Raw genomic sequence first — 383,055 nt, forward strand, 5'->3', positions numbered from 1 at the left:
GGCGGCCCGCACCACGTCGTGGGCGTCCGCAACGGCGACGGGCCATCCGGCGAGTGCGAAGCACGGCAGGTCGTTCGCGTCGTTGCCCGCGTACAGCACCCGCTCGGGCGCGATCCCCCGCTCCTCGCACCACTGCTTGAGCGCCAGGTCCTTGCGGTCGATGCCGTGCAGTACGGGCAGCCGCAGCTTGGCGGCGCGGGCAGCGACGACCGGGTTGGTCTCGGTGGAGAGGATCAGCACCTCCAGGCCCGCACGGCGCAGCGCGGCGATGCCGAGTCCGTCTCCGCGGTGGACGGCGACGGTCTCCCGCCCCTCGGCGTCGATCCAGACGCGGTCGTCGGTCTGGGTGCCGTCGAAGTCCAGTACGACGGCGTCCACGTCCTCCCGCCTCGGCAGCGCGCCCGGACCGTCGCGGTGCGCGTCCAGCAGCGGCGCCAGCAGGCGGGCTCGGGCGAGGTCGTGCGGGTCGTCGACCTCCAGGACGCGGGCGGGGTCGGTGCGGACGACGGCCGTCCGCCCGAAGAACCGGTGGCCGGACTCGCGGAACCCCATGGCGTCCATGGCGTAGGCGGCGCCGGTCTCCAGCAGGTCCTCGGGCCGGTCCTGGCGCCGGGGGCGTACGGCCCGGTCGTGGTTGACGCCGTACGCGCTGCCGTCGGCGCCGGAGGCCCCTGCCGCGCCGGAGGCCGCCCCGAAGGCAGCTCCGGGCACCTCGCCAGGGGCATCACCGTCACCGGACGCGGCAGCCGCGGCGTCACCGGACGCGGCCGCCGGGGTGTCGCCGTCGCGCCAGACGAAGCCGTGGAACGGCGCCACGGTCAGGGCGCTGTCCGCGCCGTCCTCGATGACGGCCGCCGCCACCCCCTCGACGTCCTCCCGTACCAGGAAGGGGCTGGTGCACTGCACGAGCAGCACGGTCTGCAGCGGTCGCCGGTGCCGCTCCTCGTAGACGTCCATGGCGTGCAGGACGGCCGTCTCGCTGCTGGCCAGATCGCCGGCCAGGTCTGCGGGCCGGTCGACGACCTCGGCTCCGGCGGAGCGGGCCGCCTCGGCGATGGCGGGGTCGTCGGTGGAGACGACGACATCGGTGATGTTCCGCGCGGCGAGGCACTCGCGTGCCGCACGGGCGACGAGCGGAACGCCCGCGACCGGTGCGAGGTTCTTGGCGGCTACGCCCTTCGACCCGCCCCGGGCGGGTATCACCGCGAGCACGGCGGGGGTTGGGGACATGCTGGCTCCTGGGTCGGGCGAGGATGCGGACGGGGCGGCGCCGCCGGGCGCACCCGGCGGCGCGTCCGGAGACGAGGGCTGCGGCGCAGCCGGCGGCACGGAAGCACCGGACGACGGCACGGAACGGGCACCGGACGGGGCGCTGTCGCGTGGTGGCGGAGTCACAGTTCGCCCGCCTTCCGGATCAGCGGGGCGACGCGCTGGACCCCGTGCCGGTAGGCGCCCCGGGCCGCCTCGCGGACGACGCGCCGGACGGCACCGCGACCGGCGGCGCCGAGGCCGTCGGCGGTCTCGGTGGGGCTTCCGGCGCCCGGAGATCCGTCCTCTTCGAGCCCGTAGCGCCGCAGGATGCCGGGCAGGTAGCCGGGGGCGGTGCGGGCGGTGTAGTAGGGCGCGAGGGGCGGCAGTCCGCCGCTCGCCGCGCGGCCGACCAGGCGGGCGACCCGGTCGCGGGCCGCGGCGAAGCCGTCGCCGCCGCGCACGCCCTGCCGCAGCACCCACTTCTCGTCGGCTTCCGGGAGCAGCCCGTCGTCGAGTTCGTCCCAGGAGGCCAGGCAGCCGGAGCCGGTGAAGTAGTGGTTGCCCAGGGCTTCGCGGACGCCGAGGTCGGTGAGGACGGCGGTGGGTACGCCGCGGTGCAGGGATTCGAGCGCGGCGGTCGAGCTGACCGTCACCAGCAGGCCGCCGGTGTGCCGCGCCCGGTCCAGGATCTCTCCCATGTTCCCGTAGACGAGGCGGCAGTTGGGCGGCAGTCCGCCGGTCGCGCCGTCGCGTCCGCCGGGCAGCTTGCGGACGAGTTTCTGGTACGGGAGCTCCTCGATGTGCGTGGTGTGCTCACCGGGCTTGCTGCGCAGTTTGATCAGCACTTCGCGTTCGGGGTGGCGCAGCGCGTGGTGCACGGCCCGGCGCAGCAGGTAGGCGCGGTCGGCGCGGCCGGCCGGGACGGAGGGCTGCACGGCGAAGACCACGGTGAACGGCCCGTCGGTGGCCTCGGCCGGAGCGGGTGCCGCCGTCCCCTCCAGGAACGGCAGCGCGCACTCGGCCACGCTTGCGGCGTCGGCGCCCACGCCCTCGTACACCGCGCGGAACCGGTCGGCGTCGAAGGGCGAGTTGGCGAGGACGAGGTCGGCACCGTGCCGCAGCAGCAGTCCGTCGGTGAGCTTCTCGTAGACGACGCCGACGTAGCCGGTGACGACCACGGGGCGGCGCCGCGCGGACAGCTCGCCGTCCGGTCCGCTGCCCGCCGGGGCTCCGGCGGGGGCCGCCTCGGAAGCGGCTCCGCCGGTGGCAGCACCGTCGGCCCCGGCCGCGGCCCCGCTCCCGATCCCGGCCCGCCGCAGCCCGTGCAGCATGGCCTGCACGGCGCCGCCGACGCACGCGAGGACGACCACGTCGTAGGCGCCGGGCGCGGTGGCGGCACGGAGGAACTCGGCGGTCGTGACCTCACGGAGGGACTCGACGGCGACGCCGACCTCGGCGAGCTGGCGCGGTGTGGGTGTGGCGCGGCCGCGCAGCAGCAGTCCGTCGACGGCGGCCTCGGGGGCCAGCCTGCGGGCGGTCAGGACACCCCATTTCCACCGGGTGTCGGAATCCGCGAGGACGACCACCCGGCGGGGCGCCGACCGTCCACCAGGGGCGGCTCCGGCCGGCGCGGCCGCGGTGTTCGCTGCGGAGGGGATTTCTCGTGAGGGCACGTCCCCGACGCTAGGAAGGGATTCCGGAAGGCGGCCCAACGCGACGGCAACAGCCGGTTAACAGCACACCGACGAATGCCCAACGCGGCGGCGGGGAAAGCCCGTTCACCCTCCCGCCACGCGCCGTTCACTCACGGGCCCGCCGCAGGTCAAGACGGGGCGGGACGAGAACCCTAAGGTCCTTCGGGTGGTCAAGCTCTCCGTCATCGTGCCGTTCTACAACGTGCAGTCATACGCCCCGGAAACACTCCGGAGTCTCCGGGCGAACGCCCGTCGGGATTTCGAGTTCGTTCTGGTCGACGACGCCTCCCAGGACGAGACGCCGGACATTCTGGAGCGGGCAGAGAAGGATCTCCGGGACGTGGCGCAGGTGGTCCGGGTCCGGCACGCGCGCAACGCCGGTCTGGCGACGGCCCGCAATTCGGGGCTGGACCGGGCGAGCGGCGAGTTCGTCACGTTCCTGGACGGGGACGACTGGCTGGCGCCCGGCCACTGTCCGCGGCTGGTGGCCAGTATCGAGCGGCTGGGCTGCGACTTCGTCCGCACCGACCACGTCCGGTGCACCGGGCGCTCGCGCACCCTGGCCCGGGTGCCGCACGGCCGGCGGGGCGTGGTGGAGGACCCGCGTGCGGCGATCCTGCCCGCGACCCGCAGCACGTCCGTGGACTACGCCTACGCCTGGGCGGGGATCTACCACCGCAGGCTGCTGGACGAGGGGTTGCTGCACTTCACGGACGGGCTGCGGACGGCCGAGGACCGGCCGTGGATCTGGCGGCTGCACCGCGAGGCGCGCTCGTTCGCCGCGGTCGGGCTGCTGGGTGTCTTCTACCGGCGCGGGGTGGCCTCCTCGCTGACCCGGATCGGGGACGTGCGGCAGCTCGACTTCCTCCACGCCTTCGACCGGGTGGTCGAGGAGACCGCGCGGGACCGGGACGCCGAGCAGCTGCTGCCCAAGGCGGTGCGCACCTATTGCGCGCTCGTCTCGCACCATCTGACGAGCGACAGGTACGAACCCGCGGTGGCGCGCACGCTGCGGACGAAGAGCGCGGCGGCGCTCAAGCGGCTGCCCGCCGGGCTGCTGTCGGAGGCGCTGGACTCGATGGACAGCGAACGGTCCGTCCGGCTGCGGCGGCTGCTCAGGCGCCCGGCCCGCCCCGGACGCACGGCGGGGGCGGAGGGCGACGCCCCGGAGGCGGTCGACCCGGGCGCGCACACCACCGAGGCCGCCGGTTCCGGCGCGCACGACAAGGGAGCGGTGGCCTGATGCGGACACAGGTGTTCCTCGCCGGCACCCTGTACGGCGCCGCCACCCTGGCGGCGGCGCTCGACGCGGGCTGCTTCGAACCGGCCGACCAGCGGCTGCTGCTGGTCAGCAACAACGCCGCCACTCCCGAGACGGCGCCCGCGCTGGAGACCGCGCCGGGCTTCGAGCGGCTGCGCGGCCGCTTCGACCGGGTACTGTCGTGGAACGAGACGATCCGGCCGCTGCACCCGGCGGGCTGGTCGCCGCGCGCGGACGACGCCCCCTTGTGGGAGCGGTATCTGCGCCGGATGTGGGACCTGGGGGACGGCCCCGAGGACGAGGTCACGCTCGTGCTGGACACGCTCGGGGACGAGCCCGGGGCGGCGGTGGCGCAGCTGTTCGCGGACGCGCCGATCGAGGCGTACGCGGGCGGGCTGGCGGGCTACGGTCCCACCGGCGGCAAGCTGGATCCGCTGGTGGGCGCCCGGGTGCGCCGGCTGCTCCATCCGGACCTGGTGCCCGGTGTGGCGCCGCTGCAGCTGTCGGAGTTCGGCGTGCGGGCCGAGCCGGTACCGGCCGAGGCGCTCCGTGCGGTGGTGGCCGAGTTCGCGCAGGAGGCGCCGCCTTCGGTGGCCACCGCGCCTCGGGGTGCGGCACTGCTGCTGGGCCCGTCGCCGGCCGCGCCGAAGCTGCTCTCCCCGGACGAGGTGGAGCGGCTCCAGGTGCGGATGCTGCGCGGGCTCGCGGCGCGCGGTCACCGCGAGGTGGTCCTCAAGCCGCATCCGGCCGCGCCCGCGGACCTGCCGCGTGCCGTGGGGAAGGAGGCGGGCGAGCTCGGCGTCGCGCTGATGGTGGCGGATCCGCGGACACCGGCGGAGGTGCTGTACGAGGGGATGCGCCCGGCCCTGGTGGTGGGCTGCTGTTCGACGGCGCTGCTGACGGCGTCGGCGCTCTACGGACTGCCCGTGGTGCGGGCCGGTACCGGCCCGCTGCTGGAGCGGCTCGCGCCCTACGAGAGCGCCGAGCGGGTGCCGTTGACGCTGGTGGACGCGCTGCTGCCGGGTCTGGAGGACGGTTCGCAGGACGGCTCGGCCCCGCTTCCGCGCGGCGAGCCGGCGGCGCTGGTCCGCGCTGTCGGGTTCTGCATGCAGCCGCGGGTGCTCCCGGAGCTGCGTCCGGAGGCGGAGCGCTTCTTGGCGGAGCGGTTGTCCCCGGCGACCCGCCGCTATTTCACCCGCCGCCGGCTGACCGTGCTGGCGCTGCCCGGCGCGGTGCCCCGCCAGTTCGCTTTCGTCCCCCGCAACCGTGCGGTGCGCCGGGTCGCCCGCCGGGCGCGGGCGCTCAAGCGCGCGGCTCTGGGCTGAGTCCGGGCGCGGGGCGGAGCACCGGGGCGGCCGAGGGCGCGGCGGGTCAGGCCGTGGGGGTGTAGGTGCCGAAGGACCACAGGTTGCCCTCCGGGTCCCTGGCGGCGTACTCGCGCGAGCCGTAGTCCTGGTCGGTGGGCGGCAGCACGATCTCCGCGCCCGCCTCCACCGCGCGGGCGTGGTGCGCGTCCGGATCCTGTACGGAGACGTAGACGGCGCCGGGCCCCAGTCCGGCCATCAGACCGCTGTCGCGGGCGGTGCCGAGCATCACGAGGCCGTCCCCGAACCGCAGCTCGGCGTGGACCACCGAACCGTCGTCGCCCTCGAAGACGCGGACGGGCTCGAAGCCGAACGCGGCCTGCAGGAAGTCGACGGCGGCGCGGGGGTCGCGGTAGGTGAGCGCGGGATTGAGCGGCATGCCGGCCCTCCTCGTGCCGTCGCGCGCCCCTCGGGGTCCCGGGCCCCTGCGGACCTCCCCGGTGCGGCGCGCCTGCCGGGTACTGCCCCCAGCCTGGCAGACACCCGCGGCATCGGCCTGCCGAGCACGCACCCGCCGCCGGAGGCGGACATCACGGCTCGGCGGAAGCCCCGCCCGGCGGGTGCCGTCCATGCCGGGCCGCGCCCATCGTCCGCGCCGCGCTCACACCGCCGGGGGGCGCCGTTCGTACCAGCGCTGGTCGGCCTCCAGCTGGGCGGCGAGGGAGACCAGCAGGGGTTCGCTGTCGGCGGGGCCCAGGAGCTGAGCGCCCAGCGGCAGCCGGTCCGGCTCGGTCACGGCGGCGGGGACGTTGACGCCGGGCCAGCCGAGGACGTTCCACGGCCAGGCGTACGGGCAGTGGGCGATCATCCTGCGGTCGGTCTGCCAGTTGGACAGCCGGGCCAGATCGCCGATCCGGGGCGGCGGGGTGGCGGTGGTGGGGGCGAGGACGACGTCGTAGCGGCGGAAGATCCGGCCCACGTGGCGGCGCAGCGGCTCCTCGGCGGCCCGGGCGGCGCGCAGCAGCGGGCCGCCCAGCAGCCGTCCGGTGCGGGCCGCGGCGCGGGTGCGCGGGTCCAGCAGCCCGGGGTCGGGGGTGCGCTGCGCCCAGGTGCGGATGCCGGCGGTGGCGCGGGGGAGGAACGTCAGCCCGATCGGACCGTAGTGCGGGTCGGCCTCCTCCACCTCGTGTCCGAGTAGGGCGAGCCGTTCGGCCAGGGCGCGCACGGCGGTGTCGACGCGGGGATCCAGCCGCTTCGGGGTGGCGGTGAAGGCCCACCGGGTGGACAGTGCGATCCGCAGCCGCCCGGGGTCGCGGCCGGGCGCGCCGCGCACGTCCACGGGCGGCGGCCGGTGCAGGTCGCCCTCCCGGTTCCCCGCGGCGGCGTCCAGCAGCAGTGCGGCGTCCTCGACGGTGCGCGCCAGCGGCCCGAGGACGGTGATGCCGTTGAACGCCTCGGGGTCCGGCCAGGTGGAGATGCGGCCCCGCTGGGGCTTGATGCCGACGAGATGCGTCCAGGCCGCGGGGATCCGGATCGATCCGGCGCCGTCCGAACCGAGCGCCGCGGGCACCAGCCCGGCGGCGACGGCTGCGGCCGCACCGCCCGAGGAACCGCCGGGTGTGTGGGCCGGGTTCCAGGGGTTGCGGGTGTCGCCGAAGGCGCGGCCCTCGGTGAACGGCCACTGCCCGAGTTCGGGGCTGTTGGTCTTGCCGACGACGATCGCTCCGGCGGCCCGCAGTCTGCGCACCGCCTCCGCGTCGGCGGTCTTGACCGGGAAGTCTCCGGCGCAGCCGAACGCGGTGGGTTCCCCGCACACGTCGGTGTCGTCCTTGACCGCGACCGGGACGCCCAGCAGCGGCCGGCCGCTGCCCTGTTCGCGGGCCCGGTCGGCGGCGTCGGCCTCGGCCAGCGCCGCCTCGGCGCGTACCCGGCGGAAGGCGTTCAGCGTGGGCTGGGTGGCCTCGATCCGGGCGAGCGCCTGTTCGGTCAGGGCCCGGGAGGTCGTCTCGCCCGCGGCGAGCGCAGCGGCGGCCCGGGCGAGTCCGGGCAGCGGCTCCGGCCCGATGCCGCCGCCCCCGGGGGCGGGCGGGGGATGCTGGGGGCGGGGCTGTGGTTGTTCGGCGGACCCCGTCCCGGTTCCTGTCGACATGGACACCTCGCGGGCTGCTCGTCGGTCGTCGGTCTCGCCTGCGCCTACTGTCCCCGATCCGCACCCGGTTTTAAACCCGCCAGTAACAAAACCGGGCGGGGCACTCGTCGCCCGGGCGGTCGGCAGGCCCGGCAGCGGGTTCACGGGGCGGCGGGCTGGGCAGTGATGGACCCGTACACCTGTCGAACCTCCGGGGGTGGGGATGCACAGGAGGGGAGCAACGGCCGTGCGCGGTGCGGCGGCCTCGGCCGCAGTGCTGCTGACGGCGGGGGCGCTCGCCGGATGCGAGGTCAAGGACGGTGCGAGCGGCCCGTCCGTGCGGATCTCCAAGGCCCCGCAGAAGGCGGCCGGGAAGCCGCCGCCCGCACCGGCGCCCACGCAGCCGAAGCGCTCGGCACCGGCCCGGCCCGCGCAGCCCACCCGGCCGCAGCAGCCCAAGGCCGCGCGACCGGCCGCGCAGACGGTGCGGATGGCACCCGGCGCACGCGGCGCGCACGTACGCGAACTCCAGGCGCGGCTGCGGCAACTGGGCCACTTCGACCGCAACCCGACCGGCTACTACGGCCCGGTGACGGCCGCTTCGGTCTCCGCGTTCCAGCAGCGGCGCGGCATGCCCCGCACCGGCAAGGTCACCGACGCGGTGCTGAGCGCGCTGCGGGCCCGCACCCACGAGCCCACCCGCACCGAACTGCACCCGCCCACCAGCCGTCCACTGGCCGTGCCGGACCCGCGCTGCACCACGGGGCGCGCGCTGTGCATCAGCAAGACGAGCCGCACCGCCGCGTGGATGGTCGACGGCAAGGTGCGCACCGCGATGGACGTGCGGTTCGGCTCGGCCTACACACCGACCCGCGAGGGCCGGTTCACGGTCGACTTCAAGAGCCGGCACCACCACTCGACCCTCTACGACAGCCCGATGCCCTACGCGATGTTCTTCAGCCGGGGCCAGGCGGTGCACTACTCCTCCGACTTCGCCGCCCGCGGGTACGCGGGCGCGTCCCACGGGTGCGTGAACGTGCGGGACAAGAAGAAGATCGCGAAGGTCTTCGCGGAGATCCGCCCGGGCGACAAGGTCGTGGTCTACAAGTGACGGCGCCCCGCCCGACAGAACGCCCCGCCCGCGCACCGGGCCACCGCGCGAACAGCCGGGGACGAGCGAGGGAGTGAGGGGGCGCGGGCGGGACCGGGGGAACGTGTCCCGCCCGCGCCATCGCGCGAACCCAGAGGTACGGGGGGAACCTCGGGCTTACCGCGCCGCCGATGACCAGTCGGCTCACTCTCTTCAGCGCCGTGCCCGGCGAAAGTGTCACACCGTCGGCCGGGTGAACCGTGTGGCACCGGTCACTGCCGCGTCGGTGCGGCCGTCGTCACCGCCGCGTCGGTGCGGCCGTCGTGGCCGTCGTGCTCGGTGCCGGATCCGAGGGCTCGGACGGCACGCCGCCCCCGCTCGCACCGGAACCGCCGGTGTCCGCACCGCCGGAACCGCCGTCCGCACCGCCGTCGCCGCCGCCGGCGCTCTCCCCCGAGCCGCCGCCCGAGCCGGTACTCTGCCCGCCGCCACCGCCGGCGCTCTCTCCGCCGCCTCCGCCGGAACTGTCGCTCTCCCCGTGCCGGGCGCAGAACCTCCGCACCACGGCGCGGCCACCCGCGGCGCGTTCCAGCTTGCGGCGGTCGTCGGTCTCCAGCTTGTCCGCCGCGTACGCCCTGCACAGCGCCTCGGCGATGGCTTCCTTCCGGGAGCCGTCGTGGCCGCCGTGGTGCCCACCCCCGCCGGGGAAGGTGCCACCGGGCCTGTCCCTCCAGGGACCGTTGCCGCCCAGGTCGCCCCCGGTGCCGCCGTCGGCGAGATCCCGGGAGGAGCCGTCCTGACCGCTCCCCTTGCCGCCGTCGGCGCCCCCGCCGTCTCCGTCCTCCCCGCTGCCGGCGCCGGGCCCGGCGGACCGGTCGCGGCCGCCGTGCCGCTCGCCCGCGCTGTCCCGGCCGGGCGTTGCACCGCTGCCGCCGCCCTCCTCCGCGCTCTCGGACCCCGAACTGGCGGCCGGGGAGGCGCTGACGGCGGGTGCGTCGCCGCTCGAGAACGGGGTCGGCAGCACGCCCGCACCGGCCGCGACCGCGACCCCGCCGAGCGCACAGCCCGCCAGCGCGACGGCGAATCCGGCCCGCAGGGGTCGGCCCGTGAGGATGTGCCGGGTTCGGCTACGGGCACTGCCCAGCGCCCCGCCGCCGCCGAGCGCGCCCGCCGGCGCGACCGCGGAGGCGCCGCCGGAGCGGGCAGCGACCCGGGCGGCGCGGAAAGCGTCCAGCGCCGCGGCCTCGCCGGGGAGTTCGACCGGGGTGGTGCCTGGCGCGGTGGGAGGGGGCGCGCTGTGAGCGGCGGACAGCTCGTCCAGTGCTGCGGCGAGCCGGGCCGCCGTACAGCGGTCGGCCTCGCGGAACCAGTCGGGTGAGGGCACGTCGAGACGGCCCCCGGCTCTTCGACCCGAACGCCCGGTCCGAGCAGTGGAGTTCGCGGGTGCCGAGTGCCCGCTCGCGGGGTTCGCGTGCTCCGGGGCCGGGGCGGATTCCCTTCCCCCGGCGGGGGATCCGTGCTCCGCGGACGAGTCGCCCTCCGGCTCGGCACCCCGCGCCTCGGCGGCCGGCCCGGAACCGGAACCCGGTCTGCCGTCTTCACAGGCTTCGACCGGCAGGCCGCGCAGCAAGCGCTCCGCAGTCTCTTCATCCAGCCAGCTGTACCGGTCGTCCGCCATCACGTTTCCCTCAGCGTTCGGGTGGCTTTATGCGTCACACCGCGCGCCATGCCGCGTGTCCTGCCCTTCGCCATGCCACCGCCCGGCCTGGACCCGGAGCCCGGACCGGCGGGGCCGTCGGCCACGGCCGTCCCGCCCGCGCCGTCGACCGCGTCGCCGGACGGGCCCAGAGCCCCCTCCTCCAGCAGCTCCGCCAGTCTGCGCAGGCCGCGGTGCGCGGCCGTCCGCACCGCGCCCGACCGCTTTCCCAGCACCTGCGCGGCGCTCTTGGCGTCCAGCCCGACGACCACCCGCAGCACGACCGCCTCGGCCTGATCGCGGGGGAGCTGCGATATGAGCGCCATCGTGCTGCTGGTCCCCAGCGCCTCCAACGCCTCGTCCGCCGTGTCGGTGCCGGCCGGCAGGACGGTCAGCTCACTCTCGTCACCGCCGACGGCGGGGCGGCGGCCGCGCATCCGCAGATGGTCCAGCCCCCGGTTGCGGGCGATCCGCGCCGCCCAGCCGCGGAACCGGTCCGCGTCGCCGTGGAAGCGGGGCAGGTCGCGGGCGATCTGCAGCCACGCCTCGGAGGCCACGTCCTCGGCGTCGGCTTCCGGCACCAGCGTGCGCACGTAGCCGAGCAGGCGCGGGTGCACCGAGCGGTAGACGGTGCGGAAGGCGGACTCGTCCCCCTCCTGCGCCGCACGCACCGCAGCGGTCAGCTCCGCGTCGTCCCCCTGCACGCCCGTCTCTCGCCCCACTCCGCGAAGGTGTCTGTGCTGTGCGCCGTTGCCGGGAGTCAGCATCCCGGCCGCCGGATTTTCGCGTCCCGGCTGCCGGGTTCGGTCCACCCGGCGCGGCGCGAGCAGCACGCTAAGGCCAAGTGTGCACGCTCGTCCATGCCGAAGGGAGAGGCGGGGCGGCAGCGCGCTGTGCGTGAGGATGCGGTAGCCCACCGTCAGCATCCGGACTCCGCGGTGAGCGCGGAACGGCGGCCCGCGAACGGTTGCGGCGTGGCGCGTAACACATTGCGAGGCGGTGGCGCTGAGGAGAGTACGGGCAAGCCGCTGGCGTAGTGAGCCCGTGTCCGACGGCGGCCGGGGTCTCTCCTGTGGGGGGTGGCGGCCCCGGTCGCCCTCGGCTTTCTCCGCCGGTCCGGAGCCCGTTCCCCTCCTCCGGCACTCGCGGTGCTCCCCTCCGCCGCCCCTGGTGCCGCCGGCCGGAGCCGCCCGTGCCACGATGCGGACGCATGAACGGCACCACGCCCTCCCCGTCATCCGGACTCTCCGCGCTGGCGGCGCACTTCGCGCTGCCCGGCACCGGACCGGGCACGACACCGCCCTCGCCCCCCGCGCCCGTTCCGGTGGACTGGCCGGCCGTGGAGTCCTGGCTGGGCCTGCGACTGCCCCGGGACTACAAGGAGTTGGTCACCGCCTACGGGCCGCTCGACCTCGGCGCCTACGTCTGGGTGCACGCGCCGTGTGTCCAAGAGGGCAGGTTCGACTACGCGGACTGGCTGCACGACACCCACCGGCAGACCCGGATCAGCGCCCGGGGCACCGGTACCGAGGGGCCGCCGCTCTTCCATCCCGCGCCCGGTGGGCTGCTGGCGTGGGGCCAGACGCGGGGCGGCGGGGTGCTCCTGTGGGACACCTCCGCCCCCGAGAACCCGGACGCGTGGCCCGTCGTCCTCTTCGACTGGAACGTCTATCCCAGCCCGGACCCGGACGCCACCTCGGAGAGCCGCCCCTGGTACCGCCTCGGCGGCACCGCCACCGCAACCTTGACCGCCCTGCTGACCACCGGCATCCCCATGGACGGCGGCGGCCAGTTCGGACCGCTGCCCGGAACCGCACAGCGCACCGCCTACCTTCCCGAGGCCGCCCGCTGGACCCCGCCGCCGCCCACGGTGGAGCACGACCCCGCGCGGCGGGCCGCGTTGCGCGAGGGCAGCGGGCTCGCGGCGCTGACCGCGCTCGTCCCGCCGCCGGAGCAGCCCTACCTGGGCGATGCGGCGGGCGAGGGCTGGGAGCCCCTCTTCGCCGAGCTGGGCACCAGGCTGCCGCACGAGTACGTCATCCTGCTCGAGACCTACGGTGCGGGCTGCTGGTCGGAGTGGCTGCGCTTCCACACCCCGCTGCGCCGTGCGGGGGCGGCCGCCGATCCGGAGGCGGGCGGCGGATTCGGCTGGCACGTGCAGCAGGTCGGCGACGCCTATCGAACACTGAAGGGCAACTGGCCAGAGCAGTATCCGCTGGCGGTCTGGCCGGAGCCGGGCGGCTTCCTGCCGTTCGCCAACTCCATCGACGGCGACGTGCTGGGCTGGCTGACCGAGGGCGCGGATCCGGACCGCTGGCCACTGCTCGTCTGGCCGCGGCACGCCCGTCAGGGGCCCGCGCTGGAGGGTTCCCTGACCGACGTCCTGCTCTCGTGGCTGCGCGGCGCCTTCGCCGCGCCGGGCTTCGCCGAACTCGACGAGGACGACGACCCGCTGGACTTCGCCAAGTTCGAGCCGTGGCCGGCGCACACCTACTGGTGAGACGGCGTCCGCCGGCCCGGCGGCGGGCCGGTCCCGGTCAGTCCACCTTGTCGACCAGCTTCACGAAGTCGTCCCAGGAGCGTTCGGGCTGCTGCGGGTCCCACAGCTTCTGGGCCGTCGCGGCGAGCGGCAGCCGGATCCCGCGGGCGACCTGTCCGGTGGTCTGCGCGTCGGCGAGGTCGCCCCAGACGGCGAACCGGCCGCCGAGGATGCGGTCCCGCCCGGCCCACTTGTCCGGCACCGGCTCGGCGCCGCGCACCACGGCGGGGGTCCACTCCTCGTAGATGCGCCGGCCGGTCGGGTAGGTGAAGTTGTTGGGCTGGCCGAGGACGTAGTACAGGTACTCGTCGTTGAGGTTGACGACCTTCCAGCCCTCCTTCAGGTACTCGGACGGCTCCCGCTCGCCCGCTTCCCGTCCGGTCCAGTAGGCGACCTCGCGGGGCTTGTTCGGCTTGACGACGCCGCCGCGGTGCATGCCGTCGTTCCACACCTGCGGAATCTTGCCCTGCTTGTCCAGGGTCGCGGCGCGGTCGTTGAGCCAGGCGGTCGCCAGGTCCTGGACGGTGGCCTGGTCCCCGAACTCCTCCCGTGCCTTCTTCGCGAGCCCGGGGTAGGTCTGCTCCGGGTTCTCCGCCATCAGTGCCTGGTACTCGTCACCGCCCGCGTGCGCCCACTTGCCGGGGAACAGATCGGCGAACTCGACCAGCAGTTCGTCGACGAGTTTGGCGGCGGCGGGCTTGCTGATGTCGATCGCGCCCCGCGGGGTGGCGCCCGAGGCGCTGCGCAGTTGCAGGTCGGGGTGGGCCTTCAGGACGGCGCCGAGGTGGCCGGGCGAGTCGATCTCGGGGATGACGGTGATGTGCCGGGAGGCGGCGAGGTCGACGATGCCGCGGACCTGCGCCTTGGTCAGGTGGGGGTCGGAGACGATCTCGGGGTGGGTGTCGCTCTCGATGCGGAACGCCTGGTCGTCGGAGAGGTGGAGCTGGAGCTGGTTGAGTTTGAGGTCGCCCATCTCGCGGATCCGGGCCTCGATCCAGTCGGCGCTGAAGTTCTTGCGTGCGATGTCCAGGGAGAAGCCGCGCTGCGGGCGGTCGGGGGCGTCGGCGACGGTGCCCTCGGCGAAGCGGCCTTGGGCCCGCCAGGTCTGGAGGAGGGTGCGGGTGCCGTAGAAGACTCCGGCGTCGCCGCCTCCGGTGATGGTGATCTTGCCGTCCTCGCTGACCAGCCGGTAGCTCTCGGGGCCGCCGTTCACCTTGCCGCCGGGGGACTTCCCGCCGTCCTCGCCGCGCTTGAGCTCGATGTCGCCGGTGTGGGACGGCCCCTTGGCGACCGGCACCTTCAGCTCGTCGGCGAGCAGCTTCGCCTCGTCGCGGAGCGAGTCGGCACCGGGGACGACCCTGGTGCGGTCCGTGCGCTGCCAGCCCGGACCCCGTACGGCCTTCCACTGGCGCACCGAGGGCACGGCCGAGGGTGCGGGGCCGAGCCGGTCGGGGCCCTTGGGCGGCTGCGCCGATCCGCTTCCGGAGGCGGAGGGGGAGTCGTTGCCCCCGCCGCCGTCACCGCCGCAGGCGGTCAGGCCGAGCAGGCTGACGGCGAGGGTGAGTGCCAGCGGCGCGCCGGTGCGGCGGAGCGCCCCGGTGGCAGTCCGTCGCGACTTCTTCGACCAGTTTCGTCCCATACGGATACGGTATTTCCCCTTCCCAACCCTTCCCCGTCAGCTATGCGTGCCCGCGCGTTCCCTTACGGGTGAAAAACGCGACTCGGACGGCCGATCTTGCCTGGTCGCCACTACCGTGGCGCATCCGGGTCCACATCCGGATCCTTCGGACTTACGGAGCGCATGACCCTTCCCATCTCTCCCCGCCCGGGGACGCGGACACCTCTGGACCGGTTCAACAGCGCACCCCTCGCGACGGTCGAGCCGCTGCTGCTGCGCTGCTGCGGTAGCCGGCGCTGGGCGCGCCGGCTCGTGGCGCACCGGCCCTACCCGGACGTGGCGGCACTGCTGGCGGCGGCCGACGAGGCGAGCTACGACCTCACCCCGGCCGATCTGCGGGAGGCGCTGGTCTGCGAGTCGGCCGCGCACCCCCTGGAGAGTGAGCCGCAACCGGGCGTACTCGCCGCGCACACGGCCCTGCGGGCGGCGCACGGCGCGTACGAGCGGAAATTCGGACACGCGTTCCTGTACTGCCTGGACGGGTTCGCCGCCGAGGAGCGACTGGACCAGGTGCTGGCGGGGATCAGGTTGCGGTTGGAGAACGATGCCGACGAGGAGTGGGCGGTCACCGCGGAGGAGCTGCGGCGGCTGGCGCGCGGGCGGCTCGGCCGGCTGGCGGCACCCCGACCGGCGGACTGAGCCCCGCCGCGGGGCCTGCGGTGTGTCGCCGCTCACACCGCGGATAGGCCGTCCGTGCCTGATTGATCACACCTGCACACCCCTGGGCGAACGTGCCGACAACCCGTCGCTACGATGACCGAGGCCGGTGGACCGTACCCGGCCGGGCCCGCCCGACCTACCGAAGCCGGCAGGCCCCAATATCCGCTCCCGGAGGGTTTATCCGTGCCGGCTGGAACGCTGTACCGCGGCCGGGAAGGAATGTGGTCCTGGGTGGCTCACCGAGTCACCGGCGTCCTCATCTTCTTCTTCCTGTTCGTGCACGTCCTCGACACCGCGCTCGTCCGCGTCTCGCCCGAGGCGTACGACGACACTGTCGCGATCTACAAGACTCCGCTCGTCAACCTGATGGAATACGGCCTGGTGGCCGCCATCCTCTTCCACGCGCTGAACGGCCTGCGGGTCATCGCCGTGGACTTCTGGTCGAAGGGCGCGAGGTACCAGAAGCAGATGCTGTGGACCGTGCTGGGCGTGTGGTTCGTCCTCATGGCCGGTGCCTTCTACCCGGTCCTGCAGCACACGCTGCGCGAGCTGTTCGGGAGCTGATCCGTGATGTCGACGACCGAGACGACCGAGGCCGCCAGGAACGACGGCGCGGACGAGCCCACCGACAGCGTCACGCTGTACGACGTGGACCACCCCGCCCCCGTCATCGAACCGCCGCGCAAGCGGACCGCGAAGACGCCCAAGGCGTCCCGCGGCAATTTCGAGATGCAGACATGGCTGTTCATGCGGCTGTCGGGCATCGTGCTGGTGGTGCTCGTCCTGGGCCACCTGCTGATCCAACTGGTGCTGGACGGCGGCGTCAGCAAGATCGGCTTCGCGTTCGTCGCGGGCCGCTGGGCCTCGCCGTTCTGGCAGGTGTGGGACCTGACGATGCTGTGGCTGGCGATGCTGCACGGCGCCAACGGGCTGCGCACGGTGATCAACGACTACGCCGAGCGCGACAACACCCGCTTCTGGCTGAAGATGCTGCTCTACACGGCCACCGTCTTCACCGTCCTGCTGGGCACGCTGGTGATCTTCACCTTCGACCCGAACATCCGCTGACGTACCGGGGCTGAAGGCTGAGGTTTTCCCGATGAACAACGTCAAGATCCACAAGTACGACACCGTCATCGTCGGCGCGGGCGGCGCCGGTATGCGCGCGGCCATCGAGTCCACCAAGCGCAGCCGCACCGCGGTGCTGACCAAGCTCTACCCCACCCGCTCCCACACCGGCGCGGCGCAGGGCGGCATGGCCGCCGCCCTCGCCAACGTCGAGGAGGACAACTGGGAGTGGCACACCTTCGACACGATCAAGGGCGGCGACTACCTGGTCGACCAGGACGCCGCCGAGATCCTGGCGAAGGAGGCCATCGACTCCGTCCTCGACCTGGAGAAGATGGGCCTGCCCTTCAACCGCACCCCGGACGGCACCATCGACCAGCGGCGGTTCGGCGGGCACTCGCGCAACCACGGCGAAGCCCCGGTGCGCCGCTCCTGCTACGCCGCGGACCGCACCGGCCACATGATCCTCCAGACGCTGTACCAGAACTGCGTCAAGGAGGGTGTGGAGTTCTTCAACGAGTTCTACGTCCTGGACCTGCTCCTCAACGACGTGGACGGCATCCGCAGGACCGCCGGAGTCGTCGCCTACGACCTGGCCACCGGTGACGTGCACGTCTTCCGCGCCAAGTCCGTGGTCTTCGCCTCCGGCGGCAACGGCAAGTTCTTCAAGGTCACCTCCAACGCGCACACCCTGACCGGCGACGGCCAGGCCGCCGCGTTCCGGCGCGGGCTGCCGCTGGAGGACATGGAGTTCTTCCAGTTCCACCCGACCGGCATCTGGAAGATGGGCATCCTGCTCACCGAGGGCGCCCGCGGCGAGGGCGGCATCCTGCGGAACAAGGACGGTGAGCGCTTCATGGAGAAGTACGCGCCCGTCATGAAGGACCTCGCCTCGCGTGACGTCGTCTCCCGCGCGATCTACACCGAGATCCGCGAGGGCCGCGGCTGCGGTGCCGACAAGGACCACGTCTACCTGGACCTCACGCACCTGCCGCCGGAGCAGCTCGACGCCAAGCTGCCCGACATCACCGAGTTCGCGCGCACCTACCTGGGCATCGAGCCCTACACCGACCCGGTGCCGATCCAGCCGACCGCGCACTACGCGATGGGCGGCATCCCGACCAACGTGCGGGGTGAGGTGCTGGCGGACAACAGCACCCCCATCCCCGGCCTGTACGCGGCCGGCGAGGTCGCCTGCGTCTCGGTGCACGGTGCCAACCGGCTGGGCACCAACTCGCTGCTGGACATCAACGTCTTCGGCCGCCGGGCCGGCATCGCCGCCGCCGAGTACGCGGCCACGGCCGACCACGTCGAGCTGCCCGAGGACCCGGCCACGTTCGTCCTCGACGAGATCGAGAACCTGCGCGACGCCACCGGCAACGAGCGCGTGGTCGACATCCGCAAGGCGTTGCAGGCCACCATGGACAAGAACGTCATGGTCTTCCGCACCGAGCAGACGCTGAAGGAAGCCGTCGAGGAGATCGGCGCCCTGCGCAAGCGCTTCCGCGACATCAGCGTCCAGGACAAGGGCAAGCGCTTCAACACCGACCTGCTGGAGGCCCTGGAGTTGGGCAACCTGCTCGACCTGGCCGAGGTCACGGCGGTCTCCGCGCTCGCCCGCAAGGAGTCGCGCGGCGGTCACTACCGCGAGGACTTCCCCAACCGCGACGACGTCAACTTCATGCGGCACACCATGGCGTACCGCGAGGTGGGCGACGACGGCACCGAGTCGATCCGGCTGGACTACAAGCCGGTCGTGCAGACCCGCTACCAGCCGATGGAGCGTAAGTACTGATGAGCACCGCAACGCTGGACAAGAACGACTCCGCCGGGCCCGTCGACTCGGCCGAGAACAGCGCCTCGCACCTGATCACCCTCACGCTGCGGATCCGCCGGTTCAACCCGGAGGTCTCCGAGGACGCCCAGTGGCAGGACTTCACGCTGAAGATCGACCCGAAGGAACGCGTCCTCGACGCGCTCCACCAGATCAAGTGGGAACAGGACGGCACCCTCACCTTCCGCCGCTCCTGCGCCCACGGCATCTGCGGCTCGGACGCCATGCGGATCAACGGGCGCAACCGGCTCGCGTGCAAGACGCTGCTGAAGGACATCAACCCCGAGAAGCCGATCACGGTCGAGCCGATCAAGGGGCTCACGGTCCTCAAGGACCTGGTCGTCGACATGGAGCCGTTCTTCCAGGCCTACCGCGACGTGATGCCCTTCCTCATCACCAACGGCAACGAGCCCACCCGTGAGCGCTACCAGTCCGCCGCGGACCGGGAGCGGTTCGACGACACCACCAAGTGCATCCTGTGCGCCGCGTGCACCTCGTCGTGCCCGGTCTTCTGGAACGACGGCCAGTACTTCGGGCCCGCGGCCATCGTCAACGCGCACCGGTTCATCTTCGACTCGCGCGACGAGGGCGGCGAGCAGCGGCTGGAGATCCTCAACGACCGGGACGGGGTGTGGCGCTGCCGCACCACGTTCAACTGCACGGACGCGTGTCCGCGGGGTATCGAGGTCACGAAGGCCATCCAGGAGGTCAAGCGGGCCCTGATCACCCGCCGCTTCTGACCCCTGCACGGAAGACTCCTCTTCCGGCCCTCGCCCCGCCTCCGGGGCGAGGGTCTTTTCGCGCGCCCCCCGCAAGGGGGCGCCGGGGAAGAGTGCGTATGGTGCGGACGATGGGACGCATACGGATCGCACCGACGGCAACGGCAGTGGCCATGGCCCTCGCCGCGACGGCCTGTGGGGCGAGCGACCCCGCGAAGGACCAGGCGACGCCGAAGCCGACCGGGCAGCACGGAGTGCGCTTCGCGGCGGACCACCCGGTCGCACGCGCGGACGCGCCGGTGCACGTACGGCTCGAAGGGCTCACCCCGGGCACGAAGGTCAGGATCACCGCCGGGGCGAAGGACCGGCACGACCAGCGGTGGGCCGCGGAGGTGCGGCGGACGGCGGACGAGGACGGCGCCGTCGATCTGGGCAGCGGCGGCACCGCGGACCTGCTGGAGCGGATGCTGCCGACCGGCGGCCGGGCGAAGAAGCTGATCGGCAGCGGTAAGGCGTTCTCGTACCACCCGGGCCCGCCCGGGCAGCAGCGCTCCTACTCGGTGCGGCTCACCGCCACCGCGCTGTCCGGGAAGGACGAGGGCGAGCGGGTGGCACGCCGCGACCTGGTCCGGCAGTGGCTGACGAAGGGCACCACGCACCGTGAGCTGACCGTCGCCGGGGACAAGGTGGCGGGCGATCTCTACCTGCCGCCCGAAGGGCGGAGCGGCGGCGGGGACCCGAAGGCGCCCGTGCTGGTGTTCGGCGGCTCGGAGGGGGGCAACTCCGGTACGTACACGGCCGCGCTGCTCGCCTCGCACGGGCACCCGGCGATGTCGGTGTGCTACTTCCGCTGCGGGAAGGACTCCGGGCGCCCGAACGGCATCGACAGCATCGATCTGGACTACTTCACGCGGGCCGGGCGGCTGCTCCGCAAGCAGCGGGGCGCCGATCCGGAGAAGCTGGCCGTGATGGGCAACTCGCGCGGCAGCGAGGCCGCGCAGCTGCTCGGGCAGCGGCGCCCTGACGTGTTCCGCGACGTGATCGCGTACGCGCCGTCGTCCAAGGTCAACGGTCCGTATCTGAGCGGTACGACCGCATGGACGGACCACGGGGAGCCGGTCCCGACCGGGCCGATCCCGCTGGACCGGGTGCGCGGCACGGTGCTGGCCGTCGCGGGCGGCAACGACAAGATGTGGGGCTCGGCCGCCTCGGCCGCCGCCATGGCCCGGCAAGGCGCGAAGAAGCTGGTGTATCCGGACGCCGGCCACCATGTGAACTGGTTCCCGCTGGGTCAGCCGGGCCAGGAGGGCGGCCGGGACGGCGCCGTCGCCGCCACCGCGGAGGCGGACCAGGCCGCACGCAGCAGTTCCTGGCCACGGGCTCTCGACCTGCTGGAGCGGTGAGCGGCGGCCCGCTCGGCGCGGCCTGACTACGCCTTCTTGGCGGCCAGGGTGACGACGGTGATGTCCGAGTCGGCGCCGACGCGGACCGGCGGGCCCCAGGCGCCCGCGCCGCGGGTGACGTAGAGCTGGGTGTCGCCGTAGCGTTCGAGTCCGGCGACGGTCGGGTTGGCGAGCGCCGCCAGGTGGTTGCCGGGCCACAGCTGGCCGCCGTGGGTGTGGCCGGAGAGCTGGAGGTCGACGCCGTGGTCCACGGCCTCGTGGATCTGCACCGGCTGGTGCGCCATCAGCACGCAGGCCCGCTCGGCGTCCCGGTCGCGGAGCGCCCGGTCGAAGTCGGGCCCTTCGCCCTGCTCCTCGCCGGCGAGGTCGTTGACCCCGGCGAGGTCGAAACCGGGCAGTTCGCGGCGGGCGTTCTCCAGCGGGTGGACGTTCAGCTCCCGCAGGTGGTCGATCCATGCGCGGGCGTCGCCGAAGTACTCGTGATTGCCCGTCACGAAGAACGTCCCGTGCCGGGAGCGCAGCTCGCGCAGCGGCTCGGCGGCGGGGCCGAGGTGGGCGACGCTGCCGTCGACCAGGTCGCCGACGATCGTCACCAGGTCGGGCTGGGTGCCGTTGATGGCGTCGACGATCCGCCGGGTGTGGCCGCGGCCCAGGATCGGCCCGAGGTGGATGTCGCTGACGACGGCGACGCGATAGCCGTGGGTGCGGCGGCCCAGCTTGGCCAGCGGGACGGTGACGTGCTTGAGGGTCGGCCCGTTCAGCACGCTGTAGGCCCCGGCCGCGGTGGTGCCGAGCCCGGCGGCGCCCGCTGTGACGGCGAGCGTGCGGGCGAGGAAGACGCGGCGGGAGGACACAGGCGCGGCGAGGGGCACGGTGTGCGGCTCGTCGGGGTGCGGCCCGGCCTCGGGCCCGGCCTCGGTGGAGCCGGTCGCGGTGGATTCCGCGACGGCGTGACCGGATTCCGCGGCGGCGTCCGTCGGGACGGCCGCCCCGGCGGACGGGGACGGGCCGCCCGCAGGGGTGACCGCAGGGCCGCCCGCAGGGGTGACCGCAGGGCCGCCCGCAGGGGTGACCGGCTCCGCGACCGGCGCCGGCTCCACCACGGCCGGGGCCGACTCCGTGGCGGGGGCCTGGACCGACCGTGCCCTCCCCCAGGGGGTGCGCCGCAGGACGAACCGCACCAGTTCTCCGGCGAGCAGCGCCAGGGTCAGATAGAGCAGGCAGGCCAGCCAGAGGAAGCCCGGCCAGGCGAATATCTGCTCCGTCAGGAAGGGGGCACCGGCCCGGCCGGAGACCAGCGCGCCGAGGGTGGTGACCGGCAGCAGCACCGCCGGCACCGTGCCCAGGCGGCGCCACCCGCTCCGGGGCGCGGACACGTCCCGTACCAAGCGCCGCCACAGGTACAGGTGCGTGCCGGCCAGCAGGCCCAGCACGATGAGCCCGATCAGTACGAACACAACCACCATGGAAGTCGTCCCTCCCCCTCGTCTCCCCCGCTCACCGGATTCCGCGCCCGCCTCAGGTGCGCCGGGCCGCCCGCAGTCCGCGCAGTCCGAGCACGCCGATGGCCGTTCCCAGCAGGAACGAAGTGATCGCCAGCAGCAGATGGACCCAGAAGTAGCCCGTGGGCGCACCGGCGTCGTCGAAGGCCAGCCCGCTGCTGTCCTTCCATAGGTTTTTGACGAAGGTGACCCACACGAACCACGACCAGACGCCGAAGGCGAGCAGGAACCAGGAGACGCGCCGGGAGAGCACCAGCCCGGTGCGCCGCCGGGCCGGGGACTCAGTTTCCGGCCCCGGGCCGGGGTCCGCGGTGGGCGGGGTGGTGGAGGCGTCGCGCATGATGTCCAGTATGGCCGGTGTGCCGTCGGTGGCTGCCGGGCGCCCCCCTGGTGAGCTTTCGGGACGGCCCTGGGGGTCCGGGTGCGCTGCCCGCTACCCCCCATTGGCCTACGGCACTGGGCGAGTTGGGCTACTTGGACCCGTGGTTGGCGGGCCTCGGCGTCCCCGGCGCGCCGATGGGCCTGTACGTTCGCAGGGTGCCCATTTCTTCGCATTATTCAGCTCCCGCCGCGCGCTCGTGCCCGCGCGGCACCGCGCGCACGCGGCGTACGGCGGCGCGCGGTGGCCTCGCGTCCGCCGCCTTGGCCCTCTGCCTGCTGGCTGCCGCGGGTGCCCAGCCCTCCTACGCGGACGAGAACGAGCCGGGCGGCAAGCCGGCCGAGCCGAAGCCTCCGGCGCAGATGTCGACCATCGGCGGCGAGCAGCTGGGCCGGCCGGGTACCCAGGTGAATCTGAAGGAGGGGGCGCCCGAGCTGCCCGAGAAGCTTTCGGGGCGTTCGTGGATCGTCTCGGACGCGGAGTCGGGCAAGGTGCTGGCCGCGCACAACGCGCACTGGCGGCTGCCCCCGGCCAGCACCCTGAAGATGCTCTTCGCCGACACGGTGCTGCCCAAGCTGCCCAAGGACCGCAGCCACAAGGTGGTCCCGTCCGACCTGGAGGGGATGGGCGAGGGCAGCAGCCTCGTCGGAGTGAAGGAGGGCGAGTCGTACACGGTGCACGACCTGTGGCTCGGCGTCTTCCTGCGCTCGGGCAACGACGCGGTGCACGTGCTGTCGGCGATGAACGGCGGCGTGCCGAAGACGGTGCGGGAGATGAACGAGAAGGCCCGCGCGCTGCACGCCGAGGACACCGAGGTGCTCAGCCCGGACGGCTACGACCACGAGGGCCAGGTCTCCTCCGCCTACGACCTGACGCTGTTCGCGCGCTCCGGCCTGCAGAACGAGGAGTTCCGCGAGTACGCGGCCACCGCCACCGCGAAGTTCCCCGGCGAGACGAAGAAGGACAAGAAGACCGGGAAGACCAAGCGCGGGAGCTTCCAGATCCAGAACACCAACCGTCTGCTGACCGGTGATGTCGGTGTCGACCCCTACCCGGGGATCGCGGGCGTCAAGAACGGCTTCACGACGAACGCGGGCAACACCTTCACCGGCGTCGCGCAGCGCGGCGACCGGGTACTGCTGGTGACGGTGATGCACCCGGACGCGAAGGAGCCGCACAGCGTCTACAAGGAGGCCGCCAAGCTGCTGGACTGGGGCTTCGCCGCCGACGGCAAGGTGGAGCCGGTCGGTCTCCTGGCGGCACCGGACAGCGCGACGAACGGCGGCCCCCAGGCGGGCAAGGACGGTGAGGCGGGCGGCTCGGACGCACGTGCCGCCGCGCACTCCGCCGACAAGCCCTCGGGCGGTGCCGGTACCGCGCTGGGGATCACGGCCGGTGTTCTGGTCGTCCTGGCTCTGGTGGCGTACGGGGTGCACCGCCGCTGGCCGCTTCCGGAACTGGCCCGCCGCCGTCGCGGGTGACGTCGGCGCCACCGGTGGTGTGCCGACCGCCGGTGGCGTCCGGTCCCGTGTCGCCTCCGCCGGTGGCGTCCGGGCCCGTCTCGCCTCCGCCGGTGGCGTCCGGACCCCCTTCGCCGGTGGCGCCTTCTCCGGTGGTGTCGGGCCCGGCGGTGGACTCCTCACCGGCGCGGGCCGCCGCACCGCCGGTGGCGGCCTCGCTGCCCCCGGCGGCCTCGCGCTCGCTGCCCTCGGCGCCCTCGGCGTCGGGTGAGTCGTCGCCGCTCACGGCCAGGTCCTTGACCGGCTGCCGGTCCTCGGGGCCCCCGTCGGGTGCCGGGGCCGTGGCCGTCCAGGCGGCGCAGTAGAGCAGCAGCTTGGTCATGAAGCTGATCCACAGCAGCAGCGCGATGGGGACGCCGAAGGCGCCGTAGAGGTTCTTGGCGGCGACCTGCTGCAGATAGCCGCCGAGCAGCAGCTTCAGCAGTTCGAAGCCGACCGCGCCCTGCAGGGCGGCCGCCACCGTCGCGCGGCGCGGCGGCCGCACCCGGGGCAGCAGGGTGAGGACGTACCACAGCAGCAGGAAGTCGGCGGCGACGGCCGCCGCGTAGGCGGCGGTGCGCAGCAGTACCGTGCCCACTCCGCCCTCGGCCAGTTCCAGGCGCTCGGCGACCCGGGTGACGGCGGTCACGGCGAAGGCGGAGCCGCCGAAGGAGACCAGTCCGACGACGCCGAGGCCCAGCAGGATGCCGACGTCGACGGCGCGGCGCACGACGAGGTTGCCGGGGTCCTCCTCCAGGTCCCACATGGCCCGCAGGCTCTCGCGCAGTACGCCGACCCAGCGGCCGCCGGTGAGCAGCAGCAGTCCGCCCGCGATGCCGCCGACGGTGCCCGCGTTGTCCACCAGCGACTGGAGTTCCAGCCGGTCGGAGATGCCCGGCACCTGCTCGGTCAGGGTGTTCTGGAGCCGGGTCATCTGGCCGTGCGAGAGCAGCGCGGCCGCCACGGCGGCGCCCACGGCCAGCATCGGGAACAGCGCGAGGAAGCTGTTGAAGGTGATGGCGGCGGCGAGCCGGGTCCACTTCCGGGTGTCCAGGTGCTCGTAGATCCGCCAGAGGCGGGTGGCGCGGAGCCGGGCGAGGGACGAGCCCACGATCGGCAGCTTCGTCAGTTTTTCCACACCAGCCACCTGCCCAGCCCCGCGCGCTCCAGCCGTCACCGGACGGTATCGCGTACCGCACGCCGCGGGGGCGCTGCCCTGCTCGGCGTTCCCCGTCCGGGGGAGGCGGTCAGAGCGTGGCGGGCGGGCGGGCCGAGCGCCGCTGGTACGGCGGGCGGCAGGTTCCGGACGGGAGGGTGACCTCGAAGCTGGGCGCGGCCTCCACCCCGGGGCCCTGCGGATGGCCGGGGCCGGCCGCCGGGCCCGGGCCGGCGCTGGGGTGCTGCGCGAACGGGAACTCGCGCTTGAGCCGCCACACCTGGTCCGCGCCCTGCTCGTAGAGGGCGAACCCGGCGGCCGTCCAGGCGCACTCGAAGTCGGCCAGCTCCCGGTGGGCGCGGTCCATGGCGGGCTCCGGAATGCCGTGCGCGACGGTCACGTGCGGGTGGTACGGGAAGTGCAGCTCGCGATCGAGCGGGCCCTGCGGGTCGCGGACCTGCTCCTGGAGCCGGGAGCAGGCCGTGGCTCCTTCGACGACCTGGACGAAGACCACCGGCGAGAGCGGCCGGAAGGTGCCGGTGCCGGAGAGCCGCACCGGGAAGGCGCGTCCGGCCAGCGCCACGGCCGCCAGATGCGCCTCGATCTCCGGCCGGGCCGCGGCGGGCACCTCGGTGGGCGGCAGCAGCGTGATGTGGGTGGGGATGCCATGGGCGGCGGCGTCGCCGAAAGAGGCCCGCCGCGCCTGGAGCAGTGTGCCGTACGGCTCCGGGACAGCGAGCGATACGCCGAGGGTGACGGTCGCTCCCGCGCCCATAGGTTCTCCCTTCACTGCCTGCCGGGCACGAGGCCCACCTTGTCGTACACGGTCCGCAGCGTCTCGCTCGCCACGGCCCTGGCCTTCTCCGCGCCGTCGGCCAGGATCTTGTCCAGCGCCGCCGGGTCGTCCATGAATTCCTGCGTCCGGGTGCGGAAAGGTGTCACCCACTCGGTGACGATCTCCGCGAGGTCGGTCTTCAGCGCACCGTAGCCCTTGCCCGCGTACTTATCCTCCAGTTCCTGGATTCCGGAACCGGTGAGCGTGGCGTGGATCGTCAGCAGGTTGCTGATGCCGGGCTTCTTGTCCTGGTCGAAGCGGATGACGGTGTCGGTGTCGGTGACCGCGCTCTTGATCTTCTTCGCGGTGGTCTTCGGCTCGTCCAGCAGCTCGACGAGGCCCTTGGGAGTGGACGCCGACTTGCTCATCTTGACCCCGGGGTCCTGGAGGTCGTAGATCTTCGCCGTCTCCTTGAGGATGTACGCCTCGGGCACGGGGAAGGTGGCGCCGTACCGCCCGTTGAAGCGCTCGGCGATGGTGCGGGTCAGCTCCAGGTGCTGGCGCTGGTCCTCGCCCACCGGCACCTGGTGGGCCTGGTAGACCAGGATGTCCGCCACCATCAGTGCCGGGTAGGTGAACAGCCCGACGCTGGTGTGGTCGGTGCCCTGCTTGGCCGACTTGTCCTTGAACTGCGTCATGCGCGCGGCCTCGCCGAACCCGGTCAGGCACTCCACGATCCAGCTCAGCTGGGTGTGCTCGGGCACGTGGCTCTGCAGGAAGAGCGTGCACCGCTGCGGGTCCAGTCCGGCGGCCAGGAGCTGCGCCGCGGCCAGCCGCGAGTTGTCGCGCAGGTCGGCCGGGTCCTTGGGGATCGTCAGGGCGTGCAGGTCGACGACCATGTAGAAGGCGTCGTGGGTCTCCTGGAGGGCCACCCACTGGCGCACGGCACCGAGGTAGTTGCCGAGATGGAACGAACCGGCAGTGGGCTGGATACCGGACAGCACACGAGGACGATCATTGACCATGCCGTCATTCTCTCAGGTGTCCGGACCGGCCGATGCCCCCGTCCCGGGTGACCTGGGGCACGGGAGAGATCCGCGGGAGCACGCGGGCCCGGCACGGAGGCACGGGGGCTCACGGCCCGGGCCGGGGGCGCGCGGCGGAACCGATCGGGCGCTCTCGTACCCCCCGCCTGCCGAGGGACGATAGAAAGGTGCGGCCCCACCGGGCAGGTATGCCGGTATGCACGGCGGAACGGAGACGACGATGTCGACGCAACCCACCCTCTCAAGCGCCTCGAGCGCACAGAGCATCGCCACAGCGGAGGCTCACAGCGCGCACAACTACCATCCGCTCCCTGTCGTCATCGCCACCGCGGACGGCGCGTGGGTGACCGACGTCGAGGGGCGCCGCTATCTCGACATGCTGGCCGGCTACTCGGCGCTGAACTTCGGCCATCGCAACCCGCGCCTGATCGCGGCGGCCAAGGCCCAGCTCGACCGGGCCACCCTCACCTCGCGTGCCTTCCACAACGACCGCTTCGCGGACTTCGCCGCGCAGCTCGCGGAGCTGTGCGGCATGGAGATGGTGCTGCCCATGAACACCGGCGCCGAGGCGGTGGAGACCGCCGTCAAGACGGCGCGCAAATGGGGCTACCAGGTCAAGGGGGTCCCCGACGGACAGGCGAAGATCGTCGTCGCCGACAACAACTTCCACGGCCGCACCACGACGATCATCAGCTTCTCGACCGACGAGGAGGCCCGGGCCGACTACGGACCGTACACGCCGGGCTTCGAGATCGTCCCCTACGGCGATCTCGCGGCGCTGGAGGAGGCCGTCGACGCACACACGGTGGCCGTCCTCCTGGAGCCCATCCAGGGTGAAGCGGGCGTTCTGGAGCCCCCGCCCGGGTATCTCGCCGGGGTCCGCGAGCTGACCCGCTCCCGCGGGGTGCTGTTCATCGCCGACGAGATCCAGTCCGGGCTCGGCCGCACCGGCGCCACCTTCGCCTGCGAGCAGGAGGGCGTCGTCCCCGACATGTACGTGCTGGGCAAGGCGCTGGGCGGCGGCGTGGTGCCCGTCTCGGCCGTCGTCTCCACCCGCGAGGTGCTGGGCGTCTTCCGCCCCGGCGAGCACGGCTCGACGTTCGGCGGCAACCCGCTGGCCTGCGCGGTGGCGCTGGAGGTCCTGGAGATGCTGCGCAGCGGCGAGTACCAGCAGCGCGCCAAGGACCTGGGCGAACACCTGCACCGGGAGCTGCGCCTGCTCCCGACCACGGCCGTCCGCGAGGTCCGCGGCCGCGGCCTGTGGGCGGGGGTCGACATCGATCCGTCGTACGGCACCGGCCGCGAGATCTCCGAACGGCTGCTGGCCCGCGGGGTGCTGGCCAAGGACACCCACGGCTCCACCATCCGGCTGGCCCCGCCGCTGTGCATCTCCAGGGAGGACCTGGACTGGGGCCTGGACCAGCTCAGGTCCGTGCTCACGAGCTGACCCCGCCGCCGGTCGACTGACACGGCCCGCACGGCACGGCGCCGCCGCCCGGCCCCTCCGGGCGGCGGCGCCCTGTGCGTCGCGGGGTGACTCCCGGCGTGCCCCTGTCCCGCTTCGCGCGGAGGCAGCAGGGGGGGCAGCCGAAGCCGGGCGCGGCGCGGAGCCGCAGCACGCCGGCAGCGCGTCCCCGCGCTGCTGCCCGGGCTACCCGTCGTCGCAGACCGCGAGCCGGAGCCCCCGGCTGTGCGCGATGCGCAGCGCGTCACGGAGGGCCCGCACGGCCGCAGTCAGGGCCAGGCGCAGCGCGAGAGCCCCGGCGCCGGGGTCCGCCAGAAGCGCCTCGCCCTCCCCCAACACCCCCGCCGCGTCGCGGATCTGCCGCTCCTCGGTCGCATCGGCCAGCGCGGAGATCATCCCGTCCTCGGCCCCGGGCGCCAGGTAGCAGGGTTTCCCGGTCTCCGACGTCCACGGCAGCAGGCGCAGGTCCTCACCGACGACGGGTTCGTACTTCTCGGCCACAAGGTGCTCCTTTCTCCTGCACGTCATGGTCTTCGGGGCCGAGAGGCATTGCGACGACGCCGGCGGCGTCTGATCGGCGTCGCCAAAAGGCGTCAAACCGGTGTCATATGAGGGCGCCACGTTCTAGCGTGAGCCGTATGACGACAGCGGAGCAGGTACCGAACGACACGCTGAGGGCGGTGCGGATCGCGCTGCGACTCAGCCAGGACGACCTGGCCCGGGAACTGCGGCGGGCGGGCGAAGCGGCCGGGGAACCCAACGACGCGAACAAGCGGCTGGTGCAGCGCTGGGAATCGGGCATCAGCCGGTCGCCCAGACCGGTGTACGCCCGGGCCCTGCAACTGGTCACCGGGCGCCCCGTGGAGGCACTCGGTTTCGCGCTTCCGATGCCCCGCCTGCGCGTCAGAGACGACGGACACGGCGGTCACGATGTGGACGCGGAGGCCACGGAAACGGGCGGGGACCGCGACCGTTCGCAGCCCTCCCCGGCGCCGGCGCCCCAGTGCGGCGGAATCTGGCTGAGCCGCTACGAGTACTACAGTTCCGGCCGCGGCGACACCTTCACCGGCGCGCACCACCTCGTACTCGTCCAGCACGGGAACCGCATCACCGGGGAGTCGCTGCCCGGCGCTTCGGCGAACCCGGATTCCCCGCTCACCCTCGATGTGACCGTGGACCGCAACGTGGTCACCGGCACCTGGACCGAGCAGTCCGCTCCCGACGGCTACTACGCCGGCGCCCGCTACCACGGTGCGCTCCAGCTCCTCGTCGAGCCGACCGGGCGCCGGATGACCGGCAAGTGGATCGGGTTCGGGAAGGACTTCGACATCAACTCGGGCCCGTGGGAACTCGTCTTCCAGCACAGCTCCACCAGCAAGGCGGCGCTGGAGCGCTACAGCCGTCCCCCGGAGTGACAGGCGCGCGCCAGCGCCCCGCACAGGGCGTTAAGCGCGGCGGTGCAGGCGTGTTCGGGCGGGGTGCCGTAGCCGACCACCAGCGCCGGGTCCGGCGGCGGCTGCGCGGGTGCCGCCGGATGGCGGAAGGCGGAGAGCGGGTCGAGGGCGACCCCGGCGCGGTCCAGGGCACGCAGCGCGTCCGCCTCGGTGACCCCGGGCGGCAGGCGCAGCACGGCGTGCAGTCCGGCCGCGATACCGGTGGCGCTCACCTCGGGGACCCGCAGGGCCAACTGTTCCACCAGCCGGTCGCGGCGGACACGGTAGCGCTGCCGCATGGCGCGTACGTGGCGGTCGTAGGCGCCGCGTTCCAGGAAGTCCGCGAGGGTGAGCTGGTCGAGGGCGCCGGTGGTCCACTCCGCGGGCGTCTTCGCGGCCAGCACGGCGTCCACCAGGTGCTCGGGCAGCACCATCCACCCCAGCCGTAGCGCGGGGGCGAGGGCCTTGCTGGCAGTGCCCAGGTAGACGACCCGGTCGGGGTCGAGCCCTTGGAGCGCCCCCACCGGGTTCCTGTCGTACCGGAACTCGCCGTCGTAGTCGTCCTCCAGGACCAGTCCGCCGCTCCGGCCGGCCCAGTCGACCACGGCTGCCCGGCGGTCGGGGTGCAGCGGCGCCCCGAGCGGATACTGGTGTGCCGGGGTGAGCAGTACGACCCGTACACCGGTGAACTGCTCCTCGGTGTCGAGGAGTTGCGCGCGGGCGCCGTGGGAGTCGACCGGCAGGGGGCGGGTGCGGGGGCGGGAGGTCTGCTCCAGCAACTCGCGGTGGAAGGGCAGTCCGTACTCCTCGACGGCGATGTCCCCCGGCACCGCCCGGGCCAGCAGTGCGATGCCCTGGGCGAATCCGGCGCAGATGACGATGCGGTCCGGGTCGGGGCGGACTCCGCGGGCCCTGGCGAGATAGTCGGCCAGCGCCTGCCGGAGCTGACCGGCGCCGCGCAGGTCGCCGTGCGAGAAGGCGCCGGCCGGTGCGTCGGTGAGGGCGCGGCGTGCCGAGGTGAGCCACGCCGAGCGGGGGAAGGCCGAGACGTCGGGTGCGCCGGTGCGCAGATCGTGGGCGGGGCGCTGCTGTCCGTGCCGGTCCCGGGCGAGCGACAGCCGGGAGGGCCGCTCGGCGCGGGTCCGGGCGGCCGGGCGGCGCGGGGGCGCCGGGGCCGCGCGGTCCGCCACCCGGGTCCCGGAGCCCTGCCGTGCGGACAGCCACCCTTCGGCCACGAGTTCGGCGTACGCCCCGGCCACGGTGTTGCGCGCCAGGCCCAGATCGGCGGCGAGGGTGCGGGACGAGGGCAGGCGGGTGCCGGGGGCCAGCCGGCCGGTCCGGACGGCGTCGCGGAGCGCGGCCAGCAGGGCGGCGCGGGGGCGGGGCGCCCCGGGGCCCGCCGTGGAGCCGAGATCGAGGTCGAGGTGGAGGTCACTGCCGGTGCGGCGGTCCCGGCGATGCCGAGAATTGGCCCACGAATCTGCCATGGAAGTGGACCATACATCTGAACCACTTCCGCATAGGCTCGCAGCCATGACGACCACACCGCGGATGGACATCTGGCAGACCGCACCCCGGCTGATGAAGGGCATGTATGCCTTCCAGGAGGCCGCGTCGGCGGCGGGACTCGAACCCGTGATCGGCGAGCTGGTCAAGATCCGCGCCTCGCAGATCAACCGCTGCGCCTACTGTCTGGACATGCATCTGGCCGACGCGCGCAAGGCGGGCGAGTCGCAGCTGCGGCTGGACCTGCTCGCCGCCTGGGAGGAGAGCGGCGACCTGTTCACGGAGCGGGAGCGGGCCGCGCTCGCACTGACGGAGGCCGTCACCGACCTGACGGACGGCTTCGTGCCGGACGAGGTGTGGGAGCGGGCCGCCGCGCACTTCGAGGAGGCCGAACTCGCGGCGCTGATCGGCCAGATCGTGGCCATCAACGCCTGGAACCGGTTCAACGTGACCGTGCGGGGCCTTCCGCAGAGCCTGCGGGACGGCGGCCGGGCCGCCTGATGGCCACCGCGGACGACGCGGAGGCCGCTGCCCGGTTCCGCCGGCTGCACCGCGACCGGAAGCCGGGCGAGGCGCTGGTGCTGCCCGGCGCCTGGGATCCGGCCTCCGCCCGGATCTTCGCCCAGGCGGGGTTCTCCGCGCTGGCCACCCCCAGCGCCGGGGTAGCGGCCTCGCTCGGATACGAGGACGGCGCGTGCCCCGCCGACGAGATGTTCGCCGCCGTCACCCGGATCACCCGCGCCGTCACCATCCCGGTGAGCGCGGACATCGAACGGGGATACGGCCTTCCCCCGGCCGAGATCGCCGCGCGCCTCCGCGCCGCCGGGGCCGTCGGCTGCAACCTGGAGGACTCGGCGGACGGAGTGCTGCTGCCTGCCGGGGAGCAGGCCGACTTCCTGGCGGACGTACGGGCCGCGCTGGGCTCCGCACCCTTTCTGAACGCGCGGATCGACGTCTACATCCGGGGCGCGGAGGAGCCGCTCGCGGAGGCGCTGGCACGGGGCAGCGCCTACGTCGCGGCCGGCGCGGACGGGGTGTATCCGATCGGCGCGCCGTCGGAGGACCTCGCGGTCCTCGCCCGCGCGCTGCCGGTGCCGGTCAATGCGCTGGCCGAGGAAGACGGACCCCGCGCCGCGGAGTTGGCCGCCGCCGGTGCCGCGCGGGTCACCTTCGGCGGTGGCCTCGCGGCCCGCGCCTACGCGGGCGTACGCGACCTGGCAGCGGAGCTGCCCCGCGGAGGCTGAGGGAGGGAGTTCGCCCGCTCTCGCCCCCGAGGTTCTCCGGGCGGTCAGACGTCCCGACGTGGTCAGACCTCCCGCCGCGCCCCCGGGGCGGCCTCCGCACTTCCGGGAGCGAGGCGCAGCGCACGCAGTGCCCTGGCGGAGACGTACAGGGGGCGGAGCAGGGCGAAGCCCGCGAGGAGGGCGGTCAGCGCGACGGTCTGGTGGTCGCCGTCGCGGAAACCCCATGCCGTGCCCAGAGCCGCGGCGGTCAGCGCGGCCCACAGGCACATCCTCCGCAGGGCGCGGGGCAGTTCGGGATCGGCCGGGGCAGGACCGGTGGGTGGGACGACGGCGCCTCCGCGGTCGGACGCGGCGGGCACGGGGGAAGGGACAGTGGCAGGGACGGGAGGTTCCTTCGACGGTGCCGCTTCTCCGGACTCGGCCCGGGCCTCGGCATCGGCACGATCGCTCCAGCGCATGCTGTGGCCGACGACGACGGAGAGCCAGGCGAGCGGTGGGGCCAGCACGGCCACCGCGCCCGCGCTCTTCGTCCAGAACGAGCCGACACCGTAGGCGGTGGCCGCCAGCAGGAGCAGGCCGAGGAGGAGGGCGGAGAAGCTCCGGGGATGCAGCAGCGGGTCCCACGGCGGGGTGGGGAGCGCACTCCGCGCCTGTGCCCGGGCGGCTTCGGCCGTCATCGTGGGCATGCGCGCACCGTCCGGGAGCGGTTCGCCCGCGGCGGTCTGCAGCTTGCCCTGTGCGAACCGTCCGTCGTCGAGCAGGAGTACGGCATCGGCGGACGGAGCGCCGTGGGCGCCGCGTCGGGTCGCCCGTGCCGTCCGCTCGGCACGGCAGACCCGGGCCCCGCTGCCGATCAGGGGTGCGGCGGCGTCCGGTGCGAGGACCGCCGGGTCGAGGGCCGGGTCGAGGAAGAACTCCAGGCGCGTGCAGCCCTGGGGGGCCGCTTCCTCTTCGCTCGGCGTCAGCAGGACGAGGCGTGGCGCCGCCTGTTCGAGCGGCTTGCCCTGCTCGCGCCGCTCGCCGTTCGCCGCCCCGGCGCCGACGACCGTCACCGGCAGAGAACGCCCGTGCCCCCGCCGGGTCAGCCCGGCAAGGCCACCGCCTGTCGTCCTGCCCCACGCGGCGGCGAGCGCCAGGCCGATGCCCATGCCCAGGGCGACGATGGTGACCGACACCGGATCGGCCGGGCCGCCGACCTCGGCCTCCAGCTCCGCCCGGTCGTGCGAGGTGATCCAGCCGAGCTCCTTCACGGAGGGGACGTACAGGACCCATACCCGCAACCTGCTGCCCTCTTCGGGCCTGCGTTCGGTCCGCAGGGACACGGTCGTCGTCACCTCGCCGCTGTCGAAGGGGACCGCGATCCGGACATCGTTGAGGAAGTAGGTCGTGCGGCCGCCGTGCGACTCGGTCGACAGGACCTTCTCCACGGGGAGCGCGCGGATCGTGTAGCCGGCCTCCCGCATCCGCCAGGCGTCCGGTGCGAAGGAGAGCGGCGCGGTGACGAGGGCGACCACCACCAGGAGCCAGACGAGGAACCCGCCCCCGATCAGACCAGGGCGCCGCCCGGGCCACCAGTACGCCGTTGCGCCCCGGTCCGGGCGCTTCCGTACGGCTCGGCGCCCGCCGAGGGCCCCGACTGCGGCTGTCCCGAGGCAGCCGACGAGGTCCCAGCGGGGCAGCGGCGTCGATGGCGCGGCGATCATCCGGATCAGCGCCGCCAGTACTCCCAGCGCGCACACCGCGGACCAGATCCACACCGCCCGGAGGCTGCCGTTCATCCGGATCACCCCCGTACGTGCTCGGTGCTCGTTCCTGGGGTCTCAGGCTACAAACACCCGAATGAGAACCAGGAGCCGACGCCCGCCGGAGGGCCCGGGGCGGGCCGGACGACAGGCCGTCCGGCCGCGAGAACACACCGCGCCCCCGTGACGGCGGGCGTCACGGGGGCGGGAGAGGTGGGGATGGCTGCCTCAGGCAGCGAAGCGCAGCATCACTTCTTGGGGATCCACTTCTCCCACGTGGACTTGTTGTCCTTGATCCACTTGGCCGCGGCGTCCTCCGGGTCCATCTTCTTACCGGCGATCATTCCGGCGACCTCGTTCTGGTCCTTGGTGGACCAGTGGAAGTTCTTGATGAACTCGGCGGCCTTGCTGTCACCGTTCGCGAAGTCCTTGTTCATGAACTTCTCGAGCTGGTTGGTCTCGTAGCCGCACTCGGCCTCGGACGCGGGAACCTCGCAGCCCTTGGTGTACTTGGGCAGCGGAACCTCGACCAGGTCGATCTTCTCGTTCATCCACTGCGGCTCCCACCAGTAGGTGAGGAACGGCTTCTTGGCGTCGTAGAGCCGCTTGAGCTCCTTGAGCTGGGCCGCTTCGGCGCCGGAGGGGATGTGCTTGAACTTGAGCCCGAGGTTCTTGATGAGCTCCTTGTCGTGCTGCGAGTAGGACGGGGCGGCACCGATGAAGTGGCCCAGGTCGCCGCTCTCGGAGGTCCTGAAGTCCTTGTAGTGCTTGTTGAGGTTCTTGTAGCTCTTCAGGATGTCGGGGTGCTTGTCGGCGTAGTACTTCGGCACGAACCAGCCGATGTGGCCGACGACGCCGAGGTCGCCGCCGGAGACGACGGTCTTCTTCTCCTCGACGTACTTCTTCTGCTTCTTCGGGACGCCGTGCCAGTCCTCGAGGATGACGTCGGCCTTGCCGCTGTTGAGCGCGTCGAAGGCGACGGGCTCGTCCATCTGCTTGGCCTCGACCTTGACGTCGAGCTCGTCCTCGAGGAGCTTCTTGACGACGGCCGCGTTGGCGGTGGCACCCACCCAGGAGGGCTCGGCGAGGACGACCTTGTCGTCGCCGCCGCCGCTCGCCTTGGTGTCGGCGGCGCAGCCGGTGGTGAGGGCGAGCACGCCCAGCAGACCGACTCCGGCCACTCCGATGGTGCTTACGCGCTTGATTCTCATGCGAATTTCTCTTTCCTGTGGGACGGGATGGGGGGACCCGTCGGGGGGATCTCGGGGGACGGAGGTCTCAGTCGCGGTTGCGCTTCGCGGCCGGCTGGGACAGGCGGTCGAGCATGATGCCGAGGCAGACGATGGCGATGCCGGCGGGGAAGCCCTGCGAGAGGTCGCCCTTCGACAGGCCGCGGACCACCATGTAGCCGAGTGCGCCGCCGCCGATGAGGCCGGCGACGACGACCATCGACAGCACGAGGACGACCCCCTGATTGAGGGCGACCAGCATGGATTTCCTCGCCAGCGGCAGCTGTACGCCGAACAGTTGCTGCATGCCGGTGGCGCCCAACGAGTTGGACGCCTCCATGGCGGCCGGGTCGACGTGACGCAGCCCCTGTGCGGTGATGCGGATGACCGCGGGTGCCGCGTAGATGACCGCGGCGAGGATGCCACCGGTACGGTTCTGGCCGACCAGCGCGATCACCGGGATCAGGTACACGAATTGCGGCATCGTCTGCATGGTGTCGAGCACCGGCCGCATGAGCTTGTCCACCCGTTCGACGCGGGCGCACAGCACGCCGACGAGCACGCCGACGACGATGGTCAGCAGGAGGCCCGCGAGCACCTGCGAGAGGGTGTCCATGGCCACGTCCCACAGCCGCATCCAGCCGACCAGGGCGAGGCAGATCACCCCGGTGAGCGCGGCGCGCCAGGTGCCGACGATCCAGCCGATCACGGCGACGAGCAGGGCCAGCGCCCACCACGGGGTGGTCTGCAGGCCGTCGCGCAGCGGGTTGAGGACGAACTCGGTGAAGCCCTCGGCCCAGGTGATGGTGCCGCCCAGGAGGGGGATGCCGGAGCCCAGGTGGTCGGTGAACCAGTTGACGGCCGTGTCGATGGAGTTGGTGAAGTCGACGACCCAGTTCTCGGGCCACTCGTCTCCGGCGACGGCGGTGCCGATCGCGGCGAAGAGGACGGTGAGTGCGGCGATGCCGCCCCAGACGACGATCCGCAGTTGTGCGGCGGCGCGGGAGAAGCTCGTGGTGGCGACGTCGTCGATCCGCTCGCCGGCCGCGGCCGTGGTGCGGTCCAGCAGCACGGCCAGCAGCACGACGGCGACACCGGCGACCAGCGCGTCGCCGTTCTTCAGCGCGCCGAGCGCCTCGTAGACCTCGGAGCCCAGGCCGCCGGCGCCGATCAGCGAGGCGAGCACGACCATGGACAGACACATCATGATCGTCTGGTTGAGGCCCAGCATCATCTGCTTGCGGGCCAGCGGCAGCCGGGCGGTCAGCAGCCGCTGCCGGGCGTCGGCGCCCAGCGAGGTGGCCGCCTCCAGCGCGGTCGGGTCGGCCTGGCGCAGGCCGAGCGAGGTGAGGCGGGCCATCGGCGGCGCCGCGTAGATCACCGTCGCGATGAGCGCGGACGGGACGCCGATGTCGAACATCAGCACCAGCGGCAGCAGGTAGGCGAACGCCGGCATGACCTGCATGGTGTCGAAGACGGGCCGCAGGAGCTTCTCGAAGCGGTCCGAGACTCCGGAGGCCAGGCCGAGCAGGGCGCCGAGGAGGGCGGCGAGGATGATCGAGACGATCATCAGCGCCAGGGTCTCCATCGTCGGTTCCCACACGTCCAGCACTCCGCACACCGCGAAGACCGCGAGTGCCGTGCCGCCGGTGCGCAGCGCGCGCCGGGAGAGGTCGGCGCCGCCCGCGGCCCAGGCGATCAGGGTGCCGACGACGATGACGCCGACGTAGCTCATCGACTCCAGCAGGCTCAGCAGCGTGTCGTACGAAGCCTGCGCGAAGTTGCTGATGTGCAGCAGGAAGTACAGGAAGATCCAGTGCGATTCGCGGTTGTCGACGAGCCAGTTGTCCAGGTCGTTGAGCGGCGACTGCACGTCGGCGGTCAGCGAGCGCGGCCAGGTGCCGGCGCCGGTGACCAGTGCGCTGACCACGACGACCAGGGCCGCGACCAGCAGTGCGAGGGTCTTGGGGTTGCCGAGGAAGCGGGCGAGCGCCGAGGGCGGTGCGGCTTCCTGCGGGGCCTCGGCGGGCTCCTTCGGGGAGGGCGCGGGGTTCGCGGCCTCGTCCTTGGTGAGGGTCGGGGAGCTCATATCAGCCCCCCGCCGGTATGGACCGCCTCCGCGGTGCTGTGGCGTGTGGCGCTCATACGGCGGCCACCTCCCGTTCCGTGCCGTCCTCGGGTGCGGTGTCCTCGGGGTCGGCGTCCTTGTCGAGCCCGGCGACGACGATCAGCAGGCTCGCGTGGTCGACGACGCCGAGCAGCCGGCCGTCCTCGACGACGCGGCAGTGCTCGCCGGTGCGGGCGACGGTCTCGATCGCGGTCGAGACGAGGGTGTCGGGGGCGATCTCGGTGCCGGTCTTCGCCTCGGCGCCCTCGGCGGGGCGCATCGCGCGGCGCACCGAGATGACCTGCTCGCGGGGGACGTCGCGGACGAAGTCGCGGACGTAGTCGTCGGCCGGGTTGGCGACGATCTCCTCGGGGGTGCCGAGCTGGACGACCTCGCCGTCGCGCATCAGGGCGATGCGGTCGCCCAGGCGCAGTGCCTCGGACAGGTCGTGGGTGATGAAGACCATCGTGCGGCCCTCTTCGTGGTGCAGCCGGATGACCTCTTCCTGCATGTCGCGGCGGATCAGCGGGTCCAGCGCGCTGAACGGCTCGTCGAAGAGCAGCACCTCGGGGTCGACGGCCAGCGCGCGGGCGAGGCCGACGCGCTGCTGCTGGCCGCCGGAGAGCTGGCCGGGGCGGCGCTCGCCCAGTCCGTCCAGGCCGACCTTGGTGACCATCTCGGCGGCGCGTTCGCGCCGTTCGGCCTTGCCCATGCCCTGGATCTCGAGGCCGTAGGCGACGTTGTCGACGACGGTGCGGTGCGGGAGCAGGCCGAAGTTCTGGAACACCATGGAGGCCCGGTGCCTGCGCAGCTCGCGCAGCGCGTCGGCGCCCATGCCGATGACGTCCTCGCCGTTGAACTCCAGCGAGCCGGCGGTGGGTTCGATCAGCCGGGTCAGGCAGCGCACCAGGGTGGATTTGCCGGAGCCGGAGAGGCCCATGACGACGAAGACCTCGCCCTGGTGCACGTCGAAGGAGACGTCGCGGACGGCTGCGGTGCAGCCGGTCTGCTCGCGCAGTTCGCTCTGTGAGAGTCCGGCGTGGGAGGCGTCGTGGGGGATCCGGTCGGCCTTGGGGCCGAAGACCTTCCACAGGTTGCGGACGGAGATGGCGGGGCCCGCCTGGTCGCCGTGCTCGTGTGTGTTCTCGCCGGCTGCCGTGGCTTCAGCGGTCTCGGACATCAGGCAACACCTCCCGGTGCCGTGGTCGCTTGTTTGTCGGTCTGGGTGGGACGGATGAGGTCGACCGCCTTCTCGCCGAGCATCAGCACCCCGATCATCGGGTTGACGGCGGGCATGGTCGGGAAGACGGAGGCGTCCGCGATGCGGATGCCCGTCAGGCCGCGGACGCGCAGCCGGGGGTCGACGACGGCGAGTGCGTCGTCCTCCGCGCCCATCCGGCAGGTGCCCGCCGGGTGGTAGACGGTGTGCGCGGCCTTGCGCACCAGCTCGCTGATCTCCTCGTCGTCGGTCACCTCGGGCCCGGGGAAGACCTCCCGCTTGAGCCACTTGGCGAACGGCTCGGCCTGGGCGACCTTGCGGGCGAGCTTGATGCCGTCGACGAGGGTCTGGCCGTCGTAGTCGAAGCCGTTCTCGTCGGGCTCGAAGTACTTGAAGTCGAGCGCGGGCTTGACCTCGGGGTCGGCGGAGGTCAGGTAGACCCGGCCGCGGCTGCGCGACTTGGGGATGTTGGGGGTCATCGACACGCCGTGCTCGGGGCGTTCGTAGCCCATCCGCTCGGGGTTGTCGGTGAACGGGATCTGGTAGAAGTGGAACATCAGGTCGGGGCCCTGGTGGTCCGGGTCCCGCTTGACGAACAGGCCCGCGTCGGAGTCCATCGCGGAGTTGTCCGGGATCGGCCCGTCGGTCTCCCACACGATCACCGACTCGGGGTGGTCGATGAGGTTCTCGCCGACGCCGGGCAGGTCGTGGACGACGGGGATGCCCAGCTCCTGGAGGTCCTCCCGGCGGCCGACGCCCGAGTGCATCAGCAGCCGCGGGGTGTCCACGGCGCCCGCGCAGACCAGCACCTCGCGGCCGGCGGTCAGCAGCCGCTCCTCGCCGTCCTTGCCGCGTACGTGGACGCCGCTGACGGTCTTGCCGTCGGCGCCGCCGATCTCCAGCTTGTACGCCCACGTCTCCAGCAGGATGTGCAGGTTGGGGCGGTCGCCGGCCTCGATGTGCGGGTGCAGGTAGGCGACGGAGGCGGAGGAGCGCTTGTTGTCCTCCGGGTGGTAGGAGAGGTCGAAGAAGCCGACGCCCTCCTCGAAGGGCTGGTCGTTGAAGCCGACGACCTCGGGAAGGTCGAGGGCGTCCTTCGCGGCGTCGATCCAGTCCTGTGCGATCGCGTTCTGGTCCTTCTTGGCGACGCGCACCACGTTGTTGCGCAGCTTGCCGAAGTAGGGCTCCATGGCCCGGGCACCCCAGCCGGTGGCGCCCGCGGCCTCCCACTCGTCCCAGTCGGAAGGCAGCGGCTTGAAGGAGATCAGGGTGTTGTGCGACGAGCAGCCGCCGAGCACCTTGGCGCGGCTGTGCAGGATGTGCGAGTTGCCGCGGGGCTGCTCGGTGGTCGTGTACTCGTAGTCCAGCTCCCCGCCCAGCAGGCCCAGCCATTTGCGGAGGGTGAGGACCTCGGGCCGGTCGATGTCGGAGGGGCCGCCTTCGATCAGGGCGACGGTGACGTCCGGGTCCTCGGCGAGCCGCGAGGCGATCACCGATCCGGCCGTCCCACCTCCGACGATCACATAGTCATAGCTGGGCATAGGGGTGCTGCTCCTTGAGAACTTCCGGGGAGGGGGCTGGCGGTTGGTACGGGTGCGCCGCGGCGGCTCGACCGGTCGAGCCGCCGTCGCGCTCTGTTCGGGGTCGGGGGTGTGCGCGGTGAAATGGGGCCGGTGGCCGGCCGGGCTCCTTCGCCCGGCTCAGCCTGCGAACCAGCGGACCGGGGCAGGCCGCAGGTTCTCGTACACGTGCTTGGTCTCGCGGTACTCGCCCAGACCGTGGGGGCCCAGCTCACGGCCGATGCCGGACTTGCCGAAGCCTCCCCACTCGGCCTGCGGCAGGTACGGGTGGAAGTCGTTGATCCAGACCGTGCCGTGGCGCAGTCGCGCGGCAACCCTGCGCGCGCGAGCGGTGTCGCCCGAGAAGACGGCGCCCGCGAGGCCGTACTCGGTGTCGTTGGCCAGCGTTACAGCTTCGTCCTCGGTGCTGAAGCTCTCTACCGTCAAGATTGGGCCAAAGGTCTCCTCGCGGATGACCCGCATCCCGCGGTGGCAGTTGTCCAGCACGGTCGGCGCGTAGAAGAAGCCGCCCTCGGGCCGCACCTCGGACGGCTGCGGGCGCTCCCCGCCGCACCGCAGCTCCGCGCCCTCGGCCAGCGCCGAGGCGACGTAGTCCTCGGTCTTCTCCAACTGCTGCCGGGAGACCAGGGGGCCGCACTCGACGCCTTCCTCGGTGCCCCGCCCGAGCTTGATGCGCTGCGCGCGGGAGACGAGCTCGGCGACGAAGCGGTCCTTGACGGACTCCTCGATGATCAGCCGCGCACCGGCCGAGCAGACCTGGCCACTGTGGATGAAGGCGGCGTTCAGGGCCTGGTCGACGGCGGTGTCGAAGCCCTCGTCGGTGGCGCAGGCGTCGGCGAAGACCACGTTGGGGTTCTTGCCGCCCAGCTCCAGGGCGACCTTCTTGGCACCCGCGACGGCGGCGGCACCGGCCTTGGTGCCGCTGACGAGACCGCCGGTGAAGGAGAAGAGGTCCACATCCGGGTGCTCGGCCAGGCGCTGGCCGACGGGCAGGCCCGCGCCGGTGACGATGTTGGCGACCCCGGCCGGGGCGCCGGCCTCGATCACCAGCTTGACCAGGTGGACGGTCGAGAGCGGGGTGACCTCGCTGGGCTTGATGACGAAGGTGTCGCCGGCCGCCAGCGCCGGGGCGACCTTCCAGCTCGCCTGGAGCAGGGGGTAGTTCCAGGGGGTGATCATGGCGCAGACGCCGACGGGTTCGTGCACGACCACGCTGTGCACATCCGGGCTGCCGGCGTCCACGACCCGGCCGCCGGACTCGTTCATGACCAGGTCGGCGAAGTAGCGGAACGCGTTGGTGACGTCGTCCACGTCCACCCGGCCCTCTTCGAGGGTCTTGCCGGTGTCCCGGGACTCGGTCAGCGCGATCTCCTCCCGGTCCCGCTGGAGGAGGTCGGCGACGCGGCGCAGCAGCGCGGCGCGCTCAGCGGTGGGCGTGTGCGGCCAGGGGCCCTCGTCGAACGCGCGGCGGGCCGCGGCGACCGCCGCGTCGGTGTCCGATGCGTCGCCCTCGGCGACGACGGCGAGCGTGGAGGCGTCCGCGGGGTCCAGCACCTCCCGGGTGCCGCCGGCTGCGGCCGTGCGCCACGCGCCATCGATATGAATGCTCTCCAGAACGGACACCTTCGGTACTGCCTTCCGTTACTTACCGCTTTCTCCGGGGTGGCCCCGGTGCCCCCGTTGGGGGCTTTTGCCACAGCCTTGGGCCGATGGCAATCGGGAACCCTGCCCCGTTCTTCCGGTTGCATGTCCAGAAACCGTCGCCAAGTGGCCTTCATCACGGGTCGAAGTGCGGCACCCCCTGGCGGACCGTACGGTGAGTACGTCTTTGTCCGTATTTGGCAGCCCGGTGCGCCGGCCCGGCGCCACCGGACTCCCCTCCGGCGGATCGGAGCCAGCAATGCGTAAGCAGTACCGAACCTCACTGGTTGTAGCCGTTTGCGCTGCGGCGACGGCCTCCGGCGGACTCATGGCCCCGGCCCATGCCGCCGCCACGGCCACACAGCGTGACGGGCCGGATATCGAAGAGTTGTCGGGCGAGGAAATAGCGGAAAAAGCGTCGCACGAACTGAATTCCGCACACTCCATGCGGCTCAGAATGAAAGCACCGGATCTCCGGCTCGACCTGACTCTCGACGAAAAGGCGAACTGCTCCGGAGAAGTCGGGGTCCCGGGCAAGGGTTCCATGCGGCTCATCAAGCGCGGCGGCACCGTCTGGATCAAGCCGGACGCCGCGTTCTGGCGGGCGCAGCTCGGCCCCGAGAAGGGTGCGAAGGCGGCCGAGAAGTTCAAGGGACACTACATCAAGGGCAGTGCGCAGGGCAGCGACAAGCTCGGCGGCGGGGGCCTGGCCACGGCCTGCGACCTGAACGCCTTCCGCGCCGCCTCCGGAGTGTCCGGCTCCTCCGGCCCCCGCTGGAAGCGGGGCCACGAGGGGGACGTGCACGGCCACCACGCCGTCCCCGTCACCCGCGCCCGACAGCAGGCCCGCGTCACCATGCACGTCTCGACCGAGGGCAAGCCCTATCCGCTGCGCCTGGAGCGGAAGGCGGGCAGCAACCACGACGAGATCGATCTGGGCCGCTTCAACCGGCCCGTCTCCCGCGCCACCCCGCCCGAGGACCGCACCGTCTCCGTCGAGCAGCTCCGCCGGCACCTGGGCGGCTCCGGCCAGGACGAGCCCCCCTCGGAGTCGGTGTAGCCGGGAGTCGGTGCCGCCGAAGCCCGGGAGGCAGGTGACCGGGCCTCCGGCGGCCGGGCCTACCGCGTGGTCAGGCCTGGGACTCCGGCGCCCGGTCCTCGTCGTCCGGAGCGCAGGCGGCCGCGACCGCCACCCCGTCCTCGTAGAGGTGGTAGCGCACCACCAGCCCCCGCTCGACGGTCAGCCGCAGCGCGAAGGGCGAGACGAACTCCTTGCCCGTCGCGCGGACCCGGCCGGCCAGGTTGCCGGTCACGACCGCCTCGTCCCCTTCCACGACGAGCGCCTCCAGGGGCCGCCCGCGGGGCGCCATCGGCTCCACCCCGGCGGCCAGCTCCCGGAAGTGCGCGGCCACGTCCGCACGGGTCGGCCGCGGACGCACCCAGGGCACCGCGGGATTGTCGGCGATCATCCAGTCCACCTGCTCGGCGAAGAGCGCGGCGATCCCGTCCGGGTCCCCCGCACCGACACGGGAGAGGAACTCCTCGACGACGGTCCGGGCGTCCGGGGCGGGGGCGCCGGTGACGGCGTCCGCCGCGGTCGCCGGGCCGGTCACCGGTCCGTTCTCCGGGGCGGCGGTCGCCGGTCCGTTCGTCGGAGCGGTCACCGCGGGCGTGGGGTCTGTCTGCGTTCCGGCCATGACCCGAGGATCCCCGTCCGGCGGTGGCGGCGCGATTACCTGCCGGGTCATCGACGGACGCCCCGCGGCACGGGCACCCGCGGCCGAGTCGGCCGGGCCGTCATTCCTGGGCCCGCAGCAGGTCCTCGCCCGCCGCGGTGCGGTGGTAGAGCACCGAACGGCCCGCCCGGCGCCCCTGGATCAGCCGGGCGTCCCGCAGCACCCGCAGGTGACGGCCGACCGAGCCCAGCCCCTGCCCGGTGAGGGTGACGAGTTGCGTGGTGCTCTTCGGGGAACCGAGGAGCACCAGGACCGCAGCCCGCGCGGGACCGAGCAGCGCCCCCAACGCCTCCGGAACGGACGGATGTCCGGCGCCGGCGAGCGCTCCGGAACAGGGGTAGACCACGGCGTAGCGGGGGCGGACCCCGGTGGCCGGACGGGCCTGTCCCTCCGGCACGCCGACCGGGAGCGCCTCCCAGCTCACCCATCCGGTGTGCGGTGTGACGGGGACGAACATCAGCCGTGCGCCGTCCAGTTCGCGCGGCGGATAGTTCCGCGCGTTGATCTGCAGGCGGCTCCCGCCGAGCCAGCGCATCCCCGGCCGCAGGTCGCTCAGCGCAGCGGCCCAGCCGCCCCGGCCGAGTTGCGCGGTGCGCGCCACCACGTCGGCCTCGATGATCCGGCGACGCCGCGGCCAGTACGGCAGCACCGTCTCGCGCCACACCCACTCCAGGGCGTCGGCGGTGCGGAGCGGCAGGTCGTCGCGGCGCAGGATGTCCGGCAGCGGTCCCGATCCCAGCGACACCAGCAGGTCGGCGCGGGCCACCTGCGGCGGGGTCGCGCGTATGCACGCGAGTTCCTCCTCGAAGGAGGCGGCAGCGGCGCCGGGGTCGGGTGGTGGGGTGAGGAAGTCCGCGTTCCAGGTGGGGCCGAGCGCGGCGCGGACGAGCTGTTCGGTGACCGGATCGGCGGCCTGGCGGGCGCGGTAGGCGGGCCGGTGGGCGGCGAGCCAGGCGCGTTCACCGGGGTGAGCCGCACTGCCGCGCTCCAGCACCTTGAGGGCCGCGATCGTCTCGGCGAGCGGGGACACCACGAAGCGGCTGCCCGCCAAGGTGTCGGCGCTGACCTGCCACCATCCCATGTCCCCCGCCACCCCCTGCCGATCCGCTCCGTCGATCCGTCCCGCCGATTCGTGCCGCCGGTTCGTTTCGCCCCCCTCGCCGCCCGTACCGAGGGTGCGTCCGCGTCGAGGTTTCGCTCTGCCGCGAAACAGTAACCGGCAGCCGCCGTCCTCCCGAGACTTCCCGCCATGCGCACCTACCGCGAACTCTTCCTGGTCCCCGAGTTCCGTCCGCTCTTCCTCACCAGCACCTTCCAGGTGGCCGGTCAGACCGTGAGCGGCCTGGCCCTGGGAACCCTGCTCTACACCGCCACCGGCTCCCCACTGCTGTCGTCGCTGGCGATGTTCGGCCCCTCGCTGGCCCAGCTCATCGGTGCGGCGACCCTGCTCTCGGCCGCCGACCGGCTGCCGCCCCGCGCCGCGCTGACCGGGCTGCTCCTGGCGTTCTCGCTGGGTACCGCCGCGCAGACCCTGCCGGGGCTGCCCGTCGCGGGGTCGTTCGCCCTGCTGCTGATACTCGGGATTCTGGTTTCCCTGGGCGGCGGGGTGCGCTACGGGCTGCTCTCCGAGATCCTCCCCAAGAACGGCTACCTCCTCGGCCGCTCCGTGCTCAACATGTCCAACGGCGTCATGCAGATCGGCGGCTACGCGCTCGGCGGGCTGCTCGTCACCGTCCTCTCGGCGCGCGGCGCCCTGCTGGTGGGGGCGGCGCTGTATCTCGCGGGGGCGGTGACGGCGCGACTCGGCTTCGGGCAGCGTCCGCCCCGCGCCGCGGGCCGCCCCTCCCCCGCCGAGACCTGGCGGACCAACTCGCTGCTGTGGTCCTCCCCCGCCCGCCGGGTCGTCTACCTCGGGCTGTGGGTGCCCAATGGCCTGGTGGTCGGGTGCGAATCGCTCTTCGTGCCGTACGCGCCGCGGGAGGCCGGGCTGCTGTTCGCCTGCGGGGCGGTGGGCATGCTGGCCGGGGACACGGTCGTCGGCCGCTGGCTGCCGCGGTCCTGGCGGGGAAGGCCGGCGGTGCCGATGCTCGCGCTGCTCGCCGCTCCCTATCTACTGTTCGTGCTGCACCCCGCGGTGCCGTTCGCGGCAGGACTCGTGATGACAGCCTCCTTCGGCTTCGGCGCCAGTCTGCTGCTCCAGGAGCGGCTGATGAAGCGGACGCCGGAGGAGCTCAGCGGCCACGCGCTGGGCCTGCACTCCTCCGGGATGCTGGCCATGCAGGGCGTGGGCGCGGCGCTCGCGGGCGCGGTCGCGGAACGCACCTCCCCCGCGACCGCCATGGCTCTGGTCGCCGCCCTCTCCCTGACGGTGACTCTCGGTCTCGCGCGGGGCCTCCGGGCAGCGGACCACCGAAACCGCCGCCCGGGACGGGGAGCCCGGCAGGATCCGTACGAGAGGAGCTGACCGGTACCGCGGGAGGGCCTCTCCGTGAAACTCCTTTTCGAAGACCGGCATGGCAGCCATCCGAGCGGCAAGGCGAAGAACCGGATCGTCGCGAGCGCGACGGAGAACCCGCGGAAGGCGGAGCAGCTTTCCTTACGGAGCCAGGGAGGCCCACCGGCATGTCGAGGGACGGTCACAGAGGGGGACGGCCGAGTACGGAGGAGCACCGCGGGGAGCTGGCCGAGGACGACGCCGTACGCGCGCTGCTCCTGCTGATGCCGCGTATCGTCAGCCGGTTCAGGCGCCTGCCGGTACCGGAGGAGTTGCAGGCCCTCGCGCTGGCCCCGCGGCACCTCTCCCTGCTCTCGTACCTCCTCTTCGACGGCCCGGCCGGCGTCAACGACCTGGCCACCCGACTGGAGGTCGCCCCGACCACCGTCAGCCTTCTGGTGGGCGAGCTGAGCCGGAAGGGCGTGCTGGAGCGGCGGGAGGACGAGAACGACCGGCGCCGTCGGATCGTGAGCATCACCGCGACGCACCGCCCCACCATCTCCCGGTGGCTGGCCCGCGGCGCCGACGCCTGGCGCCAGGTGCTGGCCGGCCTCTCCCCCGCCGAGCGGGCCTCGCTCGTCACCAGCCTGCGCGCCTACGAGAAGGCGATGGCCGAGGAGGAGGCCGCCGAGGCGGACCACGCGGACGAGGCGGGAGAGCAGGGGGCCAAGGCGAGCTGACCGCACCCGGCACACCTCGCCCGACGCCGTACATCGCGTGGCGGAAAAGCCCGCGGGCCCGCACGGATCGCCGGATCCGTGCGGGCCCGCGGGCGACGGTGCCGCGGTCGGCTCAGACCAGGCCGAGACCGCTGACCGCGTCCCGCTCCTCGGTCAGCTCCTGGACCGAGGCGTCGATGCGGGTGCGGGAGAACTCGTTGATCTCCAGGCCCTGGACGATCTCGTAGGCGCCGTCCTTCGTGGTCACCGGGAAGGAGGAGATGATGCCCTCGGGCACGCCGTAGGAGCCGTCCGAGGGGATGCCCATGGAGGTCCAGTCGCCCTCGGGGGTGCCGTTGACCCAGGTGTGCACGTGGTCGACGGCGGCGTTCGCGGCGGAGGCGGCCGAGGAGGCGCCGCGGGCCTCGATGATGGCCGCGCCGCGCTTGGCGACGGTCGGGATGAACTCGTCGGCCAGCCACTTCTCGTCGTCCACGAGCTGCGCGGCGTTCTTGCCGGCGATCTCCGCGTGGAAGATGTCCGGGTACTGGGTGGCGGAGTGGTTGCCCCAGATCGTCAGCTTCTTGATGTCGGCGACGGTGGAGCCGGTCTTCTTCGCGAGCTGGGTGAGGGCGCGGTTGTGGTCCAGGCGCGTCATGGCGGTGAACCGCTCGGCCGGTACGTCCGGCGCCGCCGAGCGGGCGATCAGCGCGTTGGTGTTGGCCGGGTTGCCGACCACCAGGACCTTGATGTCGTCGGCCGCGTGGTCGTTGATGGCCTTGCCCTGCGGCTTGAAGATGCCGCCGTTGGCCTCCAGCAGGTCGCCGCGCTCCATGCCCTTGGTGCGGGGCCGGGCGCCGACGAGCAGCGCCACGTTGGCACCGTCGAAGGCGACGTTCGGGTCGTCGGCGATGTCGATGCCCTGGAGGAGCGGGAAGGCGCAGTCGTCCAGCTCCATGGCGGTGCCCTCGGCCGCCTTCAGCGCGGGGGTGATCTCCAGCAGGCGGAGCTTGACGGGGACGTCGGGGCCCAGCAACTGGCCGGAGGCGATCCGGAACAGCAGCGCGTAGCCGATCTGGCCTGCGGCGCCGGTGACGGTGACGGTGACGGGGCTGACGGGAGTGCGGGTCATGGCGTTCTCCGTAGTACCTGACGTGGCTGGCGGGTGGCCGGAAGTCTCTCTACGTCAAGAGACCCATCGGCCAGGCTATCCGACCCCCCGCCCCGCGTACCCCCGGGTCCGCTCAGCGCACCTTCTTGCCCGGCACCGTGCAGCCCTTGCCGCCCGCCGCCAGCGTCGCGCAGGCCCGCGCCTCGTCCTGCGTGCCGACGGAGACCATCCTGGTGTAGGCGTCGTTCGTGTCCGTCACCTCGTCGCTCTCCGACTGGCCGCCCGGGCCGCTGATCCGCAGCGCGTCCCCGGACTTCGCGCTGGTGATCCGGGCCCAGGACGCCTTGCACACCGTGCTGTGCCGGACCTCGACGAAGCTGCGGCCGACCCAGGCCGAGCTGCTGGTCGCGGCGTGCTCGCCGCCGCAGCCCATCGCCTCCGGATCCTTGCCGGAGCAGTCCTCTCCCGAGCACTTCACCCCGGCGGGAAGCTGGGGCGCACTCCGGCTTGGGGTGGGCTTCGGGGGTGCGGCCTCCTCCTTGCCGTCTTCGCCGGGGTCGAAGAAGAGCACGGCGCCCGCGGCGACGACGAGGACGGCCACCAGGGATGCGAGCAGCACGGTGATCCTGCGCCGTCCGCCCGACGGTTTCGCGGCGCGCTCGCCCGGCGCAGCGTGGTCGTCCCCGGCTCCCCGTGCGGCGGCCGGTGCGCCTCCGCCCGCGGCGGACGGCACTCCGGTGCCGCCCGGCGCGCCACCGGTGGCCTGGCCGCCGCCCGGGCCGCCACCGACCGGGCCGGCGGGCCGCCCGCCGGTCGCGGGTGCGGGGGTGCCCCAGTCGGTCGCGTCGGACCTGTGGCGCCGCTCCCGCGCACGCGCCTTCTCCGCGCTCGTCTTGTCCACGCTCGTCTTGTCCGCGCTCGTCTTGTCCGCGGCCGCGTTGTCCTGGCTCGCGCTGTCCGGGGCCGGCTGGTCCGCGGCCCTCCGGTCGGTGCCCGCCTTCTCGCCCGCCGCACGGATGGCGTCCATGCGCAGGACCGCCGTCTCCACGTCCTGGCCGCCGGGAGCGTCCCCGGTACCGTCCCGGCCCGGCGCCGCGCCCTGGTCCGGTGTGCCTCGCTGCGGGGGCACGCCGCGGTCGGGCCCGGCGCCCTGGTGCTGCGGGGCGGACCGGTGCGGAGGGGCGGACCGGTGCTGCGGAGTCGCCTGGTGCGGCACCGCGGGGGTACCGCCGTCCGCTGCGGGCTCCTCCCGGGCGGGAATGCCGTCCTCGGGCGCGGCACCCTGCTCCGGGCCCCTGCCCTTGCGCCGCTTGCGCCCCTTCCCGCGCGCCTGCTCCGGTGCCTCGTCCAGCGCGGCCCGCGCCTGAGCGATCTGAATGGCCTCCAGCGTGGTGTCGCGGCGCATCTCGCTCCGGCTCCACGCGCGTTCGGCGAGCTCCCACATGGTGCCGAGGTGCCGCACATCCGTCCCGGTCACCTCCGCGAGGGCCTGCGTGGCGCCACGGGGCGGCAGCAGCCGGCCGTTCAGATAGCGCTCCCACGACGACTTGCTGTACCCGGTCCGGTCGGCGACGGTCGCGACACTCAACCCGCTGCGGTCGACGAGCCGCCGCAACTGGCTCGCGAACTCACGGATCTGCGGATCCAGATCCTCCGGTAGCGACCTCCAACGAGGCATGGCCTCCCCCTTGTCCGCGAGTGCGCTCTCAGCATTCCTTCCCCCGTGTCGCGCCACGGCCCCAGGTGCTCGTTCGCGCAAACGCCCCCTAGTCTGCCAGCCGTTCCGGACCCCAACGGTCCACGCACGGCCCCCGGGTGGGCCGTGCCGTCCGACGGCACGTGCGGGAGCGGGCTCCCGGCACCGTACGGACTGCCTCGGAAGCCACCTGCGTCGGGCCGGCAGACCGGCGGACCGGGGACGACGACGTGACGGTCCGCCCCACGAGGTGCGGGCGGGCCCGCGCGTGGGGGCGCGGCGGCGCCGCGCCCCCACGGAGCGCCCGTCAGCGCACGGTGAAGTGCACGATGGTGTCCAGGAACGGCAGCGAGAGCCACGGGCGCGGCTGGGCCATCAGGGCCAGCAGCACGATGGCGAGGCCCAGCACGCCGTAGGTGATCATGTCGGTGAAGCGCGAGCGCACCGCCAGCATGCCGACCGAGGGCTTGCCCCAGCGCAGCAGCGCCCCGGCGACCAGCGACAGGCCGATGACGAGCGTGCCCGCGCGGAACTCCGCGATCGTCACCAGCAGTCCGGCCAGCACCCCGAGGCACACGGCCAGCAGCGGCCACTGCCGATACGGCGCCGGGCGGTGCCCTCCTATGGCGCGCCCTCCGCCCTCGGGACGCGCGGTGTCCCGGGTCAGCACCGGGAAGCGCCGCGACGCCTTCTTCGGTGGAGCCGCCTCCTGCCCCGCCATCGCGGAGTCTCCCTTCCGTCCGCCGTTCCCGGCGCCGTTCCGGTCGTCGTTCTCCTCGTCGTGCCCGCCACTGCCCGTGCCACCGGTCCGGCCGCCGCTCGCGTCCTCTTCAGCACCGGTCCGGCCGCCGGCCCCCTCGGCGTCGACGCCGGTCAAGCCCTGGTCGCGGTCGGCCGGGCGGCGGTCGCCCTCTTCCATGACGGCGTTCTCCCCGAGCGCGCTCAGCCGGCCGCCGCCTCGGCCGCCTCCACCACGTTCACCAGCAGTTGCGCCCGGGTCATCGGGCCGACGCCGCCCGGATTGGGCGAGATCCAGCCGGCGACCTCGGCCACCCCCGGGTGCACGTCGCCCGCGATCTTGCCGTTCTCGTCCCGGCTGACCCCCACGTCCAGTACGGCGGCGCCCGGCCGGATGTCCTCCGGCTTGATCAGGTGCGGTACTCCGGCCGCCGCGACGACGATGTCCGCCTGGCGCAGCAGCTCCGGCAGATCGCGGGTCCCGGTGTGGCACTGCGTCACCGTGGAGTTCTCGCTCCGCCGGGTCAGCAGCAGCGGCAGCGGGCGGCCCGCGGTCACCCCGCGTCCGACCACCACCACGTGGGCGCCGTTCAGCTCGACGCCGTAGCGGCGCAGCAGCACCACCATGCCCTGCGGGGTGCAGGGCAGCGGCGCGGGCTTGTTGAGCACCAGGCGGCCCAGGTTGGTCGGGTGCAGGCCGTCGGCGTCCTTGGCCGGATCCATCAGCTCCAGCACCCGGTTGACGTCGATGCCCTTGGGCAGCGGGAGCTGGACGATGTAGCCGGTGCAGGTCGGGTCCTCGTTCAACTCGCGGACGACCGCCTCGATCTCCTCCTGGGTCGCCGTCGCGGGCAGCTGCCGCTGGATGGAGTTGATGCCGATCTGCCGGCTGTCGCGGTGCTTGCCCGCGACGTACTTCTGGGAACCGACGTCCTCACCGACGAGCAGCGTGCCCAGGCCGGGCGTGACGCCCTTCGCCTTGAGCGCCTCGACGCGGGTGGTCAGGTCGGACTTGATCGCGGCGGCGGTGGCCTTGCCATCGAGAATCTGGGCGGTCATGCGCCCCATCCTCGCGGATCCGGGCCGCTGGTCTCCACTCAGGTACCGCCGATCCCGCCCTGTGGTGTCCGGCGGGGGCGCCGGACCGCGTGCGGAGCGCCGCGCGCGGAGCTCAGGGCCCGGAGGCCGGGTGCATACCGGGGCACGTGGGTCGGGCGCGCGGTGCCGCCGTGCGCTCCCCCGCCGCGCGCGGTGCGATCCCGTGTCACCCGCGCGGCGTCCCGTTGGCAACGGGACGGCAAAGGTCGGTTCATGTGCCTCTCTGCTCCCCCTACGCTCCGTTGCGAACGCGTACTGAGGGTCAGTAGCGTGCGGGACGTGTTCAGCGTGATCATCGTCCCGGACGGGTGCCGGGGACTCGAGGCGCAGCACCGGCTGGAGCCGGGCCACACGCTGCGCTTCGGGCGTACGGCACCCACCGGCAGCGGCCTGGCCCTCTCCCACCCCGCCGTCGCGTGCGCGGCCGGCGAGATCACCGCCACCGGCGCCTTCTGGATACTCACCAACTTCAGCAGCGATCAGACCTACCTCGTCGAGAACCCCGAGGGCGCGGGGGAGCACATCAGGGTCGCACCCGGCCGCGCGGACGCCCCGGTCCCCTTCGAGTTCGCCCGCGTTCGCCTGTGCGCGGGCGAATCGGGGGCCGGCTGCGGATTCGATGTGCTGGCGCCACGCCACGACTACCTGGCGTCCGCCGACTCCCTCGTCGGCGGCTCACGGTCCCGGGCGAAGCGCGCCGCCGCGCTCCTTCCCGAGAGGGCGCACGCGGGCGGGACGCAGGGGGAGGGGAACCGGCGCGAGGACGGGACCGGACTCCCGGCCGAGGGCGTCACCGGAGGCGCGGCCGAGGACCGGACGCAGGGCTGGAGCTTCGACCCCTTCCCGCGGCCCTACCCGTTGGACCACACCTGCCACTACTTCCTCGTCCTGGCGGCGCTGTGCGAGGCGAGCCTGCGCGGGGACGCCGCTGCCCCGGTGCCGGACGTCGTGGAACTGACGGAGCGGCTGCGCCCGGTGTGGCCGGACGTCTCCCCCGCGGCCGTCGCCTGGAACATCGACTACCTGCGGCTGAAGCTGCGACTGCGCGCACCGGACGGCGCGGAGAGCGTCCGCGGGGCGCTGGTGCGGTTCGCGCTCCGGTTCGACCTCGTACAGGAAGCGCATCTGGCGGTGCTGGACAACGGGTTGGCCCACGCGGGTGCGGGCTGGGAGAGCAGCGCCGGGGCGTACTGAGCGCTGCGACTTCGTCACAGCCGGAGAAGTCGGCTGGACAGTCGGACAGTCGGACCAGCAACATTGGTGCACGGCGTCGGGCAGTGCAGGGAGGGCCGACGGTGCGGCGCCGTACCGGGGGGCAGCGACATTGCTGAGGGCAGGCCGTGATTCTCCGGAATTACTCGGCCCCATCCGCTCCTCGACACCGTCGGAGGAACCAGCCCGTGAGCTACCCCCCGCCACCCGGCCAGCAGCCCAATCCCTATACGACGCCCCAGCAGGGCGGCCAGGGCGCTCCCTACGGATACCCGGGGCAGGGCGCCGGCCAGCCCGGCTATGGCCAGCCCGGGTACAGCCAGCCCGGCTACAGCCAGCCCGGCTACGGCTACCCCGGCGGGGTGCCGCCGTACCCGGGCGGGGGTCCCGGCGCGGGCATGCAGCCGACCGTCAGCATGCCCGGCCAGGTCGTCACGGCGCGTGTGCTGTTGTTCGTGGCGGGCTCGATGTGGGCGCTGCTGGCCGTGATCGTCTTCTTCCTCGGGCTGGTGGCCAACGACGCCGTCAACGACCTCCCCGGAGTGGACGCCGCAGGCGGTGCGGCGCTGGGCGTCGCGTTCATCGGGCTCCTGATCTTCGGCGGGCTCGCGGCGCTGCACATCGTGCCCGCCTCGATGTTCGGGAAGGGCCGGGTCGGGACCCGCGTCACCGCGATCATCGCCGCGTCGGTCAACGCCCTGCTGCCGCTGCTGGGTTGCTTCGGCGCGCTGGGCAGCGCCGTGGGTGGCGAGGACGCGGCGAGCATCTTCTTCTGGTACATCCTGTGGCTGGCCACCGCGGTCGTGACGCTGGTCTTCTGCTGCCTGGGCCCGGCGAGCCAGTGGTTCAACCGGCCGCAGTACTGAGCCGACGACCGGAGGCCGCGGTCCGGCGGCGTCCGCAGGCGTGAAAGGGGGCGGGCCCCGCACCGCGGGATGCTGTTGGTAAATCCGGGGCCTACGCCTTCTTCGCCCCGTCGATCGTCTGGTCGGCGGGGCGAAGTCGTGCGAAATGACTGGTGCGGGTGCGTGCTCGTGGGGTGCCGGTGAGGTGGGCGTCGACGCGGGCGAGGTTGATCGCGGCGCCGGTGAGCTGGTGCTGGAGGCTGGTCTTCGTCAGACCGCGGTAGCGGGATCTGCGCAGGCCGCAGCGCTGAACGCCCTGGGCGATGGTGCCCTCGACCCCCGCCCGGACCTTGTAGCGTTCCTTCCATTCGTCGCTCTTCTGCTCGGCTCTGGCCGTCTGAAGCGCGTGGTGTTCGTCGTGATGGCGTAGTCGCAGCTCACGGCTCTTGCCGGAGGGCGAGTTGATGCACTCCCGCCGCACCGGACAGGGACGGCAGTCAAGCACGGAGAACCGGACCCGCAGCACGGGCTGTCCTGTCTGGGAGAGCCGTTCGCTCCAGTTGATGCTGGTCTTGCCGCCGGGGCAGGTGGCCTGCTTGCTGCCCCAGTCGATGATGAAGGCGTCCTGGCCGAAGCCACTGTCCGTGCTGGACTGGGCGCTGTTATCGGCCTGGAGCGGCCCGTGCAGGGCGATGCCGTGCTCGTCCCGGGCGCTGATCAGGGTGGCACCGGTGGGATAGCCGGCATCTACCCAGTGCTCGCCGGGCGTGCAGTCCCGTGCGGTGAGCTGGGTGTGGATCGTCTCGGCCATCGACCGGTCGGAGACGGTGGCCACCGTCGTGGCGACGTTCGTGATCAGGTTCGGGGTGTCCGGTTCGCAGGTCTCGGTGAGGTGGACCTTGTAGCCGTCCCACGCCGTATCGCGTTTGATGCTGGTGCGCGCGTCGGTGTCATAGGGGGTGACCGGGCGCAACGCGCCCGGCGGGCGGTCTTTTGGGTCCCGCCGCCTCACCTCACCTTCCACCTGGTGGAAGTGCTGGACCCACATCTGCCGCAGCGTCTCCACCTCGGCGAGGGCGCGGAGACCGTCGGGGGCGCCGGGCGCGAAGACGGCTGCCAGCAGGCGTGTTCCGTCCAGGCCGATCCGTAGCCCGACCTCGTCCCGCTTCGCCCGGCTGGTGGGGAACCGGCTGTCCTCGGCCCTCGTCGCGTAGTGCCTGAACCAGTCGGGCTCGGCGACACCGGCCAGCCAGTCCGGGGCCGTCTGCGCCAGCGCGTTCAGCGCCGACCGCAGCGTCTCCGCCACCATCTCCAGCCAGCACAGGTCACGCGCCGCCGACAACACGTGCGTGGAGTCCGTGCGGGCCCGGCCCGCCTTCTTGACCAGCCCCTTCTCGCGGGCTGCTGTCAGGATGCCGTCCAGCACCCGGCGTCCGCCGTCCGCCTGGGCGAGCCGGTCCCTGAACTCCGACAGAACCGAGAAGTTGAAGCCCGGATCATCCAGTTCCAGGCCGAGCGCGTACTTGACATCGATCCGCGCCCGCACCGCCTCCGCGGCCTGCCGGTCGGTCAGCCCCTCCACGAACTGCAACACTGACACCAGCGCCAGTCCGGCCGGTGACCAGGCATGACGCCCCCGGGCGGGGAAGAGATCCGCGAACTCCTCATCCGTGAACAACGGCCCCAGTCCGTCCCGCAGCCGGATCGCCAGGCTCCCCTTCGGAAACGCGGCCCGCGCCACCCGCACCGTCTCCGCCGGGATCTCCCCAGACCCCTTCGGCTGCATCGACATCCGCACCCACCCCATACGACAACGTCGGCCTTCAAGACCACAACCGGGTCTTGAAGGCCGACGTCACGTACAGGCCCCGGATTTACCAACAGCATCCCGCGGTGCGGGGCCCGCCCCCTTTCACGTGCCGAATCCTCGTGTCCCGGATCCTGGTGTGCCGGCCCGGACGCCGAGGTCCGGGGCGGCGCTCAGTGGAAGAAGTGCCGCGTCCCGGTGAGGTACATGGTCACGCCCGCCTTGGCCGCGGCCTCGACCACCTGCTCGTCACGGACCGAGCCGCCGGGCTGGACGACGGCGCGCACGCCCGCCGCGGTCAGCACCTCCAGCCCGTCGGGGAAGGGGAAGAACGCGTCCGAGGCCGCGTAAGCGCCGCGCGCCCGCTCCGCACCGGCGCGCTGGACGGCGAGTCGGGCCGAGTCGACGCGGTTGACCTGGCCCATTCCGACACCCACAGTGGCGCGGTCCTCGGCGAGCAGGATCGCGTTCGACTTCACCGCCCGGCAGGCCCGCCAGGCGAAGGCGAGCTCGGCCATTTCGTCGGCGCCGAGCGCCTCGCCCGCGGCCAGGGTCCAGTGCGCCGGATCGTCGCCCGCCGCCTGGAAGACATCCTTGGCCTGCGCGAGGACGCCGCCGTCGACGGGACGGAACTCGACCGGTGCGGCCGGTGCCTCCGGGCAGCGCAGCACGCGGATGTTCTTCTTGCGGGAGAGTGCCTCGAGAGCCCCGTCCTCGTAGTCGGGGGCGACGACGACCTCGGTGAAGATCTCCGCGACCTGCTCGGCCATCTCCCGTGACACCGGCCGGTTCACGGCGATCACGCCGCCGTACGCGGAGAGCGGGTCGCAGGCGTGTGCCTTGCGGTGCGCCTCGGCGACCTCCGCGCCCACCGCGATGCCGCAGGGGTTGGTGTGCTTGATGACGGCGACACACGGCTCGGCGTGGTCGTAGGCGGCGCGGCGCGCGGCGTCGGTGTCGACGTAGTTGTTGTACGACATCTCCTTGCCGTGCAGCTGCTCCGCCTCGGCCAGTCCGCCGTCGCCCGAGGTGTAGAGCGCGGCGGGCTGGTGCGGGTTCTCGCCGTACCGCAGCACGTTCTTGCGCTGGTAGGTGACGCCGTGGAAGGACGGGAACGGGTCGTGCTTCCGGGCGCCCTCGCCCGCCGTCCCGGTCGCGGCACCGGACTCGGCGGCGTCGGCGGACTCGGCGGCGTCGGCGTAGCCGGAGAACCAGCCGGCCACCGCGACGTCGTAGGCCGCGGTGTGCTGGAACGCCTCGCCCGCCAGCCGCTTCCGTGCCGCCAGGTCGAAGCCGCCCCCTTCGACAGCGGCGAGGACCTCGCCGTAGCGGTCCGGATTGACGACGACCGCCACGGACGGGTGGTTCTTGGCCGCGGCGCGGACCATCGAGGGCCCGCCGATGTCGATCTGCTCCACGCAGGCGTCGTCGGAGGCGCCCGAGGCGACGGTGTCCGCGAACGGGTAGAGGTTGACGACCACCAGCTCGAACGGCTCGACGCCCAGCTCGCCCAACTGCTCGCGGTGCGCCTCCAGCCGCTGGTCGGCGAGGATGCCCGCGTGCACGCGCGGGTGCAGCGTCTTGACCCGCCCGTCCAGGCACTCGGGGAAGCCGGTCAGCTCCTCGACGGGGGTGACCGGAACCCCGGCGTCCGCGATCCGCTTCGCCGTCGAACCGGTCGAGACGAGCTGCACACCGGCGGCGTGCAGCCCCCGCGCCAGCTCCTCCAGCCCCGTCTTGTCGTACACACTGACCAGCGCGCGGCGGATCGGCCGCTTGGCGCCCAGCGCGACATTCTCACTCATGACCCAGTCGTACCCTTCTCATGTTCGGCCCCTCGAGGGTGTAGCCGTGGCGGGCGATGCGCCCCACCACCTCGACGAGCAGCCGTCGCTCGACTTCCTTGATCCGCTCGTGCAGGGCGGCACCCTCGTCGGTGTGGTCCTCGTCCCGGATCTCGACCGCGCGCTGCGCGATGACCGGACCGGTGTCGACGCCGTCGTCGACGAAGTGGACGGTGCATCCGGTCACCTTCGCGCCGTACGCGAGCGCGTCGCGTACGCCGTGGGCACCGGGAAAACTGGGGAGCAGCGCGGGGTGCGTGTTGAGGACCCGTCCGCCGAACCGCGCCAGGAACCGGCTGCCGACCACCTTCATGAAGCCCGCCGAGACCACCAGGTCCGGTGCGTGCGCCTCGGTCGCCTCGGTGAGGGCGGCATCCCACTCGGCGCGGTCGGCGAAGTCCTTGACCCGGCACACGAAGGTGGGGATCCCGGCCCGCTCGGCCCGCGCCAGCCCCTCGATCCCGCTCCGGTCGGCCCCGACGGCGACGATCTCGTACGGGGTGCCGACCGCGGGGTCGGCCGCGGCGTCGAGCAGCGCCTGGAGGTTCGTGCCGGAACCGGACACCAGGACGACGAGGCGCACAGGGGCGACGGGACGGAAGGACTGCGCGTCCACGACAGGGCTCTCTCTCGCGGGGAGACGGAATTGTGCGGTCGTACAAGTACGTGGACCCGAGGATTCCGGGGAACTCTACGAAGCGTCCGACCGTCGGCAACGATACCGGCACTCGGAACGGCCCCCACGGGACGGGGGCGCATGCGGAAGGTAGCGTCAGGGACACGGTCTCCTTGGGTTCCCGCGGGGGCTCAGGGGCCGCAGGGCCGTGGAAGCGACGCGGAAGCGATGAGGAAGACACACACCAGATGACCGACCGACGCCGCCGTGCGGCCGCATCCGACAGCACCTCCCGCGAGGACAACCCCTTCGCGCCGCCGCCGGAGGGGCAGCCGGACCGGCCGTGGGAACCGCGGGTGCCGCGCGAGCGCGGCACCGGTGAGTCGCCGGGGGCCGGCGGGTCCGGCGGGACGGGTTCGGCGCCCTCGGGACCGTCCGGCCGGGGATCCGGCACCGACAGCCCGGCGGACGGCTCGACGAAGGGCGGCTCGACGGAAGGCTCGGGCGACGGCGGCTCGCCGGGCGGGGACCGCGAGAACGCCGGGGGCTCGGACGGCGAGCAGCAGTCGTCGAGTTGGGGCAGCCAGTGGAGCGCCCGGCAGCCGGGGCGGCAGAGCGGCGGATTCGGCGGCGGCCCCGGCAGGGCGGGCAGCGGCAGCGGGGACGGCCGCGACAACGGCGACCAGCGGTCTTCCGGACCGGGCGGTCCCGGCGGCCCGGACGGCCCCGGCGGCACCCGCGGGATGCGCTGGGACCCCACCGACCCCCTGCAGCGCCACGCCCGCTACTCCCTGCACGCCGGAATCTGGGGCCTCTTCTTCGCGCTGCTGAGCGTGCCGCAGGTCGCGCTGCTGCTCGGCGCGCTCTCCCTCTACTGGGGCAGCAACGCGCTGCGCGGCAAACTGCCCGCTTCCGCGACGAAGCCGGGCGGCAAGTCCGCCGCGAAGACCGCAAAGGCCACGAAGAGCGACAAGACCGGCAGGGGCGGCAGGGGCGGGCGCAAGGGCCCCGCGGCCACCGCGGAGGACGTGGCCGGCACGGCGCGCGGCGCGGAGCAGGAGGGCGCCGGCGCCGACGGCAAGCCTCGGGTTCCGCTGGCCGTCACGCCCGCCCAGGCGGACAAGGCCAAGCGGACAGCGGCCATCAGCGGCCTGGTCACCGCGAGTCTGACACTGGTGATCGTCGGCGCCACTTTCGCGTTCCAGTTCGTGTACAGCGACTTCTACACCTGTCAGAACGACGCGCTCACCCAGTCCTCCCGGGACGAATGCACCCGGCACCTGCCCGAGGAGCTGCGGCCGTTCCTGGAGGACCGCTGACCCCGGCCGACACCACGGCGCCGGGCAGCCCCCGGCAGCACCACCATGCGGACGGGCGGACCCCGATCCCCGGTGGATCACTTCGCGGAGGCCGTCTGAACCGGCTCGTCCGGGCGGGCCGGGGCTTCTGCCGGGGGCGAGACACCGGCAGGGTCCGGAGCATCGCCGTGGGCCGGGGTGTCGTCGCGGGCCGGGGTGTCGCGGCCGGGCACCGGCATCGGGACGGGGAGCGGATGCTCACGGGCTTCCGCCGGTACGGGGGCGGGCCCGGCTCCGGAGCCGGTGGGCGGTGCGGACAGCGGGGTGCTCAGCCACCCCGGCTCGGCCTCGCCCGCCCCGGACCGTTCGGGGCCGCGGTGTCCGTCGGAGTCGTCGGGCGCGAAGTCGGGCATCAGACCGCCGGAGGCGGACTTCATCACGGACCAGCGTGCGCGGCGCACCTCGTCGGTGTGCCATGCGGGGTCCGGACCGTGGCCGCGGGCGGCGAGCACGGCGGCCCGCACGGCCCGCGCCGCGGCAGCAGCCGCCCGGCGCGCGCGGTACCGCGTCCACCAGCCGACCCCCAGCGCGGTGGGCAGTCCGACACCGGCCATCCAGGCGCAAGCCGCGCCTCCGGCCTGCCACCAATGAGGACCCACATGGGCCAGCGTCCCGTTGCCGAGGGGGCCGCTCGCACTCGCGGTGAGCAGCGCCACGGCGGCCCCGCAGAGCACCCCGGCGAGCAGGACGGTCACGACGGTGGCCCGCCAGCCCGGGGCACCCCGCGGCGCTCGGCCGGGCCCGGGTCCGACAGCCACCTCGGAACGCCCGATCCACCAGCCGCACAGCAGACCCCCCAGCAGGGGCACCAGACCCGTCAGACACCACTGCGTCACGCTGCCGGCACCCTCTTCCGGTACGGCGGCCAGCAGCGGAAACGGAGGGAGCGGCGGGGCCGCCGTCGTGGCGAGCGGGCCCGCGACGCTACCGGCGCCCAGCGTGAATCCGGGGCCCAGGACGTAGGCCGCCGCCCACAGCGCCGCGTTGGGCAGCAGCGCGACCGTGAGCAGCAGCAGCCCGAGGTGCCCGGACGCGCTTCCGGCGAGCTGCGGGAACGCGCCGAACACCGCGCGGGCGTTCCAGACCAGGACAGCGGCCAGCAGCGCGGCGCCGCCGGCGCACAGCACCACGGTGGCCGTACCGGCGGCCTGTACGGCCACGGTCGCCCGCTCCCGGGTGACTGCGCGGAGGCTGCCGCGCACCCAGCCGCGGGCCGGATCCGGCAGCCGCGCGAGAAGAGGGGCCCAGCTCCTTGCGGGCGCCTGGGGAGGCAGGCAGCGGACCGCGCACAGCCCCGTCACCAGCAGGGCGAACAGCGGCAGGTGACAGGCCGCGCTGACGGGTTCCGCCTCGAGCGGACCGCCGGAGGCGGAGGCCAGTACGGCGGCGGTGACCAGGAGATAGCCGCCCGACACCCACACCGCCACCTCCGGTGGCCCGTAGTCCTCGTCCGCGGTCGGCCGGGCGTCCAGCGCCTCCCGCGTGGCGCGCCACAGCAGCGACACGGGTACCGCCGTCAGCAGCAGGGGTGTCACTCCCACGGGTACCGCTGGGCCGGTCGGTGCTTCCCGCCGCACGAGCTCCGCGCCGTGCGCCAGCAGCCACAGGTCCGCCGCCGTGCGCAGGGCGTCGTCCGCTCCTCCGACGGGATACGGCGAGACGGTCCACAGCAGCAGGACGACGACGGCGGACAGGCCGAGCCCGAGCCCGGCGGCCACCGCACCGCCCAGCAACCATCCGCTGGTGAGGGGCAGGAGACGGGGGCGGCGGCGGCCCGAGGAGAGCGACGGACCGCGGTGCGTCAGAGGGCTCACAGCGCCATGCTGCCAAGAACACCCGTTTTGCCCCAGTAGCAGGCATTTTGTCGCTGTGTCGCACAAGCTATGCGGTATGCCTCTCTCTTCCTCCCCCGACGACGACCGGAACCCGGCCCGGCCCCGTCCCGCGGAATCTCCCGATACGCCCTCACCCGGAGTGACTCCGCCCGCGCGGACTCCGGCGAAAGCGCGAACGAGGACTCAGGCAGAAGCGGGGGCGGGGAAGAGGCCGGCGAGGGACGGGAAGAAGCGCGCGGAGAAGACGGCGCACGGGACGAGGAACCGGAAGAAGGGGAAGCGCTCCCCCGAGGGCCGGGCGGCGGCTTCCGCCCCGGCGCGCCTGGAGAAGCGGCTTCCCGACACGGAGCCCGGTGCGGTCGAGACCTCGCCGTCCTCGGAACCGGCACGGGCCCCGAAGACGGCCGCCCGGGCCCCGGCAGCCGACGCGCCGGCCCCGGAGACGACACAGGCCCGGCCCGCATCCGACCCCGCACCCGACCCCGCGGGCGAACCCGCACCCGCACCCGGGCCCGAACCCGGCCCGGAACCCGGCTCCTGGTCCGCAACCGAGCAGGCGCCGTCCGAGCAGAAGCAGCCGGAGACACGGGCAGAGAGGGCGCAGGCACAGGCACAAGCGCAGGCGCAGGCACAGGCACAGGCACAAGCGCAGGCGCAGGCGCAGCCGCAGCCGCAGCCGCAGCCGCAGGGCGGGGACGAAGGGGAACCCCTCACCCCGACCCCGCGGAGCGAAGCACGGCCGCAGACCGGCTCGCCGCGGGTTCCGGCGCCGGCGCCGCGGAGCGAGCCGGAGCCGCGGGTCGAGGTGCCGGCGGACGTACCCGGCCCGGTGGAGGACTTCGTCCGGTCGGCCCGGCGGCCGACGGTACTGCCGGACGATCCGGTCGCCGCGTTCGACGAGCTGTACCGGTGGCAGGCGCGGGCGCTCACCCGGCAGGCTCTTCTGCTGTGCGGACACCGCCGGGTGGCGGAACGGGCCGTGCGCTGGGCGTTCCACCAGGCGTGGCAGCACTGGCCGAAGGTGCTGGCAGGGGGCGATCCGACCCGGACGGTACGGGCGACGGTGTACGAGTACGCGCTCTCGCCCTGGCATCGGTTTCATCCGAGACATCGCAGACCCGAGGTGTGCCGGGGTTCGTCGGGCGACAGCGCGGTGCTGGAGTCGTTCCTGGAGCTGCCGCGCAGCTATCGGGCCGCGCTGCTGCTGCATTACGGGCTGGGGCTGACCCTGGCCGAGACGGCCGCCGAGGCGGAGTGCAGCACCGAGGCGGCGGCCGGGCGGATCGCGCACGGGCGGGCGGCGCTGGAGGAGAGCTGGCCGCCGCTGGCGCGGAAGCCGCGTCGGCAGCGGGGTGCCGTGCTGGCCCGTAGCCTGCGCGAGCTGGCCGCAGCGCAGCCGGTACGCCCGGTCCCCGCCCAACTGGTGCGGGGCGGCAGCTCGCGGACGACGCGGCTGTGGACACGCGCTTCGGTCGGCCTGACGGCGGCGGTGGCCGCGGCGACCGCGTTCACCCTGCTGACGACCCAGAGCGGGGACAGCGCCCCGGCGCCGGAGCGGGAGCGGGTGCCGCGGGGGACGTTCGCACCGGCGACGCTCCCCGGCGGGCCGGAAACGGGGGCTGGGACGGGGTCGGGTACGGGGCTGGGGCCGGGGGGTGGGAGGGGGACGAACGCGCATTCCGCTCCCACGAGTGAGCGGAACAGCGCGGGCTCCTCGGTCCGGGCACCGGCCGCAGGAACCGGGCAGGCGTATCTCCCACAGCTCCGTTCCACCAACACCCGGGGGCATCTGCACGACTTCCCGTAGCCGGGGCGCGAACCCTCCGTCCGGGACGGACGGGGCCGGACACACCGACGGGCCCGCGCCCCGGAGGGTGCGGGCCCGTCGAGCGGCTGAAGCCGGGCACGCCCAGGCGTCAGGACGCGCCCAGGTGTCAGGCGCTGAGGCGCTCCCGCGCGAGCCGCGCGGTCTCGGACGGGGTCTTGCCGACCTTCACGCCCGCGGCCTCCAGGGCCTCCTTCTTCGCCTGCGCGGTGCCGGAGGAGCCGGAGACGATGGCGCCCGCGTGGCCCATGGTCTTGCCTTCCGGCGCGGTGAAGCCCGCGACGTAGCCGACGACCGGCTTGGTCACGTTCTCCTTGATGAAGTCGGCCGCACGCTCCTCGGCGTCGCCGCCGATCTCGCCGATCATCACGATCAGGTCGGTGTCCGGGTCGGCCTCGAACGCCTTGAGGGCGTCGATGTGGGTGGTGCCGATGACCGGGTCACCGCCGATGCCCACGCAGGTCGAGAAGCCGATGTCGCGCAGCTCGTACATCATCTGGTACGTCAGCGTGCCGGACTTCGAGACCAGGCCGATGCGCCCCGGCTTGGTGATGTCGGACGGGATGATGCCCGCGTTCGACTGGCCGGGGGTGATCAGACCGGGGCAGTTCGGGCCGACGATCCGCGTCGTGTTGCCCTTCTGGGCCGCGTAGTCCCAGAAGTAGGCGGTGTCGTGGACGGCGATGCCCTCGGTGATCACGACGGCGAGGCCGATGCCCGCGTCGACGGCCTCGATGACGGCGTCCTTGCTGAACTTCGGCGGGACGAAGATCACGGTGACGTCGGCGCCGGTGGCCTCCATGGCCTCCTTGACGCCGCCGAAGACGGGCACCTCGGTGCCGTCGAAGTCAACGGTGGTGCCCGCCTTGCGGGGGTTCACACCGCCGACGATGTTGGTGCCGGAGGCCAGCATCCGCTTGGTGTGCTTCTGGCCCTCCGAGCCGGTCATCCCCTGGACGATGACCTTGCTCTCCTTGGTGAGGAAGATAGCCATGGTGTGTCGGTGTCCTCGTTCGGTCTCGTCCGGGCTTACTTGGCGGCCAGCTCGGCGGCCTTGTCGGCCGCGCCGTCCATGGTGTCCACCTGCTGCACGAGCGGGTGCGCTGCGTCGGTCAGGATCTTGCGACCCAGCTCGGCGTTGTTGCCGTCGAGGCGGACGACGAGCGGCTTGCTGACGTCCTCGCCCTTGGACTTGAGCAGCTCCAGTGCCTGCACGATGCCGTTGGCGACGGCGTCGCAGGCGGTGATGCCACCGAAGACGTTCACGAAGACGGACTTGACGTCCGGGTCACCGAGGATGATCTCCAGGCCGTTGGCCATCACCTCGGCGGAGGCGCCGCCGCCGATGTCCAGGAAGTTGGCGGGCTTGACGTTGCTGTGCGCCTCGCCCGCGTAGGCGACGACGTCGAGGGTGGACATGACCAGCCCCGCGCCGTTGCCGATGATCCCGACCTGGCCGTCGAGCTTGACGTAGTTGAGGTTCTTGGCCTTGGCCGCCGCCTCCAGCGGGTTGGCCGCCGCCTTGTCCTCCAGAGCCTCGTGCTCGGGCTGACGGAAGTCGGCGTTGGCGTCCAGCGACACCTTGCCGTCCAGCGCGATGACCTTGCCCTCGGCGGTCTTGACCAGCGGGTTGACCTCGACCAGGAGAGCGTCCTCCTTGACGAAGACGTCCCACAGCTTGACCAGCACGTTGCTGATCTGGTCGACCAGCTCGGCCGGGAACTTCGCGGCCTCGGCGATCTCGCGGGCCTTGGCCTCGGTCACACCCTCGATGGCGTCCACCGGGATCTTGGCCAGCGCCTCCGGCTTGGTGGCCGCGACCTCCTCGATCTCCACGCCGCCCTCGACGGAGGCCATGGCCAGGAAGGTGCGGTTGGTGCGGTCGAGCAGGAAGGAGACGTAGTACTCCTCCTGGATGTCCGCGGTCTGGGCGAGCATCACCTTGTGGACCGTGTGGCCCTTGATGTCCATGCCCAGGATCTGGCCGGCCTTCTCGACCGCGTCCGCCGGGTCGGAGGCCAGCTTGACGCCGCCGGCCTTGCCGCGGCCGCCGGTCTTGACCTGCGCCTTGACGACCGCCCGGCCGCCGAGCCGCTCGGTCACCTCGCGCGCCGCCTCGGATGTCTCGATGACTTCACCGGCCAGCACCGGTACGTCATGCTTGGCGAAGAGGTCCCTCGCCTGGTACTCGAACAGGTCCACGCGCGTCCGTCCCCTTAATCAGTGGTCTCGCGGTCGATGTCAGCGTGGGCGTGCCGCAGGGCCGCGGCGTCCACGGGTCGCGCGGCATGTCCGCCTTGCAGGTTAGCCCTGCGTGCGTGCGGTGCCTAAATCGCACCTCACACATACGCGGTGACAACGGTCACAGCGCACACCAGGAAGGTGTGCGGGGCACCGACCGCCGCCGGGCCCGCACCACCGGGCCGGGCTACTCCGGCACCGGCAGCGGACGCTTCTCGATCGCCGCCGCCATCACCTCCGGGAAGTGGTCCGGCGTACAGGCGAAGGCGGGCGCGCCCATCTCCGCGAGCGCGGCCGCATGGTCCCGGTCATAGGAGGGCGCGCCCTCGTCGGAGAGGGCGAGGAGGGTGACGAACCGAACACCGGACGCCTGCATCGCGGCGACCCGTTTGAGCATCTCCTGCCGTATCCCTCCCTCGTACAGATCACTGATCAGTACGACGACCGTCTCCGCGGGGCGGCTGATCCGGGACTGGCAGTAGGCCAGCGCCCGGTTGATGTCGGTGCCCCCGCCCAACTGGGTGCCGAAGAGCACGTCGACCGGGTCGTCGAGAGCTTCGGTCAGATCCACCACGCTGGTGTCGAAGACGACGAGCCGGGTGTCGAGCGTCCGCATCGACGCCAACACCGCGCCGAACACGGAGGCGTAGACGACGGAGGACGCCATCGAACCGGACTGGTCGATGCAGAGGATGACGTCCTTCTTGACGGACTGCGCCGCCCGCCCGTACCCGACCAGCCGCTCGGGGACGACCGTCCCGTACTCGGGCAGATAGTTCTTCAGGTTGGCGCGGATGGTGCGGTTCCAGTCGATGTCCCGGTGCCGGGGGCGGTTGATCTTCGCGGAGCGGTCGAGCGCACCGGTGAGGGTCGAGCGGGTGCGGGCGGCGAGCCGCTTCTCCAGCTCCGCGACCACCTTGCGCACGACCGCGCGCGCCGTCTCCCGGCTGGTCTCCGGCATCGCCTTGTTCAACGACAGCAGGGTGCCCACCAAATGCACGTCCGGTTCGATCGCCTCCAGCATCTCCGGCTCCAGCAGCAGCGCGGACAGCCCGAGCCGGTCGATCGCGTCGCGCTGCATCACCTGCACGACGGAGCTGGGGAAGTAGGTGCGGATATCGCCCAGCCAGCGCGAGATCCGCGGAGCTGAGGCACCGAGCCCGCCCGAGGTCCCGGCACCGCTGCCGCCGCCGGCCGGACCGCTGCCGCCCGCTCCGCCGTAGACCGCCTCCAGGGCCCCGTCCATCCCGCTGTCGGTGGCGCCCAGCGCGCAGCCGGTGCCGTCCGCCGCGCCACCTCCCAGCACCAGCCGCCAGCGCCGCAGCCGCTCGTCCGGCGCGCCCCCGGTGAGCCGCTCCCCGCCGCACTCCGCTGCCTCTTCGCAGACCGTCATACCCGCGCCCCCTCCCGCTCGTGACTCCCGTCCGCCGCGCCGCCGCCGTCCCCGGCGGATTCGGTGCCGAGCAGCAGCCGCACCGTCTCCAGCACGGACTCGGCCCGCCCCGCCTCCAGCCCGGCACCGAATCCGGGCAACCCCTCGCGCTCGTCGCTCCCCCGGCGGCCCTCTCCCGCGGGACCGCGGCGCACCAGTTCGCCGAGCGTGCGCCGTACTCCCGCCTCGTACTCGGCGAACGTCCGCCGCAGCAGCGGCAGCACATCCGTGAACGCGTCCGCCGGAACGCCCGTCAGCCAGCGGTCCACGAGTGCCAGCAGCCGTTCGTCGTGGACCAGCAGCATCCCGCCGCCCGCGAGGAACCCCTCGATCCACGCCGCGGCCTCCGCCGGAGGCGTCCCCGGTGACAGCGCCAGACTCACCAGCCGTTCCGCCTCGGCGTCCGCCAACTGGCCGTCGTCCAGCAGCAGCCGCGCACAGCGGCCCCGCAGCAGGCCGGGCACCCGGTCCCGGCCTGCGAGGGTGCGCAGCACCGCCCGCCACCGGTCCAGCAGGTTCCCGGTCGCCCCGCCCTCGGTCTCCGGCGCCGCCGCCGCGCCGTCGCCGGCCGGTCGGTCGCGGGCGAGCAGGTTCACCGCCTGGTGCGCGGCATCGAGATGGCCGCGCATCTCGCGGGCGCCCTCGCTGTCCAGCCCCGCGCAGGCGGGCGGCAGGCCGACCCGGACACGCTCGGCCATCCCCTCGGCGACCTCTGCCAGCGCTCCCGCGTCGGTGCCCCGCACATCGCCGTAGCGCAGCGTGCGCACCAGCGCCGGAAGGGCCCGCGCCAGGTGGCCGACGTCGGACTCCAGCGCGGCCCGGTCGGCCAGCACCCGCATCACCACCGGAAGCGCGTCCGGAAGCCGGGCCAGCAGGCACAGTTCGGCCAGCGCGGTGACCTCGGCCAGCGCGGTGCCGGGTTCGACGGCCCGGGACCGTGCCTTGGCGGTGGCCGCCTCGCGCACGGTCGTGCCCCAGATCCCCGCCTCGGCCACCCGCACGGACAGCTCCGGCTCCCAGCACAGCCGCCAGCTCTCCCGGAAGGTGCCGGTACTGCCGCTCCGGGAGCGGACGGGCTCGCCCCAGTCGATGCCCAGCAGCCGGAGCCGGTGCAGCAGCCGGCTGCGTGCCGCGTCGGTCTCCTTGCGCAGATCCAGGTCGAGGTCGCGCGCGGCGGCGGACGGCTTGAGCCGCACCGCGCGCCGGCAGCGGGCGAGGTCGCGTTGGAGGGGGACGGCCGGACCTCCCTCGGGCACCTCTCCCAGCACGTCACCGACCGCGAGCCGGTCCCGGATCAGCTCCAGCGGCACGTCGGAGCCCTCGCACAGCACGGACCGCACCGCGTCCGTCGTCTCCGTCAGCCCGGCCAGCGGGCGTCCGCGCAGCGTGGCCAACGTCCCGGCGAGCCGTACGGCCTCGATGAGGTGCGCCGAGGAGACCTGGTGGTCCTGCTCCCGCAACAGCCCGGCCACTTCGGTCATCCAGCGCTCCACCGGCCGGTCCGGCGCGGTGAAGAGGTGGCGATACCACCCGGGCGAGGCGATGCCCGCGCCGTATCCGGACCGGCGGGCCAGCCGCCGGTGCGTCCAGGGCACCCAGGTGACCTCGGCCTTCACCTTGGGCAGTCCCTTCAGGGCGCGCCGGTCCGCGGTGACCGTGACGGCCTCGGTGAGCGCCGGTACGTGCCAGGCGCCGCAGACCACGGCGGTGGCCGCGTCCCCGAACTCCTTTCGGGCCTCGCGCAGCCGCAGCCGCATGTGCGCCTCCCGAAGGAGGTCCCGCTGGTGGCCGCCCGCGCCGTGCACCGCCCGCAGTTCGGCCATCGCCTCGCCGAGCGCCGCGAACGGCTCGTACGGGTCGGCGCCGGGAGCCGCGCCGCGCCGGTGCTCGACGGCGTCCTCCCACCAGCGCTCCGGGTCGTCGTACCCGGCCGCCTCGGCGAGCGCCGCCAGCGGGTCGAGCCGGACGCCGCTCCCGCCCTCGGGTGCTTCATCGGTGTCGGTGTCCCCGGCGGCACCACCCCCGTCGGTGCCGCCGGGGACCGTCTCCTGCTCGCCCTCGCTCAGGGCGAGCGTGTGGGCGGCGGGCAGGTCGATGAAGCGGACCGGGGCCCCGCGCCGCACGGCCCAGCGGATCGCCACCCATTCCGGTGAGAACTCCGCCAGCGGCCAGAAGGCGGCCCGGCCCGGCTCGTCCACGGCATGGGCCAGCAGTGCCACCGGCGGGACCATGCCGTCGTCCCCCGCCGCTGCGGCCACCGCGTCGGCCTCGGGAGGGCCCTCGATCAGGACGACGCCCGGCTCGTACGCCTCCAGCACGGCACCGACCGCCCGGGCCGAACCGGGGCCGTGGTGCCGGACCCCCAGCAGCAGCGGACCTGCCGCGCCTTCTGCGACAGCCGTCATGCGGACACCTCTCGGCAGGCCCGGTAGAAGTCCTTCCAGCCGTCCCGCTCGCGGACGACGGCCTCGAGGTACTCCTGCCACACCACCTGGTCGGCGGACGGGTCGCGGACCACGGCACCGAGGATGCCGGCGGCCACGTCCCCCGCGCGCAGCACTCCGTCCCCGAAGTGCGCCGCCAGCGCGAGCCCGCCCGTCACGACCGAGATGGCCTCGGCCGTGGAGAGCGTCCCGGAGGGGGACTTGAGCTTCGTACGGCCGTCACCGGTGACTCCCTCGCGCAGCTCGCGGAAGACGGTGACCACCCGGCGGATCTCGTCGAACCCCTCGGGCGCGGGCGGCAGGTCGAGGGAGCGGCCGAGCTGGCCCACCCGGCGCGCCACGATGTCCACCTCCGCCTCGGCGGTCTCCGGCAGCGGCAGCACCACGGTGTTGAAGCGGCGGCGCAGCGCGCTGGACAACTCGTTGACGCCACGGTCCCGGTCGTTGGCCGTCGCGATCAGATTGAACCCGCCGACCGCCTGCACCTCTTCGCCCAGTTCGGGAATGGGCAGGGTCTTCTCCGAGAGCACGGTGATCAGCGTGTCCTGCACATCGGCGGGGATCCGGGTCAGCTCCTCGACCCGTGCCGTCATGCCCTCGGCCATGGCGCGCATCACCGGACTCGGCACCAGAGCCTCGCCGCTGGGCCCCTGGGCGAGCAGTTGCGCGTAGTTCCACCCGTAGCGGATCGCCTCCTCCGCGGTGCCCGCCGTGCCCTGGACCAGCAGCGTCGAGTCGCCGCTGACGGCCGCCGCCAGATGCTCCGACACCCACGTCTTGGCCGTGCCGGGCACGCCGAGCAGGAGCAGTGCGCGGTCCGTGGCCAGGGTGCTGACCGCGACCTCCACGATGCGGCGCGGGCCGATGTACTTGGGGGTGATGACGGTGCCGCCGGGGAGCTCGCCGCCGAGCAGATAGGTGGCCACGGCCCACGGGGACAGCCGCCAGCGGGCGGGCCGCGGGCGGTCGTCGGCCGCGGCGAGGGCCGCCAGCTCCTCGGCGAAGGCCGTCTCGGCGTGCGGCCGCAGCGCTGCGGCGGGAGCGGCCGGGCCGGAGGCCGGCTCTCCCGCGGACTCGGCAGCCGGATCCGTGACAAGGCTCTCGGTCACAATTCCCCCTCGGAGCAGACCGGTTCTGGAAAAAGACAAGGGGATGGCCAAGGAAGGGAACCCCCGCGCCGCAGCGCCTCGGCCGATCCGTGAACCACTCTGCACCCCGGCACTGACAATCGCTCTGACCTGCACTTCCGCCTGGTCGACGGGGGGTTGTCAGTGGCGCCGCCTACCGTCTTCGGCATGGGTGGACAGGCGGTCCGCTGGACGGCGGAGCAGGTAATGGCGCTGGCGCCTGACGATGCGTCACGTCGCGCGGGGAACAAACTCGCCCCACCCGGGCCGTGGACGGAGGCCGGGTGGGGCGACGGCGCGGTCTGGGGGCAGTGCAAGGGCAGTGGAAGCAAGCCGTACCAGACGGTGGTGGATCTCGACGGCGGCCAGGGGCCCGGATACCGGTGCTCCTGCCCCAGCAGGAAGTTCCCGTGCAAGCACGCGCTCGGTCTGCTCCTGCTGTGGGCGGGCGGCGAGACGACGGTCGCGGAGGGGGGCGGGCCACCGGAGTGGGCCGACGGCTGGCTCGGCGACCGCAGGCGACGTGCGGAGCGGAAGGCGGGACGTGCTCCGGCCGGTGCGCCGGACGGGGCGGAGGCCGAACCGGCGGCAGGCACCGGGCAGGGCGCGGACGACGAGGCGCGGGCGGAGGCCGCGCACCGCCGTGCGGCACAGCGCGCCGAGCGGATCACGGCCGGTGCCCAGGAGCTGGAGCAGCGGCTGGCAGACCTGCTGCGCGGCGGACTGGCGGGCGCGGAGCAGCGGGGGTACGCGCCGTGGGAGGAGATGGCGGCCCGCATGGTCGACGCCCAGGCTCCGGGCCTGGCGGCCCGGATACGCGAACTGGGTGCGATACCCGGTTCCGGCGAGGGGTGGCCGGGTCGGCTGCTGGCCGAGTGTGCGCTGCTCCATCTGCTGGTCGGCGGCTGGCGGCGGGCTGCGGAGCTGCCCGCGCCGCTGGCCGACACCGTCCGCACCCGGGTGGGTCTGACCCTGGAGGCTGCCGACCTGCTGGCGGAGAAGCAGGCGCGGGTCCGGGACGAGTGGCTGGTCCTGGCCCAGCGGGACGCCGAAGAGGGCCGCCTGACGGTCCGCCGCGTGTGGCTGTACGGCCGGACGGTGGAACGGCATGCCCTGTTGCTCTCCTACGGCGCGGGCGGCCGCGCTCCGGAGCTGGCGCTGCCGGTGGGCTCGGTGTTGGACGCGGAACTGGCCTACTACCCGGGCTCCGGTTCGCTGCGGGCCGCTCTCGGTCAGCGGTACGGCGCGCCGTTGCCGGGCTTCCAGCCCCCCGGCGCCGGCGTCCGGGAGGCGCTGGAGGACTACGCGGGGACACTCCGGGAGGATCCGTGGGCGGAGAGCCGGCCGTGTGTGCTGGAGGGTGTGCTGCCGGTGCCGCCCTCCGCCACCGAAACGGCGGACGGCACGGCGGGGTCGGGCCAGAGCGGCCGTGCCGGTCAGGGCGCCGCCGGTTGGCAACTTGCGGCGATGGACGAGGAGTCCGCGCTGCCGGTGGCGCCGGGCACCGGTGCGGCGGCCCTGTGGAGACTGCTCGCACTCTCCGCGGAGGGTCCGGTCACGGTCTTCGGCGAGTGCGGCCACCGCGGCTTCGCCCCGCACACGGCCTGGCACGAGGGCCGGGCCGTTCCGCTGTGACGGAGGGGGAGCCGGACATCGGCCGGGACGACGCGGGAACCGTCCCCACCGGGGCGGAGCGGAACCGCGCGGTCGGGGTGGACCAGGGCGCACCCCGCCGGGACGGAGCGGGGCCGCCCGGTGAGAGCGGAGCAGGACCGCGGGGGACGGCGGAGAAGAGGACGCCCGATCGGGGCGGGCGGCGAACAGACAGGCGGACGGGCGGAAGGCGCCACGAGCGGCAGGCGCGACGGGAGGGTCGGACATGACGGTCGGCACGGGGACGGGACGGCACCCCCGCGAGGCGCAGCCGTCGAATGACGGCACCGGCGGACAGCAGCAGGACCGGGGGAACCGGGAGGCCCGGGGGAACCGGGAGGCCCGGGGGAACGGGGAGGCCCGGGCAGACCAGGCGACGCCGGAGAGCCGGGAGGAGCGGGGGAACGGGGAGGAGCGGCAGGACTGGGGGGAGTTGGTGGCCGCGGCGCTGCTGGGAGCCGAGCGGCGGCGGCCGCCGGGTGGGAGCGTGACGGCGCTGCTGGACGCCGCGGCCACCGGGACAGTCCGCCGCCGGGCAGGTGTACGTCCCGCGGTCCCGGGACAGCGGCCCGGCCCCGCACCGGCCGACGAGCGGCCACCGCTGCCCGGCGCGGCCGAGCGGCGGCTGGCGGCGCTGCTCGCGGGTCGGGCACCGGGCGGAGCGGGGTCGGCGTCCGGGCGGCGCGGTGCGGGTCCGGATCTGGGCGAGCTGTTGCCGCAGTGGCTGACGGAAGCGAACGCCCATGGCTATCGGGCGCCGGCCGCTCTGCTGCCCGCCCTGCTGGACGCGGCACGGGCCCGTACCGACCTGCGGGCCGAGACACTGGCGTTCGCAGGTCCGCGTGCCCTGTGGCTGGCCCGGTACAACGCGGACTGGAAGTTCGTGCTGCGCGACGGTGTCCGCCGCCGGGCGCCGGACGGCCGACCGGACGAGACCGAGCGGGTCTGGCAGGAGGGCCTGTTCGCCGAGCGGGTCGCGCTGCTCACGGCGGTGCGTCGGCGCGATCCGGAGGCCGCGACGACGCTGCTCGCCGCCACCTGGCAGACGGAGCGGGCCGAGGACCGGCTGATGTTCCTGGACTCGCTGCGCGAGGGCCTCCGCTCCTCCGACGAGCCCTGTCTGGAGCGCGCGTTGACCGATCGCAGCCGCACGGTGCGGGCGACGGCGGCCGAGTTGCTGACGGCGCTGCCCGGCTCGGCGCTGGCCGCCCGGATGGCGGACCGCGCCCGCGGCTGCGTGGCCCCGGACTCGACGGGCGGCAGCGGCATCGCGGTGACGGCACCGAGCACGTGCGACGCGGCCATGCAGCGCGACGGGATCGTGCCCAAGCCCCCGTCGGGCCGGGGTGAACGGGCCTGGTGGCTGTGCCAACTGGTGGAGGCGGCCCCGCTGGAGGTGTGGGGGGAGCGGTTGGGCGGGGCGACTCCGGCCGAGATCGTCGCGCTGCCGGTCGCCGACGGGTGGCGGGACGATCTGCATGCGGCGTGGTGCGGTGCCGCCGTGCGGCAACGGAACGCCCCGTGGGCGCGTGCGCTCATCGGGAAGCCGACCGAGCCGTTCGCCGAAGGGCCCGGTGATCCGGCCAAACTGCTGGCGGTGCTGCCGGAGGAGGAGCGCGGTGCGTGGGCCGCGCGGTTCGTGGCGGCGCACGGGCTGTCGGAAGCCTTCCGGGTACTGGGAATGTGCGGGGTGCCGTGGCCGCTGCCGCTGGGGCGGGCGGTGGTCGACGCGCTGGAGATCGCCCGGGACGCGGGCAGCTATCCGTGGAGCTTCAGCGGAGTGATGGGGCTGGCCGAGCGCTGTCTCGACCCGTCGGACACCGAGCGGCTCGCACCGCTCGCCGCGGTGCCCGACGAGAAGGAAGGGGAGTCCCCGGGTGCGGGTGCGTACTGGGCGGAGTCATTCCAGCGGCTGCTGGCCACCCTGCGGTTGCGCGCCGTGATGCTCACGGAACTCCGGAACGAGGTGCCGGACCGGGAGGCGGAAGTGTCCTGACCGACCGGCCGGCGCTGTGCCGCAGAGATCCGCCGGGTTGGTCGCGGCGGTCGGCCGGGGCCCGGGATTCGCCGCCGCGGCTTCCGCAGCCCGCCGACTCCGAGGCCGGTCTCCCGTGAGTCCGGCGGCTCCAGAGGCCGGCGCCCGGGCGGTCGGGCAGTCTCGGCGGGCCCGGCGGTCCCGGGGCCGGCGGTGCGGGGCCGAAGCGTCGGCCCCGGGCCGCCGGGGGCGTCGCCTCGGGCGGACGGCGGACGGCGGACGGCTGTGGTCTCAGGCCGCGACCGGGCCCACGTGGGTGCGGATCCAGTCGACGACCTCGGTGGTGGTGGCGCCCGGAGTGAAGATCTCGGCGACGCCCTGCTCCTTGAGCAGCGGGATGTCGTCCTCGGGGATGATGCCGCCGCCGAACACCATGATGTCGGTGGCGTCCCGCTCGCGCAGCAGCTCCAGCACCCGGGCGAAGAGCGTGTTGTGCGCACCGGAGAGGACGGAGAGCCCGATGGCGTTCGCATCCTCCTGGATGGCGGTGTCCACGACCTGCTCCGGCGTCTGGTGCAGCCCGGTGTAGATGACCTCCATACCGGCGTCGCGCAGGGCCCGTGCGATGACCTTGGCACCGCGGTCATGGCCGTCGAGCCCCGGCTTGGCGACCACCACGCGGATCGGACCCGTCACATCCATCACTGCCTCCCTCAAGGACGACCTCCAGGCCGGAACGGGCCCCGGGGTGTGAACGCACGTTATCTCCAGCATCCCGCACCCGTCCCGCTCCGCGCTCGCAAGGGAGGGGGAAATCACACACGGACCCCGGATTCCCGCGCCCCGGCCTGGCCCTGCCCCCGTTCCGGCCCCGGTCCAGACCCGGCTCCGGACCGCTCCCGACCGCCCCGGCTTCCCGCAGTCGCCGCAGCCCCGGGGCCGCACGGCGGTTTGCGCACGCCGCTCGGGAGTGCCGCGCGCGGGCGCTCGCCCGTCCCGCGGGGCGCTCCGGCTTCGGTGTGCGGCCTCGACCGCGCCGCATGCGCCTGGCGTCCGGGACGTCCGCACTCCCTGCCACGGCACCCCGGCTCCGCCGCACCACACCCCCTTCTCCCCCTTGTCCACCGCCGGCCGAACGGCCCTGACCGTCCGACCGCTCTGTCCGAAGACCACGGCCGAAGGCCGGAAACGGTCGGCGCGGCTTTTCGATCAAGGGCGTTCGAGGGTGACGACGGCGGTGTCGGTCATGTGGCGCTGCCGGTGGATTGCGACATGTCCGCCCGATTCCGGGGTGAGTTGGAAGCGGGGGCGCACCGGTGGCGATGATCGTCAGATCGGGCACCGGGACGACGGACAGGTCCGTCCGAGCAGCTCACTCTTTCGAACGAATTTCGAACTCAGCCGCTGCGGCCGGTCCGTAGTCCGCCGAAAGACGGCCGATTGCCCTTTTCCTGCGTCGCCAAAACCTGCCGAAGATTGTGGCCGTCGCATACCCCCGGGTACAGTCGCCCGCATTGCTCCGCCCCTGTCGCCTAGGCGAAAGAGAAGTTGGTGGTGAACGACCGTCATCCGTCGGGAGTCCCGAATCCCGACGACCCCGGTTCCGGCTTCTCGTACGGCACCTACGGCGTGGACCACGGACAGTCCGCGTACGGCGCCTATCCCCAGGAGAGCTACCAGGCCGGTCCGCACGACGCGTACGCCGCCGGTACCTACGCACCTCCCGGCGACCCCTACCCGGGCGGGTCGTACCCCTCCTACAGTGAGGATCCGCTCTTCGGCGCCCTCCCGGGCAGCGACACCGGCAGCGCCGCGACCGGCTCCTGGGACGCCACCACCGCCTGGGGCACCGGGAGTTACCAGCCCGACCCGATGGCGGGCCCGGACGGTTCCGTGAACGTCGCGGCCACCCCCGGTTACGGCCAGGGGCACCCCGTCCCGGGTGACGGCACCGGACAGTGGACCTTCGGTGTGCAGGAGACGGGCAACTGGGACACGACGTCCTGGGGCACCGACGGCTGGGAGGCCGCGGCTCCGCAACCCGGTGACTGGGCGACCGACGGCCAAGGAACGGCCTTCGGCCACGAAGGCCAACCCGGATACGGCGGCCGACCCGGATACGAGGACCGATCCGGCTACGACGGAAGCCCCGGCTACGACGGCGCCACATACGAGGGCACCGCGTACGACGGCGCCGCGTACGGCGGTTTCGAGCACTCCGCGTACGACGCGCCTCCGGCCTACGACGCGCAGGCCGCCTTCAGCGGCTATGACCAGTTGCAGGACGACCAGGGGGGCTACGGCGTTCCCGGCGGCCACCCCGCGCAGGACGGCTACCACCTGGCCGGCTACGAGGACGACGCGTTCGGCGGTGCGGAGACCGGTTACGGGAACGGGACCGCGCAGTTCGGGTTCGACCCCGGCTATGCCCCCTCCGAACAGCACCCCTCCGAACAGGGCCTCGAGCAGGAGCAGGAAGCCACAGCCCAGTGGAACTTCTCCGTGCTGGCTCAGGACGAGCACGCAGCGGACGAGCACACGCAGGCCGACGCCTTCGGCCACGAACCGTCGCACGAGCACGGGTTCGACTTCGCTGAGCCCGACCTTCTCGTGGAGTCGGCGTCGGAGGACATCCGGGAGAGTCACCCCGACACGTCCGCCGGGATCGGCGGCAGTGGTGGCTCGCACGGGCGTGGACGGCGACGCTCCCCCAAGCCTCGCCGCCGGGCACTGATGACCGTGGCGGTTCCGTCGGTCGCCGTGATGGGTGTCGCGGGCGCGGCCGCGGCGAGCGTGATGGGCGACGACGGCAAGGACAAGGACAGCACCACCGTCGCGGCACCGGACGCCTCCCCTGTGAAGCCCTCGAACGTCAACAGCAAGCTGGACACCCAGCTTCAGGGGCTCTCCGCGGACGCCGACGACTTCGCCGACCGCGCCAGCCGCACCCAGGAGCGCATCGACCTCAAGCAGCGCCAGGAAGCGGAGAAGGAGCGCAAGGCGAAGGAGGCAGCGCGCAAAGAGGCGCTGCGCCCCAAGTTCGTCATCCCCGTCAAGAACCACACGCTCAGCGCTCGCTACGGCCAGGCAGGCGTCAACTGGATGTCGATCCACACCGGGATCGACTTCCCCGTCAGCTACGGCACGCCCGTGATGGCCGCGACCGACGGCACCGTCTCCACGAAGCACAGCGTGGCGTACGGGAACATGGCCATCGTGACCGCGAAGGACGGCACCCAGACCTGGTACTGCCACCTGAGCAGCAACAAGCTCCGCTCCGGCTCGGTCAAGGCGGGCGATGTGATCGCCTACTCCGGCAACTCGGGCAACTCCACGGGACCGCATCTGCACTTCGAAGTCCGACCCGGTGGCGGTTCGGCGGTGGACCCGATCCCGTGGCTGCAGAGCAAGGGCCTCAGCATCAGCTGAGAACCGGCCCCCGGACTTCGGGCACGGACCTCAGTCGTGAGGCGTGGACCTCAGTCAGGGGCCCCGGGTGTGACGGGAAGCGTGACCCGGCGCCCGGACCGCACGGTCCGGGCGCGAACGCGTCGGAGCCGGCGCCGCGCTACAGCTTCTCCACGGGCGCGTAGCGCAGCAGCAGCCGCTTGGGCTTCTCGCCGCCGAAGTCGATGGTCGCCTCGGCGTTGTCTCCGCTGCCCTTGACCGACTGCACCGTGCCGAGCCCGAAGCTGTCGTGGGTGACGCGGTCGCCGATCTGGAGGGAGACCACCGGACGGTCGCCGGCCCGCCGGGTCGCGAATCCGGAGGGGCCGCCCCGCCGGGCGGCGGCTCCCGTGGTGGAGGAGAGGGTCACCCCGATCCCGGCACCCGTCGCCGCGGCCGTCCCGCTCGCGCCCAGGCCGCCGCCCCCGCTGCCGGTGCGCTTCCAGTCGAGGTACTCGGCGGGGATCTCCTCCAGGAAGCGGGAGGGCGGGTTGTAGGAGGGCTGGCCCCATGCGCTGCGCATTCCGGCGCGGGTGAGATACAGCCGCTGCTGGGCGCGGGTGATGCCGACGTAGGCGAGCCGGCGCTCCTCCTCCAGCTCCTTGGCCTGGCCGAGGGCCCGCATGTGCGGGAAGACGCCGTCCTCCATGCCGGTCAGGAAGACCACGGGGAACTCGAGGCCCTTGGCCGTGTGCAGGGTCATGAGCGTCACGACGCCGTCGTCGTCGCCCTCCTCCGGAATCTGGTCGGAGTCGGCGACCAGGGCGACCCGCTCCAGGAAGTCGGCGAGGGTGCCCGGCGACTCGTCCTCGCCCCGCTCTTGCTCGAACTCAAGTGCGACGGCGGCGAGTTCCTGCAGGTTCTCGATGCGGGTCTCGTCCTGCGGATCGGTGGAGGACTGGAGCTCCGCGAGGTACCCGGTCTGCTCCAGCACCGCTTCCAGCACCGTGGCCGGACCGGCGCCGGACTCCACGACCGTGCGCAGCTCCTCCATCAGGGTGTTGAACCGCTTGACGGCGTTGAGGGAGCGCGCGGCCATGCCGTACGCCTCCTCGACCCGGGCGAGCGCCTGCGGGAACGTGATCTTCTCGCGCAGTGCCAGCGCCTCGATCATGGCCTCGGCGCGATCCCCGATGCCGCGCTTGGGCACGTTGAGGATGCGGCGCAGCGGCACCGCGTCCTCCGGGTTGGCCAGCACCCGCAGATACGCCAGTATGTCGCGGACCTCGCGGCGCTCGTAGAAGCGGACTCCACCGACGACCTTGTAGGGCAGGCCCACGCGGATGAAGACTTCTTCGAAGACACGGGACTGGGCGTTGGTGCGGTAGAAGACGGCGATGTCGCCGGGGCGGACCCGGGCCGCGCCGTCGCCACCGGTGTCACCGTCGCGGCCGCCGCCGTCGCCGGAGCTTCCCACCGTGCCGGAGGCGTCGGCCTCCCCGTCGCTGAGCCGGTCGATCTCCTCGGCGACGAACTGGGCCTCGTCGTGCTCGGTGTCGGCGACATAGCCGGTGATGCGCGGGCCGGAGCCCGCACGGGTCCAGAGGTTCTTGGGGCGGCGGTCCGCGTTGCGCTCGATGACCGCGTTGGCGGCGCTGAGGATGGTCTGCGTGGAGCGGTAATTCTGCTCCAGCAGGATCGTGGTCGCGTCCGGGTAGTCCTCCTCGAACTGGAGGATGTTGCGGATGGTGGCCCCGCGGAAGGCGTAGATGGACTGGTCGGCGTCGCCCACGACGCACAGCTCGGCCTGCTCCTCGGCCGGGCCGACCAGCTCGCGCACCAGTTGGTACTGCGCGTGGTTGGTGTCCTGGTACTCGTCGACCAGGACGTGCCGGAAGCGGCGCCGGTAGTGCTCGGCCACGTCGGGGAACGCCTGGAGCAGATGGACCGTCGTCATGATCAGGTCGTCGAAGTCCAGCGCATTGGCCTCGCGCAGCCGCGCCTGGTACATCGTGTACGCCTCGGCCAGGGTCTTCTCGAATCCGTCGGCGGCCCGGCCCGCGAAGTCCTCCTCGTCGACCAGTTCGTTCTTGAGGTTGGAGACCTTGGCGCTGAACGCCTTGGGCGGGAAGCGCTTGGGATCCAGGTCCAGGTCGCGGCAGACCAGGGCCATCAGGCGCTTGGAGTCGGCCGCGTCGTAGATCGAGAACGATGAGGTGAAGCCCAGCTTCTTGCTCTCGCGGCGCAGGATGCGCACACACGCGCTGTGGAAGGTGGAGACCCACATGGACTGCGCGCGCGGCCCCACCAGCTCGGCGACGCGCTCCTTCATCTCGCCGGCCGCCTTGTTGGTGAAGGTGATGGCGAGGATCTGCCCGGGGTGCACATTGCGGGCACCCAGCAGGTGGGCGATGCGGTGGGTGAGCACCCGCGTCTTGCCCGAACCCGCTCCGGCGACGATGAGCAGCGGGGGGCCCGCGTGCAGCACGGCGTCCCGCTGCTGTTCGTTCATCCCCTCCAGCAGCGCGGCGGGATCGATGACCGACCGGGGGGCACCGTCGCGGTGATAGGCGTCACGCGCGGTGGCTCCGCGGGCGCCGCCCGCGAAGGTGCCCGCGAAGAGATCGTCCGGGATCTCCTCGGCGGGGGCCGGGCCCCCCTCCTCCTCGGGGTCGGGCGGCGGCGCCGCGTCCCCCTCGGGTGCCGCGCCGTCGAGGTCCGCCAGGAAGCTGTCGTCGAAAAGGCTGCTCATCGTCGTCCGAGTCTAGGCCGCCGCGCCGACACTCCGGAGCCCTGTGGAAAACCGGGGCCACCCGCATACACCACTGCCCCGTTCGCGGTTTTTGCACGATTCGCCCGGTAAGGCCGATACGGCGCCGCACGCAGCCCGCATACCGCGTGGGCGAGGCGCGCTCAGACCCAGAGCACGGCGATGAAGATGTTCGCCGTCGTCAGCAGGCCGACCGAGCCGAAGAGCGGGGCGCTCAGCCGCTCCTCGTCGCGCTTGACGTAGGTGACTCCGAGGATCACCACGAGCAGCGCCAGCTTGAGTCCGATCTTGACGTTGTTCACCGCGCCGCCGTCCGCCTGGTGGAGTCCGACCAGCGCCACGCCGGTGATCAGCATGGTCAGCGCACCGTGCAGCATGCTGGGGCTGATCCGGGCCTCACCGCTGCCGATCGCCTTCATCTGGGCGAGGAAGCCGCCCAGAAGCGCGGCTATGCCGATGATGTGCAGGCCGACGAAGATATTGATCAGTACGTCCATGACCGCGAGCGTATCCGGGTGTTTTCGGGGCCTTTAGCACGCCCCCGGCTTCTCCGCAGGCGCTCGCCCCCTGCCGGTCAGGACCGCGCATATGCCCCCGACTCCGAGTCGACAGGGGGCGCGGTCCGAACAGCATCCGGGCGAAACGGCTCACTTGCGGTCATCCCCGTGCCTCTTCGGTGTCCTTCCGCATAGCGTCCTCGTCACGTGGTCGCGCCCCGCCGGTCGGCGCGGCCACCCCAGCAGCAGGAAGCCGGCGCCGCGCCCCCGCAGCACCCGCCGGTGGCGCTGCTCCCGCACCGCCCGCGGGGCGCGTGCCGGGCACCTCCGCGCCCGCCCCGTGGACGTGCGCAGCCGCGCCCGCAGCACCCGTCAGCGCCAGTGAGGAAGTGACGGCCGCCATGGCCTCGCACCGGAAGCCCACCCCCCACACCTTCGCCGCGTTCACCGCGCCCGCGGTCCGCACCGCTCTCACCCTCGTCCTCGCGGGCGCCGCGGGCGCCACCTCCCTCCAGGGGGCTGCCTCGGCGCAACCACGCCCGCAGACCCCGCAGCCCGGCACGGCCCGCGTCAAGGCGAAGGTCGACCGGCTGCACCGGGAGGCGGAGCGGGCGACCGAGGCGTACAACGGCGCCCAGGAGAAGGCGCGGAGCGCGCGGACCCGGCTGGAGGCGCTGGGGGACGAGGCGGCCCGCCACCGGCAGAGGCTGAACGCTTCCCGGCGCACGCTCGGCTCCTACGCGGCGGCGCAGTACCGCGACGGCAGCGGCGTCGATCCCGCCCTGCGCCTCGTGCTCACCGCCGACCCCGAGGACTATCTGGAGCGCGCGGCGGCCACCGAGCGCGCCGGGGACCGGCAGGCGGCGGCCGTGCAGCGTGCCGCACAGCGCGGTCGGCAGCTCGCCCAGGTGCGGGAGGAGGCGAGGGGCGTCTCCGGGGAGCTGGCGGAGGCGGCCGAGCGCACCCGCCGCCACAAACGCACTGTGCGCACCAAGCTCCAGCAGGCGCGGCGACTGCTCGGCGAGCTCACCGCCGAGCAGCGCGCAGCCGTGCTCGACGAGCAGCCCCGCACGGCACCCACCCGGCCGAACCGGCCGTCCCCGGAGGCGGAAGTGGTCCGCGGCGGCGGCCCGGCAGTCCACCCGGCGCCGGAGGGGACCCCCGGACCGGCGCCGGCCGGCCGCGCCGCGCGGGCGGTCGCCTTCGCCCGCGGCGCACTGGGCAAGCCGTATGTGTGGGGCGGCACGGGCCCGTCCGGATACGACTGCTCCGGTCTGACGCAGGCCGCCTGGCGGGCCGCCGGCGTCTCGCTCCCGCGCACCACCTACAGCCAGATCCACGCCGGCAGGCGGGTGCCGCGCGGCGACCTCGCTCCCGGGGATCTGGTGTTCTTCTACGACAGCGTCAGCCACGTGGGGCTGTACGTCGGCGGCGGCCGCATGATCCACGCGCCTCGGCCGGGTACCGCGGTGCGTGTCGCTCCGATCGGTCAGATGCCCTACGCCGGGGCGGTGCGCCCCGCGTGACCGTCCCGGGCACCCCGTGGTCCCGCTCGGGACTGCCGCGCTCCCGGCCGCCGGGAAGCGTTCAGCCTCCGCGGGAGGGCAGCCGCCACGTCAACCAGGCGGCGTTCGCGGTTCACTCTCAGGTGCATTGCACGCGACTCGATGCGGTGACCGTCAGTCAGGCCCGACGGTGTACGGGCGAGCGTTCGCGGCGCTCGGGGAACCGCTCGAACCACTCACCTGGAGGCGTGCGCCTGCCACGAGGACCACGCGCTCCTGGCCCGCCGGACCGGCGTGGGCGTGGACGCCGGGGACGGAGCACGGATCGCCGCGGCCCGGGACCCGCGCAAGCCCGTCATCCTGCGCATTCACGGCTTGTCGACGGTCGAGGACTCGGTGGAGGCGGCCGTATGGCGGTTCCTCCGGTCGGAGCGTGCCTGCGGGATACGGCTCGCCGCGAGGGCGGCGGGACAGCCGGTGCCCGTCGAGCACCGGCACACCGTGGCGGCCCGCGAACAGCTCGGCTGCGAGCTCGCCGCACGGCACGACGATCAACCTCTCTACGCGAGGATCACCCGGGACGAACCCGACCTGGTGAGCTGACATCGGCTCATGTAAGGCACAATCCCCTTCCAACCCATGGAAGTTGAGAGGCGGGGTTGCACAGTGGCCGTGGACACGGCACAGGACGGCCCGGAGGGCCCGGGCGACGACGACGGGCACGGCGGCGGCACACCGGGCACGAGTGCCGCCCGCGGCACGGGCCGGCCCTCCGATACGGGCTCCACCTCGGACGCCACCGGCCCCGCCGCGAGTACCGCTCCCGCGGCAGACACCGGCCCGACCAGGGGCACCGGCCCGACCAGGGGCACGGGCCCGACCGCGGGGAAGGGCTCCCCCGGCACGACCGGCACCGGAGCGAGCCCGGGCGCCGCCCCCGGAGCCGCCGGTGCGGCAGGTGGTGGCGGGAGGACGACCAGGTCGGCCGGGACGACGGGGCCGAAGGGCGCGACCGGGACGGCGGGCACGACGGGAACGACCGGTGCGACAGGTACGTCCGGAGCCACGGGAACGACCGGTGCCCCGGGTACATCCCGGGCCACGAGGCCGACCAGAACCTCGGGCACAGCCGGTCCCACCGGAACGACCGGTGCCACCGGAACGGCAGGGGCCACCGGCACAGCCGGGGCAGCCAGAGCGGCGGCCTCCGCCCCCGGAGCGGGCCGCGTGCCCGGCGCACGCTCGGCCCCGTCCCCCTCCCAACGCGCCCCGCGCGCCCCGGAGGGGACGACCGCACGGGTTCCACCGATGCCGACCCCGTCGCCCACAGCATCCACATCCCCCGCACCACCCCCCTCGCCTCCATCGCCCCCGCCACCCCCCTCGAGCCCACCTTTCACCCCCTCCCGCCCCGCCGACGGCGACCCCCGTAGCGCCGGTGGCACCGGCAGCAGCGGAAGCGGAAGCGGCGGAAGCGACGACGGCCGGGCGACCTGCCAGTGCGACAACTGCCCGCACAGCGCCCGCCAGAGCTACCGCAAGGCGCTGGCCGCCTTCGTGCAGCGCCGGGACGAGCTGGCGGTGGGCCTGGGTGTCCCGGTGGGGCTGGCGCACTCGGCGGGGGCCTCCCGCCAGTGGGTGTCCGACGAGTTGACCGGAGCGGCGCGGGCGCTCGCCGACCGGAGCCGCGAGGAGGGCGAGGCGTGGGTGGCGCGGCTGTGGCGGCGCACCGTGGGCACCGTCTGGGCAGCCGCCGGGTTGCTGCTGCTGGTGCAGTTGCTGACCGCCCTGGCGGGGGGCTGGTCCACGGGCCGCACCGCGGGGCTGGTGGCGGCCGGCGTCTCGGCGGTGGGGTTGTCCGTCGCCGCCTGGCTGCACCGGTCGCGGGGTGGGGTGCTGGCGCCGGTCATCGGCGAGGACAACCGGTTGTCCACCTCCCGTACGGTGGCCGCAAGCTGGGTGCTGCTGTCCGTCTTCGCGGTGCTGGTGCTGGCTGTGGAGCTGGCGGCGGCACCCACCTCGGGGGACCGCCGGGCGCTGCTGACCGGGCTGGATCTCTCCCGCGGCGCCGGGGTGGTCACCGTACTCGCGCTCACCTGCGCGGTCGCGGTCGTGGTGCGCCGCACGGTGGCGGTGCGGGTGCAGGGCAGGCGGCTGCAGAAGGTGCGGGCCGACCGCCCGCACGCCGCCGACCTGCTGACCGACGACGCGGGCCGGGGCGCGTTCTCGGACGTGCAGTACGTGCTCATCAACGGGGTCGCGGTGGTCTTCGCCGCGGTCCGGCTGTCCCGCCAGCCCGAGCGGCTGCCCGATCTGCCCTGGGGGCTGGCGCTGTTGGTCGTCGTCTCGGCTGCGACGTATCTGGCCGGGAAGTACGCCGAGGGGGGCCGTCCCGTGGTGCTCTCGGTGGTGCGGGCGCGGGAGATGGGCGACCTGCACTCGCCCATCCGCACCGGTGACGACATCGAGATCCGGGGCGCGGGCTTCGTCCCGCCGGGCGCCACCGCACCCGACCGGCTGGCCCGGGTGGTGGTCCGGATCGGCGCCGTCCATGTGCACGCTCCGCTGATCCCGGTGACCGGAGGATTCGCGGGCCCGGCGGACACCGCGCTGAACGTCCCCGTACCGGCCGAGGTCGAACCGGGTCGGGTGGAGGTCCAGGTGGTCACGGCAGCGGGCGCGGAGACCAACCGCTACCCGATCGACGTGGTCGAGTGACCGCATCTGCGGCGCCGCACGGCGGCTCTCCCGGAGAGTTCCCGGGGCACTTGCCGACCGGGTAGGCCGTGGGTGAAGAATCGCCTCCGCACGCGAACACGGCTGCGAGAGGCGGGAGCGACGCATGTCTGTGACGGGGCCGACGGGTGACCACGGGCCAACGGATGGCCGTGGGGCGGCAGGCGGCCGTGGACCGGTGGGTGGCCGTGCGGACGACGGCCCCCGGGCCGTCAGCGGCTACCCGGGACCGGTCGCGGGAGGGCCGTTGGGGGTGCGCGGTCTCGCCGCCCGCCACGCGCTGTTGCCGCTGCGGCTCTTCCTCGGCATCACCTTCCTCTACGCGGGCATCGACAAGCTGACCGACCCCGACTTCCTGACCGGTTCCGGTCCCGGTTCCTTCGCCGCGACACTGACGGCCGTGCACGACACTGCCGCGGCCACCTGGATGGTCGAGCTGGCGCAGCAGAGCCCGCAGGGGTTCGGTACGGCCATCGGCTTCGGGGAGATGGCGATCGGACTGGGCACCCTGTGCGGACTGTGGGCCCGCGTGGCGGCCGCGGCCGGTGCGCTGCTCTCCTTCTGCCTGTGGATGACGGTGAGCTGGTCCAGCGAGCCGTACTACTACGGCAACGACCTGCCGTATCTGATGGCGTGGCTGCCGCTGCTGATGGCGGGGGCGCCGATGTTCTCGCTCGACTCGCTGCTGGCGGTGCGCAAGCGCCGCAAGGGGCAGCAGATCTTCGGGTAGGCCATTTCAGTCAGATCATCTGACCGCTGGACCGGGTGTGCGCTTTGCCTGACGCGCTGTGAGCACGCGGATCCACCCGCTGTGTCCCGGCCGGAGGCCGAGGTGGGGCGGCCCACTGCGGCCTCACCGAGAGGTGGTCGAGTCGACGACGCCCGGAGTTCGAACCGGCCGTGCGCCCGCAGTGCCGGATTCCTTCCCTCGCCAGATGTGACGAAGAGGAACTTCCTCGCGTCGCATGCGGAGAATGCACCTTCACCTCTCACCCACCAAGATCGCGAAACCGTCGAGATGCCGGGCAAGGCTGTACTCGAACAGCTCATCGAGGTCGGGGGCCGTCTCCTCGTGTACCTGCGCGAGCAGCGGGAACCGCCCACTCGCGAACAGTTCCTCGGTCCGCGCCTGCTGCGCCTGCAGCCACCGGGCGAGCGTCACCCCGGTCTCCTGCACGGCTTCCGCTTCGTCCGCTGTGGACAGCGCGACGTGGAGCACCAGCGAGTGCAGCGCCAGCGCTTCCTGCATCCGCGTCCGCAACGGAAGGCCGAGACCGTCCAGCGCACGCAGGATCCACTCGGTGTGCACCATCATGTTCGGCGCGAGCGACGGGCGGGTGAACGACACTGCCTGGGGCAGCCAGAGATGCCGCCAGCACAGCGCCCACTGCCGTCGCGCGACCAGTTCGAGCTTGGCCCGCCAGCCCGCAGGTCCCGGATCGGGTAGTTCCGCTTCGCCGAAGACCAGATCGGCCATCTGCGTCACGAGGTCGTCCTTGTTCGCGATGTGCCGGTAGAGCGACATGGGCCCCACGCCCAGTTCGGCGGCGACCCGTCGCATGGAGACGGCGTCGCCCCCTTCGACATCGGCGATCCCGATGGCCGTCCGCAGTAGGTGCTCCCGGCTGAGCCCCTGTTTGGCACCGCCCGAACCGGTCGGCGGGCGGGCGGGTGCTTTCGCCCGGCCGGTCGGCCGGGGTCGGCCGGGCGAGGAGCTCACCACCGTGCCCGAGCCGACCTTCGTTTCGGCCAATCCGTCTTCGCGCAGGGTGGCCACCACCCTGGTGGCCGTCGCGATCGCGACGCTCCAGCGATCCGCGATCTGACGGATGGACGGCAGGCGCTCACCTGGCCGGAGATCACCGGAACGAATCCTGGCTTCGATCTCTTCCGCGATGCGCAGATAGAGCGGCTCCCGTTGGGCCACAGAAGGCATACGTGTCTCCCGATCCACTCGTAGACCCCTGAAGTGGACTAGTTCACTTCAGGCAGACTAGTGCACTCTATTCAGCGAATCAAGCCGACCATATTGACCGCGTAAGCCGCTCTAATACGCTGTACGCATACGATCGATACGTTGTACGCAACCCTGTTAGGCGATCATGCATTCCAGCTCACGCCCGTCGGTGCGCACCGCAGGCGATTTCGCACGCCTGTACCACCAGATCCCGGCTCCCGGTACTGCTCGACCGGCGTCCGACGCGTTACGAACCCAGGCTCGGCGCCGTCACTCCGGCACGCGTCACCGGTTGGTGGCCTTCGGCCGGGTCCGCAGTTCGTGACGGCAAGTGGCGACCACCACGTTCCGCGCCTCGACGTCCAGACGGAGCGCTTTGGTATCGCAGAACTTACTCACCGTCAGATGTTCCGCATGCAAGAGCAGGGCGAAGCGGCGGGAGTCCGACCGGGAGTATCGCGATCGGCATGAGCTACGGCTGGTGAGGGGACAAGCACCGGCGCACCAGAGGCTCTGGGGTCATCGCCGAAGAAGTCGTCCTGATCGCTCTCGACAACGAGACCGGCGGAGGAAAGATGCGTCTCGGTCTCGACTGGGCTGTCGCCGGCGCGGGCGTCGTCGAACTGGCCCTCACCCGACGAATCACCGTGGGCGAAAACGACATCGTCACCGTGCTGGATCCGACCCCGACCGGGATCGGGCATCTGGACGCCGTGCTCGCCGAGGTGGCCGACGGAGTGAGCATCTCGAAAGTGCTGCGCCGGACGCGCGGCGGCGCGCCCGGCCGCGCCCTCGCGGCCCTCGTGGAACGCGGTGTGCTGCGTCGCAAGCGGACCTGGTTGCTCGGCATGCTCCCGGCGCATCGCTACCCGATGAGCGACCCATCGGCCGAGGCCGAAGTGCGCGCCAGGCTCACCGCGACGGTCCTCAAGGGACAGGATCCGGACGAGCGCACCGCAGCTCTGATCGGTGTGCTGCACGCCTCGAAGTTGTGGCGCCGAGCGGTACCCACCGGCGGGCGCAAGCACGTCCGGCGGCGCATGGCCGAGATCGCGAAGGGCCAGTCCATCAGCCCCGCGGTGCGCAAGGCCATCGCGCGGACACAGGGGGCCATCACCGCGATGGCGGCAGCGGCGAGCAGCGGCTGAGCCATGTCCGAAACCGACCACCCGACCACAGCGTCGAGCCCGAGCTGGCCCGAGGAACTCGTCGACCGAGGAACTCGACCGAGGAAAGAGAAGAGAACCCGATGGTGAATGAAATAGAAACCGACTACTTGGTGATCGGCGCGGGCGCGACGGCGATGGCCTTTGTGGACACCCTGCTGAGCGAAACGCAGGCGACGGTGACCATGGTCGACCGGTATCACCGGCCGGGCGGGCACTGGACCATCGCCTATCCCTATGTGCGCCTCCACCAGCCTTCTGCCATGTACGGCGTCAACTCCCGCCCACTCGGCGATGGAGTGGTCGATCAAACCGGCTGGAACGCCGGGTTGTACGAACTGGCGGGCGCGGCCGAAATCTGCGGCTATTTCGACCAGGTCATGCGGCAGACGTTCCTGCCGTCCGGGCGGGTCTCCTATTTCCCCATGGCCGAGTACCGAGGCGATGGACGCTTCCGCCTGACGACGTCGGGCACGGAATACCGGGTGACCGTGCGCCGGAAGATCGTGGACACCACGTATCAGGGCGTGACGGTGCCGGCCATGCGGCCGCCGGAGTTCCAGGCCGCTCCCGGCATTTCCGTCGCTCCCCCGAACGATCTGCCCGCCGTTCGCGAACCCTACGACCGGTATGTCGTCGTCGGCGCCGGCAAGACCGGAATCGACGCCTGTCTCTGGCTGCTGGAGCAAGGGGTCGCCCCCACGGACCTGACCTGGATCATGCCTCGCGCGCCGTGGCTCCTCGACCGGGCCAAGGTGCAACCGCTCCCCCTGCGCCGAGTCGAAGATCTCACGGGGGACTACGCCGCCAAGCATGAAGCCATCATGGGCGCCGAATCCGTGCCCGACCTCTTCGACCGGCTCGACGCTGTCGGTGCCCTCCTGCGGATCTCCCCGGACGAGCGGCCGACGGCATTCCGCTGCGCGACCGTTTCGCAGGCAGAACTGCAGGAACTGCGCAAGATCGACGATGTCGTCCGCCTCGGCCGAGTGAAACGGATCGACGAAACGGAGATCGAACTCGACGGCGGCACGATTCCGACCGGTCCTCGTGTGCTGCATGTGGACTGCACGGCGGACGCCATCAGACAACTACCCGTCGTCCCGGTCTTCCAAGACGACGTGATCACCCTGCAGTCGGTCCGGGTGTGCCAGCCGGTGTTCAGCGCCGCCCTCATCGCCCACGTCGAGGCGACCTACCCGGACGACACCGTGAAGAACGAACTCTGTCCCGTCACACCGAACCCGAGGACGGACGTGGATTGGCTCCGCTACACGCTCTCCGGGAATTCGGAACAGCTGCGTTGGTCGGGAAATGAGGATATCGGCGCCTGGCTGGAGAAGTCACGACTGCACCCCGACATGGCCCCGCCGATGCCGGAGGACCCGGCGGAACGAGCGGCGTTCCAGCAACAGGCCGTCGCCATGACGCAAGCACAGAACGCGAAACTCGAGGAACTTTTGAGGACTCATGAGGAACGTTGATCTGCCGCACTCAGGGAATCCGGACACGGTGCGAACAATGGGGCCGTTGCACGGAAACAGAAAACGGCCCTGGAATCGTGCACCCTGGGCACTCGCACTGCTGACCACGCTGTGCGCGGAATTGACATTTACGGCGATCGCGGTGCCGAAGACGTGGCTGCTCCTTCCCTTGCTCGTGGTGATGTACGGGGCCGGTGTCCTCGTGATCCGCGAGGCCGTCGTGCGGGTCGGTGGCGGCTGGCCGAGTCTCGTACTCCTGGGCGTGGCCTACCAACTGGCGGAAGACGGACTGGGCCTGCAAGCCCTGACCAGCCCTCGGATGTACGACGCCGCCGACTGGGGCTTGCGAGCTCTCGGCGTGAACTTGACCTACTGGGAATCGCAGATCGGCGTCCACGTCGTGCTCAGTGTTCTCGTGCCCATCGGACTGGTCAACCTGCTCTTCCCGGCACAGCGTGACCGGCCGTACCTGGGCAAGAAGGGCTTGATCGGCACCGTCGCCTTGGCGATCGTGGGTGTGTTCGGGCTCCGCGCCTTCATCTCGGCAGTCATGGATCCCGGGTACCGGACTCCGTGGGGCTGGATGGCCGTGTTCCTCGCCCTCATCGCCGTGCTCTCGCTGCTCGCGCTGGTGGTGCTGCCCCGCCGCCACGCCAGTCGTGTTCGCGCGGTCAAGTCCGCGCCGCACCCGAGAGTGGTCGGATTCGTGTCCCTGTACCTGACGATGGCCTTCCTGACGACGCTGCTCCCTCTGGGGCTGGGATCTCAACTGCTGCTCGGCGACCTGATGTCACCCGTCCAGCGGCTGTTCATCGCGGCCCTGACCGCCGTGCCCTTCGGCCTTCTCGTACTGCGCTGGCAAGCGGCCGCCGAGTGGAGCAACCGGCATCAAATCTGGCTGATCGGCGGGATTCTCGTGTCGCACACCGCGTTCATGATGCCCGGTTCGGTGAGCGCCGCATTCATCGGAGCCATCACCCTCGCGGTGGAGGTCTACTTGCTGACCGTTCTCACCAAACACGTGCGACGGCGTGAAGCCGCCATGGTGCGGGTCTAGGCGGTTTCGTCCGGATCAGTCAGCGTGCGGACCAGAAGAACGCGCCCGCGATATGGAGTCCGGTCCGGGTGCACGGTGACGGTCTTCTCGTAGCGGGTGGTGCGATACCGCCTTCCTGTTCAAGCGGTTGATACACCGGTCGACGGTGCTGCGCTGCGGCCGGGACCCATTTCGAGGGCCCCGGCCGCGCATTGATGAGCGGGCCGCCTCACAGGGGCCGGTTCCGGCTCGTGGTCCGGGTCAGCCGGCCCGGAGCAGGACGTGCAGCTCGGTGGTGTCGATGATGTGGGCCCGTGAGGGGAGGACGCGGTCGAGCAGGGCGTCAGGGTCCTCGTCTCCGGGCACGGAAGCCAGGATCGCGGGTTGGAAGTCCTTGTGGGTGGTGTGCGTTGTCGGTGTGCCCGGTGGTGTTCCCGTCGACGCGGACGCGCGCCGGTGGATCGGCTGAGGGCTGCGGGCGTCAGTGGTGCGTTGCGGTGTCCCGGGAGGGGCTGCGGGACGGTTCCGGCTCGTGCTGCGACGTCTGGTCCTGTCGGGGAAGCAGGAGCGGGGTGGCCAGGATGAGCAGTCCCGCGACCGTGAGAGCGGTGCGTGGGCCGGTGATGCCGGCGAGCAGTCCGGCGAGTGCGGTGAGGACGGCGATGGACGCCTGCTGGCCGATCGACCAGGCCGTCAGGGTGCGGGCGACGAGATGCTTGGGGGTGTGTTCGAGCCGGTAGGTGGCGAGTACCGGGCTGTACAGGCTCATGTTGATGATGATCGCCAACTCGATGGCCATCACGGTGACGAGGCCGACGACGCCGGGGCCGACGAAGCTCAGGCCGATGAGCCAGACGGCGCGCAGGGGGCCGACGGTCCGGAAGACCCGGTGCCGGCCGAAACGGGCCACGACCCGGCGGGCCAGTCGCGAGCCGATGAGTCCGCCGAGGCAGGGGGCGGCGAAGGCGAGGGCGTACTGCCAGGGCGGGAACCCGAGCCCGCGAAGCAGGAGCACGGCCAGCAGCGGCTCGGTGGCCATGATCAGACCGGAGACGAGCACTTGGTTGAGGTAGAGCGGCCGCAGCCCGGGGTGGCCCATGAGGTGTCGCCAGCCGTCGAGCAGTGCTCCTGCCCGGACCGGGGTCCTGTCGGTTGTTCGCGGCGCTTCCTCTTGGCCGCGGATGGCGGTGATGCCCAGTGCGGAGAGCAGGTAGCTGAGCGCGTCGGCCACCACGGTGATGACCGGTCCGAACAGGCCGATCGCCGCCCCGCCAAGCGGTGGCCCCACCGCGATGGAGCTCCAGTTGGTGGACTCGAACCGCGCGTTGGCGACGAGCAGGTCGTCCGGCCGCACGAGAGTCTTGAGGTAGGCGCCACTGGCCGCGTTGAAGGCGATCTTCGCCGCGGCGACCACGACCGACACCACGAGCAGTTGGACGAATCCGAGCCATCCGAGGGCGTAGGCGAGCGGGATCGTCGCCATGGCGGCGAACCGGACCAGATCCATCATGATCATGACCGGGCGCTTGCGCCGGAACTCCACCCACGGCGCGAGCGGCACGGCGATCAGCGCCCCCATCGCGGGCCCCACCGCGGACAGCGCGGACACCTCGGCGGGTCCGGCATGCAGCACCAGCACAGCGATCAGTGGCAGCGCCCCGAACCCCAGGCCGGACCCGTACGCACTCACCGCATAGGACGCCCACAGCCACCCGAACCGCCGGCCCAACCGTCTCCTGCCCACCATGTTCGGCGCACTCTCCTCAAGGCCCTGCCCACCAGACCGACGTTGTCCGAGGAGAGGTAAGCGGGCCGGACAACCGCAGGTCAAACAACCGACTCAGCAAAAATGCACAACCAGCGGTTGTCCCCTGAGGTGGGTCGGCGTGCGTCTCGAGGCAGACCTGTCGGGCGTCGAGTCCTGACCGGGGCGGCTTCCGCAGGATGCATTCACGCCCCCGGTCGGACGCCGCGCCTCCTCAGGCTCCCCGTGCGCCGTATCCGCCGGGCTCGCGTCCGGGCTCGCGTCCGCCGCGCTCGCGCCGCTCCCGGCGGCGGGCGACCGAGCGGCGGGCCAGGAACGTCGCCAGCGCGGTCAGTCCCGCCAGCACCAGCGCACCGGGCACGACGACCAGCAGCAGCCAGAAGGGGATCTTCACCTCTCCCGCCGCATCCAGCAGGTAGAGCACCGCGACAGCGATCATGGCCAGCCCGAGCAGCAGCCGGGACGGTTCGAAGCGGTGCCTCATCGGGTCCCTCCCACCATGGCCGCGTGGGTGCCGCGGAACTGCCGTGTCCCACCGGAATCCGCACCGGGGACGCCCCCGGTGCCGGGCTCGGCGGCGAGCGCGGCGCTCTGCCGGGCTGCGCTCCCCGGAGACGGCCCGGTGTCGGACCGCCCGCCCGAGGGCAGCGCCCGGACGATCTCGACGCGGCCCGCGCCGGCGCTCAACTCCACCACGATGGTGCCCTCCGGCTTCGCGTCGTCGAACGGGCGCAGGGTCAGCTTCCGGTTCGTCCCCAGGCCGCTGGCCCGGTCGCGGACTACGTTCCCGTCGGCGTCCAGTGCGCGGGGGAAGCTCATCTCCCCCATCCCGACGTCCGCGCGCACCTCGACCACCGCGTTCGCCGGTACGACGACCTTGATCTCGCCCGCGCCGACCCGCGCCCCGGTCCGCAGCGTCTGGCCGGCCTTCAGGCCCGTGCCGCTCAGATCCAGTTCGCCGGTGCCGGAGCCGAGTTCGTAGCGCGGCCGGACCTCAGCGACGGAAGTGGGCATCCAGTGCGTCTCGCGGACGTGCGTGGCGATGTCGTCCGGCAGCGCCGAGGCGCCCGCCAGCAGTCCCGCCGTCAGCACGACGCAGACGACGGTGCCCGGCCCGGTGCGGCCGACGAACGCGCTGAGTGCCAGGCCGAGACCGAAGACCGCCAGCGCGCAGCTCAGCCCGACGACGAGGGCCGTGCCGAGCGGATGGGTCTCCCACGCCGCTGCGGTGCCGATCCCGCCCGCCAGCAGTGCGAGGAGCAGGGTGAAGCCGCCCAGTGATCCGCGGCCGCACCGGCGTGCGGGCGGCACCCCGCCGGCGCCCCCCGCCGGGGCCTTGGGCGGTCCCCAGGGGCTTCCGTAGGCGGCGGGCGGCGCCGCGGCGGGGAGGGCGCCCTCCGGGCCCCACAGGTAGCCGGTCGTCCCGCCCGGCTGCCACGGTGCGGGACCGGCGCCCTTGGTGGCACCGGCCTCCTTGGTGAGCGGCTCCCGCCACCAGGAGGCGGGCGCCGCGACCGGCGGTGCCTGCGCCTCCGGCGGAGCGTCGGCGACGGCGTGCGCCGTCGCCGGATCGATCTGCGCCCCCTCGGCTCCGGCGGCCTCGGCCTGCCTGCGGTGCTGCGACCAGTACGCCGCACCCGCCACCGCGCCCACCAGCAGCAGCGAGAAGGGCACGCTGCGGTTGCCGATCGAGGCGAGGAAGAGGCCGCAGCCGACGAGCGCGACCAGAATCGCCGAGAGCGAGCTGCCCTCCACCCGGCCGGACAGCAGCCGCCGCCCCTCGTTCTGGGTCTCCCCCTCGGCGGGGATCAGCAGCCAGGCGAACCCGTAGAAGACGAATCCCAGTCCCCCGACGACGGACAGCACCACCAGCGGCACCCGGAAGATCACCGGATCGAGGTCGAAGTACCGCCCGAGCCCGCCGCACACGCCGCCCGCGACCTTGTGCGTACGGCTGCGCCGCAGCCTGCCGGAACGCGGCTCGGGCACCGGATTGTGCGCCCCCCAGGGAGCGGTGCCCGCCTCCGCGGTCCCGGGGCCCGCACCCGGCTGCGCGCCCTTCCCTGCCACGGACCCCTCCCGGTCCGCACCGGACACAGGCCCATCCCGGTCCGCACCGGAAGCGGACGCGCGCCCCTCCCGATCCGCATCGGGTGCGGGCCCGCGGCCCTCCCGGCCGGCACCGGCGGTGGGCTCCGCCGGGTGCTGCTCCTCCTCGCTCATGGCCCTATGGTCGCGCCCCGCGCACCGGCGGGCATCGGGGGCCTACCCGGACACCTCCCTGAGATCCGGAACCGGACCCCGGGGCCGTGTCCGGGACGGCTCAGGGCGAAACCCTGATGTCCGGCCGCGCGGCCCGTGTGACGATCGGTGCATGACAGCGCCCGCCTCGCCCGCCTCCGAGGCGGCCCCGCAGGGACCCCGACCCGCGTCCTCGGAGCCGCCGGCCGAAGATCCGCCGCTGCGCAGGCTCTACCGCAGCGCGGAGGGCCGGATGCTCGGCGGGGTGGCCCGCGGGCTCGCGGGGCACCTGGGGCTGCCCGTCTCGTGGGTGCGCATCGTCTTCATCGCGCTCAGCGTGGCCAACGGCCTCGGAGTGCTGCTGTACGCGGCGTTCTGGTTCGTGGTGCCGCTCGGTACCGGCGGGGTCGGCAGCGGGCACCGCCTCGGCGCGGGCGGGCTGTCGGAGGTCGTCACGGACCGGGACGGGCTGCGCCGCCGCTTCCTCCGCAAGCCGGAGAAGGGGCAGATCGTCGCCGTGCTGGCGCTGATCACCACTGTGGTGGTGATGGCGGACAACCTCCAGTTCGGCGCCGCCAACACCTATCTGTGGCCGGTCGTGCTGATCGGGGTGGGCGTCGCCCTGGTGTGGCGGCAGGCCGACAACTCCCGCCGGGCGCACTGGGCGGAGGTCGGCCGCCGCACCAGGCTGCTGCCGGTCGCCCGGAGCGCGGCGGGGGTCGCGCTGGTGGCCGTGGGCGTCACCGGCATCGTCGTCGTACAGGGCTCGGTCAGCCACCTGGGGGCTGTGCTCCAGGCCGCGCTCGCGGTACTGGTCGGCATCGCCCTGATGGCGGGCCCCTACCTGGTACGGATGATGCAGGACCTGTCCGAGGAACGGCTGATGCGCATCCGGGCGCAGGAGCGGGCCGAGGTGGCCGCGCACGTCCACGACTCGGTCCTGCACACCCTGACCCTGATCCAGCGGAACGCCGAGAAGCCGCGCGAGGTGGCCCGGCTGGCCCGCGCCCAGGAGCGGGAGCTGCGCGCGTGGCTGTACCGGTCCGCGGACGGTTCGGGTGCCGCCGCCGAGGAGGAGGACGAGCCGAAGACGCTCGCCGAGGGGGTCAAGGCCGCGGCCGCCGAGGTCGAGGACCACCACGGGGTGCCCGTGGAGGTGGTCTGCGTCGGCGACTGCCCGCTGGACGAGGCGTTGGGCGCCCAGCTCCAAGCCGCGCGCGAGGCGATGGTCAACGCCGCCAAGTACGGTGGCGAGGGCGGCGCCGTGCAGGTCTTCGCCGAGGTGGAGGGCCGTACCGTCTTCATCTCCGTGCGGGACCGCGGGCCGGGCTTCGACCCGGACGCCGTGCCGGAGGACAGGATGGGCGTACGCGAGTCCATCATCGGCCGGATGCGGCGCAACGGCGGCACGGCGCGGCTGCGCACCGCACCGGGCGAGGGGACAGAGGTCGAGCTGGAGATGGAGAGGGCGGCGGAGTCGTGACCGACGAGGCGACGGGCAGCGGGTCGACGGGCAGCGAAGGGACGGGCGAGGAGGCGACGGACAGCGGCGCGGCGGGCGGCGCGCCGCAGGGCGTCGGCGGCACCGCCCCCGGTGGCGGTAACGGCGGGGACGGGGGCCGCCGGGTGCGGGTCGTCCTGGTGGACGACCATCGGATGTTCCGCGCCGGCGTGCAGGCGGAGATCGGCCGCACCGACGAGACGGGGGTGGACGTGGTCGGCGAGGCGGGCGACGTCGACCAGGCGATGACCGTCATCGAGGCGACCCGCCCCGACGTCGTCCTCCTCGACGTCCACCTCCCGGGCGGCGGCGGCGTGGAGGTGCTGCGCCGCAGCGCCCCGCTGATGGGCGACACCGAGCAGCCGGTGCGCTTCCTGGCGCTGTCGGTCTCGGACGCCGCCGAGGACGTCATCGGCGTCATCCGCGGCGGCGCGCGCGGCTATGTCACCAAAACGATCACCGGCGGCGACCTGGTCGGCGCGATCTTCCGCGTCTCGGACGGCGACGCGGTCTTCTCCCCGCGGCTGGCCGGTTTCGTCCTGGACGCCTTCGCCTCCACCGACGCGCCGCCGGTCGACGAGGACATGGACCGGCTCACCCAGCGCGAACGCGAGGTCCTGCGCCTCATCGCGCGCGGCTACGCCTACAAGGAGGTCGCCAAGCAGCTCTTCATCTCCGTCAAGACGGTCGAGTCCCACGTCTCGGCGGTGCTGCGCAAGCTCCAGCTCTCCAACCGCCACGAGCTGACCCGCTGGGCGACGGCACGACGGCTGGTGTGAACCCCGGGGCGGAGTCCCGCGTATAGGCTGCGATCAGCGTTTCCGGAGGCGTTTCAGGAGGGGAGACCACCGTGCCCGAGGCAGTGGGACAGCCGCGCGAAGAGCCGTCGGCCCCCCTCACGGAAGTGCGTTTGACGGAGTTCAAGACGTTCCGCGACGCCGTACTGCCCCTGGAGCCGCTGACTCTCCTCATCGGGCGCAACAGCAGTGGGAAGTCCAACGCGCTGGACGGGCTCGACGTGCTCTCCCGGCTCGCCGAAGGCGAGGAGATCCGGGATGCGCTCGACGGCCGCCGACGGGACACCGGGGCGGTACGCGGCGGGCTGGAGGGCTGCCCGCCGCACGGCTCGCACACGTTCACCCTAGGCTGCACCGTGAGCACCCACTGGGGCGCTCCGGCCCACCTCGACGTGACGGTGCAGGTCGCACCCGATGTGCGCATCCTCAGCGAACGGCTGACGGGACCGACGTACAGCGGGAACAGGATGCTGTACGAGACCGTCGAGCCGCGCTCGGACAGCGGTGACATCGGCATCAGGTGGTACCGGGGCAAGTCCGGCCGCCGGCCGCATCTGCCGTTGCGCCAAGACCGGTTGCTGGCGACCCAGTTGATGACCCGGCTGCCCGCGACGACAGCTGCCGAACGCGAGGTCATCGAGGTTGCCGAGGTCGTGCTCGGCGCGCTTCGCGGCGTCTTCCACCTTGATCCGGTCCCGCACCTCGTGCGGCAGTACGTGCCTGCCCGCGACGCCGAACTCCGGCGCAGTGCGGAGAACCTGTCGGCGTCCGTCCGACGCATCGCCGAGCAGTCGCCCGCGGAGTTCGACCGCCTCGTCTCGGGCCTGCGCCGGGTGGCCGAGCACCCCATCTCGGAGGTCCGCACGACACGCTCCGACCTGGGTGACGTCATGCTCGTCGTGGACGAGGGCGCGGGCGGCCCGACCCCCGCACGGGAACTGAGCGACGGCATGCTCCGGTTTCCTCGCCGTCGCCACCGCCCTGCTGACCGGCCGGCACGGCGTGGACATCGGCAAGGAGCCGGGCACCGAGCCCTCGCTGATGCTGGTGGTCGAGGAGTTGGAGAACGGACTGCACCCTTCGCAGGCGTCGCTGCTGCTGGAACTCCTCCGCGAAGCATCCGCACGTGCCGGAACGCAGACACTCGCGACGACCCACAGCCCGGCCCTTCTCGCCGCCCTGGCCGGCAGCGAGCATCCGGGAGTCGTCGTCTGCGACCGGGACCGCGACAGCGGCAGCAGCCGACTGCAACGACTGACCGACGTGGACGGCTACGCCACCGTCATGGCCGAGGGCCGACTGGGCGACGTGGTGACGCGCGGACTCCTCCCCACCCGCCGCGAAGAGCGCGACTACACCGAGTTCGACCGCCTGCTGGGAATCGACTGACAGCCATGCCACGCCCCGTCACGTTCGTGGACACCTCGGTGCTCTGCAATCTCCTCCAGGTCCCGCACATGGACCAGGAACGGGAAGCAGTGAGCGCGGAGCTGGTCCGCCGCCGTAAGGAAGTCAGGGACGGTCAGATGGCTCGTGCGACGGCGGTGCTCAGTTCGCGGACGCCGCTGCTGCGAGGGTGGTGCTGGGCCAGGTCGTGGACGATGCTGCGGATCGCCGGCCGGTCGCGGACTTCTCCGGGGCTGGCGCGGTAGGCGTCCAGCAGGGCCCGGATGGTCTGCTCAGGCCGATTCCAGGCCCACCAGGCGCGTGCCATGTCGGTGCTCAGCCGCGCCTTCCGTTCCGCGGTCGGGAACTGCTCTGTGCGCAGGTTCTTTCCGGCCTCCAAGGCGGCGCCCGCGTCGCCGAGGGCCCAGTGCACGCCCACCGCGTACAGGTCAACGGCGGCCGGGCTGATGGGGAACAGGCGACCGGCCGGGGCAGTCTCGGGGAGCCGGTGGGCAGCGCGGCGTGCTTCTTCGGTCATCGCCAGGGCTTCGGCGCGCCGGCCGCCACGCGCAGCGGTGTAGGCGAGAGTGCACAGCATCTGTGCGTAGGCGGCCGCGGAGGCGTCGGTATGCAGGCCGGCAGCCTCTACCTCGGTGGCAGCCGAGGTCATGATGCGCTGGGCGGTGGCGTGCTGGTTCTGGTGGCGGAGCACGATGGCCCACTCGCGAGCCGCAGCCGCTGCTGCGAGCGGGGAGCCGGAGACCTCGGCCCAGGTGCGGGCGCGGTCCGCGGTGCGCCGGGCTTGCTCGTAGGTGCCGAGCTTGATGAGGAGGGCTGTGGCGAGGCTGTAGACCGACGAGAGCCGGGCCTGGTCGAGTTCACGGCGGCGGGAGGCGGCGGCGTGGCCGTCGGCGATGAGACCAGGCAGGGCGGTGAGGAGCTGCTGGTGCGCGCCCTTGTCGAACAGTGCGCGGGCGGTGGCCATGCGGGTATCCAGCGGGCCGGCGCCGGTCGGGGCGGGGACGTCGGCCAGGGCCTCGTCCAGCCCGGTCAGCAAGGCGGCCGGTCCGGCAGCCGCCGTGGCAGTGAACAGCGTGCGGCGGCGCATGGAGTCCTCCTCGACGTCACGCAAACTGGCCGTCACTCTAGTGGCCGCCGATGCCACCTCACCGGGAGGTGACAAAGATGTCGTCAGGACGTGTCGGGGGACGCCGACTTCCTGCGCCGCGCGGTGCACCAGTGCCAGGTCGACCACGCGGGAGCGGCGCTCCAGCCGGGAGACCGTTGCTGGTGAACATCCGAGCCGGTCCCCGAGCGCGGCCAGTGTCCAGGAGCGGTGTTCGCGGCCGAGGCGGATCAGTGCGCCGGGATGTCGTTGCGCGGCTGACTCGCGTGCTCTCGCGCTGTTCCAAAGCGGGTCAACAGACACGATCCCCTCCCACGCGCACAGCCAGGGGCCTTCCACGCTATGGCGCACGGCTGGGGCTGTCGAGGCCGCTTGCACGACGTGCAAATCGCTTGCACGGAACGAGAGTTGATGCCCAACACGCCGGACGGGGCGGTGTGCTGGAGGTGGCCGCCCCGACCTGCGGGGCACCGTCCACCGGAGGCACACCATGGCAACCGCACCCGCCACTCTGGCCACAGCCACCGACTCCGTGACCGGCCCGGTCCGCTCCGTGCGAGAGGTGGTGTCGGCTGACCTGTGGGACAAGCAGGTCGGACTGTTGATGCGCGACTACCCCTACGACTCGGTTATGGCCACCCGCGTCCTGGGCCAGGGCTACGCCTATCTGCTGACCGCGATGAACCACCGCGGTCAGCAGCTCGGTCTGGCCCCGAGCAAGGTGGTCGACATCGGCGTGCACACGATCATCCTCGACACGATGGCCTACGCCGAGCTGTGCGGGAAGTACAACGGCGGCCAGTTCCTCCACCACGTGCCGTTGATCGAGATGAAGAACGACGGCTCGGTGATGAAGACCGCGCACCGCATCGCGGCCGACGGCTGGGAGGTCGACCTGCCGCTGTGGGCGGACGCCGCCGAGTGCGGCCCGTGCCACCACGGCAACGACTCCCACTGACCCCCGCACACCGCTCTCTCCCCGGGCCCTGGCCGCCTGCGGCCAGGGCCTTCGGCGCGCCCGGGTGAGATTGGCCGGAACCGGCCCGCTGCCCAGTCGTGGCCGCGAGTATGGGCCAGGTGACCGCCACCGCAGACCTCTGGTATCACTACGGCCGCACCCGCCACGCCGCCGACCGGGCCGTCCCCGACGCCTTCTTCTGGAACTGGGGCCAGGACAGCGGGCCCGGCACCGAGGTCCTGGGCGGCTTGGACGACCGGGTCGTCGGCGATCTGGGCGCCGGAGCTGCCCGGCATGCAGCCCACCTGACCGCCCGGCGCCGTCCGGCTCGCGTCGATGCCATCGACGCCTCCCCCGCCCAGCACGCCATGGCAACCGATCTGTACAGCCACCTCGCCCCCCGCCTGCACATCGTGTGCGCGGATGTGGTGCATCACCTCCGCGCCACGGTCGGCACCTATGACGTGCTCTACAGCGTCTTCGGAGCGGTCGACTTCACCGACCCGCGAGAGCTGTTGCCAGCCGCAGCCGCCGCGCTGCGACCCGGCGGTCGACTGGTCTTCTCCACTCTCGCCCACTACCTGACCGGCGCCCCCGCCCAGCCCGACGTCCAGCCTGCCGACATCCACGCGAGGGCACCCGACGGCGAGCCGGCCACGATGCGCCGCTGGGTACTCCAAGAACACGTGTGGACCAAACTGCTCGACCAAGCCGGACTCACCCACATCACCACGGAGACCGTTCCCGGCAACGACGCGCCGCGTGCTGCCGATACCCTCCTTGTGATCGCCCATCACCCCTCCTGAACCTGCCCGGTCGAGGTGCGGCACATCGTCGGGTAGTCGGGTATGGGCCCTGTCCCTACCCATGGCCGGCGCTCCCGTCGTGGCAATCGTCGGCGCCGGTACGGCTTCGGCTCGGCATGGGAAGGTCGAAGCTTTTGCCCCGACCTGAAGCGGGAGCAGTCAATGCGTCAGGCGTTCCTGCGCCGCTTTTCGTCGACGAACTTGAGTACTTCGTAGACCAGGGTCAATCGCCTCTCCAATTGGGTGTCCGGTATCTGGTCACGCAGGTCGCGGGCGAAAGTGTTGTAGGGGTTGATCTCAAGGGCGCGGTTCAAATCCCTGAAGGCTTCCTCATAGCGCCAGGTCGCCAGATACGCGGCGCCTCGCTCGGCGAGAGCAAAGGCGTTGTCCGGATCGACTTCGAGTACACGTTGGAGATCGCTGAGCGCCTGCCCATGACGGCCCGTGACGCGATTCACGGCGCCGAGTTCCGCCAACGCCCAGGTATTGTTGCGATCGACCTGGAGCGCACCGTTCAAATCCCTGAGCGCCTGTTCGTAGTTTCCGGTGAGCCGGTTCAGGGATCCTCGCTGAGCCAGAGCCCAGGCGTCGTAGGGGTTCACATCGATCATACGGTTCAGAGACCGCAATGCCTGCTCGTGACGTCGTGCAGACATGTGCTGCTCAATTTCCGCTCTCTCGGCGGCCTGCTGGTACGGGTTGGTCGCGTACCCGGCTCCAGGGAAGACCTGAACGGCGGGCTGCAACTCCCGCCGCTCCGGGACTTCGGGGAGGACGGGAAGGTAGTATCCGGCGGCGCCCACGATGCGATAGGTGTTCCGGGCGAGCCACAGACCTTCCGAAGCGTGCGGGTCGTTGTCGTAGTCGGCCCGCCCGACAGCCTGACCGCTGATCCTCTCGCGTAGCGCCTCGCAAAGTGTCTGGTCCACGTAGATGGCGCTGCCGGCCGAGGAGATTCCCTCCCGCAGTACTTCCGTGAGGGCAGTGGTCAGCCGCATGTCGCGAGCTTCCTGATCGGCTGCCGCAGCAGTGAGCACGGCCAACCGTGCCCGGCCCGAACGGACTCCACCCGCCAGGCGACTGGCGTTCGGTACGGCACCCCCCGCGTGGCAGGTGTCGATGAGGGCTATCACTCCGTCCACGCCGACCTCATCCGCCGCATCAGCCAGCAGTGATCCGACATGGACAGCGGACAGCGTGCTCTGGGTCGTCGAGGAACCGACCATGTAATAGAGATCGGTCTGTTGAGGGGTGGTGAATCCGTGCCCGAGCAGGGCCACCACCATCGCAGCGCCGTCCGCCGTGGCCCTTCGCGTGACCTCGTGCACCGCCCTGCGTACGTCCTCCGGTTCCAGCTCCTCCCCCACCAGCAGGGAGGGATGGTGCCCGTAGCGGGCTCGACACCCTCCGACCTCCGGATCCGTCAGGACAGCGTGCAGGTCCCTCGCGGCCTCCTCCAGCCGGGACAGCCTCCCCATCGACCGGCACTGCGCCCCGATGACCAGGACGTGCCGTACCCCGCTGCCCGTCACCGCTTCAAAACCTCGGCGATGGGCCCGGCCACGGCCGGTTGCCGCAGATATTTCGTGGCCGTGTGCACCCATATGCCGTCAGAGTCCACCCGGTTCGTGGTCGGCACGATGCCGGAAGTGTTCGGCAACATCCACCGCAACCGGGGGCGGGACACAAAGATGTCGTCCCGATCCCAGAAGTTCAGCCAACGGGCGACCACCTCCGGCGTTCGCGCGGGAACCGGGCGTATGCGCTGCCTCACGGCCGCCCCCGTCGCCAGCGGCGAGCCCAGCGTCACCAGCAGCTCCACAGACCCCGTGTACTCGTGCAGCGCTTCGAACGACACCACCGTTCCCAGCGAATGCGCCACGACCACCAGCGGCCGTCCAGGATCCGTCTGCCGCAACAGCCGTTCCCGAATCCTCACATCCAGTGCCCGGCCACGGCTGTCACGCTCTGCACGATCAAGATAGCGGCTGACCTGTGCCAGATGTCCCAGTAGAGACCGGCCGTTGACCCATTGGGCAGCCCGGCGCACTCCCGGAACCTGCAGAAAGGTAGTCATTACATTCATCAGGACCCTTACCGGCCCCAACAATCCCTGTGACTGGTCACCTGCCCACTGCAATTGGTCCCGCGCATCGTCGACGACTCTCAGAGTCTGCCGGTCCCCTTCGCGCTCCGCCTCTCGGGCGAGTTCATCGACCATGTCCCGGACCAACGCTTCCAGGAATTCCACCTGCTCGCCAGGGATGTCATTTTCCCCACCCCCCTGCACCTCAGGGTCCGAGAACAGATCGCTGTAGTCCACAAACCGGGCTTCACTCAGCCATCCCTGCGTCAAACCGGAAACGGCATCCGCATGTCCGGCCTTACGCGCACCATCCGCCAGCGCCTCCAGCCAGGTGCGGCGCTCCTGCTCCGCATCCCGTAAGCCGCCGATACCATGAACAAAAAGCAGTTGAGTTCTTCCTGAGCTGCTCACCAAGCACCCTTTGCCGCATCCCTCGATCCGATACCACGAATCCCGGCGCTCGCAGGAAGGCAACTGCTGCACCCCCGTGCCGCGTTAGGACACCTCTCACGGTACTGCCGTACCCGCCGGTAGGCAGGGGCTTTGCAGTGAACCTCGCCCTTCCCCTGCATGGGTGGGTCAGGCCGCGCATTGTCGGGTCAAGAAAGTGGGTACGGCCGCGAGGGTCCGGGGCGCTCCGGTGTTCCGCCGGGGTCAGTGACGGGTGCGGGCGAGGAAGGCCGACCAGGCGGCGGGCGGGACGGCGAGCTGCGGGCCGGCGGGGTTCTTGGAGTCCCGGACGTGGACGGTGTGCGGGCAGGCGGCCACCTCGACGCAGTTGCCGCCGTCGGTGTTGCTGTAGCTGGACTTGCGCCAGGAGACGGCGACCTCGACGCAGGCACCGCCCTCGGTGTTGCTGTAGCTGGACTTGAACCACGCCAGTTGAGTGCTCATAGCTCCTCCGCCAACTTGCTGATGAAGGCTGACGACTCCTCGGGGTTGAGGGCCAGCCGCAGGATCATTTCATGGCGCTGTCGAAGCGTGCTGATCTTCCCCCCGTCCGAGTAGAGCACTCCTGTGGTCTGCCCCTCCTCGTATCCAAGGTAGGCGTGGTCTGGGGTCTCCAACAGCACGAAGGGGCCCAGACGTCCTGGATGGGGCCCGCGACGGTAGGGCATGACTTGGATGGTCAAGTTCCTCCGCTCGCCCACGTCCAGCAAGTGGTGCAACTGCCGCCTGCATTCGTCTTCCGTACCGACGCGGTCAGAGAGCGCGGTCTCAGAGATCACGAAGCTGAAAGCCTTGGTCTGCTTGTCGAGCAGGGACTTGCGTTGCACTCGGCCTTTGACCCGCTCGGCGATGGTCTCGTCATCCAGCGGAGGACAGTGCGCATGGAGCATCGCCAACACGGTCTCCTCCGTCTGCAACAGCCCAGGCACGAACTCGTTCTCGTACCAACTGATGGCCACCGCCTCGCTCTCCGCGTGCATGAAGTCATGCGAGTACGACGGGAACGGCTCGGGTCGGAGGAACTCCACCGCAGCGGCCAACTTCCCCTGTGCCCCGGACATCTCGTCGGCGATCCGCAGCACATGGGCCTGGGCCTTGCGTACGCCGCGTTCCATGCCCTTGATGGCGTCGTAGCCGTAGCCGGCCTCGTCCGCGAGGGCCTGTCGGGAGATGCCGGCTGCCTCGCGCCAGCGTTTCATCTGGTCTCCGGCGTAGCGCCACGCCATGGGGCGGTCGTCGCCGTTGCCGTTCCTGTTGCCGCCGTTGCCCGCCAACCGGCTCACCTCCTGAGCCAGTACGCCCGATGGCCGAGGAACACCTCGGGCACACTCACCGTCCGTACCTGTTCCGTTACTTCGCACCGTAGCCCGTGCCCAGCAGGCTTTGCTCCATGGAAAGCGAGATTCCCCCGGCGGGGGCCTTCGCGGTCGATGTGCGGACGGGCCGGGTCGGCCAAGTGATGGGCCGCGAGGGGCCTTACGTGCAGTTGCGGCCGCCCGGCGGCGGATGCGAGTGGGACGTGCCACCGGACGCGGTGCGCCCGGCGCGGGTCAGTGAGGAGCTGCGCGCCCGGGTGACCGATCTCAACTGGCAGAGCAGGCTGCCGTGAGCGGCGGTCACCGGCCCCGGTCCGTCATCCGGTACGAGAACTGGGTGTTCGTGCCCGACCAGGAGCCGGACGCCGAGCCGATCATGTACGCGATGCAGTGTGCAGTCTGCGACGAGCAGTCCACCGCGAGCATCGACTACACCGAGGGGCACGCATGGGCGCTGCGCCACTCCGGGCGCAACCCTTCCCATCACACGTACCGGGAACTGGTCACCCGGCCCTGGCGGTGCTGGATGCGCGGCTGGTGAGTCGGGCGGCCGAAGCGGCCCAACGGACAGCCCAGGGCCGGGACTTACGCTCCGCAACCGTCCGTCGCCAACTACCCACAGTCCGTGTACTCTGCCGCGTGTCAGCTCACCTCATGTGCCACACATGAGGCGGCCCCCGACGGTGTTAGCGCACCGGCCGAGGGCCTTCACCACCAAGGTCTCGGAGGGACCCTGGGATGCACAGGCATGTTAGCGCGCCCGCGCGCTTCTTCTCCCAGTTGCCGAACGACATCATCCGCCACCCCCGCCTGTCCGCGCATGCGGTACGGCTCCTGGCCTGGCAGCTCTCGCTCCCCGAAGGCGCCGACGAACCGCTGTGGCGGACGGCCGAGCGCGCCGGGATCGGGAAGGTCGCCTTCCAGCACGCCAAGCGTCAACTGCGCGCGGAAGGCTATCTGTTCGAGTGGCGTCGGCAGGACGCGGACGGCCGCTGGCAGACCGTGCAGCTCCTGACCAACGTGCCGCTCTCCCCGGACGAGGCGCGGGAGCACGCCGCGAGTGCGAGGGACGTTCCTGCCGTCGCCCGGCCAGTCGCCCGACCAGCCTCCCGGTCTGCCGTCCGACCGGCGGGCACCGCACCGGCCGCCGGTGGGCCGACCCGTCGGTCCGCCGCCCCTCAACCCCTTGAAACACCCGTGGGGAACACCTCCCACCCACCGGCACCCACCTCATCTCACGCCGGGCACCGGATCGGCGCCGCGTCCCACCACCACGCGGCCGAAGCGCTGCTGCTGTCCCTCGCCCGCTCGGGGCCGCACCTCGCGCTGCCGCCGCGCAAGGCACGACAGTGGGCGCCCCTCGCGGCGCGCTGGCTGGAGCGCGGAATCGGTGCGGACGACATCCGTACCGCGCTGACAGCGGGGCTGGAACACGCCCGCTCCCCGCTCGGCGCGCTCCGCTGGCGGCTGGAGCACGCGCTCCCCGAACCGGCCCCGGCTGTCGCGGCAGGCCCGCCGGACCCGGGTTCGACGCCGCTCCCCCGCGTGTCCCGTATGCGGGAGTGCGCGGGCCCGCACGCCCAGCCGCTGCTGTTCGTCCCGGTCGGCGACGAGGAGCGGTGCCCCGCCTGCCGAACCGACGGAGCAGCGGCGGCGGCAGCGGCACCTTCGTCCGGATCGGGCCTGACGGCGTTCCGCGCCGCCCGCAGGGCACTCGCCGTACCGCCGACGAGCACCTGAAGGCGACCGGCCGCCTGACCGGACCTCACGTCTCGGGCCGTACGCACGTGTAGCCGCGTTCCTGGAGGACGGGGAGGTAGCGGTCGACGGCGGCGACGGTCTGCTGCCGGGGGCCGCCGCCGTCGTGCTGGAGGACGATGACGCCGGGGGCCGCGTCCCGGGTGACGGCGCGGACGATGTGCGCCACACCCGGCCGGGCCCAGTCCTGGGTGTCCACGGACCAGCCCATCGGCTCCATGCCCAGATCGGAGCAGACGCGCAGTGAGGGAGGGTGCCAGTCGCCGTAGGGGGCGCGGCACCAGCGGGGCGGGGCGCCCAGGACGCGGTCGATCAGGTCGCTGGTGCGGCCCAGTTCGTCGCGGACGTGGCCGGTGTCCAACCGGGTGAGCTGCTTGTGGTTCCAGGAGTGGTTGCCCACCACGTGGCCGTCGGCGGTGATGGCGTGCAGCAGGTCGGGGAAGGCGGCGGCGTTCTCGCCGACGACGAAGAAGGTGGCCTGCACCCCGTGCCGCCGCAGCACCTCCAGCAGTGCCGGGGTGTGGACGGGGTGCGGGCCGTCGTCGAACGTCAGCGCGATGACGCGCCGTCCCTGCCCGGCGGGCAGGAACATCTCGGCGTGGGTGCGGACGGGGGCGTGGGCCTTCGGTTCGCCCATCGAGGTCTCACCGGCGAGGGGACGGAGCCGGTAGCTGTCGTGCGCCGCGGGACTCGGCTGCGCGCCTGCACCGCCTCCGGCGGGCGGAGCCGGACCGCCGGGATCGGGAGCGGAGCCCTTCGGGGATCCGGCTCCCGCCTTCGCGTGCCCGCCTTCGGTGTCCTCGTGGGTGAGCACACCCGCACCGACGCCCGCGAGCGCCGCGGTCCCGACACCGACGCCGACGCAGAGCAGAGTCCTGCGCGAAACAATATGACTATCGGATCGCATGATATTTGGTTAGCAGCGTCGGACGCCGCCGCCCGGGAGCCGCGCGCGGCCGCCCCCGGAGTCCACGCGAACAGCGCACCGCTCCCGCGATACGGTCTCCGTCTTCCGCCCAGCGGAGCACTGCCGGACCGACGGTGCGGCCGTGCGGCCGTGCGGCCGGACCGGCGAAGTCAGGCCGGCGCCGGCCACTCCTCGTCGTCGTCCTGCGGCTCGTCCCGCACCCGCAGCGCGGCGATCCACAGCGGCAGCAGCCGGTGCACCACATAGGCGACCAGCCCGGTGGCGGCGAGCGGCCCCGCGAGGTCGGCCATCGACGTGCCCGCGACCCACAGGACGTAGAAGCCCAACAAGGCGGCCGTGAGCAGCCAGGAGTTGATCCGGTACGCCCACAGGTGCGCCGTCCCCCGCTCGGCCACCTGCCGCTCGTCCAGGAAGCGGACGCGCAGCTCCAGCAGCCCGCGGGTCATGGAGTTCAGCAGGCCGGTGAGCGGAACCCAGACCAGCAGCGCCACCAGCAGCGACACCACCGGCCACAGGGCCGCCGACGCGAAGCACCCCACCATCCCCGTCAGCCCCAGGCCCGTCGTGGCCAGATGCCCCGCCACGATGCGGTGCCGCGCCCCGCGGGAGGCGTGGAAACGCTTGGTGCGCGCGTCGTTCATCGTCCGCAGCAGCCACCTGTCGTAGCGCGTGCCGTGTGTGCCTGTGGTCATCCGGTACTCCTCCCCGTGTGTGCGGTCGCGTCGGCTCCGGTTCCGCCGCTGCCCGCGCCGTACACCTCGTCCGTGAGCGGACGGAACGGCTCCAGGGAGAACAGGGCCTCCACCGGCAGCCGGAAGTACGCCGCGATGCGCAGCGCCAGATCGAGACTGGGGTTGTACTGGCCCCGCTCGATGTAGCCGATCGTCTGGTAGTGCGCGCCCACTGCTTCGGCCAGCGCCTGCCGGGACACCTTCCGTTCCGCCCGCACGACCGCCAGCCTGTTGTGCACGTGCTCGCTCATGTATAAGAAGTACTACATCTGACAGCAGGAGCACAACACATGGGCTGCGACGGGGACACGGGAACGCCGACGACCACCGAGCGACCACACCGCACACCGCACCCTGCCGCGAGACCGCCGGGTACCCTCGCCCGATGTCCTTCCTCAGCCGAATACGCGGCGCCGCATCCCGGCGCACGGTGCTGCTCGCCGGCGCGGGCGTGCTCACGCTCGCACTGCTCGCCGTACTCGTCCCCGCGCTGCTGCTCGGCGAGGACGGTTCGGACGAGTGTCGCCAGGCGCCCGTCTCCGCCCGTGCGCAGGCCCGCGACCCGGAACGCGCCGCGAAGGAACTGGACCCGGGTGAGGGCGTCAACCGCACCGGATCGCTCAAGCGGCTGCTGCGCACCAACGGTTCCCCGCTGTGCGAGGGTGCGGACGGCACACAGCTCGCCGGACGCGCGCTCGTCGCGGCGACGACCGGCCGCACCACCGCCGACCAGCACGAGCCCGCCCGCCCGCACACCGAGCGGGCGGCTCGCGTCGCCCATGCCGCCGTACTGCTGCTGAGCGAGGGGAACAAGAGCTCCCGCCCGGACTTCCCCCTCGGGCTGAATCCCTACCTCGCCCAGATGTTCGCCTCGTACATCCAGGACACCAGCAGGGGGGTCATGCTCGGGGCCGTCCGCGACTGGAAACAACCGACCGTCACCGACGAGGAGGCCGCATACGAGGACCGTAGCGGCAGCGGAAACTGGGCCACGCCCTTCCCCGCGGGCCACGACGTCCACGTCGTCTTCCCCGAGTTCGAGACGGCGAAGAAGGTCGTGCGCCGGGTCGCCACCTCCCCGCGTGCGTTCGCCACGCTGTACGACGCCGAACGCGCCCGCTACGCCTGGTATCTGGAGCGGCTGACCGACACGGCGCAGGAACGCCCTGAAATGCCCGAGTCGGGAACGTTGTCGACGGAACTGGAACTGGAGCAGAGCGCCACCCTCGTCGCCGAGCTCATGACGTCCCGAACGCTCGCCGTCAAAGAAGGGCTCGTGTCCTCCTCCGACGCCTTCGACCGCTCCGTGCTGCGCCACACCCGCGGGCTCTACCACCCCGCCGACCACCGGATACGCACCCGTCCGTCGGCCGCCACCCTCGCCCAGCGCCACCCGGACGCCTCGGCGGGCAACGGTGCCAAGGCCGCCGAACGGCTGATGGACGGCAGGGTGCAACTCTTCGCGGTGTTCGACGCATGGGTGCGGGAGCGCGGCATACCCGAAGGCCGGGCTCAACGGCTGCGCGTGAAGATGGACTCCCGATACGCCAACGCCCTGCGTCTGCTCTGATCTGGAACCGGCCGGTAGCGACTACGCACCCCCGATCGGCCGGAACCGGGCCCGAGTGGCTCAGCGCCCGGCAGCCGGCAGCCGCACATCCGTGCAGCCGCGCTTCGCGCTCTCCTTCTCGGCGAAGGACACCAGCAGCTTCCGCATCCCGGCACGGTCGAGCTGATCGCGGCTCACCGTCTCCTCGTCGGAGTCGGAGGCCATGTCCTCGTCGGGTCGGCTGACCACGAGCCGGAAGCCTGCCGGTTGGCCGTCGCACCGGGCCATGGCCCAGCCGTCGTCGTCGGTGAGCCACGGTCCGACGCGCTTGCCGCCGGTGCCCGCAGCGCCGCCGAGAGCCGCCTGCCTGAGCATCACCCGTTGCGAGAAGTCGCCGTAGAGGGCGTAGAGGCCGAGCACCTGGCGGTGCGGTTCGCCGTCGTCGTCGCTTCCCGAGGGCCGCAGCACGCAACTGGTCATCGGCGCCGGTCCTTCGGGGATCCGCAGGTCGGCCGACCAATCCCCGCGCGGCGCAAGGCGACCGAGCGCCCCGCACGTGGTGCCGGCGGCTTTCGCGGGCCGGACGGCCCGGTCGAGGACGTCCCCCGGGTCCTTCGACGGGACGTCCAGCGGATCGGTGTCGCAGCCGAGCTTCTCGGCAGCCCTGTTGGCGACCGCCGCTCCCGCGCGGACCAGCTGATGGGGCTCGGAGAGGTGTCCGGCCAGGACGTCCACCAGGAGCTGCCCGGGGCGGCCCGCCGCGTCCTTGCCGCGTCCTGGACAGCGCGGCATCAGGGTCACGCCGGCCGTCCGCGACTCGAACCCGGGCAGTCCGCCGGGCAGCGCGGCGGTCGGATGAGCTCCCCCCTCCTCGAACTCCCGCACCAGTTCCCGGTCGATGTCGTCGCGCCGACTGTAGACGCGGACCTCGATGACCCGTGCACCTGACGCGTTCTCCACCTCGCACGTGTAGCGCCCGAGGTCGTCGTCCGTTTCGGCCTCCGCCTCGGTCAGATGCGCCTCCGGATCACCCGTGGTGCCGCGCAGCGTGTCCATGGTGCCGTCCGGCAGCGCGCCGTCGCAGGCGTCCGAGGTGATCATCCGGTCCTGGACATACGGCTCGGCGATCCACCCCGCGCCGCCGAGGACCAGCACGCCCACGCCGCACCACGCCGCGATCCTGTTGCGGCGCCGCCGCCGGTCGTCGGCCTCCCGGGCCGGGCGCCACCGCTCACGCCGCTCGTCCTCGGTCTCAGGCCCAGGCTCCGGCTCGGCGGACTCGGACTCGCGCTCGGGCCGGGGTGCGGGGGCGGTCCCGGATTCAGCCTCGTCCTGGGACTCCGGCGCCCGTTCGGGCTCGGGCTCCGCCCCGGGCTCCGGTATCGCCCCGGGTTCCGGTATCGCCCCGGACTCCGGTATCGCCCCGGACTCGCGCTCGCCCCGCTGCTGCTCCTCCGCATCCGACATCCCGGCACCGTATCCCACCCCGCACCCCGTCGCCCGAACACACGTGTGCCCCGGGCTCCGCGAGGGAGCACGGGGCACGGCGCGCGGCGCCCGCAGGGGAGTTCAGCCGGGGCTCACTCCCACTCGATGGTCCCCGGGGGCTTGCTGGTGACATCCAGCGTGACCCGGTTGACCTCGGAGACCTCGTTGGTGATCCGCGTCGAGATGCGGGCCAGCACGTCGTAGGGCAGCCGGGACCAGTCGGCGGTCATGGCGTCCTCCGAGGAGACCGGGCGCAGCACCACCGGGTGGCCGTAGGTACGCGCATCGCCCTGCACGCCGACGCTGCGGACGTCCGCGAGCAGCACCACCGGGCACTGCCAGATGTCGCGGTCCAGCCCCGCGGCCGTCAGCTCCTCGCGGGCGATGGCGTCCGCCTCGCGCAGCAGGTCGAGCCGCTCGCGGGTGACGGCGCCGACGATCCGGATGCCCAGCCCCGGGCCGGGGAACGGCTGACGCTGGACGATCTCGTCCGGCAGCCCGAGCTCCTGCCCGACCATCCGCACCTCGTCCTTGAACAGCTTGCGCAGCGGCTCCACCAGTTCGAACTCGAGGTCCTCGGGGAGGCCGCCCACGTTGTGGTGCGACTTGATGTTGGCCGCGCCGGTGCCGCCGCCGGACTCCACCACGTCCGGGTAGAGGGTGCCCTGCACCAGGAACGCCACCGGCTCGTCGCTCGGCGCCTCGGCGACGATCTCGGCCTGCGCCTGTTCGAAGACCCGGATGAACTCCCGGCCGATGATCTTGCGCTTCTGCTCGGGGTCGGAGACGCCGGCCAGCGCGTCGATGAAGCGGTCGGCCGCGTCCACGACCTTGAGCTGGACCCCGGTCGCCGCCACGAAGTCCTTCTCGACCTGCTCCGTCTCGCCCTTGCGCATCAGGCCGTGGTCCACGTACACGCAGGTGAGCTGGTCGCCGACGGCACGCTGCACGAGGGCCGCGGCCACCGCCGAGTCGACCCCGCCGGACAGTCCGCAGATGGCCCGCTTGCCGCCGACCTGCTCCCGGATCGCGGCGACCTGCTCGTCGACGATGCTCTCCGTCGTCCAGGACGGGGACAGGCCCGCACCCCGGTAGAGGAAGTGCTCCAGCTCCTGCTGCCCGAACGTGGAGTGCATCACCTCCGGGTGGTGCTGGAGGCCGTACAGCTTCCGCTCGTCGTCCTCGAACGCCGCCACCGGCACCAGGTCCGTGGACGCCGTGACGGTGAAGCCCTCCGGCGCGGCCGAGCAGGCGTCGCCGTGCGACATCCACACCTGCTGCTCCTCGGGGGTGCCCTCGAACAGCGTCGAGGACGCCTTGGCGACGGAGAGCCGGGTGCGGCCGTACTCGCGGCTGCCGGTGTTGTCGACCGTGCCGCCCAGCGTCGTCGCCATCAGCTGGAAGCCGTAGCAGATGCCCAGGACCGGGACGCCCGCCTCGAACAGCGCGCGGTCGATGGCGGGCGCGCCCTCCGCGTACACGGACGACGGGCCGCCGGACAGGATGATCGCCTTCGGGTTCTTGGCGAGCATCTCGGCGGCCGGCATGGTCGACGGCACGATCTCGCTGTAGACCCGCGCCTCGCGCACCCGGCGCGCGATGAGCTGGGCGTACTGCGCGCCGAAGTCGACGACGAGGACGGTGTCCGGAGTGCTCTCGGACGGGTTGGAAGCCACGAAGCTGATGCCTTTCGGCGTGAAGCGGGGGTTCGGTTTCGATGATAGCGGTGCCCCCGGGTGCCCGGCCCCGCCGCCGGGCGTCCCGGATCCGGTGGCATACTGGCCGTATGCAGAACGCGCAGTGGTTTAGCTATGGCACCGGCCCGGCCGGCTGCCATGGCCGTTCTGTGTGAGAGAAGCGACACACGAACTTCCCCAGGCGCCCCGGGCCGGTCAGGCCCGGGGCGCCGGTGTGTGGGCCCGCTTTCCCGGGCCGCCGTCCGCGGGCTCCGTGACCCGAGGAGCGAACAGCGCATGAGCGCCACCACCGCCGGCAACACCACCAGCACCAGCACCAGCACGCGGGCCGATCAGGCGCCGGAAGCGGTCATCGACGCCGAGCGGGCCCGTATCGACGCACTCGACGCCCGCATCGTCGCGCTCGTCCGCGACCGGATGGAGGTCTCCGAGAACATCCAACGAGTGCGGATCGACTCGGGCGGCCGCCGGGTGCACCTGGCCCGCGAGATGCAGATCCTCGACCACTACAGCACCGAGCTCGGAGCACCGGGCCGGGAGCTGGCCCGGACCCTGCTGCGGCTGTGCCGGGGGCACTGAGGGGCGGTGCTCGGCCCGGCGCCCGGGGGCATGGGTATCCCGTCCCCGGCGCGTGTCCGGCCCTCACCCGTACGGCGCGTGACCGCCCCGGGGGGCCTTCGTTGGACCCGGTGTCCCTGATCTCCGCCGGGCGCCCGGTGGCGAGCGGGGCGGCGTCACCGGAGCGATGAGACGCCCGTCCTCCCCGCGAGGGGAGACGCCGGGTGTCGTGGGACCTCGCTCCGGTGCTGTGACCGGACGGCAGGGGACAGCAGCCCGGTCACGACAGCGGCCGGTCCCGGGGACGCTCTGGACCGGCCGCTCCGCGGCTGCCCGCCGGACCCCGCGGGCCGGCCGCCGGGGCGCCGGCCCGTGCGGTACCGAGCCGGTTGCCCGCGGACCCGTCGCAGGTCGTCGAGGCCCTCGTGCCCGGCCGCTTCGGGCTCCCGCGGCGCCCGCACGGGGTCTCCGCGAGAACGCCGGAATCCCGCACTGTCGCAACGGTTGCGCGGGGTGCGGCGGATCGAGCACGATGCAGACGTCCGGTGAGCAGAACGACCTGACCACACGGCCGATTGGTGAGCCGTGGCGGGATATCGCCATTGGTTCGACCAATAAGAGGCGGCGCCCTCCCCCCGCGCCGCCTTCAGCACGGGCGCTGCCCTGACGCCGGTGCTGACCGAGGGCCCCGCGGCTGCCGCCACCCACCCGGCCGGCGCCCGGGGCCCTCCGCCGTTCCACCCCCGGCCGTGTCACCGCTCCACCCGACGCCGCGGGCGGAACGGCGACGCGACGGCAGCCGCGGGTTCCACGTCAGTCCTGTTCCCCACCGGTGGCGGAGCCGTCCCGCGCGGGCACCGGCGGGACCGGGAGCACCGGCAGCCGCAGCGCACCGAACGCGGTCTCCGGTACCGCGGGCCGGGCCGGGGCCACGGGCGCCAGCCGCCGGTATCCGGCGTCCTGCGCGGGGCGCGGATCCTGCTCGCCGCTGTTCGGCCAGAACGACATCGCGCGCTCGGCCTGCGCGGTGATGGTCAGGGACGGATTGACCCCGAGGTTGGCGGAGACGGCGGAGCCGTCCACGACGGAGATGCCCGGATGCCCGTACAGCCGGTGGTAGGGGTCGATGACGCCGTGCTCGGCGCTGTCGCCGATGGGGCAGCCGCCCAGGAAGTGCGCGGTCAGCGGGGTGCCCATCAGCTCACCGACGTTGGTCCCGGCGAAGCCGTTGATCTCCTCGGCGAGCGCGGTCGCCGCCTCGGCGCCCTCCGGAATGTGCACGGGGTTGGGCGCTCCGTGCCCCTGCCGCGCGGTGAGCATGCCCTTGCCCAGGCCCTTGTCCTTGCGGTAGGTGGTGAGCGAGTTGTCGAGCGTCTGCATGACGAGCCCGATGATGATCCGCTCGGACCACTTGCGCGCCGAGAGCGAGCGCAGGAAGAGGACCGGGTGCCGCAGACAGGTCAGCACGTGCGCGAGCGCGCCCGGCAGCATGGTGTTCTGCCGCATCTGGAGGGTGGTCAGGGCGCTCATGGAGTTGGAGCCCTTGCCGTAGCGCACCGGCTCGATGTGGGTGTGGGCGTCCGGGTGCACGGAGGAGGTGATGGCGACGCCCTTGGTGAAGTCGGTCGCGGCGTCCCGGCCCCACTTCTTGCGGTACCGGCGGGGCACCGTCTGCGCGCCCACCAGGGCCTCGGAGTTGGTGCGGGTCAGCTCACCCAACCGGGGCGAGAGCCGGGGCAGGGTTCCGGCGTCCTTCACCTGGTGCAGCAGCTTCTGGGTGCCGTAGGTACCGGCTGCCAGCACCACCCGCCGGGCGCGGAGGATGCGCGGCTTGCCGCCGCGCCGGTTGTCGGTGCGGACGGTCAGCACCTCGTAGCCGTCCGCGTCGGTGCCCGGGGTGCGTTCGCGGAGGCCGACGACGGTGGTCAGCGGGCGGATCTCGGCTCCGGCGCGTTCGGCGAGGTGGAGATAGTTCTCGTTGAGGGTGTTCTTGGCGCCGCGGCGGCAGCCGGTCATGCACTCCCCGCACTCCACGCAGGCGTTGCGGTCCGGGCCGGCGCCGCCGAAGTAGGGGTCGGGGACGGTTCCGCCCGCGGCGGTGCGGGCCGTGCCGTCGGCGTCCTGGCCGTCGCCGAAGAAGACGCCGACGGGCGCGAGATGGAAGGTGTCGCCGTAGCCGAGGCGGTCCGCTGCGGCCTTGAGATGGACGTCGGAGGGGGTGGTGGTCGGGTTGAGGCGGACGCCGAGCATCCGCTTGGCCTGGTCGTAGTGGGGCGCCAGTTCGTCCTGCCAGTCGGTGATGTGGCCCCACTGGCGGTCCTCGAAGAACGGGGCGGGCGGCACGTAGAGGGTGTTGGCGTAGTTCAGTGAACCGCCGCCCACCCCGGCACCTGCCAGGATCATGACATTGGCGAGCAGATGGATGCGCTGGATCCCGTAGAGGCCGAGCGAGGGCGCCCACAGGAAGTTCTTCAGATCCCAGGAGTTCTTCGGCAACTCGTCGCGGCTGAAGCGCCGACCGGCCTCCAGGACGCCGACCCGGTAGCCCTTCTCGGTCAGCCGCAGCGCGGAGACCGCGCCGCCGAAGCCGGAGCCGACGACCAGGACGTCGTAGTCGAACGGGTCTGCGCCCGCCCGCTGCTGGGCACGTGGGGGCAGGGACACGGGTACCTCCGGTTCAGCGGTGGCGGTGCGGACGGAGCGGACGGAAGACGGAGCGGACGGAAGGTGCGGGCGGCCGCGAGGGCGGGGCCCGACCGGCGGCGGGCGGCCCCCGCCCGCACGGGCCGACGGTGCGGGGGCCGCGGGGCCTCAGCGGAAGCGGAGCGTCTTGAGGGCCTTGAGGGAGCGGGACATGAACGCGGCGTACGCCTCGTCGCTCATACCGAGGGACGGCGCCATGGGCAGCACCCGCTGGTGCGCCACCGTCTGCGACTCGGTGTACTTCAGGATGCCCTCCGAGCCGTGCCGGCGGCCGAGTCCGGAGTCGCCCATGCCGCCCATGGGGGCCTGGGCGCTGCCGTAGGCGGAGGCGTAGCCCTCGTTGACGTTGACGGTGCCGGTGCGCAGCCGGGCGGCGACCGCACGCCCCCGCCGTCCGTTGCTCGACCACACGCTGGAGTTGAGGCCGTAGGGCGTGGCGTTGGCGAGGTCGACCGCCTCGTCGGTGTCGGAGAAGCGGTAGACGGACACGACGGGGCCGAAGGTCTCCTCGCCGCAGACCGCCATCCGCGGCTCCACGCCGTCCAGCACGGTGGGTTCGTGGAACAGCGGGCCGATGTCCGGGCGCGCCCGGCCCCCCGCCAGTACCGCGGCGCCCTTCTCGACGGCGTCCGCCACGTGCTGCTGCACGTTCTGCAACTGCCGTTCGGAGACGAGCGAGCCCATATCGGCGCCGTAGGCGAGCGACGCGCCCAGCCGCATGGCGCGGACGCGGGCCACGAAGCGCTCCAGGAAGGCGTCGGCGACCGACTCGTGGACGTACAGGCGCTCGATGGAGATGCACAGCTGCCCGGCGGAGGAGAAGGCGCCGCGCACCGCGCCCTCGGCGGCCTTGTCCAGGTCGGCGTCGTCCAGGACCAGCATCGCGTTCTTGCCGCCCAGCTCCAGGGAGCAGCCCACCAGGCGGGCTGCGGCACGCCCGGCCACCTCGCGTCCGGTGCGGGTGGAGCCGGTGAAGGAGACGTAGTCGCCGCGGTCGACGACCTCGGGCCCGACGACCGGGCCCTCGCCCAGGACGATCTGCCACACGTCGGCGGGCAGCCCGGCCTCGACGAGCAGGTCGCGCGCCCACAGTGCGGTCAGCGCGGTCTGGGTGTCGGGCTTGGTCACCACCGCGTTGCCCGCGGCGAAGGCGGGGAGCACGTCGCCGACGGAGAGTTCGAAGGGGTAGTTCCACGGGGCGATCTGGCCGACCACCCCGCGGGGGTGGCGCAGCTCGGTGACCTTGGTCAGCGCGGGGATCGCACCGGTGTGCCGCTTGGGCCGCAGGTAGGCGGGGGCCTTGCGGCCGTAGTGGCGGGCCGCGACGGCGACGGCCTGGACCTCTTCGTGGGCGTGCAGCCGTGCCTTGCCGGTCTCCAGTTGGACGAGGTCCAGCACCTCCGACTGGCGGGCCAGTACGAGGTCGTGGAAGCGCAGCAGCACCGCGGCGCGCTGCCGCACCGGGGTGGCCGCCCAGGCGCGCTGCGCCGCACGGGCCGTCTCGAAGGCCGCCGCGACGTCCTCGGGGGTGGACTCGGGCAGCTCGGCCAGCACCTCGCCGGTGAAGGGGGAACGGCTGCGGGTCGTGCCGCTGCCCACCACGCCGCGGGCCAGCGCCGCGACGAGGTCGGGGGTGACGACGTCGGCGGCCGTCCGGGCCCGCGCGGGCGCGGGGGCGACCGGGTTGCCGGAGGCGTGCTCGGTGCGGGGCGCGGTGCGGGTGCTGTCCTGCGAGTCCGTCATGCGAGTGAGCGTACGACCACGGGAGCGGCCACGTATACCCAGCGGTAACCCCTTTTCACGGAATCTGCCAGCGATCGCTGGCAGAACCGGCGGGGCGGCCCGGGAACGGCACCGAACCGGGGAAGAAGACCCCGCCCAGCCGTCAACCGTGCAAGAGTCCTCCCGGGCGGCGTGCGGGACGGACCGCGCGCCATCGAGCCCCTGGCCATCGGGGCTTCGCACGCCCCGGTCCGGAGCAACCACACGGGGAGCACGGCGTGAGCACAGTACGAGGGGTCGAGGCCCGCGGTACGCAGCACTGCGAGACGACAGCACTGGGCGTGCTGCTGCGGCACCAGGGGATCGACCTGTCCGAGCCCATGCTCTTCGGGCTCGGCTCCGGGCTGTCCTTCATCTACTGGGACAGCAAGAACATGGACTTCCCCTTCCTCGGGGGCCGCGTCAAGCCGTTCGAGCTGACCCGGAACCTGGCCGCCACCCTCGACCTGGAGCTGCTGGTCCGCGAGACCACCTCACCCCGCAAGGCATGGGCGGACGCGGCGGCCGGCATCGACGCCGGGCACCCCGTCGGGCTGCAACTCGACAGCTATCACCTGGAGTACTTCACCTCGAAGGTGCACTTCGGCGGGCATGTCGTCGCCCTGTACGGCTATGACGAGCAGAACGCCCACCTGGTGGACACCGAGCAGCAGGGCGGCGCGGTGTCCACCAGCCTGACCAGCCTCGCCGAGGCCCGAGCCGCCCGCGGCCCGATGGCCGCCAAGCACCGCTCCTTCACCCTCACCGCCGCGCAGGACCCGCCCTCCCCGCGCAGCCGCATCGTGCCGGCCGTCACCGCCTGCGCCGACGCCTTCCTCGAACCGCCCATCGCCAACCTGGGCCACCGCGGCATCGAGAAGGCCGGGAAGCTGATCGGCGGCTGGCTGCGGCGCACCGACGACCCGCAGCGCGACCTGCCGCTGGCCGCCCGTCTGATGGAGCAGGCCGGAACCGGCGGCGCCCTGTTCCGCAACCTCTACCGGGACTTCCTCGCCGAATGCGGTGAACTCCTCGACAGCGAGCACCTGCGCACCGGCCACCGGCTGTACGCCGAGGCGGCCACCGGATGGACGGAGGCCGCGGAGCTGATCACCAAGGCCGGTGAGTCAGGCGACGAGCAGCACCTGCTTCGGGCGGGTGCCCTCCTGCGCGAACTCGCCCGCGCCGAGCGCGAGGCCATGGAGGCGCTGCGCCGGCTGCGGGAGTGACGCGGCAGGACCGTGGACGGGCTGCGGCGCCTCACAGATCGTTGATCTTGAGGGACTTCTTCGCCTCCTGGTAGACGGTCTCGCCGTCCTTGCGCGACTTGCCCTCGGCGGGCATGTTCACGGTCAGCAGCCAGCGGATGCCCTTGTCGTTGACGTAGACCAGCTCGTGCCGGAACTTCTTCGCCTCCTTCGGCTCCCCGATGTCGGGTTTCGGCCGGAACGTGGTGGAGACCTCGGCCGCCTCCTGCCCCTGCTGCTTCGCCTCGGTGACCCGGGAGCGCACGTCCTCCATCGTGCTCGAGTAGTCCTCCTCCGCGCCCTCCTCGTAGAAGGTCTTCCAGGAGTTGGCCTCCTTGAGGGAGTTCTCCTCGATGTCCTTGCCGCTACGGGTCAGCTTCATGGAGACGACATCACCGGGGTCGGTGTAGGTCACGGCGCCGTCGTCCGCACTGCGCTCGTAGTCCTCCGGCACCGCCAGCCGGGCGCTCACCCGCGCGTCCTCGTTCCGCGTCGTCCAGCCCTCCGGCGCCCCGTCGGCGGTGAGGACGAAGAACAGGGTGAGCGCGGCGGCCGCCGCGACGACCACACCGGCGGCGCCGAACTGCCACGGCCGGCTGGTGCGCAGCTTGCCGCCGAACCCGCGCAGTCCCCGGCCGACGCCGCTGCCGCCGTCGGTGGCACCGGCCTGCGGCCGCGGGGCCTGCTGGGGCGGACGGGCCACGTCCGTAAGGGTCTGCCGGATCTCCGCGGCGTCCGGGCGCAGCCCCGGCTCCCGGCTCAGCAGCCGGGTGAGCAGCATCCCGAACGCGCCGGAATCGCTCAACGCACGCGCCGGGCGCTGCGGTTCGGCCGAGAGCACGGCCTGAAGGGTCGCCGGGCTGTTGGAGCGGCGGAAGGGCGAGACCCCCTCGACCGCCGCGTACAGCACCACCCCGAGGGACCACAGGTCCGACTCCGGTCCCGGCCGCTGGCCCAGCACCCGCTCCGGCGCCACGAACTCCGGCGAGCCGACGAAGGCGCCGGTCTCGGTCAGCCCCTGCTCCCCCTGGACCGCGGCGATCCCGAAGTCGGTGAGCACGACCCGGTCGTACCGGCCCAGCAGCACGTTGTCCGGCTTCACGTCGCGGTGCAGCACGCCCGTCGCGTGCGCCGCCTCCAGCGCCCCGGCGACGGCGAGCCCGATCCGGGCGGCCTCGCGCGCCCCGATGGTGCCCTCGTTCAGCACATCCGCCAGCGAACGTCCCTGGACCAGCTCCATGACGATCCACGGCTGCTCGTTCTCCACCGCGACATCGTGGATCGTCACCACGGAAGGGTGGTCGATCCGCGCGGCCGTCCGCGCCTCCCGGCGCATCCGGGCGTACATCGTCTCGCGCTCCTGCGCGGAGAGATGGTCGGGCAGCCGCGGCTCCTTGACCGCCACGTCCCGGTCCACCACCTCGTCGTGCGCCCGCCACACCGTGCCCATGCCGCCGTGCCCCAGCCGGGCCGTCAGCCGGTACCGGCCGCCGATCAGCCGCCCCGTCCCCGGCTCGGCGCCCTGCTCGGACGACGGGGCCGCGGCGATCTCCGTGGGCTCGTAGGCACCGGGCGCGGGACGGTGCTGCCCGGCCTGCTGCCCGGCCTGCGGGACGCCGGAGGGCGAGGCGGGCGCGGACGGCCCGGACGGCGCACCGGGTGCCGGGGACGGCGGGGGCGGGGCGGACGACGCCGACTGCGCGGGCACCCCGGGGTGCCGCCCCGCCGGTGCCCCCGCGGGCGGCTGCAGCCCATAACTGGTCGACTCGTCCAACCCGTCCCCCTCGTTCGCCATGCACCCACCATTACCGTGCTGGGCAACGCGATCGCCACTTTGTTCACAGACCTGTGACGTGGGCTTGTGCCGTGGGCCTCCGGGAGGGCCGAGGCGCCGCGGGGTCAGCGCGCGGCGGTCGGGCGGTAGGTGTCGGCCACGGCCTCGAAGTGCCGGTCGATCTCCGCCTTGTGGCCCTTGGAACCGAGCACGAGCAGCAGGTGGTAGCGGCCGTCCACGATCATCGCCCGGTTGCGCGCGTACACCTGGCGTCCTCCGGGCTCCCGCCAGGAGAAGGTGCCCTCGGCCATCGCCCGGTCCCCGACGTCGATGCGCCGCAGCCCGCCGGTGCTCGCCCAGTCCGCGGCCCGGTACGCGGCCAGCTCCGGCTCGTCCTCGCTCTGGTAGGCCATCGGATCCTTGCCGAACTTCCCGGTGCCATCCCGGCCGTTGACGACGACCATCTCGACCTCGCCGCCGTTGTAGCGCACCTGCCCGCGCCCGTTCGCGGAACGGCGGTCCCACTCCTCCGGCACGGCGATCCGGAATCCGGCCGGATCACGGCTGATCCGGTACCCGTCGGGTGCCCCGGGCCCGGTGGCGGGCGCGGAACTCCCGTCACCCCTGTCGCTCTTGCCGTCCTTGTTACCCTCGTTGCCCTTGCCCTCGTCGCTCTTGTCGCCCTCGCCGGCTCCGTCGTCGGACCCGCCGTCCCGCTTCCCCTCCGGTGCGGGACCCGGGTCGCGCTCCTCCGGCACCACGACCGAGCCGCGCTGGTTGTCCTTCCCCTGCTCGCCGCCGGGCAGGAACCAGGCGACGAACGCCACCGCCGCCGCCATGCCGAGCAGTATCAGCGTCAGGACGAGCACCCCGAGCCGCCGCGGGCCGCCGCCGCGCCTCCGGTCCGGGCCCTGGTTCCGGTCCGGACTCCGGTCCGGGTCGCCTCCCAGATCGCGGTCCGGGTCGCCTGCCGGGCTGCGGTCCGGGGCCCGCCCGCGCCGAGGACGCTGGTGTCCAGCCGGCTCCGCGCGCTCGGTGTAGGGCGCCTGCTCGTGGTGCGATGCCGGTTCCGGCTCGCGGGGCGCCGCCGATTCCGGCTCACGTCCGCGCCGCCGCACTCCCGCGGCCCGCTTCCGCCACCGCCGGCGCACCAGTTCGCCGCGGCGCCGCACGATCGGCAGCCGATGCGGATCGGCGGGTGCGCCCGGATCCAGGGTGAGCGGCGCCGTGACGGTCCGCAGGCCCACATCCGGCTCCGGGGCCGAACGGATGAGGGAGCGCAGCCAGCCCCGCAGCTCCTCGAAGTCCGGCCGCTCGGTCGGGTCCTGGCGCATCAGCGACTCGACCACCGGGCGCAGCGGTCCGCAGTCCTCCGCGAACGCGGGCGGCTCCGCACACACCATCTGTACCAACTCGGGCGCACTGTCCTCCGGGTAGGGCGCATGGCCCTGCACGCACCGGAAGAGCAGCACGCCCAGCGCCCACAGGTCGGCGGCCGGTCCCACCGGCGGCGCCAGCCGCCAGTTCTCGTACACCGGCCCCGCCTGCTCCGGTGCCCAGCGCTCGGTGACCGGCCCGACCACCGTCGTACGGGCGTGCCGGGCCCGCTCAGCCGCCAGTGCGGTCGCCGGCCCCCGGTAGCGGCTGTCGGCCGCCTCCGCACCACCCCAGACCACCTCGTCCTGCCCCGGGTATCCCCTGCCGCTCTCCCAGGCCGCCTCGTCCGGGCCCGGGTATCCCTCCTCGCTCTCCCAGGCCGCCTCACCGGGGGCTGCGGGCCCCTCCCCCACCGGTTCGGGCCCGGTCTCGCCGACGGCGTACCCGCGGGGGGCCTGGACCCGCGCCGGCGGCCCCGCCGTCCACGGCGCCGGCACGCTGCGGGTACCGGCGGGCCGGGGGCCGGGCAGCGCCGTGGGGCCGGTGCCGGGAGGGCCGTCCGGAACGGTGCCGTCGCCGGCTTCGCCGTACCGGGCGGAAGCGGCGTCCGGCGCCGGAGCCGGCCCGCCGGGGGCGGAACGGTCGAACGGCGGGGGCACGCCGTAGGGGCCCGCCGCATGCGGGCCGTAGATCTCGTCGCGTTCGACCTGGCGCGCCTCGCCCCCGGTCAGTTCGTCGGGGTGCACCTCGTCCTCGGCGGACGGCAGCCAGCGCACGTCGTCGTCGAGCGTGTGCGCCGGGCCGTGGTCCGCGGGGCCGCCGTCCGGGCGGGTGGACCACCAGTCGGTGCCCGGCAGCGGCCGGTCGGCCTCGCCCTCGTCACGGGCACGCAGCGCCGCGTCCCGGGTGTCGGCCACCGCGCGCTGCGCTCCTTCGCGGTACGCGGCGATCGCGCCGCGGCGCGCCGCCCGCGTGGAGACCTCGTCGGCAGGGCCCTCCCGGTCCGGCAGCCGCCCGCCGTGCGGACCGGGCGCCTCCGGTGGACCGGGCACGTCCTCCTGCGGCTCGATCCCCTCCCAACCGAAGATGCCGCGACGCCGCTCCTCGGTGCCCGGCACGTCCGCCGCGTGGCCGCCGTCCCGTGCGGTGAAGCCCTCGGGCAGCCGCTCCCCGGTCCAGGTGGCGGGCTGCGGTGCCGGGGCGGACGCGGGACCGGCTTCCGCTCCGGCCGCTCGCCCGTGCCGGGTACCACCGACCGGGGGCGCACCCGGCACGTCCGCGGCGGCGCGCGTGGAACCGGGTGCGGCGGGTCCGTGCGGGGGACCGGCCTGCGCGGCCGGCTCGGGATCGTCCGGCGCGGGCGGGGGCAGCGGGTCGTAGCCGCACAGTGCCTCCTCGGCGGCCCCCACCGCGAGCCCGGTGAGGACCGCGCGCCCGTCCTCGCAGACGAGCACCGTGCGGGCCGTGATGTTGCGGTGCACCCAGCCGTGCGCGTGCACGATCCGCAGGGCGGCCAGCAGGTCGGCGGCGATCTCGGCGGCGCGGTGCGCGCCCAGCGGGCGTTCGGCCAGCAGGGCCGCCAGGGGCCGGGCGGGCACCGACTCGCTCACTATCCACAGCCCGTCGTCCTCGACGAAGACGTCGAAGATCTGGTCGAGCCTGGGGTGGTCCGGAAGCTGCGCGGCGGCGACGGCGGCCTCCATCGCCCTGCGGACCGCGGGGTCCGCAGGGCGCCGGGTCAGCTGCGGGCCACTGCCGCGCGATCCGCCGTCCGGGCCCCGGCCGGGGGCGCCGTAGCCCTCGTCCACCACCTCGGCCTCGACGACCTCGGGCAACGGAACCTGGCGGACGAGGACTTCCTGACCGCTGGCGATGTCCCACGCGGGGGACTCGGCGAGTTCGTACGCGTCGGCAGGGGGCAGGGGAAGGCGGTAGCGGTCGACGAGCAGCCGACCGGTGTACTCCGCGTGCTCCTTCACGACGCCCTCCCCACCGCGCGCGAGACCGCCAATTCCGTTCGGTTCCGGCCTTCTTGCGGATAGCTACGGTCCGCGTCCTTCACAATACGTCCGGGAACCGGCTACGTCACCGCGCGTCGGCGGTCCGGTCCGCCGTCCTGACGGTTCCCCGGGCCGTTCCGGTGCGGCGTGGGCGCAGCCCGCGCACAGCGGGCGCGTGCCCCCGCACTCGTGCGCCGGGCGGATGCTCCGGGCGCGCACGGACTCGTACGGCGGGACTGGTCAGATATCGGAACCGAGGCGTCGGTCTGTCGTCAGCTGCCCGGCCGATCTGTCGTCAGCTGCCCGGCCCGAAGCCCCGTGCGCCCGTCAGGCGCTCGGCTCGAAGGTCCGGAACGCGGCCTTCCGGAGCGTCGTGCACGCCTTGTCCTCCCAGGCGTCGGCCTTGCAGGTGATGAGTATCGCGTAGCCGTTCTTGCCGTCGACCTTGAAGCCGCGGTCGAGCGCGTGCACCTTCGTGCCGTTCTCCTTGCGCAGGAACTGCCAGTCGGCCACGGTCGGGTAGTCGCGCCACTCGACCTCCTCGATGCCGAGCGACTTGTAGCCGGAGCTGGAGCCCTTGACCGCGGACTCCAGGTCGCGCCAGGCCCCGGCGGCATCGCCGCCGGGGCTGCTGGTGTGGTCGATCTGGATCCGCGGATAACCGCCGCCGGGCGGAGCGTACTTGCGGCCCGAGTTCTTGCCCGCTATCCCGGCGGGCTTCCAGTCCTCGGGCAGGGCGACGGAGAAGTGGAACCTGCTGTCCTTGACCAGCGCGTACCCGTCGGGCAGCGCGGAGCCGTCCTTCTCGCCCTTCTTGTCGTCCTTCCCGCCCTCGCCCTTGTCCTCGCCGCTGCTCCGCCCCTCGTCACCGTCGGAGGTGTCCCCGTCCTCCCCTGCCTTCCCGGCTGTGGCCTGCTCGCCCTCGCGGGTGCCGCCTCCGCCGTTCTCGGCGCTGCTGTCGGCCGCGCCGGACGCCTTGCCGCCGCCGTCACCACCGCTGTTCACCACGATCAGCACGATGACCAGGACGACGGCGAGCACGGCAGCCGCCGCGATCGCCAGCGTCCGGGGCGAGAGACCCTTGCGCAGCTCGGGCAGCTCCCGCAGGTCGCGCAGCGAGGTGATCGCGCCACTGCCCCCGCTCTCCGGCGGCAGCGCCCTGCCGCCGCTGCCCGGCCCCGGCAGCGGACCACCGCCGGAACCGGCTCCGGCACCAGACCCGGTGCCGGAGTCGGAGGAGCCCGCCGGCCCCTCGGACGCCCCGGAGCCCTGTGCATCGGCCGCGCCAGCACCGGAGCCCGCCGCATCACCGCTCTTCCGGCCCCGGGTCCCGCCCGGTGCCGCGGACGGCGACGCCGAGGGGTGCGGTGGTGCCGGGGGCGGCGAGGGCGTCGCGGAGGCGGCACCGGAGGAAGTGCCACGCCGGGAGCCCGGGCGGGCGGGAGGGGCGGCATCGGCGGACGTGCCGTCCGTGCCGCCGCCCCGGGCCGGGGAGCTGGAGCCGGGGCGTTCCGGGGCTCCGGTGGTGTTCGCGGCGGCCGAGCCGGCGCCCACGGCACCCGCCGCGTTGCGGACCGACTTCAGGGCGCCCCGCAGGCGTTCGCCGGAACCGGTGCCCTCCGAGCGGCGCTTGCGCCTGCCGCCGGTGGTCCCGGCGCTGTAGGCGGGGCCGCTCGCGCCGGCGCCGCCGGCCGCTGCGGCCGAGCCCTTGCCGCCCGGTGCGGCCGCGGGCGGCACCGGAGGCAGGACGGAGGTGCGCTCGGCGCGGCTCTCGGCGTCCCGTCCGCCGGACGGGTCCAGGGGGCTGCGGTGCCCGGAGGCGACCGGCTCCAGCAGCAGCCGCGCCCCGTTCACATCGAGCCGCTTCTCCGGCTCCTTGACCAGCAGTCCGGCGATGACCTCGCGCAGTTCGCCCGCGTGTTCGGGATACGGCACGGGTTCGGTCATCACAGCCGTCAGGGTGGAGATGGCCGAGCCCTTGTCGTAGGGGGGATGGCCCTCGACGGCGGCGAACAGCAGGCCGCCCAGCGACCACAGGTCGGCGGGCGGGCCCGGGGGCTTGCCCCGCGCCCGCTCGGGAGAGATGTAGGAGGGAGCGCCGACGAGCATGCCGGTGGAGGTGACGGAGGGGTCGCCCTCGACCTTGGCGATGCCGAAGTCGGTGAGGACCACCCGGCCGGTGCCGTCCTCCAGCAGTACGTTGGAGGGCTTCACGTCGCGGTGCAGGATGCCCTCGCGGTGGGCCGCGCGGAGCACGTCGAGGATGGCGAGGCCGACCTCGGCCGCGCGCTGCGGGTTCAGCGGGCCGTCGTTCTTGATCTTGTCGCCCAGGGAGCGGCCCTCGACCAGCTCCATGACGATCCACGGCCGGCTGTCCTCGTTGACGACGTCGAAGACGGTGACGGCGCTGCCGCTGCGGATCCTCGCGATGGCCTTGGCCTCACGCAGGGTGCGGGTGATGAGCCGCTGCTTCTCCTCCTCGTCCACGCTGGAGGGGAAACGGAGCTCCTTCACGGCGACCCGGCGGCCCAGGACTTCGTCCTCGCCGCGCCAGACAGTGCCCATACCGCCGCGCCCGAGGACCTCCCCGAGCCGATAGCGCCCGCCTACCAGCCGTCCCGCGTCCTCGCTCATGAATCCCCTTGTGTCCCCTCTGCGTGAGAGCCCGCCCCCGGCAGAGCCTTCATTGTGAACCATCACCCCGACAAGACGTGTACGGGGGCAGCACAGTTACACCACAGCCCCACCACTCCTCACCGGGGTTCACACGCCCAACAGTCGTCGCGGCCATGACCAGCCCAACGGGGGACCCGCGACGGGCCCCCCGGCGCCGCGGCGCTCCCGCGCAGCCGGCTACACGGGCACGATGTCGGGTGCCCCCAACCGCGCGGCGTCCGCCGTCTGGTCGTCCGGCTGAAGCTGCGACTCGCGCTCCGCCTCGACCCGCTTCTGGTAGTGCTCGACCTCCCGGTCCACCTGGTCGGAATCCCAGCCCAGCACCGGTGCCATCAACTCGGCGCACTCCCGTGCGCTCCGTGCGCCCCGGTCGAAGGTCTCGATGGAGATGCGCGTGCGGCGGGTCAGCACGTCGTCCAGATGACGGGCCCCCTCGTGCGTGCAGGCGTAGACGACCTCCGCCTTGAGGTAGTCGTCGGCGGCGGGCAGCGGCTCGCGCAGCGCGGGTTCCTTCGCGATCAGGTCGAGCACCTCCTCCGTCATCGAGCCGTAGCGGCCCAGCAGATGCTCCACCCGGGCCACATGCAGTCCGGCACGCTGCGCCAGGCGCGCGCGTCCGTTCCACAGCGCGGCGTACCCCTCGGCCCCGGCCAGCCGCACCTCCTCGGTGACGCACTCGGCGACCCGGTGGTGGAGTCCGTGCACCGCCTCGTCCACCGCGTCCTTGGCCATCACCCGGTAGGTCGTGTACTTGCCGCCCGCGACGACGACGAGCCCGGGCACCGGGTGGGCCACCGTGTGCTCGCGGGACAGCTTGCTCGTCGCCTCCGACTCGCCCGCCAGCAGCGGCCGCAGGCCCGCGTAGACGCCCTCCACGTCGTCCCGCGTCAGCGGGACCGCCAGCACCTCGTTGACGTGGTCGAGCAGGTAGTCGATGTCGGCGCTGGAGGCGGCCGGGTGCGCCTTGTCCAGGTCCCAGCCGGTGTCCGTGGTGCCGATGATCCAGTGCCGGCCCCACGGAATGACGAACAGCACGCTCTTCTCCGTCCGGAGGATGAGCCCGGTCGTGGAGTTGATGCGGTCCTTGGGGACGACGAGATGGATGCCCTTGGAGGCGCGGACGTGGAACTGGCCCCGCTCGGCGATCAGCCCCTGGGTGTCGTCCGTCCACACGCCGGTCGCGTTGACGACCTGACGGGCCCGCACCTCGTACTCGCCGCCCTGCTCCAGATCCTCGATCCGGGCGCCGACGACACGTTCACCCTCCCGCAGGAAGCCGACCACCCGCGCACGGTTGGCCGCGCGCGCCCCGTACTCCGCCGCCGTGCGCACCAGCGTGGCGACGAAGCGGGCGTCGTCCACCTGCGCGTCGTAGTACTGCAGCGCACCCACCAACGCCCCCTTCTTCAACGCGGGAGCGGCCCGCAGCGCATGACGGCGCGAGAGATGGCGGTGCCTCGGCAGACCGCGGCCGTGCCCGGAGGAGACCGACATGACGTCGTACATCGCCACGCCGGTGCCCGCGTACAGCCGCTCCCAGCCGCGGTGCTGCAACGGGTAGAGGAACGGAACCGGCTTGACCAGATGCGGCGCCAGCCGCTCCAGCAGCAGCCCGCGTTCCTTGAGCGCCTCGCGCACCAGTGCGAAATCCAGCATCTCCAGATAGCGCAGACCGCCGTGGATGAGCTTGCTGGAGCGGCTGGAGGTACCCGACGCCCAGTCACGGGCCTCCACGATCCCGGTGGACAGGCCGCGGGTGACCGCGTCCAGCGCCGTACCCGCGCCGACGATGCCGCCACCGACCACCAGCACGTCGAGTTCGGTCTCGGCCATCCTCGCCAGCGCGTCCGCGCGCTGCTCCGGTCCCAGTGCCGCTGTCCTCACTGCTGCCTCCCATGCTGCTCGACTGGTGCTCGTCAGTACTCGGACACCGCCCCCGTGGTCCCCCTGACGATGGTCCCCCATTCCCGCGACTTTGGCCGAGCCTCGGCCCCGCTGAGTGCGCAATCCGACTTGTCTGTCATATGGGCTCTTAACCTTAATTTGCGCCGCTCGCCACTCCCGGTGCTGCCCGGGGACGGAACCGGGACGATAAGGGGAAGGGAAGACCGCTGTCATGCCCGCAGATCTCGCCGTGCTGGGACTCGCCCATTCGGGGCTGCCGCTCGCCCAGGCAGCGACAGCGAACGGAATCAGCACCATCGGGTACGACCCCGACCGCGGTGTCGTCGCCGATATCGGCGCGGGCCGGCCACCGGGAGACGCGCCGCTCGCCGCCGCCGAGGTACGGCGGATGCTCGCCAAAGGCTTCGGCGCCAGCAGCGACCCGGCCGTCCTCGGACAGGTGCGCACCGCCGTCATCTGCGCGGCCACCGCACTCGGCCCCAACCGGGCACCCGACCTGAGCGCCGTCCGCACCGCCGCCCGCACCCTGGCCGCCCGGCTGCGCCCGCGCACCCTCGTCGTCGTCGAGTCCAGCGTCCACCCCGGCTGCACGGAGGACGTCGTACGGCCGCTGCTGGAAGAGGGGTCCGGGCTGCGGGCCGGGCGCGACTTCCACCTCGCCTGCTCACCCTCCCGGGTCGACCCCGGCAACCGCACCCACGACTACACCGCCATCCCCAAAGTCATCGGCGGCCTCACCCCCGCCTGCACCGAAGCCGCCGCCGCGTTCTACGGGCGGCTCACCAAGGTCGTCCGTGCCCGGGGGCCGCGCGAGGCCGAGACCGCCAAGCTCCTGGAGACCAACTACCGGCACATCAACATCGCCCTCATGAACGAGATGGCCGTCTTCTGCCACGACCTCGGCATCGACCTGTGGGACGTGGTGCGGTGCGCGGAGACCAAGCCCTTCGGCTTCCAGTCCTTCCGGCCCGGCCCCGGCGTCGGCGGCCCCAGCGTGCCCATCGACCCCAACTACCTCTCCTACCACAGCCGTTCGCTGGGCTACCCGCTGCGCATGGTGGAACTCGCCCAGGAAGTCAACGAACGCATGCCCCGCTACGTCGCCCAACGCGCCGCCGTACTGCTGAACGAACACGGCAAATCCGCCCGCGGCGCACGCATCCTGCTGCTCGGCGTGACCTACAAACCCGACCTCGCCAGCCAGGAGGGCGCCCCAGCCCGCGAAGTCGCCGGCCGCCTCAAAGAACTCGGCGCCCAACTCAGCTACCACGACCCCTACGTGCCGCAGTGGCGCGTCGCGGGCCGGCCCGTACCCCGCGCCGACGCACTGTACGAGGCCGCCGCGGACGCGGACCTCACCCTGCTGTTGCAGCATCATCGCCGCTACGACCTGCAGGGGCTCGCCGCGAAAGCGCAACTCCTCCTCGACACCCGCGGAGCGAGCCCCACCGGTGCGGCACACCGCCTCTGACCCCGCTGCCGGGGCCCGTTCCGGCCCGTGCGTCCCGCGATGCACCAGGAGAAAGGCGGACCACGTCACCCGACCGGGCTCCGCCGTGCACCACCGCACCGCCCCCTGGCACCTCCCGCACATCCACCCCCGTGCCGCCCGGAGGTACGGATTCTCGATCTCCGCTGACACCGTGCCGGAGACCGGGTACCGTCCCTGATCACTCATCTGTTCGACCGCGCACGCACCCTCGTCCGCGAGCAAGGGCCGGTGCCCACAACGAGGTACGGGAGCCGCCAGGTGGACGCCCTCCACGACATACGCCCCAGGCTGCGGGCGGACGCACTGTTCACGGCGACCGACCATGGAGTGCTCCTCCAGTACCCCGAAGGCCAGTTCGTCCTCAGGGGGCGTACCGCCTACGCGTGGATGTGCCGCCTGACGCCGCATCTGACCGGGGCGAACACGGTCGCCGAGCTCTGCGAAGGGCTGCCCGGGGAACACGCCGACGCCGTCGTCGGAATCGTGCGGACGCTGCTGCAACGCGGCGTCGTGCACGATCTGCGCCCCCCGGAGCCGACCGCGGGTGCCGGAGGCGGGCCACCGGCCGAGGCGATCGCGGCCCGCTTCGCCGACCAGCTCGCCTACCTCGACCATCAACTCCGCGGCTCCGCGACCGCGGCCTTCACCCGCTTCCGCGACACCCGGGTTCTGATCGCGGGCCGGGGCGAGGCCGCCGAGAGCTGCGCCGCGACCCTGCTGCGCAACGGGCTGCGCACCGTCACACTCACCGGTGGCCCCGAACTCTCGGCGCGGCTCCGACCGGAACTCGAAGAACTGCACGCCGCCGGCTGCGACGCCGAGGTGCTGCCGCGTCGGGACCAGGACGACAGCGGCGGGCCGGACCACGCCGACCGGGATGCGGACGTGGTCGTGGCGTGCGGGACGGGTCCCGGAGAACTGTTCGAACGCAACCGCGCGGCGCTCGATGGCGGCCCCGCGCTGCTGCCGCTGACCGTGCTGGACGGCACGGCGGTGATCGGACCGCTGGTGCCCGGCCCGGGGCACGGCGAGGGGGCGGCCGACCGGGAGCGCGCCGCGGGCTGCTGGCAGTGCGCCGTGCTGCGGCTCGCGGGCGGCCTGGAGCCGGCAGCCGCCGCGGCTTTCCTGCGGGCCATCTGCACGGGACGTCCGGCCGCCGGGCCCGACACGCAGCTCGCACGGATGCTCGGTACGACGCTCGCGTTCGACGTCTTCCGGCACCGCACAGGAGCCCTGCCCGCGGAGAGCGCGGGCTCCCTCCTCCTCCAGGACAGCGCGACCCTGGAGACCTCCCGGCAGACGCTGCTCGCCCACCCCGACTGCGAGGCGTGCGGCGAGCCGCCGGCCGCCCGCAGCGGAAGCAGCCCGTCCGCCGAACCGTGCCCACCCGGCGGCTCCGGCCACGAACAGGAAGGAGCCCAAGGACGGGAGAAGGTGCTGTTCGGTACGTACGCGGGAGTGTTCCGGCGCTACGCCGACGACGCTCTCCCGCAGTCCCCGCTGCGCTCCGCCGCCGTGGAGGTCGCCGCGCCCGGCCCGTCCGCGCTCCCGGCACGGACCGTCACCGCCTTCGCTCTCGGCACCCAGACCGACGCACGGACGGCGGCCCGCACCTCCGCCGCGCTCGTGTACGAGTCGCTGCTGCACGCACACGGCATGCCGCGCAGCGCCGCGCCGCACCTCGCGGACTCCTCCTGCCTGCGCGTGCCCGCCCACGAACTGAGTACCTGGAGCGGCATGGCAGCCCCGGACGGGCCGGACGGCGGCGACGGTCAGACGCCGTGGTTGCGCGCGTGGCGGTGGAATCCCACCGCGCGGCAGACACCTGCCGCGGCCGGGCCGACCGTCGCCGTCCCGGCCGCAGCGGTGCACCCCGGCGGTGCCCTCAATCGCGACCGCCGCTTCGAACCAGGCGGCGCCGGTGCGGGCGCGGGCTCCACCCTCGAGGCCGCCGCGCGGGCCGGACTGCTCTCGGCCCTGGCCTTCGAGGGCGTCGTCGCGGCGCTGCGTGGAAGCGCCGCCGCGCGCATACTGCCGGTCGACGCGGCGGCCGACGGCGACGCGGGCTTCCTGCTCCGTTCGCTCGGCCACCTCGACCAGCCGGTGACGCTCCTGGAGTTCCCGGGCGCGGCCCCCGCGTACGCCGTTGCCGCGCTCGCCACCGGCCAGGCCCCCGCCGCCGGCCCGCCGCCCGCCGGCCCCGCCCCGGCGCAAGGCCCCCGCACCACAGCGCCGCCCGGCCACGGCACTGCCCAGCCAGCGCACCACCGCACCGCCCAGGCGCTGGGCCACGGCACCACCCGAGCCGAGGCCGTCGTACACGCCCTGCGCGATCTGCTCGGCACGCTTCAACTGGCCCACGACGGACAGGAGACGGACCTCGGCACCCCCTTGATGCCCGGGTTCGACGCCGATGCCCTGCGAGACGACGCGGAGGCCCTCCGGGCAGCGGCCGCACCGCCCGCTCCCCTGCCGGACGCCGGTGCGGGCCCGGCTTCCTCCCGGCAGGAGCCCGCGTGGCCGCGGACGGTGCCGGGCCGGGACGTGCTCGTCGCGGTGACGACACCCCCCGACCTGCGCGCGGGCGGGATGGAGACCGTACGGGTGCTGTTGCGGACGACCCCGGAGGGACCGGAGTGAGCTCCTCCGCCCAGGCTCCACCGGAGAGCGACCGGCTCCGCGTCGAGGAAGAGTTGGCGCACCGGCTGCGCGCGGCGGGCCCGAGCGCCCCCTCCTGGGCCCTGCACGTACGGCTGCTGGGCGTGTCCGACGCCTTCGCCGCCCCCGACGATCCCCCCGACCCCCTCCCCGGGGCCGCCCTCGTTCCGGTACATCTGCACGGCAGGTACGCGCTGCTCGGGCCCATCGGACCGGTGCGGCCGACTGCCGGACGGCCCTGCTTCCACTGCGTGGCCACCCGCTGGCAGGCGCTGCGGCCCGCCGTGGAACGCGACGCCGTCGAGCGCGGGCCCCGGGCGCCCCACCACGCGGCCGCCCCGAACCCGTATCTGACCCCCTTCGCTCTCGACATGCTCGCCCACCTGGTCGCCTCCGTGCTCGCGACCGGCCACCGGGAGCCGTCCGACGCCGGCGTCGGCACCGTCCACCGGCTCGCGCTGGACACCCTGGGCGTGGAACGAGCCCGGCTGCTGGCCGACCCCGCCTGTCCCCGGTGCGGCGGACACGAGGCCGCTGTCCCGCGCTCCGCCAGGAGCGCGGCCATCCCCCTGCGGCCCGGGCTTCGCCCCCCACCAGGCTCATCCCGGCTGCTGAGCCCCGCACAGGCGGTGCCCCGGTGGGCCGCCGACGCGCTCGCCAACCCCGTGTGCGGGGCGCTGGGGACAGGCGTGCGGCCGGACCGCGAAGCTCGCAACACGGCCCCGGCGAGCGGCCGATTCGCTGTACGCGGCGGAGCCCGCCTCCTCGACGTGCACTGGAGCGGGCATGCCGACACCTACCGGGACAGCGGCGCCCTCGCCCTGTGCGAGGGGCTGGAGCGGCTGGCGGGCTTGCGCGAAGGCGGCCAGGCACCGGTCCGCGCCGCCCGGTCCCGGCTGCGGCACCCTTCGGTGGACCCGCGGGCCTGCGGCCTTCCCCCGGCGGACTTCTTCGAGGGCGCGGCCTCGCAGTTCGCCCCGTACGACGAGGACCTCGTCCTGCCGTGGGTGTGGGGCTGGTCGCTGCGGGACGAGCAGCCGGTGCTGGTGCCCGAGCAGATGGCCCGCTACCGGCTGGCCGGCCCCGGCCCGTACTTCGCGGTCGAGACCTCCAGCGGGTGTGCGGGCGGCTCCTGTCCGGAGGAAGCGGTGCTGCACGGGCTGTTGGAGGTGGTGGAGCGGGACGCCTTCCTCGCGGCCTGGCTCGGGCGGGCCAGGCTGCCCGCGATCGCGGTGGAGAGCTGCCGCTCTCGCCCGCTCCGCTTCCTCGCCGAGCGGATGCGGCGCGGCGGCTACCGGCTCCGGCTGCTCGACAACCGGATCGACGTACCGGTGCCCGTCGTGACCGCGGTCGCGATCCGCGAGGACGGCGGACCGGGCGCGCTGTGCCTCTCCAGCGCCGCCGCGCTCGACCCCGAGCGCGCGGCCGAGTCGGCGGCGCGCGAGGTCGCCAGCCAGCTGTCGGGCTTCGCCGAGCGCACCGTCGCCGACCAGGAACGGCTGCGCACCATGGCGCGCGACTTCGGCCTGGTACGCGAACTCGCCGACCACGCCGCGCTCTACGGCCTCCCCGAGATGAAGCCGCACGCAGAGTTCCTCCTCGACTCGCCGGAGCGGCCACAGCCCTGGACAGAGGTCTTCCGCGACGGCGGGCACGCCGCCGGCCGCGCGGAGGACGGCGGCGCACCGCCCGCCGTCGAACTGTCCGCCGCCGTGCGCCACTGCCGGGACCTGCTCGCGGCCCGGGGCTTCGACACGATCGTCGTCGACCAGACGGGGCCGGAACAGCGGGCGACCGGAACCAGCGTGGTGCGGGTGCTGGTGCCCGGACTGCTGCCGATCGACTTCGGCGCACGGCGACACCGGGCGCCCGGTATGGCCCGAGCCCGCACCGCGCTGCGCAGCGCCGGGCTGCGCGACCACGACCTGACCGCGGAAGGGCTCAACCCGGCTCCGCACCCGTTCATGTGAGGGATGAGAGGGAAGGGGGAATGGTGCACAGGGTGCCCGACAGTCCGGAGCCCGGCCCGGCCATGGACGGCGGTGCCGCGACCGTCACCCGCTATCTGGACGCGGTGCTGCGGCGCGCCTCGGTCCCGATGGAGGCCGAGCCCTTCGAGCCGGACTGGCAGGACCGGCCCCGAAGCCACAAGGTCTACCGCGGAGCGCCCGGATTCCCGCTGCCCGAGCGGGTGCCGCAGCCCCCGCTGGAGCTGGGTGAGGTCCTCCTGGACCGGCGTCCCGGACGCCGTCCTGACGGGGAGGCGGTGTTCACCCTGCCGCTCCTCGCGGGCATGCTGCGCCACTCCTACGGCTGGCTCTCCCGTCGTCTCCGGATCGACCCCAACCCCGGTCGGCGCGGCCAGGCGGCCTACTCGAACGCGGAGTGGGCCCGTGGCAGCGCGGCCGGTGGCGGTCTGTACCCGTGCGAGCTGTACTGGGTGTGCGGCCGGGGCGGCGGCCCGCTGCCGGGCGTGTACCACTACGAACAGCCCACCCACTCCCTCCGCCGCGTCGCCACCGCGCCGCTCTCGTCCCAGGTGCGTGCCGCGTCGGGACTCGGCGCGGACACAGCGGAGCAGTTCCTCCTGGTGACCACCCGGCTGTGGCAGAACGCCTTCAAATACGGGGAGTTCGGCTACCACTGCGTCACCATGGACCTCGGCTGCCTGCTGCGGACCTGGCAGACCTGGGCAGCCGCCTGCGGCATCGAACTGCGGCCGCTGCTGTGCCACGACGAACCGCGACTGGATCACCTGCTGGGCCTGGACCCCGCCACCGAGAGCGTCCTCGCCGTGGTGCCACTGCCCTGGCGGCGCCCTGCCGACGACGTACCCGAGGAGGGCGCCCACGACGGCCCGGACCCGCGCCCGGCGCCCCCGCGCCCTCCGGCCGTCACGGCAGACGTGGCCGAACGGTCCTCTACCGTCAGGCGATTCCCCGCGGCCGAGGCGGCCCACCTCGCGGCGGTCCACGACCTTCGGCCGTTCCCGGCACCCGAGACACTGGCCGAGGCGGCACACGTGACTCCCGCCCGGACCGGGCCCGGTACGCGCGGTACATCCGGTACCCCCGGCAGGCCGGACTCCCTGACCGCCACCGTCCCGTTGCCCGAGCCCGCCCCGCTCTCCGGCGGTGTCGCAGCGGCGCTCACCGACCGGCGCAGCAGCTTCGGCCGGTTCTGCGCGCACCGCCCGCTCGGCACCGAGGAGCTGTCGGCGCTGCTGAGCGCGGCCGCCGCCGGACGCCGGTTGGGGACCGGCCAGGCTCCGCTGACCCGGGCGGCGGTCTTCGTGCAGCACGTGGCGGGTGTGCCGGCCGGTCCCTACCTGCACGACCCCGCGGCTCACGCCCTCGTCCCGTTGCCCGGCCCGGCACCGCACCCGTTCCTGCAACGGGCCTACACGCTCACCAACTACAACCTCGAACAGGCCGCCGTCGCCCTGTTCGTCCTGGCCCGCCCGCACGCCGTCATCGCCGCCGCGGGACCGCGCGGCTACCGGCTGCTCAACGCCGAGGCAGGCGCCGTCGCCCAGGCCGTCTACCTCGCCGCGGCCGCCCTCGGAACCGGCTGCGGTGCCGCGCTCGGCTTCGACTACGAGGCCGTGCACACGGCCCTCGCACCCGCCGTCGGCACCGGCACCTGGCCACTGCTGCTCCTCATGGCGGGGCACGAACGCCCCGGCAGGGCCCGCTTCGACGCACCCGTCACCCCTCGCAGCCCCAGCCCCCGCACGGAGGGGACCGACCTGTGACGCCCGCCATCCCCTCCCCCGCTCCCTTCGTCCTCGCCCCCGACTTCGTCCTCCGCGTCGCCGGGCTGCCACTGTCGGCCCTCGGCCCGCTGCGCGCCCGGGACACCGAGGCATGGCTGCGGCACGCGCTCACGCTGGAGGACGAGGCGGCGGCGCTCGCACCCGAGGCGGAGGACGCCCTCGCGGAGGCCGTCGCCCAGGCCGGCCGGGCAGCCGTCAGACGCGAACTGCTCGCGCTCCGCCGCGACATCCACAACGCCCGCACACCCCGGACGGAGCGGGCCGCCGGTCCGGTACCACCGCCAGTCACCCGCTGGCTGTCGGTGCGCAGCCGCTACGAGGACGCACTCGCCGCCGCCGAACGGGCCCTGGCCGGCGAACTCGCCACAGCCCGCTCCTGGCTGCACACTCTCGCCCGCGACCCGGTCCTCCGCGCCGGCATCCAAGCGGCCTCCCCCTCCCTCGACGCCGCCCTGCCCGCATATCTGGCCTCCGAAGCCACCACCCCCGGGGACAAGCGTCGCAGGAAGGCGGAGCGCGCCCTGGTCTCCTACGTCTACCGGGCGGCGCTCAAGACCAGCCCCTTCAGCACCTTCACCTCCCTCTCCCGCGGCCGCTTCACCGAATCGGGGGAGGCCCTGCGGCTCGGTCCGCCGCCGAAAGGGCAGGACGTGCGGCCCCTGCTGCGGGCCCGGCCCAACCTCACCGCCGTCCACGAAATCGCCCGCGCGGCTCTCGAGGACCCGGCCACGCGCGCCGCGCTGCCCTTCCGTGCGGTGGGCGGGCGGCGCAAGGCCGGCGGGCGGCTCCACTACACGCGCCGCCGCTACCGCGAAGTCGACCCCGGCATCACCCTGGCCGCCCCGGGAATCCTCTACGAGGAGCCGTTCCGGCTTCCGGCGGGCCCCGTCCTGGAGGAGGCGCTGGAACTCCTCGAGATCGCTCCGGGCGACGGGCTCACCCTCCCGCAACTCGTCGACGCCCTGCACCGGGCCGATCCCGACCGCAGGCCCCGCGACCAGCTCTTCCGCTACCTGGACCGGCTGGTGGAATGCGGCCTGCTGGTCACCCCCGCGCTCGCCCTCGACGTCCACCACCCCGACCCGGTGGCGGCACTGGCCTCCCGGCTGCGCGAACTGCACGGGCCGACCGGTGCGCCCGCCCTGCTCGCCGAAGACCTCGACCGGCTCGGGGCCCTCGCCGGCGCGCACCCCCTGACACCACCCGAGGAACGCTCCCGGCGCACGGCAGCACTGCGTGCCGCGACCGCCGCCACCCAGCGCAGACTCGGCCGGGCGGAGCCCGTCGTGCCCCGCACGGCCGTCTACGAGGACGCCGTGCTCGCCGGGTCGGGAATCGCCGGCCGTGCCGCGTGGGAGGACGGACCGCTGCCCGCGCTACGGCGGTTCGCCCGGCTGCTACCGGCCTTCGACCTGCTGCTCGGCGACCGGCTGCTGGCCCGCGCACACTTCCGGTCCCGCCACGGCCCCGGCGGAACCTGCCAGGACGTGCCGGGCTTCGCACACGACCTCTACCGGACGTGCGGCCACCTGCTGTCGGACCTTCGCACGCCGCTGGGCACGCTCACGGCGGACGGCACCTACCAGCCGCGCGCCAATCCGCTCGCGGCCCCGGACATCGCGGCGCTGAGCGCGGCCCACGAGGAGTTCGCCCGCACCGTGCGTACCGCCCTCGACGCGCACCCACCCGACGCGCCCGAAGTCGTCCTGCCCGACGAGGCGCTGGAGCGGGCGACGGCCCTGCTGCCGCCCGAGAGCGGCACCCTGCCGCGAAGCTACGCGTGCTATCTCCAGTGGGCCGGGTCCACCCCGCACACACCGCGCGCGGTGCTCAACTGGGTGCACACCGGCCTCGGGCAGCCCCTCGCCCGCTTCGCCCGCTCCTTCACGCCCCGACCGCAGACCGAGCACGCGGTGACCGAGGCACTGCGTGCACGGCACGAGGAACTGTCGCCGCCAGGCGCCGTCTTCGCGGACCTGAGCGGTGGCTACGACACCTCGAACGTCACGCTGCGCCCCGCCCTGGCGCCGTACCGCCTCGTCGGTCCCGCCGACACCGGGCACGGGCCGCCGTCGGGACGCCTCCCCGTCGAAGAGCTGACCCTGGTCGACGACGAGGAGAGCGGAGAGCTGCAACTGCGCTCGGCGCGCCTGGGCAAGCGGGTCGTACCCCTGTGGCTGGGCGGTCTGGTGCCCATGGCGCTGCCCCGCATCCAGCGCACGCTGCTGACGCTTTCACCGGCGTCCATGCCGATGGCGGGCGACGTATGGCAGTGCCTCGACCGTGCCACGGTGCCGGCCCACCGCCCGCGCGTACGCTGCGGGCCCCTGGTGCTGACCCGCCGCTCCTGGCACTTCGAGCGGGCCGGGCTGCCGCCCGCGCAGCCCCCGGCCGACAGCGCACACGGCCTCCTGGCCCGGCGGCGCTGGTGGCAGGCGGCCGGGCTGCCGACACGGGTCATGGCCCGTACGGACACCGACACCAAACCTCAAGCCGTGGACGCCGACAGCCCGCTCTCCCTCGCCCTGCTCGACCATCGGCTGCGCGGCTGCTCCCAGGCGGTCTTCACCGAGCTCCTCCCCGACATCGACGAAGCAGCGCTGAGCCTGGACGGCAGCAGCCACGTCTCAGAAGTGTGCGTCGAACTGGACGCCGCGCCCACCACTCCGCACACCGACCCCGCACCCGGGAAGGAGATCTCCCGATGACGACGCCCTCCCGGCAGCACGGACGGGTCACGCCTCTCAACGTCGACGACCGCTCACCCACCGCACTGCGGCCCGGACAGTGGCTGTCCGCACACCTCTACTACTCCGCCGACCGCGACCCGCTGCTGGCCGACTGCGTCCGCCCCCTCTTCGCCCGGCTGCGGCGTGAGGGCCTCGCCCAGGGCTGCTACTTCCTGCGGCACTGGCTGGAGGGCGCCCACCTACGGCTGCGGATACAGCCTGTCGACCTCGACGCCGTACCCGCCCTCACCCGCATCGTCGAAGAAGACGTCGGCGCCTACCTGCACCGCCACCCCGCAGTCCACGACCCCCGCACCGAACTGAGCGACGACCTCTACCGCCGGCGCTTCCACCTCGAGTTCTCCGAGGCCCAGTGGAACGCCCGCTACGGTCCGGACGCCACGCGCATGCCGCGCCGCCCCGACAACACACTCGCCTACCTCGACTACGAACCCGAACTGGCACGCTACCGCGGCCCCGCAGGCGTCGCGCTGGCCGAATGGCACGCGGAGCACTCCAGCGACCTCGTCCTCGACCTGCTGGCCTCCGCCGCCACCCGCAGCGGCAGCGCACGGCTGGGCACCGCCGCACAGCTGATGGCGGCCCTCGCGCTGTCGGTGCTCCAGGACACCGACCGTGCCGTGGCCTTCTTCGACGACCGCATGGCCGCCTGGCAGACGCTGTTCCACGAGCGCTACAGCAGCTACGACGACGCCTACCGGCGCATGGCGGGCCCGCTGGGCGACAAGGTGGCGACACTGTGCACGGGCATACTCGGCGGACGACCCGAGCGCCTCACCGGATACCTCCGCCGCTGGGCCGAACACGGCGGCGCACTGCGGACCCGCATCGACGAAGCCGCCCGGCGCGGCGAACTGGTCTCCGACACACGCGCCGGGTCGGTTGACCCCGACGCGGCCCGCAACGTGCTGCTGGCCCTCTTCACGCACATGCTGTGCAACCGGCTCGGGGTGACCGCGAGCAGCGAGGACTACCTGGCCGCCATGCTGCGCCGCGCCCTGGCCGAACGTGGGTGACGGTACTCCGACTGCTCGGCGACGGCTCTTGACCCTGACGAACGCACGTCTCCACAATGACGGGCACCCGAGTAACTCATGTGATTCGAGAGGGAGTTGGGGCACATGCTCGCTGACGAACTGACCAGGCTGGAAGCCGAGGTCTTCGAGATCGAGGAGATCGAGGAGCCGCCGCAGGTGATCGCAAGCTGCACCACGACCGGCTCGCACTGCCACGACACGATCCTCTGACCTTCGCGGTGAGACCGCGGCGGTTCACCCGCCCGCCGAGGGCGGGTGAACCGTCCCGTAGCCCAGGCACCCGAGAACTCCCCCGCGCCTTCCCGCATCCGACGAGCGCCGGAGGGCCTTCGGCTGCGGGAGCACTCCGGACCCCTCCCGCGGACACGCTCCCCGCGAAGGGAGTCGCCCCCGCAGGGGTCAGCGGGAGCGGGCGACGGTCACCTCGACCCGCTGGAACTCCTTGAGGTCGGAGTACCCCGTGGTCGCCATGGCCCGCCGCAGCGCGCCGAAGAAGTTCATCGAACCGTCGGGAATGTGCGAGGGGCCGAGCAGGACCTCTTCCATGGTGCCGACCGCACCCAGGTCGACGCGGCGACCGCGGGGCACGTCCTCGTGCACGGCCTCCATGCCCCAGTGGTGACCCTTGCCGGGCGCGTCGGAGGCCCGGGCCAGCGGGGAGCCCATCATCACGGCGTCGGCGCCGCAGGCGACCGCCTTGGGCAGGTCGCCGGACCAGCCGACGCCGCCGTCCGCGATGACATGCACATAGCGCCCACCGGACTCGTCCAGGTAGTCGCGCCGGGCCGCGGCGACATCGGCGACGGCGCTCGCCATCGGCACCTGGATGCCCAGCACGTTCCGCGTGGTGTGCGCTGCGCCTCCGCCGAAGCCGACGAGGACACCCGCGGCGCCGGTGCGCATCAGGTGCAGCGCCGCGGTGTAGGTGGCGCAGCCGCCGACGATGACCGGCACGTCCAGCTCGTAGATGAACTGCTTGAGGTTCAGCGGCTCGGCGGCGCCGGAGACGTGCTCGGCGGAGACCGTGGTGCCGCGGATGACGAACAGATCCACGCCCGCGTCCACCACGGCCTTGGAGAACTGCGCCGTGCGCTGCGGAGACAGCGCGGCGGCAGTCACCACGCCGGAATCGCGGACCTCCTTGATCCGCTGCCCGATCAGCTCCTCCTTGATCGGCTCGGCGTAGATCTCCTGCATCCGCCGGTTGGCTGTCGCCTCGTCGAGTTCCCCGATCTCCCGCAGCAGCGGCTCCGGGTCCTCGTACCGGGTCCACAGGCCCTCGAGGTTGAGCACCCCGAGCCCGCCCAGCTCTCCGATGCGGATGGCGGTACGCGGGGAGACGACCGAGTCCATCGGTGCGGCGAGGAACGGCAGCTCGAAGCGGTAGGCGTCGATCTGCCAGGCGATGGAGACCTCCTTCGGGTCGCGGGTGCGCCTGCTGGGCACCACCGCGATGTCGTCGAAGGCGTACGCCTGCCGTCCGCGCTTGCCGCGCCCGATCTCGATCTCAGTCACGTCTGCTGCCTCTCACTCTGGTGTGCCGCGGTCCAGTATCGCCGACACGCCGGAGCCCGCGGCTCCGGGAGGGCCGCGGGCTCGGGGACGGGCCGGCCCGGCGCCCGCGCGCCGGCGCCGGGGTCAGCTCCGGGAGTAGTTCGGAGCCTCGGTCGTCATCTGCACGTCGTGCGGGTGGCTCTCCTTGAGCCCGGCCGCGGTGATGCGGACGAAGCGCCCGCGATCCTGCAACTCGGGGACGGTGCGGCCGCCGACGTAGAACATGGACTGCTTCAGCCCGCCGACGAGCTGGTGCACCACGGCGGCGAGCGGGCCGCGGTAGGAGACCTGGCCCTCGACGCCCTCGGGGATCAGCTTGTCGTCGCCGCTGACGCCCTCCTGGAAGTAACGGTCCTTGGAGTAGGACTTGCTGTCACCGCGGGTCTGCATCGCGCCGAGCGAGCCCATGCCGCGGTAGGACTTGAACTGCTTCCCGTTGATGAACAGCAGCTCGCCGGGCGACTCCTCGCAGCCGGCGAGCAGGCTGCCGAGCATCACCGTGTCGGCGCCGGCGACCAGGGCCTTGGCGATGTCGCCGCTGTACTGCAGACCGCCGTCGCCGATGACCGGGACACCGGCCTCCCGCGCGGCCAGCGACGCCTCGTGGATGGCGGTGACCTGGGGGACACCGATTCCGGCGACGACGCGGGTGGTGCAGATGGAGCCGGGGCCCACACCGACCTTCACACCGTCGGCACCGGCGTCGATCAGCGCCTTGGCGCCGTCGCGGGTGGCGATGTTGCCGCCGACGACGTCGACGCGCGGGTGGTTCGACTTGATCTTGGCGATCATGTCGCCGACGAGCCGCGAGTGGCCGTGCGCGGTGTCGACGACGACGAAGTCGACACCCGCCTCGATCAGCGCCTGGGCCCGGTCGTAGGCGTCGCCCGCGACCCCGACGGCGGCACCGACGACCAGCCGGCCCTCGGCGTCCTTGGCGGCGTTCGGGTACTGCTCCGCCTTGACGAAATCCTTGACGGTGATCAGGCCCTTGAGCGTGCCCCCGCCGTCCACCAGCGGCAGCTTCTCGATCTTGTGGCGGCGCAGCAGCTCCATCGCGGCGTCCCGCGAGATCCCGACCTCGCCGGTGACCAGCGGCATCGGCGTCATGACATCCCGGACCTGGCGGCTGCGGTCCAGCTCGAAGGCCATGTCGCGGTTGGTGACGATGCCCAGGAGCTTGCCCGCGGCGTCGGTGACCGGGACGCCGCTGATGCGGAACCGGCCGCAGAGCGCGTCGGCTTCCTGGAGGGTGGCGTCGGGGCGGATGGTGATGGGGTCGGTGACCATCCCGGACTCGGACCGCTTGACCTGGTCGACCTGGTTGGCCTGGTCCTCGATCGAGAGGTTGCGGTGCAGCACGCCCACGCCGCCCTGCCGGGCCATCGCGATGGCCATCCGGCCCTCGGTGACCTTGTCCATGGCGGCGGACAGCAGCGGCACGTTGACCCGTACGTTGCGCGAGACGTACGACGCGGTGTCGATGTCCTGCGGTGCCATGTCCGACTCGCCTGGCAGCAGCAGTACGTCGTCGTATGTCAGGCCCAGAGTGGCGAATTTTGCGGGCACTCCGTCGACGTTCTCAGTCATGACACCTTTCCCATGCTTGCCCCGGCCGGATGTCCATGCTAACGGGCCCGGACGGGTGACCGGACCGCCTGTGGACAACCTCCGGCCCCCGGGCGACCCGGGTGCCCGCGTGCGCGGGAAACCCCCACGCACGTCGCTCACGTGCGGCGGAACTACTGCTCGGCCAGGGCCCGCAGCCGGCTGAGGGCCCGGTGCTGGGCGACACGGACGGCTCCGGGTGACATTCCCAGCAGCTGCCCGGTCTCCTCCGCGGTCAGCCCCACGGCGACCCGCAGCAGCACCAGCTCACGCTGGTGTTCGGGCAGGTTCGCCAGCAGCTTCTTGGCCCACTCCGCGTCACTGCTGAGCAGCGCCCGCTCCTCGGGACCGAGGGAGTCGTCGGGCCGCTCGGGCATCTCGTCCGAGGGCACGGCGGTGGAGCCGGGCCCGCGCATCGCGGCCCGCTGCAGGTCGGCGACCTTGTGCTGGGCGATGGCCACGACGAACGCCTCGAACGGCTTGCCGGTGTCCCGGTAGCGCGGCAGCGCGCAGAGCACCGCGATGCAGACCTCCTGGGCGAGGTCGTCGACGAAGTGACGCGCGTCACCGGGCAGTCGGGTCAACCGCGTACGGCAGTACCGCACGGCCAGCGGGTGCACATGGGCGAGCAGATCGTGCGTGGCCTGGCTGTCGCCCTCGACAGCGCGCTGGACGAGCTTGCCCACCTTGGCGACCTCGGCCGCCTCCGCGGCCCCGGTCGGCGGCGGACCGCTCTCGTCGTCGCGCATCGGTCCATGGTGCACCGACGCCGCGCGGTTCGCCGCACCGCGCTCGTAGAAGTGAGCCGAAGCGTTATGAGCAGGCGCACTGGCCCTCATGTCCACGCCCTCCCCTCACGCCTGACCGACAGGTCCCCGAGGAACTCCATACAACAAGCATGCGGCACGCGCGAGATTTCTCGGCAGCCGCGGGGGAAATCCGCGGGAACACCGGACCGGCCGGGGCCGCCGTCCCACTCGTCGGCGACCGGTTCCGGGCGCGGACGAGCGGGCGGACGGGCGATTGCCGTGCGAGACGGGACGTGCTCGGCCTGCGGCCGGGAGGTGCCCCCGGGCGGACACCCGGCACCAGGTCAGCGGACGAGGCCCCAGCGGAATCCGAGCGCCACCGCATGCGCGCGGTCCGAGGCACCGAGCTTCTTGAAGAGCCGCCTGGCGTGCGTCTTGACGGTGTCCTCCGAGAGGAAGAGCTCACGCCCGATCTCCGCGTTGGAGCGGCCGTGGCTCATGCCCTCCAGCACCTGGATCTCCCGCGCGGTGAGGGTCGGCGCCGCGCCCATCTCGGCCGACCGCAGCCGCCTGGGGGCGAGCCGCCAGGTGGGGTCGGCCAGCGCCTGGGTGACGGTCGCGCGCAGCTCGGCGCGGGAGGCGTCCTTGTGCAGGTACCCGCGGGCGCCGGCCGCGACGGCCAGCGCGACGCCGTCCAGGTCCTCGGCCACCGTCAGCATGATGATGCGGGCGCCGGGGTCGGCGGAGAGCAGCCGCCGCACGGTCTCCACTCCGCCCAGGCCGGGCATCCGGACGTCCATCAGGATCAGGTCGGACCGGTCGGCGCCCCAGCGGCGGAGGACTTCCTCGCCGTTGGCCGCCGTCGTCACACGCTCGACGCCGGGCACGGTCGCGACCGCGCGGCGCAGGGCCTCTCGGGCGAGCGGGGAGTCGTCGCATACGAGGACGGATGTCATGGCCGCCCTCCGCTGCTGATGCGCATCACCTTGAGCCTCCAGGCTGCTTGAGAATCGTCACCTGCGCGATTGACGGCCGCGGCGGCCTGCGCCCCGGGCCGGTTCCGAACCAATCGCTTTCGCTCTCTCAACGACGGTCACCCGAAAGAGTTACGGCTTCCAGCCGCCGTTCTCAGCACTCTACGTGAGCGCCTGTGCACAGATCAGCAACATCCCGCCTTTGTGGCGACCGACGCACCATTAATCCTGAAGTGCCCTATTCAGATGCATTACTTCCGTTTTGCGAGTTTGATCGCTAGATTCGCGAAAGAGTCATATTTACGCACGAGTGTCAGATCACCTCCAGCAGCACTCAGGAGAGACGCGATGGCAGACTTCTCCCGCCTTCCTGGACCCAACGCGGATCTGTGGGACTGGCAGCTTCTGGCCGCCTGCCGGGGGGTGGACAGTTCGCTGTTCTTCCACCCCGAGGGGGAGCGCGGCGCCGCCCGCAGTGCGCGGGAGGCGTCCGCCAAGGAGGTGTGCATGCGCTGCCCCGTGCGCGCCGAGTGCGCGGCGCACGCTCTCCAGGTACGCGAGCCCTACGGGGTGTGGGGCGGGCTCACCGAGGACGAGCGCGAGGAGCTGCTGGGCCGGGCCCGGAACCGGCTGGTGACCACACACAGCCCCGCGCAGGATCAGCGGCCGTCGACTCCTGGCGGAGCCGCTCCGGACGGGGCACCCCGGGGCGGTACGGAGGCTCCGGACGGTACGTCCGCCCACGAAGGTGCGAGCGAGCACGCCGTGGAACCGGTCGGCGAGATGTGAGCGCGCCCCCTCGGCTCCCGCCCGGCCGACCGGACCCCGGGCACCACGCGGCCCCGAGGAACCCGGACGGCTCCGCGGAAACGTTCCCTCACGCGGCACACCACCACCCGACCAGCCACCCGGCCGGGCTCGGAGGACCCCGGGCCCGACCGGGCGGCCGTCAGCCGCGGGCCGCCACGAGCCGGTCCAGCATCGCGGCGACGGCGGGCACCCGCGCGAGGTCGGGCAGCGTCAGCGCGACCACCTCACGCTGCACGGCCGGCACCACCCGGACGGCGCGTGTCCCCCGCGGACGCACCGACTCCACGGCCAGCTCCGGCAGCACCGCGACCCCCAGACCCGCGCCGACCAGACCCACCACCGCCGGATAGTCATCGGTCGCGAAGTCGATCCGCGGCGTGAACCCCGCCGCCTCGCACACCTGGACGAGATGCCGCCGGCAGCGGGGGCAGCCCGCGATCCACGGCTCCTCGGCGAGGGTGCCGATGCCGACCTCCTCCGCGTCCGCGAAGGGGTGCCCCTCCGGCACCAGCCCCACCAGCCGGTCGGTCAGCAGCGGCCGGACCACCAGGTCGTCCGCCTCCCAGTCCTCGGCCGGGACATGCTCCCCGGGCACCGGGTCGTAGCGGAAGGCCAGCGCGATCTCGCAGTCCCCCGCCCGCAGCATCTCCACCGAGCGCGGCGGCTCCGCCTCGACCAGCGAGACCCGGGTGCCCGGATGAGCGGCCCGCATCGCCGCGACGGCGGTGGGCACCAGCGTGGAACTGCCGCTGGGGAAGGAGACCAGCCGCACCCGCCCGGCCCGCAGCCCGGCCAGCGCCGCCACCTCCTCCTCGGCGGCCGTCAGCCCCGCCAGGATCCCGGTGGCGTGCCGTACCAGTGCCTCGCCCGCCTCGGTCGGCCGCGTCTCCCGTCCCGTCCGCACCAGCAGCGGGGTGCCCGCGGCGGCCTCCAGCGCCTTCATCTGCTGGCTGACCGCGGGCTGCGTACAGCCCAGCTCGCGCGCCGCGGCGGAGAAGGAACCGGTTCGGGTGACCGCGCGCAGGACGCGCAGATGACGGGCCTCGATCATGCTCCCGAGCATAGGCGGGCATAAGCCTGCCTTGGGGATCGCCGCCGGAACCCGCTCGCGCCTTGGAGCGCTCCTCGGTAGCCTCGGCGCATGGAGCTGCTTTCCGTCAACCTCGCCAGACCCCACCGCTCGGAGCACACCGCCGCCGAAGGCGGTCTGACCGGCATCGACAAGCAGCCCGTCGAGGGCGCCGTCACCGTCACCGCCCCCGGCCCGCGCGGCACCGGGGGCAGCGGGCTGGCCGGCGACACCATCGGCGATCTGCGCCACCACGGCGGCGAGGAGCAGGCGGTCTACGCCTTCGCGCGCGAGGAGCTGGACTTCTGGGAAGGCGAGCTGGGCCGGGCGCTGCCCAACGGCGTCTTCGGCGAGAACCTCACCACCCGGGGCGTCCAGGTCGACGACGCGCGCATCGGGGAGCGCTGGCAGCTCGGCACAGCCGGCACCGGACCGCTGCTGGAGGTGTGCTCCATGCGGGTACCCTGCCGCACCTTCGCGGGCTGGCTGAGCGAACGGGGCTGGGTCAAACGGTTCACGGACCGCCGGATGCCCGGCGCCTATCTGCGGGTCGTCGAGCCGGGCGCGGTGCGCGCGGGTGACCCCGTCACCGTCGTCCACCGCCCCGACCACGAGGTCTCGGTCAGCTTCGTGTTCCGCGCCCTGACCCGGGAGCCCGAGCTGCTGCCGCGCGTGCTGGCGGCGGGCGAGGCGCTGGACCCGCAGGCGCGGGAGCACGCGCTGCGCCGCATCCCCGGCTGACGGACCACCGTCCCCGGCTGACGAGCCGCCAAGCGAGGCTGACGGCCCGCCACGACGCGGCGCCCGGGCCGCAGTCCGGCCGTGGCGTGGTCGAGCGAGCCGCGGACCGGTCCGGCGGCGGAGCCTCGTCCGGCGGTGGCGGTACGACAGGGTCGTACGGGTGCCCTACCCTCGCCGAGGCGGCCGGACGGCGCATCAGCAGCCGTGCGGGGCCGATAGCGTGGCCGCATGACGACTGCACTGATTACGGGAGCCACCGCCGGTATCGGCGCCGCCTTCGCCCGGCGGCTGGCCGGCCGCGGCTACCACCTCGTGCTCGCCGCGCGGAACACCGACCGGCTCTGGCGGGAGGCGACCGAACTGCACGACCGGCACGGGGTGGAGGCCGACGTCGTCACCGCCGACCTGGCGACGGAAGCGGGCATCGCCGCGGTCGAGGACCGGCTGAACTCCCGGGAACACCCCGTCGACCTGCTGGTGAACAACGCGGGGTTCGGCAACAAGGGCCGCTACCTGGAGGTGTCCGTCGCCGACGAGCTGACGATGCTCAAGGTGCACTGCGAAGCCGTGCTGCGGCTCACCTCGGCGGCGACGGCCTCCATGTGCGAGCGGGGGCGCGGTGGGGTCATCAACGTCGCCTCCGTGGCCGCCTTCTTCCCCCGCGGCACCTACGGCGCCTCCAAGGCGTGGGTCACCCAGTTCACCCAGGGCGCCGCCAAGGACCTGGCCGGTCAGGGCGTGCGGCTGATGGCCCTGTGCCCCGGATTCGTCCGCACGGAGTTCCACGACCGGGCCGGGATGGACTCCGCCGACATTCCGCGGTGGATGTGGCTGGACGCGGACCAGGTGGTCGAGACGGCGCTGCGGGACCTCGCGCGCGGCAAGGTGGTCTCGGTCCCCGACCCCCGGTACAAGGCCCTGCTGGGCGCTTCCCGGCTCATCCCGCGCGGCGTGCTGGCCAAGGCGTCCTCGACCACGGGACGCAAGTACGGCCCGAAGTAGGACCGAGGCGGCATCCGGCAGGACCGGGGGCGCACCCGGCGGGACCGGGCGGCGCGGGCCGCCGCGGAGGAGCCGGGGAAAGCAGCGAGGGCGCACCCCGCGACGGGGTGCGCCCTCACCGGACGGCGGGATGCCTCAGTGGGCGTGCCCGTGGCCGTGGCCCGCGCCGGCGGCCTCGTCCTCCTCGGCCGGCTTCTCGACGACCAGGGTCTCGGTCGTCAGCAGCAGCGAGGCGATCGAGGCGGCGTTCTCCAGCGCGGAGCGCGTCACCTTCACCGGGTCGATGACACCGGCCTTGACCAGGTCGCCGTACTCGCTGGTGGCGGCGTTGAAGCCCTGGCCGGCCTCCAGCTCCGCGACCTTGGCGGTGATGACGTAGCCCTCCAGGCCCGCGTTCTCGGCGATCCAGCGCAGCGGCTCGACCGCGGCGCGGCGGACGGTGGCGACACCGGTCGCCTCGTCGCCCTCCTTGCCGAGGTTGCCCTCCAGCACCTTGACCGCGTGCACGAGCGAGGAACCGCCACCGGAGACGATGCCCTCCTCGACCGCCGCACGGGTCGCGGAGATCGCGTCCTCCAGGCGGTGCTTCTTCTCCTTCAGCTCGACCTCGGTGGCCGCGCCGACGCGGATCACGCACACGCCGCCGGCCAGCTTGGCGAGGCGCTCCTGGAGCTTCTCGCGGTCCCAGTCCGAGTCGGTCGCCTCGATCTCGCCCTTGATCTGGGCGACGCGGCCCTGCACGTCCTCGGCCTTGCCCGCACCGTCGACGATCGTGGTGTCGTCCTTGGTGACGGTGACGCGGCGCGCGGAACCGAGCACGTCGAGACCGGCCTGGTCGAGCTTGAGGCCGACCTCCTCGGCGATGACGGTGGCGCCGGTGAGCGTCGCCATGTCGCCGAGCATCGCCTTGCGGCGGTCGCCGAAGCCGGGCGCCTTGACGGCGACGGCGTTGAAGGTGCCGCGGATCTTGTTGACGACGAGGGTGGAGAGCGCCTCGCCCTCCACGTCCTCGGCGATGATCAGCAGCGGCTTGCTGGAGCCGGCCTGCATGACCTTCTCCAGCAGCGGCAGCAGGTCCTGGATGGAGCTGATCTTGCCCTGGTGGATCAGGATGTACGGGTCGTCGAGGACGGCCTCCATACGCTCCTGGTCGGTGACGAAGTACGGCGAGAGGTAGCCCTTGTCGAAGGCCATGCCCTCGGTGAAGTCCAGCTCCAGACCGAAGGTCTGGGACTCCTCGACGGTGATGACGCCGTCCTTGCCGACCTTGTCCATCGCCTCGGCGATCAGCTCGCCGACCTGCTTGTCCTGCGCGGACAGGGCGGCGACGGAGGCGATGTCCTCCTTGGAGTCGATCGGGCGCGCGGTCTTGACCAGCTCGTCCGAGACGGCGGCGACCGCGGCGTCGATGCCCTTCTTCAGGGCGGCCGGGGAGGCACCGGCGGCGACGTTGCGCAGGCCCTCGCGGACCAGCGCCTGCGCCAGCACGGTGGCGGTGGTGGTGCCGTCACCGGCGATGTCGTTGGTCTTGGTCGCCACCTCCTTGAGGAGCTGGGCGCCCAGGTTCTCGTACGGGTCCTCGACCTCGACCTCGCGGGCGATGGTGACGCCGTCGTTGGTGATGGTGGGGGCGCCGAACTTCTTGTCGATGACGACGTTGCGGCCGCGGGGGCCGATGGTCACCTTCACGGTGTCGGCGAGGTTGTTGACGCCCCGCTCAAGGGCGCGACGGGCGTCCTCGTCGAACTTCAGGATCTTCGCCATGGAAGCTGTTGTGTCCTCTCACACGTCTCGCACGTCTCGTACGCGCCCGTGTCGGCCGGTACGAGCCGCGCCCTGGTCCCTGCTACCTCGCGCGAGGAGCGGGCACCAGGGCGCGTATCGACTGCACGCTGCGGCTTCGGAAAGCTGCCGCGTCCGTAGTCCGTACTGCTTCTCGCCGTACTACTTCTCGACGATCGCGAGAACGTCGCGGGCCGAGAGGACGAGGTAGTCCTCGCCGCTGTACTTCACCTCGGTGCCGCCGTACTTGCTGTAGAGCACGATGTCGCCGACGGACACGTCGAGCGGCAGGCGGTTGCCGTCCTCGAAGCGGCCCGGACCAACGGCCAGGACGGTGCCCTCCTGGGGCTTCTCCTTGGCGGTGTCCGGGATGACCAGGCCCGAGGCCGTGGTCTCTTCGGCGTCGAGCGGCTGGACCACGATGCGGTCCTCGAGCGGCTTGATGGCAACCTTGGAGCTGGCGGTCGTCACGATCCGACCTCCCCCTTCGGAGATCTCAATACGTCAAACTGAGGGCTTATGTCTGGAGTGGCGACCTGGTAGATCCGTCGTCGCGGGTGCCGGATCTGCCCGTCGCGTACTGCTGGCACTCACACGGGGAGAGTGCCAAGGTCGAGATTATGCCTGGCTTAGCACTCGGTCAAGCGGAGTGCTAGCCGCACCGGCTCGCGCCGATGTGAGAGGGCGCCCCCCTCACTCGCTCTCCGCGGGGATTCGCCGCGGAACCGCGGCTGTCCGCCGGGCGCGGCGCCGTCCTGGTCACTCGCGCGGTTCCCCGCGCCCTTCCAGGCGCCCAGCAGGTGCTCGGCCTTCTCCAGGGCCCCGAGCAGGACTTCCGGGGCGGCCCGGCGCACGGGACGCGGGAGCGGCACGGGACAATGGGCGGGTGGATCGTGAGGTGTTCGCGGAGCTGCTCTCCGACGAGGGGCAGGCACTGCTGCGGGAAGTACGGGGGGTCGAGCCCGCGCAGGAGCTCGCCGTGGCGACGCGGCTGCGGCAGCGGCACGAACCGGCGCTGGTGTCGGCGGCGCTGGCCCAGAGCCGGCTGCGCGCCCGCGCCGAGGCGAAGTTCGGCCCCGGCGACGCGCACGCCCTCTACTTCACCGCGGACGGGCTCGAACAGGCCACCCGCACCCCGGTCGCCCGGCACCGCGCCCGGCGGATGCGCGACCTCGGCGTCCGCAGCGCCGTGGACCTGTGCTGCGGCATCGGCGCCGACGCGCTGGCGCTGGCCCGGGAGGGCATCCGGGTGCTGGCCGTCGACCGCTCGCCGCTCACCTGCGCGGTGGCCCGCGCCAACGCCGCGGCCCTGGGGCTCGCGGAGCTGGTCGAGGTGCGGTGCGCCGACGTCACCGAGGTGGACACCGCCGGCTGGGACGCGCTCTTCGCCGACCCGGCCCGCCGCACCGGACGGGGCCGGGTCTTCGATCCGGAGAGCTACTCGCCGCCGCTGAGCTGGGCCGTGCGGGCGGCCCGTACCGCGCCGCTGGCCGCGCTGAAGGTGGCCCCCGGCATCCCGCACGAGGCGGTGCCCGCGGAGGCGGAGGCGGAGTGGGTCTCCTGCGGCGGCGACGTCAAGGAGGCGGTGCTGTGGTTCGGCGGCGGCCGGACGGGCACCGGCGGGGTGCGCGCGACGCTGCTGCCCGCCGGGGAGACCCTCGCCGGGGAGGGGCTGCCCGACCCGGAAACGGGACCGGTGGGCCGGTATCTCTACGAGCCGGACGGCGCCGTCGTCCGCGCCCATCTGGTCGCCGAGCTGGCCCGGCAGGTGGCGGGACGGCTGATCGACCCGACGATCGCGTACGTGACCACCGACGCGGTGCACCCGACGCCGTTCGCGACCGGGTACGAGATCACCGACGCGCTGCCGTTCAACGTCAAGAAGCTGCGCGCCCTGCTGCGGGAGCGCGGCGTGGGGGTCGTCACCGTCAAGAAGCGCGGCTCGGCGGTCGAGCCCGAGGAGCTGCGCCGGAAACTGAAGCTGGACCCGAAGACGGCGGGCGGCTCCTGCACCGTCTTCCTCACCCGGATCGCGGGCGCGCCCGGCATGCTGCTCGGGCATCCGCTGGCGTGACCGCGCGGGCCTCAGCGCCCCTGACGGGTACGGGTGCGGGTGAAGTCGCCGCGCAGGACGCGTTCGGTGAGCGTCTCCTCGGTCAGCGAGCCGTAGCCGGTCGCGGCCCACAGGCTGTGCTCGGGCGGGACCTCGAAGTACGGGACTCGGCGGCCGTCGTGCTTATGGGTGAGGACCTCCGGCGCGCGGCGTTCGGAGACCGCCGCGGAGCACTCCTGGCACGCGGCGACGCGCAGGGCCTCGCGGCGGCCCAGCGGTCGCCAGCGGATCCGCTCGGCGGCGGCGCCGTGCAGCGGGTCGAAGAAGCACAGCGGCAGCGTCGGCGCAGCGGTCCGGGCCTTGCGGCGACTGCGGGGAGCCGGCTCGGACCGCCCCAGCGCGTCCTCGCCCTCGTGCAGGAGCGCGAGGACGCCCGCGAGGTCGGGGGTGTCGCGGGCCTCGTCCAGCACGGTGCACGCCGCGGCGTAGGCGTCCAGGGAGAGCTGGAGCAGATCGCTGTCGGCGTGCTCGCCGGGTTCGTGGGCGATCAGCTTCTCGTTGTACGCGAGGAGTTCGCGCTGGGCGCGCTTGCGCAGGTCGCGCACGCCCGCCGTGCGCGCGGTGGCGAAGACGGAACGCGGCGAGGTGAACGGCGCCCGCGCCGAGGTACGCGCACGCCGCCGCACGGTGCGGGAGACCAGCACCGCGGCGGCCGCCACCGCCACCGCCGACCCGATCAGCACCGCGAGCAGCAGCGGGGAGGGGCCCGGGTCCGCGCTGCCGCCGTCCGGGCCACCGTGGTCCGCGCCGCCGTCCGCGCCGTTGTGGTCCGCACCGCCGTCGCGCTCCGCCGGGTCGTCGTCGTGCAGGTCCGCGGTGGCCTTCTCGTACTGCTTCCTGCCGTCGCCGGACCGCACGATCTCCAGCGCACGGGAGAACTTGACGTAGAGGCTCCGGTCCTTCATGTCGTCCTGGTGGCCGACCGCGGCAACACCCCAGAACGCCTCGTACCGGCCGTCGCGGGGGAACTCGTAGCCGTCCAGGAAGCCCTCGTTGGTGCTGAGGGTCATGTAGACGGCCTTCGTCTTCGAGCCCTCCCCGATCCGGTAGCGCACGACGTCGACCATTTTCTTCGGGTCGCCGCCCCATGCGTCGCCGGAGATGAGCGGGACGACGATGACCCGGACCGGCAGCCCCGACTTCTTGATCTTCGCGGCCAGCCGGCGCTGCTCGTCGGGCGGGAAGGCCGACCGGTAGGAGGGGTCGACGTAGACGGGCGAGGTGCGCAGCCCGTCGGCTATCCGCTGCCCCGCGGAACCGGCGTCGGAGGCCGCACCCGGATCGTCGTCGGCCCGGGCCGGTGCGCCGGCGGCGAGCGCGAGCACCAGTGCGGTGAGGACGGACACCAGGACGGCGGCGAGGGACCACCTCGGACCCGCCGCGGGATCGGCGCCGCGCGCGGTGCGTCGTTCAGTGGACACCCAGTTGCTCCCGGACTCGGCGGACTATCAGATCGGCGGTCAGCTCCGCACTGCGGCCGGTGCCCTGCGCTGCGAGCGGACCGGGGATGCGGTGGTAGGGCTCGTACGGTGCGGAGCGTGCGGCACCGGGTACGGGCAGGCGCAGCACCCGCGCGGCCACGGTCTCGGCGGCCCGCGCGGGCCGCGAGCCGGCCGTCGGCAGCGCGGCACGGCACTCGGCGCACAGCGGTCGGGACCGTGCGGATCCGGTCTCACCGGGGAGTTTCAGCCGTCCGGACGCGGGCGCCGGTCCGTGCAGCGGGTCGAGGGTGCACAGCCGGGTCCGGCCGGCGCCGCGGGCCGCGGGTGCGGCGCCGCGCTCCAGCAGGGCGCGGGCGACCCGGATCAGCGCGAGACCGGCGGCGAGGGTGGGCGCGTCGGCGTCGGCGTCCACCCGGTTGTCGCCCTCCTGGTCGAGGAGGAGGGTCGCGGCGTCGAGGCAGTCCCAGACCTGGGCGCGTACGGCGTCGGGCAGCCCGTGGGGGACCGCTTCGAAGGCGTCGTTCAGCTCGCCGAGTTCCCACCGTGCCGTCCGGCGCAGCCGCCCGGCCGGAAGGCGCGCGGGGAGTTGCGAGGGGATACCGCCCGCGCCGCTCGCCCGGGCGGCAGGCGCGGCCCGTACGGCGGTGCGTATCCGTCCTGCGGCGGCGAGACCGGCGGCCGTCACCCCGAAGGCGGCAGCGGCCCCCACCCCTCCCATCAGCAGTCCGGGCGTGAAGTCCTCCGCGTAGAGGGAGGGCAGTACGTCCTCGGTCACCGGATCGTCCGCGGCCGACGGCTCCAGGTAGGGGCGCCCGGGCGGGCCGTGCGGGGCGCGGCCGACGGCCCGGAGCACGCTGTCGAGCCGCTGGTAGAGCCCCTGGTTCTCGGAGTCCCCGGAGTCCTCCGCACCGGCCCCGTCGAAGCGCAGGTCCCCCGTGGTGTCCCGGAGCGCCGCACTGTCCAGCCGGGCGCCGTAGTTGACGAGTTCGAGGTCGCCGTCCTCGGAGGCGCCCGCGATCAGGTAGAGGCCGTCGCCGTCCTTCCCCATCCGGTCGTGCAGCCGGTCGTGCAGCCGTTTGGCGAAGCGGGCGCCGTCCCCGGCCGACTCGTCCGCGGTGACGAGGGGAACGACGGCGATCCGGACCCGAACGTCCAGGCGCGCCACCCGCTCCCGCAGCCGGTCGAGTTGGCTCCGGCTCAGCAGCCCGGCCCCGAGCGGGTCGACGTAGACGGGGTCGGCGCGCAGCCCCTGGGCGACTCGCACGGTCCTGGCGCGCAGGTCGGCGGCGGTGGGCGGCTTGTCGGCGTCGGAGCGGGTGTCGTCGAAGACGAGCGGCGCACCGGCGCCGATCACCAGGGCCGTTCCGGCGGCGACGGGCACCAGCAGCCGGAGCCGCGGCCCCTTCCCGCCCCGCCGGCGCCGGATGTACCAGCCGGTGGCGACCAGGAAGACCGGTACCCCGGTGAGCAGGACGCCGGTGAGGAAGCCCTGGTTCTCGCGGTCGGTGCGGCTGGTGTGGAGCTTGTCCGGTTCCTCACCGGCGCGGCTCGCCTCCAGTCCGCGCTCGGCGCGCCGCACCGCGTCGCCGGACCGCAGGACGTCCACGAAGTGCCGGAACACCTCCAGAGTGCCCGCGTCGTAGGGCAGTTCGAAGAGGGTCGCCGTGGCCGCGTCCCGGGCCGGTACGTCCACCCCGAACGTCTCGGTGCGCGGGCTCCCGCCGTCCTCGCCGAGCAGGACATAGAGCCCGTCCTCGCCGAGCCGGTCGTGCACGGCCGCCAGCAGTCCCTCGTCGCGCGCCGGCCCGGTCCCGGGGAGCACCAGCACATACGTCGGCACGCCGGTGCGCTTCGCCGCCCGGGCGAAGGCGGACCGGGCGGAGAGCGGGTTGGTCCGCGGAAGCTGGTCGGAGAGGTGGACGGGGTTCTCGCGCAACTTCTCGGCCAGGTAGGCGGCGGGCGTCGCCGGTCCGGCGGCCGCCGCCGTCCCGGAGGCCGCCCCGAGTCCGGCCATGGCCGTGAGCAGCACGGCCGTGCTCCACACACGCCACCGTCCGGAGTGTCCCGCCCCCCTGGCCATCCGCGTCCCCGCTTCCGACGTCGTTCCCGGCCCGCACAATCCTGCCGGGTGACACACCGTGAGCACATCCGGCCCACGCGTACATCGGTTCACATCCGGCGCAGGGGGTGCGCCTCACGCAGCGGCTCCGCGTGCCGGACGTACGGCGCTCCGGCTCGAGGCCCGGCGACGGTCCGGAGCGCCGTCAGACCCGCTCGAACCGCCACCGGTGCACCGGGCGGGCGGACAGCTCCGCCGGAGGGTCGGGCAGCTCGGGGACGTCCGCGTCGTACCCGCCCGCCCAGCAGGTGATGACCAGGACCCGGTCGCCCGGCGCTGTGAAGTGTTCGCGGCGCTCGCAGCGGGCGTCCGGGGGCAGTTCCCGGCCGCGGACCCAGGAGAGCAGTTCGGGACCGCGGCCGGGGGCGGCCTTGGCCTCCCACATGAGAGCGACGGTCGGCATCAGGCGTAGAGGTTCTTCCTGCTCAGCTCGTGCACATGGTCGTGGTCATGTCCGTGGGAGTGGTCCGAGGCCGCCGACGGGTCCGGCACATGCGGTTCCGTGACCGGGAGCGAGGAGTCCGCGGGCAGGTCCCAGGCGGAAGCGGCGCGGTTGCGTGCCACCATCTCGGCACCGAGGGCTGCCACCATGGCGCCGTTGTCGGTGCACAGCTTGGGCCGGGGGACCCGCAGGGTGATGCCCGCCTCGGCGCACCGCTCCTCGGCCATGGCCCGCAGCCGGGAGTTGGCCGCGACCCCGCCGCCGATCATCAGATGGTCCACGCCCTCGTCCCGGCAGGCGCGCAGGGCCTTGCGGGTCAGCACATCGGTGACGGCCTCCTGGAAGGAGGCGGCGACGTGGGCGACAGGCACCTCCTCGCCCGCGTTCCACTTCGCCTCGATCCAGCGGGCGACCGCGGTCTTGAGGCCGGAGAAGGAGAAGTCGTAGGGCGCGTCGCGCGGTCCGGTCAGCCCGCGCGGGAAGGCGATGGCCGCCGGGTCGCCCTCCTTCGCGTACTTGTCGATCACCGGGCCGCCGGGGAAGCCCAGGTTGAGCACCCGGGCGACCTTGTCGAACGCCTCGCCCGCCGCGTCGTCGATGGTGGAGCCCAGCGGCCGGACGTCGGCGGTGATGTCGGGCGCCAGCAGCAGCGACGAGTGGCCGCCGGAGACCAGCAGCGCCATCGTCGGCTCGGGCAGCGCGCCGTGTTCGAGCTGGTCGACGCAGATGTGCGAGGCCAGATGGTTGACGCCGTAGAGCGGCTTGCCCAGCGCGTACGCGTACGCCTTCGCCGCCGAGACGCCGACGAGCAGCGCCCCCGCCAGCCCGGGGCCGGCGGTGACGGCGACGCCGTCCAGGTCGGAGGCGGTGATCCCGGCGTCCTTCAGGGCGCGCTCGATGGTCGGCACCATCGCCTCCAGGTGCGCCCGGCTGGCGATCTCGGGGACGACGCCGCCGAACCGCGCGTGGGTGTCCACGCTGGAGGCGACGGCGTCGGCCAGCAGCGTGTGGCCGCGCACGATTCCGACGCCGGTCTCGTCGCAGGAGGTCTCGATGCCGAGAACGAGCGGTTCGTCAACCATGGCTCTTCGTTCCTTGGTGCGGGTGCGGGTGCAGGTGCGGGTTCGGGTTCGGGTGCGGAAGGGTGTTCGCGGGAGCGTCCCCCGAGGTGTCGGCGGCGGCCGCGTACGCGGCGGGGTCGGCCAGCCGCATCACCAGCGCGTCGGTACCGGTGGGCTGGTAGTAGCCGCGCCGGATGCCGATGGGTACGAAGCCGAAGCGCTCGTACAGGCGCTGCGCGGGCGCGTTGTCCACTCGCACCTCCAGCAGCACCTCCGCGCACTCGAAGTCCGTGGCGGCCCGCAACAGCGCCCGCAGCAGCCGCGCGCCCAGGCCGGTGCCCCGGTGGCCGGGCAGCACGCCGATGGTCTGGATGTCCCCCGTGCCGCCGACAGCCGCCAGACCGCCGTAGCCGACGAGGCTGCCCGCCGGACCCCCGCCCGCGGCGAGGGAGACCGGGGACGCCGGAGAGGCCGGGGAGACCGGGGACGCCGGAGAGGGGGCCGTGTCCTCGGCGACGAGGTAGCGCCGGGTGGCGTCCGCTCCCCGTGCGTACGCCAGCTCCGACCAGAACATCCCGGCCGACCAGGCGTCCTCGGGGAAGAGCTGCTGCTCCAGCGCGAGCACGGGCTCGATGTCCCACCAGCGCATCTCGCGCAGTCCGACGCGGCCCTCCCCGCCCTCCGGGCCACCCGCCCGCGCGGGGCCGGCGGCATGGTCGGCGGCGCTCACCGCGGGGTGACCACCTTGTAGTTGGCGGGCACCTGCGCGTCGGGCCGCCGCAGGTACAGCGGGCGCGGCGGCAGCAGCTCCTCGCCGCGCGCCAGCCGTTCGGCCGCGAGCCGGGCGAGCGCCGCGGCCGACTGGTCGGCGGGCAGGTCGTGGCGTACGCCCCGGAAGACCGACTCGTACAGCACCGCGCCCGCGCCGACGGCGGGCAGTGCGCCGATCTCCTCCTCGCGGGCCTCGATCTCCGCGGGCCGGTCCACCGCGGGGTCGGTGCTGCGGGTGCGCGCGTCGGCGTACCGGGCCCAGTAGACCTCCTTGCGGCGCGCGTCGGTGGCGACGACGAACGGCTCCGCCAAGCCGGAGGCGTACGCGATGCCGTCGAGCGTGCACACACCGTGCATCCGCTGGCCCAGCGCCGCCGCGAACGCCTCCGCGGTCGCCAGGCCGACCCGCAGGCCGGTGTAGGGGCCCGGTCCGACGCCGACCACCACGTCGGTGACCTCGGCCAGCTTCCGGCCCGCCTCCGCCAGCACCGCGTCCACGCAGGGCAGCAGCAGTTCGCCGTGGCGGCGGGCGTCGACCTGGTGGGCGGCGGCGAGCGTGCGGTCGCCGTCCGCGTCGTGGAGTGCGACGGTGACGGCGGGTGTGGCGGTATCCAGCGCGAGCATCAACACCCGACCAGCCTACGGCGCCCGCACGGCCCGCTCTCACCCGCGCGGGCCCGCCGCCCCTGTCCGGCGGCCGGGCCGAGCCGTACCTCTGAGATCCCCGCCCGGTGGAGCACCTGGTGCGTCACCGGTGAGGCACCAGGTGCTCCTCCGGGTGCATCGCCGCGTTCCCGCGCTCGTCGGCGCCGTTCCCGCGCTCGTCGGCACCTCGCGCGCCCCTGCGTCCCGCCGGTGGGCTGCCCGCCGCGCGCTCTGCCGCCCGTCCTCCCCTTCGACGTTCCCGCGGCGTTTCCCTCGTTCGTGGCTCCCTCGCCGGACGGGACGTCAGCGTCCGGTCAGCTCGACGAGCCGAACGGGACGTCAGCCCCGGTCAGCTCGGCGCGGATGCCCTCCTCGGCCACCGAGACGCCGCGCAGCCGCACGTCACCGGGCAGGTCGGGCAGCGTGACGCGGAGGGCGAGCTTGTCCGCGAGCTTCGGCTCCTCGATCTTCTCCAGGGCCGCCACCAGGGCCGGGTCGATTCCCGCCTTCTCCAGCAGCTTCGGATGCCGCACGGCGACGTCGAGCAGGTTGAGCCGCATCACCTTGTCCACGAAGTCCGGCGTCCCCGTCACCCGGCTCAGCTCCCGGTCGCTGTGCCGGGCCTGCCGCGCCTGCTCGGGCGTCATGCCGAACCGCCGCGCGATGGACCGCACCCCGAACAGGGCCCGCGCCTTGTCCCGGTCGTGCTGGATGCGCTCGGCCAGCGGACGGGAGAGCCGCAGTCCGGCCTCCTCGCCGGTGCCCGGGGTGAAGCTGAACAGCTCGGGCACGACCAGCCGCATGTCGTCCACCGTGGTGCCCACGCCGTGATCACCGGTACGGGCGAGACGGGCGCGCGCCCGCACCTTGACCTCGGTGTCCGCGACGGGCAGCTCGCCCGCCGCCAGCACGGTGTGCGGACCGCCCGGGGTGAACGTCACCTGCGAGGTGCCCAGTTCCCGGTCGAGGTCGTCGAAGTCGAGCAGCACATCGCCCTTCATCCGGCCGAGCACCGCGCCGCGGACGGAGGAGGGCGCGTCGCCGACGATCCGCACGTCCTCGACCCGGCCGCTGACCTGGGCCACCGAGACCCGCCCCGCCGGCACATCAGGAATCGCCACCTCCACATCGTCCAGCCGGTTCCGCGCCACCTGGGTGAGGAAGGGGAAGCCGTTGATATGCACTTCGGGGCGCGCGTGCAGCTTCAGCGCGCTCTGGACCTGGTCGGCGGCCTTGCCCTCGGCGTAGAGCGCGGCCCACCGGTCGGCGACGCCGAGGAACGCCAGCAGCGCGCAGCAGGCGACGCCGAGCTTGACGGTGCGGGACAGCCGGGAGCGGCGGCGCCTGCGGACGGCCCGCAGATACGGCATCCGGTCCTCATAGGCGGGCTCGTCGTAGTCGGAGCGCAGGCCGAGACCCCGCAGTCCGCCCTCGTGGGGCGCCTCGGACCCGGCGGCCGCGGACCCCGCCACGCCGTATCCGCCGTCCGCGCTCCCCGCGCCGTCCCCGAGCGCCTCGTACGGGTTGGGGGCGGGGATGCCGGGCGGAGCAGTGTCCGCCGGGGCCAGCGACGCCAGTTCGTCGTAGGGGTTGGCCGGAGCGTGGGGGTGCTCCGGGCCACCGTCCCGGCCCAGGAGGCCGTCCCCGCCGCGACCGGCCGCGGACCGGTCCCCGTGCATCCGGAACCGGTCCTGCTGGTCCTGGTGTTCGGGAACTCTCGGTATGGGGGTTGTGGAGTTTGTCGATGAACCGTGGGGGGTCATCGGCTTATGCGAACACAAGCGCGGACGTTACTCCAAGTTCCCGTTCCCGCCGCCCGGCGTTCCTCCGACCGCTGCCCACCGGCCCTGTGCTCCGCCCCGAACCGTGCGTGGCGCACCTGCTGCTACCGTCGACCCGAGGTCGGCTCCCGGACGGGACGGACGGCAGTCCGCCGCAGGAGCACGCGGGCAGGAGAGGTGGCAGCGCACGGTGGCACGCAGCAGCGGCAGCAGCGCCGGAGTGATCGTGGCCGGGCTGACGGCGGCGGCACTCGCCGTGGTCGGCTTCTTCGCCTACCAGGCGTCGGCCGCCCAGGAGCGCTCCGAGAAGCCGTCAGCCGCGAAGTCGGCCAAGCCCTCCCCCGGCTCCTCGGACGGGAAGGGCCGCACCCCCGCCGAGCGGGACACCGCGCTGCCCGGCGACTCGGGTCGGGGCCACCGCGTCGTCTACGCGCTGAAGCGGCAGCGGGTATGGCTCGTCGGCAAGAACGGCAAGGCCACCAGGACCTTCGAGGTCTTCCCCAGCACCGTCGACCCCGAGCCGGGCGCCTACAAGGTCACCTCGCGCGCCTCCCATGTGACCGGCTCGGACGGTGTTCCGGTCGAGAACGTGGTGCGGTTCGCCGACGTGGACGGCGTCACGGTCGGCTTCAGCGCGGCACTCGACGGGTCGAGGCCGCAGCCGGACGCCTCCCGCAGGACGGGCGGCATCCGCGAGAAGCGCACCGACGGTGAGGCGCTGTGGCTGCACGCGCCCATCGGCACCCGCGTCGTGGTGGTGCGCTAGCGACTCCCGTTCCCCGTCACCCTCGACCGGGCTTCCGGACGCAGCCGGCCGGGATCGGGCACAGCCCTCAGCGGCGGGCGGACCGGGTGCGCCGGGCCGGGGTGGCTTCCTCGTCGGAGGTTCCGGCGTCCGACGGCGGGCTGGAGACGGCGGCCGCGGCGGCGCAGGACGCGAGCAGCTCACTCATGGGCGGCGTGCCGTGCGGGGTGTGTCCACCGGCGGACGCCGACTCGTCCCGCGCAGGCGCGTGCGGCGCCCGCGGCGCTCGCTGCTGGGACTGCTGTGCGGTCATGGCTCCTCCAGGGGCGTCGGCACGGTAGCACTTAGGCATACCTAACCGTGCTCTCACCTCCCATGGGACCACGGTCCGCGCCGACCGCGCAACATCTTGCCGACACCATGTCGGCACACCGCGGCGCCGGAGCGCGGCGCCGGGCGGCTACCCGAGAGCTCCGAAGTCCGCCGCGGCCCAGCGCGGTCCGACCCCCACGAGGGTGACCGTCCGCACGTCCTCGGCCGCCTCCGGACCGGTGTCGCCGTCGCCTTCGCCGACAGGCGGGCCGTCGTCGCCGGACGGCGCGGCCCGGCCTGTCGCACGGGTGAGGACGACGTGCAGACGCTGCTCGGTGAGCTCCTCGACCTTGCCCTCACCCCACTCCACGACGACCACCGAATCCGGCAGCGAGACGTCCAGGTCCAGGTCCTCCATCTCCTCCAGGCCGCCGCCCAGCCGGTAGGCGTCCACATGCACCAGCGGCGGGCCGTCCGCCAGCGGCGGGTGTACCCGGGCGATGACGAAGGTGGGCGAGGTCACGGCGCCGCGCACACCCAGGCCCTCGCCCAGGCCGCGCGTCAAGGTGGTCTTCCCGGCGCCGAGTTCACCCGTCAGGAGGACGAGGTCACCGGCGCGCAGCAGTCCGGCCAGCCGCAGGCCGAGCGCCCGCATGGCCTCGGCCGTGGGCACGGTGAGGGTGGTCTCGTTGCGCAGGCTCTCCGCAGCGCCGACGGAACTGCCGGTGCTGCCGGTACTGCCGGTACTGCCGGTACTGCCGGTGCCGTCAGCGCCGGTGCGGTCGCCGGGAGGAGCCTGTGGAGGCGGAGCGGGGTGCTGGTCGTGCGGTGCTTCCATGGGTCCGGATGGTACGCGCCAGCAACTCGGCCAGGTGCTCGTTCACCGGCTCCGGGCGCTCCAGCATGGCCAGGTGACCGGTCGCCTCCAGCAGCACGTACGCGGCGCCCGGCAGCGCCACCACGATCCGCTCGCTGTGCTCGCTCGGCGTCATCAGGTCGCGGTCCCCGGCCAGCACCAGCGCCGGACGGTCGGCGAAGGCGGGCAGCGCGGCGGCCTTCTCGTGCTCGGCGAAGGCGGGATAGAACTCCGCGACGACGTCGACCGGCACGGACTCGATCAGCCGCTCCGCGAACCGCGCCACACCCGGGTCCACCTCACGGGGGCTGCCGAACGAGTACCGCTTGACGACCCCGGCGAACAGGTCGGCGGTGACCCGGCGGCCGCGCTCGACCAGGTCGGACTGGGCCGCCAGCGCGCGGAGCACCCCCGGCACCACCCGGCGCACGGTGCGCACCCCGGCGGCCGGCAGCCCGTAGGTCACCTCGCCGAGCCCGCCCGCGCTGGTGCCCAGCAGTGCCACACCCGCGACGCGCTCCTCGACGTACTCCGGGTACTGCTCGGCCAGTGCCATCAGCGTCATCCCGCCCATCGAATGACCCACCAGCACCACCGGCCCCTCGGGGGCGGCGGCGTCGAGGACGGCCTTCAGATCGCGTCCCAGCAGGTCGATGGAGACCGGCTCGCCGGCCGCGGCCCGCGCGGAGCGGCCATGGCTGCGCTGGTCCCAGTAGACGCACCGGACGGCGCCGCGCAGCGCGGCCCGCTGGAAGTGCCACACGTCCTGGCTGAGGCAGTAACCGTGCGAGAACACCACGGTCAGCGGCGCGCCGCCGGTGCCGGCGGCCCGGCCCCGCACCAGCTCCACCAGCCGCGCCCAGTATCCGGCCACCGGCCCGGCAGCGCCCTCGGCCGCCCCTAGGCCGCGCCCCGAAGCCGACTGCGCCCCGGGCAGCGGGACCGGACTGACCTCGGGGCCGCCCAGCCCGTCGCCGGACCCGGGGGCGGGCGCCGCGGGGTCCGTACCCGGAAGCGGGAAGTCGGCGGGCTCGTCGACCTCGTAGTACAGCTCCGTACCGTCCGCGGCCCGGACCCGGCCCGGAGTCCCCCGCAACGTGCCGTAGGGCCCCGCGGCATCCAGCGCCAGCCGCGCCTTGCGGCGGACGGAACGGTGCACGGTGAGGCGTTCGAGCGCGACCCCGGCCGCGACGGCGCCGAGAGCGGCGCCCGCGACACCCGCCCGGCGGCTCCAGCCCCCGCCTCCGGGCCCGCCGAAACCGCCGCCGGCAACCGCCCCGACCGCGTCCTGTGTGCTGCTGCTGTCGCTCATGCCGCCCCCGTCCGTCCCCTGCGCCCGGTTCCGTCCCGCCCGTCACCGGGGTCCGCGGCCGACCGGCGTGCTGCCGCCCGGCTCAGCCCTCGGCCTGCTCATTGGCGTATACCCGGGGTACCCGCGCGCTGATCCGGGTGACGATCTCGTAGGAGATGGTGCCCGCGGCACGGGCCCAGTCCTCGGCGGTCGGCTCGCCCCCGTCGCCGGGGCCGAAGAGGACGGCGCGGTCGCCCGCCGCGGCCTCGTCGCCGCCCAGGTCGACGACGAACTGGTCCATGGCCACCGTGCCGGCGACTGTCCGCCACTTCCCGGCGACCAGCACCGGGCCTGCCCCGGACGCGTGCCGCGGCAGGCCGTCCCCGTAGCCGAGCGGAACCAGCCCCAGGGTCGTCTCGCCCGGAGTGGTGTAGGCGTGCCCGTAGCTGACCCCGTGGCCGCCGGGCACCTGCTTGACCAGCGCCAGTGAGGCGCTGAGCGTCATCGCCGGGCGCAGTCCGAGACTGTCGGCCGTACCGACCTGTGGGGACGGGGAGAGACCGTAGACGGAGACGCCGGTCCGGACGAGGTCGAAGTGGGACTCGGGCAGAGTGAGGGTCGCGGGAGAGTTCGCGTGGTGCCGCACCTCGGGGTCGAGCCCGGCGCGCTCCGCGACCGCGACCGCTTCCCGGAAGGCGTCGAGCTGCGCGGCGTTGGCGGGGTGGCCCGGTTCGTCGGCGCAGGCGAAGTGCGCCCACACCCCGGTCACCCGCAGCGCGCCCTCGGCCTCGGCCGCCCGCGCCGCCGCCACCAGCCGCGGCCAGTCCGCGGGCTGGCAGCCGTTGCGCCCGAGCCCGGTGTCCACCTTGAGATGCACCCGCGCGGTGCGCCCCGCAGCGCGGGCCGCCGCCACGACCTCCGCCAGCGCCCAGTGGCTGCTCGCCGAGACGTCGATGTCCCGTTCGACGGCCTCCTGCCACGGCCCGCCCGGCGTCCACAGCCAGCACATCAGCCGGCCGGTGTCCCCGGCGTCCCGCAGCGCGAAGGCCTCCTGCGGGGTGGCGGCCCCCAGCCAGCCCGCCCCGGCCTGCCGTGCGGCCCGGGCGCAGCGCACCGCACCGTGCCCGTAACCGTCCGACTTGACCACGGCCATCAGCTCGGCACGCGGCGCGTAACCCCGCAGGGTCCGCACGTTGTCCCGCACGGCTCCGAGATCGATCTCGGCACACGCCCGGCCGGGTTCGGCGGGGGCCCCGCCGGAGGCGGGCAGACGGGTGGGGCGGGACACCTGTGGCACGTCGTTCACGGGTTCAGTGTCGCAGGTGCCGGCATCGGCGCGGCTCTCAGTGACCGGTGGCTCCGTCGATGCGTTCGCGCAGCAGGTCGGCGTGACCGCAGTGGTGTGCGTACTCGCCGATCAGATGGAGGAGCACGCGGCGGACGGAGACGGGATCACCCGTGCGCGCGTGCGTACCGGTCGCGTCCAGGTCCCTGGCGGCGACGATCTCGCGGGAGCGCTCGCACTCCGCACGCCACACCGCCAGCGCTTCGGCCGGGTCTCCCGCCAGGGAGTCGAAGTCCTGGTCGGGGTCGTCGTCCGAGTAGTACAGCAGCGGCACGTCCTCCCCGGCGAGTTGGATGCGGAACCACCAGCGCTCCACCCCGGCCAGGTGCCGCAGCAGTCCGTGCAGGGTCAGCCCCGAGGGCGGTACCGCGCGCTCCGACAGCGCCTCGGCCGGCACACCCGTGCACTTGAGCAGCAGTGTCTCCCGGTAGTGGTCGAGATAGCGGGTCAGCAGCTCCCGCTCGTCCCCGACCAGCGGCAGGGGTTCCCGTGTGTCGTCCGCCCACGGCACGGAGAAGGCGGTCGGCATCGCGCCCGCGGCGCTCTGTTCGCTCATGTCCGGAGTGTGGCACCGCCCACTGACAGCCAATAGGAGCCGGGTCGGCGTCCCCGGCGGGCCTGCCGGAGCTCTGGGGACACGCCTGGCCGGATCGCCGACGCAGGGCGGCCCCGGCCGGCAAAAAGCCGTTGACGAGGCTCGGACAATGATCCTGTGACGTGGACCATTCACCCCGAACCCGTGCGGAGCCCGGCCGCGGTCGCCACCGTGCGCGCCTACATCGGCGAGATCGCCGGCCGGTACTACGGCCGCCCGGCGACCGAGCAGGAGATCGACGCGGCGCTGGCAGCGGAGCCGGACGACGCACTCACCCCGCCCGAGGGCGCCTTCCTGCTGGCCCGCGCGCACACCGACGGCGCCGTCGCCGGCTGTGCGGCCGTCCTGATGGTGGCGCCCACGACGGCCGAGATCCGCCGCGTCTGGGTCGCCCCGCACGCCCGCAAGGGTGGTCTGGGCAAGCTGCTGGTCAACACCGTCGAGGGCACCGCGCTACGGATGGGTGCCGCGAGGGTACGGCTGGACACCCGGCACGACCTGGTGGAGGCCAGGCGGCTGTACGCGCGGCTCGGGTACGCGGAGATCGCCCCGTTCAACGATTCGCCCTACGCCGACCACTGGTTCGGCAAGCAGCTCACCCCGGTGCCCGTCCCGCCGCCGGAGCCGACACACGCGCCGGAGTAGGCCACCGACCCGACGCGCCGGAGCGGACCGCCCGCCCCGGGGGCGGGCCGAGTGCAGCACCAGCGCGGCAGAGGCAGGTCCTTCACGCCTCCCGCAGGACGTCCTGCCACGCGGGGGCCAGCGTCTCGGCGAGGTCCGTCGCGGCGGGCGGGTCGGGGGCCAGCCGACCGGCGAGGCCGTGCAGATAGGCGGCGGCGGAGCCGGCGTCGAGCGCGGAGAGCCCGGCCGCCAGCAGTCCTCCGGCCAGCCCGGTGAGCACATCGCCGCTGCCCGCCGTCGCCAGCCATCCCGTACCGGTCGGATTCACCCGCACGGGGGACATCGGGGCCTCGTCGGTGCCGGGCGGTTCGGCGACCAGCGTCGTGGAGCCCTTGAGCAGCACGGTGGCCCCGGTGCGCCGGGCCAGCTCGCGCACCGCGGCCAGCCGGCCCGCCTCGACTTCCTCGCGGGCCGTGCCGAGCAGCGCCGCGGCCTCCCCGGCGTGCGGCGTCAGCAGGGTGGGGGCGGTACGGGCGCGCACCGCGTCCGGGTCCATCAGCCGCAGCCCGTCCGCGTCCACGAGCACGGGTACATCTGCGGCCAGCACCTCCTCCACGGCCTGGCGGGCGGCCGGTTCGTCGCCCAGCCCGGGGCCGACGGCCCACGCCTGCACCCGCCCGGCGTGCCCGGGCGGCCCCTCCGAGACCAGGGTCTCCGGATAGCGGGAGACCACCGCCTCCGTGCCCGGCCCCACGTACCGCACCGCGCCGGCGCCGCTGCGCAGCGCCCCGGAGACGGCCAGCACCGCGGCCCCCGGATAGCGGCCGGAGCCCGCGACGACGCCGACCACGCCACGCCGGTACTTGTCGCTCTCCGCCTGCGGCCTCGGCAGCAGGCGGGCCACGTCCGCGTGCTGGAGGGCCGCCACGTCCGGGACGGCGGGCAGGTGCGGCTCCAGACCGATGTCGATCAGCCGGACGGCGCCGGACAGCTCGCGGGCCGGGTCGACCAGCAGGCCCGGCTTGTACGCGCCGAACGTGACCGTGGCTCCGGCGGGCAGCACCGGACCCGGCACCTCGCCGGTGTCGGCGGCCACCCCGCTGGGCAGGTCCACGGCGACGACCGGCACCCCCGCCTCCCGCACCAGGTCGGCCAGTTCGACGGCGGCGGGCCGCAGTCCGCCCGTGCCGCCGATTCCGACGATCCCGTCCAGCACCAGATCGGCCCGGGCCAGCAGGGGAGCCACCGGCGCGGCGACGCCCTCCACCACCGCACCCGGCGCGGGCAGCACCCGCCCCCCGGCGGCCCGCAGCGCGGCCAGCCCGCCCTCGTGCGTGCGTTCGGGCGCCAACAGCACCGCCGTCACCCCCGCGCCGCGCCGGGCCAGCCGGGCACCCGCGTAGAGCGCGTCCCCACCGTTGTCGCCGCTGCCGACGAGCAGCACCACCCGGGCTCCGTAGGTCCGCCCCAGCAGGCCCCTGCACGCCGCCGCCAGCCCGGCGGCGGCACGCTGCATCAGCGCGCCCTCCGGCAGCCGGGCCATGAGCGCCGCCTCGGCGGCACGGACGGTCTGCACCCCGTAACCAGTCCTCATGCCCCCAGTGTGGCGTCCGTCTCATCCCCTCGCGCCTCGGGGGCGGGCTCAGCCCTCCGCGACGACGACGGCCGAGGCGACCCCGGCGTCGTGCGAGAGGGAGACATGCCAGCCTCGCACTCCCAACTCGGCGGCGCTGCGCGCGACCGTGCCGCGCACCCGCAGATAAGGCCGCCCCGAGTCGGCGGTGCACACCTCGGCGTCGGTCCAGCGCAGTCCGCCGGGCGCGCCCAGCGCCTTGGCCAGCGCCTCCTTCGCCGCGAACCGGGCGGCCAGCGAGGCCGTGCCGCGCCGTTCGCCGCTGGGCAGCCACAGCTCGCGGTCGACGAAGATCCGGTCCGCCATACCGGGGGTCCGCGCCAGCGAGGCGGCGAACCGGTCGATCTCCGCGACGTCGATCCCCACCCCGATGATCATTGCTGTCCCACTTCCGCACACCCATCCCGGCCGTACCGCCGCACCGCCGTATCGCCGTCCTGCCGCGACCGCGCCGCGCGTCACCGACGGGGTGAGGGTACGCGCCGCGACGGCGCGGAACGCGCTCTCCCCCGCCGGATCACTCGCCCCGTGCCATGCGCTCTATGGCGTCCTCCATCAACTCCAGGTACTCCGACTCCTCGCAGCGCGGCTTGCTGCCCATCACGTACAGCTCCAGCGAGTCCGTCAGGTCCTCGGTCAGGTCCTCGTCGGGGAGGCCGTCGGCCAGGTCGCTGTAGACGTGCCCGGCGTGGCCGGTCAGCGCAGCGGCATCGGAGGTGCGGCGGAGGCGAGGGCGACGTATGCGACTCAAGGGGTGCGACATGGGCGGAACATAGCCCCCATCGGCACACCACGTACACCGTTTGTCCGCAGATTGTCCGACCGATATGACCGGCAGCCGTCCACGGAGCACGCCTGCGACCCGCGACGCTGCGCCCCAGCCACCGGGAACGGCGGACGACAGCGGCCCCAGGGGGTTACCGGAGGTCCACAGCCCCGGCCGCCGGCACCCCGCGCCACCCGCGCAGAATGGCACCGTGCCCACCCGGGGCCGGGCCACCCTCCAGCTCCACAAGGCGGCCGACCACACGGTGCAGCGGCTGTCCCTGCGCAAGCTGTGACCACCCCGGGACAGGCGAGACCCGCAGCGGGGCAGGAGTGGCGCCGGGGCCGGGCGTGGCCCCGGGCAGCCGGTGACCGGGGACAGCCGACGAGACCGGAGGGACGGCGGGACGCGCCGCGCCCCGCCCCCTGCCCCGCGGTTCCGGTCAGCCCAGTGCGCGCTTGACCACATCCGCGAGCCGCCCCGCGACCGCGCGCGCGTGCTCGATGTCCGCGGCCTCCACCATCACCCGCACCAGCGGCTCGGTCCCGGAGGGGCGCAGCAGCACCCGGCCGGTCTCCCCCAGCTCCCGCTCCGCCTCCGCGACGGCGGAGAGCAGCTCGGGCGCGGTCGCCACCCGCGCCCTGTCCACGTCCGGCACGTTCACCAGCACCTGCGGAAGCCGCTCCATCACCCCGGCCAGCTCCGCCAGCGGCCTGCCGCTGGCGGCGACGCGCGCCGCCAGCATCAGACCGGTCAGCGTGCCGTCGCCGGTGGTGGCGTGGTCGAGCACGATCACGTGCCCGGACTGCTCGCCGCCGAGCGAGAACCCGCCACGCTTCATCTCCTCCAGCACATACCGGTCGCCGACCGCCGTCTGCAGCAGTTCGACACCCGCCCGCTCCATGGCGAGCTTGAAGCCGAGATTGGACATCACCGTCGCGACGACGGTGTCCTTGCGGAGCTGCCCGGCCTCCTTCATGGCGAGCGCGAGCACGGCGAGGATCTGGTCGCCGTCCACCTCGTGCCCGGCCCCGTCGACGGCCAGGCACCGGTCGGCGTCGCCGTCGTGCGCCACACCGAAGTCCGCGCCGTGCCGCACGACGGCCTCGCGCAGCCCGTCGATATGGGTGGAGCCGCAGTCGTCGTTGATGTTGAGACCGTCGGGATCCGTGCCGATGGTGACCACGTCGGCCCCGGCCCGCGCGAACGCCTCCGGTGAGACACGCGCCGCGGCGCCGTGCGCCCCGTCGATGACGACCTTCAGCCCGTCGAGCCGGTTCGGCAGCACACCGACCAGGTGGGCGACGTAGTTGTCGAAGCCCTCGTCGTAGTCCTTGACCCGGCCCACCCCGGCACCGGTGGGCCGCGCCCACGGCTCGCCGGCCGTGTGCTCGCGGTGCAGGGCCTCGATCCGGTCCTCCAGCTCGTCGGCCAGCTTGTGGCCGCCGCGGGCGAAGAACTTGATGCCGTTGTCGGGCATCGGGTTGTGGCTGGCCGACAGCATCACGCCCAGGTCGGCACCGAGGGAGCCGGTCAGATAGGCCACGGCGGGCGTCGGCAGCACGCCGACCCGCAGCACGTCGGCCCCGGCGCTGGCCAGCCCCGCCACGACGGCGGCCTCCAGGAACTCGCCCGAGGCCCGCGGGTCCCGGCCCACGACGGCGACCGGCCGGGAGCTCTCCCGTTCCGCCTCGGCGCCGGTCTGCGCCTCGGTGAGCACATGGGCCGCCGCGACGGACAGCCCGAGCGCCAGTTCGGCCGTCAGCCCCTCATTGGCGACGCCGCGTACGCCGTCGGTTCCGAAGAGTCGTGCCACAGTCGTTCCTCCGAGTTCTGGGGGCGTTGTGCGGGATGGTGCGCGTTGTTCACCGGGCGGACCCCGGAGGCCCGGCACACCAGGTATACGCCCCGTGGCCGGCGTGGCCGGCGTGGCCGCGCGGGCGCCGCCGTCACCGCGCCGGATGTCCTACCGGATGCGGCCGGGTGCCGGGCCGAGAGTCGGGACCGGCCCGAACGACCGATGCCCCGTCGGCACCGAAGAGAGGTGCCGACGGGGCATCCGGAAAGCTCGCAGCAGCGAGCGCCGGGTCAGCGCTTGCTGTACTGCGTGCCCTTGCGGGCCTTCTTGAGACCGGCCTTCTTGCGCTCGACCGCACGGTCGTCACGCGTGAGGAAGCCGGCCTTCTTCAGCGGGCCGCGGTTGTTGTCCACGTCCGCCTCGTTCAGCGCACGGGCCACACCCAGGCGCAGCGCACCGGCCTGGCCGGAGATGCCGCCGCCGGAGATGCGGGCGACCACGTCGTAGCGGTCGTCCAGCTCCAGCACCTTGAACGGCTCGTTGACTTCCTGCTGGTGCACCTTGTTGGGGAAGTAGCCCTCCAGGGTGCGACCGTTGATCTTCCACCGACCGGAGCCCGGGATGATCCGGACACGGGCGATGGCGTTCTTGCGGCGACCGGTGCCGGCGGCCGGCTGCGGGTCGCCGAAGCGGGAGGCGAGGGACTCGGAGGTGTACTCCTCCGGGGCCTCGGGGGTCTCGGTCGTGTACTCCTCGACGCCCTCGACGGGGGTCTCGGCGGTGGTCTCGGCCACGATTCTCCTCAGCTTCTCTTCAGTCTTAGGGGTGGCCGGACTTACTGCGCGACCTGGCTGATCTCGAACGGCACGGGCTGCTGAGCACCGTGGGGGTGCTGGTCGCCCGCGTAGACCTTCAGCTTCGAGAGCATCTGACGGCCCAGGGTGTTCTTGGGGAGCATGCCCTTGACGGCCTTCTCCACCGCCTTCTCCGGGGACTTCTCCAGCAGCTCGTCGTAGCGGACGGAGCGCAGACCACCCGGGTACCCGGAGTGGCGGTAGGCCATCTTCTGGGTGCGCTTGTTGCCGGAGAGGTGCACCTTGTCGGCGTTGATGATGATGACGAAGTCACCGGTGTCGACGTGGGGCGCGTACACGGGCTTGTGCTTACCCCGCAGGAGAGTGGCGGCCTGGGAGGCCAGCCGGCCGAGGACGACGTCCTGGGCGTCGATGACGTGCCACTGGCGCTGAATGTCGCCAGGCTTGGGGCTGTACGTACGCACGGTCGTAGCCTTCGCTTCTTCAGTGATTGGGTCCTGACAGGGCCAACCAGGCAGATCACGACAGGCAAGATCGCATGCGGTGACGCATCCGCATGCTGATCGCTGGTCATCGACCGGTAGGCCGGTGTATAGACCCCCCACGTGAGAACAGGCAAGCCAATACACACAACGAACCAGCAGGATACCGACCCTCCCCCGCAAGGGTCAAAACAGCCCCCGGACGGCCTCCGCACCCCGCCCCGGGGCGCCGGGATCCGCCGCCCCGACCGGGACACCCCACGGCCTCGGGCTTCACCCCACGGCCAGCCGCGGCCTTCACCCCAGGGCCTCGGGCGGCACCTCCAGCGAACTCACCGCTTCCGCACCACCCGGCCCTCGTCCCACACCGGCTCCGCGGACTCCCGGACCCGGCCGTCGGCACCGAAGACGAGATAGCGGTCGAAGGAGCGGGCGAACCAGCGGTCGTGCGTCACCGCCACCACCGTCCCCTCGAACGCCTCCAGCCCCTCCTGCAACGCCTCCGCCGACTCCAGGTCCAGGTTGTCCGTCGGCTCGTCCAGCAGCAGGGCCGTCGCCCCGGCCAGCTCCAGCAGCAGGATCTGGAAGCGCGCCTGCTGCCCGCCGGACAGCCGCTCGAAGGTCAGCTGGGCCTGCCGCGTCAGCTCGTACCGGCGCAGCACCGACATCGCGGCGCCGCGGTCCCGGGCGTGCTCCTTCCACAGGATGTCCAGCAGGGTGCGGCCCTCCAGCTCGAACGAGGGGACGCCGGCGCCCGGCGCCGCCGCAGAGGGGCGGTGGCCGGGCGACGGGTGGGCGTGGGTCTGCGCGAAGTGGCCCGGCACCACGCGGGCGCCCAGCTTCCAGGCACCCGTGTGCGCCACGTCCCCACCCGCCAGCAGCCGCAGGAAGTGCGACTTGCCCGACCCGTTGGAGCCCAGCACCGCGACCCGTTCGCCGTAGAAGACCTCCAGGTCGAAGGGGTGCATCAGGCCGGTCAGCTCCAGACCGGCGCAGGTGATCGCCCGCACCCCGGTACGGCCGCCCCGCAGCCGCATCCGGATGTCCTGCTCACGCGGCGGCTCCAGTGGCGGCCCCGCCTCCTCGAACTTCTGCAGCCTGGTGCGGGCCGCCTGCAACCGCGAGGCCATGTCGGAGTTGAAGGCGGCCTTCTGCTTGTACATGACCACCAGCCGCTTGAGCTTCGCGTGCTCCTCGTCCCAGCGCCGCCGCAACTCCTCGAACCGCGCGAACCGCTCCCGGCGCGCCGCGTGGTACGTCTCGAAGCCGCCTCCGTGCACCCACACGTCGCTGCCCGCAGCGCCCGGCTCCACGCTGACGATGCGATCGGCGGCGCGGGCCAGCAACTCCCGGTCGTGGGAGATGAACAGCACCGTCTTGGCCGTCTCGCGGAGCCGGTCCTCCAGCCACCGCTTGCCCGGGACGTCCAGATAGTTGTCCGGCTCGTCCAGCAGCAGCACCTCGTCCGTGCCGCGCAGCAGCGACTCCAGGACGAGCCGCTTCTGCTCCCCGCCGGAGAGAGTGCGCACCTGCCGCCACTGCGCCTTCTCGTAGGGGACGCCCAGCGCGGCGACCGTGCACACGTCCCACAGCGTCTCCGCCTCGTACCCGCGTGCCTCCGCCCAGTCGGCGAGCGCCTGCGCGTACCGCATCTGCGCCGCCTCGTCGTCGACGGTCATCACCGCGTACTCGGCGTCGTCCAGCGCCCGCGCCGCCGCCCTGATCCGCGGATGCGCCACGGAGACCAGCAGATCGCGGACCGTGCTCTCGTCCCGGGCGCTGCCCACGAACTGCGGCATCACCCCCAGGCCGCCGCTGACGGTCACCGTGCCGCCGTCCGGGGTGATCTCCCCGGCGATCAGCCGCAACAGCGTCGTCTTGCCCGCGCCGTTCGCTCCCACCAGCGCCACCGAGGAGCCCTCGCCCACGCGCAGCGACGCGTCGTCGAAGAGCGCTCTCCCGTCGGGCAGCAGGAAATCCAGATGCGCGACCTCGACATGTCCCATGAACCCGATTGTCACGGTCCGACGACGCCCGATCCAAGCGAATATCGCGCGCAATAGGATACGGCCATGAGCTTTGGGCAGGGGGGACCTCCGTGGGGTTCCCAAGGCGGACCCGACGGGCAGTGGGGCGGCGGCCCCGGCGAGCACAACTCCGGGCACCTCCGCGGATCGGGCCCCGACTGGGCGGCACTCGCCGAGCAGGCCGAGCGCAGCCGCACCCGGCGGCGGCGCTGGCTGATGGCGGGCGGCGGAGCCCTGGCGACCGCCGCCGTGGCGGGCATCGTCGCGGTGGCCGTCGTCAACGAGAACGGTTCGCAGGCCTCCGACAAGCCCTCGGACAGCCTGCCGCCCTCCTCGAGCGTCCCGCCGGGTGACAAGGACCCGGAACCGACTTTCAAGGACGAGCCGCCGCCCCCGGCACCGCCGCGGGACTTCATCTCGGACGCCTCCCGGGACAAGGCCCCGCTGAGCGCCAAGACGCTCTACCCCACCCGCCGCGTCACCATCAATGACCGCCCCTACAAGCTGACCAGGACCGACTCCGACAAGGACTGCGCGGCGGCCGCGCACGCGGGGCTGGGACCGGTGCTGACCCGCAACAACTGCACCGCCCTCTTCCGCGCCACCTACACCCGCGACGGCATCGCCGTCACGGTGGGGATAGCCGTCTTCAAGGACGCCGCCACCGCCGAGAAGGTCAAGAAGCAGTACCAGCCCAACCTGGTCGCACTCCCCGGCGGCGGCGTCCCCGACTTCTGCCGCACGGTCACCTGCCGCACCACGGCCAACTCGCTGGGCCGGTACGCGTACTTCACCATCGCCGGCCGCACCGACGGCCAACCCTCCGGAGCGGGCGACAAGAAGGCCCAGCAGGCCGCCCTCGACGGCTCCAACTACGCCTATGCACGGGTCCTCAAGCGCGGCAAGGACCAGTCCGAGGCGGCCGCGAAGTCCCCGGAGGCGGAGAAGTCCGCCGAGTCGGACTGACCACCGGAGCGTCCCGGCGGGCACCTACCGGGCGCGCGGCGTCCGGCCCTGAGCCGGCGGGCCGCACCCACCCGCGCCCGCGCCGCGCCACGTCAGCAGCAGCCCGCGGCGGCGCCGCGGCCCGGCAGCGGGGGGAGGGTGCGCTTGTTGCGGGATGCCAGGTTGCGGGCCGCCAGCTCCGAGTCCGGCGGGTAGCCGACCTCCTCCAGGGTGAGGCCGTGCGGGCGCACCACATGGACGGCGGAGTCCCGCACGCCCGCGGCCAGCACCTGCGCGGGCCACTCGGGGGGACGGTGGCCGTCACCCACGAAGAGCATGGCGCCCACCAGGGCGCGCACCATGTTGTGGCAGAACGCGTCGGCACGCACGGTCGCCTCCAGCACCCCGTCCGGGCGGCGTACCCACGCCAGCTCCTGCAGCGTGCGGATGGTCGTCGCGCCCTCGCGCTTCTTGCAGTACGCCGCGAAGTCGTGCTCCCCCAGCAGCCCGCGGGCCGCCTCGTTCATGGCGTCCAGGTCCAGCGGCCAGTTGTGCCAGAGCACATGACCGCGCAGCAGTGGATCGGCGCCCCCGGGATGGTCGGTGACCCGGTAGGCGTAGCGCCGCCAGATCGCCGAGAACCGGGCGTCGAAGTGCGGCGGCGCCAAGCAGACGCGGCGGACCCGGACATCCATCGGAAGCCGACCCGCCAGCCGGCGCAGCAGTTGCGTGCCGTGCTCGGCCCACACCCCGGCGGGCAGATCGACGTGCGCGACCTGCCCTCTGGCGTGCACTCCGGCGTCGGTGCGCCCGGCGACGGTCAGCTCCGGAGTCCCGTCCCGCCGCAGGACGACCCGCAGCGCGTCCTCGATCTCGCCCTGGACCGTGCGCCGGGCGTGCTGCCGCGCCCACCCGGAGAACTCGCGTCCGTCATAGGACACATCCAGCCGCACTCGCACCAGGTCGTTCGTCACGGCCCGATCCTCTCATCCGGCCCGGACCGGATACGACGAGTGGGCCCGCCCCCGGCAGGGGAACGGGCCCACTCGTACGTCAGCCGTGCGGTGCTCAGGCGTCCTTGGACTCGCCCTCGGCGTCGGCCGACTCCTTCTTCAGGTCGGCGACGGCCTCGTCACCGGCGGCGTCCTTGGCGGAGCGCTTGGTCGCGGCCTCGGCCTCGCCGACCGCGGCCTGCTGCACGGTCAGCGGCTCCACCAGCTCGATGACCGCCATCGGGGCGTTGTCGCCGCGACGGGGGCCGATCTTGGTGATGCGGGTGTAGCCACCGGGACGGTTCTCGTACCGGGGACCGATCTCGGTGAAGAGCGTGTGGACGACGCTCTTGTCCAGGATGGTGCGCATGACCTGGCGACGGTTGTGCAGGTCGCCCTTCTTCGCCTTGGTGATCAGACGCTCGGCGACCGGACGCAGGCGGCGGGCCTTCGCCTCGGTCGTCGTGATGCGGCCGTGCTCGAACAGCGCGGTCGCCAGGTTGCCCAGCATCGCCTTCTGGTGCGCGGCGCTGCCGCCCAGACGGGGACCCTTGGAGGGCTGCGGCATGGTGTCTCTCCTTCGTTGTCACTGCACCGGCCGTGTCAGGCACCGGAGGCAGTCCCGGCCGTTCGAGGTACCGGGGAGGGGTTCACGGGGGCTCCGGGCGGAGCCCCCGTCGGTCGGCAGTCGCTCAGTACTGCTCGGTCTCGACGAACCCGGCGTCCGCGTCGTCGTCGGCGCCGAAGGCGTCGGCGGCGGCGGTCGGGTCGAATCCGGGCGGGCTGTCCTTGAGGGCCAGGCCCATCCCGGCCAGCTTCGCCTTGACCTCGTCGATGGACTTCGCACCGAAGTTGCGGATGTCCAGCAGGTCGGCCTCGGAGCGGGCCACCAGCTCGCCCACCGAGTGGATGCCCTCGCGCTTGAGGCAGTTGTAGGAGCGGACCGTCAGCTCCAGCTCCTCGATCGGCAGCGCCAGGTCGGCCGCGAGCGCGGCGTCCGTCGGCGACGGGCCCATGTCGATGCCCTCGGCGTCGACGTTCAGCTCGCGGGCCAGGCCGAACAGCTCGACCAGCGTCTTGCCCGCGGACGCCATGGCGTCGCGGGGCCGCATGGCCTGCTTGGTCTCGACGTCGACGATCAGCTTGTCGAAGTCGGTGCGCTGCTCGACTCGGGTCGCCTCGACCTTGTAGGTGACCTTGAGGACGGGCGAGTAGATGGAGTCGACCGGGATCCGGCCGATCTCCTGGCCCACCTGCTTGTTCTGCACGGCGGAGACGTAGCCGCGGCCGCGCTCGACGGTCAGCTCCATCTCCAGCTTGCCCTTGCCGTTCAGCGTGGCGAGGACGAGGTCCGGGTTGTGCACCTCGACACCGGCCGGCGGCGCGATGTCCGCGGCGGTGACCAGGCCCGGGCCCTGCTTGCGCAGGTACATCACGACCGGCTCGTCGTGCTCGGAGGAGACGACGAGGGACTTGATGTTGAGGATGAGGTCGGTGACGTCCTCCTTGACGCCCGGCACGGTGGAGAACTCGTGCAGGACACCGTCGATCCGGATGCTGGTCACAGCAGCACCGGGGATCGAGGAGAGGAGCGTACGACGCAGGGAGTTACCGAGGGTGTAGCCGAAGCCCGGCTCCAGCGGCTCGATCACGAACCGGGAGCGGAACTCGTCGACGACCTCTTCGGTCAGGGAAGGGCGCTGAGCGATCAGCATGAGATGTTTTCCTCCAGTTTTCGGCAACCGCTATTTGATGCCGGTACTGCAAGGGTACGGGCGGCCCGGCCGAAACCGGCCGGAACCGCCCCGCACCCGGGTGAGCGGGCCCGGAGGACCCGGGCCCGCCCGACGATCAGCCGTCTCGGCTACTTCGAGTACAGCTCGACGATGAGCTGCTCCTGCACCTGGGTGTCGATCACCTGGCGCTCGGGCATCGAGTGGACGAGGATCCGCATCTTCGCCGGAATGGACTCCAGCCACGCGGGAACGGTCTTCTCGCCGGCCTCCGCAGCCGCCACCTGGAAGGGGGTCAGGTTACGGGAGGACGGACGGACCTCGACGATGTCGTTGACGGAGACCCGCGCCGAGGGGATGTCGGTCTTGCGACCGTTCAGCGCGATGTGGCCGTGCTTGACGAGCTGGCGTGCGTGGTCGCGGGACTTGGCGAAGCCGGCCCGGTACACGACGTTGTCCAGACGGGTCTCAAGAATCCGCAGCAGGTTCTCACCCGTCTTGCCCTGCTGTCGGTTGGCCTCGTTGAAGTACCCGCGGAACTGCTTCTCCAGCACGCCGTAGATACGGGCGGCCTTCTGCTTCTCGCGCTTCTGCAGCAGGTACTCGGAGTCCTTGGTGCGCCCGCGCCCGTGCTCACCCGGGGGGTAAGGACGGATCTCGATCGGGCACTTCGCGCTCTCGCACTTAGCTCCCTTGAGGAAGAGCTTCTGCTTCTCCCGACGGCAACGCTTGCAGTCGGCCCCGGTGTAACGCGCCATGTGTGGTGATCTCCTACTTCAGTTCTCAGACCCGGCGACGCTTCGGCGGGCGGCAGCCGTTGTGCGGGGTGGGGGTGACGTCCTGGATGGAGCCGACCTCGAGGCCGGTGGCCTGGAGGGAGCGGATCGCGGTCTCACGGCCGGAGCCGGGACCCTTGACGAAGACGTCGACCTTCCGCATGCCGTGCTCCTGCGCGCGGCGCGCCGCGTTCTCGGCGGCCATCTGCGCGGCGAACGGCGTCGACTTGCGCGAGCCCTTGAAGCCGACGTGGCCGGCGGAAGCCCAGGAGATCACGTTGCCGGTCGGGTCGGTGATCGAAACGATGGTGTTGTTGAACGTGCTCTTGATGTGAGCGTGCCCGTGGGCAACGTTCTTCTTCTCCTTGCGGCGCACCTTCTTGGCGCCGGCCGTACGGCCCTTCGGAGGCATATAGAGATAACTCCCGTGAGGTGGTCGGTCCTACTACGCGGACCGCTTGCAGCGTGTCCGGTGCGGACTACTTCTTGCCCGGCTTCTTCTTGCCGGCGATGGCGCGACGCGGGCCCTTACGGGTGCGGGCGTTGGTCTTGGTGCGCTGGCCGTGGACCGGGAGACCGCGCCGGTGGCGCAGACCCTCGTAGCAGCCGATCTCCACCTTGCGGCGGATGTCGGCCTGGATCTCACGGCGGAGGTCACCCTCGACCTGGAGGTTGTTGTCCACGTACTCGCGGAGCTTGACCATCTGCTCCTCGTCCAGGTCCCGGACGCGGGTGTCCGGGCTGACCCCGGTCTCGCGCAGGGTCTGCTGGGCAAGGGTGCGGCCGATGCCGAAGACGTAGGTGAGGGCGACCTCGACGCGCTTCTCGCGCGGGAGGTCGACGCCAGCGAGGCGTGCCATGGATGTGGCTCCTGATGATTTCGTCGGAGGTCTGAAGCAGTCCCGTTCCCGTCCTTCGGAGGACAGGTCCCCGGCCTCCGACCGGGGGTGTCGACACCGCGTACGGCGCCGGGTCCTGCTTATGCAACTGTTGCTCGCGTCGCGCGAAGGAACTGCGAAAGGCAGGTCGTCTAGTCAGCCCTGGCGCTGCTTGTGGCGCAGGTTGTCGCAAATGACCATGACCCGCCCGTGCCGGCGGATCACCTTGCACTTGTCGCAGATCTTCTTGACGCTCGGCTTGACCTTCATGGTGTGAGGTTCTCCGGGTCTGGCCTTCTCCCCACGGGAGCGGGGAAGCCGGCACGATCTGTCGATCTACTTGTAGCGGTAGACGATCCGTCCGCGCGTCAGGTCGTAGGGAGACAGCTCCACCACGACCCGGTCGTCGGGAAGGATACGGATGTAGTGCATCCGCATCTTGCCGCTGATGTGCGCGAGGACCTGGTGCCCGTTCTGGAGCTCAACCTTGAACATCGCGTTCGGGAGAGACTCGACGACGGTGCCCTCGATCTCGATGGCCCCTTGTTTTTTGGCCATGCTTGAGCGCTTCACCTTCCGGGATCGGCTACCTGGGAGGCCCTGGCTCTCCGAGTGGCAAACGGGTACACCTGGGCCGACGAGCCAGTCTACGACACTGCTCCCGAATAGACGAATCGGGGAGTCTCCCCGCGGCGCGCGCAGCTTAATCCACCGAGCTGCGATCCGAGGCGATCGCCCGGCGCCGACGGCGGCCGGACGCTCAGCCCAGCGGGTCCGGTGCGGCCTCGATACCGAGCTCGGCCAGCTTGGCCCTACCGCCGTCCGGGGCCGTCAGCACCAACGGCCCCTGCTCGGTGAGGGCGATCGAGTGCTCCCAGTGGGAGGACCAGGTGCCGTCGTTCGTCTTGACCGTCCAGTCGTCCGACAGCACATGCGTACGAGGTGTGCCCAGGCTCACCATCGGCTCGATGGCCAGGCACATCCCCGGCACCAGCTTCGGCCCCCGGCCGCGCCGCCGCTCGACGTAGTTCAGCAGGTGCGGGTCCATGTGCATCTGCGAGCCGATGCCGTGGCCGCCGTAGTCCTCGATGATCCCGTACTTGCCGCCCGCCGGGCGCGGCTGCCGCCGGATGTAGCTCTCGATCGCCTTGGAGATGTCGACCAGCCGGTTGCCCTTGCGCATCGCGGCGATCCCCGCCCACATCGACTCCTCCGTCACCCGGCTGAGCTCACGCAGCTCCGCCGAGTGGCCGTCGCCGACGAAGACGGTCAGCGCGGCATCCCCGTGCCAGCCGTCGATGATCGCCCCCGCGTCGATGGACAGCAGGTCACCGGCCTTGAGGACGGTCTCCTTGCTGGGGATGCCGTGCACCACGACCTCGTTCACCGAGGTGCAGATGTTCCCGGGGAAGCCGCCGTACCCGAGGAAGTTCGGCTTCGCGCCGTGGTCGGCCAGCACCTTCGCCGCGACCTCGTCCAGGTCCTTGGTGGTCGCGCCCGGCACCGCGGCCTCGGCGCACGCCCGGTGCATGGCCGCGACGACCAGCCCCGCCTCGCGCATCTTCGCGATCTGCTCCGGGGTCTTGATCTCGACCATGCCGACGTCCGCCTTCCCTGGCCGACGGCTCCCGCCGCCGACTGCTCCCTGTACGAAAACTGCCCCCCCCCAAGTCTGCCAGCCCCGGTCCCGAGCCGGGAACGCCGTCCCCGGCCGCCGGCCGCGGGAGACGCGGCCGCCGGTGCAGGTCCCGGGAGCCGGGGGAAACAGCCGACGGGGCCGGACCCCTGGTCCGACCCCGTCGCAACGGCCGATGCCGGGCGCGGCACGCGCGCCCCGGGTTCCCGGGCGCCGCTCTCGCGCGCCCGGCCCCTGCTACTCCGCGGAGATCGCCCGCATCGCGCGCTCCGTCACCTCGCTGACCGCGCCCAGCGCGGAGATCGTGGTCACGAGCCCCTGCGCCTTGTAGTGGTCGATGATCGGCTCGGTCTCGCTGTGGTAGACCTCGAGCCGCTTGCGCACGGTCTCCTCGCGGTCGTCCTCACGCTGGTAGAGCTCGCCGCCGCAGGCGTCGCAGACGCCCTCGGTCTTGGCGGGGCTGTACTCGACGTGGAAGACGTGGCTGCTGTCGTTGCGGCAGATCCGCCGACCGGCGATCCGCTTGACGACCTCGTCCTCGGGGACCTCCAGGTCGAGCACCGCGTCCAGCTTCAGACCGGTCTCGTCCAGGTAGCCGTCCAGTGCCTGGGCCTGGGCGATGTTCCGCGGGAACCCGTCGAGCAGAAAGCCGCCCGCCGCGTCCGCCTCCTCCATGCGTCCCTTGGCCATCCCGATGGTGACCTCGTCGGGGACCAGCTGGCCGGCCCGCATGTACTCCTGCGCTTTCTGCCCGAGCGGAGTGCCCTGGCTGATGTTGGCGCGGAAGAGGTCGCCGGTGGCGATGTGCGGGATCGCGAGGTTCTTGGCGAGGAACGCGGCCTGCGTCCCCTTGCCTGCACCAGGCGGCCCGACCAGGACGATACGCATCAGCGGAGGAACCCTTCGTAATGGCGCTGCTGAAGCTGGCTCTCGATCTGCTTCACGGTCTCGAGACCGACGCCCACGATGATCAGGATGCTCGTTCCGCCGAACGGGAAGTTCTGGTTGGCGTTGAACATGATCAGCGCGACGGTCGGCACCAGTGCGATCAGACCCAGGTACAGAGAGCCGGGCCACGTGATCCGGTTCAGCACGTAGCTCAGGTACTCCGCGGTGGGACGACCAGCCCGGATACCCGGGATGAAGCCACCATACTTCTTCATGTTGTCGGCAACTTCTTCGGGGTTGAAGGAGATGGCGACGTAGAAGAACGCGAAGAAGACGATCAGCAGGAAGTAGGTCGCGATGTAAAGCGGGTGGTCACCCTTTACGAAGTGCGCCTGGATCCACTGCGCCCAGCCCGCCTGGGATCCGCTGAACTGCACGATCAGCGCGGGAATGTAGAGCAGCGACGAGCCGAAGATGACGGGAATCACACCGGCCTGGTTGACCTTCAGCGGAATGTATGTCGAGGTGCCGCCGTAACTCCGCCGGCCGATCATGCGCTTCGCGTACTGCACCGGAATACGGCGCTGGGCCTGTTCGACGAAGACCACCAGGCCGACCATGGCCAGGCCGCAGAGGATGACCGCGCCGAACTCGATCCAGCCGTCGGCCAGCTTGCCCTGCTTCTTGATGGCCCACAGCGCGCCGGGGAAGCCGGCCGCGATGGAGACGAACATCAGGATCGACATGCCGTTGCCGATCCCGCGGTCGGTGATCAGCTCGCCCAGCCACATGATCAGACCGGTACCGGCGGTCATCGTGATCACCATCACGATGGTGCTGAAGATCGACTGGTCGGGGATGATCTGGCTGGCGACACTGCAGCTCTGGAAGAGGCTGCCGCTGCGCGCGGTGGCGACCAGACCGGTGGCCTGGAGGATGGCGAGCGCGACGGTCAGATAACGGGTGTACTGCGTGATCTTCGCCTGTCCGGCCTGCCCCTCCTTCTTCAGGGCCTCCAGCCGGGGGATGACCACCACCAGCAGCTGCAGGATGATGCTCGCCGTGATGTACGGCATGATCCCGAGCGCGAAGATGGTGATCTGCAGCAGCGCGCCACCGCTGAACATGTTGACCAGGCCGAAGAGGCCCTGCGCGCCCTTGGCCTCGTCCATACAGGCTTGGACGTTCTCGTAGCTGACGCCCGGCACGGGAACGTGCGCTCCGATTCGGAAGAGCACCATGATGCCGAGCGTGAAGAGCAGCTTCTTGCGCAGGTCGGGCGTCTGGAACGCCCGGGCGAACGCGGTGAGCACGGTGCCTCCTGCGCCCCCCGCGATCTACTGGCGCGAGAGGTGACGGTCTTGAGGATCGACAGTTATCAACGTGGTGCCACCTTACCGGCCGGTGCACCACCGAGAAACGACCAGCTACGCAAACAACCAGCCGGGGATGTCCCGTTGGGACATCCCCGGCCTGTCGTTCACCTGGTCAACGAACTCAGAGGAGTTCGGTGACGGTGCCGCCGGCGGCGGTGATCTTCTCCTTGGCGGAGCCGGAGACCTTGTCGACGGTCACCGTCAGCGCCACCGAGAGGTCGCCGTCACCGAGCACCTTGACCAGCTCGTTCTTCCGCACAGCACCCTTGGCGACCAGGTCGGCCACCGTGACCTCGCCACCCTGCGGGTAGAGCGCGGCCAGCTTCTCCAGGTTCACCACCTGGAACTGCTTGTGGGCGGGGTTGTTGAAGCCCTTGAGCTTGGGCAGCCGCATGACCAGCGGCATCTGCCCACCCTCGAAGCGCTCCGGAACCTGGTACCGGGCCTTGGTGCCCTTGGTGCCACGGCCCGCGGTCTTGCCCTTGGACGCCTCACCACGACCCACGCGGGTCTTGGCGGTCTTGGCGCCCGGGGCGGGACGGAGGTTGTGCACCTTCAGCGGGTTCTCGGAGTCAGCCATCTCAGTCGACCTCCTCGACCGTCACGAGGTGGCGCACGGTGTGCACCTGACCGCGAACGACGTCGCTGGCCTCGCGGACGGCCACATCGTTGACGCGCTTGAGACCCAGGGTCCGCAGCGTGTCACGGTGGTTCTGCTTGGTCCCGATGACGGAACGCGTCTGCGTGATCTTCAGGCGAGCCATTACGCGCTCACCCCTGCACGCGCCCGCAGCAGAGCGGCGGGTGCCACGTCCTCCAGCGGCAGGCCGCGACGGGCCGCGATCTCCTCCGGGCGCTGCAGCCCGCGGAGCGCACCCACCGTGGCGTGCACGATGTTGATCGGGTTCGACGAGCCGAGCGACTTGCTGAGCACGTCGTGGATGCCCGCGCACTCCAGCACGGCACGCACCGGGCCACCGGCGATCACACCGGTACCGGGCGAGGCCGGCTTGAGCAGCACGACACCCGCGGACTCCTCACCCTGGATCGGGTGCGGAATGGTGCCCTGGATGCGGGGGACCTTGAAGAAGTGCTTCTTGGCCTCCTCCACACCCTTGGCGATGGCGGCCGGCACCTCCTTGGCCTTGCCGTATCCGACACCCACGGTGCCGTCACCGTCGCCCACCACGACCAGCGCGGTGAAGCTGAAGCGACGACCACCCTTCACAACCTTGGCGACACGGTTGATCGCGACAACGCGCTCAACGTACGCAGTCTTCTCGGCGGCGGCGCCGCCGTCCCGGCCCTTACGGTCCCGCCGGTCGCCGCCACCGGCGCCGCCACCGCGGCGCTGGGGTCCAGCCATTGGAATTACCTCTCTCGATTAACGTCCGCTTGCAGGACCGTGCTCAGAACTTGAGCCCGGCCTCGCGGGCGGCGTCGGCCAGAGCGGCAATCCGCCCTGCGTACTTGTTGCCACCGCGGTCGAACACGACAGCCTCGACACCCGCGGCCTTCGCACGCTCGGCGACCAGGGCGCCGACCTGCTGGGCCTGGGCGCTCTTGTCGCCCTCGCCACCGCGGACCGAACCGTCCAGGTGCGACGCCGAGGCCAGCGTGTGGCCCGCGAGGTCGTCGATCACCTGCGCGGTGATCCCGCGGTTGGTGCGGGTCACCACCAGACGGGGGCGCTCGGGCGTGCCCGAGACCTTCTTCCGGATGCGGATGTGCCGGCGCTTGGCAGCGGAGCGCTTGTAGGCGTCGCCCTTGGCGATCTTCACGCCGTATGCCATGGCTTACTTACCAGCCTTTCCGACCTTGCGGCGGATGACCTCGCCCGCGTACTTCACGCCCTTGGCCTTGTAGGGGTCGGGCTTGCGCAGCTTGCGGATCTTCGCGGAGACCTCACCGACCCGCTGCTTGTCGATGCCCTCGACCGTGAACTTGGTCGGGGACTCGACCTTGAAGGAGATCCCCTCGGGGGCCTCCACCAGGATCGGGTGGCTGTAGCCCAGCGAGAACTCCAGGTCGGAGCCCTTGGCCTGGACCCGGTAGCCGACACCGCTGATCTCGAGGTTCTTGCTGAACCCGTTGGTCACGCCAGTGATCATGTTCGCCACCAGCGTGCGGGACAGGCCATGCAGGGCCCTGTTCCGGCTCTCGTCGTTCGGACGGGTGACGACGAGCGCGCCGTCCTCGCCCTTGGCGATCTCGATGGGCGCGGCAACGGTGTGCGAGAGAGAGCCCTTCGGGCCCTTCACCGCGACCGTCTGGCCATCGATGGTGACGTCCACACCGGCGGGAACCTGGATGGGGAGCTTGCCGATACGCGACATTGCTTTACCTCCGTTCCCTTCCGTTACCAGACGTAGGCGAGGACTTCCCCACCCACGCCCTTCTTCTGAGCCTGCTTGTCGGTCAGCAGACCGTGCGACGTGGAGATGATCGCCACGCCCAGGCCGCCGAGCACCTTCGGCAGGTTGGTGGACTTTGCGTAGACCCGCAGACCCGGCTTGGAGATCCGCTTGATGCCGGCGATCGAGCGCTCGCGGTTCGGGCCGAACTTCAGCTCGAGAACGAGGTTCTTGCCGACCTTGGCGTCCTCGGTCTTCCATCCGGTGATGTAACCCTCCTGCTGGAGGATCTCCGCGATGTGCGACTTGATCTTGCTGTGCGGCATCTCGACGGCGTCGTGGTACGCCGAGTTCGCGTTCCGCAGACGAGTCAGCATGTCTGCGATGGGATCGGTCATGGTCATGTGATGGCCTTCGGCCTCTCTCGCCGGGGTTTCCCTGTCTGCGTCGTCCCTCTCCCCGTCCGCCGGCCTTGCGGCCGACGACGGGACGGGTGCGTCGCGGGGGACCTACGGCGTAGTAAGCGACTTTTCAGCTTACCGAGAGTCCTGGCCCGCCCGTCGTCCGATCGCCGCCCCTGTGGGGCGCCTTTCGGGCGACAGAATGAGCGGGATTACCAGGAGCTCTTGGTCACGCCCGGCAGCTCGCCACGGTGCGCCATCTGGCGGAGGCACACGCGGCACAGGCCGAACTTGCGGTAGACGGAGTGCGGACGGCCGCAACGCTGGCAGCGCGTGTAGGCACGCACCGCGAACTTGGGCTTGCGGCCGGCCTTGGAGATCAGGGCCTTCTTCGCCATGGTCAGTTCTCCTTGAACGGGAAGCCGAGGTGACGAAGCAGGGCGCGGCCCTCATCGTCGGTGGTCGCCGTGGTGACCACGGTGATGTCCATGCCCCGGACCCGGTCGATCTTGTCCTGGTCGATCTCGTGGAACATGACCTGCTCCGTGAGACCGAAGGTGTAGTTGCCCCTGCCGTCGAACTGCTTGGGCGACAGACCGCGGAAGTCGCGGATGCGCGGCAGCGCGAGGGACAGCAGGCGGTCCAGGAACTCCCACATCCGGTCGCCGCGCAGCGTCACGTGGGCGCCGATCGGCTGGCCCTCACGCAGCTTGAACTGCGCGATGGACTTGCGGGCCTTGGTGACGGCGGGCTTCTGGCCGGTGATCGTGGCAAGGTCCTTGATGGCACCCTCGATCAGCTTGGAGTCGCGGGCGGCGTCGCCCACACCCATGTTGACCACGATCTTGGTCAGCCCGGGGATCCGCATGACGTTGTCGTAGGCGAACTCGTCCTGCAGCTTGCCCTGGATCTCGGCGCGGTAGCGCTGCTTGAGGCGGGGGGCCTCAGAGGTGGTGGCAGTCATCAGATGTCCTCACCGGTCCGCTTGGCAACGCGGATCTTGTTGCCTTCGTCGTCGAAGCGGTACCCGACGCGGGTCACGACCTTCTTGCCGTCCGCTTCCACGATCAGCTGAACGTTGCTGACGTGGATCGGGGCCTCGGTCGTCACGATGCCGCCGGTCTTCGAACCGCGGGCCGTCTGACCGGCCTTGGTGTGCTTCTTGACCCGGTTGACACCCTCGACCAGGACGCGGTCCTCGCGGGGGTAGGCCACGATGACCTTGCCCTGCTTGCCCTTGTCCTTGCCGGTGATGACCTGAACCAGGTCGCCCTTCTTGATCCTCATGGTCACAGCACCTCCGGCGCGAGCGAGATGATCTTCATGAACTTCTTCTCGCGCAGCTCACGACCGACCGGGCCGAAGATGCGGGTACCGCGAGGGTCGCCGTCGTTCTTGAGAATGACGGCGGCGTTCTCGTCGAACCGGATGTACGAGCCGTCGGGGCGGCGGCGCTCCTTGACGGTGCGCACGATGACAGCCTTGACGATGTCGCCCTTCTTCACGTTCCCGCCCGGGATCGCGTCCTTGACGGTAGCGACGACGACGTCACCGATGCCCGCGTAGCGCCGACCCGAGCCGCCGAGCACACGGATGGTGAGAATCTCCTTCGCACCCGTGTTGTCGGCGACGCGAAGCCGGGACTCCTGCTGGATCACGTCTATCTCCTGTATGTCTGCCGGTTCCCGGCAGGGATCTCGCGATCCCTGCCGAGCCTGGCGGAACGAACCTGCGGGGATACCCCCTCAGGCAGCTTCTCCGGGACTCCCCAGAAGGGAGGTCCTACTTGGCCTTCTCGAGGATCTCGACGATGCGCCAGCGCTTGGTGGCGGACAGCGGCCGGGTCTCCATCAGGAGGACACGGTCGCCGACACCGGCAGCGTTCTGCTCGTCGTGCGCCTTGAGCTTGTTGGTACGGCGGATGACCTTGCCGTACAGGGCGTGCGTGACGCGGTCCTCGACGGCGACGACGACGGTCTTGTCCATCTTGTCGCTGACGACAAGACCCTGCCGGGTCTTGCGGAAGCCGCGCTCCTGCTGTGTCTCAGTCACATTCGTCTCGCTCATCAGGCGCTCTCCACCGTCTCGATGCCCAGCTCGCGCTCACGCATCAGGGTGTAGATCCGGGCGATGTCCTTGCGGACGGCCTTGAGCCGGCCGTGGTTCTCGAGCTGCCCGGTCGCCGCCTGGAAGCGGAGGTTGAACAGCTCTTCCTTGGCTTCGCGGAGCTTGGAGACAAGCTCCTCGTCGCCCAGCTCGCGCAGCTCGGACGCCTTGGTTCCGGCCGCCATCACGCGTCACCTGCCTCGCGCCGCACGATGCGGCACTTCATCGGAAGCTTGTGAGCAGCGCGGGTGAGCGCCTCACGAGCAATCTTCTCGTTCGGGTAGGACAGCTCGAACATCACGCGCCCCGGCTTGACGTTCGCGATCCACCACTCGGGCGAACCCTTACCGGAACCCATGCGGGTCTCGGCGGGCTTCTTGGTCAGCGGGCGGTCGGGGTAGATGTTGATCCACACCTTGCCGCCACGCTTGATGTGACGAGTCATGGAGATACGAGCGGCCTCGATCTGCCGGTTCGTCACGTAGGCACCGGTCACAGCCTGGATGCCGTACTCACCGAACGCGACCTCGGTACCGCCCTTGGCCATACCCGTGCGCTTCGGGTGGTGCTGCTTGCGGTGCTTGACCCTGCGCGGGATCAGCATGGGTCAGCTCTCCTTTCCTGAAGCGCTCGGCTCGGCAGCGGCACCGGCCGGCGCGGACTCCGTCTTGGGAGCCTCGGCCGAACCCTGGCCCTGCGGCTTGCGACCGCGACGCTCGCCGCCCCGACCACGGGGACGGTCGTTGCCACCGCCGCGCGACGGGCGATTGCCCGCGCGGGCCGCGGCGTTCTCGGCGCGCACCTCGGAGATGTTCTTGACATCGCCCTTGTAGATCCACACCTTCACACCGATGCGGCCGAAGGTCGTACGGGCCTCGAAGAAGCCGTAGTCGACGTTGGCGCGCAGCGTGTGCAGCGGGACCCGGCCCTCGCGGTAGAACTCCGAGCGCGACATCTCGGCACCGCCGAGACGGCCGCCGCACTGGATCTTGATGCCCTTGGCACCGGCCTTCATCGCCGTCTGCATGCTCTTGCGCATGGCGCGGCGGAAGGAGACCCGGGAGGAGAGCTGCTCGGCGACCGCCTGGGCGACGAGCTGCGCGTCCGTCTCGGGGTTCTTCACCTCGAGGATGTTGAACTGGATCTGCTTGCCGGTGAGCTTCTCCAGGTTGCCGCGCAGCCGGTCCGCCTCGGCGCCGCGGCGGCCGATGACGATGCCCGGACGGGCGGTGTGGACGTCGACGCGGACGCGGTCACGCGTGCGCTCGATCTCCACCTTGGAGATGCCCGCCCGCTCCATGCCCTGAGTGAGCATGCGGCGGATCGAGACGTCTTCCTTGACGTAGTCCTTGTAGAGCTTGTCGGCATACCAACGCGACTTGAAGTCGGTGGTGACGCCGAGCCGGAACCCGTGCGGGTTTACCTTCTGGCCCATTACCGGGTTCCTTCCTTGCTGCTCACGACCACGGTGATGTGGCTCGTCCGCTTACGGATCCGGTAGGCGCGGCCCTGGGCGCGCGGCCGGAACCGCTTCAGGGTCGGGCCCTCGTCGACGTACGCCTCGGAGATGTAGAGGCTGTCGGCGTCGGTGTGGTCGTAGTTGTGCGCGGCGTTGGCGATGGCGCTGTCGAGCACCTTGCCGACCGGCACGCTCGCGGCCTGCGGGGCGAAACGCAGGACCGCCTGAGCCTCCGTGGCGTCCATGCCACGAACAAGGTCCACCACCCGGCGGGCCTTCATGGGCGTGACGCGCACATAGCGCGCTGAGGCCCTGGCTTCCATGGTTGTCCCTTCGGTGTCAGTCATAGTCTTCGCACCCAGCCGTTCAGCGACGACGCGACTTGCGGTCGTCCTTCACGTGGCCGCGGAAGGTGCGGGTCGGCGCGAACTCGCCGAGCTTGTGGCCGACCATCGACTCGGTGACGAACACCGGGACGTGCTTGCGGCCGTCGTGCACCGCGATCGTGTGGCCCAGCATGGCCGGGACGATCATCGAGCGGCGAGACCAGGTCTTGATGACGTTCTTGGTGCCCGCGTCGTTCTGGCCGTCCACCTTCTTGGCGAGGTGGTCGTCGACGAAGGGCCCCTTCTTGAGACTGCGCGGCATCTAAACCCGCCTCCTAGCGCTTCTTGTTCGTCTTGCGGCGGCGGACGATGTACTTGTTGCTGGCCTTCTTCGGCGAGCGCGTACGCCCCTCCTTCTGACCCCACGGCGAAACCGGGTGGCGGCCACCGGAGGTACGACCCTCACCACCACCGTGCGGGTGGTCGATCGGGTTCATGACCACACCGCGGACGGTCGGGCGGACGCCCTTCCAGCGCATGCGGCCGGCCTTGCCCCAGTTGATGTTCGACTGCTCGGCGTTGCCGACCTCGCCGACGGTGGCGCGGCAGCGGACGTCGACCAGCCGGATCTCACCGGACGGCATACGCAGGTGGGCCATCCGGCCCTCCTTCGCCAGCAGCTGCACCGAGGCACCGGCCGAGCGGGCGAACTTGGCGCCGCCGCCCGGCTGCAGCTCGATCGCGTGGATCGTCGTACCCACGGGGATGAAGCGCAGCGGCAGGTTGTTGCCCGGCTTGATGTCGGCGCCCTGGCCGTTCTCGATGCGGTCGCCCTGCTGGATGCCGCGCGGGGCGAGGATGTAGCGCTTCTCGCCGTCCGCGTAGTGCAGCAGCGCGATACGCGCGGTGCGGTTCGGGTCGTACTCGATGTGCGCGACCTTCGCCGGCACGCCGTCCTTGTCGTGCCGACGGAAGTCGATCACGCGGTAGGCGCGCTTGTGGCCACCACCCTGGTGGCGCGCAGTCACACGACCGGCGTTGTTACGGCCGCCCTTGCTGTGCAGCGGGCGGACCAGCGACTTCTCCGGCGTGGACCGCGTGATCTCGACGAAGTCGGCGACGGATGAGCCGCGACGGCCCGGAGTCGTCGGCTTGTACTTGCGGATACCCATTTCTCAGTCCTCGGAAGATTCCGGACTTCTGAACGACCTGGCCCCCGTCAGGAGGCCGGGCCGCCGAAGATGTCGATTCGGTCGCCCTCGACAAGGGTCACGATGGCGCGCTTGGTGTCCGCGCGCTTGCCGTAACCGGTGCGGGTGCGCTTGCGCTTGCCCTGGCGGTTGATCGTGTTGACCCCGGCGACCTTGACCGAGAAGACCTCTTCGACGGCCTGCTTGATCTGGGTCTTGTTCGCACGCGGGTCGACGATGAACGTGTACTTGTTCTCGTCCAGCAGCGCGTAGCTCTTCTCCGAGACGACCGGCTTGATCAGCAGGTCGCGCGGGTCGGAGAAGACCTTGCTCGGGTCGGCCGGCGCGATCGGGCCCGGACCGTCGGCGGCCCGGCGGGCGGCCTTGGCGACGCGGGCGGCCTTCGCGGCCTTCGCTGCCTTGGAGGCAATGCTCGGGTGTCGCGTAGCCATCAGGCGTCGCTCCCTTCGGTGTGGGCCTGCGGGCCAGCAACGAAGGACTCGAGCGCGGCCTGGGTGAAGACCACGTCGTCCGAGACGAGCACGTCGTAGGTGTTGAGCTGGCCCGGCTCCAGGATGTGTACCTGGGGCAGGTTGCGGGCGGACAGCCAGGCGGCCTCGTCGGAGCGCTCGGCGACCAGCAGCAGGTTCTTCCGCTCGCTGATCCGGCCGAACAGGTTCTTCGCGGCCTTGGTCGAGATCTCGCCCTCGACCACGCCGGAGACGGCGTGGACGCGGCCGTGGCGGGCCCGGTCGGAGAGGGCGCCACGCAGCGCGGCGGCCTTCATCTTCTTCGGGGTCCGCTGCGAGTAGTCGCGCGGCACCGGGCCGTGTACGACGCCACCGCCGGCGAACTGCGGCGCGCGGGTCGAGCCCTGGCGGGCGCGGCCGGTGCCCTTCTGGCGGTACGGCTTCTTGCCGCCGCCGCGGACCTCGCCGCGAGTCTTGGTCTTGTGCGTGCCCTGGCGGGCCGCTGCCAGCTGGGCGACGACGACCTGGTGGATCAGCGGAACGCTGACCTGCACGTCGAAGATCTCCGCGGGGAGCTCGACGGTCCCGGTCTTGTCGCCGGCCGGCGAAAGGATGTCAATGGTGCTCATCGGTTCCTCAAGCCCCCTTGGCCGCGGTACGGACCAGGACGAGGCCGCCGTTCGGACCGGGGACTGCGCCCTTGATGAGCAGCAGACCCTTCTCCGCGTCAACGGCGTGGACGGTCAGGTTCTGGGTGGTGACCCGCTCGTTGCCCATCCGGCCGGCCATGCGGGTGCCCTTGAAGACACGGCCCGGGGTGGCGCAGCCACCGATGGCGCCCGGCTTGCGGTGGATGCGGTGCGCACCGTGGGACGCCTTGCCGCCGCGGAAGCCGTGGCGCTTCATGCCGCCGGCGAAGCCCTTGCCCTTGGAGTTTCCGGTGACGTCGACCTTGATGCCGGCCTCGAAGGTGTCCGCGGTCAGCTCCTGGCCGAGCGTGTACTCGGACGCGTCGGAGGTGCGGAGTTCCACCAGGTGGCGGCGGGGGGTGACGTCGGCCTTGGCGAAGTGGCCCTTGAGGGGCTTGTTCACCTTGCGCGGGTCGATCTCGCCGAAGGCGATCTGGACGGCCTCGTAGCCGTCCCTGTCTGCGGTGCGGACCTGGGTCACGACGTTCGGACCGGCCTTGACGACGGTCACGGGGACAACGCGGTTGTTGTCGTCCCAGACCTGGGTCATGCCGAGCTTCTCGCCCAGGACGCCCTTGATCTGCTTAGCCATCTCTACGACACCCCTCAGAGCTTGATCTCGATGTCGACGCCGGCCGGGAGGTCCAGGCGCATCAGCGAGTCAACGGTCTTGGGAGTCGGGTCGAGGATGTCGATCAGACGCTTGTGGGTACGCATCTCGAAGTGCTCGCGCGCATCCTTGTACTTGTGCGGCGACTTGATGACGCAGTACACGTTCTTCTCTGTGGGCAGCGGCACCGGGCCGGCGACCGACGCGCCAGTACGCGTCACCGTCTCGACGATCTTCTTCGCCGAGTTGTCGATGACCTCGTGGTCGTAGGCCTTGAGCCTGATGCGGATCTTCTGTCCCGCCATGGCTACTTCGTAGTCCTGTCTCTCGTAACGCTCCGGAACCCGTGGGCTCCCACCCTCACTCGACCCACGCGGTCGGGCGTGTCGGCTTCCTTCTCGCAGTTCTCCGCAGCAGTACTCCGCCGAGGTTCCGCGGACGCATACGCAATCCGTCCGCGATCCACATGAGGAAGGAGCCGGGGGAGGAATCCCACCGGGTGCCTGGCTGGAAGCCCCTCCTACGCTTCCCGGAAGATTCCCGTACTTCCGCCCCTGACGAGGGGCGACGAATACCTGGGACTCGCTTCCGGTCCTCCCGGCGGGAGGCGCGCAGCATCGGCACTCAACCGAGCAACCTGGACAGTGTGCCACAGAGGCCAGAGCGGTAGCCAATCGGGCCACTAGCACATCAGGCCCCGGACTGCGGAATGAGGGGCAGCTCACACGTGGTGTGCCGCACATCGGTGGGTGCCGGGGCGTCCGGAGATCCGGAACGCCTTGTCGATCGTACCGGCTGCCCCGCGTACGCCCCAGCGCTTCACAACCTGCCCGCGCCTCGGGGCGCACTCTCGAACCGGTCGGCGCTTCGGTGCACCCACCCTCTTCCGGGGTGGCCCGCTCCCTCATGGGCAGTCCGCACTCCCGCGAACCCCTGACAGCGCGACTACCTGCAAGTAGGGTCACGCGGGCCGGGAGACCCGTCCGCGGCCGGCCCGCACCACCGCGCGGCGGTTCGCCACATACCCGCCGGCCCGACCCGATCCGGTCGGGCCCGACGTCTACACGGCGGACCGGTCGGGCCGACGCGAGCCGGACCGACGACACGGCCCGCACCGGGTCCGCGCCCCGGCATCCGCCGAGGAACGGAGTGCCCATGCCCCGCGAATTCACCGTGTCCCGCAGCATCCGCATCGACGCGGCACCCCAGGCCGTGTACGAGCAGATCAGCCGGCCCGCCCGGATGGGCCGTTGGAGCCCGGAGAACCTGGGGGCGACCGTGCCCGGCGGGGACGAGCCCGCCGAGGTGGGCACCGTCTTCGAGGGCCGCAACAAGCGCGGCGTCTTCCGCTGGACCACGCGCTGCACGGTGACCGAGGCCGACCCGGGCCGCCGCTTCGCCTTCCGCGTGCACGCCATCGGCCTGCGGCACCCGAAGCTGAAGTCCCCCATCGCCACCTGGGAGTACCGCTTCCACCACACCGAGGGCGGTACGAAGGTCACCGAGACCTGGACCGACGACCGGCGCTCCTGGCCGGACCCGGTGGCCGGGGTCTTCGACCGGATCGCCACCGGCGGCAGCACCTTCGCCGCCTTCCAGATCCGCAACATCGAGCGGACGCTGCGCAACCTCAAGCGGGAGTTGGAGCAGCGGCCCGAGGCGTGACGCCGGGCGTCACGCCATCCGACTGCCAGGGTGCCTGCCGGCCCGTCCTCCCATCCAACGCCCCCCTTCTCCCGACCGCGGCCCGGCCGATCCACTCAGCGGCTCCGCCTGCCGGACCTCCGCCCCGACGTGCACAGGCAAGGAGTTGATCACCTAGTGGAGTGAGGGTGTGGCATTGCGTCACCATTCGGTCCTTGCTTCAGTGGAAAGCGAGGCGGTAGCGCAGGGACGCACACACCGAGGGGGAACGGGGATGATTTCCGAGGAGATCGCTGCGATGCGGGCGGGCACGGGGGATCCCGGCAGGCTTCTGGGGGAGTTCCGACGCGCAGCCGTACTGGCGCCGAAAGCCGCCGGGGGACGGCTGCTGACCCGAAGTTTCGGCGGAGTGCGCTGGATTCTCGCGTTCACCGACGAGGCGGCCCTGGCCCGGTTCGCCACGGCGCCGGGCAGGGGCCGCGTACCGGGGGGCCGCGAAGGGGAGTACGTCACCGTACTGGGCGCGCGGCTGCTTGATGTCGTCATCCCTGCTCTCGACGGACCCACGGGTGTCGCGGTCGACATCGCGGACGAGGACGGCTCCATGCTCCTCCCACCCGCGCCCGGGATCGTGCCGGATGCCGCGGCGGTGCAGGGCGCGGGTGAAGGGGGAGACCGCTGATGGGGGACGGCACAGGCAGGGACGACATCAACTGGAACACAGAGTCCCTGAATCTGATCGAGAACGGTCTCAATGGCGCCATCGAGGAGCTCAGGGCATCCGGCGGCGACGCGACGGATGCCCTGCAGGGCGCGGGCTTCGAGGAACTGGCGCTGACCGGCATGGAAATGGGCCACCACGAGCTGTCCGTCGGCTTCGAGGACTTCTGCGAGCAGTGGGAGTGGGGCATACGCGCCCTGGTTCAGAACGCCAACGCCCTCGCCCAGAGGCTCGGCCTCTCCGCAGGCATGGCGTACGAGGAGGACCAGTACGCGGCCGGGGCACTCAAGATCGGCCTCAACTCGCTGACCGGCAATCCGCATGCCACCGAGGAAGAGATCATCAACAGTGAGTGGGGGGACCTGGTCGCGCCCTACAAGCCCGACTACAGCATGGACTCCTTACGCCAGGCCAGAGCGGACATCGGGCAGGACTGGCAGGACACCGGGCGCGCACTGACTGCCGAGGGCCGCGGCGGCATGTACACGGACTGGGCACAGAACCTCACCGGGGTGAGTGACGAAGAGGTCGAAGCGCAGCGGGTCGCATGGTTCGGCCCGTCGCCGGAGGAACGGGCCACAGCCGCGCAGCCGGAGAATGAGGGGGGCCGTGGCTGATGGGTTGGGACGATTTGATACCCGACGGCATGGAGGACGCGGGCGAGGACTTCCTCGAGGGCGCCGGCGACCTCGTCGAGGGCGCCGGCAACTGGACCGGCGACCGGCTGGACGACGTCGGCTGGGAGAGCGGCGGCGACTGGGTGCGGGAACAGTCCCGCTCGGCGGCGAACGCGATGGGCGCCGAGGTAGCCGAGTTCCAACTGGACGAGACGGCGGACCCGAAGAAGCTGGTCTACGGCAGCCCGAGCAAGATCCGCTCGACTGCCGAGCACATCACCAACCTCAAGAGCGCCTTCGACAACGTTGCCAAGGGCCTCAAGGGCTTACACAAGGGATCCCTGAGGGGAAGGGCCGCCGACGCCTTCTGGGATGCGGTCGGCTTGGAACCGGTCAAGTGGACCAAGGCCGCCGATGCCTGCGAGAAGGCAGCAGGAGCGCTGGAGGACTTCGCCGGCACGGTGGAGTGGGCCCAGGGCCAGGCGCGCGAGGCGATCGCCAAGTACAAGGACGACAAGAAAGACGCCGCCGAGGACCAGCTGAAGGAAGCCCGCACTCAGCGCAACACCGCTGCGAGCGTCGCCCAGAGCGCGGTCAAGGATGCCCGGGACGCTGCTCCACCTACACCGGACTACTGGGAGCAGGCCAACGACGGCCTCACCGGACTGCGCCTTGACCTCGACCACGTCGCAGGCGGCGTCATCAAAGGTACCGCCGGGCTGGTCAACTTCGTCCGCAGCGTCAACCCCACCGACCCCTACAACATCACCCACCCCGGCGAGTACGTCACCAACCTCAATTCGACCGCAACCGGTCTGCTGCGCGTCGCCAATGACCCGGTCGGCACCGGCCGGCAGATGTGGGACACCTTCCAACGGGACCCCGCCGAGGGCGTGGGCCGCCTGATTCCGGAACTGTTCGGCACCAAGGGCACCGGTATGGCAACGAGGGCCGCTCGGGCAGCACGGGTGGCGCGGGAAGCCGGCGAGGCTCGAAGAGCTCTCAGAGGCAGGGGCAGGGAACCCTCCAGCACGCCTCCGAGGGAGCGCGTCGCCAACGGCACCGACCCCGTCGACCTGGCGACAGGGCTGATGTTCCTGCCGCAGTCCGACCTGACCCTGCCGGGCACCCTGCCGCTCACGTTCACCCGCCACGTCGCGTCCGGCTACACGCTCGGCCGCTGGTTCGGTCCGTCCTGGAGCTCCACGGTGGACCAGCGGCTGGAGGTCGACCCGGAAGGTGTCGTCTTCATCGCGGAGGACGGCCGCCTGCTCACGTTCCCGCACCCAGCTCCTGGGGTTCCCACCCTGCCGTCGGCGGGCTCCTCCCGGATGCCGCTGGAGCGCACCCCGGACGGCGGCTACACACTGACGGAACGGGAGACGGGCCGGGTACGGCACTTCGCCCCGCCGCAAGGGGGCACTTCGGAGGACGGCACGGCCCGGATCGAGCAGATCACGGACCGCAACAGCAACAGCATCACCTTCGAGTACGACGAACAGACCGGCGCGCCCCTGCGCCTCGTCCACAGCGGCGGCTACGTGGTGCGGCTGACGGTCGAGGACGACCGGGTGACCGCGCTCTCCCTGGCCGGTTCCGAGACCGACACGACGGTGCTGCGCTACGCCTACACCGACGGCAACCTGACCGACGTCACGGGCTCCTCCGGGCTGCCGCTGCGCTTCGAGTACGACGACGAGCAGCGCGTGGTGTCCTGGACCGACACCAACGACCGCCGCTACGACTACGTCTACGACAACCTCCACCGCGTCATCGCCGAAGGCGGCACAGCGGGCCACATGCAGGTCCGTATCGACTACGACGGTGTGGACGAAGCAACCGGCCACAAGGTCACCACGGTGACGACCGCGGCCGGACACTCCACCCGCCATCTGTTCGACGAGCAGGGCCGGGCGGTCGGCGAGATCGATTCCCTGGGCCACCGGACGCGGACGGAACGGGACGACCACAACCGCCCGCTGTCCCACACGGACGCGCTGGGCCGCACCACGTCCTTCACGTACGACGCGGCAGGCCACCTCGCCGCGGTCGCACGCCCGGACGGCACGCGCACCGCGATCACCCGCGACGCGCTGGGGCTGCCGGTCACCACGACCGGCCCGGACGGCACGGCCTGGCGCCTGGAGTGGGACGCGTACGGCAACCGGACCTCGGTGACCGATCCCGCGGGCCACACCACCCACTACACCTACGACGGCCGGGGCCGGCTGGCGACGGTGACGGACGCCCTCAGCGCGACGACACGGATCCGCTGCGACGCGGTGGGCCTCCCGCTGGAGATCACCGACCCGCTGGGCGCGACCACCCGCTACGAACGCGACGCCTTCGGCCGCCCGGTGCGCCTGGTGGACCCGCTGGGCGCGCGGACCACGCTGACCTGGACGACCGAAGGGCGGCTCGCCTCCCGCACGACACCCGACGGCGCCACGGAGCGCTGGGAGTGGGACGGCGAGGGCAACTGCACCCTCCATGTGGACGCCGCGGGCGGCGAGACCCGGTACGAGTACACCCACTTCGACATGCTGGAGGCCCGCACGGGCCCGGACGGCGTGCGCTACGAGTTCGCGTACGACGCCGAGCTGCGCATGTCGCGGGTGACCAACCCCCAGGGCCTGACCTGGGACTACACCTACGACCCCGCGGGCCGCCTGGTCGCGGAGACGGACTTCGACGACCGCACGCAGCAGTACGAACTGGACGCGGCCGGCGAACTGATCCGCCGTACGACACCGCTCGGCGAAGAGATCAGCTACGAGCGGGACGCACTGGGCCGCACCCTCCGCAAGGACGCGGCGGGCGCGGTGACGACGTACGCGTACGACCCGGCAGGCCGCCTCCTGGACGCCGTCGGCCCGGACGCGGAGCTGCGCTACCAGCGCGACAAGTTGGGCCGAGTCAAAACGGAACTGGTCAACGGCCGAGCCCTCACCCACACCTACGACGCCCTGGGCCGCCGCACCCGTCGCACCACCCCGACCGGCGCCGTCTCCACCAGCACCTACGACGCGGCGGGCAACCGCACTTCGCTCACGGCCTCAGGCCGCACGCTGGACTTCACCCACGACGCGGCAGGCCGCGAGACGGAGCGCCGCATCGGAACGGAGGGCCTCACCCTCTCCCAGGTGTGGGACCCGGCGGGCCTCCTGATATCACAATGCGTAGCGGCTCAAGAAACCATTCAGCAGCGCAGTTACGCATACCGTTCCGACGGCTATCTGACGAGCGTTGACGACCTCCTGACAGGTCGTGCGGCCTTCGACCTGGACGCGGTCGGCCGCGTCACGGCCGTCCACGCTCGCGGCTGGACGGAGCGCTACGCCTACGACGAGGCGGGCAACCAGACCGAGGCCAGCTGGCCCGCCACCCACGCCTCCCCCGAGGCCATCGGCCCGCGTGTGTATGAGGGCACCTCGATCCGGACAGCGGGCAAGGTCCGCTACGAACACGACGCAGCGGGCCGCACCACCCTCCGCCAGAAGACCCGCCTCTCGAAGAAACCGGACACCTGGCACTACACCTGGGACGCCGAGGACCGGCTCACCCAAGTCGTCACCCCGGACGGCACGGTCTGGCAGTACGCCTACGACCCCCTGGGCCGCCGCACGGCCAAGCACCGTATGACGGCGGACGGTGAGCAGGCCGAATCGGTCCTCTTCACCTGGGACGGCCCCACCCTCATCGAGCAGACCACCGCCGCGCCCGACCTCCCCCACCCGGTCACCCTCACCTGGGACCACAAGGGCTTCACCCCCCTCGCCCAGACGGAACGCCGCACCGACGAGTCCACCCAGCAGGAAATCGACTCCCGCTTCTACGCCATCGTCACCGACCTCGTCGGCACCCCGACCGAGCTGGTCTCCGAATCGGGCGACATCGCCTGGCGCACCCAGTCCACCCTCTGGGGCACCACCACCTGGCACACCGACAGCACCGCCTACACCCCCCTCCGCTTCCCCGGCCAGTACTACGACCCGGAAACGGGCCTCCACTACAACTACTTCCGGTACTACGACCCGGAAACCGCGCGGTACACGGCGCCCGACCCGCTGGGGCTTGAGGCAGCTCCCAATCCGGTCGGATACGTCATGAATCCGACCGTTTGGCTCGACTCACTCGGCCTTGCGCCCGACTATCCGGACCGCCCAGGGTTCGTTGAGCGGGTAAAAGATAAATTTCGCCCCCAGGGGTATCGAACCGACCAGATTATGCGTGCTCAGCGCCAACCCACACGACTCGGCGATCTGAACGAAATTGACACACCAGACCTAGGCGATCCGCTCAAAACAGGCATGCTGCGAAGCCTGGATGACGAGACTCTTCTTCGTGCCATCAACGATCCCGACGGGATCGGCCACGTGGTGACGGTCCATGACAACGCGGTAGTTCAGGGAAACCATCGCATCGCTGAGGCGTTGTCCCGGATGAGAGACCCCGCCAATCCGAATATCACCCCCGAGACGATCGTGCAGATCTTGGGAAGAGGAGGGAACCCGTGAGGAGACTTCATCCGCGCGTACATGATCGAACCCGTGTGGCCTCGCCTTTCGGTTGGCCCGTACCGGGAGAAGTCCGCCACGTTGACACTCGCACGCTGCGGCGCCTAGTCGCCGAAGCGGAGAAGGCCGGCTTCAGTCGCACCGGAAAACGCATCGATACAAGCACAGGCGAAGACACCAGATATCTACTCATGCCAGTACTCCCAGAGAGTGTCCCAACCGACAGCTGGATTTGCGTTCTCCTGGCATATGACCCAGCAGTCGCGGGCAGGAAGCACTCGACCCTTTACCGCATCCCCCATCGCCTGGACGTGGCACCCCGCACTTATGAAAAACTGAAGACACTCTCACGAAGACAGAAGAATCAGCTTCTACACACCCTCATCTGGGAACAATTGAATACAAAACAATAACCCTCCGTGCGCTAAAAGGGTACGGCATGATGGCCGACGCCTGCTTACTTCACCCTGCGAGAAGCAGGGTGCACAGACGTGCGATACCGAGCCTGGCGTGGTGAACACCAGAAAACCAATTTCCACCCCGATCACTTGCAGCCCACCCCGGTGCAGCGAAGACACTCGGCCGTCAGGTAGAAGGCTTCGAGGAAGACTTGGCTCGAGCACCGGTACACAATCGTTCTGCGCGGCAACCTCGCAAAGTTCTCCGCCGATAGAGAAATACGCGACTTCTTGCTGAAGTCCCGGGACCGCGTACTGGTCGAAGCAAGCCTCTTAAACCGCATCTGGGGCATTGGCTTGGCTGCGGACGACGAACGAGCTTCTTCACCCTCGCTGTGGAAAGGTCTGAATCTGCTGGGGTTCGCGCTGATGGAGACTCGAAATACACTGTTGTCACGTTGAAACAGAAAGAGCGATGCTGAGTCGTCCCAGGAGTCCATCGGCGCATCCCTCGTCGGCCGACCTCTTCCGATCCCAGATCGCTCCAAGCTTCGTACTCCCCAAGAACGGCTAAATGGCCGCGCCGGCTCAGGCCGTGACGACCGTGCCGGCCGTGACCCCGTGGGCGAGCCGGATGAGGGCAGATTTCAAGCGGGCCGTCGAGATGCCTCGGCCGCGCTGATGGAGGAAGACCTCGGGGGCCAGCGGCGCCAGGAGCGTGTCCGCGAGCGCCTCGGGGTCGGACGTGTCCGCCTCCCGCAGGAGCGCCAGCACGTGGGCGCGCCAGAAGCCGTAGGCGCCGACGGCGAAGCGTTCGGCGCCGGTCTCGGCCCCGAGGACGAGATGGCTGTGCTGCTCCAGTAGGTCGATCATGGCTGCCAGGAAGGCCGCAAGCCGCTCCCCCGGTGCTGCGCCGGGGCCCAGTGGCGGTGCGCCCCGCAGCAGTTCGCCCTGCAGTGCGTGCTCGTGCTCGTCCAGGAGTGCCGCCGCGATGGAGGCGATGTCCGGGTAGCGCCGGTAGAGCGTGCCCCGACCGATTCCGGCGGTGCGGGCGATGTCCTCCATCGTGACCGCGCGCGGATCCCCCTCTGCGAACAGTTCGGACGCCGCGGAGAGGACTTTCGCCCGGTTCCGCGCCGCGTCCGCGCGCTCCCTGGGCCGTTTCGGCTCCCCCGGTCTCGCCGGGTCCCCGAGCCTCGCCGGGTCCCCGGACTGCTCGGGCTCCTTGGTCTCCACGGCATCAGCCTACGTCAGCCCGGCGGAATAACCGGACGGAGCGTCCGGTTATGCTGACCACAGCTGAACCGGACACGGTGTCCGGTTCCCTCTTCCGAGGCAGGAGCCTTCCCATGTCCACCACCGCCACCCGGCCGACGACGCCCCCCGTTCCGCAGACCCTGCTGCACCTCGACGCCAGCGCCCGCCGCCGCTCCTTCAGCCGCGAGCTCGGCGACGCCGTCGCCGACGCCTGGCGGTCCTCCCACCCGGACGGCACCTACCTCCACCGCGACCTCGCACTCACCCCCGTTCCGCAGATAGGCGAGGCGTGGACCGAGCTGTGCGACTACGTACTGGAACACCGGATCACCGACACCGCCCGCTACCGCGAAGCCGTGCGCACCCCGGCCCAGGCCGACGCCTGGGCGATCGTCGAGCCGCTGCTCGCTGAACTCGTCGCCGCCGACGTCGTACTGATCGCCGCGCCCATGTACAACTTCTCCGTCCCCGCCTCGCTCAAGGCGTGGATCGACCAGGTGACGTTCCCCAAGATGTCGCTGGCCGGCCGGCGCTTCGTCGTCGCCTACGCACGCGGCGGTGCGTACGGGCCGGGCACCCCGCGCCAGCCGTACGACCACCAGGAGCGCTACCTGCGGGACTTCTTCCCCGGCCACTTCGCCGTCCCCGAGGAGGACATGACCTTCCTCGGCACCGAATTGGTCAACTCCCTCACCGATCCCGCACTCGCCGCCCGCCGCGAGGCCCACGACGCCTCCAGGGCCGCCGCGCTGGCCGCTGCCCGGACGGTCGGAGCAGCGCTGTGAGCTGGCTGCTGCTCGTCGCGGCCGGGCTGGTCGAGGTCGCCTGGTCGCAGAGCATCAAACCCACGGCCGGCTTCACCCGTCCGCTTCCCACGCTGGTGTGCTTCACGCTCGCCGCCGTCGCGGTCTACCTGCTCTCCCTGGCGATGCAGGGGCTGCCTGTCGGGACGGCCTACGCCGCGTTCACCGGAATCGGTGCCCTCGGCGCCATCACCCTCGGCATCGTCGTGCACAAGGATCCGGTGACCACCGGTCGCCTTCTCGCCCTCGCCCTGATCGTGGGCGGCGTCGCACTGGCCCGCGCGACCTCGCCGGAAGGCTGAGCTTTCCGACCGCCGGGTCACTGGATGACGAGATGGTGGGGATGCTCGGGGTACGCGGGGCAGGTGAGGATGAAGAGGCTTCCCCAGCGGCCGACCGTGACATGGGTGGGGGTGTTGGCGTCCATGGCGTCTGCCGTCGGCCGGTCCTCCAGCGGGGTCCAGCTCCCGGTGCCGCCGTCCCATTCGGAGCTGGCGACGGTCAGCAGGGGCTCCAGTGCCCGGCCGCAGGGCCCGCAAGTGATCGTCGCGGGGCCGGTGGTGTGCCAGGAGGCGAAGCCGCCCACCTTCCAGCCCGGGGCGATCGACAGATCGGACTCGTACGTGAGCGTGTCCGGCTCCCAGTCGTCCTCGGGCCCCTCCCACTCGGCGATACGGCGGGCCAGGCCGTCGGGAAGCTGCTCGATGTACTCGTACTCGACGACCCGTTCGGGGTGGAGGACACAGGGCTCGGGCACGTACCCGTCGTGGCCGACCACCACGGGTTCCGGCTGTTCTTCCCGTACTTGGCGCACGTCCGCCGAGCGCCGCCAGCGCAGATGGAGCGACATGTCGTGGCCGCCTCCATGCGCGTCGAACGGGCACCAGAACACCTGGAGCACACCGCAGCCCACCAAGGTGCCGCCGTCCACGACCGACCAGAAGGTGACGTTCCGCGTGCTCCGCGTCCAGTCTCTTGATCGCCTCCTCGCTGCTGGCCCACATTCTGCGCGAGGTCTCCGGCATGGGGTTCACGCGCCTGAGCCTGGAGACCGGCTCCGCCGAGTTCTTCCTGCCGGCCCGAAGGCTCTACGAGAAGTTCGGCTTCCAGCCGTGCGAACCCTTCGCGGACTACCGGCCCGACCCGAACAGCACCTTCATGACCAGGGTCCTTTGACCGCGCACGCCGTGCACGCGTGGCGTCGGTTCCTCCGTCCCCGCCTCCGGTCACCCCGTGGAGCGGAACCGGTCGTCGTGGAGGGTACTGCCGCGCCTGTTGCCCCGGTCGTCTCGTCTCAGGCGGAGAGGTGCTTGCGGAGGAAGGGCGTGACGACGACTACGTACAGCGCGAAAATCGTGAGCCGTTGGAGGCCGGGCTCGGCGAGAAGCCCGCTGTGCTGAATGCCGTAGACGGCATACCAGTTGGCGGCGACGTCGGTCACCATGATGGCGCGGGCCAGATCCGCGCCACGGCGCCTGCCGCCGAGCAGGAGCACCGCGGCGAGCGGATCGAGGACGGCCAGCGAGGTCCAGTAGAGGTTGAGCCAGGTCGGCGCCCAGCCGTACGGGTACAGACCGTGCTGGACGAGGTCCACCAGGTGTGCGACCGCACCCACGCACAGCAGGGCCGCCGCCATGACGCACGTCGCCGCCACGGCCCAGGTTGGAGTACGCCGCATCCACGCGGTACCCCGTCGAACCGACACCGCCGCTCCCCCGCCCTCGTCGCGATGGGGCATGGACACCGTTCGGCTCCGCATCAGCCGGCGGCGGCGTACGCGAGGAAGTCGGTCCAGGCCGCCGGAGTGAGCGCCAGAGAGCGCAGGATGCCATGCCACGCTTCCAGTGTCTGCGCCTCCTTCGGGGCAGAGATCAGACGGTTGGCGAACTGCCTTTCCGCATGCCCCGATGTCTTGCCGTCCGGCAGCTTGAGCACACGGTGACCACCGGCCTTCCCGCGTGCTCCTCACATGAGGTGTTCGTCACCTGAACTGCGACATGTCACAACTGTGCCAGCTCAAGCAGTCATTGCAGTTGCGTGCGCAGGACGACCGGACCGCCGGACCGGTCGCCGTCGTGTCGCCTCTTCCTGAACAAAGGTGAGCGTGGGCCGCGTTCAACGCCCTCCTGCCGGGACACCCGCGCGGCGACTCGGCGCTCGTCGCCGCGCCGGGTGCGAACGCGGCGCTGCACGGGCGGGTGGGTGCCCGGGCGCAGCTTCCGGCTCCGGATCCGAGCGGACGAGGTTTCGGACGTCCTCCGCGTCGAAGTGGCGGACGTTCGGTACGAACAGACGCCGCCGCACACCACAACCTCGCCCCAACGGCCGTCCCACGAGGCCGAGTCCGGGTGGGAGGGGCTGCTGCTCGTCGAAGCACTGGGCGAACGCTGGGCGAGCGCTGGGCCGTCACGCTCGGCCCGTGGCCCCGCAAGACCGTCTGGGCCGAGGTCGCCCTCCGGGCCGGGGCAGGGGCACTGCGGACACCGGGTCGCCGCCCGCCGCGTTCCGGTACCCCACGGCATCAGAGACGTAAGGAACCCGCGAAGCACCTCACCAAGCCCCTCCGACCTCCCGTCACCCGCACAGGTGAATGCCTCCAACGCGACTGGCGTGTGGACCCGTTGGCTGGCATAGGCTCCAGCCGAGAAACCCGCATCATCCGTACGACAACCGCACACACGCCGTACGACCACCGCACACCGCACACCGCACACCGCACACCGCACACCGCACACATGCAACGGCCCCCGGCCGGGACTGCAATCCCGATCGAGGGCCTGACCACCCAGGAAGAAGACGCTTCCCGATGGCTGTTCAGCAGCTTAACGCGGCCGCGCCCGCGCGCCCGCCGTATCGCACCTCTCGTCCTCATCATCGTCGCCGGAGCCCGGACACCGCACCGCTGGCCGCACCACACCCGGGGCGTGGACGTCCCGGCGTCGTGCACGTCCGGCACCGGCACCGCGAGCGCTTCACCGTCGTCGGCAACCATCTCGCCCAGCACCGCGAACTGTCGCTCCTCGCGATCGGGCTGGGCGTGCACATCCAGTCCGTACCGGACGGCACCCGCGTCGACATCAAGTCGCTCACCGCCCGATTCCCGGAGGGCGAGGCCCGGATCGCCGCCGCGCTGCGCGAACTGGAGGCGTACGGCTACCTGGCGCGCACCCCGCAGCGCACGCCCGGCGGGCGGATGGTCACGCACACCGTCTCGTACGCCAACCCGGCGGCGCCGGAAACAACGTCACCGCACGTACCGCCGCGGCCCGCGCCGCCGCCACCCGCCGCAGGGCCGAAACCTGCCCCTGCCCCGGCCCCGGGCCCGGCGTCCGTCCCGTACCCGCCCCGCAGGGCCGCCGCACCGGAACCGGCAGGAACGGCACCCGCCCCGACCGATCCGACTGCCGCCTCCCACGCCGGCCCCGCCGCCGCAGTGCTCGCCGCCCTGCGCCGCGACGACGACCGGCTGCTGCTCTCCGAACGGGACGTGGCCCGCCTCTCCCCCGCCGTCGAGACCTGGCTGGCGCGGAACGCCGGTCCGGAAGCCGTGCGCCATGCGCTGACCTCCCAGCTGCCCGTCGGACCGCTCCGCAGCCCGGCCGCGCTGCTCCTCCACCGGCTGACCGTCCGACTGCCCGTGCCGCTGCCCGACTCCCCTCCGCCGGGCGCGCACCCGGACCCGTTCCAGGAGTGCCCCGACTGCGAGCGCCCCTTCCGCGCCCCCGTCCCCGGCCGGTGCCGGAGCTGCCGCACGGAAGCGGCCGAAGCGGCGGAAGCAGCAGAAGCCGCGGAATGGCGGGACAGGCGGAAGTGGCAGCAGGAGGGACCCAACTGAGAGCGCCGGACGGCGCAGATGCGGGCCGGCCTCGGAACCGGGACCAACCGCAACGCGCCATCCGCGCTCCTGGCCCCGCCCCACGGCTTCGCTCGGATGCGGGAAACAGGTACCGGGCGTGGGAGGCCCCTGACATGATCCCCCCATGCACCCGCAGCCGGAGGTTCAGGTGCCGTCCCGTTACGCACGCGTCAACGCCTGGGTGATCAGCCAGGACACCGACGCGGAAGTGCGCTTCCTGGAGTCGGCGTTCGGAGCAGTCGAGACCCCGGGCTCCCGGATGCTCGACCCCGACGGCGACATCGGCCACGTCGAGGTCGAGATCGGCGAGAGCGTCGTCATGCTCTTCGACGCCAAGCCCGGCTGGCCGGCGACCCCGGCTCACCTGCGCGTCTACGTCGATGACACCGGTACGGCCGTGGAACGGGCCGTCGAGGCCGGTGCCCGGGTGGTGACCCGGCCGACCCTGCTCGCCTTCGGTGAACGCGTCGCCCGCGTCCGCGACGCCCAAGGGCACCTGTGGTGGCTGCACGAGCGGGTGGAGGACGTCCCGCCCGAGGAACTCGCCGAACGCTTCGCGGACCCTGCCGCCCAGGAGGCCATGGCCTACGTCCAGCGCACGCTCCGCGAGGAGATGGAGACAGCGGCGACGGACCAGGCGTGACCGGTTCGCCGTAACGACCCCGGCCCGACCGCGTCTGCCGACTCAACCTGGGCTGAGCCCGGCTCAGCCTGGCTCAGCCCGGCTCAGCCCGGCTCAGCCCGCGAGGGTGTCGAGCCAGCCGGTCAGCAGCCGGTTGACCTCCTCCGGGCGTTCCTGCTGGATCCAGTGCCCGCAGCCCTCCAGGAGGTGGGAGCCGTGCAGCCCGGGGAGCGTGGTGGGGAAGGCATCGATCGCGTCGGACATCCAGGTGGTGGAGGCATCCAGGGCGCCGCCGACGAACAGGGACGGCTGCTCGATCGGCGCTCCGCGGTGGGGGGCGAGGTCTTCCCAGTCCCGGTCCACGTTGCGGTAGCGGTTGAGCGCACCGGTCAGCCCCGTACGCTCGAACTCCGCGGCGTAGACGTCCAGGTCGTCCTCGGTAAGCCAGGCCGGGAGGGTGGCGGCGGGAAAACGGTCACGCAGCCGGCCGCCGTGAGTGACAAAGTGCGGGTCGGGCTCGCCCTGGGCCGGCATGGTGTCGGCGGACAGAGCTGCGTAGAACCCCGCGAGCCAGCCCCGGACATCGGGCTCGATCTCCGCCTCGGCACGGCCCGGCTCCTGGAAGTAGGAGACGTAGAACTCCTGCTCGGGGCCGCCGATCCGGCCGAAGATGTCGGTGGGGCGGGGACCGCCGGGGGGCGCGTACGGAACGCTGAGCAGCGCGACGGCCCGGAAGACCTCGGGGTACAGCAGGGCAGACGTGGCGGCGATGTTGGAGCCCCAGTCATGGCCCACGACCACCGCGTTCTCCTCGCCGAGGGCGTGCACGAGGGCGACGTTGTCCGCCACCAGGTCGAGCATCCGGTAGGCGTCGGTCGCCGCGGGCTTGGACGAGCGACCGTAGCCGCGCACGTCGAGCGCCACCGCCCGGTAGCCGGCCGCGGCGAGGGCCGGGAGCTGGCGCCGCCAGGAGTACCAGGACTCGGGGAAACCGTGCACGAGCAGGACCAGCGGGCCGGTGCCCTGTTCGACCAGGTGCAGGCGCCCGGCAGGGGCCTCGACCGTGCGGTGGCGGAGTGCTGCGGACGGCTCGGAAGGCATCGGATCTTCTCCTCGGATCGCGGGCGGACGCCGGTACGACCGATCATGCGGCACCGCGACCGGCCGACGCGATCACCGTTGCCAATCTGGCAAACTTGCAGGGCAGAGAGGCGGAGCAGCGCGTCAGGATGGGGTGAGCAGGTGGCAGGCGACGACGTGGCCGACGCACTGGCGGCGATGGGCCCCCGGCTGCGAGCCGCGCGCGAACACCGCGGCGCCACGCTCACCGGCGTCGGCTGCGCGACCGGCATCTCCCCGAGCACCCTGTCGCGGATCGAGACCGGCCGCCGCAAGCCCACCCTGGAAGTGGTGTTGCAGTTGGCGAAGGAGTACGGCGTCTCCCTGGAGGAACTGGCCGGCACCGCCCCCGTCTCCGCCCCTGCCGCCGAGCCTCGGCCCGCCGCCGCCCGGCGTTTCGGCGACGAGAAGGCAGTGCTGCCGCTGACCCGGTACGTCGGGGGCCTGCACGCCCACAAACACGTCCTGCCCGCCGTCCAGGACCCGCCCGCACGCCCCCGGCAGGTCTCCCACGACGGCTGGGAGTGGCTGTGCGTCCTATACGGACGGCTGTGGCTCGCACTCGGCGGCCAGGACCTCGTCCTGAGTTCCGGAGACGTCGCCGAGTTCGACACCCGCACCCCGCACGGGGTCGCGAACGCCGGCATCGGCGGCCCGGTCGAATACCTGATCATGTTCGGGCCGCAGGGCGAGCGCCTCCGACCGCGCACCTCGCCCACGCCAGGGCCCGGACCCGGGCCCTGGCCCGAATCGGACTCAGGAGCGAGGTAGCAAGCCGCCCTGGACGAGACCTCTTCGTTGTCCTCGCCGGCATCGGCACCCCCGAAAAGGGCCGGTAGCCTGCGTCACCATGATGCGCTCTTGGATTCTGCCGATGCTGTTCGTGCTCAGTGGCACAGTCGTCGCAGTGACGCAGTTCTTCGAGGGGGACCCCGGCATCGCCGCAGCAATCCTGCTGGTCTTCCTGGCGCTCGGCGGTATGAACTCGCTCCTGATCTTCCCCAGGTCGATCGGCGAGCCGGAAGCACGACGCCGCAGCACGGACGACGGCCGACCGATCGTCTTCTGGCGGCCGGGCTGCGCCTACTGCATACGGCTGCGCTTCCGGCTGGGCCGCAGCGCCCGCCAGTTGCACTGGGTCAACATCTGGCGCGACCCGGCCGGAGCCGCAGCAGTGAGAGCAGCCAACGACGGCAACGAGACCGTGCCGACCGTCGTAGTGGCGGGCCGGCCGCACACCAACCCCGGTCCTGACTGGGTGCGCGAACAGCTCCCTTCCACCTGACCGGAACCCGCGCCTACAGCGAGGCGCCCGAAGCCACAAGCGCACAGGGGCCAGAGCACGAGCTCAGTTGATGGCTTGGATTTCCTGGACGGTGACGTCCTGCCGGCCGCCGAACTCGCCGTTCGGCAAGTCCTCGGCACCCGCACCGCCGCTGCCCTCCCACGACGCCGACCACGTCAGCGTCGAACGCAACGTATAACTCCCCCCGCCCCGAGTGGCTTGCAGATACGTCACCCCGCACGGCGGCGCCTTCTTCCCACTGCCCTTCACATACTCCGTGCCGATGCTGCCGTCATCCTCGACTCCGCATTCACCCGAACCCGGATGCAGCCTCGCACTGTCCGTGCCCGGATCCAGCCTCAGCGCCTCCGGCACCACCGTCGTCCGCGCCCAGATCTCCCGGCCCCCACCCAGATCCACCGACGCCCGCACCGACAACTTCCTGTAGCGGCCCTCATCCAGCCACACCCACGTCGGCAGATTCACCGTCTGCCGACCCGCCGGATTCATCTCCACCCGCGTATCCGGCACCCTGATCCGCGCATACGCCAGCTTCGAGAGGATCTGCGGACTGATCGCGTTCTCCACATCCGGCACCTCCCCGTTCTCCACCCAGAACGGCAACTCGGTGCAGGACTGGGCCTTCGCCGCATCCTTCTCATCCGGATTCGGCACCGCCGCCCAGAACTGCCCCTCCCCCTCCTTGTCCAGATTATAGTTGTCGTAATCCCGCGACTCATACTTCTCCCGAATCGCCAGATCCGTATCCTGCTTCTGCCCACCATTATCCGGATCCCGACCCGTCACCGAAAACGGCGAATCATCAATCTTCTCCCTCAACTCCCCAGGAGAATACCTCGGCGCATACCAACACGGCGGCGGCGACCAATCCCCACCCGGAACCGAAAGATTCCCACCCCCACCCTTACTGCTGCCACCCGCACCACTACCGGAATAACTGACCTCCCGACCCCCACGAGCTCCAGCCGCCGCCTCACCGTTATTGAAGCTACCCAGGGAAGAATTCGAGTGCTCGTCCCCAGCCCAAGCAGGCGACACACTTCCGACGAAACTTCCCATTACCAGGGAGATCGCGAGAAGTCGCAACGCAATCAGCCTTCGCATTTCTTCTTGCCCTCTCCCTCAAAGACAAACGTCCGAGCCTTCCAGATCCCCTGAGGTTCTTCCGGCTTCTGCATGACCAACGAGAGGCGCATGAAGTCACCCTCACTCACCTCTGTGCGACGAACTTTCCCGCTCTTGATTTCCTTGCTGAAGAACTTCCGCTGATCCATACAGAAAGAAACTTCAACTAGTCCCGAGTTGGCTACGTCGCCGATCTCAGCGTGGGAGAAGCGTTCCTTGCCGGTGACGGAGAGACTGTCCTTCACATCGGCCTTCACCTTCTTGACCGCAGCCTGCTCTGCTGTCTGCAACGGAACCACATGTCGGGCCAGCACCGGATCTTGAGGATCCTGCTTCACAGTGCCGTGATTCATCGCCCGCATATAGTCAGCGGCGCCGGCCAGCGCGGCGGCCTTGTCCGGGTCCGACGGCTGGTCCCAGTCGAACACCATCTCAAGGTCATCCGGCAACTCGATGTCGGACGTACGGAAATCACCCGCCGCATCCTTCTCACCCGGCGAACTCTGCGCGGCACTCGGCGACTTCTTCCCCGCGTCCTCCGCACCGTCGATCTTGCCGCTCTTCCCGTCACCGCCGTCACCCCCACCGCACCCGGAAACGAGCAGCGCGACGGCCGCCGCGACAGCGGCCAGCGGAACAGCAGAACGGGTCGGACGCACAACAAACTCCCGGTAGCATCAGGTAACTGTCGTGCACCTGACGGTAGCAGCGCACCCCGCACCCCACCCAGCGACTTCAACAGCGGGAAGCGGAGCACAACGGTCCCGCCCGAAGGACGACTTCGCCGCGTGGGCGCCCCGTGGAGAGTCGGCGTCGGGGGTCAGGTCCTGGCCACCGCGTGCGGGGCACGTTCCGAGGAGGAGCCCGGCGACGGCTCTCCGGCGTCGGCTCCCAGTGCCACGATGCGGTTGTCCGCGTCCACGTGCACCACACGCGGTTGCAGGGAGCGGGCCTCGGCGTCGTCGACCTGCGCGTAGCTGATCAGGATGACCAGGTCGCCGGGGTGCACCAGATGGGCGGCGGCACCGTTGATGCCGATGACACCCGAGCCCGGTTCGCCCTCGATGACGTAGGTCTCCAGCCGGGAGCCGTTGGTGATGTCGACGATGTGGACCAGTTCCCCGGGGAGCAGGTCGGCGGCGGACATCAGCTCCGCGTCGATCGTGACCGAGCCGACGTAGTGCAGGTCGGCCTGGGTCACGGTGGCGCGGTGGATCTTGGACTTGAACATCGTGCGCAGCATGGCGTCACTCCAGGATGTGTGCTCCCTGCCCGCAGTGCCGCAGGTCAAGGGCGTTCCGTGGTCGAGTCGGGTTCAGGGTACTACGCGGTAGGGGCAGAGCGCCCGGCCGCGCAGCGCCCGACGGCGGCAGCGCCCCACGGCGGGAGGGCCCTGCTGGGACCTACGCCGACTCCCGGACCACCAGCTCCGGAGCGAAGATCTCGGAGGCCGGTTCGGTGCGGTCGCCGCGGATGTGCTCGTCCAGCAGGCGGGCCATCGCGGCGGCCATCTGCTCGACGGGCTGGCGCACGGTGGTCAGCGGGGGTCGGCAGGTGGCGGCGGCGCTGGAGTCGTCGAGGCCGACGACCGCGACGTCCCGCGGGATGCGCCGGCCCCGCTCCCGCAGCACCTCGCAGGCGCCCTGGGCCATCAGGTCGTTCGCGGCGAACACCCCGTCCAGGTCGGGGTGCTCGTCCAGCAGGGCCGCCATGGCCGTTCTGCCGCTGTCGAGCGTGAAGGCGCCCTCGGCCACCGGCACGCTGGGGTGCCCGCGGCGGGCCATCGTGCCGCGGAATCCGGCGAGCCGCTCCTGGCTCGCGGCGACGGCCAGCGGCCCGGCGATCGTGACGCCGCGGCGGCAGCCGCGGGCCAGCAGTCGCTCGGCGGCCAGGTGTCCGCCGTCCCGGTGGGCGAGGTCGACGCAGCTGAGCGGGAGCGGCCGGGCCGGGCGGGCGAAGAGGACGGCGGGCAGCTCGGCCTCGGCGAGCAGCGGCGGCAGCGCGTCCTCGGCGTGGGTGGAGACCACCAGCGCACCGTCCGCGCGGCCCTGGCGCAGGTAGGCGACGACGTCCCGGCGGGCCTCGGGGGTCTCGGCGAACATCAGGACGGGGTACATCGAGCGCGGGCGCAGATAGCCGGTGACGCCCGCCACCACGCGGCCGAAGAACGGGTCGGAGAACACCCGGGAGGCGAAGGCGTCCTGCGCCTCGTCGGAGACGTCCCCGGCGCCGGAGACGACGAGGGCCACCGTCTCGGTGCGCCGGGTCACCAGCGAGCGGGCGGCGCGGTTGGGCGCGTACCCGGTCCGTGCGACAGCCTGCCGGACCAGGTCCTGGATGGCGGGATCCACGTTGCGGACGCCGTTGACGACGCGGGAGACCGTCGCACGGGAGACACCCGCCTCCCGTGCGACGTCCTCCAAGGTCGGAACCCGGCTGCTCATGCCCGGCACCCTAGCGGCGGAGGCACCCGCCGTATAGAGCGCTCTCCGGAATGCCGGCGCCACTGCCCCGGTGCCGTCCGCGACCGCGGGCCCCGCGAGGGAACACCGGCCTGCCCGGCCCCCGCCGCCTCCCCCTCGTCAGGTGTAGACGCCGAATTCGTAGAGCGAGTATCCCCAACCGGTGCCGCGCTGCGTCCCGTGGACGCGGACGTAGCGGCCGGTGCCGGAGACGTCGAGGTCGTCGACTCCGCCGTCGCCTCCGGTGACCTCGCGTACGGTGCGCCAGTTCCGGCCGTCGTCGGAGGTCTGGACGGTGTACTCGGTCGCGTAGGAGGTCTCCCAGACGAGTTGCACGTGCCGGAACGCGGTGCGGGCGCCGAGGTCGACGCTCAGCCACTGCGGGTCGCTCCAGTCGCTCGCCCAGCGGGTGGTGAGGTCGCCGTCCACGGCGTCGGCGGCGGTGCAGGGGCAGTCGCCGCCGCCCTGCTGCTCCGAGGAGGCAGTCGCCGGGGCGCCGAGGGCCGCGTTTGTGCCGTCGACGTCCGGCGGGACGACGCGTACGGAGCGGGACTCCACGCCGACGTTGCCCTTGCCGTCCGTGGCCTTGACGTACATCTTCCACACGCCCGGCCGGTCGGGTGCGGTGACCCGGAGCCGGCCGCCGCCGAGGTCGGACGCGGGCAGCGGGGTGAGTTGATTGCTCTCGTCGAGGTACTTGCTGTTGCTGAGCACTTCGTAGGAGAGCGGATCGCCGTCCGGGTCGGTCGCCCGCACCGCCAGGGTCAGTTCGCCGCCGGCCGACACCCGGGAGGGGTCGCCTTCGACGGACATCCCGGAGATGACCGGCGGGGTGTTGTCGCCGTCGGTGGCGGCGCCGTACGCCCGTTTGACGGCGTAGTAGGAGAGCCGCTTCTGGCCTGCGGGCAGCAGGTTGAACCAGATCCCGCCGAAGTCGTACTCGGTGCCGTAGTGGAACATCGTCGCGCCCAGCGCCACACCCCGGTGCCCGGTCACGCAGTTCCACGCCGCGGTGTAGCCCTCGGCCTTGGCCTGGTCCGTGGGTTCCCGGGGGACGCCGTTGGCATCGTCGGGCACTTCCCATTCGCCGGGTGGGCCGGTCTCGGTGACGATGTAGGGCTTGGTGTAGCCGCCCTGCTCCCAGGCGGACCGGATACCGCACACGTCCTGGTAGGCGTTGACGGCGTACAGGTCCAGATCGGGTGCGTTCTCCTTGTAGTACGGCCAGGCGCCGGTCCACGCGTCGGTCGAGGTGACGGGGTGGTCCGGGTCGAGGGAGTGGATGTGCACGGCGACGTCGTTGACGAAGGAGGTGTAGGCGTCGCGCTGCGCTTCGAGCGCGACGCCGCTGTAGCAGTTCTGCAGCCCGAGCACGGACTCGTTGCCGACGTTCCACATGAGCACGCCCGGGTGGTCCTTGTACGCGTCGACCCAGGTGGTGAACTCCTCCAGCATGCTGCTCTTGTAGCCGTCGTCGGTCACGTAGTCCACGCAGCCGCCGCTGCCGGGGCCGCCGCCGGGCTGGAGCCAGAATCCGGCGACGACCTTGATGTCGTTGGCCGCGGCCGCGTCCAGCAGCGGCTTGCTGGTGGCGTCGGTGCCCCAGGTGCGGATCGTGTTGACGCCCATGGAGCGCAGGTCGGGCAGATACTTCCCGGCGTCGGAGACGGCGGGCCCCCAGGTGAGGCCCTTGACCCGATAGGGGATGCCGTCCACGGTCAACTGCCAGTCGCCCTGGTCGCCGGTCACCTCGACGACGCTGCCCGCCGCCTGCGCCTGCTGCGCGGGCAGTGCGAGCGCTCCGGCGGCCAGCGCCCCGGCGACGAGCGGCGCCGCGAGACGCCGGACGAGGGGCGCCGGGACGAGACGGCGGGCGACGGGGGCCGCCCCACGGCGGATGCGGAATCCGGTCATGGTGCGGCCACCTCCGCGGGCAGTTCGTAGTCCTCGTTCAGGGCCGCGCCTTCCTCGGGATGCGTCTGGTCGTAGCCGCGTGCGTCGCACTGGAGGCCGCCGACGATGCAGTGGTCGACCAGGGCGTCGAGGGTGGCGCCGTCCCAGGCGTTGAAGAAGTCGTAGTGGAAGGAGTAGCTGGGGCCGCTGGCCAGCCGTGCGGCGGAGAGGTCGCCGTTGACGGGGAAGGCCATCTTGAACTCGATCATCGGCAGCGCGACCGGATGGTCGGCGGGGCAGACGTTGTCGTTCGTGCCCTCCTTGACCACCGGATACGCCATGTGGCTGCGGTGGTCGGCGGAGTCGAGGGAGGAGCCGTCCCAGCAGCTCGGCGCCTGGAGGCGGATGTTGAGCTGCACGTCCGCGCGGTCGGGGCAGTCGGTGGGGAACTCGGTGTTGAAGTAGCTGTCCCCGCACTCCCAGCCCTCGACGTACCCGGGGTGGTCGCGGAAGTCCTGCGGGCTCTGCGCCGGGCTGCCCACGACGAACCGCAGCCCCTTCGGGAAGGGGCGGACGCTGGTGTAGTCGGTGACACCGGCTTTGTAGTAGATGGTCTGCGGACCGACGGGCAGGATCGGCCGGTCACCGTCGAAGAGGGTGGGCATCCAGTACGCCGACTTGTCGCCGGGCGCCTTGCAGGTGGTGCCGCCCGCGTCGAGCGAGTCGGCGGTGCTGTCGGCGTCGGTGGTGGTGTTGCCCATGAAGGTGTGGTTGTGGGACGCGCCGGGCTGTCCGGGGAAGACGATCGGGTCGTCCGGGCCGGTGTGGCTGACCGCGCAGTTGGCCTGGAACTCGTGGAAGTAGCGGTGCGGCGGCTGAACTGGGGCGGTTTCGGCCCCGGACGCGGGTCCGGCTCCGAACGCGGTCCCGGTCGCGCCGAGTGCCGCCAGCAGTAGCGCGACCACGAGCAGCGTTCCCGAGCGGTACGTCGATCTCCGTGCCATGGAGCCCTCCTGAAGGTGAGGGTGGGGGGCGGCGCGGCGAGCGGGTCGCCGCGCCGCTGGATCGGAAAGCGCTCTCCCGTTCCGGAGTGTTGAGGCACGCGGCAGAGGTGTCAAGGAAGTGAACCAAAGGATCAGCAGGCTGGCCGCTCCGCACCTCGCGGCGTGCCGGCTCCTCCCACACGTTCCTACAGGTCAGCCCCGAACTCCAGGACCGCGGCGCCCACATGGGCGACAACGGGTATCCGTCGGAACGCGCCAGCATTCCGTCACAACCCTTGACGTCCTGTACACACGGATGAACCATTCAGCGGCGAGAGAGCGCTCCCTCACCCCCCATCGTTCATCTGATGAACAAGGAGAAGCGCCCATGTCCCCTTGCTCCGACAGTCCCTCCGAGAGTTCCGCCGCCCGTTCCTCCGACACTTCCGCCGATCGCCCCGCCCCCGGGCGCCGTACGGTTCTCGGGGCCGCCGCGGCAGCCGTCCCCACGGCACTCGTCGGCCTGTCCGCACCCGCCTCGGCCACCCCGGCACCGCGTGCGCGGCCGAGGATCGGCGACGGCGCGCAGGACCTGCCCGGCGGCGGCGATCTCGGCCCCAACGTCATCGTGTTCGATCCCTCGACGCCCGGTATCCAGGCGAAGCTGGACGAGATCTTCCGGCAGCAGGAGTCCGCACAGTTCGGCAGCGGCCGCTACGCGCTGCTGTTCAAACCCGGCACCTACCACGGACTCAACGCGCAACTCGGCTTCTACACCTCGATCGCCGGGCTCGGCCTCTCCCCCGACGACACGACCATCAACGGCGACGTCACCGTGGACGCCGGATGGTTCGACGGGAACGCCACCCAGAACTTCTGGCGCTCGGCGGAGAACCTCGCGCTCGTCCCGGTCAGCGGCACCAACCGGTGGGCCGTCGCGCAGGCCGCGCCGTTCCGCCGGATGCACGTCCGCGGCGGCCTCAACCTCGCCCCGGCCGGCTACGGCTGGGCGAGCGGCGGCTACATCGCCGACAGCCGGATCGACGGCCAGGTCGGGCCGTACTCCCAGCAGCAGTGGTACACCCGCGACAGCGCGGTGGGCGGCTGGCTCAACGGCGTCTGGAACATGGTCTTCTCCGGCGTCGAGGGCGCTCCGGGGCAGAGCTTCCCCGACCCGCCCTACACCACGCTGAACACGACGCCGATCTCCCGCGAGAAGCCGTTCCTCTACCTCGACGGCGCCGACTACCGGGTCTTCCTGCCGGAGAAGCGGACCGCGGCACGAGGCGTCACCTGGGGCAACGGCACTCCGCGCGGCACCTCGCTGCCGCTGTCGCGGTTCTATGTGGCACGGCCCGGCGACTCGGCGGCCACCCTCAACCAGGCACTCGGCCAGGGGCTGCACCTGCTGCTGACGCCGGGCGTCTACCACCTCGACCAGCCGCTGAAGGTCGACCGGGCCGGGACGGTCGTGCTGGGCCTGGGCTACGCGACCCTGGTGCCGGACGGGGGCGCCACCGCGGTCCGGGTCGCCGACGTGGACGGGGTGCGGCTGGCCGGCTTCCTGGTCGACGCCGGACCCACCAACTCCGAGACGCTGGTCGAGGTCGGGCCGCGGGGTGCCTCCGCGGACCACTCGGCGAACCCGATCACGGTACAGGACGTGTTCGTCCGCATCGGCGGCAGCGGCGCGGGCAAGGCCACCACCAGCATCGTCGTCAACAGTCGGCACACCATCGTGGACCACACCTGGGTGTGGCGGGCCGACCACGGCACCGGCGTCGGCTGGGAGACGAACCGGGCCGACTACGGCGTCGTCGTCAACGGTGACGACGTGCTGGCCACCGGGCTGTTCGTGGAGCACTTCAACAAGTACGACGTGCAGTGGAACGGCCAGCGCGGCCGCACGATCTTCTTCCAGAACGAGAAGGCGTACGACGCGCCGAACCAGGCCGCGATCCAGAACGGTTCGATCAAGGGCTACGCCGCCTACAAGGTCGCCGACTCGGTCACCTCGCACGAGGCGTGGGGCCTGGGCAGCTACTGCTACTACAACGTCGATCCGACGATCGTCCAGCACCACGGCTTCGCCGCCCCGAACACCTCAGGGGTGAGGTTCCACGACCTGCTGGTGGTCTCACTGGGCGGCAAGGGCCAGTACGAGCGCGTCATCAACGACACCGGATCGCCCACCTCCGGGACCTCGACCGTGCCGTCCACGGTGGTCTCCTACCCCTGATCCGGGCGGGACGGCGTTTCGACGGCTGCCCGCGGGCGAGCCGCGAGCACCGTCCGTCCCGCGGCCGCGCATGCGAGAGGGCCCGTACGGCAGTACTGCCGTACGGGCCCTCTCGTCAGCCGAAGCCGATACACCGGCCGGAGTCGGCTGTCAGCCGAAGCCGGGATGCGCCGGGCGGACCCGGCGCAGCGAGGTCACTTGACGATCTTGGTGACCTGGCCGGCGCCCACGGTGCGGCCACCCTCACGGATGGCGAACTTGAGGCCCTCCTCCATGGCGACGGGCTGGATGAGCTGGACGCTCATCTCGGTGTTGTCGCCCGGCATGACCATCTCGGTGCCCTCGGGGAGGGTCACCACGCCGGTCACGTCGGTGGTGCGGAAGTAGAACTGCGGGCGGTAGTTGTTGAAGAACGGGGTGTGGCGGCCACCCTCGTCCTTCGACAGGATGTACGCCTGCGCCTCGAACTCCGTGTGCGGGGTGACCGAGCCCGGCTTGATGATGACCTGGCCGCGCTCGACGTCCTCGCGCTTGATGCCGCGGAGCAGCAGACCGACGTTCTCACCGGCCTGGCCCTCGTCCAGCAGCTTCCGGAACATCTCGATGCCGGTGACCGTGGTCGAGGTCTTGGTGTCCTTGATGCCGATGATGTCGACGTTCTCGTTGACCTTCAGCACACCGCGCTCGATACGGCCGGTGACGACCGTGCCGCGGCCGGTGATGGTGAAGACGTCCTCGATCGGCATCAGGAACGGCTTGTCGGTGTCGCGCTCCGGGGCCGGGATGGCCTCGTCGACGGCCGACATGAGCTTGACGACGGACTCGCCCCACTCCTTGTCGCCCTCCAGCGCCTTGAGCGCGGAGACCTTGACGACCGGAACCTCGTCGCCCGGGAACTCGTACTCCGAGAGCAGCTCACGGACCTCGAGCTCGACGAGCTCCATGATCTCCTCGTCGTCCACCATGTCGGCCTTGTTCAGGGCGACGACGATGTACGGAACGCCGACCTGGCGGGCCAGGAGCACGTGCTCCTTGGTCTGCGGCATCGGGCCGTCGGTGGCGGCGACCACGAGGATGGCGCCGTCCATCTGGGCGGCACCGGTGATCATGTTCTTGATGTAGTCCGCGTGACCCGGGCAGTCGACGTGGGCGTAGTGACGGTTCTCCGTCTGGTACTCGACGTGCGCGATGGAGATGGTGATACCGCGCTGGCGCTCTTCCGGCGCCTTGTCGATGTTCTCGAAGGCCGAAGCCTGGTTCAGTTCCGGGTACGCGTCGTGCAGCACCTTGGTGATCGCCGCGGTAAGAGTGGTCTTGCCGTGGTCGATGTGACCGATGGTGCCGATGTTGACGTGCGGCTTAGTCCGCTCGAACTTCGCCTTCGCCACTGGGGTCCTCCTGTGGACTGGTGCTGTACACCCTCCACATTTTGCGGAGGGGTTCAGGTGGTCGTACCGAACCGGTCAGGACCCCGAGGGGGATGCCCTTGACCTGTTCGCTTGGGTGGGCCGGCGGCCGGGGCGCCCCGGCACAGTCCGCTTCGGCGACCGAGCGATCTGTACCGGAGTGCCCCGAATGCCTTTGCTCCAGCCTAAGGGGTGAGGACGGGTGTCCTCCTCGCCCCCGGACGAGTGGGTTACTCGCCCTTGGCCTTCGCGATGATCTCCTCGGCGACGTTCTTGGGAACCTCACCGTAGGAGTCGAACTGCATGGAGTAGGTCGCACGGCCGGAGGTCTTGCTGCGCAGGTCTCCGACGTAGCCGAACATCTCCGACAGCGGTACCAGGCCGGTGACGAGCTTCGCGTTGCCCCGCTCCTCCATCGACTGGACCTGGCCGCGCCGCGAGTTGATGTCACCGATCACGTCGCCCATGTAGTCCTCGGGCGTCGTCACCTCGACCTTCATCAGCGGCTCCAGCAGGGCCGGGCTCGCCTTCCGGGCGGCTTCCTTGAACGCCATGGAACCGGCGATCTTGAACGCCATCTCGGAGGAGTCGACGTCGTGGAAGGCACCGTCGAGCAGCGTCACACGGACACCGGTCAGCGGGTAGCCCGCCAGCACACCGAACTCCATGGCCTCCTGGCAGCCCGCGTCCACGGACGGGATGTACTCCCGCGGGATACGGCCACCGGTGACCTGGTTGACGAACTCGTACCCGTCGCCCTCAAGCGGCTCGACGGCGATCTGCACCTTCGCGAACTGACCGGAACCACCGGTCTGCTTCTTGTGGGTGTAGTCGACCTTCTCGACCTTCTTGCGGAGCGACTCGCGGTAGGCCACCTGCGGCTTACCGACGTTGGCCTCGACCCTGAACTCGCGCTTCATACGGTCGACCAGCACATCGAGGTGCAGTTCGCCCATACCGGCGATGATCGTCTGGCCGGTGTCCTCGTTGGTCTTGACCTGGAAGGACGGGTCCTCCTCGGCCAGCCGCTGGATCGCGACGCCCAGCTTCTCCTGGTCGCCCTTCGACTTGGGCTCGATGGCGACCTCGATGACCGGGGCCGGGAAGTCCATCGACTCCAGGATCACCGGGTTGCTCGCGTCGCTGAGGGTCTCACCGGTGGTGGTCTGCTTCAGACCCATGACGGCGACGATGTCGCCGGCACCCACCGACTCGATCTCCTCACGCTTGTTCGCGTGCATCCGGTAGATCTTGCCGATGCGCTCCTTGCGGCCCTTCACCGAGTTCAGGACCTGGGTACCGGTGTGCAGCCGGCCCGAGTAGACGCGCAGGAAGGTCAGCTTGCCCAGGTGCGGGTCACTGGCGATCTTGAACGCCAGCGCCGACATCGGCTCCTCCTCGGAGGGCCGACGCTTGATGACCTCGTCGGCGTCCTTGGGGGACTGTCCCTCGACGGCCTCGACGTCGATCGGGGCCGGCAGGTAGCGCGCGATCGCGTCGAGCAGGGGCTGCACGCCCTTGTTCTTGAACGCGGTACCGCAGAACACCGGGGTGACGGTGATGGTGCCCTCGGCGCCGGTGGAGGCGAGGGTGACGCGGCGGATCGCCGCCATGAGCTGGTCCTGGGTGGGCTCCTCGCCCTCCAGGTACAGCTCCATCATCTCCTCGTCGTTCTCCGCGACGGCCTCGAGCAGCTTGCCGCGCCACTCCTCGGCCGCCTCGACGTGGGTGTCCGGGATGTCGACGGTGTCGTACATCTCGCCCATCTTCGCCTCGGGTGACCAGACGAAGGCCTTCATCGACACCAGGTCGACGACGCCCTTGAAGTCCGCCTCGGTGCCGATCGGCAGCTGCATGACCAGCGGCACCGCACCCAGGCGGTCCACGATCATGTCCACGCAGCGGTGGAACTCGGCGCCGGTGCGGTCGAGCTTGTTGACGAAGCAGATACGCGGAACGCCGTAGCGGTCGGCCTGCCGCCAGACCGTCTCGGACTGCGGCTCCACACCGGCGACACCGTCGAACACCGTCACGGCACCGTCGAGCACGCGCAGCGCACGCTCCACCTCAACGGTGAAGTCGACGTGGCCCGGGGTGTCGATGATGTTGATGGTGTAGTCGACGCCGTTGAGCGGCCAGTGAGTGGTCGTCGCGGCCGACGTGATCGTGATGCCGCGCTCCTGCTCCTGCTCCATCCAGTCCATCGTGGCAGCGCCGTCGTGGACTTCACCGATCTTGTAGCTGCGACCGGTGTAGAAGAGGATCCGCTCGGTGGTCGTCGTCTTGCCCGCGTCGATGTGCGCCATGATCCCGATGTTGCGGACCTTGGCAAGGTCAAGTGAAGTGGTAGCCATAAGGCTTCAGTCTTCTCTCGGTCTCGATGGGGGTAGCGACTACCAGCGGTAGTGCGCGAAGGCCTTGTTGGACTCGGCCATCTTGTGCGTGTCCTCGCGCTTCTTCACGGCGGCGCCGAGCCCGTTGGAGGCATCGAGCAGCTCGTTCATCAGACGCTCGGTCATGGTCTTCTCGCGGCGGGCGCGGGAGTAACCCACGATCCAGCGCAGCGCGAGGGTGGAGGAACGGCCGGGGCGGACCTCGACCGGAACCTGGTAGGTGGCGCCACCGACGCGGCGGGAGCGGACCTCGAGGGTCGGCTTGACGTTCTCCAGCGCGCGCTTCAGCGTGATGACCGGGTCGTTGCCGGTCTTCTCGCGCAGCCCCTCCATGGCGCCGTAGACGATGCGCTCGGCGGTGGAGCGCTTGCCGTTCAGCAGCACCTTGTTGATGAGGGAGGTCACCAGAGGAGAGCCGTAGACCGGGTCGATGATGACCGGGCGCTTCGGGGCGGGGCCCTTACGAGGCATTCTTACTTCTCCTTCTTGGCGCCGTAGCGGCTGCGAGCCTGCTTGCGGTTCTTGACGCCCTGCGTGTCGAGGGAGCCGCGGATGATCTTGTAGCGAACACCCGGCAGGTCCTTCACACGGCCACCGCGCACGAGCACGATGGAGTGCTCCTGCAGGTTGTGACCCTCACCCGGAATGTAGGCGGTCACCTCGATCCCACTGGTCAGGCGCACACGGGCGACCTTGCGCAGGGCCGAGTTCGGCTTCTTCGGGGTGGTCGTGAAAACACGCGTGCAGACGCCGCGGCGCTGGGGCGAACCCTCAAGTGCGGGCGTCTTGTTCTTCTCGACCTTGTCCTGCCGGCCCTTGCGGACCAGCTGCTGGATCGTAGGCACCGTTTCTCCGGTTTCTGTGTGCCAGTCTCGGTAAAGCTAACCTGGGCCATACCCGACCCACGAGGTCGGGTGTGTCGAAGACTGCAGATCCCCGCTGAGGGCGGAAGACTTCTCCATGGTGAGAAGCATGCAGATCCCGGTATCACCTGCTGCGCGCACCGTCACCGCGTTCGCGGGGGACAACAGCGCAGGGGACACCCCAGGCACAGGAATTGAGGGTACCTACCTCATGGGCTGGGGTCAAAACAAATGGGGCGGCCACGATAGCGCCCCCGACCTGCGAGAAGAAGGGCACAGGGCCGCCCCGGGAGCCGACGCGCCGTACCGGTGTGCCCCGCACCGGCCCCCCGACGGCTCCGGAAGCCGTCAGGCTGTCGCCAGGATCACCCCGAAGACGATGGCCAGGAACACCCCGATGGCCACCCAGCCGAGCACCAGACCCGCCATCGCCAGACCCGCGCCCTGCTCCCCCGTCCTGCGGATCTCGGCCCGCGCCTTGTGCCCGAGGATCACCGCGGGGATCGCCGTCAGCCCGTACATCGGCGTCAGCACCCCGCAGACCAGCGCACCGATCGCCGAACCGTTGGTGCTCGGCGGGGGCGGCGGCAGAAAGGTGCGCGGCACCGCCGGATAGGCGGGCTGCTGCGACGGCATCGGGACCGGCCCCTGCGGCAGATCCGCGATGAGCATGTTCAGCTCCCCGTACGTCTGCGCGTGCGAGGCGCGGGCCAGCCGCTGCTCGTACTCGTCCTGCCCCAGCCGGCCCTCGGTGAAGCCGGCCTTCAGCACGTCGATCGCCCGCTCCCGGTCCGTGTGCGCGGCGCGCATCTGGCTCACCTGCCGGCCCTGGGCCGCGAAGGCTCCCGGACTGTGGCCCTGACTCGGGACAAGACCGGGCTGCTGCCCCTGACCCGGGACACCCCGGGCATTCCACGGTCCGTACGCCACCGGCCCCCACCTCCCAGCTCGCTTACCGTCCCCTCCATCATCCATGACGCGGACGGTCCGCGGACGGTTCGGCCGCTGCCGATACCGCGGGCCGGGAAACGACCGCGGGGCGGCCACCCCTCTGGGGTGACCGCCCCGCGGCGGATACCTCCGTCATCCGCCGTACCCGGCGGTGACTCGGGCGCAGGCGACTCAGGCGTTGTACGGCCCGTAGTCGTAGTCCTCCAGCGGGACCGCCTGGCCGGAGCCGGTGCCGAAGGGCGAGTAGTCGATGTCGTCGTAACCGACGGCCGAGTACATCGCGGCCTTCGCCTCCTCGGTGGGCTCGACCCGGATGTTGCGGTAGCGGGACAGGCCCGTACCGGCCGGGATGAGCTTACCGATGATGACGTTCTCCTTGAGGCCGATCAGGGAGTCCGACTTGGCGTTGATCGCCGCATCGGTCAGGACCCTGGTCGTCTCCTGGAAGGACGCCGCCGACAGCCACGACTCGGTGGCCAGCGACGCCTTGGTGATACCCATGAGCTGCGGACGGCCGGAGGCCGGGTGGCCGCCCTCCTGCACCACGCGCCGGTTCTCGCCCTCGAACTTGGTGCGCTCCACCAGCTCACCGGGCAGCAGCTCGGCATCGCCGGACTCGATGATCGTCACACGGCGCAGCATCTGCCGGATGATGATCTCGATGTGCTTGTCGTGGATCGACACACCCTGCGAGTTGTAGACCTTCTGGACCTCGCCCACCAGGTGCACCTGGACCGCGCGCTGGCCGAGGATACGGAGCACGTCGTGCGGGTTCTCCGTACCGACGGTCAGCCGCTGGCCGACGGAGACGTGATCGCCCTCGCCCACCAGCAGGCGGGCCCGCTTGGAGACCGCGTAAGAGGTCTCGTCCGAGCCGTCGTCCGGGGTGACGACGACCTTCTTGGTCTTCTCCGTCTCCTCGATCCGCGCCCGGCCGGCCGACTCGGAGATCGGCGCGACACCCTTGGGCGTCCGGGCCTCGAACAGCTCGACGACACGCGGCAGACCCTGGGTGATGTCGTCACCGGCCACACCACCGGTGTGGAAGGTACGCATCGTCAGCTGGGTGCCGGGCTCACCGATCGACTGGGCCGCGATGATGCCGACGGCCTCGCCGATGTCGACCAGCTTGCCGGTGGCCAGCGAACGGCCGTAGCACATGGCGCAGGTGCCCACGTGCGACTCGCAGGTGAGGATCGACCTGGTCTTGACGGTCTCGATGCCGTGCCGGACCAGCTCGTCGATGAGCACGTCGCCCAGGTCGGTGCCGGCCGGGGCCAGCACCATGCCGTCGACGACGATGTCCTCGGCGAGGCAGCGCGCGTACACGCTGGTCTCGACGTCCTCCGCCTTGCGCAGCACACCGTCCTCGCCCTTGGAGGCGATGGACAGCTTGAGGCCGCGGTCGGTCCCGCAGTCCTCCTCGCGGATGATCACGTCCTGCGAGACGTCCACCAGACGCCGGGTGAGGTAACCCGAGTCCGCCGTACGCAGCGCCGTGTCGGCGAGACCCTTACGGGCGCCGTGCGTGGAGATGAAGTACTCCAGCACGGAGAGGCCCTCGCGGAAGGACGCCTTGATCGGACGCGGGATGGTCTCGTTCTTGGCGTTGGACACCAGACCGCGCATACCCGCGATCTGACGCATCTGCATCATGTTCCCTCGGGCGCCCGAGTCCACCATCATGAAGATCGGGTTCGTCTTCGGGAAGTTCTCGTTCATCGCCTCGGAGACCTCGTTGGTCGCCTTGGTCCAGATGGCGATGAGCTCCTGCGTGCGCTCGTCCTTGGTGATCAGACCGCGCTCGTACTGCTTCTGGACCTTCTCGTCCTGCGCCTCGTAACCGGCGATGATCTCCGGCTTGGCGTCCGGGACGACGACGTCCGTGATCGCGATGGTGACACCCGAGCGGGTCGCCCAGAAGTAACCGGCCGACTTCAGGTTGTCCAGCGCCGCGGCGACGACGACCTTGGGGTAGCGCTCGGCCAGGTCGTTGACGATCTGGGAGAGTTGCTTCTTGCCCACGGTGTAGTCGACGAACGGGTACTCCTCGGGCAGCAGCTCGTTGAAGAGCGCCCGGCCCAGGGAGGTGTGCAGCCGGAACGGGTCACCGGGCTGCCACTCGCCCGCGGCGGGGCCGCCATCGGACGCAGCGCCCTCCTCCGGCGCCGGCGGGGTCCAGCCCAGCGGCGGAGTGGTGCCGACCGGGAAGCGGATGTCGATCTTCGCCTGGAGCGACAGCTCCCCGGCGTCGAACGCCATGATCGCTTCCGCGGTGGAGTTGAACGAGCGGCCGTCGCCCTTGGTGACGCGCTGCTCCTCGTCCGTGGTGAGGAAGAACAGACCCAGGACCATGTCCTGCGTCGGCATCGTCACCGGCCGGCCGTCGGCCGGCTTGAGGATGTTGTTCGAGGACAGCATCAGGATGCGGGCCTCGGCCTGCGCCTCCGCGGACAGCGGCAGGTGCACGGCCATCTGGTCACCGTCGAAGTCCGCGTTGAACGCGGTGCACACGAGCGGGTGAATCTGAATGGCCTTGCCCTCGACGAGCTGCGGCTCGAACGCCTGGATGCCGAGGCGGTGCAGGGTCGGCGCGCGGTTGAGCAGCACCGGGTGCTCCGCGATGACCTCTTCCAGCACGTCGTAGACGACCGTGCGGCCGCGCTCGACCATGCGCTTGGCGCTCTTGATGTTCTGCGCGTGGTTGAGGTCCACCAGCCGCTTCATCACGAACGGCTTGAACAGCTCCAGCGCCATCGCCTTGGGCAGCCCGCACTGGTGCAGCTTGAGCTGCGGACCGACGACGATGACCGAACGGGCCGAGTAGTCGACCCGCTTGCCCAGCAGGTTCTGCCGGAACCGGCCCTGCTTGCCCTTGAGCATGTCGGACAGCGACTTGAGCGGCCGGTTGCCCGGACCGGTGACCGGACGGCCGCGGCGGCCGTTGTCGAACAGCGCGTCGACGGCCTCCTGGAGCATCCGCTTCTCGTTGTTGACGATGATCTCGGGCGCACCGAGGTCGAGAAGCCGCTTCAGCCGGTTGTTCCGGTTGATCACCCGGCGGTACAGGTCGTTCAGGTCGGAGGTGGCGAACCGGCCACCGTCCAGCTGCACCATCGGACGCAGGTCCGGCGGGATGACCGGCACGCAGTCCAGCACCATGCCCTTGGGGCTGTTGCTGGTCTGCAGGAACGCGGAGACGACCTTGAGCCGCTTGAGCGCGCGGGTCTTCTTCTGCCCCTTGCCGGTGCGGATGACCTCGCGGAGCTTCTCCGCCTCCTCGTCCAGGTCGAAGGTCTCCAGGCGCTTCTGCAGCGCGGCGGCGCCCATGGAGCCGTCGAAGTAGGTCCCGAAGCGGTCGCGCAGCTCGCGGTAGAGCAGCTCGTCGCCCTCCAGGTCCTGCACCTTGAGGTTCTTGAAGCGGTTCCAGACCTCGTCCAGCCGGTCCAGCTCACGCTGGGCACGGTCGCGGATCTGCTTCATCTCGCGCTCGGCACCCTCGCGCACCTTGCGGCGCACGTCGGCCTTGGCCCCCTCGGCCTCCAGCTCGGCCAGGTCGCCTTCCTGCTTCTTGGCGCGGGCCTCCAGGTCGGAGTCCCGGCGCTGCTCGATGTGCTGGCGCTCCACACCGACGTGCGCCTCCAGGGAGGGCAGGTCGCGGGTGCGGCGCTCCTCGTCGACGTACGTGATCATGTACGCCGCGAAGTAGATGACCTTCTCCAGGTCCTTCGGGGCCAGGTCGAGCAGGTAGCCCAGCCGCGAGGGAACACCCTTGAAGTACCAGATGTGGGTCACGGGCGCGGCGAGCTCGATGTGGCCCATCCGCTCACGGCGCACCTTGGCGCGGGTCACCTCGACGCCGCAGCGCTCGCAGATGATGCCCTTGAAGCGGACGCGCTTGTACTTGCCGCAGTAGCACTCCCAGTCCCGGGTCGGACCGAAGATCTTCTCGCAGAAGAGTCCGTCCTTCTCGGGCTTGAGGGTGCGGTAGTTGATGGTCTCCGGCTTCTTGACCTCGCCGTGCGACCACTGACGGATGTCGTCAGCGGTGGCCAGGCCGATTCGCAGTTCGTCGAAGAAGTTGACGTCGAGCACTCTCGTCAATCCCTCTCAGGGTCGTGTGTCAATGGTCTGAACGGGGTCGCGGGGAGGGCCGGGGACGCGCGGGGCGCGCCCCGGCCGACTCCGTCAGACCTCTTCGACGCTGCTCGGCTCGCGCCGGGACAGGTCGATTCCGAGCTCCTCCGCCGCGCGGAAGACGTCCTCGTCGGTGTCGCGCATCTCGATCGACATGCCGTCCGAGGACAGCACCTCGACGTTGAGGCAGAGCGACTGCATCTCCTTGATGAGCACCTTGAAGGACTCGGGGATGCCCGGCTCGGGGATGTTCTCGCCCTTGACGATGGCCTCGTAGACCTTCACGCGGCCGGTGACGTCGTCGGACTTGATGGTCAGCAGCTCCTGCAGCGCGTACGCGGCGCCGTACGCCTCCAGGGCCCACACCTCCATCTCGCCGAAGCGCTGGCCACCGAACTGGGCCTTACCACCCAGCGGCTGCTGGGTGATCATGGAGTACGGACCGGTCGAACGGGCGTGCAGCTTGTCGTCGACCAGGTGGTGCAGCTTGAGGATGTACATGTACCCGACCGAGATCGGGTCCGGGAACGGCTCGCCGGAGCGGCCGTCGAAGAGGTGCGCCTTGCCGGAGGGCTGGACCATCCGGTCGCCGTCCCGGTTGGGCAGCGTGGCCTGGAACAGACCGGCGATCTCGTCCTCGCGGGCACCGTCGAAGACCGGCGTCGCCACGTTGGTCTTCGGGTCCACCTCGTCGGCACCGATGGACTGGAGGCGCTGCATCCACTCCTCGGAGCCCTCGACCTTCCAGCCCTGGGAGGCCAGCCAGCCCAGGTGGATCTCCAGGACCTGGCCCGGGTTCATCCGGGAGGGGACACCCAGCGGGTTGAGGATCACGTCGACCGGGGTGCCGTCCTCCAGGAACGGCATGTCCTCGACCGGCAGGATCTTCGAGATGACGCCCTTGTTGCCGTGCCGGCCCGCGAGCTTGTCACCGTCGGTGATCTTGCGCTTCTGGGCGACGTAGACCCGCACGAGCTGGTTGACGCCGGGCGGCAGCTCGTCGCCCTCCTCGCGGTCGAAGACGCGGACGCCGATGACCTTGCCGGTCTCGCCGTGCGGCACCTTCAGCGAGGTGTCGCGGACCTCGCGCGCCTTCTCACCGAAGATCGCGCGCAGCAGCCGCTCCTCGGGGGTCAGCTCGGTCTCGCCCTTGGGGGTGACCTTGCCGACGAGGATGTCGCCCGCCTCGACCTCGGCGCCGATGCGGATGATGCCGCGCTCGTCGAGGTCGGCCAGGACCTCCTCGGAGACGTTCGGGATGTCCCGGGTGATCTCCTCGGGGCCGAGCTTGGTGTCGCGGGCGTCGACCTCGTGCTCCTCGATGTGGATCGAGGAGAGGACATCGTCCTGCACCAGCCGCTGGCTGAGGATGATCGCGTCCTCGTAGTTGTAGCCCTCCCACGGCATGAAGGCCACGAGCAGGTTCTTGCCGAGCGCCATCTCACCTTCGTCGGTGGACGGGCCGTCGGCCAGCACCTGGCCCTCGATCACGCGGGCGCCCTCGTCCACGAGCACCTTCTGGTTGAAGGAGGTGCCCTGGTTGGAGCGGGTGAACTTGGCGACGCGGTAGGTGTTGTACGTGCCGTCGTCGTTGGCCACCGTGACGTAGTCGGCGGAGACCTCCTGGACGACCCCGTCCTTCTCGGCCTTGATGACGTCGCCGGCGTCGACCGCGCAGCGGTATTCCATGCCGGTGCCGACCAGCGGGGACTCGGCCTTGATGAGCGGCACGGCCTGCCGCATCATGTTCGACCCCATCAGGGCGCGGTTGGCGTCGTCGTGCTCCAGGAACGGGATCATGGCGGTCGCGACCGACACCATCTGGCGCGGCGAGACGTCCATGTAGTCCACGTCGTCGCCCGGGATCAGGTCGACCTCGCCGCCACGGCGGCGGACCAGCACCCGGTCCTCGGCGAACCGCATCTCCTCGGTGAGGGGCGCGTTCGCCTGGGCGATCACGAAGCGGTCCTCCTCGTCGGCGGTGAGGTAGTGCACCTCGTCGCTGACGACACCGTCGACCACCTGGCGGTACGGGGTCTCGACGAAACCGAAGGGGTTCAGCCGGCCGTAGGAGGCGAGCGAGCCGATCAGACCGATGTTCGGGCCTTCCGGCGTCTCGATCGGGCACATCCGGCCGTAGTGCGAGGGGTGCACGTCACGGACCTCGAAGCCGGCCCGCTCCCGGCTGAGACCACCCGGGCCCAGCGAGTTGAGGCGCCGCTTGTGGGTGAGCCCGGAGATCGGGTTCGTCTGGTCCATGAACTGGGAGAGCTGGCTGGTGCCGAAGAACTCCTTGATGGAGGCGACGACCGGCCGGATGTTGATCAGGGTCTGCGGCGTGATCGCCTCGACGTCCTGCGTGGTCATCCGCTCACGCACCACGCGCTCCATACGGGCGAGACCGGTGCGGACCTGGTTCTGGATCAGCTCGCCGACGTTGCGCAGCCGGCGGTTGCCGAAGTGGTCGATGTCGTCGGTCTCGATGACGATCGTGTCGCCCTCGGCGGACTGCGACTCGGTCTCGCCCGCGTGCAGTTTCACCAGGTACTTGATCGTGGCGATGATGTCGGCGGTGGTCAGCACGCCGGAGTCCAGCGGCTCGTCGCCGCCGAGCTTCTTGTTGATCTTGTACCGGCCGACCTTGGCCAGGTCGTAGCGCTTCGGGTTGAAGTAGAGGTTCTCCAGCAGCGTCTGCGCGGCCTCGCGGGTCGGCGGCTCACCCGGGCGCAGCTTACGGTAGATGTCGAGCAGCGCGTCGTCCTGCCCCTGGGTGTGGTCCTTCTCCAGGGTGGCGCGCATGGACTCGTACTGGCCGAACTCCTCGAGGATCTGCTCGGTGGTCCAGCCGAGCGCCTTGAGCAGGACGGTGACGGACTGCTTGCGCTTGCGGTCGATGCGGACACCGACCATGTCGCGCTTGTCGACCTCCATCTCCAGCCAGGCACCGCGGGAGGGGATGACCTTGGCGGAGTAGATGTCCTTGTCGGAGGTCTTGTCGATCGAGGAGTCGAAGTAGACACCCGGGGACCGGACGAGCTGGGTGACGACGACACGCTCGGTGCCGTTGATCACGAAGGTGCCCTTGTTGGTCATGAGCGGGAAGTCGCCCATGAAGACCGTCTGCGACTTGATCTCGCCGGTCTCGTTGTTGGTGAACTCGGCGGTGACGAACAGCGGAGCCGCGTACGTGAAGTCGCGCTCCTTGCACTCGTCGATCGAGTTCTTGGGGGGCTCGAAGCGGTGGTCGCGGAAGGTCAGCGACATCGACCCGGAGAAGTCCTCGATCGGCGAGATCTCCTCGAAGATCTCCTCCAGACCGGACTTGGTGGGAACGTTCTGTCCGCTGTCCAGCGCGGCCTCGACGCGAGCCTTCCAGGCTTCGTTGCCGAGCAGCCAGTCAAAGCTCTCGGTCTGGAGCGCGAGAAGGTTCGGAACCTCGAGGGGCTCCTTGATCTTCGCAAAAGAGATACGCAGCGGGGCAGTGCTGGCGCCGTTGTTCGAATTGGCAGTCGAGGCAGTGCGCGAGGCGGCCAAGAGGGGGTCCTTCCGAGGGCTCGGACTCTCTACACGCATACCGGTGCCCCTGGTGACGGGCAGGGGGCAGCTAATAGGCAGCGCAAAGGGTCAGTGTAGCCACAAGGCCCACTGATGTCCAGTAAGGATGACGGGAAACCGGCTCACGCCCCGGTCTCCACCTCCTGCGATTGTTCTGCTCCGTCCCGCCCGGTCCCCGGCGGCCTCGATTCGCCAGGGTGGACGCGCCTGCCGCGGCTCGTCGTGCCTGCCGCAACACTTCCCGCTTCGCCGCCGATCCATGCCTCGGAGTTCGGATCGATGTGACGACGCGCCCCGAGAATTGCGCGCTGCGTGCCGTTCGTCAAGGGCCTCAGGGACAACGAAGATCACCATACCCGCCGAGGCACGCGCAGGACGCGACCGTCGAGCAAAGGCGAAGGGCGACCACCCGTCTGGGTGATCGCCCTTCGCTGCACGGCTACCCCGTGCGGAGTAGCCCGCGGTCTGCCGTGCTGACTCGGTGAGCCGGTGGCTCAGCGAGTACGGGTCACTTGACCTCGACCGACGCGCCGGCGCCCTCGAGGGACTCCTTGGCCTTGTCGGCGGCGTCCTTGGCGACCTTCTCGAGGACCGGCTTCGGGGTGCCGTCCACGAGTTCCTTGGCCTCCTTCAGACCCAGCGAGGTCAGCTCACGCACGACCTTGATGACCTGGATCTTCTTGTCGCCGGCGCCGGTCAGGACGACGTCGAACTCGTCCTGCTCGGGCTCGGCCTCGGCGGCGGCACCCGGGGCACCCGGCGCGGCGACGACGGCGGCGGCCGGGGCGGCGGCCTCGACGTCGAACTTCTCCTCGAACTTCTTCACGAAGTCCGACAGCTCGATGAGGGTCATCTCCTCGAACTGGGCAAGCAGTTCGTCCTGGCTGAGCTTCGCCATGGTTGTGGTCCTTCCACTTCAGTCGGCTGGTGCCGGATCAATATGTCGGCGGGCTTACGGCCCGCTGTGACCGAATACGGTGAGTGAGCTGAGGCGAACGGCGTGCGGCACCCCGCCGGAGCGGGCCACCGGGCAGGCCGCGCCCGGAACTACTCGGACTCGGTCTCGGCGGGAGCCGTGGTGTCGGCACCGCCCTGCTCTTCGACCTTGCTGCGAAGCGCGTCCGCGGTGCGGACGAACTTCGAGAGCGGGGCCTGGAAGGTCGCCGCGGCCTTGGCCATGGACGCCTTCATGCCACCGGCCAGCTTGGCGAGCAGCACCTCGCGGGACTCGACGTCCGCGAGCTTCTTGAGGTCGTCGGCACCGTACAGCGTGCCGTCGACGATTCCGCCCTTGATCACGAGGGCGGGGTTCTCCTTGGCGAAGTCACGAAGACCCTTCGCCGCCGTGACCGGGTCACCGGTCACGAAGGCCACAGCCGAGGAGCCCGTCAGGAACTCGTCGAGCTCGTTGATCCCGGCCTCGTTGGCCGCGATCTTGGTCAGCGTGTTCTTCACCACACGGTACTGAGCGTTCTCACCGAGTGCACGGCGCAGCTGCCTGAGCTGCGCCACGGAGAGTCCGGTGTACGCGGTGACCACAGCGGCGTTGGAGTCACGGAACTTGTTCGTGATCTCGTCGACGGCTGCGATCTTGTCGGGAGCGACCTGTTCCCTCGCCATGAGCCTCGGCCTCCTTCCGGGTGATGAGGACCGCTCGGAAGGGGCTGAACACGACAAACGCCCCAGCGCAGGCGCATGGGGCGTCATCTCGACCGGAACACGCACGGCGCCCCGGGAGTTCTTCCTCAATCACCTGCGCGGGTCGTCCGCAGCGAGCGGATCCTTCGGCCGTCGGCGCTCTGAGCGCGCACGACGACGACCAGCGGTCTTTGGCTTCACGTGGAGACTACGCGAACGTGCCCGGGACCGGCAAATCCGGTCCCGGGCACGCGGAGCCGCCGCCGGCGGACGCCGGCGGACACCGGGCAGTCCGGCCGGTGCCGGTCAGCTCTGGCGGGTGCCGCCGCTCATCATCGCTCCGGCGTCCCGGGTCGCGGAGGCGGGCGGGGCTGTCACGTTCACCGAGGTGCCGTAGTCCGAGTAGTAGTTCGTGGCGTCGATGCTCGTGGAGCCGTCCGCGTTCTTGGCCGTCTCGTGCTTCTTGACCAGCAGATCGTCCTCATCGATCCACAGGTCGATCTTCTCCTTCTCCAGCCCCTGCTGCTTGAACTGCTGCTCCAGGGCGTCGAGGTCCTTCTCCGAGAGATCCTTCGACTGCATCCGGGTCAGCTCGGAGACGGAGATCGTGCCCGAGTAGTGCGTCGCCTTCTTGCCGCGCACCGTCTCGGTACCGAGCGCCTTGACCTTGCCCGAGGCCAGCACGAGCTGGACGGAGCGGGCCGGGTTGTTGTTCTGCATCTGGTCCTTGAGCATGGCGCCCGAAGCGCCGCCCTTCTCGGCCAGCATGTCGTAGTCGTACTTCATCCACTTCCCGCCACTGGAAGCGGGCTGGACGTACATGGCGTCGGGCAGGTAGCGCGCCTTGGCCGACTGGCCGGCGCCCATGGTCAGGTCGGCTTCACCCTTCATGCCGCCGCCGGACCAGTCGAAGGCACCCTCCATCTCGGTCTTCATCGACTTGCCCTGGACCGTCTGGTTGTTGACGCCCTCGACCTTGGCGGAGTTCTGGTTGTCGGTGGCCTTCGACGCCTTCTTCAGTGCCGCCAGCGCGCCCTGGAGGGCCGAACCTCCGGCCTTGTCCCCACCGCCCCCGCCGCCGTCTCCGTCCGCCTTCTCGCTGCCGCACGCCGTCAGCCCGGCTATGAGTGCGACGCCCGCGGCAGCCGCCGCCATCCTCGTCATCCGCATCGGGACTCAACCCCCCTGTTGCTGGACGGGCCCCAAGGGCCCCCGTTCTTACCCGCACCTTATGCAACACAGAAGACGCGGCACACACCGGTCCGGGTTCCACGACCCCGGGAACCACGGCGCCACCGGCCCGCACGAGCGGCGGAGCGCACCGAAGAACGCGGCGCCGCGTGCCCGGTGACGCCGCCCGGAAACGGCGCGAGGCCGGTGCCCGCCCTCAGGGGCGGACACCGGCCTCGCTACGCCGTACAGTTGCCGGCCGGTCGCGGATCAGGCCGCGGCGGCCGGGTCCTCCTCGACGAGGAGGTTGCGGGTGCGGTTCGGGTCGACCGGCACACCCGGGCCCATCGTGGTGGCGAAGGAGGCCTTCTTGATGTACCGGCCCTTCGCCGCCGCGGGCTTCAGCCTGGTGATCTCCTCAAGGGCAGCGGCGTAGTTCTCGACGAGCTGCTGCTCGCCGAAGGACGCCTTGCCGATGATGAAGTGCAGGTTGGCGTGCTTGTCGACGCGGAACTCGATCTTGCCGCCCTTGATGTCGTTCACGGCCTTGGTCACGTCGGGGGTGACGGTGCCGGTCTTCGGGTTCGGCATCAGGCCACGCGGACCGAGCACGCGGCCGAGGCGGCCGACCTTGCCCATCAGGTCCGGGGTGGCGACGACGGCGTCGAAGTCGAGACGGCCGCCGGCGACCTCCTCGATGAGCTCGTCGGAACCGACGATGTCGGCCCCAGCGGCCTCCGCCGCCGCAGCACGGTCGCCGGTCGCGAAGACCAGGACCCGGGCGGTCTTACCGGTGCCGTGCGGGAGGTTGACGGTGCCGCGGACCATCTGGTCGGCCTTGCGCGGGTCGACACCCAGGCGCATGGCGACCTCGACGGTCGCGTCGAACTTCTTCGTGGAGGTCTCCTTGGCGAGGCGGACGGCCTCCAGCGGCGCGTACAGCCGCGCCTTGTCGATCTTCGCGTCCGCTTCGCGGAGAGTCTTGCTGCGCTTCACTGCTGCTCCTGACGGTATGGAGTCGTGGTGCGGGCCAGCGCCTGACCCTGCCACGGGGGTGGGATCGGTTGCCGGGGGCTCAGCCCTCGACGGTCACACCCATGGAACGGGCGGTACCGGCGATGATCTTCTCCGCCTGGTCCAGATCGTTGGCGTTGAGGTCGGGCATCTTGGTCGTGGCGATCTCGCGCACCTGGTCACGGCTGATCTTGGCGACCTTGGTGGTGTGCGGGGTGCCCGAGCCCTTCTCGACGCCCGCGGCCTTGAGGATCATCTTCGAGGCCGGCGGCGTCTTGGTGACGAAGGTGAAGGAGCGGTCCTCGTAGACCGTGATCTCCACCGGGATCACCCAGCCACGCTGCGACTCGGTCGCCGCGTTGTAGGCCTTGCAGAACTCCATGATGTTGACGCCGTGCTGACCCAGCGCCGGGCCGACCGGCGGAGCCGGGTTGGCCGCACCGGCCTGGATCTGGAGCTTGATCAGCCCCGCGACCTTCTTCTTCTTGGGAGGCATGTTCTCTCCGGGTCCTGGTGAGAGGTGATTCGTCCGCCGCCCGTCACCCGGGCGGAGGCATACCGCACAACGATAGCCCGTACCGTTACGCGGCTTGAAACCGAGCAGGTCAGGAAGGGCGCGAAGGCCCTTCCTGACCTGTCCGGAAGCTGGTTCTCCCACCCCTGGCGGCATCAGCGGCCGGGCGTCGGCACCGAGGGTGCTGCCCGGCCGGAGCCCGGGTGGGGAGGGTCAGTTCTTCTGGATCTGGTCGAAGCTGAGCTCGACCGGGGTCTCGCGTCCGAAGATCTCGACGAGGCCCTTGACCTTCTTGGAGTCGGCGTTGATCTCGTTGATGGTCGCCTGGAGGGTGGCGAACGGACCGTCGGTGACGGTGACCGAGTCGCCGACCTCGAAGTCGAGGACCTGGACCTCCACCTTGCGGCCGGGGGTGCCCGCGGGCTTCCCCTCCTCGTCGGCGGCGGCGGCCTTGGCGGCCTTCTCCTCGGCCTCGGGGGCCAGCATCTTGACGATCTCGTCGAGCGTCAGCGGGTACGGGTCGTAGGCGTTGCCGACGAAGCCGGTGACACCGGGCGTGTTGCGGACGACGCCCCACGACTCGTTGGTGAGGTCCATCCGGACCAGCACATAGCCGGGGAGCTTGTTCTGGCGCACGGTGCGGCGGTCGCCGTTCTTGATCTGGACGACCTCCTCCTGCGGCACCTCGGCCTGGAAGATGAAGTCCTCGACGTTGAGCGAGACGGCGCGCTGCTCCAGGTTGGTCTTCACGCGGTTCTCGTAGCCCGCGTAGGTGTGGATCACATACCACTCGCCGGGCAGGAAGCGCAGTTCGTCGCGGAGCTGGGCGACGGGGTCGACCTGCTCCTCCTCGGCCTCGGCTGCGGGCTCCTCGGCTGCGGCGGCAGCGTCCTCGGGGGACTCGACGACCGCGATCCCGGCCTCGTCCTCCTCGCGGACGGCGGCCTCCTCGGCGGGCTCACCGGCAGCGGCCTCGGCGGCTTCCGCCCGGTCGACGCTGCTGTCCGCGGCCTCGACGATGTCGCGCGCCGTGTCATCACCCTCGGCGGGCTCGACGGCATCGTTCATGTTCGGCTCAGACACGGTGGCTGCTTCTTCCTGGCTTCAAGGGGTCGAACATGCGGAAAGCCCCGCGAAGGGGGCTCTGCGCGGAGGGTCAGCCGAAGACGTGTTTCATGACTTCGGTCAGCCCATAGTCAATCACGAACACCAAGGCGATGATGATGACCACGAAGACGATCACCACGCTCGTGTACGTGGAAAGCTGCTGCCGCGTCGGCCAGACGACCTTCCGGAGCTCCGCGATGATCTGGCGGTAGAAAAGGCCGAGTCGCGCCAGAGGCCCCTTCTTCGCCCGCTTTCCGCCCTTGCGCGGCTTGTTGCCCTCGGACGACCCTCCGGGCTCGGGGACCTCGGTGGTATCCGTGATCTCCGTCACTCGTCCTCACCTGATCCGGGTCGTTGCCCTGCGGCGTCCGGCCCGGCCGCACGGCGGTGCAATTCAGTGCAATTCACGCATGGTACGCACGCACACACCTTGGCGACGTGTGTGTAGCAGGGCCGGAGGGACTCGAACCCCCAACCGCTGGTTTTGGAGACCAGTGCTCTTCCAATTGAGCTACGACCCTTTGTGTTCCCTCAACCTACCGCATCCATGCCCTCGCACGGAGTGCGCATCGCGAGCGGGCTGCGAGTGACGGTTGAAGGCCAACGACATGGGAGTGTACGTGCTCAGGAGCCGGGCGTCGAACAGGATCCACCCGACCACCCCCACCGGAGGCCCCACCGGAGCCCCCACCGGAGGCCCGGCCGAAGGCGGCACCGCGCCCCCGCCGGAGGCACTCACACCGCCCGGTCGGAGGCCGCACCGCCGCCCGCCGGAGGGGCGCACCGCCCGCGCCGAATGTGACGCGGTAGCCGCGGAACCCCGGTGCCCCGGGGCTGCCGGGTCTGGGAACATGCCTCTATGACCGCAGCGACTCCCCCTGCACAGCCCTCGTCCGAGCGGCGCCTGTCGGCCCGCATCAGCGCGATCTCCGAGTCCGCCACGCTGGCCGTGGACGCCAAGGCCAAGGCGTTGAAGGCCGCCGGACGCCCCGTGATCGGCTTCGGCGCCGGCGAGCCGGACTTCCCGACGCCCGACTACATCGTCGAGGCGGCCGTCAACGCGGCCCGCGATCCGAAGAACCACCGCTACTCCCCCGCCGGTGGACTTCCCGAACTGAAGTCCGCCCTCGTCGACAAGACGCTCCGCGACTCCGGCTACCAGGTCGACGTCTCGCAGGTGCTCGTCACCAACGGCGGCAAGCAGGCGATCTACGAGGCGTTCGCCGCGCTGCTCGACCCGGGCGACGAGGTCATCGTCCCCGCGCCCTACTGGACCACCTACCCGGAGTCCATCCGGCTGGCGGGCGGCGTGCCGGTGGAGGTCGTCGCGGACGAGACCACCGGATACCGGGTCTCGGTCGAGCAGTTGGAGGCCGCGCGCACCGAGAAGACGAAGGTGCTGCTGTTCGTCTCCCCCTCGAACCCGACCGGCGCCGTCTACCCGCGCGAGCAGGTCGAGGAGATCGGCCGCTGGGCGGTGGAGCACGGGCTGTGGGTGCTCACCGACGAGATCTACGAGCACCTGGTCTACGGCGACGCGGAGTTCACCTCGCTCCCGGCGGTCGTCCCCGAGCTGCGCGACAAGTGCGTGGTCGTCAACGGCGTGGCCAAGACGTACGCCATGACGGGCTGGCGCGTGGGGTGGCTGATCGGTCCGCAGGACGTGATCAAGGGCGCGACGAACCTGCAGTCGCACGCCACCTCGAACGTCAGCAACGTCTCGCAGGCCGCCGCGCTGGCCGCCGTCTCCGGCGACCTGGACGCCGTGGCGGAGATGCGTGCCGCGTTCGACCGGCGCCGCCGCACCATCGTGCGGATGCTCAACGAGATCGACGGCGTGCTCTGCCCCGAACCGGAGGGCGCGTTCTACGCGTACCCGTCGGTGAAGGCGCTGCTGGGCAAGGAGATCCGCGGCAAGCGGCCCGCCACCTCGGTCGAGCTGGCCGCACTGATCCTGGAGGAGGTCGAGGTCGCGGTCGTCCCGGGTGAGGCGTTCGGCACCCCCGGCTACCTGCGGCTGTCCTACGCGCTGGGCGACGAGGACCTGGCCGAGGGCGTCTCGCGGATCCAGAAGCTGCTCGCGGAGGCCCGCGACTGACCGGCCGGCCCCCATGGGGAGCGAAGCGGGCCCGGAGGCGCTGCCTCCGGGCCCGCTCGCGTTTTCGGAACATCCCCTTCCGGGAACCGGCTGTCTCTCCGGGGCCCTGATGCGGCAGGATCTGGGAATGTTGCACTCTTCCGGGGAGCGGGACCCGCGTACGCTGCCGAAGGCCCATCTGCATCTGCACTTCACCGGGTCGATGCGCCCCTCCACACTGCTCGAACTGGCGGACAAGTACGGCGTGCACCTGCCGGACGCGCTGAGCGGCGCCGAGCCGCCGAAGCTGCGGGCGACCGACGAGCGCGGCTGGTTCCGGTTCCAGCGGCTGTACGACATCGCGCGGTCCTGCCTGCGGGAGCCCGAGGACATCCAGCGACTGGTGCGCGAGGCGGCCCAGGAAGACCTGCGGGACGGCTCGCGCTGGCTGGAGATCCAGGTCGATCCCACCTCCTACGCGCCGCGGCTGGGCGGACTCACACCCGCGCTGGAGATCATCCTGGACGCGGTGGAGACCACGTCCCGGGAGACCGGCCTCGGCATCCGCCTGCTGGTGGCGGCCAACCGGATGAAGCACCCGCTGGACGCCCGCACCCTCGCCCGGCTCGCGGTGCGCTACCGGGACCGCGGCATCGTGGGGTTCGGCCTCTCCAACGACGAACGACGCGGCTTCGCACGCGATTTCGACCGTGCCTTCACCATCGCGCGGGAGGGCGGGCTGCTCGCGGCACCGCACGGCGGCGAACTCTCCGGGCCGAGCAGCGTCCGGGACTGCCTGGACGATCTGCGCGCCGGCCGGATCGGCCACGGAGTGCGCGCCGCGGAGGACCCCTGGCTGCTGGCCCGGCTGGCCGAACGGCAGGTGACCTGCGAGGTCTGCCCCGCCTCCAATGTCGCGCTCGGCGTCTACGACAAAGCGGCCGACGTCCCGCTGCGGGCGCTGTGGGACGCCGGGGTGCCGGTGGCGCTCGGCGCCGACGACCCGCTGCTGTTCGGCTCCCGGCTGGCCGCCCAGTACGAGCTGGTGCGCCGGGAGCACGGCTTCTCGGACGCGGAGCTGGCGGAACTGGCCCGGCAGTCCGTGCGCGGCGCCTCGATGCCGCAGGGCGTCCGGGACGAGATCCTGGCCGACATCGACGCCTGGCTGGCGGCCGAACCGGGCTGACTGCGGGACGCCGGGAGCTGTCGCCACGGACGCCGGGCGGCCGGCCCGCGGGACGCCGGGGCGCGGGGACGGCGCGGCTGCCGCACCCGCCGGGGTGTGCCCGCCGCGGGAGCCGGGCGCTCGTCCGTGCGCTGCCGCTACAGTGCGCAGCCGACCATCACGGGTTCGTTGGTGAGGTCGACGCCGAAGGCGTCCCGCACCCCCTCGCGCACCTCCCGGGCCAGCCCGAGCAGGTCCGCCGTGGCGGCCGAGCCGCGGTTGGTGAGCGCCAGCGTGTGCTTGGTGGAGATCCGGGCCGGGCCCCGGCCATACCCCTTGGTGAAGCCCGCCCTGTCGATGAGCCAGGCCGCGGACGTCTTCGTCCGGCCGTCCCCCGCCGGGAAGGCCGGGGGTGCCACGTCCGGACCGAGCCGCTCGGCCACCCGGTCGAGGAAGGCCGCGTACTCCGCCTCGTCCAGGATCGGGTTGGTGAAGAACGACCCGGCCGACCAGGTGTCGTGGTCCTCGGGGTCGAGCACCATGCCCTTGCCGGCGCGCAGCCGCAGCACGGTCTCGCGGGCCTCGGCGACCGGCACCCGGTCCCCCGTCCCGACCCCGAGAAGGCGCGCCGTCTCCCCGTACTTGATCGGTGCGGACCTGCCTTCCGCGTCCTCCAGCTCGAAGCGGACCCGCAGCACGACGTGGCGCGCAGGGTCGGCCTTGAAGCGGCTGTGCCGGTAGGAGAAGTCGCACTCTTCGTTCGAGAGGGTGACCGTCTCGCGGGTCCGTCGGTCGTAGGCGACGACCTCGGTGAGCGTGCTGGAGACCTCCTGGCCGTACGCGCCGACGTTCTGGATCGGCGTGGCGCCCGCGGAGCCGGGGATGCCGGCCAGGCACTCGACGCCCGCCAGCCCGGCCTCGACGGTACGTGCGACGGCGTCCGACCAGTTCTCGCCCGCCGCCAGCTCCAGCCGGGTGCCGGAGAGCGAGGAACCGCCGGTCGCGATGTGCAGGACGGTCCCCGCGAAGCCGTCGTCGGAGATCACGAGGTTGCTGCCGCCCGCGATGATCAGCAGCGGCGTACCGCTGTCGTCGGCCTCGCGGACCGCCGCGATCACCTCGTCGTCGGTCGTCGCCGTGACCAGCCGCCGGGCCGGGCCGCCGAGGCGCAGCGTCGTCAGCGGGGCGAGCGAGACCAGGGGGACACCGGGGTCAACGTAGAGTTCCTGCACGCGCTCCAGAGTACGGGGGCGCGTGCACTGCTCGACCGGAGGCCGTGCCGGACCGTCGCGTCGGCTCGCCGGACTCCGGTCCGCGGGGAGCCGGAAGCGGCTGGACCCGGGCTCCCGGGTCCGCCGGGTACGGGCTGGGGCCCGGTCCGTCAGGCGAGCCGGACCACGGCGCGGGACATCCCCAGCACCTTGGCGCCGGCGCTGCTGACCGTCAGGTCCACCTGGACCGTACGGGCCTCGTCGTCCAGCTTCTTGGCGACCTTCGCCGCCACCTCGATGGCAGCGCCCCGGTCGTCGTCCGGGACGACGACCGGCTTGGTGAAGCGCACCCCGTACTCGACCAGCGCGCCGGGGTCGCCCGTCCAGTCGGTGATCACCCGAGCGGCCTCGGCCATGGTGAACATGCCGTGCGCGATCACGTTCGGCAGCCCGACGTCCTTGGCGAATCGCTCGTTCCAGTGAATGGGGTTGAAGTCCCCGGAGGCGCCCGCGTACCGGACCAGCCGCTCGCGGTCCACGGGGAAGGTGCGGGCGGGCAGCTCCGTGCCCACCTCCACGTCGGCGTAGGCGATCTGCGCTGTCATGTCCGTCACTCCCCTTCGGCCGCTTCCACCGCACGCGCCACCAGCTTGGTGTACACGGTCACCACCGGCTCTCCCGCCGCGTCCCGGACGTCGCCGCGCACGTCGAGGACCTCGTTGCCCGCCAGGGACTTGATGGACTCGATCGTCGAGGTGGTCGAGAGCAGGTCTCCGGCGCGGGCCGGGCGGTGGTGGACGAAGCGCTGCCCCCCGTGCACCACCCGTGAGTAGTCCAGTCCCAGTTCCGGGTCCTGCACCACGGAGAAGGCTTCTCGGAACGTGACGGAGAATACGAAAGTGGGCGGCGCGATCACCTCCGGGTGACCGAGCGCCCGGGCCGCCTCGGCGTCCGTGTAGGCGGGGTTGTCGTCCCCGATGGCCTCCGCGAACTCGCGGATCTTCTCCCTGCCGACCTCATAGGGCCTGCTGGGCGGATACGTCCGTCCGACGAAGGACTGGTCGAGTGCCATCTGCGGCGCCTCCTGCGGCAGTGCGGCGGATTCACGACGAGTACGGCTGCGCGGGACGTCCGGTTCCGGAGTGCCGGACACCGGACACAGCACGAGGCCGACCCCGTTCGACGGGGACGGCCTCGAAGCGCGAGACGATTCAGCGCGTCTCGCGGTGCACGGTGTGCCGGTTGTCACGCGGACAGAACTTCTTCATCTCAAGCCTGTCCGGGTTGTTGCGCCGGTTCTTCTTCGTGATGTAGTTCCGCTCCTTGCACTCCACGCAGGCCAGCGTGATCTTCGGGCGGACGTCTGTGGCAGCCACGTGAGTGCTCCTTGACGAACGGACGGGTTTTAACGCAGAAAGAGTAGCCGATCGGAGGACCGACCCCACAACCGGCTACTGTCGGTGAAGTAGCGGTGACCGGACTTGAACCGGTGACACAGCGATTATGAGCCGCTTGCTCTACCGACTGAGCTACACCGCCACGATGCGGCGACCTCCCGACGGAAGATCTCTCACATCAGAGCCCCAAAACGGAATCGAACCGTTGACCTTCTCCTTACCATGGAGACGCTCTGCCGACTGAGCTATTGGGGCGAGCGATGAAGACATTACACGCCCCGCCGCCAAACGTGAAATCGGTATTCGCCCCGCCGACGCCCCCCGGCCGGCCTCCGGATCACCCCTGATCCGTCCCCGAACGCCGCCCCTCCCGCCGCCCCGTCGCCTCCTCCCGGCCCTCCTCCCGGCCGCCGTGGGCTGCCCGACCGACCACCCCGTGTCCGAGCCCCGGGCCGGCCTCGCGCCACCCCCGGTTCGCCCCGGTTCGCCCCCGGTTCGCCCCCGGCGTCCCGCCGTCGTACCGCCTCCGGCACACCACCCGGGACGGGCCCGGCACACCACACCGGTACGACTATTCGTCTCCTCCCCGTCGGCGCTCACTGCGCGTCCTACTCTCGTCCCACATACGACGTGGGGGTCAGATGACCGACAGCGAGCCACAGGAACCGGGAAGGGCGGGGCGGGATTCCCGCGACGCCGCCCGGCAGTCCGCCCGCCCGGCACGCTCCCTCGTGCTGTGCGGCGCGCGACTGGCCGACGGCCGCACGGTCGACGTACGCCTCGTCGGCGAACGCATCGAAGCCGTCGGCACCGCCGGCAGCCTCGGCACGGCACAGGACAGCGCCACCCGGATCGATCTGTCCGGATATCTGCTGCTCCCCGCCCCCGCCGAACCCCACGCGCACTACGACACGGCGCTGACCGCGGGCCCGCCCGGCCGCCCCGACCTCGGCCGGCCCGGCGACAGCGCCGACCCCGCCGCGGACGACGTGCAGCGGCGCACCACCGAAGCGGCGCTCCTCCAGCTCAGCCAGGGCGCGACCGCGCTGCGCACCCATGTGCACATCGGTGACGTGGCGGGACTGCGCTCCCTGGCAGCGGTGCTGCAGGCCCGCAGGTCGCTGCGCGGCCTCGTGGACCTCAGCGCCGTCGCCGTGCCCCGGCTGCTGACCGGCGCCGCGGGAGCCGAGGGGCTGTCGATGCTGCGGGACGCGGTGAAGATGGGCGCCGCGGCCGTCGGCGGCTGCCCCGACCTGGACCCCGATCCGGGCGGTTACGTGGAGGCGGTTCTGGACGTCGCGGCCGAGCACGGCTGCCAGGTCGACCTGCACACCGACGGCAGCGACCCGGCGCGCCTCGCACGCCTCGCCGCCGCGGTCGGCGGGCTGCGGCCCGGTGTCGTCATCGGCCCCTGCGGCGGCCTCGCCCGGCAGCCGCTCCAGACCGCTCAGCGCGCCGCCGGCCAACTGGCCGCCGCCGGGGTGACGGTGGTCTGCCTGCCGCAGGGCAACTGCGGCGTACTCGAACGCTCCACCCCCACCGCCCCGTCCCGGACGGCGCCCGTCCGGATGCTGCTGGCGGCAGGGGTCGCGATCGCCGCGGGCAGCGGGGCGCTGCGGGACGCCGCCAACCAGGTGGGCCGCGGTGACCCGCTGGAAGCCGCTTATCTGCTCGCCTCGCACGGAGAAGCCCGCCCGTACAACGCCTACGAGACGATCAGCACCCGTGCCCGCGCCGCGATGGGACTGCCCGAAGTGCGCGTCGAAGCCGGGTTCCCCGCGGAGTTGCTCGCGGTCCGCGGTACCGAACTGGCCGCGGCGCTCTCCCTCGCCTACAGCCGGATCGTCGTCCACCGGGGGCGCGTCGTGGCACGCACCAGCGCCGTGCGGGAGTACTGCGACCTGGTCGGAGCACGCGAGTTGGGCCTGCCGCGCCAGTCACAGGGGTGACGGAACGGGCGGACGGGCGCGCCCCCGCTCCGGCGGGCCGGGGGTGCGCCGTCGGCTGCAGCGGTGGGCGTACGGTCGGAGGATGCGCACAGTTATCGCTGGTGGACACGGTCAGATCGCGTTGCGGCTGGAGCGGCTGCTCGCCGGGCGCGGGGATGCGGTGGCGGGGATCGTCCGCCGCCCCGGGCAGGCGAGCGCCCTCCTGGCCGCGGGTGCCGAACCCGTCGTGTGCGACCTGGAGACGGCCGGTGTCGAAGAGGTGACACGGCATCTGGAGGGCGCCGACGCAGTCGTCTTCGCCGCCGGGGCCGGACCGGGCAGCGGTAGTGCCCGCAAGCAGTCGGTGGACCATCGCGCGGCCGTCCTGTGCGCCGACGCGGCACAGGCTGCGGGCGTGCGACGCTACGTGATGGTCTCCGCAATGCGCGCCGACGCGCTCCTCGACGGCACCCCCGACGGGATGGACCCCGTCTTCGCGGACTACCTGCGGGCCAAGGGCGCCGCCGACGACGACCTCCGGGCCCGTCCCGACCTCGACTGGACAGTGCTGCGCCCCGGCCGGCTCACCGACGGGACCGGCACCGGCCGCGTCCACCTGGCCCCTGAGACCGGCCGCGGCGAAGTCACACGGGACGACGTGGCCGCCGTCCTCATGGCCCTGCTCGACGAGCCCCGCACCGCAGGACTGACCCTGGAACTCATCGGCGGCCGCATGCCGATCCCCGAGGCGATCGACGAGATCGCCGGGGTGGAAGGAAGCTGACGGGGAGTCCGCTTCCGGCCGGCGCCCCGGCGCCGGCCGGGCAGCGCTCGCGCGGCGAGGCGACAGTCCGCCCCGCGCCCCCGTCACCCGAACTGGCCCGGCTGATAGGCGCCGGCGGGCTGCTGGACGATGACGTTCCCGCGGTTGAAGGCGTTGATCAGGGCGATGAGCGAAACCAGGGCCGCGAGCTGCTCCTCGTCGTAGTGCTCGGCGGCGGCCGCCCAGGCCTCGTCGGTGACCCCGCCCGCCGCGTCCGCGATGCGGGTACCCTGCTCCGCGAGCTCCAGCGCGGCCCGCTCGGCCGCGGTGAACACGGTCGCCTCCCGCCAGGCCGCGACCAGATGGAGCCGCGTCGAGGTCTCGCCCGCGTGCGCGGCTTCCTTGGTGTGCATGTCGGTGCAGAACCCGCAGCCGTTGATCTGACTGGCGCGGATCTTCACCAGTTCCTGCGTCGCGGGCGGCAGCGTCGAGTCCTCCACCACCTTGCCGGCCGCCACGATGTGCTTCATGAACCTGCTCAGCAGCGGGCTCTCGAAAAGGTTCAGACGCGCTTCCACGGTGCACTCCTTGCTTGCCGTTGTCGATGACTGCACCTGTTCCGACGGGTGAGCCCCCGCCGGATGTGACACGGCAGGAATGTGACGTGCGTCTCCCCCGCCTCCGGCTGCGTCGGACGCGCTGACGGGCACATGGCAGGATCTCGAGAATGAACGGCTACGGCGAACTCTCCCTGCGTGCGGGAGGACGGCCCATCCGCGTGGGCCTCGCGCCGGCGGCACTGACGGCGCTTGTGGCGGGAGTCGCGGCCGGACTCGGCGTCGCCCGCGCCGAGGAGTGGGGCATCATCTCCGGCGTGGTCGGCGCGGGGACCGTCCTGGGCGCTTTCGCCGTGCTCGGGCGCCGCGTGCAGGCGGGTCCTGCGGGGCTGCGCTTCCGCACGCTGCTGCGGTGGCGCCGGCTGGACTGGAAGGAGACCGCAGGCTTCGAGGACCTCCGGGTGGACAGCAGCGACCCTCGCCTCCGCAGCACCAATCTGCCTGTCGCGGCCAGGCTGCGGGACGGGGCTCTCGTCGTGCTGCCGGTGCCGTACCTCGCCGCCGAGGAAGCCGGGACCTTCCACGAGGAGACGGCCCGACTGCGCGCGCTGCGACGCGGCTACGCGGACGACACCTCGCCGGGGTAGCGGGAGAACGTCCGGCAGCGCCGTGCGCGTCGCCGCCCCACCGTCACCCCGCACAGCAGAAAGGGCCCGCCCCAGCGTTTCCGCTGGTCGCGGGCCCTTTCGAGGCTGTGGCGGCGCCAGGATTCGAACCTGGGAAGGCTGAGCCGGCAGATTTACAGTCTGCTCCCTTTGGCCGCTCGGGCACACCGCCGGGGATTGCTGCCGGGCACTCCGCCTGGGGCGGTGCGCCGTGGCAACGGTGTAAACCATACCCGATGCACCGGGGTGGTTCGCCACCCGGTTGATCAGCCGCGCGGGGCCGTCGGGCGGGTCGCCGGGCAGGACCTCGGGGCAGGCCGGGTGCTCCGCCGCGACGCCCCTCGCCGCAGGGGCCGGAGCACGGTCGCGGGTGGCTAGGCTTTGCGCACGGCCCTCCGGGGTCGTTCTCTGCCGGATCTATGTACGAGGAGCCAACTCACCATGGCCGACGCCAGTTTCGACATCGTCTCGAAGGTCGAGCGGCAGGAGGTCGACAACGCGCTGAACCAGGCCGCGAAGGAGATCTCCCAGCGCTACGACTTCAAGGGTGTGGACGCGTCCCTCGCGTGGTCGGGCGAGCGGATCGAGATGCGGGCGAACTCGGAGGAGCGGGTCAAGGCCGTGCTCGACATCTTCCAGTCCAAGCTGGTCAAGCGGGGTATCTCGCTGAAGGCGCTGGACGCCGGGGAGCCGCAGGCGTCGGGCAAGGAGTACCGCATCTCCGCGTCGCTCGAGGAAGGCATCTCCCAGGACAACGCGAAGAAGGTCGCGAAGGTGATCCGGGACGAGGGGCCCAAGGGCGTGAAGGCCCAAGTGCAGGGCGACGAGCTGCGGGTGACCTCGAAGAGCCGGGACAGCCTGCAGGAGGTCATCGGTCTGCTGAAGGGCAAGGACTTCGACTTCGCCCTTCAGTACGTCAACTTCCGCTGACGACAGCGCACCGTCCCGGCCCGCTCGGTCCCGCCATGCGGCGCGGCCGGGCGGGCCGGCGCCTGCTCCGGACGGCGCGGACGGGCCGACGGATGATCGGCCCCGCCCGCGGCGCGGGCGGGGCTGTGTTCACCAGCGGTACCCCGGGTAGGCCGCCGGGGCGCTGGTGGAGACGATCTCCCGGCCCAGCGGCATCAGCGAGATCGGGACCATCTTGAAGTGCGCCAGCCCGAAGGGGATGCCGATGAGGGTGACGCACAGGCCCACTCCGAGCGTGATGTGGCCGAGGGTGAGCCAGATGCCCGCGAAGACGAGCCAGACGATGTTCCCGGCACCGGAAGCGGCGCCCGCTCCGGGGCGCTGTACGACCGTTCGGCCGAACGGCCACAGGGCGTAGGAGGCGATGCGGAAGCAGGCCAGCCCCCAGGGGACCGTGATGATGAGCACACAGCAGATGAGTCCGGCCAGGACGTAGCCCAGGGCCATCCACAAGCCGGAGAAGATCAGCCAGATGAGATTGAGGAGGGTCTTCACCCGGGCCAGCCTGCCATCTTCTCCAGCCGGGCGACACGTTCCGCCATCGGAGGATGGGTGGAGAAAAGTTTCGTCATACCGCCCTCGCCGCGACGGAACGGATTGGCGATCATCAGATGACTCGCCGTCTCCAGCCGCGGCTCGGGCGGCAGCGGGAGCTGGGCCGTACCGGCCTCCAGCTTGCGCAGGGCCGAGGCGAGCGCCAGGGGGTCCCCGGTGAGCTGCGCCCCGGAGGCGTCCGCCTCGTACTCGCGGGAGCGGGAGACGGCCAACTGGATGAGGGAGGCCGCGAGCGGGCCCAGCAGCATGATCAGCAGCATCCCGACCAGACCGGGACCCTCGTCGTCGTCGGCGCGCCCCACGGGGACCAGCCAGGCGAAGTTGACGAGGAAGAGAACCACCGAGGCGAGGGCGCCCGCGACGGAGGAGATGAGGATGTCCCGGTTGTGGACATGGCTCAACTCGTGGCCCAGAACCCCGCGCAGCTCGCGCTCGTCCAGCAGGCGCAGGATGCCGTCGGTGCAGCACACCGCGGCGTTGCGCGGGTTGCGCCCGGTGGCGAAGGCGTTGGGCGCCTGGGTGGGCGAGAGGTAGAGCCGCGGCATGGGCCGGCGGGCGGCCGTGGACAGCTCCCGGACCATGCGGTAGAGCTGCGGCGCCTCGAACTCGCTGACCGGGCGGGCACGCATGGCGCGCAGTGCGAGCTTGTCGCTGTTCCAGTACGCGTAGGCGTTGGTGCCCAGCGCGATCAGCAGCGCGACGACCAGGCCCGTGGTGCCGAAGAAGCTCCCGATGACGACGATGAGAGCGGACAGCCCTCCCAGGAGCAGGGCTGTCCTCAGCCCGTTGTGCCGGCGGTGCACGGTACGCCCTCCAGATGGTGCTGCGGAGCCCTGACGCGGGCAGACCTTCCGCCCTCAGCAACCCCGTCCAGTGGACCCTCCCTTTTTCGTCAACGGAGAGCGGGCGTTCTCAGTTCCCCCGGGTGTGCCCGTCGGTGTTCCGGCCGGGGTTCTCGTCGGCACAGCGGCAGCGGGCCGGCCGGGCGGTCCCGTCGGCACAGCGGCAGCGGGCCTGTGGGCAGCGCGACGGCGCTGCCGCGGCGTTTCCCGGCGGCGCGGCGTCCCCGCCGCCGCGCGGTCAGAAGAGCGCGGCGGTGGTGAACCGGAGCACGAGCTGCGGCGCCCCGGAGGAGGCCAGTGCGAGCGCCCCGGTCAGCGCGAGGGTCGCGGTGAGCGGGGCGGAGAGCCGCGGGAAGGCCGAGGGTGTCCGCTCCCGGTCCGCGGTGGGGCGGAAGAGCAGCGCGGTCCAGGTGAGGTAGTAGACGAGCGCGACCACGACGTTGAGCGCCATGACGACGGCGAGCCAGCCCAGCCCCGCGTCCACGGCGGACTGGAAGACGGCGACCTTGGCGAACAGGCCGACGACGCCCGGGGGCAGTCCGGCCAGACACAGCAGGAAGAACGCGAGGGCCGCGGCGGCGACCGGACGGGTGTGGACCAGGCCGCGGAAGTCCTCGAGGCGACCGTCCGCACCGGATGGCCGGATCGCGGCGACGACGGCGAAGGCGCCCAGGTTCACGACGGCGTACATCAGCGCGTAGGCGAGCGTGGTGCCGACTGCCCGGTCCGGCTCGTCCGCGTACCCGGCGGCGGCGATGGGGACCAGCAGATAGCCCGCCTGTCCGACCGAGGACCAGGCGAGCAGCCGGACGGCTCCGTGCGCCCGGTCGGTGCGCTGCCGCAGCGCGCCCAGGTTGCCGACGCTCATGGTCAGCGCGGCGAGCACGGCGAGCGCAGGCCCCCAGGCGTCCGCGTACGAGGGGAAGGCCCGCACGGCGACCAGGATCAGCCCGGAGAAGCCCGCTGCCTTGCCGATCACCGACAGGTAGGCGGCCACCGGCACCGGGGCGCCCACATAGGTGTCGGGAACCCAGAAGTGGAAGGGCGCCGCGGCGGTCTTGAAGGCGAAGCCGACCATGGTCAGCGCCACGCCGGTGGCCGCGAGAGTGCTCAGCCGGCTGTCGGTCCCGGGCAGCGCCTCGGCGACGGTGCTCAGGTGCATGCTGCCGGTGGCCGCGTAGACGAAGCTGACGCCCAGCAGCATCACGGCGGTGGCGACCACGGACGACAGGAAGAACTTCAGCGCCGCCTCGGACGAGAGCCGCTCGCCGCGCCGGAGACCGACCAGCGCGAAGGCCGGGAGCGAGGCGACCTCCAGGGCGACGACGAGCGTCGCCAGGTCGCGCGCGGCAGGCAGCAGCGCGGCACCGGCGGCCGAGGAGAGCAGCAGGAACCAGAACTCCCCCGCGGGCAGCCGCTCCCGGCGGACCGCGGTGATGGACAGCAGTGCGGTGACGAAGGCGCCGCCCAGGACGAGGAGCTGCACGGTGAGGGTGAAGGTGTCGGCGACGTAGCTGCACGCGCGCGTGCCGGAGGTGAGGCAGAAGGTGGCGCGGTCCTCGCCGACGAGCGGGACGAGGGCCAGCCCGGCGAGGGCGAGCGCGGCGGCCGAGACCACGCCGAGCAGCCCCTTGTGCCGCTCGGCCAGGAAGAGTTCGGCCACGAGCACGACCAGCGCGGCCACGGCGACGAGGGCGGGCGGCGCGACGGCGGCCCAGTCGATGCTCTGCACGAGGCCGGCGCCCTGGGCGAGGTGGGTGCGCGGCGCCGTCCGGGTGAGGCCGTGCGCGGCATGTTCGGCGGCGAGCGCGGTCATCGGGAGCGCGATCATCGGGCCACTCCTGGCAGGAGGTTCTGTACGGCCGGCTCCATCAGTCCCAGGAGGGCTCCGGGCCACAGTCCGGCGACGAGGGTCAGGACGACCAGCGGGGTCCAGGCGGCGAACTCGTACGGGCGTACGTCCGGCACCGTGGTGAGCGCTTCGGGCCGGACCTCGGCCGGGTCGCCCATACAGACTCGGCGGACGACCTGGAGCAGGTACGCGGCGGTCAACAGGGTGCCCAGGGCGCCGAGGGCGAGGAAGACCAGAAAGGCGGGCCGGCTCAGTCCGGCCGCCGGATGGTAGGCGCCCAGCAGGGCCAGCAGCTCTCCCCAGAACCCGGCCAGTCCGGGCAGCCCCAGGGAGGCCACGGCGGCGAAGGCGAGCAGCCCGCCGAGCCGCGGCGCCCGGCCGTAGAGGGCGCCGCCGGTGGTTCCGGCCAGGGTGTCGAGGTCGCCGGTGCCGGTGCGGTCCTTGACCGCGCCGACGAGGAAGAACAGCAGCCCGGTGATCAGGCCGTGGGCGAGGTTCGCGTACAGCGCGCCGTTGACGCCGGTGCGGGTGAGCGTGGCGATGCCCAGCAGGACGAAGCCCATGTGGCCCACCGAGGAGTAGGCGATCAGCCGCTTGAGGTCGCCCTTGGCGCCCCGGCGCGCGAGGGCGAGGCAGACGAGCGAGCCGTAGAGGATGCCGGCGACGGCGAACGCCGCCAGGTAGGGCGCGAAGGTGTGCGCGCCGTCGGGGACGCCGGGCAGCAGGATCCGCACGAACCCGTAGGTGCCCATCTTCAGCAGCACACCGGCCAGCAGCACGGAGCCCACCGTGGGTGCCGCGGTGTGGGCGTCCGGGAGCCAGCTGTGCAGCGGCCACATGGGCGCCTTGACCGCGAGTCCGATGCCGATGGCCAGGGCCGCGACCACCTGGGTGGTGTGGCCGAGGCCGGAGCCGTGCGCCTGGGCGAGCCGCACCATGTCGAACGTTCCGGCGTTCAGTCCGAGGACCAGCAGCCCGAGCAGCAGCACGACGGAGCCGAGCAGCGTGTAGAGCACGAACTTCCACGCCGCCGGGCCCCGGCCCGCGCCGCCCCACCGGGCGATCAGGAAGTACATCGGGACGAGCACCGTCTCGAACGCCAGGAAGAACAGCACCAGGTCGAGCACCGCGAAGGTGGCGAGGGTGCCGCACTCCAGCAGGAGCAGCAGCGCGACCAGCGCCTTGGGGCCGGGCCCCGGCGGCCGCTTGGCGTAGCAGTGGAGCGCGCACAGGAACGACAGCAGCGCGGTGAGGACGAGCAGCGGCAGCGAGACGCCGTCGGTCCCCAGGTGCAGCCGGACGCCCAGCGCGGGGATCCAGTCCACGTTCGTCTCGGCCTGCATGGTGCCGGGGCGGTCGTGGTCGAAACCGAGGGCCAGCAGGACCGCGAGGACGAGCACGGCGCCGGTGACGGTCACCCCGTGCCGCAGCACGGCCTGCTCGGGGCTGCGGCCGCGCAGGCCGGGCGGTGCGGGCAGCAGCGCGGCGGCCGCTCCGAGCAGCGGCAGGGCGACGACGGCGATCAGGAGCGCCTGCAGGACAGTGTCGTCGAGCGGGATCACGTCACGCCCCTCCGTTTCCGGTCATGGCCACCACGGCGATGACGGCGAGCGCCAGGGAGCCCGTCAGCAGCGCGCCGAGGTAGGTCTGCACGTTGCCCGTCTGGGCGCGCCGGACGGCGGCGCCCAGCAGGCGCGGGGCGCGTCCGGCGGCTGCCACGTAGGTGTCGACGACCGCGCTGTCCAGGAAGCGCACCAGCCCGGCCGCGCCCTGGACGGGGCGTACGACCAGGGCGCGGTAGAGCGCGTCCAGATGGAATCCGGCCGCCGCGTGCCGGTGCAGCGGTCCGAGCAGCAGCACGCCGGGGTCGGCGTCGTGTTCGGGGTGGAGGGCGGCGAGCGCGCTGCTGTGCCGCCAGGTGGCGTAGGTGAGCAGACCGCCGACCAGGGCGACGCCGGTGGCGAGCACGGACGTGGTCAGTGTGGGGGTGAGGGACGCGCCGTCGAACCAGTGGGGCAGTACGGGGAAGGCGATGCCCAGGGCGAGTGAGGGCAGCGCGAGCGTCCACAGGACGAGGTTCATGACGGCCGGGGCGGGGCGGTGCTCGTCCTGGCCGACGTGCCGCTGCACGGGGCCCGGGGTGGCGAGCTCCGTTTCGGGCGCCTGCTGCGGCACCGCTTCGGGGACGTGTTCGGCGGCTTTCTCACCGGTGACGGCGAGCGGTGCGACGGCGGGGCCGCCCCGGAAGGCGAGCAGCCACAGCCGGGCCGCGTAGGCGGCGGTCAGCAGCGCGGTGAGCAGGCCGGCGGCCAGGACGATCCAGCCGGCGCCCGCGGGCACCGCGTGCGCTCCGGCGAAGGGGGGATGCGCGTCACCGAAGGCGGCGTGTTCGGCCGCGGCCAGCACGGCTTCCTTGGAGAAGAAGCCGGAGAACGGCGGGATCGCGGCGAGGGCCAGCAGGGCGATGGTCATCGTCCAGTAGGCGTCGGGGACGCGCCGGGCGATGCCGCCCGTGCGGGCCATCACCGTCAGCGAGTTGGTGCCGGCCGCGTGGATGACGACCCCGGCCGCCAGGAACAGCAGCGCCTTGAACGCGCCGTGGACCAGCAGGTGGAAGACGGCCGCGCCGCGGTCGGCGACGGCCAGCGCGCCGGCCATGTAGGCGAGCTGGCTGATGGTCGAGTAGGCGAGGACGCGTTTGATGTCGTCCTGGGCGAGCGCGGCGAGCGCCGAGCCGGTCATGGTGAGCGCCGCCAGCACCGCGAGGACGAGGAGTGCGGCGGCGGAGGCGGTGAAGACGGGCAGCAGCCGGGCCACGAAGTAGACGCCGGCCGCGACCATGGTGGCGGCGTGGATCAGCGCGGAGACGGGGGTGGGGCCGGCCATCGCGTCCGGCAGCCAGGAGTGCAGCGGCAGCAGCGCCGACTTCCCGGCGACCCCGGCGAGCAGCAGCAGCGCGATCACCGTGGGGTGGGTCAGCTCGTACCCGGAGAGGCTGGAGGTGAGGCGGGTGACGACGGTGCTGATGCGGAAGCTGCCGGCCTCCGAGGCCAGCGCCAGGATGCCGATCAGGAACGGCACATCGCCCAGCTTGGTGACCAGGAAGGCCTTGAGGGAGGCGGCACGCGCCGCCGGGGTCTCCCAGTAGTGCCCGACCAGGAAGTAGGAGCAGATGCCCATGACCTCCCAGCCGACGAGCAGCACGATCAGGTCGTCGCTGTAGACCACGAGGAACATCGCGGCCGTGAAGAGCGAGACCAGCGCGGCGTACGAGGCGTAGCGCGGGTCGTCGCGCAGGTAGCCGGTGGAGTAGAGCTGCACGCAGGTGGCGACGACCCCGACGAGGACGGCGACCAGGACCGCGAAGCCGTCGAGGTTGAGCGCGAGCTGGAGGGGGAGCGCGTCGTTGCCGGTGGGTGCGAGTTCGGTGGCCGCGCGCAGGGCCGGGCCGCCGCCCTGGCGGGCCGCGACGACGACGGCGAGGACCGCGGCGGCGAGGGTGGGCAGGACCGCGAGCGGGCGGACGAAGCCGGGGGCGCGGCGGCCGAGGAGCAGCCCGGCGAGCGCACCGAGCGCCGGGAGGACGGGGACCAGCGCTGCCAGTGTCGTGGTGCTCACGCGTGCCGCCTCCCTGCGGCGGGGCCCTGGACCTGCTGGTCGGAGCCGCTCTCGGCGTCGTTGTCGGTGGCGGGTGCCGGACTCTTCTCCACGTGTGAACCGCCGCCGGAGTCGCCCCCTGGCGGGCCGTCGCTCTCGTGGAGGTCCCGCAGTCCGTCGATGTCGGAGCTGCCGCGGTTGCGGTGGACGAGCAGGACGATGGCCAGACCGATGCCGATCTCGGCCGCGGCGATCGCGATGGTGAAGAGGGTGAGCGCCTGGCCCGCGTGCAGTGTGTCGCGGAGCCAGACGTCGAAGGCGACGAGGTTGATGTTGACGGCGTTGAGCATCAGCTCGACGGCCATCAGGACGAGGATGGCGTTCCGGCGTGCGAGGACGCCGTAGAGGCCGACGCAGAAGAGCAGGACGGCGAGTACGGCGGGATACGCGAGGTGCATCAGCGCTCACCGGCCCCGGTGCGCCCGGTGGGGAGGGCGCGGTCGCCGTCGCGGCGGGAGAGGACGATGGCGCCGACGAGTGCGGCGAGCAGCAGCACCGAGAGCGCCTCGAAGGGCAGCACCCAGTGCCGGAAGAGGGCCGTGCCGGTGACCTCGGAGGAGCCGCTGCCGGGTCCCGCGGGGTCCGCCAGGTCGATCCAGGTGGCGCGGAAGGCGTCGACGACGACGGTCACCAGGGTGGCCGCCGCCGCCAGGGAGACGGCGAGTGCCGCCCAGCGGTTGCCGGAGTCCGCGTCGGGTGAGCGCCCGATGGGGGCCCTGGTCAGCATGAGCCCGAAGAGGATGAGGACGACGACGGAGCCGACATAGATCAGCACCTGCACCCAGGCGATGAACTCGGCGGTCAGCAGCAAATACTCGACAGCGACCCCGCCGAGCGCGACCACCAGCCACAGCGCGGCGTGCACGAGCTGCTTGGTGGTCACCGTGACCAGGGCGGCGCCGAGGGTGACGAGGCCGACGAGCACGAAGACGATCTCCACCCCCGAGGGGGACAGAAAGCCGTGGTGGTCGGCGGCCGGGTGGGTGGCGGCCGCTCGCGCGAGAGCGTTCACTCGGCACCGCCTCGGGTGTCCTGGTCCGGCGCCTCCGCCGCGTCGTCCGGGCCGGGGTTCCGCGGCGCGTCCCGCTCGGGCTTCCGCGGCGGCCGGCCGGCTGTCCCGGCGGTCTCCTCGGCGGGGTGCTCGCGGTGCGCGGCCAGCATGTCGGCCTCCGCCACCTGGGCGGCCTTGTCGGCGGCCTTGCGGGCGGCGGCCACCTCCTTGGCCTCCTCCGCGCCCTCGTCCAGCGGCGGCGGCTCGGGCACGGTCCACATCCACTCGCGGAGGGTGTCCCGTTCGTGGGTCAGCTCCCGGATGTCGGTCTCCGCGTACTCGAACTCCGGCGACCAGAACAGCGCGTCGAAGGGGCACACCTCGATGCAGATACCGCAGTACATGCACAGGGCGAAGTCGATGGCGAACCGGTCGAGGACGTTGCGGCTGCGCTCGCGGCCGCCCGGCGCGGCGGGGGGCACCGTCTCCTTGTGCGAGTCGATGTAGATGCACCAGTCCGGGCACTCACGGGCGCAGAGCATGCAGACGGTGCAGTTCTCCTCGAACAGGCCGATGACCCCGCGGCTGCGGGACGGCAGTTCGGGCTGCGTGTCCGGGTAGTGCTCGGTGACCGAGCGCCGGGTCATGGTCCGGAGCGTGACGGCCAGGCCCTTGGCCAGCCCGGAGCCGAACACTCCGCGCCGCGCGCCGGGCCGCTCGGCGGGCGTGCCCGGGGAAGAGGCGGGGGACACGGCTACATCACCACCTTGACGACACCCGTGAGGGCGATCTGGAAGAGGGCGAGCGGGACGAGAGCGGTCCAGGCCAGCCGCTGGATCTGGTCCTCGCGCAGCCGGGGGTAGCTGACCCGCAGCCAGATCACCCCGAAGGCGAGGACGCCGGTCTTGAGCAGCATCCACAGCCAGCCCAGGCCGTCCGCGAAGGGACCGTGCCAGCCGCCGAGGAAGAGCACGGCCGTCAGCGCGGAGAGCACGACGATGCCCGCGTACTCGGCGAGCAGGAAGAGCGCGAACCGCAGCCCGGTGTACTCGGTGTACGCACCGAAGATGATCTCCGAGTCGGCGACCGGCGCGTCGAACGGCGGGCGCTGGAGCTCGGCGAGGCCCGCGGTGAAGAAGACCACCGCCCCCACCGCCTGCCACGGCAGCCACCACCACTCCCACACCCCGAGGATTCCGGGCAGCGAGAGGGTGCCGGCCGCCATGGTGACGGACGCGGCGGCCAACAGCATCGGCAGCTCGTAGGCCAGCAGCTGGGCCGCGGTCCGCAACCCGCCCAGCAGGGAGAACTTGTTGGCCGATGCCCAGCCGCCCATCAGCGAACCGAGGATGCCGACGCCCATCACGGCCAGCACGAAGAAGATCCCGGCGTCCAGGACCTGCACGACGCCGCCGCCGGGTGCCACCGGGATCGCGACGAGGACGAGCAGATACGGGATCAGGGCGAGGGCGGGAGCGAGCTGGAAGACCCGCCGGTCGGCGCCCTCGGGGACGATGTCCTCCTTCTGCGCGAACTTCACCCCGTCGGCGACCAACTGGGCCCAGCCGTGGAAGCCGCCCGCGTGCATCGGGCCGACCCGCCCCTGCATATGGGCCATGACCTTGTGTTCGGTCTGCCCCACCAGCAGCGGCAGCACGAGGAAGGAGAGCAGCACGGCCAGCAGCCGCACCGCGACGTCGACGGCGTCCATCAGGCTCCGTCCCCCTCGTGACGGTCCCGCTCCTGCTCCCGCTCCCGTCGGTCCCGGTCGGTGTCCGGCGCGGGGGTTTCGGCATCCGAGCGCCCGTCCGTGCCTCCGCCGTCGCCGGTCCGGGAGGTGTCCGGGGAGGGCGCCGTCGCGTCACCGCCGGACGGGGCGGGCTGGTGCCAGGGCGCGTCGGTCGAGCGCGGTGGGGCGGGAGCCGCCTCCGCGTCCTGCTGGGAGGCCGAGCCGGCGCGTGCGCTGCGGGTGCGGCGCGGCGCGTCGCCCGCGGCGCGGCGGGTGCGTTCGCGGGTGGGCGCCGGGGGGAGCTGTCCCTTGAGGGGCCCCCACTCGTTGGGGTCGGGGACTCCCGGGGGGAGCATCTGGCGGCGCTTGGGTCCGCCGTGCCCGGACTCGCCGGGCTCCTTCGCGCCGGGCCAGGCCTTGGCGACCCGGGCCGCGAGGACGAAGTCCTTGCGCAGCGGGTGCCCCTCGAAGGAGTCGGGCAGCAGCAGCGGCACGAGGTGCGGGTGGCCGGGGAAGTCGATGCCGAACATCTCGTGGGTCTCCCGCTCGTGCCAGGCGGCACCGGCGTAGACCCCGGTGGCGGTGGGCAGCGCGGGCGCCTCGTGGGGCAGCGTCGTCCGCACGACCAGGCGGCGGACGCCGCGGCCCGCCGCGGGCAGCGCCACCAGGTGCGCGCACACCCGGATGCCGGTGCCGGGCTCGTCGACGGCGCTGAGCCAGTCGAAGTAGGTGCAGCCGAGGTCGTCGCGGGCCGCGGTCAGCGCGGGGAGCCAGGCGTCGGCCGGCACGTCGGCGGTGAGCAGCCCGTAGGCGTCCGCGGCCGTCGCGCCCGGGCCGAAGAGCTCCTCGGCCGGCCGCGGCAGCCAGCCGGGGTGCTGGGGCGGCTCGGTCACCGTCCGTCCCCCTCCCGGTCGCCGTCCGGGGTCGCCTGCGGCGCGGCGGACGCCGCGGGCGGGGCGACCAGGCCGCTGGTGAGGGCACCGGCGGAGGGTGCGCCCGCGTCGCGTCCCGTATAGCGGTCGGCGGTGGACTCGGCGGCGATCTTCTCCTGGAGCTTGAGCACGCCCTGGAGCAGCGCCTCGGGCCGGGGCGGGCAGCCGGGCACGTAGACGTCGACGGGGATGATCTGGTCGACGCCCTTGGTGACCGCGTAGGAGTCCCAGTAGGGGCCGCCACAGTTGGAGCAGGCGCCGAACGAGATGACGTACTTGGGCTCGGGCATCTGTTCGTAGAGGCGTTTGACCGCGGGTGCCATCTTGTCGGTGACGGTGCCGGAGACGACCATCAGGTCGGCCTGCCGGGGGCCGGGAGCGAAGGGGATGACACCGAGCCGGATGAAATCGTGCCGTGCCATGGAGGCGGCGATGAACTCGATGGCGCAGCAGGCCAGCCCGAAGTTGAAGACCCACAGGCTGTAGCGGCGGCCCCAGTTGAGGACCACCTTCATCGGTTCGGGCGCCAGCCGCGAGAGCAGGCCGAGCTGGGACCGCCCCTCGGCGCGCGGCACCGCGGCGGGAGCCGGTGCGGCGGAGGTCGGGGTGTTCGTTACGTCCATTCCAGGACGCCCTTCTTGTACGCGTAGAGCAGGCCGACGGCCAGGAAGCCGAGGAAGACGAACATCTCCGCGAGCGTGGTGGCGCCGTAGCCGGGCGCGGCGAACACCGTCGACCAGGGGAACAGGAAGACGGAGTCGACGGCGAAGATGACATAGAGGAAGGCGTAGACGTAGTAGCGGACCTGGGTGTGCGCCCAGCCCTCGCCGACGGGGTCGACGCCGCACTCGTAGGTCAGCATCTTCTCGGGGGTGGGGACCACGGGCCGCAGCAGCCGACCGGCGGCGAAGGCCGCGCAGACGAAGAGCACACCGACGACGGCTACCAGCCCGACGACCGTGTAGCCGTGGAAGTAGTCCGGCACGCCTGCCCCGTCCTGAGTGTCGGTGGGTACGTTCGAGGATCTGTACGCACGGAGTGTAGGCCCTCGGGGAGTCACCGAGGACGGCCGCGTCGTACTCGCGGGCCTCTGCCGCGGGGCCGCGGCCACCGCCGCCCGGGCCGCCCCGGATCCGGAACCACCACCTCCGACGCCGCTTCCGACACCCGTGTCCGGTGGCGGCCCCGACTCCGCCCCCGGCGCCGCGCCGCCGCGTTCGCCCTTTCCGATGGTGATCCGCGTCACGCCGGGGTGGGCTCGGCCCGGTGCCCGTTCGAGGAGCCCTCCAGCAGAGAGGCGGAGTCTGGCGGCACGGCGCACTCCGTGGCGGCAGCAGCGCACGCCGGATGTCTCAAAAATCTGTCCACGATGGGAACAGCCACGGGAAGGCAACCCTTAGCAACGTACGATGGCAGGCGAGCCGCCGCCTTGAGGGAGGTCCGATCCACCGTGACCAGTCAGGTCAGCAGCCCAGCCGGGCCACAGTCCGGTCCCGAGGGGGACCGGGACAGCGGACGGGACAAAGAGGTCCGGCGCCTGGACCGGGTGATCATCCGGTTCGCGGGAGACTCCGGCGACGGTATGCAGCTCACCGGAGACCGCTTCACATCCGAGACGGCCTCGTTCGGCAACGACCTGTCGACGCTGCCGAACTTCCCGGCCGAGATCCGCGCCCCCGCGGGCACCCTGCCGGGCGTCTCCAGCTTCCAGCTGCACTTCGCCGATCACGACATCCTGACGCCGGGCGACGCCCCGGACGTGCTGGTGGCGATGAACCCGGCGGCACTGAAGGCGAACATCGCCGATGTGCCGCGCGGCGCCGAGATCATCGTGAACACGGACGAGTTCACCAAGCGCGCCATGACGAAGGTCGGCTACGACGCCAGCCCGCTGGAGGACGGCTCGCTGGACGGCTACAGCGTCCATCCCGTACCCCTGACGACGCTGACGGTCGAGGCGCTCAAGGAGTACGAGCTGGGCCGCAAGGAGGCCGGGCGGTCCAAGAACATGTTCGCGCTGGGTCTGCTGTCGTGGATGTACAACCGGCCGACCGAGCAGACCGAGGCGTTCCTGCGGACGAAGTTCGCCAAGAAGCCGACGGTCGCCGAGGCGAACATCGCGGCGTTCCGGTCCGGGTGGAACTTCGGCGAGACGACCGAGGACTTCGCCGTCTCCTACGAGGTCGCTCCCGCCTCCGGCGCCTTCCCCGCCGGGACGTACCGGAACATCTCCGGCAACCTGGCCCTGTCCTACGGACTGATCGCCGCGTCCCAGCAGGCGGACCTGCCGCTCTTCCTCGGCTCCTACCCGATCACCCCGGCCTCCGATGTGCTGCACGAGCTGAGCAAACACAAGAACTTCGGCGTGCGCTCCTTCCAGGCCGAGGACGAGATCGCGGGGATCGGCGCCGCGCTCGGCGCCGCCTTCGGCGGTTCGCTGGCGGTGACCACCACCTCGGGGCCCGGCGTGGCGCTGAAGTCGGAGACCATCGGCCTGGCCGTCTCGCTGGAGCTGCCGCTGCTGGTCGTCGACATCCAGCGCGGCGGCCCCTCCACCGGCCTGCCGACCAAGACCGAGCAGGCCGATCTGCTGCAAGCGATGTACGGGCGCAACGGTGAGGCGCCGGTGCCGATCGTGGCCCCGGCCACCCCGGCCGACTGCTTCACCGCGGCGCTGGACGCGGCGCGGATCGCGCTCACCTACCGGACCCCGGTGTTCCTGCTCTCGGACGGCTATCTGGCCAACGGCTCCGAGCCGTGGCGGATCCCCGAGGTGGACGAGCTGCCCGACCTGCGGACACAGTTCGCTTCGGGGCCCAACCACGAGCTGGACGACGGCACCGAGGTCTTCTGGCCCTACAAGCGCGACCCGCACACTCTCGCCCGCCCGTGGGCGGTGCCCGGCACACCGGGGCTGGAGCACCGGATCGGCGGCATCGAGAAGCAGGACGGCACCGGGAACATCTCCTACGACCCGGCCAACCACGACTTCATGGTCCGCACCCGGCAGGCCAAGGTGGACGGCGTCGAGGTACCGGACCTGGAGGTCAGCGACCCGGGCGGGAACGCCCCGCTGCTGGTGCTGGGCTGGGGTTCGACCTACGGCCCGATCACGGCCGCCGTACGCCGCGTCCGCAACGCCGGGGGTGAGATCGCGCAGGCCCATCTGCGGCACCTCAACCCGTTCCCGGGGAACCTCGGCGAGGTGCTGCGGCGCTACGAGAAGGTCGTCGTACCGGAGATGAATCTCGGCCAGCTCGCCACCCTGCTCCGCGCCCGCTACCTGGTCGACGCGCAGTCGTACACGCAGGTTCGCGGCCTGCCGTTCAAGGCCGAGCAGCTCGCGACCGCACTCAAGGAGGCCATCGCACATGGCTGAGACGTCCCCCGGTCCCGCTCCGGAGACCGCCCGGACCCAGCACAACGGCGCCCCCGCGGCCGCGTCCGAGGCACTGTCGCTGGTGCCGCGGGCGGTCGGCAAGCAGTCCATGAAGGACTTCAAGTCCGACCAGGAGGTCCGCTGGTGCCCCGGCTGCGGCGACTACGCGGTGCTCGCGGCCGTCCAGGGGTTCATGCCGCAGCTGGGTGTGGCGAAGGAGAACATCGTCTTCGTCTCGGGCATCGGCTGCTCCTCCCGCTTCCCGTACTACATGAACACCTACGGGATGCACTCCATCCACGGCCGCGCCCCGGCCATCGCCACCGGCCTGGCGGCCTCACGGCGCGACCTGAGCGTCTGGGTGGTGACCGGTGACGGGGACGCGCTCTCCATCGGCGGCAACCATCTGATCCACGCGCTGCGTCGCAATGTGAACCTGAAGATCCTGCTGTTCAACAACCGGATCTACGGACTGACGAAGGGCCAGTACAGCCCGACCTCGGAGGCCGGGAAGATCACCAAGTCCACGCCCATGGGGTCGCTGGACGCGCCGTTCAACCCGGTCTCGCTGGCGCTGGGCGCCGAGGCGTCCTTCGTGGCCCGTACGGTCGACTCGGACCGCAAGCACCTCACCGGTGTGCTGCAGGCGGCCGCCGACCACCCGGGCTCGGCGCTGGTGGAGATCTACCAGAACTGCAACATCTTCAACGACGGCGCCTTCGAGGTCCTCAAGGCTGCGTCTTCCCAGGATGGGTCACAGGCTCAGGAGGCCGTGATCCGGCTGGAGCACGGGGAGCCGATCCGCTTCGGCGCCCCCGCCGAGGACGGGCTCGGCTCCCAGGGCGTGGTCCGCGACCGGGCGACCGGCGACCTGCGGATCGTGGACGTCCGCGACGAGGGCACCGCCGAGGTGCTGGTGCACGACGCCCACGCCGCTTCGCCGACCTCGGCGTTCGCGCTCTCCCGGCTCGCCGACCCGGACACACTGCACCACACCCCCATCGGTGTGCTGCGCGACGTGCGACGCCCGGTGTACGACACCGAGATGGCCGACCAGCTCGAACGCGCCGTCGAACAGCACGGCAAGGGCGACCTGTCCGCGCTGCTGCACGGCAACGACACCTGGACGGTCGTGGGCTGACCCCCGACCGCCCCGGCGGCCCGGCACCCTCCCTGGGTGCCGGGCCGCTGTGCGTCGGGCCGATCCGGACGAGGACCGTTCCCACGGTCGCCCGCCGACCGCCGGGCCGCCGCCCGCCAGGGCCGTATCCCGGCGCCGGCCCCGCGGAGTCCGGCGACAGGACCAAAGCTCGAAACGGGAATGACAAGACGGTCGGCTCCCGTTACCTTGCGGAGAGCTTGCACAACACATCCGAGAAGAAGGCAGGGAGGGTCATGCAGACACCGAGTACACAGCGCACCGGGCTGCTGTTCGGCTTCGCGGCGTACGGGATGTGGGGCCTGCTGCCCCTCTACTGGCACGCGCTCTCCGACATCGGCGCGGGCGAGGTCCTCGCCCACCGGATGGTCTGGTCGCTGCCGACCGCCGTGCTGATCCTTGCCCTGCTGCGCCGCTGGTCCTGGGTGACCGCACTGGTGCGCCAGCCCAGGAAGCTGGCATTGGTGGTGCTGGCCTCCGCCGTGATCTCGCTCAACTGGGGGCTGTTCATCTGGGCGGTCAGCACCGACAAGGTGCTCGAATCCTCCCTCGGCTACTTCATCAACCCGCTGGTCTCCATAGCCTTCGGCGTCCTGCTGCTGCGGGAGCGGCTGCGTCTCGCCCAGTGGGCCGCCGTCGCGGTCGGCGCCGCGGCCGTCGTCGTGATGACCGTCGCCTACGGCAAACTGCCCTGGCTCTCCCTCTGCCTGGCGTTCAGCTTCGCGACCTACGGGCTGATCAAGAAGCACGTCAAGCTGGACGGGGTGGCCGGCTTCAGCGCGGAGACCGCGGTGCAGTTCCTGCCCGCGCTGGGCTTCCTGTTCTACCTCGGCTCACGCGGCGACTCCTCCTTCGCCACCGGCGGACTCGGCACCACGGTGCTGCTGGCCTTCGCCGGTGTCGCCACCGCGCTGCCACTGATCTTCTTCGGCAGCGCGGCGGTACGGCTGCCGCTCTCGACGATCGGGCTGCTGCAGTACCTGGCCCCCGCCTTCATGTTCCTGCTGGGCCTCACCGTCTTCGGCGAGGAGATGCCACCGGAGCGGTGGGCCGGATTCGGCCTGGTGTGGGTGGCGCTGACCATCCTCACCTGGGACGCGCTGCGCACCGCCCGGCGGGGACGGGCCGAACTGCGGGCCGCGGCGCGACGGGCGCGCGAGGAGACCGCGGAGGCCGCTGCCGCGGAGGCCGCCGGTACGGCCGGCGCCGGTACGGCCGTCGCGGGGGCTGCCGAACGCTGACCCCGCGGGGCGCTCGCCCGTCCGGGTCCGCGGGCCCGGGGGCACTCCCGGTCTCACCCCCGGGGGTGCCCCCGTCCCGTTGTTCGACCGGCCCGGCCTCTCGGTGGCGGCCGAAGAAGCCGGGGGCGTGCCCCCACGAAGCAACGCACCCCGCGGACCGGCCCGCCGGCCCCGCAGCAGGCCGTCAGGCCGTCAGGCCGTCACGTCGCGACTGGTGAAGGCGGCCCACGCCGCCGAGCCGAAGAGTGCCGTGTAGAGGGCCTGCACTCCGAGGTTCTTCAGGATGTCGTCCCAGTAGACGGGGTCCCGCAGCAGGTCGGCGAAGCTGAGCCAGTAGTGCGGGAACAGGTACGGATGGAACGCGTCCAGTTGCGGGATGGCGTTGAGGATCTGCACCGTGATCAGCAGCCCGACCGTGGTGGCCATGGCGGCGATGCCGCTGTTGGTGAGGGACGACACGAACAGTCCGAGCGCCGCCAGACCGAGCAGGCTGCCGGCGACCAGCACGGCGATGGCCCCCGCGCGCAGCAGCCCCTCTCCGAAGGAGACCGCGGTGCCGGACAGCAGGGTGACCTCTCCGGTGGGGAAGAGCAGCGCTCCGGTCGCCAGCGCGGCGACCGCCACCGTCAGCGTCGCGGCCAGGCAGAAGGCCACCACCGTGGTCAGCTTCGCCAGCAGCAGCCGGGTACGGCCCGCCGGGGCGACCAGCAGATAGCGCAGGGTGCCCGCGCCTGCCTCTCCGGCCACCGCGTCCCCGGCCACCACACCGACCGCCATCGGCAGGAAGAACGGCAGCGTGGCGGCGAGCGAGGTGAACACCAGGAACAGCCCGTTGTTGGTCACCTGGGAGATGAAGGCCGGGCCCTCTCCGCCGCCGGACCCGACCGACCCGCCGTCGCTGGTCTCGACCTTCACCGCGATCCCGACCAGCACCGGGACGGCCGCCAGCACGCCCAGCAGCGCCAGGGTGCGCCAGCGCCGGAAGGTGACCAGCAGTTCGCTGCGGAACAGCTCCAGCAGCCACAGCGGCGACACCCGGGGCGCGGAGCGCGGCCCCGCCGGGGGACGTGCGGCGGCCTCCGGCGGTTCGTGCGTCGGGTCGTGCATCGGCTCAGCCCGCGACATCGAAGCCCTCCCCGGTGAGTGAGACGAACACGTCCTCCAGCGACGCCTGCCGTACCCCGAAGGCCCGGACCCGTACCCCGGCCCGGACGAGGGCGGTGTTCAGCTCCGCGGGGTCGCCCGGCGGCGGATCGCCGCTCAGCTCCTCCCCCGCGGTGCTCAGGTCGGACACCCCGTGCTCCTTCAGCACCCGGGCGGCCTCGCCCGGGTCCGGGGTGGTGACGGTCAGCCGGCCGCGGGCGCCGGCCGACATCTCGGCGACGGTCCCCTGGGTCACCAGCCGGCCGTGGTGCATGACGGCCGTGTGGGTGCAGACCTGTTCGATCTCGTCCAGCAGGTGGGAGGAGAGGAAGACCGTGCTGCCGTCCTGTGCCAACTCCCGGATCAGTGAGCGGATCTCCCGCATGCCCTGCGGGTCGAGCCCGTTGGTGGGCTCGTCCAGGACGAGCAGCTCGCGCGGCTGCAACAGCGCGGCCGCCAGTCCCAGGCGCTGCTTCATCCCCAGCGAGTAGGCCCGTGCCTTCTTGGCCGCGGCGCCCGAGAGGCCCACCCGTTCCAGCGCCCGGTCCACCCGGGACGCGCGGGTGCGCGGGTCGGCGGTGGGGTCGGCGGCGTCGTACCGCAGCAGGTTCGCACGCCCCGAGAGGAAGCCGTAGAGCGCGGGCCCCTCGATGAGAGCACCCACCCGGGGCAGCACCCGCCGTCCGGAGCCGGGCATCGGTTCGCCGAGCAGATGCGCGGCACCGCCGGTGGGTTCGATGAGGCCGAGCAGCATCCGGATGGTGGTGGTCTTGCCCGAGCCGTTGGGCCCGAGGAAGCCGAAGACGCTGCCGCGCGGGACGGACAGGTCGAGCGCGTCGACGGCGAGCTGACCACCCCGATAGCGCTTGGTGAGTCCCTGGGTAGCGATCACCGGACCGGTGTCCCGCACCACGGCGGTCTGCTCGGCCATAGGCCCTGTCCCCTGCCCTTCCTCGTCGTGCCCCGGCCGGTCACCCGATCGGCCGCCCGGCCCTCGTCCGCGTGCCGCACCGGCCGCGCCCGCTGCGGCCGGTGGTCCGCCGAGCGCCGGTCTCCCGATGGTTCACGGGAGACCGGCGCACCGGCGCGGCAGGTGCCGCGAGCCGCGGGACCCCGCTACTCGGCGCCCACGTGCTCGTCGGCCGCCTTGACCAGACCCTCCTTGGTGACAGCACCGACGTAGACCTGGCCGTCCTCGGTCATCAGGGCGTTCACCAGGCGGGTGCTGAAGACCCGTCCGGTACCGAAGTCGCCCTTCACCTTGTCGGTGAAGTTGTCCAGCAGCTCCTCGGCACGCTTGTCGCCGCCGGACTTCCCGCCGCCCGGCCCACCGGGCATCCCGCTGTCGAACGTGGCGACCTTGCCCCAGTCGCCCGCCGAACCGCCCAGGAGCTCCAGGCCGGACAGTCCGCCGGGCCCCTTCGGGGCCCGCCGGTCGCCGTCCGACTTGCGGTCCGGCTTCGCCTCGGTGACCTCGGCGTCCTTGGGCGGCCGGAAGGTGAAGCTGCTCGCGTCCGGCTTCCCGAAGTCCACCTTGGTGTAGGCCACGTCGATCGCGGGATCGCCGCCCTTCTTCGGGTGGACGGTGAACCTCAGCGGCAGCCCCTTGTCCGCGTCCACCGCTATGCGGACCGACTCGATGGTGGAGTCGTTCGCCCCCTTGGGCTTGACGACCAGTTGGTAGGCGTCCCGCCCGGCGACCTTCGCCGTCCCGTCGACGGCCACGGAGGTGGACGAGTCGAGGTTCTTCAGCAGCTGCTTCGCGGCCTTCTGCGGGGTGACCGCATCCGGGCCGGCCGGCCCGTCGTGCTTCCCACGCCCGCCGCCCTCGGGCGCCTCGGCGTGCCAGGCCGCGTTGCTGCCACTGTCGTAGGCCCACAGGTCACGTCCGCTGTGCACCAGGCTGTACTCGGCGGCGTCCTCCATGATCGAGACACGCTGCTTGTCGGGGCCGTCGGCGGCGAAGCGCAGCAGATGCTCGCCCGAGGCCAGCTCGGACAGCTTCTTCCCGGGAGAGGCGTCCTGCTGCCCGGCCTTGCCCTCCACGCCGTCGGCGGAACCGGAGCCGTGTGCTCCGCCGCCGAAGCCGCCGCTCCCGCCGCCGCCCGGCAGCGAGGGCAGGCCGAGATCGGTCTTCACCCGGACGGTGCCGGACAGTTGGTCGACATCGGACGCGGCCACCTTGGCGACCAGGTCCTCCGCCGTGATCTTCGGCAGATCGGGATCGCCCGTGCTGGCGAGCGCGGGTACCAGGCCGACGGTCGCGGCGGCGACCCCGGCGACGGCGACCGGTACGCCGTACCGCACCGCCCGGCGCCGGGGCTTCCTCGGTTGGATCTGTGCCATCTGTCTGTCCTACCTCCGTGTCGGCGGCGGCTCCATAGGTCGCACTCGTCCACCCCTTGCCGCCATTCTCACCCGAATCGGTGCGGGGTGGTGCTTCCATGGCACCAAATCCTGCGCTCCACCGCGTCAGCCGTCGGAGGCACATTCCGCTACTCCCCCGGGATGACCGTGCTCCGCCTCCGGGTTGGTGCCGGGCGCGACCGACTCAGGGTCGAGTACCGGCCGATGCCCGGAATCCCGCGGTCACGGGCCCGCGAAGCCGGGGTTCTCCGGTGCCGAGCGGGGCACGGGCGGTGCGCGGCCGGGGCCCTCTGACGGGAAGCCGGCACGACGGATCCGGAACCGGACGGCCCGGGCGGTCCGCCCGGCGCGTGAGGTCAGCCCGCCCGGTCCACCACGGCCGTGCACAGCCCGGCCAGGGCGGCCTTGGCGGCGTTGTCGGGCAGCGGGGCGAGCATCTCGCGGGCCTCGTCGGCGTACCGGACGGTCGCCCGGCGGGCCTGCTCCAGCGCGGGGTGGACACGCAGCGCGGCCAGCGCCTCGGCGAGCCGCCCGTCGTCACCGAGGTCCCCGTCGAGCAGTGCGCACAGTTCGCGGTCCTCGCGGGTCCCCTCCGGGCTCGCCGCACGCGCGCGCAGGTACAGCACCGGCAGCGTGGGGATGCCCTCCCGCAGATCGGTGCCGGGCGTCTTGCCGGACTCGTGCTCGTCGCTGGCGATGTCGAGGACGTCGTCGGCGAGCTGGAAGGCGACGCCGACCCGCTCCCCGTACTGGGTGAGCACCGAGACGGTCCGCTCGTCGGCGCCGGACATCATGGCGCCGAACCGTCCGGCGACGGCGATCAGCGAACCGGTCTTGCCCGCGATCACCTCGAGGTAGTGGTCGATGGCGTCGTGGCCGTCGGCCGGACCCGCGGTCTCCATGATCTGGCCGGTCACGAGCCGTTCGAACGCCTGGGCCTGGATCCGGACGGCCTCGGGGCCGAGGTCGGCCAGTATGTGCGAGGCGCGGGAGAAGAGGAAGTCACCGGTCAGGACGGCGACGGAGTTGTCCCAGTTGGCGTTGGCGCTGGGCACGCCGCGCCGTACGTCGGCCTCGTCCATCACGTCGTCGTGGTAGAGCGTGGCGAGGTGGGTCAGCTCGACGACGACGGCGGCGGGCACCACCCCGGGCGCATGCGGATCGCCGAACTGGGCCCCCAGCATGACCAGCAGTGGCCGGAAGCGCTTGCCGCCGGCCCGCACCAGATGCTGCGCCGCTTCCGTTATGAAGGCGACGCCGCTCTTGGTGGCCTCCATGAGGCCCTCATCGACGGCCGCCAACCCGGCCAGGACGTCTGCTTCGACAGCCTGGTCCCGCACGCTCAGCCCGAAGGGCCCGACGACGGTCACGAGGGGTACTCCTGTCTGCGTACGTGGAACGAACGGGTCCGGATGGTCCGGTACCGGTCGGCGCCGCCTCCGGCGGGTGGCTGTACCCGCCCGGCGTTCCCGGTGCTGCGGTCTTCCTGGTGTGCGGTGTTCTTCACGTCTTCTCGGCCGGATGCCACTGTCGGCCAGGTGCACCCTCCCGGGGCAGCGTAGCCGGTCACATAACGATCACGGTCGGCGCCTGCCCAGCAGAACACTCCTGACACGCCATGCCGGTATATACCGGATCAGGGGTACGTCCCGCATCAGACGCGTTCCGCGCGAGACGCCCCGGCGCGATCGGGCCGATCTTTCGCGGAAACGGGTAGGTCCAGGGCCGGCATCCGGCACATAGCCTGACCCCCATGAGTGACAGTGCCCTTTTCGGCCCGGACAACCTTCCGTACGGCCTCTTCAGCACCCCGGACCGGGCCGGCCACCGCCGGATCGGCGTCCGGTTCGGCGACGACGTGCTCGACCTGGGCGCCGCGGCCGCCGCGTTCGGCTCCACCCACGCCGACGTGCTGCGAGCGCCCTCGCTCAACCCGCTGCTGGCGCTGGGCCGGCCCGGGTGGCAGGAGGTGCGGGCGCAGCTCCGCGCCTGGCTGACCGAGGACGCGCACCGCGAGACCGCGGCCCGCCATCTGCTGCCGCTCTCCGAGGTGCGGCTCCACCTGCCGTTCGAGGTCGCCGACTACGTCGACTTCTACGCCAGCGAACATCACGCCACCAACGTCGGGCGGATCTTCCGCCCCGACGGCGACGCCCTGACCCCCAACTGGAAGCACCTGCCCATCGGATACCACGGGCGCGCCGGGACGGTCGTCGTCTCCGGGACACCCGTGGTGCGCCCGCAGGGCCAGCGCAAGCCCCCGAACGAGCCGCTTCCCGTCTTCGGCCCCTCGCGGCGGCTGGACATCGAGGCGGAGGTCGGCTTCGTCGTCGGCACTCCGAGCGCGCTGGGCGCCCCGGTGGGGCTGGCCGGGTTCCGCGACCACGTGTTCGGCGTGACGCTGCTCAACGACTGGTCCGCGCGTGATCTGCAGGCGTGGGAGTACGTACCGCTGGGCCCCTTCCTGGGCAAGTCGTTCGCCACCTCCGTCTCCCCGTGGATCACCCCGCTGGACGCGCTGGACGCCGCACGGGTGGCGCCCCCGCAGCGCGACGCCCCGCTGCTGCCCTACCTGAACGACGAGGCCGACGGGGTCGAGCCGGGCGGAATCGATCTGCGGATCACCGTGCGGCTCAACGGCCATGTGATCGCCGAGCCGCCGTTCTCCACCATGTACTGGACCGCGGCGCAGCAGCTCGCGCACATGACGGTGAACGGGGCCTCGCTGCGGACCGGTGACCTGTACGCGTCCGGCACCGTGAGCGGCCCGGAGCCCGCGCAGCGCGGCTCCCTGCTGGAGCTGACCTGGGGCGGGCGCGAGCCGCTGGAGCTGCCCGACGGGGAGCGGGCCTTCCTGGAGGACGGCGACGAGGTGGTCCTCACCGCCTGGGCCCCCGGCCCGGAGGGGACCCGCGTCGGCCTGGGCGAGGTCCGCGGGCGGGTGGCACCCGCCGCCGACGCCGCCTGAGGCACCCGCGGCCGCGCCCCCACATGCGTGCGCGCCCGGCCCGCCGCGGCGGGCCGGGCGCGCATGCCCTCACTCCGGGGGACCGCCCGCCAGCGCCGCCAGCACCCCTTCCCCGTACGTCGCCAGCTTCTTCTCCCCGACACCGGTGATCTCGCCGAGCTCGCCCAGGGTCCCGGGCCGCCGCACCGCGATCTCGCGCAGGGTCGCGTCGTGGAAGACGACGTAGGCGGGGACGCCCTGCTCCCGCGCCTGCTCGGCCCGCCAGCCCCGGAGGGTCTCGAACAGCGGTACGGCCTCCTCGGGCAGCTCGGCGGCCACCGCCGCCTTGCCGGAGGAGCCGCCGCCCGGCCGGTTCCCGGCAGGCCCGGCAGCCGTGCGGGACCGCGCCGGAGCCGGGTCCTTGCGCATCCGCACCTCCCGCTGGGCGCGCAGCACGGTGGCGCTCGCGTCGGTGAGTACCAGCGTGCCGTGCTCACCCTCGATCTCCAGCAGCCCCTGGGCGATCAACTGCCGGATGACGCTGCGCCATTCGCCCTCGGCCAGCTCGGTGCCGATGCCGAAGACCGACAGCCCGTCGTGGTCGAACTGGATGACCTTGGCCGTCCTGCGGCCCAACAGGATGTCCACGAGCTGCCCGGAGCCGAACTTCTGGCCGCGCTCCCGCTTGAGCCGGACGACGGTGGAGAGCACCTTCTGCGCGGGCACCGTGCCGTCCCACGACTCCGGCGGGGACAGGCAGGTGTCGCAGTTGCCGCAGGAGGGCTCGGCGGCCCCCTCGGCCGGCTCCTGGCCGAAGTAGGCGAGGAGCCGGCCGCGCCGGCAGTGGACCGTCTCGCACAGCGAGAGCATCGCGTCCAGGTGCGAACGCGCCCGGCGCTGGAAGGCCGGATCGCCCTCGCCGCTCTCGATCAGCTTGCGCTGCTGGACGACGTCCTGGAGGCCGTAGGCGAGCCACGCGTGCGAAGGCAGTCCGTCGCGCCCGGCCCGGCCCGTCTCCTGGTAGTAGCCCTCGACCGACTTGGGCAGGTCCAGGTGTGCGACGAACCGCACGTCGGGCTTGTCGATCCCCATGCCGAAGGCGATGGTGGCCACCACGACCAGCCCGTCCTCGCGCAGGAAGCGGGCCTGGTGCGCGGCGCGGGTACCCGCGTCCAGCCCCGCGTGGTAGGGCACCGCCTCGACGCCGTTGGCGCACAGGAACTCGGCGGTGCGCTCGACCGCGTTCCGCGACAGGCAGTAGACGATGCCCGCGTCGCCCTCGTGCTCCTCCTTGAGGAAGCGCAGCAGCTGCTTCCTGGGGTCGCGTTTGGGCACGATGCGGTACTGGATGTTGGGCCGGTCGAAGCTGGCGACGAAGTCGCGCGCCGCGGGGAGCCCGAGCCGCTGGACGATCTCCTGGTGGGTGGCGCGGGTGGCGGTGGCGGTCAGCGCGATGCGCGGCACGTCGGGCCAGCGCTCGCCGAGCATCGACAGGTTCAGATAGTCGGGCCGGAAGTCGTGGCCCCATTGGGCGACGCAGTGTGCTTCGTCGATCGCGAAGACGGACACCTCGGCGCGCTCCAGCAGCGCCGTCGTGTTCTCCAGCCGCAGCCGCTCGGGGGCGATGTAGAGCAGGTCGAGCTCGCCCGCCAGGAACTCGGCCTCCACCACCCGGCGCTGGTCGAGGTCGAGCGTGGAGTTGAGGAAGCCGGCGCGGACGCCCAGCGCCTTCAGCGCGTCCACCTGGTCCTGCATGAGGGCGATGAGCGGCGAGATCACCACGCCCGTACCCCGTCTGACCAGGGCGGGGATCTGGTAGCACAGGGATTTGCCGCCACCGGTGGGCATCAGCACCACCGCGTCGCCCCCCGCGACGACGTGGTCGATGACGGCTTCCTGCTGTCCGCGGAAGGCGTCGTAGCCGAAGACCTTGCGCAGTACCCGCAGCGCCCCCGTCTCGGACGTCCCACCCGGCCTCTCGGCACTCTCCTGAAGCATGCCCGCCACGATAAGCCGGATGGCCGACATCCGGTGCCGGGTCCGAGGGGGAGCCGTCGCCGGAGAAAGCGCCTATTGTCGTACACCTGCCACTGATCCAGTCCGGTGCCCGCGGCACCCCGCACCGCCCCGGCAGCCCGGACCGCACGGGGCACCCCCCTGAAGAGCGCCCCTCAGGGGTCGCGCGGCGAGAGCAGATGCACCGATTCCTGCTCGCGGGGATCGGTACGGGCCACCACCACGGTCACCGGCTCCTCACCGGTGACCGGCATGTGCGGCATGTTCGCGGGCACATAGACCATGTCGCCCGGGTGCAGGGTGTCGCGGTGCGAGAGGTCCTCCCCGTGCCAGATCTCATGCGCCCCGCTGACGACGTATATGGCCGACTCGTGGCCCGCGTGCAGATGGGGCTCCCCACGGGAGTTGGCCGGGATGTGCAGGACGTGCAGACACAACCCCTTGGCCCCCACCGACTCCGCCGACACCCCCTCACTGAAGACGCCGCCCTGCTTCCCCTCGTAACCGCCGTTCTCCCGGCGGAGAATCACACAACCCATGACTGGAATTCCTACCGTTTCAGCGCGCCTGTTGTCACCGACAACCTCACAAGAAGCCGCCAGAGGCCCGGTCGCGGGTCTCTGGCGGCATCTCCCCGGTCGGTTCGTACGACCGGCGGCTAGGACGTGGAACGGCGGACCGCAGAGGGCCGCCGCGCGGTCGCTCCTCCGCTCACCGCACGAACACCCCCGCCTGTCCGGCCAGGTCGAGGAAGTACTGCGGCGCCACCCCCAGCACGACCGTGACCACGACACCGAGCGCGATCGCCGAGGTCGTCATGACACTCGGCACCGCCACACTCGGCCCGTCGGCCCGCGGCTCGCTGAAGAACATCAGCACGATGACCCGCAGATAGAAGAACGCCGCGATGGCCGAGGCGATCACACCGACCACGACCAGCGCACCCGCGCCGCCCTCGGCAGCCGCCTTGAACACCGCGAACTTCCCCGCGAACCCGGAGGTGAGCGGAATACCCGCGAACGCCAGCAGGAAGACCGCGAACACGGCCGCGAGGAGCGGTGAACGCCGCCCGAGTCCGGCCCACTTGGACAGGTGCGTCGCCTCGCCGCCCGCGTCCCGCACCAGCGTGACCACCGCGAAGGCGCCCAGCGTCACGAAGGAGTAGGCGGCCAGATAGAACAGCACCGAGGAGATGCCGTCCTCCGAGGTGGCGATGACACCCGCCAGCAGGAAGCCCGCGTGCGCGATCGAGGAATAGGCCAGCAGCCGCTTGATGTCCGTCTGGGTGATGGCGACCACGGCACCGCCGAGCATCGTCAGGATCGCCACGCCCCACATCACCGGCCGCCAGTCCCAGCGCAGCCCCGGCAGCACCACGTACAGCAGCCGCAGCAGCGCGCCGAACGCCGCCACCTTGGTGGCCGCCGCCATGAATCCGGTCACCGGCGTCGGCGCGCCCTGGTACACGTCCGGGGTCCACATGTGGAAGGGGACGGCACCGACCTTGAACAGCAGGCCCATCACGACCAGCGCACTGCCGATCAGCAGCAGCGCGTCGTTGCCCGTGGTGTCCGCCAGCACCGGGTCGCTGACCGCGTCGGTCCCGGCCACCACCCGGGCGATGGACGAGTAGTTGACGGTGCCCGCGTACCCGTACAGCAGCGCGATACCGAACAACAGGAACGCCGAGGAGAACGCGCCCAGCAGGAAGTACTTGACCGCCGCCTCCTGGGACAGCAGCCGCCTGCGGCGGGCCAGCGCGCACAGCAGGTACAGCGGGAGGGAGAAGACCTCCAGCGCGATGAAGAGGGTCAGCAGATCGTTCGCCGCCGGGAACAGCAGCATGCCGGCGACCGCGAACATCAGCAGCGGGAAGACCTCGGTGGTCGTCCAGCCCGCCTTGACTGCCTGCTGCTCCCCCTCACCGCCGGGCACCGAGGCGGGCTGCGCCGCGAAGGAGTCCACCCGGCTGCCGTGCGCCGCAGGCTCCAGCTTGCGCTCGGCGAAGGTGAAGACACCCACGATCCCCACCAGCAGCAGCGTGCCCTGGAGGAAGAGCGCGGGCCCGTCGACGGCCAGCGCTCCCATGCCGGCGATCTGCGCCTTGGTGGTGGCCGCGCCGCTCGCCGCCAGCCCGATGACCGCGGCGAACGCGGAGGCCAGTCCGGCCAGCGCGACGAACAGCTGGGCGCTGTAGCGGGCCCGGCGCGGCGCGAACGCGTCGATCAGGACGCCGAGGGCGGCCGCACCCAGGACGATCAGCACCGGGGAGAGCTTGCCGAACTCGATGCTCGGCGCCTGCAGCGTGTCGCCCGCGCCCGCCGCGACTGTCCACAGGCTGGGGACACCGGACGCCGCGGACGCACCGCCCGCCGACGCCACGTCTGTCATACCGATCACTCGTGGTCACCTCCGCCGTGTCCGGCCGGCTTGTAGTCGAACCACGCCGAGGGATCAGTGTGGTCGGCCACGGGATGCTGCGGCTCGGGGTCCTTCTTCTGTACGTCCGAGAGGGTGTGCTCCACCGCGGGGTTCACGATCTCGGTGAGCGGCTTGGGGAAGACACCGAGGAAGAGCAGCAGCGCCACCAGCGGCGCCACCACGGCCAGCTCCCGCACCTTCAGGTCCGGCATCCGCTCGATCTCGGGTTTGCGCACCGGGCCGGTCATGGTGCGCTGGTAGAGCACCAGCACGTACAGCGCGGCCAGGACGATGCCGGCGGTGGCGATGATCCCGGCCACCGGATAGCGGCTGAAGGTGCCCACCAGCACCAGGAACTCGCTGACGAACGGCGCCAGACCGGGCAGCGAGAGCGTCGCCAGCCCGCCCACCAGGAAGGTGCCCGCCAGCACCGGCGCCACCTTCTGCACTCCGCCGTAGTCCGCGATCAGGCGGGAGCCGCGGCGCGAGATGAGGAACCCGGCGACCAGCATCAGCGCGGCCGTCGAGATGCCGTGGAAGACCATGTAGAGCGTGGCACCGCCCTGGCCCTGGCTGGTCATCGCGAAGACGCCCAGGATGATGAAGCCGAAGTGCGAGATGGAGGCGTAGGCGATCAGCCGCTTCATGTCCCGCTGTCCGACCGCCAGCAGCGCCCCGTACACCACGCTCACCAGCGCCAGGCCGAGCACCACCGGGGTGGCCCACTGGCTGGCGTTCGGGAACAGGCCCAGGCAGAAGCGGAGCATCGCGAAGGTGCCGACCTTGTCGACGACGGCGGTGATCAGCACCGCGACCGGGGCCGTGGCCTCACCCATCGCGTTCGGCAGCCAGGTGTGCAGCGGCCACAGCGGGGCCTTGATGGCGAACGCGGCGAAGAACCCGAGGAACAGCAGCCGCTCGGTCGTCGTCGAGATCGTCAGCTCGCCGCTCGCCCGCGCCTTCAACAGCTCCGGCAGCGAGAAAGTGCCCTCGCCCAGGCTGTCGGCGCTGACGACGAACAGCCCGATGACGGCGGCCAGCATCACCAGCCCGCCGGCCAGGTTGTAGAGCAGGAACTTCACCGCAGCGTACGAGCGCTGCTTGGCGCCCTCCTCCTCGCCGGCCGCGTGCGCCCGGTCCCCGAAACCGCCGATGAGGAAGTACATCGGGATGAGCATCGCTTCGAAGAAGATGTAGAAGAGGAAGACGTCGGTGGCGGCGAACGAGACCAGCACCATCGCCTCGACGGCGAGGATCAGCGCGAAGAAGCCCTGGGTGGGCCGCCAGCGGCTGTTCTCCCGCTCCTCGACCTGGTCGGCGTCGTGCCAGCCGGCGCCGATGACGAACGGGACCAGCAGCGCCGTCAGCGCCATCAGCGCGGCGCCGATGCCGTCGACGCCCAGTTCGTAGCGGACCCCGAAGTCGGAGATCCAGGCGTGCGACTCGGTCAGTTGGTAGCGGGCGCCACCCGGGTCGAAGCGGGCCAGCACCACGCCCGAGAGCACCAGCGTGGCCAGTGAGACGGCCAGCGCCAGCCATTTGGCGACGGTGCGCCGGGCCGCCGGAACGGCCGCCGTGGCGACGGCCCCGACGGCGGGCAGCGCTGCCGTGACCGTCAGCAGGGGAAATGACATAACTCAGACCGCCCTCATCAGCAGGGTCGCGGCGATCAGCACAGCCGCGCCGCCGAACATCGAGACCGCGTAGGAGCGGGCGAACCCGTTCTGGAGCCGCCGCAGCCGTCCGGAGAGACCGCCGAAGCCGGCGGCCGTGCCGTTGACGGCGCCGTCGACGACCTTGTTGTCGACGTAGACCAGGCTGCGGGTCAGATGCGTACCGCCGCTGACCAGCACCACGTGGTTGAAGTCGTCCTGCAACAGGTCCCGGCGGGCCGCGCGGGTGAGCAGGCTGCCGCGCGGGGCGAGGGCGGGGACCGGCTTGCGCCCGTACTGGAACCAGGCCACGCCCACGCCCAGGACGAGCGAGACGATCGTCGAGGCCGTCACCGCGGTGGCCGAGACCGGGGAGTGCCCGTGCTCGAACGCCGTCACCGGCTCCAGCCAGTCCACGAACGCGTCGCCCGCCTTGAAGAGCCCGCCCGCGAAGACGGAACCGAAGGCCAGCACGATCATCGGGATCGTCATGATCTTCGGGGACTCGTGCGGGTGCGGCTCGCGGCCCTCGGCGTCCGGCTGCCAGCGCTTCTCGCCGAAGAAGGTCATCAGCATCACCCGCGTCATGTAGTACGCGGTGAGCGCCGCGCCCAGCAGGGTGACCGCGCCCAGGATCCAGCCCTCGGTGCCGCCCTTGCCGAACGCGGCCTCGATGATCTGGTCCTTGGAGAAGAACCCGGACAGGCCGGGGAAGCCGATGATGGCCAGATAGCCCAGCCCGAACGTCACGAAGGTGACCGGCATGTGCTTGCGCAGTCCGCCGTAACGCCGCATGTCGACCTCGTCGTTCATGCCGTGCATCACCGAACCGGCCCCCAGGAAGAGCCCGGCCTTGAAGAAGCCGTGGGTGACCAGGTGCATGATGGCGAACGCGTAGCCGATCGGCCCCAGTCCGGCGGCCAGGATCATGTAGCCGATCTGCGACATGGTCGAGCCGGCCAGCGCCTTCTTGATGTCGTCCTTGGCGCAACCGACGATCGCACCGAAGAGCAGCGTGACGCCGCCGACGACGACCACCACCAGTTGCGCGTCCGGTGCGCCGTTGAAGATCGCGCCGGACCGGGTGATCAGGTAGACGCCCGCGGTCACCATCGTCGCGGCGTGGATGAGGGCCGAGACCGGGGTCGGGCCCTCCATCGCGTCGCCCAGCCAGGACTGGAGCGGCACCTGCGCGGATTTGCCGCAGGCGGCCAGCAGCAGCATCAGCCCGATCGCGGTGAGCGTGCCCTCGCCCGCCTCCCCGGTGGAGGAGAGGACCGGCGCGAAGGCGAAGCTGCCGAAGGTGGTGAACATCAGGAAGATCGCGATGGCCAGCCCGGCGTCACCGACCCGGTTGACCAGGAACGCCTTCTTCGCCGCGGTGGCCGCGCTCGGCTTGTGCTGCCAGAACCCGATCAGCAGGTACGAGGCGAGCCCCACGCCCTCCCAGCCGACGTACAGCAGCAGGAAGTTGTCGGCCAGCACGAGCAGCAGCATCGCCGCCAGGAACAGGTTGAGGTAGCCGAAGAAGCGCCGCCGGCCCGGGTCGTGCTCCATGTAACCGACCGAGTAGATGTGGATGAGCGTGCCCACGCCGGTGATCAGCAGGACGAACGTCATCGACAACTGGTCGAGCTGGAAGGCCACATCGGCCTGGAAGCCCTCCACCGGCACCCAGGAGAACAGCTTGCTGTGCATGGCCCGGTCCTCGGCGCCCTCCCCCAGCATGGAGAGGAACAGCGCCGCGCCGATCGCGAAGGAGGCGGCGGCCAGCAGTGTGCCCAGCCAGTGCCCTCCGCGGTCCAGGCGCCGCCCGCCGCACAGCAGCACGGCGGCGCCGAGCAGGGGCACCCCGACGAGCAGTCCGATCATTGACTCCACTGGTTCGTACCCCTTACAGCTTCATCAGGCTGGCGTCGTCGACCGAGGCCGAGTGGCGGGCGCGGTAGAGCATCACGATGATCGCCAGGCCGACCACGACCTCGGCGGCGGCGACGACCATGACGAAGAACGCCATGATCTGGCCGTCGAGGTTGCCGTGCATCCGGGAGAAGGCGACCAGCGTGAGGTTGGCGGCGTTCAGCATCAGCTCGATGCACATGAACACCACGATGGCGTTGCGCCGGATGAGGACTCCGGCGGCGCCGATGGTGAACAGCAGCGCCGCGAGATAGACGTAGTTGATCGGGCTCACTTGGCGGCCTCCTCGCGCTCGGTCCCGGCCGCGTCCTCCGGCTCGGACGGCTGCCCGTTCCGGGCGGCCTCCTCCTCGCCCGCCGTCTCCCGCTCCAGGGCGCGTTCACCCGGATCCTTGGGGCCGGGGTAGGTGGGGCGGCCCTGGTATTCGGCGGTGCGCTGCTCGATGGCGGCGAGCCGGGCCAGCTGCTCGGAGCTGACCTCGCGGATCTGACCGCGGCTGCGCAGGGTGGGGCTGACGCTGAGCTCGGCGGGCGAACCGTCGGGCAGCAGCGCCGGGCGGTCGACCGCGTTGTGCCGGGCGTAGACGCCGGGCGCGGGCAGCGGCGGCAGTTGGGTGCCGCCGCGCACCCGCTCGATCGCCTGCTCGCGCTGAGACTTGATCTTCTCCACCCGCTCCCGGTGGGTGAGCAGCGTGGCACCGACCGCGGCGACGGTCAGCAGCGCCCCGACGACCTCGAAGGCGACGACGTACTTGGTGAACAGCAGCGAGGCCAGCGCCGGGACGTTGCCCTGCGCGTTCGCCGCGGCCAGCCCGTTGAAGCCGCCGACCGAGACCTGCCCGATCCCGACGATCAGCAGTGTGCCGAGCCCCAGGCCGCAGAGGGCCGCCATCCAACGCTGGCCCTTGAGGGTCTCCTTGAGGGAGTCGGCGGCACTGACTCCGACGAGCATCAGGACGAACAGGAACAGCATCATGACCGCGCCGGTGTAGACGACGATCTGTACGACGCCCAGGAAGTAGGCGCCGTTGGCGAGGTAGAACAGCGCCAGGATGATCATGGTGCCGGCGAGGCAGAGCGCGCTGTGCACGGCCCGGCGCAGCAGGACGGTGCCGAGTCCGCCCAGTACGGCGACCGTGCCCAGCACCCAGAACTGGACGGCCTCGCCGGTGGAGGTGGCCGCGGTCGCGGCGAGGGCGGTCATCGTTCGCCCTCCCCGCTGGCGGTCACGGTGCCGCCGGTCTGCTCGCCGTGCGGCGCCGCGTCGAAGGTGGCGTCCCCGGCGGCGGCCGGTTCGTCGGCACCGAAGGTGTCGGCCGACTCCTGCGGCACCCCGGTGTCGGTGACGGTCTGCTGCACCGTCCCGGGCGCCGCCTCGGTGACCAGTCCGCGATAGTAGTCCTTCTCCGTCATGCCCGGGTGGATGGCGTGCGGCGAGTCGACCATGCCGTCCTCCAGGCCGGCGAGCAGCTCCTCCTTGGTGTAGATGAGGGACTCGCGGCTGTCGTCGGCCAGTTCGTACTCGTTCGTCATGGTCAGCGCCCGCGTGGGGCACGCCTCGACGCACAGGCCGCACAGGATGCAGCGCAGGTAGTTGATCTGGTAGACGCGGCCGTAGCGCTCCCCGGGCGAGTAGCGCTCCTCCTCGGTGTTGTCGGCCCCCTCGACGTAGATCGCGTCGGCGGGGCAGGCCCAGGCGCACAGCTCGCAGCCGACGCACTTCTCCAGCCCGTCCGGATGCCGGTTGAGCTGGTGGCGGCCGTGGAAGCGGGGCGCCGTGGGCTTCTTGTACTCGGGGTACTGCTCGGTCAGCCGCTTCTTGAACATGTCCGTGAAGGTCACGCCGAAGCCGGCCACGGGGTTCTCAGGCACCGTCAGCCCCCTTGCTCTCGGTGGTTGCGTCAGTAGCGGTGGTCGTCCCGCCCGCCTGGGCTCCGACCGGCTCGGGCTCCCGGCCGCGTTCGGCACGCGAGGGCCGCCGCGGCACGGGCGGCAGCGTCTGCCCCGGCAGCGGTGGTACGGGATAGCCGCCCGCCATCGGGTCGAACGGCTTGTCGGGGGCGGCCGCCTCCTCCTGCTCCTCCTCCGCGTCGCCGCGGAAGAAGTCCACGACGAAGGTGATCAGCAGCAGCGCCAGGGCGGTCCCCGCGACCCAGTAGACGACCTCGCTGTAGTCCCAGCCCTCGTTGCGCATGGCGCGGACGGTGGCCACGAGCATCAGCCACACCAGCGCGACCGGGATCAGCACCTTCCAGCCGAGCTTCATGAACTGGTCGTAGCGCACCCGGGGCAGCGTGCCGCGGATCCAGATGAAGACGAAGATCAGCACCATGAGCTTGGCGGTGAACCACAGGATCGGCCACCAGCCGTGGTTGGCGCCCGGCCACCAGGTGGAGATCGGCGCCGGGGCGCGCCAGCCGCCCAGGAAGAGGGTGACCGCGAGCGCGGAGACCGTCACCACGTGGATGTACTCGGTCAGCATGAACATCGCGAACTTGATCGAGCTGTACTCGGTCTGGAAGCCCGCGACCAGGTCGCCCTCGGACTCCGGCATGTCGAAGGGCGCGCGGTGCGCCTCGCCCACCATCGAGACCAGGTAGATCAGGAAGGAGACCGGCAGCAGATAGGCGAACCAGCCGTCCGCCTGCTCGCCGACGATCGTCGAGGTGGACATCGAACCGGAGTAGAGGAAGACCGCGGCGAAGCTGAGCCCCATCGCGATCTCGTAGCTGATGATCTGGGCCGTGGCCCGCACCCCGCCCAGCAGCGGATACGTCGAACCGGACGACCAGCCGGCCAGCACCACACCGTAGGAGGCGATGGACGCTGTGGCCAGGATGAACAGGACGGCCACCGGCATGTCGGTGAGCTGCATCGGCGTACGGTGGCCGAAGATCGAGATCTCGTTGCCCGCGGGCCCGAACGGGATGACCGCGATCGCCATGAAGGCCGGCACGGCACCGATCACCGGTGCCAGCAGATAGACCAGCTTGTCGCTGCCCTTGACGATGATGTCTTCCTTGAGCATCAGCTTCACGCCGTCGGCGAGCGACTGGAGCATGCCCCAGGGGCCGTGCCGGTTGGGGCCGACGCGCAGCTGCATCCAGCCGACGATCTTCCGCTCGAAGACGATGGAGATCAGCACCGTCAGCATCATGAACGCGAAGCAGAAGACGGCCTTGAGGGCGACCAGCCAGAACGGATCCGTGCCGAACATCGACAGGTCCTCGGCCGCCAGCCGCGACGCTCCGGCGAACGGACCCTGCGGGCTCAGCGTCGCGGCGCTCATGCGCCCACCTCCTGCGTGTTCTCCCGCTCGGCGGCCTCGGCCGGAGCGATCCGCACCACGTCACCGGGGAGCGCCCCGGTGTCGGCCGGGACACCGGAGCCGACCGAGTTGAGCGGCAGCCACACGACCCGGTCGGGCATCCCGGTCACCTGGACCGGCAGCCGCACCGCACCGCGCGGACCGCTGACCGACAGCAGGTCGCCGTCCCGGACACCGACCTCCTCGGCGGTCGCCGCGGACAGCCGGGCGAGCGCCGCGTGCCGGGTGCCGGCCAGCGCCTCGTCGCCCTCCTGGAGCCGGCCCTGGTCGAGCAGCAGCCGGTGCCCGGAGAGCACCGCCTCGCCGGTGCGCGGCTGCGGCACGCTCCGCGCCCCGGGGGCCGCGGCGGCGCCGCCCGCACCGCCGGTGCGGTGACCGAGCCGGTCGAGTTCGCCGCGCACCGTGCGCACGTCCGGCAGTCCGAGGTGCACATCGAGCGCGTCCGCGAGCATGTGCAGCACCCGGGCGTCGGGCTGCACATGCCGACGGGTCATCTGGTCGGGCTTGAGCGCCGCCTCGAACAGCCGCAGCCTTCCCTCCCAGTTGAGGAAGGTGCCGGACTTCTCCACCGCCGCCGCCACCGGCAGCACCACATCGGCCAGCTCGGTCACGGCACCGGGCCGCAGCTCCAGGCTGACCAGGAAGTCCACGGACTCCAGCGCCTGCCGGGCCCGGGCCGGGTCGGGCAGGTCCTCGACCCCGACGCCGCCGACGAGCAGCGCCGACAGCTCGCCCTCGGCGGCGGCCTCGATGATCTCCGCGGTGTCGCGGCCCGGCTGCGCGGGCAGTTCGGCGACCCCCCAGGCCCGGGCGACCTCCGCACGCGCCTCCCCGCTCTCGACGGGCCGGGCCCCGGGCAGCAGCCCCGGCAGGCAGCCCGCCTCGACCGCGCCCCGCTCGCCCGCCCGGCGCGGCACCCACACCAGCGTGGCGTTGGTGGCGGCCGCGGTGCGGACGGCGGCGGTCAGCGCACCCGGCACGGTGGCCAGCCGCTCCCCGACCAGGATCAGCGAGCCCTCACCGCGCAGCGCCTCGGCCGCCGCGGCGCCCTGCTCGTCCAGCCCGACGCCGCCGGCGAGCGCGTCCAGCCACTCCGTCTCGGTGCCGGGTGCGGCCCGCAGCAGGGTGCCGCCCGCCTTCTCCAGTCCGCGGGTGGCGTGGCTCGCCAGTGCGAAGGTGCGCTGCCCGTGCTTGCGCCACGCCTTGCGGAGCCGCAGGAAGACGCCGGGCGCCTCCTCCTCCGCCTCGAGTCCGGCCAGCAGGACCGCGGGCGCGGCCTCCAGCGCCGTGTAACTGACCCCGGTGCCGTCCAGGTCCCGGCCACGTCCCGCCACCTGGGAGGCGAGGAAGGACGCTTCCTCGGCCGAGTGCGGCCGGGCGCGGAAGTCGATGTCATTGGTGCGCAGCGCCACCCGGGCGAACTTCGCGTACGCGTAGGCGTCCTCGACGGTGACCCGGCCACCGGTCAGCACCCCGGCCCGGCCCCGCGCCCCGGCCAGCCCGAGTGCCGCGGCCGCCAGCGCCTCCGGCCAGCTCGCGGGAGCCAGTTCCCCGTCGGCGCCGCGGACCAGCGGGGTGTGCAGCCGATCGGGGCGCTGCGCGTAGCGGAACGCGAAGCGGCCCTTGTCGCACAGCCACTCCTCGTTGACCTCCGGGTCGTTCTCGGCCAGCCGCCGCATGACCTTGCCGCGCCGGTGGTCGTGCCGGACGGCGCAGCCGCCCGCGCAGTGCTCGCAGACACCGGGTGAGGAGACCAGGTCGAAGGGGCGGGAGCGGAACCGGTAGGCCGCCGAGGTGAGCGCGCCGACCGGGCAGATCTGGATGGTGTTCCCGGAGAAGTACGACTGGAAGGGCTCGTCCGTGCCGGTACCGACCTGCTGCAGGGCGCCGCGCTCCAGCAGTTCGATCATCGGGTCGCCCGCGACCTGGTTGGAGAAGCGGGTGCAGCGCGCGCACAGGACGCAGCGCTCGCGGTCCAGCAGCACCTGGGTGGAGACGGCGACGGGCTTGGCGAAGGTGCGCTTGCGGCCCTCGAACCGGGAATCGGCCTGGCCGTGGGACATCGCCTGGTTCTGCAGCGGGCACTCGCCGCCCTTGTCGCAGACCGGGCAGTCCAGCGGGTGGTTGATGAGCAGCAGCTCCATCACCCCGTGCTGGGCCTTGCTCGCCACCTCGGAGGTCAGGTGCGTCCTGACGACCATGCCGTCGGTGCACTGGATGGTGCAGGAGGCCATCGGCTTGCGCTGGCCCTCCACCTCCACGATGCACTGCCGGCAGGCCCCGGCGGGGTCGAGCAGCGGATGGTCGCAGAAGCGGGGGATCTCGATGCCGAGCTGCTCGGCGGCGCGGATCACCAGGGTGCCCTTGGGGACGGAGAGCTGGGCGCCGTCGATGGTCAGCGACACGAGGTCTTCGGGCGGCGGAGCGACCTCCCCTCCCCCTCCGGAGGCCGCAGGAGTGGTGACGGTCACGCGTTCACCTCCAGGTGAGCGGAGCTGGGGTCGTCGCCCCACGCGGTGGACTTCTCGGGGTCGAAGGGGCAGCCGCGGCCCGCGAGGTGGGCTTCGTACTCGTCGCGGAAGTACTGCAGCGAGGAGAAGATCGGGGACGCCGCTCCGTCGCCGAGGGCGCAGAACGACTTGCCGTTGATGTTGTCGGCGATGTCGGCGATCTTGTCCAGGTCGGCACGGGCCGCCTTGCCCGCCTCGATGTCGCGGAGCAGTTGGACGAGCCAGTAGGTGCCCTCCCGGCAGGGGGTGCACTTGCCGCAGGACTCGTGCGCGTAGAACTCGGTCCAGCGGGTGACGGCCCGCACCACGCAGGTGGTCTCGTCGAAGCACTGGAGCGCCTTGGTGCCGAGCATGGAACCGGCGCCGCCGACGCCCTCGTAGTCGAGGGGCACATCCAGGTGCTCGTCGGTGAGCATCGGGGTGGAGGAGCCGCCGGGGGTCCAGAACTTCAGCCGGTGCCCGGGCCGCATGCCGCCGCTCATGTCCAGGAGCTGGCGCAGGGTGATGCCCAGCGGGGCCTCGTACTGGCCGGGGCGGGCGACATGCCCGCTGAGCGAGTAGAGCGTGAAGCCGGGGGACTTCTCGCTGCCCAGCGAACGGAACCAGTCCTTGCCCCGGTCCACGAGCGCGGGAACCGAGGCGATGGACTCGACGTTGTTCACCACTGTGGGGCACGCGTACAGGCCGGCGACGGCCGGGAAGGGAGGACGCAGCCGGGGCTGCCCGCGGCGGCCTTCGAGCGAGTCGAGGAGCGCGGTCTCCTCGCCGCAGATGTAGGCGCCCGCTCCCGCGTGCACGGTGAGTTCCAGGTCCTTGCCCGGGCCCAGCGCGTCCGGGCCGAGGTAGCCCGCCTCGCGCGCCTCCCGCACGGCCAGGTGCAGCCGGCGCAGCACGGGCACGACCTCGCCCCGCAGATAGATGAAGGCGTGGTGGGAGCGGATCGCGTGGCAGGCGATCACGATGCCCTCGATCAGCGAGTGCGGGTTGGCGAACAGCAGCGGGATGTCCTTGCAGGTGCCCGGCTCGGATTCGTCGGCATTGACGACGAGGTAGTGCGGCTTGCCGTCGCCCTGCGGGATGAACTGCCACTTCATCCCGGTCGGGAAGCCGGCGCCGCCGCGGCCGCGCAGGCCCGCGTCCTTGACGTAGGCGATCAGGTCGTCGGGGTCCATGGCCAGCGCCTTGGGCAGCGCCCGGTAGCCGCCGTGCCGCCGGTAGCCGGCCAGCGTGTAGGAGTCCGACTCGTCCCAGTGCGCGGACAGCACCGGGGTGAGCAGCTTCTGCGGATCGGCCGCGCCGCCGCCCGGCTGGGGGGAGGCCCCGTCCTGTCCACCGTCGTGAGTCACTGCCGTCACTTCCCCTCCTCGTCGGATGCCGCTTCGCGCGGGGCGACGACGCCCGGGGTGCTCTCGCCCTTGGCCAGCCGCAGCCCGGCCAGCGAGGCGGGACCCGCGCTGCCGGACGCCTCCACCGCGCCGGGCCGCTCGTCGGGGAAGCCGGCCAGCACCCGCGCGGTCTGCTTGAAGGTGCACAACGGGGCACCGCGGGTGGGGGTGACCTCGCGGCCCGCGCGCAGGTCGTCGACGAGGGCGCGGGCACTGCCGGGGGTCTGGTTGTCGAAGAACTCCCAGTTGACCATCACGACCGGTGCGAAGTCGCAGGCCGCGTTGCACTCGATGTGCTCGAGCGTGACCTTGCCGTCCTCGGTGGTCTCCCCGTCGCCCACCCCCAGGTGTTCGCGCAGCGCGGCGTGGATGGCGTCGCCGCCCATGACGGCGCACAGGGTGTTGGTGCACACCCCGACCTGGTAGTCGCCGGACGCCTTGCGCCGGTACATGGAGTAGAAGGTGGCGACCGCGTTGACCTCGGCCGTGGTCAGCTCCAGCACCTCGGCGCAGAAGCGCTGTCCGGTGCGGGTGACATGGCCTTCCTCGGACTGCACGAGATGCAGCAGCGGCAGCAGCGCGGAGCGGCTGTCCGGGTAGCGGGCGACGATCTCGCGGGCTTCCGTCTCCAGCCGCTCGCGTACCTCGGCGGGGTAGTCGGGCGCGGGCATCTCGGGGATGCCCATCTCGATGCTGGTCACCGGTCGACGCCTCCCATCACGGGGTCGAGGGACGCGACGGCGACGATGACGTCGGCCACCTGGCCGCCCTCGCACATCGCCGCCATGGACTGCAGATTGGTGAAGGAGGGATCGCGGAAGTGCACCCGGTAGGGGCGGGTGCCGCCGTCGCTGACGACGTGCACGCCCAGCTCCCCCTTGGGGGACTCGACGGCCGCGTACGTCTCGCCCGGCGGCACCCGGAAGCCCTCGGTCACCAGCTTGAAGTGGTGGATCAGCGCCTCCATCGAGGTGCCCATGATGTTCTTGATGTGGTCGAGCGAGTTGCCCAGCCCGTCGGGGCCCAGGGCGAGCTGCGCGGGCCAGGCGATCTTCTTGTCGGCGACCATGACCGGGCCCGGCTCCAGCCGGTCCACGCACTGCTCGATGATCCGCAGCGACTGGCGCATCTCCTCCAGCCGCAGCAGGAACCGCCCGTAGGAGTCGCAGGTGTCGACGGTCGGGACCTCGAAGTCGTAGGTCTCGTAGCCGCAGTACGGCTGGGCCTTGCGCAGGTCGTGCGGCAGTCCGGCGGAGCGCAGGACCGGTCCCGTGGCGCCCAGCGCCATGCAGCCGGCCAGGTCGAGGTAGCCGATGTCCTTCAGCCGGGCCTTGAAGACGGGGTTGCCGGTGGCGAGCGCGTCGTACTCCGGCAGGTTCTTGCGCATCTTCTTGACGAACTCGCGCAGCGCGTCCACGGTCCCGGGCGGAATGTCCTGGGAGAGCCCGCCGGGGCGGATGTAGGCGTGGTTCATCCGCAGCCCGGTGATCAGCTCGTACAGGTCCAGGACCAGCTCCCGGTCCCGGAAGCCGAAGATCATGACCGTGGTCGCGCCCAGCTCCATGCCGCCGGTGGCGATGGCGACCAGGTGCGAGGAGAGCCGGTTGAGCTCCATCAGCAGCACCCGGATCACATTGGCGCGGTCGGGCACCTCGTCCTCGATACCCAGGAGCCGTTCCACGCCCAGGCAGTACGCCGTCTCGTTGAAGAACGGCGTCAGATAGTCCATGCGCGTGACGAACGTGGTGCCCTGGGTCCAGGTCCGGTACTCGAGGTTCTTCTCGATGCCGGTGTGCAGGTAGCCGATGCCGCACCGGGCCTCGGTGACCGTCTCGCCGTCGATCTCCAGGATCAGCCGGAGCACCCCGTGCGTGGACGGATGCTGGGGGCCCATGTTGACGATGATCCGCTCGTCGTCGCTCTTGGCGGCGTGCGCGGCCAGCTCGTCCCAGTCCCCTCCGGTGACGTCGTAGACGGTGCCTTCGGTGGTCTCCCGAATGCCTGCAGGTGCGTGGGTTGTAGAGGACATTTAGCTGTACGACCTCCGCTGGTCAGGAGCGGGAATCTGGGCGCCCTTGTACTCGACGGGGATACCGCCGAGCGGATAGTCCTTGCGCTGCGGGAAGCCCTGCCAGTCGTCCGGCATCAGGATCCGGGTCAGCGCCGGGTGACCGTCGAAGATCAGACCGAAGAAGTCGTACGTCTCGCGCTCGTGCCAGTCGTTCGTCGGGTAGATGTCGACGGTCGAGGGGATGTGCGGATCCGCGTCCGGTGCGCTGACCTCCATGCGGATCAGCCGGTTGTGGGTGATCGAGCGCAGGTGGTAGACGGCGTGCAGCTCGCGCCCCGCGTCCTCCGGGTAGTGGACGCCGCTGACGCCGGTGCACAGCTCGAAGCGGAGCGCCGGGTCGTCCCGCAGGATGCGGGCCGTGCGCGACAGGTGGTCGCGGGCGACGTGGAAGGTCAGCTCGCCGCGGTCCACCACCGTCCGCTCGATGACCTGCTCGGGATCCAGTCCCTGCTCCTCCAGGGCGCCCTCCAGCTCGTCGGCCACCTCGTCGAACCAGCCGCCGTAGGGCCGGGAGCTGCCGCCGGGCAGCCGCACGGTGCGCACCAGCCCGCCGTAGCCGGAGGTGTCCCCGCCGTTGCGGGCACCGAACATCCCGCGGCGCACCGCGATGACCTCGCCGGTGTCCCCCGGCGGTACGGGCAGCGACTCCTCGGCGCGCTGGGCCGGATCGTTCTCGAAGGGCGCCTTGGGGCGCTTCTCCTCGCTCATGCCCGCACCCCGCTCGCTTCTCCGCCCAGACGGCACACGTCCCGCCTCGTCCTCACCCGCGGCCCGGCAGCCGCCTGTGCGTCGCTCGCAGCCACCCCGCTCGCTTCTCCGCCCAGACGGCACACGTCCCGCCTCGTCCTCACCCGCGGCCCGGCAGCCGCCTGTGCGTCGCTCACCGGAGCAGCCCCTTCATCTCGATCGTCGGTACCGCCTTCAGCGCCGCCTCCTCGGCCTCGCGGGCCGCTTCCTGCTGGTTGACGCCGAGTTTCGAGTGCAGGATCTTCTCGTGCAGCTTGAGAATGGAATCGAGCAGCATTTCGGGGCGCGGCGGGCAACCGGGAAGATAAATGTCGACGGGCACGATGTGGTCGACGCCCTGCACGATGGCGTAGTTGTTGAACATTCCGCCGGACGAGGCGCACACCCCCATGGAGATGACCCATTTGGGGTTCGGCATCTGGTCGTACACCTGGCGCAGCACCGGTGCCATCTTCTGGCTGACCCGGCCCGCCACGATCATGAGGTCGGCCTGGCGCGGCGAGCCGCGGAAGACCTCCATGCCGAACCGGGCGAGGTCGTAGCGTCCGGCGCCGGTCGTCATCATCTCGATGGCGCAGCAGGCGAGCCCGAACGTCGCCGGGAACATGGATGATTTACGTGCCGCCCCGGCCATTTTCTCGACCGTGGTGAGCAGAAAACCGCTCGGCAGTTTCTCTTCAAGTCCCATTGCTTATCCTGCCCCTAGTCCCATTCCAGGCCGCCGCGCCGCCAGTCGTAGGCGTACGCGATACCGATGAGGGCGACGAAGACCAGCATTTCGACGAGCCCGAACATCCCGAGTGAGTCGAAATGCACGGCCCACGGGTAGAGGAAGACGATTTCGATGTCGAAGATGATGAAGAGCATCGCCGTCAGGTAGTACTTCACCGGGAAGCGGCCGCCTCCGGCCGGCTGCGGCGTCGGCTCGATGCCGCACTCGTACGCCTCCAGCTTTGCCCGGTTGTAGCGCTTGGGGCCGACGATCGACGCCACGACCACGGAGAACACCGTGAACGCGGCCGCGATCGCTCCCAGTACGAGGATTGGTGTGTAGACGTTCACCGCTCCCGTCTCCTTCCAGGCGTCGACTCTGACTGCCGGCAGACCGCTGGGCCGCTGCGCACCCCCACGAAGATCGCTCCTATGTGAGGCAGTTCACAAGCCCTGTTCGCAGGCATCCTAAGCCCGCCCCTCTGTGATCTGCGACACGGGTGCCACCAACTGGTTTGTGATCTCCACCACCTGACCCTCGATCATCCGATCGGACCGGCGTCAATCTTCATACGCAAAGCCCATGAGTGATCACCTGAGGTGACATTCATGCGTGCTCACAGCTACCAGAGGCGGGTCGCTGTACCAAGCACTCGACTGCAAGGGCAAATTCGCGCTGGACGGTTTCACCTGCTATGCGCGAACCACTGGTGATCGTGCACTCGTGAAGCCCGGCACAAGCGGCGAGACCCGCACGCGACCCGGCCGAGTCCCGCCCGTGACCGAACGGGATGGGCGATAGGCGCCCAACATCCCATTTGCACCAAGAGTTGCTTTCACCCTCCGGCCGGGAATGTGAGCTGCGCCACGCGCGTTCCCGTCAGTCGCTGACTTCTTTGCGCGGGTCATTTCACCGTGGTACACGCCGCGGGAATTCCGGCAATGCGGACAACAACGTGGTCACGGCCCCGTAGTTGGGCAATGATCACGTCCGGGAAGCCCCTTCGGAAGGCGCCCGCACGGCTCAAGTCGCCACTCGAGCGGCGACTGTGGCGCATCGCACGATTGTTGAGGCGAGGGTTTCCGGCCTGCTAGGCATTCCCTCATGTCCCCGAAAGCTCAGATTCCCAGCCACCGGAAGCCCCGCTCCAGCAAGATGAATACGGCGCTGCGTGCGGGTATGACGGGTGGCGTCATGGGCACCATCGCCCTGACCGCGGCGGCGGCACCGGCCCTGGCGGCCGACAAGAACGCACCGGCCGACACAGTGGAGATGCCCTCCCTCTCCACGGCCGACTCCAACGCCCTCGCGGCGGAATCCCTCCACCACTCCGCGCAGCAGTACAGCCTCCAGCAGGCCCAGCAGGACGCGGCCGCCGAGGCCAAGCAGGAGGCCAAGGAGACCAAGAAGAAGGCCGAGGCCGAGGCGAAGCGCAAGGCCGAGGCCAAGAAGAAGGCCGAAGCCGCCCGCAAGGCGGCGGCCGAGGCCAAGGAGCGCGCCTCCCGCTCCACGGAGCGCACCTCCCTCACCACCAATGCCGCCGCGCCGCAGGGCGGCAACGTGGCCACCCTCCTGAGCTTCCTGCGGGCCCAGGTCGGCAAGTCCTACGTCATGGGCGCCACCGGCCCCTCCGCGTACGACTGCTCGGGCCTGACCCAGGCGGCCTACAAGCAGGTCGGCGTCAACCTGCCGCGTACCTCGCAGCCGCAGTCCACCGCGGGCACCCCCGTCTCGCTGGACAACCTCCAGCCGGGCGACCTGCTCTACTGGGGCGGCGCCGGCAGCGCCTACCACGTGGCCGTCTACGTGGGCGGCGGCAAGTTCATCGGCGCCCAGAACTCCTCCACCGGCATCGTGGAGCGCCCCCTGAGCTACGACCAGCCCACCGGCGCCGTCCGCGTCCTCTGAGCGACCGCACTCGCCCGGAAGGGGCCCACCGCGAGCGGTGGGCCCCCTTCGCGGTGTCGCGGCGCTGTCCAGGATCGTGGTCACGGTGGAACACCGACACGAGCGAGCACGAGCAGCGGGGCCGGTCTTCGGGAACTCAGCCGTGGTACGTCGGGACCGGAGCGCGCTCCTTCCCGAGCCAGATCGTCTGCTCATCCGGCGTCACAGTGACCCCGAAGTCCCACAGTGCGGGCTTCCCCGCCCCATTCCACCATTCCAGAGCTCTGTGCACGTCCCGGAGGAGATCACGGGGACCGAACCGGCAGGCGCTCCCGCCGCGGATCCACACATACGATGCGCGGTCCCCGGCCAGGACGAAGCAGCCGTCGTCCTGCTCGAAGAACGAGACGCCCGGCAAGGTCACGGCGAGCGCGAACCGCGCATGAGTGCCGAGATCGAGCGCGGGAGCCTCCACGACGGTCTCGGCCTGGTTGCGGGTCGCTCTCCAGAGCGCCGAGAGATTCGGGCGCTCCTCACGCTGCCCACGCACAGCCATGAAGGTCTCCGAGCCGTGGAACCAGCCCCGAGCCACCCCAGGTTCCCGTACCCGCAGCCATATCAGGCCGAGGGCTTGGTAGTTCGGCAACCACGGGGTCACGATCTCCCCTCGCGCTCTCACCTGCCCCAGCCACGCGTTCGGCACGCGACGCACGGACGCCGTGGAGATCAGCCGGTCGTACGGGGCCTTCTCCGGAAACCCTTCCTCCCCGTCCCCCCACTGGACCTCGGGTGAGTAGCCCGCGGCGCTGAGGTGCTCCCGGGCCCGAGCCGCGAGAGTCCCGTCCACCTCCTTCGAGAAGACATTCTTCTCACCCACGCGTTCACACAGCAGGGCGGTGTTGTAGCCGGTGCCTGTGCCGATCTCTCCGACGCGGTCACCGGGCTCGGGTTCAAGCGAGGCGAGCATATTGAGTACGCCTTTGACGGCACTGATCGAACTCGTCGGGACCAGTCCGCTCCCGTCCTCGGCCGTCCGTCCGTCATCAACCTGCGTCACCACCGCGTCATCCGGGTGGTAGACCAACTCCGCCCACGCCTCGGGGTCCTCCGCACGGCAGAACGGGCGCCAGCGCCCAGCGCGCCACGTCCACACCCGCTCGGGGACGAACGCATGACGAGGCACCCTGTCGAACACGTCGCGCAACCAGGGCTGGGTGAAGACTCCTCGCTCCGCCAGCGACTCGGCCAGCCGCCGGCCGAAAGGGGCGCAGTCGCCACTCACTGGTCGTCATCATCCTTGCGGTGCTGTCCCGAGTTCCCGCCACCAACGGTGGGTGACTGCCCGTCGATGTTTCCGGGAGGTCCCTTGGGCTCCTCATTCGGCTCGTCCTTGGCGTGCTTGCTCATCGTGTCCTCTCCTTCCGGTGCTGAGACTCTTCACGCTTGCCGCTCCGCGCCCGGTAGGCCCGAAGGGGTGAGCGCGGGTGTGTCGTCCGTCATGTGCCGCCACCGCTCACCGTCACGTGAGGGTGCAGACGGATCTCGTGGGCCCGGTCACCCGCGGTGCGCGGGTCTCCCGCGTCCAGCGCAGCCTGCAACTGGCGGTCCAGTGCACCGCACACGTCACATCCCGGGACGGGCCGCGCCTCCAGCAGCCACGGTTCGAGGGGGAGCACGACGGGGGGTGTTGCGTGGCGGGTCGGCTCGGTCGGACTTCGGCCCATGGGGATCGTCCCTCCGTCATGCCATCGTGGCTGGGCTACTGAGCGAACACGACTGTAAGCAGACGGAGTTGGAGGTGATCGAGAATATTCTTGACTATTCGCAGGTAATGCCCGGCAATGCCTCGACATTCCCGTACGGCCCCGGCCACTCTGATGACGCGGAGATCCACGAACGGTGAACGGAACGAGAGGTGACCGCATGGCGCGCAGGCTGCGCTTCAACGGGACGGGCAGCGGGGACAACGGGTGCCCCTCCGTACATGAAGACACGGACAGTGGGGAGGTGATCGTCCACGGTCCTCCGCTGACCGACACGGACGATGTGGCACAGCTCCAGCACCTGTCAGAGGGCGAGGTCGCGGTGGTCGTGCCGCGTGAACTGCTGGCGGACTGGGGTCCGAGAGACGCGCACCGAAAGGCGAGGATCATCGATCTGGACGAGTTCGGTGAGCTGTTCCGCACGTTCCGGCATTCGACGTGGCGACTGGAGACCCGCCGTCGGTACGCCAGCGACGAAACAACGGAAACCTACCGACAGTTCGTGGAATCCGGGGCAGCCGAGTGGGACCCCGACCGTGAGTACCCGGAGATGATTCGCACGCAGACCGCGCAGGGCAAGCGGGTCGAACGCGTACGCATCGTGGACCAGCCGCCGACCGTGGGGCAGCTCTATCTGCTCGACAACGCGAAGCACAACAGCACCTTCGGCGAGGACATCCGCAACCTGTCGCGGGAGGAGGCAGACCGGCTCCAGCTCCCCGCGGAGGATTTCTGGCTGTTCGACGGCCGACTGGTGGCCCTCCTGCGGTTCGATGACGACGACCAGCTCGTCGATGTGGAGCTGATCACGGAACCCGCCGAGGTCGTACGGTACTCCAGGATCCGCGAAGCGGCGTGGCACTACGCGGTGCCGCACGAGGAGTTCGCGGCCGGGCTGGACAAGGGCGAGTAGAGGGCGCAGAACTGTACTGGTGAGCACGGACTATCAGAAGGCCCGCGAGGGCCTGGGGCAGCGGCTCAGGGAACTTCGTGTCGAGAGCCCTGACGGCCGCCTCACCAGCACGGCGTTGGCCGAGCGGCTCGGCTGGCCGCAGTCGAAGATCAGCAAGTTGGAGAACGGCAGACAGACGCCCACGCCCGAGGACCTTCGGGCGTGGGCGGAGGCCACCGGGCGGGAAGAGGCATTCGAAGAGCTGCACGCCCGGTTGAAGGGGTTCGAGTCGCACATCCGCTCCTGGCGGCGGCAGCTCGCGGCAGGACACCGCCCGGTGCAGGACAATTGGAAGACGCTGGTTGACGGTTCTAGAACCCTGCACAGGTGGGGTAATTTCGCGGTTGACGGAATGCTCCAGACCGCCGACTACGCCCGGCACGTCTTCCAGTGCTACGAGGCGCTCCAGAAGTGCCCCAAGGACACGGAGGAAGCGGTACGGGCCCGTATGCGGCGGCAGGAATGGCTGTACCGGCCGGGAAATCGGCTGAACGTGCTGCTGTGGGAGGGCGTCCTGCACGCCCGGATCTGCCCTCCTGCCGTTCTGGTCGCGCAGCTCGACCGCCTGCTGGGGGTCGTGGGCATGGACACCGTGCGGCTGGGGATCGTGCCCCTGGATGCCGAGCTGGCGCTCCCGCCGGGGAATGCTTTCTGCATCCTTGACGAACGGCTCGTCGTCGTCGAGGACTGGCACGCCGAGCTGTGGATGGACGATGCCGACAGTGTCGGCACCTATCGGCGGGTCTGGGACGCGTTCAGCGCGTCGGCCGTGTTCGGCACGGACGCCCAGCGGGTGATCACGCGGGTTCGCCGGAGTCTCACATTGTGACGCGGCCCGGGTGGCCGCACCCCGTACGCCCCTCGCTCATACCGGCCATATTCCCCAGAGCGCCTGCACGGCGCCCCGCACCCCAGCACACTCGGCGCATGCGGGACCACGACAAGCAATATCCGGCGCCGGATCACCTCACCATCCGCATCGCCCAGCGCGACGACCCCGTCTCTCAAGTGACCGAACTCGACGCGTTCCGGAGCGGGCAGCGGTATCCGCACATCGTGGTGCGAGGGCCGTTGTTCGGGTGCGCCGTGCAGACACCCGCCGACCGGCCGCGGTGGCGGCTGCTGGGCGAGTTGGACACGGGATTCCCACAAGACGCACGGGACGAGCTGAACTCGTATCTGTGGTCCTACGCCAAGGATCAAGCCGAGGACCACCGCGAGCGGCGCCGGCTGCTGGACGGCGTGGCACGGCTGGAGAAGAGGCGGATCGACGAGCTGTCCGTCGGATCCGACCGCTACCGCATCGTACGGGCCGACGAGTTCGCCCGGATCGGTGACGGCACGCTGGAACCGCCCCGACCCACCGATCACCCCGAGGACGACCACTGGGACCTGGAGAAGAAGGACACGCCGTCCGACGCCGAGGGGTTCGTGCTCGACCACGCGGCCGAAGTGCAGCCAACGAACGGGTTGGAGCGGCTCGGGCTGCGCGAGAGCGTCTACCACTCGGAGCGCTTCCCTGCGGACGTCCTCGCCGACTCCCGGCGCGCGCTGCGCACCCATCCGGGGCTGGTGCTGCTGCCTCCGGCGTTCCGTGTGCTGGAGCGGGAGGCGGAGTCCTGGTCGATGTTCCTGGCCGAGCAGTTCCCCACGCCGCAAGCGGCGCGGCGTGGGCTGGTGAACTACCTCACCAAGAGCGTGCCCATGGTGCGGGAGATCCCGGGGTGGGAGTCGGAGTACTCGGAGCGGGACATTGCCGTCTTCGCGAAAGCGGCGGAGCGGTTCATGAGACAGCGCGGCGCCGATGAACTGCGCGCACGCGGGCGGACGTTCCAGATCGTGCGCGTCGAGCGGATGATGCGGATCGGGCCGGACGGGCCGGAGCCGCCGCGCCCCTCCGACGAGGACCACCAGGAGCCGTCGGAGATCCACCCCACGATGGATGAGTGGGGCAACATCTCGTACGGCGACGAGTGAGGTGACGGAGAACCCGCGGGCCGACGGACGGGGCCGCCCGACCCGCGGACCGGCGGCCCCGTCCGCGGGGCTGTGGATCAGTGGGGGCCGTCAGGCGCGCGGGGTCACCTTCGCCAGGCCGTTGATGATGCGGTCCATGGCGTCGCCGCCGGTGGGATCGGTGAGGTTGGCGAGCATCTTGAGGGTGAACCGCATCAGCACGGGGTGCGAGAGGCCGCGCTCGGTGGCCAGCTTCATCACCTTCGGGTTGCCGATGAGCTTCACGAAGGCGCGGCCCATCGTGTAATAGCCGCCGTAGGTGTCCTTGAGGACCTTCGGGTAGCGCCGCAGGGCCAGCTCACGCTGGGCCCGGGTGGCCCGCGCGTGGGCCTGGACGATGGTCTCGGCGGCGATCGCGCCGGACTCCATGGCGTAGGCGATGCCCTCCCCGTTGAACGGGTTCACCAGCCCCCCGGCGTCCCCGACCAGCAGCAGGCCGCGGGTGTAGTGCGGCTGGCGGTTGAACGCCATGGGGAGCGCGGCGCCACGGATCGGGCCCGTCATGTTCTCCGGGGTGTAGCCCCACTCCTCGGGCATCGAGGCGCACCATGCCTTGAGGACCTCGCGCCAGTCCAGTTCCTTGAACGCGGCGGAGGTGTTCAGGACGCCGAGCCCGACGTTGGAGGTGCCGTCGCCCATGCCGAAGATCCAGCCGTAGCCGGGCAGCAGCCGGTCCTCGGCGCCCCGCCGGTCCCACAGCTCCAGCCAGGACTCCAGATAGTCGTCGTCGTGCCGGGGCGAGGTGAAGTAGGTCCGCACGGCGACGCCCATCGGCCGGTCCTCGCGACGGTGCAGGCCCATCTTCAGCGACAGCCGGGTGGAGTTGCCGTCCGCCGCCACCACGATCGGCGCGTGGAAGGTGACGGGCGTCTTCTCCTCGCCCAGCTTGGCGTGCACACCGGTGAGATGGCCGGTGCGCTCGTCCACGATCGGCTCGGTGACGTTGCAGCGCTCGTGCAGGCGTGCGCCCGCCTTCTCCGCCTGGCGCGCGAGCTGCTCGTCGAAGTCGTCCCGCCTGCGGACCAGCCCGTAGTCCGGGTAGCTGGCCAACTCGGGCCAGGGCAGCTGCAGCCGGTGGCCGCCGCCGATGATGCGGAGCCCCTTGTTGCGCAGCCAGCCCGCCTCCTCGGAGATGTCGATGCCCATCGCCACGAGCTGCTTGGTGGCACGCGGGGTGAGCCCGTCGCCGCACACCTTCTCGCGGGGAAACGCCGTCTTCTCCAGCAGCAGCACATCCAGTCCGCTGCGGGCGAGGTGGTAGGCGGTCGTGGCGCCTGCGGGCCCGGCCCCGACGACGATCACATCGGCGGACCGCTCGGAGGCGGCCGCCTCCGGCCGGGACCGCGCCTTGGACTCGGAGTGCGCCTGGGGTTGGGGGTCGGCCACGAGGACTCCCGCATGCTGGCTGGTTGGCTGACCGCGCCAGTCTATGCGGCGCGGGCGGGACCGCCTCGGCGCGGTCCCGCCCACGGCCCGGCTCCCTGGTCAGGCGCCGTTCTCGTCCCAGGTGCGCAGCGCGGTGCTGAAGACCTGCTCGCGGCCCGGGTCCGCGGTGTCGTAGCCGCTCTCGGCGTAGATGCTGTACTCGGTGCCGTCCTCGGCCACGTACGCCTGGTCGACGGCGTGGATGGTGCGGCCCGTGTCGTCGGAGGTGTAGACGAACTCCCAGCGGGCGCCGGGCCGTCCCCGGAAGGTGTTCGCGGTCAGCTCCAGCCGCCGGTAGCCGTCGCGCTTGGCGGCGCCCTTCTCCAGGGTGCGGAAGTTCTCGTACGAGGTCTGGCCCGTGTTGCGGATGACCCCGATGCGCAGGTAGTCGTCGCTGCCCGGTGCCTCGTAGTCGATCTGGGTGCCCTGCACCGTGCGCTGCCAGCCCTCCCGCACCCCGACGGAGAACCCTTCCGGATCGTCGGCCCTGGTGAACCCCTCGGGCAGCGAGGTGCGCTGTGGGGAACCGGGGGTTCCGCCCTCCCCGTCCTCCTCGGTGCCGGCGCCGGACGCGCTCGCCGAGGGGGTGGGTCCGGGCGTCCGGCTGCTCGCGTCGCCGGGCTCCGGCGACGCGGACGGGGACGACTTCTCCCCGGCTGCGGACTTCTCGGCGGCCGCGGTGTCGTCGCCGTCCTTCCCGTCGCCGCCCGCCAGATGGAGGATGCCGCCGGTCGCGGCGCCCACGACGAGGAACGCCGCCAGGACCAGGCCCGCCCAGGTGAGACCGCGGCGGCGCGGCGGCGGCGGGACCGGACCGCCGCCGCCCGGCACCGGACCGGCCAGGGTGTCGCCCGCGGGGTGACCGCCGCCCGGCGCGCCCTGCTGCGGGCCGGCGTACGGGGGCGGCCACGGCGCTCCGGCCGGGGCGCCGTACGGGGCGGGGTAGGCGCCCGGGACCGAGCCGTCCGCCCCCGCCGGGCCGCCCGGGCCGCCCCCGCGGCCGAATCGGGCGCGCAGGAACGGGACCAGCAGCGCACCGCCGTAGGACCACAGCAGCGCGAACAGCATCAGTTCGGCGATGCCTGCGCCGACCTCCGCGCTGGAGGTGAAGGACTCGCCGGTGCCGAAGTCGCTGTCGAGGCCGTTTCCCGTGTCGGTGCCGTAACCGTCGCCGAGGCCGCCGTCGCCGAGCCCGCCATCACCGAGGCCGCCGCCGAGCGCGCCGTCACCGAGCCCGCCGCCGCCCACGGGGCCGGACGCCTGGTGGAAGCGGGCCTCGAAGCCCATCCCGGCCACCGCGACGACCAGCAGCAGGCCCAGCACGAAGAACCCGGCGGCCAGCAACTGCTCGCCGCGTCGGGCGCTGCGCCGGGCGACCAGGGTGCCCAGCAGCAGCGCGCAGGCCAGCCCGCCGGCCAGGGCGCCCACCACCGCCCAGCCGTCGGCGAGGTCGCTCAGCTCCCCGTAGCCCAGCGACTCCCGGCCGGTGTGCCAGCTGCCGAAGTCCCACCGCACGTCGAGCGGCGCGCCCCAGGCCAGCGCGAGGCCGAGCGCGCCGACGTTGGGCAGCATCACCAGCAGCCCCCACACGTCGTCCGCGGTGATCTCGTCCGCTGAGGCGAGCAGGACGACGAGCATGACGACGGAGGCCAGCGCGAGCACGCACACCAGCGCGAGCCCCGCCGTCCGCAGCGCGCCCACCACGGCACGCACTCCGGGGCCCGCGGCCGCCACGGCGCCCGTTCCGCCGCGGGTCAGCACGAGCGCCGCCACCAGGGTCGAGAGCAGGAACGCCCACAGCAGGGTGAGCCCCGGCGCGGAGTTCAGCTCCAGGCCCTCATACGAGGGGGCCGCGTACAGCCCCAGGAGCAGGCCGCCGACTCCGCACAGCAGGCCGATCCGCAGCGCCGCCTCCAGCCCGGCCGACGGCCCGGCCGGAACCGTCCGGCGGCTCGTGACGCGGGCCGCCACGGCGAGCGCGGCGACCCACAGCACGGTGGCCAGCAGCGGCAGCCCGGAGACCTCGGCCTCGCCGACCACGCGGTCGCCCCCGACAGCGGTGCTGCCGTCGGACGAGACCCCGAACCCGCCCCCGATGCCCCGCAGCAGCGCGGCCAGCGCGACCCGCATCCGGGTGCCCCAGCCGATGTCGAGGTCGTCGAGGTCGTCGTCGGACCAGAGACCGAGCGCGCAGGCGGCCACCAGCAGCAGCCCCAGCGGCCAGGCGGCGACCCGCAGGGCCGCGGCCCAGTCGCCCTTCACGGTCCGGGACAGGAACAGTCCGAGCGGCGTCGGCCCGCCGGGCACGCCCGGCGGAGGAGGTGGCTGCGGAGGCGGCGGCGCCCAGGTCGCCGCGGCGGACGGCGTGCCGGTCGGTGTGGCGGGTGGCGCGGTCGGCGGCACGGGCTGCGTGACGGTCGGCGGCGCGCTCGGCGGCGCCGGTTGGGCCGGCAGGGAGGTCCGGGTCGGGATATAACCGGGTGGGGCGGGTGGGGTGGGGGGAGCCCCCGGCGCAGGCGGGGCGGCGGGCGCCGGGGGAGCGCCGGGGGCAGCCGCGACGTCAGAAGCGGGCGCTGCGCTCGACGCAGACGGAGCGTCAGCAGCCGGTGCCGCGCCCGACGCGGACGCGCCGTCAGAAGCGGTGGCCGCAGCAGGAGCAGACGGCGCATCAGGTGCGACCGGACCGGAGGGGGTTCCCGGCTCCGAGGGCGTCGGCTCGGCCGCGGTCGATCCCGGCTCCCCCGGAACCGTCGGGGCCTCGGGCGGGGTGGCCGGTGCCGTGGGGGCGCCGCACGACATGCAGAAGCGGGCCTCGGCGGGAGAGGCCGTGCCGCACTGCGCACAGCGCTGCGGGGACGGCGGAGGGGACGACATGGCGCTCCGGTGGGTTCGGGACGACGAAACGGCACCCGTGGGCACCGCGCGTACGCGGACGGATACGGGGGGCGGTTCCATCGTTCCGCCGAACTCACCTCGACGGAAGGAGATTTATCCAAGCGCAACCCGGCACCGGCTGCGGGAGGGGCGCGGCGCACGCCGAACGCGCCGCACGCCGAACGCGCCGCGCGGCTCCCGCTGCGCAACCGTGCGCCGGCTCAGGCGGCTGGGCGGAACCCGCGGTGCAGGGCGACGATGCCGCCGCTCAGGTTGCGCCAGGCCACCCGGCCCCAGCCCGCGTCCTGCAGGCGCGCCGCGAGCGCGGACTGGTCGGGCCAGGCGCGGATGGACTCCGCGAGATAGACGTACGCGTCCGGGCTGCTGCTGACGCGCCGGGCGAGCGGCGGCAGCGCGCGCATCAGGTACTCGGTGTAGACGGTGCGGAACGGCGTCCAGGTGGGATGGCTGAACTCGCAGATCAGCACCCGGCCGCCGGGCTTGGTGACCCGCAGCAGCTCGGCGAGCGCGGTGTCCACGGCGCTGACGTTGCGCAGCCCGAAGGAGAGGGTCACGGCGTCGAACACGGCGTCGGCGAACGGGAGTCGGGTCGCGTCCCCGGCGGTGAACGGCATCCAGGGGTGGCGCCGCTTCCCCTCGCGCAGCATGCCCAGCGAGAAGTCGCACGGCACGGTGAACGCGCCGGCCTCCACGAAGGGCAGCGACGAGGTGCCGGTACCGGCCGCGAGGTCGAGCACCCGCTCACCCGGGCGCGCGTCCACGGCCTCGGCGACCGCCCGCCGCCACAGCCGGGTCTGGCCGAGCGAGAGCACGTCGTTGGTGAGGTCGTACCTGGCCGCCACGTCGTCGAACATGGCCGCGACCTCGTGCGGCTTCTTCTCCAGGGATGCCCGCGTCACTTCTCGTCCGTCCGCTCGTCCGCTCGTTCGCCGCCCGTCGGCATACCCGGCCCGCTGGTCAGTTCGCGTCGATGAGCGCGAGCTCGGGGTGGGCCGTACCCCCGTCGATGGCCGTGGAGGACAGGTGCGAGACGGCCCGGTCGTCCACCGGGTCGTCCGCCGGGTCGTCGTGCACCACCAGGTGCTCGTAGGTGGTGGCGCGCTGCGCCGGGACCCGGCCCGCCTTGCGGATGAGGTCGATCAGCTCCATCCGGTTGGAGCGGTGCTTGGCGCCGGCCGAGGAGACCACGTTCTCCTCCAGCATCACCGAGCCGAGGTCGTCGGCGCCGTAGTGCAGCGAGAGCTGCCCGATGTCCTTGCCGGTGGTCAGCCAGGAGCCCTGGATGTGGGCGACGTTGTCCAGGAAGATCCGCGCGATGGCGATCATCCGCAGGTACTCGAAGACGGTCGCCTGCGTCTGCCCCTTCAGGTGGTTGTTCTCCGGCTGGTAGGTGTACGGGATGAAGGCCCGGAAGCCGCCGCTGCGGTCCTGCACGTCGCGGATCATCCGCAGGTGCTCGATCCGCTCGGCGTTGGTCTCGCCGGTGCCCATCAGCATGGTGGAGGTGGACTCGACACCGAGGTCGTGGGCGATCTCCATGATCTCCAGCCAGCGCTCGCCCGACTCCTTGAGCGGCGCGATGGCCTTCCGGGGCCGCGCGGGCAGCAGTTCGGCGCCGGCGCCCGCGAAGGAGTCGAGCCCCGCAGCGTGGATGCGCTCGATCGCCTCCTTCGGGGTCACCCCGGAGATCCGCGCCATGTGCTCGACCTCGCTGGCCCCCAGCGAGTGGATGACCAGCTCGGGGAACGCCTTCTTGATCGCGGCGAAGTGCTCCTCGTAGTACTCCACGCCGAAGTCCGGATGGTGGCCGCCCTGGAACATGATCTGGGTGCCGCCGAGCTCCACCGTCTCCGCGCAGCGGCGCAGGATGTCGTCCAGGTCGCGGATCCACACCTTGTCGCTCTTGGGCGAGGCGTAGAAGGCGCAGAACTTGCAGGCCGTCACGCACGAGTTGGTGTAGTTGATGTTCCGCTCGATGATGTACGTCGCGATGTGCTCGCTCCCGGCGTACCGGCGGCGGCGCGCCTTGTCGGCGGCGGCGCCCAGCGCGTGCAGGGGCGCGTAGCGGTAGAGGTCGAGCGCCTCCTCGGGGGTGACGCGCCCGCCGGTGGCGGCGCGGTCGAGGGCGGAGAGCAGGTCGGCTTCCGACACGTGCGCTGTCACCGTGGCGTCCCTCCAAAGGTCGCGCAATCGACACATCTCGCCGCTTACCACAGCACAGCGGCGCCGGACCAGCCTACGCCAGGGGTGCTCAGCGGATTCTCCGGAGTGTCCCCGCCGCGTATCCGCTGGTCTCCTCGTGCGACTCGTAGCGCAACCGGTCGTCCCCCCGCAGCCGGAATTCCTCGGCGGAGCCGCCCGCCGCACACAGCTTCGAGCCGGGCTCCGTGCCCGAGGCGTCGACCACCAGCCGGTCGTCGGTGGCCGACACCAGCTTCCAGCGCCCCGCGCACTCCGTGCCCGCCAGCTTCGAACTGCCGGTGGCGACGGTGTCGCCCGGGTCGCCCTCCTTCACCGTCACCGTCAAGGTGCCCAGCGGAACGCCCTTCCGGGAAGTGAGGTCGCCCCGCCAGGTGCCGACGAAATCCTCCGGCACCCCGGAGCCGTCACCGTCCGAGCCGCCTCCGGATCCTCCCCCGTCCGGCGGCTCCTTCGTCGCCTTGTCGGGCGGCCCCTTCGTCGCCGTCGGAGGCGGCTCGGCGGTGTTGTCGCGGCCGGAGTCGCCGACACCCGGCAGCAGTCCGGCGACGTAGCCGGTGCCCAGCAGCGCCGCCGCGACCACACAGGCGAGCGTGACCACCAGTGTGCAGCTCACCCGCCGCCGCGGACCGCCCGCCGCCTCCGCCGCGCCCGCCGGCCCGGCCGCTCCCTCTCCGCCCGCCGTACCGGCGGTGCGCTCGGCGTCCGGACCGGTTCCCAGGACGATCCGGGAGCGCCTGCCGGACGCCTCCGGCCCGGAGCCGTCGGCCGGAGGCGGAGCAGGGGCCGCCGCCGGCCCGATGGGTGCCGCCGGACCGGTGACGGGCTTGCCGTAGGAGGGGTCGGGCGGGCCGAAGCCCGGCGGTGCGGCGACGGGCTCGGGTGCGGCGTCGGGCGGCGGCGGGTACGGGACGTGCGGCGTGCGCGGCGTGGACCGGCCTGCGGCGACGTCCGGGCCGTAGGCGGGCGTCGTGAACGGAACCGGGCCCGAGGTCTGCGGTGCCTGCGGCTCCAGCTCCAGCAGTTCGGCGGCCCGCCTGCCCAGCTGCTCCACCAGCGGCGCGGGGAGCCAGCCGCTCCGCATCAGCTCCTCGGCGCCGTCGGCGGAGCCGGCCAGTTCGGCCGCCAGCGCGTCCGGCGCCGGACGCTCGGCGGGGTCCTTGTCCAACGTGCGGGCCGCCGTCCCGCGCAACGCCTCGGGGAGGCCGTCCAGCCGGGCCTCGCCGTGTACGACGTGGTAGAGTAGCGCGGCCGAGGTGTCCCCGGGGAAGGGGTTCTCGCCCGTCCCCGCGAACACGAGCACCGCGCCGAGTGCGAAGACGTCGGAGGCGGCGGTGGCCCCCCGGCCGAGGATCTGCTCGGGCGCCATGTAGCCGGGCGAACCGACCGAGACGCCGGTCGAGGTGAGCGAGGCGGCACCTTCCACGGCCCGCGCGATACCGAAGTCGATCAGCCGGAGGCCGTCCGGGGTCAGCAGCACGTTGGAGGGCTTCACGTCCCGGTGCACCAGCCCCAGCCCGTGCACATGGGCCAGCGCCTCGGCCAGCCCGGCGCCCAGCGCCCGCACCGTCGCCTCGGGCAGCGGGCCGTGCTCGGCCACGGCCTGCGCCAGTGAGGGGCCCGCCACATAGCCGGTGGCCACCCACGGCACCGGTCCCTCGGTCCCGGCGTCCAGCACGGGTGCCGTCCAGGCGCCGCCGACCCGGTGGGCCCATTCCACCTCGCGCCGGAACCGGCGCCGGAACTCCTCGTCCACCGCGTGGTGCGGGTGCACGACCTTCACGGCCACCGTGCGGCCGGTGCCCGAGCGGGCCAGATACACCCGGCCCATGCCGCCCGCACCCAGTCGGCGCAGCAGTCGGTACTCGCCGAGCTGCCGCGGGTCCTCCGGCTCCAGCGGCTGCATGCACGCCCCCCTTGTCGCTGCCTCCGCCCCATCCCCCGGGCGTCCGCGCGCCTCGGCGCGGGATGTCCGCGGACAGCACCAGCCTATGCGCAGCGACCGGCCGCGCGGCCGTTCCCGGCACAGTTGGCGGGCGAGTGGGCAGGGCTCAGGGGCGCAGCATCTCCACCCGGACATCGGGCGGGAATCCGGTGGTCGCACCGGTGCGGCGGGCGAACTCGGCGACGCCTTCGAGCTGGCGCTCGCCGAACCGGAAGTCGAGCGTGGTGAAGTACCGCTCCAGCGTGGCCGGCTCGAAGATCTCGTAGCGCGCCGCGTGCTCGGCGACCTGGTCGACCTGCTCCATGGCCAGGTCGCGGGAGGCCAGGAAGGCCCGGTGCGTCTCGCGCACGGTCTCCGGGGCCCGCTCCAGGAAGTCGCGGCGCACGGCCCAGACCGCGAAGACGAACGGCAGCCCCGTCCACTCCTTCCACAGCCGCCCCAGATCGTGCACCTGGAGGTCCTGCTCGGGCAGCTGCCGCAGATACGCACGCAGTCCCACGTCGCCGATGACGACGGCGGCGTCCGCCTCCTTCATCATCCGCTCCAGGTCGGGCGGGCACGTGTAGTACTCGGGCCGCACGCCGTAGCGCTCGGCGAGCAGCAGCTGGGCGAGCCGTACGGAGGTGCGCGACGTGGAGCCGAGCGCGACCCGGGCGCCGTCAAGACGGTCGAGCGGGACGCGCGAGACGATCTCGCAGGACATCACGTCGCCGTCGCAGCCGACGGCGATGTCCGGGAGCGCGACGAGGTCGTCGGCGTTGCGGAGGAACTCCACGAGGGTGACGGGACCCATGTCGAGCCGGCCGTCGATGATCATCTCGCTGAGCTTCTCGGGGGTGTCCCGGGTGAGATCCAGGTCCAGCAGCGTGTGGGTGTGGACCAGGCCCCAGTACAGCGGAAGACAATTGAGGAACTGGATGTGCGCGACGCGGGGGCGGGTGCGCACATGCCTCGGTTTCGCAGTCACTCTCCGGAGAGTACGCCCCGGCCCGCACCCCTTCGCGCGGGGTCCCGCGGCGGGGCCGGGCGGATTCCTCCGCCGGGCTGTACGGGGTTTTCCCGCTGGCGCGACGCATGATCGGCAGCCCTTCCACCCCGCGCCCCACCGTGCTAGGCTCAGAGCCAAGTTGCAGTTTGGTTTCCCTTGCAGTACAGAGCCTGCGGAGCATGTGACCGCGGGCTCTCGTCGTTTTCAGGCTTCTTTGTGGGTTCTGGGAGCAGGGACACCCTTATAGGCCCAAGGAGGGCTTATGGCTACCGGAACCGTTAAGTGGTTCAACGCCGAAAAGGGCTTCGGTTTCATCGCCCAGGACGGCGGCGGTCCCGATGTCTTCGTCCACTACTCCGCGATCAACGCATCCGGTTTCCGCTCTCTTGAGGAGAACCAGATGGTGACCTTCGATGTCACGCAGGGCCCCAAGGGCCCGCAGGCGGAGAACGTCACCGCGCAGTAGTCCCTGACTCTGCAGTATCCAAGGAGCCCCCGCCCACGGCGGGGGCTCCTGCCTTTTCCGGTGCCTTTCCGACCGGAGGCCGGCCGGTTACCCGGCCGGCCTCCGGTATCGGCACCCGGGGGGCCGCACCTCCCCCCGCGGGATGCGGCACACCCGGGGAGTCAGCAGCCCTGTTCGTACTCCGCTATCGCGGCGACCTTCGCCGCCGAGGCCGACCCCTCGTCGAAGTGCTGGTCCAGCCATTCGTCGGCCAGGGTGCGGGCCAGCTCCAGGCCGATGACCCGCTGGCCGAAGCAGAGCACCTGCGCATTGTTGCTCAGGACGGAGCGCTGCACGGAGTAGCTGTCGTGCGCGGTGACGGCCCGGATGCCGGGCACCTTGTTGGCGCTGATGGCGACGCCCAGCCCGGTGCCGCAGACCAGCAGCGCCCGGTCGGCCTCGCCCTCGGCGACCCGGCGGGCCGCCTCCACGGCGACGTGCGGATAGGCCCGGCCGCGGTCCCCGCCGTCGCCGCCGACCCCGACATCGGTGACCTCGGCCACCCGGGCGTCGCCCAGCAGGTCCTTCTTGAGGGCTTCCTTGTAGTCGAGACCCGCGTCGTCGCAGCCCACGACGACACGGAGAGGCCGGGGCGCTGCGGGGGTGCTGCTCATGGTGGTTCCTCCTGACGGAAGTGGGCGGTTCCGCGGGTGCGGTGGCCCTCAGCGGGCGGACTCCGCGTCGGGTTCCGCGGCGGGTCCGGCGGTGGCGGCGACCGCGCCCAGGACCAGCGCCAGCGAGGTGGCGCCGGGGTCCGGGGTGCCGATGCTGCGCTCGGCCAGCGGCCGGGCCCGGCCCAGCTTCGGGCGCAGCTCGGCGGTGGCCTCGGCGGCGGTGCGGGCGCTCTCCGCGGCGGCGGTGAGGGCCTCGGCGGGGGAGCCGCCCCTCGTCAGCCGCTTCTCGAAGGCCGTCACGAACGGGTCGAGCGCGTCGACCAGTGTCTTGTCGCCGAGTTCGGCCTTGCCGAGCGAGGTGACGGCCGACAGCGCGGCGCGCGCGCCCGCCGCCAGCTCCGCGGCCTCGGGGGCGCGGTCGGCGGGCAGCACGGAGCCGAACGCGCGCAGGCCCGCGCCCCACAGCGCGCCGGAGGTGCCGCCCGCGTCCGCGGCCCAGGCGTCCCCGGCGGCGCCGAGCAGCGCGGCCGGTGCCGCGTTCGCTTCCCGCGCCTGCTCGGCGGCGGCGAGCGCGGCGTCCACGCCCTTGCACATGCCGCGCCCGTGGTCGCCGTCCCCGGCGACGGCGTCGAGCCGGCCGAGGGTCTCCTCCTCGTCGTGCAGCAGGGTGCGGGCCACCCGGAGGGCCCGCACCGCGGCCTCCGCCGCGGCGGCCGCCTCCCCGGTCGCGGTGGCGGGCTCGTGGTGCGCGCGGGCGGCCGGGGCCCGGCGCGGGGCCGCCGCCTCGCCGGCCCGGGACGGGACCGCCGCGTCGAGCCGGCCACGGCGGTAGGCGGGGGTGTCGGCGGGGGCGAGCCACAGCCGCTCCAGCTCGTCGTCCAGCCAGGTGAGGGTCAGTGAGCAGCCCGCCATGTCCAGCGAGGTGACCAGCTCGCCCACTTCGGCGCGCACCGGCTCCAGTCCCGCCTCGGCCAGCAGTCCGGCCACCGACGCCCACAGGACGTACAGCTCCTCGTACTTGGTGGCGCCCAGGCCGTTGAGCAGGACCGCCACCCGGTTGCTGCCGGCCGCGGCGGCGGGCCGCTCGGCCAGCAGCCCCTCCACCAGGGTGCGGGCCAGGTCGGCGGCGGTCGTCAGTTCGCTCTCGCGCACTCCGGGCTCGCCGTGGATGCCCAGGCCGAGGCCCAGCCGGCCGTCGGGGACGGTGAACAGCGGCTCGCGCTGCCCCGGCAGCGTGCAGCCGGCGAAGGCGACGCCGAGCGAGCGGGTGCGGTCGTTGGTGCGCTCCGCGACCCGCACCACCTCCTCCAGACTCGCGCCCTCCTCGGCCGCCGCCGAGGCCGTCTTGTAGACGGTGAACCCGCCGGCGATGCCGCGGCGTCGCTCCGGCTCGGCGGCGGGGGCGCTGGCGACGTCGTCGGTGACGGCGAAGCAGCGGGCCGGTATGCCCTCGCCGGTCAGCCGCTCGGCCGCCTGGCCGAAGTTCATGACGTCGCCCGCGTAGTTGCCGAACATGAACAGCACGCCCGCGCCGGTCTCGGCCTCCGCCGCGACGGAGTACGCCTGCGCGGCGGACGGCGAGGTGAAGACGTTGCCGATCACCGATCCGTCGGCGAACCCCGGGCCGACCACGCCGCAGAAGGCCGGGTAGTGGCCGGAGCCGCCGCCGGTCAGCACCGCGACCTTGGCGGTGCCGGGGCGGTGCGCCCGCACCACGCCGCCGGGCACCGCGCGGACGTGGTCGGGGTGGGCCGCGGTGAAGCCGTGGACCATGTCCTCGGCGAAGCGGGCCGGGTCGTTGAATACGCGTGTCATGGGGACTCCAGCGGGTTGGGGTGGCCCCGCGGCGGCTCGGGCGGCGGGGCGCCGTGGGGCGCGGGCCGCGGGCCGGGCCGACGGGGCCGGGCTCACCAGGACCGGCGGGCGGTTTCCAGGGTGTCGAGGTAGCGGCGGTAGCCGTCCTCGTAGAAGGCGACGGCCTCCGCGTCGGCCCGGGCGACCCGGGCACCGTCCCCGCCCGGCCCCGGGGCGTCCGCGCCGAGGGCGCGCCAGGCCACCCGCGCGGTGCCGCGGATGCCCACGGCGTCCTCGCGTACGTGCACGTCCCGGCCGAGGACGCCGGCGAAGATGCGTCCCCATTCGCCGGAGCGGGCGCCGCCGCCGCAGGCGGTGATCGCGCCGTCCACACCGAGGGTCTCCAGGCAGTGCCGGGCCGAGTAGGCCACGGCCTCGCACAGCGCCCGCACCAGGTCGGCGCGGCTGGTCAGCGGGGAGAGCCCGTCGAGCCGGCCGCGGGCGCGGGCGTCCACGAAGGGGGCCCGCTCGCCGCTGGTGGACAGGAACGGCAGCGCCGTGACTCCGGCCGCGCCGTAGGGGGACCGGGCGAGCAGCGCGTCGAGTTCCTCGATCCGCACCCCGAGCATGCCCAGCAGCCAGTCCAGCCCGGCAGTGCCGATCATGGCGGGCATGACCCGCAGATAGCGGTCCTCGTACGGGGTGGCCAGCACCATGCCCGCGGCCTCGTCCGCCGCGCCGGGCGCCGGGTCGGAGCTGAGGACCTGGCAGGCGAGGGTGGTCCCGACGATGAGGTTGCCCTCGCCGACCTGTTCCAGGCCGGAGCCGAATCCACAGGCGGGGATGTCGAAGGGACCGGCGCTGACGGGGAGTCCGGAGGGCAGTCCGAGTTCCGCGGCGACCTTGGGCAGCAGCCCGAACAGCGCACCGGGCGGTGCCGGTTCGGCGAGCAGCCCACGCCAGCGGCTCAGCCCGCACAGTTCCAGTGCCTCGTCGTCGTAGGTGCGGCGGGCCGCGTCCAGGAACGGGACCGAGGCGTCGGACGCGTCGACGGTGCGGGCGCCGGTGAAGCGCTGCGCGATGGCGTCGACGCAGTACCCGGCCACGTCGGCCGCGGCCAGCCGTTCGGGCTCGTGCTCGGCCAGATGCGCGAGGAGCGGGCCGGCGGCGCCGGGGAACATCCCGGCCCCGGTGCGCCGGTGGACCGCGCGCGCCGTGCCGTCGGCCGCCCAGGCGTCCAGCACGGGGGCGGCGCGGCCGTCCATCCAGGACAGCGCGCGGCCCACGGGGCGGCCGTCGGCGTCCCGCAGCCACAGCCCGTCCCCCTGGCCGGTCAGCGCGAGGGCTTCGACGGGCTCGGGGGAGAACTGTGCGGCGTCGGCCACGGCCTCCCGTACGACGGTGACAACCGTGCCGATGACCTCGTCCATGTCCTGCTCGACGCGGTTGCCCGGCAGCGTGTACAGCGTGCTGCGGGCCTCGTGCGCCGGCCCGGTGCGCCCGTCGCGGGCGATCAGCTGCGCCTTGGTGACCGAGGTCCCGACGTCGACCCCGACGATCATGACCGCGGTCCTCGCCCTGCGGCCCCGGTGGTCTCGAACACCTCCGGGTTCACGACGAACTCGGGGCGCTCCCCGCGCAGGTACGCCGCCGCCTGGGCCGCGGTGACGGCTGCGGCGCGGTCGGCGGTCTGCCGGGTGGCGCCCGCCAGGTGCGGGGTGGTGATGACGTTCGGCGCGCGGTGCAGCGGCCAGTCGGCGGGCGGCGGCTCGACGTCGTACACGTCCAGCGCCAGCGCGCCCAGCCGGCCGGACTCCAGCAGCGCGGGCAGCGGCGCGTAGTCCATGAGTTCGCCGCGCGCCGAGTTGACCAGGACGGCGCCCTCGGGCAGCAGCTTGAGGTTGTCGGCGTTGAGCAGGTGCCGGGTCTCGGGGGTGACCCGGGCGTGCAGGCTGACCACGGAGCTGCGGCGCAGCAGCTCCTCCAGCGCCACCAGTTCGACGCCGTCCGCCTGCGCCTTGGTCGGATCGGCGTAGGGGTCGGCGACCAGCACCGTGGAGCCGAAGGCGCGCAGCACGCGGGCGACGATCGCGCCGATGGCGCCGTAGCCGACGAGTCCGACGGTGGTGCCGTCCAGCTCGAGGCCCGCGTTCTCGACGGCGTAGTAGTCGCCGCGCCAGGTGCCCTTCTTCAGCTCCGCGTCGGAGGCGGGGATGCGGCGCAGCGCGGCGAGCATCAGCCCGAGCGCGAACTCGGCGGCGGCCGCGGCGTTGCGGCCGGGCGCGAAGGTGACCGGGATGCCCGCCCGGGTGGCCGCCGGCACGTCGACGTTGACCGGGCCGCCGCGGGCCACCGAGATCAGCTCCAGGTTCGGCGCCTCGCGGATCACCCGGTCGGTGAAGGGCGCCATCTGGACGAGTGCGACCTGTGCGTCGCCGAGCGCTTCGAGCAGCTCGTCCTCGGTGCCGCTGGCCTCCTTGACGTTGCCGACCGGGCCGAAGGGGGTGTGCGGCCACGGGGTGGTCTGGGTGCGGAACTCCAGCCGGACGCCGGGGGCCGTCTCCCGCAGGGCTGTCTCCAGCGCGTCGACGAAGAGCCCGGGGGCGATGAAGTGGTCGCCGGAGGCCAGCACGCGGGTCGGCTCGGCTGTCGGGTCCGTCATGCCGGGTCTCCTTCCTGGAGCGGGGAGCCCTCCGGGAGCCGGGAGAGCAGGTAGCGGCGTACGTCGTCGTGGTCGGCCGCGGCGTGGGCGGCCCCGGCCAGGGCGTCCTCGGCCGGCGGATAGCCGGGGTTGGGGATGGCGACGACCGTCATGCCGGCCGCGGCGGCGGCCCGCAGTCCGTTGCTGGAGTCCTCGACCGCCAGGCAGTCCGCCGCGGGGACGCCGAGCTTGTCGGCGGCCGCGAGGTAGACGTCCGGGCTGGGCTTGCCGCGCGGGACCTCGGCGCTGGAGACGGTGGCCTTGAAGTGGTGGTCGACTCCATGGTGCGCGAGGACGGCGTCGATCACGCGGCGCGGCGCGGACGAGGCGAGTGCGATCGGGCCGCGCGCCGCGGTGTCGGCGATCATCGCGCGGGCGCCGGTCAGCAGCTCGATCTCGCCGTCCTCGAGCGCCTTGATCATGCCGTCCACGACGGTGCGCTCGGTGTCGGGGACGCTGTCGCCCGCACCGGCGAACTCGGTGAGGAAGGCGGCCCACTCCGGGGCGCTCATCCCCTGGCAGCTCTTGGTCTGCTCGGGGCCCCACTGCTTGCCGCGCTCGGCGGCGAACGCGGTCCACAGCCGCTCCCAGAGATGCTCGCTCTCGACGAGCACTCCGTCCATGTCAAACACCACTGCATCGGCCACGGCCGGAACTCCTCACCTTCGGCTCCCTGAAAATTAACACTGCTTCTGTTATCTGTCACTCGTACATTGATACGGGCATCGGGGGCAATGTGAGGCTGCCGACGGACAGCGGACCGGAACGCACCGCACGGGGTGCAGGATGGTCCCCATGACCGCCCACTCAGCGGCGCGCGCGGCGCGCCAGAAGCGTCAGCAGCAGATCGTCGACCACGTGCTGGCCGAGGGCGACGCCTCGGTGGCGGAGCTGACGGAACTGACCGGCGTCAGCGTGATGACCGTGCACCGGGACATCGCCGAACTGGCCGACCGCGGCATCCTGCGCAAGTACCACGGCGGGGTCTCCGCGCAGCCCTCCACCGTCTTCGAGTCCAGCTCGGACTTCCGGCTGCACGCGCACACGGGCGAGAAGGAGGCGCTGGCCAGGACCGCACTGGAGTTCGTGGCACCGGGGATGTCGCTGATGCTGGACGACTCGACCACCGCGCTCGCCTTCGCGAAGCTGCTGCCGCAGGTGGGGCCGCTGACCGTGGTGACGAACTACCGGCTGATCACCGAGGAGCTGCGGCACGTGGAGGACGTGCGGCTGATCGCGATCGGCGGCGAGTACTCGCGCACCCACGACTCCTGGATCGGGCTCTCCGCGCTGGAGATGATCAAGAGCTTCTCGGTGGACCTGACCGTCGTCTCCACCTCGGCGATCACCGGCACCATGACCTATCACCAGGAACAGGAGATCGTCGCGCTCAAGCGCGCGATGCGGGAGTCCGGCTCGGTGAGCATGCTGCTGATGGACCACAGCAAGGTCGGCCGCAGCGCCCTGCACCGACTGGACCCCGTGCAGGCGTTCGACCACGTGGTGCTGTCCCGGCCGGTGGAGGACGACCTGGTGGCGGAGCTGCGCAAGCTGACGGACGTGCGGGTGGTGCCGGCCTGACGGGCGCGGCGGCCGGCCGACGGACGGGCGGTGCACCCAGGCCCCGGGGCGGCACGGCTACCGAGCCGCACCGTACTGTTACGCAGTAACGAACTTGACCGTTACTTTTAACATAGCTCTTGATATTTCTCGGAGCCGGGCTGAGGATCTGCGGTGCACCAACCGGATACCTCAGAGCGGAGGCCCCCGATGACGGATCCAGCGACGCGAGCTGCCGAGAGAGGGCTACTCGATCGCATAGGGCTGCCGAAACCCCTGGTCCTCGGCTATGTCGGCGTACTGCTGTTCATGATCGGCGACGGTGTCGAGAGCGGCTTCATCGCGCCCTACATGGCCGACCACGGCGCGGGCACCGACGTGAAGGCGGGCTACGTCATCACCGCCTACGGCGTCGCCGTGATGCTGGCCTCCTGGTTCTCCGGCGCGCTCTCCCAGGTGTGGGGCCCGCGCAAGGTGATGTGGGTGGGCCTGGCCATCTGGGCCGTCTTCGACGCGCTCTACCTGCTCTTCGCGCTCGGCACCGAGAACTACCCGATGATGCTGATCCTCTACGGCATCCGCGGCTTCGGCTATCCGCTCTTCGCCTTCGGGTTCCTGGTCTGGATCACCGGCAGCGCCCCCAAGGCCCGGCTGGGCACCGCCGTTGGCTGGTTCTACTTCGCCTTCACCGGCGGCCTGCCCACCCTCGGCTCCCTCTGGTCCAGCTTCACCATCCCCGCCATCGGCGAGCTGGGCACCCTGTGGACCGCGCTCGGCCTCATCCTGGTCGGCGGCGCGATCGCACTGGTCGGCGCCAAGCGGCGGGAGGGCGGCGACCGGCTGGCCGAACCCGGCGTCACCACGGGCGAGTCCCTGTTCAACAGCGTCTCGATCATCTGGACCCACCCGCGCGTGCTGGTCGGCTGCCTGGTGCGGATCATCAACACCGCACCCGAGTTCGGCATGCTCGTCTACCTGCCGCGGATCTTCTCCGACGACGTCGGCTTCGGCACCGACAAGTGGCTCCAACTGCTGGCGATCATCTACGGCACCAACATCTTCTTCAACCTGATCTTCGGGGCCGTCTCGGACAGGATCGGCTGGCGCACCACCATCGCCACCTTCGGCGCCCTGGGCTGCGCGATCAGCGTGACGGTGCTGTACTTCGTGCCGACCTGGCTCGGCCCCGACTACTACTGGGTCGCCGTGCTCGCCGGGATGCTCTACGGCGCCACACTGGCGGGCTTCGTCCCCATCTCGGCGCTGATCCCCAACATGGCCCCCGACAACAAGGGCGGGGCCATGGCGCTCCTCAACCTCGGCGCGGGCGGCGCCGCCTTCGTGGGCCCGGCCGTCGCCTCGCTGTTCCTGCCGCTCGTCGGCGCCGGGGGCGTGACGATCGTCTTCCTCGTCCTCTACCTGGTCGCCATGGTGCTGACCTTCTTCCTGAAGATGCCGGAGGAGCAGAGCGGTCCCGGCACCCCGGCCCCCGCCGCGGCTCCGGACAAGAGCTCGGCCCCCACCCCCGCCTAGGGTCCGCCGCCCGGACGGCAGACCCCGGATCCTCCGCTGCGGCCGCCGCCGCTGCCCCTCCCCGACGAGGGCCAGCGGCGGCGGCCGGCCGCGTTCAGTCCCCGGCGAGCCGGTACCGGAAAGCCACCTCCACCGCCTGCTCACCCTCGCGGACCTCGTAGTCGCCGGTGCCGGCCAGCCCGGTCAGCGCCTCGGTGCCCGAGCCCGGAACCACCTCGAAGGTGCAGCGGATGACACCCTCCGAGTCGAAGGTGCCGCGCTGCTGGATCGCGAAGGCACCCTCCCGCCCGTCGAGCGAGCCGGTCAGCAACTCCGTACCGCAGAAGGAGCCGCCGCCCCCGGCGGTGTAGGTGAGCACGTACTGGCACGTGGTGCCCACCGCCTCGATGCCCCCGCTCCAGTCGTTGACGACGGCGGCGTGCGCGAGCCGGGGGCTGCGGTCGGCGTCGGTGACGTCCTTCTCGTCCCAGGAGGAACCGGTGAAGACGGCGGTGGTGGTGCGCTCGGCCATGAGAGGGCCTTTCGGTAGACGGTGCTCGGTGTCCGGCCATCCTGGCGGCCGTACCTGACACCTCGTGTCAGGTACGGGAATCGGCGGCGGGAGAATATGCCGCATGCGCGCCGACCGGCTCCTCTCGCTGCTCCTCCTGCTGCAGAACCGCGGCCGGATGACGGCACCCGAACTCGCCACCGAGCTGGACGTCTCCGTCCGCACCGTCTACCGGGACATCGAGGCACTCAGCGGCGCGGGCGTACCCGTGCACGCCGACCGCGGCCCGGCGGGCGGCTTCCGCCTCATGGCCGGGTACCGCACCCGGCTCACCGGACTGACCGGCTCCGAGGCGGGGTCCCTCTTCCTGTCCGGACTGCCGGGCCCGGTGAGGGAACTGGGACTCGGCGCCGTGCTGGCGACCGCGCAGCTCAAAGTGCGCGCCGCGCTCCCCGCACCGCTCGCCGAGCACAGCCGGCTGGTCCAGGACCGGTTCCACCTGGACGCCCCGGCCTGGTTCCGGGACCCGGACCCGGTGCCGCTCCTGCCGACCGTCGCCCGCGCGGTGTGGGAGCAGCGGGTGCTGCGGGTGCGCTACCGGCGCTGGCGCGGCGAGGCACGGCGAGCGCTGCGCCCGCTGGGCATCGTCCTCAAGGGCGGCATCTGGTACGCGGTGGCGGTGACCGCTGAACCGGACCAGGAGCACGGGGAAGAGGCGACCGCGGCCAGGGAGTCGACCACGGGGGCGCACCCCGCGGGCAACGGAAGCCCGGCCCCGGGGACCGCGGACGGCGGCACCGCGGACGGGGAGGGCGGCGACCCCGGCGCGGGGGGCGTACGCACCTACCGGATCTCCCGACTGGTGGAGGCCGCCCTGGACGACGAGGTCTTCGAGCGGCCCGCCGGCTTCGACCTGGCCGCCTCCTGGGAGGCGTCGACGCGGCGGCTCGAGGCGCTGCTCCGCAGCGAAACCGTCCGGGTCCGGCTCTCCCCCGCCGGTCTGCGGCTGCTCCCCGCGAAGTTCGGCGCACCCGGTGAGCGTGCACTGGAGCAGGCGGGACCGCCCGACGCGGAGGGGTGGACCGAGGTCGAGCTGGCCGTGGAGTCGCAGCCGGTCGCCGTCTCCGATCTGCTCGGCCTGGGTGCCGAGGCGGAGGTGGTGGGGCCGCCCGCGCTGCGCGCCGCCATGGTCGAGGCTGTCCGGGCGCTCTCGGCCCGCTACCCGTCCGGGGCCTGACGGCCGGTCGGGCTCCGCCGAGCCGCTCAGCCCTGCCCGGCCATCAACCGCACCAGCGCGATCAGCGCGGCGCGGTGCGCGGCGCCGGGGCCGGTGTCTCGGACCGCCCACCGCGACGCTGCCGCTCCCGGTACGGACGCTGGTCCTCACGCTGATCGTCGTACCGGTAGGCCGCCTACGCACTGATACCGGCACTGCTCAGGGTGAACGCGCGGCTGGGCGGCGCCGCGACCCCCTCGACCGCATCGCGGCGATGACTGTTGCGCCTACTGACTGAGGCACCAGTCAGTAGGCGCAACACCTGCGTTTATCTGGACGACATTGGATAAAAAGCACACCGCTCATTGCGGTTATCTCAACACTCTCGTACGGTGGCCCGCATGCCGAACACAGCGGGCGACCGGATCCAGGACGGCGCGGGCGAGATCGCCGAGCGCGTCCGCGAGGTCGTCGAAGCCACCGGATGCAGCCAGCGGGAGTTCGCCCGGCGCATCGTGATGGACCCCTCGAAACTCTCCCGCTCGCTCGGCGGCTCGCGTCGCTTCACCGTGGCCGAACTGGCCCGGATCGCCGACGCCGGCCGGGTCGACGCCGGGTGGCTGCTGGGCTCCGGCAGCACCGCGCCCGGCGCGGCCGACGCGCCACAGACCCCGAGCGCCGCACCGGCGGCGGGTGGCGGGACCCGGACCGTCGCGCCACCCGCCGCCGGACGTCCGCTGCAGATCGTGCGCGAGACGGTGCGGCTGATCGCCGAACACGGCTTCCACGCCGTACGCGTGGCCGACATCGCCGCCGCCTGTGACACCAGCACCGCCGCGATCCACTACCACTTCCCCGGCCGCGCCGAACTGCTGGAGGCGGCCGTGCGCTGGTGCATGGACGAGGACACCGCCAGCCGCGCGGCCCGGATCTCCGAGACCGGGGCCACCGAGGACGCCGCTGCCGAACTGGCCGAACTCCTCGCCCTACAGACCCCGCGGACCGAACAGCAGCGGCGGCAGTGGCTGGTGTGGCTCGACCTGTGGGCCGAGGCGGCGCGCTCGACCGCGATCGGACGGCTGCACGTCGAGTACTACCGGCAGTGGCGCACCACCGTCGCCGACGTCGTACGGCGCGGCATCGCCCAGGGCGTCTTCCGTCCCGTCGACCCCGAGTTCAGCGCGCTGCGGCTCACCGCCCTCGTCGACGGACTGGCCTCGCAGGTGCTGGCCGGCGCCGCCGGCACCGAGGACGGGACCGGCCCCGACGACATGCACGCGGCGCTGCTCGCGCACGTGCGCACGGAACTGCTCGCCCAGGCCGCCGACTGACGACGCCCGGCGCCCGGCTGCCCACCGCCCACCGACCGCCCACCGCCGACCGCCCACCGACGACCGACCACTCCGCCCTTCCCACCCGGAGGTATCACCATGTCCATCACCGAGAACGTCATCATCACCGCCGCCCTCACCGGCGCCGGTGACACCGTCGGGCGCAGCCCGCACGTGCCCGTCACCCCCGAGCAGATAGCCGCCTCGGCGGTCGAGGCCGCCGAGGCGGGCGCCGCCGTCGTGCACATCCACGTCCGCGACCCGGAGACCGGTGCACCCTCGCGGGACCGGAAGCTGTACCGCGAGGTCCTGGAGCGGATCAAGGAGACCGGTACCGACGTCGTCATCAACCTGACCGCCGGGATGGGCGGCGACCTGGTGCTCGACGCCGACCAGCCGCTGGAGAAGGGCGCGCTGGACGGTACGGACCTGGTGGGCGGCCTGGACCGGCTGCCGCACGTGGAGGACCTGCTGCCGGACATCTGCACCCTGGACTGCGGGTCGCTCAACTTCGGCGACCAGCTCTACATCTCCACCACGGAGATGCTGCGCAAGGGCGCGCGCCGGATCCAGGAGCTGGGGGTCAAGCCGGAGCTGGAGATCTTCGACACCGGGCAGCTCTGGTTCGCCAAGCAGCTGCTGGAGGAGGGGCTGCTGGACCAGCCGACCCTCTTCCAGCTGTGCATGGGCATCCCGTGGGGCGCACCGGCCGACCCGGGCGTGCTGCAGTCGATGGTCAACTTCCTGCCACCGAACGCGCAGTGGGCCTCGTTCGCGCTCGGCCGGATGCAGATGCCGTGGGTCGCGCAGTCGATCCTGCTCGGCGGGAACGTGCGGGTCGGTCTGGAGGACAACCTCTACCTCAGCCGCGGGGTCAAGGCCACCAACGGGCAGCTCGTGGAGCGTGCCGTGCAGATCACCGAGTCGCTCGGCGCCACGGTCGCCTCCCCCGACGAGGCCCGGGCCCGGCTGGGCCTCAAGCCCCGCACCGCCTGAGCGGTCGCCCCGCCCCTCCGGCATCCGCAGGCGCCGCCCGCCCCTCCCGCACCGGCGGGCCCTCCCCGGCGGCGAGCCCCGCCGGCCCCGCAGCCACACCGTCTCCCCACACCAAGGAGCACCCTGATGAACACCCCTCCGACCGACGTGTCCCGAGTGACGTGCGTCGGCGCCGGCGTCATAGGCGGCGGCTGGGTCGCGCACTTCCTCGCGCGCGGCTATGACGTGACCGCCTGGGACCCGGCGCCCGACGCGCCCGAGAAGCTGCGCCGCCTGGTGGACGCCGCCTGGCCCGCGCTCACCCGGATGGGGCTCGCCGAGGGCGCCTCCCCGGAGCGGCTCCGGTTCGCCGCAACCCTCGAGGAAGCCTGCGCCGAGGCACAGTTCGTGCAGGAGAGCGCGCCGGAGAAGCTGGAGCTCAAGCGCGGGCTGCTGGCCGAGCTGGACGCGGCGACGCCCGAGGGCGTCATCATCGCCTCCTCCACCTCCGGCTACCCGATGACCGACATGCAGACCGAGGCGGCACACCCGGAGCGGCTGCTGGTGGGCCACCCGTTCAACCCGCCGTATCTGATCCCGCTGGTCGAGGTGGTCGGCGGCGAGCGCACCGACCGGTCGGCCGTCGAATGGGCGTCGCGGTTCTACGAGGCGGCCGGCAAGTCGGTGATCACGATGGAGCGGGAACTGCCCGGCTTCATCGCCAACCGGCTGCAGGAGGCGCTGTGGCGGGAGGCGCTGCACATGGTCGCCAACGGCGAGGCGACGGTGCAGGAGATCGACGACTCGATCACCGAGGGCCCCGGACTGCGCTGGGCGTTCATGGGGCCCTGCCTGACGTTCGCGCTGGCGGGCGGCGAAGGGGGCATGGGCCATATGCTCGACCACTTCGGGCCGTCCCTGAAGTCGCCGTGGACCCGGCTGGAGGCGCCCGAGCTGGATGCGGCGCTGCGGGACGCGATGGTGGCGGGATGCGAGGAGGCCGCCGCCGGGCGGAGCATCGCCGACCTGGTCGCCGAGCGGGACCGAGGCGTCATCGACGTACTGCGGGCCACCGGCCGGCTCCCCGGCGAGGCGTCCGCATGACCCGGCTCCCGCTCTTCGAGCAGACCGTGCGTCCCGAGTGGATCGACTACAACGGCCATCTGAGCGAGGCGTTCTACGTCCTGGTCTTCGGCCACGCCACCGACGCGATGATGGACGAGGTCGGTCTGGGGCCGGCCTATCGCGAGGACACCGGCTGCTCCCTCTACACCGTCGAGGCGCATGTCCGGTACCTGGACGAGGTCGCGGAAGGGGCCCCGCTGACGGTGCGTACCCGCGTCCTCGGTGCCGCCGGGAAGAAGCTGCGCTTCGCGCACGAGATGTTCGTCGGACAACGCCCGGTCGCCACGACCGAGCTGTTCGCGCTGCATGTCGGCGCCGAGGGCAGCACGCCCTTCCCCGAAGCGGTCCGCGCGCGGCTGGAGGCGCTCCTCGAGGAGCCCCCGGAGTGGGCGGGGCGGGCCGTCGCCCCGGTCGGCCACTCCGGGTGATGTTGACGATCCACGGCGCGAATCCCACAATGAGCGGCATGGTCGCGCACTCCACCTCCCCGCTCGGACGCCACGGCGTCCCGTGGCGGCGCGGGTGCGAGCGATCCGGTCTCTAGGTGTGATCCCGGCTCCCGGAGGGAGCGACGGCGGCCGCGCGCCCGCGCGGCCGGGTACGACGGCCGCGTGCGGACGCGGCCGGTACGTCCACCACGCGTTCGACCGGATCCGCTGGAGGATCGATCATGAGTATCACCACCCCCGACCAGACTCCCGAGCAGGCTCCGGAGCAGACCGCACCCCTGCGTGACGCCCGCGTCCCCGAAGGGGGCCTCTACGAAGGTGTGCGCATTCTGCGGCCCTTCGCCGAGGACTGGGAGGAGCGGCCCTACGAGCTGATCGAGGTCGTGCCGCAGACCCGCGTCATCGGCGCGGAGATCCGCGGTGCCGACCTGTCCCGTCCGCTGAGCCCCGCGCTGCGCGCGGAGCTGAACCGGGCGCTGCTGGAGTGGAAGGTCCTCTTCTTCCGCGGCGCGGGCCTCACCCCCGAGCAGCAGGCCGACTTCGCCCGGAACTGGGGCGACCTGGAGACCAATCCGCTGCTGGCCCGCGGGTCCAGCGACGAGATCGTCCGGTTCGACAAGGGGGCGGCGGCGCGGCCCACGTACGAGAACGTGTGGCACACCGACGTCACCTTCCGGGAGCGCCCGGCCCTGGGCGCGGTGCTCCAGCTGCGCGAGGTGCCGCCGCTGGGCGGGCACACCATGTGGGCGGACATGGCCGCGGCCTACGACAACCTGCCCACCCGGATCCGGGAGCGGATCGACGGGGCCACCGCGGTGCACGACTTCATCCCCGGGTTCGCGCGGTTCACCTCGGCGGAGCGGCTGGCCGAGCTCCAGGAGGAGTTCCCGCCGGTCGAGCACCCGGTGGTGCGCACCCACCCGGAGACCGGCCGCCGGATGCTGTTCGTGAACACCTCGTTCACCACCCACATCGTGGGGATGGAGCGCGAGGAGAGCGACCGGCTGCTGGCCGAACTGGTCCGGCAGGCGCACGTTCCGGAGTACCAGGTGCGCTTCGCCTGGCAGCCCGGTGACATCGCGTTCTGGGACAACCGGGCGACCCAGCACTACGCCCTGTTCGACTACGCGCCGCACCGCCGGGTCGCCGAGCGGGTGGCGATCGTCGGCGACCGGCCGTTCTGAGCCACCCCCCACAGCCGCTTCGCCCGCCTCTCTTCCCCCGGAGAGGCGGGCGAAGCCCTCTCCGGGCGCCGGCCGTGGAGCGGCCGGGCACCGGACGGGACGGTCAGCCGTCGGCGGGGACGCGCACCTCGTCCCGGATGTCGTTCACGCGGTCCGCCCACGCCTCCAGGTCCACCTTCTTCGGGTCGACTCCGTAGGTGTCGGCGGCGTCCTTGGCGACGTAGGCGGCGGTGCCCGGGTCGCTCCAGGCGCAGACGGGGATCGTCAGCTTCCGGCCGGCCTGCGACTTGACCAGTACCTCGCAGGTCAGCGGGTCGCCACCGGTGGGTGTGATGTCGCGGCGCTTGACGGCCACCGACATCGCCGAGCCCGACTCCATGCCGTCCATCATCTGGTTCTTGGACATCTCGGGGTTGCCGTAGTCCTCACCGGTGGCCGCTCCGTACAGCAGCCGGGAGCTGCCCGAGGGGTTGGCGTAGGAGCCTAGGTGGGCCTCCTCGCCCGGCTGTCCGGGGTCGACCGAGTCGCTGAGGTCCTTCTTGAGCCGGTACTGGCCGTCATCCAGCGTCTTGGGGAACTTCAGCTCGTAGGTGGTCTCCGACGGGCTCGGTGTCGGCTCCGGGGAGGACGAGTCGTCGGTGGGCTCCTCGGAGGCCGAGTCGGACTTCTCGGGCTTCACCTTGTCGTCGGCCGCGTCGTCCTTGTCGTCGGAACCGCCCGAGAGCACCAGCAGCGTGCCGGCGACGGCCAGCGCGACCACCAGCACCGCCGCCACGACGATGCCGACGACCTTGTTGCTGCGGTTGCTGCGGTTCGGCGGGGGCGGCTGCGGGCTTCCGTAGGGTGCGGGGAAGCCGGGCTGGCCGCCGGGCTGCCCGAAGCCGCCCGGAGCCCCGGGGCCGCCGGGGTTGCCGGGGTTGCCGGGGGGCTGGCCGAAACCGCCGCCCTGCGGCTGCCCGTAGCCGCCGCCTTGCGGCTGACCGTAGGCATTGCCCTGGGGCTGCCCTTGGCCACCGCCCTGCGGCTGCCCGTAGGCACCGCCCTGCGGCTGACCGTAGGCATTGCCCTGGGGCTGCCCTTGGCCGCCGCTCTGCGGCTGTGCAGGACCGCCGTCCTGGGGTTGTCCGTAGCCTCCCGCGGACGGGGGGCCGAAGCCACCGCCGCCCTGCGGCTGGTTCGGCGGCTGCGGGGGTGTCGTCATCCCGTGTCCCTCCCTGCGAGGGAGGCGTACCCCGTCCCCCGACCGTGCTCGTGCCCGACGCTCGGTTCACGGTACCGCCGTATTGGCCAAAGCATTACTTCGGGGATACCGGTTCAGCGCGGGTACAGCGTGTCGATCTCGGTGGCGAAGTCCCGCACGATCGCCGCCCGCCGCAGCTTCATGGACGGGGTCAGATGCCCTTCCTCCTCGGTGAAGTCGTGCGGCAGCACGACGAACCTGCGGATCGACTCGGCCCGTGAGACCAGCGAGTTGGCCTCGTCCACGGCCTGCTGGAGATTGCGCAGCAGGTCCCCGTCCACCGCCAGCTCGGCCATGCTCAGCCGCTCCTTGCGGTGCATCCGGCACCAGTGTGCGAGCCCGTCCGGCTCCAGCGTCACCAGCGCCGTCACATACGGCCGGTTGTCGCCGATCACCAGGCACTGGCTGATCAGCGGATGCGCGCGCAGCCAGTCCTCCAGCGGAGCCGGGGCCAGATTCTTGCCCGCCGAAGTGATGATGAGGTCCTTCTTGCGCCCGGTGATGCTCAGATACCCCTCCGAGTCGAGCGCGCCCAGGTCGCCGGTGGGCAGCCACCCCTCCGCGTCCCGGTGCGGGAGCACGCTCCCGGTACGGGCTTCCCAGTAGCCGCCGAACACATGGTCGCCCTTGATCAGCACCTCGCCGTCGTCCGCGATCCGCAGCGCGGTGCCCGGCAGCGGCCAGCCCACCGTGCCCAGCCGGGGTTTGAGCGGCGGTGTGGCGGTCGTCGCCGCGGCCGTCTCCGTCAGCCCGTATCCCTCGTAGACGGTGACGCCCGCGCCCTCGAAGAACGCCGCGAGCCGGTGTCCGAGCGGGGAGCCGCCGCAGATGACGTACCGGCACCGGCCGCCCAGCGCCGACCGGATCCGGCGGTAGATCAGCGTGTCGTACAGTCCGCGCGCGGCCCGCAGCCCGAACCCGGGGCCGCCGCCGAAGCCGTGCTCCTGCGCCTCGACGGCCTCCCCGTACCGCTGCGCGATCCGCGCCCCGCGGTCGAACGAGGAGGCCCGGCCCATCCGCTCCGCGGTCGCCCGGCCGGTGTTGTAGATCTTCTCCAGCACGTACGGGATGCCCAGCAGGAACGTCGGCGCGAAGCTCGCCAGATCCGGGAGCAGATCCTCTGTCTTCAGACTCGGCGCGTGCCCGAGCCGCACGCGCGCCCGCAGGCAGCCGATGGCCACCATCCTGCCGAACACGTGCGACAGCGGCAGGAACAGCAGCGTCGAGGCCGGTTCGGACTGCTCACCGCGGAAGACCGGGTACAGCAGCTCGACCGCGTTGTCGACCTCGGCGAAGAAATTCCCGTGCGTGAGCACGCAGCCCTTGGGCGGGCCCGTCGTACCCGAGGTGTAGATGAACGTCGCGATGCTCTGCGGACCCAACTGCGCCCGCCGCTGGGCGACCAGCTCGTCCGGCAGCTCCCGGCCCGCGTCCACCACATGGCCCACGGCGCCGGAACTGAACTGCCACAGATGCTCCAGGCCCGGCAGGTTGCCGCGCTCGGCGCTGAGCATCCGGGTCTGCTCGACGTCCTCCACGAAGCAGGCCCGCGCCTGCGAGTCCTGCAGGATGTGCCGCGCCTGGAGCGCCGAGGAAGTGGGGTAGACCGGCACCGTGACCAGGCCCGCCGCCCAGGCGGCGAAGTCCGTGAGGGTCCACTCGTAGGTGGTGCGGGCCATGATGGCCAGCCGGTCGCCCGGCCGCAGGCCCAGCGCGATCAGGCCCTTGGCCATCGCCAGTACCTCGGCGGCGAGTTCGCGGGCCGTCATGTCCTGCCAGGTGCCGTCCCGGGCCTTGCGGCTGAGCACGGGCTCCTCGGGGGCCTCGGCGGCGTTGGTGAAGGGGATGTCGGCCAGCGAGCCGGCGGTCACCCGCGGCGCCAGCGGCGGAACGGAGACCTCGCGGACCCTGCCGTCCTCCACCTTCTTGTACGGCTCGACCAGTTGCACCGGTTGCATGGTGACGGCTCCTTCCTCGCATGTGCGGAGAGCTCCGTCCTCGCCCAGCGCCTGACGCGGCAGTAACCTTACCGAGGAGTAAATCTACGGGAGCGGGAGGAGTTCAGGGAATGCCCGCGCGCCACCTTCATCGGACACACACAGGACCGGCCCTCGTCCTCGCCGAGGGTGCCGCCCGGCCGTCCGGCACGCTCGTCCCCCCGGACGACGACGGAAGGGCATCCCGAGGTAGCTGTGCGCGCCCGCAGCATGCTCGACCCGTAGGCACAGAAACGCCCCCCGCTCCGGCACTGCGCCGGGGCGGGGGGCTTCTGTTGTTGCCCCTACCGGTCGAGCCGGCGGTCAGCGACGCCCGCCACGAAGGTGGCCCACTGCTCCACACCGAAGGTGAGAACCGGTCCGCCGGTGCACTTACTGTCACGAGCGGCTACGCCATCGGCGGTGGGCGCCAGCTCAACGCATGCGCTTTGCCCGTTGCTGTAACTGGACTTGCGCCAGGCCAAAGTGTCAGTGGTGTTCATATTGCTCCGCAACCTCCATCAAGAGGCGCCGTGTTGCCTCTTCGGTGAGTGAACGTTTCCAGATGTCGTCGAACGCCGTGTCGTAGCGAGCGACCTCGTCGGGCTTGTCGAGATACAGGTCTCCTGTGAAGCCGTCCGCGTAGACAGTCGGCGGCTCTGTGTCGGTGCCGTCGCCTGTCTGAGGGAACCGCAAAATCCCGAACTGCCCTGACATGACGCCACGGTGCAGACCCGCACTGAACGGGACTACCCGGAGTGTGACAGTCGGCAGTTCGGAGGCGTGCAACAGGTGGCGGAGCTGCTCCGCCATTTGGTGATGCCCGCCTACGGGGCGCCGTACTACTGCCTCGTTGAGAACGATGCGCAGTGTCGGGGCTGCCGAGCGACGTGTCAGCAAGGCCTGCCGCGCGATCCGCAGGTTCACACGGCGGGTGATCTCCTCCTCGTCATCGTCGGGGTTGTCCGTGCTGATGATCATGCGAGCGTAGTCGTCGGTCTGCAGGAGTCCGGGTACGAGTTCGCTCTCATACCAGTCGATGCGGGCGGCGGCTTCCTCCAGACCGATGAAGATGTCGAAGCGCTCCGGGATCACGTCGCCGTAGCTGTGCCACCACCCGCGCGCCTTGGTCTCTTTCGCGAGCCCCATGAGCGCTTTGGTGATGTCGGGCGAGGCGCCGTACACCTTGCACATCGTCTCCGCGTCGTGGCTGCGGAGTGACGTCTGACCGGTCTCGATCCGCCACATCTTCGCTTCGGACCACTCCAGCTCATGTGCGGCGGCGCGCACGGTGAACCTCGCTTGGTTCCTCAGATCGCGGAGGTACCGCCCCAGTTGCCGCCGCGGCACCGTGCTGCCTGTTGACCTCTCCGGCATCCCGCACCCTCCCTGAGCTCATTATGAAGGACTTCCGACACCACAAATGAAAGCGTCAACGCGCTCCATTCGCAATGCATGTCACCTATTTAGGGTCGGTTTCTGAATTTCCGCAGTGAAGTCTTGCAGATTCACAGTTCAGGGACCCACCCTTGTGGCTCGGCCGCAGCAACTTCGCGCCGCACAGGCGCTTTTGGGCTGCGGCTACGTGCGGCATCGGTCCTCCGGCTGCCCGCGAGACCTCGCAACGAACCTGCGGAGAGGTATCTCCATGAGCTACCGCATCGGCGTTTACGTCATCGACCGGCGTACGAATTCGCTTGGCCGCGTCATGGGGCAGGACGGGCCCCACCTCTTACTGCGGCCCCCGCGCGGCGGCACCGAATGGAACTGCCCGCCCGCTGCGGCACGGCTCGCCACCCAGGCCGAGTGCCACGACGCAGGTATCACCGCCAACGGCACCCCGCGCGCACCCCGCCATGGCACCCGCTCGTGAGGCGCGGCACGCGCACCGTCCAGCCCGGACGGTGCGCCTACTGCGAGACCGACCGGGACGAAACCGTGCAGGTCGCCGTCATCGAATGCGGCTCCGGCCCCCCCCCTCACGGCCTGCGCATGTGTCTCGCGCACGCAAGTCAGTACGCCGTCACCCGTCAGGCTCCGCCGCACCTCGCCGACGAGTTGGCGCACCTCTGGCGCAGACGGGAGGAGCAGGCCGAATGATCCGCAGAACGCGGCACCTCGTGATGACCACCTGCGGAATCGCCGGGCCGTTCCTACTGCTCGCGATCGGCTTCGGCACCGGCTTCACCATCGCCGCCGCCCTCAGCAGCACCTCATGACTCCCGCCCGCGCCGGACAGACGCCCACCGCGGCACACCCCGGCACCGGCGGGCCGCTCCCGGCCGACGGCTGTTCCTGACGTACACCGCCGTCGGCCGGGAGCACACAGCGCACCACCCATGGCGACCGACGGATCAGGGTCGCACCCGCACATCCCGACGAGGAGGAGCACACATGCCCGCAGCACTTCCCGGCCTCGAATCCGTCGAGCTGGAGATCACCGGCACCTGCAACGCCGCGTGCCTGCACTGCTGTACTGGCAGCAGTCCCCAGACCCCGCAGGGCATCATGAGCCGCGAGGACTGGCAGCGCACCATCTCGGACGTGGCCGAGTTGGGTATCCCGATGGTGCAGTTCATCGGGGGCGAACCGACGCTCGCGCCATACCTGCCGCAGTTCATCGGCCAGGCTCTCGACGCCGGGCTCGGTGTCGAGGTGTACTCGAACCTCACGCACGTCCGCCCCTCCCTGTGGCGGCAGTTCGAGCGCGAAGGGGTGTGTCTGGCCACGTCCTACTACACCGATGACAGCGCCGAGCACGACAGGATCACGCAGACCCGCGGCGGTCTCGACCGCGTCCGCGCCAACATCGGCGAGGCCGTACAGCGGGGTATCCCGATGCGCGCCGGCATCGTCGAGGTCATCGACGGGCAGCGCGTCCACCAGGCCGCCGCCGAACTGCGTCGCATGGGCATCCAGCGCATTCGGATCGACCGGGCTCGGAAGGTGGGCCGCGCCGCTGAGCACGCCGCGACCGAGCCGACCGCCGACGAGCTGTGCGGACGATGCTTCCGCCAGCGCGTCAGCGTCTCCCCCGACGGCGCGGTATCCGGCTGCATCCTGTCCCGCTTCATGGTCGCCGGCAACGTCCGCGAGCAGCGGCTCGCCGACATCCTGCACAGCGACCGATGGGCACAGGACGGATTCAACTGATCGTCGCAACACCTTGATCGGAAGGTGGAGCGATGGGTGCTGTGGAACGGCACAAGCAGGTTCGTGCGTACCGGGGGTTGATGCCGTCGCCGGGCAGGCCGTCGGTGGCCTGGCGTGAGGACAGGGTCAGGTTCTGGACGGAGATTGCTCGGGGTGCCAAGACCGAGGTTGCGTGCAGTGCTGCGGGGGTGTCCGGGCCGGTGGGGTTCCGCTGGTTCCGGCACGCTGGCGGCGTGAATCCGTGTCTTCCTGATGAAGTGTCCGGGCGCTACCTGTCGTTTCGAGAACGGGAGGACATCGCTGTCTGGCATGCCCAGGGCGCCGGCGTCCGCGAGACCGCCCGCAGGCTCGGACGGGCGCCGTCGACTGTCTCCCGTGAGCTACGGCGCAATGCCTCCACTCGGACCTACACGCTGGACTACCGGGCCTCGACCGCGCAGTGGCACGCTGAACGCCGGGCCCGGCGCCCGAAGACAGCCAAGCTCGTGGACAATCCAAGACTGCGAGTCTATGTCCAGGCCCGTCTGTCAGGGGACGTCACCGACGCCGGAGGCAACCGTGTCGGCCCCGAGGGCCCGGCCTGGAAGGGGCGCAACAAACCGCACCGCGGGGACAGAGGCTGGGTGACAGCATGGAGCCCGGAGCAGATAGCGCGACGCCTACCCATCGAGTTCCCCAACGACGAGGACATGCGCATCAGCCACGAGGCGATCTACCAGGCGCTCTACGTCGAGGGACGTGGCGCGCTGAAACGCGAGCTGGTGGCCTGTCTGCGCACCGGACGGGCGCTGCGTGTTCCCCGGGCTCGCGGCCGGCAGAAGGCGTGGGCCCACGTCACCGACAAGGTCCTCCTCAGCGAGCGTCCCGCCGAGGCCGAGGACCGCGCCGTTCCCGGGCACTGGGAGGGCGACCTCATCATCGGGCTGAAACGCTCGGCAATCGGAACCCTCGTCGAGCGCACCACCAGGTTCACCATGCTGGTCCACCTGCCGCGCGAGGAGGGCTACGGCGTGATCCCGCGCACGAAGAACGGCCCTGCCCTGGCCGGATACGGCGCCATCACGATGAAGGATGCCTTGGCCAGGACGATGACCACGCTGCCTGAGCAGCTCCTGCGGTCCCTCACCTGGGACCGCGGAAAGGAGTTGTCCGCGCACGCCGCCTTCACGGTCGAGACCGGCATCCCTGTCTACTTCGCCGACCCACACAGCCCCTGGCAACGCGGGACCAACGAGAACACCAACGGCCTGCTGCGTCAGTACTTCCCCAAGGGCACCGACTTGTCCCGCTGGAACAGCGAAGAACTCCAGGCCGTCGCGGCCGTCTTCAACAACCGACCCCGGAAGACCCTCGGGTGGCGAACCCCGGCTGAAGTGTTTACCAAGCAGCTACGATCGCTCCCACCAGTCAACGTTGCGACGACCGATTGAATCCGTCCAGTTGACCGCCGCAGTCCCCCTGCCTCAGCCGACGGGCGGATGCCCGCCGGACGATTCCAGCGACTGCGACCCGGCCAACACCGAGGCGTGCCCGCCGGCCTACGGCCTCGCCCCGGCCCCAGTGCTGGAGGTGGCCTCATGAGGTGGCAGGAGCACGCCGCTACGCTCGCGGACCGGGCCGCCCACCGCACCTCTCCGTGGGCCGTGCACATCGCCGACCTGCCCCGGCACGAGTTCGTCCCCCGGTGGTGGAAACGCGACCCCGAGGGGTGGACGCTCCAGGACGGGTCCGCCGAGCCGGACGCCTGGCTGAATGAGGCATACCGGGATGCGTCGCTCGTGACCAGCGTGGCCGGCAGGCACGCCGACCGCGCCGCCCCCGGCGACCGGCCGCAGGGCGCGCCCACCTCCTCGGCCACCCTGCCCTCGCTGCTGGTGCGCATGTACGAACTCGCCCGTATCGACGACAGCGACAGCGTGCTCGACGTGGGGACCGGCAGCGGCTACGGAACCGCGCTCCTGGCCCGCCGCCTGGCCCCCGACCAGGTGACAAGCGTCGACGTCGACCCGTATCTCGTGGAGGCTGCACGGGATCGCCTGGCTCGCCTCGGCCTCGCCCCGACAGTCCTCGACACGGACGCCACCGGCCGCCTGCCCGTCGAGGACAGTTCAGCCGATCGGCTGGTCGCCACGGTGAGCGTGCGCCCGGTCCCCGCATCGTGGCTGCGCGCGCTCTGCACCGGCGGACGGCTCGTCAGCACTCTCACCGGTACCTCCCTGATCGTCACCGCGGAGAAGGATGACGACGGAGGAGCCACCGGCCGCGTCGAGTGGGACCGCGCCAGCTTCATGCGGGCCCGCCACGGCGCCCACCACCCCGACGACGTACGCGCCCTGCTCGACAAGGCCGCCGAGCACGACGGCGACGAGGTGACCCGCGGACCGTACCCGGTCGTCGACGTGGCCAACGCGTGGGACCTCGACTCCATGCTCAGCCTCACCACTCCCGGAATCCAGCACGAGTTCCACCAGGAGGGCGAACTGCGAACCGCCCTGATGGCGCACGCGGACGGTTCCTGGGCCCGGGCGTCCGCCCTCGGCGCCGACCGGCCCACCGTGCACCAAGGCGGGCCCCGCCGCCTGTGGGACGCGCTCGAAGAGTGCCGCGCCTACTGGCTCACACACGGCGAACTGCCCGTGCGCGGCGCCCGGGCGTTCATCCGGCCGGACGGGACGACGCTCCTCGCCCGCGGGAAGTGGCACGTCAAACTGACCTGACAGGGTGAGCACTCAGCGCCACCGGCAGCTGCCGGGGTCGAGGCCGGTTCCGACTGCTCACCACGGAGGACCGGATACAGCAGCTCGACCGCGTTGTCGACCGGCCCTCGGCACGGCGCGCCTCACGGGCCGTGCGGGCCTCCGGCCACCGCGGAACCGGAGCCGACGCCGGGCACCCACCGGGCGCCCCGCATCAGGTTCTCCAGCCCGGCCCAGCAGAAGTTCATCAGCGTCGCCGCGGTCTCGTTCGCCGAGGGGGCGTCCGGCGGCGGTTCGGCGCCGGTCAGGCCCGTCCGGCTGCGCGAGTCGGCCCACTCGGCGAGCGACTCGGCGGCGCCCACCAGCGCGTGGGCCAGTCCGGAGACCTCCCGTTCGGCCAGCTTCCCGGCGCAGCCCGCGTCCCGCGCCGCCTGCCCCAGCAGTGCCGTGACGATCACGACGACCTCGATCCGCATGGCGTCGACCTCGCGGGAGAAGGGCTCACCCTGGGTGCGGGCCCGGTAGAGCACGGCGACCCCGTCCGGGCGCGCCGCGGTGTGCGTGAAGAACGCCGTGAGGCCGTTCCACAGTTGCTGGTCGGCGGAGAGCCCGCGCTGTCGGGTGCCTTCCCGTACGGCTGCCACGAGCGCGCCGACCTCGCGCCGGATGCAGGCCGTGAACAGCTCTTCCTTGGACTTGAGGTACAGGTAGACCAGCGGCTTGGAGACGCCGGCCGCCTCGGCGATGTCGTCCATGGAGGCGGCCTGGTATCCGTGCCGCGCGAACGCCGCGACCGCGGCGTCCAGCATCTGCCTCTCCCGCACCTCGCGCGGCATGCGCTTCTGCCCCACGCGCTTCCATCCCTTCACCCCGTATGCCCCGTGACCCCCCTCGCCGGTCCGGCGACGCCACCCCGACAGCGCGCACGTTCCCCCGTCAACTCCGGCTTGCGGCAAGCCTACGCGCCCCCGGCGGCGGAGCCGGGGGCGCGCGGAAGGAGGGCGAACGCGGGGAAGAGTTCAGGTCAGCTCGCGGTGGCCGGTTCCCGCTGACCCGGCACCCGGGCCTCGGCGCCGCTGTCGGCCTCCTCGATCGAGAAGCTGCGCGCCGCGGCGAACGCCTCCCGGTCCAGGATCCTCTCCCGGGCCGAGACCAGGACCGGGATGACGGCCTGGCCCGCGACGTTGGTCGCCGTGCGCATCATGTCCAGGATCGGGTCGATGGCCAGCAGCAGCCCGACGCCCTCCAGCGGGAGGCCGAGGGTGGAGAGGGTGAGGGTCAGCATCACGGTCGCACCGGTGAGGCCCGCGGTGGCGGCCGAACCGATGACCGAGACGAAGACGATCAGCAGGTACTCCTTGATGCCCATGTCGACGTGGAAGAACTCGCCCACGAAGATCGCCGCGATGGCCGGGTAGATGGAGGCGCAGCCGTCCATCTTGGTCGTCGAGCCGAACGGCACCGCGAAGGACGCGTACTCCTTGGGCACCCCGAGCCGCTCGGTCACCTTCTGGGTGAGCGGCATGGTGCCGACCGAGGAGCGGGAGACGAACGCGAGCTGGATGGCGGGCCAGGCGCCCCGGAAGAACTGCAGCGGGTTGACCTTGGCGACGGTGGAGAGCAGCAGCGGGTAGACGCCGAAGAGCACCAGTGCGCAGCCGATGTAGATGTCCGCGGTGAAGGTCGCGTAGCTGCCGATCAGGTCCCAGCCGTAGTCCCTGATGGCGGTACCGATCAGGCCGATGGTGCCGATCGGGGCCAGCCGGATGATCCACCACAGCGCCTTCTGGAGCAGCGCCAGTACGGACTCGCCGAGGGTGAGGATGGGTTCGGCCTTCTCGCCGAGCTTGAGCGCGGCGATACCGACGACGATCGCCATGAAGACGATCTGGAGCACCTTCAGTTCGGTGAACGGCGTGATCACGTCGGTCGGGATGATCCCGGTGAGGAAGTCCAGCCAGGAGCCCTGGGTGTCCGGCTTGGCGGCGTCCGCGGCCGAGAGGCCGGTACCGGAGCCCGGGTTGGTGACCAGGCCGATGGCCAGCCCGATCGCCACGGCGATCAGCGAGGTCGCCATGAACCAGAGCAGGGTGCGGGTGGCCAGCCGCGCCGCGTTGTGCACGTTGCGCAGGTTGGTGATCGAGATGGTGATCGCGAAGAAGACCAGCGGCGCGACGGCCAGCTTCAGCAGCTGGACGAAGATCTCACCGATTTTGGTGAGGGTGGTGCCGAGCCAGGCCACGTCCCAGTTGCGGGCGGCCCACCCCAGGACCACGCCGAGGACGAGGCCGAGCAGGATCTGCGCCCAGAACGGCACCTTGGGTATGCGCGCGGTGCGTTCGGGTGGGGTGGCGTCGGCGGCGGACGCCGACGAGGGGGACGACGAAGACGACGAGGGGGACGACGGGGACGACGAGGTCACGGACAGACTCCGGGGGCGTCAGGAAGCGGACTCTTGGAAGGGGCATCGCGCGCGGAGGTGCGCAGGGCGATGCGGTCGCGGGACTGTGCGGTCGCGCCGGAGTATGGTCCGGCCGCGCTGTCAGCGACAGGTCGCCGACATGCAGCGGCAGAGATCGACATGCAGCCGCGCCACGAGCGCCGGGCCGGGGCGGCCCAGGAGCGCGTCGGAAGTGGTGGCTGCGTTCGTCATGGCCGTCACGCTAACACTCCGTCTTTGGCTTGCCCAAAGCATCGCTTTGGGGGGCGAGTACGGAAAAGCTCAACGCCCCACCGGGGAAAGCTCATTCCCGGTGGGGCGCCGACAGCGATGTGAGGAGGGTTACAGGGCGCGGCCCGTCACGCCGAGCCCGCCCCCGGCTCGGCCTGCGACGACGCCTGCGACGGCGTCGCCTGCGGCTCGTCCTCCTGGCTCTGGTTGGCCGCCAACCGCTCCTTCGCCCGGCTCACGCCGTGGACGACCTGCTCGGACATCGCGGCCCGCTGATTGCGCAGCAGCACATAGCTGAGCGGCGCGGAGACGATGAGTGCCAGGAGCACCACCCAGATCGGGTTCGAGTCGCCGATTCCGGAGGGGATGACGCCGAAGTGCGTCAGCAGTCCCACGACGACCAGGCAGCCGACGAAGATGCCGAGCCGCATGGTGGTGTAGCGGAGCGTCGCGTGCGAAGTGCTGCTGCTCACGTGGGTTCTCCATGCTTTCGGGCGATTCGCGGTTCCTCACCAGTCAAGCACAGGCCACGAGGCGATCTTCGTCACCCCCGGAGACGGGCCCCCTCGGCCGCCCGGGCGACGTCCGCGCCGTCAGGGCGCGTCTCACACCCGCATGGGCTGCGGCGTCTCCCGCCGCTGCGGGTCCGGGCCCGGGAAACCGCGCAGCTCCCCGTGGCGCGCGTCGCGCTGGACAGGCCGGAACCCCGTGTCGGTGATCAGGTCCAGCAGGTCCTCGCGGGTGAGCGCGTCGCCCTGCGCCTGCTCGGCGTCCACCACCTGGCCGGCCATCTCGTCCGCACCGTGCTGGAGCGCCAGCTGCGCCGTCTGCACGCTGTGCAGCGCCCAGTCCACCGCCAGGTGCGGCACGTTGTCCAGCAGCAGCCGGGAGACCGCGAACGTCGTGAGGATCTCCGCGCCGGTCGCGCTCTGCGGCACGTCCCGGCGCAGCGGCAGGAAGACCTGGCAGCCGCCGGTCTCGTCCTGCAGTTCACGCAGCCGCAGCAGCCGGTCGACGAAGTCCGCGCGCTCGGCGGCCCCCGCGACCGACCCGTAGCGCATCGTGCACGGAGCAGCGAGCCCCTTGCCGTGCGCGAGCCGCAGCACCCGGGCCCGCTCCTCCCACGACAGCTCCGCCTCGGCGGCGGTCTCCACCGGGCCCTCGGCGCACAACCCGTCCGAACCGGCCTCGGCGAGCGCGTCCAGCACCCCGGAGGCACCATCCGCGTGCTCGGCCCCGAAGCCGGCGATGTCGGCGACGGTGCACGCGGTCAGCGCCACCTCGGCCGGCAGCGCGTCCCGCAGGGCGCGCACCGCCTCCGGGAGGCCGCTCCAGCCGGTCCCGCCGGGGGTCAGCCGCAGCTCGGTGACGCCCTCGGCGGCCCACCGGGTGGCCCGGCCGACCGCCTCGCCGGTGTCCGCCGTCAGCTCCAGCGACCGGTGGACGACGAACCGGGCGGTGTCGCCGCTGTGCCGCGTCCGCACCTGGTGCGCGAGGCCGCCGAGCCAGGCCAGGTCGGCGCAGTCGTACAGGGCGATGCCGTCCGCCCGGCCCAACCGCTCCCCGGAGCGGACCTTCCGCTCGATGTCCGCCGCGTCCATTCCTCGCGCCACCTGCCCGCCTCGGTCCGTGTCCGTCATGATTCGCGCGTCCGCCCGACACTACGCCAGGGCCCGTTTGCCGCTACTCCTCGGGCAGCTCACCGACCCGGTTCTCCCACTTGGTCGACAGCACGATCGTCGTCCGCGTCCGCGAGACGCCCTTGGTGCCCGACAACCGGCGGATGGTGCGTTCCAGGTCGTCCACGTCACCGGCTCGCACCTTGAGCATGTAGGAGTCGTCGCCCGCGATGAACCAGCAGTCCTCCACCTCCTGCAGGTCCCGCAGCCGGGTGGCCACCTCCTCGTGGTCGGTGGCGTCGGAGAGCTGGATACCGATCAGCGCGGTCACACCCAGCCCGAGGGAGGAGGCGTCGACCGTCGCGCGGTACCCGGTGATCACCCCGGCGGCCTCCAGCCGGTTGATCCGGTCGGTGACACTCGGCCCCGACAGACCCACCAGCCGCCCCAGTTCGGCGTAGGAGGCTCTGCCGTTCTCCCGCAGCGCCTGGATGAGCTGCCTGTCCACCGCGTCCATGGATGCCGCTGCCTCCTGTATGTAGTAGTCCGGGGAACGAATCTAAGGCATCGGGCCCGTACCGCCCGGGCCGGTGCCTCCCGCATCCCGGTCGCTTCCGTCCGCCCCGCTCCCCAGATGCCCCTCCCAGCGGCGGTAGAGCTTGTGCTCCACCCCGGCCGCGTCCAGCACCCGCCCCGCGACGAAGTCGACGAGGTCCTGGATGTGCCGGGCCCCCGCGTAGAAGGCCGGGGACGCGGGCAGCACCACAGCGCCCGCCTCGTCCAGCGTCACCAGATGGCGCAGTGTCGGGCCGTTCAGCGGCGTCTCCCGTACGGCGACGACCAGCGGGCGGCGCTCCTTGAGCGTCACACTGGCCGCACGCTGCAGCAGGTCCTTGGAGAGCCCCAGCGCCACCCCCGCGACACACGCGGTGCTCGCCGGCACCACCAGCATGCCCCGCACCGGGTACGAACCGGACGAGGGCCCGGCTGCCAGGTCGCCCGGGGGCCAGTGCCGCACCCGGCCGGGGTCCGTCGCGAACGCGTCCGGGCTGCCGTCGGCGCCCCGGGCCAGCCAGCGGCGCAGGTCCTCCTGCGCATGGGCGTCGCGGAAGGGGTGCCCCGTCTCGTCGAGGATCGTCAACCGGGAGGCGCGGCTGACGACGAGGTCGACGTCCTCGCCCGCCTCCAGCAGCGCCCGGACGACCGCCGCCGCGTAGGGCGTTCCGGACGCCCCGGAGACACCCACCACCCAGGGGACCCGTGCCATGTCACTCACGTCCCCGACCCTACGTCCCGGCTCGCGGGCTCCGGCGGGGACGCGAGGACGCGTACGCTCTGCGTCATGCGTGTCTCCCGTCCAAGCCACACCACAGCGGCAGCACTCTGCGCGTCCGTACTGGCCGTCGCCGTCGCCGGCTGCTCGTTGGCCGAGAAGGTGACCACAGGGCTCAAGGTCAAGCACGCCTTCGAGAAGCTGGGCGAGCAGCCCGCCGCCTCGGTGCTGGTGTCGGTGGGCGGCAGCCGCGCGGACGCCGAGAAGTTCCTGCGGGCCGCGGGCGGCAAGGGCTCGCTCCGGCGCCCGGCCCGGTTGCTGACCCGCGGCGAACTCACCTTCGCGGTCGGCTCGGACCGCGAGGAGACCCCGCTCAAGGAGCTGAGCCGCTCCGAACGGCTGCGCTTCGCGGCGGCCGTCAACTTCGGCGGCAAGGACGTGCTGGCAGCCAAGTCGGTGGAGGAGAAGCTCTACGTCCGGATGAACCTGCCCTCCCTGGTGGCGCAGACCGGCGGCTCCGAGCAGGACCGGCACCGGGCCCGCCGGATCGTCTCGCTGGCGAAGGACCTGCCCAGGACGCTGGGTTCGGCCAAGGACGCGCTCAAGGGCAAGTGGGTGGAGGTCGACCCGGAGTCCTTCGACGACTTCGCGCGCGCCGCGCAGGAGATCACCGCGGAGGAGAGGCGCGACGAGCGCCGGGACGGGAAGCGGGGCGAGGCGGAGCGGCACGGCACGCCGGACTCCCGGCAGACCGACGAGACCAGCAAGCGGCTGGGCCGTGCGACGGCCGCCGGGCGTGCCCTCAACGGCGAGTCCGAGCGCGAGTTCCTGCGCGGTCTGGAGAAGACCCTGGGCGAGCACGCCCGGTTCCGGAAGGCGGGCGAGTACGGCGGTGCCGAGCATGTGACGGTCTCCATGCCCGCGCGCCGGGCGGCCCCGGACCTGTCGCGGGCGCTGGCGGCGCTGGGCGCCCGGCTCGACCCGCAGAAGGTGCCGGACAAGACGGTCAGCGCCGATCTGCAGATCCGGCGCGGCCAGCTGACCGGGCTCACGCTCGACCTGGAGCAGTTCCTCGGCGGGAAGCAGGCGCGCGAGGTGCACCTCCCGCTGCGGATGGACTTCGGCAGCGGCGACGCCGTCACCGTGCGGGCCCCGGACGGGGTGCGTGAGCTGGAGCCGCAGGACCTGCTGGCCGCCGTGATGTACGGCGCCCTGGGCACGGGCGGCATCTGAGGCCATCCTGGAAGCCGGGAACGGGGCCGGGACCGTCCCGGGCCGGACGGGACGGCGGGTCGGGAACCGCTGACACGCCGTGGGCCGTTGTACAGCGTGACGGGACACGGACGAGGTTGTGCGGGGGACGCTCCTCGTGAAGGAGGCGGGCATGGCGAAGGGCTCGGACGGCTCCGGCGGCGCCAGAGCGATGGCGGCCGGCAAGCTGATCGTCGCCTGGGTGGCGCTGCTGTGGGTGCTGGAGGCCGCGGACCAGGCGTCGGGCAACGCGCTGGACTCCTTCGGGATCGAGCCGCGGCGGGTCGGGGAGCTGGTGGACGTCGTCCCCAGCGCCTTCATGCACTTCGGGTTCGAGCACCTGATGGCCAACACGCTGCCGCTGCTGGTGCTGGGCTTCCTGGCGGCACTGCGCGGGGTGGGGCGCTTCCTCGCCGTCGCCGCGATCATCGTCGTGGTGAGCGGTCTGGGCGTCTGGCTGATCGCCCCGGCGGGCAGCAACACCGCGGGCGCCTCCGGGCTGATCTTCGGCCTCTTCGGCTATCTGGTGGCCCGCGGCTTCGTGGACCGCCGCATCACCGACGTGGCGCTGGGCACGGTCGTCGCCGTCTTCTACGGCTCCCTGCTGTGGGGCGTGCTGCCCACCGACTCCGGCATCTCCTGGCAGGGCCACCTCTTCGGCCTGATCGGCGGCGTCCTCGCCGCCCGCCTCACCGCCCAGCCCCGCGCCCTGGGCGAGCCCAAACCGGCCTGGCACTGAGCCCCCGCCCGGGAACGGGGAGGACGCGTCAGTCGCCGGGGTGCTGGGTGCGGGTCTCCCGGTCGACGGGCAGCTCGTCCGTCTCGATCCGCACCTCGCCGATCTCCAGGGCCAGCTCGACGGGCTTGCCGTACGGGATCACGTCCCGGCCCCGGTAGCCGTCCGGGCCCGGGTGCCACAGGGTGGTGCACTCGGCGCGGTACGGATCGAAGATCAGGTACCGGGCGATCCCGCGCTGCGCGTACAGCCTGTCCTTGACCACGTAGTCGTGCCGGACGCTGCTGGGCGAGACGACCTCCACGGCCAGCTCGATCAGGTCCGGCGGGTACGCGCTGAGGTTGCGGTCCGCCTCCGCCCGCGGGACCAGCGCGATGTCGGGGCAGAGCTCGTCGGCGTCGGAGAAGACGAAGGTGACGTCCGAGATGCAGGCCCACTCCGTTCCGAGCTGCGCCTCGAACGTGTTCTCCAGAAGTCGGATCGTCCTGCCGTGGAACGGCCTGACCGGACTCATCATGATGGTGCCCCCCACAATCTCCGTCCGGAAGCCAGGGAACTGGTCCTCCAGCCGGCTGAGCTGCGAGTGCAGGCGGTCGGTCTCCGAGATCGGCACGGCGCTCTCCCTTCCCTGCTCCCGATGGTAGAGGGGCAGGCTAGTCAGAGACCCAGCCCGCGCACCGCCAGATCCAGCAGAGCACACCCGAACAGGGCGATCCCGATGAAACTGTTGACCTGGAAGAAGGCGCGGTTGAGGCGGGAGAGGTCGCGGGGGCGCACGAGGGTGTGCTCGTAGACGAAGGCACCCGCGACGATCACCAGGCCCAGCCAGAAGAACACGCCCGCGTGGGTGAGCAGCCCGAAGGCGACCAGCAGGCCGACCGTGACCAGGTGTGCGGCGCGGGTGGCGTGCAGCGCGGCCGCGGTGCCGAACCGCGCCGGCACGGACCGCACGCCGTTGGCGCGGTCGGCCGTCACGTCCTGGCAGGCGTAGATCAGGTCGAAGCCCCCGATCCAGATGCCCACGGCCAGCCCGAGCACCGCGGCGTCCCACGACCAGGCGCCGGTGACCGCGATCCACGCGCCGATGGGCCCGATGGCCTGGGCGATCCCGAGGATGGCGTGCGGGTAGTCGGTGAAGCGCTTCCCGTACGGGTAGACCACCATCGGCAGCACGGCGAGCGGGGCCAGGGCCAGGCACAGCGGGTTCAGCAGGGCTGCCGCGCCCAGGAAGACCGCGAGCGCCACGACGGCGCCCGTCCAGGCCGTCCGGACCGAGACCGCGCCGGTGACCAGTTCCCGGCCCGCGGTGCGCGGGTTGCGGGCGTCGATCTCGCGGTCGATGATCCGGTTGGCCGCCATCGCGAACGTCCGCATCCCCACCATGGCGACGGTCACCAGGAACAGTTGCCACCAGTGGATGCTGCGGCTCTCGCGGAACATCGCGGAGAGCGCGGCGATATAGGCGAACGGCAGTGCGAAGACCGAGTGCTCGATGACGACGAGCCGGAGGAAGGCCCGTACGCGGCCGACGTCGGCCCCCGGTCCCGGTCCGAGTACGCCCTCAGCGGTGCTGCTCACAGCTTCCTCTCGCTCGCTCCCGCGGCCGCCCGCCACCGGGTCGGCCGCACCGTACGCGGTCGGGCCGCCGCCCGCGCCTCCCCGGCCGGCGGCCGGGCACCGGACCCGCTCACAGGCCGTACTCCTTCCAGCGGCGGCTGACGAGGTCGGCCACCCGCGGGTCCGACTCGATCATCTCGGGCCAGCCGCCGTCTCGCGTGTACCCCTCCTCGGGCAGTTTGCGGGTCGCGTCGATGCCCGCCTTGCCGCCCCAGAACTGCTGGTAGGAGGCGTGGTCGAGGTGGTCGACGGGGCCTTCGGCCACCGTGAGGTCGCGTGCGTAGTCCACGTTGCCCAGCGCCCGCCAGGAGACCTCGTGCAGGTTCCGCACGTCGCAATCCTTGTCGACCACGACGATGAGTTTGGTCAGCGACATCATGTGCGCGCCCCAGACGGCGTGCATCACCTTCTGCGCGTGCTTGGGATAGCGCTTGTCGATGGCCACGATCGCGCAGTTGTGGAAGCCGCCCGACTCGGGCAGGTGGTAGTCGACGATGTCGGGCACGATGACCTTCAGCAGCGGCAGGAAGAACCGCTCCGTGGCCCGGCCCAGCGGGCCGTCCTCGGTCGGCGGGCGGCCCACCACGATGGACTGGAGCAGCGGCCGCTTCCGCGTGGTGACGCAGTCGATGGTCAGCGCGGGGAAGAGCTCCTGCGGCGTGTAGAAGCCGGTGTGGTCGCCGAACGGGCCTTCCGGGCGCAGCTCGCCCGGCTCCAGCCAGCCCTCCAGCACCACCTCGGCGGCGGCGGGCACCTGGAGCGGGACGGTCTTGCAGTCCACCATCTCCACTCGCTTGCCCTGGAGGAAGCCCGCCAGCAGGTACTCGTCGATGTCCGCGGGGAGCGGGGCCGTGGAGGCGTAGGTCACGGCGGGCGGGCAGCCGAAGGCGATGGCGACGGGCAGCTTCTCGCCGCGCCGGGCTGCGACCTGGTAGTGGTTGCGGCTGTCCTTGTGGATCTGCCAGTGCATCCCGATGGTGCGTCGGTCGTGCCGCTGGAGCCGGTAGAGCCCCAGGTTGCGGACGCCGGTCTCGGGGTCCTTGGTGTGGGTGAGGCCCAGGTTGAAGAACGAGCCGCCGTCCTCGGGCCAGGTGAACAGCGCGGGCAACCGCTCCAGGTCCACCTCGTCGCCCTGCTGGACGACTTCCTGGACGGGCGCGTCCTTCACCTTCCGCGGCGGGACGTGCGTCATCGCGCCGAGCTTCCCGAACGCCTCCCGGAAGCCGACGAAGCCCTGCGGCAGCTCGGGCTTGAGCAGGCCGCCGATCTTCGCGCCGATCTCGTCGTAGGAGTCCAGGCCGAGCGCCTTGAGCAGCCGGCGGTCGGTGCCGTAGACGTTCATCGCCAGCGGCATGTCGGAGCCCTTGACGTTCTCGAACAGAAGTGCCGGTCCGCCCGCCTTGTTCACCCGGTCGACGAGCTCCCCGACCTCCAGGTGGGGATCGACCTCGGCCTTGACCCGCACCAGGTCGCGGTCACGCTCCAGTGCCCGCAGGAGCGAGCGGAGATCGTCGTATGCCATACGTCTCAGTATCCTCCCCGATGCCCGCGCCCTGAGCGCCGGGGGCCGCGCCGGGGCCATTACGCTTGGCCCGTGGGGACCCGCCGAGCGGGTACCCGCACCCCGCATCCGTCCAAGCGGCATCTCGCACCCAGGGGGCGTTCCGCGTGCTCAGGTATCTCCCGTTCCTCTTGATCCTGGCCGTGTGGATCTACGCGTTCATCGACTGCCTCAACACGCCCGAGAACGAGGTCCGCAAGCTGCCGAAGGTGGCGTGGGTCATCATCATCCTGCTGTTCGGGCAGGTGCTGCTGGGGCCCGTGGCCTGGTTCGCGGTCGGCCGGCCGCGGCGCAACGCGCCCTACGGCGCGACCCGTCCCGACGAGCGGCGCTGGGTCGCCCCGGACGACAACCCGGACTTCCTGAAGTCCCTGAACGAGTCCCCGGCGCCCGGTCCGGACTCCTCCTCCGGCACGCCCCCTGCCCCGGAACCGGGTGCGGAACCGGCTGCGGACCCCGCCCCGGAGCAGCGCCGGGAGTCCCCGCGTGACGAGGACGAGCTGCCCCACCGCAAGGACCGCGACGACAGCTGACCGGACGGGCCCGGTCCTTCCCGAAGGGTCCCGCGCGGTCCCTTCCGGGGGTGCGTCACTTCCGGGGGCGCGCATGATCCGGACAGCGCGCGTGGACGCGAGTCCCGCCGACGGGCGCCTCGGCGCGCCGCGCTAGCAGCGCCGCGCGTAGTCGTCCCGGAGGGCCGTGAAGCGCTCCGCCGTGCGGGCCGCCCAGTCCGTCGGCTGTCCGCGCAGCTCGTTCTGGAGCAGTTCGAAGTGCTCGTGCCACCGGGCGAGGACCTCGTGGAGCCGCCCGGCGTCGGCGGTGAAGTCGTTGCGGAACCGGACCCGGGTGTGGTCGTCGTCGACGGAACCGCGCAGCGTGAAGCCGAAGGAGCCGCGCGCGTCGACGGTGTACTCCGCCAGGCGGCGCCGCGACCAGGCGGTGATCCGGCCGGGGGTGGCCAGCTCCTGCGGGCCGTCGGCGCCCGCGGCGGGCTCCCCGTTCCACCAGTGCAGGGTCACCGCGCCGCCGGGACCGGGTTCGAAGGGGTCGGCCCCCGCCAGCCAGCCGCGCAGCCCGGCGGGGGTGGCGACGGCCGTCCACACGCTCTCCAGCGGATGCGGGAACGCCAGCTCGAAGGCGACCGTGTGTGCGGCGCCGCCGGGGCCGCTCCGCGCCGTGCCGTACGGGATGCCGTACGCGGTGGTCCCTGCCAGGCCTTCGGTGCTCATAGCTCCACCTTCACCCCGGACGCGGGGGTCAGGCCCCTCAGATTCCCGCGTACGAGTGCTTGCCGTTGAAGAAGATATTCACACCGTAATAGTTGAAAAGGAAACAGGCGAAGGCGAGAAGTGCGAGATATGCCGCTTTGCGTCCCTTCCAACCCGCAGTGGCGCGCGCGTGCAGATAGCAAGCGTAGGCGACCCAGGTGATGAACGACCAGACCTCCTTCGGGTCCCAGCCCCAGTAGCGGCCCCAGGCGTCACCAGCCCAGATGGCGCCCGCGACGATGGTGAAGGTCCAGAAGGGGAAGACCGTCGCGTTGATCCGGTAGGCGAACTTGTCGAGCGAGGCGGCCGAGGGCAGCCGCTCCATGATCGAGGACCGCACGGCGCCGGGCTTGCGGCCGGCCAGCAGCTGCGTCTCGTAGGCGTCCCGGAACAGATAGAGCAGGGAACCCACGAACCCGAGGTAGAGCAGCGCGCCGCAGGTGATGGCGAGCGAGACGTGGATCCACAGCCAGTACGAGTGGAGCGCGGGCACCAGTTGGTCGCTGTCCGTGTACAGAACGGTGACGGCCAGCCCCAAATCCAGCAGGACGGTGGTGACCAGCGGCAGCCCCATCCAGCGGACGTTCTTCTTCGCCAGCAGCAGGGCCAGGTACGCGCCGACCGCCACCATCGAGAAGGCGGTCGAGAACTCGTACATGTTGCCCCAGGGGGCACGCTGCACCGACAGCGAGCGGGTCAGCACCCCGGCGAAGTGCAGCAGGAAGGAGAGCACCGTCAGCGAGACGGCGATCCGCCCGTAGGTGTCGCCCTGCTCGTCGCCCGCCGCGGCCCCGGGGCCGTCCGGCAGGTCGCCGCGCCGGCCGCTGCTGGAGCGGGTCACGATCTTCGGCGGTGCGGGCTTCTCCAGCACCGCCGTACCGCCACCCTGCTCCGCGCTCCGCGCGGCGGCGGGCTGCTGAGCGGGAACGGCCGGGTCCGCGGGGGTCTTCGACGTCAGCGCGGCGGCCGTGCGGCCCACCTTGCTGCGGGAGCCGAAGGTCCATTCGGCGATGTAGGCGCAGAAGGCCAGCACGTAGACGGCCATCGCCGAATAGATCAGATAGTTGCTGACGTGCGCGAGCTGCTCGTTCGGCTCGGCTGCGAGGAGGTTCACTTGCCTGCTCCTTCGGGGGCTTCAGCAGGATCGGCGGGGTCGGGCGCTGCGGTGCCGTCCGCGGCGGCTTCCGCGGACGGTGCGCCCTCGGTCGCGGCGGCCGCGGCAGGGGGCTCGGCCGCGACGGGGGCCGCGGCTTGCATATCGGTGGCCAGCGAGGCGAGTTCGTCCGGCAGCCGGGCCGACTCGCTGCGGCCGAGCGCGGCCATCTCGACGACCGTGCACCCGTCCTCGGCGGCGTAGGCCCGCACCCACACCCGGCGGCGCTGGATGAACAGGGAACCCGCGAGTCCCACGATGGCGGCGAGCGCCCCGCCCAGTGCCCAGCCGTTGCCCACCTGGTGGGAGACCTGGAAGTTCGCCCACTTCTTCACGCCGTCGAAGGTGAGGCTCCCCGCACCGTTCGGGAGCTTCATGGTGGAGCCGGGGGTGAGCTTCTCGGCGAACGGACCGCCGTCCTTGTCCTTGAACTTGGTCATGTTGTCCGTGTCCAGCTGGTACACGTTCTGCGCCGGTCCGCCGTCCACACCCAGGTTGCCGTGGTAGGCGGTCAGGAACATCGTCGGGTTCTTCAGGCCGGGCGACTGGGAGAACATGGTGCCGCTGCGCGGCTCGAAGTCGGGGACGAAGAAGCCCTGGAAGCCGAGCTGGTCCTTGCGGCCCTTCGCGTCCAGGTAGTCGGTGACCTTCACCACTCCGCTGGAGGTCTGGTTGTTGTCCTGCTGGAGGAAGGGCACCGGGCCGCGGTAGGCGATGTTGCCCTTGCCGTCCTTGACGGTGACCACGGGCGCGTACCCGTTGGCGATCAGGTAGATCTTGGACGAGCCGACCTTCAGCGGATGGTTCACCTTGATGGTGGCGTCCCGCTCCGTGCCGTCGGCGCCCTCGGCGATGGCGATGTCGGCGCGATAGTCACGCGGGGTGCCCTTGTTGGGCCCGCTCTCCTCGTAGGTGGCGTGGAACTTCTTCAGCCGGAAGGCGAAGGGATCGAGCATGTCGGCGCTGAAGAGCGAGCCGGACTGGAAGTCGTCGTACTGGGTGAGGACGTTGGAGAACCCGTCGCCCTGGACGATCAGCTTGCGCCCCTCGGACTTGAACAGCTGCCCCGAGGCGAAGGCCAGCAGCAGCACGATGAGGGCGATGTGGAACAGGAGGTTGCCGACCTCGCGCAGATAGCCCTTCTCGGAGGCGACCGCGCCCCCGCCCGAACCGTCCCGGTGGGTGCGGAACCGCCTGCGCCGCAGCAGCGAACGGGCCGCCGCCAGCGTCTCCTCCGGCTCCGCCGCGGTGCGCCAGGTCGTGTAGACCGGCATCCGGTCCAGCCGGCGCGGGGCGCGCGGCGGCCGGGCGCGCAACTGGCCGACGAACTGCCAGGTGCGCGGCACGATGCAGCCGATCAGCGAGACGAACAGCAGGATGTAGATCGCCGAGAACCAGACCGACGTGTAGACGTCGAAGAGCTGCAGCTTGTCGTACAGCGGCGCGAGGGTGGTGTGGTCGGCGCGGAACTGCTCGACCTTGAGCGCGTCGACGGGCGTCTGCGGGACGATCGAGCCCGGTATGGCGCCCAGCGACAGCAGGAAGAGCAGGATCAGCGCCACCCGCATCGAGGTGAGCTGCCGCCAGAACCAGCGCAGCCAGCCCAGCGGGCCGAGCGAGGGAACGTTCAGCTTCTCCTCGCCGGGCGCGGTCGAGAGCTGGGCCGCGGCCGCGCGCTCGCTCCCGGAATCGGCCCCGGACTCGGCTGCCGCGCCCGCGCTGCCGCGCGCCTCGGCCGACTCCGTCGCCTCACCGGCCTCGTCGGCCGCCGCGTCGGCGGCCCCCTTGCCGGTACCGGTTGTGCTCATGGATCAGATCCCCACCGTGAAGTCGGACGACCAGATCGTGATCTCGTAGACGATCCGGTCCCAGATGCCTGTGACGAGCAGCACGCCGACGGCGACGAGCATCCCGCCGCCGATCCGCATCACCCACGCGTAGTGCTGCTTCACCCAGCCGAACGCACCCAGCGCACGGCGGAAGGCGAGCGCGGCGACGACGAACGGCACCCCCAGGCCCAGGCAGTAGGCCACCGTCAGCAGCGCACCGCGCCCGGCGCTGGCCTGGTTCGAGGAGAGCGTGAGGACAGCGGCGAGCGTGGGCCCGATGCACGGCGTCCAGCCGATACCGAAGAGCACCCCCAGCATCGGCGCTCCCGCCAGCCCGATCGCGGGCCGCTTGTGGATCCGCACCTCCCGCTGGGTGAAGCGGGTCAGCGGGCCGAGGGCGCCCATGAAGGCGAGCCCGAGCACGATTGTCAGCCCGCCCAGCACTCGCGAGATGAGGATGCGGTGCTCCTGGAGCGTGGCGCCGAAACCGCCGAAGAGGGCGCCGCCGGAGACGAAGACGGCAGTGAAGCCGAGCACGAACAGCCCCGCGCCCAGGAACATCCGGCCGCGCCGCGCTTCGGCCAGGTCGGTGCCGCTGACCCCGGTGACGTAGGAGAGATAGCCGGGAACCAGCGGCAGAACGCAGGGGGAGAAGAACGAGACCAGTCCGCCCAGCAGCGCGACGGGCAGGGCCAGCAGCAGGGCGCCGCCGTAGACGGTGCCGTTCATTCCGGTGGCCGCGAGGGAGATCATGAGGCGGTCACTTCGCGTCGATCAGGGGGTCGAGCGCGGAGCGCAGCTCCTTCTCGCTCAGTTCCTTCAGGGCCCGCACCGCGACCTTGCCGTCCTTGTCGAGGATCAGGGTGGAGGGGATGGCCTGCGGGGAGAGGGTGTTCTTGGGGAACTTGAGGATGAGCTTGCCGCTGGGGTCGTAGAAGCTCGGGTAGTCGATGTCGTAGTTCCGCTCGAACGCCTTGGCGTTGGCCTTGTCCAGGTCGCGGGTGTTGATGCCGACGAACTGGACGCCCTGGTCCTCGGTGTCGCGGGCGACCTTGGCGAGGTTGGGTGCCTCCGCCCGGCAGGGGCTGCACCAGGAGCCCCACACGTTCAGCACGATGACCTTGCCCTTGAAGTCGGAGAGCTTCAGCTTCTTCCCGTCGACGGAGGGCCCCGCCAGGTCGGGAACGGCGGAGCGCCGGGACTTCGGGACCTTGGTGATCTCGCCCGTCCCCTGGACGAACTTGGTGTCGCCCGAGGAGGAACCCGTCTGCTCCTCGCCGCAGGCGGACAGCAGCAGCGCACCGGCGGCGATCCCGGCGGCCAGCAGGACGGTGCGGCGGCGGGAGGCGCGGATCTGGCTCATGTGAAAAGTTTCGCATGAGCGTATGAGGGATCTTCCCCGCCCCCCTGCCGGCCCCGCGGGCCCGACCCCCGCGCAGGTCGGGCGGCCCGCCCGGCCGCCGCCTACCCGGCGGCGGGCTCAGGCGCCCGCGCCCCGGCCCTGCGCGCCCTTGGCCGCGCCCTTGGGCCGCTTGGCTCCCGCCCGCAGATGCGCGGGCACCAGATCGCGGGCCGGCTCGGAGTAGCCGACCGAGACGATGCGGTCCCCGAGGAAGGTGAAGCTCGTCAGCGAGGCGAGGGTGCACTGGCGGCGCCGCGGGTCGTGCCAGAGCCTGCGGTGCTCGACGAAGCTGCGCAGGATCCAGATCGGCAGCTGATGGCTGACGCAGACGGCCTCGTGGCCGCGGGCCGCGTCCTTGGCGTGCTCGATCGCGCTCCGCATCCGGACGACCTGGTCCAGATACGGCTCGCCCCAGGAGGGCCGGAAGGGGTTGCGCAGATGGCGCCAGTTCTCCGGCTTGCGCAGCGCGCCGTCGCCCACGCCGAAGGTCTTGCCCTGGAAGACGTTCCCCGCCTCGATCAGCCGCTCGTCGGTGCCGATGTCGAGTCCGTGGGCCTTGGCGATCGGGGCCGCGGTCTCCTGGGCGCGCTCCAGCGGGGAGGCGAGCACGTGGGTGATGTCGCGCCCCTCCAGGTGTTCGGCGACCCGGTCGGCCATCCGGCGGCCCAGGTCGGAGAGGTGGTATCCGGCCAGTCGCCCGTAGAGGATGCCCTCGGGGTTGTCGACCTCGCCGTGTCGCATCACATGCACGACGGTGACGGTCTTGTCGTCGGCGCCGGCCGCGGGGGCCGCGCCGTCCAGGCGCTCGCTCATGCGGGCACCGCCTCGGAAGCGGCGCGGGCGGCGGCGGGCAGCGCGTCGGCCACCCGCTCCAGCGCACGCTCGTCGTGCGCCGCGGAGAGGAACCACGCCTCGAATCCGGAGGGCGGCAGGTAGACGCCCTGGGCGAGCATCGAGTGGAAGAACGCGGTGAAGCGGAAGGACTCCTGCCGCTTGGCCGCCGCGTAGTCGGTGACGCCCGTGTCGCCGAAGTCGCCGAAGAAGACGGAGAACATGCTGCCCGCCGTCTGCACGGTGTGCGCGACGCCCTCCTTGGTCAGCGCCTCGGTGGCGAGCTGCCGCACCTGCCGGGACGCGGCGTCCAGCACGCCGTGCGCGGCGAAGCCGTCGGCGGCCAGCAGCCGCAACTGGGCCAGTCCGGCCGCGGTGGCGACCGGGTTCCCGGACAGCGTGCCCGCCTGGTAGACGGGGCCGGCGGGGGCCAGGTGGTCCATCACGTCCTTGCGCCCGCCGAACGCGGCCGTCGGGAAGCCACCGCCCATCACCTTGCCGAACGTCATCAGATCGGGTGTGACGCCGTCGAGGCCGTACCAGCCGTGCGGCGAGGCGCGGAAGCCGGTCATCACCTCGTCGGAGACGAACAGCGCGCCGTCGGCGCGGCACAGGTCGGCGAGCCCCTGGTTGAAGGAGGGCCGCCCGTCGGCCGCCGGCAGCGGCGGGACGATGCCCATGTTGCCGGGCGACGCCTCGGTGATCACGCAGGCGATCTCCCGGGGGTGGGCGGCGAACGCCTCGCGGACCGCGTCCAGGTCGTTGTACGGCAGCACGATCGTGTCGCCGGCCTGCGCCCCGGTGACGCCCGGGGTGTCAGGCAGGCCCAGGGTGGCGACTCCGGACCCGGCCGCGGCGAGCAGCGAGTCGACGTGCCCGTGGTAGCACCCGGCGAACTTGACGACCTTGGAGCGGCCGGTGAACCCGCGCGCCAGCCGGATCGCGGACATGGTCGCCTCGGTGCCCGAGGAGACCAGCCGCACCTGCTCGACGGGGTCGATCCGGTGCACGATCTCCTCGGCGAGCGCCACCTCGTCCTCGACGGGCGTGCCGAAGGAGGTGCCGCGCTCCACGGCCTTGCGCACCGCCTCCGTCACCTCGGGGTGCGCGTGGCCGAGGATCATCGGCCCCCAGGAGCAGACCAGGTCGACGTACTCCCTGCCGTCCGCGTCCGTCAGGTAGGGACCGGAACCGGACACCATGAACCGGGGCGTTCCACCCACGCCGCGGAACGCGCGGACCGGAGAGTTCACGCCTCCTGGTGTCACGGCGGCGGCGCGGTCGAAGAGCGACTGCGATACTGGGGCGCTGTAGGAGTAAGTCACGAAAGCCATGGTGTCAGAGCCCCCGTGCCGAGGACCGGGGGCGTTTCACGCTCCCCGGGACGGGGAGGTCTCTGACACGATGATCGGGCCGCACGGGGACGGCTGTGCGGCCCGGATGAGCAGTCGGGTGGTGACATGCATCGCGGTGGCGGACTGGGAGAGGAGCCCGGCCACTCGGAGACCGGCCCGGAGCGGGCCCAGGGGCGCCACAGGCGCGCCACGGCCGAGGACGGAACCGCGGCGGGCGGCGGCGCGAACAGCGGTGCGGTGGACGGGGGAACGGCAGGCGGCGGCGCACCGTCCGAGGGCGGAACGGCGGGCGGCGCCACCGGCAGCACCACCAGCGACAGCGGCACGGTGCACGGCGGCGGCCTCGCGGGTATCGGGAGTACGGCGAAGACCAGGAGCAGCAGGGGTGGCGGCCGAGTGGGGGTGACCTACAAGTACTTCGGGGCACCGGACGGTGCCACGGCCGCACGCGTACCCATCTCGATGCGACCCGAGGAACTGGGCGGGGACGAGCTGGGCCAGGGCATGTTCACCAAGATCAAGCCCGAGACGATGGCGGCCATGGTGCTGACGGGGATCGAGGGGATACCGCTGCACCGGGTGCCCCCGCTGGAACTCGTCGTCCTGCACCCGGACTACGCGGTCGTCAAGCTCCCGATGACGGTCGTGGACCCGCTCCGCGGCATCGGCGAGGAGACGGTGGGCGCGGCCGCCTTCATCTGGTCCACGGTCCCCGACCGGGCGGGCCCGCAGGACGCCTTCAACGTCTACCAGCTCCTGCACCGCTGGCAGGATTTCTCCGACCGGCTGCACGAGGCGGGGCATCAGGCGTACTGCCTGGTGTGGCCCTGACCGCCGGGCGTCCCGCAGAACTCCGGCATCCCGCGGGGCACCGGAACCTCGCAGGCCCCCGGCATCCCGCGGGGCACGCTCTGGCCCGGCGTCCCGCCACCGGCTGACCGGCGGCGGGACACGGGAGGCAGGACGGGCCCGCGGTGCGCGGGCCGGGATCAGTCCCGGTTCCCCGCGCTTCTCCCGGCCTGCTCGCCGTCGCCGCCGCTCCGCTCACCGGCATCGGCCGGTTCCGATTCGCTCACGGCCCGGGCGACCTCCGCGTCCAGGGTCTCGGCCGCCGGCTTGGGCGCCCCGGGGTCGACCGGGCCGATCCGGAACTCGAAGTCGCCGCCGTACTGCTCGTGCCCCGCGACGACGGCGCTGCCGACGGCCTCCTCGCCGCGCTCGCTGCGGATGATGACCGGGTCCCGGCGCAGGTCCTTGGTCAGCGCCACACACAGGCCGACCATCACCAGCGTGAAGGGGACCGCGACCAGGATGGTCAGGTTCTTCAGCCCTTCCAGCGCCTCGTCACCGCCGCCGCCGATCATCAGCATGACCGCGCCGACGGCTCCGGTCAGCACACCCCAGACGATGACCACGGTCCGGCTGGGCTCCATCGTCCCCTTCTGCGAGAGGGTGCCCATCACGATCGAGGCGGCGTCGGCCCCGGAGACGAAGAAGATGCCGACCAGGATCATCACGACGAGGCTGGTGACACCGGCGATCGGGTACTCCCGCAGCACGCCGAAGAGCTGCGCCTCCTGGGAGTCGGCACCGGCCAGGTCGACGCCGCCGGACTGGAGCTTCATGGCCGTACCGCCGAAGATCGCGAACCAGACCAGGCTCACGACGCTGGGCACCAGGATCACCCCGCCGACGAACTGCCGGATGGTGCGGCCGCGGCTGATCCGGGCGATGAACATGCCGACGAACGGCGTCCAGGAGATCCACCAGGCCCAGTAGAAGACCGTCCAGTTGGAGAGCCAGCCCGCCACGCCCTCGCCGCTGCTGGCGTCGGTGCGGCCGACCAGTTGCGGCAGGTCGCCGACGAAGCCGCCGAGCGAGGTCGGTACCAGGTTGAGCATCAGGATGGTGGGGCCGGCCACGAAGAGGAAGAGCACGAGCAGCCCCGCCAGCACCATGTTGATGTTGGAGAGCCACTGGATGCCCTTCTCCACGCCGGAGACGGCGGAGGCCACGAAGGCCACCGTCAGCACGGCGATGATGGAGACCAGCACACCGGTACCGACCTTCTCCGCCCAGCCGACCTCCTCCATTCCGCTGCCGATCTGCAGGGCGCCCAGCCCCAGCGAGGCGGCCGAGCCGAAGAGCGTGGCGAAGATCGCCAGAATGTCGATGACCTTGCCGAAGCCGCCGTTGGCCGCCTTCTCGCCGATCAGCGGGGTGAAGACCGCGCTGATCGTCTGCCGCCTGCCCCGGCGGAAGCAGCTGTAGGCGATGGCCAGCCCCACGACCGCGTAGATCGCCCACGGGTGCAGCGTCCAGTGGAAGAGCGTGGTGGCCAGCGAGGTCTCCATGCGCTCCGCGTCGTTGGCCGGATGCGTACCGGGCGGAGCGGTGCCGAAGTGGCTCAGCGGCTCGCTCACCCCGTAGAACATCAGCCCGATCCCCATGCCCGCGCTGAACATCATCGCGACCCAGGAGACCGTTCTGAACTCGGGCTCCTCCCCCTCTTTGCCCAGGGTGATCCTGCCGTAGCGGCTGAACGCCAACCACAGCGAGAAGATCACGAAACCGGTGGCGGCGAGCACGAAGGCCCAGCCGCCGTTGTGCATCGTGCCGCTCAGCATCTTCTGCGAAACGTCGGCGAGTGAATCCGTGCCGACCGCTCCCCAGACGACGAAGGCGAGCGTGAGTACCGCTGTGACACCGAACACGAGCCGGTCGGTACGCGGCCGCCCGGTCGGTCCCCCGTGGGAGGCGGTCGCCTCCTGCGTCTGCTGCTCCACGTCTGCCCGTTGTCCTTCCGCCGAACCTCCGATGGATTCGCAGGGCCGCTACCCGACGCGGCCCAAAGTAGTCTGATCAGATGCCCGCAACGGGCCCGATGCACCAGTCAACACCGCCTATTTCGGGGGATGTTGACCGCACGCCGCACCGGGCCGGGCGAGCAGCCGCGCCTGCGGACCGGAAAAGCCGCAAAAGGAAAAAGACCGACTTCCCGCGCCATAGGGGCCGGACAACCGGACGTCCGAGCGGCAGGTGCGATAGACATGTGCCGTCACCCCGTCGGCGGAACGCCCCGCACAGGCGCACCCCGAACCGGACGACCCGGACGACAGCCCCGGACGAATCCCGGACCCGGACGACATCCCCGAGCCCGGAAGACAACCCCGAACGAGGAGGCCAGCCGTGCCGCGGAGGGCAAAGAGGTATGCGACGCGCGCGGGACTCGCGTCGTCCGCGACCAGTGCCGCGCTGGTCCTCGCGCTCGCCGGCACGGTCGCAGGCTGCACCGGCTCCTCCGGAGGCGAGGACGACAAGGACGGCAAGTCCGGCGGCGCCTCCGCCTCCCCCTCGGCCGCGGCCCCCGGCAAGTACGACAGCCTCCCCGAACCGTGCGGCACGGTCGGCGTGAGCCACCTGCGGGACATGCTCCCCGGCGCCGCGGCGGCCGAGGACGAGGGCGGCGAGGAGAACACGGCGGCGCCCAGCACCGGACCCGACCCCCTGGAGGGCGAGGCCAGCGCCACCTACGACACCGACCGCAGTGTGGGCTGCCGCTGGAAGAGCGCCACCACACTCGGCACCCGCCACCTGTCCGTGCAGTTCGAGCGGGTGGTCTCCTACGACCCCTCGATCAGCGACAACCAGCAGGCAGAGCGGCTCTACGGCGAGAAGGCACGCGAGGCCGGGATCAGCGGCGCACCGGGCTCCACTTCCGGCAGCCCGGCCGGCGAGACACCCGACGGGCACGCCTCCCCCACCGCCGGAGACGGCGGGAAGAGCACCGGAGGCGGCGACCCGGACAGCTCGGCGGACCCGGACAAGGCCCCCGCCGAGAGCCCCTCCACCCCGGAGGAGGACGTGGCACCCCGCACCCTTCAGGACATCGGCGACGCCGCCTATCTCGACGACGCACTCCACACCGCCGACTCCGGACTGCACCGGGACATCACCCTGGTCTTCCGGACGGGCAACGTGATCGCCACCGTCGAGTACGACCAGTGGGTGACCGACAAGCACCGGATCCCCGACAGCCACGAACTCCAGAAGAAGACACGCGAGCTCGCCGAGCAGCTCGCCGGGCGGTTCGAGGAGGACTGATCCGCCGCGGCGGAGGCGGCACCGCGGACCCCGCGACAGCGCTCCGCACTGTGGCCCGTGCCACCTGTGGGCAGTCACACGCTGCGGAAGTGCCGTGAAACGCCCGCACCGCGCCGGGCGCCGCGTACCGTTCCGACAGCACCGTGGCCACTCCCGGCTCGGCACAACTGGTGAAGACCCCGGAAGCGAAGGAACCATGCACCGAAACGCCCCGCGCAACGCCCCTCGACGGAGCAGGACCGTGCGGAACGCAGTCGCCTGCGCCGCGGCGGCGCTCCCCGTCCTGCTGGTGGTCGGCTGCTCCTCGGACTCCGACAAGGACAACGGGTCCGACACCCCCTCTGCCTCCGCGAGCAAGTCCCCCACCGTGGCGCCCGCGAAGCACAAGAAGCTGCCCGACTCCTGCAAGACCTTCGACAAGAAGGCCGCGAAGGACCTGGTGCCCGGCACCGAGGACGCCTCGGGCAAGCGCGTGGGCTCCGGAGACGCCGACGACTCCAACAGCTGCCTGTGGAGCGGCCTGGACAAGTACGACTACAGCCAGCTCACGCTCTCCTTCAAGCGCTTCGACTCCGACCCGGCGATCGGCTCCGGCGACAAGCGCGCCGCGGACTATCTCAAGCAGCAGGTCGAGGAGAAGACCGGCAGCAAGGACAACAAGGACCTGAAGAAGTCCGACACCTCCGGCATCGGCGACCAGGCGGTCTCGGTCGTCTACGAGACGGAGAAGAAGGACGCCAAGGGCAAGTCGGCCGACTACCGCGCCGAGCGCCTGGTGACCCGCACCGCCAACGTCGTGATCACCGTCGACTACGAGGGCGCCGGGTTCGAGGACGCCAAGAAGCCCGACGCCGACGAGGTGAAGAAGCGCGCCGAGAAGGCGGCGAAGGCGGCGGTCGAGCACATCGGGTGACCGCCCCCGAGTGAGCGCCGCCGCACCGGAGCCCGGCCCTCCGTCCGGGGGGCCGGGCTCCGCGCGCTCTCCGGCCCCCCACATGTGCCAGGCTGGGCCCGCCAGTTTCCGAGGGTGGGGACAATTCCAGTGCAGGGCGTACAACTGACCCGAATACACCGCATACTGATCGCCGTCGTGGTCGCCGGTGCGGTGGTGATCGCGGCGATCGGCTTCGCGGGCTCCTACGCGGCGGTGCGTGACCTGGCCGAGCGGAAAGGTTTCGGCGCGTTCGCGCCGTTCTTCCCCATCGGGGTGGACGCGGGCATCGTCGTGCTGCTCGCGCTGGACCTGCTACTGACCTGGATCCGCATCCCCTTCCCGCTGCTGCGCCAGACCGCCTGGCTGCTGACGGCCGCCACCATCGCCTTCAACGGCGCCGCCGCCTGGCCCGACCCACTCGGCGTGGGCATGCACGCGGTCATCCCCGTCCTCTTCGTGGTCACCGTCGAAGCCGCCCGGCACGCCGCCGGCCGCGTCGCCGCCCTCACCGCCGACAAACACATGGAAGGCGTCCGCCTCTCCCGCTGGCTGCTCGCCTTCCCCTCCACCTTCCTCCTCTGGCGCCGGATGAAGCTGTGGGAACTGCGCCACTACGACGACGTCATCCGCATGGAACAGGACCGGCTCATCTACGAGACCCGGCTACGCGCCCGCTACGGCCGCTCCTGGCGCCGCAAAGCACCCGTCGAAGCACTCATGCCCCTCAAACTCACCCGCTACGGCATCCCGCTGCACCGCACGGCGCCCCAGGCCAGCGCGCTCCCGGAGCCGGAGCCGATGCCGTCCGCGCGGTTGGACACCGCCGTCGGGCGGGGCGCGACCGACGGCGCGGGCCACGGGGCCGCCCGTCCGCCCGCGCCCGGAGCGGACACCGAGCCGGCCCACGAGCACGCTCCGGCACCTTCCCCGGCGGCCGCCCCCACAGCCGAGCCGACCCCCGCAGCCCAGCCCGAACCCCCTTCGCAGGCCGAATCCCGGCCGGAAGCGGAACCCGCGCCGGGCACCGGGACCCCGGCGGAGCCGGGCCGTCTCCCGGCGCCCGGGGCCGCCCAGCAGGCGCAGCCCGCCACCGGAAACGAACAGCGGCCCGCCGCCGGACCCGAACCGGAACCCGCGCCCCCGGCGGAACCCGCTCCGCAGGCACAGGAGTTCCCGGCACCGGAGTTCCCCGTCCCCGTGGCACCCGGCCGCTACCGCACACTCTCCACCCCGCAGCCCGTCCGCGCGCAGCAGGAACTCTTCGTCGAGCCCGCCCCCGTCCCCCCGGAACCCGAGCCCGCGCCGGACCCGACGGAGCCGCCCGCCCCCGAAGAAGCGCTCCCGGCGGAACCGGTCCTGGACGACGCGGACGCCGGGAGCGAACCCGTCGGCATCCCCGACGGGGTGCCACGCGACGAGTTCTACTTCGCGGTCTACCGCCAGTACGTCGCCGCGCACGGCAACCGCCCCACCGCACGCCAGCTCTCCCGCGCCCTCTACGAGGGGCACGGGGTCACCACCGCCGAGGGCACCCTGCTGGGCGAGACCTACCTCGGCGGCTATCTGCGGGAGTTCAAGGAGCGCTACAACACCGAGATGGGCCTCGCCGGCTGAACCCGACCGGTCTCCTGCCGGGCCCGGGTCCGGCCCCGGCAGGTGTCAGGCCCCCAGCAGCTTGCGCACCCGGTCGGCGCCCACGGCCAGCAGCAGGGTGGGCAGCCGCGGACCCGTCTCGCGGCCCACGAGCAGCCGGTAGAGCAGTGCGAAGAAACCGCGCTGGGCCACCTTCATCTCCGGGGTGGGCTTCGCGTCCGGCGCGAATCCGGCGCGCACCTTGGGCACGCCGTACACCAGCGAGGTCAGGCCCTCCAGCGACCAGTGCTCGTCCAGTCCGTCCAGCAGCAGCCGCAGCGACTCGCGCTGCTCCTCGTCCAGCTCCGCAAGCAGCGCCGTATCCGGCTCCTCGCGGACGCGGGTGCGCTGGTCGGCCGGGACCTGGGTGGTGATCCAGCGGTGCGCGCGATCCAGCCGCGGACGCACCTCCTCCAGCGCGTGCACCGGGTGCTGCGGATCGAGCTCGCTGAGGATGCGCAGTGTCTGCTCCTCGTGGCCGCCGGTGATGTCGGTGACGGAGGCCAGCGTGCGGTACGGCAGCGGGCGCGGGGTGAGGGTCAGCGGGCCCAGCGCGGTGGACGAGGCGCGGGTGTGCGCCGCCAGGTCGGCGGGCTGGGCCGAGCCGTCGGCGATCTTGCGGCCGAGCGCGTCCCACTCGTCGTAGGTGCGCTGGATCTCCTGGTCGAAGGCGACCTTGAAGGACTGGTTCGGCTTGCGCCGCGCGTACAGCCAGCGCAGCAGCGGGGCCTCCATGATCTGCAACGCGTCGGCCGGAGTGGGCACACCGCCCTTCGAGGACGACATCTTCGCCATGCCGCTGATGCCCACGAACGCGTACATCGGGCCGATGGGCTGCTCGCCGTCGAAGATCTCCCGCACGAGCTGCCCGCCGACGACGAACGACGAGCCGGGCGACTGGTGGTCGACGCCGGACGGCTCGAAGACGACGCCCTCGTACGCCCAGCGCATCGGCCAGTCCACCTTCCAGACCAGCTTGCCGTGGTCGAAGGTGGACAGCTCGACCGTCTCGCCGTGCCCGCACCGGCAGGTGTAGGACAGCGCGGTCGTCTCGTCGTCATAGCCGGTGACGGTGGTCAGATCGCGGCCGCAGACGGTGCAGTAGGGCTTGTACGGGTAGTACGCGCCGGCTCCGGCGCCCGAGCCGTCGTCCTCGGCGGCCGCGCCCGAACCCTCGGCGGCCTCCACCTCGGCGGCGTCCGCGGGCTTCTGCTGCTTCTTGCCGCCCTTCGCGCCCTTCTCCAGCGTCCGGTAGCGGTCGAGCACGGCGTCGATGCGGGCACGCTCGCGCATCGCGAAGAGGATCTGCTCGCGGTAGGCGCCCGAGGTGTACTGCGCGGTCTGGCTGATGCCGCGGTACTCCACGCCCAGCTCCAGCAGGGCCGCCTCCATGGCGGCCCTGAAGTGCTCGGCCCAGCTCGCGTACGGGCTGCCGGACGGCGCGGGGACGGCGGTCAGCGGGCGGCCGATGTGCTCTTCCCACGAGGCGTCCACGCCCTCGACCCCGGCCGGGACCTTGCGGAAGCGGTCGTAGTCGTCCCAGGAGAGGATGTGCTCGCAGGGCACTCCCCGGCGCTTGACCTCGTCGGCGACCAGGTGCGGCACCATCACCTCGCGCAGGTTGCCCAGGTGGATCGGCCCCGAGGGGCTCAGCCCGGAAGCACAGACGATCTTCGGGGTGCCGCCGTCGGAGCCCGTTTTCCCCGAGGCGCGGCGCTCCGCCTCGGCGATGACCTCATCGGCGATACGGGAGACCCAGTCGGCCTCATGGTGGGTCTGAGCCACGTCCGGCACTTCCTTCTCGTTGCGCTCCTCGATCCTGCGGGCCCATTGTCCCACCCCGGAATGCGGCGGCGCTCCCCCGTGCGCCCGTGGGATACTGGCCCGGATTCCAGCCACCCCGACGGAACGGTCAGCACTCCATGGCTACGGTCCCCTCCCTCGCCGCAACGGTCCATCAGCGCGTCTCGGACGCCCTCTCGGCTGCACTGCCGGAGGCCGCCTCCGCCGACCCGCTGCTGCGACGCAGCGACCGGGCGGACTTCCAGGCCAACGGGATGCTGGCGCTGGCCAAGCAGCTCAAGGGGAATCCGCGGGAGCTGGCGGCCAAGGTCGCCGAGGCGGTGCCGGCCAACGACGAGATCGCGTCCATCGAGGTCTCGGGGCCCGGCTTCCTCAACATCACCGTCGCCGACGAGGCGATCATGGACAACCTCGCGGCGCGGCGGCAGGACCCGCGGCTGGGCGTGCCGTACAAGGACGCCCCCGGCACGACGGTGATCGACTACTCGCAGCCGAACGTGGCCAAGGAGATGCACGTCGGGCACCTGCGCTCGACGGTGATCGGCGACGCGGTGGTGCAGCTGCTGGAACACCGCGGCGAGAAGGTGGTCAGGCGCCACCACATCGGCGACTGGGGCACCAACTTCGGCATGCTCATCCAGTACCTGATCGAGCACCCGCACGAGCTGGACCACGCGTCGGACACGGCGGGCGCCAAGGACGCGGGCGAGGCCGCGATGGCCCGGCTCAACCGGCTCTACAAGTCCTCGCGCGCGCTCTTCGACTCCGACGAGGCGTTCAAGGCGCGTGCCCGGGACCGGGTTCCGGCGCTGCAGAGCGGCGACCCGGACACGCTGGCCCTCTGGCACAAGATCGTCGACGAGTCGAAGACGTACTTCCAAGGCGTCTACGACGAACTCGACGTGGAGATCCGGGACGCGGACATCGTCGGCGAGAGCGCCTACAACGACGCGCTCCAGGACGTCGTCAAGGAGCTGGAGGAGTCCGGCGTCGCGGTGCGCTCCGAGGGCGCGCTGTGCGTGTTCTTCGAGGACGTCAAGGGGCCCGACGGCACCCCCACGCCGCTGATCGTGCAGAAGTCCAACGGCGGCTTCGGCTACGCCGCCACCGACCTGGCCGCCATCCGCAACCGCGTCGGCGAGCTCAAGGCCGACACCCTGCTGTACGTCGTGGACGCGCGGCAGTCGCTGCACTTCCGGATGGTCTTCGAGACGGCGCGGCGCGCGGGCTGGCTGCCCGAGGGCGCGGCCCGGCAGCTACCGTTCGGGACGGTCCTGGGCAAGGACGGCAAGCCGTTCAAGACCCGGGAGGGCGAGACGGTGCGGCTGGTGGACCTGCTGGACGAGGCCGTCGACCGCGCCGCGGCCGTCGTACGCGAGAAGGCCGACGAAGGAGTCTCCGAGGACGAGATCCGGGCCCGCGCCAAGCAGGTCGGGATCGGCGCGGTCAAGTACGCCGACCTGTCCAACTCGATGACCCGCGACTACGTCTTCGACCTGGACCGGATGGTCTCGCTCCAGGGCGACACCAGCGTCTATCTCCAGTACGCCTACGCGCGGGTCCGCTCCATCTTCCGCAGGGCGGGCGAGCTGCGCCCCGTACCGCACCCGGAGCTGGAGCCGGCCCCGGCCGAGCGGGCGCTGGCCCTGCATCTGGACGCGTTCGCGGACACGCTGGTGACGGCGGCCGACGAGTACGCGCCGCACAAGCTGACGGCGTACCTGTACGAACTCGCCACGCTCTACAGCCGGTTCTTCGAGAACTGCCTGGTCCTCAATCCTGAGGCCCGGCAGCAGTCCGAGAACCGCCTGTTCCTGTGCGATGTGACGGCCGAGGTGCTGCACCAGGGGCTGGCGCTGCTGGGCATCCGCACGCCCGAGCGGCTCTGAGGGCCGGGGCCGCGCGGGCGACTCGGACAAGCCGGTCCGGGAGCGGGCCCCTTGCGGGGAGGGGGCCCCTGCCTGCGCGGGCGGCTCAGAACCGGTCGCGGCGCACGATCTCCTGCTGCACCTCGGCGGCCATCGCCTTGACGGTGCGCAGCCCCTGCTGCCCCCACTGGCGGGGCCGCTGGTCGACGGCGCAGACCGTGCCCAGCGGCATACCCGTCCTGGGGTCGAACAGCGGCGCCCCCAGGTAGGAGGTGACGCCCGCCTCGTCCACCACGGCGTTGACCGCGAACCGCGCGAAGTCCCGGACGTCCTCCAGCGCCAGCGCGGTACGCCGCGCGATGACGTGCACGCAGTAGCCGAGATCGTTCGGCATCACCCGGCCGAAGCCGCCGCCGGGGTCCACCGGCCCCTTGGCCGGGTCCACGGACGCGTCGTAGAGCCCGGCGAAGTACTGGCGGCGCTCGTCGATCAGGTTGACCGCCGTCACCGGTGCGTCGGTGATCCGGGCCAGCTCGTGAGCGTACGCGTCGAGCTCCGGTATCGGCTCCTCGCCGATGCCCAGCTCCTTGAGCCGGGCCGCCCGCGCCGGGCCCTCCGCGTCCTGCGGAGTCAGCAGCAGCCGGGCCGTCAGGTCAAACCGGGTGGACGACATGCGCGCTCCTCGGGTCGATCAGGTGCTGGATGAGAGAGATGAGAACCCCGGTCGCGGAGCCGGGCTCCCGCGCGTCGCACAGCATCACCGGTACGCCCTCGTCGAGGTCGATCGCGGCCCGCACCTCGTCGGGGGTGTAACGGTAGGTGCCGTCGAACTCGTTGACGGCCAGCACGAACCGGATACCGCGCCGTTCGAAGTAGTCCACGGCGGGGAAGCAGTGCTCCAGCCGCCGGGTGTCGGCGAGTACCACCGCGCCCAGCGCCCCGGCGGACAGTTCGTCCCACATGAACCAGAACCGGTCCTGGCCCGGCGTGCCGAAGAGATACAGCACATGGCCGGTCTCGAAGGAGATCCTGCCGAAGTCCATCGCGACCGTCGTGGTGGACTTCTGCTCGACTCCCTCCAGGCTGTCCGTGGCCGCGCTCACCTGTGTCAGCAGCTCCTCGGTGCTCAGCGGCTCGATCTCGCTGACGGCTCCCACGAAGGTCGTCTTGCCGACCCCGAACCCCCCGGCCACGATGATCTTCACCGCGGTCGGAAAGGAATCGGACGCGGCCGGTGAGGGGTCAGAGTCTTCTACGGAGCCCATCCAGCACCGCCTCCAGCAGTTCTCGGTCGTTCGGGGCGGGGCCCTCCTGCAGATGCACGGGTCCCCGGGTTGCCACGGCGCCGCAGTCCACCAGATCGGACAGCACCACCTTGGTGACGGCAGCGGGCTGCCGGATGTTCGCGGCGATCTCCGCGACGGACACCGGCCCGCGGCACAGCCGGAGCACCTCGGTGTGTTCCGGACCCAGATAGCCGTCCGGCCGCACCCCGGTGGCCCGCACCAGGGTCAGCAGATCCAGCGTCGCCGAGGGCTTGGTGCGCCCCTCGCTGACGGTGTACGGGCGGACCAGTCGGCCCGCGTCGTCGTCGAGCCACGGCTCGTCGGAGCCCGGCCCGAGCGGGCCCGGGGGTGCCGTCATGTGTCGCTGGACTGCCGCACGGGGGTGGCCAGATACGGGCGGACGCTCTTGACCAGCATGGCCATCTCGTAGCCCAGCACTCCGGCGTCCGCCTCGCTGCCGGCGAACACGGCCAGGCAGGCGCCCTGTCCCGCGGTGGTGACGAACAGCAGCGAGGTGTCGAGCTCGACGACGATCTGACGGACGCCGTCACCGTCGGCGAACCGCACCCCCGCGCTGCGGCCCAGCGAGTACAGCCCCGAGGCCAGCGCGGCCATGTGGTCCGCGGTGTCCGGCTCCAGCCCGTGGGCGGCCTTCACCAGTCCGTCCGACGACAGGAGGAGGGCGCTGCGGGCATGCGGTACCCGCTCCACGAGCCCGGTCAGCAGCCAGGACAGGTCCGCCGCAGGCTGCCGGGTGGGTGCGTCGCTCATCATGTTCGCTCTTCCTCCTAGGGGAACCGGCTGTCGCCGTCGTACGGGGACGGTGGCGGTGGTGGCGACGACGACGGCCGGTCGCGGTCCTGGGCGTCGGCGCGGCCCACCCCGCGCTGGAAAGCAGCCATGAGCCCGGGGTTGTGCACGGGTTCCGCTTCGCCTCTGCCTCCGGTCGCCCCGGACGGTGTCGCCGCGGTGTCCCGCAGTTCGGGAACGATGTGCTGCTGCTTCCGCCGGAGCGGGAGCGGGGGCCGTCCCCCCGCGGGTTCCTGCGGCTGCCCCGCTGCCGGTCCGGCGGGGGACGCCGAGATGGGCCCCGCGGCCCCGTTCACGGGCGTACGGCGGGGAGCGGAGGCGCCGTCGGGGGACGTGCCGGGTGGTGGCGTCGGATGCGGACGCGGGGGCGGTTCCGGGGGCGGTGCGGGGGCCGGGGGCGAGGGGGCGGCATGGCGGCCGCGTTGCAGCCGCAGCGTGGGCTCGGGTGCGGAGGCACGCCGAGGGACGGTGCGGTCCGGAAGCCCCTCGGCCGGGGCGGGCTCGACGGGGGCGGGCTCGACCGGTGCGGCCGTACCTTGTGGGGCCATCGTGCTTCCCGGGGCCACTACGCCCGGTGCGGCGTGGGAGGCGGCTCCCGGATCGGCGGGCGGGGCGGCGGGCGCGGAGCCGTGCTGCTGGCCTCCCTCCCGGTCGCCGAGCATGGAGTGGGGCAGCACGAGGACGGCCTGGATGCCGCCGTAGATGTTGCCGCGCAGCTCCACGGCGATACCGTGCCGCCGGGCCAGGGTTCCGACCACGTACAGCCCGATCCGGCCGTCCGTCAGCAGCGCCGCGACGTCGACGTCCTCGGGGTCCGCCAGCAGGGCGTTCATCCGCCGCTGTTCGTCGCCGGTCATCCCCAGGCCCCGGTCCTCGACCTCGATGGCGAGGCCGGCGGTGACGTGGCTGGCGCGCAGCAGCACCTGGGTCTGCGGCGCGGAGTAGACGGTGGCGTTCTCCACCAGTTCGGCGAGCAGATGGATGACGTCGGCCACCGCCTGCCCGCGCACGGTGCCCTCGATCGGCGGGACCAGTTTGATGCGCAGATAGTGCTCCACCTCGGCCGCGGAGGAGCGCATGATCTCGCTGAGCCGGACGGGCTTGGTCCACTGCCTTCGGGAGACGGCTCCGCCCAGCACCGCCAGATTCTCCGCGTAGCGGCGGATGCGGGTGGCCAGATGGTCGACCTGGAAGACGCTCTTGAGGATCTCCGGGTCCTCCACCTGGTTCTCCAGCTCGTCCAGCACCTTGATCTCGCGGTGCAGCAGCGACTGGAGGCGACGGGAGAGGTTGACGAACACGGTGACCCGGTCCGCGGCCTGGAGCCGCTGTCCGCCCTCACCGGCACCGGCGCTCTCGGCGCTCTCGGCCCGGTTCCGCCGGGGCAGGGCCGCCGCCTGGGCCACGGCCGCCTCCGCCGAGCGCTGGGCGAGGGCCAGTTCCTGGGCGAGGGAGCCGAGCACTCCCGCGCTGCCCGGCAGTGCCGGGGGTGGGTGCCCGGAGGCGGGTGAGCTCGGCGGCTCGCCCGCCTCCAGCTTGCGCAGCAGGTCCTGGATCTGGAACCGGCTGTGTTCGGCCCCGCGGCGCAGTGCCGCGTACTGGTCGAGTGTGGTGCGCGCCTGGGCGGACGCGCTCCGGACGCCGAAGGCCAGTGCGGCGACGGCGATCAGCAGCGCGGCACCGAGCACGCCCGGGGTGGCCGCGTCACCGAAGCCGGTGTCCACGGTGGTGGCGTCGTCCGGGTCCCGGGCGAACCACAGATACGCCATCGCCCCGGCGGCCGCGAGTGCCACGGCGAGCGCGGGCGCGTACGCCAGCCGCACCATGCGGCGGCGCAGTACCGCCTCCCCCGTGCCGCCCGCGGCGGCGGGGACGTCCCGCAGCGTGTGCGTCGGGGAACTTGGAGGTCCTGGCATCGATTCCCTCAAGCGGTTCGGTCGGGCGGAAGGGGGCTTCCGCGCGGTGGAGAACGCTTATTCTCGGCGCTGGGCCGACGAGTCCCGCCACTATCGCGCAGTAGTGGTGAGATGGGAACCGTCGTCACAACTGCCACACATCTCGCAGGGGCTGGCGCCCTCCCCCTGCCCTGGACGCCGTGCGCACCGCCCGCCCGGGAGCCGCTTGCGCCGCGGCGTGGCGCGGCGCAAGCGGCGAACGGCAGGCGGCACGCTCAGCGCTGCGGGAAGTACACGTAGAGCAGGCAGCCCTGCTCGCTGCGCGGTGTGTGGGTGGAACCCTGCGCCCCGCGGATCCGGCTGCCGACGGGGTAGCTGCCCGCCTCGTCCTGCAGTTCACCCTCGACGACGACCACGATCTCGCTGGTGTCCCCGTGGTGGTCCGGCTCGGTGTAGCCGGAACCGGGCGCGAAGCGCACATACGCTTCGCGCGGCAGCGGGTCCGAACCGTCGGCGGGGCTGGTCCAGTCGAGCACGTGGGCCGTCACCCCCGGGTACAGCTCGACGGGGTCGATACGTGCGAGCACCTCGGTGCCGGCCACGTGGAAGTCGGGGCGTTCGAGGGTCGTCATGGTGTGCTCCTCATTCTCTGCGATGGCGCTGCGATGCAGGGGACTCGCGAGACGGGAGAGGTACGCCGTCGAGGTCGCGCGGGGTCAGCCGCCCAGCACAGTGCAATGACATGACGTCAACTGCGGTGGCACCGGGGGCACATGCTCCGGTACCGGGTCAGGTGAAGCGGGACGAGCGTAAGTGATCCCTCGCCCCGGTCACAACGGAAACGCCCGTTCACCTCACCCACAACACGGAAAGGCGCCATCCGTCGTGCGGATGGCGCCCGTTGTGCGGCTTTCGCGGTGTGGTGCGGCTCGGGCCGGTCAGTACCGGGCGCGCAGCAGCCCCGCTGCCTCCGTGGCCCAGTAGGTGAGGATCATGTTCGCCCCGGCCCGGGTGAAGCTCGTCAGCGTCTCCAGGATGGCCGCCTGCCGGTCGATCCACCCCTTCTCGGCGGCGGCCTCGACCATCGCGTACTCGCCGGAGATCTGGTAGACCCCGACGGGCACCTCGGCGCGCTCGGCGAAGTCCCGCAGGATGTCCAGGTACGGCAGGCCGGGCTTGACCATCACCATGTCCGCGCCCTCGGCCAGATCCAGCGAGAGCTCGCGCAGCGCCTCCCGGGCGTTGGCCGGGTCCTGCTGGTAGGTCTTGCGGTCCCCCCGCAGCGAGGAGCCGACGGCCTCCCGGAACGGCCCGTAGAACGCCGAGGAGTACTTGGCGGTGTAGGCGAAGAGGGCCACATCGGTGCGGCCCGCCGCCTCCAGCGCCGCGCGGACGTAGCCGATCTGGCCGTCCATCATGCCGCTGGGGCCCAGCACATGGGCTCCGGCGTCCGCCTGGACCCGGGCCATCTCGGCGTACCGCTCCAGCGTCGCGTCGTTGTCCACCAGCCCGTCGGCGGTCAGCACCCCGCAGTGGCCGTGGTCGGTGTATTCGTCCAGGCACAGGTCCGACATCAGCACCAGTTCGTCGCCGACCTCGGAGCGCACGTCCCGCAGCGCGACCTGGAGGATGCCCTCCGGGTCGGTGCCCGCCGTGCCCACCGCGTCCTTCTTCGCCTCGTCCGGGACGCCGAAGAGCATCAGCCCGCCGACCCCCGCCTCGACCGCCTCCACGGCGGCCTTCCGCAGCGAGTCCCGGGTGTGCTGCACGACGCCCGGCATGGCGCCCACCGGCACCGGCTCGCTCGCGCCCTCCCGCACGAAGGCGGGCAGGATCAGATCCGCGGGCCGGGTGGCGTGCTCGGCGACCATACGGCGCATGGCAGGCGTGGTGCGCAGCCGCCGCGGACGGGCGGCCGGATAGCCGCCGTACGTACCGGGGCTGCCGTGAGTGCTCATGATGTGCGTGCCCTCCTCCTGGCCGGGCGCTTCTCGCTCGGCCGCTTCACCTGCTCACCCGCCTCGACGGCCGCGGCACGGCGCTGGGCTCCGAAGTCGGCGAGCGCCTCGGCCAGCTTGTGCACCGACGGCTCGGGCGACATGACGTCCACCCGCAGCCCGTGTTCCTCCGCGGTCTTCGCGGTGGCCGGGCCGATGCAGGCGATGACCGTGACGTTGTGCGGCTTGCCCGCGATGCCCACCAGGTTCCGCACCGTGGAGGACGAGGTGAACAGCACCGCGTCGAACCCGCCGCCCTTGATGGCCTCCCGGGTCTCGGCGGGCGGCGGCGAGGCGCGGACCGTGCGGTAGGCGGTCACGTCGTCCACCTCCCAGCCCAGCTCGATCAGCCCGGCCACCAGCGTCTCGGTGGCGATGTCCGCGCGCGGCAGGAACACCCGGTCGATCGGGTCGAAGACCGGGTCGTAGGGCGGCCAGTCCTCCAGCAGCCCCGCGGCCGACTGCTCGCCGCTGGGCACCAGGTCGGGCTTGACGCCGAACTCGACCAGCGCGGCCGCGGTCTGCTCACCGACCGCCGCCACCTTGATCCCGGCGAAGGCGCGGGCGTCCAGCCCGTACTCCTCGAACTTCTCGCGGACCGCCTTGACGGCGTTCACCGAGGTGAAGGCGATCCACTCGTAGCGGCCGGTGACCAGGCCCTTGACCGCCCGCTCCATCTGCTGCGGGGTGCGCGGCGGCTCCACGGCGATGGTCGGCACCTCGGCGGGCACCGCGCCGTAGGAGCGGAGCTGGTCGGAGAGGGAGGCCGCCTGCTCCTTGGTGCGCGGCACCAGGACCTGCCAGCCGAACAGCGGCTTGGACTCGAACCAGGCCAGCTGCTCGCGCTGCGGCGCGGCACTGCGCTCGCCGACCACGGCTATGACGGGCTGCCCGCCGTCCGGCGACGGCAGCACCTTGGCCTGCTTGAGGGTCTGGGTGATCCCGCCGAGCGTCGCGGTGAAGGTCCGCTGCCGGGTGGTCGTCCCGGCCAGTGTGAGGGTCAGCGGGGTGTCCGGCTTGCGGCCGGCCGCCACCAGCTCACCGGCGGCGGCGGTGACCTGGTCCAGAGTGGTGGAGACGACGACGGTCGCGTCGCTCACCCCCAGCTCGGTCCAGCACCGGTCGTCGGCGGTGCTCGCGTCCACGAACCGCACGTCGGTCCCCTGCGCGTCCCGCAGCGGGACCCCGGCATAGGCGGGCACCCCCACGGCGGCTGCGACACCCGGGACGACCTCGAAGGGAATCCCCTCGGCCGCCAGCACGAGCATCTCGCGGGCCGCGTCCGAGTCCAGCCCCGGATCACCCGCGACCGCACGCACGACCCGCTTGCCGGCGCGCGCGGCGGCTATGGCAGACTCGCCCGCGTCGAGAGCTGCATCGCCGGTCGCGGCAGCGGCAGTTGACGTCTCGTCAGCGACGGGCTGGAGTGGTGTGTCCACGCCCGGCCGGGTATGGGCACGTACGACGTCGTACACGCGCGGGCCGGCGACGAGGACGTCGGCCTGCCCCAGCGCCTCGACGGCGCGCAACGTCAGCAGCCCCGGGTCTCCGGGCCCGGCACCCAGGAAGGTGACGTGCCCGTGTGCACCGTGCAGGTGCTGTCTGCTCACGGCTGCCGGCTTCTGTGCGGTGCTCGACTTGCCGGCGCGCGCGGTGTTCGACGTCTCGGCGCGCGACCTGTCGGCGGCGGTGGGGCTCAAAGTGCTCGCTCCCCCATCAGACCGGCCGCACCCTTGGCGAGCATCTCGTCGGCGAGTTCCCGGCCCATGCGTGCACAGGCCGTGAGATCGTCGCCGGATGCCGGTGCGGGACCGGTGGTGGACAACTGCACCAGCGTGCGGCCGTCGGTGGTGCCGACGACGCCGCGCAGGCGCATTTCGGTGACAACCTGCCCCTCGACAAGCAGGTCGGCAAGCGCACCCACAGGTGCGCTGCAGCCGGCCTCCAAGGCGGCGAGCAGGGTTCGCTCAGCGGTGACGGCCGCCCGCGTACGCGGGTCGTCCAGCTCCCCGAGCTGCGCGGTCAGGTGTGTGTCGGATGCCACACACTCGACCGCCAACGCCCCCTGTCCGGGGGCGGGCAGAACCTGGTCGGGTTCGATCAGCTCGGCGGCCTCCTCGTCGAGGCGGCCGATGCGTTCGAGACCGGCGGCCGCGAGCACGACGCCGTCGAGCCCACCGGAGCGCACGTACCCGATCCGAGTGTCGATATTCCCCCGGATCGGCACGGTCTCGATCTCGAACCCGAGGGTACGCGCCCAGGCGTGCAACTGCGCCATCCGGCGGGGCGAGCCCGTACCGATCCGCGCCGTGCCGGGCGCGGCGGCCCGGAGCAGCGCCTCGAAGCCGAGCCCGTCCCGGCCGACCAGCACGTCCCGGGCATCCGCCCGGGCGGGCACGGCCGCCAGCGCGAACTCCTCGGGCTGGGTGGTGGGCAGATCCTTCAGCGAGTGCACCGCGAAGTCGATGTCCCCGCGGGCCAGCGCGTCCCGCAGCGCGTTGACGAACACCCCGGTGCCGCCGATCTGCGCCAACTGCTCCTTGCTGACGTCGCCGTAGGTGGTGATCTCCACCAGCTCCACGGGGCGCCCCGTCACCCTGCGGACCTCCTCGGCGACCAGCCCGGACTGCGCCATCGCGAGCTTGCTGCGGCGGGTGCCCAGCCTCAGTGGGGTGGTGGCTGTGGCGTCGGTGTTCATTGCCGCTCCTGTTCCGGGTTGCTGACAGCGGCGACCGCCTGCGGGTCGAGGTCGAAGAGTTCACGCAGCGCGTCCGCGTACCCGGCGCCGCCGGGTTCGCCCGCGAGTTGTTTGACGCGCACGGTCGGCGCGTGCAGCAGCTTGTCCACGACCCGGCGCACGGTCTGCGTGATCTCCGCGCGCTGTTTGTCGTCCATCCCGTGCAGCCGGCCCTCCAGCCGCGCCATCTCCCCGGCGACGACGTCGGCGGCCATGGCGCGCAGCGCCACCACGGTCGGGGTGATCGTCGCGGCGCGCTGCGCGGCGCCGAACGCGGCGACCTCCTCGCCGACGATGCTCCGGACGGCTTCCACATCCCCGGCCATCGGCGCGTTGGCCTCGGCGTCCGCGAGCGACTCGATGTCCACGAGCCGCACGCCCTCGACGCGGTGCACGGCGGCTTCGACGTCCCGGGGCATGGCCAGGTCGAGGACCGAGAGGATGGGGCCGCCGTCCGCGCCGGACTCGCGCCCGCCGACGGCCCGCCCGATGTCCTCGGCGCCCAGCACCAACCCCGCCGCACCGGTGCAGGAGACCACCACGTCGGCCGCGGCCAGCTCGGCCGCCACCGCGTCCATGGGCAGCGCCCGCGCGCCCAGGCTCTCCGCCAGCCGCTCGGCCCTCTCCAACGTACGGTTGACGATCACCAGTTCGCCCACACCGGCGCGTGCCAGTGTCACCGCGGCCAGCGAGGACATCGATCCGGCGCCGATCACCAGCGCCCGGCGCCCCCGCGCCCACGCCTCGACGTCCCGCCCCGCGGCCAACTGCTGGAGCCCGAAGGTCACCAGCGACTGCCCGGCCTTGTCGATACCGGTCTCGGAGTGCGCCCGCTTCCCCACCCGCAGCGCCTGCTGGAACAGGTCGTTCAGCAGCCGTCCCGCGGTGTGCTGCTCCTGCGCGACGGCCAGCGCGTCCTTGATCTGGCCGAGGATCTGCCCCTCGCCCACGACCATCGAGTCCAGCCCGCACGCCACCGAGAACAGGTGGTGCACGGCCCGGTCCTCGTAGTGGACGTACAGGTACGGGGTGAGCTCTTCCAGGTCCACTCCGCTGTGCTGGGCCAGCAGGGTGGAGAGTTCGGCGACACCGGCGTGGAACCGGTCGACGTCCGCGTAGAGTTCGATCCGGTTGCAGGTGGAGAGGACGGCCGCCTCGGCGGCGGGCTCGGCCCCCACGGTGTCCTGCAGCAGCTTCCCGCGCGCCTGGGGGGCCAGGGCGGCCCGCTCCAGCACGCTGACCGGCGCACTGCGATGGCTGAGGCCCACGACGAGCAGACTCATGCCGGCATCACGGCGGGCAGATCCCCGTCAGTTCCGGACTCGGGGGGCCGCTTGGCGACGGACACGGCCGGCGGGGCCGCGGGCGGCGCGGTGTCCGTCTCCGGGCTCTGCCCCGGCGGCGCCCCCGGCTCCTCGCCCGCCTTGCGCTGCTCGTGGAAGGCGAGGATCTGCAGTTCTATCGAGAGGTCGACCTTGCGCACGTCGACCCCCTCGGGGACGGAGAGCACGGTCGGCGCGAAGTTGAGGATGGAGGTGATCCCGGCGGCGACGAGCCGGTCGCACACCTGCTGGGCCGCACCGGCCGGGGTGGCGATCACGCCGATGGACACCCCGTTGTCCGAGATGATCTTCTCCAGCTCGTCGGTGTGCTGGACCGGGATGCCCGCCACGGGCTTGCCGGACAGCCCCGGGTCGGCGTCGATCAGCGCCGCGACCCGGAAGCCGCGCGAGGCGAACCCGCCGTAGTTGGCGAGCGCGGCGCCCAGGTTTCCGATACCGACGATGACAACCGGCCAGTCCTGGGTGAGGCCCAGCTCACGGGAGATCTGGTAGACGAGGTACTCCACGTCGTAGCCGACCCCGCGGGTGCCGTACGAGCCCAGGTAGGAGAAGTCCTTGCGGAGCTTGGCCGAATTGACGCCCGCCGCCGAGGCCAGCTCCTCCGAGGACACCGTGGGCACCGAGCGCTCGGACAGCGCGGTGAGGGCCCGCAGGTACAGCGGAAGGCGGGCGACGGTCGCCTCGGGGATCCCTCGGCTCCGACTCGTCGCCGGACGGTGGTTTCGGCCAGTTGCCACGGTGCTCCTGCCGGTTGCGCGAAGCGGTGAGCGGTCGTCTGCGAGGCACTCTCCCGGACCGCTCCGTCGCGTCCAGGCTATGCCTTTGTGAACGCGTGCACAAAGATTGTGTCCGGTTTGTCCGGTCAACGTGACCGGCGCCACAGGCAACGACGGGGACACCCGGCCACACTCCTCACCTATACGCCCCCGGATCGCAAAACGCCCTCGATACTAATCGAAACCCACTCGAACCCTGACCACATTCCCACTGGACAAGTGGCCCCTCGGCGGTTCTTGAGGGCGGCCCCCGACAGGCACCGGCAGGTGCGGCCGGGCGCGGACCCGCTCCACCCGCACCTCACCCGCGCCCGTCGGCGCCCGGCAGGCGCGGAAGTCGGCGCCGCGTCACGCGGTGAGCGCGCTGCGCAACCGCTCCGGGTCCACCCGCCAGAAGTCGTGCTGGGCCCCGTCCACCAGCACCACCGGGATCTGCTCCCAATACAGCCGGTAGAGCTCGGGATCCTGGTTGATGTCCTTCTCCTCCCAGGCGGCGTCCACTTCCTCGCACACCCGGACCACCACATCGCGCGCCACGTCGCACAGGTGGCAGCCGGGCTTCCCGATCAGCGTCACAGTCTTCATACCCCCATTCTCCAGCCCGCCCGGCGCCTGACCGAACCCGTCGGGCACCCCGCCGCGGACGGTGGAGACCGCACGCACCGGCCCTCCCGGCGCAACCGACTCTCCGAACAGACTGGCTATGCTCGCCGCATGGCCCTTCCCGCATGGCTGACCCCTCGCAGGCGCAACGCGACCGCACGCAGCGTGCTCGCCGGGGAGGCGGCCGCCGAGGCGGCGCGCAAGCAGGAGCAGGAGCAGGCGACGGCCGAACCCGCGGGCGCCCCGGAGCCGGAGTTCCCGGTCGCCGGTGACGTGCACGCCGCCGCCTTCTTCGACCTGGACAACACCGTCATGCAGGGCGCCGCCCTCTTCCACTTCGGCCGCGGCCTCTACAAGCGCAAGTTCTTCCGGAAGCGCGAACTGACCCGGTTCGCCTGGCAGCAGACCTACTTCCGGCTCGCCGGCGCCGAGAACGCCGACCACATGCAGGACGCCCGGGAGAGTGCGCTGTCCATCGTGAAGGGACACCGGGTCTCCGAGCTGATGGCGATCGGCGAGGAGATCTACGACGAGTACATGGCGGGCCGGATCTGGCCCGGCACCCGGGCCCTGGCCCAGGCGCACCTGGACGCGGGCCAGAAGGTGTGGCTGGTGACGGCGGCACCGGTGGAGACGGCCACGATCATCGCGCGGCGGCTGGGGCTGACCGGAGCGCTGGGCACGGTGGCCGAGTCGGTGGGCGGCGTCTACACCGGGCGGCTGGTCGGCGAACCGCTGCACGGGCCGGCGAAGGCGGAGGCGGTCCGCGCGCTGTCCGCGGCCGAGGGGCTCGACCTGGACAGGTGCGCTGCGTACAGCGATTCGGCGAACGACATTCCGATGCTGTCGCTCGTCGGATATCCGTATGCGATCAATCCTGACAGCCGACTTCGGACGCACGCGCGTGAAATGGGCTGGCGACTGCGCGACTACCGGAAGGGCCGCAAGGCGGCCAAGGTGGGTATCCCGGCGGCCGCCGGGGTCGGCGCGCTGGCAGGCGGCGCGGTGGCTGCCGCAGCGGTACAGCGGCGCCGCCGCTAGGCCCCTCACGAGGGAAACGCCGACGCGCCCGGGGGCGCAGCACGGCGACCGCCGGTCCGTCGTGCGCGGCTGTCCGCCGGGCAATCCAGCAGTGTTACCCGGCGCCCCGGGCAGCCAGTCCCGATCCGGCCGGTCGGCCGGAACACATCACCCAGGTGTCAAATTCAGCCACGGAAACGATCAGAAACAGTCTTCGACTCGCACTTGAATGCGGCTCCAATCCGCAACAGAACGAACCGAAGCGACGTTTTCAGCAACTAGGGGTAGTGCGGCCTGTACGAAGCGTTATTCTCCTCAGACGCAATTCGGTACCCACCTGCCCCTACACCGGGTGAACGGTTCCGCACTGCACGTGATGGAAGCTCTGCCTCTGGGAGTCCCGTGTACCCACACGTCGGGGTTGACGCCTCGGGCCTGGCTACGCTGCGCACGACAGTCATCGACCAACTGCGTGCGTTCGTCCCCACCGCGTACGCCATCCCTGCCCTGGCCGCACCAACCGCACCTGTCCCCGCAGGAGCCTCAACTGTCCCCACAGTTCCCCGCCCTGCCCCCACCCACCGCGCCACCCGCGCCCTGACCACCGCGGCCGGCCCGGCCGCCTCCGCCGCGTCCCCGGCATCACCCTCGGTCGCCCGCTCGAACGCGGCGACCACGTCCCGCACCTCCACCGCGACCGGCCGACGCGCCCGCGGCTCCGGCGCGACCGCCCGCCGCCCGGCCGCCTCCGACACCGACAGCCGCCGGATGATGGACCTGGTCGAACGGGCCCAGGACGGCGAGGCCGAGGCGTTCGGCAGGTTGTACGACCAATACAGCGACACCGTCTACCGCTACATCTACTACCGGGTCGGCGGCCGGGCCACCGCCGAGGACCTGACCAGCGAGACCTTTCTGCGCGCCCTCCGCCGCATCGGCACCTTCACCTGGCAGGGCCGCGACTTCGGAGCCTGGCTGGTGACCATCGCCCGCAACCTGGTCGCCGACCATTTCAAGTCGAGCCGCTTCCGCCTCGAGGTGACCACCGGCGAGATGCTCGACGCCAACGAGGTCGAGCGGTCCCCCGAGGAGTCGGTCCTCGAAACGCTCTCCAACGCCGCCCTGCTGGAGGCCGTACGTAAGCTCAACCCCCAACAACAGGAATGCGTAACGCTCCGATTTCTGCAGGGGCTCTCCGTCGCCGAGACGGCCCGGGTGATGGGCAAGAACGAGGGCGCCATCAAGACCCTGCAGTACCGCGCCGTGCGCACCCTCGCCCGACTGCTCCCCGACGACGCGCGCTGACCCTCGGGCGGACTGCTCGGAGGCGTCTCGGAGGCACCCCCCGAAGGCGCCTCCGAGACGCCTCCGAAGGCTGCGACCGCCGCGTCGCCGAGGGGTCTGTGCGGAGGTCGGCCACCCGGTCGCCCCTGCCCAGACCTCCAGTCACATCATCGTGACATCCGACTCCGTAACCCGAGTGGCTTGCGCTCGTTGTCGGGGTTGCAGACTCCCCGTAGCCGTGGCTGCCCGGGGCTCGCTCGCGCCTGAGCGGACACGGTCGGCCACACTCGTGCCGGTGTGGTGGGGAGCCGACCGTGCAGACGATGAGGAGGTGCCGCCGGTGATCGGATCCGTGCCGACGAGCCGACGGGCCATCGCCTTCGCCCAAGCCCTGGACGAGCAGGGACGTGACACGGGCGCGGCGGCCGACAAGGAACCCGAGGGCCCCCCGCCCCGAGAACGCCCCGGGCCGGGGCCGGGAGGAGGGAGCGACACGGCGGCACCCCCGCCGGGCACACCGCACGGCCACCGGGCCGACGGCTCCGACCCGTCACTGCTCTCCCTCGCGAACGCGCTGGGCGGGGTACCCAGGCCGACGCTGGACCCCGAGGTCAAGACGGTCCAGCGCGCACAGCTGATCGCCGCCATGGAGGCCGCCTTCGGAGAGGGTGAGACGACGGCGCACGGCGCGCACTTCCCCGAGCAGCGCGACGCCCGCGCCGACTCCCGCAGCCGGAGCGGCGCACACCGCGCACCCGGTCTCGGGCCGCTCGGAAAGCTGCGCCCCAAGTCCCGGCTCGGCCGCGGGCTCGCCGTCGGCGGCCTGAGCGTGGGCGTCGCGGCCAGCGCCTTCGGCGCAGCCACCGCCGCCAGCACCGACGCGCTGCCCGGCGACTCGCTCTACGGCCTCAAACGCGGGATGGAGGACATCCGGCTCGACCTGGCCGGGGACGACGCCGACCGCGGCGGCCTCCTCCTGGACCACGCCTCCACCCGGCTGCACGAGGCCCGCCGCCTCATGGAGCGCGACCGCTCCGGAGCGCTGGACCACGAGGCGCTCGCCGAGGTCCGCAAGACGCTCTCCGGCATGCGGCACGACGCGTCCGAGGGACACCGGCTGCTCAGCTCCGCCTACCAGCGGAACGGGGACCTGGCCCCGATCCGGTCCCTGTCCGCGTTCGCCGAGAACCACCGGGCGGGCTGGACACAGCTGCGCGACCGGCTGCCGGTGCAACTTCGCGACGTGAGCGACGAGGTCAGCTCGGTCTTCGACGCCATAGACCAGGAAGTGGACCCGCTGCGCTCGCTCCTCCCCAGGGAAAGCGCTGAGGCCCCCCGCGACCGGGAACCGGGCACCGGCGACCGGACGGGCGAGGAGCAGCCGTCAGCCGAGCCCAGCTCCCCGTCGGCGGACGGCATGGACGGGCGGCGGGACGGCGGCGGCGAGGAGCCCTCGCCCTCCGACTCCCAGCAGCGGGGCAAGGGGCTGCTCGGCGGCGATCTGCTCGAACCGCCGGAGGACTCCGACCGGCAGGGCGGCAGTCCGTCCCACTCCGACCCCGGCTCCGGAAGCCCCTCCTCGCCGGGCAGTGAGCCCAAGGTCACCCTGCCTCCGCTCGTCCCGGACGTCCTGCCCCGCCTCGACCTCGGCGGCGACGGCAGCTAGCAGCGGCGGACAGGGGGTCGCGGCGGCCACGGGCCGGCCGCCGCGGCAGGTCCGTGGCCCGCGGACCAGGAGCAGCCCGCCACGCTGTGCGGCGGCGCACGGTCACACAGCCCCCCGGGGAGCGCTCAGAAGAAGACCGACCGCCGCCGCACCAGCAGCTTGTAGAGCGTGTGCTGAATGGTCTCCCGCACCTGGTCGGTGAGGTTGAACATCAGCATCGGATCCTCCGCCGCCTCCGGCGGATAGCCGTCGGTGGGCAGCGGCTCGCCGAACTGGATCGTCCACTTCGTCGGCAGCGGCACCGCGCCCAGCGGACCCAGCCACGGGAAGGTGGGCGTGATCGGAAAGTACGGGAAGCCGAACAGCCGGGCGAGCGTGCGGGAGTTGCCGACCATCGGATAGATCTCCTCGGCACCGACGATGGAGCACGGCACGATCGGCGCTCCCGCCCGCAGCGCCGTCGAGACGAAACCGCCCCGCCCGAACCGCTGGAGCTTGTAGCGGTCCGCGAACGGCTTGCCCAGCCCCTTGAAGCCCTCCGGCATCACCCCGACGACCTCGCCCCGCTCCAGCAGCGTCTGCGCGTCCTCCGCGCAGGCGAGTGTGTGTCCGGCCTTGCGTGCGAGCGCGTTGACGAGCGGCAGCACGAACACCAGGTCCGCGCCCAGCAGCCGCAGCTGCCGGCCGGCCGGATGCTCGTCGTGCACGGCGACCTGGAGCATCAGCCCGTCCAGCGGGAGGGTGCCCGAGTGGTTGGCCACCACCAGCGCCGCGCCGTCCGCGGGTATGTTCTCCACCCCGCGCACCTCCACCCGGAAGTACTTCTCGAAGACCGGGCGCAGCAGTGTCATCAGCACCTGGTCGGTCAGCTCCTCGTCGAAGCCGAAGTCGTCGACCTCGTACTCCCCGGTGAGCCTGCGCCGCAGAAAGGCGAGACCCTCGGCGGCCCGCTCCTCCCACTCCCGGCCGAGCGCCCGCTCCAGCAACCCCGCGGGTTCCTTCGCCGCCGTGGAGCCGGCCGCGCCGGAGCGCCCAGCGGAGCCGCCTCCCGCCGAATCCTCCGGTCCGGCGCCCGCCGCAGCGGCGCCGGGCCCGGGCTGCCCGGACGATTCCCCGGCGCCTTGCGCCGGGTCCGGCCGCTGTCCGGACACCGCAGTCAGACGTGAGCGCCGCCCGGTGCCGCCGCGCCGACCGTCGCCGGCACCGCCCGGACCGGATTCCTCCCCGGACGCGGCACCGCCACCGGGCCGGGGTGTACCGGAGCGTCCCGCACGGGACGCGCGGGCGCCCTCCCCGGAGCTGCCGCGTCCGGCGGGCGACCCCGGGCCCCGGGAGCGGTCCCTGTCGTCGTCGAAGGGTATGACCTTCGCGTCAGCCATCCTGGCGGACCTCCTCCTGCCCCGCCGCGGCGGCGGTGCACGCTTGTGGGCCGGACTGTCCCGGCAGCAGTGCCGCGAACCGGTCGAGCGCGCCGGCGATGCCCTCCGGCGGCAGCAGCCCCGGGCCCTGCTCGTGCAGGAAGGCCTCCAGCGTCTCCGCTGTCGTCCGGCGCGGGGTGAAGCCGAGCACATCACGGGCCTGTGCGGTCCGCACCACCCGCCCGTGGGTGAGCAGCCGTATCTGTTCGGGCGAGAAGTCCGTCGCGCCCACCGAGCGCAGCACGCTCCGGCTCCAGCGGATCGCCGGCAGCAGCATCGGCACCGTCGGCCGGCCCAACCTCCGTGCGCACTGCGACAGCAGCAGCACACCGTCCCCGGCGATGTTGAACGTCCCGGCGGTGAGCGCGCCCGGGCGCGGCTCGCCCGCCGCCAGCCGCAGCACCTCGATCACGTCGTCGTCGTGCACGAACTGCAGCCGGGGGTCGTAGCCCAGCACGGTGGGCAGGACGGGCAGCGAGAAGTAGCCGGCGAGCGGTGACTCGGCGGCCGGACCGAGGATGTGGGCGAAGCGCAGCACGGTCACCGCGACATCCGGCCGACGCCGCGCGAATCCGCGTACGTACCCCTCGACCTCGACCGCGTCCTTGGCGAACCCCCCGGTGGGCAGGTCCCTGACAGGTGTCGCCTCGTCGAAGACGGCCGGATCGCGCGGCGCCGAACCGTAGACGCTCGTCGTCGATTTGATCACCAGCCGGCTGACGCTGGGCGCCTTCTGGCACGCCCCCAGCAACTGCATGGCGCCGATGACGTTGGTCTCCTTGACCGCTCCCCGCCCGGCACCTCCCAGCGCAGGCGGAGCGCCGTGCACATCCATGTGGACGACGGTGTCGACAGCGTGCTCGGCCAGCACCTTGCCGATGGCGGGCTGACGGATATCGGCCCGCACGAACTCCGCACCGTCCAACGGGTGCGCGGGCGGACGGGCGTCCACGCCGATCACCCGGCTCACCTCAGGCTCGTGCCGGATACGGCGTACGAATCGGCCACCGAGCGGTCTGGCGACCCCGGTGACGAGCACGACCTTGCCCACGATCCCTCCCTCACACCCCCGATACGGCCGGCGCCCCCGCACGAGCCGCACCGCGCAACCAAAGCAGAACCGCCGCCCTCCTCCCCGGCACGGAGAGAAAGGCGGCGGTCAGTGGCGTGCGGTGCGCTCGCTCACTTCTTGTTGCGACGCTGCACACGCGTCCGCTTCAGCAGCTTGCGGTGCTTCTTCTTCGCCATCCGCTTACGCCGCTTCTTGATGACAGAGCCCACGACTACCCTCGCTCACGGATCATCCCCGCATGGTGCGGGGCGAACTCATTTCGATACTCGGTGCGGGGCGTCCGAGCCCACACGACCTACATGGGGCCACCCTACCCGCCACCCGGGAATGGGCGTGAATCGAGGGGCATCGGGGCTCCGGTGCAGCGGTGAAACGTGCGCACCCGATCTTCGGCTAGGCGCTCTCCACCCCCACGTACGAATCCTCGAGATACTCGTGGACGGCCTTCTCCGGCACCCGGAAGGACCTGCCCACCCGGATCGCCGGCAGATGACCGCTGTGCACCAAGCGGTACACGGTCATCTTGGAGACTCGCATCACCGCGGCGACCTCCGCCACGGTCAAGAAGACGACCTCGTTCAACGGCCGTTCGTCAGCAGCCATGTCACACCTGAACCTTCCGCACATGTCGGGCGCCGGCTTCCCCTCCGGTGCCTCCTGCTCGCATGTGCGCTCCTCCCCAGATTAGGGGCGCGTGATGCAAGTGGTGAAGAGGAGTAGCGATCGCTCGCCTACCGTGACAGACACGCTCGATTGAGTACATAGCGAGTAAGCGCGCGGTAGTAGTCGCACTGCGCAGCGTCATCCGTCGGCACGCGCGGAACGCTCCGTCCCACCCCTGACTCCTGCCGTTCCGCGCCGAGCGCCACCCCCTGCGCACCTGGCGGCCCGGAAACCCCGCCACCCCACTGACCTGCGTCGAACGTCGAACCATCAGCCCCGCCAGGGACCTTGACCGCACCCCCTTCGCCCCCGTCGCGCCGGGCGGCTCCCTCCCCCCGGAAAAAGGCGGCGCACGCGTTCGCGCCCCGCGCACGCCCTCGTGTGCAAGCGCTGGTTGTGCAGAACAGCACGACCCCCCTCACGTAGGAGGAGCCGCACTGACGTACCCCGAATCACATCGCTATGTCGACACGCTTACCCACCGACAGTGCTAGTTCGAGGCACTCAGATGCCGACAGGCGTGGGGCCAATGTGACGTACTTGACCGGAAGTCGGTCAGGAGACAGCACGGAAGCGCGCTCCTCGATACCGCTCCCCGCGGGCAGGTCGGACAGCCGGCAGCAGCGAACGCCGGGAAATCCGTCCCGCGACTGCGGATACCCCGCACCGCCCGACCGCCAACCGGGCCCGGCGCGGAAACGATTCACCGCCCCTTGGACCGCCGTTCCCACGCCGCGGGCAACGAGCGCGACCGCGGGAACCGTCTGCGGGCCGCTGCGCCACGGCTCCGACAGGGTCCGACCGGCACAGCACCCAGGGCAGCCCAGAGGGCCGTACGCGGCGCGCTCCGGCGCTCCTGCCCGCGGTGCGGACGTCGGCCCGATGCCCCTCAGGGCAGCAGCCCGTGCGCGGGGAACACCGCCCGCCGGGTCGCCCGCACCGCCTGGTCCAGGCGGTCCGCCGGGTCGTATCCCTCGCCCCAGTCCCGCCAGCTCGGCTCCAGCCCGTCCGTCATCCGCAGCGGGGCGCCGGTACCGCCGGTACGCGCGTACACCTCCTGCCGCCACTCCTCGGGCACTTCGGTCTCCCCCGGCACCGGAGCACCCGCCGCGATCGCCACCAGATGCGTCCAGGTACGCGGCACCACGTCCACCACCGCGTAGCCACCACCGCCGGTCGCCAACCACCGGCCCCGCGCGTACGTGTGCGCCCAGGCGTGGGCCGCCTCGGCCGCCCGACGCTGCGCATCCACGCTCACCGCGAGGTGCGCCAGCGGGTCCTCGGCGTGGGTGTCCGCACCGTGCTGGGAGACCAGCACCTGCGGTCGGAACGCCTCCAGCAGCTCGGGGACCACCGCGTGCACGGCCCGCAGCCAGCCGGCGTCCGCCGTACCGGGCGGCAGCGCCACGTTCACCGCACCGCCTTCCGCCCCCGGACCTCCGCACTCCTCCGGCCAGCCGGTGCCGGGGAAGAGGGTGCCCGGATGCTCGTGCAGGGAGATCGTCAGTACCCGGGGATCGTCCCAGAACGCAGCCTGGACGCCGTCCCCGTGGTGCACGTCCAGATCGACGTAGGCGACCCGCTCAGCCCCGAGCTCCAGCAGCCGGGCGATGGCGAGCGCGGGATCGTTGTAGACGCAGAAGCCGGAGGCGCGGTCCGGCATGGCATGGTGCAGCCCGCCCGCGAAGTTCACCGCATGCAGCGCCCTGCCCTGCCACACGGCCTCGGCTCCGCCGACCGACTGTCCGGCGATGAGTGCGGAGACCTCGTGCATCCGGGCGAACGCCGGGTCGTCCATGGTCCCCAGGCCGTACCGTTCCTCGGCGGACGCGGGGTCGAGCGAGGCCCGGCGAACGGCGTCGATGTAGTCGGGCCGGTGCACCAGCCGCAGGGTGGAGTCCCCGAGGGGCCTCGCCGCGGCGACGCCGAGCTCCGGACTGCGCTCCACGCCCAGCGCCTCGATCAGGCGCTTGGTCAGCGCAAGCCGTACCGGGTCCATCGGATGGCCACGGCCGAAGTCGTAGCCGGTGACACCCTCGTCCCACATCAACTGCGCGCCGCCGCTCATGCCCGCCACCGTATCGGGCAGGCCCTGAACGTGAGAAAGCCCCGTCGGATGTCTCCGACGGGGCTTTCCCCACAATGAGTTCGGCGGCGTCCTACTCTCCCACACGCTCCCGCATGCAGTACCATCGGCGCTGAAAGGCTTAGCTTCCGGGTTCGGAATGTGACCGGGCGTTTCCCTCACGCTATGACCACCGAAACACGGTGAAACACACAACCAGCAGCACAACACCCACCCGACAACACGGGGATGGTGCTTGCACGGTTGTTGTCTCAGAACCGACACAGTGGACGCGAGCCTCTATGGACAAGCCCTCGGCCTATTAGTACCGGTCACCTCCACACGTTACCGTGCTTCCAGATCCGGCCTATCAACCCCGTCATCTCCAGGGAGCCTTAACCCCTCAAAGGGGGTGGGAGTCCTCATCTCGAAGCAGGCTTCCCGCTTAGATGCTTTCAGCGGTTATCCTTCCCGAACGTAGCCAACCAGCCATGCCCTTGGCAGAACAACTGGCACACCAGAGGTCCGTCCGTCCCGGTCCTCTCGTACTAGGGACAGCCCTTCTCAAGACTCCTACGCGCGCAGCGGATAGGGACCGAACTGTCTCACGACGTTCTAAACCCAGCTCGCGTACCGCTTTAATGGGCGAACAGCCCAACCCTTGGGACCGACTCCAGCCCCAGGATGCGACGAGCCGACATCGAGGTGCCAAACCATCCCGTCGATATGGACTCTTGGGGAAGATCAGCCTGTTATCCCCGGGGTACCTTTTATCCGTTGAGCGACGGCGCTTCCACAAGCCACCGCCGGATCACTAGTCCCGACTTTCGTCCCTGCTCGACCCGTCAGTCTCACAGTCAAGCTCCCTTGTGCACTTACACTCACCACCTGATGACCAACCAGGCTGAGGGAACCTTTGGGCGCCTCCGTTACATTTTAGGAGGCAACCGCCCCAGTTAAACTACCCACCAGACACTGTCCCCGATCCGGATCACGGACCCAGGTTAGACATCCAGCACGACCAGAGTGGTATTTCAACAACGACTCCACGAACACTGGCGTGTCCGTATCACAGTCTCCCACCTATCCTACACAAGCCGAACCGAACACCAATATCAAGCTGTAGTAAAGGTCCCGGGGTCTTTCCGTCCTGCTGCGCGAAACGAGCATCTTTACTCGTAGTGCAATTTCACCGGGCCTATGGTTGAGACAGTCAAGAAGTCGTTACGCCATTCGTGCAGGTCGGAACTTACCCGACAAGGAATTTCGCTACCTTAGGATGGTTATAGTTACCACCGCCGTTTACTGGCGCTTAAGTTCTCAGCTTCACCACACCGAAATGTGACTAACCGGTCCCCTTAACGTTCCAGCACCGGGCAGGCGTCAGTCCGTATACCTCGCCTTACGGCTTCGCACGGACCTGTGTTTTTAGTAAACAGTCGCTTCTCGCTGGTCTCTGCGGCCACACCCAGCTCAGACAGCACGTGCCCTCACCAGACATGGCCCCCCTTCTCCCGAAGTTACGGGGGCATTTTGCCGAGTTCCTTAACCATAGTTCACCCGAACGCCTCGGTATTCTCTACCAGACCACCTGAGTCGGTTTAGGGTACGGGCCGCCACACAACTCGCTAGAGGCTTTTCTCGACAGCACAGGATCATCCACTTCACCACAAACGGCTCGGCATCAGGTCTCACCCCTGTAACGAGGAACGGATTTCCCTACTCCTCGGGCTACACCCTTACCCCGGGACAACCATCGCCCGGGCTGGACTACCTCACTGCGTCACCCCATCACTCACCTACTACAAGCTCGGACCGTCGGCTCCACCACACCCGGACTCCGAAGAGACCAGGAGGCTTCACGGACTTAGCATCACCTGATTCGATGTCTGACGCTGCATAGCGGGTACCGGAATATCAACCGGTTCTCCATCGACTACGCCTGTCGGCCTCGCCTTAGGTCCCGACTTACCCTGGGCAGATCAGCTTGACCCAGGAACCCTTAGTCAATCGGCGCACACGTTTCCCACGCATGTATCGCTACTCATGCCTGCATTCTCACTCGTGAACCGTCCACAACTCGCTTCCACGGCTGCTTCACCCGGCACACGACGCTCCCCTACCCACCCCAACAGGCGTTAGCCCTCATGTTGGAGTGACACGACTTCGGCGGTGTACTTGAGCCCCGCTACATTATCGGCGCGGAATCACTTGACCAGTGAGCTATTACGCACTCTTTCAAGGATGGCTGCTTCTAAGCCAACCTCCTGGTTGTCTCTGCGACTCCACATCCTTTCCCACTTAGCACACGCTTAGGGGCCTTAGTCGATGCTCTGGGCTGTTTCCCTCTCGACCATGGAGCTTATCCCCCACAGTCTCACTGCCGCGCTCTCACTTACCGGCATTCGGAGTTTGGCTAAGGTCAGTAACCCGGTAGGGCCCATCGCCTATCCAGTGCTCTACCTCCGGCAAGAAACACACGACGCTGCACCTAAATGCATTTCGGGGAGAACCAGCTATCACGGAGTTTGATTGGCCTTTCACCCCTAACCACAGGTCATCCCCCAGGTTTTCAACCCTGGTGGGTTCGGGCCTCCACACGGTCTTACCCGCGCTTCACCCTGCCCATGGCTAGATCACTCCGCTTCGGGTCTTGAACACGCTACTCAAACGCCCTCTTCGGACTCGCTTTCGCTACGGCTCCCCCACACGGGTTAACCTCGCAACATGCCGCAAACTCGCAGGCTCATTCTTCAAAAGGCACGCAGTCACGACGTTACGTGCAAGCACGCAACGCGACGCTCCCACGGCTTGTAGGCACACGGTTTCAGGTACTCTTTCACTCCGCTCCCGCGGTACTTTTCACCATTCCCTCACGGTACTATCCGCTATCGGTCACCAGGGAATATTTAGGCTTGACGGGTGGTCCCGCCAGATTCACACAGGATTTCTCGGGCCCCATGCTACTTGGGAGTCCCACAAACAAGTCGCTGGCATTTCAGCTACGGGGGTCTTACCCTCTACGCCGGGCCTTTCGCATGCCCTTCGCCTACACCAACAATTTTTCACTCGTCCAACAGCCGGCAGACCATTGA

General features: G+C 71.8%; 338 protein-coding genes, 4 tRNA genes, 2 rRNA genes and 3 pseudogenes (2 of these 347 cut by a window edge). 110 read left to right on the forward strand and 237 right to left on the reverse strand.

All coding sequences use genetic code 11. The features are described 5' to 3' along the window. Positions 1-1,230: the 5' portion of an acylneuraminate cytidylyltransferase gene (locus P2424_RS26205; protein ID WP_276478173.1), read on the reverse strand. It extends 81 nt beyond the left edge of the window; the window shows 1,230 of its 1,311 coding nt (coding positions 1-1,230); its start codon is at positions 1,228-1,230; its stop codon lies off the left edge, out of view. A 161-nt stretch (positions 1,231-1,391) separates the two neighbouring features. Beyond that, positions 1,392-2,837, reverse strand: a complete 1,446-nt coding sequence (locus tag P2424_RS26210) for a DUF6716 putative glycosyltransferase (protein ID WP_276479136.1) — start codon at positions 2,835-2,837, stop codon at positions 1,392-1,394. Positions 2,838-3,111: 274 nt separating this feature from the next. On the opposite strand from P2424_RS26210, the gene P2424_RS26215 reads away from it, so the two are divergent. Together P2424_RS26215 and P2424_RS26220 are read left to right on the forward strand one after the other, a co-directional pair. After that, complete coding sequence (locus tag P2424_RS26215) at positions 3,112-4,188, forward strand: glycosyltransferase family 2 protein (RefSeq protein WP_276478174.1); 1,077 nt, start codon at positions 3,112-3,114, stop codon at positions 4,186-4,188. Next, the gene (locus P2424_RS26220) at positions 4,188-5,531 is read left to right on the forward strand and encodes a polysialyltransferase family glycosyltransferase (protein ID WP_276478175.1); all 1,344 of its coding nucleotides are present in this window, start codon (positions 4,188-4,190) and stop codon (positions 5,529-5,531) included. Before P2424_RS26215 ends, P2424_RS26220 begins: the two co-directional genes overlap by 1 nt. A 46-nt stretch (positions 5,532-5,577) precedes the next feature. On the opposite strand, the gene P2424_RS26225 is transcribed toward P2424_RS26220, so the two are convergent. Both P2424_RS26225 and P2424_RS26230 read right to left on the reverse strand, forming a co-directional pair. Then, entirely contained in the window at positions 5,578-5,949 is a 372-nt protein-coding gene (locus P2424_RS26225; RefSeq protein WP_276478176.1) for a VOC family protein, read from the reverse strand. A 222-nt stretch (positions 5,950-6,171) separates the two neighbouring features. After that, the gene (locus tag P2424_RS26230) at positions 6,172-7,659 is read right to left on the reverse strand and encodes an amidase (RefSeq protein ID WP_276478177.1); all 1,488 of its coding nucleotides are present in this window, start codon (positions 7,657-7,659) and stop codon (positions 6,172-6,174) included. 202 nt (positions 7,660-7,861) lie between these two features. Here P2424_RS26230 and P2424_RS26235 point away from each other — a divergent pair, with 202 nt between their 5' ends. After that, entirely contained in the window at positions 7,862-8,749 is an 888-nt protein-coding gene (locus tag P2424_RS26235) for a L,D-transpeptidase family protein (RefSeq protein ID WP_276479137.1), read from the forward strand. Positions 8,750-9,026: 277 nt separating this feature from the next. On the opposite strand, the gene P2424_RS26240 is transcribed toward P2424_RS26235, so the two are convergent. Together P2424_RS26240 and P2424_RS26245 are read right to left on the reverse strand one after the other, a co-directional pair. Further along, positions 9,027-10,112 (reverse strand): hypothetical protein, encoded by a 1,086-nt coding sequence (locus tag P2424_RS26240; RefSeq protein WP_276478178.1) that lies wholly within the window; start codon positions 10,110-10,112, stop codon positions 9,027-9,029. A gap of 293 nt (positions 10,113-10,405) precedes the next feature. Continuing rightward, a complete protein-coding gene (locus tag P2424_RS26245; protein ID WP_276479138.1) occupies positions 10,406-11,128 on the reverse strand; it encodes an RNA polymerase sigma factor in 723 nt (240 codons plus the stop codon). A 506-nt stretch (positions 11,129-11,634) separates the two neighbouring features. On the opposite strand from P2424_RS26245, the gene P2424_RS26250 reads away from it, so the two are divergent. Beyond that, complete coding sequence (locus tag P2424_RS26250; protein WP_276478179.1) at positions 11,635-12,924, forward strand: hypothetical protein; 1,290 nt, start codon at positions 11,635-11,637, stop codon at positions 12,922-12,924. A gap of 37 nt (positions 12,925-12,961) precedes the next feature. Here the strand turns inward: P2424_RS26250 and P2424_RS26255 are convergent, their stop codons facing one another. Continuing rightward, positions 12,962-14,602 carry a glycoside hydrolase family 20 protein gene (locus P2424_RS26255; protein ID WP_276478180.1) on the reverse strand — a complete coding sequence of 547 codons (1,641 nt, stop codon included), beginning with the start codon at positions 14,600-14,602 and terminating at the stop codon, positions 12,962-12,964. Positions 14,603-14,764: 162 nt separating this feature from the next. Between P2424_RS26255 and P2424_RS26260 the strand changes: the two genes are divergently transcribed. The 6 genes from P2424_RS26260 (at position 14,765) to P2424_RS26285 (ending at position 20,325) form a co-directional block, all read left to right on the forward strand. Next, positions 14,765-15,280 carry a 2-oxo-4-hydroxy-4-carboxy-5-ureidoimidazoline decarboxylase gene (locus P2424_RS26260; protein ID WP_276478181.1) on the forward strand — a complete coding sequence of 172 codons (516 nt, stop codon included), beginning with the start codon at positions 14,765-14,767 and terminating at the stop codon, positions 15,278-15,280. Between the two features lie 204 nt (positions 15,281-15,484). Beyond that, positions 15,485-15,865 carry a succinate dehydrogenase, cytochrome b556 subunit gene (gene sdhC / locus P2424_RS26265; protein WP_276478182.1) on the forward strand — a complete coding sequence of 127 codons (381 nt, stop codon included), beginning with the start codon at positions 15,485-15,487 and terminating at the stop codon, positions 15,863-15,865. A 6-nt stretch (positions 15,866-15,871) separates the two neighbouring features. After that, a complete protein-coding gene (locus P2424_RS26270) occupies positions 15,872-16,369 on the forward strand; it encodes a succinate dehydrogenase hydrophobic membrane anchor subunit (protein WP_276478183.1) in 498 nt (165 codons plus the stop codon). 31 nt (positions 16,370-16,400) lie between these two features. Next, positions 16,401-18,164: a succinate dehydrogenase flavoprotein subunit gene (gene sdhA, locus P2424_RS26275; protein WP_276478184.1), complete on the forward strand. Its 1,764-nt coding sequence runs from the start codon at positions 16,401-16,403 to the stop codon at positions 18,162-18,164. Further along, positions 18,164-18,943 (forward strand): succinate dehydrogenase iron-sulfur subunit, encoded by a 780-nt coding sequence (locus P2424_RS26280; protein WP_276478185.1) that lies wholly within the window; start codon positions 18,164-18,166, stop codon positions 18,941-18,943. The genes sdhA and P2424_RS26280 overlap by 1 nt, the downstream gene beginning before the upstream one ends. A 110-nt stretch (positions 18,944-19,053) precedes the next feature. Further along, on the forward strand, positions 19,054-20,325 hold the full coding sequence (locus P2424_RS26285; RefSeq protein ID WP_276478186.1) for an acyl-CoA thioesterase/BAAT N-terminal domain-containing protein: 1,272 nt from the start codon (positions 19,054-19,056) through the stop codon (positions 20,323-20,325). Between the two features lie 26 nt (positions 20,326-20,351). Here P2424_RS26285 and P2424_RS26290 read toward each other — a convergent pair whose 3' ends face one another. Together P2424_RS26290 and P2424_RS26295 are read right to left on the reverse strand one after the other, a co-directional pair. Continuing rightward, entirely contained in the window at positions 20,352-21,791 is a 1,440-nt protein-coding gene (locus P2424_RS26290; protein ID WP_276478187.1) for a metallophosphoesterase, read from the reverse strand. Positions 21,792-21,843: 52 nt separating this feature from the next. After that, complete coding sequence (locus P2424_RS26295; RefSeq protein WP_276479139.1) at positions 21,844-22,083, reverse strand: hypothetical protein; 240 nt, start codon at positions 22,081-22,083, stop codon at positions 21,844-21,846. 260 nt (positions 22,084-22,343) lie between these two features. Here P2424_RS26295 and P2424_RS26300 point away from each other — a divergent pair, with 260 nt between their 5' ends. Beyond that, positions 22,344-23,687 carry a D-alanyl-D-alanine carboxypeptidase gene (locus P2424_RS26300; protein WP_276479140.1) on the forward strand — a complete coding sequence of 448 codons (1,344 nt, stop codon included), beginning with the start codon at positions 22,344-22,346 and terminating at the stop codon, positions 23,685-23,687. Between the two features lie 289 nt (positions 23,688-23,976). On the opposite strand, the pseudogene P2424_RS26305 reads toward P2424_RS26300, so the two are convergent. From P2424_RS26305 to trpS, 3 genes and pseudogenes are all read right to left on the reverse strand, one after another. Continuing rightward, positions 23,977-24,843: pseudogene (locus tag P2424_RS26305) on the reverse strand (YhjD/YihY/BrkB family envelope integrity protein); the annotation flags it as partial. 109 nt (positions 24,844-24,952) lie between these two features. Beyond that, entirely contained in the window at positions 24,953-25,636 is a 684-nt protein-coding gene (locus P2424_RS26310) for a 2'-5' RNA ligase family protein (RefSeq protein WP_276478188.1), read from the reverse strand. 11 nt (positions 25,637-25,647) lie between these two features. Next, a complete protein-coding gene (trpS, locus tag P2424_RS26315; RefSeq protein WP_276478189.1) occupies positions 25,648-26,661 on the reverse strand; it encodes a tryptophan--tRNA ligase in 1,014 nt (337 codons plus the stop codon). A 241-nt stretch (positions 26,662-26,902) separates the two neighbouring features. Here trpS and rocD point away from each other — a divergent pair, with 241 nt between their 5' ends. Further along, on the forward strand, positions 26,903-28,129 hold the full coding sequence (gene rocD / locus P2424_RS26320; protein ID WP_276478190.1) for an ornithine--oxo-acid transaminase: 1,227 nt from the start codon (positions 26,903-26,905) through the stop codon (positions 28,127-28,129). A gap of 204 nt (positions 28,130-28,333) precedes the next feature. Here the strand turns inward: rocD and P2424_RS26325 are convergent, their stop codons facing one another. After that, positions 28,334-28,648, reverse strand: a complete 315-nt coding sequence (locus tag P2424_RS26325) for a hypothetical protein (RefSeq protein ID WP_276478191.1) — start codon at positions 28,646-28,648, stop codon at positions 28,334-28,336. 137 nt (positions 28,649-28,785) lie between these two features. Between P2424_RS26325 and P2424_RS26330 the strand changes: the two genes are divergently transcribed. Next, positions 28,786-29,562, forward strand: coding sequence for an XRE family transcriptional regulator (locus P2424_RS26330; protein WP_276478192.1), 777 nt, complete (start codon positions 28,786-28,788; stop codon positions 29,560-29,562). Here the strand turns inward: P2424_RS26330 and P2424_RS26335 are convergent. After that, positions 29,541-31,067, reverse strand: coding sequence for a PLP-dependent aminotransferase family protein (locus P2424_RS26335; protein ID WP_276478193.1), 1,527 nt, complete (start codon positions 31,065-31,067; stop codon positions 29,541-29,543). The two genes, P2424_RS26330 and P2424_RS26335, sit on opposite strands and share 22 nt — an antisense overlap. A gap of 46 nt (positions 31,068-31,113) precedes the next feature. On the opposite strand from P2424_RS26335, the gene P2424_RS26340 reads away from it, so the two are divergent. Continuing rightward, the gene (locus P2424_RS26340; protein ID WP_276478194.1) at positions 31,114-31,587 is read left to right on the forward strand and encodes a carboxymuconolactone decarboxylase family protein; all 474 of its coding nucleotides are present in this window, start codon (positions 31,114-31,116) and stop codon (positions 31,585-31,587) included. Next, a complete protein-coding gene (locus tag P2424_RS26345) occupies positions 31,587-32,330 on the forward strand; it encodes an isocitrate lyase/phosphoenolpyruvate mutase family protein (protein ID WP_276478195.1) in 744 nt (247 codons plus the stop codon). The genes P2424_RS26340 and P2424_RS26345 overlap by 1 nt, the downstream gene beginning before the upstream one ends. A gap of 62 nt (positions 32,331-32,392) precedes the next feature. On the opposite strand, the gene P2424_RS26350 is transcribed toward P2424_RS26345, so the two are convergent. The 6 genes from P2424_RS26350 to P2424_RS26375 all read right to left on the reverse strand — a co-directional run bounded on the left by P2424_RS26350 (position 32,393) and on the right by P2424_RS26375 (position 41,830). Continuing rightward, on the reverse strand, positions 32,393-34,108 hold the full coding sequence (locus P2424_RS26350; protein ID WP_276478196.1) for a hypothetical protein: 1,716 nt from the start codon (positions 34,106-34,108) through the stop codon (positions 32,393-32,395). Positions 34,109-34,320: 212 nt separating this feature from the next. After that, a complete protein-coding gene (locus P2424_RS26355; RefSeq protein ID WP_276478197.1) occupies positions 34,321-35,283 on the reverse strand; it encodes a glycine betaine ABC transporter substrate-binding protein in 963 nt (320 codons plus the stop codon). 67 nt (positions 35,284-35,350) lie between these two features. Beyond that, positions 35,351-37,390, reverse strand: coding sequence for an ABC transporter permease subunit (locus P2424_RS26360; protein WP_276478198.1), 2,040 nt, complete (start codon positions 37,388-37,390; stop codon positions 35,351-35,353). A gap of 52 nt (positions 37,391-37,442) precedes the next feature. Next, on the reverse strand, positions 37,443-38,588 hold the full coding sequence (locus P2424_RS26365; RefSeq protein WP_276478199.1) for a glycine betaine/L-proline ABC transporter ATP-binding protein: 1,146 nt from the start codon (positions 38,586-38,588) through the stop codon (positions 37,443-37,445). Continuing rightward, positions 38,588-40,168 (reverse strand): GMC oxidoreductase, encoded by a 1,581-nt coding sequence (locus P2424_RS26370; protein WP_276478200.1) that lies wholly within the window; start codon positions 40,166-40,168, stop codon positions 38,588-38,590. Before P2424_RS26370 ends, P2424_RS26365 begins: the two co-directional genes overlap by 1 nt. A gap of 159 nt (positions 40,169-40,327) precedes the next feature. Next, positions 40,328-41,830: an aldehyde dehydrogenase family protein gene (locus tag P2424_RS26375; RefSeq protein WP_276478201.1), complete on the reverse strand. Its 1,503-nt coding sequence runs from the start codon at positions 41,828-41,830 to the stop codon at positions 40,328-40,330. 475 nt (positions 41,831-42,305) lie between these two features. Between P2424_RS26375 and P2424_RS26380 the strand changes: the two genes are divergently transcribed. Next, positions 42,306-42,908: a hypothetical protein gene (locus P2424_RS26380; protein ID WP_276478202.1), complete on the forward strand. Its 603-nt coding sequence runs from the start codon at positions 42,306-42,308 to the stop codon at positions 42,906-42,908. Between the two features lie 70 nt (positions 42,909-42,978). On the opposite strand, the gene P2424_RS26385 is transcribed toward P2424_RS26380, so the two are convergent. Both P2424_RS26385 and P2424_RS26390 read right to left on the reverse strand, forming a co-directional pair. Next, positions 42,979-43,545: a nuclear transport factor 2 family protein gene (locus P2424_RS26385; RefSeq protein ID WP_276478203.1), complete on the reverse strand. Its 567-nt coding sequence runs from the start codon at positions 43,543-43,545 to the stop codon at positions 42,979-42,981. Between the two features lie 100 nt (positions 43,546-43,645). Beyond that, a complete protein-coding gene (locus tag P2424_RS26390; protein ID WP_276478204.1) occupies positions 43,646-44,665 on the reverse strand; it encodes a winged helix-turn-helix domain-containing protein in 1,020 nt (339 codons plus the stop codon). Between the two features lie 168 nt (positions 44,666-44,833). Here P2424_RS26390 and P2424_RS26395 point away from each other — a divergent pair, with 168 nt between their 5' ends. Both P2424_RS26395 and P2424_RS26400 read left to right on the forward strand, forming a co-directional pair. Next, positions 44,834-46,048 carry an MFS transporter gene (locus tag P2424_RS26395; RefSeq protein WP_276478205.1) on the forward strand — a complete coding sequence of 405 codons (1,215 nt, stop codon included), beginning with the start codon at positions 44,834-44,836 and terminating at the stop codon, positions 46,046-46,048. 254 nt (positions 46,049-46,302) lie between these two features. Continuing rightward, positions 46,303-46,758, forward strand: a complete 456-nt coding sequence (locus tag P2424_RS26400; RefSeq protein WP_276479141.1) for a MarR family winged helix-turn-helix transcriptional regulator — start codon at positions 46,303-46,305, stop codon at positions 46,756-46,758. A gap of 112 nt (positions 46,759-46,870) precedes the next feature. Here the strand turns inward: P2424_RS26400 and P2424_RS26405 are convergent, their stop codons facing one another. The 4 genes from P2424_RS26405 to P2424_RS26420 all read right to left on the reverse strand — a co-directional run bounded on the left by P2424_RS26405 (position 46,871) and on the right by P2424_RS26420 (position 51,341). Then, entirely contained in the window at positions 46,871-47,869 is a 999-nt protein-coding gene (locus P2424_RS26405) for a malate dehydrogenase (protein ID WP_019354825.1), read from the reverse strand. Positions 47,870-47,981: 112 nt separating this feature from the next. Next, positions 47,982-49,526 (reverse strand): XRE family transcriptional regulator, encoded by a 1,545-nt coding sequence (locus P2424_RS26410; protein WP_276478206.1) that lies wholly within the window; start codon positions 49,524-49,526, stop codon positions 47,982-47,984. Between the two features lie 325 nt (positions 49,527-49,851). Further along, positions 49,852-50,265 carry a DUF3017 domain-containing protein gene (locus tag P2424_RS31050; RefSeq protein WP_346660132.1) on the reverse strand — a complete coding sequence of 138 codons (414 nt, stop codon included), beginning with the start codon at positions 50,263-50,265 and terminating at the stop codon, positions 49,852-49,854. A 221-nt stretch (positions 50,266-50,486) separates the two neighbouring features. After that, on the reverse strand, positions 50,487-51,341 hold the full coding sequence (locus tag P2424_RS26420) for a bifunctional methylenetetrahydrofolate dehydrogenase/methenyltetrahydrofolate cyclohydrolase (protein WP_276478207.1): 855 nt from the start codon (positions 51,339-51,341) through the stop codon (positions 50,487-50,489). A 309-nt stretch (positions 51,342-51,650) separates the two neighbouring features. Between P2424_RS26420 and P2424_RS26425 the strand changes: the two genes are divergently transcribed. Together P2424_RS26425 and P2424_RS26430 are read left to right on the forward strand one after the other, a co-directional pair. Next, on the forward strand, positions 51,651-52,574 hold the full coding sequence (locus P2424_RS26425; RefSeq protein WP_276478208.1) for a hypothetical protein: 924 nt from the start codon (positions 51,651-51,653) through the stop codon (positions 52,572-52,574). 206 nt (positions 52,575-52,780) lie between these two features. Then, on the forward strand, positions 52,781-53,458 hold the full coding sequence (locus tag P2424_RS26430; protein WP_276478209.1) for a hypothetical protein: 678 nt from the start codon (positions 52,781-52,783) through the stop codon (positions 53,456-53,458). A 91-nt stretch (positions 53,459-53,549) separates the two neighbouring features. Here P2424_RS26430 and P2424_RS26435 read toward each other — a convergent pair whose 3' ends face one another. From P2424_RS26435 to purN, 3 genes are all read right to left on the reverse strand, one after another. Further along, entirely contained in the window at positions 53,550-55,229 is a 1,680-nt protein-coding gene (locus tag P2424_RS26435) for an IS1182 family transposase (RefSeq protein ID WP_276474614.1), read from the reverse strand. A 188-nt stretch (positions 55,230-55,417) separates the two neighbouring features. Beyond that, positions 55,418-57,049 carry a bifunctional phosphoribosylaminoimidazolecarboxamide formyltransferase/IMP cyclohydrolase gene (purH, locus tag P2424_RS26440; protein WP_276478210.1) on the reverse strand — a complete coding sequence of 544 codons (1,632 nt, stop codon included), beginning with the start codon at positions 57,047-57,049 and terminating at the stop codon, positions 55,418-55,420. Continuing rightward, entirely contained in the window at positions 57,042-57,704 is a 663-nt protein-coding gene (purN, locus tag P2424_RS26445) for a phosphoribosylglycinamide formyltransferase (protein WP_276478211.1), read from the reverse strand. The genes purH and purN overlap by 8 nt, the downstream gene beginning before the upstream one ends. A gap of 248 nt (positions 57,705-57,952) precedes the next feature. Between purN and P2424_RS26450 the strand changes: the two genes are divergently transcribed. After that, positions 57,953-59,023, forward strand: a complete 1,071-nt coding sequence (locus tag P2424_RS26450) for a hypothetical protein (protein WP_276478212.1) — start codon at positions 57,953-57,955, stop codon at positions 59,021-59,023. Positions 59,024-59,100: 77 nt separating this feature from the next. Here P2424_RS26450 and P2424_RS26455 read toward each other — a convergent pair whose 3' ends face one another. After that, on the reverse strand, positions 59,101-60,876 hold the full coding sequence (locus P2424_RS26455) for a DUF6350 family protein (protein ID WP_276478213.1): 1,776 nt from the start codon (positions 60,874-60,876) through the stop codon (positions 59,101-59,103). 826 nt (positions 60,877-61,702) lie between these two features. Between P2424_RS26455 and P2424_RS26460 the strand changes: the two genes are divergently transcribed. Beyond that, a complete protein-coding gene (locus P2424_RS26460) occupies positions 61,703-62,704 on the forward strand; it encodes a sigma factor-like helix-turn-helix DNA-binding protein (RefSeq protein WP_276478214.1) in 1,002 nt (333 codons plus the stop codon). 127 nt (positions 62,705-62,831) lie between these two features. On the opposite strand, the gene sucD is transcribed toward P2424_RS26460, so the two are convergent. The 5 genes from sucD to P2424_RS26485 all read right to left on the reverse strand — a co-directional run bounded on the left by sucD (position 62,832) and on the right by P2424_RS26485 (position 69,867). Next, complete coding sequence (gene sucD / locus P2424_RS26465) at positions 62,832-63,716, reverse strand: succinate--CoA ligase subunit alpha (protein ID WP_276478215.1); 885 nt, start codon at positions 63,714-63,716, stop codon at positions 62,832-62,834. 35 nt (positions 63,717-63,751) lie between these two features. Further along, on the reverse strand, positions 63,752-64,924 hold the full coding sequence (gene sucC / locus P2424_RS26470; RefSeq protein WP_276478216.1) for an ADP-forming succinate--CoA ligase subunit beta: 1,173 nt from the start codon (positions 64,922-64,924) through the stop codon (positions 63,752-63,754). A 226-nt stretch (positions 64,925-65,150) separates the two neighbouring features. Then, on the reverse strand, positions 65,151-66,356 hold the full coding sequence (locus P2424_RS26475; RefSeq protein WP_276478217.1) for a VWA domain-containing protein: 1,206 nt from the start codon (positions 66,354-66,356) through the stop codon (positions 65,151-65,153). After that, positions 66,353-68,800 carry a DUF5682 family protein gene (locus P2424_RS26480; protein ID WP_276478218.1) on the reverse strand — a complete coding sequence of 816 codons (2,448 nt, stop codon included), beginning with the start codon at positions 68,798-68,800 and terminating at the stop codon, positions 66,353-66,355. Before P2424_RS26480 ends, P2424_RS26475 begins: the two co-directional genes overlap by 4 nt. Beyond that, positions 68,797-69,867 carry an AAA family ATPase gene (locus tag P2424_RS26485; protein ID WP_276479143.1) on the reverse strand — a complete coding sequence of 357 codons (1,071 nt, stop codon included), beginning with the start codon at positions 69,865-69,867 and terminating at the stop codon, positions 68,797-68,799. Before P2424_RS26485 ends, P2424_RS26480 begins: the two co-directional genes overlap by 4 nt. A 267-nt stretch (positions 69,868-70,134) precedes the next feature. Between P2424_RS26485 and P2424_RS26490 the strand changes: the two genes are divergently transcribed. Further along, positions 70,135-71,601, forward strand: coding sequence for an SWIM zinc finger family protein (locus P2424_RS26490; protein WP_276478219.1), 1,467 nt, complete (start codon positions 70,135-70,137; stop codon positions 71,599-71,601). Between the two features lie 244 nt (positions 71,602-71,845). Continuing rightward, positions 71,846-73,615 (forward strand): DUF5691 domain-containing protein, encoded by a 1,770-nt coding sequence (locus P2424_RS26495; RefSeq protein ID WP_276478220.1) that lies wholly within the window; start codon positions 71,846-71,848, stop codon positions 73,613-73,615. 270 nt (positions 73,616-73,885) lie between these two features. Here the strand turns inward: P2424_RS26495 and P2424_RS26500 are convergent, their stop codons facing one another. Further along, positions 73,886-74,296 carry a cobalamin B12-binding domain-containing protein gene (locus P2424_RS26500; RefSeq protein ID WP_276478221.1) on the reverse strand — a complete coding sequence of 137 codons (411 nt, stop codon included), beginning with the start codon at positions 74,294-74,296 and terminating at the stop codon, positions 73,886-73,888. A gap of 852 nt (positions 74,297-75,148) precedes the next feature. Here P2424_RS26500 and P2424_RS26505 point away from each other — a divergent pair. Continuing rightward, complete coding sequence (locus tag P2424_RS26505; protein WP_276478222.1) at positions 75,149-77,023, forward strand: peptidoglycan DD-metalloendopeptidase family protein; 1,875 nt, start codon at positions 75,149-75,151, stop codon at positions 77,021-77,023. A gap of 139 nt (positions 77,024-77,162) precedes the next feature. On the opposite strand, the gene P2424_RS26510 is transcribed toward P2424_RS26505, so the two are convergent. Together P2424_RS26510 and P2424_RS26515 are read right to left on the reverse strand one after the other, a co-directional pair. After that, complete coding sequence (locus P2424_RS26510) at positions 77,163-79,733, reverse strand: ATP-dependent DNA helicase (RefSeq protein WP_276478223.1); 2,571 nt, start codon at positions 79,731-79,733, stop codon at positions 77,163-77,165. Between the two features lie 161 nt (positions 79,734-79,894). Then, entirely contained in the window at positions 79,895-80,248 is a 354-nt protein-coding gene (locus P2424_RS26515) for a hypothetical protein (RefSeq protein WP_276478224.1), read from the reverse strand. 401 nt (positions 80,249-80,649) lie between these two features. On the opposite strand from P2424_RS26515, the gene P2424_RS26520 reads away from it, so the two are divergent. From P2424_RS26520 to P2424_RS26535, 4 genes are all read left to right on the forward strand, one after another. Continuing rightward, positions 80,650-81,774: an NlpC/P60 family protein gene (locus P2424_RS26520; protein WP_276478225.1), complete on the forward strand. Its 1,125-nt coding sequence runs from the start codon at positions 80,650-80,652 to the stop codon at positions 81,772-81,774. Between the two features lie 219 nt (positions 81,775-81,993). Further along, on the forward strand, positions 81,994-82,356 hold the full coding sequence (locus P2424_RS26525; protein ID WP_276479144.1) for a class II aldolase/adducin family protein: 363 nt from the start codon (positions 81,994-81,996) through the stop codon (positions 82,354-82,356). A gap of 705 nt (positions 82,357-83,061) precedes the next feature. Beyond that, positions 83,062-84,471, forward strand: a complete 1,410-nt coding sequence (locus P2424_RS26530) for a hypothetical protein (RefSeq protein WP_276478226.1) — start codon at positions 83,062-83,064, stop codon at positions 84,469-84,471. Positions 84,472-84,736: 265 nt separating this feature from the next. Next, on the forward strand, positions 84,737-85,219 hold the full coding sequence (locus tag P2424_RS26535; RefSeq protein WP_276479145.1) for a DoxX family membrane protein: 483 nt from the start codon (positions 84,737-84,739) through the stop codon (positions 85,217-85,219). 252 nt (positions 85,220-85,471) lie between these two features. Here P2424_RS26535 and P2424_RS26540 read toward each other — a convergent pair whose 3' ends face one another. Next, positions 85,472-86,416, reverse strand: a complete 945-nt coding sequence (locus P2424_RS26540) for a GntR family transcriptional regulator (protein WP_276478227.1) — start codon at positions 86,414-86,416, stop codon at positions 85,472-85,474. A 551-nt stretch (positions 86,417-86,967) separates the two neighbouring features. Here P2424_RS26540 and P2424_RS26545 point away from each other — a divergent pair. From P2424_RS26545 to P2424_RS26555, 3 genes are all read left to right on the forward strand, one after another. Beyond that, positions 86,968-87,594 (forward strand): GPP34 family phosphoprotein, encoded by a 627-nt coding sequence (locus P2424_RS26545; RefSeq protein WP_276479146.1) that lies wholly within the window; start codon positions 86,968-86,970, stop codon positions 87,592-87,594. A gap of 101 nt (positions 87,595-87,695) precedes the next feature. Then, positions 87,696-89,096, forward strand: coding sequence for an NAD(P)/FAD-dependent oxidoreductase (locus tag P2424_RS26550; RefSeq protein WP_276478228.1), 1,401 nt, complete (start codon positions 87,696-87,698; stop codon positions 89,094-89,096). A gap of 37 nt (positions 89,097-89,133) precedes the next feature. Then, entirely contained in the window at positions 89,134-90,153 is a 1,020-nt protein-coding gene (locus tag P2424_RS26555; protein ID WP_276478229.1) for a hypothetical protein, read from the forward strand. A gap of 460 nt (positions 90,154-90,613) precedes the next feature. Here the strand turns inward: P2424_RS26555 and P2424_RS26560 are convergent, their stop codons facing one another. The 3 genes from P2424_RS26560 to P2424_RS26570 all read right to left on the reverse strand — a co-directional run bounded on the left by P2424_RS26560 (position 90,614) and on the right by P2424_RS26570 (position 93,967). Then, on the reverse strand, positions 90,614-91,879 hold the full coding sequence (locus P2424_RS26560) for an MFS transporter (RefSeq protein WP_276478230.1): 1,266 nt from the start codon (positions 91,877-91,879) through the stop codon (positions 90,614-90,616). A gap of 232 nt (positions 91,880-92,111) precedes the next feature. Continuing rightward, positions 92,112-92,381, reverse strand: coding sequence for a hypothetical protein (locus tag P2424_RS26565; protein ID WP_276478231.1), 270 nt, complete (start codon positions 92,379-92,381; stop codon positions 92,112-92,114). Beyond that, on the reverse strand, positions 92,378-93,967 hold the full coding sequence (locus tag P2424_RS26570; RefSeq protein ID WP_276478232.1) for a PspC domain-containing protein: 1,590 nt from the start codon (positions 93,965-93,967) through the stop codon (positions 92,378-92,380). Before P2424_RS26570 ends, P2424_RS26565 begins: the two co-directional genes overlap by 4 nt. A 304-nt stretch (positions 93,968-94,271) precedes the next feature. Between P2424_RS26570 and P2424_RS26575 the strand changes: the two genes are divergently transcribed. From P2424_RS26575 to P2424_RS26590, 4 genes and pseudogenes are all read left to right on the forward strand, one after another. After that, the gene (locus P2424_RS26575) at positions 94,272-95,621 is read left to right on the forward strand and encodes a PspC domain-containing protein (RefSeq protein ID WP_276478233.1); all 1,350 of its coding nucleotides are present in this window, start codon (positions 94,272-94,274) and stop codon (positions 95,619-95,621) included. 143 nt (positions 95,622-95,764) lie between these two features. After that, entirely contained in the window at positions 95,765-96,418 is a 654-nt protein-coding gene (locus P2424_RS26580; RefSeq protein WP_276479147.1) for a response regulator transcription factor, read from the forward strand. 125 nt (positions 96,419-96,543) lie between these two features. After that, positions 96,544-96,612: pseudogene (locus tag P2424_RS31055) on the forward strand (hypothetical protein); the annotation flags it as partial. 826 nt (positions 96,613-97,438) lie between these two features. Then, on the forward strand, positions 97,439-97,825 hold the full coding sequence (locus P2424_RS26590; protein ID WP_276478234.1) for an AAA family ATPase: 387 nt from the start codon (positions 97,439-97,441) through the stop codon (positions 97,823-97,825). A 133-nt stretch (positions 97,826-97,958) separates the two neighbouring features. Here the strand turns inward: P2424_RS26590 and P2424_RS26595 are convergent, their stop codons facing one another. Continuing rightward, positions 97,959-99,251 carry a helix-turn-helix transcriptional regulator gene (locus P2424_RS26595; RefSeq protein ID WP_276478235.1) on the reverse strand — a complete coding sequence of 431 codons (1,293 nt, stop codon included), beginning with the start codon at positions 99,249-99,251 and terminating at the stop codon, positions 97,959-97,961. A gap of 187 nt (positions 99,252-99,438) precedes the next feature. Here P2424_RS26595 and P2424_RS26600 point away from each other — a divergent pair, with 187 nt between their 5' ends. Both P2424_RS26600 and P2424_RS26605 read left to right on the forward strand, forming a co-directional pair. Beyond that, positions 99,439-99,906 carry a hypothetical protein gene (locus P2424_RS26600; protein ID WP_051271680.1) on the forward strand — a complete coding sequence of 156 codons (468 nt, stop codon included), beginning with the start codon at positions 99,439-99,441 and terminating at the stop codon, positions 99,904-99,906. Positions 99,907-100,025: 119 nt separating this feature from the next. Beyond that, positions 100,026-100,712 carry a class I SAM-dependent methyltransferase gene (locus P2424_RS26605; protein ID WP_276478236.1) on the forward strand — a complete coding sequence of 229 codons (687 nt, stop codon included), beginning with the start codon at positions 100,026-100,028 and terminating at the stop codon, positions 100,710-100,712. A 167-nt stretch (positions 100,713-100,879) separates the two neighbouring features. Here P2424_RS26605 and P2424_RS26610 read toward each other — a convergent pair whose 3' ends face one another. The 4 genes from P2424_RS26610 to P2424_RS26625 form a co-directional block, all read right to left on the reverse strand. Beyond that, complete coding sequence (locus P2424_RS26610) at positions 100,880-102,079, reverse strand: tetratricopeptide repeat protein (protein WP_276478237.1); 1,200 nt, start codon at positions 102,077-102,079, stop codon at positions 100,880-100,882. A gap of 161 nt (positions 102,080-102,240) precedes the next feature. Continuing rightward, positions 102,241-103,209 (reverse strand): hypothetical protein, encoded by a 969-nt coding sequence (locus P2424_RS26615; protein WP_276478238.1) that lies wholly within the window; start codon positions 103,207-103,209, stop codon positions 102,241-102,243. 243 nt (positions 103,210-103,452) lie between these two features. Next, positions 103,453-103,692 carry a DUF397 domain-containing protein gene (locus tag P2424_RS26620; protein WP_276478239.1) on the reverse strand — a complete coding sequence of 80 codons (240 nt, stop codon included), beginning with the start codon at positions 103,690-103,692 and terminating at the stop codon, positions 103,453-103,455. Then, complete coding sequence (locus P2424_RS26625; RefSeq protein ID WP_346660118.1) at positions 103,689-104,522, reverse strand: helix-turn-helix transcriptional regulator; 834 nt, start codon at positions 104,520-104,522, stop codon at positions 103,689-103,691. Before P2424_RS26625 ends, P2424_RS26620 begins: the two co-directional genes overlap by 4 nt. Positions 104,523-104,638: 116 nt before the next feature. Between P2424_RS26625 and P2424_RS26630 the strand changes: the two genes are divergently transcribed. The 3 genes from P2424_RS26630 (at position 104,639) to P2424_RS26640 (ending at position 106,304) form a co-directional block, all read left to right on the forward strand. Continuing rightward, the gene (locus tag P2424_RS26630) at positions 104,639-104,857 is read left to right on the forward strand and encodes a hypothetical protein (RefSeq protein WP_027760798.1); all 219 of its coding nucleotides are present in this window, start codon (positions 104,639-104,641) and stop codon (positions 104,855-104,857) included. Further along, positions 104,854-105,105, forward strand: a complete 252-nt coding sequence (locus tag P2424_RS26635) for a hypothetical protein (RefSeq protein WP_276478240.1) — start codon at positions 104,854-104,856, stop codon at positions 105,103-105,105. The genes P2424_RS26630 and P2424_RS26635 overlap by 4 nt, the downstream gene beginning before the upstream one ends. A gap of 197 nt (positions 105,106-105,302) precedes the next feature. Further along, entirely contained in the window at positions 105,303-106,304 is a 1,002-nt protein-coding gene (locus P2424_RS26640) for a hypothetical protein (RefSeq protein WP_276478241.1), read from the forward strand. Positions 106,305-106,329: 25 nt separating this feature from the next. Here P2424_RS26640 and P2424_RS26645 read toward each other — a convergent pair whose 3' ends face one another. From P2424_RS26645 to P2424_RS26655, 3 genes are all read right to left on the reverse strand, one after another. Beyond that, entirely contained in the window at positions 106,330-107,229 is a 900-nt protein-coding gene (locus P2424_RS26645; RefSeq protein WP_276478242.1) for a polysaccharide deacetylase family protein, read from the reverse strand. A 170-nt stretch (positions 107,230-107,399) separates the two neighbouring features. After that, a complete protein-coding gene (locus P2424_RS26650) occupies positions 107,400-107,942 on the reverse strand; it encodes a hypothetical protein (RefSeq protein ID WP_276478243.1) in 543 nt (180 codons plus the stop codon). Then, the gene (locus P2424_RS26655) at positions 107,939-108,232 is read right to left on the reverse strand and encodes a helix-turn-helix transcriptional regulator (RefSeq protein ID WP_276478244.1); all 294 of its coding nucleotides are present in this window, start codon (positions 108,230-108,232) and stop codon (positions 107,939-107,941) included. The genes P2424_RS26650 and P2424_RS26655 overlap by 4 nt, the downstream gene beginning before the upstream one ends. Positions 108,233-108,366: 134 nt before the next feature. Here P2424_RS26655 and P2424_RS26660 point away from each other — a divergent pair, with 134 nt between their 5' ends. Beyond that, positions 108,367-109,551, forward strand: coding sequence for a hypothetical protein (locus P2424_RS26660; protein WP_276478245.1), 1,185 nt, complete (start codon positions 108,367-108,369; stop codon positions 109,549-109,551). Positions 109,552-109,611: 60 nt separating this feature from the next. Here the strand turns inward: P2424_RS26660 and P2424_RS26665 are convergent, their stop codons facing one another. Further along, positions 109,612-110,997 carry a hypothetical protein gene (locus P2424_RS26665; RefSeq protein ID WP_276478246.1) on the reverse strand — a complete coding sequence of 462 codons (1,386 nt, stop codon included), beginning with the start codon at positions 110,995-110,997 and terminating at the stop codon, positions 109,612-109,614. Between the two features lie 113 nt (positions 110,998-111,110). Then, complete coding sequence (gene guaA, locus P2424_RS26670; protein WP_276478247.1) at positions 111,111-112,694, reverse strand: glutamine-hydrolyzing GMP synthase; 1,584 nt, start codon at positions 112,692-112,694, stop codon at positions 111,111-111,113. A gap of 297 nt (positions 112,695-112,991) precedes the next feature. Here guaA and P2424_RS26675 point away from each other — a divergent pair, with 297 nt between their 5' ends. Continuing rightward, the gene (locus P2424_RS26675) at positions 112,992-113,294 is read left to right on the forward strand and encodes a chorismate mutase (protein WP_276478248.1); all 303 of its coding nucleotides are present in this window, start codon (positions 112,992-112,994) and stop codon (positions 113,292-113,294) included. Between the two features lie 792 nt (positions 113,295-114,086). On the opposite strand, the gene P2424_RS26680 is transcribed toward P2424_RS26675, so the two are convergent. Together P2424_RS26680 and P2424_RS26685 are read right to left on the reverse strand one after the other, a co-directional pair. Beyond that, positions 114,087-115,937 carry a GMC family oxidoreductase gene (locus tag P2424_RS26680; RefSeq protein WP_276478249.1) on the reverse strand — a complete coding sequence of 617 codons (1,851 nt, stop codon included), beginning with the start codon at positions 115,935-115,937 and terminating at the stop codon, positions 114,087-114,089. A 147-nt stretch (positions 115,938-116,084) separates the two neighbouring features. Then, entirely contained in the window at positions 116,085-117,719 is a 1,635-nt protein-coding gene (locus P2424_RS26685) for a succinic semialdehyde dehydrogenase (RefSeq protein WP_276478250.1), read from the reverse strand. A gap of 257 nt (positions 117,720-117,976) precedes the next feature. Between P2424_RS26685 and P2424_RS26690 the strand changes: the two genes are divergently transcribed. Beyond that, positions 117,977-118,966: a BtrH N-terminal domain-containing protein gene (locus tag P2424_RS26690; RefSeq protein WP_276478251.1), complete on the forward strand. Its 990-nt coding sequence runs from the start codon at positions 117,977-117,979 to the stop codon at positions 118,964-118,966. Between the two features lie 31 nt (positions 118,967-118,997). Here P2424_RS26690 and P2424_RS26695 read toward each other — a convergent pair whose 3' ends face one another. From P2424_RS26695 to P2424_RS26710, 4 genes are all read right to left on the reverse strand, one after another. Next, entirely contained in the window at positions 118,998-120,779 is a 1,782-nt protein-coding gene (locus tag P2424_RS26695) for a serine/threonine-protein kinase (RefSeq protein ID WP_276478252.1), read from the reverse strand. A 104-nt stretch (positions 120,780-120,883) separates the two neighbouring features. Further along, a complete protein-coding gene (locus P2424_RS26700) occupies positions 120,884-124,114 on the reverse strand; it encodes a protein kinase (RefSeq protein WP_276478253.1) in 3,231 nt (1,076 codons plus the stop codon). Positions 124,115-124,462: 348 nt separating this feature from the next. Next, positions 124,463-126,769: a serine/threonine-protein kinase gene (locus P2424_RS26705; protein WP_276478254.1), complete on the reverse strand. Its 2,307-nt coding sequence runs from the start codon at positions 126,767-126,769 to the stop codon at positions 124,463-124,465. Between the two features lie 219 nt (positions 126,770-126,988). Next, positions 126,989-128,695, reverse strand: coding sequence for a glycerol-3-phosphate dehydrogenase/oxidase (locus P2424_RS26710; protein WP_276478255.1), 1,707 nt, complete (start codon positions 128,693-128,695; stop codon positions 126,989-126,991). A 232-nt stretch (positions 128,696-128,927) separates the two neighbouring features. Between P2424_RS26710 and P2424_RS26715 the strand changes: the two genes are divergently transcribed. The 7 genes from P2424_RS26715 to P2424_RS26745 all read left to right on the forward strand — a co-directional run bounded on the left by P2424_RS26715 (position 128,928) and on the right by P2424_RS26745 (position 140,638). Beyond that, positions 128,928-130,187, forward strand: coding sequence for a nucleotide sugar dehydrogenase (locus tag P2424_RS26715; protein ID WP_276478256.1), 1,260 nt, complete (start codon positions 128,928-128,930; stop codon positions 130,185-130,187). Between the two features lie 249 nt (positions 130,188-130,436). Further along, positions 130,437-132,848: a hypothetical protein gene (locus P2424_RS26720; protein ID WP_276478257.1), complete on the forward strand. Its 2,412-nt coding sequence runs from the start codon at positions 130,437-130,439 to the stop codon at positions 132,846-132,848. Further along, positions 132,845-134,836, forward strand: coding sequence for a TOMM precursor leader peptide-binding protein (locus tag P2424_RS26725; RefSeq protein ID WP_276478258.1), 1,992 nt, complete (start codon positions 132,845-132,847; stop codon positions 134,834-134,836). The genes P2424_RS26720 and P2424_RS26725 overlap by 4 nt, the downstream gene beginning before the upstream one ends. Before the next feature lie 32 nt (positions 134,837-134,868). Then, positions 134,869-136,620 carry a nitroreductase family protein gene (locus tag P2424_RS26730; RefSeq protein WP_276478259.1) on the forward strand — a complete coding sequence of 584 codons (1,752 nt, stop codon included), beginning with the start codon at positions 134,869-134,871 and terminating at the stop codon, positions 136,618-136,620. Continuing rightward, on the forward strand, positions 136,617-139,349 hold the full coding sequence (locus P2424_RS26735) for a lantibiotic dehydratase (protein WP_276478260.1): 2,733 nt from the start codon (positions 136,617-136,619) through the stop codon (positions 139,347-139,349). Before P2424_RS26730 ends, P2424_RS26735 begins: the two co-directional genes overlap by 4 nt. Beyond that, entirely contained in the window at positions 139,346-140,407 is a 1,062-nt protein-coding gene (locus tag P2424_RS26740) for a lantibiotic dehydratase C-terminal domain-containing protein (protein WP_276478261.1), read from the forward strand. The genes P2424_RS26735 and P2424_RS26740 overlap by 4 nt, the downstream gene beginning before the upstream one ends. Positions 140,408-140,512: 105 nt before the next feature. Beyond that, positions 140,513-140,638: a hypothetical protein gene (locus P2424_RS26745; RefSeq protein ID WP_276478262.1), complete on the forward strand. Its 126-nt coding sequence runs from the start codon at positions 140,513-140,515 to the stop codon at positions 140,636-140,638. A 189-nt stretch (positions 140,639-140,827) separates the two neighbouring features. Here P2424_RS26745 and P2424_RS26750 read toward each other — a convergent pair whose 3' ends face one another. The 4 genes from P2424_RS26750 to P2424_RS26765 form a co-directional block, all read right to left on the reverse strand. Next, positions 140,828-141,943 (reverse strand): GuaB3 family IMP dehydrogenase-related protein, encoded by a 1,116-nt coding sequence (locus tag P2424_RS26750; RefSeq protein WP_276478263.1) that lies wholly within the window; start codon positions 141,941-141,943, stop codon positions 140,828-140,830. 123 nt (positions 141,944-142,066) lie between these two features. Beyond that, positions 142,067-143,572 (reverse strand): IMP dehydrogenase, encoded by a 1,506-nt coding sequence (gene guaB, locus P2424_RS26755; protein ID WP_276478264.1) that lies wholly within the window; start codon positions 143,570-143,572, stop codon positions 142,067-142,069. Positions 143,573-143,724: 152 nt separating this feature from the next. Next, positions 143,725-144,339: a sigma-70 family RNA polymerase sigma factor gene (locus tag P2424_RS26760; RefSeq protein ID WP_276478265.1), complete on the reverse strand. Its 615-nt coding sequence runs from the start codon at positions 144,337-144,339 to the stop codon at positions 143,725-143,727. A 344-nt stretch (positions 144,340-144,683) separates the two neighbouring features. Then, positions 144,684-145,295, reverse strand: coding sequence for a response regulator transcription factor (locus P2424_RS26765; protein WP_003948568.1), 612 nt, complete (start codon positions 145,293-145,295; stop codon positions 144,684-144,686). Between the two features lie 366 nt (positions 145,296-145,661). Between P2424_RS26765 and P2424_RS26770 the strand changes: the two genes are divergently transcribed. Then, on the forward strand, positions 145,662-146,102 hold the full coding sequence (locus P2424_RS26770) for a WhiB family transcriptional regulator (protein WP_276478266.1): 441 nt from the start codon (positions 145,662-145,664) through the stop codon (positions 146,100-146,102). A gap of 160 nt (positions 146,103-146,262) precedes the next feature. On the opposite strand, the gene P2424_RS26775 is transcribed toward P2424_RS26770, so the two are convergent. Beyond that, the gene (locus tag P2424_RS26775; RefSeq protein ID WP_276478267.1) at positions 146,263-147,174 is read right to left on the reverse strand and encodes a LysR family transcriptional regulator; all 912 of its coding nucleotides are present in this window, start codon (positions 147,172-147,174) and stop codon (positions 146,263-146,265) included. Between the two features lie 90 nt (positions 147,175-147,264). Here P2424_RS26775 and P2424_RS26780 point away from each other — a divergent pair, with 90 nt between their 5' ends. Together P2424_RS26780 and P2424_RS26785 are read left to right on the forward strand one after the other, a co-directional pair. Further along, entirely contained in the window at positions 147,265-147,933 is a 669-nt protein-coding gene (locus tag P2424_RS26780) for an MOSC domain-containing protein (protein WP_276478268.1), read from the forward strand. A gap of 228 nt (positions 147,934-148,161) precedes the next feature. Further along, entirely contained in the window at positions 148,162-148,935 is a 774-nt protein-coding gene (locus P2424_RS26785; protein ID WP_276478269.1) for an SDR family oxidoreductase, read from the forward strand. Positions 148,936-149,070: 135 nt separating this feature from the next. Here P2424_RS26785 and groL read toward each other — a convergent pair whose 3' ends face one another. Together groL and groES are read right to left on the reverse strand one after the other, a co-directional pair. Further along, a complete protein-coding gene (groL, locus tag P2424_RS26790; protein ID WP_276478270.1) occupies positions 149,071-150,699 on the reverse strand; it encodes a chaperonin GroEL in 1,629 nt (542 codons plus the stop codon). Positions 150,700-150,879: 180 nt separating this feature from the next. Continuing rightward, entirely contained in the window at positions 150,880-151,188 is a 309-nt protein-coding gene (gene groES / locus P2424_RS26795) for a co-chaperone GroES (RefSeq protein WP_019354894.1), read from the reverse strand. 415 nt (positions 151,189-151,603) lie between these two features. Here groES and P2424_RS26800 point away from each other — a divergent pair, with 415 nt between their 5' ends. Beyond that, the gene (locus P2424_RS26800; RefSeq protein ID WP_276478271.1) at positions 151,604-152,791 is read left to right on the forward strand and encodes a class I SAM-dependent methyltransferase; all 1,188 of its coding nucleotides are present in this window, start codon (positions 151,604-151,606) and stop codon (positions 152,789-152,791) included. Positions 152,792-152,802: 11 nt separating this feature from the next. Here P2424_RS26800 and P2424_RS26805 read toward each other — a convergent pair whose 3' ends face one another. The 7 genes from P2424_RS26805 to P2424_RS26835 form a co-directional block, all read right to left on the reverse strand. After that, complete coding sequence (locus tag P2424_RS26805; RefSeq protein ID WP_276478272.1) at positions 152,803-154,251, reverse strand: hypothetical protein; 1,449 nt, start codon at positions 154,249-154,251, stop codon at positions 152,803-152,805. Continuing rightward, entirely contained in the window at positions 154,241-156,301 is a 2,061-nt protein-coding gene (locus tag P2424_RS26810) for a hypothetical protein (RefSeq protein ID WP_276478273.1), read from the reverse strand. Before P2424_RS26810 ends, P2424_RS26805 begins: the two co-directional genes overlap by 11 nt. A 235-nt stretch (positions 156,302-156,536) precedes the next feature. After that, positions 156,537-156,794 (reverse strand): hypothetical protein, encoded by a 258-nt coding sequence (locus P2424_RS26815; protein WP_276478274.1) that lies wholly within the window; start codon positions 156,792-156,794, stop codon positions 156,537-156,539. Beyond that, positions 156,794-157,915 carry a tRNA (adenosine(37)-N6)-threonylcarbamoyltransferase complex transferase subunit TsaD gene (tsaD, locus tag P2424_RS26820; protein ID WP_276478275.1) on the reverse strand — a complete coding sequence of 374 codons (1,122 nt, stop codon included), beginning with the start codon at positions 157,913-157,915 and terminating at the stop codon, positions 156,794-156,796. Before tsaD ends, P2424_RS26815 begins: the two co-directional genes overlap by 1 nt. Then, positions 157,908-158,543, reverse strand: coding sequence for a ribosomal protein S18-alanine N-acetyltransferase (rimI, locus tag P2424_RS26825; protein ID WP_276479149.1), 636 nt, complete (start codon positions 158,541-158,543; stop codon positions 157,908-157,910). The genes tsaD and rimI overlap by 8 nt, the downstream gene beginning before the upstream one ends. A gap of 77 nt (positions 158,544-158,620) precedes the next feature. Then, positions 158,621-159,295 (reverse strand): tRNA (adenosine(37)-N6)-threonylcarbamoyltransferase complex dimerization subunit type 1 TsaB, encoded by a 675-nt coding sequence (tsaB, locus tag P2424_RS26830; RefSeq protein ID WP_276478276.1) that lies wholly within the window; start codon positions 159,293-159,295, stop codon positions 158,621-158,623. 329 nt (positions 159,296-159,624) lie between these two features. Next, positions 159,625-160,989, reverse strand: a complete 1,365-nt coding sequence (locus P2424_RS26835) for a DUF2993 domain-containing protein (protein ID WP_276478277.1) — start codon at positions 160,987-160,989, stop codon at positions 159,625-159,627. A gap of 292 nt (positions 160,990-161,281) precedes the next feature. Between P2424_RS26835 and P2424_RS26840 the strand changes: the two genes are divergently transcribed. After that, positions 161,282-161,857: a hypothetical protein gene (locus P2424_RS26840; protein WP_276478278.1), complete on the forward strand. Its 576-nt coding sequence runs from the start codon at positions 161,282-161,284 to the stop codon at positions 161,855-161,857. Between the two features lie 67 nt (positions 161,858-161,924). On the opposite strand, the gene P2424_RS26845 is transcribed toward P2424_RS26840, so the two are convergent. The 5 genes from P2424_RS26845 to P2424_RS26865 all read right to left on the reverse strand — a co-directional run bounded on the left by P2424_RS26845 (position 161,925) and on the right by P2424_RS26865 (position 166,196). Then, positions 161,925-162,149, reverse strand: a complete 225-nt coding sequence (locus P2424_RS26845) for a hypothetical protein (protein ID WP_276478279.1) — start codon at positions 162,147-162,149, stop codon at positions 161,925-161,927. Positions 162,150-162,296: 147 nt separating this feature from the next. Next, entirely contained in the window at positions 162,297-162,986 is a 690-nt protein-coding gene (gene tsaE / locus P2424_RS26850) for a tRNA (adenosine(37)-N6)-threonylcarbamoyltransferase complex ATPase subunit type 1 TsaE (RefSeq protein ID WP_276478280.1), read from the reverse strand. Next, positions 162,916-164,316: an alpha/beta hydrolase gene (locus P2424_RS26855; RefSeq protein ID WP_276478281.1), complete on the reverse strand. Its 1,401-nt coding sequence runs from the start codon at positions 164,314-164,316 to the stop codon at positions 162,916-162,918. The genes tsaE and P2424_RS26855 overlap by 71 nt, the downstream gene beginning before the upstream one ends. A gap of 82 nt (positions 164,317-164,398) precedes the next feature. Continuing rightward, a complete protein-coding gene (gene alr, locus P2424_RS26860) occupies positions 164,399-165,565 on the reverse strand; it encodes an alanine racemase (protein ID WP_276479150.1) in 1,167 nt (388 codons plus the stop codon). A 73-nt stretch (positions 165,566-165,638) separates the two neighbouring features. Next, entirely contained in the window at positions 165,639-166,196 is a 558-nt protein-coding gene (locus P2424_RS26865; RefSeq protein WP_276478282.1) for a DinB family protein, read from the reverse strand. A 156-nt stretch (positions 166,197-166,352) separates the two neighbouring features. Here P2424_RS26865 and P2424_RS26870 point away from each other — a divergent pair, with 156 nt between their 5' ends. Continuing rightward, complete coding sequence (locus P2424_RS26870) at positions 166,353-166,880, forward strand: GNAT family N-acetyltransferase (RefSeq protein ID WP_276478283.1); 528 nt, start codon at positions 166,353-166,355, stop codon at positions 166,878-166,880. Positions 166,881-166,962: 82 nt separating this feature from the next. On the opposite strand, the gene P2424_RS26875 is transcribed toward P2424_RS26870, so the two are convergent. The 7 genes from P2424_RS26875 to P2424_RS26905 all read right to left on the reverse strand — a co-directional run bounded on the left by P2424_RS26875 (position 166,963) and on the right by P2424_RS26905 (position 174,359). Beyond that, on the reverse strand, positions 166,963-168,453 hold the full coding sequence (locus P2424_RS26875; protein WP_276478284.1) for an NAD(P)H-hydrate dehydratase: 1,491 nt from the start codon (positions 168,451-168,453) through the stop codon (positions 166,963-166,965). 48 nt (positions 168,454-168,501) lie between these two features. After that, positions 168,502-168,870, reverse strand: coding sequence for a holo-ACP synthase (locus P2424_RS26880; protein WP_276478285.1), 369 nt, complete (start codon positions 168,868-168,870; stop codon positions 168,502-168,504). Positions 168,871-169,009: 139 nt separating this feature from the next. After that, complete coding sequence (locus P2424_RS26885; RefSeq protein WP_276478286.1) at positions 169,010-169,255, reverse strand: hypothetical protein; 246 nt, start codon at positions 169,253-169,255, stop codon at positions 169,010-169,012. Positions 169,256-169,700: 445 nt separating this feature from the next. Beyond that, positions 169,701-171,074 carry a phosphoglucosamine mutase gene (gene glmM, locus P2424_RS26890; protein ID WP_276478287.1) on the reverse strand — a complete coding sequence of 458 codons (1,374 nt, stop codon included), beginning with the start codon at positions 171,072-171,074 and terminating at the stop codon, positions 169,701-169,703. A 272-nt stretch (positions 171,075-171,346) separates the two neighbouring features. Further along, the gene (gene rpsI / locus P2424_RS26895; protein ID WP_019354921.1) at positions 171,347-171,850 is read right to left on the reverse strand and encodes a 30S ribosomal protein S9; all 504 of its coding nucleotides are present in this window, start codon (positions 171,848-171,850) and stop codon (positions 171,347-171,349) included. A 41-nt stretch (positions 171,851-171,891) separates the two neighbouring features. After that, complete coding sequence (rplM, locus tag P2424_RS26900) at positions 171,892-172,335, reverse strand: 50S ribosomal protein L13 (RefSeq protein ID WP_276478288.1); 444 nt, start codon at positions 172,333-172,335, stop codon at positions 171,892-171,894. Between the two features lie 350 nt (positions 172,336-172,685). After that, positions 172,686-174,359 carry an ATP-binding cassette domain-containing protein gene (locus tag P2424_RS26905; RefSeq protein ID WP_276478289.1) on the reverse strand — a complete coding sequence of 558 codons (1,674 nt, stop codon included), beginning with the start codon at positions 174,357-174,359 and terminating at the stop codon, positions 172,686-172,688. Positions 174,360-174,425: 66 nt separating this feature from the next. Here P2424_RS26905 and P2424_RS26910 point away from each other — a divergent pair, with 66 nt between their 5' ends. Continuing rightward, on the forward strand, positions 174,426-175,346 hold the full coding sequence (locus P2424_RS26910) for a hypothetical protein (protein WP_276478290.1): 921 nt from the start codon (positions 174,426-174,428) through the stop codon (positions 175,344-175,346). Between the two features lie 92 nt (positions 175,347-175,438). Here P2424_RS26910 and truA read toward each other — a convergent pair whose 3' ends face one another. The 32 genes from truA to rpsJ all read right to left on the reverse strand — a co-directional run bounded on the left by truA (position 175,439) and on the right by rpsJ (position 193,514). After that, the gene (gene truA, locus P2424_RS26915) at positions 175,439-176,299 is read right to left on the reverse strand and encodes a tRNA pseudouridine(38-40) synthase TruA (RefSeq protein ID WP_276478291.1); all 861 of its coding nucleotides are present in this window, start codon (positions 176,297-176,299) and stop codon (positions 175,439-175,441) included. Between the two features lie 94 nt (positions 176,300-176,393). Beyond that, the gene (gene rplQ, locus P2424_RS26920) at positions 176,394-176,885 is read right to left on the reverse strand and encodes a 50S ribosomal protein L17 (protein WP_276478292.1); all 492 of its coding nucleotides are present in this window, start codon (positions 176,883-176,885) and stop codon (positions 176,394-176,396) included. 124 nt (positions 176,886-177,009) lie between these two features. Continuing rightward, entirely contained in the window at positions 177,010-178,032 is a 1,023-nt protein-coding gene (locus tag P2424_RS26925) for a DNA-directed RNA polymerase subunit alpha (protein WP_019354927.1), read from the reverse strand. A gap of 149 nt (positions 178,033-178,181) precedes the next feature. Then, positions 178,182-178,808, reverse strand: a complete 627-nt coding sequence (gene rpsD / locus P2424_RS26930) for a 30S ribosomal protein S4 (RefSeq protein ID WP_019354928.1) — start codon at positions 178,806-178,808, stop codon at positions 178,182-178,184. Between the two features lie 25 nt (positions 178,809-178,833). Beyond that, positions 178,834-179,238, reverse strand: coding sequence for a 30S ribosomal protein S11 (rpsK, locus tag P2424_RS26935; protein WP_016473404.1), 405 nt, complete (start codon positions 179,236-179,238; stop codon positions 178,834-178,836). Positions 179,239-179,305: 67 nt separating this feature from the next. Continuing rightward, the gene (rpsM, locus tag P2424_RS26940; protein ID WP_276478293.1) at positions 179,306-179,686 is read right to left on the reverse strand and encodes a 30S ribosomal protein S13; all 381 of its coding nucleotides are present in this window, start codon (positions 179,684-179,686) and stop codon (positions 179,306-179,308) included. Between the two features lie 174 nt (positions 179,687-179,860). Beyond that, positions 179,861-179,974, reverse strand: coding sequence for a 50S ribosomal protein L36 (gene rpmJ / locus P2424_RS26945; protein WP_003956441.1), 114 nt, complete (start codon positions 179,972-179,974; stop codon positions 179,861-179,863). 66 nt (positions 179,975-180,040) lie between these two features. Then, positions 180,041-180,262: a translation initiation factor IF-1 gene (infA, locus tag P2424_RS26950; RefSeq protein WP_003948620.1), complete on the reverse strand. Its 222-nt coding sequence runs from the start codon at positions 180,260-180,262 to the stop codon at positions 180,041-180,043. Between the two features lie 202 nt (positions 180,263-180,464). After that, positions 180,465-181,301 (reverse strand): type I methionyl aminopeptidase, encoded by an 837-nt coding sequence (map, locus tag P2424_RS26955; RefSeq protein ID WP_276478294.1) that lies wholly within the window; start codon positions 181,299-181,301, stop codon positions 180,465-180,467. 276 nt (positions 181,302-181,577) lie between these two features. Further along, on the reverse strand, positions 181,578-182,228 hold the full coding sequence (locus P2424_RS26960; RefSeq protein WP_276478295.1) for an adenylate kinase: 651 nt from the start codon (positions 182,226-182,228) through the stop codon (positions 181,578-181,580). Continuing rightward, positions 182,228-183,541 (reverse strand): preprotein translocase subunit SecY, encoded by a 1,314-nt coding sequence (gene secY / locus P2424_RS26965; RefSeq protein WP_276478296.1) that lies wholly within the window; start codon positions 183,539-183,541, stop codon positions 182,228-182,230. The genes P2424_RS26960 and secY overlap by 1 nt, the downstream gene beginning before the upstream one ends. A 184-nt stretch (positions 183,542-183,725) precedes the next feature. After that, on the reverse strand, positions 183,726-184,184 hold the full coding sequence (gene rplO, locus P2424_RS26970; protein WP_276478297.1) for a 50S ribosomal protein L15: 459 nt from the start codon (positions 184,182-184,184) through the stop codon (positions 183,726-183,728). Position 184,185: 1 nt separating this feature from the next. Next, positions 184,186-184,368 carry a 50S ribosomal protein L30 gene (gene rpmD / locus P2424_RS26975; protein ID WP_019354934.1) on the reverse strand — a complete coding sequence of 61 codons (183 nt, stop codon included), beginning with the start codon at positions 184,366-184,368 and terminating at the stop codon, positions 184,186-184,188. Next, entirely contained in the window at positions 184,368-184,970 is a 603-nt protein-coding gene (rpsE, locus tag P2424_RS26980; protein WP_075002195.1) for a 30S ribosomal protein S5, read from the reverse strand. Before rpsE ends, rpmD begins: the two co-directional genes overlap by 1 nt. 43 nt (positions 184,971-185,013) lie before the next feature. After that, positions 185,014-185,397 carry a 50S ribosomal protein L18 gene (rplR, locus tag P2424_RS26985; RefSeq protein WP_075002196.1) on the reverse strand — a complete coding sequence of 128 codons (384 nt, stop codon included), beginning with the start codon at positions 185,395-185,397 and terminating at the stop codon, positions 185,014-185,016. 3 nt (positions 185,398-185,400) lie between these two features. Continuing rightward, entirely contained in the window at positions 185,401-185,940 is a 540-nt protein-coding gene (gene rplF, locus P2424_RS26990) for a 50S ribosomal protein L6 (protein WP_276478298.1), read from the reverse strand. A gap of 23 nt (positions 185,941-185,963) precedes the next feature. Beyond that, complete coding sequence (gene rpsH / locus P2424_RS26995; RefSeq protein ID WP_019354938.1) at positions 185,964-186,362, reverse strand: 30S ribosomal protein S8; 399 nt, start codon at positions 186,360-186,362, stop codon at positions 185,964-185,966. A 209-nt stretch (positions 186,363-186,571) separates the two neighbouring features. Beyond that, positions 186,572-186,757, reverse strand: a complete 186-nt coding sequence (locus tag P2424_RS27000; RefSeq protein ID WP_019354939.1) for a type Z 30S ribosomal protein S14 — start codon at positions 186,755-186,757, stop codon at positions 186,572-186,574. Positions 186,758-186,759: 2 nt separating this feature from the next. Continuing rightward, on the reverse strand, positions 186,760-187,323 hold the full coding sequence (gene rplE, locus P2424_RS27005; protein ID WP_019354940.1) for a 50S ribosomal protein L5: 564 nt from the start codon (positions 187,321-187,323) through the stop codon (positions 186,760-186,762). Further along, on the reverse strand, positions 187,323-187,646 hold the full coding sequence (gene rplX / locus P2424_RS27010; RefSeq protein ID WP_026004359.1) for a 50S ribosomal protein L24: 324 nt from the start codon (positions 187,644-187,646) through the stop codon (positions 187,323-187,325). The genes rplE and rplX overlap by 1 nt, the downstream gene beginning before the upstream one ends. Before the next feature lie 2 nt (positions 187,647-187,648). After that, positions 187,649-188,017: a 50S ribosomal protein L14 gene (gene rplN, locus P2424_RS27015; RefSeq protein ID WP_019354942.1), complete on the reverse strand. Its 369-nt coding sequence runs from the start codon at positions 188,015-188,017 to the stop codon at positions 187,649-187,651. A gap of 124 nt (positions 188,018-188,141) precedes the next feature. Beyond that, the gene (gene rpsQ / locus P2424_RS27020; RefSeq protein WP_019354943.1) at positions 188,142-188,426 is read right to left on the reverse strand and encodes a 30S ribosomal protein S17; all 285 of its coding nucleotides are present in this window, start codon (positions 188,424-188,426) and stop codon (positions 188,142-188,144) included. Continuing rightward, complete coding sequence (rpmC, locus tag P2424_RS27025; protein ID WP_016473420.1) at positions 188,426-188,650, reverse strand: 50S ribosomal protein L29; 225 nt, start codon at positions 188,648-188,650, stop codon at positions 188,426-188,428. Before rpmC ends, rpsQ begins: the two co-directional genes overlap by 1 nt. Then, a complete protein-coding gene (gene rplP, locus P2424_RS27030; RefSeq protein WP_019354945.1) occupies positions 188,650-189,069 on the reverse strand; it encodes a 50S ribosomal protein L16 in 420 nt (139 codons plus the stop codon). Before rplP ends, rpmC begins: the two co-directional genes overlap by 1 nt. A 3-nt stretch (positions 189,070-189,072) precedes the next feature. After that, complete coding sequence (gene rpsC / locus P2424_RS27035; protein ID WP_019354946.1) at positions 189,073-189,900, reverse strand: 30S ribosomal protein S3; 828 nt, start codon at positions 189,898-189,900, stop codon at positions 189,073-189,075. Then, the gene (rplV, locus tag P2424_RS27040) at positions 189,900-190,247 is read right to left on the reverse strand and encodes a 50S ribosomal protein L22 (protein WP_075002198.1); all 348 of its coding nucleotides are present in this window, start codon (positions 190,245-190,247) and stop codon (positions 189,900-189,902) included. Before rplV ends, rpsC begins: the two co-directional genes overlap by 1 nt. Positions 190,248-190,290: 43 nt before the next feature. Then, the gene (gene rpsS / locus P2424_RS27045) at positions 190,291-190,572 is read right to left on the reverse strand and encodes a 30S ribosomal protein S19 (RefSeq protein WP_019354948.1); all 282 of its coding nucleotides are present in this window, start codon (positions 190,570-190,572) and stop codon (positions 190,291-190,293) included. Positions 190,573-190,585: 13 nt separating this feature from the next. Next, positions 190,586-191,422 carry a 50S ribosomal protein L2 gene (rplB, locus tag P2424_RS27050; protein WP_075002199.1) on the reverse strand — a complete coding sequence of 279 codons (837 nt, stop codon included), beginning with the start codon at positions 191,420-191,422 and terminating at the stop codon, positions 190,586-190,588. A 47-nt stretch (positions 191,423-191,469) separates the two neighbouring features. Continuing rightward, the gene (gene rplW, locus P2424_RS27055; protein WP_276478299.1) at positions 191,470-191,892 is read right to left on the reverse strand and encodes a 50S ribosomal protein L23; all 423 of its coding nucleotides are present in this window, start codon (positions 191,890-191,892) and stop codon (positions 191,470-191,472) included. Beyond that, positions 191,892-192,539 carry a 50S ribosomal protein L4 gene (gene rplD, locus P2424_RS27060; protein WP_075002201.1) on the reverse strand — a complete coding sequence of 216 codons (648 nt, stop codon included), beginning with the start codon at positions 192,537-192,539 and terminating at the stop codon, positions 191,892-191,894. The genes rplW and rplD overlap by 1 nt, the downstream gene beginning before the upstream one ends. Before the next feature lie 7 nt (positions 192,540-192,546). Continuing rightward, the gene (rplC, locus tag P2424_RS27065; protein WP_075002202.1) at positions 192,547-193,191 is read right to left on the reverse strand and encodes a 50S ribosomal protein L3; all 645 of its coding nucleotides are present in this window, start codon (positions 193,189-193,191) and stop codon (positions 192,547-192,549) included. A gap of 14 nt (positions 193,192-193,205) precedes the next feature. Beyond that, positions 193,206-193,514, reverse strand: a complete 309-nt coding sequence (gene rpsJ, locus P2424_RS27070; RefSeq protein ID WP_016909683.1) for a 30S ribosomal protein S10 — start codon at positions 193,512-193,514, stop codon at positions 193,206-193,208. Between the two features lie 850 nt (positions 193,515-194,364). On the opposite strand from rpsJ, the gene P2424_RS27075 reads away from it, so the two are divergent. The 5 genes from P2424_RS27075 (at position 194,365) to P2424_RS27095 (ending at position 201,568) form a co-directional block, all read left to right on the forward strand. Then, positions 194,365-194,874, forward strand: coding sequence for an SRPBCC family protein (locus P2424_RS27075; RefSeq protein ID WP_276478300.1), 510 nt, complete (start codon positions 194,365-194,367; stop codon positions 194,872-194,874). 253 nt (positions 194,875-195,127) lie between these two features. Beyond that, positions 195,128-195,535, forward strand: coding sequence for a hypothetical protein (locus P2424_RS27080; RefSeq protein ID WP_276478301.1), 408 nt, complete (start codon positions 195,128-195,130; stop codon positions 195,533-195,535). Then, positions 195,535-196,191 (forward strand): hypothetical protein, encoded by a 657-nt coding sequence (locus P2424_RS27085; protein ID WP_276478302.1) that lies wholly within the window; start codon positions 195,535-195,537, stop codon positions 196,189-196,191. Before P2424_RS27080 ends, P2424_RS27085 begins: the two co-directional genes overlap by 1 nt. Next, a complete protein-coding gene (locus tag P2424_RS27090) occupies positions 196,191-200,708 on the forward strand; it encodes a putative T7SS-secreted protein (RefSeq protein ID WP_276478303.1) in 4,518 nt (1,505 codons plus the stop codon). The genes P2424_RS27085 and P2424_RS27090 overlap by 1 nt, the downstream gene beginning before the upstream one ends. Before the next feature lie 638 nt (positions 200,709-201,346). After that, entirely contained in the window at positions 201,347-201,568 is a 222-nt protein-coding gene (locus P2424_RS27095; RefSeq protein ID WP_237735752.1) for an NADAR domain-containing protein, read from the forward strand. A 126-nt stretch (positions 201,569-201,694) separates the two neighbouring features. On the opposite strand, the gene P2424_RS27100 is transcribed toward P2424_RS27095, so the two are convergent. Then, on the reverse strand, positions 201,695-202,342 hold the full coding sequence (locus P2424_RS27100; protein WP_276478304.1) for a TetR/AcrR family transcriptional regulator: 648 nt from the start codon (positions 202,340-202,342) through the stop codon (positions 201,695-201,697). 113 nt (positions 202,343-202,455) lie between these two features. Here P2424_RS27100 and P2424_RS27105 point away from each other — a divergent pair, with 113 nt between their 5' ends. Further along, entirely contained in the window at positions 202,456-203,148 is a 693-nt protein-coding gene (locus P2424_RS27105) for an NAD(P)H-dependent oxidoreductase (RefSeq protein ID WP_276478305.1), read from the forward strand. Next, positions 203,145-203,468 carry a multidrug efflux SMR transporter gene (locus P2424_RS27110; protein ID WP_276478306.1) on the forward strand — a complete coding sequence of 108 codons (324 nt, stop codon included), beginning with the start codon at positions 203,145-203,147 and terminating at the stop codon, positions 203,466-203,468. The genes P2424_RS27105 and P2424_RS27110 overlap by 4 nt, the downstream gene beginning before the upstream one ends. 17 nt (positions 203,469-203,485) lie before the next feature. Here P2424_RS27110 and P2424_RS27115 read toward each other — a convergent pair whose 3' ends face one another. Further along, the gene (locus tag P2424_RS27115) at positions 203,486-204,097 is read right to left on the reverse strand and encodes a hypothetical protein (protein ID WP_276478307.1); all 612 of its coding nucleotides are present in this window, start codon (positions 204,095-204,097) and stop codon (positions 203,486-203,488) included. A gap of 47 nt (positions 204,098-204,144) precedes the next feature. Between P2424_RS27115 and P2424_RS27120 the strand changes: the two are divergent. After that, positions 204,145-204,342, forward strand: a pseudogene (locus P2424_RS27120) (GNAT family N-acetyltransferase); the annotation flags it as partial. 118 nt (positions 204,343-204,460) lie between these two features. On the opposite strand, the gene P2424_RS27125 reads toward P2424_RS27120, so the two are convergent. Both P2424_RS27125 and P2424_RS27130 read right to left on the reverse strand, forming a co-directional pair. Beyond that, complete coding sequence (locus tag P2424_RS27125) at positions 204,461-204,844, reverse strand: hypothetical protein (RefSeq protein ID WP_276478308.1); 384 nt, start codon at positions 204,842-204,844, stop codon at positions 204,461-204,463. Positions 204,845-204,924: 80 nt separating this feature from the next. Beyond that, complete coding sequence (locus P2424_RS27130; protein WP_276478309.1) at positions 204,925-205,101, reverse strand: hypothetical protein; 177 nt, start codon at positions 205,099-205,101, stop codon at positions 204,925-204,927. Positions 205,102-206,107: 1,006 nt separating this feature from the next. On the opposite strand from P2424_RS27130, the gene P2424_RS27135 reads away from it, so the two are divergent. Both P2424_RS27135 and P2424_RS27140 read left to right on the forward strand, forming a co-directional pair. Further along, positions 206,108-207,001, forward strand: coding sequence for a hypothetical protein (locus P2424_RS27135; protein ID WP_346660119.1), 894 nt, complete (start codon positions 206,108-206,110; stop codon positions 206,999-207,001). Positions 207,002-207,146: 145 nt separating this feature from the next. Further along, a complete protein-coding gene (locus P2424_RS27140; protein ID WP_276478311.1) occupies positions 207,147-207,665 on the forward strand; it encodes a VOC family protein in 519 nt (172 codons plus the stop codon). A 93-nt stretch (positions 207,666-207,758) separates the two neighbouring features. Here P2424_RS27140 and P2424_RS27145 read toward each other — a convergent pair whose 3' ends face one another. Continuing rightward, positions 207,759-208,745, reverse strand: a complete 987-nt coding sequence (locus P2424_RS27145) for an alpha/beta hydrolase (protein ID WP_276478312.1) — start codon at positions 208,743-208,745, stop codon at positions 207,759-207,761. Between the two features lie 141 nt (positions 208,746-208,886). On the opposite strand from P2424_RS27145, the gene P2424_RS27150 reads away from it, so the two are divergent. Both P2424_RS27150 and P2424_RS27155 read left to right on the forward strand, forming a co-directional pair. After that, positions 208,887-209,534, forward strand: a complete 648-nt coding sequence (locus P2424_RS27150) for a helix-turn-helix domain-containing protein (RefSeq protein WP_276478313.1) — start codon at positions 208,887-208,889, stop codon at positions 209,532-209,534. A 79-nt stretch (positions 209,535-209,613) separates the two neighbouring features. Next, on the forward strand, positions 209,614-210,048 hold the full coding sequence (locus tag P2424_RS27155; protein ID WP_276478314.1) for a glutaredoxin domain-containing protein: 435 nt from the start codon (positions 209,614-209,616) through the stop codon (positions 210,046-210,048). Between the two features lie 63 nt (positions 210,049-210,111). On the opposite strand, the gene P2424_RS27160 is transcribed toward P2424_RS27155, so the two are convergent. From P2424_RS27160 to P2424_RS27185, 6 genes are all read right to left on the reverse strand, one after another. Then, complete coding sequence (locus tag P2424_RS27160; RefSeq protein ID WP_276478315.1) at positions 210,112-210,888, reverse strand: hypothetical protein; 777 nt, start codon at positions 210,886-210,888, stop codon at positions 210,112-210,114. A 272-nt stretch (positions 210,889-211,160) separates the two neighbouring features. Further along, positions 211,161-211,853: a hypothetical protein gene (locus tag P2424_RS27165; protein WP_276478316.1), complete on the reverse strand. Its 693-nt coding sequence runs from the start codon at positions 211,851-211,853 to the stop codon at positions 211,161-211,163. 161 nt (positions 211,854-212,014) lie between these two features. Further along, the gene (panD, locus tag P2424_RS27170) at positions 212,015-212,437 is read right to left on the reverse strand and encodes an aspartate 1-decarboxylase (protein ID WP_276478317.1); all 423 of its coding nucleotides are present in this window, start codon (positions 212,435-212,437) and stop codon (positions 212,015-212,017) included. A 160-nt stretch (positions 212,438-212,597) separates the two neighbouring features. After that, entirely contained in the window at positions 212,598-213,638 is a 1,041-nt protein-coding gene (locus P2424_RS27175) for a LacI family DNA-binding transcriptional regulator (RefSeq protein WP_276478318.1), read from the reverse strand. Positions 213,639-213,776: 138 nt separating this feature from the next. Next, the gene (locus P2424_RS27180) at positions 213,777-215,570 is read right to left on the reverse strand and encodes a discoidin domain-containing protein (protein ID WP_276478319.1); all 1,794 of its coding nucleotides are present in this window, start codon (positions 215,568-215,570) and stop codon (positions 213,777-213,779) included. Continuing rightward, a complete protein-coding gene (locus P2424_RS27185) occupies positions 215,567-216,553 on the reverse strand; it encodes a DUF1996 domain-containing protein (RefSeq protein WP_276478320.1) in 987 nt (328 codons plus the stop codon). The genes P2424_RS27180 and P2424_RS27185 overlap by 4 nt, the downstream gene beginning before the upstream one ends. 367 nt (positions 216,554-216,920) lie before the next feature. Here P2424_RS27185 and P2424_RS27190 point away from each other — a divergent pair, with 367 nt between their 5' ends. Further along, positions 216,921-218,771 (forward strand): coagulation factor 5/8 type domain-containing protein, encoded by a 1,851-nt coding sequence (locus P2424_RS27190; RefSeq protein ID WP_276478321.1) that lies wholly within the window; start codon positions 216,921-216,923, stop codon positions 218,769-218,771. A gap of 194 nt (positions 218,772-218,965) precedes the next feature. Here P2424_RS27190 and tuf read toward each other — a convergent pair whose 3' ends face one another. The 15 genes from tuf to P2424_RS27265 all read right to left on the reverse strand — a co-directional run bounded on the left by tuf (position 218,966) and on the right by P2424_RS27265 (position 238,040). Next, positions 218,966-220,159, reverse strand: coding sequence for an elongation factor Tu (gene tuf / locus P2424_RS27195; protein WP_276478322.1), 1,194 nt, complete (start codon positions 220,157-220,159; stop codon positions 218,966-218,968). Between the two features lie 248 nt (positions 220,160-220,407). Continuing rightward, entirely contained in the window at positions 220,408-222,531 is a 2,124-nt protein-coding gene (gene fusA / locus P2424_RS27200; RefSeq protein ID WP_026004364.1) for an elongation factor G, read from the reverse strand. Between the two features lie 39 nt (positions 222,532-222,570). Then, a complete protein-coding gene (gene rpsG / locus P2424_RS27205) occupies positions 222,571-223,041 on the reverse strand; it encodes a 30S ribosomal protein S7 (protein ID WP_019354980.1) in 471 nt (156 codons plus the stop codon). Positions 223,042-223,043: 2 nt separating this feature from the next. Then, a complete protein-coding gene (gene rpsL, locus P2424_RS27210; RefSeq protein WP_003948652.1) occupies positions 223,044-223,415 on the reverse strand; it encodes a 30S ribosomal protein S12 in 372 nt (123 codons plus the stop codon). A gap of 366 nt (positions 223,416-223,781) precedes the next feature. Continuing rightward, positions 223,782-224,243, reverse strand: a complete 462-nt coding sequence (locus tag P2424_RS27215; RefSeq protein WP_276478323.1) for a DUF1707 and DUF4190 domain-containing protein — start codon at positions 224,241-224,243, stop codon at positions 223,782-223,784. Between the two features lie 312 nt (positions 224,244-224,555). Beyond that, positions 224,556-228,479, reverse strand: coding sequence for a DNA-directed RNA polymerase subunit beta' (locus P2424_RS27220; protein WP_276478324.1), 3,924 nt, complete (start codon positions 228,477-228,479; stop codon positions 224,556-224,558). Positions 228,480-228,572: 93 nt separating this feature from the next. Continuing rightward, entirely contained in the window at positions 228,573-232,055 is a 3,483-nt protein-coding gene (gene rpoB, locus P2424_RS27225; RefSeq protein ID WP_276478325.1) for a DNA-directed RNA polymerase subunit beta, read from the reverse strand. Between the two features lie 529 nt (positions 232,056-232,584). Then, the gene (gene rplL / locus P2424_RS27230; protein WP_276478326.1) at positions 232,585-232,974 is read right to left on the reverse strand and encodes a 50S ribosomal protein L7/L12; all 390 of its coding nucleotides are present in this window, start codon (positions 232,972-232,974) and stop codon (positions 232,585-232,587) included. 149 nt (positions 232,975-233,123) lie between these two features. After that, entirely contained in the window at positions 233,124-233,696 is a 573-nt protein-coding gene (gene rplJ / locus P2424_RS27235; protein WP_019354985.1) for a 50S ribosomal protein L10, read from the reverse strand. Positions 233,697-234,020: 324 nt separating this feature from the next. Next, positions 234,021-234,884, reverse strand: coding sequence for a hypothetical protein (locus P2424_RS27240; RefSeq protein WP_276478327.1), 864 nt, complete (start codon positions 234,882-234,884; stop codon positions 234,021-234,023). A gap of 270 nt (positions 234,885-235,154) precedes the next feature. Next, positions 235,155-235,880, reverse strand: a complete 726-nt coding sequence (rplA, locus tag P2424_RS27245; protein WP_276478328.1) for a 50S ribosomal protein L1 — start codon at positions 235,878-235,880, stop codon at positions 235,155-235,157. A 79-nt stretch (positions 235,881-235,959) separates the two neighbouring features. Then, positions 235,960-236,394 carry a 50S ribosomal protein L11 gene (gene rplK / locus P2424_RS27250; RefSeq protein WP_019354214.1) on the reverse strand — a complete coding sequence of 145 codons (435 nt, stop codon included), beginning with the start codon at positions 236,392-236,394 and terminating at the stop codon, positions 235,960-235,962. A gap of 231 nt (positions 236,395-236,625) precedes the next feature. After that, entirely contained in the window at positions 236,626-237,495 is an 870-nt protein-coding gene (nusG, locus tag P2424_RS27255) for a transcription termination/antitermination protein NusG (protein WP_276478329.1), read from the reverse strand. A gap of 73 nt (positions 237,496-237,568) precedes the next feature. Further along, a complete protein-coding gene (gene secE, locus P2424_RS27260) occupies positions 237,569-237,850 on the reverse strand; it encodes a preprotein translocase subunit SecE (protein ID WP_276478330.1) in 282 nt (93 codons plus the stop codon). Positions 237,851-237,967: 117 nt separating this feature from the next. After that, a tRNA-Trp gene (locus P2424_RS27265) sits at positions 237,968-238,040 on the reverse strand. Positions 238,041-238,378: 338 nt separating this feature from the next. On the opposite strand from P2424_RS27265, the gene P2424_RS27270 reads away from it, so the two are divergent. Then, a complete protein-coding gene (locus P2424_RS27270) occupies positions 238,379-239,617 on the forward strand; it encodes a pyridoxal phosphate-dependent aminotransferase (protein ID WP_276478331.1) in 1,239 nt (412 codons plus the stop codon). A 127-nt stretch (positions 239,618-239,744) separates the two neighbouring features. Beyond that, positions 239,745-240,782 (forward strand): adenosine deaminase, encoded by a 1,038-nt coding sequence (locus tag P2424_RS27275; RefSeq protein WP_276478332.1) that lies wholly within the window; start codon positions 239,745-239,747, stop codon positions 240,780-240,782. A 137-nt stretch (positions 240,783-240,919) separates the two neighbouring features. Here P2424_RS27275 and P2424_RS27280 read toward each other — a convergent pair whose 3' ends face one another. The 6 genes from P2424_RS27280 to P2424_RS27305 form a co-directional block, all read right to left on the reverse strand. Then, positions 240,920-241,993, reverse strand: a complete 1,074-nt coding sequence (locus P2424_RS27280; RefSeq protein ID WP_276478333.1) for a UDP-N-acetylmuramate dehydrogenase — start codon at positions 241,991-241,993, stop codon at positions 240,920-240,922. A gap of 149 nt (positions 241,994-242,142) precedes the next feature. Then, positions 242,143-242,577 (reverse strand): MaoC family dehydratase, encoded by a 435-nt coding sequence (locus P2424_RS27285; RefSeq protein ID WP_276478334.1) that lies wholly within the window; start codon positions 242,575-242,577, stop codon positions 242,143-242,145. Between the two features lie 5 nt (positions 242,578-242,582). Beyond that, positions 242,583-243,044 (reverse strand): MaoC family dehydratase N-terminal domain-containing protein, encoded by a 462-nt coding sequence (locus P2424_RS27290; protein ID WP_276478335.1) that lies wholly within the window; start codon positions 243,042-243,044, stop codon positions 242,583-242,585. A 139-nt stretch (positions 243,045-243,183) separates the two neighbouring features. Then, complete coding sequence (rpmG, locus tag P2424_RS27295) at positions 243,184-243,348, reverse strand: 50S ribosomal protein L33 (RefSeq protein ID WP_019354206.1); 165 nt, start codon at positions 243,346-243,348, stop codon at positions 243,184-243,186. Positions 243,349-243,438: 90 nt separating this feature from the next. Beyond that, positions 243,439-243,511 (reverse strand) — tRNA-Met (locus P2424_RS27300). 40 nt (positions 243,512-243,551) lie between these two features. Next, positions 243,552-243,624, reverse strand: a tRNA-Thr gene (locus P2424_RS27305). A gap of 386 nt (positions 243,625-244,010) precedes the next feature. Here P2424_RS27305 and P2424_RS27310 point away from each other — a divergent pair. Next, positions 244,011-245,318 (forward strand): amidohydrolase family protein, encoded by a 1,308-nt coding sequence (locus tag P2424_RS27310; protein WP_276478336.1) that lies wholly within the window; start codon positions 244,011-244,013, stop codon positions 245,316-245,318. An 82-nt stretch (positions 245,319-245,400) separates the two neighbouring features. Further along, positions 245,401-246,081, forward strand: a complete 681-nt coding sequence (locus tag P2424_RS27315; RefSeq protein WP_276478337.1) for an SDR family oxidoreductase — start codon at positions 245,401-245,403, stop codon at positions 246,079-246,081. A gap of 83 nt (positions 246,082-246,164) precedes the next feature. On the opposite strand, the gene P2424_RS27320 is transcribed toward P2424_RS27315, so the two are convergent. Next, positions 246,165-246,638, reverse strand: a complete 474-nt coding sequence (locus tag P2424_RS27320; RefSeq protein ID WP_276478338.1) for a carboxymuconolactone decarboxylase family protein — start codon at positions 246,636-246,638, stop codon at positions 246,165-246,167. A 149-nt stretch (positions 246,639-246,787) separates the two neighbouring features. Here P2424_RS27320 and P2424_RS27325 point away from each other — a divergent pair, with 149 nt between their 5' ends. After that, positions 246,788-247,264, forward strand: coding sequence for a hypothetical protein (locus P2424_RS27325; protein WP_276478339.1), 477 nt, complete (start codon positions 246,788-246,790; stop codon positions 247,262-247,264). Positions 247,265-247,372: 108 nt separating this feature from the next. Here P2424_RS27325 and P2424_RS27330 read toward each other — a convergent pair. Further along, a tRNA-Tyr gene (locus P2424_RS27330) sits at positions 247,373-247,454 on the reverse strand. Positions 247,455-247,723: 269 nt separating this feature from the next. Here P2424_RS27330 and P2424_RS27335 point away from each other — a divergent pair. Continuing rightward, the gene (locus P2424_RS27335) at positions 247,724-248,212 is read left to right on the forward strand and encodes a YajQ family cyclic di-GMP-binding protein (RefSeq protein ID WP_276478340.1); all 489 of its coding nucleotides are present in this window, start codon (positions 247,724-247,726) and stop codon (positions 248,210-248,212) included. Positions 248,213-248,341: 129 nt separating this feature from the next. On the opposite strand, the gene P2424_RS27340 is transcribed toward P2424_RS27335, so the two are convergent. From P2424_RS27340 to P2424_RS27395, 12 genes are all read right to left on the reverse strand, one after another. After that, a complete protein-coding gene (locus P2424_RS27340) occupies positions 248,342-248,746 on the reverse strand; it encodes a YccF domain-containing protein (RefSeq protein ID WP_276478341.1) in 405 nt (134 codons plus the stop codon). Next, a complete protein-coding gene (htpX, locus tag P2424_RS27345; protein WP_276478342.1) occupies positions 248,743-249,609 on the reverse strand; it encodes a zinc metalloprotease HtpX in 867 nt (288 codons plus the stop codon). Before htpX ends, P2424_RS27340 begins: the two co-directional genes overlap by 4 nt. A 277-nt stretch (positions 249,610-249,886) precedes the next feature. After that, positions 249,887-251,479 (reverse strand): NADH-quinone oxidoreductase subunit N, encoded by a 1,593-nt coding sequence (locus P2424_RS27350; RefSeq protein ID WP_276478343.1) that lies wholly within the window; start codon positions 251,477-251,479, stop codon positions 249,887-249,889. Beyond that, a complete protein-coding gene (locus P2424_RS27355) occupies positions 251,476-253,062 on the reverse strand; it encodes an NADH-quinone oxidoreductase subunit M (RefSeq protein WP_276478344.1) in 1,587 nt (528 codons plus the stop codon). Before P2424_RS27355 ends, P2424_RS27350 begins: the two co-directional genes overlap by 4 nt. A 1-nt stretch (position 253,063) precedes the next feature. Beyond that, positions 253,064-255,118, reverse strand: a complete 2,055-nt coding sequence (locus P2424_RS27360; RefSeq protein ID WP_276478345.1) for an NADH-quinone oxidoreductase subunit L — start codon at positions 255,116-255,118, stop codon at positions 253,064-253,066. Next, positions 255,115-255,555 carry an NADH-quinone oxidoreductase subunit NuoK gene (nuoK, locus tag P2424_RS27365; protein WP_276478346.1) on the reverse strand — a complete coding sequence of 147 codons (441 nt, stop codon included), beginning with the start codon at positions 255,553-255,555 and terminating at the stop codon, positions 255,115-255,117. The genes P2424_RS27360 and nuoK (P2424_RS27365) overlap by 4 nt, the downstream gene beginning before the upstream one ends. Then, positions 255,555-256,169 (reverse strand): NADH-quinone oxidoreductase subunit J, encoded by a 615-nt coding sequence (locus tag P2424_RS27370; RefSeq protein ID WP_276478347.1) that lies wholly within the window; start codon positions 256,167-256,169, stop codon positions 255,555-255,557. Before P2424_RS27370 ends, nuoK (P2424_RS27365) begins: the two co-directional genes overlap by 1 nt. Further along, the gene (locus tag P2424_RS27375) at positions 256,166-256,795 is read right to left on the reverse strand and encodes a 4Fe-4S binding protein (protein WP_276479151.1); all 630 of its coding nucleotides are present in this window, start codon (positions 256,793-256,795) and stop codon (positions 256,166-256,168) included. The genes P2424_RS27370 and P2424_RS27375 overlap by 4 nt, the downstream gene beginning before the upstream one ends. Before the next feature lie 107 nt (positions 256,796-256,902). Further along, complete coding sequence (locus P2424_RS27380) at positions 256,903-257,862, reverse strand: complex I subunit 1 family protein (protein ID WP_075003468.1); 960 nt, start codon at positions 257,860-257,862, stop codon at positions 256,903-256,905. After that, entirely contained in the window at positions 257,859-258,770 is a 912-nt protein-coding gene (locus P2424_RS27385) for an NADH-quinone oxidoreductase subunit C (protein WP_276478348.1), read from the reverse strand. The genes P2424_RS27380 and P2424_RS27385 overlap by 4 nt, the downstream gene beginning before the upstream one ends. Beyond that, entirely contained in the window at positions 258,767-259,432 is a 666-nt protein-coding gene (locus tag P2424_RS27390) for an NADH-quinone oxidoreductase subunit B (protein ID WP_276478349.1), read from the reverse strand. Before P2424_RS27390 ends, P2424_RS27385 begins: the two co-directional genes overlap by 4 nt. Further along, positions 259,423-259,794 (reverse strand): NADH-quinone oxidoreductase subunit A, encoded by a 372-nt coding sequence (locus tag P2424_RS27395; RefSeq protein WP_276478350.1) that lies wholly within the window; start codon positions 259,792-259,794, stop codon positions 259,423-259,425. Before P2424_RS27395 ends, P2424_RS27390 begins: the two co-directional genes overlap by 10 nt. A gap of 465 nt (positions 259,795-260,259) precedes the next feature. Here P2424_RS27395 and P2424_RS27400 point away from each other — a divergent pair, with 465 nt between their 5' ends. The 3 genes from P2424_RS27400 (at position 260,260) to rarD (ending at position 264,588) form a co-directional block, all read left to right on the forward strand. Further along, positions 260,260-262,188, forward strand: a complete 1,929-nt coding sequence (locus tag P2424_RS27400) for a 2-oxoacid:acceptor oxidoreductase subunit alpha (protein WP_276478351.1) — start codon at positions 260,260-260,262, stop codon at positions 262,186-262,188. Between the two features lie 109 nt (positions 262,189-262,297). Next, positions 262,298-263,329 (forward strand): 2-oxoacid:ferredoxin oxidoreductase subunit beta, encoded by a 1,032-nt coding sequence (locus tag P2424_RS27405; protein ID WP_276479152.1) that lies wholly within the window; start codon positions 262,298-262,300, stop codon positions 263,327-263,329. A gap of 254 nt (positions 263,330-263,583) precedes the next feature. Then, positions 263,584-264,588 (forward strand): EamA family transporter RarD, encoded by a 1,005-nt coding sequence (rarD, locus tag P2424_RS27410; RefSeq protein ID WP_276478352.1) that lies wholly within the window; start codon positions 263,584-263,586, stop codon positions 264,586-264,588. A gap of 192 nt (positions 264,589-264,780) precedes the next feature. On the opposite strand, the gene P2424_RS27415 is transcribed toward rarD, so the two are convergent. The 4 genes from P2424_RS27415 to P2424_RS27430 all read right to left on the reverse strand — a co-directional run bounded on the left by P2424_RS27415 (position 264,781) and on the right by P2424_RS27430 (position 269,468). Further along, entirely contained in the window at positions 264,781-265,713 is a 933-nt protein-coding gene (locus P2424_RS27415) for an ABC transporter permease (RefSeq protein ID WP_276478353.1), read from the reverse strand. Further along, the gene (locus P2424_RS27420) at positions 265,700-266,662 is read right to left on the reverse strand and encodes an ABC transporter ATP-binding protein (protein ID WP_276478354.1); all 963 of its coding nucleotides are present in this window, start codon (positions 266,660-266,662) and stop codon (positions 265,700-265,702) included. Before P2424_RS27420 ends, P2424_RS27415 begins: the two co-directional genes overlap by 14 nt. A gap of 185 nt (positions 266,663-266,847) precedes the next feature. Then, positions 266,848-268,077: a DUF2092 domain-containing protein gene (locus P2424_RS27425; RefSeq protein ID WP_276478356.1), complete on the reverse strand. Its 1,230-nt coding sequence runs from the start codon at positions 268,075-268,077 to the stop codon at positions 266,848-266,850. A 377-nt stretch (positions 268,078-268,454) separates the two neighbouring features. Next, on the reverse strand, positions 268,455-269,468 hold the full coding sequence (locus tag P2424_RS27430) for a polyprenyl synthetase family protein (protein WP_276478357.1): 1,014 nt from the start codon (positions 269,466-269,468) through the stop codon (positions 268,455-268,457). A gap of 383 nt (positions 269,469-269,851) precedes the next feature. On the opposite strand from P2424_RS27430, the gene fahA reads away from it, so the two are divergent. Then, entirely contained in the window at positions 269,852-271,066 is a 1,215-nt protein-coding gene (fahA, locus tag P2424_RS27435) for a fumarylacetoacetase (RefSeq protein WP_276478358.1), read from the forward strand. 69 nt (positions 271,067-271,135) lie between these two features. On the opposite strand, the gene recQ is transcribed toward fahA, so the two are convergent. The 16 genes from recQ to P2424_RS27515 form a co-directional block, all read right to left on the reverse strand. Beyond that, the gene (gene recQ, locus P2424_RS27440; protein ID WP_276478359.1) at positions 271,136-273,043 is read right to left on the reverse strand and encodes a DNA helicase RecQ; all 1,908 of its coding nucleotides are present in this window, start codon (positions 273,041-273,043) and stop codon (positions 271,136-271,138) included. 173 nt (positions 273,044-273,216) lie between these two features. Further along, entirely contained in the window at positions 273,217-273,600 is a 384-nt protein-coding gene (locus P2424_RS27445; protein ID WP_276478360.1) for a cupin domain-containing protein, read from the reverse strand. Positions 273,601-273,772: 172 nt separating this feature from the next. Continuing rightward, positions 273,773-275,452, reverse strand: a complete 1,680-nt coding sequence (nuoN, locus tag P2424_RS27450; protein ID WP_276479153.1) for an NADH-quinone oxidoreductase subunit NuoN — start codon at positions 275,450-275,452, stop codon at positions 273,773-273,775. A gap of 5 nt (positions 275,453-275,457) precedes the next feature. Then, positions 275,458-277,116 (reverse strand): NADH-quinone oxidoreductase subunit M, encoded by a 1,659-nt coding sequence (locus P2424_RS27455; protein WP_276478361.1) that lies wholly within the window; start codon positions 277,114-277,116, stop codon positions 275,458-275,460. A 3-nt stretch (positions 277,117-277,119) separates the two neighbouring features. Beyond that, the gene (gene nuoL, locus P2424_RS27460; RefSeq protein ID WP_276478362.1) at positions 277,120-279,015 is read right to left on the reverse strand and encodes an NADH-quinone oxidoreductase subunit L; all 1,896 of its coding nucleotides are present in this window, start codon (positions 279,013-279,015) and stop codon (positions 277,120-277,122) included. Positions 279,016-279,028: 13 nt separating this feature from the next. Next, positions 279,029-279,328, reverse strand: a complete 300-nt coding sequence (gene nuoK, locus P2424_RS27465; protein WP_019354175.1) for an NADH-quinone oxidoreductase subunit NuoK — start codon at positions 279,326-279,328, stop codon at positions 279,029-279,031. After that, positions 279,325-280,257, reverse strand: a complete 933-nt coding sequence (locus P2424_RS27470; RefSeq protein ID WP_276478363.1) for an NADH-quinone oxidoreductase subunit J — start codon at positions 280,255-280,257, stop codon at positions 279,325-279,327. The genes nuoK (P2424_RS27465) and P2424_RS27470 overlap by 4 nt, the downstream gene beginning before the upstream one ends. Next, a complete protein-coding gene (gene nuoI, locus P2424_RS27475) occupies positions 280,254-280,925 on the reverse strand; it encodes an NADH-quinone oxidoreductase subunit NuoI (RefSeq protein ID WP_276478364.1) in 672 nt (223 codons plus the stop codon). The genes P2424_RS27470 and nuoI overlap by 4 nt, the downstream gene beginning before the upstream one ends. Then, positions 280,918-282,342 carry an NADH-quinone oxidoreductase subunit NuoH gene (gene nuoH / locus P2424_RS27480; RefSeq protein WP_276478365.1) on the reverse strand — a complete coding sequence of 475 codons (1,425 nt, stop codon included), beginning with the start codon at positions 282,340-282,342 and terminating at the stop codon, positions 280,918-280,920. Before nuoH ends, nuoI begins: the two co-directional genes overlap by 8 nt. Next, positions 282,339-284,852 carry an NADH-quinone oxidoreductase subunit G gene (locus P2424_RS27485; protein ID WP_276478366.1) on the reverse strand — a complete coding sequence of 838 codons (2,514 nt, stop codon included), beginning with the start codon at positions 284,850-284,852 and terminating at the stop codon, positions 282,339-282,341. Before P2424_RS27485 ends, nuoH begins: the two co-directional genes overlap by 4 nt. Then, complete coding sequence (gene nuoF, locus P2424_RS27490; RefSeq protein ID WP_276479154.1) at positions 284,849-286,237, reverse strand: NADH-quinone oxidoreductase subunit NuoF; 1,389 nt, start codon at positions 286,235-286,237, stop codon at positions 284,849-284,851. The genes P2424_RS27485 and nuoF overlap by 4 nt, the downstream gene beginning before the upstream one ends. Before the next feature lie 5 nt (positions 286,238-286,242). Next, positions 286,243-286,962, reverse strand: coding sequence for an NADH-quinone oxidoreductase subunit NuoE (gene nuoE / locus P2424_RS27495; protein WP_276479155.1), 720 nt, complete (start codon positions 286,960-286,962; stop codon positions 286,243-286,245). A gap of 11 nt (positions 286,963-286,973) precedes the next feature. Continuing rightward, on the reverse strand, positions 286,974-288,305 hold the full coding sequence (locus tag P2424_RS27500) for an NADH-quinone oxidoreductase subunit D (protein WP_276478367.1): 1,332 nt from the start codon (positions 288,303-288,305) through the stop codon (positions 286,974-286,976). Next, complete coding sequence (locus tag P2424_RS27505; protein WP_276478368.1) at positions 288,306-289,055, reverse strand: NADH-quinone oxidoreductase subunit C; 750 nt, start codon at positions 289,053-289,055, stop codon at positions 288,306-288,308. 172 nt (positions 289,056-289,227) lie between these two features. After that, positions 289,228-289,782: an NADH-quinone oxidoreductase subunit B gene (locus P2424_RS27510; protein WP_026004232.1), complete on the reverse strand. Its 555-nt coding sequence runs from the start codon at positions 289,780-289,782 to the stop codon at positions 289,228-289,230. Positions 289,783-289,796: 14 nt separating this feature from the next. After that, a complete protein-coding gene (locus P2424_RS27515) occupies positions 289,797-290,156 on the reverse strand; it encodes an NADH-quinone oxidoreductase subunit A (protein ID WP_019354165.1) in 360 nt (119 codons plus the stop codon). A gap of 754 nt (positions 290,157-290,910) precedes the next feature. Here P2424_RS27515 and P2424_RS27520 point away from each other — a divergent pair. Further along, a complete protein-coding gene (locus P2424_RS27520; protein WP_276478369.1) occupies positions 290,911-291,714 on the forward strand; it encodes a C40 family peptidase in 804 nt (267 codons plus the stop codon). 136 nt (positions 291,715-291,850) lie between these two features. On the opposite strand, the gene P2424_RS27525 is transcribed toward P2424_RS27520, so the two are convergent. Both P2424_RS27525 and P2424_RS27530 read right to left on the reverse strand, forming a co-directional pair. Next, positions 291,851-292,975 (reverse strand): rRNA adenine N-6-methyltransferase family protein, encoded by a 1,125-nt coding sequence (locus P2424_RS27525; RefSeq protein WP_276478370.1) that lies wholly within the window; start codon positions 292,973-292,975, stop codon positions 291,851-291,853. Continuing rightward, positions 292,972-293,100 carry a hypothetical protein gene (locus tag P2424_RS27530; protein ID WP_276478371.1) on the reverse strand — a complete coding sequence of 43 codons (129 nt, stop codon included), beginning with the start codon at positions 293,098-293,100 and terminating at the stop codon, positions 292,972-292,974. The genes P2424_RS27525 and P2424_RS27530 overlap by 4 nt, the downstream gene beginning before the upstream one ends. Before the next feature lie 516 nt (positions 293,101-293,616). On the opposite strand from P2424_RS27530, the gene P2424_RS27535 reads away from it, so the two are divergent. From P2424_RS27535 to P2424_RS27545, 3 genes are all read left to right on the forward strand, one after another. Beyond that, positions 293,617-294,369, forward strand: coding sequence for a DUF6879 family protein (locus P2424_RS27535; protein ID WP_276478372.1), 753 nt, complete (start codon positions 293,617-293,619; stop codon positions 294,367-294,369). 19 nt (positions 294,370-294,388) lie between these two features. Next, the gene (locus P2424_RS27540; RefSeq protein ID WP_276478373.1) at positions 294,389-295,237 is read left to right on the forward strand and encodes a helix-turn-helix transcriptional regulator; all 849 of its coding nucleotides are present in this window, start codon (positions 294,389-294,391) and stop codon (positions 295,235-295,237) included. 98 nt (positions 295,238-295,335) lie between these two features. Beyond that, positions 295,336-296,385: a DUF5954 family protein gene (locus P2424_RS27545; protein ID WP_276478374.1), complete on the forward strand. Its 1,050-nt coding sequence runs from the start codon at positions 295,336-295,338 to the stop codon at positions 296,383-296,385. 90 nt (positions 296,386-296,475) lie between these two features. Here the strand turns inward: P2424_RS27545 and P2424_RS27550 are convergent, their stop codons facing one another. From P2424_RS27550 to P2424_RS27575, 6 genes are all read right to left on the reverse strand, one after another. After that, positions 296,476-297,726: a geranylgeranyl reductase family protein gene (locus tag P2424_RS27550; RefSeq protein WP_051271847.1), complete on the reverse strand. Its 1,251-nt coding sequence runs from the start codon at positions 297,724-297,726 to the stop codon at positions 296,476-296,478. Between the two features lie 183 nt (positions 297,727-297,909). Then, positions 297,910-300,156 carry a hypothetical protein gene (locus P2424_RS27555; protein ID WP_276478375.1) on the reverse strand — a complete coding sequence of 749 codons (2,247 nt, stop codon included), beginning with the start codon at positions 300,154-300,156 and terminating at the stop codon, positions 297,910-297,912. 788 nt (positions 300,157-300,944) lie between these two features. Beyond that, positions 300,945-301,643 carry a demethylmenaquinone methyltransferase gene (locus P2424_RS27560; RefSeq protein WP_276478376.1) on the reverse strand — a complete coding sequence of 233 codons (699 nt, stop codon included), beginning with the start codon at positions 301,641-301,643 and terminating at the stop codon, positions 300,945-300,947. A gap of 58 nt (positions 301,644-301,701) precedes the next feature. Next, entirely contained in the window at positions 301,702-302,907 is a 1,206-nt protein-coding gene (gene mqnC, locus P2424_RS27565) for a cyclic dehypoxanthinyl futalosine synthase (RefSeq protein WP_276478377.1), read from the reverse strand. A gap of 88 nt (positions 302,908-302,995) precedes the next feature. Beyond that, positions 302,996-304,849 (reverse strand): serine/threonine-protein kinase, encoded by a 1,854-nt coding sequence (locus P2424_RS27570; RefSeq protein WP_276478378.1) that lies wholly within the window; start codon positions 304,847-304,849, stop codon positions 302,996-302,998. Between the two features lie 145 nt (positions 304,850-304,994). Beyond that, entirely contained in the window at positions 304,995-305,855 is an 861-nt protein-coding gene (locus P2424_RS27575; protein ID WP_276478379.1) for a menaquinone biosynthesis protein, read from the reverse strand. A gap of 283 nt (positions 305,856-306,138) precedes the next feature. Here P2424_RS27575 and P2424_RS27580 point away from each other — a divergent pair, with 283 nt between their 5' ends. Further along, positions 306,139-306,342, forward strand: coding sequence for a cold-shock protein (locus P2424_RS27580; protein ID WP_276478380.1), 204 nt, complete (start codon positions 306,139-306,141; stop codon positions 306,340-306,342). Between the two features lie 161 nt (positions 306,343-306,503). Here P2424_RS27580 and P2424_RS27585 read toward each other — a convergent pair whose 3' ends face one another. The 5 genes from P2424_RS27585 to P2424_RS27605 all read right to left on the reverse strand — a co-directional run bounded on the left by P2424_RS27585 (position 306,504) and on the right by P2424_RS27605 (position 312,137). Further along, positions 306,504-306,995, reverse strand: a complete 492-nt coding sequence (locus P2424_RS27585; protein ID WP_276478381.1) for a ribose-5-phosphate isomerase — start codon at positions 306,993-306,995, stop codon at positions 306,504-306,506. A 48-nt stretch (positions 306,996-307,043) separates the two neighbouring features. Continuing rightward, positions 307,044-308,810, reverse strand: coding sequence for a dihydroxyacetone kinase family protein (locus P2424_RS27590; RefSeq protein WP_276478382.1), 1,767 nt, complete (start codon positions 308,808-308,810; stop codon positions 307,044-307,046). A 92-nt stretch (positions 308,811-308,902) separates the two neighbouring features. Next, entirely contained in the window at positions 308,903-310,351 is a 1,449-nt protein-coding gene (locus P2424_RS27595) for an FGGY-family carbohydrate kinase (RefSeq protein WP_276478383.1), read from the reverse strand. Beyond that, positions 310,348-311,451: a 2-hydroxyacid dehydrogenase gene (locus tag P2424_RS27600; protein WP_276478384.1), complete on the reverse strand. Its 1,104-nt coding sequence runs from the start codon at positions 311,449-311,451 to the stop codon at positions 310,348-310,350. Before P2424_RS27600 ends, P2424_RS27595 begins: the two co-directional genes overlap by 4 nt. Beyond that, positions 311,448-312,137, reverse strand: coding sequence for an HAD family phosphatase (locus P2424_RS27605; protein ID WP_276478385.1), 690 nt, complete (start codon positions 312,135-312,137; stop codon positions 311,448-311,450). Before P2424_RS27605 ends, P2424_RS27600 begins: the two co-directional genes overlap by 4 nt. A 148-nt stretch (positions 312,138-312,285) precedes the next feature. On the opposite strand from P2424_RS27605, the gene P2424_RS27610 reads away from it, so the two are divergent. Together P2424_RS27610 and P2424_RS27615 are read left to right on the forward strand one after the other, a co-directional pair. Beyond that, the gene (locus P2424_RS27610) at positions 312,286-313,071 is read left to right on the forward strand and encodes a DeoR/GlpR family DNA-binding transcription regulator (RefSeq protein ID WP_276478386.1); all 786 of its coding nucleotides are present in this window, start codon (positions 312,286-312,288) and stop codon (positions 313,069-313,071) included. Positions 313,072-313,260: 189 nt separating this feature from the next. Further along, on the forward strand, positions 313,261-314,583 hold the full coding sequence (locus P2424_RS27615) for an MFS transporter (RefSeq protein ID WP_276478387.1): 1,323 nt from the start codon (positions 313,261-313,263) through the stop codon (positions 314,581-314,583). Positions 314,584-314,677: 94 nt separating this feature from the next. On the opposite strand, the gene P2424_RS27620 is transcribed toward P2424_RS27615, so the two are convergent. Then, positions 314,678-315,094, reverse strand: coding sequence for a DUF3224 domain-containing protein (locus tag P2424_RS27620; RefSeq protein ID WP_276478388.1), 417 nt, complete (start codon positions 315,092-315,094; stop codon positions 314,678-314,680). A 103-nt stretch (positions 315,095-315,197) separates the two neighbouring features. Between P2424_RS27620 and P2424_RS27625 the strand changes: the two genes are divergently transcribed. The 6 genes from P2424_RS27625 to P2424_RS27650 all read left to right on the forward strand — a co-directional run bounded on the left by P2424_RS27625 (position 315,198) and on the right by P2424_RS27650 (position 321,353). Next, the gene (locus P2424_RS27625) at positions 315,198-316,310 is read left to right on the forward strand and encodes a WYL domain-containing protein (protein WP_276478389.1); all 1,113 of its coding nucleotides are present in this window, start codon (positions 315,198-315,200) and stop codon (positions 316,308-316,310) included. 380 nt (positions 316,311-316,690) lie between these two features. After that, entirely contained in the window at positions 316,691-317,620 is a 930-nt protein-coding gene (locus P2424_RS27630) for a TetR/AcrR family transcriptional regulator (RefSeq protein ID WP_276478390.1), read from the forward strand. Between the two features lie 99 nt (positions 317,621-317,719). Next, entirely contained in the window at positions 317,720-318,616 is an 897-nt protein-coding gene (locus tag P2424_RS27635) for a 3-keto-5-aminohexanoate cleavage protein (protein ID WP_276478391.1), read from the forward strand. Positions 318,617-318,742: 126 nt separating this feature from the next. Then, entirely contained in the window at positions 318,743-319,699 is a 957-nt protein-coding gene (locus tag P2424_RS27640; RefSeq protein WP_276478392.1) for a 3-hydroxyacyl-CoA dehydrogenase NAD-binding domain-containing protein, read from the forward strand. Next, a complete protein-coding gene (locus P2424_RS27645) occupies positions 319,696-320,148 on the forward strand; it encodes a thioesterase family protein (RefSeq protein ID WP_276478393.1) in 453 nt (150 codons plus the stop codon). Before P2424_RS27640 ends, P2424_RS27645 begins: the two co-directional genes overlap by 4 nt. A gap of 242 nt (positions 320,149-320,390) precedes the next feature. Continuing rightward, on the forward strand, positions 320,391-321,353 hold the full coding sequence (locus P2424_RS27650; RefSeq protein WP_276478394.1) for a TauD/TfdA family dioxygenase: 963 nt from the start codon (positions 320,391-320,393) through the stop codon (positions 321,351-321,353). 103 nt (positions 321,354-321,456) lie between these two features. Here the strand turns inward: P2424_RS27650 and P2424_RS27655 are convergent, their stop codons facing one another. The 4 genes from P2424_RS27655 to P2424_RS27670 form a co-directional block, all read right to left on the reverse strand. Further along, positions 321,457-322,554, reverse strand: a complete 1,098-nt coding sequence (locus tag P2424_RS27655) for a hypothetical protein (protein WP_276478395.1) — start codon at positions 322,552-322,554, stop codon at positions 321,457-321,459. A gap of 113 nt (positions 322,555-322,667) precedes the next feature. Continuing rightward, positions 322,668-324,551, reverse strand: coding sequence for an AMP-dependent synthetase/ligase (locus P2424_RS27660; RefSeq protein ID WP_276478396.1), 1,884 nt, complete (start codon positions 324,549-324,551; stop codon positions 322,668-322,670). A gap of 323 nt (positions 324,552-324,874) precedes the next feature. Continuing rightward, complete coding sequence (locus P2424_RS27665; protein WP_078534595.1) at positions 324,875-325,072, reverse strand: DUF397 domain-containing protein; 198 nt, start codon at positions 325,070-325,072, stop codon at positions 324,875-324,877. Beyond that, the gene (locus P2424_RS27670; RefSeq protein WP_027761118.1) at positions 325,059-325,946 is read right to left on the reverse strand and encodes a helix-turn-helix transcriptional regulator; all 888 of its coding nucleotides are present in this window, start codon (positions 325,944-325,946) and stop codon (positions 325,059-325,061) included. The genes P2424_RS27665 and P2424_RS27670 overlap by 14 nt, the downstream gene beginning before the upstream one ends. Before the next feature lie 271 nt (positions 325,947-326,217). Between P2424_RS27670 and P2424_RS27675 the strand changes: the two genes are divergently transcribed. From P2424_RS27675 to P2424_RS27695, 5 genes are all read left to right on the forward strand, one after another. After that, positions 326,218-326,442 (forward strand): hypothetical protein, encoded by a 225-nt coding sequence (locus P2424_RS27675; protein ID WP_276478397.1) that lies wholly within the window; start codon positions 326,218-326,220, stop codon positions 326,440-326,442. A gap of 223 nt (positions 326,443-326,665) precedes the next feature. Continuing rightward, the gene (locus P2424_RS27680) at positions 326,666-326,788 is read left to right on the forward strand and encodes a hypothetical protein (RefSeq protein WP_276478398.1); all 123 of its coding nucleotides are present in this window, start codon (positions 326,666-326,668) and stop codon (positions 326,786-326,788) included. A 175-nt stretch (positions 326,789-326,963) separates the two neighbouring features. Next, entirely contained in the window at positions 326,964-327,722 is a 759-nt protein-coding gene (locus P2424_RS27685) for a radical SAM/SPASM domain-containing protein (protein ID WP_276478399.1), read from the forward strand. 32 nt (positions 327,723-327,754) lie between these two features. Beyond that, on the forward strand, positions 327,755-329,152 hold the full coding sequence (locus P2424_RS27690) for an IS30 family transposase (RefSeq protein WP_276476414.1): 1,398 nt from the start codon (positions 327,755-327,757) through the stop codon (positions 329,150-329,152). Between the two features lie 147 nt (positions 329,153-329,299). Continuing rightward, on the forward strand, positions 329,300-330,439 hold the full coding sequence (locus P2424_RS27695) for a methyltransferase domain-containing protein (protein WP_276478400.1): 1,140 nt from the start codon (positions 329,300-329,302) through the stop codon (positions 330,437-330,439). Positions 330,440-330,561: 122 nt separating this feature from the next. Here the strand turns inward: P2424_RS27695 and P2424_RS27700 are convergent, their stop codons facing one another. From P2424_RS27700 to P2424_RS27725, 6 genes are all read right to left on the reverse strand, one after another. Continuing rightward, complete coding sequence (locus P2424_RS27700) at positions 330,562-331,254, reverse strand: TetR/AcrR family transcriptional regulator (protein ID WP_276479156.1); 693 nt, start codon at positions 331,252-331,254, stop codon at positions 330,562-330,564. A 188-nt stretch (positions 331,255-331,442) separates the two neighbouring features. Next, positions 331,443-332,840, reverse strand: a complete 1,398-nt coding sequence (locus tag P2424_RS27705; RefSeq protein WP_276478401.1) for a dicarboxylate/amino acid:cation symporter — start codon at positions 332,838-332,840, stop codon at positions 331,443-331,445. 377 nt (positions 332,841-333,217) lie between these two features. Next, positions 333,218-333,562 (reverse strand): DUF4229 domain-containing protein, encoded by a 345-nt coding sequence (locus P2424_RS27710; protein ID WP_276478402.1) that lies wholly within the window; start codon positions 333,560-333,562, stop codon positions 333,218-333,220. A 132-nt stretch (positions 333,563-333,694) separates the two neighbouring features. After that, positions 333,695-334,690, reverse strand: a complete 996-nt coding sequence (locus P2424_RS27715; RefSeq protein WP_276479157.1) for a hypothetical protein — start codon at positions 334,688-334,690, stop codon at positions 333,695-333,697. An 82-nt stretch (positions 334,691-334,772) separates the two neighbouring features. After that, positions 334,773-335,225, reverse strand: coding sequence for an Lrp/AsnC family transcriptional regulator (locus P2424_RS27720; RefSeq protein WP_276478403.1), 453 nt, complete (start codon positions 335,223-335,225; stop codon positions 334,773-334,775). Between the two features lie 42 nt (positions 335,226-335,267). Further along, entirely contained in the window at positions 335,268-335,975 is a 708-nt protein-coding gene (locus P2424_RS27725) for a UbiX family flavin prenyltransferase (RefSeq protein WP_276479158.1), read from the reverse strand. Positions 335,976-336,050: 75 nt separating this feature from the next. On the opposite strand from P2424_RS27725, the gene P2424_RS27730 reads away from it, so the two are divergent. Further along, a complete protein-coding gene (locus P2424_RS27730; RefSeq protein ID WP_276478404.1) occupies positions 336,051-337,214 on the forward strand; it encodes a hypothetical protein in 1,164 nt (387 codons plus the stop codon). 151 nt (positions 337,215-337,365) lie between these two features. Further along, the gene (locus P2424_RS27735; protein WP_276478405.1) at positions 337,366-337,971 is read left to right on the forward strand and encodes a rhomboid family intramembrane serine protease; all 606 of its coding nucleotides are present in this window, start codon (positions 337,366-337,368) and stop codon (positions 337,969-337,971) included. Between the two features lie 28 nt (positions 337,972-337,999). On the opposite strand, the gene P2424_RS27740 is transcribed toward P2424_RS27735, so the two are convergent. The 3 genes from P2424_RS27740 to P2424_RS27750 all read right to left on the reverse strand — a co-directional run bounded on the left by P2424_RS27740 (position 338,000) and on the right by P2424_RS27750 (position 341,107). Then, positions 338,000-338,581 (reverse strand): Uma2 family endonuclease, encoded by a 582-nt coding sequence (locus P2424_RS27740; RefSeq protein ID WP_276478406.1) that lies wholly within the window; start codon positions 338,579-338,581, stop codon positions 338,000-338,002. Between the two features lie 44 nt (positions 338,582-338,625). Beyond that, entirely contained in the window at positions 338,626-339,546 is a 921-nt protein-coding gene (gene mqnP / locus P2424_RS27745; RefSeq protein WP_276478407.1) for a menaquinone biosynthesis prenyltransferase MqnP, read from the reverse strand. 109 nt (positions 339,547-339,655) lie between these two features. After that, positions 339,656-341,107, reverse strand: a complete 1,452-nt coding sequence (locus P2424_RS27750; RefSeq protein ID WP_276478408.1) for a menaquinone biosynthesis decarboxylase — start codon at positions 341,105-341,107, stop codon at positions 339,656-339,658. 146 nt (positions 341,108-341,253) lie between these two features. Here P2424_RS27750 and P2424_RS27755 point away from each other — a divergent pair, with 146 nt between their 5' ends. After that, the gene (locus P2424_RS27755; protein ID WP_276478409.1) at positions 341,254-341,679 is read left to right on the forward strand and encodes a PLD nuclease N-terminal domain-containing protein; all 426 of its coding nucleotides are present in this window, start codon (positions 341,254-341,256) and stop codon (positions 341,677-341,679) included. Between the two features lie 132 nt (positions 341,680-341,811). Here P2424_RS27755 and P2424_RS27760 read toward each other — a convergent pair whose 3' ends face one another. The 7 genes from P2424_RS27760 to hemL form a co-directional block, all read right to left on the reverse strand. Then, positions 341,812-342,375 (reverse strand): hypothetical protein, encoded by a 564-nt coding sequence (locus P2424_RS27760; protein WP_276478410.1) that lies wholly within the window; start codon positions 342,373-342,375, stop codon positions 341,812-341,814. A 37-nt stretch (positions 342,376-342,412) separates the two neighbouring features. Beyond that, complete coding sequence (ccsB, locus tag P2424_RS27765; RefSeq protein WP_276478411.1) at positions 342,413-343,528, reverse strand: c-type cytochrome biogenesis protein CcsB; 1,116 nt, start codon at positions 343,526-343,528, stop codon at positions 342,413-342,415. Then, entirely contained in the window at positions 343,525-345,375 is a 1,851-nt protein-coding gene (locus P2424_RS27770) for a cytochrome c biogenesis protein ResB (protein ID WP_276478412.1), read from the reverse strand. The genes ccsB and P2424_RS27770 overlap by 4 nt, the downstream gene beginning before the upstream one ends. Positions 345,376-345,378: 3 nt before the next feature. Continuing rightward, on the reverse strand, positions 345,379-346,149 hold the full coding sequence (locus P2424_RS27775) for a cytochrome c biogenesis protein CcdA (RefSeq protein ID WP_276478413.1): 771 nt from the start codon (positions 346,147-346,149) through the stop codon (positions 345,379-345,381). Positions 346,150-346,156: 7 nt separating this feature from the next. Next, positions 346,157-346,759, reverse strand: coding sequence for a TlpA disulfide reductase family protein (locus P2424_RS27780; protein ID WP_276478414.1), 603 nt, complete (start codon positions 346,757-346,759; stop codon positions 346,157-346,159). A gap of 117 nt (positions 346,760-346,876) precedes the next feature. After that, positions 346,877-347,611: a histidine phosphatase family protein gene (locus P2424_RS27785; RefSeq protein WP_276478415.1), complete on the reverse strand. Its 735-nt coding sequence runs from the start codon at positions 347,609-347,611 to the stop codon at positions 346,877-346,879. After that, on the reverse strand, positions 347,608-348,963 hold the full coding sequence (gene hemL, locus P2424_RS27790) for a glutamate-1-semialdehyde 2,1-aminomutase (RefSeq protein ID WP_276478416.1): 1,356 nt from the start codon (positions 348,961-348,963) through the stop codon (positions 347,608-347,610). Before hemL ends, P2424_RS27785 begins: the two co-directional genes overlap by 4 nt. A gap of 126 nt (positions 348,964-349,089) precedes the next feature. Between hemL and P2424_RS27795 the strand changes: the two genes are divergently transcribed. Next, entirely contained in the window at positions 349,090-349,815 is a 726-nt protein-coding gene (locus P2424_RS27795; RefSeq protein ID WP_276478417.1) for a hypothetical protein, read from the forward strand. Positions 349,816-349,973: 158 nt separating this feature from the next. Here P2424_RS27795 and P2424_RS27800 read toward each other — a convergent pair whose 3' ends face one another. Next, positions 349,974-351,770, reverse strand: coding sequence for a BCCT family transporter (locus tag P2424_RS27800; RefSeq protein WP_276478418.1), 1,797 nt, complete (start codon positions 351,768-351,770; stop codon positions 349,974-349,976). 403 nt (positions 351,771-352,173) lie between these two features. Between P2424_RS27800 and P2424_RS27805 the strand changes: the two genes are divergently transcribed. The 3 genes from P2424_RS27805 (at position 352,174) to P2424_RS27815 (ending at position 355,636) form a co-directional block, all read left to right on the forward strand. Further along, the gene (locus tag P2424_RS27805) at positions 352,174-353,088 is read left to right on the forward strand and encodes a hypothetical protein (RefSeq protein WP_276478419.1); all 915 of its coding nucleotides are present in this window, start codon (positions 352,174-352,176) and stop codon (positions 353,086-353,088) included. A gap of 241 nt (positions 353,089-353,329) precedes the next feature. Continuing rightward, positions 353,330-354,001 carry a DUF3558 domain-containing protein gene (locus tag P2424_RS27810; RefSeq protein ID WP_276478420.1) on the forward strand — a complete coding sequence of 224 codons (672 nt, stop codon included), beginning with the start codon at positions 353,330-353,332 and terminating at the stop codon, positions 353,999-354,001. A 129-nt stretch (positions 354,002-354,130) separates the two neighbouring features. Further along, complete coding sequence (locus tag P2424_RS27815; RefSeq protein ID WP_276479159.1) at positions 354,131-355,636, forward strand: DUF2637 domain-containing protein; 1,506 nt, start codon at positions 354,131-354,133, stop codon at positions 355,634-355,636. A gap of 45 nt (positions 355,637-355,681) precedes the next feature. On the opposite strand, the gene lysS is transcribed toward P2424_RS27815, so the two are convergent. Continuing rightward, positions 355,682-357,439 (reverse strand): lysine--tRNA ligase, encoded by a 1,758-nt coding sequence (lysS, locus tag P2424_RS27820; RefSeq protein ID WP_276478421.1) that lies wholly within the window; start codon positions 357,437-357,439, stop codon positions 355,682-355,684. A gap of 137 nt (positions 357,440-357,576) precedes the next feature. Here lysS and argS point away from each other — a divergent pair, with 137 nt between their 5' ends. Next, positions 357,577-359,346 (forward strand): arginine--tRNA ligase, encoded by a 1,770-nt coding sequence (gene argS / locus P2424_RS27825; protein WP_276478422.1) that lies wholly within the window; start codon positions 357,577-357,579, stop codon positions 359,344-359,346. Between the two features lie 85 nt (positions 359,347-359,431). On the opposite strand, the gene P2424_RS27830 is transcribed toward argS, so the two are convergent. From P2424_RS27830 to P2424_RS27885, 12 genes are all read right to left on the reverse strand, one after another. Further along, positions 359,432-359,998 (reverse strand): GAF domain-containing protein, encoded by a 567-nt coding sequence (locus P2424_RS27830; RefSeq protein ID WP_276478423.1) that lies wholly within the window; start codon positions 359,996-359,998, stop codon positions 359,432-359,434. Next, positions 359,979-360,590 (reverse strand): ATP/GTP-binding protein, encoded by a 612-nt coding sequence (locus P2424_RS27835; RefSeq protein ID WP_276478424.1) that lies wholly within the window; start codon positions 360,588-360,590, stop codon positions 359,979-359,981. The genes P2424_RS27830 and P2424_RS27835 overlap by 20 nt, the downstream gene beginning before the upstream one ends. Continuing rightward, positions 360,568-360,969 carry a DUF742 domain-containing protein gene (locus P2424_RS27840; RefSeq protein ID WP_276478425.1) on the reverse strand — a complete coding sequence of 134 codons (402 nt, stop codon included), beginning with the start codon at positions 360,967-360,969 and terminating at the stop codon, positions 360,568-360,570. Before P2424_RS27840 ends, P2424_RS27835 begins: the two co-directional genes overlap by 23 nt. Further along, positions 360,966-361,385 (reverse strand): roadblock/LC7 domain-containing protein, encoded by a 420-nt coding sequence (locus P2424_RS27845; RefSeq protein WP_276478426.1) that lies wholly within the window; start codon positions 361,383-361,385, stop codon positions 360,966-360,968. The genes P2424_RS27840 and P2424_RS27845 overlap by 4 nt, the downstream gene beginning before the upstream one ends. 14 nt (positions 361,386-361,399) lie before the next feature. After that, the gene (locus tag P2424_RS27850) at positions 361,400-363,337 is read right to left on the reverse strand and encodes an ATP-binding protein (protein WP_276478427.1); all 1,938 of its coding nucleotides are present in this window, start codon (positions 363,335-363,337) and stop codon (positions 361,400-361,402) included. A gap of 254 nt (positions 363,338-363,591) precedes the next feature. Then, the gene (locus tag P2424_RS27855; RefSeq protein WP_276478428.1) at positions 363,592-363,948 is read right to left on the reverse strand and encodes a cupin domain-containing protein; all 357 of its coding nucleotides are present in this window, start codon (positions 363,946-363,948) and stop codon (positions 363,592-363,594) included. A gap of 306 nt (positions 363,949-364,254) precedes the next feature. Then, positions 364,255-365,274 (reverse strand): porphobilinogen synthase, encoded by a 1,020-nt coding sequence (gene hemB, locus P2424_RS27860; RefSeq protein ID WP_276478429.1) that lies wholly within the window; start codon positions 365,272-365,274, stop codon positions 364,255-364,257. Beyond that, positions 365,271-366,923, reverse strand: coding sequence for a uroporphyrinogen-III synthase (locus tag P2424_RS27865; protein ID WP_276478430.1), 1,653 nt, complete (start codon positions 366,921-366,923; stop codon positions 365,271-365,273). Before P2424_RS27865 ends, hemB begins: the two co-directional genes overlap by 4 nt. A gap of 86 nt (positions 366,924-367,009) precedes the next feature. Then, positions 367,010-368,011: a hydroxymethylbilane synthase gene (gene hemC, locus P2424_RS27870; protein ID WP_276478431.1), complete on the reverse strand. Its 1,002-nt coding sequence runs from the start codon at positions 368,009-368,011 to the stop codon at positions 367,010-367,012. Next, positions 368,008-369,333: a glutamyl-tRNA reductase gene (locus P2424_RS27875; protein WP_276478432.1), complete on the reverse strand. Its 1,326-nt coding sequence runs from the start codon at positions 369,331-369,333 to the stop codon at positions 368,008-368,010. The genes hemC and P2424_RS27875 overlap by 4 nt, the downstream gene beginning before the upstream one ends. Next, positions 369,330-370,130, reverse strand: coding sequence for a redox-sensing transcriptional repressor Rex (locus P2424_RS27880; protein WP_276478433.1), 801 nt, complete (start codon positions 370,128-370,130; stop codon positions 369,330-369,332). Before P2424_RS27880 ends, P2424_RS27875 begins: the two co-directional genes overlap by 4 nt. A gap of 387 nt (positions 370,131-370,517) precedes the next feature. Further along, positions 370,518-370,754, reverse strand: coding sequence for a glutaredoxin family protein (locus tag P2424_RS27885; RefSeq protein ID WP_019354097.1), 237 nt, complete (start codon positions 370,752-370,754; stop codon positions 370,518-370,520). Positions 370,755-370,883: 129 nt separating this feature from the next. On the opposite strand from P2424_RS27885, the gene P2424_RS27890 reads away from it, so the two are divergent. From P2424_RS27890 to P2424_RS27900, 3 genes are all read left to right on the forward strand, one after another. After that, positions 370,884-371,813 carry an HAD-IB family hydrolase gene (locus P2424_RS27890; RefSeq protein ID WP_276478434.1) on the forward strand — a complete coding sequence of 310 codons (930 nt, stop codon included), beginning with the start codon at positions 370,884-370,886 and terminating at the stop codon, positions 371,811-371,813. Between the two features lie 381 nt (positions 371,814-372,194). Beyond that, positions 372,195-373,097, forward strand: a complete 903-nt coding sequence (locus P2424_RS27895; protein WP_276478435.1) for an ECF subfamily RNA polymerase sigma factor, BldN family — start codon at positions 372,195-372,197, stop codon at positions 373,095-373,097. 319 nt (positions 373,098-373,416) lie between these two features. Then, positions 373,417-374,742, forward strand: coding sequence for a DUF5667 domain-containing protein (locus tag P2424_RS27900; RefSeq protein ID WP_276478436.1), 1,326 nt, complete (start codon positions 373,417-373,419; stop codon positions 374,740-374,742). Positions 374,743-374,867: 125 nt separating this feature from the next. Here the strand turns inward: P2424_RS27900 and P2424_RS27905 are convergent, their stop codons facing one another. From P2424_RS27905 to P2424_RS27935, 7 genes are all read right to left on the reverse strand, one after another. Continuing rightward, the gene (locus tag P2424_RS27905) at positions 374,868-376,121 is read right to left on the reverse strand and encodes a lysophospholipid acyltransferase family protein (protein WP_276478437.1); all 1,254 of its coding nucleotides are present in this window, start codon (positions 376,119-376,121) and stop codon (positions 374,868-374,870) included. Beyond that, entirely contained in the window at positions 376,114-377,211 is a 1,098-nt protein-coding gene (locus tag P2424_RS27910; RefSeq protein WP_276478438.1) for an NAD-dependent epimerase/dehydratase family protein, read from the reverse strand. The genes P2424_RS27905 and P2424_RS27910 overlap by 8 nt, the downstream gene beginning before the upstream one ends. A gap of 131 nt (positions 377,212-377,342) precedes the next feature. After that, the gene (locus P2424_RS27915; RefSeq protein WP_003948845.1) at positions 377,343-377,441 is read right to left on the reverse strand and encodes an AURKAIP1/COX24 domain-containing protein; all 99 of its coding nucleotides are present in this window, start codon (positions 377,439-377,441) and stop codon (positions 377,343-377,345) included. A gap of 184 nt (positions 377,442-377,625) precedes the next feature. After that, a complete protein-coding gene (locus P2424_RS27920) occupies positions 377,626-377,835 on the reverse strand; it encodes a helix-turn-helix domain-containing protein (RefSeq protein WP_158687519.1) in 210 nt (69 codons plus the stop codon). Between the two features lie 949 nt (positions 377,836-378,784). Next, positions 378,785-379,963, reverse strand: a complete 1,179-nt coding sequence (locus P2424_RS27925) for an acetoin utilization protein AcuC (RefSeq protein WP_276478439.1) — start codon at positions 379,961-379,963, stop codon at positions 378,785-378,787. Positions 379,964-380,041: 78 nt separating this feature from the next. After that, positions 380,042-380,158 (reverse strand): 5S ribosomal RNA (rrf, locus tag P2424_RS27930). Positions 380,159-380,262: 104 nt separating this feature from the next. Beyond that, positions 380,263-383,055: ribosomal RNA gene (locus P2424_RS27935) — 23S ribosomal RNA — on the reverse strand (it continues 331 nt past the right edge of the window).

This window comes from Streptomyces sp. WMMB303, from assembly GCF_029351045.1.
Classification (GTDB): domain Bacteria; phylum Actinomycetota; class Actinomycetes; order Streptomycetales; family Streptomycetaceae; genus Streptomyces.

Bases quoted from the DNA above. Each gene is read 5' to 3' on its own strand.
- P2424_RS27840 (WP_276478425.1), bottom strand. From the start codon at position 360,969: ATGACGGCACCCCCGGGCCCGCTCGGGCCGGGCTCCGACGAGCCGTGG.
- rpmC (WP_016473420.1), bottom strand. From the start codon at position 188,650: ATGGCGGCCGGAACCAAGGCGTCCGAGCTGCGCGAGCTGGGCGACGAG.
- P2424_RS27845 (WP_276478426.1), bottom strand. From the start codon at position 361,385: ATGATGAGCGACGCACCCACCCGGCAGCCTGCGGCGGACCTGTCCTGG.
- P2424_RS26785 (WP_276478269.1), top strand. From the start codon at position 148,162: ATGACGACTGCACTGATTACGGGAGCCACCGCCGGTATCGGCGCCGCC.
- P2424_RS26495 (WP_276478220.1), top strand. From the start codon at position 71,846: ATGACGGTCGGCACGGGGACGGGACGGCACCCCCGCGAGGCGCAGCCG.
- guaB (WP_276478264.1), bottom strand. From the start codon at position 143,572: ATGACTGAGAACGTCGACGGAGTGCCCGCAAAATTCGCCACTCTGGGC.
- P2424_RS26555 (WP_276478229.1), top strand. From the start codon at position 89,134: ATGGGGCCGTTGCACGGAAACAGAAAACGGCCCTGGAATCGTGCACCC.
- fusA (WP_026004364.1), bottom strand. From the start codon at position 222,531: ATGGCTACCACTTCACTTGACCTTGCCAAGGTCCGCAACATCGGGATC.
- P2424_RS27640 (WP_276478392.1), top strand. From the start codon at position 318,743: ATGAACACCCCTCCGACCGACGTGTCCCGAGTGACGTGCGTCGGCGCC.
- P2424_RS27635 (WP_276478391.1), top strand. From the start codon at position 317,720: ATGTCCATCACCGAGAACGTCATCATCACCGCCGCCCTCACCGGCGCC.
- P2424_RS27275 (WP_276478332.1), top strand. From the start codon at position 239,745: ATGTTGCACTCTTCCGGGGAGCGGGACCCGCGTACGCTGCCGAAGGCC.
- P2424_RS27625 (WP_276478389.1), top strand. From the start codon at position 315,198: ATGCGCGCCGACCGGCTCCTCTCGCTGCTCCTCCTGCTGCAGAACCGC.
- recQ (WP_276478359.1), bottom strand. From the start codon at position 273,043: ATGCTTCAGGAGAGTGCCGAGAGGCCGGGTGGGACGTCCGAGACGGGG.
- hemB (WP_276478429.1), bottom strand. From the start codon at position 365,274: ATGAGCACTCACGGCAGCCCCGGTACGTACGGCGGCTATCCGGCCGCC.
- rplR (WP_075002196.1), bottom strand. From the start codon at position 185,397: ATGGCATACGGCGTGAAGATCGCCAAGGGCGACGCCTACAAGCGCTCC.
- P2424_RS26765 (WP_003948568.1), bottom strand. From the start codon at position 145,295: ATGACATCCGTCCTCGTATGCGACGACTCCCCGCTCGCCCGAGAGGCC.
- sdhA (WP_276478184.1), top strand. From the start codon at position 16,401: ATGAACAACGTCAAGATCCACAAGTACGACACCGTCATCGTCGGCGCG.
- rpsE (WP_075002195.1), bottom strand. From the start codon at position 184,970: ATGGCTGGACCCCAGCGCCGCGGTGGCGGCGCCGGTGGCGGCGACCGG.
- P2424_RS27405 (WP_276479152.1), top strand. From the start codon at position 262,298: ATGAAGGACTTCAAGTCCGACCAGGAGGTCCGCTGGTGCCCCGGCTGC.
- P2424_RS27375 (WP_276479151.1), bottom strand. From the start codon at position 256,795: ATGACCCGGCGCTCGGTCACCGAGCACTACCCGGACACGCAGCCCGAA.
- P2424_RS26695 (WP_276478252.1), bottom strand. From the start codon at position 120,779: ATGGCGAACGAGGGGGACGGGTTGGACGAGTCGACCAGTTATGGGCTG.
- P2424_RS27700 (WP_276479156.1), bottom strand. From the start codon at position 331,254: ATGCCGCGCGAGGTGCGGGAGAGGCAGATGCTGGACGCCGCGGTCGCG.
- P2424_RS27685 (WP_276478399.1), top strand. From the start codon at position 326,964: ATGCCCGCAGCACTTCCCGGCCTCGAATCCGTCGAGCTGGAGATCACC.
- P2424_RS27670 (WP_027761118.1), bottom strand. From the start codon at position 325,946: ATGCCGGAGAGGTCAACAGGCAGCACGGTGCCGCGGCGGCAACTGGGG.
- P2424_RS26370 (WP_276478200.1), bottom strand. From the start codon at position 40,168: ATGCCCAGCTATGACTATGTGATCGTCGGAGGTGGGACGGCCGGATCG.
- P2424_RS26510 (WP_276478223.1), bottom strand. From the start codon at position 79,733: ATGAGCAGCCTTTTCGACGACAGCTTCCTGGCGGACCTCGACGGCGCG.
- P2424_RS26250 (WP_276478179.1), top strand. From the start codon at position 11,635: ATGAACGGCACCACGCCCTCCCCGTCATCCGGACTCTCCGCGCTGGCG.
- P2424_RS26355 (WP_276478197.1), bottom strand. From the start codon at position 35,283: ATGAGAATCAAGCGCGTAAGCACCATCGGAGTGGCCGGAGTCGGTCTG.
- P2424_RS26530 (WP_276478226.1), top strand. From the start codon at position 83,062: ATGCCGACCCCGTCGCCCACAGCATCCACATCCCCCGCACCACCCCCC.
- P2424_RS27655 (WP_276478395.1), bottom strand. From the start codon at position 322,554: ATGACGACACCCCCGCAGCCGCCGAACCAGCCGCAGGGCGGCGGTGGC.
- P2424_RS27215 (WP_276478323.1), bottom strand. From the start codon at position 224,243: ATGCGCGCCGCGCACACGGACCGGGAGCGGGCGATCGACGTGCTGAAG.
- P2424_RS26290 (WP_276478187.1), bottom strand. From the start codon at position 21,791: ATGGTGGTTGTGTTCGTACTGATCGGGCTCATCGTGCTGGGCCTGCTG.
- P2424_RS26770 (WP_276478266.1), top strand. From the start codon at position 145,662: ATGGCAGACTTCTCCCGCCTTCCTGGACCCAACGCGGATCTGTGGGAC.
- hemL (WP_276478416.1), bottom strand. From the start codon at position 348,963: ATGGCTTTCGTGACTTACTCCTACAGCGCCCCAGTATCGCAGTCGCTC.
- P2424_RS26675 (WP_276478248.1), top strand. From the start codon at position 112,992: ATGAGCGCCACCACCGCCGGCAACACCACCAGCACCAGCACCAGCACG.
- P2424_RS26685 (WP_276478250.1), bottom strand. From the start codon at position 117,719: ATGACGGACTCGCAGGACAGCACCCGCACCGCGCCCCGCACCGAGCAC.
- P2424_RS27090 (WP_276478303.1), top strand. From the start codon at position 196,191: ATGGGTTGGGACGATTTGATACCCGACGGCATGGAGGACGCGGGCGAG.
- P2424_RS26480 (WP_276478218.1), bottom strand. From the start codon at position 68,800: ATGACGGCTGTCGCAGAAGGCGCGGCAGGTCCGCTGCTGCTGGGGGTC.
- rimI (WP_276479149.1), bottom strand. From the start codon at position 158,543: ATGCGCTGGTGGGACATCGAGCCCGTGCTCGCGCTGGAGCAGCAGCTC.
- P2424_RS26405 (WP_019354825.1), bottom strand. From the start codon at position 47,869: ATGACCCGCACTCCCGTCAGCCCCGTCACCGTCACCGTCACCGGCGCC.
- P2424_RS26360 (WP_276478198.1), bottom strand. From the start codon at position 37,390: ATGAGCTCCCCGACCCTCACCAAGGACGAGGCCGCGAACCCCGCGCCC.
- P2424_RS27675 (WP_276478397.1), top strand. From the start codon at position 326,218: ATGAGCTACCGCATCGGCGTTTACGTCATCGACCGGCGTACGAATTCG.
- rpsK (WP_016473404.1), bottom strand. From the start codon at position 179,238: ATGCCTCCGAAGGGCCGTACGGCCGGCGCCAAGAAGGTGCGCCGCAAG.
- argS (WP_276478422.1), top strand. From the start codon at position 357,577: ATGGCTACGGTCCCCTCCCTCGCCGCAACGGTCCATCAGCGCGTCTCG.
- P2424_RS26655 (WP_276478244.1), bottom strand. From the start codon at position 108,232: ATGAGCGAGCACGTGCACAACAGGCTGGCGGTCGTGCGGGCGGAACGG.
- P2424_RS26270 (WP_276478183.1), top strand. From the start codon at position 15,872: ATGTCGACGACCGAGACGACCGAGGCCGCCAGGAACGACGGCGCGGAC.
- P2424_RS26565 (WP_276478231.1), bottom strand. From the start codon at position 92,381: ATGAGGCACCGCTTCGAACCGTCCCGGCTGCTGCTCGGGCTGGCCATG.
- P2424_RS26575 (WP_276478233.1), top strand. From the start codon at position 94,272: ATGACAGCGCCCGCCTCGCCCGCCTCCGAGGCGGCCCCGCAGGGACCC.
- P2424_RS27585 (WP_276478381.1), bottom strand. From the start codon at position 306,995: ATGAGCAGCACCCCCGCAGCGCCCCGGCCTCTCCGTGTCGTCGTGGGC.
- P2424_RS26745 (WP_276478262.1), top strand. From the start codon at position 140,513: ATGCTCGCTGACGAACTGACCAGGCTGGAAGCCGAGGTCTTCGAGATC.
- P2424_RS27455 (WP_276478361.1), bottom strand. From the start codon at position 277,116: ATGTCATTTCCCCTGCTGACGGTCACGGCAGCGCTGCCCGCCGTCGGG.
- P2424_RS27545 (WP_276478374.1), top strand. From the start codon at position 295,336: ATGCGGGACCACGACAAGCAATATCCGGCGCCGGATCACCTCACCATC.
- panD (WP_276478317.1), bottom strand. From the start codon at position 212,437: ATGCTGCGCACGATGTTCAAGTCCAAGATCCACCGCGCCACCGTGACC.
- P2424_RS26760 (WP_276478265.1), bottom strand. From the start codon at position 144,339: ATGCGCGACGACGAGAGCGGTCCGCCGCCGACCGGGGCCGCGGAGGCG.
- P2424_RS26230 (WP_276478177.1), bottom strand. From the start codon at position 7,659: ATGTCGACAGGAACCGGGACGGGGTCCGCCGAACAACCACAGCCCCGC.
- P2424_RS27760 (WP_276478410.1), bottom strand. From the start codon at position 342,375: ATGAGCACCGAAGGCCTGGCAGGGACCACCGCGTACGGCATCCCGTAC.
- P2424_RS26650 (WP_276478243.1), bottom strand. From the start codon at position 107,942: ATGACCACAGGCACACACGGCACGCGCTACGACAGGTGGCTGCTGCGG.
- P2424_RS27080 (WP_276478301.1), top strand. From the start codon at position 195,128: ATGATTTCCGAGGAGATCGCTGCGATGCGGGCGGGCACGGGGGATCCC.
- P2424_RS27445 (WP_276478360.1), bottom strand. From the start codon at position 273,600: ATGGGTTGTGTGATTCTCCGCCGGGAGAACGGCGGTTACGAGGGGAAG.
- P2424_RS27335 (WP_276478340.1), top strand. From the start codon at position 247,724: ATGGCCGACGCCAGTTTCGACATCGTCTCGAAGGTCGAGCGGCAGGAG.
- rplB (WP_075002199.1), bottom strand. From the start codon at position 191,422: ATGGGTATCCGCAAGTACAAGCCGACGACTCCGGGCCGTCGCGGCTCA.
- rplV (WP_075002198.1), bottom strand. From the start codon at position 190,247: ATGGAAGCCAGGGCCTCAGCGCGCTATGTGCGCGTCACGCCCATGAAG.
- P2424_RS27645 (WP_276478393.1), top strand. From the start codon at position 319,696: ATGACCCGGCTCCCGCTCTTCGAGCAGACCGTGCGTCCCGAGTGGATC.
- P2424_RS27085 (WP_276478302.1), top strand. From the start codon at position 195,535: ATGGGGGACGGCACAGGCAGGGACGACATCAACTGGAACACAGAGTCC.
- P2424_RS27885 (WP_019354097.1), bottom strand. From the start codon at position 370,754: ATGAAGACTGTGACGCTGATCGGGAAGCCCGGCTGCCACCTGTGCGAC.
- P2424_RS26435 (WP_276474614.1), bottom strand. From the start codon at position 55,229: ATGTCGATGCAGCCGAAGGGGTCTGGGGAGATCCCGGCGGAGACGGTG.
- P2424_RS27125 (WP_276478308.1), bottom strand. From the start codon at position 204,844: ATGCGGCGTACTCCAACCTGGGCCGTGGCGGCGACGTGCGTCATGGCG.
- P2424_RS27735 (WP_276478405.1), top strand. From the start codon at position 337,366: ATGGCGAAGGGCTCGGACGGCTCCGGCGGCGCCAGAGCGATGGCGGCC.
- P2424_RS27000 (WP_019354939.1), bottom strand. From the start codon at position 186,757: ATGGCGAAGAAGGCCCTGATCTCCAAGGCCGGCCGCAAGCCCAAGTTC.
- infA (WP_003948620.1), bottom strand. From the start codon at position 180,262: ATGGCCAAAAAACAAGGGGCCATCGAGATCGAGGGCACCGTCGTCGAG.
- P2424_RS26715 (WP_276478256.1), top strand. From the start codon at position 128,928: ATGCCCGCAGATCTCGCCGTGCTGGGACTCGCCCATTCGGGGCTGCCG.
- P2424_RS26550 (WP_276478228.1), top strand. From the start codon at position 87,696: ATGGTGAATGAAATAGAAACCGACTACTTGGTGATCGGCGCGGGCGCG.
- P2424_RS26330 (WP_276478192.1), top strand. From the start codon at position 28,786: ATGACGACAGCGGAGCAGGTACCGAACGACACGCTGAGGGCGGTGCGG.
- P2424_RS27780 (WP_276478414.1), bottom strand. From the start codon at position 346,759: ATGAGCCAGATCCGCGCCTCCCGCCGCCGCACCGTCCTGCTGGCCGCC.
- P2424_RS27690 (WP_276476414.1), top strand. From the start codon at position 327,755: ATGGGTGCTGTGGAACGGCACAAGCAGGTTCGTGCGTACCGGGGGTTG.
- P2424_RS27105 (WP_276478305.1), top strand. From the start codon at position 202,456: ATGTCCACCACCGCCACCCGGCCGACGACGCCCCCCGTTCCGCAGACC.
- groL (WP_276478270.1), bottom strand. From the start codon at position 150,699: ATGGCGAAGATCCTGAAGTTCGACGAGGACGCCCGTCGCGCCCTTGAG.
- P2424_RS26665 (WP_276478246.1), bottom strand. From the start codon at position 110,997: ATGTCGGATGCGGAGGAGCAGCAGCGGGGCGAGCGCGAGTCCGGGGCG.
- P2424_RS27390 (WP_276478349.1), bottom strand. From the start codon at position 259,432: ATGGACGTAACGAACACCCCGACCTCCGCCGCACCGGCTCCCGCCGCG.
- P2424_RS27615 (WP_276478387.1), top strand. From the start codon at position 313,261: ATGACGGATCCAGCGACGCGAGCTGCCGAGAGAGGGCTACTCGATCGC.
- P2424_RS26520 (WP_276478225.1), top strand. From the start codon at position 80,650: ATGGCCTCGCACCGGAAGCCCACCCCCCACACCTTCGCCGCGTTCACC.
- P2424_RS27660 (WP_276478396.1), bottom strand. From the start codon at position 324,551: ATGCAACCGGTGCAACTGGTCGAGCCGTACAAGAAGGTGGAGGACGGC.
- P2424_RS26450 (WP_276478212.1), top strand. From the start codon at position 57,953: ATGACCGACCGACGCCGCCGTGCGGCCGCATCCGACAGCACCTCCCGC.
- P2424_RS26905 (WP_276478289.1), bottom strand. From the start codon at position 174,359: ATGGGACATGTCGAGGTCGCGCATCTGGATTTCCTGCTGCCCGACGGG.
- P2424_RS27875 (WP_276478432.1), bottom strand. From the start codon at position 369,333: ATGAGTCTGCTCGTCGTGGGCCTCAGCCATCGCAGTGCGCCGGTCAGC.
- P2424_RS26340 (WP_276478194.1), top strand. From the start codon at position 31,114: ATGACGACCACACCGCGGATGGACATCTGGCAGACCGCACCCCGGCTG.
- P2424_RS27350 (WP_276478343.1), bottom strand. From the start codon at position 251,479: ATGATCGCGCTCCCGATGACCGCGCTCGCCGCCGAACATGCCGCGCAC.
- P2424_RS26395 (WP_276478205.1), top strand. From the start codon at position 44,834: ATGCGCACCTACCGCGAACTCTTCCTGGTCCCCGAGTTCCGTCCGCTC.
- P2424_RS26235 (WP_276479137.1), top strand. From the start codon at position 7,862: ATGCACAGGAGGGGAGCAACGGCCGTGCGCGGTGCGGCGGCCTCGGCC.
- P2424_RS27680 (WP_276478398.1), top strand. From the start codon at position 326,666: ATGATCCGCAGAACGCGGCACCTCGTGATGACCACCTGCGGAATCGCC.
- P2424_RS27795 (WP_276478417.1), top strand. From the start codon at position 349,090: ATGCATCGCGGTGGCGGACTGGGAGAGGAGCCCGGCCACTCGGAGACC.
- P2424_RS27290 (WP_276478335.1), bottom strand. From the start codon at position 243,044: ATGGCACTCGACCAGTCCTTCGTCGGACGGACGTATCCGCCCAGCAGG.
- P2424_RS26815 (WP_276478274.1), bottom strand. From the start codon at position 156,794: ATGCCGACCGTCGCTCTCATGTGGGAGGCCAAGGCCGCCCCCGGCCGC.
- rplQ (WP_276478292.1), bottom strand. From the start codon at position 176,885: ATGCCGCAGCCCTCCAAGGGTCCCCGTCTGGGCGGCAGCGCCGCGCAC.
- P2424_RS26400 (WP_276479141.1), top strand. From the start codon at position 46,303: ATGCCGCGTATCGTCAGCCGGTTCAGGCGCCTGCCGGTACCGGAGGAG.
- P2424_RS26475 (WP_276478217.1), bottom strand. From the start codon at position 66,356: ATGACGGTCTGCGAAGAGGCAGCGGAGTGCGGCGGGGAGCGGCTCACC.
- rplE (WP_019354940.1), bottom strand. From the start codon at position 187,323: ATGACTGCCACCACCTCTGAGGCCCCCCGCCTCAAGCAGCGCTACCGC.
- P2424_RS26490 (WP_276478219.1), top strand. From the start codon at position 70,135: ATGGGTGGACAGGCGGTCCGCTGGACGGCGGAGCAGGTAATGGCGCTG.
- P2424_RS26255 (WP_276478180.1), bottom strand. From the start codon at position 14,602: ATGGGACGAAACTGGTCGAAGAAGTCGCGACGGACTGCCACCGGGGCG.
- P2424_RS26645 (WP_276478242.1), bottom strand. From the start codon at position 107,229: ATGCGATCCGATAGTCATATTGTTTCGCGCAGGACTCTGCTCTGCGTC.
- rpsH (WP_019354938.1), bottom strand. From the start codon at position 186,362: ATGACCATGACCGATCCCATCGCAGACATGCTGACTCGTCTGCGGAAC.
- P2424_RS26300 (WP_276479140.1), top strand. From the start codon at position 22,344: ATGGGCCTGTACGTTCGCAGGGTGCCCATTTCTTCGCATTATTCAGCT.
- P2424_RS27315 (WP_276478337.1), top strand. From the start codon at position 245,401: ATGCGCACAGTTATCGCTGGTGGACACGGTCAGATCGCGTTGCGGCTG.
- P2424_RS26740 (WP_276478261.1), top strand. From the start codon at position 139,346: ATGACGACGCCCTCCCGGCAGCACGGACGGGTCACGCCTCTCAACGTC.
- P2424_RS27905 (WP_276478437.1), bottom strand. From the start codon at position 376,121: ATGGCTGACGCGAAGGTCATACCCTTCGACGACGACAGGGACCGCTCC.
- trpS (WP_276478189.1), bottom strand. From the start codon at position 26,661: ATGGTCAATGATCGTCCTCGTGTGCTGTCCGGTATCCAGCCCACTGCC.
- P2424_RS26960 (WP_276478295.1), bottom strand. From the start codon at position 182,228: ATGCGTATCGTCCTGGTCGGGCCGCCTGGTGCAGGCAAGGGGACGCAG.
- P2424_RS27610 (WP_276478386.1), top strand. From the start codon at position 312,286: ATGACCGCCCACTCAGCGGCGCGCGCGGCGCGCCAGAAGCGTCAGCAG.
- P2424_RS26875 (WP_276478284.1), bottom strand. From the start codon at position 168,453: ATGAGGACTGGTTACGGGGTGCAGACCGTCCGTGCCGCCGAGGCGGCG.
- P2424_RS27830 (WP_276478423.1), bottom strand. From the start codon at position 359,998: ATGTCGTCCACCCGGTTTGACCTGACGGCCCGGCTGCTGCTGACTCCG.
- rocD (WP_276478190.1), top strand. From the start codon at position 26,903: ATGTCGACGCAACCCACCCTCTCAAGCGCCTCGAGCGCACAGAGCATC.
- P2424_RS26500 (WP_276478221.1), bottom strand. From the start codon at position 74,296: ATGGATGTGACGGGTCCGATCCGCGTGGTGGTCGCCAAGCCGGGGCTC.
- P2424_RS26220 (WP_276478175.1), top strand. From the start codon at position 4,188: ATGCGGACACAGGTGTTCCTCGCCGGCACCCTGTACGGCGCCGCCACC.
- P2424_RS27530 (WP_276478371.1), bottom strand. From the start codon at position 293,100: ATGAGCAAGCACGCCAAGGACGAGCCGAATGAGGAGCCCAAGGGACCT.
- P2424_RS26285 (WP_276478186.1), top strand. From the start codon at position 19,054: ATGGGACGCATACGGATCGCACCGACGGCAACGGCAGTGGCCATGGCC.
- P2424_RS27785 (WP_276478415.1), bottom strand. From the start codon at position 347,611: ATGAGCGAGCGCCTGGACGGCGCGGCCCCCGCGGCCGGCGCCGACGAC.
- P2424_RS26385 (WP_276478203.1), bottom strand. From the start codon at position 43,545: ATGGCCGGAACGCAGACAGACCCCACGCCCGCGGTGACCGCTCCGACG.
- rplL (WP_276478326.1), bottom strand. From the start codon at position 232,974: ATGGCGAAGCTCAGCCAGGACGAACTGCTTGCCCAGTTCGAGGAGATG.
- P2424_RS27510 (WP_026004232.1), bottom strand. From the start codon at position 289,782: ATGGGACTTGAAGAGAAACTGCCGAGCGGTTTTCTGCTCACCACGGTC.
- P2424_RS27175 (WP_276478318.1), bottom strand. From the start codon at position 213,638: ATGAGCAGCCGGGTTCCGACCTTGGAGGACGTCGCACGGGAGGCGGGT.
- rpsQ (WP_019354943.1), bottom strand. From the start codon at position 188,426: ATGAGCGAGACGAATGTGACTGAGACACAGCAGGAGCGCGGCTTCCGC.
- P2424_RS27155 (WP_276478314.1), top strand. From the start codon at position 209,614: ATGATGCGCTCTTGGATTCTGCCGATGCTGTTCGTGCTCAGTGGCACA.
- P2424_RS27770 (WP_276478412.1), bottom strand. From the start codon at position 345,375: ATGAGCACAACCGGTACCGGCAAGGGGGCCGCCGACGCGGCGGCCGAC.
- rarD (WP_276478352.1), top strand. From the start codon at position 263,584: ATGCAGACACCGAGTACACAGCGCACCGGGCTGCTGTTCGGCTTCGCG.
- P2424_RS26260 (WP_276478181.1), top strand. From the start codon at position 14,765: ATGACCCTTCCCATCTCTCCCCGCCCGGGGACGCGGACACCTCTGGAC.
- P2424_RS27925 (WP_276478439.1), bottom strand. From the start codon at position 379,963: ATGAGCGGCGGCGCGCAGTTGATGTGGGACGAGGGTGTCACCGGCTAC.
- P2424_RS26845 (WP_276478279.1), bottom strand. From the start codon at position 162,149: ATGACCGCACAGCAGTCCCAGCAGCGAGCGCCGCGGGCGCCGCACGCG.
- P2424_RS27725 (WP_276479158.1), bottom strand. From the start codon at position 335,975: ATGGCACGGGTCCCCTGGGTGGTGGGTGTCTCCGGGGCGTCCGGAACG.
- rplK (WP_019354214.1), bottom strand. From the start codon at position 236,394: ATGCCTCCCAAGAAGAAGAAGGTCGCGGGGCTGATCAAGCTCCAGATC.
- P2424_RS27505 (WP_276478368.1), bottom strand. From the start codon at position 289,055: ATGAGCGAGGAGAAGCGCCCCAAGGCGCCCTTCGAGAACGATCCGGCC.
- rplX (WP_026004359.1), bottom strand. From the start codon at position 187,646: ATGAGGATCAAGAAGGGCGACCTGGTTCAGGTCATCACCGGCAAGGAC.
- rpsS (WP_019354948.1), bottom strand. From the start codon at position 190,572: ATGCCGCGCAGTCTCAAGAAGGGGCCCTTCGTCGACGACCACCTCGCC.
- rpsD (WP_019354928.1), bottom strand. From the start codon at position 178,808: ATGGCGCGTTACACCGGGGCCGACTGCAAGCGTTGCCGTCGGGAGAAG.
- P2424_RS27850 (WP_276478427.1), bottom strand. From the start codon at position 363,337: ATGCCAGGACCTCCAAGTTCCCCGACGCACACGCTGCGGGACGTCCCC.
- P2424_RS27750 (WP_276478408.1), bottom strand. From the start codon at position 341,107: ATGGCATACGACGATCTCCGCTCGCTCCTGCGGGCACTGGAGCGTGAC.
- P2424_RS27590 (WP_276478382.1), bottom strand. From the start codon at position 308,810: ATGACACGCGTATTCAACGACCCGGCCCGCTTCGCCGAGGACATGGTC.
- P2424_RS27420 (WP_276478354.1), bottom strand. From the start codon at position 266,662: ATGGCCGAGCAGACCGCCGTGGTGCGGGACACCGGTCCGGTGATCGCT.
- P2424_RS26910 (WP_276478290.1), top strand. From the start codon at position 174,426: ATGAGCTTTGGGCAGGGGGGACCTCCGTGGGGTTCCCAAGGCGGACCC.
- P2424_RS26855 (WP_276478281.1), bottom strand. From the start codon at position 164,316: ATGAGCGACAGCAGCAGCACACAGGACGCGGTCGGGGCGGTTGCCGGC.
- P2424_RS27855 (WP_276478428.1), bottom strand. From the start codon at position 363,948: ATGACGACCCTCGAACGCCCCGACTTCCACGTGGCCGGCACCGAGGTG.
- map (WP_276478294.1), bottom strand. From the start codon at position 181,301: ATGGTCGAGATCAAGACCCCGGAGCAGATCGCGAAGATGCGCGAGGCG.
- P2424_RS26380 (WP_276478202.1), top strand. From the start codon at position 42,306: ATGAAAGCACCGGATCTCCGGCTCGACCTGACTCTCGACGAAAAGGCG.
- P2424_RS27730 (WP_276478404.1), top strand. From the start codon at position 336,051: ATGCGTGTCTCCCGTCCAAGCCACACCACAGCGGCAGCACTCTGCGCG.
- P2424_RS26420 (WP_276478207.1), bottom strand. From the start codon at position 51,341: ATGACCGCCCAGATTCTCGATGGCAAGGCCACCGCCGCCGCGATCAAG.
- P2424_RS27145 (WP_276478312.1), bottom strand. From the start codon at position 208,745: ATGCCTTCCGAGCCGTCCGCAGCACTCCGCCACCGCACGGTCGAGGCC.
- P2424_RS26780 (WP_276478268.1), top strand. From the start codon at position 147,265: ATGGAGCTGCTTTCCGTCAACCTCGCCAGACCCCACCGCTCGGAGCAC.
- rplF (WP_276478298.1), bottom strand. From the start codon at position 185,940: ATGTCGCGTATCGGCAAGCTCCCCATCCAGGTTCCCGCCGGTGTGGAC.
- rpsC (WP_019354946.1), bottom strand. From the start codon at position 189,900: ATGGGCCAGAAGGTAAACCCGCACGGGTTCCGGCTCGGCGTCACCACC.
- P2424_RS27595 (WP_276478383.1), bottom strand. From the start codon at position 310,351: ATGATCGTCGGGGTCGACGTCGGGACCTCGGTCACCAAGGCGCAGCTG.
- P2424_RS26835 (WP_276478277.1), bottom strand. From the start codon at position 160,989: ATGCACGGGGACCGGTCCGCGGCCGGTCGCGGCGGGGACGGCCTCCTG.
- P2424_RS27650 (WP_276478394.1), top strand. From the start codon at position 320,391: ATGAGTATCACCACCCCCGACCAGACTCCCGAGCAGGCTCCGGAGCAG.
- P2424_RS26660 (WP_276478245.1), top strand. From the start codon at position 108,367: ATGTCCTTCCTCAGCCGAATACGCGGCGCCGCATCCCGGCGCACGGTG.
- P2424_RS27325 (WP_276478339.1), top strand. From the start codon at position 246,788: ATGAACGGCTACGGCGAACTCTCCCTGCGTGCGGGAGGACGGCCCATC.
- P2424_RS26515 (WP_276478224.1), bottom strand. From the start codon at position 80,248: ATGGACGTACTGATCAATATCTTCGTCGGCCTGCACATCATCGGCATA.
- rplD (WP_075002201.1), bottom strand. From the start codon at position 192,539: ATGAGCACCATTGACATCCTTTCGCCGGCCGGCGACAAGACCGGGACC.
- rplO (WP_276478297.1), bottom strand. From the start codon at position 184,184: ATGGCTGACTCCGAGAACCCGCTGAAGGTGCACAACCTCCGTCCCGCC.
- P2424_RS27415 (WP_276478353.1), bottom strand. From the start codon at position 265,713: ATGTCGCGGGCTGAGCCGATGCACGACCCGACGCACGAACCGCCGGAG.
- P2424_RS27425 (WP_276478356.1), bottom strand. From the start codon at position 268,077: ATGGCACAGATCCAACCGAGGAAGCCCCGGCGCCGGGCGGTGCGGTAC.
- P2424_RS27715 (WP_276479157.1), bottom strand. From the start codon at position 334,690: ATGGACGCGGCGGACATCGAGCGGAAGGTCCGCTCCGGGGAGCGGTTG.
- nuoK (WP_276478346.1), bottom strand. From the start codon at position 255,555: ATGCACCTCGCGTATCCCGCCGTACTCGCCGTCCTGCTCTTCTGCGTC.
- P2424_RS26345 (WP_276478195.1), top strand. From the start codon at position 31,587: ATGGCCACCGCGGACGACGCGGAGGCCGCTGCCCGGTTCCGCCGGCTG.
- P2424_RS26865 (WP_276478282.1), bottom strand. From the start codon at position 166,196: ATGAGCGAACAGAGCGCCGCGGGCGCGATGCCGACCGCCTTCTCCGTG.
- P2424_RS27775 (WP_276478413.1), bottom strand. From the start codon at position 346,149: ATGATCTCCCTCGCGGCCACCGGAATGAACGGCACCGTCTACGGCGGC.
- P2424_RS27310 (WP_276478336.1), top strand. From the start codon at position 244,011: ATGACCGACAGCGAGCCACAGGAACCGGGAAGGGCGGGGCGGGATTCC.
- rplC (WP_075002202.1), bottom strand. From the start codon at position 193,191: ATGGCTAAGCAGATCAAGGGCGTCCTGGGCGAGAAGCTCGGCATGACC.
- P2424_RS27075 (WP_276478300.1), top strand. From the start codon at position 194,365: ATGCCCCGCGAATTCACCGTGTCCCGCAGCATCCGCATCGACGCGGCA.
- P2424_RS26630 (WP_027760798.1), top strand. From the start codon at position 104,639: ATGGAAAGCGAGATTCCCCCGGCGGGGGCCTTCGCGGTCGATGTGCGG.
- P2424_RS26925 (WP_019354927.1), bottom strand. From the start codon at position 178,032: ATGCTGATCGCTCAGCGCCCTTCCCTGACCGAAGAGGTCGTCGACGAG.
- rpmJ (WP_003956441.1), bottom strand. From the start codon at position 179,974: ATGAAGGTCAAGCCGAGCGTCAAGAAGATCTGCGACAAGTGCAAGGTG.
- P2424_RS27890 (WP_276478434.1), top strand. From the start codon at position 370,884: ATGGCCCTTCCCGCATGGCTGACCCCTCGCAGGCGCAACGCGACCGCA.
- P2424_RS26880 (WP_276478285.1), bottom strand. From the start codon at position 168,870: ATGATCATCGGGGTGGGGATCGACGTCGCGGAGATCGACCGGTTCGCC.
- P2424_RS27470 (WP_276478363.1), bottom strand. From the start codon at position 280,257: ATGACCGCCCTCGCCGCGACCGCGGCCACCTCCACCGGCGAGGCCGTC.
- P2424_RS27140 (WP_276478311.1), top strand. From the start codon at position 207,147: ATGCACCCGCAGCCGGAGGTTCAGGTGCCGTCCCGTTACGCACGCGTC.
- P2424_RS31050 (WP_346660132.1), bottom strand. From the start codon at position 50,265: ATGGCGGGGCAGGAGGCGGCTCCACCGAAGAAGGCGTCGCGGCGCTTC.
- rpsJ (WP_016909683.1), bottom strand. From the start codon at position 193,514: ATGGCGGGACAGAAGATCCGCATCAGGCTCAAGGCCTACGACCACGAG.
- P2424_RS27695 (WP_276478400.1), top strand. From the start codon at position 329,300: ATGAGGTGGCAGGAGCACGCCGCTACGCTCGCGGACCGGGCCGCCCAC.
- P2424_RS27240 (WP_276478327.1), bottom strand. From the start codon at position 234,884: ATGCGGATGACGAGGATGGCGGCGGCTGCCGCGGGCGTCGCACTCATA.
- rpsG (WP_019354980.1), bottom strand. From the start codon at position 223,041: ATGCCTCGTAAGGGCCCCGCCCCGAAGCGCCCGGTCATCATCGACCCG.
- P2424_RS27185 (WP_276478320.1), bottom strand. From the start codon at position 216,553: ATGGCACGGAGATCGACGTACCGCTCGGGAACGCTGCTCGTGGTCGCG.
- P2424_RS26600 (WP_051271680.1), top strand. From the start codon at position 99,439: ATGGCAACCGCACCCGCCACTCTGGCCACAGCCACCGACTCCGTGACC.
- P2424_RS26350 (WP_276478196.1), bottom strand. From the start codon at position 34,108: ATGAACGGCAGCCTCCGGGCGGTGTGGATCTGGTCCGCGGTGTGCGCG.
- P2424_RS26560 (WP_276478230.1), bottom strand. From the start codon at position 91,879: ATGGTGGGCAGGAGACGGTTGGGCCGGCGGTTCGGGTGGCTGTGGGCG.
- rplJ (WP_019354985.1), bottom strand. From the start codon at position 233,696: ATGGCGAGGGAACAGGTCGCTCCCGACAAGATCGCAGCCGTCGACGAG.
- hemC (WP_276478431.1), bottom strand. From the start codon at position 368,011: ATGAACACCGACGCCACAGCCACCACCCCACTGAGGCTGGGCACCCGC.
- P2424_RS27535 (WP_276478372.1), top strand. From the start codon at position 293,617: ATGGCGCGCAGGCTGCGCTTCAACGGGACGGGCAGCGGGGACAACGGG.
- P2424_RS26280 (WP_276478185.1), top strand. From the start codon at position 18,164: ATGAGCACCGCAACGCTGGACAAGAACGACTCCGCCGGGCCCGTCGAC.
- nuoH (WP_276478365.1), bottom strand. From the start codon at position 282,342: ATGAGCGCCGCGACGCTGAGCCCGCAGGGTCCGTTCGCCGGAGCGTCG.
- P2424_RS27920 (WP_158687519.1), bottom strand. From the start codon at position 377,835: ATGGCTGCTGACGAACGGCCGTTGAACGAGGTCGTCTTCTTGACCGTG.
- P2424_RS26310 (WP_276478188.1), bottom strand. From the start codon at position 25,636: ATGGGCGCGGGAGCGACCGTCACCCTCGGCGTATCGCTCGCTGTCCCG.
- P2424_RS27180 (WP_276478319.1), bottom strand. From the start codon at position 215,570: ATGACCGGATTCCGCATCCGCCGTGGGGCGGCCCCCGTCGCCCGCCGT.
- P2424_RS26775 (WP_276478267.1), bottom strand. From the start codon at position 147,174: ATGATCGAGGCCCGTCATCTGCGCGTCCTGCGCGCGGTCACCCGAACC.
- P2424_RS26640 (WP_276478241.1), top strand. From the start codon at position 105,303: ATGCACAGGCATGTTAGCGCGCCCGCGCGCTTCTTCTCCCAGTTGCCG.
- P2424_RS27580 (WP_276478380.1), top strand. From the start codon at position 306,139: ATGGCTACCGGAACCGTTAAGTGGTTCAACGCCGAAAAGGGCTTCGGT.
- P2424_RS26410 (WP_276478206.1), bottom strand. From the start codon at position 49,526: ATGCCTCGTTGGAGGTCGCTACCGGAGGATCTGGATCCGCAGATCCGT.
- P2424_RS27520 (WP_276478369.1), top strand. From the start codon at position 290,911: ATGTCCCCGAAAGCTCAGATTCCCAGCCACCGGAAGCCCCGCTCCAGC.
- P2424_RS27665 (WP_078534595.1), bottom strand. From the start codon at position 325,072: ATGAACACCACTGACACTTTGGCCTGGCGCAAGTCCAGTTACAGCAAC.
- P2424_RS26365 (WP_276478199.1), bottom strand. From the start codon at position 38,588: ATGTCCGAGACCGCTGAAGCCACGGCAGCCGGCGAGAACACACACGAG.
- rplP (WP_019354945.1), bottom strand. From the start codon at position 189,069: ATGCTGATCCCGCGCAGGGTCAAGCACCGCAAGCAGCACCACCCGAAG.
- P2424_RS27500 (WP_276478367.1), bottom strand. From the start codon at position 288,305: ATGTCCTCTACAACCCACGCACCTGCAGGCATTCGGGAGACCACCGAA.
- P2424_RS26335 (WP_276478193.1), bottom strand. From the start codon at position 31,067: ATGGCAGATTCGTGGGCCAATTCTCGGCATCGCCGGGACCGCCGCACC.
- P2424_RS26620 (WP_276478239.1), bottom strand. From the start codon at position 103,692: ATGAGCACTCAACTGGCGTGGTTCAAGTCCAGCTACAGCAACACCGAG.
- P2424_RS26885 (WP_276478286.1), bottom strand. From the start codon at position 169,255: ATGTCGCACCCCTTGAGTCGCATACGTCGCCCTCGCCTCCGCCGCACC.
- P2424_RS27620 (WP_276478388.1), bottom strand. From the start codon at position 315,094: ATGGCCGAGCGCACCACCACCGCCGTCTTCACCGGTTCCTCCTGGGAC.
- rplW (WP_276478299.1), bottom strand. From the start codon at position 191,892: ATGGCTACGCGACACCCGAGCATTGCCTCCAAGGCAGCGAAGGCCGCG.
- rpsM (WP_276478293.1), bottom strand. From the start codon at position 179,686: ATGGCACGCCTCGCTGGCGTCGACCTCCCGCGCGAGAAGCGCGTCGAG.
- P2424_RS27835 (WP_276478424.1), bottom strand. From the start codon at position 360,590: ATGGGCTCCGTAGAAGACTCTGACCCCTCACCGGCCGCGTCCGATTCC.
- P2424_RS26225 (WP_276478176.1), bottom strand. From the start codon at position 5,949: ATGCCGCTCAATCCCGCGCTCACCTACCGCGACCCCCGCGCCGCCGTC.
- tsaE (WP_276478280.1), bottom strand. From the start codon at position 162,986: ATGGAAGCACCGCACGACCAGCACCCCGCTCCGCCTCCACAGGCTCCT.
- nuoE (WP_276479155.1), bottom strand. From the start codon at position 286,962: ATGGGCATCCCCGAGATGCCCGCGCCCGACTACCCCGCCGAGGTACGC.
- nuoN (WP_276479153.1), bottom strand. From the start codon at position 275,452: ATGACAGACGTGGCGTCGGCGGGCGGTGCGTCCGCGGCGTCCGGTGTC.
- P2424_RS26390 (WP_276478204.1), bottom strand. From the start codon at position 44,665: ATGGGATGGTGGCAGGTCAGCGCCGACACCTTGGCGGGCAGCCGCTTC.
- P2424_RS27600 (WP_276478384.1), bottom strand. From the start codon at position 311,451: ATGACGGACCCGACAGCCGAGCCGACCCGCGTGCTGGCCTCCGGCGAC.
- P2424_RS27190 (WP_276478321.1), top strand. From the start codon at position 216,921: ATGTCCCCTTGCTCCGACAGTCCCTCCGAGAGTTCCGCCGCCCGTTCC.
- rpmD (WP_019354934.1), bottom strand. From the start codon at position 184,368: ATGGCTCGCCTGAAGATCACGCAGACGCGTTCCGTCATCGGGACCAAG.
- P2424_RS26705 (WP_276478254.1), bottom strand. From the start codon at position 126,769: ATGAGCGAGGACGCGGGACGGCTGGTAGGCGGGCGCTATCGGCTCGGG.
- P2424_RS27270 (WP_276478331.1), top strand. From the start codon at position 238,379: ATGACCGCAGCGACTCCCCCTGCACAGCCCTCGTCCGAGCGGCGCCTG.
- P2424_RS27285 (WP_276478334.1), bottom strand. From the start codon at position 242,577: ATGACAGCGCAGATCGCCTACGCCGACGTGGAGGTGGGCACGGAGCTG.
- P2424_RS27570 (WP_276478378.1), bottom strand. From the start codon at position 304,849: ATGCAGCCGCTGGAGCCGGAGGACCCGCGGCAGCTCGGCGAGTACCGA.
- P2424_RS27630 (WP_276478390.1), top strand. From the start codon at position 316,691: ATGCCGAACACAGCGGGCGACCGGATCCAGGACGGCGCGGGCGAGATC.
- tsaD (WP_276478275.1), bottom strand. From the start codon at position 157,915: ATGGTTGACGAACCGCTCGTTCTCGGCATCGAGACCTCCTGCGACGAG.
- purH (WP_276478210.1), bottom strand. From the start codon at position 57,049: ATGAGTGAGAATGTCGCGCTGGGCGCCAAGCGGCCGATCCGCCGCGCG.
- P2424_RS27720 (WP_276478403.1), bottom strand. From the start codon at position 335,225: ATGGACGCGGTGGACAGGCAGCTCATCCAGGCGCTGCGGGAGAACGGC.
- fahA (WP_276478358.1), top strand. From the start codon at position 269,852: ATGAGTGACAGTGCCCTTTTCGGCCCGGACAACCTTCCGTACGGCCTC.
- sucD (WP_276478215.1), bottom strand. From the start codon at position 63,716: ATGGCTATCTTCCTCACCAAGGAGAGCAAGGTCATCGTCCAGGGGATG.